Origin of the sequence: Mycobacterium sp. NPDC049093 (assembly GCF_040704635.1) — a bacterium.
Lineage (GTDB): Bacteria > Actinomycetota > Actinomycetes > Mycobacteriales > Mycobacteriaceae > Mycobacterium.
On sequence record NZ_JBEZJS010000001.1, the window covers coordinates 56,248 to 516,482 of the forward strand.

At 66.2% G+C, this 460,235-nt stretch carries 425 protein-coding genes, 5 tRNA genes, 3 pseudogenes and 3 riboswitches (1 of these 436 running past the window's edge); of the genes and pseudogenes, 239 read left to right on the forward strand and 194 right to left on the reverse strand.

All coding sequences use genetic code 11. The annotated features are described in order from the left end of the window. The 16 genes from folE to AB0876_RS00350 form a co-directional block, all read left to right on the forward strand. Window positions 1–108, forward strand: partial view of a GTP cyclohydrolase I FolE gene (folE, locus tag AB0876_RS00275; protein ID WP_055118027.1) — the 3' portion only. Its footprint begins 510 nt before the window's first position; the window shows 108 of its 618 coding nt (coding positions 511–618); its start codon lies off the left edge, out of view; its stop codon occupies window positions 106–108. 14 nt (window positions 109–122) lie between these two features. Next, window positions 123–962 carry a dihydropteroate synthase gene (gene folP / locus AB0876_RS00280; RefSeq protein WP_491837743.1) on the forward strand — a complete coding sequence of 280 codons (840 nt, stop codon included), beginning with the start codon at window positions 123–125 and terminating at the stop codon, window positions 960–962. Continuing rightward, entirely contained in the window at window positions 955–1,329 is a 375-nt protein-coding gene (gene folB / locus AB0876_RS00285) for a dihydroneopterin aldolase (protein ID WP_491837615.1), read from the forward strand. Before folP ends, folB begins: the two co-directional genes overlap by 8 nt. Beyond that, on the forward strand, window positions 1,326–1,862 hold the full coding sequence (folK, locus tag AB0876_RS00290; protein WP_491837616.1) for a 2-amino-4-hydroxy-6-hydroxymethyldihydropteridine diphosphokinase: 537 nt from the start codon (window positions 1,326–1,328) through the stop codon (window positions 1,860–1,862). The genes folB and folK overlap by 4 nt, the downstream gene beginning before the upstream one ends. Further along, a complete protein-coding gene (locus tag AB0876_RS00295; protein ID WP_418009540.1) occupies window positions 1,862–2,338 on the forward strand; it encodes a DUF3180 domain-containing protein in 477 nt (158 codons plus the stop codon). The genes folK and AB0876_RS00295 overlap by 1 nt, the downstream gene beginning before the upstream one ends. Before the next feature lie 78 nt (window positions 2,339–2,416). Next, window positions 2,417–3,931 carry a DUF6779 domain-containing protein gene (locus tag AB0876_RS00300; protein ID WP_526040873.1) on the forward strand — a complete coding sequence of 505 codons (1,515 nt, stop codon included), beginning with the start codon at window positions 2,417–2,419 and terminating at the stop codon, window positions 3,929–3,931. Between the two features lie 80 nt (window positions 3,932–4,011). Beyond that, the gene (locus AB0876_RS00305; protein WP_526040874.1) at window positions 4,012–4,995 is read left to right on the forward strand and encodes a Rossmann-like and DUF2520 domain-containing protein; all 984 of its coding nucleotides are present in this window, start codon (window positions 4,012–4,014) and stop codon (window positions 4,993–4,995) included. Next, a complete protein-coding gene (gene panC, locus AB0876_RS00310; RefSeq protein ID WP_491837619.1) occupies window positions 4,992–5,936 on the forward strand; it encodes a pantoate--beta-alanine ligase in 945 nt (314 codons plus the stop codon). Before AB0876_RS00305 ends, panC begins: the two co-directional genes overlap by 4 nt. Further along, on the forward strand, window positions 5,936–6,352 hold the full coding sequence (panD, locus tag AB0876_RS00315; protein WP_491837620.1) for an aspartate 1-decarboxylase: 417 nt from the start codon (window positions 5,936–5,938) through the stop codon (window positions 6,350–6,352). Before panC ends, panD begins: the two co-directional genes overlap by 1 nt. Continuing rightward, entirely contained in the window at window positions 6,352–7,167 is an 816-nt protein-coding gene (locus AB0876_RS00320; RefSeq protein WP_064883937.1) for a type III pantothenate kinase, read from the forward strand. The genes panD and AB0876_RS00320 overlap by 1 nt, the downstream gene beginning before the upstream one ends. A gap of 134 nt (window positions 7,168–7,301) precedes the next feature. Beyond that, complete coding sequence (gene lysS / locus AB0876_RS00325) at window positions 7,302–8,825, forward strand: lysine--tRNA ligase (protein WP_491837621.1); 1,524 nt, start codon at window positions 7,302–7,304, stop codon at window positions 8,823–8,825. Between the two features lie 131 nt (window positions 8,826–8,956). Further along, window positions 8,957–9,298: a histone-like nucleoid-structuring protein Lsr2 gene (gene lsr2, locus AB0876_RS00330; protein WP_036442478.1), complete on the forward strand. Its 342-nt coding sequence runs from the start codon at window positions 8,957–8,959 to the stop codon at window positions 9,296–9,298. Window positions 9,299–9,590: 292 nt separating this feature from the next. Further along, entirely contained in the window at window positions 9,591–12,119 is a 2,529-nt protein-coding gene (clpC1, locus tag AB0876_RS00335) for an ATP-dependent protease ATP-binding subunit ClpC (RefSeq protein WP_491837622.1), read from the forward strand. A gap of 78 nt (window positions 12,120–12,197) precedes the next feature. Next, window positions 12,198–12,390: riboswitch (cobalamin riboswitch) on the forward strand. Beyond that, the gene (locus tag AB0876_RS00340) at window positions 12,365–12,556 is read left to right on the forward strand and encodes a CbtB domain-containing protein (protein ID WP_491837623.1); all 192 of its coding nucleotides are present in this window, start codon (window positions 12,365–12,367) and stop codon (window positions 12,554–12,556) included. Its footprint overlaps the riboswitch before it by 26 nt. Before the next feature lie 21 nt (window positions 12,557–12,577). After that, window positions 12,578–13,342 (forward strand): CbtA family protein, encoded by a 765-nt coding sequence (locus tag AB0876_RS00345; protein WP_526040875.1) that lies wholly within the window; start codon window positions 12,578–12,580, stop codon window positions 13,340–13,342. 15 nt (window positions 13,343–13,357) lie between these two features. Then, on the forward strand, window positions 13,358–13,912 hold the full coding sequence (locus AB0876_RS00350) for a histidine phosphatase family protein (protein ID WP_526040876.1): 555 nt from the start codon (window positions 13,358–13,360) through the stop codon (window positions 13,910–13,912). 4 nt (window positions 13,913–13,916) lie between these two features. Here AB0876_RS00350 and AB0876_RS00355 read toward each other — a convergent pair whose 3' ends face one another. From AB0876_RS00355 to mhuD, 5 genes are all read right to left on the reverse strand, one after another. Further along, on the reverse strand, window positions 13,917–14,975 hold the full coding sequence (locus AB0876_RS00355; protein ID WP_526040877.1) for a sensor domain-containing protein: 1,059 nt from the start codon (window positions 14,973–14,975) through the stop codon (window positions 13,917–13,919). Window positions 14,976–15,096: 121 nt separating this feature from the next. Next, window positions 15,097–15,609, reverse strand: a complete 513-nt coding sequence (locus AB0876_RS00360; RefSeq protein WP_491837626.1) for a hypothetical protein — start codon at window positions 15,607–15,609, stop codon at window positions 15,097–15,099. Next, a complete protein-coding gene (locus AB0876_RS00365) occupies window positions 15,606–17,057 on the reverse strand; it encodes a serine/threonine-protein kinase (RefSeq protein ID WP_526040878.1) in 1,452 nt (483 codons plus the stop codon). The genes AB0876_RS00360 and AB0876_RS00365 overlap by 4 nt, the downstream gene beginning before the upstream one ends. Before the next feature lie 18 nt (window positions 17,058–17,075). Next, window positions 17,076–18,440 carry a serine hydrolase gene (locus tag AB0876_RS00370; RefSeq protein ID WP_491837628.1) on the reverse strand — a complete coding sequence of 455 codons (1,365 nt, stop codon included), beginning with the start codon at window positions 18,438–18,440 and terminating at the stop codon, window positions 17,076–17,078. Then, a complete protein-coding gene (gene mhuD / locus AB0876_RS00375) occupies window positions 18,415–18,732 on the reverse strand; it encodes a mycobilin-forming heme oxygenase MhuD (protein WP_526040879.1) in 318 nt (105 codons plus the stop codon). Before mhuD ends, AB0876_RS00370 begins: the two co-directional genes overlap by 26 nt. A 39-nt stretch (window positions 18,733–18,771) precedes the next feature. On the opposite strand from mhuD, the gene AB0876_RS00380 reads away from it, so the two are divergent. Next, window positions 18,772–19,533, forward strand: coding sequence for an alpha/beta fold hydrolase (locus AB0876_RS00380; RefSeq protein WP_491837630.1), 762 nt, complete (start codon window positions 18,772–18,774; stop codon window positions 19,531–19,533). Here AB0876_RS00380 and AB0876_RS00385 read toward each other — a convergent pair. Beyond that, entirely contained in the window at window positions 19,516–19,746 is a 231-nt protein-coding gene (locus AB0876_RS00385; protein ID WP_526040880.1) for a hypothetical protein, read from the reverse strand. The genes AB0876_RS00380 and AB0876_RS00385 overlap by 18 nt on opposite strands. Before the next feature lie 71 nt (window positions 19,747–19,817). On the opposite strand from AB0876_RS00385, the gene AB0876_RS00390 reads away from it, so the two are divergent. Further along, window positions 19,818–20,789 carry a helix-turn-helix domain-containing protein gene (locus tag AB0876_RS00390; protein ID WP_491837632.1) on the forward strand — a complete coding sequence of 324 codons (972 nt, stop codon included), beginning with the start codon at window positions 19,818–19,820 and terminating at the stop codon, window positions 20,787–20,789. A 4-nt stretch (window positions 20,790–20,793) separates the two neighbouring features. Here AB0876_RS00390 and AB0876_RS00395 read toward each other — a convergent pair whose 3' ends face one another. Both AB0876_RS00395 and AB0876_RS00400 read right to left on the reverse strand, forming a co-directional pair. Continuing rightward, complete coding sequence (locus tag AB0876_RS00395) at window positions 20,794–21,054, reverse strand: hypothetical protein (RefSeq protein ID WP_491837633.1); 261 nt, start codon at window positions 21,052–21,054, stop codon at window positions 20,794–20,796. Between the two features lie 100 nt (window positions 21,055–21,154). Continuing rightward, the gene (locus tag AB0876_RS00400) at window positions 21,155–22,027 is read right to left on the reverse strand and encodes an HhH-GPD family protein (RefSeq protein ID WP_491837634.1); all 873 of its coding nucleotides are present in this window, start codon (window positions 22,025–22,027) and stop codon (window positions 21,155–21,157) included. A 25-nt stretch (window positions 22,028–22,052) separates the two neighbouring features. On the opposite strand from AB0876_RS00400, the gene AB0876_RS00405 reads away from it, so the two are divergent. Then, a complete protein-coding gene (locus AB0876_RS00405) occupies window positions 22,053–22,673 on the forward strand; it encodes a carbonic anhydrase (RefSeq protein ID WP_064883913.1) in 621 nt (206 codons plus the stop codon). Window positions 22,674–22,746: 73 nt separating this feature from the next. Continuing rightward, window positions 22,747–23,517, forward strand: coding sequence for a hypothetical protein (locus AB0876_RS00410; RefSeq protein ID WP_491837635.1), 771 nt, complete (start codon window positions 22,747–22,749; stop codon window positions 23,515–23,517). A 1-nt stretch (window position 23,518) separates the two neighbouring features. Here AB0876_RS00410 and disA read toward each other — a convergent pair whose 3' ends face one another. The 3 genes from disA to AB0876_RS00425 form a co-directional block, all read right to left on the reverse strand. Further along, complete coding sequence (gene disA, locus AB0876_RS00415) at window positions 23,519–24,598, reverse strand: DNA integrity scanning diadenylate cyclase DisA (protein ID WP_526041442.1); 1,080 nt, start codon at window positions 24,596–24,598, stop codon at window positions 23,519–23,521. 60 nt (window positions 24,599–24,658) lie between these two features. After that, window positions 24,659–26,065, reverse strand: coding sequence for a DNA repair protein RadA (radA, locus tag AB0876_RS00420; RefSeq protein ID WP_491837637.1), 1,407 nt, complete (start codon window positions 26,063–26,065; stop codon window positions 24,659–24,661). Between the two features lie 82 nt (window positions 26,066–26,147). Further along, window positions 26,148–26,738, reverse strand: coding sequence for a copper chaperone PCu(A)C domain-containing protein (locus tag AB0876_RS00425; RefSeq protein WP_491837638.1), 591 nt, complete (start codon window positions 26,736–26,738; stop codon window positions 26,148–26,150). A 297-nt stretch (window positions 26,739–27,035) separates the two neighbouring features. Here AB0876_RS00425 and carD point away from each other — a divergent pair, with 297 nt between their 5' ends. From carD to rlmB, 5 genes are read left to right on the forward strand one after another with little or no spacing between them, the layout of a single operon-like run. After that, the gene (gene carD / locus AB0876_RS00430; protein ID WP_003882506.1) at window positions 27,036–27,524 is read left to right on the forward strand and encodes an RNA polymerase-binding transcription factor CarD; all 489 of its coding nucleotides are present in this window, start codon (window positions 27,036–27,038) and stop codon (window positions 27,522–27,524) included. A gap of 3 nt (window positions 27,525–27,527) precedes the next feature. After that, window positions 27,528–28,202: a 2-C-methyl-D-erythritol 4-phosphate cytidylyltransferase gene (ispD, locus tag AB0876_RS00435; RefSeq protein ID WP_491837639.1), complete on the forward strand. Its 675-nt coding sequence runs from the start codon at window positions 27,528–27,530 to the stop codon at window positions 28,200–28,202. Then, window positions 28,196–28,672 carry a 2-C-methyl-D-erythritol 2,4-cyclodiphosphate synthase gene (gene ispF / locus AB0876_RS00440; protein ID WP_526040881.1) on the forward strand — a complete coding sequence of 159 codons (477 nt, stop codon included), beginning with the start codon at window positions 28,196–28,198 and terminating at the stop codon, window positions 28,670–28,672. Before ispD ends, ispF begins: the two co-directional genes overlap by 7 nt. A 19-nt stretch (window positions 28,673–28,691) precedes the next feature. Beyond that, window positions 28,692–30,128, forward strand: a complete 1,437-nt coding sequence (gene cysS / locus AB0876_RS00445; RefSeq protein WP_526040882.1) for a cysteine--tRNA ligase — start codon at window positions 28,692–28,694, stop codon at window positions 30,126–30,128. Further along, window positions 30,129–31,073: a 23S rRNA (guanosine(2251)-2'-O)-methyltransferase RlmB gene (gene rlmB, locus AB0876_RS00450; RefSeq protein ID WP_491837642.1), complete on the forward strand. Its 945-nt coding sequence runs from the start codon at window positions 30,129–30,131 to the stop codon at window positions 31,071–31,073. Window positions 31,074–31,145: 72 nt separating this feature from the next. Here the strand turns inward: rlmB and AB0876_RS00455 are convergent, their stop codons facing one another. Genes AB0876_RS00455 through mrf form a run of 4 tightly spaced genes read right to left on the reverse strand, consistent with a single transcriptional unit; the run spans window position 31,146 to window position 34,747 of the window. Continuing rightward, on the reverse strand, window positions 31,146–32,381 hold the full coding sequence (locus AB0876_RS00455; RefSeq protein ID WP_526041443.1) for an SLC13 family permease: 1,236 nt from the start codon (window positions 32,379–32,381) through the stop codon (window positions 31,146–31,148). Next, entirely contained in the window at window positions 32,378–33,301 is a 924-nt protein-coding gene (locus AB0876_RS00460) for an MBL fold metallo-hydrolase (protein ID WP_526040883.1), read from the reverse strand. Before AB0876_RS00460 ends, AB0876_RS00455 begins: the two co-directional genes overlap by 4 nt. A gap of 22 nt (window positions 33,302–33,323) precedes the next feature. Then, window positions 33,324–33,572, reverse strand: coding sequence for a type B 50S ribosomal protein L31 (locus AB0876_RS00465; RefSeq protein WP_491837644.1), 249 nt, complete (start codon window positions 33,570–33,572; stop codon window positions 33,324–33,326). Beyond that, window positions 33,569–34,747: a ribosome hibernation factor-recruiting GTPase MRF gene (mrf, locus tag AB0876_RS00470; protein ID WP_491837645.1), complete on the reverse strand. Its 1,179-nt coding sequence runs from the start codon at window positions 34,745–34,747 to the stop codon at window positions 33,569–33,571. Before mrf ends, AB0876_RS00465 begins: the two co-directional genes overlap by 4 nt. A gap of 72 nt (window positions 34,748–34,819) precedes the next feature. Here mrf and rpmB point away from each other — a divergent pair, with 72 nt between their 5' ends. From rpmB to AB0876_RS00510, 8 genes are all read left to right on the forward strand, one after another. Beyond that, complete coding sequence (rpmB, locus tag AB0876_RS00475; RefSeq protein WP_036442426.1) at window positions 34,820–35,056, forward strand: 50S ribosomal protein L28; 237 nt, start codon at window positions 34,820–34,822, stop codon at window positions 35,054–35,056. Next, complete coding sequence (gene rpmG, locus AB0876_RS00480; RefSeq protein ID WP_036442423.1) at window positions 35,056–35,220, forward strand: 50S ribosomal protein L33; 165 nt, start codon at window positions 35,056–35,058, stop codon at window positions 35,218–35,220. The genes rpmB and rpmG overlap by 1 nt, the downstream gene beginning before the upstream one ends. Next, window positions 35,220–35,525: a 30S ribosomal protein S14 gene (gene rpsN / locus AB0876_RS00485; RefSeq protein WP_491837646.1), complete on the forward strand. Its 306-nt coding sequence runs from the start codon at window positions 35,220–35,222 to the stop codon at window positions 35,523–35,525. The genes rpmG and rpsN overlap by 1 nt, the downstream gene beginning before the upstream one ends. Further along, entirely contained in the window at window positions 35,525–35,788 is a 264-nt protein-coding gene (gene rpsR, locus AB0876_RS00490; protein WP_491837647.1) for a 30S ribosomal protein S18, read from the forward strand. Before rpsN ends, rpsR begins: the two co-directional genes overlap by 1 nt. Window positions 35,789–35,799: 11 nt before the next feature. Beyond that, a riboswitch (cobalamin riboswitch) is annotated at window positions 35,800–35,925 on the forward strand. A gap of 40 nt (window positions 35,926–35,965) precedes the next feature. Further along, window positions 35,966–36,937, forward strand: a complete 972-nt coding sequence (locus AB0876_RS00495) for an ABC transporter substrate-binding protein (RefSeq protein ID WP_526040884.1) — start codon at window positions 35,966–35,968, stop codon at window positions 36,935–36,937. Next, entirely contained in the window at window positions 36,937–37,953 is a 1,017-nt protein-coding gene (locus tag AB0876_RS00500) for a FecCD family ABC transporter permease (RefSeq protein ID WP_526040885.1), read from the forward strand. The genes AB0876_RS00495 and AB0876_RS00500 overlap by 1 nt, the downstream gene beginning before the upstream one ends. A 35-nt stretch (window positions 37,954–37,988) precedes the next feature. Further along, window positions 37,989–38,729, forward strand: coding sequence for an ABC transporter ATP-binding protein (locus tag AB0876_RS00505; RefSeq protein ID WP_526041444.1), 741 nt, complete (start codon window positions 37,989–37,991; stop codon window positions 38,727–38,729). Then, window positions 38,726–39,391 (forward strand): (2Fe-2S)-binding protein, encoded by a 666-nt coding sequence (locus AB0876_RS00510; RefSeq protein WP_526040886.1) that lies wholly within the window; start codon window positions 38,726–38,728, stop codon window positions 39,389–39,391. The genes AB0876_RS00505 and AB0876_RS00510 overlap by 4 nt, the downstream gene beginning before the upstream one ends. Here the strand turns inward: AB0876_RS00510 and AB0876_RS00515 are convergent. Both AB0876_RS00515 and AB0876_RS00520 read right to left on the reverse strand, forming a co-directional pair. Continuing rightward, entirely contained in the window at window positions 39,382–40,089 is a 708-nt protein-coding gene (locus AB0876_RS00515) for a TIGR03943 family putative permease subunit (protein WP_064883886.1), read from the reverse strand. The two genes, AB0876_RS00510 and AB0876_RS00515, sit on opposite strands and share 10 nt — an antisense overlap. Beyond that, window positions 40,086–41,093: a permease gene (locus tag AB0876_RS00520; protein WP_064883884.1), complete on the reverse strand. Its 1,008-nt coding sequence runs from the start codon at window positions 41,091–41,093 to the stop codon at window positions 40,086–40,088. The genes AB0876_RS00515 and AB0876_RS00520 overlap by 4 nt, the downstream gene beginning before the upstream one ends. Window positions 41,094–41,172: 79 nt before the next feature. On the opposite strand from AB0876_RS00520, the gene AB0876_RS00525 reads away from it, so the two are divergent. From AB0876_RS00525 to AB0876_RS00535, 3 genes and pseudogenes are all read left to right on the forward strand, one after another. After that, complete coding sequence (locus AB0876_RS00525) at window positions 41,173–41,457, forward strand: DUF1490 family protein (protein ID WP_064883882.1); 285 nt, start codon at window positions 41,173–41,175, stop codon at window positions 41,455–41,457. Window positions 41,458–41,501: 44 nt separating this feature from the next. After that, window positions 41,502–43,595: pseudogene (locus AB0876_RS00530) on the forward strand (heavy metal translocating P-type ATPase); the annotation flags it as partial. Between the two features lie 565 nt (window positions 43,596–44,160). Beyond that, the gene (locus tag AB0876_RS00535) at window positions 44,161–45,042 is read left to right on the forward strand and encodes a metal-dependent hydrolase (RefSeq protein ID WP_526040887.1); all 882 of its coding nucleotides are present in this window, start codon (window positions 44,161–44,163) and stop codon (window positions 45,040–45,042) included. 23 nt (window positions 45,043–45,065) lie between these two features. Here the strand turns inward: AB0876_RS00535 and AB0876_RS00540 are convergent, their stop codons facing one another. Both AB0876_RS00540 and AB0876_RS00545 read right to left on the reverse strand, forming a co-directional pair. Then, complete coding sequence (locus AB0876_RS00540; protein ID WP_526040888.1) at window positions 45,066–45,587, reverse strand: Rv1363c family protein; 522 nt, start codon at window positions 45,585–45,587, stop codon at window positions 45,066–45,068. Between the two features lie 17 nt (window positions 45,588–45,604). Beyond that, window positions 45,605–46,168 carry an Rv1363c family protein gene (locus AB0876_RS00545; protein WP_526041445.1) on the reverse strand — a complete coding sequence of 188 codons (564 nt, stop codon included), beginning with the start codon at window positions 46,166–46,168 and terminating at the stop codon, window positions 45,605–45,607. A 188-nt stretch (window positions 46,169–46,356) separates the two neighbouring features. Here AB0876_RS00545 and AB0876_RS00550 point away from each other — a divergent pair, with 188 nt between their 5' ends. The 21 genes from AB0876_RS00550 to AB0876_RS00650 are packed head-to-tail and all read left to right on the forward strand — an operon-like array spanning window position 46,357 to window position 67,602. Next, the gene (locus tag AB0876_RS00550; RefSeq protein WP_526041446.1) at window positions 46,357–47,439 is read left to right on the forward strand and encodes a hypothetical protein; all 1,083 of its coding nucleotides are present in this window, start codon (window positions 46,357–46,359) and stop codon (window positions 47,437–47,439) included. A gap of 13 nt (window positions 47,440–47,452) precedes the next feature. Next, window positions 47,453–48,574: an N-acetyltransferase gene (locus tag AB0876_RS00555; protein WP_526041447.1), complete on the forward strand. Its 1,122-nt coding sequence runs from the start codon at window positions 47,453–47,455 to the stop codon at window positions 48,572–48,574. Next, window positions 48,574–49,554, forward strand: a complete 981-nt coding sequence (locus tag AB0876_RS00560) for an NAD-dependent epimerase/dehydratase family protein (protein ID WP_526040889.1) — start codon at window positions 48,574–48,576, stop codon at window positions 49,552–49,554. The genes AB0876_RS00555 and AB0876_RS00560 overlap by 1 nt, the downstream gene beginning before the upstream one ends. Continuing rightward, window positions 49,551–50,612: a fatty acid desaturase family protein gene (locus tag AB0876_RS00565; RefSeq protein ID WP_526040890.1), complete on the forward strand. Its 1,062-nt coding sequence runs from the start codon at window positions 49,551–49,553 to the stop codon at window positions 50,610–50,612. Before AB0876_RS00560 ends, AB0876_RS00565 begins: the two co-directional genes overlap by 4 nt. Next, complete coding sequence (locus AB0876_RS00570; protein WP_526040891.1) at window positions 50,612–51,937, forward strand: aminotransferase class III-fold pyridoxal phosphate-dependent enzyme; 1,326 nt, start codon at window positions 50,612–50,614, stop codon at window positions 51,935–51,937. The genes AB0876_RS00565 and AB0876_RS00570 overlap by 1 nt, the downstream gene beginning before the upstream one ends. Next, the gene (locus AB0876_RS00575) at window positions 51,934–53,436 is read left to right on the forward strand and encodes a pyridoxal phosphate-dependent decarboxylase family protein (protein WP_526040892.1); all 1,503 of its coding nucleotides are present in this window, start codon (window positions 51,934–51,936) and stop codon (window positions 53,434–53,436) included. Before AB0876_RS00570 ends, AB0876_RS00575 begins: the two co-directional genes overlap by 4 nt. Next, window positions 53,433–54,065, forward strand: a complete 633-nt coding sequence (locus AB0876_RS00580; RefSeq protein ID WP_526040893.1) for a hypothetical protein — start codon at window positions 53,433–53,435, stop codon at window positions 54,063–54,065. The genes AB0876_RS00575 and AB0876_RS00580 overlap by 4 nt, the downstream gene beginning before the upstream one ends. Window positions 54,066–54,075: 10 nt before the next feature. Next, entirely contained in the window at window positions 54,076–54,582 is a 507-nt protein-coding gene (locus tag AB0876_RS00585) for an Rv1443c family protein (protein ID WP_526040894.1), read from the forward strand. Continuing rightward, window positions 54,579–55,325 (forward strand): hypothetical protein, encoded by a 747-nt coding sequence (locus AB0876_RS00590; protein ID WP_526040895.1) that lies wholly within the window; start codon window positions 54,579–54,581, stop codon window positions 55,323–55,325. Before AB0876_RS00585 ends, AB0876_RS00590 begins: the two co-directional genes overlap by 4 nt. A 7-nt stretch (window positions 55,326–55,332) precedes the next feature. Then, on the forward strand, window positions 55,333–56,280 hold the full coding sequence (locus AB0876_RS00595; protein ID WP_526040896.1) for an ABC transporter ATP-binding protein: 948 nt from the start codon (window positions 55,333–55,335) through the stop codon (window positions 56,278–56,280). Further along, the gene (locus AB0876_RS00600) at window positions 56,277–57,047 is read left to right on the forward strand and encodes an ABC transporter permease (protein ID WP_526040897.1); all 771 of its coding nucleotides are present in this window, start codon (window positions 56,277–56,279) and stop codon (window positions 57,045–57,047) included. Before AB0876_RS00595 ends, AB0876_RS00600 begins: the two co-directional genes overlap by 4 nt. 12 nt (window positions 57,048–57,059) lie before the next feature. Beyond that, window positions 57,060–57,344: a phosphopantetheine-binding protein gene (locus AB0876_RS00605; RefSeq protein ID WP_448445492.1), complete on the forward strand. Its 285-nt coding sequence runs from the start codon at window positions 57,060–57,062 to the stop codon at window positions 57,342–57,344. Continuing rightward, window positions 57,341–58,936, forward strand: coding sequence for an AMP-binding protein (locus AB0876_RS00610; RefSeq protein ID WP_526040898.1), 1,596 nt, complete (start codon window positions 57,341–57,343; stop codon window positions 58,934–58,936). Before AB0876_RS00605 ends, AB0876_RS00610 begins: the two co-directional genes overlap by 4 nt. Next, window positions 58,933–59,769: an MlaE family ABC transporter permease gene (locus AB0876_RS00615; protein WP_526040899.1), complete on the forward strand. Its 837-nt coding sequence runs from the start codon at window positions 58,933–58,935 to the stop codon at window positions 59,767–59,769. The genes AB0876_RS00610 and AB0876_RS00615 overlap by 4 nt, the downstream gene beginning before the upstream one ends. Before the next feature lies 1 nt (window position 59,770). Then, on the forward strand, window positions 59,771–60,583 hold the full coding sequence (locus AB0876_RS00620; protein ID WP_064883843.1) for an MlaE family ABC transporter permease: 813 nt from the start codon (window positions 59,771–59,773) through the stop codon (window positions 60,581–60,583). An 11-nt stretch (window positions 60,584–60,594) separates the two neighbouring features. After that, entirely contained in the window at window positions 60,595–62,061 is a 1,467-nt protein-coding gene (locus AB0876_RS00625; protein WP_526040900.1) for an MlaD family protein, read from the forward strand. Window positions 62,062–62,072: 11 nt separating this feature from the next. Further along, window positions 62,073–63,158: an MCE family protein gene (locus AB0876_RS00630; protein ID WP_526040901.1), complete on the forward strand. Its 1,086-nt coding sequence runs from the start codon at window positions 62,073–62,075 to the stop codon at window positions 63,156–63,158. Further along, entirely contained in the window at window positions 63,151–64,161 is a 1,011-nt protein-coding gene (locus tag AB0876_RS00635) for an MlaD family protein (protein ID WP_526040902.1), read from the forward strand. Before AB0876_RS00630 ends, AB0876_RS00635 begins: the two co-directional genes overlap by 8 nt. Next, window positions 64,158–65,273, forward strand: a complete 1,116-nt coding sequence (locus AB0876_RS00640) for an MCE family protein (RefSeq protein WP_526040903.1) — start codon at window positions 64,158–64,160, stop codon at window positions 65,271–65,273. The genes AB0876_RS00635 and AB0876_RS00640 overlap by 4 nt, the downstream gene beginning before the upstream one ends. Further along, window positions 65,270–66,394 (forward strand): MlaD family protein, encoded by a 1,125-nt coding sequence (locus tag AB0876_RS00645; RefSeq protein WP_526040904.1) that lies wholly within the window; start codon window positions 65,270–65,272, stop codon window positions 66,392–66,394. The genes AB0876_RS00640 and AB0876_RS00645 overlap by 4 nt, the downstream gene beginning before the upstream one ends. After that, complete coding sequence (locus AB0876_RS00650) at window positions 66,391–67,602, forward strand: MlaD family protein (RefSeq protein WP_526040905.1); 1,212 nt, start codon at window positions 66,391–66,393, stop codon at window positions 67,600–67,602. Before AB0876_RS00645 ends, AB0876_RS00650 begins: the two co-directional genes overlap by 4 nt. On the opposite strand, the gene AB0876_RS00655 is transcribed toward AB0876_RS00650, so the two are convergent. From AB0876_RS00655 to AB0876_RS00670, 4 genes are all read right to left on the reverse strand, one after another. Then, window positions 67,563–67,739 carry a hypothetical protein gene (locus tag AB0876_RS00655; protein WP_448445507.1) on the reverse strand — a complete coding sequence of 59 codons (177 nt, stop codon included), beginning with the start codon at window positions 67,737–67,739 and terminating at the stop codon, window positions 67,563–67,565. The genes AB0876_RS00650 and AB0876_RS00655 overlap by 40 nt on opposite strands. 42 nt (window positions 67,740–67,781) lie before the next feature. Next, a complete protein-coding gene (locus tag AB0876_RS00660; protein WP_526040906.1) occupies window positions 67,782–68,543 on the reverse strand; it encodes a LamB/YcsF family protein in 762 nt (253 codons plus the stop codon). Window positions 68,544–68,552: 9 nt separating this feature from the next. Next, window positions 68,553–69,212: a 5,6-dimethylbenzimidazole synthase gene (gene bluB / locus AB0876_RS00665; protein WP_526040907.1), complete on the reverse strand. Its 660-nt coding sequence runs from the start codon at window positions 69,210–69,212 to the stop codon at window positions 68,553–68,555. 67 nt (window positions 69,213–69,279) lie between these two features. Then, a complete protein-coding gene (locus AB0876_RS00670; protein ID WP_491837656.1) occupies window positions 69,280–70,410 on the reverse strand; it encodes a GTP-binding protein in 1,131 nt (376 codons plus the stop codon). A 57-nt stretch (window positions 70,411–70,467) separates the two neighbouring features. Here AB0876_RS00670 and AB0876_RS00675 point away from each other — a divergent pair, with 57 nt between their 5' ends. From AB0876_RS00675 to AB0876_RS00690, 4 genes are read left to right on the forward strand one after another with little or no spacing between them, the layout of a single operon-like run. Beyond that, window positions 70,468–71,418 carry a metal ABC transporter solute-binding protein, Zn/Mn family gene (locus AB0876_RS00675; protein WP_526040908.1) on the forward strand — a complete coding sequence of 317 codons (951 nt, stop codon included), beginning with the start codon at window positions 70,468–70,470 and terminating at the stop codon, window positions 71,416–71,418. Further along, window positions 71,405–72,187, forward strand: a complete 783-nt coding sequence (locus AB0876_RS00680; protein WP_526040909.1) for a metal ABC transporter ATP-binding protein — start codon at window positions 71,405–71,407, stop codon at window positions 72,185–72,187. Before AB0876_RS00675 ends, AB0876_RS00680 begins: the two co-directional genes overlap by 14 nt. Continuing rightward, on the forward strand, window positions 72,187–73,068 hold the full coding sequence (locus tag AB0876_RS00685) for a metal ABC transporter permease (protein WP_491837658.1): 882 nt from the start codon (window positions 72,187–72,189) through the stop codon (window positions 73,066–73,068). Before AB0876_RS00680 ends, AB0876_RS00685 begins: the two co-directional genes overlap by 1 nt. A gap of 11 nt (window positions 73,069–73,079) precedes the next feature. Further along, complete coding sequence (locus tag AB0876_RS00690; RefSeq protein WP_491837659.1) at window positions 73,080–74,180, forward strand: Rv3575c family transcriptional regulator; 1,101 nt, start codon at window positions 73,080–73,082, stop codon at window positions 74,178–74,180. 45 nt (window positions 74,181–74,225) lie between these two features. Here AB0876_RS00690 and otsB read toward each other — a convergent pair whose 3' ends face one another. Continuing rightward, window positions 74,226–75,005, reverse strand: coding sequence for a trehalose-phosphatase (gene otsB / locus AB0876_RS00695; RefSeq protein WP_526040910.1), 780 nt, complete (start codon window positions 75,003–75,005; stop codon window positions 74,226–74,228). Between the two features lie 3 nt (window positions 75,006–75,008). Further along, window positions 75,009–75,614: a cholesterol catabolism transcriptional regulator KstR gene (gene kstR / locus AB0876_RS00700; RefSeq protein ID WP_164480958.1), complete on the reverse strand. Its 606-nt coding sequence runs from the start codon at window positions 75,612–75,614 to the stop codon at window positions 75,009–75,011. A gap of 273 nt (window positions 75,615–75,887) precedes the next feature. Here kstR and AB0876_RS00705 point away from each other — a divergent pair, with 273 nt between their 5' ends. Further along, window positions 75,888–78,017: an acyl-CoA dehydrogenase family protein gene (locus AB0876_RS00705; RefSeq protein WP_526040911.1), complete on the forward strand. Its 2,130-nt coding sequence runs from the start codon at window positions 75,888–75,890 to the stop codon at window positions 78,015–78,017. Here the strand turns inward: AB0876_RS00705 and AB0876_RS00710 are convergent. Further along, a complete protein-coding gene (locus AB0876_RS00710) occupies window positions 78,014–78,628 on the reverse strand; it encodes a TetR/AcrR family transcriptional regulator (RefSeq protein ID WP_526040912.1) in 615 nt (204 codons plus the stop codon). The genes AB0876_RS00705 and AB0876_RS00710 overlap by 4 nt on opposite strands. Before the next feature lie 60 nt (window positions 78,629–78,688). Here AB0876_RS00710 and AB0876_RS00715 point away from each other — a divergent pair, with 60 nt between their 5' ends. After that, window positions 78,689–79,150, forward strand: coding sequence for an Rv1443c family protein (locus AB0876_RS00715; protein ID WP_526040913.1), 462 nt, complete (start codon window positions 78,689–78,691; stop codon window positions 79,148–79,150). 26 nt (window positions 79,151–79,176) lie between these two features. Here AB0876_RS00715 and AB0876_RS00720 read toward each other — a convergent pair whose 3' ends face one another. Together AB0876_RS00720 and AB0876_RS00725 are read right to left on the reverse strand one after the other, a co-directional pair. Then, the gene (locus AB0876_RS00720) at window positions 79,177–79,746 is read right to left on the reverse strand and encodes a hypothetical protein (RefSeq protein ID WP_055120771.1); all 570 of its coding nucleotides are present in this window, start codon (window positions 79,744–79,746) and stop codon (window positions 79,177–79,179) included. 28 nt (window positions 79,747–79,774) lie between these two features. Beyond that, window positions 79,775–80,833, reverse strand: a complete 1,059-nt coding sequence (locus tag AB0876_RS00725; RefSeq protein ID WP_526040914.1) for a 2Fe-2S iron-sulfur cluster-binding protein — start codon at window positions 80,831–80,833, stop codon at window positions 79,775–79,777. A gap of 168 nt (window positions 80,834–81,001) precedes the next feature. On the opposite strand from AB0876_RS00725, the gene hsaA reads away from it, so the two are divergent. The 6 genes from hsaA (at window position 81,002) to AB0876_RS00755 (ending at window position 87,447) form a co-directional block, all read left to right on the forward strand. After that, window positions 81,002–82,192 carry a 3-hydroxy-9,10-secoandrosta-1,3,5(10)-triene-9,17-dione monooxygenase oxygenase subunit gene (gene hsaA, locus AB0876_RS00730; protein ID WP_491837668.1) on the forward strand — a complete coding sequence of 397 codons (1,191 nt, stop codon included), beginning with the start codon at window positions 81,002–81,004 and terminating at the stop codon, window positions 82,190–82,192. 3 nt (window positions 82,193–82,195) lie between these two features. Then, window positions 82,196–83,062, forward strand: coding sequence for a 4,5:9,10-diseco-3-hydroxy-5,9,17-trioxoandrosta-1(10),2-diene-4-oate hydrolase (gene hsaD / locus AB0876_RS00735; protein WP_491837669.1), 867 nt, complete (start codon window positions 82,196–82,198; stop codon window positions 83,060–83,062). A 3-nt stretch (window positions 83,063–83,065) separates the two neighbouring features. Further along, on the forward strand, window positions 83,066–83,965 hold the full coding sequence (hsaC, locus tag AB0876_RS00740) for an iron-dependent extradiol dioxygenase HsaC (protein ID WP_491837670.1): 900 nt from the start codon (window positions 83,066–83,068) through the stop codon (window positions 83,963–83,965). Beyond that, window positions 83,965–84,534 carry a 3-hydroxy-9,10-secoandrosta-1,3,5(10)-triene-9,17-dione monooxygenase reductase subunit gene (gene hsaB / locus AB0876_RS00745; RefSeq protein WP_491837671.1) on the forward strand — a complete coding sequence of 190 codons (570 nt, stop codon included), beginning with the start codon at window positions 83,965–83,967 and terminating at the stop codon, window positions 84,532–84,534. The genes hsaC and hsaB overlap by 1 nt, the downstream gene beginning before the upstream one ends. Before the next feature lie 354 nt (window positions 84,535–84,888). Then, complete coding sequence (locus tag AB0876_RS00750; protein ID WP_526040915.1) at window positions 84,889–86,433, forward strand: hypothetical protein; 1,545 nt, start codon at window positions 84,889–84,891, stop codon at window positions 86,431–86,433. A 174-nt stretch (window positions 86,434–86,607) separates the two neighbouring features. Continuing rightward, entirely contained in the window at window positions 86,608–87,447 is an 840-nt protein-coding gene (locus AB0876_RS00755) for a mycofactocin-coupled SDR family oxidoreductase (RefSeq protein WP_499046459.1), read from the forward strand. Here AB0876_RS00755 and AB0876_RS00760 read toward each other — a convergent pair. Next, a complete protein-coding gene (locus tag AB0876_RS00760; RefSeq protein WP_064958228.1) occupies window positions 87,440–88,033 on the reverse strand; it encodes a TetR/AcrR family transcriptional regulator in 594 nt (197 codons plus the stop codon). The two genes, AB0876_RS00755 and AB0876_RS00760, sit on opposite strands and share 8 nt — an antisense overlap. A 141-nt stretch (window positions 88,034–88,174) precedes the next feature. Here AB0876_RS00760 and AB0876_RS00765 point away from each other — a divergent pair, with 141 nt between their 5' ends. After that, window positions 88,175–88,411, forward strand: a complete 237-nt coding sequence (locus tag AB0876_RS00765; RefSeq protein WP_526040916.1) for a ferredoxin — start codon at window positions 88,175–88,177, stop codon at window positions 88,409–88,411. A gap of 3 nt (window positions 88,412–88,414) precedes the next feature. Further along, window positions 88,415–89,698: a cytochrome P450 gene (locus AB0876_RS00770; protein WP_526040917.1), complete on the forward strand. Its 1,284-nt coding sequence runs from the start codon at window positions 88,415–88,417 to the stop codon at window positions 89,696–89,698. Here the strand turns inward: AB0876_RS00770 and AB0876_RS00775 are convergent. The 10 genes from AB0876_RS00775 to AB0876_RS00820 form a co-directional block, all read right to left on the reverse strand. After that, the gene (locus tag AB0876_RS00775; RefSeq protein ID WP_526040918.1) at window positions 89,679–90,917 is read right to left on the reverse strand and encodes an NAD(P)/FAD-dependent oxidoreductase; all 1,239 of its coding nucleotides are present in this window, start codon (window positions 90,915–90,917) and stop codon (window positions 89,679–89,681) included. The two genes, AB0876_RS00770 and AB0876_RS00775, sit on opposite strands and share 20 nt — an antisense overlap. Then, window positions 90,914–92,317, reverse strand: coding sequence for an NAD(P)/FAD-dependent oxidoreductase (locus AB0876_RS00780; RefSeq protein ID WP_526040919.1), 1,404 nt, complete (start codon window positions 92,315–92,317; stop codon window positions 90,914–90,916). The genes AB0876_RS00775 and AB0876_RS00780 overlap by 4 nt, the downstream gene beginning before the upstream one ends. After that, the gene (locus AB0876_RS00785) at window positions 92,314–93,738 is read right to left on the reverse strand and encodes an FGGY family carbohydrate kinase (protein ID WP_526040920.1); all 1,425 of its coding nucleotides are present in this window, start codon (window positions 93,736–93,738) and stop codon (window positions 92,314–92,316) included. Before AB0876_RS00785 ends, AB0876_RS00780 begins: the two co-directional genes overlap by 4 nt. Continuing rightward, complete coding sequence (locus AB0876_RS00790) at window positions 93,735–95,225, reverse strand: amino acid permease (protein WP_526040921.1); 1,491 nt, start codon at window positions 95,223–95,225, stop codon at window positions 93,735–93,737. The genes AB0876_RS00785 and AB0876_RS00790 overlap by 4 nt, the downstream gene beginning before the upstream one ends. Before the next feature lie 86 nt (window positions 95,226–95,311). Beyond that, entirely contained in the window at window positions 95,312–96,091 is a 780-nt protein-coding gene (locus tag AB0876_RS00795) for a DeoR/GlpR family DNA-binding transcription regulator (protein ID WP_526040922.1), read from the reverse strand. Between the two features lie 85 nt (window positions 96,092–96,176). Beyond that, the gene (locus AB0876_RS00800) at window positions 96,177–96,728 is read right to left on the reverse strand and encodes an ankyrin repeat domain-containing protein (protein WP_491837682.1); all 552 of its coding nucleotides are present in this window, start codon (window positions 96,726–96,728) and stop codon (window positions 96,177–96,179) included. A 12-nt stretch (window positions 96,729–96,740) separates the two neighbouring features. Next, a complete protein-coding gene (locus AB0876_RS00805; protein ID WP_491837683.1) occupies window positions 96,741–98,117 on the reverse strand; it encodes an aldehyde dehydrogenase family protein in 1,377 nt (458 codons plus the stop codon). Continuing rightward, window positions 98,114–98,911 (reverse strand): carboxymuconolactone decarboxylase family protein, encoded by a 798-nt coding sequence (locus AB0876_RS00810; RefSeq protein WP_526040923.1) that lies wholly within the window; start codon window positions 98,909–98,911, stop codon window positions 98,114–98,116. The genes AB0876_RS00805 and AB0876_RS00810 overlap by 4 nt, the downstream gene beginning before the upstream one ends. Next, window positions 98,908–99,708 (reverse strand): mycofactocin-coupled SDR family oxidoreductase, encoded by an 801-nt coding sequence (locus AB0876_RS00815; RefSeq protein WP_198542170.1) that lies wholly within the window; start codon window positions 99,706–99,708, stop codon window positions 98,908–98,910. The genes AB0876_RS00810 and AB0876_RS00815 overlap by 4 nt, the downstream gene beginning before the upstream one ends. Then, complete coding sequence (locus AB0876_RS00820; protein ID WP_491837685.1) at window positions 99,708–100,538, reverse strand: mycofactocin-coupled SDR family oxidoreductase; 831 nt, start codon at window positions 100,536–100,538, stop codon at window positions 99,708–99,710. The genes AB0876_RS00815 and AB0876_RS00820 overlap by 1 nt, the downstream gene beginning before the upstream one ends. Before the next feature lie 86 nt (window positions 100,539–100,624). Between AB0876_RS00820 and AB0876_RS00825 the strand changes: the two genes are divergently transcribed. Next, window positions 100,625–101,185 carry a TetR/AcrR family transcriptional regulator gene (locus AB0876_RS00825; RefSeq protein WP_491837686.1) on the forward strand — a complete coding sequence of 187 codons (561 nt, stop codon included), beginning with the start codon at window positions 100,625–100,627 and terminating at the stop codon, window positions 101,183–101,185. Here the strand turns inward: AB0876_RS00825 and AB0876_RS00830 are convergent. Together AB0876_RS00830 and AB0876_RS00835 are read right to left on the reverse strand one after the other, a co-directional pair. Further along, entirely contained in the window at window positions 101,182–101,952 is a 771-nt protein-coding gene (locus AB0876_RS00830; protein ID WP_526040924.1) for an alpha/beta hydrolase, read from the reverse strand. The genes AB0876_RS00825 and AB0876_RS00830 overlap by 4 nt on opposite strands. Window positions 101,953–101,997: 45 nt before the next feature. Further along, window positions 101,998–102,777, reverse strand: a complete 780-nt coding sequence (locus AB0876_RS00835; RefSeq protein ID WP_491837688.1) for an IclR family transcriptional regulator — start codon at window positions 102,775–102,777, stop codon at window positions 101,998–102,000. A 155-nt stretch (window positions 102,778–102,932) separates the two neighbouring features. Here AB0876_RS00835 and AB0876_RS00840 point away from each other — a divergent pair, with 155 nt between their 5' ends. The 3 genes from AB0876_RS00840 to AB0876_RS00850 are packed head-to-tail and all read left to right on the forward strand — an operon-like array spanning window position 102,933 to window position 105,769. After that, complete coding sequence (locus AB0876_RS00840) at window positions 102,933–103,700, forward strand: CoA transferase subunit A (protein ID WP_491837689.1); 768 nt, start codon at window positions 102,933–102,935, stop codon at window positions 103,698–103,700. Beyond that, a complete protein-coding gene (locus AB0876_RS00845; RefSeq protein WP_491837690.1) occupies window positions 103,697–104,353 on the forward strand; it encodes a 3-oxoacid CoA-transferase subunit B in 657 nt (218 codons plus the stop codon). Before AB0876_RS00840 ends, AB0876_RS00845 begins: the two co-directional genes overlap by 4 nt. Before the next feature lie 39 nt (window positions 104,354–104,392). Then, a complete protein-coding gene (locus AB0876_RS00850; RefSeq protein ID WP_491837691.1) occupies window positions 104,393–105,769 on the forward strand; it encodes an MFS transporter in 1,377 nt (458 codons plus the stop codon). Between the two features lie 37 nt (window positions 105,770–105,806). On the opposite strand, the gene AB0876_RS00855 is transcribed toward AB0876_RS00850, so the two are convergent. The 5 genes from AB0876_RS00855 to fadD3 all read right to left on the reverse strand — a co-directional run bounded on the left by AB0876_RS00855 (window position 105,807) and on the right by fadD3 (window position 111,660). Continuing rightward, a complete protein-coding gene (locus AB0876_RS00855; RefSeq protein ID WP_526040925.1) occupies window positions 105,807–106,964 on the reverse strand; it encodes a pyridoxal phosphate-dependent aminotransferase in 1,158 nt (385 codons plus the stop codon). A 106-nt stretch (window positions 106,965–107,070) separates the two neighbouring features. After that, window positions 107,071–108,006: an acyl-CoA dehydrogenase IpdE2 gene (ipdE2, locus tag AB0876_RS00860; RefSeq protein ID WP_526040926.1), complete on the reverse strand. Its 936-nt coding sequence runs from the start codon at window positions 108,004–108,006 to the stop codon at window positions 107,071–107,073. Then, entirely contained in the window at window positions 108,003–108,974 is a 972-nt protein-coding gene (locus tag AB0876_RS00865) for an acyl-CoA dehydrogenase family protein (protein ID WP_526040927.1), read from the reverse strand. The genes ipdE2 and AB0876_RS00865 overlap by 4 nt, the downstream gene beginning before the upstream one ends. Further along, on the reverse strand, window positions 108,971–110,101 hold the full coding sequence (locus AB0876_RS00870; protein WP_526040928.1) for an acyl-CoA dehydrogenase family protein: 1,131 nt from the start codon (window positions 110,099–110,101) through the stop codon (window positions 108,971–108,973). The genes AB0876_RS00865 and AB0876_RS00870 overlap by 4 nt, the downstream gene beginning before the upstream one ends. Then, on the reverse strand, window positions 110,092–111,660 hold the full coding sequence (gene fadD3 / locus AB0876_RS00875; RefSeq protein ID WP_491837696.1) for a 3-((3aS,4S,7aS)-7a-methyl-1,5-dioxo-octahydro-1H-inden-4-yl)propanoate--CoA ligase FadD3: 1,569 nt from the start codon (window positions 111,658–111,660) through the stop codon (window positions 110,092–110,094). Before fadD3 ends, AB0876_RS00870 begins: the two co-directional genes overlap by 10 nt. Window positions 111,661–111,707: 47 nt before the next feature. Between fadD3 and ipdE1 the strand changes: the two genes are divergently transcribed. Further along, window positions 111,708–112,862, forward strand: a complete 1,155-nt coding sequence (ipdE1, locus tag AB0876_RS00880) for an acyl-CoA dehydrogenase IpdE1 (RefSeq protein ID WP_526040929.1) — start codon at window positions 111,708–111,710, stop codon at window positions 112,860–112,862. After that, the gene (gene ipdF / locus AB0876_RS00885; protein WP_526040930.1) at window positions 112,859–113,650 is read left to right on the forward strand and encodes a (5R,7aS)-5-hydroxy-7a-methyl-1-oxo-2,3,5,6,7,7a-hexahydro-1H-indene-carboxyl-CoA reductase; all 792 of its coding nucleotides are present in this window, start codon (window positions 112,859–112,861) and stop codon (window positions 113,648–113,650) included. The genes ipdE1 and ipdF overlap by 4 nt, the downstream gene beginning before the upstream one ends. Window positions 113,651–113,755: 105 nt before the next feature. Here ipdF and AB0876_RS00890 read toward each other — a convergent pair whose 3' ends face one another. Genes AB0876_RS00890 through AB0876_RS00910 form a run of 5 tightly spaced genes read right to left on the reverse strand, consistent with a single transcriptional unit; the run spans window position 113,756 to window position 120,941 of the window. Then, window positions 113,756–114,910, reverse strand: coding sequence for a vWA domain-containing protein (locus tag AB0876_RS00890; RefSeq protein WP_526040931.1), 1,155 nt, complete (start codon window positions 114,908–114,910; stop codon window positions 113,756–113,758). Further along, window positions 114,903–117,098 carry a DUF5682 family protein gene (locus AB0876_RS00895; protein ID WP_526040932.1) on the reverse strand — a complete coding sequence of 732 codons (2,196 nt, stop codon included), beginning with the start codon at window positions 117,096–117,098 and terminating at the stop codon, window positions 114,903–114,905. Before AB0876_RS00895 ends, AB0876_RS00890 begins: the two co-directional genes overlap by 8 nt. Continuing rightward, on the reverse strand, window positions 117,095–118,186 hold the full coding sequence (locus tag AB0876_RS00900) for an AAA family ATPase (RefSeq protein ID WP_526040933.1): 1,092 nt from the start codon (window positions 118,184–118,186) through the stop codon (window positions 117,095–117,097). Before AB0876_RS00900 ends, AB0876_RS00895 begins: the two co-directional genes overlap by 4 nt. Then, window positions 118,183–119,643 (reverse strand): DUF5691 domain-containing protein, encoded by a 1,461-nt coding sequence (locus AB0876_RS00905; RefSeq protein ID WP_526040934.1) that lies wholly within the window; start codon window positions 119,641–119,643, stop codon window positions 118,183–118,185. The genes AB0876_RS00900 and AB0876_RS00905 overlap by 4 nt, the downstream gene beginning before the upstream one ends. Beyond that, window positions 119,640–120,941, reverse strand: coding sequence for an SWIM zinc finger family protein (locus AB0876_RS00910; RefSeq protein WP_526040935.1), 1,302 nt, complete (start codon window positions 120,939–120,941; stop codon window positions 119,640–119,642). Before AB0876_RS00910 ends, AB0876_RS00905 begins: the two co-directional genes overlap by 4 nt. 123 nt (window positions 120,942–121,064) lie before the next feature. Here AB0876_RS00910 and AB0876_RS00915 point away from each other — a divergent pair, with 123 nt between their 5' ends. From AB0876_RS00915 to AB0876_RS00960, 10 genes are all read left to right on the forward strand, one after another. Beyond that, window positions 121,065–121,742, forward strand: coding sequence for a response regulator transcription factor (locus AB0876_RS00915; RefSeq protein WP_526040936.1), 678 nt, complete (start codon window positions 121,065–121,067; stop codon window positions 121,740–121,742). 14 nt (window positions 121,743–121,756) lie between these two features. Then, window positions 121,757–122,776, forward strand: coding sequence for a HAMP domain-containing sensor histidine kinase (locus tag AB0876_RS00920; protein WP_526041448.1), 1,020 nt, complete (start codon window positions 121,757–121,759; stop codon window positions 122,774–122,776). Further along, on the forward strand, window positions 122,773–124,299 hold the full coding sequence (locus AB0876_RS00925) for a DUF4153 domain-containing protein (protein WP_526040937.1): 1,527 nt from the start codon (window positions 122,773–122,775) through the stop codon (window positions 124,297–124,299). Before AB0876_RS00920 ends, AB0876_RS00925 begins: the two co-directional genes overlap by 4 nt. A 64-nt stretch (window positions 124,300–124,363) precedes the next feature. After that, window positions 124,364–125,122 (forward strand): cysteine hydrolase family protein, encoded by a 759-nt coding sequence (locus AB0876_RS00930; RefSeq protein WP_526040938.1) that lies wholly within the window; start codon window positions 124,364–124,366, stop codon window positions 125,120–125,122. Continuing rightward, on the forward strand, window positions 125,122–125,802 hold the full coding sequence (locus tag AB0876_RS00935) for an AmiS/UreI family transporter (protein WP_491837705.1): 681 nt from the start codon (window positions 125,122–125,124) through the stop codon (window positions 125,800–125,802). The genes AB0876_RS00930 and AB0876_RS00935 overlap by 1 nt, the downstream gene beginning before the upstream one ends. Window positions 125,803–125,917: 115 nt before the next feature. Then, window positions 125,918–126,541 carry a TetR family transcriptional regulator KstR2 gene (gene kstR2, locus AB0876_RS00940; protein WP_163667123.1) on the forward strand — a complete coding sequence of 208 codons (624 nt, stop codon included), beginning with the start codon at window positions 125,918–125,920 and terminating at the stop codon, window positions 126,539–126,541. Then, window positions 126,541–127,689, forward strand: a complete 1,149-nt coding sequence (gene fadA6, locus AB0876_RS00945) for a steroid 3-ketoacyl-CoA thiolase FadA6 (protein ID WP_055117868.1) — start codon at window positions 126,541–126,543, stop codon at window positions 127,687–127,689. Before kstR2 ends, fadA6 begins: the two co-directional genes overlap by 1 nt. Window positions 127,690–127,774: 85 nt before the next feature. Next, window positions 127,775–128,749, forward strand: a complete 975-nt coding sequence (locus AB0876_RS00950) for a cation diffusion facilitator family transporter (protein WP_491837706.1) — start codon at window positions 127,775–127,777, stop codon at window positions 128,747–128,749. 70 nt (window positions 128,750–128,819) lie between these two features. Further along, complete coding sequence (locus tag AB0876_RS00955; protein WP_526040939.1) at window positions 128,820–131,117, forward strand: FdhF/YdeP family oxidoreductase; 2,298 nt, start codon at window positions 128,820–128,822, stop codon at window positions 131,115–131,117. Further along, window positions 131,117–131,752, forward strand: coding sequence for a DUF1345 domain-containing protein (locus AB0876_RS00960; RefSeq protein WP_491837708.1), 636 nt, complete (start codon window positions 131,117–131,119; stop codon window positions 131,750–131,752). The genes AB0876_RS00955 and AB0876_RS00960 overlap by 1 nt, the downstream gene beginning before the upstream one ends. Window positions 131,753–131,755: 3 nt before the next feature. Here AB0876_RS00960 and narI read toward each other — a convergent pair whose 3' ends face one another. The 9 genes from narI to echA20 all read right to left on the reverse strand — a co-directional run bounded on the left by narI (window position 131,756) and on the right by echA20 (window position 143,143). Then, window positions 131,756–132,499, reverse strand: coding sequence for a respiratory nitrate reductase subunit gamma (narI, locus tag AB0876_RS00965; protein ID WP_526040940.1), 744 nt, complete (start codon window positions 132,497–132,499; stop codon window positions 131,756–131,758). Next, window positions 132,496–133,176 carry a nitrate reductase molybdenum cofactor assembly chaperone gene (gene narJ, locus AB0876_RS00970; RefSeq protein WP_491837710.1) on the reverse strand — a complete coding sequence of 227 codons (681 nt, stop codon included), beginning with the start codon at window positions 133,174–133,176 and terminating at the stop codon, window positions 132,496–132,498. The genes narI and narJ overlap by 4 nt, the downstream gene beginning before the upstream one ends. Beyond that, window positions 133,173–134,777 (reverse strand): nitrate reductase subunit beta, encoded by a 1,605-nt coding sequence (gene narH / locus AB0876_RS00975; RefSeq protein WP_526040941.1) that lies wholly within the window; start codon window positions 134,775–134,777, stop codon window positions 133,173–133,175. The genes narJ and narH overlap by 4 nt, the downstream gene beginning before the upstream one ends. 33 nt (window positions 134,778–134,810) lie before the next feature. Then, on the reverse strand, window positions 134,811–138,443 hold the full coding sequence (locus AB0876_RS00980) for a nitrate reductase subunit alpha (RefSeq protein ID WP_526041449.1): 3,633 nt from the start codon (window positions 138,441–138,443) through the stop codon (window positions 134,811–134,813). 471 nt (window positions 138,444–138,914) lie between these two features. Further along, window positions 138,915–139,586 carry a class I SAM-dependent methyltransferase gene (locus AB0876_RS00985; protein ID WP_526040942.1) on the reverse strand — a complete coding sequence of 224 codons (672 nt, stop codon included), beginning with the start codon at window positions 139,584–139,586 and terminating at the stop codon, window positions 138,915–138,917. A gap of 97 nt (window positions 139,587–139,683) precedes the next feature. Then, window positions 139,684–140,754 carry a (3aS,4S,5R,7aS)-5-hydroxy-7a-methyl-1-oxo-octahydro-1H-indene-4-carboxyl-CoA dehydrogenase gene (gene ipdC / locus AB0876_RS00990; RefSeq protein ID WP_064958057.1) on the reverse strand — a complete coding sequence of 357 codons (1,071 nt, stop codon included), beginning with the start codon at window positions 140,752–140,754 and terminating at the stop codon, window positions 139,684–139,686. Between the two features lie 3 nt (window positions 140,755–140,757). Then, window positions 140,758–141,507: a cholesterol ring-cleaving hydrolase subunit IpdB gene (gene ipdB / locus AB0876_RS00995; RefSeq protein WP_064958056.1), complete on the reverse strand. Its 750-nt coding sequence runs from the start codon at window positions 141,505–141,507 to the stop codon at window positions 140,758–140,760. Next, entirely contained in the window at window positions 141,504–142,391 is an 888-nt protein-coding gene (gene ipdA / locus AB0876_RS01000; protein WP_491837715.1) for a cholesterol ring-cleaving hydrolase subunit IpdA, read from the reverse strand. Before ipdA ends, ipdB begins: the two co-directional genes overlap by 4 nt. After that, window positions 142,388–143,143 carry a (7aS)-7a-methyl-1,5-dioxo-2,3,5,6,7,7a-hexahydro-1H-indene-carboxyl-CoA hydrolase gene (gene echA20 / locus AB0876_RS01005; protein WP_155915618.1) on the reverse strand — a complete coding sequence of 252 codons (756 nt, stop codon included), beginning with the start codon at window positions 143,141–143,143 and terminating at the stop codon, window positions 142,388–142,390. Before echA20 ends, ipdA begins: the two co-directional genes overlap by 4 nt. Window positions 143,144–143,202: 59 nt before the next feature. Here echA20 and AB0876_RS01010 point away from each other — a divergent pair, with 59 nt between their 5' ends. Together AB0876_RS01010 and AB0876_RS01015 are read left to right on the forward strand one after the other, a co-directional pair. Next, the gene (locus tag AB0876_RS01010; RefSeq protein WP_491837716.1) at window positions 143,203–143,985 is read left to right on the forward strand and encodes an SDR family oxidoreductase; all 783 of its coding nucleotides are present in this window, start codon (window positions 143,203–143,205) and stop codon (window positions 143,983–143,985) included. Between the two features lie 21 nt (window positions 143,986–144,006). Beyond that, complete coding sequence (locus AB0876_RS01015; protein ID WP_064958052.1) at window positions 144,007–144,912, forward strand: SDR family oxidoreductase; 906 nt, start codon at window positions 144,007–144,009, stop codon at window positions 144,910–144,912. A 97-nt stretch (window positions 144,913–145,009) separates the two neighbouring features. Here the strand turns inward: AB0876_RS01015 and AB0876_RS01020 are convergent, their stop codons facing one another. The 6 genes from AB0876_RS01020 to AB0876_RS01045 form a co-directional block, all read right to left on the reverse strand. Continuing rightward, a complete protein-coding gene (locus tag AB0876_RS01020; RefSeq protein WP_526040943.1) occupies window positions 145,010–146,305 on the reverse strand; it encodes a histidine phosphatase family protein in 1,296 nt (431 codons plus the stop codon). 176 nt (window positions 146,306–146,481) lie between these two features. Then, on the reverse strand, window positions 146,482–147,897 hold the full coding sequence (locus tag AB0876_RS01025) for a histidine phosphatase family protein (protein ID WP_526040944.1): 1,416 nt from the start codon (window positions 147,895–147,897) through the stop codon (window positions 146,482–146,484). Window positions 147,898–148,133: 236 nt separating this feature from the next. Continuing rightward, the gene (locus tag AB0876_RS01030) at window positions 148,134–149,606 is read right to left on the reverse strand and encodes a histidine phosphatase family protein (protein WP_526040945.1); all 1,473 of its coding nucleotides are present in this window, start codon (window positions 149,604–149,606) and stop codon (window positions 148,134–148,136) included. Between the two features lie 198 nt (window positions 149,607–149,804). Beyond that, complete coding sequence (locus AB0876_RS01035) at window positions 149,805–150,284, reverse strand: nitroreductase family deazaflavin-dependent oxidoreductase (RefSeq protein ID WP_491837720.1); 480 nt, start codon at window positions 150,282–150,284, stop codon at window positions 149,805–149,807. 10 nt (window positions 150,285–150,294) lie between these two features. After that, entirely contained in the window at window positions 150,295–150,669 is a 375-nt protein-coding gene (locus tag AB0876_RS01040; RefSeq protein ID WP_491837721.1) for a DUF8021 domain-containing protein, read from the reverse strand. After that, the gene (locus AB0876_RS01045) at window positions 150,669–151,820 is read right to left on the reverse strand and encodes a steroid 3-ketoacyl-CoA thiolase (protein WP_491837722.1); all 1,152 of its coding nucleotides are present in this window, start codon (window positions 151,818–151,820) and stop codon (window positions 150,669–150,671) included. Before AB0876_RS01045 ends, AB0876_RS01040 begins: the two co-directional genes overlap by 1 nt. A 167-nt stretch (window positions 151,821–151,987) precedes the next feature. Between AB0876_RS01045 and AB0876_RS01050 the strand changes: the two genes are divergently transcribed. The 8 genes from AB0876_RS01050 to AB0876_RS01085 all read left to right on the forward strand — a co-directional run bounded on the left by AB0876_RS01050 (window position 151,988) and on the right by AB0876_RS01085 (window position 160,022). Then, window positions 151,988–153,256 (forward strand): cytochrome P450, encoded by a 1,269-nt coding sequence (locus AB0876_RS01050; protein ID WP_491837723.1) that lies wholly within the window; start codon window positions 151,988–151,990, stop codon window positions 153,254–153,256. 47 nt (window positions 153,257–153,303) lie between these two features. Next, window positions 153,304–154,308 (forward strand): acyl-CoA dehydrogenase family protein, encoded by a 1,005-nt coding sequence (locus AB0876_RS01055; RefSeq protein WP_526040946.1) that lies wholly within the window; start codon window positions 153,304–153,306, stop codon window positions 154,306–154,308. Beyond that, entirely contained in the window at window positions 154,308–155,471 is a 1,164-nt protein-coding gene (gene fadE29, locus AB0876_RS01060) for an acyl-CoA dehydrogenase FadE29 (protein WP_491837725.1), read from the forward strand. Before AB0876_RS01055 ends, fadE29 begins: the two co-directional genes overlap by 1 nt. Window positions 155,472–155,485: 14 nt before the next feature. Beyond that, window positions 155,486–156,457, forward strand: a complete 972-nt coding sequence (locus AB0876_RS01065) for an OB-fold domain-containing protein (protein ID WP_526040947.1) — start codon at window positions 155,486–155,488, stop codon at window positions 156,455–156,457. Next, complete coding sequence (locus AB0876_RS01070) at window positions 156,454–156,864, forward strand: MaoC family dehydratase (protein ID WP_254358683.1); 411 nt, start codon at window positions 156,454–156,456, stop codon at window positions 156,862–156,864. Before AB0876_RS01065 ends, AB0876_RS01070 begins: the two co-directional genes overlap by 4 nt. 2 nt (window positions 156,865–156,866) lie before the next feature. Then, window positions 156,867–158,021: a 17-hydroxy-3-oxo-4-pregnene-20-carboxyl-CoA lyase gene (ltp2, locus tag AB0876_RS01075; RefSeq protein ID WP_526041450.1), complete on the forward strand. Its 1,155-nt coding sequence runs from the start codon at window positions 156,867–156,869 to the stop codon at window positions 158,019–158,021. 75 nt (window positions 158,022–158,096) lie between these two features. Then, the gene (locus AB0876_RS01080) at window positions 158,097–159,206 is read left to right on the forward strand and encodes a hypothetical protein (protein ID WP_526040948.1); all 1,110 of its coding nucleotides are present in this window, start codon (window positions 158,097–158,099) and stop codon (window positions 159,204–159,206) included. 27 nt (window positions 159,207–159,233) lie between these two features. Then, the gene (locus AB0876_RS01085; RefSeq protein WP_526040949.1) at window positions 159,234–160,022 is read left to right on the forward strand and encodes a hypothetical protein; all 789 of its coding nucleotides are present in this window, start codon (window positions 159,234–159,236) and stop codon (window positions 160,020–160,022) included. A gap of 270 nt (window positions 160,023–160,292) precedes the next feature. Here AB0876_RS01085 and AB0876_RS01090 read toward each other — a convergent pair whose 3' ends face one another. The 3 genes from AB0876_RS01090 to kstD form a co-directional block, all read right to left on the reverse strand. Beyond that, the gene (locus tag AB0876_RS01090) at window positions 160,293–161,138 is read right to left on the reverse strand and encodes a hypothetical protein (protein WP_526040950.1); all 846 of its coding nucleotides are present in this window, start codon (window positions 161,136–161,138) and stop codon (window positions 160,293–160,295) included. 334 nt (window positions 161,139–161,472) lie between these two features. Next, entirely contained in the window at window positions 161,473–162,333 is an 861-nt protein-coding gene (gene chsH3 / locus AB0876_RS01095) for an enoyl-CoA hydratase ChsH3 (protein WP_491837730.1), read from the reverse strand. Then, window positions 162,334–164,013: a 3-oxosteroid 1-dehydrogenase gene (kstD, locus tag AB0876_RS01100; protein WP_491837731.1), complete on the reverse strand. Its 1,680-nt coding sequence runs from the start codon at window positions 164,011–164,013 to the stop codon at window positions 162,334–162,336. A gap of 73 nt (window positions 164,014–164,086) precedes the next feature. Between kstD and AB0876_RS01105 the strand changes: the two genes are divergently transcribed. The 3 genes from AB0876_RS01105 to dmpG are packed head-to-tail and all read left to right on the forward strand — an operon-like array spanning window position 164,087 to window position 166,852. Then, window positions 164,087–164,872 carry a 2-keto-4-pentenoate hydratase gene (locus AB0876_RS01105; RefSeq protein ID WP_526040951.1) on the forward strand — a complete coding sequence of 262 codons (786 nt, stop codon included), beginning with the start codon at window positions 164,087–164,089 and terminating at the stop codon, window positions 164,870–164,872. 10 nt (window positions 164,873–164,882) lie between these two features. After that, window positions 164,883–165,803 carry an acetaldehyde dehydrogenase (acetylating) gene (locus tag AB0876_RS01110; protein ID WP_526040952.1) on the forward strand — a complete coding sequence of 307 codons (921 nt, stop codon included), beginning with the start codon at window positions 164,883–164,885 and terminating at the stop codon, window positions 165,801–165,803. Next, window positions 165,800–166,852 (forward strand): 4-hydroxy-2-oxovalerate aldolase, encoded by a 1,053-nt coding sequence (gene dmpG, locus AB0876_RS01115; RefSeq protein WP_064958040.1) that lies wholly within the window; start codon window positions 165,800–165,802, stop codon window positions 166,850–166,852. Before AB0876_RS01110 ends, dmpG begins: the two co-directional genes overlap by 4 nt. Here dmpG and AB0876_RS01120 read toward each other — a convergent pair. Then, complete coding sequence (locus AB0876_RS01120; RefSeq protein ID WP_526040953.1) at window positions 166,849–168,435, reverse strand: alpha/beta hydrolase; 1,587 nt, start codon at window positions 168,433–168,435, stop codon at window positions 166,849–166,851. The two genes, dmpG and AB0876_RS01120, sit on opposite strands and share 4 nt — an antisense overlap. Window positions 168,436–168,837: 402 nt before the next feature. On the opposite strand from AB0876_RS01120, the gene AB0876_RS01125 reads away from it, so the two are divergent. From AB0876_RS01125 to AB0876_RS01150, 6 genes are all read left to right on the forward strand, one after another. Continuing rightward, window positions 168,838–170,940 carry a RecQ family ATP-dependent DNA helicase gene (locus AB0876_RS01125; protein WP_526040954.1) on the forward strand — a complete coding sequence of 701 codons (2,103 nt, stop codon included), beginning with the start codon at window positions 168,838–168,840 and terminating at the stop codon, window positions 170,938–170,940. A 1,173-nt stretch (window positions 170,941–172,113) separates the two neighbouring features. Next, window positions 172,114–172,329, forward strand: a complete 216-nt coding sequence (locus tag AB0876_RS01130) for an MbtH family protein (RefSeq protein ID WP_004571464.1) — start codon at window positions 172,114–172,116, stop codon at window positions 172,327–172,329. A 46-nt stretch (window positions 172,330–172,375) separates the two neighbouring features. Continuing rightward, complete coding sequence (locus tag AB0876_RS01135) at window positions 172,376–191,953, forward strand: amino acid adenylation domain-containing protein (protein WP_526040955.1); 19,578 nt, start codon at window positions 172,376–172,378, stop codon at window positions 191,951–191,953. Beyond that, window positions 191,950–204,198, forward strand: a complete 12,249-nt coding sequence (locus AB0876_RS01140) for a non-ribosomal peptide synthetase (protein WP_526040956.1) — start codon at window positions 191,950–191,952, stop codon at window positions 204,196–204,198. The genes AB0876_RS01135 and AB0876_RS01140 overlap by 4 nt, the downstream gene beginning before the upstream one ends. Before the next feature lie 118 nt (window positions 204,199–204,316). Then, the gene (locus tag AB0876_RS01145; protein ID WP_526040957.1) at window positions 204,317–205,657 is read left to right on the forward strand and encodes a wax ester/triacylglycerol synthase domain-containing protein; all 1,341 of its coding nucleotides are present in this window, start codon (window positions 204,317–204,319) and stop codon (window positions 205,655–205,657) included. 28 nt (window positions 205,658–205,685) lie between these two features. After that, the gene (locus AB0876_RS01150; RefSeq protein ID WP_526040958.1) at window positions 205,686–206,360 is read left to right on the forward strand and encodes a methyltransferase family protein; all 675 of its coding nucleotides are present in this window, start codon (window positions 205,686–205,688) and stop codon (window positions 206,358–206,360) included. Between the two features lie 12 nt (window positions 206,361–206,372). On the opposite strand, the gene AB0876_RS01155 is transcribed toward AB0876_RS01150, so the two are convergent. Beyond that, entirely contained in the window at window positions 206,373–207,710 is a 1,338-nt protein-coding gene (locus AB0876_RS01155) for a WS/DGAT/MGAT family O-acyltransferase (RefSeq protein ID WP_526040959.1), read from the reverse strand. Between the two features lie 80 nt (window positions 207,711–207,790). Further along, window positions 207,791–209,743: a molecular chaperone HtpG gene (htpG, locus tag AB0876_RS01160; RefSeq protein WP_491837740.1), complete on the reverse strand. Its 1,953-nt coding sequence runs from the start codon at window positions 209,741–209,743 to the stop codon at window positions 207,791–207,793. A gap of 1,063 nt (window positions 209,744–210,806) precedes the next feature. Between htpG and AB0876_RS01165 the strand changes: the two are divergent. Then, window positions 210,807–221,075, forward strand: a pseudogene (locus AB0876_RS01165) (amino acid adenylation domain-containing protein); the annotation flags it as partial. 83 nt (window positions 221,076–221,158) lie between these two features. Here the strand turns inward: AB0876_RS01165 and AB0876_RS01170 are convergent. The 4 genes from AB0876_RS01170 to pks2 form a co-directional block, all read right to left on the reverse strand. Further along, window positions 221,159–221,824, reverse strand: coding sequence for a methyltransferase family protein (locus AB0876_RS01170; RefSeq protein ID WP_491837223.1), 666 nt, complete (start codon window positions 221,822–221,824; stop codon window positions 221,159–221,161). Window positions 221,825–222,233: 409 nt separating this feature from the next. Beyond that, the gene (locus AB0876_RS01175; RefSeq protein ID WP_491837224.1) at window positions 222,234–223,571 is read right to left on the reverse strand and encodes a WS/DGAT/MGAT family O-acyltransferase; all 1,338 of its coding nucleotides are present in this window, start codon (window positions 223,569–223,571) and stop codon (window positions 222,234–222,236) included. Beyond that, window positions 223,571–224,380, reverse strand: a complete 810-nt coding sequence (locus AB0876_RS01180) for a GAP family protein (RefSeq protein WP_491837225.1) — start codon at window positions 224,378–224,380, stop codon at window positions 223,571–223,573. The genes AB0876_RS01175 and AB0876_RS01180 overlap by 1 nt, the downstream gene beginning before the upstream one ends. A gap of 3 nt (window positions 224,381–224,383) precedes the next feature. Beyond that, window positions 224,384–230,689 carry a sulfolipid-1 biosynthesis phthioceranic/hydroxyphthioceranic acid synthase gene (gene pks2 / locus AB0876_RS01185; RefSeq protein ID WP_526041451.1) on the reverse strand — a complete coding sequence of 2,102 codons (6,306 nt, stop codon included), beginning with the start codon at window positions 230,687–230,689 and terminating at the stop codon, window positions 224,384–224,386. A 428-nt stretch (window positions 230,690–231,117) separates the two neighbouring features. Between pks2 and AB0876_RS01190 the strand changes: the two genes are divergently transcribed. From AB0876_RS01190 to AB0876_RS01215, 6 genes are all read left to right on the forward strand, one after another. Then, window positions 231,118–232,854, forward strand: a complete 1,737-nt coding sequence (locus AB0876_RS01190; RefSeq protein ID WP_491837226.1) for an AMP-binding protein — start codon at window positions 231,118–231,120, stop codon at window positions 232,852–232,854. Window positions 232,855–232,875: 21 nt separating this feature from the next. Next, window positions 232,876–233,673 carry an alpha/beta fold hydrolase gene (locus AB0876_RS01195; protein ID WP_526040960.1) on the forward strand — a complete coding sequence of 266 codons (798 nt, stop codon included), beginning with the start codon at window positions 232,876–232,878 and terminating at the stop codon, window positions 233,671–233,673. Window positions 233,674–234,036: 363 nt separating this feature from the next. Continuing rightward, complete coding sequence (locus AB0876_RS01200; protein ID WP_064884913.1) at window positions 234,037–234,456, forward strand: MmpS family transport accessory protein; 420 nt, start codon at window positions 234,037–234,039, stop codon at window positions 234,454–234,456. Beyond that, entirely contained in the window at window positions 234,453–237,371 is a 2,919-nt protein-coding gene (locus tag AB0876_RS01205; RefSeq protein ID WP_526040961.1) for an MMPL/RND family transporter, read from the forward strand. Before AB0876_RS01200 ends, AB0876_RS01205 begins: the two co-directional genes overlap by 4 nt. Window positions 237,372–237,374: 3 nt before the next feature. After that, complete coding sequence (locus AB0876_RS01210) at window positions 237,375–240,242, forward strand: MMPL/RND family transporter (protein ID WP_491837229.1); 2,868 nt, start codon at window positions 237,375–237,377, stop codon at window positions 240,240–240,242. A gap of 149 nt (window positions 240,243–240,391) precedes the next feature. After that, window positions 240,392–240,718, forward strand: a complete 327-nt coding sequence (locus tag AB0876_RS01215) for a hemophore-related protein (RefSeq protein WP_526040962.1) — start codon at window positions 240,392–240,394, stop codon at window positions 240,716–240,718. A 5-nt stretch (window positions 240,719–240,723) separates the two neighbouring features. On the opposite strand, the gene AB0876_RS01220 is transcribed toward AB0876_RS01215, so the two are convergent. Then, window positions 240,724–241,629, reverse strand: coding sequence for an IclR family transcriptional regulator (locus tag AB0876_RS01220; RefSeq protein ID WP_526040963.1), 906 nt, complete (start codon window positions 241,627–241,629; stop codon window positions 240,724–240,726). Between the two features lie 110 nt (window positions 241,630–241,739). On the opposite strand from AB0876_RS01220, the gene AB0876_RS01225 reads away from it, so the two are divergent. Genes AB0876_RS01225 through AB0876_RS01235 form a run of 3 tightly spaced genes read left to right on the forward strand, consistent with a single transcriptional unit; the run spans window position 241,740 to window position 244,810 of the window. Beyond that, the gene (locus tag AB0876_RS01225) at window positions 241,740–242,867 is read left to right on the forward strand and encodes a hypothetical protein (protein ID WP_526040964.1); all 1,128 of its coding nucleotides are present in this window, start codon (window positions 241,740–241,742) and stop codon (window positions 242,865–242,867) included. A gap of 3 nt (window positions 242,868–242,870) precedes the next feature. Continuing rightward, window positions 242,871–243,665, forward strand: a complete 795-nt coding sequence (locus AB0876_RS01230) for an SDR family NAD(P)-dependent oxidoreductase (RefSeq protein WP_526040965.1) — start codon at window positions 242,871–242,873, stop codon at window positions 243,663–243,665. After that, window positions 243,662–244,810 (forward strand): sulfotransferase family protein, encoded by a 1,149-nt coding sequence (locus AB0876_RS01235; protein ID WP_491837233.1) that lies wholly within the window; start codon window positions 243,662–243,664, stop codon window positions 244,808–244,810. Before AB0876_RS01230 ends, AB0876_RS01235 begins: the two co-directional genes overlap by 4 nt. Before the next feature lie 85 nt (window positions 244,811–244,895). On the opposite strand, the gene AB0876_RS01240 is transcribed toward AB0876_RS01235, so the two are convergent. The 3 genes from AB0876_RS01240 to AB0876_RS01250 form a co-directional block, all read right to left on the reverse strand. Further along, window positions 244,896–245,381: a hypothetical protein gene (locus AB0876_RS01240; RefSeq protein WP_491837234.1), complete on the reverse strand. Its 486-nt coding sequence runs from the start codon at window positions 245,379–245,381 to the stop codon at window positions 244,896–244,898. Beyond that, complete coding sequence (locus AB0876_RS01245; protein ID WP_491837235.1) at window positions 245,381–246,541, reverse strand: 3-ketosteroid-9-alpha-monooxygenase, oxygenase component; 1,161 nt, start codon at window positions 246,539–246,541, stop codon at window positions 245,381–245,383. Before AB0876_RS01245 ends, AB0876_RS01240 begins: the two co-directional genes overlap by 1 nt. 107 nt (window positions 246,542–246,648) lie before the next feature. Beyond that, window positions 246,649–247,284, reverse strand: a complete 636-nt coding sequence (locus tag AB0876_RS01250; RefSeq protein WP_526040966.1) for a hypothetical protein — start codon at window positions 247,282–247,284, stop codon at window positions 246,649–246,651. A 61-nt stretch (window positions 247,285–247,345) separates the two neighbouring features. On the opposite strand from AB0876_RS01250, the gene AB0876_RS01255 reads away from it, so the two are divergent. Further along, entirely contained in the window at window positions 247,346–247,870 is a 525-nt protein-coding gene (locus AB0876_RS01255) for a gamma carbonic anhydrase family protein (protein ID WP_055120744.1), read from the forward strand. A gap of 77 nt (window positions 247,871–247,947) precedes the next feature. Here the strand turns inward: AB0876_RS01255 and AB0876_RS01260 are convergent, their stop codons facing one another. The 5 genes from AB0876_RS01260 to AB0876_RS01280 are packed head-to-tail and all read right to left on the reverse strand — an operon-like array spanning window position 247,948 to window position 252,525. Continuing rightward, entirely contained in the window at window positions 247,948–248,361 is a 414-nt protein-coding gene (locus AB0876_RS01260) for a nuclear transport factor 2 family protein (RefSeq protein WP_526040967.1), read from the reverse strand. A gap of 1 nt (window position 248,362) precedes the next feature. Next, a complete protein-coding gene (locus AB0876_RS01265) occupies window positions 248,363–249,241 on the reverse strand; it encodes a TIGR03619 family F420-dependent LLM class oxidoreductase (RefSeq protein WP_526041452.1) in 879 nt (292 codons plus the stop codon). A gap of 2 nt (window positions 249,242–249,243) precedes the next feature. Continuing rightward, window positions 249,244–250,416, reverse strand: a complete 1,173-nt coding sequence (locus tag AB0876_RS01270; RefSeq protein ID WP_526041453.1) for a thiolase family protein — start codon at window positions 250,414–250,416, stop codon at window positions 249,244–249,246. 28 nt (window positions 250,417–250,444) lie between these two features. Next, complete coding sequence (locus AB0876_RS01275) at window positions 250,445–251,500, reverse strand: beta-ketoacyl-[acyl-carrier-protein] synthase family protein (protein ID WP_526040968.1); 1,056 nt, start codon at window positions 251,498–251,500, stop codon at window positions 250,445–250,447. Between the two features lie 11 nt (window positions 251,501–251,511). Beyond that, the gene (locus AB0876_RS01280; protein ID WP_526040969.1) at window positions 251,512–252,525 is read right to left on the reverse strand and encodes a Zn-ribbon domain-containing OB-fold protein; all 1,014 of its coding nucleotides are present in this window, start codon (window positions 252,523–252,525) and stop codon (window positions 251,512–251,514) included. 58 nt (window positions 252,526–252,583) lie between these two features. Between AB0876_RS01280 and AB0876_RS01285 the strand changes: the two genes are divergently transcribed. The 4 genes from AB0876_RS01285 (at window position 252,584) to AB0876_RS01300 (ending at window position 256,202) form a co-directional block, all read left to right on the forward strand. Beyond that, complete coding sequence (locus AB0876_RS01285; protein ID WP_526040970.1) at window positions 252,584–253,615, forward strand: LLM class F420-dependent oxidoreductase; 1,032 nt, start codon at window positions 252,584–252,586, stop codon at window positions 253,613–253,615. Between the two features lie 110 nt (window positions 253,616–253,725). Further along, window positions 253,726–254,487, forward strand: coding sequence for an acetoacetate decarboxylase family protein (locus AB0876_RS01290; protein WP_526041454.1), 762 nt, complete (start codon window positions 253,726–253,728; stop codon window positions 254,485–254,487). Then, entirely contained in the window at window positions 254,484–255,689 is a 1,206-nt protein-coding gene (locus tag AB0876_RS01295; protein WP_526040971.1) for a cytochrome P450, read from the forward strand. The genes AB0876_RS01290 and AB0876_RS01295 overlap by 4 nt, the downstream gene beginning before the upstream one ends. A gap of 159 nt (window positions 255,690–255,848) precedes the next feature. After that, window positions 255,849–256,202 carry a hypothetical protein gene (locus AB0876_RS01300; RefSeq protein WP_526040972.1) on the forward strand — a complete coding sequence of 118 codons (354 nt, stop codon included), beginning with the start codon at window positions 255,849–255,851 and terminating at the stop codon, window positions 256,200–256,202. 61 nt (window positions 256,203–256,263) lie between these two features. On the opposite strand, the gene AB0876_RS01305 is transcribed toward AB0876_RS01300, so the two are convergent. Together AB0876_RS01305 and AB0876_RS01310 are read right to left on the reverse strand one after the other, a co-directional pair. Beyond that, complete coding sequence (locus AB0876_RS01305; protein ID WP_526040973.1) at window positions 256,264–257,544, reverse strand: sensor histidine kinase; 1,281 nt, start codon at window positions 257,542–257,544, stop codon at window positions 256,264–256,266. 114 nt (window positions 257,545–257,658) lie between these two features. After that, window positions 257,659–258,459 carry a crotonase/enoyl-CoA hydratase family protein gene (locus tag AB0876_RS01310; RefSeq protein ID WP_064884597.1) on the reverse strand — a complete coding sequence of 267 codons (801 nt, stop codon included), beginning with the start codon at window positions 258,457–258,459 and terminating at the stop codon, window positions 257,659–257,661. Between the two features lie 69 nt (window positions 258,460–258,528). Between AB0876_RS01310 and fadD19 the strand changes: the two genes are divergently transcribed. Genes fadD19 through AB0876_RS01325 form a run of 3 tightly spaced genes read left to right on the forward strand, consistent with a single transcriptional unit; the run spans window position 258,529 to window position 262,188 of the window. Beyond that, window positions 258,529–260,178: a medium/long-chain-fatty-acid--CoA/3-oxocholest-4-en-26-oate--CoA ligase gene (gene fadD19 / locus AB0876_RS01315; RefSeq protein WP_526040974.1), complete on the forward strand. Its 1,650-nt coding sequence runs from the start codon at window positions 258,529–258,531 to the stop codon at window positions 260,176–260,178. 14 nt (window positions 260,179–260,192) lie between these two features. Next, a complete protein-coding gene (locus AB0876_RS01320) occupies window positions 260,193–261,314 on the forward strand; it encodes an NAD(P)H-dependent flavin oxidoreductase (RefSeq protein ID WP_526040975.1) in 1,122 nt (373 codons plus the stop codon). Between the two features lie 22 nt (window positions 261,315–261,336). Continuing rightward, window positions 261,337–262,188 carry a class I SAM-dependent methyltransferase gene (locus AB0876_RS01325; protein ID WP_526040976.1) on the forward strand — a complete coding sequence of 284 codons (852 nt, stop codon included), beginning with the start codon at window positions 261,337–261,339 and terminating at the stop codon, window positions 262,186–262,188. Here the strand turns inward: AB0876_RS01325 and AB0876_RS01330 are convergent. Beyond that, on the reverse strand, window positions 262,185–262,457 hold the full coding sequence (locus AB0876_RS01330) for an agmatine deiminase family protein (RefSeq protein WP_526041455.1): 273 nt from the start codon (window positions 262,455–262,457) through the stop codon (window positions 262,185–262,187). The two genes, AB0876_RS01325 and AB0876_RS01330, sit on opposite strands and share 4 nt — an antisense overlap. Continuing rightward, complete coding sequence (locus tag AB0876_RS01335) at window positions 262,400–263,953, reverse strand: succinic semialdehyde dehydrogenase (RefSeq protein ID WP_526040977.1); 1,554 nt, start codon at window positions 263,951–263,953, stop codon at window positions 262,400–262,402. The genes AB0876_RS01330 and AB0876_RS01335 overlap by 58 nt, the downstream gene beginning before the upstream one ends. Before the next feature lie 127 nt (window positions 263,954–264,080). On the opposite strand from AB0876_RS01335, the gene AB0876_RS01340 reads away from it, so the two are divergent. Then, window positions 264,081–264,476, forward strand: coding sequence for a VOC family protein (locus tag AB0876_RS01340; protein ID WP_526040978.1), 396 nt, complete (start codon window positions 264,081–264,083; stop codon window positions 264,474–264,476). On the opposite strand, the gene AB0876_RS01345 is transcribed toward AB0876_RS01340, so the two are convergent. Continuing rightward, complete coding sequence (locus AB0876_RS01345) at window positions 264,413–265,138, reverse strand: helix-turn-helix domain-containing protein (protein WP_526040979.1); 726 nt, start codon at window positions 265,136–265,138, stop codon at window positions 264,413–264,415. The genes AB0876_RS01340 and AB0876_RS01345 overlap by 64 nt on opposite strands. 42 nt (window positions 265,139–265,180) lie before the next feature. Between AB0876_RS01345 and AB0876_RS01350 the strand changes: the two genes are divergently transcribed. Next, a complete protein-coding gene (locus AB0876_RS01350; protein ID WP_491837251.1) occupies window positions 265,181–265,735 on the forward strand; it encodes a TetR/AcrR family transcriptional regulator in 555 nt (184 codons plus the stop codon). Here the strand turns inward: AB0876_RS01350 and AB0876_RS01355 are convergent. The 4 genes from AB0876_RS01355 to AB0876_RS01370 all read right to left on the reverse strand — a co-directional run bounded on the left by AB0876_RS01355 (window position 265,721) and on the right by AB0876_RS01370 (window position 270,663). Beyond that, entirely contained in the window at window positions 265,721–266,695 is a 975-nt protein-coding gene (locus AB0876_RS01355; RefSeq protein WP_526040980.1) for an NAD-dependent epimerase/dehydratase family protein, read from the reverse strand. The two genes, AB0876_RS01350 and AB0876_RS01355, sit on opposite strands and share 15 nt — an antisense overlap. 149 nt (window positions 266,696–266,844) lie before the next feature. Then, complete coding sequence (gene fadD17 / locus AB0876_RS01360; RefSeq protein WP_526040981.1) at window positions 266,845–268,356, reverse strand: long-chain-fatty-acid--CoA ligase FadD17; 1,512 nt, start codon at window positions 268,354–268,356, stop codon at window positions 266,845–266,847. Between the two features lie 2 nt (window positions 268,357–268,358). Further along, the gene (locus AB0876_RS01365) at window positions 268,359–269,468 is read right to left on the reverse strand and encodes an acyl-CoA dehydrogenase family protein (RefSeq protein WP_491837254.1); all 1,110 of its coding nucleotides are present in this window, start codon (window positions 269,466–269,468) and stop codon (window positions 268,359–268,361) included. A 13-nt stretch (window positions 269,469–269,481) separates the two neighbouring features. Continuing rightward, the gene (locus AB0876_RS01370) at window positions 269,482–270,663 is read right to left on the reverse strand and encodes an acyl-CoA dehydrogenase family protein (protein WP_065148027.1); all 1,182 of its coding nucleotides are present in this window, start codon (window positions 270,661–270,663) and stop codon (window positions 269,482–269,484) included. 165 nt (window positions 270,664–270,828) lie between these two features. On the opposite strand from AB0876_RS01370, the gene AB0876_RS01375 reads away from it, so the two are divergent. The 12 genes from AB0876_RS01375 (at window position 270,829) to AB0876_RS01430 (ending at window position 282,685) form a co-directional block, all read left to right on the forward strand. After that, window positions 270,829–271,020 (forward strand): ferredoxin, encoded by a 192-nt coding sequence (locus tag AB0876_RS01375; RefSeq protein ID WP_064933094.1) that lies wholly within the window; start codon window positions 270,829–270,831, stop codon window positions 271,018–271,020. A gap of 14 nt (window positions 271,021–271,034) precedes the next feature. Beyond that, window positions 271,035–271,952: a 3-oxoacyl-ACP reductase gene (locus AB0876_RS01380; RefSeq protein ID WP_418021346.1), complete on the forward strand. Its 918-nt coding sequence runs from the start codon at window positions 271,035–271,037 to the stop codon at window positions 271,950–271,952. A 272-nt stretch (window positions 271,953–272,224) separates the two neighbouring features. After that, window positions 272,225–272,989, forward strand: coding sequence for an MlaE family ABC transporter permease (locus AB0876_RS01385; RefSeq protein WP_064884622.1), 765 nt, complete (start codon window positions 272,225–272,227; stop codon window positions 272,987–272,989). An 88-nt stretch (window positions 272,990–273,077) separates the two neighbouring features. After that, on the forward strand, window positions 273,078–273,920 hold the full coding sequence (locus AB0876_RS01390) for an ABC transporter permease (RefSeq protein ID WP_064884624.1): 843 nt from the start codon (window positions 273,078–273,080) through the stop codon (window positions 273,918–273,920). Between the two features lie 6 nt (window positions 273,921–273,926). Further along, window positions 273,927–275,129 (forward strand): MCE family protein, encoded by a 1,203-nt coding sequence (locus AB0876_RS01395; RefSeq protein ID WP_491837256.1) that lies wholly within the window; start codon window positions 273,927–273,929, stop codon window positions 275,127–275,129. Beyond that, on the forward strand, window positions 275,129–276,178 hold the full coding sequence (locus AB0876_RS01400; protein ID WP_491837257.1) for an MCE family protein: 1,050 nt from the start codon (window positions 275,129–275,131) through the stop codon (window positions 276,176–276,178). Before AB0876_RS01395 ends, AB0876_RS01400 begins: the two co-directional genes overlap by 1 nt. Then, window positions 276,171–277,229: a virulence factor Mce family protein gene (locus AB0876_RS01405; RefSeq protein ID WP_491837258.1), complete on the forward strand. Its 1,059-nt coding sequence runs from the start codon at window positions 276,171–276,173 to the stop codon at window positions 277,227–277,229. Before AB0876_RS01400 ends, AB0876_RS01405 begins: the two co-directional genes overlap by 8 nt. After that, a complete protein-coding gene (locus AB0876_RS01410; RefSeq protein ID WP_526040982.1) occupies window positions 277,226–278,620 on the forward strand; it encodes an MCE family protein in 1,395 nt (464 codons plus the stop codon). Before AB0876_RS01405 ends, AB0876_RS01410 begins: the two co-directional genes overlap by 4 nt. Then, window positions 278,617–279,813: an MCE family protein gene (locus AB0876_RS01415; RefSeq protein ID WP_526040983.1), complete on the forward strand. Its 1,197-nt coding sequence runs from the start codon at window positions 278,617–278,619 to the stop codon at window positions 279,811–279,813. The genes AB0876_RS01410 and AB0876_RS01415 overlap by 4 nt, the downstream gene beginning before the upstream one ends. Beyond that, window positions 279,814–281,502, forward strand: a complete 1,689-nt coding sequence (locus tag AB0876_RS01420; protein ID WP_491837261.1) for an MCE family protein — start codon at window positions 279,814–279,816, stop codon at window positions 281,500–281,502. It abuts the gene before it with no gap. Beyond that, the gene (locus AB0876_RS01425) at window positions 281,502–282,200 is read left to right on the forward strand and encodes an Rv1363c family protein (protein WP_526040984.1); all 699 of its coding nucleotides are present in this window, start codon (window positions 281,502–281,504) and stop codon (window positions 282,198–282,200) included. The genes AB0876_RS01420 and AB0876_RS01425 overlap by 1 nt, the downstream gene beginning before the upstream one ends. Next, window positions 282,200–282,685: a mammalian cell entry protein gene (locus tag AB0876_RS01430; RefSeq protein WP_491837263.1), complete on the forward strand. Its 486-nt coding sequence runs from the start codon at window positions 282,200–282,202 to the stop codon at window positions 282,683–282,685. Before AB0876_RS01425 ends, AB0876_RS01430 begins: the two co-directional genes overlap by 1 nt. On the opposite strand, the gene AB0876_RS01435 is transcribed toward AB0876_RS01430, so the two are convergent. The 5 genes from AB0876_RS01435 to AB0876_RS01455 form a co-directional block, all read right to left on the reverse strand. Then, window positions 282,672–284,123 carry an alpha,alpha-trehalose-phosphate synthase (UDP-forming) gene (locus AB0876_RS01435; protein WP_491837264.1) on the reverse strand — a complete coding sequence of 484 codons (1,452 nt, stop codon included), beginning with the start codon at window positions 284,121–284,123 and terminating at the stop codon, window positions 282,672–282,674. The genes AB0876_RS01430 and AB0876_RS01435 overlap by 14 nt on opposite strands. After that, a complete protein-coding gene (locus AB0876_RS01440; protein ID WP_110777506.1) occupies window positions 284,123–284,287 on the reverse strand; it encodes a hypothetical protein in 165 nt (54 codons plus the stop codon). The genes AB0876_RS01435 and AB0876_RS01440 overlap by 1 nt, the downstream gene beginning before the upstream one ends. Window positions 284,288–284,332: 45 nt before the next feature. Continuing rightward, entirely contained in the window at window positions 284,333–284,722 is a 390-nt protein-coding gene (locus tag AB0876_RS01445) for an intersectin-EH binding protein Ibp1 (protein ID WP_526040985.1), read from the reverse strand. Window positions 284,723–284,828: 106 nt separating this feature from the next. Next, on the reverse strand, window positions 284,829–285,161 hold the full coding sequence (locus AB0876_RS01450; protein WP_526040986.1) for a hypothetical protein: 333 nt from the start codon (window positions 285,159–285,161) through the stop codon (window positions 284,829–284,831). A gap of 56 nt (window positions 285,162–285,217) precedes the next feature. Further along, complete coding sequence (locus AB0876_RS01455) at window positions 285,218–285,601, reverse strand: intersectin-EH binding protein Ibp1 (protein WP_526040987.1); 384 nt, start codon at window positions 285,599–285,601, stop codon at window positions 285,218–285,220. A 268-nt stretch (window positions 285,602–285,869) separates the two neighbouring features. Between AB0876_RS01455 and AB0876_RS01460 the strand changes: the two genes are divergently transcribed. After that, window positions 285,870–286,778 carry an enoyl-CoA hydratase/isomerase family protein gene (locus AB0876_RS01460; protein ID WP_526040988.1) on the forward strand — a complete coding sequence of 303 codons (909 nt, stop codon included), beginning with the start codon at window positions 285,870–285,872 and terminating at the stop codon, window positions 286,776–286,778. A gap of 11 nt (window positions 286,779–286,789) precedes the next feature. After that, the gene (locus AB0876_RS01465) at window positions 286,790–287,632 is read left to right on the forward strand and encodes an SDR family oxidoreductase (RefSeq protein WP_491837552.1); all 843 of its coding nucleotides are present in this window, start codon (window positions 286,790–286,792) and stop codon (window positions 287,630–287,632) included. Between the two features lie 4 nt (window positions 287,633–287,636). Here the strand turns inward: AB0876_RS01465 and AB0876_RS01470 are convergent, their stop codons facing one another. Further along, entirely contained in the window at window positions 287,637–288,524 is an 888-nt protein-coding gene (locus AB0876_RS01470) for an NAD(P)-dependent oxidoreductase (RefSeq protein WP_526040989.1), read from the reverse strand. Window positions 288,525–288,565: 41 nt separating this feature from the next. Between AB0876_RS01470 and AB0876_RS01475 the strand changes: the two genes are divergently transcribed. Further along, complete coding sequence (locus AB0876_RS01475) at window positions 288,566–289,000, forward strand: YdeI/OmpD-associated family protein (RefSeq protein ID WP_491837269.1); 435 nt, start codon at window positions 288,566–288,568, stop codon at window positions 288,998–289,000. On the opposite strand, the gene AB0876_RS01480 is transcribed toward AB0876_RS01475, so the two are convergent. Genes AB0876_RS01480 through AB0876_RS01495 form a run of 4 tightly spaced genes read right to left on the reverse strand, consistent with a single transcriptional unit; the run spans window position 288,978 to window position 293,431 of the window. Further along, window positions 288,978–289,493, reverse strand: coding sequence for a (2Fe-2S)-binding protein (locus AB0876_RS01480; RefSeq protein WP_526040990.1), 516 nt, complete (start codon window positions 289,491–289,493; stop codon window positions 288,978–288,980). The genes AB0876_RS01475 and AB0876_RS01480 overlap by 23 nt on opposite strands. Continuing rightward, window positions 289,486–290,373, reverse strand: coding sequence for an FAD binding domain-containing protein (locus AB0876_RS01485; protein ID WP_526040991.1), 888 nt, complete (start codon window positions 290,371–290,373; stop codon window positions 289,486–289,488). Before AB0876_RS01485 ends, AB0876_RS01480 begins: the two co-directional genes overlap by 8 nt. After that, window positions 290,370–291,074, reverse strand: coding sequence for an SRPBCC family protein (locus AB0876_RS01490; RefSeq protein WP_526040992.1), 705 nt, complete (start codon window positions 291,072–291,074; stop codon window positions 290,370–290,372). The genes AB0876_RS01485 and AB0876_RS01490 overlap by 4 nt, the downstream gene beginning before the upstream one ends. 2 nt (window positions 291,075–291,076) lie before the next feature. Continuing rightward, the gene (locus AB0876_RS01495; RefSeq protein WP_526040993.1) at window positions 291,077–293,431 is read right to left on the reverse strand and encodes a xanthine dehydrogenase family protein molybdopterin-binding subunit; all 2,355 of its coding nucleotides are present in this window, start codon (window positions 293,429–293,431) and stop codon (window positions 291,077–291,079) included. Window positions 293,432–293,649: 218 nt separating this feature from the next. Between AB0876_RS01495 and AB0876_RS01500 the strand changes: the two genes are divergently transcribed. Further along, window positions 293,650–294,543: a DUF5995 family protein gene (locus tag AB0876_RS01500; RefSeq protein ID WP_491837274.1), complete on the forward strand. Its 894-nt coding sequence runs from the start codon at window positions 293,650–293,652 to the stop codon at window positions 294,541–294,543. Here the strand turns inward: AB0876_RS01500 and AB0876_RS01505 are convergent. Together AB0876_RS01505 and AB0876_RS01510 are read right to left on the reverse strand one after the other, a co-directional pair. Next, a complete protein-coding gene (locus AB0876_RS01505) occupies window positions 294,491–296,197 on the reverse strand; it encodes a hydroxysqualene dehydroxylase (protein WP_526040994.1) in 1,707 nt (568 codons plus the stop codon). The genes AB0876_RS01500 and AB0876_RS01505 overlap by 53 nt on opposite strands. After that, window positions 296,194–299,382: an ATP-binding protein gene (locus tag AB0876_RS01510; RefSeq protein ID WP_526040995.1), complete on the reverse strand. Its 3,189-nt coding sequence runs from the start codon at window positions 299,380–299,382 to the stop codon at window positions 296,194–296,196. Before AB0876_RS01510 ends, AB0876_RS01505 begins: the two co-directional genes overlap by 4 nt. A 97-nt stretch (window positions 299,383–299,479) precedes the next feature. Between AB0876_RS01510 and AB0876_RS01515 the strand changes: the two genes are divergently transcribed. The 3 genes from AB0876_RS01515 (at window position 299,480) to AB0876_RS01525 (ending at window position 302,154) form a co-directional block, all read left to right on the forward strand. Continuing rightward, window positions 299,480–300,127 carry a M15 family metallopeptidase gene (locus tag AB0876_RS01515; RefSeq protein ID WP_526041456.1) on the forward strand — a complete coding sequence of 216 codons (648 nt, stop codon included), beginning with the start codon at window positions 299,480–299,482 and terminating at the stop codon, window positions 300,125–300,127. Between the two features lie 85 nt (window positions 300,128–300,212). Then, window positions 300,213–300,917: a cutinase family protein gene (locus tag AB0876_RS01520; protein ID WP_526040996.1), complete on the forward strand. Its 705-nt coding sequence runs from the start codon at window positions 300,213–300,215 to the stop codon at window positions 300,915–300,917. 91 nt (window positions 300,918–301,008) lie between these two features. Next, on the forward strand, window positions 301,009–302,154 hold the full coding sequence (locus AB0876_RS01525) for a glycoside hydrolase 5 family protein (RefSeq protein WP_491837278.1): 1,146 nt from the start codon (window positions 301,009–301,011) through the stop codon (window positions 302,152–302,154). A 197-nt stretch (window positions 302,155–302,351) separates the two neighbouring features. On the opposite strand, the gene AB0876_RS01530 is transcribed toward AB0876_RS01525, so the two are convergent. The 3 genes from AB0876_RS01530 to AB0876_RS01540 all read right to left on the reverse strand — a co-directional run bounded on the left by AB0876_RS01530 (window position 302,352) and on the right by AB0876_RS01540 (window position 303,716). Then, window positions 302,352–302,756, reverse strand: a complete 405-nt coding sequence (locus AB0876_RS01530) for an HNH endonuclease (protein ID WP_491837279.1) — start codon at window positions 302,754–302,756, stop codon at window positions 302,352–302,354. A 42-nt stretch (window positions 302,757–302,798) separates the two neighbouring features. Beyond that, window positions 302,799–302,873: transfer RNA gene (locus tag AB0876_RS01535), tRNA-Thr, on the reverse strand. Between the two features lie 27 nt (window positions 302,874–302,900). After that, on the reverse strand, window positions 302,901–303,716 hold the full coding sequence (locus AB0876_RS01540; protein WP_491837280.1) for a hypothetical protein: 816 nt from the start codon (window positions 303,714–303,716) through the stop codon (window positions 302,901–302,903). A gap of 96 nt (window positions 303,717–303,812) precedes the next feature. On the opposite strand from AB0876_RS01540, the gene AB0876_RS01545 reads away from it, so the two are divergent. Next, window positions 303,813–304,532, forward strand: coding sequence for a response regulator transcription factor (locus AB0876_RS01545; protein WP_064884923.1), 720 nt, complete (start codon window positions 303,813–303,815; stop codon window positions 304,530–304,532). A 30-nt stretch (window positions 304,533–304,562) separates the two neighbouring features. Then, the gene (locus AB0876_RS01550; protein WP_498888581.1) at window positions 304,563–305,996 is read left to right on the forward strand and encodes a sensor histidine kinase; all 1,434 of its coding nucleotides are present in this window, start codon (window positions 304,563–304,565) and stop codon (window positions 305,994–305,996) included. On the opposite strand, the gene AB0876_RS01555 is transcribed toward AB0876_RS01550, so the two are convergent. The 10 genes from AB0876_RS01555 to AB0876_RS01600 all read right to left on the reverse strand — a co-directional run bounded on the left by AB0876_RS01555 (window position 305,956) and on the right by AB0876_RS01600 (window position 313,840). Then, on the reverse strand, window positions 305,956–306,372 hold the full coding sequence (locus AB0876_RS01555; protein ID WP_064884678.1) for an HIT family protein: 417 nt from the start codon (window positions 306,370–306,372) through the stop codon (window positions 305,956–305,958). The genes AB0876_RS01550 and AB0876_RS01555 overlap by 41 nt on opposite strands. A gap of 43 nt (window positions 306,373–306,415) precedes the next feature. Continuing rightward, entirely contained in the window at window positions 306,416–307,279 is an 864-nt protein-coding gene (locus AB0876_RS01560) for an SDR family NAD(P)-dependent oxidoreductase (protein ID WP_491837283.1), read from the reverse strand. Continuing rightward, window positions 307,269–307,697 (reverse strand): nuclear transport factor 2 family protein, encoded by a 429-nt coding sequence (locus AB0876_RS01565; RefSeq protein WP_491837284.1) that lies wholly within the window; start codon window positions 307,695–307,697, stop codon window positions 307,269–307,271. The genes AB0876_RS01560 and AB0876_RS01565 overlap by 11 nt, the downstream gene beginning before the upstream one ends. An 89-nt stretch (window positions 307,698–307,786) precedes the next feature. Further along, the gene (locus AB0876_RS01570; RefSeq protein WP_044520554.1) at window positions 307,787–308,920 is read right to left on the reverse strand and encodes an NDMA-dependent alcohol dehydrogenase; all 1,134 of its coding nucleotides are present in this window, start codon (window positions 308,918–308,920) and stop codon (window positions 307,787–307,789) included. 92 nt (window positions 308,921–309,012) lie between these two features. Next, a complete protein-coding gene (locus AB0876_RS01575) occupies window positions 309,013–309,552 on the reverse strand; it encodes a nuclear transport factor 2 family protein (RefSeq protein ID WP_526040997.1) in 540 nt (179 codons plus the stop codon). A gap of 2 nt (window positions 309,553–309,554) precedes the next feature. Next, entirely contained in the window at window positions 309,555–309,761 is a 207-nt protein-coding gene (fdx, locus tag AB0876_RS01580; RefSeq protein WP_491837286.1) for a ferredoxin Fdx, read from the reverse strand. 5 nt (window positions 309,762–309,766) lie between these two features. Then, window positions 309,767–311,134, reverse strand: coding sequence for a lanosterol 14-alpha demethylase (gene cyp51 / locus AB0876_RS01585; RefSeq protein WP_526040998.1), 1,368 nt, complete (start codon window positions 311,132–311,134; stop codon window positions 309,767–309,769). Window positions 311,135–311,141: 7 nt separating this feature from the next. Further along, window positions 311,142–311,951 (reverse strand): SDR family oxidoreductase, encoded by an 810-nt coding sequence (locus AB0876_RS01590; RefSeq protein ID WP_491837288.1) that lies wholly within the window; start codon window positions 311,949–311,951, stop codon window positions 311,142–311,144. Window positions 311,952–312,003: 52 nt separating this feature from the next. Then, window positions 312,004–313,206, reverse strand: a complete 1,203-nt coding sequence (locus tag AB0876_RS01595; protein WP_526040999.1) for a cytochrome P450 — start codon at window positions 313,204–313,206, stop codon at window positions 312,004–312,006. Between the two features lie 22 nt (window positions 313,207–313,228). Beyond that, window positions 313,229–313,840 (reverse strand): TetR family transcriptional regulator, encoded by a 612-nt coding sequence (locus AB0876_RS01600; RefSeq protein WP_135361531.1) that lies wholly within the window; start codon window positions 313,838–313,840, stop codon window positions 313,229–313,231. Between the two features lie 189 nt (window positions 313,841–314,029). Here AB0876_RS01600 and AB0876_RS01605 point away from each other — a divergent pair, with 189 nt between their 5' ends. The 6 genes from AB0876_RS01605 to AB0876_RS01630 all read left to right on the forward strand — a co-directional run bounded on the left by AB0876_RS01605 (window position 314,030) and on the right by AB0876_RS01630 (window position 319,581). Next, window positions 314,030–315,499 (forward strand): aldehyde dehydrogenase, encoded by a 1,470-nt coding sequence (locus AB0876_RS01605; RefSeq protein ID WP_526041000.1) that lies wholly within the window; start codon window positions 314,030–314,032, stop codon window positions 315,497–315,499. An 80-nt stretch (window positions 315,500–315,579) separates the two neighbouring features. Then, complete coding sequence (locus AB0876_RS01610) at window positions 315,580–316,332, forward strand: SDR family oxidoreductase (protein WP_019344176.1); 753 nt, start codon at window positions 315,580–315,582, stop codon at window positions 316,330–316,332. Then, on the forward strand, window positions 316,329–317,174 hold the full coding sequence (locus tag AB0876_RS01615; RefSeq protein WP_491837292.1) for an NAD(P)-dependent oxidoreductase: 846 nt from the start codon (window positions 316,329–316,331) through the stop codon (window positions 317,172–317,174). The genes AB0876_RS01610 and AB0876_RS01615 overlap by 4 nt, the downstream gene beginning before the upstream one ends. 10 nt (window positions 317,175–317,184) lie before the next feature. Continuing rightward, window positions 317,185–317,628, forward strand: a complete 444-nt coding sequence (locus tag AB0876_RS01620; RefSeq protein ID WP_491837293.1) for a carboxymuconolactone decarboxylase family protein — start codon at window positions 317,185–317,187, stop codon at window positions 317,626–317,628. Beyond that, a complete protein-coding gene (locus AB0876_RS01625) occupies window positions 317,618–318,844 on the forward strand; it encodes a hypothetical protein (RefSeq protein ID WP_526041001.1) in 1,227 nt (408 codons plus the stop codon). Before AB0876_RS01620 ends, AB0876_RS01625 begins: the two co-directional genes overlap by 11 nt. 53 nt (window positions 318,845–318,897) lie before the next feature. Next, on the forward strand, window positions 318,898–319,581 hold the full coding sequence (locus AB0876_RS01630; protein WP_526041002.1) for a DUF5642 family protein: 684 nt from the start codon (window positions 318,898–318,900) through the stop codon (window positions 319,579–319,581). An 8-nt stretch (window positions 319,582–319,589) separates the two neighbouring features. On the opposite strand, the gene AB0876_RS01635 is transcribed toward AB0876_RS01630, so the two are convergent. Further along, on the reverse strand, window positions 319,590–320,609 hold the full coding sequence (locus AB0876_RS01635; RefSeq protein WP_526041003.1) for a WXG100 family type VII secretion target: 1,020 nt from the start codon (window positions 320,607–320,609) through the stop codon (window positions 319,590–319,592). Between the two features lie 187 nt (window positions 320,610–320,796). Between AB0876_RS01635 and AB0876_RS01640 the strand changes: the two genes are divergently transcribed. Next, window positions 320,797–321,492, forward strand: a complete 696-nt coding sequence (locus tag AB0876_RS01640) for a M15 family metallopeptidase (RefSeq protein WP_526041004.1) — start codon at window positions 320,797–320,799, stop codon at window positions 321,490–321,492. A 14-nt stretch (window positions 321,493–321,506) separates the two neighbouring features. Here the strand turns inward: AB0876_RS01640 and AB0876_RS01645 are convergent, their stop codons facing one another. Then, window positions 321,507–322,136 (reverse strand): TetR/AcrR family transcriptional regulator, encoded by a 630-nt coding sequence (locus AB0876_RS01645; RefSeq protein WP_526041005.1) that lies wholly within the window; start codon window positions 322,134–322,136, stop codon window positions 321,507–321,509. A gap of 38 nt (window positions 322,137–322,174) precedes the next feature. Further along, on the reverse strand, window positions 322,175–323,401 hold the full coding sequence (locus AB0876_RS01650; RefSeq protein WP_526041457.1) for a cytochrome P450: 1,227 nt from the start codon (window positions 323,399–323,401) through the stop codon (window positions 322,175–322,177). A 108-nt stretch (window positions 323,402–323,509) separates the two neighbouring features. Between AB0876_RS01650 and purD the strand changes: the two genes are divergently transcribed. After that, window positions 323,510–324,778 carry a phosphoribosylamine--glycine ligase gene (gene purD, locus AB0876_RS01655; protein ID WP_526041006.1) on the forward strand — a complete coding sequence of 423 codons (1,269 nt, stop codon included), beginning with the start codon at window positions 323,510–323,512 and terminating at the stop codon, window positions 324,776–324,778. Window positions 324,779–324,781: 3 nt separating this feature from the next. On the opposite strand, the gene AB0876_RS01660 is transcribed toward purD, so the two are convergent. Continuing rightward, window positions 324,782–325,615: an alpha/beta hydrolase gene (locus tag AB0876_RS01660; RefSeq protein WP_526041458.1), complete on the reverse strand. Its 834-nt coding sequence runs from the start codon at window positions 325,613–325,615 to the stop codon at window positions 324,782–324,784. Window positions 325,616–325,741: 126 nt separating this feature from the next. Between AB0876_RS01660 and AB0876_RS01665 the strand changes: the two genes are divergently transcribed. After that, on the forward strand, window positions 325,742–326,371 hold the full coding sequence (locus tag AB0876_RS01665) for a TetR/AcrR family transcriptional regulator (RefSeq protein WP_491837303.1): 630 nt from the start codon (window positions 325,742–325,744) through the stop codon (window positions 326,369–326,371). Window positions 326,372–326,388: 17 nt separating this feature from the next. Continuing rightward, window positions 326,389–327,843 (forward strand): amino acid permease, encoded by a 1,455-nt coding sequence (locus AB0876_RS01670; protein ID WP_526041007.1) that lies wholly within the window; start codon window positions 326,389–326,391, stop codon window positions 327,841–327,843. Here AB0876_RS01670 and relZ read toward each other — a convergent pair. Beyond that, window positions 327,840–329,564 carry a bifunctional ribonuclease/(p)ppGpp synthase gene (gene relZ / locus AB0876_RS01675; RefSeq protein ID WP_491837305.1) on the reverse strand — a complete coding sequence of 575 codons (1,725 nt, stop codon included), beginning with the start codon at window positions 329,562–329,564 and terminating at the stop codon, window positions 327,840–327,842. The two genes, AB0876_RS01670 and relZ, sit on opposite strands and share 4 nt — an antisense overlap. A 50-nt stretch (window positions 329,565–329,614) precedes the next feature. Here relZ and purB point away from each other — a divergent pair, with 50 nt between their 5' ends. Genes purB through AB0876_RS01695 form a run of 4 tightly spaced genes read left to right on the forward strand, consistent with a single transcriptional unit; the run spans window position 329,615 to window position 333,720 of the window. Then, complete coding sequence (gene purB / locus AB0876_RS01680) at window positions 329,615–331,033, forward strand: adenylosuccinate lyase (RefSeq protein ID WP_526041008.1); 1,419 nt, start codon at window positions 329,615–329,617, stop codon at window positions 331,031–331,033. Then, complete coding sequence (locus AB0876_RS01685; protein ID WP_526041009.1) at window positions 331,030–332,241, forward strand: cytochrome P450; 1,212 nt, start codon at window positions 331,030–331,032, stop codon at window positions 332,239–332,241. The genes purB and AB0876_RS01685 overlap by 4 nt, the downstream gene beginning before the upstream one ends. Next, entirely contained in the window at window positions 332,238–333,152 is a 915-nt protein-coding gene (locus tag AB0876_RS01690; protein WP_526041010.1) for a tellurite resistance/C4-dicarboxylate transporter family protein, read from the forward strand. Before AB0876_RS01685 ends, AB0876_RS01690 begins: the two co-directional genes overlap by 4 nt. Beyond that, complete coding sequence (locus tag AB0876_RS01695; RefSeq protein ID WP_135358707.1) at window positions 333,133–333,720, forward strand: DUF1707 SHOCT-like domain-containing protein; 588 nt, start codon at window positions 333,133–333,135, stop codon at window positions 333,718–333,720. The genes AB0876_RS01690 and AB0876_RS01695 overlap by 20 nt, the downstream gene beginning before the upstream one ends. Here the strand turns inward: AB0876_RS01695 and AB0876_RS01700 are convergent. Both AB0876_RS01700 and AB0876_RS01705 read right to left on the reverse strand, forming a co-directional pair. After that, the gene (locus AB0876_RS01700; RefSeq protein WP_526041011.1) at window positions 333,665–334,564 is read right to left on the reverse strand and encodes a PDDEXK-like endonuclease domain-containing protein; all 900 of its coding nucleotides are present in this window, start codon (window positions 334,562–334,564) and stop codon (window positions 333,665–333,667) included. The two genes, AB0876_RS01695 and AB0876_RS01700, sit on opposite strands and share 56 nt — an antisense overlap. Window positions 334,565–334,667: 103 nt before the next feature. Further along, the gene (locus AB0876_RS01705) at window positions 334,668–335,291 is read right to left on the reverse strand and encodes a hypothetical protein (protein WP_526041012.1); all 624 of its coding nucleotides are present in this window, start codon (window positions 335,289–335,291) and stop codon (window positions 334,668–334,670) included. 30 nt (window positions 335,292–335,321) lie between these two features. Between AB0876_RS01705 and AB0876_RS01710 the strand changes: the two genes are divergently transcribed. Next, the gene (locus AB0876_RS01710) at window positions 335,322–336,209 is read left to right on the forward strand and encodes a phosphoribosylaminoimidazolesuccinocarboxamide synthase (protein WP_526041013.1); all 888 of its coding nucleotides are present in this window, start codon (window positions 335,322–335,324) and stop codon (window positions 336,207–336,209) included. After that, window positions 336,206–338,353, forward strand: a complete 2,148-nt coding sequence (locus AB0876_RS01715; protein WP_526041014.1) for a S9 family peptidase — start codon at window positions 336,206–336,208, stop codon at window positions 338,351–338,353. The genes AB0876_RS01710 and AB0876_RS01715 overlap by 4 nt, the downstream gene beginning before the upstream one ends. On the opposite strand, the gene AB0876_RS01720 is transcribed toward AB0876_RS01715, so the two are convergent. After that, on the reverse strand, window positions 338,282–338,728 hold the full coding sequence (locus AB0876_RS01720) for a DoxX-related protein (RefSeq protein ID WP_526041015.1): 447 nt from the start codon (window positions 338,726–338,728) through the stop codon (window positions 338,282–338,284). The genes AB0876_RS01715 and AB0876_RS01720 overlap by 72 nt on opposite strands. An 85-nt stretch (window positions 338,729–338,813) precedes the next feature. On the opposite strand from AB0876_RS01720, the gene AB0876_RS01725 reads away from it, so the two are divergent. The 4 genes from AB0876_RS01725 to AB0876_RS01740 all read left to right on the forward strand — a co-directional run bounded on the left by AB0876_RS01725 (window position 338,814) and on the right by AB0876_RS01740 (window position 342,329). After that, complete coding sequence (locus AB0876_RS01725; RefSeq protein WP_491837313.1) at window positions 338,814–339,359, forward strand: TetR/AcrR family transcriptional regulator; 546 nt, start codon at window positions 338,814–338,816, stop codon at window positions 339,357–339,359. A 32-nt stretch (window positions 339,360–339,391) separates the two neighbouring features. Next, a complete protein-coding gene (locus AB0876_RS01730; RefSeq protein ID WP_526041016.1) occupies window positions 339,392–339,880 on the forward strand; it encodes a glutathione peroxidase in 489 nt (162 codons plus the stop codon). A gap of 79 nt (window positions 339,881–339,959) precedes the next feature. After that, window positions 339,960–340,664, forward strand: coding sequence for a DUF2334 domain-containing protein (locus AB0876_RS01735; RefSeq protein ID WP_526041017.1), 705 nt, complete (start codon window positions 339,960–339,962; stop codon window positions 340,662–340,664). A 21-nt stretch (window positions 340,665–340,685) separates the two neighbouring features. Further along, the gene (locus AB0876_RS01740) at window positions 340,686–342,329 is read left to right on the forward strand and encodes an FAD-binding dehydrogenase (RefSeq protein ID WP_526041018.1); all 1,644 of its coding nucleotides are present in this window, start codon (window positions 340,686–340,688) and stop codon (window positions 342,327–342,329) included. Window positions 342,330–342,339: 10 nt separating this feature from the next. Here AB0876_RS01740 and AB0876_RS01745 read toward each other — a convergent pair whose 3' ends face one another. Beyond that, window positions 342,340–342,978 (reverse strand): MBL fold metallo-hydrolase, encoded by a 639-nt coding sequence (locus tag AB0876_RS01745; protein ID WP_526041019.1) that lies wholly within the window; start codon window positions 342,976–342,978, stop codon window positions 342,340–342,342. Between the two features lie 46 nt (window positions 342,979–343,024). Here AB0876_RS01745 and AB0876_RS01750 point away from each other — a divergent pair, with 46 nt between their 5' ends. The 4 genes from AB0876_RS01750 (at window position 343,025) to AB0876_RS01765 (ending at window position 345,384) form a co-directional block, all read left to right on the forward strand. Continuing rightward, window positions 343,025–343,660, forward strand: coding sequence for an ATPase (locus AB0876_RS01750; RefSeq protein ID WP_526041459.1), 636 nt, complete (start codon window positions 343,025–343,027; stop codon window positions 343,658–343,660). Between the two features lie 10 nt (window positions 343,661–343,670). Next, complete coding sequence (gene purS / locus AB0876_RS01755; RefSeq protein WP_054603966.1) at window positions 343,671–343,910, forward strand: phosphoribosylformylglycinamidine synthase subunit PurS; 240 nt, start codon at window positions 343,671–343,673, stop codon at window positions 343,908–343,910. Beyond that, window positions 343,907–344,581 (forward strand): phosphoribosylformylglycinamidine synthase subunit PurQ, encoded by a 675-nt coding sequence (gene purQ, locus AB0876_RS01760; protein WP_064884738.1) that lies wholly within the window; start codon window positions 343,907–343,909, stop codon window positions 344,579–344,581. Before purS ends, purQ begins: the two co-directional genes overlap by 4 nt. Window positions 344,582–344,643: 62 nt before the next feature. Then, complete coding sequence (locus AB0876_RS01765) at window positions 344,644–345,384, forward strand: hypothetical protein (protein WP_526041020.1); 741 nt, start codon at window positions 344,644–344,646, stop codon at window positions 345,382–345,384. 57 nt (window positions 345,385–345,441) lie between these two features. Here AB0876_RS01765 and AB0876_RS01770 read toward each other — a convergent pair whose 3' ends face one another. Next, window positions 345,442–346,239 (reverse strand): family 1 encapsulin nanocompartment shell protein, encoded by a 798-nt coding sequence (locus AB0876_RS01770; RefSeq protein WP_064884745.1) that lies wholly within the window; start codon window positions 346,237–346,239, stop codon window positions 345,442–345,444. Continuing rightward, complete coding sequence (locus tag AB0876_RS01775) at window positions 346,236–347,246, reverse strand: Dyp-type peroxidase (RefSeq protein WP_491837321.1); 1,011 nt, start codon at window positions 347,244–347,246, stop codon at window positions 346,236–346,238. Before AB0876_RS01775 ends, AB0876_RS01770 begins: the two co-directional genes overlap by 4 nt. Before the next feature lie 50 nt (window positions 347,247–347,296). Between AB0876_RS01775 and AB0876_RS01780 the strand changes: the two genes are divergently transcribed. From AB0876_RS01780 to AB0876_RS01790, 3 genes are read left to right on the forward strand one after another with little or no spacing between them, the layout of a single operon-like run. Further along, entirely contained in the window at window positions 347,297–348,580 is a 1,284-nt protein-coding gene (locus AB0876_RS01780) for a M18 family aminopeptidase (RefSeq protein ID WP_526041021.1), read from the forward strand. A 15-nt stretch (window positions 348,581–348,595) separates the two neighbouring features. Then, on the forward strand, window positions 348,596–348,943 hold the full coding sequence (locus tag AB0876_RS01785) for a VOC family protein (protein WP_055117733.1): 348 nt from the start codon (window positions 348,596–348,598) through the stop codon (window positions 348,941–348,943). A 27-nt stretch (window positions 348,944–348,970) separates the two neighbouring features. Beyond that, window positions 348,971–350,179 carry a cation:proton antiporter domain-containing protein gene (locus AB0876_RS01790; protein WP_526041022.1) on the forward strand — a complete coding sequence of 403 codons (1,209 nt, stop codon included), beginning with the start codon at window positions 348,971–348,973 and terminating at the stop codon, window positions 350,177–350,179. A 24-nt stretch (window positions 350,180–350,203) separates the two neighbouring features. On the opposite strand, the gene AB0876_RS01795 is transcribed toward AB0876_RS01790, so the two are convergent. Continuing rightward, on the reverse strand, window positions 350,204–351,184 hold the full coding sequence (locus AB0876_RS01795; RefSeq protein ID WP_526041023.1) for a hypothetical protein: 981 nt from the start codon (window positions 351,182–351,184) through the stop codon (window positions 350,204–350,206). A gap of 115 nt (window positions 351,185–351,299) precedes the next feature. On the opposite strand from AB0876_RS01795, the gene purL reads away from it, so the two are divergent. Genes purL through AB0876_RS01810 form a run of 3 tightly spaced genes read left to right on the forward strand, consistent with a single transcriptional unit; the run spans window position 351,300 to window position 355,944 of the window. Continuing rightward, entirely contained in the window at window positions 351,300–353,570 is a 2,271-nt protein-coding gene (gene purL, locus AB0876_RS01800) for a phosphoribosylformylglycinamidine synthase subunit PurL (RefSeq protein ID WP_526041460.1), read from the forward strand. Continuing rightward, window positions 353,567–355,294 (forward strand): alpha/beta hydrolase, encoded by a 1,728-nt coding sequence (locus tag AB0876_RS01805; protein ID WP_526041024.1) that lies wholly within the window; start codon window positions 353,567–353,569, stop codon window positions 355,292–355,294. The genes purL and AB0876_RS01805 overlap by 4 nt, the downstream gene beginning before the upstream one ends. Beyond that, window positions 355,294–355,944 carry an Rv0804 family intramembrane glutamic endopeptidase gene (locus AB0876_RS01810; RefSeq protein ID WP_526041025.1) on the forward strand — a complete coding sequence of 217 codons (651 nt, stop codon included), beginning with the start codon at window positions 355,294–355,296 and terminating at the stop codon, window positions 355,942–355,944. Before AB0876_RS01805 ends, AB0876_RS01810 begins: the two co-directional genes overlap by 1 nt. On the opposite strand, the gene AB0876_RS01815 is transcribed toward AB0876_RS01810, so the two are convergent. Together AB0876_RS01815 and AB0876_RS01820 are read right to left on the reverse strand one after the other, a co-directional pair. Then, complete coding sequence (locus AB0876_RS01815) at window positions 355,865–357,130, reverse strand: hypothetical protein (RefSeq protein ID WP_526041026.1); 1,266 nt, start codon at window positions 357,128–357,130, stop codon at window positions 355,865–355,867. The two genes, AB0876_RS01810 and AB0876_RS01815, sit on opposite strands and share 80 nt — an antisense overlap. A 62-nt stretch (window positions 357,131–357,192) precedes the next feature. Beyond that, window positions 357,193–358,398: an MCE family protein gene (locus AB0876_RS01820; RefSeq protein ID WP_491837328.1), complete on the reverse strand. Its 1,206-nt coding sequence runs from the start codon at window positions 358,396–358,398 to the stop codon at window positions 357,193–357,195. 18 nt (window positions 358,399–358,416) lie between these two features. Here AB0876_RS01820 and AB0876_RS01825 point away from each other — a divergent pair, with 18 nt between their 5' ends. Continuing rightward, a complete protein-coding gene (locus AB0876_RS01825; protein ID WP_526041027.1) occupies window positions 358,417–358,812 on the forward strand; it encodes a sterol carrier family protein in 396 nt (131 codons plus the stop codon). Window position 358,813: 1 nt separating this feature from the next. Here the strand turns inward: AB0876_RS01825 and AB0876_RS01830 are convergent, their stop codons facing one another. Continuing rightward, window positions 358,814–360,166, reverse strand: a complete 1,353-nt coding sequence (locus AB0876_RS01830; RefSeq protein WP_526041028.1) for a DoxX family protein — start codon at window positions 360,164–360,166, stop codon at window positions 358,814–358,816. A 211-nt stretch (window positions 360,167–360,377) separates the two neighbouring features. Here AB0876_RS01830 and purF point away from each other — a divergent pair, with 211 nt between their 5' ends. Together purF and purM are read left to right on the forward strand one after the other, a co-directional pair. Continuing rightward, a complete protein-coding gene (gene purF / locus AB0876_RS01835) occupies window positions 360,378–361,928 on the forward strand; it encodes an amidophosphoribosyltransferase (RefSeq protein WP_491837331.1) in 1,551 nt (516 codons plus the stop codon). A 102-nt stretch (window positions 361,929–362,030) separates the two neighbouring features. Further along, window positions 362,031–363,122, forward strand: coding sequence for a phosphoribosylformylglycinamidine cyclo-ligase (gene purM, locus AB0876_RS01840; protein ID WP_055117713.1), 1,092 nt, complete (start codon window positions 362,031–362,033; stop codon window positions 363,120–363,122). Window positions 363,123–363,205: 83 nt separating this feature from the next. On the opposite strand, the gene AB0876_RS01845 is transcribed toward purM, so the two are convergent. Further along, window positions 363,206–363,379, reverse strand: coding sequence for a DUF3073 domain-containing protein (locus AB0876_RS01845; RefSeq protein ID WP_082449106.1), 174 nt, complete (start codon window positions 363,377–363,379; stop codon window positions 363,206–363,208). Between the two features lie 263 nt (window positions 363,380–363,642). Then, entirely contained in the window at window positions 363,643–364,737 is a 1,095-nt protein-coding gene (ygfZ, locus tag AB0876_RS01850; protein ID WP_526041029.1) for a CAF17-like 4Fe-4S cluster assembly/insertion protein YgfZ, read from the reverse strand. 66 nt (window positions 364,738–364,803) lie between these two features. On the opposite strand from ygfZ, the gene AB0876_RS01855 reads away from it, so the two are divergent. After that, window positions 364,804–365,682 carry an aminodeoxychorismate lyase gene (locus AB0876_RS01855; RefSeq protein WP_491837333.1) on the forward strand — a complete coding sequence of 293 codons (879 nt, stop codon included), beginning with the start codon at window positions 364,804–364,806 and terminating at the stop codon, window positions 365,680–365,682. A gap of 265 nt (window positions 365,683–365,947) precedes the next feature. Here the strand turns inward: AB0876_RS01855 and AB0876_RS01860 are convergent, their stop codons facing one another. The 8 genes from AB0876_RS01860 to lmeA form a co-directional block, all read right to left on the reverse strand. Then, window positions 365,948–366,196: a hypothetical protein gene (locus AB0876_RS01860; RefSeq protein ID WP_491837334.1), complete on the reverse strand. Its 249-nt coding sequence runs from the start codon at window positions 366,194–366,196 to the stop codon at window positions 365,948–365,950. Beyond that, window positions 366,196–366,879, reverse strand: coding sequence for a heme-binding beta-barrel domain-containing protein (locus AB0876_RS01865; RefSeq protein ID WP_491837335.1), 684 nt, complete (start codon window positions 366,877–366,879; stop codon window positions 366,196–366,198). Before AB0876_RS01865 ends, AB0876_RS01860 begins: the two co-directional genes overlap by 1 nt. Before the next feature lie 231 nt (window positions 366,880–367,110). Continuing rightward, window positions 367,111–367,413 carry a DUF1416 domain-containing protein gene (locus tag AB0876_RS01870; protein WP_003884652.1) on the reverse strand — a complete coding sequence of 101 codons (303 nt, stop codon included), beginning with the start codon at window positions 367,411–367,413 and terminating at the stop codon, window positions 367,111–367,113. Window position 367,414: 1 nt separating this feature from the next. Next, window positions 367,415–368,251: a sulfurtransferase gene (locus AB0876_RS01875; RefSeq protein WP_491837336.1), complete on the reverse strand. Its 837-nt coding sequence runs from the start codon at window positions 368,249–368,251 to the stop codon at window positions 367,415–367,417. Between the two features lie 47 nt (window positions 368,252–368,298). Further along, the gene (locus AB0876_RS01880) at window positions 368,299–368,781 is read right to left on the reverse strand and encodes a DUF4395 family protein (protein ID WP_526041030.1); all 483 of its coding nucleotides are present in this window, start codon (window positions 368,779–368,781) and stop codon (window positions 368,299–368,301) included. Between the two features lie 90 nt (window positions 368,782–368,871). Then, window positions 368,872–368,961 (reverse strand): Ms5788A family Cys-rich leader peptide, encoded by a 90-nt coding sequence (locus AB0876_RS01885; RefSeq protein ID WP_350222965.1) that lies wholly within the window; start codon window positions 368,959–368,961, stop codon window positions 368,872–368,874. A gap of 29 nt (window positions 368,962–368,990) precedes the next feature. Further along, window positions 368,991–369,413, reverse strand: a complete 423-nt coding sequence (locus AB0876_RS01890; RefSeq protein WP_526041031.1) for a thioredoxin family protein — start codon at window positions 369,411–369,413, stop codon at window positions 368,991–368,993. Next, window positions 369,410–370,225, reverse strand: coding sequence for a mannan chain length control protein LmeA (gene lmeA, locus AB0876_RS01895; RefSeq protein ID WP_526041461.1), 816 nt, complete (start codon window positions 370,223–370,225; stop codon window positions 369,410–369,412). Before lmeA ends, AB0876_RS01890 begins: the two co-directional genes overlap by 4 nt. A 165-nt stretch (window positions 370,226–370,390) precedes the next feature. Between lmeA and AB0876_RS01900 the strand changes: the two genes are divergently transcribed. From AB0876_RS01900 to pstB, 6 genes are all read left to right on the forward strand, one after another. Further along, the gene (locus AB0876_RS01900; protein ID WP_526041032.1) at window positions 370,391–371,191 is read left to right on the forward strand and encodes a winged helix-turn-helix transcriptional regulator; all 801 of its coding nucleotides are present in this window, start codon (window positions 370,391–370,393) and stop codon (window positions 371,189–371,191) included. Next, window positions 371,188–372,066 carry a mycothiol synthase gene (gene mshD, locus AB0876_RS01905; protein ID WP_526041033.1) on the forward strand — a complete coding sequence of 293 codons (879 nt, stop codon included), beginning with the start codon at window positions 371,188–371,190 and terminating at the stop codon, window positions 372,064–372,066. The genes AB0876_RS01900 and mshD overlap by 4 nt, the downstream gene beginning before the upstream one ends. Before the next feature lie 121 nt (window positions 372,067–372,187). Next, window positions 372,188–373,315, forward strand: a complete 1,128-nt coding sequence (gene pstS / locus AB0876_RS01910; RefSeq protein ID WP_491837341.1) for a phosphate ABC transporter substrate-binding protein PstS — start codon at window positions 372,188–372,190, stop codon at window positions 373,313–373,315. Between the two features lie 54 nt (window positions 373,316–373,369). Beyond that, a complete protein-coding gene (pstC, locus tag AB0876_RS01915; protein ID WP_491837342.1) occupies window positions 373,370–374,425 on the forward strand; it encodes a phosphate ABC transporter permease subunit PstC in 1,056 nt (351 codons plus the stop codon). Further along, window positions 374,422–375,336, forward strand: a complete 915-nt coding sequence (gene pstA, locus AB0876_RS01920; protein ID WP_491837343.1) for a phosphate ABC transporter permease PstA — start codon at window positions 374,422–374,424, stop codon at window positions 375,334–375,336. Before pstC ends, pstA begins: the two co-directional genes overlap by 4 nt. A gap of 9 nt (window positions 375,337–375,345) precedes the next feature. After that, window positions 375,346–376,122, forward strand: coding sequence for a phosphate ABC transporter ATP-binding protein PstB (gene pstB, locus AB0876_RS01925; RefSeq protein ID WP_055117691.1), 777 nt, complete (start codon window positions 375,346–375,348; stop codon window positions 376,120–376,122). Between the two features lie 78 nt (window positions 376,123–376,200). On the opposite strand, the gene AB0876_RS01930 is transcribed toward pstB, so the two are convergent. Further along, window positions 376,201–377,175: a quinone oxidoreductase family protein gene (locus tag AB0876_RS01930; protein WP_526041034.1), complete on the reverse strand. Its 975-nt coding sequence runs from the start codon at window positions 377,173–377,175 to the stop codon at window positions 376,201–376,203. A gap of 81 nt (window positions 377,176–377,256) precedes the next feature. On the opposite strand from AB0876_RS01930, the gene AB0876_RS01935 reads away from it, so the two are divergent. Further along, window positions 377,257–377,775 carry a MarR family winged helix-turn-helix transcriptional regulator gene (locus tag AB0876_RS01935; protein ID WP_526041035.1) on the forward strand — a complete coding sequence of 173 codons (519 nt, stop codon included), beginning with the start codon at window positions 377,257–377,259 and terminating at the stop codon, window positions 377,773–377,775. Between the two features lie 3 nt (window positions 377,776–377,778). Here the strand turns inward: AB0876_RS01935 and phoU are convergent, their stop codons facing one another. The 4 genes from phoU to AB0876_RS01955 form a co-directional block, all read right to left on the reverse strand. Next, on the reverse strand, window positions 377,779–378,444 hold the full coding sequence (gene phoU, locus AB0876_RS01940) for a phosphate signaling complex protein PhoU (RefSeq protein ID WP_064884804.1): 666 nt from the start codon (window positions 378,442–378,444) through the stop codon (window positions 377,779–377,781). Window positions 378,445–378,528: 84 nt separating this feature from the next. Beyond that, window positions 378,529–380,910: an LCP family protein gene (locus AB0876_RS01945; RefSeq protein WP_526041036.1), complete on the reverse strand. Its 2,382-nt coding sequence runs from the start codon at window positions 380,908–380,910 to the stop codon at window positions 378,529–378,531. A 237-nt stretch (window positions 380,911–381,147) separates the two neighbouring features. Next, window positions 381,148–382,332 (reverse strand): tRNA dihydrouridine synthase DusB, encoded by a 1,185-nt coding sequence (gene dusB / locus AB0876_RS01950; protein WP_526041037.1) that lies wholly within the window; start codon window positions 382,330–382,332, stop codon window positions 381,148–381,150. Next, window positions 382,329–383,333 carry an acyl-ACP desaturase gene (locus AB0876_RS01955; protein ID WP_526041038.1) on the reverse strand — a complete coding sequence of 335 codons (1,005 nt, stop codon included), beginning with the start codon at window positions 383,331–383,333 and terminating at the stop codon, window positions 382,329–382,331. The genes dusB and AB0876_RS01955 overlap by 4 nt, the downstream gene beginning before the upstream one ends. A 210-nt stretch (window positions 383,334–383,543) precedes the next feature. Here AB0876_RS01955 and AB0876_RS01960 point away from each other — a divergent pair, with 210 nt between their 5' ends. Both AB0876_RS01960 and AB0876_RS01965 read left to right on the forward strand, forming a co-directional pair. Then, window positions 383,544–383,990 carry a hypothetical protein gene (locus AB0876_RS01960; protein WP_526041462.1) on the forward strand — a complete coding sequence of 149 codons (447 nt, stop codon included), beginning with the start codon at window positions 383,544–383,546 and terminating at the stop codon, window positions 383,988–383,990. 171 nt (window positions 383,991–384,161) lie between these two features. Further along, complete coding sequence (locus tag AB0876_RS01965; protein WP_526041039.1) at window positions 384,162–384,602, forward strand: hypothetical protein; 441 nt, start codon at window positions 384,162–384,164, stop codon at window positions 384,600–384,602. Window positions 384,603–384,623: 21 nt separating this feature from the next. Here the strand turns inward: AB0876_RS01965 and AB0876_RS01970 are convergent, their stop codons facing one another. Beyond that, window positions 384,624–385,208 (reverse strand): TetR/AcrR family transcriptional regulator, encoded by a 585-nt coding sequence (locus AB0876_RS01970; protein ID WP_491837349.1) that lies wholly within the window; start codon window positions 385,206–385,208, stop codon window positions 384,624–384,626. Window positions 385,209–385,289: 81 nt separating this feature from the next. Between AB0876_RS01970 and AB0876_RS01975 the strand changes: the two genes are divergently transcribed. Beyond that, a complete protein-coding gene (locus AB0876_RS01975; protein WP_526041040.1) occupies window positions 385,290–386,300 on the forward strand; it encodes an oxygenase MpaB family protein in 1,011 nt (336 codons plus the stop codon). Window positions 386,301–386,310: 10 nt separating this feature from the next. Here the strand turns inward: AB0876_RS01975 and AB0876_RS01980 are convergent, their stop codons facing one another. Continuing rightward, a complete protein-coding gene (locus tag AB0876_RS01980) occupies window positions 386,311–386,637 on the reverse strand; it encodes a DUF732 domain-containing protein (protein WP_526041041.1) in 327 nt (108 codons plus the stop codon). 261 nt (window positions 386,638–386,898) lie between these two features. Here AB0876_RS01980 and AB0876_RS01985 point away from each other — a divergent pair, with 261 nt between their 5' ends. Then, complete coding sequence (locus tag AB0876_RS01985; RefSeq protein ID WP_526041042.1) at window positions 386,899–387,264, forward strand: group I truncated hemoglobin; 366 nt, start codon at window positions 386,899–386,901, stop codon at window positions 387,262–387,264. A gap of 56 nt (window positions 387,265–387,320) precedes the next feature. Here AB0876_RS01985 and AB0876_RS01990 read toward each other — a convergent pair. Beyond that, a tRNA-Lys gene (locus AB0876_RS01990) sits at window positions 387,321–387,396 on the reverse strand. A gap of 133 nt (window positions 387,397–387,529) precedes the next feature. Here AB0876_RS01990 and AB0876_RS01995 point away from each other — a divergent pair. The 4 genes from AB0876_RS01995 (at window position 387,530) to AB0876_RS02010 (ending at window position 388,340) form a co-directional block, all read left to right on the forward strand. Further along, a tRNA-Glu gene (locus AB0876_RS01995) sits at window positions 387,530–387,602 on the forward strand. Window positions 387,603–387,638: 36 nt separating this feature from the next. Next, window positions 387,639–387,715 (forward strand) — tRNA-Asp (locus AB0876_RS02000). 39 nt (window positions 387,716–387,754) lie between these two features. Next, a tRNA-Phe gene (locus AB0876_RS02005) sits at window positions 387,755–387,828 on the forward strand. Between the two features lie 203 nt (window positions 387,829–388,031). Beyond that, the gene (locus AB0876_RS02010; protein ID WP_526041043.1) at window positions 388,032–388,340 is read left to right on the forward strand and encodes a hypothetical protein; all 309 of its coding nucleotides are present in this window, start codon (window positions 388,032–388,034) and stop codon (window positions 388,338–388,340) included. A 106-nt stretch (window positions 388,341–388,446) separates the two neighbouring features. On the opposite strand, the gene AB0876_RS02015 is transcribed toward AB0876_RS02010, so the two are convergent. From AB0876_RS02015 to AB0876_RS02030, 4 genes are all read right to left on the reverse strand, one after another. Then, the gene (locus tag AB0876_RS02015; RefSeq protein WP_526041044.1) at window positions 388,447–388,755 is read right to left on the reverse strand and encodes a hypothetical protein; all 309 of its coding nucleotides are present in this window, start codon (window positions 388,753–388,755) and stop codon (window positions 388,447–388,449) included. Window positions 388,756–388,846: 91 nt separating this feature from the next. Beyond that, a complete protein-coding gene (locus tag AB0876_RS02020) occupies window positions 388,847–389,758 on the reverse strand; it encodes a hypothetical protein (RefSeq protein WP_526041045.1) in 912 nt (303 codons plus the stop codon). Between the two features lie 56 nt (window positions 389,759–389,814). Then, window positions 389,815–390,189, reverse strand: coding sequence for a hypothetical protein (locus AB0876_RS02025; protein ID WP_526041046.1), 375 nt, complete (start codon window positions 390,187–390,189; stop codon window positions 389,815–389,817). Window positions 390,190–390,256: 67 nt separating this feature from the next. Next, window positions 390,257–391,096: a sugar phosphate nucleotidyltransferase gene (locus tag AB0876_RS02030; RefSeq protein ID WP_526041047.1), complete on the reverse strand. Its 840-nt coding sequence runs from the start codon at window positions 391,094–391,096 to the stop codon at window positions 390,257–390,259. Between the two features lie 189 nt (window positions 391,097–391,285). Here AB0876_RS02030 and AB0876_RS02035 point away from each other — a divergent pair, with 189 nt between their 5' ends. Continuing rightward, a complete protein-coding gene (locus tag AB0876_RS02035) occupies window positions 391,286–391,921 on the forward strand; it encodes a nucleotidyltransferase domain-containing protein (protein WP_526041048.1) in 636 nt (211 codons plus the stop codon). Further along, window positions 391,921–392,307, forward strand: a complete 387-nt coding sequence (locus AB0876_RS02040) for a hypothetical protein (protein WP_526041049.1) — start codon at window positions 391,921–391,923, stop codon at window positions 392,305–392,307. The genes AB0876_RS02035 and AB0876_RS02040 overlap by 1 nt, the downstream gene beginning before the upstream one ends. Before the next feature lie 164 nt (window positions 392,308–392,471). On the opposite strand, the gene AB0876_RS02045 is transcribed toward AB0876_RS02040, so the two are convergent. Then, a complete protein-coding gene (locus tag AB0876_RS02045; RefSeq protein ID WP_526041050.1) occupies window positions 392,472–392,819 on the reverse strand; it encodes a DUF2200 domain-containing protein in 348 nt (115 codons plus the stop codon). Window positions 392,820–392,994: 175 nt separating this feature from the next. Between AB0876_RS02045 and AB0876_RS02050 the strand changes: the two genes are divergently transcribed. From AB0876_RS02050 to AB0876_RS02060, 3 genes are all read left to right on the forward strand, one after another. Beyond that, window positions 392,995–393,528, forward strand: coding sequence for a hypothetical protein (locus AB0876_RS02050; RefSeq protein WP_526041051.1), 534 nt, complete (start codon window positions 392,995–392,997; stop codon window positions 393,526–393,528). Window positions 393,529–393,606: 78 nt separating this feature from the next. Continuing rightward, the gene (locus AB0876_RS02055; RefSeq protein ID WP_526041052.1) at window positions 393,607–393,936 is read left to right on the forward strand and encodes a hypothetical protein; all 330 of its coding nucleotides are present in this window, start codon (window positions 393,607–393,609) and stop codon (window positions 393,934–393,936) included. Window positions 393,937–394,045: 109 nt separating this feature from the next. Continuing rightward, on the forward strand, window positions 394,046–395,611 hold the full coding sequence (locus AB0876_RS02060) for a DUF4132 domain-containing protein (protein ID WP_526041053.1): 1,566 nt from the start codon (window positions 394,046–394,048) through the stop codon (window positions 395,609–395,611). Here the strand turns inward: AB0876_RS02060 and AB0876_RS02065 are convergent. The 4 genes from AB0876_RS02065 to AB0876_RS02080 are packed head-to-tail and all read right to left on the reverse strand — an operon-like array spanning window position 395,608 to window position 398,388. After that, complete coding sequence (locus tag AB0876_RS02065; protein WP_526041054.1) at window positions 395,608–396,426, reverse strand: L,D-transpeptidase; 819 nt, start codon at window positions 396,424–396,426, stop codon at window positions 395,608–395,610. The genes AB0876_RS02060 and AB0876_RS02065 overlap by 4 nt on opposite strands. Before the next feature lie 38 nt (window positions 396,427–396,464). After that, entirely contained in the window at window positions 396,465–396,647 is a 183-nt protein-coding gene (locus AB0876_RS02070; protein WP_526041055.1) for an SCO6045 C-terminal-like domain-containing protein, read from the reverse strand. Continuing rightward, the gene (locus AB0876_RS02075) at window positions 396,644–397,510 is read right to left on the reverse strand and encodes an MbnB/TglH/ChrH family RiPP precursor modification enzyme (RefSeq protein WP_526041056.1); all 867 of its coding nucleotides are present in this window, start codon (window positions 397,508–397,510) and stop codon (window positions 396,644–396,646) included. Before AB0876_RS02075 ends, AB0876_RS02070 begins: the two co-directional genes overlap by 4 nt. After that, the gene (locus tag AB0876_RS02080; RefSeq protein WP_526041057.1) at window positions 397,507–398,388 is read right to left on the reverse strand and encodes a TIGR04222 domain-containing membrane protein; all 882 of its coding nucleotides are present in this window, start codon (window positions 398,386–398,388) and stop codon (window positions 397,507–397,509) included. The genes AB0876_RS02075 and AB0876_RS02080 overlap by 4 nt, the downstream gene beginning before the upstream one ends. Window positions 398,389–398,686: 298 nt before the next feature. Here AB0876_RS02080 and AB0876_RS02085 point away from each other — a divergent pair, with 298 nt between their 5' ends. From AB0876_RS02085 to AB0876_RS02095, 3 genes are read left to right on the forward strand one after another with little or no spacing between them, the layout of a single operon-like run. Then, window positions 398,687–399,328: a YdcF family protein gene (locus AB0876_RS02085; RefSeq protein ID WP_526041058.1), complete on the forward strand. Its 642-nt coding sequence runs from the start codon at window positions 398,687–398,689 to the stop codon at window positions 399,326–399,328. Window positions 399,329–399,350: 22 nt separating this feature from the next. Next, window positions 399,351–399,593 (forward strand): hypothetical protein, encoded by a 243-nt coding sequence (locus tag AB0876_RS02090; protein ID WP_526041059.1) that lies wholly within the window; start codon window positions 399,351–399,353, stop codon window positions 399,591–399,593. A 24-nt stretch (window positions 399,594–399,617) separates the two neighbouring features. After that, complete coding sequence (locus AB0876_RS02095) at window positions 399,618–400,217, forward strand: TetR/AcrR family transcriptional regulator (RefSeq protein WP_526041060.1); 600 nt, start codon at window positions 399,618–399,620, stop codon at window positions 400,215–400,217. Here AB0876_RS02095 and AB0876_RS02100 read toward each other — a convergent pair. Then, entirely contained in the window at window positions 400,210–400,686 is a 477-nt protein-coding gene (locus tag AB0876_RS02100; RefSeq protein ID WP_526041061.1) for a DUF2834 domain-containing protein, read from the reverse strand. The genes AB0876_RS02095 and AB0876_RS02100 overlap by 8 nt on opposite strands. A gap of 90 nt (window positions 400,687–400,776) precedes the next feature. Between AB0876_RS02100 and AB0876_RS02105 the strand changes: the two genes are divergently transcribed. Together AB0876_RS02105 and AB0876_RS02110 are read left to right on the forward strand one after the other, a co-directional pair. Further along, entirely contained in the window at window positions 400,777–401,382 is a 606-nt protein-coding gene (locus tag AB0876_RS02105; protein WP_491837360.1) for a TetR/AcrR family transcriptional regulator, read from the forward strand. Between the two features lie 76 nt (window positions 401,383–401,458). Then, window positions 401,459–403,015 (forward strand): phytoene desaturase family protein, encoded by a 1,557-nt coding sequence (locus AB0876_RS02110; protein WP_526041062.1) that lies wholly within the window; start codon window positions 401,459–401,461, stop codon window positions 403,013–403,015. On the opposite strand, the gene AB0876_RS02115 is transcribed toward AB0876_RS02110, so the two are convergent. Continuing rightward, window positions 403,012–403,359: a UBP-type zinc finger domain-containing protein gene (locus AB0876_RS02115; RefSeq protein WP_526041063.1), complete on the reverse strand. Its 348-nt coding sequence runs from the start codon at window positions 403,357–403,359 to the stop codon at window positions 403,012–403,014. The two genes, AB0876_RS02110 and AB0876_RS02115, sit on opposite strands and share 4 nt — an antisense overlap. Window positions 403,360–403,392: 33 nt before the next feature. On the opposite strand from AB0876_RS02115, the gene AB0876_RS02120 reads away from it, so the two are divergent. Next, the gene (locus AB0876_RS02120; RefSeq protein ID WP_526041064.1) at window positions 403,393–403,833 is read left to right on the forward strand and encodes an SRPBCC family protein; all 441 of its coding nucleotides are present in this window, start codon (window positions 403,393–403,395) and stop codon (window positions 403,831–403,833) included. Between the two features lie 4 nt (window positions 403,834–403,837). Here the strand turns inward: AB0876_RS02120 and AB0876_RS02125 are convergent, their stop codons facing one another. Further along, complete coding sequence (locus AB0876_RS02125) at window positions 403,838–405,505, reverse strand: alpha-keto acid decarboxylase family protein (RefSeq protein ID WP_526041065.1); 1,668 nt, start codon at window positions 405,503–405,505, stop codon at window positions 403,838–403,840. A 17-nt stretch (window positions 405,506–405,522) separates the two neighbouring features. On the opposite strand from AB0876_RS02125, the gene AB0876_RS02130 reads away from it, so the two are divergent. From AB0876_RS02130 to AB0876_RS02150, 5 genes are all read left to right on the forward strand, one after another. Continuing rightward, window positions 405,523–406,605: a CaiB/BaiF CoA transferase family protein gene (locus AB0876_RS02130; protein WP_526041066.1), complete on the forward strand. Its 1,083-nt coding sequence runs from the start codon at window positions 405,523–405,525 to the stop codon at window positions 406,603–406,605. A gap of 59 nt (window positions 406,606–406,664) precedes the next feature. Continuing rightward, entirely contained in the window at window positions 406,665–407,564 is a 900-nt protein-coding gene (locus tag AB0876_RS02135) for a universal stress protein (protein ID WP_526041067.1), read from the forward strand. Next, window positions 407,557–408,432 (forward strand): universal stress protein, encoded by an 876-nt coding sequence (locus AB0876_RS02140; RefSeq protein ID WP_526041068.1) that lies wholly within the window; start codon window positions 407,557–407,559, stop codon window positions 408,430–408,432. Before AB0876_RS02135 ends, AB0876_RS02140 begins: the two co-directional genes overlap by 8 nt. A gap of 62 nt (window positions 408,433–408,494) precedes the next feature. Further along, on the forward strand, window positions 408,495–408,938 hold the full coding sequence (locus tag AB0876_RS02145) for an SRPBCC family protein (protein ID WP_526041069.1): 444 nt from the start codon (window positions 408,495–408,497) through the stop codon (window positions 408,936–408,938). A gap of 91 nt (window positions 408,939–409,029) precedes the next feature. Next, the gene (locus AB0876_RS02150; RefSeq protein WP_526041070.1) at window positions 409,030–409,947 is read left to right on the forward strand and encodes an LLM class F420-dependent oxidoreductase; all 918 of its coding nucleotides are present in this window, start codon (window positions 409,030–409,032) and stop codon (window positions 409,945–409,947) included. On the opposite strand, the gene AB0876_RS02155 is transcribed toward AB0876_RS02150, so the two are convergent. Then, a complete protein-coding gene (locus AB0876_RS02155; protein ID WP_526041071.1) occupies window positions 409,944–411,500 on the reverse strand; it encodes a sensor domain-containing protein in 1,557 nt (518 codons plus the stop codon). The two genes, AB0876_RS02150 and AB0876_RS02155, sit on opposite strands and share 4 nt — an antisense overlap. Beyond that, complete coding sequence (locus tag AB0876_RS02160) at window positions 411,497–411,871, reverse strand: hypothetical protein (protein ID WP_526041072.1); 375 nt, start codon at window positions 411,869–411,871, stop codon at window positions 411,497–411,499. Before AB0876_RS02160 ends, AB0876_RS02155 begins: the two co-directional genes overlap by 4 nt. Window positions 411,872–412,121: 250 nt before the next feature. On the opposite strand from AB0876_RS02160, the gene AB0876_RS02165 reads away from it, so the two are divergent. Beyond that, window positions 412,122–412,493 carry a WhiB family transcriptional regulator gene (locus AB0876_RS02165; RefSeq protein ID WP_526041073.1) on the forward strand — a complete coding sequence of 124 codons (372 nt, stop codon included), beginning with the start codon at window positions 412,122–412,124 and terminating at the stop codon, window positions 412,491–412,493. Here the strand turns inward: AB0876_RS02165 and AB0876_RS02170 are convergent. After that, on the reverse strand, window positions 412,490–413,656 hold the full coding sequence (locus tag AB0876_RS02170; RefSeq protein ID WP_526041074.1) for a pyridoxal phosphate-dependent aminotransferase: 1,167 nt from the start codon (window positions 413,654–413,656) through the stop codon (window positions 412,490–412,492). The genes AB0876_RS02165 and AB0876_RS02170 overlap by 4 nt on opposite strands. Window positions 413,657–413,714: 58 nt before the next feature. Continuing rightward, the gene (locus tag AB0876_RS02175) at window positions 413,715–414,182 is read right to left on the reverse strand and encodes a MarR family winged helix-turn-helix transcriptional regulator (RefSeq protein ID WP_526041075.1); all 468 of its coding nucleotides are present in this window, start codon (window positions 414,180–414,182) and stop codon (window positions 413,715–413,717) included. A 90-nt stretch (window positions 414,183–414,272) separates the two neighbouring features. Here AB0876_RS02175 and AB0876_RS02180 point away from each other — a divergent pair, with 90 nt between their 5' ends. Together AB0876_RS02180 and AB0876_RS02185 are read left to right on the forward strand one after the other, a co-directional pair. Next, window positions 414,273–414,689, forward strand: a complete 417-nt coding sequence (locus AB0876_RS02180; RefSeq protein ID WP_526041076.1) for a Rid family hydrolase — start codon at window positions 414,273–414,275, stop codon at window positions 414,687–414,689. 39 nt (window positions 414,690–414,728) lie between these two features. Further along, window positions 414,729–415,835, forward strand: coding sequence for an alkene reductase (locus AB0876_RS02185; RefSeq protein WP_526041077.1), 1,107 nt, complete (start codon window positions 414,729–414,731; stop codon window positions 415,833–415,835). 13 nt (window positions 415,836–415,848) lie between these two features. On the opposite strand, the gene AB0876_RS02190 is transcribed toward AB0876_RS02185, so the two are convergent. Then, a complete protein-coding gene (locus AB0876_RS02190) occupies window positions 415,849–416,343 on the reverse strand; it encodes a MarR family winged helix-turn-helix transcriptional regulator (protein ID WP_526041078.1) in 495 nt (164 codons plus the stop codon). A 100-nt stretch (window positions 416,344–416,443) separates the two neighbouring features. On the opposite strand from AB0876_RS02190, the gene AB0876_RS02195 reads away from it, so the two are divergent. From AB0876_RS02195 to AB0876_RS02215, 5 genes are all read left to right on the forward strand, one after another. Then, window positions 416,444–416,878: a nitroreductase family deazaflavin-dependent oxidoreductase gene (locus AB0876_RS02195; RefSeq protein WP_526041079.1), complete on the forward strand. Its 435-nt coding sequence runs from the start codon at window positions 416,444–416,446 to the stop codon at window positions 416,876–416,878. 3 nt (window positions 416,879–416,881) lie between these two features. Next, window positions 416,882–418,468 (forward strand): DHA2 family efflux MFS transporter permease subunit, encoded by a 1,587-nt coding sequence (locus tag AB0876_RS02200; RefSeq protein WP_526041080.1) that lies wholly within the window; start codon window positions 416,882–416,884, stop codon window positions 418,466–418,468. 213 nt (window positions 418,469–418,681) lie between these two features. Beyond that, on the forward strand, window positions 418,682–419,893 hold the full coding sequence (locus AB0876_RS02205) for an acetyl-CoA C-acetyltransferase (RefSeq protein ID WP_526041081.1): 1,212 nt from the start codon (window positions 418,682–418,684) through the stop codon (window positions 419,891–419,893). A gap of 15 nt (window positions 419,894–419,908) precedes the next feature. Continuing rightward, window positions 419,909–422,068, forward strand: a complete 2,160-nt coding sequence (locus tag AB0876_RS02210) for a 3-hydroxyacyl-CoA dehydrogenase NAD-binding domain-containing protein (RefSeq protein WP_526041082.1) — start codon at window positions 419,909–419,911, stop codon at window positions 422,066–422,068. Window positions 422,069–422,171: 103 nt separating this feature from the next. Beyond that, window positions 422,172–423,995, forward strand: a complete 1,824-nt coding sequence (locus AB0876_RS02215) for a S9 family peptidase (RefSeq protein WP_526041083.1) — start codon at window positions 422,172–422,174, stop codon at window positions 423,993–423,995. A 9-nt stretch (window positions 423,996–424,004) separates the two neighbouring features. On the opposite strand, the gene AB0876_RS02220 is transcribed toward AB0876_RS02215, so the two are convergent. The 3 genes from AB0876_RS02220 to AB0876_RS02230 are packed head-to-tail and all read right to left on the reverse strand — an operon-like array spanning window position 424,005 to window position 426,117. Next, on the reverse strand, window positions 424,005–424,451 hold the full coding sequence (locus AB0876_RS02220; RefSeq protein WP_526041084.1) for a TIGR03618 family F420-dependent PPOX class oxidoreductase: 447 nt from the start codon (window positions 424,449–424,451) through the stop codon (window positions 424,005–424,007). 11 nt (window positions 424,452–424,462) lie between these two features. Continuing rightward, window positions 424,463–424,885, reverse strand: coding sequence for a PPOX class F420-dependent oxidoreductase (locus AB0876_RS02225; RefSeq protein WP_526041085.1), 423 nt, complete (start codon window positions 424,883–424,885; stop codon window positions 424,463–424,465). Window positions 424,886–424,911: 26 nt separating this feature from the next. Next, entirely contained in the window at window positions 424,912–426,117 is a 1,206-nt protein-coding gene (locus AB0876_RS02230; RefSeq protein ID WP_526041086.1) for an FAD-dependent oxidoreductase, read from the reverse strand. Window positions 426,118–426,193: 76 nt separating this feature from the next. Here AB0876_RS02230 and AB0876_RS02235 point away from each other — a divergent pair, with 76 nt between their 5' ends. Continuing rightward, window positions 426,194–426,739 (forward strand): TetR/AcrR family transcriptional regulator, encoded by a 546-nt coding sequence (locus tag AB0876_RS02235; RefSeq protein WP_491837382.1) that lies wholly within the window; start codon window positions 426,194–426,196, stop codon window positions 426,737–426,739. 1 nt (window position 426,740) lies between these two features. On the opposite strand, the gene AB0876_RS02240 is transcribed toward AB0876_RS02235, so the two are convergent. From AB0876_RS02240 to AB0876_RS02265, 6 genes are all read right to left on the reverse strand, one after another. After that, complete coding sequence (locus tag AB0876_RS02240; protein WP_526041087.1) at window positions 426,741–427,322, reverse strand: hypothetical protein; 582 nt, start codon at window positions 427,320–427,322, stop codon at window positions 426,741–426,743. A gap of 148 nt (window positions 427,323–427,470) precedes the next feature. Further along, window positions 427,471–428,814 (reverse strand): bifunctional WXG100 family type VII secretion target/C40 family peptidase, encoded by a 1,344-nt coding sequence (locus tag AB0876_RS02245; protein WP_491837384.1) that lies wholly within the window; start codon window positions 428,812–428,814, stop codon window positions 427,471–427,473. Between the two features lie 12 nt (window positions 428,815–428,826). Next, entirely contained in the window at window positions 428,827–429,588 is a 762-nt protein-coding gene (locus AB0876_RS02250; protein ID WP_526041088.1) for a hypothetical protein, read from the reverse strand. 18 nt (window positions 429,589–429,606) lie between these two features. Continuing rightward, a complete protein-coding gene (locus AB0876_RS02255; protein ID WP_526041089.1) occupies window positions 429,607–430,431 on the reverse strand; it encodes a type VII secretion target in 825 nt (274 codons plus the stop codon). Window positions 430,432–430,572: 141 nt separating this feature from the next. Then, entirely contained in the window at window positions 430,573–431,169 is a 597-nt protein-coding gene (locus AB0876_RS02260; protein WP_526041090.1) for a class I SAM-dependent methyltransferase, read from the reverse strand. 4 nt (window positions 431,170–431,173) lie between these two features. Next, window positions 431,174–431,599: a pyridoxamine 5'-phosphate oxidase family protein gene (locus AB0876_RS02265; protein WP_055117588.1), complete on the reverse strand. Its 426-nt coding sequence runs from the start codon at window positions 431,597–431,599 to the stop codon at window positions 431,174–431,176. Between the two features lie 147 nt (window positions 431,600–431,746). Here AB0876_RS02265 and AB0876_RS02270 point away from each other — a divergent pair, with 147 nt between their 5' ends. Both AB0876_RS02270 and AB0876_RS02275 read left to right on the forward strand, forming a co-directional pair. Continuing rightward, entirely contained in the window at window positions 431,747–432,736 is a 990-nt protein-coding gene (locus AB0876_RS02270) for an LLM class F420-dependent oxidoreductase (RefSeq protein WP_526041091.1), read from the forward strand. Between the two features lie 64 nt (window positions 432,737–432,800). Next, window positions 432,801–433,733: a LysR family transcriptional regulator gene (locus tag AB0876_RS02275; RefSeq protein ID WP_526041092.1), complete on the forward strand. Its 933-nt coding sequence runs from the start codon at window positions 432,801–432,803 to the stop codon at window positions 433,731–433,733. A 42-nt stretch (window positions 433,734–433,775) separates the two neighbouring features. Here AB0876_RS02275 and AB0876_RS02280 read toward each other — a convergent pair. Beyond that, a pseudogene (locus AB0876_RS02280) lies at window positions 433,776–434,810 on the reverse strand (YbfB/YjiJ family MFS transporter); the annotation flags it as partial. Between the two features lie 244 nt (window positions 434,811–435,054). Here AB0876_RS02280 and AB0876_RS02285 point away from each other — a divergent pair. Beyond that, a complete protein-coding gene (locus AB0876_RS02285; RefSeq protein ID WP_491837391.1) occupies window positions 435,055–435,405 on the forward strand; it encodes a hypothetical protein in 351 nt (116 codons plus the stop codon). 43 nt (window positions 435,406–435,448) lie between these two features. Here AB0876_RS02285 and AB0876_RS02290 read toward each other — a convergent pair whose 3' ends face one another. Both AB0876_RS02290 and AB0876_RS02295 read right to left on the reverse strand, forming a co-directional pair. Then, window positions 435,449–436,459 (reverse strand): zinc-dependent alcohol dehydrogenase, encoded by a 1,011-nt coding sequence (locus AB0876_RS02290; protein WP_526041093.1) that lies wholly within the window; start codon window positions 436,457–436,459, stop codon window positions 435,449–435,451. Next, the gene (locus AB0876_RS02295) at window positions 436,456–437,355 is read right to left on the reverse strand and encodes an IclR family transcriptional regulator (RefSeq protein WP_526041094.1); all 900 of its coding nucleotides are present in this window, start codon (window positions 437,353–437,355) and stop codon (window positions 436,456–436,458) included. The genes AB0876_RS02290 and AB0876_RS02295 overlap by 4 nt, the downstream gene beginning before the upstream one ends. 58 nt (window positions 437,356–437,413) lie before the next feature. Between AB0876_RS02295 and AB0876_RS02300 the strand changes: the two genes are divergently transcribed. From AB0876_RS02300 to AB0876_RS02320, 5 genes are all read left to right on the forward strand, one after another. Then, complete coding sequence (locus AB0876_RS02300; protein WP_526041095.1) at window positions 437,414–438,676, forward strand: sulfotransferase; 1,263 nt, start codon at window positions 437,414–437,416, stop codon at window positions 438,674–438,676. 13 nt (window positions 438,677–438,689) lie between these two features. Continuing rightward, on the forward strand, window positions 438,690–439,952 hold the full coding sequence (locus AB0876_RS02305; RefSeq protein WP_526041096.1) for an MBL fold metallo-hydrolase: 1,263 nt from the start codon (window positions 438,690–438,692) through the stop codon (window positions 439,950–439,952). After that, complete coding sequence (locus AB0876_RS02310) at window positions 439,949–440,698, forward strand: SDR family NAD(P)-dependent oxidoreductase (RefSeq protein ID WP_526041097.1); 750 nt, start codon at window positions 439,949–439,951, stop codon at window positions 440,696–440,698. Before AB0876_RS02305 ends, AB0876_RS02310 begins: the two co-directional genes overlap by 4 nt. A gap of 3 nt (window positions 440,699–440,701) precedes the next feature. After that, the gene (locus tag AB0876_RS02315) at window positions 440,702–441,649 is read left to right on the forward strand and encodes an LLM class flavin-dependent oxidoreductase (protein ID WP_491837397.1); all 948 of its coding nucleotides are present in this window, start codon (window positions 440,702–440,704) and stop codon (window positions 441,647–441,649) included. Between the two features lie 65 nt (window positions 441,650–441,714). Continuing rightward, window positions 441,715–442,059: a cupin domain-containing protein gene (locus tag AB0876_RS02320; protein WP_064885597.1), complete on the forward strand. Its 345-nt coding sequence runs from the start codon at window positions 441,715–441,717 to the stop codon at window positions 442,057–442,059. Between the two features lies 1 nt (window position 442,060). On the opposite strand, the gene AB0876_RS02325 is transcribed toward AB0876_RS02320, so the two are convergent. From AB0876_RS02325 to AB0876_RS02340, 4 genes are all read right to left on the reverse strand, one after another. Beyond that, window positions 442,061–442,408: a VOC family protein gene (locus tag AB0876_RS02325; protein WP_491837398.1), complete on the reverse strand. Its 348-nt coding sequence runs from the start codon at window positions 442,406–442,408 to the stop codon at window positions 442,061–442,063. Continuing rightward, the gene (locus AB0876_RS02330) at window positions 442,405–444,054 is read right to left on the reverse strand and encodes a DNA repair helicase XPB (protein ID WP_491837399.1); all 1,650 of its coding nucleotides are present in this window, start codon (window positions 444,052–444,054) and stop codon (window positions 442,405–442,407) included. The genes AB0876_RS02325 and AB0876_RS02330 overlap by 4 nt, the downstream gene beginning before the upstream one ends. A gap of 81 nt (window positions 444,055–444,135) precedes the next feature. Continuing rightward, window positions 444,136–445,560, reverse strand: coding sequence for an alpha/beta hydrolase (locus AB0876_RS02335; protein ID WP_526041463.1), 1,425 nt, complete (start codon window positions 445,558–445,560; stop codon window positions 444,136–444,138). Between the two features lie 53 nt (window positions 445,561–445,613). Beyond that, a complete protein-coding gene (locus AB0876_RS02340) occupies window positions 445,614–447,872 on the reverse strand; it encodes a helicase-associated domain-containing protein (RefSeq protein ID WP_526041098.1) in 2,259 nt (752 codons plus the stop codon). A gap of 85 nt (window positions 447,873–447,957) precedes the next feature. Here AB0876_RS02340 and AB0876_RS02345 point away from each other — a divergent pair, with 85 nt between their 5' ends. The 4 genes from AB0876_RS02345 to AB0876_RS02360 are packed head-to-tail and all read left to right on the forward strand — an operon-like array spanning window position 447,958 to window position 449,567. After that, window positions 447,958–448,155 (forward strand): hypothetical protein, encoded by a 198-nt coding sequence (locus AB0876_RS02345; protein WP_055117555.1) that lies wholly within the window; start codon window positions 447,958–447,960, stop codon window positions 448,153–448,155. Between the two features lie 2 nt (window positions 448,156–448,157). Then, a complete protein-coding gene (gene moaC / locus AB0876_RS02350; RefSeq protein ID WP_491837401.1) occupies window positions 448,158–448,631 on the forward strand; it encodes a cyclic pyranopterin monophosphate synthase MoaC in 474 nt (157 codons plus the stop codon). Then, a complete protein-coding gene (locus AB0876_RS02355; protein WP_491837402.1) occupies window positions 448,628–449,113 on the forward strand; it encodes a MogA/MoaB family molybdenum cofactor biosynthesis protein in 486 nt (161 codons plus the stop codon). The genes moaC and AB0876_RS02355 overlap by 4 nt, the downstream gene beginning before the upstream one ends. Window positions 449,114–449,138: 25 nt before the next feature. After that, on the forward strand, window positions 449,139–449,567 hold the full coding sequence (locus AB0876_RS02360; protein ID WP_491837403.1) for a molybdenum cofactor biosynthesis protein MoaE: 429 nt from the start codon (window positions 449,139–449,141) through the stop codon (window positions 449,565–449,567). Window positions 449,568–449,570: 3 nt separating this feature from the next. Here the strand turns inward: AB0876_RS02360 and AB0876_RS02365 are convergent, their stop codons facing one another. From AB0876_RS02365 to AB0876_RS02380, 4 genes are all read right to left on the reverse strand, one after another. Beyond that, complete coding sequence (locus AB0876_RS02365; protein ID WP_526041099.1) at window positions 449,571–450,362, reverse strand: transglycosylase family protein; 792 nt, start codon at window positions 450,360–450,362, stop codon at window positions 449,571–449,573. Between the two features lie 8 nt (window positions 450,363–450,370). After that, window positions 450,371–450,555: riboswitch (cyclic di-AMP (ydaO/yuaA leader) on the reverse strand. Window positions 450,556–450,803: 248 nt separating this feature from the next. Beyond that, on the reverse strand, window positions 450,804–451,052 hold the full coding sequence (locus AB0876_RS02370; protein ID WP_491837405.1) for a MoaD/ThiS family protein: 249 nt from the start codon (window positions 451,050–451,052) through the stop codon (window positions 450,804–450,806). 15 nt (window positions 451,053–451,067) lie between these two features. Then, window positions 451,068–452,141 carry a GTP 3',8-cyclase MoaA gene (gene moaA, locus AB0876_RS02375; protein WP_526041100.1) on the reverse strand — a complete coding sequence of 358 codons (1,074 nt, stop codon included), beginning with the start codon at window positions 452,139–452,141 and terminating at the stop codon, window positions 451,068–451,070. Continuing rightward, window positions 452,138–452,530 (reverse strand): YccF domain-containing protein, encoded by a 393-nt coding sequence (locus tag AB0876_RS02380; RefSeq protein ID WP_491837407.1) that lies wholly within the window; start codon window positions 452,528–452,530, stop codon window positions 452,138–452,140. The genes moaA and AB0876_RS02380 overlap by 4 nt, the downstream gene beginning before the upstream one ends. Window positions 452,531–452,692: 162 nt before the next feature. Between AB0876_RS02380 and AB0876_RS02385 the strand changes: the two genes are divergently transcribed. Next, a complete protein-coding gene (locus tag AB0876_RS02385; RefSeq protein ID WP_055117540.1) occupies window positions 452,693–453,103 on the forward strand; it encodes a cold-shock protein in 411 nt (136 codons plus the stop codon). An 85-nt stretch (window positions 453,104–453,188) separates the two neighbouring features. Beyond that, window positions 453,189–454,211 (forward strand): glutathione S-transferase family protein, encoded by a 1,023-nt coding sequence (locus AB0876_RS02390; protein ID WP_526041101.1) that lies wholly within the window; start codon window positions 453,189–453,191, stop codon window positions 454,209–454,211. A gap of 9 nt (window positions 454,212–454,220) precedes the next feature. On the opposite strand, the gene AB0876_RS02395 is transcribed toward AB0876_RS02390, so the two are convergent. From AB0876_RS02395 to AB0876_RS02405, 3 genes are all read right to left on the reverse strand, one after another. Beyond that, on the reverse strand, window positions 454,221–454,583 hold the full coding sequence (locus AB0876_RS02395; protein ID WP_526041102.1) for a hypothetical protein: 363 nt from the start codon (window positions 454,581–454,583) through the stop codon (window positions 454,221–454,223). Between the two features lie 96 nt (window positions 454,584–454,679). Continuing rightward, window positions 454,680–455,168: a DUF2771 family protein gene (locus AB0876_RS02400; protein WP_526041103.1), complete on the reverse strand. Its 489-nt coding sequence runs from the start codon at window positions 455,166–455,168 to the stop codon at window positions 454,680–454,682. Then, window positions 455,168–456,775: an MFS transporter gene (locus tag AB0876_RS02405; protein WP_463792711.1), complete on the reverse strand. Its 1,608-nt coding sequence runs from the start codon at window positions 456,773–456,775 to the stop codon at window positions 455,168–455,170. The genes AB0876_RS02400 and AB0876_RS02405 overlap by 1 nt, the downstream gene beginning before the upstream one ends. 141 nt (window positions 456,776–456,916) lie before the next feature. On the opposite strand from AB0876_RS02405, the gene AB0876_RS02410 reads away from it, so the two are divergent. Beyond that, entirely contained in the window at window positions 456,917–457,699 is a 783-nt protein-coding gene (locus AB0876_RS02410; protein WP_491837411.1) for a DUF3027 domain-containing protein, read from the forward strand. A gap of 77 nt (window positions 457,700–457,776) precedes the next feature. Here AB0876_RS02410 and AB0876_RS02415 read toward each other — a convergent pair whose 3' ends face one another. After that, window positions 457,777–458,229 carry an SRPBCC family protein gene (locus AB0876_RS02415; RefSeq protein WP_526041104.1) on the reverse strand — a complete coding sequence of 151 codons (453 nt, stop codon included), beginning with the start codon at window positions 458,227–458,229 and terminating at the stop codon, window positions 457,777–457,779. 9 nt (window positions 458,230–458,238) lie between these two features. Then, complete coding sequence (locus AB0876_RS02420) at window positions 458,239–458,499, reverse strand: DUF2530 domain-containing protein (RefSeq protein WP_491837413.1); 261 nt, start codon at window positions 458,497–458,499, stop codon at window positions 458,239–458,241. Window positions 458,500–458,584: 85 nt separating this feature from the next. On the opposite strand from AB0876_RS02420, the gene AB0876_RS02425 reads away from it, so the two are divergent. From AB0876_RS02425 to AB0876_RS02435, 3 genes are read left to right on the forward strand one after another with little or no spacing between them, the layout of a single operon-like run. After that, window positions 458,585–459,016, forward strand: coding sequence for an Rv0880 family HTH-type transcriptional regulator (locus AB0876_RS02425; RefSeq protein WP_055117529.1), 432 nt, complete (start codon window positions 458,585–458,587; stop codon window positions 459,014–459,016). Beyond that, window positions 459,013–459,834 (forward strand): TrmH family RNA methyltransferase, encoded by an 822-nt coding sequence (locus tag AB0876_RS02430; protein WP_491837414.1) that lies wholly within the window; start codon window positions 459,013–459,015, stop codon window positions 459,832–459,834. Before AB0876_RS02425 ends, AB0876_RS02430 begins: the two co-directional genes overlap by 4 nt. 20 nt (window positions 459,835–459,854) lie before the next feature. Continuing rightward, a complete protein-coding gene (locus AB0876_RS02435; RefSeq protein ID WP_491837415.1) occupies window positions 459,855–460,130 on the forward strand; it encodes a DUF2537 domain-containing protein in 276 nt (91 codons plus the stop codon). Window positions 460,131–460,235: the final 105 nt, after the last annotated feature.

The following is a 460,235-nucleotide window of genomic DNA, read 5'->3' on the forward strand; positions in this document are numbered from 1 at the left end:
GGGGTCCGCAAGCCGGGCGCGGTCACCACCACATCGGCGGTACGGGGACAGTTCAAGACCGACAAGGCTTCTCGGGCCGAGGCGCTGGAACTGATCCTTCGGAAGTGAGCCCACCCGAGCCGATGGACCTTCGCGGGAAGCGCGTGCAGGTCATGGGGGTGGTGAATGTCACCGACGATTCCTTCTCCGACGGCGGCATGTTCATCGACCGCGACCGCGCGGTCGAACACGGGCTGGCGCTGGCCGCGGCCGGCGCGGCGATCATCGACGTGGGTGGGGAATCGACCCGGCCCGGCGCGGTGCGCATCGACCCTGCGGTAGAGGCGGCCCGCGTCGCCCCCGTCATCGAAGCGCTTACCTCCCAAGGCATCACGGTCAGCATCGACACCATGCACGCCGATGTGGCGAGGGTTGCGCTGGAACACGGCGCGCACATCGTCAACGATGTGTCCGGCGGCCTGGCCGACCCGAACATGGCACCACTGCTCGCCGAGGCCGGGGTGCCGTGGATCCTGATGCACTGGCGTTCGGTCGGCGCCGAGCAGCCGCACCGCGCTCCGGGCTACGGCGATGTGGTGGCCGAGGTTCGGGCCGAACTGCTGTCCGCGGTAGATGCCGCGGTCGCGGCGGGCGTCGCCCCGGAGCGGCTGATCATCGACCCGGGGTTGGGATTCGCCAAGACCGCTCAGCACAATTGGGCCCTGTTGCATGCGTTGCCCGAATTCATCGCGACCGGGATCCCCGTGCTGGTCGGTGCGTCGCGCAAGCGCTTCCTCGGTGCCCTGCTGGCCGGGCCGGACGGAACCCTGCGGCCACCGGACGGCAGGGAGACCGCTACCGCGGTGATCTCGTTGCTGGCGGCCCAGCACGGAGCCTGGGGTGTTCGGGTACACGATGTGGTGGCTTCCGTCGACGCGCTCGCCGTATTGGAAGCCTGGGAATCTGGAGGTCAGGTTGGCTGATCGGATTGAGTTGCGCGGCTTACGGGTTCGCGGCAACCACGGTGTGTTCGACCATGAACGCCGCGACGGCCAGGAGTTCGTCGTCGACATCACGGCGTGGGTGGATCTGCGCCGGGCGGCGGCGACCGACGATCTCGCCGACACGCTCGATTACGGCGCACTGGCCCAGCGGGCCGCCGACATCGTCGCGGGCCCGCCGCGGAACCTGATCGAGACCGTCTCGGCCGAGATCGCCGACGCCATCATGGCCGACGAACGTCTGCACGCGGTCGAGGTTGTCGTGCACAAGCCGAGTGCCCCGATTCCGCTGACCTTCGACGATGTCGCGGTGGTGGCCCGCCGGTCACGCCGCGGAGGTGCCCAATGACATCCACCGTCCTTTCGATCGGATCGAACATCGGCGACCGGCTGGCCCGGTTGCAGTCGGTGGTCGACGGCCTGGGGAACGCGGTTCGCGCGGTGTCGCCGGTATTCGAGACCGACGCCTGGGGCGGAGTCGAACAGAGTCCGTTTCTGAATGCGGTACTGCTCGCCGAGGATCCGAGCCTCGATTGCCACGACTGGCTGCGGCGCGGCCAGCGGCTCGAGGAGGATGCGGACCGGGTCCGGGAGCAGAAGTGGGGCCCGCGCACCCTCGACGTCGACCTGGTCACCTGCCATGACGGTGACGTGGAAGTGCTGTCGCGCGACGAGGACCTGACGCTGCCGCACCCGTTGGCTCACCTGCGCGCCTTTGTCCTGATCCCGTGGTTGGCGGTGGACCCGGATGCCACGTTGACCGTCGTCGGCCGGTCCCGGCGGGTCGCACACCTGCTGGAGGAGGTCGACCCTGCCGAACGCGCCGGAGTCAGGCCCACCGATCTGGCGCTGGACTTTCGCACCGAGCCGGCGGGCGACTGATGGGTCCGACTCGCAAACGTGACCTGGCCGGCGCGGTGGCTGTCGTCGCCATCGTCGGTTACGTACTGGTCGGAGTGCTTTACCGGTGGTTCCCGCCGCTGACGATCTGGACGGGGCTCTCCCTGCTGGCGGTCGCGATCGCCGAGGCGGGCTGGGCGTTCTATGTGCGGGCCAAGATCAACGACGGACAGATCGGGGTCGGGGCGGGCCGACTGCATCCGCTCACCGTCGCCCGGTCCGTCGTCATCGCCAAAGCCTCGGCCTGGGTCGGCGCCATCGTGGCGGGCTGGTGGATCGGGGTGCTGGTGTACCTGCTGCCCCGGCGCGGCGATCTGAGAGTGGCCGGCGAGGACACACCCGGCGCGGTGGTGGCTGCGCTCAGTGCCGTGGCGCTGATCGTGGCGGCGGTGTGGCTACAGCACTGCTGCAAGTCTCCCGAGGAACCGCCGGACAACGGCGATACCGCCACCGAGTGAACGATTTCGGCCAGGTAGTTGGCCGAATCGCCGCGGCGGTCCCCGGGCTAGATGACCCGTGACGGGTACAGTCGGCGCATGACCGTTCTGCCCCGCGGCGGCCGGCCACGGCGCGGCGGCCGAAGGCCAGGCTGGCTGCTCTTAACGGTATTGCTGGTGCTCGCCATTCTGGCCAGTTCCGCATTGGTGTTCACCGATCGCGTCGAGTTGCTGAAACTCGCCGTCATCCTGGCCCTGTGGGCTGCCGTGGTTGCGGCCTTCGTCTCCGTCATCTACCGGCGCCAGAGCGACCTGGACCAGGCCAAGGCTCGTGATCTGAAGTTCGTCTACGACCTGCAACTGGATCGCGAGATCTCGGCACGGCGCGAGTACGAGCTGACCGTCGAGACCCAGTTGCGCCGGGAACTGGCCTCCGAGCTGCGCGCCCAGGCCGCCGATGAGGTTGCCGCGCTGCGCTCCGAGCTGGCCGCGTTGCGGGCCAACCTCGAGATCCTCTTCGACACGGAGCTGGTGGACCGACCGGCCATCGAGACCGACAAGAGCGCGGTGCGGACCGCCGGCCGGGTCACCGCCAGTCGCCTGGACATACCGGCGGTCGAGGTCACCGACATTCGTATGTCGCGCACGCAGGAAAGCCCGATCATCGATGTCCCGGCCGAACCGCATCCGCCGGAGAGCGACTGGGGAACCTCAGGTGGGGTGCATCGGCTGCCGTCGCGGCCGACCCCTGCCGGCGAACCGGCCCGCCGTCGCCGGCGGCAGCCCGAACCGGCTCGCCAGCAAGAACCCCCGCGCCAGGAACCCCCGCGCCAGGAACCTCAGCCTCAGCCGCGGCCAGAACCGCAACCGGTGTCTCGACCGGAGCCCCGACCGGAGCCGCAACCCCAACCTCAACCCCAGGCGCGGCCGGAGCCCCAGCCGCGGCCGGAGCCGAAACCGCAGCCGGCCGCCCGCAGGCTGCCTGAGCCACCCTCGACCTGGGCGCCACCTCCACCCCCGCCGACGATGCCGCCGATGCAGCCGTCACCCACCATCGAAGCGCCGGAGCCGGAGCCGGAGCCCCCGAGCGCACCGCCTCCTCCGGCTGCCGAACCCGCGGCGACGGGCTGGCAACCGGCACCCGCCGAGGGGCAGTGGATTCCCGCGGGCGCGCCGGGCAGCAACTGGGCTGCGCCGGTGGGCCAGAACGGCGCCGCAACCGAGTACGTCGGCCGGCGGCGCGCCCCCGAATCGACCCCGGTGGCAACTCCAGCGCCCACGGCCGAACCAGCGCCGGCCCCCGAACCGGCACCCGAACCCGAACCGGCTCCGGCGCCCGCGATGTCACCAGGCCAGGCTCCCGAACCGCCCCGGGGCCGTCATTCAGCCGGAGCCGACCCCGGTCGGCCCGTGCCGGCTCAGCCGTCGCCGGCCTTGGCCACCGAGTCTTCGCAACCACCCGAGCCGCCGCGTCGGGCGTCGCGGCATCGCAGTGACGACGAGCCTGAGCCGCCGAACGGGCACCATGCCGACGGACAGTCGGTGAACGACCTGCTGGCACGGTTTCAGGCCGGTCGCTCCGAAGGCGGGCGTCGCAGGCGCCGCGAGGAGTGAGCTAGTCTCGTGACGACCGTCCGGTACCCGCAACGCGGGACTGGAACGTAGAACTATTTCAACCTGTGAGGTCGTCTGCGATGCAGCAGCCCCCTGCGAACGGGTGGTCCCCGCCTGAGGGATTGCGTCCGGCCAGGCTCAGCGTAGGCATCATTTCCGCTGGTCGGGTGGGCACTGCGCTGGGCTATGCGCTGGAACGCGTCGAACATGTGGTGGTGGCGTGCAGCGCGATTTCCGAGGCGTCGCGGCTGCGGGCGCAGCGCCGGCTGCCCGAAACGTCGGTCCTGCCGGTTCCCGAGGTGGCCCAGCGGGCCGAACTGTTGCTGTTGACGGTCCCTGACGCCGAGCTTCCGTCTCTGGTGTCGGGCCTGGCCGCCACCGGTGCGGTGCGACCCGGCACGATCGTGGTGCACACGTCCGGTGCCAACGGGGTCACGGTGCTGGCCCCGCTGACCGAGCAGGGGTGCATCCCGCTTGCCATCCATCCGGCAATGACGTTCACGGGCTCGGATGAGGACATCGCACGACTGCCCGACACGTGCTTCGGGATCACCGCCGCCGATGAGGTGGGATACGCGATCGGCCAGTCGCTGGTGCTCGAAATCGGTGGTGAGCCCTTCCGGGTTCCCGAGCACGCCAGAACGCTGTACCACGCGGCACTGGCGCATGCCAGCAACCATCTGGTCACCCTGGTGCTCGATGCGGTCGACGCCTTGCGGGCCGCGTTGCGCGGCCAGGAGTTGCTCGGTCAGGAACTCGTCGACGATGCTCCCGGTGGCCTGCCCGAACGTGTGGTGGGCCCGCTGGCCCGGGCCGCGCTGGACAACGCGATGCAACGTGGCCAGGCCGCGTTGACCGGACCCGTGGCGCGCGGGGATGCCGCCGCGGTGACCGCACACCTGAATGCGCTGCGCGCACTGGATCCGCAACTGGCCCAGGCTTATCGGGCCGACTCACTGCGTACGGCCCAACGTGCCCACGCGCCTGCGGGCGTGCTCGCAGCCCTCCGGGAGACGAGCCCGGAAACAGGTCCCGAAAACCGCCCTGAAACGAGTCACGGATGACCCCCAGCAACACGCCCAAGTTCGTCGCCGGCGAGCTGAACGTCTATTCGGCACCGGCCGATGTCGCCGCTGTCGCCCGCGCCCTGCGCGCCAGCGGGCGCCGGGTGACCCTCGTGCCCACCATGGGTGCGTTGCACGAAGGTCACCTGACTTTGATCAGGGCGGCCAAGCGGGTTCCCGGCGCGGTCGTCGTGGTGTCGATCTTCGTCAACCCGCTGCAGTTCGGGCCGAGCGAAGACCTCGACGCCTACCCGCGGACCCTCGATGAGGACCTGGCCGCACTGCGTACCGAGGGCGTCGAGATCGCTTTCACCCCAACAGGTTCGGATATGTATCCCAACGGCCCCCGCACCAGTGTGCAGCCCGGGACAGCCGGCGATGAACTCGAAGGCGCGTCGCGCCAGGGGCACTTCGCCGGTGTGCTGACCGTCGTGCTCAAGCTGCTCCAGATCGTCCGGCCGGACCGGGCCTTCTTCGGCGAGAAGGACTACCAGCAACTGGCACTGATCCGGCAGATGGTCACCGATCTCAACGTCGACATACAGATCGTCGGGGTGCCCATCGTCCGGGAATCCGACGGACTGGCGATGTCGTCGCGCAATCGGTACCTCGATCCCGACGAGCGGGAACAGGCCGGGGCGTTGTCGGCGGCCCTGTTGGCCGGCAAGTATGCGGCGGCAGGCGGGGCGTCGGCGGCGGTCGACGCGGCGCGGGCGGTGCTCGACGAGGTGCCCGCCATCGACGTCGACTATCTGGAGGTGCGTGACCCGATGCTGGGTCCCGCGCCGAGCGAAGGTCAGGCCCGGCTGCTGGTGGCCGCCCGGCTGGGCCGAACCCGACTGCTGGACAACATCTCTGTCGACATCGGAGCGTCGGCGGGAATCGACGGACATCCGCGCGTCGGCGACGGCGACAATCACGAACTGCCCTGGAGGAACTGATGCAGCGCACCATGCTGAAATCGAAGATTCACCGCGCCACGGTGACGCAGGCCGACCTGCACTACGTCGGCTCGGTGACCATCGACGCCGACCTGATGGACGCCGCCGACCTGCTCGAAGGTGAGCAGGTGACGATCGTGGACATCGATAACGGCGCCCGCCTGGTCACGTACGCCATCACCGGCGAGCGTGGCACCGGCGTGATCGGGATCAACGGTGCCGCAGCGCATCTCATCCACCCGGGCGATCTGGTCATCCTGATCGCCTACGGCGTGATGGAGGATGCCGAGGCCCGCGCCTATCGGCCGCGGATCGTATTCGTCGACGCTGACAACAAGCAGATCGACCTCGGTGAGCACGGCCACGATCCGGCCTACGTCCCCGAAGACGTGTCCGAACTGATGTCGCCGCGCTGATGCTGCTCGCCATCGACGTCCGCAACACCCACACCATCGTCGGGCTGATCTCCGGTTCAGGGGATCACGCGAAAGTGGTGCAGCAGTGGCGGATCCGGACCGAATCCGAGGTGACTGCCGACGAGTTGGCGCTCACCCTCGACGGCCTGATCGGTGACGACTCCGAGCATCTGACCGGGGCCGCCGGACTGTCGACGGTGCCGTCGGTGCTGCACGAGGTGCGACTGATGCTCGAGCAGTACTGGCCGACGGTGCCGCATGTGTTGATCGAACCCGGTGTGCGTACGGGTATCCCGCTGTTGGTCGACAACCCCAAGGAAGTCGGCGCGGACCGGATCGTGAACTGCCTTGCCGCCTATCACAAGTACGGCACTGCGGCGATCATCGTCGATTTCGGCTCGTCGATCTGTGTCGACGTGGTGTCGGCCAAGGGGGAGTTCCTGGGTGGGGCGATCGCCCCCGGTGTTCAGGTGTCCTCGGATGCGGCCGCGGCCCGCTCGGCGGCACTGCGGCGGGTGGAGCTGACCCGACCGCGCTCGGTGATCGGCAAGAACACCGTCGAGTGCATGCAGGCCGGTGCGGTTTTCGGGTTCGCCGGACTGGTCGACGGGCTGGTCCACCGGATCCGCGAGGACGTCGACGGATTCGCCGGCGACGACGTCGCGGTGGTGGCCACCGGCTACACCGCGCCGCTGGTGTTGCCGGACCTGCGCACAGTCGAGCACTACGACCGCCACCTCACGCTCGACGGCCTGCGGTTGGTGTTCGAGCGCAACCGCGACAGTCAGCGTGGCCGGCTCAAGCCCGCCAGATGAGCAGAACCATTTCGTCTTTGTTGTGAGGTTGTGCACACCGGGTCCGCAGTCTGTCCCCGTCAGGGTGCGGATAGGCCCCGCCGGCCTGTCGGCATGCAGTTAAGCGTTGGCGTGTTCATTTAAGCTGGCATTTTGTGAGCCCAGCCGATCGCGACGACGCGTCCCAGTCCCAGGCCGACCTTCCCGAGCAGTTCCGGATTCGTCAGGCCAAGCGGGAGCGGCTGCTGGCCGAGGGGCGCGAACCCTATCCGGTGACCGTTCCGCGTACCCACACTCTTGCTGAACTGCGCCGCGCCTATCCGGACCTGGCTGCCGATACCCAGACCGGCGCGACGGTCGGTGTCTCGGGCCGGGTGGTGTTCGCGCGCAATTCCGGCAAGTTGTGCTTCGCGACGCTGCAGGAGGGCGACGGTACGCAGCTGCAGGCGATGATCAGCCTGGCCCAGGTGGGCCAGGAGTCACTGGATGCCTGGAAGGCCGATGTGGACCTCGGCGACATCGTGTTCGTTCACGGCGAGGTGATCAGTTCCAAGCGCGGCGAACTCTCGGTGCTGGCCGACTCGTGGCAGATCGCGGCCAAGGCCTTGCGCCCGCTGCCCGTTGCTCACAAAGAGATGAGCGAAGAAGCGCGGGTCCGTCAGCGCTATGTGGATCTGATCGTGCGTCCCGAGGCGCGCAGCATCGCGCGTCAGCGGGTGGCGGTGGTGCGGGCAGTGCGATCGGCGCTGGAACGCCGGGACTTCCTCGAGGTCGAGACGCCCATGCTGCAGACGCTGGCCGGTGGGGCGGCGGCCCGGCCGTTCATTACCCACTCGAATGCGCTCGATGTCGATCTGTACCTGCGTATCGCGCCGGAACTGTTCCTCAAGCGGTGCATCGTCGGCGGATTTGACCGTGTTTTCGAGTTGAATCGGAACTTCCGTAACGAAGGTGTTGATTCCACGCACTCGCCGGAATTCTCGATGTTGGAGACATATCAGGCCTACGGCGACTACAACGATTCCGCGGTAACCACCCGGGAAATTATTCAAGAGGTTGCCGACGAGGCGATCGGAACCCGTCAAGTGCCATTGCCCGATGGCACTATCTACGATCTCGACGGGCAATGGGACACGTTGGAAATGTATCCTTCGTTGTCCGAGGCTCTGGGTGAGGAGATCACGCCAGAGACTTCAGTAGAGTACTTGTGGTCTATTGCCGATCGGCTCGAGGTGGAGATTCCGCGTGACCGCGGCTACGGACACGGGAAATTGGTCGAGGAACTCTGGGAACACACTGTCGGTGAGAAGCTGTGGGCGCCGACGTTCGTCCGTGACTTCCCGGTCGAGACTTCGCCGTTGACCCGTGCTCACCGCAGCATTCCGGGGGTGACCGAGAAATGGGACCTCTACATACGCCGTTTCGAGCTCGCCACCGGATATTCCGAACTCATCGACCCGGTAATCCAGCGGGAACGATTCGAGGCGCAGGCCCGTGCGGCCGCCGCCGGCGATGACGAAGCAATGGTTCTCGACGATGATTTCCTTGCTGCATTGGAGTACGCGATGCCGCCGACCACCGGCACCGGAATGGGTATCGATCGCTTGTTGATGGCGTTGACGGGGTTGTCTATTCGCGAGACGGTTTTGTTCCCGATTGTTCGTCGTCACGGTAACTGAGTCACGGAACTGAACTGCTCTGACCGACCCGTTGTTGGAAATATGCGTGTTTTGTGGCACATTGGGGCGCGGGTGCAGGATACTCAGGCGTAAGTCACCAATGCGTAAGCAGAAGGGTTCGGTGCGGGGTAATGGCTAAGAAAGTGACCGTCACGTTGGTCGACGATTTCGACGGCGAAGCCACCGCCGACGAGACGGTCGAATTCGGCCTCGACGGTGTCACCTACGAGATCGACCTTTCCTCCAAAAATGCCACCAAGCTCCGGAACGACCTGAAGCAGTGGGTGGAGGCCGGCCGCCGGGTCGGCGGGCGTCGGCGTGGACGGGCGGCAGGCCCGGCCCGTGGCCGCGGTGCCATCGACCGCGAGCAGAGCGCCGCCATTCGCGAATGGGCCCGTCGGAACGGCCACAACGTATCGACGCGTGGCCGCATCCCCGCTGATGTCATCGACGCATTCCACGCCGCAACATAGACGACCGCAACGTAACCGATAGTTGCCAGCTCCGGACCGGTGAGAATTCCCGGTCCGGAGTTTTTCGCTAGTGGCGAACCCGAATCGAGCGGTTTTCGGAAACGAATCGTCTACCGGCGGCGTTGCTCATCTGCAGCACTCGATGTGGACAGCTTGTCCTGGGTCCAACCTCCGCACCCGGGACGGCCGCCCATTAGAGTGGACGGTAGGTACTACGTGCGGGCTACGAGAAAACCGATATAACGAAGCCGTACGCGGGTATCGCTACGCGATGGAGAGCAGGTAACCACCGATGTTTGAGAGATTTACCGACCGTGCCCGCAGGGTCGTCGTCCTGGCGCAAGAAGAAGCCCGGATGCTCAACCACAACTACATCGGGACCGAGCACATCCTGTTGGGTCTTATTCACGAGGGCGAGGGCGTAGCCGCCAAGTCGCTGGAGTCGTTGGGCATCTCGCTGGAAGGCGTGCGCAGCCAGGTCGAGGAGATCATCGGCCAGGGCCAGCAGGCACCGTCCGGTCACATCCCCTTCACGCCACGCGCCAAGAAGGTGCTGGAGCTTTCCCTGCGTGAGGCGCTGCAGCTCGGCCACAACTACATCGGCACCGAGCACATTCTGCTCGGCCTGATTCGTGAGGGCGAAGGCGTCGCCGCGCAGGTGCTGGTCAAGCTCGGCGCCGAGTTGACGCGCGTGCGCCAGCAGGTCATCCAGCTGCTGAGCGGCTACCAGGGCAAGGAAGCCGCCGAGGCCGGCACCGGTGGCCGTGGTGGCGAGTCGGGCAACCCGTCGACCTCTCTGGTCCTCGACCAGTTCGGCCGCAACCTCACCGCCGCCGCCATGGAGGGCAAGCTCGATCCGGTCATCGGCCGCGAGAAGGAAATCGAGCGGGTCATGCAGGTGCTGAGCCGTCGCACCAAGAACAACCCGGTGCTGATCGGCGAGCCCGGCGTCGGCAAGACCGCCGTCGTCGAGGGGCTGGCGCAGGCCATCGTGCACGGCGAGGTCCCCGAGACGCTCAAGGACAAGCAGCTGTACACCCTCGACCTGGGGTCGCTGGTGGCAGGCAGCCGCTACCGCGGTGACTTCGAGGAACGCCTGAAGAAGGTCCTCAAGGAGATCAACACCCGCGGCGACATCATCCTGTTCATCGACGAGCTGCACACGCTCGTCGGTGCGGGTGCCGCCGAGGGCGCCATCGACGCGGCCTCGATCCTGAAGCCCAAGCTGGCCCGTGGCGAGCTGCAGACCATCGGCGCCACCACCCTCGACGAGTACCGCAAGTACATCGAGAAGGACGCTGCCCTGGAGCGCCGGTTCCAGCCGGTCCAGGTCGGTGAGCCGACGGTCGAGCACACCATCGAGATCCTCAAGGGTCTGCGGGACCGCTACGAGGCGCACCACCGCGTCTCGATCACCGACGGTGCGCTGGTGGCCGCGGCCACCCTGGCCGACCGCTACATCAACGACCGGTTCCTGCCGGACAAGGCGATCGACCTGATCGACGAGGCCGGCGCCCGGATGCGTATCCGCCGGATGACCGCTCCGCCAGACCTGCGCGAGTTCGACGAGAAGATCGCCGACGCCCGCCGGGAGAAGGAGTCCGCGATCGACGCGCAGGACTTCGAGAAGGCTGCGAGCCTGCGTGATCGGGAGAAGACCCTGGTCGCTCAGCGCGGTGAGCGTGAGAAGCAGTGGCGCTCAGGCGATCTCGACGTTGTCGCCGAGGTCGATGACGAGCAGATCGCCGAGGTGCTCGGCAACTGGACCGGCATCCCCGTGTTCAAGCTGACCGAGGCCGAGACCACGCGCCTGCTGCGCATGGAGGACGAGCTGCACAAGCGGATCATCGGCCAGGAGGACGCCGTCAAGGCCGTCTCCAAGGCGATCCGCCGTACCCGTGCCGGTCTGAAGGACCCGAAGCGCCCGTCCGGCTCGTTCATCTTCGCCGGTCCGTCCGGTGTCGGTAAGACCGAGCTGTCCAAGGCGCTGGCCAACTTCCTGTTCGGCGACGACGACGCGCTCATCCAGATCGACATGGGCGAGTTCCACGACCGCTTCACCGCGTCGCGGCTGTTCGGTGCCCCTCCGGGCTACGTCGGCTACGAAGAGGGCGGCCAGCTCACCGAGAAGGTCCGTCGCAAGCCGTTCTCGGTCGTGCTGTTCGACGAGATCGAGAAGGCTCACCAGGAGATCTACAACAGCCTGTTGCAGGTCCTGGAAGACGGTCGTCTCACCGACGGTCAGGGCCGCACCGTCGACTTCAAGAACACGGTGTTGATCTTCACCTCCAACCTGGGCACGTCCGACATCTCCAAGGCGGTCGGACTGGGCTTCAGCCAGGGCGGCGGCGAGAACAACTACGAGCGGATGAAGCAGAAGGTCAACGACGAGCTGAAGAAGCACTTCCGGCCGGAGTTCCTCAACCGCATCGATGACATCATCGTGTTCCACCAGCTGACGCAGGACGAGATCATCCAGATGGTCGACCTGATGATCGGCCGAGTCGGCAACCAGCTGAAGGCCAAGGACATGGAGATGCAGCTGACCGACAAGGCCAAGTCCCTGCTGGCCAAGCGTGGCTTCGATCCGGTGCTCGGTGCCCGCCCGCTGCGGCGCACCATCCAGCGCGAGATCGAGGACCAGCTCTCCGAGAAGATCCTGTTCGAGGAGCTCGGCCCGGGCCAGTTGGTGACGGTCGACGTCGAGGGCTGGGACGGCGAAGGCGCCGGGGAGGACGCGAAGTTCACGTTCTCCGGTGCGCCCAAGGCGGCCGGTTCCGACGGTCCGGATCTGGCCAAGGCCGCAGCGACGGCCGAATAAGGTCCATGACGAAGAATGCCCCCGCCGTAAATGGCGGGGGCATTTTTCATACCTGTTTCACACCTGCCCTAGGGAGAACTCCTGCGCGGTAGTTAGGATGCTGCTGTAATCGACAGGCAAAGGAACTTGGTGAGAATCCAAGACGGCCGCGCCACTGTAAAAGTCAGACCCTGACCTGTCATGACACGGACTGGGACGCGAATTCCCGGAAAGGCACGTAGATGACTTCCACTGACGCACGCAAGGTGCATGCCCGGCCGATCGACCTGTCGGCGACCAAGGCGGTGCTCTGGCTGACCCTGTCGGCGTTCGTCGCCCTGCTGGCCCTCTACTTCGTCGGCATGGATCAGGGTGCGACGTCCGTGTTCGGCAACAACACCTACGTGCACGAGTTCGTGCACGATGCCCGCCACCTGCTCGGATTCCCCTGCCACTGACGCAGCGGAGAAACCGGACAAATGGAAAGACAACTCATCGGGCGCGGCATTCTGGCCGGCGCCCTAGCAGGCGTGCTCGCCTTCCTCTGGGCGAAGCTGCTGATCGAACCGGTCATCGGCCGGGCCATCGACTTCGAGAACGGTGTCGGCGCGGCGCATGAGGCCGCCGAACACGCACACGGTGCGGGCGGGCATTCCCACGGCGGCGAAGGCGCCGAGGTGTTCACCCGCGGCGTGCAATCCAACATCGGGATGGGTCTCGGCGTCCTGATCTTCAGCGTGGCGATGGGCGCGCTCCTGGCAGTCGTGTTCTGCGTGGCATACGGCCGGATCAGCCTCTCGGCGCGAGCACTGGCGGCGCTGACCGCCGGCGGCATGCTGGTCTCGTTGTGGATCGTCCCCGCGCTCAAGTACCCGCCCAACCCGCCGGCGGTGAGCCTCGACGAGACGATCAAGCAGCGGACCCTGTTGTACGTGCTGCTGGTGGTGGTGTCGGCCGCCCTGTTCGTCGGCTCGATCCTGCTCGCGCGTCGGCTCACGCCGAAGCTGGGGGTGTGGAATGCCTGCCTGATCGGTATCGCGGACTACGTGGTGTCGATGGCTGTGGTGTTCCTGATCCTGCCGGGCATCCATGAGACCCCGTCGGCGTTCCCCGGCGACGACCTCTACGAGTTCCGGCTGTACTCGCTGGGGACGCAGGTGGTGATCTGGGCGACCATCGGGTTGGTGTTCGGGGCGCTGGCGTCGAAGGTGCTCGGTGAGAAGAAGCAGTCCGTCAGCGCGTGACTTCGGTGATTCTCGATGAGTGAGGTCGTCCGGCTGTCGTTGGTGTCGCATGCGATGACCGACGCCATGGCGGCCGGACGATTCCCCAACGACGAACCGCTGAACCAGTTGGGCCATCGGCAGGCCGACGCGACCGTCGATCTCGGCGTCGTCGACGCGGCCTACTGTGCGCCGGAGAAACGGGCCCGGCAGACCGCGGAACTGCTCGGCCTGCCGGCGGCGGTCGAACCTCAGCTGGCCGACCTGGACTTCGGGAGTTGGCGCGGGACCGTTCTGAGCGGCGTCCAGCCGGCGGACCTGGCGGTCTGGCTCACCGACCCGACCCGGGCACCACACGGCGGCGAGTCGGTGGTCGATCTCGTCCAACGGGTGCACGGCTGGATGGACAGCCTGGCCTCGGCGCGGGGACAGCTGGTGGCCGTCACCCACCCCGCGGTGATCCGCGCGGCCATCCTGGTCGCGTTGGATGCGCCACCGAAATCGTTCTGGCGGATCGACATCGCACCGATGAGCCGCACCGTCATGAATTTCCGCGGTCAGGCCTGGACGCTGCGTAGCGCCACTTCGTGAGGCTCTAGATCTTCGCCACCATCGCGTCAAGGATGTTCTGTTGCTGCGCCATGAATCCGAGCCCGCGAAGCGACACGTCAACCAGGGTATTGCCCTTGACTGCGAATCCGCGTTCGACGACGAACTGTCCCTCTGTTCGCGGCGCGTGCGAATACCCCTCCGGTTCGGCTCGCCCGACGTACAGATCCACCCCTGCTGCAGGGCCCGTTGAGGCGGATCCCATGTTCTCCACCGTCCCGTTGTTCATCTCGTAGGTCTTGCCAGTTCCGGCCAGGGTGAGAGTGAGCCCTGTGCGTGTGCCGCACGCATTGACCCGCTGCGCATAGGTCGCCAGCGCAGCATTGGCAGCTTCGGGGCTGTCGAAGACGATGGCGGCCTGCGTCACCGACTGCGTCGCGTTTGGACCCGGCTGTCCCATGGTCACTGAGCGAATCTCCCGGTACTCGAGGCCTTCGAAACCTGATGCGGTCCCGGCGAAGTACATCGGGGCGCAGGTGGGATCACTGACGGTGCCCTGTGTTCCGGGGAGTTCCTCAGGCTGGTCGAGTTGGGGATATGCCGCGAAGTCGGTGATCTGCGACGGTGTGACAAAGTACGGAAACCCGCGCTCCTCGTTCATCAGTTTCCGCATTTCGTCGAGGGACAGAAGGGGTGCGGCGGGCGTGAAGCTTCGGTCGGCTGGTCCAGGACCGACCGTGACTGTCGGCGTCGTGCTTGCCGACGCTGACGGGGACGGCGGCGCCGACACCGGTGAGTTCGGCTCAGGCGCCGGCGTCGGATCACCTGCGCCCCGGGTAGATATCCACACGACCAGCCCGATGACCACGGCCACGATGACGACGTAGGACACCGTCAGGCCGATGAGCGCCCGGTCGCGGCCGCGTTGTCCGGTGCGACGGATCTGTCGGAGGGCAAGGTGTCCGAGGGCGGCACCCACGGGTGCGAAGACTGCGGCGAACACCACCGACAAGGTGGCCAGAGTGTTGACTTCGGGTTGCGGTTGATCGGGCGGCTGGTGCCCCGTCGGGGTGAAATTCGGTGGCCCGCCGAATGGTCCAGCCACAGAACCGCCGCCAAATGGGTCATTCACCGGTCCAGGCGGCGGCCAGTAACCTCCATGCGTCACGGTGGGAGCCTAACTCGCAGCGGTTGACCGGCTGCGCAGCAATCCAATCGCGGTCAGGTCACTGGGGGTCGAAACTGTTGATGCGCCATTGCCCGTCGACCTTCTTCATGCCAACCCGCACCGCGCTCTGACTGGTGGACGGGTCCGGGTTGGCCGCGCTGGTGCTGACCTGATTGACGAACACCAAAGCTGCTGCCGTGTCGGGGTTGTCGATGGAGATGACACCGGACTGCACGACGGTTGCAGTGGTATTGACGTGCTTCTGCCGCGCGGCGGGGATGACGGACGTTTCGGTGAAGTTCTTGTAGTAGTCGGCGAAGTCGCCGGTGGTGACGGCGAGCGCCGCGGCGACGTCCTGCTCGACGGTGTCGGACGAGTAGGACAGGATCTTCACGGTGTTGGTCGCCGCGGCGTCGGTGACGGCCTGCCGTAGATCGGCCTGATCTGCGAGGGCCACCGGTGCCGGGCGACTCTTCACGATCAGCTGGATGCCGCCGAGCGCCCCGAGCACTGCGATACCAACGGCCAACGCGGCGTTGATGATCCACAGAGCAGTCTGGCGGCCGGTCACGATGCGAACTCGACATTCGAGGCCTTGAAGGCCCCGTCGACTTTCTCGACGGTGACGATCAGCCGCCAATTTCGGGGAGCCTGGTCGCCGGAGTCGTTCTTGGGCTGCGCCGTCGCCGCGATGAGAACAACGGCGCTTTCGCCGTGGTGGTCGATGGACTTGAGTGCCACCGACTTGGTGCTCGCAGTCGTGGTCACGCCCGTGGCTTTCAATGTCTGGACGAAAGTGTCACGCGTTTTCGCGAATTGGTCGTGGAACGTTCCGGTCGCGTTGTCCAGGATCCAGTCGACGTCGGCCTCACTTGTCTGTGGACTGATGGACATCATCCGTTCGGTGAACCCCTTGGCGAAGTCGGCATACGGCTGCCACTGCGTCGAGGCAGCCGCCTGAGGTGTGGGGCGCGACCATTGCCAGGCGGTGAACCCGCCCGCGCCGGCCAGCAACACGAGAAGCACCACCATGACGGCCACTGCCGCAGCCGTCCCGCGAGGTGATGCAACCGGGACAGCGAATTGGGTTGGCACTCCGGTAGGGACGGCGAAGTGTGCCGGTGCCGCAGCCATCGGGGCGATCGCAGGCATGGTCACCTGCTGATGGATCGACTGCGGCGCACCGAAGGCGGCGCCGGCGAGTGCCTGCGCAAAATCCGAGCATTTCGGATAGCGGTCGCCGGGCGACTTGGCCAACGCTCGCGCGAAAACGGGGTCCAGTCGGGCCAGCTCGGGCCGGAACTGGGACAACGGGGGTGGCGCTGCACTGAGGTGCTTCCCGATCACCACCGCAGGATTGGTGTCGACGAACGGCGGTGCGCCCGCCAAGAGGTGAAATACCGTGGCCGCCAAGGCGTATTGGTCGGTGCGGCCATCGAGCTGCGCGCCCAGCAACTGCTCGGGGGCGGCGTAGGCCACGGTGCCCACCGTGGTGTTGGTTGCGGTCAGTCCGCTGATGTCCCCGGTGCGGCGGGCAATGCCGAAATCGGCGAGCAGGATGCGTTGATCGGCGTGGTCGCTCTCTCCGAGCAGAATGTTGGCGGGCTTGACGTCGCGGTGCAACATCCCGTGGCCGTGCGCGTAGTCCAAGGCGGAGGCGACCGCGGTCGCGATCGCCGTCACCTGGACCAGCGGCAGACCCCCGGGATACGCCCGCGCCAGATTCGCGGCGTCCCGGCCGCGAACGTAATCCATCGAGATCCACAGTTGGCCGTCGGCCTCGCCACGGTCATGCAGGGCAACGATGTTGGGATGCCACAAACTCGAAGCCAGTTCGGCTTCTCGGGTGAACCGGTCGCGATAGCCGGGGTCCTGCGAGGCACTGGCCGGCAGAATCTTGACGGCCTCCTGGCGTGGCAGGCGCGGGTGCTCAACCAGATAAACCTCGCCCATCGCGCCGGAGCCCAGCGGCTGCACCACCGTGAACCCGGCGAAATTCGACCCCGTCTGCAGCGGCATGCAGCGGATCGTACCGAGCTAACCCACGGGTGCCATGGCGAATGCCCTCTTGGCGATCTGCAACAACCAGCCCGCGGCAGTGGGACTACGGAACTTCGGCCAGTTCAGCTGAAAACTGAACACCCACGGCTGCCCGGTGTAGTCCACCGCGTACCAGCTGAACGTCAGATCGCCGGGCAGGTTGCCGCCCTTGGCACCGATGTAGCGCCACTTGTCGGGATCCGGGTCGATGCCGGGCAGCGCGGAGAGGATGTCCTTCACCGGCGCGGCAGCACCGTAGGCCGAGGCCTGCAGCGCGGCATGTACCCGGCAGATGTCGGCCGCACTGGCGAACCACTCCAGCCCGTCGTTGGATGCGGGAGTGTGGGTGCGGTACGGATCCGGTTCGTAGGGACGGGCATTGGTCTGCTGGAGCAGCGCAACCCGGTCGGCGGGAGAGGCGGTCTTCCACTTGTCGCGGAGATTCGGCTCGCCCCAACCGACCGAGAACACCTCGTGCATGGTCGGGAACGGGGTCATGCTGGCCGGATCGTGGTGTCCCGCGGTCACCAGGGCGCGTTCCACCGCGGCCGGGCCCATCCGGCCGATCAGCAGATCGGTGGCCATGTTGTCGCTGGCCGAGATCATCTGTTGGGCGGCCGTCCGCACCGTGATCTGAGCGCCGGGGGGAAGCTTGTCCAGCCCGGCGGAGCCGAGCTTCTTGCCTTCCTTGGTGATCGTGAGGTGATCGTCCCAACTCAGCGTGCCGGCCTTGACCGCGTCCGAAACTGCAAGCAGTACATACAGTTTGAAGATCGACGCCAGGGGGAGTGACATGTCGGTGTTGGTGCCGGCGACCTGCTCGCACTTCCCGTTGTTCACTTTGGACACCCGGTAGGAGTACCGCGCACCCGACTTGGTCAGCTCGGTGTCGATGTCGGACCACTGTTCGATCTTCGGCGGCACCAGGGTGACGTCGAAGCGGTCGACCAGGCCGGCGTCGTTGGTCCTCAGCGCGATGTCCTGGGCCACGTTGTAGGACGTCAGCACATGCAACGTCGCCTGCGTCGCCCCGATGTCGACCGAGGTGACCTTGAACGGTCGATCCCACCAGATCGAGTCCATCTTGGTGCCCACCAGATCGACCTTTTCGGGGGCGGCCAGCGTGCGCACGCCGATGGGGCCGATCGGCCAGTCGGAGTTGAGCATGTCCATGGTCTGCTTGGCACGCAGACCAGGCGGGGTGATGGTGTCGATGTGTGCGCCGTAGGACACTTCTGCCGCCGGCGCGACGTTGGGCGAACAGCCACAAGCCAGGGCCGCGGCGACCGCTGTGATGGCCGTCAGGCCAACCGTGCGGCGCAGCGTCCGGCCGCGGCTACGCCTGGGCAGCGGGCCCTGCAACGTCCAGCACAACCTCGAACTCCAGCAGTGACGCGCCGGTCGCGACCGGGTTGGCGTGCTCGCCCTTGTGTGCCTCGGCAGCGCGGCCGGTGGCCCATGCCTGGAAGGCTTCCTCGGTTTCCCACTGCGTCACCACGAAGTAGCGCTCTTCGCCCTTGACCGGACGCAGCAGTTGGAAGCCCAGGAATCCAGGCTGGTTGTCGACGGAGTGTGCGCGGTTGGCGAAGCGCTTCTCCAGTTCCGGGCCGGCGTTGGGCGGGACCTCGATGGCGTTGATCTTCACGACGGGCATGGTGTTCAGGCTACCGTGGCTGCCCGGCAAGATAACGGGATGGTCACAGATCTACTCACCCACCGAGGAGGGCGCGGCGAGCCCATCGTGCTGGTACACGGCCTGATGGGTCGCGGCAGCACCTGGTCACGCCAATTGCCGTGGTTGAACGAGTTGGGTGAGGTCTACACCTACGACGCGCCATGGCACCGCGGGCGCGATGTGGTCGATCCCCATCCGATCAGCACCGAGCGTTTCGTAGCGGATCTCGGTGACGCCGTGGCGGGTCTGGGGCGGCCGGCGATGTTGGTAGGGCACTCCATGGGTGCGTTGCATTCCTGGTGCCTGGCCGCGGCTCGCCCGGAACTTGTCAAAGCCGTGGTGGTCGAGGACATGGCCCCCGATTTCCGGGGCCGCACCACCGGCCCGTGGGAACCGTGGGTGCACGCCCTCCCGGTCGAGTTCGCCTCGGCGCAGGAGGTTTACGACGAGTTCGGACCCGTCGCGGGTCAGTATTTCCTCGAGGCCTTCGACCGGACGGACACCGGTTGGCGGTTGCACGGGTACCCGCAGTGGTGGCTGGACATCGCCGCCCAGTGGGGAACACGGGACTACTGGCAGCAGTGGCGGGACGTAAGGGTGCCGACGTTGCTGATGGAGGCGGAGAATTCGGTGGCGCCGCCCGGGCAGATGCGTGAGATGGCCGAAATCGGCCAGGATGCAAGGTATCTGCACGTTCCCGGCGCGGGCCATCTGATCCACGACGATGCGCCCGAGGTGTACCGGGAGGCCGTGACCGCTTTCCTAACGACGCTCGCCTAGGGCCCCTGCGCTCGGCCACGACGGCTGGTGCTCGAAGCGGCTGCGGATCGCATCGAGATCGTGGTCCGCGCGGTAGGTCTCGTAGTCGGGCTGGTTGAGGTCGAACAGATCCAGGCGGAAACGCAGGACATTGCTGCGCCGTGCCGCCCAGCTCACCGCGGCGGCGACCGCGAAGGGTGAGGTCAGGATGATCAGGGCGAGTGCAACAGTCATGGCAGTAATTGTTGTTAGGAAAATATACCGCCAACAGTGGCAGCGCTGACACCTTGCGATAAAATGCTGCCATGCTGAGAAGCGTCTCCACGCTGGTGCTCGACGGCCTGGCGGTATTCGAGTTCGGGGTCATCTGCGAGGTCTTCGGGATCGATCGGTCCGCGGAAGGGGTGCCGAACTTCGACTTCAAGGTATGCGGGCCCGAGGCGGGCAAGCCGCTACGGACATCCGTCGGCGCCACGCTGACACCGGAATACGGGCTGGATGCACTTCAGGGCGCGGACCTGGTCGCGATTCCGGCTATCGGCGGCTCGGATTACCTGCCCGAGGCGCTGGAGGCTGTGCGTGCCGCCGCCGATGCGGGGTCGATCATCCTGACCGTGTGCTCGGGTGCGTTCCTGGCCGGCGCCGCGGGCCTGCTGGACGGGAGGCCGTGCACCACGCATTGGATGCACGCCGACGAGCTGGCGCGCAGGTATCCGACCGCGCGCGTGGATCGCAACGTGCTGTACGTCGACGACGGCAACCTGATCACCAGCGCGGGCACCGCGGCCGGTATCGATGCCTGCCTGCACCTGGTTCGCCGCGAGCTCGGTAGTGAGGTGACCAACAAGATCGCCCGGCGCATGGTCGTCCCGCCGCAGCGCGATGGCGGGCAGCGTCAGTTCATCGATCAGCCCATTCCCGTGAGGTGTTCGGAAAGTTTTGCGCCGCACCTGGATTGGATCATGGGTAATCTGGACAAGCCGCATACCGTGACGACGTTGGCCAGACGGTCCGCGATGTCCACCCGCACCTTCGCTCGCCGGTTCGTCGAAGAGACCGGCACCACGCCGATGCAGTGGATCACCGATCAGCGGGTGCTGTACGCGCGCCGGCTGCTCGAGGAGTCCGATCTGGATATCGACCGGATCGCCGGGCAGGCCGGGTTTGGCACCGCGACGCTGCTGCGTCATCACTTCCGGCGGGTCATCGGAGTGACGCCGTCGGACTATCGGCGCCAATTCTCCTGCAGTACAGACGAAGACGCCGTCATCGCGTGAGATGTCAGCCGTCGGGCTGGCACGACACGTTGACGTAGACCGTGGTGTGCTGGGACGGATCGATCCGGTACCCGTTGTCGTCGATGTTGGAGTCGGCCAGTCCGTGCACCCCGGTGACGCGGCAGTTCGACAGGCCGGTGTTGGCGTTGGAGTTGACCTGCACGTGATAGCCCCGGCTCTCCAGGTCGCGGACGGTGTCGGAAGCTGAGCCCGTGCCGGACGGTGCGGCGGTGGCCGGTGCTGCCAGGCCCAGGCCCAGGCCCATCGCCGTACATGCAAACGTCGCTAAGATTTTGCTTGACATAGATCCGTTCTATGTGAAGCAAAGCCCCAATGGTGTGCTGCGGCAGGCATTCATGCCGACCTCATGTATTTCCGCCTTCGCCGGCGAGAGCGAAAAGGCCGTCGTCGGTCTGCTCCACCAGGCCGTCCACCAGCAATGAGTCCAGCGCGCGGTCCCGTTGGGCGGTGTCGGTGAGCCAGGCCACGTCGAGTTGAGCCCGGGTCACCGGGGAACTGCTGGCGCGCAAGACATCCAGCAGCTTGCCGCGCACCTGGCGGTCGGTCCCGGCGTAACGCTGCACGCGCTTGATGACCGTCCCGGCGGGGTAACCCGCAGCGCGCCAACGGCATCGGCTCAACGGACAGCCGCCGCACTGCGGTGCGCGCGCGGTGCACACCACCGCGCCCAACTCCATGAGGGCGGCCGAGAAGACCGGTGCCGTCTCGTCGGGTGGCAGCAGTGCGGCCACGTCGTCCAGGTCGCGGGCCCGGGCGGGTGCGTCCGCCTGACCGTGCAGCACCCTGGTGACCACCCGGCGCACATTGGTGTCGACCACCGGGACGCCGGCCGAATAGGCGAAGCACGCGACGGCACGGGCCGTGTAGGCGCCGATGCCGGGCAGGGTCAGCAGCGTCTCGACGTCACTGGGTACCTCGTCGTCGTATTCGCCCGCGATCACCACGGCACACTCGTGCAGACGCTTGGCCCGCCGCGGATAACCGAGCTTGCCCCAGGCGCGCAGCACCTCGGCCGATCCGGCGGCCGCGGTGGCCGACGGTGTGGGCCACCGTTCGATCCAGGCCAGCCAGATGGGCTCGACGCGCGACACCGGCGTCTGCTGCAGCATGAATTCACTGACCAAGATCTGCCAGGCGGAAACGCCTGGTCGCCGCCAAGGCAGGTCGCGCTGGGCCGATTCATACCAACCTACTAATTCGCCCGGGTCGATGCTCATGGGCGGCTCATGCAGAATGGCTGATATGCCCAACTCGAATCCGGTATCCGCTTGGAAGGCACTCAAGGACGGTAACGCCCGCTTTGTTGCCGGCGAACCGCAGCATCCCAGCCAGGACATCGCCCGCCGGGCCAAGCTCGCGCACGGTCAGAAGCCGACGGCCGTCGTGTTCGGATGCGGTGACAGCCGCGTCGCCGCCGAGTTGCTGTTCGACCAGGGACTGGGCGACATGTTTGTGGTCCGTACCGCCGGCCATGTGCTGGACAACGCGGTGCTGGGTTCGATCGAGTACGCGGTGTCGATCCTGAACGTGCCGCTGATCGTGGTACTCGGCCACGACAGCTGCGGTGCGGTGAAGGCGGCCATCAATGCCCTCGACGAGGGGCAGGTGCCCGGCGGTTACGTGCGCGACATCGTCGAGCGGGTGACCCCGTCGATCCTGATGGGCCGCCATTCCGGTCTGACCCGCGTCGACGAGTTCGAGGCCTTCCACGTCAAGGAGACGGTCAACCAGCTGCAGATGCGGTCGGCCGCGATCTCCAACGGTCTCGCCGCAGGCACCCAGGCCATTGTCGGCGCCACCTACCACCTGTCCGACGGACACGTGGAACTGCGCAGCCATCTGGGCAACATCGGCGAAGCCTGAGAATTTCGCTGGCGCCCCGACACGCCGGGGCGCCTCGGGCAACTGGGTATGACCTGGGCTTACCGTGAAAGCCGTGTTGGATCTCGAACCTCATGGGCCACTGCCCTCGCAGATTTACTGGCGGCGCCGCGCGCTGGCCATCGGAATCGCGGTAGTCGTCGTGGGGATCATCGCCGCGATCGTCGCGGTGATCGTGACCAGTAGCTCCGGAGCCGAGACCAAGTCAGCCGACGAACCCACTGCCGCCGCTGCCCCGCCCACGCCGCTGCCGGGCGAGAATCCCGAGGTCAAGTCCCCGGTGGTGCCGCCGGCTCAGCACGCACCGCCCCCGACCGCCACGCCGACGGCGGCCGTCACACCGCCACCCCTGCTCAAGGAGGGCGACGACTGCCCGGATTCGACACTGGCGGTCAAGGGCATCACGAGCCAGCCGCAGTACGTCGTGGGCGAGCAGCCGAAGTTCACCATGGTCGTGACCAACATCGGTCTGGTGGCCTGCAAGCGTGACGTGGGTGCCGCGGTGCTGGCCGCCTACGTGTACGCGTTGGACAACAACCGGCTCTGGTCCAACCTGGACTGCGCACCGTCCAACGAGACGCTGGTGAAGACGTTCAACCCGGGGGAGCAGGTGACCACCGAGGTCACCTGGACGGGCATGAGCTCGGCGCCGCAGTGCCCGATGCCGCGTCAGCCGATCGGACCGGGCACCTACAACCTGATGGTGCAGCTGGGCAATCTCAGATCGGCGCCGGTGCCGTTCATCCTGGCTCAACCCAATCCGCAGCTGCCCGGACCGCCCGCCGAGGGCGCACCGCCGGCTGAGCCGGCCGCACCGGGCAACTGACTCAGGCCAGCCGGTCGGCGATGGTCGACTCGGCCAGCAGCGACAGACCCTCACGGATGTGCCGGGCCCACATCGACCCGATGCCGTCCACCGACTGAAGATCGTCGGCGCTCGCAGCCAGCAGCCCTTGCAGTGAGCCGAACGAGCGGACCAGCAGATCGACGTGGGCGAACTGCAGTCGCGGGATGCCGGCCATCGCGCGGTAGCCGCGTGAGCTCATCGCCGAGTCCTGTGCCTCCGACGTCGACGGGTATCCGAAAACCCTTGCCAGCGTGGTGAAGTCGAGCAACTCGCTGTCGGTCAGCGCGTCCAGCTCATCGAGTGTCGCGTGGACCTGTGCGGCTGTCGGCGGGTCCGGCAGGGCGTGGTAGTCCCGCACGATCAGCTCGCGTGCGGCCTCGTTGTCGCCGACGAGTTCGTCGAGCTGCAGTTTGAGCTGGCGCCCGTCGGTGCCGAGTTCGACGACGTCGGCGTCGATCTCCAGGCTGATCCGGCGCACCATCTCCAGCCGCTGAACCACGGTCATGACGTCACGCAGCGTGACGAAGTCCTCGATCTCGGCGGTGGACAGCTGCTTGCTGACCTCGTCGAGCCGGCCCTTGTAGCGCTCCAGTGTGTTGATGGTCTGGTTGGCCCGCGACAGGATGGTCGCCGAATCGGGCACCACGTGGCGCTCGCCGGCGACGTACACCGTCACGATGCTCATCGAATGGCTCACCGAGATCACCGGATAACCGGTCTGGATCGCGGTGCGCTCGGCCGAGCGGTGCCGGGTACCGGATTCGTCGGTGGGGATCGACGGGTCCGGCACCAACTGGACGTTGGCCCGCACGATGCGGCCGCCGTCGCTGGACAGCACCACCGCGCCGTCCATCTTGGACAGCTCACGCAGGCGGGTGGGCGCGTAGCGCACATCCAGGGCGAACCCGCCGTCGCAGATGGCTTCCACGCTGTCGTCGTAGCCGAGCACGATCAGAGCGCCCGTCTTGCCGCGCAGGATGCGTTCCAGGCCGTCACGGAGCGGCGTTCCGGGAGCCAGCCGGCCGAGGGTTTCCCGTAGCGTCGGCCGAGCCAGATGCACGACGGTGCGGCTGGTGCGAGCACCGGAGTTCACGGCCATCAATTCTCCTAGGGTCGGCCGCTATTGTCCGCGATGTTCCCGATTGCTGGCAATTGCGATCTCCCTGAGTGCCCGCAAGGCCGCCCCGATGTGGTCGACGGTGATGACACGCAGCCCAGCGGGTGCACTGGTGACTCCGGGCGGCACCACGGCAATCGTAAAACCCAGCCGGGCGGCCTCGGCCAGCCTGCGGTCCATGCCGGTGACCCGGCGCAGATCGCCGACGAGTCCTACCTCGCCGATCACCACCGCATTCATCGGTAGTGCGATATCGAGATAGGCCGAGGTGATGGCCAATGCCACGGCCAGGTCCGAGGACGGATCGGTCAGCCGCATGCCGCCGACGGTGGACACGTACAGGTCGTGGCCGCCGATCGGCAGCGCGCAGCGGGTCTGGAGCACCGCGCTGATCATCGCGGCGCGGGCGGAGTCGACACCGCTGACCGCGCGCCGCGGCGGGCCCACCGGTTGTACGGCCAGCGCCTGGACCTCACCGATCATCGGGCGCTTCCCGTCCAGGGTGACGGTGACAGCAGTGCCCGGAACTGCCGCCGGACGTTGGTCGAGGAACAGCCCGGACGGATCGCTTACACACTCGATTCCGTTGTCGTGCATCTGAAAACAGCCGACCTCGTCGGCAGCGCCGAACCGGTTCTTGACCCCGCGGACCATGCGCAGGCTCGACGTGTGATCACCTTCGAAATGCAGCACCACGTCGACCAGATGCTCCAGGGAACGCGGGCCTGCGATGGCGCCGTCCTTGGTCACGTGCCCGACCAGGATCATGGCCACCGCCGGGTCTCCGACCGCGGTTTTGGCGTAGCCGGTCAGCGCTGTGGTCACCGCACGCACCTGTGTCACCCCACCGGTCACCCCGTCGGCTTCGGTGGTGGACATGGTCTGCACCGAATCGACGATCACCAGGCTGGGTTTGACCTCTTCGATGTGGCCGAGCGCGATCTGGAGGTCGGATTCGCCTGCGAGATAGACGTTGTCGTGTGTGCAGCCGGTACGTTCGGCGCGCAGCCGGATCTGGCCCGCGGATTCCTCACCGGACAGGTAGAGCGCCCGACGGCCGGTGTGGGCCCAGCGGTTGGCGACCTCGAGGAGAAGGGTGGACTTGCCGACGCCGGGTTCCCCGGCCAGCAACGTGACCGAACCGGCCACCAGGCCGCCGCCCAGAACCCGGTCCAGTTCGGTGACACCGGTCGCGTAATGCCGGGTGATACCGGGGTCGATCGACGTGATCGGAACCGCGGGCGACGTCGGGGCCACCGAGCGGCGGACGGAACTGCCCACCGACGCGAGTGTCGCTACTTCGTCGACTGTTCCCCACGTGCCGCAATTGGCGCAGCGCCCCACCCATTTGGGAGTGGCATGCTGACATTCCGAACAGCGGTATTGCGAACGTATTTTCGAAGCGGCCACGCCGTGACAGTAACGGCAACCCCCGACATCAGCGGTTAGGCACGCGCCGGTCAGGGGCCCCGCGGGTCAGCGGTGGGTCAGGTCAGTGATGCCCGCCGGCTTCGCTGCCACCGGCGGCAGCTTCGCTCGGCTCTTCGCCGGCCGTGTTGCGCCGCGGTGCCTCGCCCGCCGAGATCGGCACGGCGACAGTGGTCTCGCCGTTCTCGAACTTGAAGGTGAAGTCGTAGAGCAGGCCGTTGGTGACCGGCTTGGTCAGCGTGACCTTGGCGGTGACGGCGTCAGCGGCCTCGGTCTTCTCCAGCGGCTTGGTCTGGCCGTCGGGCTCACCCACCACCAGGACGCCGCCTGCCGGGATGGTCTGATCCCCGGTCAGTGCCACGTCGCCGACGGGGGACTTGATCGAGACGAGCTTGTTGGCCTGCTCGGTGGATCCGTTGGCTGCGACGAACAGCAGCTCGGCTTCCGAGCCGGCCTCGACGTAGTCCTTCTGCTGCGGCGCACGCAGGTGCACGTTGCGCAGCGCGATCGCGCCGGACTGTGCGTTGACGCCATTGACGGCGGGCTCCTGGGTGGCCGTCTGGGAGACCTGGCCGGCGCTGCACCCGGTGAGAACGGCTGCGGTCAGGCCACATGCGGCAAGACCGGCCGAGGCACGCATTGCGAAGCGGTTCACTCAAGCCTCCTGAGCTGGGTCGGCGTACTTCGACTATGCACAGTAGTAGGTGGCGTCGGCGGGCGGAATGCGAGGGCTTGGCAAACGCCTCGGAAGGGGGTCCGGCCACGGCCGCCCCGGGCGCGCAACGCCTTTGCGGGGGCAGCCGTTTCGAGCCCTCGGCTGGCCAGGTGATTGCACGCTTTCGTCACCATGTCAACCCCTGTTCTTCACCTGCATGGCCCCTGACCTGCATAGTTGGTGCGCGTGTGATCTGGGCCCGTGTTAGGATGGACTAGCGAAAGGGGCTCGAATCAGATGATTTTTAAGGTCGGAGACACCGTCGTCTATCCACACCACGGTGCTGCGTTGATCGAGGCGATCGAAACCCGGACTATCAAAGGCGAGCAGAAGGAATATCTCGTCCTGAAGGTTTCCCAAGGGGATCTGACCGTTCGAGTACCCGCAGACAACGCTGAGTATGTCGGTGTCCGCGACGTCGTGGGCCAGGAAGGTCTCGACAAGGTTTTCCAGGTGTTGCGGGCTCCGCACACCGAAGAGCCGACCAACTGGTCGCGCCGCTACAAGGCCAATCTCGAGAAGCTGGCCTCCGGTGACGTGAACAAGGTTGCCGAGGTTGTCCGGGATTTGTGGCGTCGCGATCAGGAACGCGGTCTTTCCGCGGGTGAGAAGCGAATGCTGGCCAAGGCCCGGCAGATTCTGGTCGGTGAGCTTGCGCTGGCCGAGAACACCGATGACGCCAAGGCGGAGACCATCCTCGACGAGGTTCTGGCCGCCGCGTCCTGACGCGTGGTGGCAACAACTGTCGCGGTCGTCCCGGCCGCCGGCTCAGGTGAGCGGCTAGGCGCGGGCAGACCCAAAGCGTTCGTCAAACTGGGGGACAAACCCCTGCTGGAGCACGCCCTCGATGGGCTGCTGGCCTCAGGGGTGATCGACAAGGTCGTGGTCGCGGTTCCACCCGCGCTCACCGACGAGGCCACCTTGGTCTTCGGGGCGCGCGCACAGATCGTGGCCGGGGGAGCGGATCGCACCGAATCGGTGGCGCTGGCCCTGGCAGCTGCCGGCGAACCGGATTTCGTCCTCGTGCACGACGCCGCCCGGGCGTTGACTCCCCCTTCGCTCGTCGCCCGGATCGTCGCGGCACTGGCCGACGGCCACGCCGCGGTTGTTCCCGGCCTCCCGTTGGCCGACACCATCAAGGCCGTCGACGCCAACGGCGCGGTGCTGGGCACGCCCGAGCGGGCCGGTCTGCGGGCCGTGCAGACCCCTCAGGGCTTCCACACCGATGTGCTGCGTCGGGCCTATCAACGTGCCGGTGCCGGTGTGGTCACCGATGACGCCTCGCTCGTCGAGCAGATCGGTACACCCGTACAGATCGTCGAGGGCGATCCGATGGCCTTCAAGATCACGACTCCGCTGGATCTGCTGCTCGCCGAGGCCGTCATGGCGCGTGGGGCATGTTGATCCCCAGAGTCGGGCTGGGAACCGACGTTCACCCGATCGAGCCGGGCCGGCCGTGTCGGCTGCTGTGCTTGGAATTCGAAGGCGCCGACGGCTGCGCCGGCCATTCCGACGGCGACGTCGCCGCGCACGCGTTGTGTGACGCGCTGCTCAGTGCGGCGGGCCTCGGCGACCTCGGCGGGGTCTTCGGCACCGACCGGCCGGAATGGCGGGGAGTCACCGGCGCCGCCATGCTGCGCCACGTGCGCGGGCTGGTGCAGGAAGCGGGCTTCGCGATCGGCAACGCCACGGTGCAGGTCATCGGAAACCGACCCAAGATCGGGCCGCGCCGTGAGGAGGCCCAGGAGGTGCTCTCCGGTCTGATCGCAGCTCCGGTGTCGGTCTCAGCGACCACGACGGACGGGCTCGGTCTGACCGGTCGGGGTGAAGGTTTGGCCGCGATAGCCAGCGCTTTGGTGGTTCCGGCGGAATAGGCCGGTAAGCTGGCACGTCGTGACCGATCGCGCTCAAGCTGTCGGGTCGGCAACAGAGACCGGCCTGCGGCTGTACGACACCATGGCGGGTGCCGTACGGGATTTCGTACCGCTGCGGCCGGGGCACGCTTCGATCTACCTGTGCGGTGCCACCGTTCAGGGCTTACCGCACATCGGTCATGTCCGTAGCGGAGTCGCGTTCGATGTGCTGCGCCGGTGGCTGACCGCCAATGGATACGACGTTGCGTTCATCCGCAACGTCACCGACATCGACGACAAGATCCTCAACAAGGCGGCCGACGCAGGCCGGCCCTGGTGGGAGTGGGCCGCGACCTACGAGCGGGCGTTCAGCGCCGCGTATGACGCGCTGGGCGTGCTCCCGCCGTCGGCTGAGCCGCGGGCCACCGGCCACATCACCCAGATGGTCGAGCTCATCGACCGGCTGATCGAGAAGGGGCACGCGTACGCCCAGGGCGGCGACGTGTACTTCGACGTCCAGAGCCAGGCAGACTACGGTGCGCTGTCCGGTCACCGGATCGACGATGTGCACCAGGGTGAGGGCGTGGCCACGGGCAAGCGCGATCAGCGCGACTTCACGCTGTGGAAGGGCGCCAAGCCGGGTGAGCCGTCGTGGCCGACGCCCTGGGGCCGGGGGCGTCCGGGCTGGCACACCGAGTGCGTCGCGATGTGCGAGGCCTACCTGGGCGAGGAATTCGACATCCACGCCGGCGGCATGGACCTGATCTTCCCCCACCACGAGAACGAGATCGCCCAGGCTCAGGCCGCGGGCGACGGGTTCGCCCGGTACTGGCTGCACAACGGCTGGGTCACCATGGGCGGCGAGAAGATGAGCAAGTCGCTGGGCAACGTGCTTTCGATTCCTGCTGTGCTGCAACGGGTTCGGGCTGCCGAGCTGCGCTACTACCTGGGCAGCGCGCATTATCGGTCCATGCTGGAGTTCTCCGAGAATGCGCTGCAGGACGCGGTGAAGGCCTACAGCGGCATCGAGGACTTCCTGCACCGGGTGCGCAACCGGGTCGGCGCGGTCGCCGTCGGCGACTGGACGCCGAAGTTCGCGGCCGCACTGAACGACGACCTCGCGGTGCCGATCGCACTGGCCGAGGTGCACGCCGCGCGGGCCGAGGGCAACCGCGCGCTGGATGCCGGTGACCACGACGGCGCGATGGCGCAGGCCACCTCGATCCGGGCGATGATGGGGATCCTCGGCTGCGATCCGCTCGACGAGCGCTGGGAATCCCGCGACGAGACGTCGGCGGCGCTGGCTGCGGTGGACGAGCTGGTGCAGTGGGCGCTGGCCGGCCGAGCTGAGGCCCGGGCCAATCGGGACTGGGCCGCGGCCGACGCCATCCGGGATCGACTCAAGGCGGCAGGCATCGAGGTCACCGACACCGCCGATGGTCCACAGTGGGCACTGGTGGACGGGAACGGAGCGTAGATGGCCGGGAATTCGCAGCGGCGCGGCGCAGTGCGCAAGCCGGGCACCAAGAAAGGGCCGACCGTCGGGTCCGGCGGCGTGCGTCGCCGCGGGCTCGAAGGCCGTGGCGCCACGCCGCGCGCCGATCAGCGCCCGCACCATCCGGCTGCCAAGAAGGCCGCCAAGGCGGCGCGTCAGGCACAGGGGCGGCACAAGAAGACCGACGACACCGAGTTGGTGCTCGGCCGCAACCCGGTGGTGGAGTGCCTGCGGGCCAAGGTTCCGGCCACCGCGCTGTACGTGGCGTTGGGCACCGAGGCCGACGAGCGTCTCACCGAATCCGTCCAGATCGCCGCGGACCGCGGTATCTCGATCCTCGAGGTGCAGCGCCACGATCTGGACCGGATGAGCTCCAACGGACTGCACCAGGGCCTGGCCCTGCAGGTGCCGCCGTACAACTACGCCCATCCCGACGATCTGTTGAAGGCCGCCCGGGACTCCGGGGAGCCCGCACTGATGGTGGCCCTGGACAACATTTCCGATCCCCGCAACCTGGGCGCCATCGTGCGTTCGGTGGCGGCGTTCGGCGGACAGGGCGTGGTGATCCCGCAGCGGCGGTCGGCTTCGGTGACCGCGGTGGCGTGGCGCACCAGCGCCGGGGCCGCGGCCCGTACTCCGGTGGCGCGCGCGACGAATCTGACTCGCACACTGAAGAGTTACGCCGATGCGGGTCTTCTGGTCGTCGGCCTCGATGCCGGCGGTGACACGACGCTGGACGAACTCGAGGGCACCGGGCCGATGGTCGTGGTGGTCGGCTCGGAGGGCAAGGGCCTGTCCCGGCTGGTCCGCGAGAACTGCGATGCGGTGGTGTCGATCCCGATGGCGGGGCCCACGGAGTCGCTGAACGCGTCGGTCGCGGCCGGTGTGGTGCTGGCCGAGATCGCCCGTCAGCGCCGAACCCTCTGATTTGACGTTCATTCTGCGGCTACGGCGCAGAAGTGCGAGTGTGCTCAGCCCTCACCGCAGAGTCAACACGGCCTAGGCCACGAAGACCCGCAGGCCGATCCACAGCGCCACCACACCGGCCACGAGGGTGAGCGGCACCGTCGCCAGCCCGACCCGGCTGAACTCGGTGAACCGAGCCGGCAGTCCTTCGCGATGAACAACATTGCGCCACAGTAGATTTGACAGCGATCCGACGTAGGTCAGGTTGGGGCCGACGTTGACCCCGATCAGCACGGCCAGCACCGCTGGCGGGCCGGCCCCGGCCACCAAGGGAAGCAGAACCAGCACCGCGGGCAGGTTGTTGACCAGATTGGCCAGCACGGCCGCCACCGCCGCCAGGCCCAACAGCGCGGGCAGCGAGTCGCCGACGGGGAGCACCCCACGCATGGCGTCACCCAGGCCGTTGCGGACGACCGCGTCGACCACGACACCCAGGCACAGCACGAACGCCAGGAACGGCACATTGACGGCGCGTACGATCCCGCCGACGGTGCTGCGACGCTGAGCCAGACTGCGCACGCCGAGCACCACCGCCCCGGCCAGCGCCGCCCAGGCCGGGGACACATCCACCACCGAGGTGACGACGAAGCCCGCCAGCGTCAAACCCAGCACCACGAGCACGAACACCGGAATCTCGGGCGGCGGGGGAGTCACCTCGGCGGCCGGACGGCTCAGCTCGTAGCGGAAAAGCAGGCGCAGTACGACGAATTCGACCGCGATGGCGGCCAGCCAGGGCAGCGCCATCACCGCAGTGAACTGGGTGAAGGACAATCCGGCCACGGCGAAGGCCAACAGGTTGGTCAGGTTCGACACCGGAAACAGCAGCGACGCGGAGTTGGCCAGATGAGCGCTGGCATACGCATGCGGCCGCGGCGGTATCGCCAGAGTGCGTGCGGTGGCCAGCACCACCGGCGTCAACAGCACCACGGTCGCATCCAGGCTGAGCACGGCTGTCGTCATCGCCCCGATCAGGAAGACCCGGGTCAGCAACCGCCGGGAATCGCCCTTGCTGGCCCGGGCCATCAGCATGCCCGCGGCGTGGAACAGGCCTTCGTCGTCACACAGATGGGCCAGCACCAATACGGCCGCCAGGAATCCGACCACCGGCAGCAGGCGATCGACCTCGGCCAGTGCGTCGTCCGGTGAGATCACGTCGGACACGATCAGCAGCCCGGCGGCCGGGATCGCCACGACGGCCTCGGGCCAGCCCTCCGGCCGCGCCAACGCGAACACCAGGACGACGGCCAGCGCGATGAGCGCGAGTATCAAGTGATCCACGGATCGGCGGGCTGCCACACGGTGGGCAGGTGCAGGCGCACACCGTCGCGTTCGGCCAGCCGGGTCAGCACCCGCATCGACACATCGAGGTCGTCGCCCGCGTACGGCAGCGCGCGCAGCGGCTCGTGCAGCGGGCGGAAGAAATCGTCCCAGTGGATCAGCACCACCCGCCGCGCCCCGACCGCGCGCACTGTTTCGGCCCAGTAGGTCTCGAAATACTGCTCGGACTGCAGCCCGAGCTGGCCGATCCCGAGGTAGACCACCTCGGCGCGTTGTCCCGTCAGGGCGTCCGGCACCGCCCCGGCGCTGCCGACGATCAGCAGCCGGTGGTCGCTGGGCCGATGGTGCACCAGGGTCGACCAGGCTTCTCCGCACTTGTACGCGGCGACCTTGACCGGCGGGACGACCGGTTCGGTGATGATGCCGGGGAATCGGTCCGGCGGGCAGTGTTCGGATTCGAAGAGCGTCACGTCATACGCACCGAGGGTGACGGCGTCGCCCGGAGTGACCGTGACGATCCGGTCGGGAGCCAGGCCACCCCCGACGCCGATCTGCGCGGTCGAGGTGCCGCCCACCAGTTGGGCGCCGGTGCGCTCGGCGACGACGGCCGAATCCATGGCGTGGTCGAAGTGGCTGTGTACCGGCAGCACCGCTTCGAGCTTGTCGACGCCGAGGCGGGCCAGGCTGCCGTCGATGCGGGACAGTGACGGCGCCAGCTTGCGCAGGACCACGTGCGGCAGTGTGGGTCGCGAGAAGAAGCCGTCGGTCAGTACTGCCGACGTGCCGTCATCCACGAGCAGCGTGCTGACCCCCGCCCAGGTGACGGTGACCGGGGATTGCGGTGTGGCCGACGGCGCGTCGAAGAACCGCGCATAGGGGGCCAGGTCAGGTCTGCCGGGCTTGAGCCGCATGGCTTCACCCTAGAACCAGGACCTATCCGTAGCGACGGCGGAACTTCTCCACCTGCCCCGCCGAGTCGAGATGCCGTGCGGTGCCGGTCCAGAACGGATGCGAGTCGTTGGTGACATCGACGACGATCAGCGGGTAGGTCTGGGTCCCGTCCGGGCCAGCCCACTCGATCGTGCGGTCACTGGTGGCCGTCGACCGGGTCAGGAACTGGGTGCCAGTGGCGGCGTCCTGGAACACCACGGGGTGATAGTCGGGGTGGATGTCGGGTTTCACTGGGATTCACCTTCTGTGTGGACGGATGCTGCGGGTTCGTCGATTCCGGGCTGACAGGGTTCTTCGTGCCAGTCCCCGAACGGGTCGGGGTAGTCGGCCCACTCCTCGGGTCGCGCCAGCTCGTCGTCGGTGAGCAGCGCACCGTGCAGCGCCTCGATGACGTCGCCGGGCCGCGCGCCGCAGACCAGGACGGTCAGCGAGATGTGGCGGTCGTCGAACTGGTGGTGCCAGTCGATGGCGGCCATCGCCAGGCGTTCGGGGTCGGTGTAGGCCAGCTCGGTGGAATCCATTGCCGCCAGCCATTTTCCGGCGTTACTGAAATGCATTCCACCGCCTGCGGATTCGATCCACATGACGTCGGCCGGCCGATTGGCGAGCCAGGCCCGGCCGCGGGTGCGCACCACGCCCTCGAGGAGGAGGTCGACGGCGTCGTGTAGGCGCATCGGGTGAAACGGTCGGCGCGCGGCGAATTCGACGATGATGACCTCGTCGTCGGGTTCCAACGGTGGTTCACCGGCCAGGAGTGGATCGTGCGGTGTCGGGGTACGCCCGCGCCGGCTGTTCGGCTCCAGATGTGCCAGGCCGAGTTCCACCTGGTCGGGACCCACGGTGATGCGGGCGCGGGGCGCGAGCCGGCGGAGCACCGACAGGGTAGTGGCCTCGGGCTCGTTGAGCACGAGCATGTCGGCGAACTCGGCCTGGCCGACGACCACCTGGGCGACCGTGCGTCCGTCGGGCAGTTCCTCGTCGCCGACGGACTGTTGCAGCCACACCGTGGCGTCCAGGCACGCGACCACCGCGTCGATGGTGACGTCGCGAGAGGCGGGTCCGTCGATATAGCCGGGTCCGACGTGGACCCGGATGGTGTTGATGGCCCAGCACACGGGCTCGGCCTCCAGCCAGGGCATCAACTGCACGACGATGCGTTCCACGTCGCCACGCCGGTGCAGGCGCCGCAACAGGATCAGCAGGTCGTCGCGAACTGTGCAGGACACGCAACCGTGGGCGAGCTCGAGGGCGAGTTCGGATGTCCCGCTGCCGTCGGACACCGTCCGCAGCACCACGTGTCCGTCAAAGGTGTGGCGCACGAGCACGGTTCCCGGCCTGCGGCCCAGTTCTTCTGCTACGCCGTCGCTGTCACCTTGACCGGCGATCAGCACCACTGGGGTTCGCACCGCACCTCCCGACACAGTTGTTGTTGAAAACGATTATCATTATCGTGAGGCTACCCCATCCGAAGGAGACCGATGTCTGCCCACTGCCAAGTCACCGGGCGCTCGCCCGGGTTCGGCAACACGGTGTCGCACTCGCACAAGCGCAGTCGCCGCCGCTGGAACCCCAATATCCAGACCAAGACCTACTACCTGCCGACCGAAGGGCGCCGGATCCGACTTCGGGTCAGCGCCAAGGGAATCAAGGTGATCGACCGCGACGGCATCGAGGCCGTGGTGGCCCGGCTGCGTAGCGCGGGGGAGAAGATCTGATGGCCAGCACCGACATCCGGCCGATCGTGAAGCTGAAGTCGACCGCGGGGACCGGGTACACGTACGTCACCCGCAAGAACCGCCGCAACGACCCGGACCGGATTGTGCTGCGCAAGTACGACCCGGTGATCCGCCGCCACGTCGAATTCCGTGAGGAGCGCTGATGGCCAAGCGATCCAAGATCGTCAAGAACGAGCAGCGCCGGAAACTCGTGGAGCACTATGCCGAACGGCGGGCCGAGCTCAAGGAGGCCATCCGCAGTCCGGAGAGCACGCGTGAGCAGAAGGCCGCGGCGGTCTCGGCCCTGCAACGTTTGCCGCGTGACTCAAGCCCGGTCCGGCTCCGCAACCGGGACGCGGTCGACGGGCGACCACGTGGTCATCTACGCAAGTTCGGCCTGTCACGGGTCCGGGTGCGCGAACTGGCGCACCGCGGTGAACTGCCCGGCGTACGGAAGTCGAGTTGGTGATGGCGGCTAATTCCCGGAAGAGCACCAAGAAGCGACCGCCGGCCACCGATCTCAAGAAGCCGAGGCGCAATCAGCTGAAGGCCCTCGGGGTGACCGAGGTCGACTACAAGGACGTCCACCTGCTGCGCACGTTCATCAGCGAGCGGGGCAAGATCCGGTCCCGGCGCATCACCGGCCTCACTCCGCAGCAACAGCGCCAGGTCGCCACGGCGATCAAGAACGCCAGGGAGATGGCGCTGCTGCCGGTGGTCGGCCCGGCCTGACCTACCATCGACGGCGATAGGGCGACTGCGGATCGTGGAAGCCGGTGTGAATCCGGCGCGGTCCCGCCACTGTGATCGATCGACCAGTTTCCGCTGGTCGTCGAGAGCCAGATACGCACCGCAGTCGCCACCTCGCACGCACTGGGGCGGATCTCCCCGGAGAGGATGGGTACGCCCATGGCTGCTCGTTGGCTGACCGCCGGACTGGCATCGCTGCTACTGGTATCGGGGTGCGCCTCGACCGCGGCGCCCGACACCGCAGGCGGCGCCCCACCGGGATTCCCGGTCACCGTGGACAATTGCGGCGTCAGCTCGACCTATGAGCGTCCGCCTACTCGCGCTGTCGCGCTCAACCAGCATGCGATCGAGGTGCTGTTGGCGCTGGGCCTGGAGAATTCGATGGTCGGCACGTCCTATCTCGACGATCGGATCCTGCCGGAGTACCAGGCCGCCTACGACGGCGTTCCGGTACTCGCCAAGGAATATCCGTCCTACGAGTCGCTGCTGGCCACCGAACCCGATTTCGTCTACGGCGGCTGGGACAGCGCGTTCGACGAGAAGGAGGGCCGCGGCAGGCAACGGCTGAACGATGCCGGGGTCCACACCTACCTCAACATCGAGGACTGCCGGGACGAGGCCGTCACCATGTCCACGGTCGATGACGAAATACGGGGCATCGGAACAATCTTCGGCGTCACCGACCGAGCCGAGCAGCAGATCGAGAAGCTCCACGGCGAGCTGGCGCAGTCCGAGGCCAAACTACGCGGGGCCCAGCCGATACGCGTCGCCGTTTACGACAGTGGCGAGGCGACGGTGTTCACCTCGGGCGGCAAAGGCATCGGCAACCTGATGATCGAAGAGGCCGGCGGAGTCAACGTGTTCGCCGATGTCCCCAAGGTCTGGGGTGACGTGTCGTTCGAGCAGTTCGCCGAGCGCGCGCCCGAGGTCATCGTGATCTACGACTACGGGGATCAGCCGGTCGAGGACAAGAAGCGATTCCTCACCGAACATCCTCTGCTGCAGCATGTTCCCGCGGTCTCCCAGCAGCGGTTCGCCGTGCTTCCGCTGTCGTCGGTGGTCGTCGGTGTACGGGTTGGCCGGGCGGTGGAGTCGCTGGCGCGACAGCTGCACCCGGACCGGTTTGCGTGATGCCCTACCGGCTGGTCCTCGTGGCGCTGGCGGGGCTGCTGCTGACGACGATGACCGCCGGAGTGGCGATCGGTTCGGTCTCCATCCCGCCGGGGCAGGTGTGGGCCATCGTGTTGCACTCCGTGCATCCGGGCCTCGTCGAGCAGAGTTGGCCTGCGGTACGGGAATCCATCGTGCTCGACGCCCGGCTGCCCCGGGTCGTGCTGGGGGCGGTGGTCGGCGCCGGTCTGGCGGCGTGCGGCATGGCGTTGCAGGCCGTGGTGCGCAACCCACTTGCCGATCCCATGCTGCTGGGGGTCTCCTCGGGAGCCGCGGTCGGTGCCGTCGCCGTGCTGGTCCTCGGCGCCGGCGCATTGCAGGCACTGACCTTGCCGCTGGCGGCCTTCCTCGGGGCCTTCCTCGCGCTCGTCGCGGTCTACTTTCTGGCTCGCACGGGCGGGCGGATGACGACCGTGCGGCTGGTTCTGGCCGGTGTGGCGGTGGCCGAAGTACTGTGCGCGCTGGCGAGCCTGATGATCGTGACCTCTGACGATCCGCACAAGACACAGTCGGCGGTGCGATGGATGCTCGGCGGCCTGGGTGGCACCACCTGGCGCATGGTCTGGGTGCCCGCGCTGGCGGTGATCCTCGGCGTATTGGTGCTCCTGGCCTTCACCCGATCGCTGAACCTGCTCTACACCGGTGAGGAGGCGGCCGCCTCGCTCGGGCTCGATGTCCACCGGTTCCGGGCGGGGATGTTCGTCGTCGTGGCGCTGATGGTCGGCGCCATGGTCGCGGTCAGCGGCACGATCGGATTCGTCGGGCTGATCATGCCCCATGTGGTGCGGCTGCTGGTCGGGGCCGACCACCGCAAGGCGTTGCCGGCTGCGGCATTGCTGGGGGCGGCATTCCTGGTGGCGTGCGACATCGTGGCCAGGACCGTGGCCACCCCGGAGGAACTGCCCGTCGGGATCCTGACCGCACTGGTCGGCGGGCCGTTCTTCCTGTGGCTGATGCGACGAAAGGCCGGGGTGTGACGGTAGAAGTGGTGTTCGACGCGGTGTCGGTGTCGATGCGCGGCAAGCCGGTGGTCACCGATGTCTCGCTGGTGGTCGCCCCGGGTGAGGTGCTGGCCGTGGTCGGACCGAACGGAGCGGGCAAGACGACGTTGCTGCGCACGCTGTACCGGGCTCTGCGGCCGAGTACCGGACGGGTGCTGGTCGACGGCGCCGACGTGTGGAAGATTCCGGGCAAGCAGGCCGCACGCCGGGTGGCGGCGGTATTGCAGGAAGCGACAGGCGATTTCGAACTCACGGTGTACGACATGGTCGCGATGGGCCGCACACCGTACAAGCGGTCCTTCGCGGCTGACAGCCGTGAGGACCGCGAGATCATCGGCGGGGCGTTGGCGGCACTGGACATCGCGGATCTGAGCGGCGCCGATTATGGCCGGCTGTCCGGCGGGCAGAAGCAACGGGTGCTCATCGCTCGCGCGCTGGCCCAGCGCACCGACGTCATCGTGCTCGACGAACCCACGAACCACCTCGATCTGCGTCACCAGCACGAGGCCCTGCGCCTGCTGCGGGACACGGGAGCGACGGTGATCGCCGCACTGCACGACCTGAATCTCGCTGCCGCGTATTGCGATCGGATCTGTGTGCTCGACGGCGGGGAGGTGGTGACGATCGGGACCCCGGTGGAGGTCCTCACCGCGGATCTGCTTGCCGACGTATACGGGGTCGCGGCCCGGATCACTGTCGACGCCGGTAGGCCTCAGGTCGGCGTCGTGCCCAAGGCGGTGGCGACGTCGTGAACATCGCCACCCAACTCGGCGAAATCGCTTCGCTCGGAGGGTTCTTCGCGATCACCGTCGGCGGGGACCCGGCCGGCTGGGTCCCGGTACAACGTTGTTACGACGACGGCTGCGTCAACCTCGTCGCGAAAACCTCAGCCGGATACCGCACGACCGATCTGCGTATCGGTGCCTCCCTGGTTCAGTTCAGCCATGCATCGCGGTTGTGGTCACCGCTGCTGGCCGGTGCGCTGCAGTACGGTGTGCTGCCCGAGCTGACCGATCTGCAGCGTCATGCCACCAGCACCGAGCTCCGGCTTCCGATGGCTGTGGGCACACCCGTCGACGGCGCACTGGCAGGGCAGCTGTACCGGCTCGTGATCACCGAGCACCTTGAGCCTTTGGCCGCCGGGCTCAAGGTCAAGATGGCGCCGGGGCTGCTCTACGGCAACGCCGCTGCCGCTCTGGTGGCAGCCGCACATGAGCTGGCCCGGGCCCGACCGGAATTACGTGACGACGTTCGGCACGTCACCGAATCATTGTTGATCACGGGCGAATTGGCCGGGACGGGTGACCTGACCGACCTGACATTCCGCCGCCGCAGCTGCTGCCTCTACTACCGGGTGCCCGGCGGCTCCAACTGCGGGGACTGTGCACTGACGAGACCGCGCGGTCAGGCGTAGGGCCGTGCCGGCGGCTCGGTACGGACCGCGCTCAGGGCAGTCATCGTCGGAATACTGCCTCGGCTCGAATCGCTTTGTCCCGCGGGGATCGTGCCCTCGACTTTGATCCAGGTGTTCTCCGGATACTCGGCCAACTGATTGGCAGCCGGCCCGGACAGGTGGATGCGGGCCAGCTGAGCGTCTGCGGCACAACAGATGATCACCACTCGGGCCAGATCTGTGCGCTCACCGTCACGCATCGTGAAACCGGAGACGGTCACGGTTCGGCCATCGAGGGTGCCTGCACTGTCTTGAGCCACTCGCGTCAGCACGTCGGGCAGCGAGATTTCCGGTGCCCGGCCGTCGGGAAGGGGAGGGAAAGCGCGCCTCAGCACATCGGTGGAGACTTCGGACACCGACGCGGCCTGCGGGCGGATCGCCGGTGGCACGACGAATGCCAGCAGCGCGATCGGGATCAGCAGCAGCCAGGCCGTACCCCGTCGGTGGGAATGGTCGTGATGCGCGGGTTCCTCGTCGCGACCGTGCCGGATATCGGCCACGATCGATGCCAGGGCCAGCACGATCAGCAGCACGGAGGTGGCGGCCAGGTAGGGAAGCAGCGACGGTTTCACGTACCGGGTGAAGGCGCCGGTGAGTGTGATGATCGCCGTGCTGACGCCGATCAGCAGCAGCAAGGCGTTCTCGGTTTCCCGGCTCACTGCGGTCCCACGATCAGCAGTCCGACACCGGTCGCGACGAGCGTGGCGACCAGGAACGTCACGGGCGCGAAGCGAATCGCGAAGGCCCGGCCGAACATTCCGGCCTGCATCGCGAACAGCTTGATATCGACGGCGGGCCCGACCACCAGGAACACCAGTCGCGGCAGCAGCGGCAGCATGGTCAGGCTGGCCGCGACGAAGGCGTCGGCCTCCGAACACAACGCCAGCACCACGGCGAGCAGGGCCATGGTGATGACGCCCAGGATCATCTGGCCGGCCAGATGCTCGTACACCCAGGTCGGCACGAGTACGTGCAGGGCCGCTGCGGCGGCCGCCCCGACAACCAGGTACGAGCATGCCGACAGGAAATCGTGTCGGGCGGCTTCGGTGAACAGCAGCCACTTCGAGCCGTCGCTGTGGTGAGGTCGCGGCAGTCTGCGGGTGATCCATTCCGGGCGGCCGAACCGGGCCCATGCGACTCCCATGATCAGCGCGGTACACAGCGAGGCCACGCACCTGGCGACAACCATCTGTGGATGACCGGGAAACGCGACGGCGGTTGCCACCAGCACGACTGGATTGATGGCCGGTGCCGCGAGCATGAACGTCAGCGCCGCCGCGCCCACCGCGCCGCCCGTGTCATCTCCGAAAAGTCGGCGGGCCACCGGAACCGACCCGCATTCGCACCCAGGTAGTGCCGCGCCACCGATACCCGCGGCCAGGATTGCCGTGCCGGTGCGTCGCGGAAGCCACCGGGCCAACCGGTCGGGTGTCGCGAAGACCGCGATCAGGCCGCTGATCACCACCCCGAGCGCCAGAAACGGCAACGCCTGGACGAACACGCCGCAGAACACCGTGGCCGCAGTCGCCACGTCGGGGGTGCCGTCGACGAAACTGCGCATGGCGTTGCCTGCCAGGGCCAACGCGATGATCCCGAACACCAGCACCTGCATGGATGTCGGTCGCCAGCGCAATGCTGCCGATGTCATGGCCACGGCGGACATGATGCCAGCCCCAGGTGGGAACCAGCTGGGCGGGATGCAAATGACTATCATTTTCATCGGGTGGGGCTAGGCTGGGCAGATGGTGTGGCATGGCTTGCTTGCGAAGGCAGCGACAACGGTCGTCACCGGCGCGGTCGGGGTGGCGGCATACGACGGCTTACGTAAGGCCGTGGCCAAGGCGCCGATTCGGGAAGCGGCGGTGACGACGACCGCGTGGGCGTTGCGCGGTGCCCGCAAAGCCGAAGAAGGCGCCGAGTCGGCCCGCCTGAAAGTCGCCGATGTGATGGCGGAGGCGCGCGAACGGATCGGCGAGGAAGTACCGCCTCCCGCCGTCGCCGATGCCGGGCATTCGCACGACCACTGAGTGCTGTGGCCACTCTCGAGGTCGTATCCGACGCCGCAGGCCGGATGCGCGTGCACGCGCCCTGGTTCCGGGGTGACTCGCTTCGCGCCGTCGCGATAGAGGATGCCGTCGATCAGGTGCCAGGTGTGCGGGCCGTTCATGCCTACCCACGGACCGCTTCTGTCGTGGTGTGGTACTCGCCGAAGCGTTGTGACCGCAGCGCGGTCATGACCGCGATGTCGACGGCGGGTGAGGTTGCCCGGCATCTGGTTCCAGTTCGGACACCCCGATCGGCTGACATCCATAACGGCGACATCGTCCGAATGACATTGGGCGCGTTGGCCTTGGCGCTGCTGGGAGTGCGGCGATACATATTTGCCAGGCCGCCGTTGCTCGGGCCGACGAGTCGGATGTTTGCAACCGGAGCGACGATCGTGACGGGTTACCCCTTCTTGCGGGGCGCGTTGCGGACGCTGGCCGGAAACCGCAGTGCGGGCACTGACGTTCTCGTCTCGGCTGCCACCGTGGCCAGTCTGGTGCTGCGGGAAAACGTCGTAGCGCTTACCGTCCTGTGGCTGCTCAACATCGGGGAGTATCTGCAGGATCTCACTCTGCGCCGCACCCGCCGGGCAATCGCCAATCTGCTGCAGGGCACACAGGACACGGTGTGGTTGCGGCTGGCCGACGGCACCGAGGTCGAGGTGCCCATCGACGGGGTGCGGGTCGGTGACGAGGTGGTGGTCCACGAGCAGGTCGCCATTGCCGTCGACGGTGTGGTGAGCGAAGGCGAGGCCATCGTCGACCAGTCGGCGATCACCGGCGAGCACCTGCCGGTGGCGGTGACCACGGGAAGTCAGGTCTACGCGGGTTCGGTGGTGGTCCGCGGGAGGTTGGTCATCACTGCCGAAGCAGTCGGCCGCCACACCACGATCGGGCGCATCATCAGCCGGGTCGAGGAAGCGCAGCAGCACCGGGCGCCCATTCAGACTGTCGGTGAGAACTTTTCGCGACGCTTTGTGCCTGCCTCCTTCGTGTTGTCGGCGCTGACCCTGGTGATCACCAGGGATGTGCGTCGCGCGATGACGATGCTGCTGGTGGCCTGCCCCTGTGCGGTGGGTCTGGCGACACCGACGGCGATCAGCGCCGCGATCGGGAACGGCGCCCGGCGCGGCATTCTCATCAAGGGTGGCTCACATCTCGAGGAGGCCGGTCGGGTCGATGCGATGGTGTTCGACAAGACGGGCACGCTGACCATCGGACGCCCGATTGTCACCAATGTGGTTGCCTTCCATAAAGACTGGGAGCCCGAGCAAGTTCTGGCCTATGCGGCGAGTTCGGAGATCCACGCACGGCATCCGTTGGCCGACGCCGTGCTGAGGTCTACGAAGGAACGCCACATCGAGATACCCCCGCACCAGGAGTGCGAGGTCCTTGTCGGACTCGGCATGCGGACCAGGGCCGATGGGCAAACGTTGCTGCTGGGCAGTCCGTCGCTGCTGGCTCAGGAGAAGGTCAGGGTGACCAAGCGGGCTTCGGAATGGGTGGGCAAACTGCGCCGGAGTGCCGAGACCCCGCTGCTGCTGGCTGTCGACGGAAAACTCGTCGGCCTGATCGGATTGCGGGACGAGATCCGGCCCGAGGCTGCCGAGGTTCTGCGGGAGCTGAGGGCGACCGGTATCCGCCGTATGGTGATGCTGACCGGCGACCATCCCGACGCCGCGGCGGCCGTCGCCGACGAACTCGGTATCACCGAATGGCGCGCCGAGGTGATGCCCGAAGACAAACTCGCGGTCGTGCGTGAACTCCACGCCGAGGGGCATACCGTGGCGGTGATCGGCGACGGGGTCAACGATGCACCCGCACTCGCCGCGGCCGACATCGGTATCGCGATGGGCCTCGGTGGCACCGATGTGGCGGTCGAGACCGCCGACGTGGCACTGGCCAGTGATGATCTGCGCCGGCTGATCGATGTTCGCGCCCTCGGTGGTCGGGCGGTGGACGTGATCCAGCAGAACTATGCGATGTCGATCGCCGTGAATGCAATCGGGCTACTCATCGGGGCGGGTGGCGCGCTGTCGCCGGTTCTTGCCGCGGTCCTGCACAACGCATCGTCGGTGGCCGTGGTGGCCAACAGTGCCCGGCTGATCCGTTATGAGCTCGGCCAGCAGCAGCCGCGTCAAGGTTGCTCAGTTTGCGAGCACTCACCCGGACGAGGCTCCGATCAGCTCGTAGGCGCTCCGGCAGGTTCGTGCGGTCCCAACGCCCCGCCGCGATCCAGTCGCACGCATCCCGCGCGTCGGCTTCGTTGCCGATCGGCCCGACCCAGATCGCAGCCGCGCTGGGAACCCGTTCTGCCGAACAGGGTTGCAGTACGAGCACCGGGCTGAGATCGGCACTTCTGGCAGCGCAGGCGAACGTGCCCAGCAGACATTGGGTGCTCAGCAACACTCCGTGTGGGCAGCCTCGTACGACGTTTCGCAACATGCGGAACAGTGGCGATTGCGGATCGGACGACGAGCAGCGCATGCAGACGGCGACGGTGAACGGTTCGCAGGTGTAGACCTGCCACGACATACGGACACCTTTCCATGGCGGCCCGGTCAGGCCCGTGTTGTTGAAAATCATTTTCAACTTGACGATTCCACGCTACAGTGCGGACCACGGCTTGTCGAAAATCATTTTCAATAAGTCGTGGGTGGGTGGCACGCTTCCGAAGGGATCGCAATGGGGAATGGCCGTTCCGGCTCTGCGCCGAAACCAGTTGCCACACGGAGGATCTCATTTTCTTTCGACGCCACGTCGCCCTCGCGACGCCATTTCGCCGCCGGCGACATCGCACTGAGTCATCTGGTCGCGCTCCTGTCTGGATTCTTCCCGTCGGGAGAGGGGTTCTTCATCCACTCCGTCCGCAGCTACCGCGACCAGATCGATGACCCGTGGCTCAAAGCCCAGGTCGCCGGTTTCATCGGTCAAGAGATGACGCATGGGTTGCAGCATCGTGCGTTGAACGTGGAACTGATCAGAATGGGCTACTGGGCCACCGGCGGTATTGACCGGCTCGGCGCCAAGCTGGTCAAAAGCTTTGAGCGGCAGCATGACCGGTTGCCGAGCGTCATTGTGAGATTCGCGTTGGCTGCTACGGCCGCTGTCGAGCACCTGACCGCGGTGCTGGGCGCTCAGGTGTTGGATACGCCCTGGATTCAGCGGCAGCTGACCGATCCCGAGGTTCGGGCCATGCTGAATTGGCACGCGATCGAGGAGATGGAGCACAAAGCCGTGGCGTTCGACGTGTACCGGCACGTCGGTGGGACCGAGCGGATGCGCCGGGCAGCCATGGCCACCGTGCTGTTCCTGTTCCTGACCAGAGCCGTCGTGCTGCTGATCTCCGTGGGCTCGGACAGCTGGGCCTGGCGCCATCCCGCCCGGACTCTTCGTAGCCTTGCCGCCTTACCCCGTTCCCCGCTGTTCTCCGGAGTGCTGTCGCAAATTCGGCGCTACTTCGCACTCGGCTTTCATCCCCGCGACATCGACGACAGTGAGTTACTCGAGCGCTGGCGCGATCACTATTTCGGCGGCGGCGGTGCTCTGCTGGATCACCTCCGGTAGCGCGGAACGGTGGTGCACTCCTGTCACGGGAGCTCCACTTTGCTTGCCAGCCAACGTCCGTCGATCTTCTTCATGGTCATCCTGATCCTGCTGCGGTCGAGCCGCGGCTGCGGGTTTGTCGCATTGCTCACGGATTGATCGACGAACAACAGGACCTCGACCGTGTCGGGTGAGGCCGACTTGACGGCCGATTCGACCACCATGCCGTGCGCCGCTGCCTTGTTCTCGGCCAACAACCGGCGCAACTGTGCGCTGGACTGCGCGTATTGGTCCTTGAATTCACCGGTCGACCCGTCGGCCGCTGACGTGAAGTTCTCATCGAGCTTGCCGCCGTCGATGTTGGTCAGCACGCCGACGAATCGCTGGGCCGCGCTTAGCCCCTCGCGTGCGGCGATGTCGTTGTCGCGCTGATGCTTCCATTGCCACCCAACGAACGCCGTGGCGATGAGTATGGCAATGGCCAGCAGGCCGGCCGCCGTATTCAACGCGGAACGCGGCCGGCTCTGCGGGTCTGTGCCGGTCTCTTCGATGTTCTGCTCTGGCATATCTTTCCTGACCGGTCCTACGGGAGCTCGACCTTGGCGGCAAGCCAACGTCCGTCGATGTTCTTCATGGTGATTTTCATCCGGCTGCGGTCGATCCGCGGATCAGGCAGGGTGCTGTTCGTCACCGTCTGATCCACCATCAGAAGGACCACGACTTCGTCGGTCGTCTTGGACTTGATCGCCGAATCCACCACTGTCCCATGAGCTGTCGCCTTGTTGTCGATGAGCAGTTGGCGTAGCTGAACGCTCGACCGGGTGTACATGTCCTTGAACTCGTCGGTGGCACCGTCGAGGATGCGGGTGAAGTTCTCATCGACCTTGGTGCTGTCGATGCTCGTCAGCGTTTCGGCGTACGCGCTCGCCGTCGACCGGGCCTGGTTCGCTGCCATGTCCACCTCGCGGTGGTGCCACACCTGTGAACCCAGTATCGCCGAGGCCGCCGCGGCGGCGATAAGGACGGCCGCACCTGCTGCCACCGACAGTCGGGCGAGGCGGCCGATGCCGGGATCGTCCTCGGGGGTGGGGGTGGGGGTGGAGGTGTCGTCGTCGATCGTTGCCGTCACGGTGTTTCCTTGTCGAATCTCGGTCCCGGGCAGGGCTTTACCGCGCACCTGTGGCGGTCGCCACAATCCGGTGGTCCCGGTGAAATCGGCGTTGACAGGGACCGGCGCCCACCCTACGTTACTTCGATAACGATAACCATTTTCATTTATGGCCGGTTTTGAGGCCGCGAGGAGGGGTTGGGATGGCCGCTGGAACGCCCGTCGGGATGGCCGGTACCGTCGCGGACACTCGACAACCGCGATTGAAAGACGGTGAACACCAGCCGGGATGGTTCGTCAGTCGCCGGGTCGACATCTACTTCGTCTTCGGTCTGGGCGCATTGCTGTCGGCGATCCTGTTCGCAGCAGAGAGTCACAAGGGTGTGTTTCTGGTTGGGGCAGTGGCTTTTTCGCTACTCTCGGACCTACCGCACGTGTTGACCACGACGGTGCGGGTGTGGCTCGATCCTCGGGAGCGGTCACGGTACCGGTTGCACTACGTGCTGAGCTTCGCCGTCGTCGCGACGACCGTCGGGGTGCTCTGGTTTGGTGGGTGGCTGGTGCCACTGTTGGCGATCTGGGCGTACTGGCAGGTCTTTCACGTCCTCAAACAGCATTTCGGCATCGTGAACATCTACGCCGCGAAGAACGGGTACAAGGGGCCCCGGAAGCGGCTGAAGTACGCGTTGTATGCCGCCTGCCTGGCCCCGGTTCTCTACCGGGCGAGCCACGGGCTGAACTTCTCGGAGTACGAGGTGTTCGGCCACCGGTTGCCGTTCTCCAACCTGAGTGTCCCGGTACCGCCGATTCCCAACGCGCTCATCGTCATCGTGTACGCGGTCGCCGCCGTACTGGTGGTGATGGCGGTGGCCGAGCAGATCAAGCTGCGCCGTGACGGGCAAACCCCGCTGCCCACGATGGCAGTGGCCACCTTCATCATCGCGGCACTGTCGTACAACCTGTCCTACCTGCTGGTGTCGGACCTGTTCGCGCTCATCCTGATCGCAACGACCACCCACAGCCTGCAGTACCACCTGATCAACTGGACCAGGAACAACACCCGATTCGCGGCATCCGAGGACCCCAACGAGAAGAAGCTGCTGCTGGCCCGGCTCTCCACGCGCAAAGCCCTTCCGCTCTACGTGGCAGGTCTGGCGTTGCTGGGCATCCTTGCCGGACAGTTGGACACCGTCATCTTCGCGGTCCCACTGATGTTCGTGTTGCACCACTTCTACATGGACGGCGCGCTCTGGAAGAGCAAGGGCAACCCCGAGCTGGCGTACGACCTGGGAATCGTTCGTGCCAAGTGACCTGAAGACATCGCTGAAGGTCCGTGAGGTCGCCTCGCCCGCGGAGGTCAGGCGGTTCGTCGACCTGCCGTGGCACCTCTACCGTGGCGACGCCCGGTGGCGCCCGATGCTGCGCCGGGTCATGCGGACGAAGATGGATGCCCGCAGGAATCCGCTGCACCACGAGGTCGACGTCGTCAACTTCGTTGCGTACCAGGGCGACCAGCCGGTCGGCCGGATCTCGGCCAGCATCGACTCCGAGTACGTCAGGCGGTACGGCGACTGCGCGTTCTTCGGCCACTTCGAGAGTTCCGCTGACGACAGTGTGGCGGGCGCCCTGCTGGAAACCGCGGAGAACTGGGCGCGCCGTCGCGGCATGGTCAAGATGGTCGGCCCCTACAGCTATTCGACCCGCGAGGAGGTGGGGTTGCTCGCGGAGGGCTACGACACCCCGCCGACCCTCATGCAGCCGTACAACCCGCCCTACTACCTGAGCCTCGTCGAGTCCGCCGGGTACCGGAAGAAGTTCGACAGTGCGTCCTATCGCTGGAACACCGGGTCCGGCAGTGCTGTTCAGCAGCGTCTGGTCAAACGTGCCGATGCGGTGATGGATGCGCAGGGGGCTACGGTGCGGCCCGTTCGGATGAAGGATTTCGGCAACGAGCTGGAAACCCTGCGGGTTCTCTACAACGACTCCTTCGCGCGCCATCCCGAGAACGTTCCACTGAGCAAGGCCGTGTTCGCCGGGATGGCCGCGGAGATGCGGCCGTTGATCGATCCCCGCATCGTCAGGATCGTCGAGGCCGCCGGGGAACCCGTCGGGTTCTTGTTGATGTTGCCTGACGTAAACGAGATCGTCGGGCAATCCGGGCGGCTCACACCCTCGATGTTGCTGCGCATCGCGGCCAAGCATCGGGGACGTATCCGTGGTGTCGAGACTGCGGTCGTCGTTCTCATCGGTGCCTCCGAAACCCGGTTCGGCGCGGGCATCGGCCGCATCCTCGCGGGCGAGATCGTCCGGGCCGGCACCGGCAGCGGTTACTCATCGGTCGCGACCACGTGGGTGCACGAAGACAACGTGTGGTCGAATTCGTTGGCCGCGCAGATGAAGACCGAGCCGGACAAACGGCATCGCGTCTACCAGAAGGCGCTGTGATGGCCGGCCGTGTTCTCGTCACCGGAGGCGCCGGCTATCTGGGCCGGGCGCTGGTCACCGAGCTGGTGCGGACCGGCGAGGCGGTCACTGTGATGGCAGGCCCTGACGATCATGCGGTCCAACCGGGGGGTTTGGGCCGCGGCGTCGAGGTGGTCCGGGCCGACATCACCGATGCGACCAGTGTCGATGCGGCCATGCGTGGTATCTCCCACGTGTATCACCTCGCGGGCATTGCTTCTCCGAATTCTCGCCTGGCCCACACCATCTGGAACGCCAATATGCTCGGTACCTACCATGTCGCGCACAGTGCGCTGAGCAGTGGAATCCAGCGCGTCGTACATGTGTCGTCGACGGCAGCCGTCGGCTATCCACCTGATGGCGTGGTGGCAGACGAGCAGTTCGACGTCAGGGACTCGGTGCTCGACAACGTGTACGCCGCGACGAAAAGGGCCGGTGAGCGCGTGATGCTCGACTTCGGTGAACGTGGTCTCGACGTCGTGGTAGTAAATCCCGCAGCGGTTTTCGCGCCGGGATCGGGTCCACCGCGGTCCTGGCAGGGCCTGTTGGCGGCGGCACGGCGCGGGTTGCTGCGGGGCGTGCCACCCGGTGGAACCGCGGTGTGTGGGGCCCGGGACTTCGTCGCCGGAGCCACCGCCGCGATGGTCAAGGGCGGAGCCGGTGAGCGGTACATCCTCTCCAGCGCGAATCTGACGTATCGCCGGATTGCAGAACTGCTCGTCGAGGCTGTCGGTCGAAGCCACGCAGTCCGCACCTTGCCGATGGGTCTGTTCCGTACCGCCGGAGCCGGAAACCGCGTGATGCGTGACCTGATCGGCAACCCCCGGCACGACGATGCGCTGGTACCCGAGAACGTCGAGTTGATGGGCCGCCACGTGTACTACGCCTCCGGCAAAGCCGAGCGGGAGCTCGGTGTTCCGAGAATGCCCGCCGCTGAATTGATCAGGGAGTTCGCCCGATGACTGCTGATATCCACCAGAAAGCGGCAGGTCTGGGTTCCAGGAATGCGCTCGGCATCTCGATGTCCGAGGCGCGGTCGTTGATGTCCGACCTGAGCGCCCGGCGCCAGTGGATCTACTGGGTCGACCTCACCGCCTGTGTGGTGATCGGCTATACCGCGTTCCTGCTGTGCCCGGCCGACCGCCTGCTCTCGCCGATCGCTGTCGGCTGCATGGTGGTCGCCGCGTTAGCGTTCTACCGCGCGGTGCTGTTCGTCCACGAGATCGTCCATGCGCCAGCCGAATTGCGCTGGTTCTCGGTGGTGTGGCACGCGGTGTGCGGAGTCCCATTGCTGGTACCGCAATTCACCTACGAGTTCCACCAGGATCATCACGGGTCGCGGACCTATGGCACCACCGAGGATGGTGAATACGTGCCCTATGCGGCTGAACCGCGCTGGCGGGTGATCGCACTGCCGTTCACCGCGTTGCTCGGTCCGCTGGTGTTCGTGTTGAGGTTTCTCGTGTTGGCGCCGCTTTCCTGGTTGGTCCCACGCATCCGGCCCTACGTCCTGACCCGTGCTTCGGCGCTGATGATCGACGCGGATTTCGTCCGCAAGCTGCCCGAAGGCCGGACTCCACGGTCCTGGCTGGTGCAGGAGTTCGCCTGCTTCGCCTACCTGACGGTGATGCTGGCACTGCTCGTCGGCGGGGCGTACTCACCGAACCGCCTCATCGAGGCATACGTAATCGTCGCGGCGGTGCTGTTCGTCAACTGGATTCGGGTGCTGGCGGCGCACCGCTACGAGAGTCGCAACGAGCGGATGACGTTCCCCGAGCAGGTCCTGGACTCCATCGATCATCCGTCGATGCCGATCGTCGGGGAGCTGTGGGCACCACTGGGCCTGCGATTTCACGCGGTGCACCACCTGTTTCCGAAGCTGCCTTACCACCAGCTCGGAAAGGCCCGCCGTCGCCTGGCTGAGGTGATTCCCCGCGACGGCGGGTTCTGGGCGACCGAGGATCGATCGCTGACCTCGTCTCTGCGAAGACTTCTCGCACATCCACGGGAGGCACTGTGATGCGGGATTCGGCCGCGGCGACCTATTCGCGGCGGCTGCCGATCCGACCGGTCGAGGCGGTCGGTGCTCGGCTGCGTGACAGCGAAGGTCGCTGGTACATCGACTGTCTGGCCGCGGCGGGCTCGATGTCGCTGGGCTGGAACCATCCGGTTGTCCGGGAGGCGGTGATCAAGACCCTCGAATCGGGAGAACCGTGGCAATCGCTCGACTTCCACACCCCCACCAGGGAACGATTCGTCGAGGACCTGCTGACCATCCTGCCGCCGGGGCTTGCGCGTGACGGCCGGGTGCACCTGTGCTCGCCGAGCGGGGCCAGTGCGATCGAAGCGGCGCTGATGCTCGCCGAGGTCGCCACCGGCGGTCGTGAACACATCGGTGTCCAAGGCGGTTTCCACGGGTGCACACGGGCTGCGCGGGCGGCCAGTTCCGGGGGCGGACTGCGCCGCCAACCTGTGGTGCTGGCGCCGCAGACCACATTTCTGCCGTACCCCCAGGACTACCGATGCCCGTTCGGCATCGGTGGAGAACGCGGCATCGACCTCGCGGTCGCCGTCGCCGAGAACCTGGCCCGGCCCCATTCCGGGATCACTGCACCGGCCTCCGTCCTGGCGGAGTTCGTGCTGGGCGAGGGTGGCGTGATCCCCGCGCCGTACCGATGGGCTAAGGCATTGCGGGACACGGCAAGCCGCTTGGATGTTCCACTGATCGCCGACGAGGTACAGGCGGGGATGTTCCGGACCGGCCCGGCCTGGGCGTTCCAGCACTGCGATATCGAGCCAGACATGATGGTGATCTCGAAAGGCCTCGGGTCCGGATTGCCCATCGCGGTACTGGTGGTCCGGGAGCGCTATGACGTGTGGGAGCCCGGCGCCTTCACCGGCACGTTCCGTGGCAATGCGATGGCGTTCGCCGCGGCCGGCGCCGTGATCAGGTTCGCCGTCGAGACCCGCCTGTCGGACCGTGTTCAGGCCGCGGGCACCGCCTTTCTCGACGGATTGAAGTCGGTTGCGGCGCAATCCGAAATCGTGGGCGACGTCAGGGGAGCGGGGCTGATGCTGGGCGCCGAGATCGTCGACCCGGCGGGCCCGCGGCAGCAGGGTGTCCCCGCACCGGACGCGGGCCTGGCCGGGCGAATCCAAGAGGCGTGTCTGCACCACGGCCTCATCGTCGAAACCGGGGGTCAGTACGGGAACGTGGTGCGTTTCCTGCCGCCACTGACCATTGACGATGTCGATATTTCCACTGCGCTGACCGCCTTCGAAGCCGCCGTGCAGCAGGTTCAGCGGCAACGTGCGGCCGACAGCGTCCTGATGGGGGCACGATGACAACACAGACGAATTCGTTCGCCGGCGACTTTCTCACGACTACCGGTCTCAGCGCCTATCGCGAAGCGCTGACACTGGCATCGATCTGGGCCGGCACCGAGTTGGCCGACCCGGCCCGGCCCGGATTGGTTTCCGGGTACGCCGAGTTGGAAGAGGTGGTCGCGGCCGTCGATCTCGACAACTCGGCGGGGATCGGACTCGCCCGCGCATTGGGTGAGGCGGCCGGGCTGCTATCCGGACGGTCTGCCGTCGTCACCCATCCCGGTTATCTGGCACATCTGCACTGCCCACCGACGCTGTCGTCGCTGGCCGCCGAGATTCTGGTCAGCGCCTTCAACCAGTCGCTGGACTCCTTCGATCAGGCACCCGCGGCCACCGCTGTCGAACAGAAGGTCATCCGTGACCTGTGCGCCACGCTCGGCTACGACGACGCCGCCGACGGCACGTTCACCAGCGGGGGGACCCAGTCGAACCTGCAGGCACTGCTGATGGCCCGAGACGTGTTCACCCGCGACCGGTTCGGATCCGATCTGTCCTCGGGCCTGCCGGTCGAGGCGCGCTCCTGGCGCGTGTTGTGCACCCCTCAGACGCACTTTTCGGTGCGGCAGGCACTGCGAATCCTCGGGCTGTCGGGAGCTGTCGTCGAGGTACCGACCGACGCTGACGGACGGATGCGCGTCGACGGACTCGTCGACTGCATCGATCGGGCGAATACGGCAGGCACGCCGATCATCGCGCTGGTACTCACAGCCGGCACAACGGACTTCGGTGCGATCGACCCACTGCCGGAGGCGATCGCCGTTGCGCGCGAGCATCGCATCTGGACCCATGTCGACGCCTGCGCGGGTGGTTGCCTGGCGTTCAGCGACACTCATCGTCACCTGCTCCGCGGGATCGAGATGGCCGATTCCGTTGCCGTCGACTTCCACAAACTGTTGTTCCAGGCCATCAGCTGCAGCGCGCTGTTGGTACGCCGGGGCGACTCCTTCGACATCTTGGCCGATCACGCCGATTACCTGAATCCACTGCAGGATTCGGCTGAAGATGTGGTCAATCTGGTCGGCAAGTCGCTTCAGACGACTCGCCGATTCGACGCGCTGAAGGTGTTCGTGACCTTGCGGGCCCTCGGCAGGCAACGGCTCGGCGAGATGATCGATGCCACCTGCGCGGCAGCGGCTGCGGCCGCAGGCGCGGTGCCGGACCACCCACGGCTGGACCTGGTGGCCCCGGTCGCGACGAACACCGTCGTGGTGCGCTGGCAGCATCCCGACCTGTCCGACGTCGAATGTGACGACGTGAACCAGGAGATCCGGATCGCCCTGGCCGAGTCTGGCCGTGCGGTGATCGGCCGCTCCACCGCGGGTGGCACCCAGGCGCTCAAGCTGACTTTCGTCAACCCCCTCGTCGGTCAACAGACGGCCGCCGACGTGATAGCTGCCATCGCCATGGAGGGCGACCGCATCTTGCGAGCCCGCAGAAGGGAATTCACCAACGCATGACTACGAGTCTGCTTCGCGTCGACCGGGTACGTCCGGGCGACGCGAGATTCAACTGGGCGAAGAGCGTGGAATATCGCATCTTCGGGCTGGAGAACGACTACGCGAGCGAGTCGGACATCGAGGCCGGCGAGATGGTGCACTACCGACCGTGGGAGCGGTCGTCGGAGATCTTCGTGGGGTTCAGCGAGGACGCCGGGAACGAACCGGTCGCAGTGCTGCGGGGGCTGCGGGTGGATGCCGCACTCGGATTGGACAGCTTCAGCACGCTGCGCGACGGTCGCAACATCCTGTACCCGCAGTGGAATTCGTTCTTCGAAGACATCGCACCCGAACGGATCGCCGAGTTGGCCTCCCAGGGAGTACGCAAGAAGCACCGAAGGGTCGGCATGATCGAGCAGATCTGGCAGGCGTTCTTCGGCGGACTGGCAGCCGACGGTGTCGACTACGTCACGGTGGCGCTCGTGGTGCCGCTGTTCGAGTGGTACAGCCAGCTGTTGCCGACACGCATCCACCAGATCGGCGAGATCATGCCCGACTACATCGGAGCCGACAGCGTTCCGGCCGTCGTCGACATCAGCGGTTCGTTCGTCGCAGATGCCGCCAGAGACCTTTCCCCGTCAAGCAATTAGAGGAACCGACATGCGATCCATTCACACGCAAGAACACGTCTTCCGCAAGGTCAGCGAGATCGACTGGCCCGTGGATCAGGTGTGGGAGCGCGTCACCACCCAGGACGGCATCAACGATGAGATGGGCCCCTATCTCAAGATGACGATGCCGCGTCAGTTCAGGGGGCGCTCGATCGCCGACGTCACGCCGGGCACCCGTATCGGCAAGAGCTTTCTGCTGCTGTTCGGCATCGTGCCGTTCGGGTTCGACGACATCACGATCGCCAGGATCGATTCGGGCCGGATGTTCCGTGAAGAGTCGATCATGACCGGGATGCGCATCTGGGTGCATCACCGGACCCTCGAGCCCGCGGGGAACAAGACGATCGTCACCGACGAGATCACTCTCGCGCCGCAGGCCCCGATGGGTCTGATCCCGGGTTGGGGCAAGGTGATGAGCCGGGTGCTGTCTGCGTTCTTCAGCCACCGGCATCGCAGGTTGAACCGGACGCTCGCCGGGGCGGGCGCAGCCCGGTGAACAGATTCGTGACGGCTGCCGGTGCCTGTGTGCTCGGGTCCGGCCTGTTGGCCGGGTGTGCCTCGGTGAACGAAGAGGCCGGGCGGCCAGTTGGCCACGCCTACGCCTTGCTGAAGTATCCCGATGCCGCGGGCGAACCGGCCGCCGAACCGCGCCCCGATTCGCCCTTCGGGACCTATCCACTGGAGATTTCGGGTTCGGTGACCTACCTCGACGAGACCACGTCGCTGCCCACCTCCGGGGTGCTGACCATCGGTCCCGGCCCGCGGCGTGACGAGTTGCAGGTCGAGCAGTACTACACCGGCGACCGGTTCCCGTACGAGACCGGGATGGTGTCGAAGGCTGCCAACAGAGCCGGCACGCTCGACGCGATCACGATCGTCAACCCGCTCGATTCCCGCGTCTCGCTGCAATGCGCGGTGGACGGTGGAATCGACCTGGGAGACGCCGGTGAACCCCGTGAGCTCACCGGCTCGTGCGGTGGCGGCGCCACGGTGACCGGCAGCGTGCGTTCGGAGGGAACCCGGACGGGCACCTGGCGCGGCAAGCGTGTCGAACTGGTCCGGACCGTGGTCGATCTCAACGTGACAGGTGTGAGCACCGGGACCATCCATCAGGTCAACGAGACGCCCAAGGGCGGCAGCTTTCCGCTCTACACCGCCCTCGACGTGGACCTCACCGCGCAGGGGATCCACCTGACCGAAGAGCTGGAACGCCACGTCCTTCCCAGAGTCGGAGATTGAACGACCCATGCCTGAAGACAACCAAGACGATTCGTCGCCGGCGTTGCTCGCCGACGACGTCACCAAGTCGTATCCGGGTGCCGAGACCAGCGCGGTCGACGGGCTCAGTCTGACCGTGCCCCGCGGGGTGGTCTACTGCCTGCTCGGGCGGAACGGCGCGGGCAAGACCACGACCATCCGTATGGCTACGACGCTGCTCGCACCGACGAGCGGCCGGCTGGAGGTGCTGGGTATCCCGGTGGCCGACACCGATGCGCTCCGGCCGCTGATCGGCGTGGCGCTGCAGGAGGTGGCGCTCGACCTCTGGATGTCGCCGGTCGAGCAGATCCGGATGAGCCTGGCGATGGCAGGCTGGCCGAAAGACCAACGGCGGCAACGGGAAGATGAGCTGGTCGAGCAATTCGGCCTCGGCAAGTACCTCACCCGCAAGGTCGGCGCACTGTCGGGTGGTATGCGCCGCCGGGTCGACGTGGCACTGGCAGTGGCACACGACCCGAAGATGCTGTTCCTCGACGAGCCGTCGAGCGGCCTCGACATCGAGGGCAAGCAAGAGGTGTGGAACGCCATCCGATCCCTGCGCTCGCAAGGCCGCACGGTCGTGCTGACCACCCACGACATGGACGAGGCGGTCTCACTGGCCGACGAAGTCGGAATCATCAAGGACGGCACATTGGTCGCATCCGGATCGACCCAGGAATTCACCAGAAGCCACGGATTCGTCGCGGCCATCTCGTCGGAGGCGGCGATACCCGAGGACTCGGTGCGGGCCTTGGCCGCCACCGGCTATGCGGTCGAACGCACCACGGACACCGGGCTGACGACCGCACTCGACTCGGCGTCGGCTTCGGCGCTCGGCAAGCTCAGCGCCGCATTGGAACGAATCGGACTGGCCGAGGCCGACATCGAAGTGCGGTCGACCTCGCTGCGCGACGCGTTCCTGGAGGCCACCCGATGAAATCGTTGTCCAACACCCTGCGGCTGTTCCGCCGCTATCTCGTGGTGGGCCTGCGGCAGCCGGTCTTCGGGTTCATCTTCCCGATCGTCTTTCCGGTGGTCCTGGTGATCTTCGTACGCTCGATGTTCCAGCGGGTCGCCGATCTGCCCGGGTTTCCGCTGTCGTCCTACACCGCCTACATTGCGCCCGGCCTCATCATGCTGATCCCGATGCTCGGGGCGGGCTACGGCGCGGGCACCCTGATCGACGAAATTCGGTCCGGTTTCACCGATCGACTCCGTCTCTACGGAGTGTCGACCGGCCAGATCATGGCGGCCAAGTTCGGTTTCGAGATGTTCCGGATCCTGCCCGCGGCGGTCATCGTGATCACCCTGCTGGCCCTGCTCGATGCCCCGCTGCGGGCCGGGATCCTCACCGGCGCACTGCTTGTCGTGCTGATGTTCCTGTGGTCGGCGGCCTACAGCTCGTTGTTCTACCTGGTGGCGCTGCGCACACTCAACCCGCAGGCGCCGGTGGCGATGCTGCCGCTGGCGCTGCCGGTGTTGTTCATCAGCCAGGCCCTCATGCCCTCGGTGTTCCTGTCGGACTGGCTGCGGTTCAGCATCAACCTCAACCCGTTCTCCCACATTGTGGCGGCCGCGTCGACCATCATGTACGGCGAGTTCGATGTCGGCACCGTCGTCACGGGATGCCTTGTCGCCGTTGGCATGTTCGCCCTCCTTCAAATGCCCATTCACATGGTGATTCGCCGCAAGATCGGAAAGTAAGGTAGCCAGGCCGTGTCAGAAGTACGCGAATTCCTCATCGAGTTCATCACCGACGAACTCGAACTGCCCGCCGAAGACGTCAACGATTTCTCCGAGCTCGTCGGGGATCTCGGGTTCGACTCGTTGTCCTTCGCACTCGGGGTTTCCGAGATCAAGAACCGATTCGGTGTCGTGCTCAACAAGGACGATGTGTTCGAGTGCAAGACCGTCGGCGCCCTCGTCGAGCTGGTGGAGAACCGCAGGCTCGCCGGCTCCGGTGCGATGAGCGCGGCGGGCAACCCGCCGGGACAGCCGTGAACTCCGTCCTGTCCAGACTGCAGATCGGGGCCGCGGTCACTTCCCGGGGCCTCACCACGGCACCGGTCGACGCCGACGGACGATCTCGGCTCGACCAGCTGACAACGGCAACCTGGGCGCAGGTGCATCAGGCCGGCTGCAACATCGCCGGAGGGCTGCAGCGCGCCGGGGTGCTCCCCGGGGACGCCGTGGCCGTATTGGCCGGTGCGCCAGGTGAGATCGCCCCGCTGGTGCAGGGCATCTGGATGTCCGGTGCTGCCGTGACGATGCTGCATCATCCGACCCATCGCACCGAGATCGCGGAGTGGGCGGCCGACTTGACGCCGACGCTGTCGGCGATCGGCGCCTCCACCGTGGTGGTCGGCAGCCCGTTCCTTTCGGCCGCCGAAGCTCTGTCCGCCGCCGGGGTGCGTACCGTGTTGCTGTCCGATCTGCTCGACGGACCCCCGGGGCGCATCGTGGACTCGGACGAGGATGCGATCGCCTTCCAGCAGTTGACCTCCGGTTCGACCGGCCGTCCCAAGGCCGTCGCCATCAGCTACCGCAACATCGAGGCCAACCTGGTCGGGATGGCCGCAGCTTCGGCCGCCGACGCCGAAGCCGATGTCGTGGTGAGCTGGCTGCCGCTCTTTCACGACATGGGAATGATGGGCTTTCTGATCACACCGATGTGTCTGGGCATCGACACCGTCAAGGTCACCCCGGTCGACTTTCTCGGCGATCCGCTGCTGTGGGCCGAGCTGATCACCAGGTATGGCGGAACCATGACGGCCGCACCCAATTTCGCCTACTCCGTGCTCGCCCGGCGGCTCGGCAAGGCTGCCGACGGTGCTTACGATCTGTCGACGTTGCGGTTTGCGCTCAGTGGCGCCGAGGCAATCGATGTGGCGACCCTCGACCGGTTGACCACCGCTGCGGCCCGCTTCGGCTTGCGCAAGCACGCCATCGTGCCGGCCTATGGGATGGCCGAGGCGACGCTGGGGGTGTCATTCGTCCGCCCGGGCGACGAGTACCGGGTTTGCGGGCAACGGGTGGCGCTCGGACCGCCGCTGCCGGGCTGTGAGATCCGCGTGGTGAGTGAGGACGGTTCGGTGGTGAAATCGCCTGCGATCGGCGAATTGGAGATCCGCGGCGACAATGTGACCCGCGGATACCGCACCGCCGAGGGGATCGAGGCCGTCACCGACTCCGACGGGTGGTTCCGAACCGGGGACGTCGGCTACCTGACCGAGGACGGGCAACCGGTCATCTGCGGCCGCAAGAAGGACATCTTGATCATCTCCGGCCGCAACGTCCATCCCGAGGACATCGAACAAAGCGTGGCCGGGGTGAGCGGGGTGCGCTCGGGAGGCGTTGCCGCGGTCCGACTTTCCACCGCGGCGGCCGGTGAGGGCTTCTCGATGGTGGCCGAGTCGGCCCTGCACTCCGACAGCGCCGAGACCGCGCGGATCCGTGGCGAGATCGCTGATCGGATCTATCGGCAACTCGGGATCAGCCCGCGGGAAGTGCACGTCGTCCCGACCGGGTGGCTGCCGAAGACGTCGTCGGGCAAGTTGCGTCGGTTGGAGACCACTGCGCGGCTGGCCAGATGACAGTGCGGGACACCAGTTCCCGTGTTGTCCAGGTGGGTGCGGGGTACCTGCGGCGTCATCCGGTAGCCGCGATGGCCACCGTCGGCGAGCAGGTGGTACTCGGGTTGGCGACGATCCGGTTCTGCGTCACCGACCTGGTGACCGGGCGATTTCAGTGGGCCGAGTTCGTACGGCAGGCGGCGTTCATGGCCGGCGCAGCCGTCATGCCGACGATCCTGGTGGCGCTGCCGATCGGGGTCACCTTGTCAATCCAGTTCGCGCTGTTGGCAGGTCAGGTCGGCGCGACCTCGCTCGCCGGTGCGGCCAGCGGACTGGCCGTCGTTCGGCAGGCCGCCTCGTTGGTCGCCGCGCTGCTGCTGGCAGCGGCGGTGGGGGCCGCGATGACAGCGGATCTGGGTTGCCGGACCATGCGCGAGGAGACGGCCGCGATGGAGGTGATGGGCGTTTCCGTGGTCCGCAGGCTGGTCGTGCCCCGCTTCGCAGCCGCGATCGTGATCGGCGTCGCGCTGACCGGGGTGGTGTGCTTCGTCGGCTTTCTGTCGAGCTACCTGTTCAACGTCTACGCACAGGGCGGTGCACCAGGCAGTTTCATCGCCACGTTCGCATCGTTCGCCACCACGGGAGACATGCTGCTCGCGTTGTTCAAGTCGGCGGTGTACGGCGCGATCGTCGCGGTGGTGTCCTGCCAGAAGGGGCTCGCTGCCAGTCAGGGCCCGGCCGGCGTGGCCAACGCCGTCAACGCGGCCGTCGTGGAATCGGTTCTGGTGTTGATGACGGTCAACGTCGCGGTGAGCCAGCTCTACACGATGCTCTTCCCACGGACGGGATTGTGAGATGACCCAGCCCGTGATGACGAGGCCGGTGGCGCGGTTCGGCCACTTCGTCGCATTTTCCGCCCACGCTCTCAATGGCGCGCCGCTGGCTCTGCGCCGGTATCGGCGCGAGTTTCTCCGGTTGGTCTCCGACATCACCTGGGGCAACGGTTCCATCGTGGTGGGCGGCGGCACCGCCGGAGTGATCCTCGTCCTCGGCATCACCACCGGGGCCCTGATCGCGGTCGAGGGGTACGACTTTCTGAACCTGCTCGGACTCGGTCCGGCGACCGGGATCATCTCGTCGCTGGTCACCACCAGGGAACTGGCCCCGATCATGGCGGCCCTGGCGTTCGCGGTTCAGGCGGGCTGCAGGTTCACCACACAGATCGGCTCGATGCGGATCTCCGAAGAGATCGACGCGATGAATTCGCTTGCGATCAGGCCGATCCCGTACCTCGTCACCACCCGGCTGCTGGCGTCGGTGGTCGCGATCATTCCGCTGTACGCGGCGTGCCTGGGTATCTGCTACCTGTCGTGCCAGATCATGGTGGGCCTCATCAGCGGCGGATCGCTCGGACCCTACCTGCACTACTTCACCTTGCTGATCAGCGGACCCGACATCGTGTACTCCGTCGTGAAGGCTGTTGTGTTCGTCTGGATCGCAGCAACGGTGCAGTGCTACTACGGATTCTGTGCCGGCGGCGGCCCAGAGGGGGTCGGTATCGCGGCTGGGCATGCCATGCGGGCGAGCATCACGGTGGTGATCATCGTCAACATGCTGCTGACGATGGCGCTGTGGAGCGTGAATTCCGGTGCAAGGCTGGGTGGTTGACAGTGGCGATCATGGTGGATCTGGACGGAAACCACCTCACCGGCAGGCAGTTGATCCGGCGTGGCACGGCGGCGCTCGTCGTCGTCGGGGTGGTGGCGTCGGTGTTGCTGGTGAAATCGACCGGGCTGTTCGACCGCAACGTGCACGTGGTGGCCGAACTGCGTCACATCGGCGACGGCCTGCCGGCCCGAGCGGATGTGAAGTTCCGCGGCGTCCTGGTGGGGGCAGTGGAGAGCGTCACGCCCGGGACCGGCGAACGGCCCAACCAGGTTTTCATCCGGCTGGATCCGACCTATGCGCAGGGCATTCCGGCCGGCGTGGCGGCGCGGGTGGTGCCGAGCAACGCCTTCGCCGTGTCGTCACTGCAGTTGGTCGAGACGGCGAGCGGCGCGTCGGGACCGATCCACGATGGCGGGCAGATCGCCGAGGACACCGCGCTGCCGACAGTGCTGTTCCAGACCACCATCACCAAACTGCACGACATCCTTGCGGCAGCGGGGCGCGGACGTGAGGACCACACCATCGGTGTTCTCGCCGCTGTGGGGGCGGCCACCAACAACCGCCGTGGCGAACTGCTGACATCGGCTGCCGAACTCAATCGTCTGATCGACGAGCTGAATGCCGTCGTCGCGACAGATGAAGGGCCGTCGACGATTTCGGCGCTGTCCGCCGCGGCTCGCGGTCTGTCGGCAACGGCTCCCGACCTCGTCGAGGCGCTGCACGAGGCGGTCGGGCCGATGCAGACCCTCGTCGAGCAACGCCATAGCCTCGAAGATTTCCTGGCGGCGGCTGCGCACACCACCGGTACCACCGTGAAGTCACTGGAGAATCAGACCGACCGGCTGGTCCACATCACCACCGACTTGACGCCGGTGCTCGGTGTTCTGGCGCAGAATGCCCAGCATTTCGTGCCGATCAGTCAGCGGATGACCAGGTTCTCCGACACGTTCTTTGCGGAGGTCTGGGATTCCGAACTCGACACCGCCCGTGGTCGGGTGAACCTGTCATTCACGCCGTCCTACACCTATACCCGCGCCGACTGTCCGCGATACGGAGCGTTGGTGGGGCCGAGCTGCCTCACCGCCCCCGAGGTGCCCGTGCGCGCCGGTCTCCCCGAAGTCCTGCTGCCGCAGAACTATCGGCCGCCACCGGATCTGGCGCCACCGCCGGGCACCGCCATCGGGGAGAACGGCAACCTGGTCGCGGTGGGACCACCGCTGTTGGCCCCACAGGCACCGCCGGTGGATCCGTTTCCGCCTCTCCCTCCCGGTATCTCTCCGGCGCCGCCGGTGCCCGGCAGTGCGGCACCCGCCTCGTTCGGTGGCAACGTCGGCCCGGTCGGCAGCGGTCTCGAGCGCGACCGGTTGGGCGAGATCACCGGCGAGCCCGCCACGGTGGCCACGCAACTCATCCTCGGTCCACTCGCGCGGGGAACGGTCGTCACGCGAACCCCGACCGCAGCCGAACCCAAGCCGTAGGAGAACATTCGATGTCCAGTTTTGCCCTGAGCGGCGAGTCGGTACGACGCCGTGGGCCGCTGCTGGGGCTGTGCCTGTTCCTGGTGGTGGCCACCGTGTTGACGTGGCTGGTCTATGTCACGCTGCGGCGTGACGTCAGCGGACCGGCCTCGTCCTACTCGGCGGTGTTCACCGACGTCTTCGGATTGCGTGAGGGCGACGACGTGCGCGTGGCCGGTGTCCGGGTCGGCCGGGTACAGGCGATCGAGTTGCAGGGAACCCTGGCGAAGGTGTCGTTCATCGTGCAGGACGGCCACGGGCTCACCACAGGCACCGTCGCATCGGTCAACTACCAGAACATCGTCGGGCAGCGGTATCTCGCGTTGGACCGCGGTCGTGAAGGTCCGGTCACCGGGCTCCCGGGCGGAGCGGTGATCGGGGTCGATCGCACCGAGCCGTCCTTCGACATCGGCACCCTGCTCAACGGCTATGAGCCCCTGTTCGCCGTGCTGGACCCCGACCAGGTGAACAACCTGACCAACGCAGTTGTCGGATCGCTGCAGGGAGACACCGCCGCGATTACGCGGTTGGTCGACCAGGCATCGGTTCTCACTGAGACTTTCGTAGGCGAAGACCGGGCCCTCGATCGCGTGATCGCCGGGATGGACGGTGTTGTGGGTAATTTGTCCGGTCAGAACGACCAATTCGAACGCACCATCACCGCGGCGCGGAATGCGGTGGCAGCCTTCGACGACCGCCGCGAACCCCTGGTGTCGTCCCTGGGCGCTACGACGGCGGCGGCCGGCAATCTGTCGCGGATCGCGCAAGACGTGCAACCGACCATCCGGGGCATGCTCAACCGCGAGCCCGGCTACACCCGCCACATGCTCGACATCGAACCGCAGATCGCCTACACGGGGCTCAACACGCCGCTGCTGTTGAAGGGACTGTCACGGGTGTTCGGCGAGGGGGCCTACATGAACGCCTATGCGTGTGACGTCAATGCCTACGGATTCTTCCCGGGGCTCAACGACGTCGTGCCGATCATCGTCGATGCTGCGACACCGGGCGGCACCGCCAAGCACACTCCCAAGTGCAGGAGCATGGCCAATGGCTGACCAGGTGTCCAGGAAGGCCTGGCTCGGATTGCTGGCCGTGCTCACGGTGGGGGGCCTGATCGCGGCGATGCTGCTGGTCAAGGAGGCCGGCATCGGGTATCAGCGCTATACAGTGAAATTCCTTCAGGCGGCGGCGTTGCGCCCCGACGACATCGTGGCGGTCGCGGGCATCCCGGTGGGCACAGTCGCCGCCGTGCACCTCGCCGGGGACCACGTCGAGGCCGAGATCCGCGTCCGCGACGACGTTCCGGTGGGCCGCGACACCCGCGCTGCGATCAAGGTGACCACGCTGTTCGGGTCTCGTTATCTGGACTTGCGGCCGGGTGGGGACGGGGTGCCCGCGGACCGAACCATCGATCTGGCCCACACCGAGGTTCCCTACGATCTACAAGCCGCCCTTGCTGATTCGACCAGAACCTTCGAGCAGGTCGACGCGGATCGCATCGCTGAGTCCCTCGATGTGCTGAGCCGGCAACTGGACGGATTGCCTTCGGTGGTGCCCCAGGCGATGGACAACGTGCGCGCCCTCTCATCGGTGATCGCGCAACGACGCGACCAGCTGGGCAGTCTTCTGACCAACACCGAACACGTCACCAGCATGCTGCGACGGCAGCAGTCCGAGATCGGCAACTTCGTTCGGCAGGGGCAGGAACTGGTGGGCGACTTCGTGGCGCGGTCGGCAGCATTCCACGCCCTGATGCAGTCTCTTCGGTCCGTGGTGAACTCACTGCACACCATTGCCGTGCACGACCGCGCCGCGGTCGACGATGTGCTGTCGACGATGCAACAGCTGAGTGAGAAGTTCGCGCAGCAGGATGCCCTTTTCCGAAACCTGTTGCAGATCGCACCGGTTCCGATCCGCCAGATCGCGAATGCCACCGGCTTCGGCAACGCCATCGAGACCAACGCCCCGGCCGGTGCGCTCATCGATTCCTGGATGTGCGCCATCAGCGGCCGGGCCGAACAGTTCGGGCTGATCCCATACCTCAAGGACTGCAAATGATCGGCAGACACAAGCGCCTGGTGCAGGTCGCCGCGACGATCACCGTGTTGGCGATCGCCGCCGCAGTGGGCTGGCACCTGTTCGGCCACCGCAACCGCAGCATCACCGTCACCGCGCAGTTCGACAGCGCGGCCGGCCTCTACGTCGGAAACGTGGTGGCGGTTCTGGGAATTCCGGTAGGTGAGGTCACCAGGGTGACGCCGAAGGGCAGCTATGCCGAGGTCGCCTTCACCGTCGACGAGACGGTCGCGATACCGGCGGACGTCGAGGCGGTGACCCTGTCCACCTCGATTCTCACCGACCGCCAGATCGAGCTGTCACCCCCGTACCGCGGGGGAACCACGTTGCGCGATGGCGACACCATCGGCCTGCATCGCACGAAGACCCCGGTGGAATTCGACCGGGTGCTCGGGATGCTCGACAAGCTGGCGACATCGTTGCGGGGCGACGGGGCAGGAGGCGGGCCCGTGGCCGACCTGCAGAACGCGGGTGACGGAGTGATCGCCGGGAACGGTGACCAGATCAGAGGGGCCTTGGACGAACTGTCGCGTGCACTGCGGTTGAGTTCCGACGGCGGAACCCGCACCCGCCAACAGGTGACCACCATCATCACCAACCTCAGTTCCCTGCTTGATGCCGCGGCGGGCAACGACGCGAAGCTACGTGAATTCGGTTCCGTGGTACGCCAACTCAGCGAGATCCTGGCAGCGGAGGACTTCGGGTCGGGCACCACCGGCAAGCAACTCAACGATGTCGTCGAGCAGACCGGACAGATCCTCACGGCAAATCGCGACCTGATCAAGCAGGGAATCGCCAATGGCGACACCAGCATGCAGACACTGAATGACCGCCAGCGCGAACTCGCGGAGTTCTTCGACGTGCTTCCCCTGATGGCCGACAACCTCTACAACGCGATCGACCAGCGCAACGGTGCGATCCGCGCCCACTTCCTGGCCGACCGCATGGTGTTCGACGGCCAGATGGCCAAGGAGGTCTGCAACATGATGGGTCTGCGCCAGCTCGGGTGCAGCACCGGCACCCTGCAGGACTACGGCCCCGATTTCGGGCTGACCAACATGCTCGACGGCCTCGCGGCGATGGGGCAGAAATGATTGCGCTACAGGGATATCTGCGCCGAACGCTGGGGCTGCTGTCGGCCGTGCTACTGACCGCGGGGTGCGCCACGAACGGTCTGGCCGACCTGCCATTGCCCGCCCCGGGTCTCGGATCCGGTGGTTACCGGCTGACCGTGGTGTTCGCCAACGCGCTCAATCTGCCCGAGCACGCCAAGGTCAAGCTCGCCGGTGCCGACATCGGTCAGGTCGAGGACATGACGGCCCGCGACTTCACCGCGGTGACCACCTTGCGGATCAGCGACGATGTTCAGCTACCGGTGGGCAGCACAGCCGAACTCCGCTCGGCCACACCGCTGGGCGACGTGTTCGTCTCGATAATTCCGCCCCGCACGGCCACGGCCGGGACGAGTCCGCTGCGAGACGGTGATCGCATCGGCCTCGACTCCACCACGGCCGCGGCGACGGTCGAGTCGGTGCTGAGCTCGGCGGCGGTCCTCGTCAACGGGGGTGCCGTCCACAACCTGACCAACATCGTCAACGGCATGGGCAAGGCCGCCGGGCCTGACGGCCGGGCCTTCGGCGACCTGGTGGCCAAGTCGAACCGACTACTCGGCACGGTGAATGCCCGCTCGGCACAACTCGATTCCGCGATGACCGAGACGACACGACTGGCCGAGCTGCTGCAGACCAAGAATCAAGAAGTCAGCGATCTCCTGCAGGCCGCGGCGCCGGCCACCGAGACACTGGCCGACAACACCGGCCAGGTGACCGACCTCGTCCTCACCCTCGGTGACATCTCGCAGAACCTGGCCAAGTTCCCGTCCATCGCGGGAACGGACACCAGCGGCCGCAGCGTGATCGCCGACGCGGACGCGATCGCGCGCGCATTCAACGACGTCGTCGTGGACCCGCAAACCAGCCTGGCCTCACTGAACCGGCTGTACGCGCCGTTCGTCAAGATGACCGCGGGTACGTCGATGGCGGGAGCGGCCGGGATCGACCGGCTCGTCCTCGGATCCATCCCGGACGCCGGGTTCTCGGGCGATCCCGGATTCCACGGACCCAAACGGGCCGATTGGCACCAGCTCGTCGGATCCCTGAAATTCGTGCTCTGGCGGTTGCAGGAGCGGGTGGTCGGTCGAGGACCTCAACCGTGAGCGGAACCCGGCGTAGTGCCTGGGCGGCTCTGACGGCGCTGGCGCTCACGCTCGTCGTATCGGTCTATTACCTGATGACCGGCGTGCTGCAGGTACGGCCACTGGGCACGACATACCAGGTGACGGTTCAACTTTCGGAGTCCGGGGGGCTGCTGCCCAACCAGGATGTGACGATGCGCGGAGTGCGGGTGGGGAAGGTCGAGCACCTCGCGTTCACCCCGGACGGTGTCGAGGCGGTCCTGCGCGTTGCCGACGATGTGCAGATACCGGCATCGAGCTCGGTCCGGGTCTCGGCGCTGTCGGCGGCCGGCGAACAGTACGTCGACTTCGCCGCGACATCCGAGGACGGGCCGTATTTGGCAGACGGCGCGGTGATCTCCCGCGCCCGGGCCGCCGTGCCGGTCCCGATGGCCGAGCTGCTGGCCCATGCCGACGGGGTTCTGGCGCAGGTGGATCCGCAGAAGCTGGAGCGGGTCAAGGCCGAGCTGAGTCTGAGCGGCGCCGGACCGGAAAAACTCTCTGCGATCGTCGACGGCGGCATGTTCCTGCTGTCGACGCTGGATTCGGTGCTGCCCGAAACGGTGGACATCATCCGCAGCAGCCGGGTCGTGCTGTATTCGGCGGTGGATGTCAACGGCGGGATCGCCGCCACGGCAACCAATCTGCGCCACACGATGGCCGGAGTCGCCGGGATGCAGGACGGCTACCGGGAGCTCCTCGGTGGATCCCCGGCGACGCTGGGCGCGATCGACGGTCTGTTCACCGACAACTCGGACACTATGGTGCAGTTGCTGGGAAATCTGGCCACGGTGGCGCGGCTGTCCTATGTCCGGGTTCCGGCCCTCGACGCGCTCTTCCCCGACTACCGGGGTTCCGCGCTGGAGGCCTTCATCAGCACGATGCACGAACACGGACTGTGGGTGACCGCCGACATCTATCCGCGTTACGCCTGTGATTACGGAACGCCCCGTCGGCCTCCCTCGGCCGCCGACTATCCGGAGCCGAATCTGTACACGTACTGCCACGACGACGACCCGAGCCTGCTGGTTCGCGGTGCGCGTAATGCTCCGCGGCCGGCCGGCGACGACACCGCGGGTCCTCCGGCGGGGGCGGACCTGGCGACCACGGCCGATCCGACGCCGCCGGGCCGCTACACCATCCCGACGCCCTACGGCGGACCCACGCTGCCCATCGAGCCGCCCCGCTGATCGTCCGGGCGGGTCGGCTTGGTCGGTGACGTAACAGGCCACCACTCGGCGATCACGACGATCAACCGCAGGAGCCGGACGAACCAGGTCATTGCGGCGACTTTGAGCTGGTCGCGGACGCGGGAAAACCGGAGCATATGGAAATGGTAATCATTACCAATAGTCAGCGGAGTGTCAGGCTAGGTGAAGGGCGACAGCTGAATCCCGCCGGCGAGCAGATGTTCGCGTACTGCCGTGGCGATGTCTACCGCCCCCGGTGAATCGCCATGTACGCAAACCGATTCCACCGTTACCGGGATGACCGATCCGTCCACGGCGGTGGTCTGCCGGGTGGTGACCATGCCCACCACCCGCTCGGCGATCTCCACGGGATCGTGCAGCACGGCTCCAGGTTCGCGGCGTGACACCAGCGTGCCGTCGGGTTGGTAGGCGCGGTCGGCGAACGCCTCGGCAACGGTGCGCAGACCGCGCTTCCCGGCCTCCTCGAAGAACACCGAACTCGACAGACCCAGCACCGGCAGGCCGGCGTCGACGCCGTGCACCGCGGCCGCCACCGCGGCGGCCTGCTCCCGGTGACTGACAATGGTGTTGTACAGCGCGCCATGGGGTTTCACGTAGGCGACGGTGGTCCCTGCCGCACGGGCGATGGCCTGCAGTGCGCCGATCTGGTAGATCACCTCGGCGGTCAGATCCTCGGGTGTGACATCGATGAAGCGTCTGCCGAACCCGGCCAGGTCGCGGTAACTGACCTGGGCTCCGACCCGCACGCCTCTGGCCGCGGCCTGACGGCAGGTGCGCAGCAACAGCGCCGGGTCGCCGGCGTGGAAACCGCAGGCCACATTGGCACTGGTGACGACCCCGAGCATGGCTTCGTCGTCGCCGAGTTCCCACACGCCGAAGCCCTCGCCCAGATCGGCGTTGAGGTCGACGGATTCAGCCACGCAACCAGCCTAGGACGACGGTGCGTCCGGCCAGCCGTTCTCCGACACGAATTCGGGAAGCGGGCGCCCGACGGTCCAGTGCTCGATCTCCAGCACCGGCCGGTCCGGGAACTCGGGCACCGGGCCCAGGCACAGGATCGCGACCGGTTCGGCGTCAACGGGCATGCCCATCAGTTCCGCAAGCGGCAGCGGCTGGAAAATCGACACCCACCCCATGCCGAGACCTTCGGCGCGGGCCGCCAGCCACATGTTCTGGATCGCGCACGACACCGACGCCAGGTCCATCTGAGGCAGCGTGCGGCGGCCGAAGATGTGCCGGTCTCGGTTCTCGCCGAGGGCGACGACGAACAGTTCGGCGCAGTCGAGGATGCCCTCTACTTTCAGTGCCAGGAACTCGTCGCCGCGTGAGCCGAGAGCGTCCGCAGTGTTGACCCGTTCCTCGTCGACCAGTGAGTGGATCTTTCTGCGCAAGGCGTCGTCGGTGATCCGGATGAACCGCCAGGGCTGCATCAGACCCACGCTCGGTGCTGCGTGAGCGGCCTGCAACAACCGGCCGAGGACCTCGGGCGCGACGGCGCTGCCGGGTACGAACTGGCGCATGTCGCGCCGTTCGGTGATGGCCCGGTAGACGGCGCGGCGCTCGTCGGGGCTGAAGGCGTGCTCGGACACGAATCGAGCTTAGGCGTGCGGTGGAGAAGGTCGACGACGTCCTCGTCGCCAACGGGGCGCAAGCCGCTCAGTGCGAATGGGTGACGTTCCAGGCCGGTAGCGGATCGGGATAGCCGACCCAGGCCTGCTGCCCCTCGGCCAGTTCGGCGTCGGTCAGCAGGGCTCCGGCGAGTAGTCGGTTGACCTTGTCCCGGTCGAGCTTGATTCCGATGAACACGATCTCCTGGCCCGGCGCGATCTCGGCGCCCGACCAATACTGCGCCGGCTCGATCGCCAGGTTGGGGCCGGCCTGCGACCAGATGGCGGCGATCGTCGGCCGGCTGGCGATCCAGCAGAAACCCTTGCTGCGCAACACCCTTGTCACCTGAGCGAGCGCGTCGCCGAGGCGCTGGGGGTGAAATGGCCGGTCGGAGCGGAAGGTCATCGAGCTGATGCCGTACTCCTCGGTTTCGGGTGCGTGCCCGTCGGCGATCTCCTCGTCCCAGCCCGGGGTCCGGGCGGCGGCCTCGGGATCGAACAGCCCGGTGCCCAGCACCTCGCCGATATCGACGACGCCGTGGTCGGTCCGGATCAGCTTGGCGGTCGGATTGAGCCTGCGCAGCAGCGTGTGGACGGTGTCGAGGATGGCCGGGCTCACCAGGTCGGTCTTGTTGAGCAGGATGACGTCGGCGAACTCCACCTGATCGGTGAGCAGGTCGGAGATACTGCGGGCATCGCCCTCGCCTGCGGACAGGTCCCGATCGGCCAGGCCTTCACCGCGAACGACCTCGCTCAGGAACGTGGACGCGTCGACCACCGTCACCAGGGTGTCCAGCCGGGCGAGCTCGCCGAGCCGGAAGCCGTCCTCGAATTCCCAGCTGAAGGTGGCCGCCACGGGCATGGGTTCGGAGATTCCGGTCGACTCGATGACGAGCTGGTCGAAGCGGTTCTGGCGGGCCAGCGCGCCGACGGCCTCGACGAGGTCCTCGCGCAGCGTGCAACAGATGCAGCCGTTGGTCAGCTCGACGAGCTTCTCCTCGGTGCGGTCGAGGTGCCCCTGCCCGGCGATGAGGGCGGCATCGATGTTGACCTCGCTCATGTCGTTGACGATCACCGCGACGCGTCTGCCCTCGCGGTTGGCCAGGATGTGGTTGAGCAGCGTGGTCTTCCCGGCGCCGAGAAAGCCGGACAGGACGGTGACGGGCAGCAGGTCGGACATCAGACTCCTTAATGAAAACGATTTTCAATAAATCATCATCCGGGCGTGCATCAGCTAATGCAAACGGTTATCGTTATCGCCGTGCTCCCGCCCCTGAATCTCCGCGCTCTGGCCACCGCGTTGTTGCTGGCCACGCCATTCGCCCTCGCCGCCTGCGGCTCCGAAGAAACCGAGCAGCCCGAGGCCGGTGGGAACTGCGTGACCACGCCGGTCAACGTGGTCGTCAGCGTCGACCAGTGGGGCGACATCGTGTCCGCCCTGGGCGGTGACTGCGCGAAGGTGACCACGGTGGTTTCCGGCTCGTCGGTCGATCCGCACGACTTCGAGCCCGCGCCCGCGGATGCGGCCAAATTCCAGGGCGCCCAGCTGGTCGTCATCAACGGTGGCCACTACGACGAGTGGGCGACCAAGCTCGCCCAGAGCACGGCACCGGATGCCATCGTGCTGCGCGCCGTCGGAGAGTCCGACGAGCCCTCGCCCAACCCGCACGCCTGGTACAACCCGGCCGCAGTGACCGGCGTCGCCGACGCGGTGACCGAGGAACTCAGCCAGATGGCGCCGCAGGCAAAGGATTACTTCGCGCAGCGCCGCACCGAGTTCACCACCTCGATGCAGCCCTACCAGCAGTTGATCACCGACATCAAGACCAAGGCGCCAGGCAAGCGCTACGCCGCCACCGAAGCGGTGTTCGACGACATGGCGGCCGCGGTCGGCATGGTCAACGTGACGCCCGCAGGCTTCCAGGCCGCCTCGTCCAACGAGACCGACCCGGCACCGGCCGACCTGGACGCGTTGCTGCGGCTGCTCGGCGATCACGGGGCCGATGTGCTGATCTACAACACCCAGACCGAGGGTTCGGTGCCCCAGCAGGTCCGTGCGGCTGCCGAGAGCGCCGGAATTCCGGTCGTGGATGTCACCGAAACGGTGGCGCCGGGAGCGGATACGTTCGAGGCTTGGCAGGTGAACCAACTGACCGCGCTCGCCAAGGCTCTCGGTGTCCAGCAGTAGCACCGAGTCTCAACCTGCCCTCGTCTTCGACGACGTCAGTGCCGTGCGTGGGGGCCGGCTGATCTGGTCGGAGGGCACCTTCGAGATCCCGACCGGTGGCATCGTGGCGCTGATCGGTTCCAACGGATCGGGCAAGTCCACGATGCTGCAGGTCGTGTTGGGCCTGTTGCCGGCCGCCTCCGGTTCGGTGCGGGTTCTCGGTGGCGCGCCGGGTGAGCACAATGACCTCATCGGTTACGTCCCTCAGGATTACGCGGCAGGTGCGGGGGAGGCCATCCGAGCCCGCGGTGCGGTGACCCTCGGGCTCACCGGTGGACGTTGGGGTTTCACCCGCACCTCGGCCGCCGACCGGGCCCGGGTCGACGAGGCCCTCGAATGGGTCGAGGCCACCGGGTTCGCGACCATGCGGCTGTCGGAACTGTCGGGTGGGCAACGCCAGCGCATCGCCCTGGCCAATGCTCTTGTCGGACATCCGAAGATGCTGATCCTCGACGAGCCGCTGGCCGCGCTCGACCTGCGCAACCAACACGAGATCGTGCAGTTGCTGGCCAAGCTCAACAAGGACCTCGGGGTGACGATTCTCGTTGTCGCGCATGATCTCAACCCGCTGCTGAGCGTGCTCGACAGCGCCATCTATCTGCTCGACGGGCATGCGCACCACGCAGCCATCGACGAGGTCGTGGATGCCGACCTGCTGACCCACCTGTACGGAACCCAGGTACAGGTGGCCCACACCCCGCTCGGGCAGATGTACATGAGGAGCGTGTGATGTCGGCGGGTCTGCTGGCGCAGGGCACGTTCGCCCAAAGCACTCTGGCACTGGGCTACCAGCACAACTGGTGGCAGATCCTGACGTCGGCGTTCATGCGCAACGCGTTGATCGGCGGCACGTTGGTGGCGCTGGCCGCCGGGCTGATCGGCTATTTCGTCATCGTGCGCAACACCGCGTTCGCCGCCCACGCGCTGGCACACATCGGTCTGCCCGGTGCCACCGGCGCGGCGCTGCTCGGGCTCCCGGTGGGGCTGGGGCTGGGCGCCTTCTGCGTGGGCGGGGCACTGGTGATCGGGGCGCTGGGCAGCAGGGCGCACGACCGTGAGGTGGCCACCGGCACGGTGCTGGCCCTGGCCACCGGCTTCGGTCTGTTCTTCAACTCATTGGCCACCAAGAATTCGTCCACGCTGACCAACGTGCTGTTCGGCAACCTGCTGGCCATCACCCATCAGCAGCTGCTGATGTTCACCGCGCTGCTGGTGGTGCTGGCCGCCACGGTCGTATTCGTCTTCCGCCCACTGTTGTTCGCATCGGTCAACGCGCAGGTGGCCGAGGCCAAAGGGGTGCCGGTCCGCGCCTTGTCGGTGCTGTTCATGGTGCTGTTGGGGATCGCGGTCACGATGGCGGTGCTGGCCGTGGGCACGCTGCTGCTGTTCGCGCTCGTCGTCACCCCGGCCGCCACGGCAATCATGGTGACGGCCCGGCCGATTCTCGCGATGACGATCTCGACCGTGATCAGCGTGGTGTCGGTGTGGGCCGGGCTGGCGGTCTCGGCGATCTTCAACATGCCGCCGAGCTTCGTGATCGTCACGATTGCGTGCGGGATCTGGTTGGCGGTGTGGGCGGTTGACCGGGTGAGGAATTCGGCCATCGGCTAGCCTCAGAAAGCATGCCAAGGAGTCCCCACCCGCCGCGGCGGGCCACTCTGGCTTCGTTGGCCGCCGAACTGAAGGTTTCGCGTACCACGATCTCCAATGCCTACAACCGTCCGGACCAGTTGTCCGCCGAGCTCCGGGACCGGATCTTCGATGCGGCCAAACGGCTGGGCTATGCCGGACCGGACCCGGTGGCCCGGTCTCTGCGGACGCGGAGAGCCGGCGCGGTCGGGCTGATCATCACCGAGCCGCTCAACTACTCGTTCAGTGATCCCGCTGCGCTGGATTTCGTTGCGGGGCTTGCCGAATCCTGCGAGGCGGCGGGTCAGGGGCTGCTATTGGTGGCCATCGGGCCCAACCGCAGTTTCGAGGACGGCTCGGCGGCCGTGCTCGCGGCGGGCGTCGACGGATTCGTGGTGTACTCGGCCTCCGACGACGATCCGTATCTACCGGTGGTGCGTCAACGGCAGTTGCCGGTCGTGGTGGTGGATCAGCCCAAGGACGTTCCCGGGGTGTCGCGGGTCAGCATCGACGATCGCGGCGGGATGCGGCGGCTGACCGAGCATGTGCTGGAACTGGGCCATCAACACATCGGCCTGCTGACCATGCGGCTGGGCCGGGACTGGCCGCACGAGAGCATGAAACCCGCACTGGCAGACCCGGATCGGGTGTTGTCCCCGCATTTCCATGTGCAGCGCGAACGGATCCACGGCGTCTACGACGCGATGACGGCCGCCGGCCTGGCGCCGGCCACGCTGACGGTGGTGGAGAGCTACGACCACCTGCCGACGTCCGGAGGAGCGGCCGCCGAGGTGGCGCTGGACGCCAATCCCCGGATCACCGCGCTGATGTGCACCGCCGACGTACTGGCCTTGTCGGCCATGGATTATCTGCGTTCCCGTGGCATCTATGTGCCGGGGCAGATGACGGTCACGGGGTTCGACGGGGTACCGGAGGCGTTGCGGCGCGGCCTGTCTACCGTGGTGCAGTCCAGTGTGGCCAAGGGCCGCCGGGCAGGCGAGTTGCTGCACAATCCGCCGCGGGACGGCCTGCCGGTGATCGATGTGCTCGAGACCGAGGTGGTGCGCGGCCGGACGTCGGGCCCGCCGGCCTAGGCTCCTGCGCCGTTCCTTTCGCCGAAACGGCATTCCGGCAGGCGTTTACTCGGCCTTTTCCGGCTGGAATGCCGTTTCGGCGGAGGTGCGCGCGTCGAGCAGGTACTTCAGTGCTGCCGCAACATCTTCGGGCTCGTCGACCCGGTAGGTGGCCAAGGTGTCGCCGGGCCCGACCTTGACGCCGACGTCGCCGTCGCGTAACCGGCGGAACGCCTTCTCGTCGGTGACGTCGTCGCCGAAGTAGATCACCACCGACGCCCCGTGGTCGTCGCGCAGGATGTCGATCGCCTCACCCTTGTCGGTGGTGATCACGGCGAACTCGAGGACGGCTTTGCCCTCGGTCAGCTCGGCATTCCAGGCCTTCGACGCCGCATGTGCCTGCACCAGCGCGGAGTCGGCGTCGGCGGGTTCGGCGTTGCGTACATGGAGTGCAACGCTGGCCGGTTTGAGTTCGACGGTCACCCCGGGCCTGCTGGCCGCAATCGCCTGCAGCTCACCGGCGATCGTGTCGAGGAGGGCGCGGTCGATGGGGTGGGTGAAGCCGGAGTCGAATTCGGCCCCGTGGCTGCCGACCAGGTGCACCGCCGCGGGCATACCCGACAGGTCCCGCAGCACCTCGAGGGCCCGTCCGGAGATCAGGGCGGTGGAGATGCCCGGAAGTTCGGACAGGGAGACAAGTGTCGTGGCGGCGTCACGCAGGGGGCGCGCGTCGGCCGGGTTGTTGACGATCGGGGCCAGGGTGCCGTCGAAATCAGAGGTGATCAGGAGCCGGTCGACGCGGGCCGCGGCCGTGAGAGCTCGGGTCAGGTCGGCGGGAAGGCTCACCCGCTAGATCTTAGGTTTGTCCTCGGCGCCGATCAGCAACCGGACCGCCAGGTCGAGTCGCTTGCTGACGTCGGTGGCCGAGGCCCGGCGGGTCAGCCAGGCCAGCAGGTTGGACAGCCACACGTCCGAGATGACCCGGGCGATGTGGTACTGGTCCTCGGTCGGCTCGCCGTCGCTCATCGCGCGGGCGAACATCGAGTCCATCAGCTTGCCGACGTGGTCGACCTCGCCTGCGGCCGAGGCGTCGGCGAACACGAAGGCCCGCGTCATGGCCTCGGTGAGCAGCGGGTTGCGCTGCATGGCCCGGTTCAGCTTGCCGACCATGAAGCTCAGCCGCTGGTAGGGGGTGCCGCCGGCCAATGCGGCGCGGTCGGTCTTGGCGTCGATGCGCTCGAACTCCCGGCCCAGCGCCGACACCAGCAGGTGGACCTTGGACGGGAAGTAGCGGTAGAGCGTGCCGACGGCGACATCGGCGCGTTCGGCGACGGCACGCATCTGGACGGCCTCGTAGCCGCCCTTGGAGGCGATGGCCAGGGTCGCATCCAGGATGCGCTTGCGGCGCTCCCGCTGAGCTTCGGAGCCGAGTTCGGATTCGGCGAGGACTGCCACGTTCATAACCTCACGCGGCCGGGTGTCAGACCCGGACGATTCGCTGCCTGTCTTCTGTGGTGCGCTGGACATGCGGTGTGTGGCCCCCTCTCGTCGCGTGCCCCGTCGAAAACGATACGCACGGCGATCTCCTTCTACACACCTCCGCGCCGTTAAACACACGGACGTGTCCTGCTGTGATGCGGGTCGACTTGACGGTCGAACACTGTCACCATTAGAACACGTTCTAGTGAGAAGCACGGACTTCTCGCGCTAGGGGCTAGGAGGTCCACCATGTCCGGCGCGTCTGCCACCATCACCGACGAGCAGTTTGCCGCCCGTGACCTGGTGCGTAGCTGGGCGGCCGCAGCTGCTACAGCTACCGCCGTCCGCGAGGCTGAACATGATGCCGATGCCTGGCGCCGGCCGTTTCAGGGTCTCGCCGAACTAGGGATCTTCAGCGTGGCGGTCGCCGAGGAACAGGGCGGCGCCGGCGGCACGGTCGAGGATCTGTGCGCGATGGTCGACGAGGCCGCGGCCGCGCTGGTGCCCGGCCCGGTGGCCACCACGGCCCTCGCCACCCTGGTCGTCACCGACGAGGCAGTGCTGGAAGCGCTGGTGTCGGGTGAGCGCACGGCCGGTGCGGCCCTGAGTGCGGACCTGACGCTGTCCGGCGACAAGGTCTCGGGCACCGCCGAGTACGTCCTCGGTGCGGACGCCGCCGGGGTGTTGCTGCTGCCCGCCGGCGACCGCGTGGTGCTGGTCGACGCGGGTGCTGCCGGTGTGAGCGTCGAACTGCTCACCGCCACCGACTTCTCGCTGCCGCTGGCCCGGGTCGTGTTGGACGCGGCGCCCGCGCAGGTGCTCGATGTCTCGCGGCAGCGGTTCGAAGACATCACCGCGGCGGTGCTGGCCGCCGAAGCCGCCGGGTTGGCCCGGTGGACCCTGCAGACCGCCACCGAGTACGCGAAGGTGCGCGAGCAGTTCGGCAAGCCGATCGGCAGCTTCCAGGCCGTCAAGCACATGTGTGCCGAGATGCTGTTGCGCTCGGAGCAGGTCTCGGTTTCCGCCGCTGATGCGGCGCGTGCGGTCTCGGAGGCCGATGACTCCCAGCTGTCGATCGCCGCCGCGGTGGCGGCCGCCGCCGGTATCGACGCGGCCGAGGCCAACGCCAAGGACTGCATCCAGGTGCTCGGCGGTATCGGCATCACCTGGGAGCACGAGGCGCATCTGTATCTGCGTCGCGCATACGGGATTTCGCACGCGCTCGGTGGTCGGCGCCGGTGGATCCGCCGGGTATCGGCACTGACCCAGCAGGGTGTGCGTCGTGAACTCCGGATCGATCTGGAGTCGGTGGCCGGCCTGCGCCCCGAGATCAGCGCCGCGGTGTCCGAGGTGGCCGCACTACCGGTGGAAAAGCGTCAGGTGGCCCTGGCCGAGTCCGGCCTGCTGGCACCGCACTGGCCACGTCCGTACGGCCGCAACGCATCTCCGGCCGAGCAGCTGCTGATCGACCAGGAACTCGCTGCGGCAGAGGTGGAGCGTCCGGATCTGGTGATCGGCTGGTGGGCGGTGCCGACCATCCTGGAGCACGGCAGCCCCGAGCAGATCGACCAGTTCGTGCCGGCCACGCTGCGTGGCGACCTGGCCTGGTGCCAGCTGTTCTCCGAGCCGGGCGCGGGCTCCGACCTGGCCGCCCTGCGTATGAAAGCCGTTCGCGCAGAAGGCCCCAACGGTGAGTCGGGCTGGAAGCTGACCGGTCAGAAGGTGTGGACCTCGGCGGCCCAGAAAGCGCACTGGGGCGTGTGCCTGGCGCGCACCGACGCCGACGCTCCGAAACACAAGGGCATCACCTACTTCCTGATCGACATGAAGACGCCGGGCATCGTGATCCGCCCGCTGCGCGAGATCACCGGTGACGAGCTGTTCAACGAGGTCTTCTTCGACGACGTGTTCGTTTCCGACGAGATGGTGGTGGGCACCGTCAACGACGGCTGGCGCCTGGCCCGCACCACCCTGGCCAACGAGCGCGTGGCCATGGCCGGCGGGACGGCACTGGGCAATCCGATGGAAGAACTGCTGCGCACGCTCGGCGCGCAGCCCGACGTGGATCCGGCCGACCTGGACCGCCTCGGTGGGTTGATCCTGACGGCCCAGGTGGGTTCACTGCTGGACCAGCGGATCGCGCAGTTGGCGGTCAGCGGCCAGGACACCGGCGCGCAGGCCAGCGCCCGCAAGCTGATCGGCGTGCGGTACCGGCAGACACTGGCCGAGTTCCGGCTGGAATTGTCCGACGGCGGCGGTGCGGTGCGTAACCGCGAGGTGCACGACTTCCTCAACACGCGCTGCCTGACCATCGCGGGCGGCACCGAGCAGATCCTGCTGACCGTCGCCGGTGAGCGCCTGCTCGGCCTGCCGCGCTAACCCCGCAGATACCCCGACAGCATCGCAACGATGCCGTCCTCGAGCTGCTCGGCGTCGGCGGGTTTGTCGCACGCCAACAGCCGGTGTGTCAGCGACTCGACGGTCGCGACCACCATGCGCGCCGCAAACCCGGTGTCGGCCACCGCAACGTCGGAGTGGCTGTCCAGCAAGGCTTTTACCGCGGCGACGGCATCCTCTTCGGTGCGGTGCAACCGGCCCAGCAGGGCCGGTGAGCGCGGGGCTTCCTCGAACAGCACGCGGTGCAGACCGGTGTCGTCGCGGTGGTTGTCGATGGTCGCCCGGACGAAGAGGCGCAGCAGGTCTTCGAGTGATTCGGGCAGGCCTGCCGCGGTGCGCTCGCGCAGCAGCGCGGCGCCGGCGTCGACGTGTGCGTCGGTGAGCGCCGACAGGATCGCGTCCTTGTTCGGGAAGTACTGGTACAGCGAGCCGATCGACAGATCCGCTGCTTCGGCGATGCGGTTGGTGGTGCCGGCGGCATATCCGTACTCGGCGAAAATGCGAGCCGCCGCCTCGAGGATGGCCTGCCGAGTCTCCACGGCGCGCTGCTGTCGGGGCTGCTTACGGGCCCGAAATCGGTCGGTAGGGGTCATCGTCGCCTCCGCACGAAAAGCGAGTAGTCAGGGGTCGCGCTGCTCTCGAAAATTGGTGACATGCAGCGCATCCAGGTTGAGACGATTCTTCCCGCCGACACGGAACGAGTGTGGCAGGCCATGCAGCAGGTCCCGACGTTTCTCTACGTCTGCCGCGGCTTGTTCGGGGTGCCGGCTCTGGCCGGACGCACCGAACCGTTCCGGGCCGGGGATCAGGGCACCGGTTGGTTGTTCGCCTTCCACGTGATCCCGGCCTACCGGCACACGATCGAAGTTCTCGATGTCGACGACACCACCCGCACGATCCGCACCCACGAGTACGGCGGAATGCTGCGGTCCTGGGATCACACCCTGCACGTCGAACCGGTCACCGACCGGTCGTGCCGCTACAGCGACACCGTCGAGATCGACGCCGGGCGGCTGACTTCCGTGGTGGTCGCGGTTGCCAAGGGGATCTACGCCTACCGGCACCGCCGGTGGCGCAGGCTCGTGGACAAACACATGGCGGAAGCCGGCGCGTGAGCGCCAGTCCAGAAGAGGCCCCCGGGTCAGAACCCGGTCGTGGCGCAGGCGCTCGGCGTGGTGAGGTTCACCCCGCCCCAGGTCACGTGGATGTCCGAGCAGATGATGAAGTTGTCTGCGGTGTTCGGCTGGCCGGTCTGCCACTTGGTGGGTGTCGACACGCCGTCGATGGTGAAGCGCTCGATGGGCCCGCCACCGAAGTACGTCGCCGAGATCTCGACCTTGTTGACCGATCGGTACAACTTCGACAGCACGTTGTCGTGGTTGGAGCCCTTGATCTCCCGGGGCATCCCGGCCGGGGCGCTGTAGGAGGCTTCCTGCCACGTGTCCTTGTTGGAACTACGCAGGGTGATGGTCTGACGCGCCCACGCGTCACCGGGGAACCCGATCGGCCCGTCCGGGGTCAGCAGGTTCGCCGAGGTCCGGAAGTTGCATGTGGTGCCGGCGCAGTCCGCGCTTACGTGCATTTCGATCGTGCCCTGGGGGCTCGGGATCGAGCTGACGGCCGAGTTGGAGGCGGCCGTGGCCGACGCGGGGAACGCCAGCGCAGCCGCGGTCAGCACCGCTGCCGTGCTCGCTGCGGAAAGCCTGTTGATCGTCATCGTCAAGAAAGGTATCCGCTCGTTACTCGTCGTAGGTGACTTCGACCGAATCCGACACCGGTGTGGCCTGGCAACCCAGGATCAGGCCCTCGTCCAGATCGGATGGTTCGAGTACGTCGTTGATCTTCATCTCGACGTCCCCGGACTTCTTGAGGACCGCGCAGGCACCGCAGTGGCCTTCGCGGCAGGAGAACGGTGCGTCCAATCCCTTGTCCAGCAGGACGTCGAGCAGCGTGGCCGACCGTGGCCAACGGACCTCGTGGGTGGTGCCGTCCAGGGTGACGACTGCGGTGGCCGGCTCCTGGTCGCTGTCGTCTTCTTCGATCACCACGGCGGCGAACGGGTCGGAATCCAACGACTTGAACACCTCAATGTGGATGCGCTCGTCGGCGGCGCCGGCCTGCTGCAGTGCCTGCTCGGCTGCCGCCATGAACGGTCCGGGCCCACAGATGAAGGCCTCGCGCGCCGAATACGGGGCGAGGAGTGTGGCGAGTGCGGCCGGGCTGGGCAGGCCCTGCACGGTCTCCAGCCAGTGCACGACAGTGAACCGGTCGGGGTACTTGGCCGCCAGGTCGCGCAGGGTTGCACCGAAGATGACGGAGTTCTCGTCGCGGTTGGCGTAGACCAGGACGACGTTGCCGGTGCCCTCGGCGAGTGCGGACTTGCAGATCGCCATCATCGGGGTGATGCCGCTGCCCGCGGCCAGCAGCAGGAAGTCGGTGTCGAGATTCTTGGGCACGAAGGTCCCCGACGGGGCCAGCACGTGCATCTTCATGCCGGCATGTGCGTTGTCGCACAGCCAGTTCGAGGCGTAGCCGTCGACCGTCCGCTTGACCGTGACGGTCAGCTGGTCGTCCGTCACCGGTGAGCTGGACAGTGAATAACAGCGGGCCACCGAGCCGGTGCGATCGCTCGGCACCCGCAGCGTCAGGAACTGGCCCGGGGAGTAGCGCAGCCGGTCGGCGGGAATCTCTGAGCCCTCGGGCACGGAGAACACGAGAGACCGGGCGTCGGCCGTCTCCTCGATGACTGCACTCACCTGCAGTTCGAGCACATGGCTGCCCAGTGGCTCATCAGTCACGGCTGGACCCTTTCTTCACTCATAACTAGAACATGTTACAAAAACGTACTTGCCCTGGTCCAGCCCACCATTGCAAGGCGCTACTCGACACAAATCGTAACGTGTTCTAATCTCAGTCTAAGCGGTCAGCTCGCGCTCATCGCAGTCCGAATCTTGGGAGGCATTTCCGTGACATCCATTGAACAGCGTGACGTGCAGGCAGTGCTGGCCGGCATCGATGAACTGCTGCCGACGCTGCGTGAGCGCGCTCAGGAGACCGAGGATCTGCGCAAGCTGCCCGACGCGAACGTGAAGGCCCTGGAGGACATCGGTTTCTTCAAGCTGCTGCAGCCCGAGCAGTGGGGCGGCCTGCAGTGCGACCCGACGGTGTTCTACGAGGCGGTCCGGCGCCTGGCCAGCGCGTGCGGTTCCACCGGCTGGGTCGCCGGCATCATCGGTGTGCACAACTGGCACCTGGCGTTGTTCGACCAGCAGGCTCAGGAAGATGTCTGGGGCGAGGACACCTCGGTCCGGATCTCCTCGTCCTACGCCCCGATGGGTGCCGGTGTGGTGACCGAGACGGGTGACGGCTACCTCGTCAACGGTGCCTGGAACTGGTCCTCGGGCTGCGATCACGCCAGCTGGGCCTTCCTCGGCGGCCCGGTCATCAAGGACGGCCGGCCGGTCGATTTCGGCAGCTTCCTGATCCCGCGTACCGACTACCAGATCGACGACGTCTGGAACGTCGTCGGTCTGCGCGGCACCGGCAGTAACACCGTCGTGGTCAAGGACGTGTTCGTGCCCAAGCACCGCTTCCTGTCCTACAAGGCGATGAACGACGGCACCGCCGGCGGCTACCAGACCAACACCGCTCCCGTTTACAAGATGCCTTGGGGCACAATCCATCCCACCACCATCTCGGCACCCATCGTCGGTATGGCCTACGGCGCCTACGACGCGCACGTCGAGCACCAGGGCAAGCGTGTCCGTGCCGCCTTCGCCGGCGAGAAGGCCAAGGACGATCCGTTCGCCAAGATCCGCATCGCCGAGGCCGCCAGCGACATCGACGCAGCCTGGCGTCAGCTGTCGGGCAACGTCGCCGACGAGTACGCCCTGCTGGTTGCCGGCGAGGAAATCCCGTTCGAGCTGCGGGCCCGCGCCCGCCGCGACCAGGTGCGTGCCACCGGCCGCGCGATCGCCTCGATCGACCGGCTCTTCGAGGCCTCGGGTGCCACCGCACTGTCGAACGACGCTCCGGTGCAGCGGTTCTGGCGCGATGCACACGCCGGCCGGGTGCACGCGGCCAACGATCCCGAGCGCGCCTACCTGATCTTCGGCAACAACGAGTTCGGCCTGCCCCCGGCCGACACGATGGTCTGATACATGACTGCCACCCAAGAGATCACCTTCGAATCCACCTCCCGGTACGCGCAGGTCCGCGAGGACATGCGGCTGCACTACCACGAGGCGGGTGACCCGAATGCCCAGACCATCGTGCTGTTGCACGGCGGTGGCCCCGGCGCCTCGAGCTGGTCGAACTTCGGCCGCAACATTGCGGTGCTGGCCGAGCACTACCACGTACTCGCCGTCGATCAGCCCGGTTACGGGCACTCGGACAAGCACACCGAGCACGAGCAGTACAACCGGTACAGCGCCAAGGCGTTGCTCGGGCTGTTCGACCACCTCGATCTGCAGGGCCGGATCCCGCTGCTGGGCAACTCGCTCGGCGGCGGCACCGCGGTGCGGTTCGCGCTGGACTACCCGGACCGGGCAGGCAAGCTCATCCTGATGGGTCCCGGCGGTCTGAGTGTCAACCTGTTCGCGCCCGATCCGACCGAGGGCGTCAAGGCCCTGGCGAAGTTCAACTTCGAACCGACGCGCGAGAACCTCGAGGCCTTCATCCGGATCATGGTGTTCGACCAGAAGCTGGTCACCCCGGAACTGGTCGACGAGCGGTTCGCGATCGCCAGCACCCCCGAATCGCTGGCGGCCACCCGCGCGATGGGCAAGTCATTTGCGGGTGCGGATTTCGAGCTCGGCATGATGTGGCGCGAGGTGTACAAGCTGCGTCAGCCGGTGCTGCTGATCTGGGGCCGCGAGGACCGGGTCAACCCGCTCGACGGTGCGCTGGTCGCGCTCAAGCAGATTCCGCGGGTGCAACTGCACGTCTTCGGGCAGTGTGGACACTGGGCTCAGGTCGAGAAGTTCGACGAGTTCAACAAACTCACCATCGATTTCCTTGGGGGTTAGCAGATGAGCATCAAGGCACTCGGCTACATGCGCATCGAGGCCACCGACGTGGCCGCGTGGCGTCAGTTCGGCGTGAAAGTGCTCGGCATGGTGGAGGGCGAGGGTTCGATCCCGGACGCGCTCTACCTGCGGATGGATGACTTCGCGGCCCGCCTGGTGATCGTGCCGGGTGAGCAGGACCGACTGCTGATCTCGGGCTGGGAGGTCGCCGACGCTCCCGCGCTGCAGAACGTGCGCGAGAGCCTGTCCAAGGCGGGCGTCGACTTCGTCGAGGGCACCAGGGACGAGATCCGCGAGCGTCGGGTCGAAGGGCTCATCCGGTTCTCCGATCCCGCAGGCAACGTCCTCGAGGCCTTCTACGGTGCGCAGTACCTGGGCCGCCGGTTCGTCAGCCCCTACGGCCACAAGTTCGTCACTGCCGAGCAGGGCCTCGGACACGTGGTGCTGACCTGCAACGATGACGCCGCCGCGCAGGCGTTCTACCAGGATGTGCTGGGCTTCAAGCTACGTGACTCGATGCAGCTGCCGCCGCAGCTCGCGGGTCGCCCGGCCGATGGCGATCCGGTGTGGTTGCGCTTCTACGGCTGCAACCCGCGGCACCACGCGCTGGCCTTCATGCCGATGCCCAACCCGACCGGCATCGTGCACTTGATGGTCGAGGTGGAGAACTCCGACGATGTCGGCCTGTGCCTGGACCGCGCCAACCGTCGCAACGTGAAGATGTCGGCGACGCTGGGCCGACACATCAACGACAAGATGCTGTCCTTCTACATGAAGACCCCGGGTGGGTTCGACATGGAATTCGGTTGCGAGGGACTGGAAGTCGAGGACGAGAGCTGGATCGCCCGCGAGAGCGTGGGGATCAGTCTCTGGGGCCACGACTTCTCTGTCGGATTCAAGTGATGGCACAGGCTCAGCCGCTCGACCCGCGCACGTTCCGAAATGTGCTCGGCCAGTTCTGTACTGGCGTCACGGTCATCACGACACTTCACGATGACGTGCCGATCGGCTTCGCCTGTCAGTCGTTCGCGGCGCTGTCGCTCGATCCGCCGCTGGTGCTGTTCTGTCCCACCAAGCAGTCGCGGGCGTGGCAGGCCATCGAGGCCAGCGGAAAGTTCTGCGTGAACATGCTGCACGAGAATCAGCAGCATGTGTCCGCGCAGTTCGGCTCCAAGGCGCCGGACAAGTTCGCCGGGATCGATTGGACCCCATCAGAACTCGGTTCTCCGGTGATCGACGGCAGCCTTGCCCACATCGACTGCAATGTGCATTCCGTGCACGACGGCGGCGACCATTTCGTGGTGTTCGGTGCGGTGCACTCGTTGTCGGAAGTGCCCAAGCGCAAGCCGCGGCCGTTGCTGTTCTACCGCGGTGAGTACACCGGGATCGAGCCGGACAAGAACACCCCGGCACAGTGGCGTGACGATCTGGACGCGTTCCTGACGGCCACCACGCCTGACACCTGGCTCTGACTTTTCGTCGCTGACACGACTGGGCCCCCTCCCATCGGGAGGGGGCCCAGTTTGTGTTCCTGCTCCACAGGTTCGTCTGGCAAAGAAACGAACGCATGGGGATTCGCGGACGGTCTGCCCCGATGACCAGGAAGGCTCCCAGTATCGGGAAGCCGATCCCATCGATGCGGTCTGAAGCCGTCAAAACACGCCCCGAACAGGAAATCTGCCGGGCCACCGGCCTCCGACCTGGCGATTGCCAAGCACTTGCCTAGGCAAACGGAATTTAGGGCAGGCATACCTATTGATATTTAGGAAAACCTAAGCTAATTTTTGCTCGTTCCTCAGTCAACTATCAGCTTTCAGGAGTTCTTCGTGCCCCTACCTGCACTCCCCTCCGGCGACACCCCAGTGGTGAGCCGGAAGGATCGGTTCCTCGTCGCCGGCGTCGCAATGCTCAGCGCCAGCGCGATTGCGGTGACCCCGGTTGCCCAGAACACGACGCTCATCCAGCAGGCTCAGAGCTTCGCCTACGACCTGACGGCGTCGACCATGGACGCGACGGCCTCGCCCGTGGACGTCTACGGGACGCTGTTCAGCAACACATTGGGCAACCTCGAGTCTCTGGGTGCCGCCCTGGCTGCCAATCCGGCGCCGTTGCTGAACCAGGTGCTGGAGAACCAGCTGGGCTACGCGGGCAAGTTCGGTGCGGCGTTCGAGGCCATCCCCACCAACCTGAAGAACTGGTATGAGGGCCCCAACGGGCAGGCGCGGTTGGCGCAGGCGCAGGCCGCACTTGAGGCCGGAGACATCGGCGAGGCGTACCGGTGGTTCAACCACTCCATGCTGTACGCGTTCCAGGGCGCCTTCGGTTCGCTGATCGCTCCCGGGTTCATCCTTTCGGGCATCCCGCGCGGCGGGACCGAGTACCTGACCGGGATCCCGGAGCAGATCGCGCAGAACTTCACGAATCTGATCGGTGCGACCTTCACCTCCAGCGTCGTCGTGAGCGCCCTGTTCCAGGGCGCCTTCGCAACGATCAGCGGTCCGACGTTCGAGCTCGCCCGCGTTGCCGAGGCGATCAGCACCAGCGTCGCCGCGGGCGATATGCAGGGGGCCTTCAACGCCGTCGTGAACACGCCGGGCATCCTCGTCAACGCGGCGCTCAACGGATTCAAGTACTCCGATCCCGACCCGGAGACGGGCACCGGGGGCTACACCGAGTGGCCGGCACTGCTCACCTGGGCCGAGCCCGGCGAGCAGGGTGGCGCCCGGATCGTCGCAGGTCTTTTGCAGAACCTGCTGGTGAACATCCCCAAGAGCCTCGCCGATGCCATCGACAACACCCCGGAAACACCTGCTCCCGCGTCGGCTCCGTCATCGGTGCCCGCGAGCATCTCGGCTCAGCTGGTTTCCGCGTTGGCGCCCAAGACGGCGTTGACCGTGTCGCCCGTCGAGTCGGTGAAGGAAGCGGCTCCGGCCGTCGAGGCTCCGAAGGCTGAAAGCCCGGTCGAGGCTCCGAAGTCCGAGACCGTGGCTGTTGAGGCTCCGAAGGTCGAAACCCCGGTTGTCGAGGCCGCGAAGGTCGAGACGCCGGTTGCCAGTGCCGTTCCTGCGGCCGATGAGGCTGCCGGAGAGTCTGTCGCCACGCCTGCAACCAGCAAGTCGGCCAATGCCGATGCGAAGGCCACGGGCAAGGCCAAGATCACGGACCGGATCAGGGCCAAGATCAGCGAGGCCAAGGAAGCCAAGCAGGCCAAGGCCCAGGAGGCCAAGGAATCGAAGGCCACCGCCAAGGAGAGCGCCGCCAAGGAGAGCACCGCCAAGGAAGCCAAGGCCAAGCCCAAGGCGACCAAGGCCGGGGCTGACAAGTCCAAGGGCTCCAGTGACTCCAAGAAGAGCTCGGGCTCTGACTCGTAATAAGTAGCACGACGCGTAGCTGGGCCCCACCCGTGAGGGTGGGGCCCAGTTGCGTTCGGCGCCGACGTCGAATCCAGCGGTCCCTGACCGGTTGATCAACCCGGCTCTTGACGAACATGGTTGTGGCCTGCCAAGGTTTGATCAATCGATCAAACCGATGGGAAGAGGACACACATGAATGGTCGGGTAGAGGGCAAGGTCGCCCTCGTTACCGGTGCGGCGCGCGGGCAGGGACGCAGCCATGCGCTGCGATTGGCGCAAGAGGGCGCAGACATCATCGCGGTCGACGTCTGCGCCCCGGTCACCGATACCAGTGCGATCCCGGCGTCGACCCCGGACGACCTGGCAGAGACGGCGGATCTGATCAAGGGTCTCGACCGTCGCATCGTCACCGCCGAGCTCGATGTGCGTGACTTCGGCGCGCTCAAAGCGGCCGTCGACAGCGGTGTGGAGCAGCTGGGCCGGCTCGACATCGTGGTGGCGAACGCTGGCATCGGCAACGGTGGCGATGTCCTGCACGAAACCAAAGAATCCGACTGGGACGACATGATCGGCGTCAATCTGTCCGGCGTCTGGAAGACTGTGAAAGCCGCAGTGCCGCACATTCTTTCCGGCGGACGTGGCGGTTCGATCGTCTTGACCAGCTCGGTCGGCGGGCTCAAGGCCTATCCGCATACCGGCCACTACATCGCGGCCAAGCACGGTGTGATCGGTCTGATGCGCAGCTTCGCGGTGGAACTGGGGCAGCACTCGATCCGGGTCAACTCGGTGTGCCCGACGAACGTCAACACGCCGATGTTCATGAACGAGGGCACGATGAAGCTGTTCCGTCCCGACCTGGAGAACCCGGGTCCCGACGACATGGCTGTGGTCGCCCAGTTGATGCACGTGCTTCCGGTCGGCTGGGTCGAGCCTGTCGACATCAGTAACGCGGTGTTGTTCCTGGCCTCTGACGAGGCCCGTTACATCACCGGTCTGCCGGTCACGGTGGATGCCGGCAGCATGCTCAAGTAGCGTCCTGATCGCTGCCGAACCGGCGCAGGAACCGCTCGACGAAGGCGCGGAACTCGGCGTGGCCCTCGGTCACGCCGACCGCCTCTTCGTTGCACAGACTGCGGGCCGATTGGGTGAGAAGCATCGACATCACGACCGGCGGGAACTCCTCCATGTCCACACCGTGGGCGCGCAGTACCCCGGCCATGGCCGCGGCCTCGATGTCGCGGACCCGCTCGGAGTAGGCCTTGAGTTCGACGCCGATCTCCTTGCGGTGATTGGCCAGCGCCATGAACTCGGTGTTGAGTCCGGTCACGCGGGAGTCGGAGTTGATCAGCCACAGGGCCCGGAGCGGATCGTCGGTGGTGATCGCCTCGCGCAGCCGGGCCAGCGCCGCGTCGGCACCGCTGCGCAGCACCGAGACGAACAGGTCGTCGAGGGTGTCGAAGTAGTAGTAGACCAGCGCCGAGCGCACGCCGGCCACGGCTGCGATGCGCCGGGTGGTGGCGGCGGCATAGCCCTCGTCTCGGATGACCTGGGCGGTCGCCTCGATGAGGCGCTTGCGGGTTCCCGCGTCCTTCTCCTTGGCGGCGCGTGCGGCAGGCATCAGCATTGCCCCCCAAAGTCATTGCCCGACAACACATATTTCTTGCCGGCCTGGAACCTTGACCGCCGAACGCCGGGGGTGGTATGCATGAGCCATCCTAACGGTTTGATCGACTGATCAAATTCAGAACTGAGGAAACAGATGCCCGAAGACATGAGTACGGCCCGGGTCCAGGTGGACGCCGGCCTGTGCGAAGGCCATGCACTGTGCATCCAACTTGCCCCTGAGGTGTTCGACCTGTCCGACGACGAGGTGGCCGGCGCTGCCCCGGTGAGCGGGCCGTGGGATCAAGGTACCTGGGCCAACGTCAAATCTGCCGTCGACGCCTGCCCGCGCCAGGCGATCAGCCTGCTCAACACCAGCACGAAAGGCCAGTGAGCCATGACCGATCTCGCCTCAGTCGACTATTTCGCCGACCCGGCCGTCGCCCAGGACCCGTACGAGTACTACGAATATCTGCGCAGCAACGGGCCGGTGTTTGCCGAACCGCATCACGGTGTCGTGGCGGTGACCGGCTACCAGGAAGTCATGGCGGCCTTCAAGGACCATGCGTCGTTCTCGGCCGTGAACGCGATCGGCGGGCTGTTCCCGCCGCTGCCTTTCGAGCCCGAGGGCGACGACATCAGCGAACAGATCGAGGCGCACCGCCATCTGTTCCCGATCCATGAGCACATGGTGGTGATGGACCCGCCGCAGCATGAGCGGGCCCGCTCGCTGCTGAGCAAGCTGCTCACGCCTCGTCGTCTCAAGGAGAACGAGGACTATATGTGGCAGCTGGTCGATCACCAGCTGGATCAGATCATGGGCAACGGCAGATGCGAGTTCCTGTCCGAGTACGCCAAACCCTTCGCCACCTCGGCGATCATCGATCTGCTGGGTGTTCCCGAGGAGGATCGCCCGGAATTCCTTGCCGCACTGGGTGCCGAGCGGCCGGAGGGCAATCGGGTCGGGGCGCTCGACGGTGAGCCGGTGGGTCGCGACCCGCTGCAGTACCTGGACGACAAGTTCGCCGGATACCTCGCCGAGCGTCGGCGTGAGCCACGCGGCGACGTGCTCTCCGGCATGGCCACCGCCACTTATCCCGACGGCTCGACGCCGGAACTGCTGGAGGTCGTCAAGCCGGCCACCTTCCTGTTCGCCGCCGGACAGGAGACCGTCACCAAGCTGCTCACCGCCGCCGTGCAGACCCTGGGTGATCACCCGGAGTATCAGCAGACGCTGCGCGAGAATCCGGACGGTATACCGACTTTCATCGAGGAAGCGCTGCGGATGCACGCCCCGACAAAGGTCGATTTCCGGCTGGTCCGCAAGACCACCACGCTCGGCGGCGTGCATCTGAAGGCCGGCACGATCGTGATGCTCTGCCTCGGCGCAGCCAACCGCGATCCTCGCAAGTTCGACGACCCTCAGACATTCCGTCCGGATCGTAAAAACGTCCGTGAGCACATCGCGTTCGGCCGCGGCATCCACACGTGTGCCGGCGCGCCGCTGGCCCGGGTGGAAGGTCAGATCACCGTGCGCCGGCTACTGGACCGCATGCAGGACATCACCATCGACGAGTCGGCGCACGGCCCGGTCGGGCAGCGGAACTACAACTACGAGCCGACGTTCCTGCTGCGTGGACTGACCGAGCTGAACATCGGATTCACCCCAGCGAAAGGGTGACCGCCCCGCCGCGGTGATCCACCTTGTCGAGGATGCTCGACGGGACCCGGAACACCCGGCCGGGTGAGGCCGGCCACGGCAGGGTCTTCCGGCCGATGACCGTGCCATCTTGGCGCGCCACCACTTTCGGTATGCGCACCAAGGTGTCGGTCCACAGCAGCAGGCGCTGTCGCGCCGGGGCGGGGTCGCCGCGCCGCAGCAGCCCCGGTGCCACCCAGCGCAACGGGGCCGCGGCCTCGATGCGGATCCCTTCGCCGGGCGTAGCCGCGCCGCTCAGGTAGCGGCGCACCTGTGCGGCCACGTGGCGGCCGTCGAGCGCGGCGATGTCGGCGGTGTCCACCGGGTGCAGCAGGTTGCCGATCGCGAATACGCCTTCCCTGCTGGTCCGCAGCGCGGTGTCGACGACGGGCCCCAGGCTTTTCGGGTCCATGTCGAGCCCCGCGGTGCGGGCCAGCTCGTGGTCGGGAATCCAGTCGCCGGTGAACACGACGGTGTCACAGGCCACGATGCGGCGTTGCCCGGTGCGGGTGTTCTCGATCTCCACACCGACGACGGTGCCCTTGCCGATGATGCGGGCCACCCGGGTGGTCGTGGCGACCTCGACGTTCATCAGCGGGGTGCGGCCCGCGAGGTTGAAGACTGCATATGACTCGGGCGAAGGGTATTCGCTTGTCATCAGCGCGGTTTCGCAACCGGCGTGCTTGAGCGTGAGCACCGCCGAGTAGCTGACCAGTTCGGCTCCGACGATGACGGCGCGCTTGCCCACGCCGCGGTGCTGTAGGTGCACGGTGTTCTGCAACTGCCCGGTGGTGTAGACGCCACCGGGCCGGTCGCCGGGGATCAGCCGCGCCGGGCGGGCCCGCTCGCGAGCACCGGTGGCCAGGACAACCGCGCGGGCGTCGAGTTGTTCGCGCCCGGTGGGCGACGTGAGCTCAAGGGACGTGTCGCCGGCCCAGCCGGTCACCATGGTGGCGGTACGGATCTCGGCCCCGGCTGCCGTCGCCTCGCGGACCAGGCGGCGCGCGTACGTCGGCCCGCTGATGAAGGTCTTCATGTCGCGGATGCCGTAACCCGGATGGTCACTGTGCCGTGGAATGCCACCGGCCTCGGACTCACGTTCAAGCACAACTACATTCAGGCCCGAGTTGTGCGCCAGCTCGGCTGCCGCGGTCAGGCCTGCGGGGCCGCCGCCGATGATCGCGACGTCGTAGACGCTCACTTGTTGATCTCCTGACGTTCCTGCTCGAACACCGACTGCACCTCGGCGCCGCAGAAGAAAGCCTGGCAGCGGCCGTTCATCACGCGGGTGCGTCGTCGCAGGCCTTCCAGGGCTGCGGGTGGGATGACGGAATGGCAGGCGTCGCGCAGTTCACCTTCGGTGACGCGCTCGCAGAAGCACACGATCCGGCCATAGGCGGGGTCGGCGGCGATCTTCTCGGCCTGCTGATAGGGGCGGGGGAATGCCTCGCCGAGGTTGGGCATCTGTGGTGGATCGGGCAGTTCTTCGGCGGGTGCCAGTTCCAGGCCGGCCGAGACCAGTTGAGTGCGGGCGTATTCGGCGATGGCCATGCCCGCCGTCAGGCCGGTGGACCGGATACCGCCGACCAGCAGATAGTGCTGCGCCGGGTCCGCCTCGATCAGGTAGTCGCTGCGGTCGATCGCGGCCCGTAGTCCGGCATACGTCGCGGTGACCTCTTCGTCGAGGAGTCGGGGCATCAACGCGCGGCCCTTTTCCAGGAGGAAGTCGAATCCGCTCTCCGAGGTGCCGGTGGCGGTGCGGTCGGTGAGGTCCTCCGAGGTGGGGCCGAGCATGACGTTGCCATAGATGGTGGGGCTGACCAGAACTCCCTTGCCGCGCGAGGTCGGCACCGGCAGCACGATCTTGTCGACCAGCGGTCGCGCGAGCTTGTCGTAGACGATCAGCTCGCCGCGGCGCGGGGTCACGCTGAATCGCGAGAAGCCGAACAGGTTGTCGATGACATCGGCTCCCAGGCCGGCCGCGTTGACCACCCACCGGGTGCGCACAGGTCCGGCGGAGGTGTGCAGTGTGGTGACCTCGTCACCAGTGGCGATGCGTTCCACGCGGTGATCGGTCAGCAGGGTGGTGCCCCGGTTGACGGCATCGGTGGCCAGCGCGAGGTTCACCGTCCAGGTGCAGATGATGGATTCGTCGGGCACGGTGAGCCCGCCGAGTGCACCCGGACCCAGAGCGGGGACCGCGGCGTAGACGGCCGCGGAATCCACGAGCTCGCACCGGTGATACCCGTTGTCCTCGGCCTTCTCCTTCAATCCCGGTAGGGCAGCGAGCTGTTCGTCGTCCCAGGCCACCAGGAGCGCCCCGGTGTGCTCGACCGGGACGCCGGTGCGGCTCGCGTAGTCGGACAGCAGCTCGTAACCACGGCTGACCAAGGTCGATTCCAGCGTTCCCGGTTTGGCGTCGAACCCGGTGTGCAGGATCGCGGTATTGGCCTTGCTGGTGCCGTCGCCGACATCGTCGCGGGCTTCGAGCAGGGCGACGGACAGTTGGTATCCCGACAGCTCACGCGCAATGGCTGAGCCGACGATGCCGGCTCCGATGACCACGACGTCGAACACGTCGGGTCTACTCGGGGTGTTCATGAAATCTCCTGGTGGTACGTGGTCTCGGCGAGTTCGCGCCAGGCCGAGCGGAATTCGGCGGCACGTGCCGCGCTCCAGCGCGGTTCGTAAGTCGCCGACGGGGTCCAGTCGGTGACGACGTCGGCCACCGACTTCTCAGGTGACAGGCTGAGTCGGGCCAGCGCGGCCGCGCCCAAGGCGGTTGCGTGCGCCGAGGGATAGACGTCGACGGGCACCTGCAGGATGTCGGCGCAGGCCTGCATCAGCACTGTGGACTGGGTGAGCCCGCCGTCGGCCCGCAGCCGGGTCAGTGGCGGAGCGTCGGCATCGATCGCCGAGACCAGCTCAGCGACCTGTGCAGCGATGCCCTGTAGAACCGCCAGCACGATGTGTCCGCGCCCGGTCGACAGGGTCATGCCCGAGATCGTGGCGGTGGCCTGCGATTTCCACCACGGCGCGGCCAGGCCGGCCAAGGCGGGCACACACAGCACGCCGCCGTTGTCGGATTCGGCGACGGCGTCCATCTCGGCGGCGCCGCTGATCACACCGAGCGAGGTCAGCCATTTGACGGCTGACGCCGCGGTGTAGACCTGGCCGTCCATGCAGAACGAATCGATGCCACCGATTCGCCACGCCACCGACGACGTCAGGCCCGTGGTCGAACGCACCGGGGAGGTCCCGGTGTTCGACAGCAGGAAGGCGCCGGTACCGAATGTGCACTTGGCCATTCCGGATTCGAGGCACGCCTCGGCCAGCAGCGCGGCCTGCTGGTCCACCACGATCCCGCCGACGGGGACTTCGGGTCCGAAAGACGATGTGGTGCCGATGATCTCGTCGTTCGCCGCGATCCGGGGCAGGCGTTCGCCGTCCAGGCCGAACAGCGCGAGCAACTCAGGACTCCAGTCCTGAGCGCCGAGATCCACGGCGGCCGAGCGGCTGGCTGTCGTGGCATCGGTGACGAACTCACCGGTGAGCTGGTGCAGCAGCCAGGCATCCGAGGTCGTCACGACGCCGGTCGACTCGACATTGCGGCGCAGCCAGGCCATCTTCGGTGCCGAGAAGTAGGGGTCGAGCACCAATCCGGTTCGTGCGGCGAGCATGTCGGCGTGCCCGGCGAGGTCGGCGCACAGCGACTCGGCGCGCCGGTCCTGCCACACGACGGCCTGGCTGAGTGGCCGGCCGGTGTCGGGATCCCAGGCCAGCACGGTCTCGCCCTGATTCGCCAGAGACACCGCGTGAACCGGCCGGCCGGCCTGCTCAAGGGCGGCGCGCCCGGCGCCGAGCACGGACTCCAGCAGCTCTGATGGGTCCTGCTCGACGCCGCCGCCGTCGAGGTAACGCGGGTGTACCGGAACCTCGGCCAACCCGACCACACCCTGTTCGGGGTCGACGACGATCGCCTTGGTCCCCGAGGTGCCTTGGTCGATGGCCAGGACTGTCATTTCACGGGTTCCTCGGCAGCGCCGGCGACCTCGTCCAATTCGGCGTCGATCGAGGCCATCTCGGGCATCTTGAGGCCTTCCTTGCCGCGGGTGACGAGCAGGTACCCGAGGTAGACGGCGCCGATCGCGACCATCGCCAGCACGTAGAGCCACGGATCCTTGAAGGACGCGTCGCGGAACAGCGAGAGCTCGAACACCAGCCACACCACGGCTACCACCAGAACCGGAACCTCCCAGCGTCCCAGGCTGAATCCCGCACTCGCGGGCAGCTTCTTGCGGGTCGCGATGTAGAGCGCGATGGTGATGGCATAGATGGATGCGGGCAGCAGGGTGGCCGCGGAGAACAGTTTGAACAGCGCGTCGGTGCTCGTCGAGAAGATCTCGAGGATCACCGCCGAGGTGGCGGCCATGAACACGGTGGCGTTGGCCGGCGTACGGAACCGCGGTGAAACCTTGTGCAGCAGCTGCCAACCCGGGAAGCGCTGATCCCGTGACATCGCCCAGACCAGACGCACGCCGCTCATCAGGATCACCAGGCCGCAGGCGAAGATCGCGATCGCCACCAGCACGAGCAGCGCGGTGCCCACGAAGGAGCCGAGGATGTCGCGAATGACGTCGGCGATCGGGGTGCCCGACTGGGCCAGCGTGGTCGGATCGTTGACGGCGGCGGTGACCACCAGCAGGAACAGGAAGCCCAAGATGCCTGAGGCCAGTACTGCCTGCCACATGGCGCGCGGCACAACGATTTCGGGCTTCTTGGTTTCCTCGGCGAGATTGGCCGCGGACTCGAAGCCGACGATGGTGAAGGCGCCGAGCAGGAAGCCGAGCATCCACGGGCCCACCGAGGTGGCGGTGCCGAAGCTCCAGTACCCCTCGGCGGGGATGTCGCCGCGGGAGAACAGGTTGCCGACGGAGAGCTTGTGGGCGACCACACCCACGATGAACAGCAGCACCACGAGGGCGACCATCCCGATCAGCTCCGCCGTCACGGCGAAGTTGTTGACCCGCTCGGTCCATTTGGTCGACAGCCCGACCAGCAATGCCTGCAGAAACAGCACGGCGGCGGTGATCTCGAATGAGGTCAGGGGAGTGCCGGTGAAGTCGAACAGCGCGGGCACCACGGTGGCGGCCACGGTGTAGTCGACTGCCACCACCACGATCGCCAGGAACGTGAACGAGATCCAGCCGGTGATCCAGCCGAGAATCGGATTGGCGAGCCGCGACACCCACTGGTAGGCGTAGCCGGTCACCGGGATCCGGGCGGCCAGCGAGCCGAGTAGCAGGGCTACCGCGACCTGGCCGACGATCACGAACGGCCAGGTCCAGATGCCCATCGGGCCCGAGCTGTTGAGGACGCTGCCGTAGGTGGTGAAGATGCCGGTGGCGATCGAGACGAACGCGAAGGCCACGGCGAACGAGGCGAATTTGCCGGTGCCGCGTTCCAGCGTCTCGGTGTAGCCGTACGGCGATGTGGAAGAATTTGTCATTGATCGAGCTTTCTGAGGGAAATCGACTGTTTCGCGAAGGAATTGCTCGGTCCGCGGGCGACGCTGCAACGTCGCCCGCACCCGTTTCAGGCGCTTGCCGGCCGCGCCGGCATGACCACACCTCCCGTCTCTCCGAAGGCCGCGGCCACCGCCGGGTCGGCGTTCTGGTCGGTGATCAGTCCGTTGACGGCGCTGAGATCGCACACGCGGTACGGCGCCACCTGCCCGAGCTTGGACGAATCGGCCAGGATGTAGCTGCGGGCGCTGTTGGCGATGATCGTGCGGCGCACGTCGATCTCGTCGAGATGGAAGTCGGTGAGCCCGGCTACCGCGTCCACCCCGCCGGACCCGAGCAGGGCAATGTCGGCGTAGACGTCGGTGAAGAAGGACTTCGTGTGGGCGTTCGAGCAGGCCAGGTCGCCGGCTCGGACCCGTCCGCCGGCCAGCAGCAGTTCGATTCCCGGGCGGTCGGCGAGTTCCACCGCGACCGGCAGTGACGGGGTGATCACAGTGCCGGTGAACGCGCGCGGGATGGCCTGGGCGACGGCGACGGCCGTGGTCCCGATGTCGATGATCACCGTCTGACCGTTTTCGAGGAGCCCCGCGGCGACCCGGGCCAATTGGGCCTTGGCTTGGTGGCGAATCATCGTGCGCTCGGAATATGAAGGCTCGATGGGCCGGTGGTCAGCGACCGCGGCGGCGCCCCCGTGTACCCGGCGCAGTGCACCGCGTTCTTCGAGAAATGCCAGGTCGCGGCGGACGGTCTCAGCCGAAACTCCGAGGCGGCGGACCAGCTCATCCGTGCTGATCGCCTGGGCGGTGCCTACTGCGTCGACGATCGCCTCGTGGCGCTCAACCGGCAGCACGGTTGACCGTCGATGTGGATTTCTGACCGAACATGACGGTTATTGTGGGGTGTGGTGTGGCCCACGTCAACCGGAACCGGGGAAATCAGACCGGGGGATACCCGTACTCGGCCATGACGTCGCGCAGCTGGGTATCGCCCACGCGCGCGATGAACCTCAGCACCGCCGGCCCGTTGCCGTCGTCGATGGTCGGGTCGGCTCCGGCGGCCATCAGCACCGCCACGATGTCGGCACGTTTTCCGGTCGTGTTGCGCACGGCCCGATAGAGCGGCGTGCAGCCGTCTTCGGCGACAGCGTTCACGTTCGCGTTCGCTTCGAGCAGGATCTTCACGATCTCGACGCTGTCGCTCTGGGCGGCGAAGTGCAGCGGCGTCATCCCGACATTGTCGACGGCGTTGACGTCAGCCGCCAATGCGATCAGGCGCGTGGTGTTCTCGATCCGAAACTGGTTGCCGATCCGGAAGTTCTCGGCCGCGAGCTGCGGGTCTTTGAGGGCGGCCGTGTAGTTCAGGCCAACCGGGTCGTCGATGACGGCGTAGTGCAGTGCCGTGCGGCCCGCACGATCGGTACCGACGGGATCATCGCGCGGCACCACGGTGCGGTCGTTTCGGCGGCCAGGAGTGAACCGGAACTTCACCGAAAAACCGTATCAACGCACGGCGATCCGGATGTTCTTTACTTGCTGAAACTCATTCAGGCCCTCGATGCCGCCGGTTCGGCCCGAGCCGCTCTGCTTGTAACCGCCGTACGGACCCTGGGGTGAGATGTCGCTGAACTGGTTGATCCACACCGAACCGGATTCCAGCCGACGGGCCACCCGATGGGCACGGTTGAGGTCGGTCGTCTGAACGAAGGCGTTCAGGCCGTACGGGGTGTCGTTGGCGATCTGTACTGCCTCGTCCTCCTCGCGGAACCGCATCACCGAGACGACGGGTCCGAAGGTCTCCAGTTGCGCGAGTTCCGAGGAGTTGTCCACCTCGCCGAATACCGTCGGTTCGACGTAATAGCCCTTGCCATCGATCTGCTTGCCGCCCACCAACAATTCACCCGCACCGCTGGACGCCGCGGTATCGACAGCAGCCAGGATCCGGTCAGCGGCGGTCTGACTGATCACCGGTCCGAACGTGGTCGCGGGATCCATCGGGTCACCGATCTTGGCGGAACCGATGACGCCGAGGAACTTCTCCAGGAATTCGTCGTAGACCGCGTCGTGGACCAGTATCCGGCTCGCGCAGGCACAGCTCTGTCCTGACTGCATGAGCGGGCCCTGGTGGGCCGACAGCGTGGCGGCCAGGTCGAGATCGGCGTCGGCGAAGATGAGATTGGCGGATTTGCCGCCCAGCTCGGTGACCACCGGCGTGAGATTCGTTGCGGCAGCCTGCAGTACCTTGCGTGCCGTACCACCGCCGCCGGTGAAGGCGATCTTGCCGATGCCGGGATGACGTACCAGGGCCTCGCCGCCCTCGGCGTCGGCCGGGACGACAGTCACCAGTCCCTCGGGCAGCCCGGCCTCCAGACACAGCTCGCCGAAGCGCAGCGCCGCGAACGGCGCCAGCTCTGAGGGTTTGAGGACGACGGCATTGCCGGCGGCCAGCGCCGGGGCGACACACGATCCGGTGACGACCAGGGAGCCGTTCCACGGCGTGATGACACCGACCACGCCATACGGCTCACGCTCGACGAGATTGATGTCGAACGACCCGTTGACCGGTGTCGTCACTCCGTGCGGCTTGTCGGCGTAACCCGCGAAATGTCGCAGGAACCGTTCCAGAAGCATTGCGGTGCCGGCGAACGAGATCGGCACCGCATAGTCGGCCACGTTGAGCTTCGCGAGCTCGTCGAGGTGCTCGTGCACCACGTCGGCCAGGTCGATCAGCAGGTCGCGGCGCCGGTCGACGGTCAATGAGGCCCACTCCCGCTGCGCCTCTGCCGCGGCCGTCACCGCTTCGTCGATCTCGGCGGCTCCGGCCAGGTCCACGGTCCCGTTCGGCTGGCCGGTCGCCGGGTAGATGTGCTCGAACTTCATGCCTCGGCGTTCTCCTCGTCGAGCACACGTTGCTGCTGTTCCCGGATCACCTGGTTGAGGTTCGATGCCTTGGGCCATCCGTAGTAGGCCGCGAAATGCAGTGCCAGTTCATCCATTTCCTCGAAGGAGACGTCGCGGCTCTTCAGTGCGGCATAGACGTGGCTGAGGATCGGCAGCGGCGCATCCTGAAAGGCCACACAGGCCACCGTCACCAGGCGTCGTTCCTTCATGCCGAGTCCGGGCCGCAGCCACATCTCTCCGAAGACGAAGTTGAGGATGCCCGCTCCGGAGTACGGGTTGTCCCGGGTCGGGGCGAACGGGATGCAGTTGATGTCCCGGAAGGACTGCTCGCCGCAGACCAGGCGTTCCTCCGGGTCACTCGGCGTGGGGAGCGGCAGCAGCGGTTCGGGTGCGGGCGGGGTCTGCCCCCGTTCGCGGTGGATCCGGTCCCACTGCTCGTCGACCATGATGTTGAACCGCGAGGCCTTGGGCCACCCGGCGTACACCGCGAAATGCAGCACGGTTTCCCGCATTTCGTCGATCGACACGTCACCGCTGTTGAGCGCGGCGTACACGTGATCCCGCAACGGTCCTTCGGCGTCGGCCGCAGCCACGCACGGCAGCGTGACGAACCGGCGATCCCGGCGGCTCAATGCGGTGCGCGGCCACACCTCCGCGAACACGAAGTCGATGAGGTTCGCGGTGGCGGGGGAACCATCCTCGGGCGCGGCGAACGTCATCACCTCGGCGAATTCACGCCTGCCCCGCTCGGCCCGCGTGTCGGCGGCGGTCATCGGATCGTCGCCCCGGCGTCGACCTTGAACTCCAGTCCGGTGACGTGGCGGGCTTCGTCGGAGATCAGGAACAGCACCGCATTGCTGATGTCGAGTGCGTCGGTCATCTGGATCGGCAACGCATTCTGGAAGATCGGCCCCAGGTCTTGACGGGTCTCGTGGATCAGGGTGTGCAGGGTGTCGGGCCGCAGGCCGGTGGCGACGCCAGTGGGATGCACGGTGTTGACCCGGACATTCACCGCGGCAAGCTCATTGGCCAGCGCGCGGCTCATGCCGACCACCCCGTGTTTGGACGCGGTGTAGGGCGTGTGCAGCGGTGATCCCTTGATCCCGGCCACCGAACTGACGTTGATCAGGCTGCCGCCGCGTTCCACCAGATGCGGCAGTGCTGCCGAGCAGGTGTTCCAGGTGCCGATCAGGTTGACGTCCACGACGGTGCGCCATTGTTCGGCGGTGGTGGTGTCCCAGGTGCCCGCGGTCAGGACGCCGGCGTTGGCGACGGAGGCGTCCAGGCCGCCCAGCTTCTCCACGCCGTCGGCGACCGCCGCGCTCAACGCCGCGCCGTCGCGCACGTCGACCACGTAGGTCAACGCGCGCTGGCCGAGTTCGGCGACGAGGCGGGCGGTTTCGTCCAGATCGGCGCGCGTTGCCAGTGGATACTCCACCTCTGGCAACGATTCACAGATGTCGACGAGGATCACGTCGGCGCCCTCTTCGGCCAGACGTACCGCGTGGCTTCGGCCCATACCACGCGCTGCGCCGGTGATCAGCACGCGCTTGCCGGTGACGCGCCCCATCAGAGCTTGTTCGTGAAGCCGGCGTCGACGGGGAGGGTGACCCCGGTGACGTATTTGGCAGCGTCGGAGACCAGGTAGCTGATCGTCGCGCTGATGTCCTCGGGCTCGAGCAGTGAGACCGGCATTGGGTTCTGCAGGTGCGGACCGCCGTCGGGGTAGTTCTCCAGGAACGCTGTCATGGCCGGGTTGACGGCCATCATGGTGTTCACCGCGGTGGGGTGCACGGTGTTGACCCGGATGCTGTGCGGGGCAAGGGCATTGGACAGGGTGCGCATCAGTCCGACGATGCCGTGCTTGGATGCCGCATAGCCCAGGCCGCCGCCCTGCATGCCGCCGAAGCCGCGCAGTCCGGCGGTGGAACTGGTGAACACGATCGACCCGCCGCGTCCGCCTGCGATGAGGTGGGGGATGGCGGCCTTGGCGGTGTGGAACGAGCCGACCAGGTTGACGCCGACCGCATCGGACCACATCTCGAGGTCTTCTTCGATGGTCACTTCACGAAACGCGGTGGGGGCGACGCCGGCGTTGGCGAGCACGATGTCCAGCCGGCCGAACTGCGCGACCCCCGCATCGAGTGCGCTCTTGACGGCGTGGAAGTCGCGTACGTCGGCGACCGAACCAAGCATCTTGCCGCCGGCCGCTTCGACCAGGGCGATCGTCTCGTCGAGCTCGTCGCGGCCGGCCATCGGGTACGGGTTGGATGCGATATCCGCGCAGATGTCCACACCGATGATGGCCGCGCCTTGCTCGGCAAGCGTCACCGCGTGACTGCGCCCCTGGCCTCGGGCAACCCCGGTGATGAAGGCGACTTTTCCGTCGAGATTCCCCACTGATCCTCGCTTCGCTCGAATGGGTGTAACCGTGTTACAGCGGTACGGTAACGTGGTTACTCTCCGGCGGCAAGGGTGTTCTCGAAGTGGCAGATGAGCGTGATCGGATCCTCGACATCGTCGTGGAGATCCTCGAGTCCGAGGGCTATGAGGCCGTGCAACTGCGGGAGGTGGCGCGCCGGGCCAAGACCTCGCTGGCCACGATCTACAAGCGCTACTCCACCCGCGACGAGCTGATCCTGGCCGCGCTCGACTCCTGGATGGCGGAGAACCGGTATTCGGGGGTGGCCGGTCAGACGCGCGCACCGGGAGAGTCGCTGTACGAGGCGCTGATGCGGATGTTCCGCACCATCTTCGAGCCCTGGGAGAAGCACCCCGACATGCTCAGGGCCTACTCGCGGGCCCGGGCCGCGCCGGGTGGGGACCGGCTGGTGCGCCGCGGCCTCGACGCCGTGGTGCCTGCGGGCCTGTCGATTCTCTCCGGCGTCGACGATCGGTTCGTGCACGATCTCGACAACATCCTGACCAGCTTGGTGTTCGGACTGGTCGGCCGCTTCACCGCGGGCGAGATCGGCATCGCCGAGATCCTGCCCAGTCTCGACCGGACGATCTACTGGCTCACCGCGGGGTACGAGTCCGGGCGTTAGCCCAACTGCGCGCCGATGAACACCACGATGTCCGCGGCCACCTCGCGGTGCACCGACTCGTTCAGAATGTCGTGCCGGCCGCCGTCGAACTCCTTGAACTGCAGGGGTTCTATCTGTTCGGCATACGCCTTGACCGCGCCCGCCGGAGCGATGACGTCGGCCGAGCCGTGCAGGGCCAGGGTCGGCACCGTGAGTTTGGGCAACTCGGTTCCGAAGCGGTCCCAGGCCCGGTCCAGTTCGCGGGTGAGCGCGGCGCCGTCGGCGTCGACGAAGGCCAGCGGGTCGTTCACCAGGCTGTCGAGGTAGAACGGATCGGACGAGAGCCAGTTCGGATCCAGGTCCAATGAGGTGTCTGGGTCGACCATTTCGGGAATCGGCACCAGCGGCGCACCGGAGATGATGCCGGCCCGGTAGCGGGTGGGTTCTCCGAGCAGCCGGAACAGCGTGACCACCGAGCCGAACGAATGTCCTTGCGCCACCAGCGGTATGCCCGGGGTGTCGCGTTCGGCGAGGGCGGTCAGAGCCTCGGCCAGCGCCGAACTGTCCTCGATGCTGCCGAAATCTCCTCGGGTGCCCGGGGTCAGGCCGTGGCCGAACTGATCGACCGCCCACAGGTCGATCCCCGCGGCGTTGAGTGCGAATCCGTAGCGGTGGTAGACCCCGGTGTGTTCACCGAACCCGTGCAGGAAGATGACGGCTGCGCGGGGCTGCGGGGTGGCCCAGTGCCGGTAGTAGGCCCGCCCGCGGTCGTGCTCGATGAACGGCATACCTCTCACTGCAGCAAGGTCGAGGCTCGGCCGCAAGCATTCTGCTCATCGCTTCCGCTTCAGGCGTTGGCCGAGCGTGTGCGCGGCCAGCAGCAACGCCTCTCCGAGTGCGGCCTGGCGTCGGGCATCGAAGCGCATCTCCACTCCGGTGAGGCTCAGTGCCCACATCGGCTGACCCAGTTCGTTGAACACTGCTGCGCCGATACCCCAGCTGCCCTCGACGATCAGGCCCGGGTTGACCGAGTACCCGCTGACCCTCGTCTGTTCGATGCGGCGACGAAGCTGCGCGGCTGAGTGCACCGCGCCCCAATCCCCGGTCAGGTCAACACGATCGAGATATGCCGCGATCTCCGAATCCGGAAGATGTGCCAGCATGACGATCCCGGCCGAGGCGACCCCGAGGGGAAACCGCTTGCCCGGATACAGCACATGTGAGCGCAGCGGGAAGCTGCCTTCCTCGGCGGACACGCATACCGATTCGTCGCCCCGGCGGGCGGAAAGGAACGCGCTCTCGCCGGTGTCGCGCGCCAGCGTGCGGAGAATGTCGGTGGCCAGCGGGGCCGCGTCGTAGCGGGTGGCGGCCACCGAGCCCAGTAGGTAGATCTCCGGTCCCAGGAACCACAGACCGGTGTCGGAGGCGCGGTCGACGAGGCCTTCGCCGGCGAGCGCGGTGAGCATGCGGTGCGCGGTCGCGCGGGGCGTGTCCGTCGTGCGGGCGAGCTCGGTCGTGGTGAGTCCGTCCGACCGCGCGTCGGCGAGAGCACGCAGGATCGCCGCGGCCCGCGTGATCACCGGAGTGCCGGCTACACCGTCGGTCACAGCCATACTCTAGCGTCCACTCAATGGACGCCGGTGGCGTGCGGCGTCACCTGAGCGGACACAACCCGGCCGGCGCACCGGTGGGTCTTGCGTTACCCGGCCCGATGGTGATGTTCTCGCATAGGCAAGTGATCCACTGAACGAACGCGGGAGCATGGAGTATGGCCAGTAAGAAGGTCGCTGACGTCCACGAGGCGGTCGCCGACATCGGCGACGGCGCATCGGTGGCGGTCGGAGGTTTCGGGCTTTGCGGGATTCCGGACAGCCTGATTCAGGCCGTGGCCGATTCCGGCGTCGGGAATCTCTCGGTGTTCTCCAACAACTGCGGTGTCGACGGCGTGGGTCTCGGCGTTCTGCTCGGCCTGGGACGCATCCGACGCGTGACGGCGTCCTACGTCGGGGAGAACAAGGAGTTCGCGCGTCAGTACCTGGCCGGTGAACTCGAAGTCGAACTGACGCCCCAGGGCACGCTCGCTGAGCGGTTGCGCGCCGGCGGGGCCGGTATCCCCGCCTTCTACACGCTGGCCGGGGTGGGCACTCTCGTGGCGGACGGTGGGCTGCCGTGGCGCTACGCGGCCGACGGTTCGGTCGCGGTCGCCTCGCCGCCCAAGGAGACCCGGGAATTCGACGGCAGGCGATACGTGATGGAGACCGGCATCCACGCCGATTTCGCACTCGTGCACGCCGCCGTCGGTGACACCCACGGCAACCTGGTTTTCGACAAGACTGCGATGAACTTCAACCCGCTGGTCGCCATGGCTGGCCGGATCACGATCGCCCAGGTCGAAAAACTGGTCGAGCCAGGCGAATTGGATCCCGAGGGAGTCCACCTTCCGGGGGTGTTCGTGCAGCGCATCGTGGAGACGGGACCACAGCAGCAACGTATCGAGAAGCGCACGGTGCGCGAGGAGACAGAGGTGTCCGCATGACCGATTCGGTGATCACCAAAGGCTGGACCCGTGCGCAGATGGCGGCCCGCGCGGCGCGCGAACTGTCCGACGGACAGTACGTGAACCTCGGAATCGGCCTCCCGACGCTGATCCCCGGTTACCTGGACCGCGATGTCCATGTCACGTTGCACTCGGAAAACGGGATCCTGGGCACCGGCCCGTACCCGACAGCCGACCAGATCGACGCCAACCTCATCAACGCGGGCAAGGAAACGGTCACGGTGCTCCCCGGGGCGGCGTTCTTCGATTCGGCCCTGTCCTTCGGGATGATCCGCGGCGGTCACATCGACGTCGCAGTGCTGGGCGGCATGCAGGTGTCGCGTTTCGGGGACCTGGCGAACTGGATGGTCCCGGGGAAGATGGTCAAGGGCATGGGCGGGGCGATGGACCTCGTCCACGGGGCCGGCCGGGTCATCGTCCTGATGGAACACGTCGACAAGTCGGGGCAGCCGAAGATCGTCGAGAGCTGCACGTTGCCATTGACCGGAGAACGCGTGGTCCACCGCATCATCACCGATCTGGCGGTCATCGATATTTCCGGTGACGGCACGCTGACCCTGGTCGAGGCCGCACCGGACCTCACGTTCGACGAGGTGCAGGCCGCCACTGGCGCGCCGCTGATCCAGGGTTAGCGCCGCGCGGGTTCGGTCCGACCTGCATACTCACACACCATGTGTGCTGCCGATCACAACGGAACTGAGGGCCTCGCCGAGTTCTCGTCGACCACCGGCTTGAAACGCGTCGTCACCGCGTCGATGGCCGGCACGGTCGTCGAGTGGTACGAGTTCTTCCTCTATGGAACCGCCGCCACGCTGGTGTTCAACAAGTTGTTCTTCCCGCAGGGCGGCAACAATCTTGACCTCATCATGGCGGCCTTCGGGACCTACGCCATCGGCTTCCTGGCCCGCCCTCTCGGCGGGATCGTGTTCGGCCATTACGGCGACAAGTTCGGCCGCAAGAAGCTGCTCCAGTTCAGCCTGATTCTCGTCGGCCTGGCCACCTTCCTGATGGGCTGCCTGCCGACCTTCGGACAGATCGGCTACCTTGCGCCTGTCCTTCTGGTCGTGCTGCGGTTCGTCCAGGGCTTCGCCGTCGGCGGTGAGTGGGGCGGGGCGGTGCTGCTGGTGGCCGAGCACAGCCCGAACCGATCGCGCGGTTTCTGGGCCAGCTGGCCGCAGGCCGGCGTGCCGGTGGGCAACATGCTGGCCACCGTCGTGCTGCTGGTGCTCAACGGGCTGCTCAGTGCCGAGGCGTTCCTGTCCTGGGGTTGGCGCGTGGCGTTCTGGCTGTCGGCGGTGGTGGTGGTGATCGGCTACTACATCCGCACCAAGGTCACCGACGCCCCGATCTTCGTTGCGGCCCAACAGGAAGCCGAACAGATCAAGGCCAGCTCGTTCAGCGCGATCGAGGTGTTCAAGCGCTACCCGCGCGGGGTGTTCACCGCGATGGGGCTGCGCTTCGCCGAGAACATCATGTACTACCTGGTCGTCACCTTCTCGATCACCTATCTCAAGGAGCACGTGCACTCCGACACCAGCGACATCCTGTGGTGGCTGCTGATCGCCCACATGGTGCACCTGGTGTCGATCCCGACGGTCGGTGCGCTGTCGGACCGTTACGGCCGTCGGCCGGTGTATTTCGTCGGTGCCGTCGGCGCGGCCTGCTGGGGCTTCTTCGCCTATCCGATGATGGACAGCGGCCGGTACCTGCCGGTGGTCGGAGCCATCTCGCTGGGGCTGGTGATCCACGCCCTGATGTATGCGCCGCAGCCCGCGCTGATGTCCGAGATGTTCCCCACCAGGATGCGTTATTCCGGTGTCTCCCTTGGCTATCAGGTCACCTCGATCGTTGCCGGATCGCTGGCGCCGATCATCGCGGTCTGGTTGTTGAAGACCTACGGGTCCTCGGTGCCGATCGCGATCTACCTGGCCGGCGCGGCGATGGTCACCCTTGTGGCGCTGTATTTCGCCCGCGAGACCAAGGGCATCGACCTGGCCGACGTGGACCGTGCCGACCTGAATGCCGTCGACTCTGCGTCCAAGGCGTGAAAGTGCGGTTGGGCCGCGCCCTCACCGCAGAGTCGAACTAGCCCAACCACGCACCGATGCGGCGCACCGCCTCTTCGATGTCGCTGGTCGGGCCGGCGAAGGACAGCCGCACGTAGGAGCCTCCCCGCACGGTGTCGAAGTCGATGCCGGGCGCGATGGCGACGCCGGTGTCGGCCAACAGCTTCGAGCACCAGACCAAGGAGTCGTCGGTGTGATCGCTGACGTCGGCGTACACGTAGAAGGCGCCGTCAGCCGGGGCCAGCCGATCGATCCCGATACCGCGCAGGCCGTCGAGCAACAGCGTGCGGTTGTCGGCGTAATGCGACAGCAGGCCTTCGGCCTCGGCCAGTGACTCCGGCGTGAACGCCGCGACGGCGGCGTGCTGGGCCAGTGCGGGCGGGCAGATGGTGAAGTTCCCGGTGAGCCGGTCGACGGCGCGCTGCAGCCCGGTGGGTACCAGTAGCCAACCCAGCCGCCAGCCAGTCATCGCGAAGTACTTCGAGAAGCTGTTGACCACCACGGCATTTCGCGAGGTCTCCCACGCACAGCTGGTCTCGGGGGCGCCGGGATAGACCAGGCCGTGGTAGACCTCGTCGCTGATCAACCGCACGCCGGTCCGGTCACACCAGCGGGCGATCGCGGCCAGCTCGGCGGGCGGGATGACGGTGCCGGTCGGGTTGGCCGGGCTGGCGACGACCACGCCGGCCACCGGGGGATCGAGTGCCTCGAGCATCTCGACGGTCGGCTGGAAGCGGGTCTCGGGGCCGCACGGGATCTCGACCACCTCGCAGCCCAGTGCGGTGAGGATATTGCGGTAACAGGGGTAGCCCGGGCTGGCGATCGCGACCCGGTCGCTGGCATCGAAGCAGGCCAGGAAGGTCAGCAGGAATCCGCCCGAGGATCCGGTGGTGAGCACCACTTCGTCGACGCTCACCTCGACGCGGTACTTGCGGTACGACGCGGCGATCTCGGCGCGCAACTCCGGGATACCGAGCGCAACGGTGTAGCCGAGCGCGCCCTCGTTCAGCGCGGCGACCGCGGCTTCACGCACCGCGTTCGGCGCCCCGGCGCTGGGCTGGCCGGCCGACAGGTTGACCAGGTCTCCGTGGGTACGTTGGCGTTCGGCCGCGGCCAGCCAGACATCCATCACGTGGAACGGCGGGATCCCGGCTCGTAGTGCGACGTGATCTGTCATCGGTTTGAGGTTAGCAACGCCGCTCTAACCGCCGAAACCGCATTCCGGCAGGAAAAGTGCGAGTAAGCACCTGCTGGAATGCGGTTTCGGAGAGAGCGGGACAGGGTTAGAAGACTTCAGCTTCGAGCCGGCGCAGATGCTGGCGCGGCGGACCCAGCAGCTGGGCGCTGCCGTGCGCCCGCTTGAAGTACAGCTGGATGTCGCTCTCCCAGGTGATGGCGATACCGCCGTGCAGCTGGATGGCCTCGGCGCTCACCGCGGACAGCGCCTCGCTGGCGAAGTAGCGGGCCAGGGAGGCCGTCGTGGGCGACGGGGCGGCGATGGCGTCGTTGACGACGGCGCGCGCCGAGGACACCTTGACGTACAGGTCGGCCATCCGGTGCTTGAGCGCCTGGAAGCTGCCGATCGCGCGGCCGAACTGCACCCGGTCCTTGGTGTAGGCGACGGTGAGGTCGAGGCAGCGTGACGCGGCACCCATCTGTTCGGCGGCCATCAGCAGGGCGGCGGTGTCGGCCAGGCCGGGATCTGCGCCGAGCACGACGGTGTCGCCGGGGATCACCGCGGACAACCGGCGGGTCAGATCCATGGTGGATTTGGGGGTAGCGGTGAACGTGGTCCAGCGCGTCAGGTTCTCCCCGTCGGCGCCGATGACGACATCGGCTACGTCACCGTTGATGACGTAGTCGGCGTCGAACGCGACAGTGCCGATCGAGGCGCCTTCGGCGAGCCCCTCGAGCGGCTCGTGGTCGTCGACGGCCAGCAGCGCCAGCTCAGCGAGTGTGGTGCCGAGCAACGGGGTGGGTACCAGGGCCTTGCCGAGCTCTTCGAGAACCACTGCGGCATCGGCGAGTTCGCCTCCGGCACCGCCGAGTTCCTCGGGAACCACCAGGGCGGCCGCGCCAACCTGCTCGCACAGCAGGCTCCACAGCTTCTCGTCGTAGCCGCGCTCGGATTCCATCGCGGTGCGGACGGCCTCAGGGGAGGCATGCTTGTCGACCAGCGCGGCGACAGTTTCGCGCAGCAGTTGGCGTTCTTCACTCACGAGAGGACCTCCAGGAGTCGACGACGGTGCAGGGTGGGATCGCCCCAGGCACTGCGCAACGCCTGCACGCGCAGCAGTGACAGGGACAAGTCGTGTTCCTGAGTGAACCCGATGGCGCCGTGGGTCTGCAGCGCCGAGCGGGCGGCCAGCAGGGCGGCATCGGCGGCGGCCACCTTGGCGGCGCTGATGTCGCGGGCGGTATCGGGCGACGTGGCCCCATCTTTCTGGCTGGCCAGCGAAAGCGCCGCACCGTAGACCAGCGGACGGGCCAGCTCGACGGCGATGAGCACGTCGGCCAGCTTGTGCTTGATGGCCTGGTACGAGCCGATGATCCGGCCGAACTGCGCGCGCTGCTTGGCGTATTCGACGGACTGATCCAGCATGGCCTGGCCGGCGCCCACCAACTGGGCGGCCGTGGCCAGGACGCCGAATTCGTAGGCCCGCGCGGTGTCGGCGGCCTGAGTGTCACCGGAGGCCGTGACGTCGAACAGCTTTCGGGCCGGGTCCACGGAATCGTGCGCAGCGCCCGCAGTCGCGTCACCGACCTGACCGTCGGTGGCCAGCAGGGTCAGTCCCGCGAAGTCGGCGTTGACGGCGCGCGGCACCTGCGGCGGCATGGCGACGGTCGCGATCAGCTCACCGGAGGCCAGCGCACCCGAACGGTCGTCGCTCGCGAGCAGAATCGGTGCGACGGCGATGGATTCGGTCACCGGACCGGGGACCGCCCAGTAGCCCAACCGCTCCAGGGCGACGACGAGGTCGACCGGGTGAGCTTCGATGCCGTCGTACTTCTCGGGCACCAGCAGTGCGGTGACCCCGAGGTCGGTCAGCTGTGCCCAGACCTTGCGGCCCGGGCCGGTGTCACCCTCGCCCCAGGCTCGCACCGCGGCCGGGACATCGGCGGCGCTCAGCGCCGCGTCGATGCTGGCCGCGAAGTCCCGCTGCTGTTCGTCGATCTCGAAGTTCACTTCGGCTCCCGGGGCAGGCCGAGAAGGCGCTCGGCAATGATGTTGCGCTGGATCTCGTTGGTGCCGGCGTAGATCGGGCCGCCGAGCGCGAACAGCAGCCCCTCGGTCCAGTGGTCGGCGAGCTCGGCGTCAGGCCCTTGCATGTCCAGGGCGGTCTGGTGCAGCGCGACGTCCAGGTCGGACCAGAACACCTTGGTCACCGAGGACTCGGCGCCCAGTTCACCGCCGTTGGCCAGGCGGGTCACGGTACCGAAGGTGTGCAGCCGGTAGGCCTGGGCCTTGATCCAGGCATCGGCAACCCGGTCGGTGAACACCGGATCAGGATTGGACTTCCATTGCTCGACAAGGCGTTCGGCCGGCGCCATGAAGCGCGCCGGGCTGCGCAGCGACATGCCGCGCTCGTTGCTCGACGTGCTCATCGCCGCGCGCCAGCCCTCGTGCACGCCGCCGATCACGTCGTTGTCCGGCACGAAGACGTCGTCGAGGAAGATCTCGCCGAAACCGGTGTCCCCGCCGAGCTGAGCGATCGGACGCACCGTGATGCCGGGAGCCTTGAGGTCGAACATGAAGTAGGTCAGACCCTTGTGCCGTTGAGCCTCCGGGTCGGAGCGGAACAGGCCGAAGCCGCGCTCACCGAACGGTGCGCGTGAGCTCCAGATCTTCTGCCCGTTGAGCTTCCAGCCGCCGTCGACCTTGGTGGCCGTCGAGCGCAGCGACGCCAGGTCGCTGCCAGACTCGGGCTCGGACCAGGCCTGGGCCCAGATCTCCTCGCCGCTGGCCATCTTCGGCAACACGCGCTGGAGCTGCTCTTCGCTGCCGTGGGCGAACAGGGTCGGCGCCAGCATCGCGGTGCCGTTGGCGCTGGCCCGGCCGGGAGCGCCGGCGTGGAAGTACTCCTCCTCGAACACCACCCACTGCAGCAGTGTCGCGTCGCGGCCGCCGTACTCCTTGGGCCAGGCGATCACCGACAGCCCGGCGTCGAAAAGCACCTTGTCCCAACGACGGTGCTGTTCGAAACCTTCAAGGGTGTCGTATGACTTCGTCGGGAACGAATCCCGGTTCGCCGTCAGGAAGTCGCGGACTTCGGCCCGGAAGGCCTCGGTCTCGTCGTCGAATGTCAGGTCCATTGCACCCCTTCTCGGGTCCCTCTGCTGCGCAGCACCGGTTTGATCACCTTGCCGCCCGGATTTCGCGGCAGCACATCCAGAAACTCAACTGATCGTGGCGCCTTGAAGTTCGCCAGATGCTCACGTGCGTAGGCGATCACGGCGGCCTCGTCGAGCGTGACGCCCGGCTTGACCACCACGAAGGCCTTGCCGACCTCACCGAGCCGTTCGTCGGGAACGCCGATCACCGCGGTCTCGGCCACACCGTCCAACCGGGCCAGGACCTGCTCGATCTCGGCCGGGTACACGTTGAACCCGCCGCTGATGTACATGTCCTTGAGCCGGTCGGTGATGGTCAGGTTGCCGCGGGCGTCGAGCGTGCCGATGTCGCCGGTGTGCAGCCAACCGTCGCTGTCGATGGTCGCCGCGGTGGCCTCCGGATCGTCGAGGTAGCCGAGCATGACGTTGGGTCCGCGCAGCAGTACCTCACCCGAATCATCCAGGCGCAGTTCGAAATCGGCGATGGGTCGGCCGCAGGTGGTGGCTACCGTGACGGCGTCGTCGTCGGCGCTGCACATGGTGCCGAATCCGGCTGCCTCGGTCAGCCCGTAGGCGGTCAGCACGATGTCGATATCGAGTTCGGACTGCATCCGCTCGATCAGGACCACCGGGACGACGGCCGCGCCGGTCACCGAGAAGCGCAGCGAGGACAGGTCGTAGTCGGCGCGCTTGGGGTGGTCCAGCAAGGTCTGGAAGATGGTCGGCGGGCCGGGCAGTACCGTGATCCGCTGTTCGGCAATGGTTTTCAACACCTGCTCGGGGTTGAATGTGAGCACCGGGTACAGCGTCGCGCCGGTCTGCAGGCAGGCCAGGATGCCCGCCTTGTAGCCGAAGTTGTGGAAGAACGGGTTGATGCACAGGTAGCGGTCGGTGCTGGTGACCTGACCGCACGCGGCCCAGGCGGCCGATCCGTCGAGCGATTGGCGGTGTGCGCACCGCACACCCTTGCTGCGCCCGGTGGTGCCGGAGGTGAACAGGATGTCGGAGACGTCGTCGGGCTGTACCGCCGCGGCACGCGCGTCGACCGTCTCCAGGTCGTCGCCCCGGGCGACGAATTCGTCCCAGGTTCCGTCCTCTTTTTCGATGGGCACCCGCACGATGTGCCGCAGCGCGGGCAGTGCGTCGCGATCCAGTTCGGCCGCACGGTCCGACCCGAGGAACTCGCCCGAGGCGATCAACAGCGGGGCCTCCGTGCGGGCCAGGATGTCGGTGGCCTCACTGGCGGTGTAGCGGGTGTTCAGCGGCACCATCTCGGCGCCGGCGTAGTGCGTGGCCAGGCAGGCCACGACCCAGTGCCAGGTGTTCGGCGACCAGATCGCCACCCGGTCGCCGGGCTGGACGCCGAGTGCGATCATCGCCGCCGCGGCTTGGCGTACGTGCGCGCGCAGTTCCCGATAAGTCAGCCGCTGGACTCCGGCCGAATTGCCGGCTCCGCCGGCGGTGACCAGGGCGTCATGGTCGGAAAACTCCACGGCAACCCGGTCCAGCACCGCTGGCACGGTGCGGCGATCGCTCGTCATCGATGCTCCCTTAACAAAGCAAGTGCTTGGTAGGTTAGCCTACAGGGGTGATAGAGGTCCAGGAGTTCCGGGCCGAGGTCCGGCAGTGGCTCGCAGACAATCTTGTTGGCGAATTCGCAGCGCTCAAGGGCCTGGGTGGACCGGGGCGTGAACACGAAGCCTTCGAAGAGCGTCGGGCGTGGAATCAGCATCTGGCCGCGGCGGGGCTGACCTGCCTCGGCTGGCCGGTGGAGCACGGCGGCCGCGGGCTGTCGGTCGCGCATCGCGTCGCCTTCTATGAGGAGTACGCGCGCGCGAACGCACCCGACAAGGTCAACCACCTGGGCGAGGAACTGCTCGGGCCGACGCTCATCGAGTACGGCACCCCCGAACAGCAGCAGCGGTTCCTGCCCAAGATCCTCGACGTCACCGAGCTGTGGAGTCAGGGCTACTCCGAGCCCAACGCCGGCAGTGACCTGGCGAATGTGGCGACGACGGCCGAGCTCGATGCGGAGGGTCAACAGTGGCACATTAATGGCCAGAAGGTATGGACATCACTCGCGCACTGGGCGCAGTGGTGCTTCGTCGTGGCGCGCACGGAGAAGGGCTCCAAGCGGCACGCCGGCCTGTCCTATCTGCTGGTGCCGCTGGATCAGCCCGGCGTCGAGATCCGCCCGATCATCCAGCTGACCGGCGACTCCGAGTTCAACGAGGTGTTCTTCGACGACGCCCGCACCGATGCCTCGCTGGTGGTCGGTCAGCCCGGTGACGGCTGGCGGGTGGCGATGGGCACCCTGACCTTCGAGCGCGGGGTGTCCACGCTGGGCCAGCAGATCCGCTATGCCCGCGAGCACTCCAACCTGGTCGAGCTGGCCAAGCGCACCGGCGCGGCCGACGATCCGCTGATCCGCCAAAAGCTGACCGAGTCGTGGACCGGCCTGCAGGCCATGCGGTCCTACGCGCTGGCCACCATGGATGTCGAGCAGCCCGGGCAGGACAATGTGTCGAAGCTGTTGTGGGCCAACTGGCACCGCGAGCTCGGCGAGATCGCCATGGAAGTGCAGGGCACGGCCGGGCTGACGCTGGAAGACGGCGAGTTCGACGAGTGGCAGCGGCTCTACCTGTTCTCGCGGTCGGACACCATCTACGGCGGGTCCAACGAGATCCAGCGCAACATCATCGCCGAGCGCGTGCTCGGCCTACCCCGAGAGGCCAAGGGATGAGTGATCTTTCAGTAGCCCCCAACGAGGTCGAGGGCCACGGACTGCTGAAGGGCAAGGTCGTCCTGGTGACGGCCGCCGCCGGAACCGGCATCGGCTCGTCCACCGCCCGCCGCGCCCTGCTCGAGGGTGCCGACGTCGTGGTGTCCGACTACCACGAGCGGCGTCTCAACGAGACCCGCGACCAGCTGGCCGAGCTCGGCCTGGGCCGGGTCGAGGCCGTGGTCTGCGACGTCACCTCCACCGAGGCGGTCGACGCGCTGATCGCCCGGTCGGTCGAAAAGATGGGCCGCCTCGACGTCCTGGTGAACAACGCCGGACTGGGCGGCGAGACCCCGCTGGTCGACATGACCGACGACGAGTGGGATCGCGTTCTCAACGTGACGCTGAACTCGGTCATGCGGGCGACCCGCGCCGCGCTGCGGTATTTCCGCGACGTCGAGCACGGCGGCGTGATCGTCAACAACGCCAGTGTTCTCGGCTGGCGTGCACAGCACTCCCAGTCGCACTACGCCGCCGCCAAGGCCGGTGTCATGGCGCTGACCCGTTGCAGCGCAATCGAAGCCGTCGAATACGGGGTGCGCATCAACGCGGTGTCCCCGAGCATCGCGCGGCACAAGTTCCTCGAGAAGTCGGCCGATGCGGCCCTGCTGGACCGGCTGTCCTCGGACGAGGCGTTCGGCCGCGCGGCCGAACCGTGGGAGATCGCCACCACGATCGCCTACCTGGCCAGCGACTACTCGAGCTACCTGACCGGCGAGATCATCTCGGTGTCCAGCCAGCGCGCCTAGGGCTCGTTGTCACGGGCCGGGTTCAACCCGGTTGTGAACCATCGCTTTCGACAGCAGGGTCGCGCTGCGGCGGGCGCAGCAGCCCTGCTGTCGAAATCGGCGTCGTCAATTCGACTCCATGCCGCGCTGGGCGAGGCCGGTCCGGTCCGCCCAGCCGCGGATGTCGCCCTTGCTGATGGCCAGCGCCAGCAGTTCGGGAAATGCGTCGGGAGTGCAGGCGAACGCCGGGACCTCCATCGCGGCCAGGTCGGCAGCGATCTCGCGGTCGAATGACGGTGCGCCCGAATCGGACAACGCCAACAGTACGATCACCTGGACGCCGGCGTCGATGAGTTGTCGGACCCGGGCCAGCATCTCGTCGCGCACGCCGCCCTCGTACAGGTCCGAGATCAGCACGAAGATGCTGTCGGTCGGCCGCGTGATCAGGGTCTGGCAGTAGGCGATGGCCCGGTTGATGTCGGTGCCGCCGCCGAGTTGGGTGCCGAACAGGACGTCGACGGGATCGTCGAGCAGATCGGTGAGGTCGACGACTTCGGTGTCGAACACCACGAGCGACGTGCGCAGTGACCGCATCGACGCGATGACCGCCCCGAAAACCGCTGAATACACGATTGATTCGGCCATCGAACCGGACTGGTCGATCGCCAGCACGATGTCCTTGGTCACCGATCGGCCGGCGCGGCGGAACCCGACCAGCCGTTCGGGGATGATCGTCTTCAGGTCCGGCTGGAAGGTTTTCAGGTTGCGGGCGATGGTCCGATTCCAGTCGATGTCGGAAGCCAGCGGCCGGTTGGTGCGCGCGCTCCGAGACAGCGCCCCGCGCAGCGTGGCCCGGGTACCGTCGGCGATGCGACGCTCAATGTCCTCGACCACCTTGCGAACCAGGGCGCGGGCCGAGGCCTTGGACTCGTCGGGAATGGCCTCACCCAGCGTGATGAGTGTGGTGGCCAACGACAGATCCGGGACGATGCTGTCCATCATCTCCGGTTCGAGTAGCAGCATGCGCAGATTGAGCCGCTCGATGGCGTCCTGCTGCATCACCTGAACCACCGTGCTGGGGAAGTACTTTCGGATGTCACCCAGCCAGCGCGCCACCTTGGGCGCGGATCCGCCGAGGCCACCCTTGCGGTCGTAGAGCTCCGACAGCGCCTTGTCCATCTCGACGTCACCGGCTTGCAGGCTCGGCAGCGAGTCCGCATCCGACCCCAGTACCAGCCGCCACCGGCGGTCGCGTTCGTCCGGGGTGGTGTCGTCAGCCATGATTGATACTTCTTGCGAAGATGGCGGCCGCCGCGATCACGACGGGGCGGGCGCGGTGGGCATCGATGTCGAATTCGGTATGGGCGGTGGCGCCTGCGGTGGTCACCGCATGCCCGATATTGCGTTTGATGCCGGCGTCGAAGGTGCTGAAGGTACGACGCACCAACGGCAGGACATCGGTGAATTCCGTTGCGGTCAAACCGGTCAACCACTCGTCGATTACAGCCAACAGCTCAGTGTCGTGCACCAGTAGCAGTCCACTGCCGGACAGGAAGCCCTCGATCCACGCGGATTTCTCGTCGGCCGGGGCGCCGATGCTCAAGGCGCGCCGCATGCGGCGCGCCGCTTCGGCGGTGGTGAACACGGCTCCGTCGACACCGATTCGGACGAACCGGCCGACCAGGCTGCCGTGCAGATCGTCGCGATCGGCCAGCCGCGCGATGGTGGCCAGCCATTCGCCGCGCACGTCTGGCTCCAGCAGGTCCACCGTGTCGGTGACCGCGTTGACGTGTGCGAGCATCTCGGCGGCCGCGTCCGGACCGAGCCCGGTCAGCGTCGCGGGAAGGCCGACGTTGACCCGGCGCAGCAGCGACGTCGTGACCGCACCGAGCGCGCCTGCGTCGGTGCGACGCACGTCGCCGTAGCGCAGCGAACGGGCCAGCGCGGGCAGGGCCCCCATGAGTTCGGTCAGGTCCCGGTCGACTGCGGCCTTGTTCTCGAGGATGGTCAGCAGAGGTGGGACAGCCTCGTCGACACCGCCGAGCAGGGCCGCCTCGATCGCCGCGGTGACCTGGCCCAGATGTGTCGCGTTCTCGGCGGAATCGGTCAGTTTCGCCTTGCAGGCGCGGTACACGGTGTTGCCCCACACCGACGAAATCACGACCCTCACCGCGAACTCCGGCTGCCACTGCAGCGTCCAGGGTTCCTTGAACGTGCCCTGGCCGGTGGCGATCTCGGGCTCGCCCCACGGAATATCGAGGACGGTAAGCCGGTGCAGCAGATGTGATTTCGCCAGATCGTTGGGCTTGCGCAGGTCGAGAGTGACCTGCTTGGCATTGGCATCGGGTTTGAGCCGCAGCGATTTCTGCTGTTTGGTGATGTCGGCGAGCAGGGGCACCATCGGCAGGTGCTCGGGAATGCTGCCGAGCCGTTCGCCGACGACCAACTCACGCACGATCAGCCCGAACCGGGTGTCGGACCCCTCGCACAGCACGGCCTCGGTGGCCTCGTTGACCTCGCTGAGACCGGGATGGGCCCGGCCCCGCATCGCGGCCAGCGCGTTGGCCAGCCGGACGCCTTCGATGACGTGCGCCGAGGAGACGAAGATATCGTGCTCGCGTAATGCCCGGGCCGCCAACGTCAGCCAGGTTTCCACTGGCCGGTCCCGCTCGAGGAAGGCGTGTTGGTACCAGCCGGGTGACCGGACGCCTGCGCCGTAACCTGAGGCCGCGGCCAGTCGCGAATGTGTCCACGGCACCCAGACCGTCGCGGACTTGGCCTTGGGCAGCCCGCGCAACAGTGCCGCGTCGGCGCTCGCGGCAGGCAGTTTCCCAGCCAGCGCCGGTGCGTGCCAGGCTCCGCACACCACGACGACAGTCGCGAATTCCTTCGCGGCTTTGCGGAGCACCTGGCGCATGTGTGCCTCGCGCTGGTGTTCGATCGGGTCATCTTCGTCGGGCTCGAGCTCCCGCACGGTCCGCATGGCCTCGGTGATCGCCTCGAATCCGCTGCCTTCCGTGGGGGATTCGACCGTGCGGGATTCGATAACGTCATCCCACCAGCGTTCGGGGTCGTCGTAGCCCGCGGCATCGGCGAGTGCCGCGATCGGATCGATCCGGACGCGTGACGTGTTCTCGTGCCGTTGGTCGCGCTGGGCCAGCACGGTGGCCGCGGGTAGGTCGCAGAACCGTACCGGCACCTGGTGGCGGGCCGCCCACAACAGCGCCTGCCACTCGGGGGAGAAGGCGCCGAACGGCCAGAACGCCGAAACCGCGGGATCATCGACCGCGTAGGCCATGATTGCCACGGGCGGAACCATGTCCGCGTGGTCGACGTCGGTGGTGAGCCGGTCCGCGTCGGCCGGGCCTTCGATCACCACGATGTCCGGCTGGATCCGGTCCAGCTCGGACAGCACGGCACGGGCAAACCCGGGACCGTGGTGCCGAATGCCCAGGACGTGGGTGGTCACGAGTTCAGCACGTCCCGCGAAGCCCGGTAGAAGTCGGCCCAGCCGTCGCGTTCGCGCACCACGGCCTCTAGGTACTCCAGCCACACCACCGCATCGTTGACCGGATCCTTCACCACCGCACCGACGATGCCCGCCGCGGTGTCGGCCGGCCGCAGCACGCCGTCGCCGAAGTGCGCTGACATCGCGATGCCCTGCGTCACCACGGAGATCGCCTCAGCTGTGGACAATGTGCCCGACGGCTGCTTGAGCTTGTTACGGCCGTCGGCGGTCAACCCGGAGCGCAGTTCGCGGAAAACCGTGACGACCCGACGGATCTCGTCGGCTGAGGTCGGTACCTTCGGCAGCTGCAGTGACCCGCTGATGTCGGCCACCCGGCGCGTCACGATCTCCACCTCGTCGTCGAGGCTCGCGGGCAACGGAAGGACCACGGTGTTGAACCGGCGGCGCAGTGCCGACGACAGGTCGTTGACACCGCGGTCGCGGTCGTTGGCTGTCGCGATCACGTTGAACCCTTGAGTGGCCTGCACCTCGGAGCCGAGTTCGGGGATGGGCAGGGTCTTTTCGGAGAGGACGGTGATCAGGGCGTCCTGCACCTCCGACGGGATGCGGGTGAGCTCCTCAAGCCGCGCGATCTTGCCGTCGCGCATCGCGGTCATGATCGGGGAGGGGACCAGCGCCTGCTCCGAGGGTCCTTCGGCGATCAACCGGGCGTAGTTCCAGCCGTACCGCACGGCTTCCTCCACGGTGCCCGCGGTGCCCTGAACCAGCAGTGTCGAATCCCCGGTCACGGCTGCGGCCAGATGCTCCGACACCCACGTCTTGGCCGTGCCCGGCACGCCGAGCAGCAGCAGCGCCCGGTCGGTGGCCAGCGTCGCCACGGCCACTTCGACGATGCGTCGGGGACCGATGTACTTGGGGGTGATCTCCACGCCCTCAACGGTTTCCCCGCCCAGCAGATAGCGCACGACCGCGTGCGGTGACATCGACCAGTTGGGTGGCGCGGGCTTGTCGTCAGCGGCACGCAGGGCCGCGAGTTCGGCGGCGAACAGTTGCTCGGCGTGCGGACGCAGCAGGGTCGCTTCAGTCATGAGAGTTCCTTCGCAAGGTCGGATCGCAGGGTGAGCAGCTCGAAGATGGTGGCGTAGAACTTGTGCAGTTCCTCGTCCCCGGTGAGATCGGTGAGCCTCGCGAAGCGCGGCAGCCAGTCCAGTGGGTACCCGGCGGCCAGGTGCGCTGCGGCCTCGCGGCGTTGGCGGGACGTGCCCCAGCCGGCCCCGGCCAGAGATCCGAACAGAGCTGCGGCGACGTCAGGGGCGAACGGTCGCGGCAGGCCCGCGACTATGCGGAGCAGGGGTGCGGACTCGGCGGTGTCGGTGAGCGCGCGGATCAACTCGGCCGAGATCGCCGGGTGTGCGGTGGCGGGATCGAAGTACGCGGCGTAATCGACGGGCAGGCAACGCTGCAACAGTGGCACCGCCCAGGTGGGGTCGTTGCCGCGCAACGCACTGCCGGTCAGCGCGGCCAGTACGGATTGGTGGTCGGCGTCCGAGAGCGCGCGAGCCACCTTCTCCGGTGTGACCGTGCCGAGCACCTCGGCCCAGAAGGCGATCGGGGTACGGGCGACGACGGCTTCCGGCTTGGTGGTGCTCAGCCCGTCGCGGACTGCCGCGGCGTCTGGCCCGGGTAGGGGGTGGACGGCGAGCTTCACGCCCAGCAATGTCTTCTTGACCGAGAAGATCTGAGCAGCACGAGTTTTCATGCGGTCCAGGTAGCGGCTGCGGGACCGCCCGCCGAGCACGCCGATCGCGGCGCTGCGCACCGTGACCGCCCGATCGTCGAGCGCGGCCTCCAGGAACGGTTCGTCGGCGTCGTGTTCGGGTGCCGCGAACGCCGCCAACAGGGCCACCCGCGACTCAGCATCCTCGGACGCCCAGTGCTGCGCCACCAGGTCGCGGGCCCGGTCGGGATCGATGGTGCGCGCGGTCGCCAGCCAGGTCAGGCGCTTGGCGGTGTCACCGTGGGTGTAGTCGGCTTCCTTGGGCCACTCTGTGGCCTCGGTCCGCGCCACGTTGCGCAGCGCGCGGTGGTTGCGGCCGTAGTGTTCCACGGCATACCACTGGCCGCCGCTGCCGATGGCGTCCCAGAGTGCTTGCGTCACAACGTCACTCTGCTGCAGCCGTAGCAGCCCGGGGATCAGCCGTGGGGGCAGGCGCAGGCCGGCGGCGGCGAGGTCGGCGAGCGCGCCATCGAGGACCGGGCGCACGGTCAGAGCGCGTTCGATGAGAAAACCGTGCGCGTCGGTGATCAGTGGCCGGGTCTCCGGCGGTGCCGGGGACGCCGATGATTCGACGCGTTCGGGACGTTGGCCGGCGCGCCGTGCCAGCGCGTAGAGGCCCGCCACCCGTAGTACCGACCCGACCGGATCGGCCGCGTCGTGCACTGCGGCCACGCTGCCGTCCACCGGGGCGTCGAAGATGCCGTCGGGGAAGGGTTTCGCGCCGTATCCCACGGTGGCGGCGGAGATCATCCGCTGATAGTCGCTCACAGCGCCGTCACCGCCGGTCCGGTCAGGCGTGAAGGTGGCGCGTCACTCAGCATCGACAGGAGATCGACACCATCGGTGGTGATCTCGACCAGCAGCGGCCGTAACTGCCCGCTGCTTCCGGCCTGCAGACGTGCCCAGCGGTCGTCGTCGCAGATCGCCGGAAGGGCATTACCGTCCGTGTCGACCAGATGGCGGCGTTTGGGCCTGCTGTGTTGTACGGCGCGGGCGTTGACGACGGCCGGAAACCGCAGCAGCCACGGATCGACCGCCAGGGCGCGGGCCCGGGCCGCCAGTGCGTCGTCGATAGCGGTGCCGGTCACGTTGAGATGTTCGATGGCGACTGTCGGCACATCGCCGTCGGGGAGCGCGACGCGGAAGCTCGACGGCCCACCGGGATACAGGTGGACGCCGCCGGTGAACTCGCGGCCCGGGGTGAGCCGGTTGTCGAAACTTGCCCCGCTCGGCGCGGTGGACTGCACGTTGACCAACAGCCCGGTGTCCGTACCGCTCAACCACATCCGGCGGGTGGTGTAGCGATCTTCGAGGGTCTCGGCATACCCGAGCACCTGCCAGGTGTCGTTCACGGGATCGGTGGCCAGCACCTCGGCGCGGGCCACGGTGAACCCGATGTGTCGGCGGACCGCGGCGGCCGTCTCCTCGGGTAGCGCTTCGATGGTGCGGTAGGCATCGGTCAGCAGCCGCATCAACCCGAGATCCTCGATGATCTTCCGCGGCCATTCGTCGTCCGTGAGGTGTCCGGGCAGGCTGCGCAACCAGCGCGCCAGGCCGGGGGCCTTCGCGTCGACCATGCGCTTGGCGATCGGCTCACTCCACCCCGCATACGGATCCGCGCTGATCCCGGCAATGCCGTTGCGGACCTGGTCGTCGATCCACCTCCGGAGTTGCTCCAGGCCCTCGGCGACGCTGCGTTCCCGCGCCGCGACGGCCTTCTCGCTGACCTCACGCGGAGCCTTCGGGGTTGCCGGCGGGACGATGGCGTTCGCCGGGGCTTCCGCCGCGGTGTCGACGCTGCCGCCGCACCAGCGCAGCACCAGACCCACCACATGCTTGCAGGGAAACTGCCGCGACGGGCACGAGCACTTGTAGGTCGGGCCCACCAGGTTGACCTGCACGCGGTACGGGGTGCGGCCACTGCCCTGGAAGTCTCCCCACAACATGGTCTGGGTGGCTCCGGTGTTGGACCAGCCGGCCGCGCCCGCGAGTTTCTGGCCCGCGGCATAGGCCTTCCCGGCAAACTGGCGCGCCTCATCGGTGGACCACACCGTCTGCTGATCCAACCGCCGCCCCTCCAGATGCGTACTGACCCTGAGCCAGCGTAGCCAGAGGGGCGGGCAGCGTCTCCACAAGATCTTCACAATCGCTGCCCGCGACCACCACAACCTGCACTTAGAGTCGGATTCGTGAAGCGAATCCTGGTGGTCGACGACGAGCCGACGATCCTGTCCGCGGTGGCCACCAGGCTGCGCGCCGAGGCGTTCGAGGTCGAGACGGCCGTCGACGGACCGTCTGCGGTGGCAACCGCGGCGTCGACCCAACCGGATCTGGTGGTACTCGACGTGATGCTGCCCGGCTTCGACGGACTGGAGGTGTGCCGGCGCATCCAGGCCGAGCGCGTGGTGCCAGTGCTCATGCTGACCGCCCGCAGCGACGAGACCGACATGCTGATCGGTCTGGGTATCGGTGCCGACGACTACCTGACCAAGCCGTTCAGCATGCGCGAACTGGTGGCCAGGGTGAGGGTGCTGTTGCGACGCGTGGAACGCGCAGCCGGCGACCAACCGCTGTCGGTCGGCGACTACCGCATCGACCTGACCGAGCGCCGGGTCCATCAGGGCTCCGGCCACGACGCTGTAGAAATCCATCTGACCCGAACCGAATTCGACCTGCTGGCCTTCCTGGCCGGTCGGCCTCGAGCGGCGGTCCCCCGAGAGACACTGCTGGAACACGTCTGGGGCTGGGCTTCAGAGGTGGAAACCCGGACCGTGGACAGTCACGTCAAGGCTTTGCGACGAAAGCTGGGGTCGGAGCTGATCCGGACGGTGCACGGTGTGGGCTACGCCCTGGAGGTTCCGCGGTGAGCCTCGCCGGCCGGGTGACCGCACTCTGGGACCGGCTGCCGAGACCACTGGATCCGTTCGCGTCGTTCAAGGTCAAGACCGGTCTGCTGGTCGGAGGGGCCATCCTGCTGGCCTCGTTCACCTTCTGGATCGGCGCCAGCTGGCAGTTCCGGTACGCATTGCTCGCCGCGCTCGCCACCTCGCTGATCCTGACGCAGTTCCTCGCCCACGGCATGACCTCGCCGCTGCGCCAGATGACGGCGGCGGCGCGCGCCATGGCGCAGGGTGACTACAGCATCCGGGTACGTGCGACCTCGCGTGATGAAATCGGGCAACTGGCAACGGCATTCAACCAGATGGCAGCCGATCTCGGGGCTGCCGACGAGTACCGCAGAGGGCTGATCGGCAACGTTTCCCACGAGCTGCGCACGCCCATCACCGCGTTGCAGGCGGTCTTGGAGAACGTGGTCGACGGCGTCGTCGAACCCGACGCCGAGACCATGCGGATGGCGCTGTCCCAGACCGAGCGCCTCGGCGAGCTGGTGACCAACCTGCTCGACCTCTCGCGGGTCGAAGGCGGGGCAATTCCGTTGCAGATCGGCCGGTTCGACGTCGACGAGTTCCTGCACGAGGCCGTCGAACACGCTTCCATATCGGCTACGGGCGTACCGGTGTCCGTGCGGGTGTCCCCACCGGGCCTGAAGGCCGTGGCAGACCCGGCGCGGCTGCGGCAGGTCGTGGTCAATCTGGTGGACAACGCGATTCGGCACAGCCCGGCCGGTGGGCAGGTGACGGTGCTGGCGACCCGCAGGCTGTCTGGCCTGCGGCTCGAGGTGACCGATCAGGGCCCGGGGATCGCGTCCGCCGAACGGGAGCGGGTCTTCGAGCGGTTCACCCGGGGCGCCACCTCGGACGGCGGAACTGGCCTGGGGCTGGCGATCGCCCGGTGGGCAGTCGAATTGCACGGCGGGGTCATCGAAGTGATGGACACCGAGCCGGGATGTCGGATCAGGGTCAACATCCCTGACTCTGCGATGGGGGAGAGGTCGAGATGACGACAACAGTTTCAGGATTGCCGGTCCTTCCGGGGCCCGCATTGCCACGCCAGGGCGAACCGGGCTGGACGGTGTGGTCCCGTCGGGTGTGGCCCATCGACCCGCTGGCGTCGGCGCCGCGCCGGGTGCTGGTATCCGCGCTGGTTGCCGGGCTGATCGGTACCGCGGTGTGGCGGCTGTCCGTGCTCAGCGTCGGCTACCTGGTGGTCGGACTGCTGGTCTTCGGCCTCGTCTACGGCACCGCGCCGCGCCGCCCGAGTCGGTCCGAGCAGTTCGGCATCGGTTTGACGTTGGCGCTGCTGGCCGTGCCGGCGTTCCTGGCCGCGGGGTGGATGGGCGCGCTGTGTCTGGCGGCGGCCTGGATCATCGGCTGGTGCACGCTGGTCGGCGGCCGGACCTGGTCGGCGGTGTTCACCGGGCCTTTCCTGCCGTGGGTGCTGTTCGGCAGGTTGCGGAGTTGGGTGTACCAGGCGGTGAGGACCGCGCTACCGGCGCGCTCGGGTCTGCCCGGCCCCGGACGCGTCGCCGCGGTGGCCGGAGTCACCGTCGGACTGGTGGTGGTGTTCGGTGCGCTGTTCGCCGCCGCGGACCCCGCGTTCGCGCATCTGGCCGGCAACCTGGTGCCCTCGGTCGTCGGCGTCGATTTCTTCTCGCGGACAGCCGTATTCGGCATCGTGGTGACGTTCGTGCTGGGCGGTGCTTACCTGGTGCGGTTCCCGCCGCGTCTGGATGCGATGGCCCCGGCACCGATGCAGCCGGTGCCGCGGTGGGAGTGGGCGCTGCCGTTGGGGGTGCTCGACACACTGTTCATTGCGTTCGTCGCGGTACAGGCCACCGTGTTGTTCGGTGGGCACACCCATGTGCTGGAGACCGAGGGACTGACCTACGCCGAGTACGCCCGCCAGGGATTCTGGCAGCTGCTGTGGGTGTCTGCGCTGACGCTGCTGTTGCTCAGCGTGGTGATCAGAGTGGCGGGCCGGGCCAGCGCTTCGGACCGCCGCATGTTGCGGATCTTGGTCGGAACCCTGTGTGCGACATCGGTTGTCGTGGTGATATCGGCGATCCACCGGATGTGGCTGTACCAGCAGGCGTACGGCTTCAGCACCGAGAGGCTGCTCGTCATCACCACCGAGGTGTGGCTGGGTGCGGTGTTCGTGCTTGTCGCGGTGGCCGGCATCCGGATGACGGGCAGGTGGCTGCCGCGGGCCGTGCTGGTGGCCGGTGTCCTGGCCCTGCTCGGCCTGGCCACGTTGAACCCGGAACGGTTGATCGCCGACCGCAACATCGACCGCTTCGAGCAGACGGGCGCGCTCGACGCCGAGTATTTGTCCGGGCTGTCCTCTGACATCGATCCGGCACTACACCGCTTGCCTGCATCGGTGCGCGAGTGCGTGACCGCCCGGGTCCACGAGCCCGAGCCCTGGTACACCTTCAACCTGTCGCGCGCCCGGGCCGATCGGCCGACGAGCGAGGACCGTCCCGAGCACTGCTCGGCGTACTGGTCCGATCCGCAGTACCGGTAGGGATCCCAGAATCGCGCCGATCCAAAGGCTGTCAACCTCGGCACCGGAGGTCGAAGGTGTGCGTGTGACCGCACTCGCCCTCGACAGTTCGCCTCGAATCACCCCGCTCGAGCCGGTTGCGCTCGATCCCGGAGCGCTGGGCTATCCGCCCGACAACCGGGCCGCCATCCCGCCGCTTGCCAAGCAGTGGCAGCAGCTCGATTTCCGCGAGATCCTGTCGCGGCCGGCGGCTTTCCTGTCGATCAGCCAATCGAACTCGATCTACCGGCCGGGCGGGGTTCAGTACGCGGAGGGCCATGCCTTCCGTGGGAGTCTGGAAGCGACCGTCAAGGCGGCCAAGGCCGCGCGCTCGGCGCCGAACTTCGTGTCGTTCAACTGGATCGGGTTCTCGGTGTTCCGTGACGATTACCCGAAGACTGATTTCGACAAGGCGCAGTACGACGGGTGGACCGGTCACATCGACGCGACCCCGGAGCAGATCGCTTGGGACAACGAGTTGGTAGGGGTGCTGCGCGAGCTCGTCGAACCCGGCGACAACGAGTTGTACGAGAAGGCGCTGCAGACGGCCTTCGTCGGCACCGACCTACCCGGGGCGCTGAACCGGCAACGGGTCGAGGTGGTGGTGCTCACCGGAATCCATCTCGACTGGTGCGTCGAAGGCAACGCGCGTGCGGCACGCGACCACGGCTTGTTGCCCATCGTGATCGGCGATGCCACCGGTACCGCCCATCCCGACCAGGAGCGCGCCGCCTTCGAGCGGATAAACAACTTCTTCGCGCCGGTGATCACCTCGGAGCAGTTCGTGGAGTGGGTCGGTCACTGATGGGAAACGTCGGTCTGCTTCTCGTCGGTGTGGCGCTGTTCGTCAACGGACTCGTCTCGGTCGGTCTGGTCAGCGGGCGCGGCGCCGCCCCGATCAACCTGTTCGTCGGCACCGCCCAGGTCGTCCTGCCGACGCTGGTTCTCGTGCAGGCGGACGGCGATCCCGGCATCGTGAACGCGACGTGGCCGAGCTACCTGTTCGGGTTCACCTACCTGTGGTTCGGGTTCATCCAGATCTTCGACATCGATCCGCGCGGATTCGGTTGGTACAGCACCTTCGTCGCGGCCATCGCGGCGTACTACGCGATCAAGAGTGTCGGAACCGATCCCGTTTTCGCCGTCATCTGGGCGACCTGGGCGATCATGTGGACGCTGTTCTTCGTGCTGTTGGGGCTCGGGGTCGCCAAGGTTGGCCGACTCGACCTGGGGCACTTCACCGGATGGTTCCTCGTGCTGCTCGGGGTTCCCACCTGTACCGTGTCGGCGATCCTGCTGCTGAACGGGATATGGTCGACGTCGCCTCTGGCGGGTGTGATCGCGCTGGTGGCGCTGCTGGCGGCAGCGGCCCTGGCTGCGATCCTGTCTGGGCGCAGCTCCCGCGGCGACGCGGACGCGCTCCCGTTTCCGGACGTCGATGCCGCCGAGGTGTCGGTCGCCCGGGGCGTGCCCCAGCCTGTGTGATCCTGCTCGGCACAAGCGGGCCTCCCATGCCGGGGGCCCGCTTTCTCGTGTGCGCAGGCGAAATGAATCGCCACCGAACGTTACCTAGCAAGCGCTTGGTTGCTATGCTGGGTCGATGGAGCCGGATACCCCCGCCCAGCCGGCGAGCAGACGCGACGAGCTGCTGGACCTTGCCGCGACGATGTTTGCCGAACGCGGACTGAAGGCGACGACGGTTCGCGATATCGCCGACTCCGCAGGAATCCTGTCGGGCAGTCTCTACCACCACTTCAAGTCCAAAGAGCAGATGGTCGAGGAAGTCCTCCGCGATTTTCTTGACTGGCTGTTCGCGCGGTACCTGGAGATCCTCGACCAGGAGACCAGCCCGTTGGGTCGGCTCACCGGTCTGTTCATGGCCTCGTTCGAGGCGATCGAGCACCGGCATGCGCAGGTGGTCATCTACCAGGATGAGGCCAAGCGGCTTTCCGACATCCCGCAGTTCGGTTTCGTCGACGAGCGCAACCGGGAACAGCGCAAGATGTGGGTGGACATCCTGCAGCAGGGCATCGCCGACGGCTCGTTCCGTCAGGACATCGACGTCGACCTGGTGTACCGGTTCATCCGTGACACCACCTGGGTTTCGGTCCGCTGGTATCAACCGGGCGGACCGCTTTCGGCCGAAGAGGTCGGCCGGCAATACCTCGCCATCGTCCTCGGCGGAATCACCGCCGGGAACGCCACTGTCAAAGGAGACCAGTAATGCCTGAGGCATACATTGTCGACGCCGTGCGTACGCCGGTCGGAAAGAAGAACGGCTCGCTGGCGCAGGTGCACCCGATCGACCTCGGCGTGCACGCCTTCCGCGCCATCTTCGACCGCGTCGACGTCGATCCGGGTGCGGTTGACGACGTCATCGTCGGTTGCGTCGACGCCATCGGCGGACAGGCCGGCAACATCGGCCGGCTGACCTGGCTGGCCGCCGGATACCCCGAGGCCGTCCCCGGCGTCACCGTCGACCGGCAGTGTGGCTCCAGCCAGCAGGCCATCTCCTTCGGTGCCCAGGCCATCATGTCGGGCACGGCCGATCTCATTCTGGCCGGCGGTATGCAGAACATGAGCTGGATCCCGATCTCGTCGGCCATGGTGGTCGGCAAGGAGTTCGGATTCACCTCGCCCACAAACGAATCCAAGAGCTGGCTGCACCGCTACGGCGACCAGGAGATCTCGCAGTTCCGCGGCTCGGAGATGATCGCCGAGAAGTGGGACATCTCCCGCGAGGAGATGGAGGAGTTCGCCTACAACAGCCACCAGCGCGCGTTCGCCGCGATCCGGGCCGGGCACTTCGACAACGAGATCATCCCGGTCGGCGACTTCGGCGTCGACGAGGGCCCGCGTGAGTCGACGCTGGAGAAGCTGGCCTCGCTCAAGCCGCTGGTCGAAGGCGGCCGGCTGACTGCCGCCCTGGCCAGCCAGATCTCCGACGGTGCCGCCGCGGTGCTGCTGGCATCGGAAGAGGCGATCAACAAGTACAACCTGAAGCCCCGCGCGCGCATCCACCACATCAGCGCCCGCGGCGACGACCCGGTGATGATGCTGACCGGCCCGATCCCGGCCACCCAGTACGCGCTGGAGAAGACCGGCCTGTCGATCGACGACATCGACACCGTCGAGATCAACGAGGCCTTCGCGCCGGTCGTGCTGGCCTGGCTCAAGGAGACCAAGGCCGATCCGGCGAAGGTCAACCCGAGCGGCGGCGCCATCGCGCTGGGCCACCCGCTGGGAGCCACCGGTGCCAAGCTGTTCACGACCATGCTCAACACCCTCGAGCGCACCGGCGGTCGCTACGGCCTGCAGACCATGTGCGAGGGCGGCGGCACCGCCAACGTCACGATCATCGAGCGCCTCTAGTTTTCCCGCTGAACGAAGGCACCCCGAAACAACACTGGTTTCGGGGTGCTTTTGTATCTGCCCACCAAGGGGTAGGTGTGGGGTCATGAGCACCGACGGTTCAACCTCCGACAACGAGAGTGCTCTGACCGTCGCCGTCGCGCTCGGTGCCAACGTGCTCATCGCGATTGCCAAGACGGTGGCTGCCGTCGTCACCGGAAGCGCCTCGATGTTGGCCGAGGCCGCCCACTCCTGGGCGGATACCGGCAACGAGGTGTTCCTGTTGATCGGAACCCGCAAGTCGATGAAGCCGGCCGATGCGCAACACCGGTTGGGCTACGGCCGGGCGAGCTACATCTGGTCGATGTTCGCGGCTTTCGGGCTGTTCACCGTCGGCTCGGTGGTGTCGATCTGGCACGGCGTCACCTCGCTCGGTGGGGAGGGGGAGGCGACGTCCTACGGATGGGCCTACGCGGTACTCGGGATCGCATTCGTGTTGGAGGGCACTTCGTTCGCTCAGGCGTTGCGCCAGACGAAAACCGGTGCGGTGCAGCGACGGATCCACCCGCTGCGCTATATCAGGGTCACCTCGAATCCGATGTTGCGCGCGGTGTTCGCCGAGGATCTGTCGGCATTGATCGGCCTCGCGATAGCGACAGCCGGCATCCTCGCGCACCAGCTCACCGGAAACGTGGTCTGGGATGCGATCGGCTCGATCCTGGTGGGAGTGCTGCTGGGGTGCGTCGCACTCTTCCTCATCGGGCGCAACATGGACTTCCTGACGGGGGAGGCGGCCACCCCGCTTGCCCGGAACAACGTGTTGCGGGTCCTGCTCGATCACGCCGACATCGAGCGGATCAGCTACCTGCACATGGAATGGGTTGGCGCGGACCGCATCTACCTGGTGGCCGCGGTCGACCTGACCGGAGACGCGGCGGAATCCAACGTCGCCGCGCGGCTCAACGCGATCGCCGACACCCTGCAGAGCCGGCCGGAAATCGTGCGCGCTGTTCTGACGCTCACGCGCCCGGGCGATACGACCGAGTTACGGCCCGAACCGCTGCCCGAATGGTATCTGTGAGTTAGCTCGGAGCCATCGAAACGCGGCCAAACCGTGGACGCGGGCGTTTGCCTGCGCGCAGACTTTACCCATGACTGACCGGGGCACCGAGCAGCGCACCGACGCCGAGGGGCATGAGCAACCGGAGTTCCACCCCTACCATCACCCGGCGGCCGGATGGGGTGCGGCGAAGAGCGTCACCGAGTTCCTGATCCGCGAGCGTGAGCCGATCGACGGCCCCCGCGCGATCATGAAGATGAACCACGAGGACGGCGGGTTCGACTGTCCGGGCTGCGCCTGGCCCGACGACATGAAGGGCCTCAAACTCGACATCTGCGAGAACGGCATCAAACACGTCACGTGGGAGATGACCCATAAACGCTGCGGTCCGGATTTCTTCGCCCGGCACACCGTCTCCGAACTGGCGGCGTGGAGCGATTTCGCCCTCGAAGACCAGGGCCGGCTGACCGAACCGATGGTGTACAACTCCGAGACCGATCACTACGAACCGATCAGCTGGCGTGCCGCGTTCGACCTGGTGGGCAAGGCCCTGGCGGATCTGGACGACCCGAACCGAGCCGCGTTCTACACCTCGGGCCGGCTGGGCAACGAGGCCACGTTCCTGTACCAGCTGATGGCCCGTGAGCTCGGCACCAACAATCTCCCGGACTGTTCCAACATGTGCCACGAGGCCAGTGGCAGAGCCCTCACGGCTGCGCTCGGTACCGGCAAGGGCACCGTCGACCTGCAGGACTGGGAGACCGCGGACGCGTTGTTCATCATCGGTGTCAACGCGGCGTCCAACGCGCCACGCATGCTCACCGCGCTGGCCGAGGCCTATCGCCGGGGTGCGCAGGTCATCCACATCAACCCGCTGGTCGAGGCCGGCGCCACCAAGACCATCATCCCGCACGACTTTCTGCGGATGGCCACCTTCAAGTCCACCAGGACCAGCACGCTGAACCTGCAGCCCCGGATCGGCGGGGACATGGCGCTCATCCGGGGAATCGCGAAAGCGGTTCTGGAACAAGCGGAAACCGATCCCAAGGCATTGGACGCGGAGTTCATCGCCCGCTACACCGCGGGGTTCGAGAACTACCGCGCAGTGTGCGACGCCACCTCATGGGACGAGATCGAATACAAGTCCGGTGTGCGCCAAGCAGATATCCGCAAGGCGGCCAAGATCTACAGCGATGCCGACCGCAGCATCATCAGCTGGTGTCTCGGCGTCACCCAGCACGAACACGGTGTGGACAGTGTGCGGGAGATCGTCAATCTGCTTCTGCTGCGCGGCAATCTGGGCCGCGAAGGCGCCGGCCCGTCCCCGGTGCGCGGGCACAGCAACGTGCAGGGCAACCGCACCTGCGGGATCGACCACCAACCGACCGCAGCCTTCCTCGACCGGCTCGCCGAGGTGTGCGGAATCGAACCGCCGCGTGAGCACGGGATGGACACCGTGCACGCCATCGAGGCCATGCACCGCGACGAGATCAAGGTGTTCATCGGTATGGGCGGGAACTTCGCCAGTGCCGCCCCGGACACCGCGTACACCTTCGTGGGCCTGCAGAAATGCGATCTCACGGTGCAGGTCAGCACCAAACTCAACCGAAGTCATGTGATCCACGGTCGCCGGGCACTGATCCTGCCGTGCCTGGGCCGTACCGAGAAGGACCACCAGAAGGCCGGGGTGCAGTCCACCTCGGTCGAGGATTCGATGAGCATGGTGCATCTCTCGGTCGGGATGAAGAAACCCGCCTCGCCGCACCTGATGTCGGAACCGGCGATCATCGCCGGGATCGCGCGGGCCGCGCTGCCCTCCAGCACCTCGCCGTGGAGCTGGTACGTCGAGGACTACGACCGGATCCGGGACACGATGGCCAAGGTGCTCAACGGTTTCGAGGATTTCAACCGACGGGTGCGACTCCCACTGGGCTTCCGCATCAAGCAGCCGGCGCGGGAACTGATCTTCCTGACCCCGTCCGGTCGGGCCGAGTTCTCGGCGGTCGAGCTGCCCGACGACAGCACCGCACCCGGCACCCTGACCCTGGCCACCGTGCGATCACACGATCAGTGGAACACCACCATCTACTCCGACGACGACCGCTACCGCGGCGTCAAGAACCTGCGCACCCTGGTCTTCATGAATAAACAGGACATGGCCGACCGCGGGATCAAGGAATTCGACGACGTCGACATCGTCGCCACCGCGCGCGACGGCAGCACCCGATCGTTGCGGCGCTACAAGGCGATCCCCTACGGCATTCCCCGCGGTAACGCGGCCGGATACATGCCCGAGATGAATGTGCTGTGTGCCATCGGCGATTTCAGCACACAGAGCGACCAGCCCATCATGAAGAATGTCAAGGTGACCGTGGAACGCTCCGCCTGATGCACGCGTCCAGGCTGCTGTCGGCACCCGGCCGGCTCGGCGGTTCGGTGATCATCGGAGTCGGCGCTGGAACCCTCACCGGTACGTTGACCGACACTCCGCTCGGCCTGCTGGTCGGGATCGCCTCAACAGGAGCGGTTTTCGTCCTCGCAGGCTGGATACTGCTGTGGCCCATGGACGCCGAGGCCACCCATCGTCACGCACATCAGGAAGCCTTCAACCCGGTGGTCGAGGAACTCGTGATCGTGGCAGCCGCGGTCGGCGCCCTGGTCAGCATCGTCTTCATGCTCGTACACGGTGGTTCGCACAGCGATCCGACGGCGGCAACGGCCGCTCTGGCCGGGGTATTCATGGCGTGGGCCGGAATGCACCTGATGTACGCGGCGCGCTACGCGAAGCTCTACTACACGCCGGCGGTCGGCGGTATCGACTTCAACTCCGATGACCCACCGGCATTCCGGGACTTCTTCTACTTCAGCTACAACCTGGGAATGACGTACCAGGTATCCGACACCAGCGTCACCGACACCACGATTCGTGGCGTGGCGCTGCGACATTGCCTGCTGTCGTATCTGTTCGGCACCGTCATCCTCGCGACGACGATCAACCTGGTCGTCGGGATTGTGTCCAGCTGAGGCTCACACCCAACGGCTGCGCGGCGGCGGCGCCTGTGGCGTCACCCAAGCCTTGGCGTAGCGGTTCTTCCCGCCCCGCTGCGGATCACGGCTGCGGTAGATCACAAACGGGCGGACCAGATAGCCGATCGGTGCACTGAACATGTGCACCAACCGGGTGTAGGGCCACAAGCCGAGCAGGGCAAGCACTATCAGCACGTGCGCCTGGAACGTCCACGGCGTTTCCGCCATCAACTGCGGTGCCGGATGTAGCGTGAACAGGCTGCGGAACCACGGCGACACCGTCTCGCGGTAGTTGTACGTCGAGAACACGTTGGTCAGGGTGTTCAGCATCCCGGTCGCCAGCGCCCCGACCAGCAGCAGATACATCACCTTGTCGTTGAACGTGGTCGCCGTACGCACCTCCGGGACGGTGACCCGGCGGTAGAGCAGGATCGCCACTCCGGCGACGACGGCCACCCCGGCCACCGACCCCATGCTGACCGACATCAAGTGGTAGACGTGCTCGGAGACACCGACCGCTGAGGTCCACGACTGCGGGATCAGCAGGCCCACGACGTGCCCGCCGATCACCCCGAGCATGCCGAAGTGGAACAGCGGGCTGCCCAGTCGCAGCAGCCTGCTCTCGTAGATCTGCGAAGACCTGGTGGTCCAACCGAACTGGTCGGCCTTGTAACGCCAGATGTGCCCGAGTGCGAACGAGGTGAAGGCGATGTAGGGAAGCGTCATCCACAACACGTTGCTCATCTGGTTCCCCCGGAAGCCATCGGATCCATCGCAAACGGGTCCAGACCGACATCCTCATCGGGCGGGCCCTCGGCGGCGAGCTGCGCGATACGGCGGCGATCGGCACTGTTCACCGGCGGCAGTGTGGAAAGGACGGCGGCCAGCAGCCCGGCGTAGTAGGACCCGTTGTCCTGCAGGGACAGCCGCAACAGTTCGAGTACCGGGACGTGTTCGGCGAGCAGCCGCTCTCCGTGGACTTGATCGACCGTCGCGGCGAACTCGAGCACCATGGGCAGGTAGTCGGGGAGCTCGGAATTCTCCAGGTCGCCGACCTCCAGACCCGCCTGTCGGTAGGCGTGCTTGAATCGCAGCAGGGCCATGCCGCGTTTGCGGGTGTCGCCGTAGGCGTAGTAGGTCAGATGCAGGCTGCTGCGCCGCTGCATGTCGAATGTCTCGACATAGTTCGACGCACGCCGCATCGGGTCTGTCTCGCTGAACTGCTGCAGGAACTCCGTCAGCGGCAGCCGAGCCGACTCCGGCAGTTCCGCTGTGGCATCGGCAAGTTGGTCGACGAGATCGGCCGTCTCGGTCGTCGGGTAGTCGAGCAAGAGCGCAGCGATGCGCCACACCAGACGCTGCTGGCGCTCGGACAGGGCGGAACCTGTACCTGTTCTGCGGCCGAGGGTGAGTAGCTTCATGTCGTCGGCAACAACCCGTCTGTGCTCCGCCCGTCCCAGTTGAGCAGGTTGACCCGCGTCGGATCACCCTGTGGAACAGCGTCATTGGTGTTGGTCAGGTGGAACTTGTCCACCATGGTGTCGTACGCGGTCATTCCCGGACCGCCGTCGCCGTCCAGGCTGCAACCGGTGGCCAGGGCGTCGAGGCGGTGGGCATCCGACCCGGCCCCGGTCGGGATGACATATCGGTCCTGATACTTGGCGATGGCCAACAGCCGGTACATCGCCTCGATCTCATCGCCACTCAACCGCACCGAATCCGGGATGGTCTCGTCGAACTCTTCTCCGAGATTGGCCGCCCGCATGTAGGCGCGCATGGCCGCCAGTCGTTGCAGGGACGCCCGGACGGGGCCGACCTCACCCGCGGTGAACAACTCGGCGAGGTACTCGACCGGGATGCGCAGGGTGTCGATGGCGCCGAACAGGTTGTTCTTGTTCTCGCCGTCGTGGCCGGTTTCCTTCAGGATGTCCACGACCGGCGACAGCGGCGGCACGTACCAGACCATCGGCATGGTCCGGTACTCCGGATGCAGGGGGAGGGCCACCTGGTAGTCGACGATCAACCGGTAGACCGGTGAGTTCTGCGCCGCTTCAATCCATTCGGGGGAGATGCCGGCCCGTTCGGCTTCGGCGACCACGCGAGGGTCATGCGGATTGAGGAAAACGCCGAGCTGTGACGGGTAGAGATCCTTGTCGTCGGTGACCGATGCGGCCTCCAGCACCGCGTCCGCGTCGTAGAGCATCACGCCGATGTAGCGGAGCCGTCCGACACAGGTCTCCGAGCACACGGTGGGGATACCGACCTCGACGCGCGGATAGCAGAACGTGCACTTCTCGGCCTTGCCGGTCTTGTGGTTGAAGTAGATCTTCTTGTACGGACACCCGGTGACGCACTGTCGCCAGCCTCGGCACTTGTCCTGATCCACCAGCACGATGCCGTCTTCGGAGCGCTTGTAGATGGCGCCGGAGGGACACGCTGCGGCGCAGGCCGGGTTGAGGCAGTGCTCACAGATCCGAGGCAGGTAGAACATGAAGGTCTGCTCGAACTCGAGCTTGACCTTGTCGGATATCTCGGCGACCTTGGCCAGCAACGGATCCCGGCCCACCTGCTCCGGACCGCCGCCCAGGTCGTCGTCCCAGTTGGCCCCCCAGGTGACCTTGGTGTCGCGACCGGTGATCAGCGACTTGGGTCGTGCCACGGGCGTGGTGTCCATGGCCGGCGCCGACAGGAGGTTCTCGTAGTCGTATGTCCACGGGTCGTAGTAGTCGGACACCGTGGGCAGGTCCGGGTTTGCGAAGATGTTCAGCAGTCGCTTGAACCGGGAGCCGGACTTCAGGGTGAGCTTGCCGCGCTTGTTCAGCGTCCAGCCGCCCTTCCAGCGCTCCTGGTCCTGGTACTGCCGCGGATAGCCCTGTCCGGGGCGGGTTTCCACATTGTTGAACCACACGTACTCGACACCGCTGCGGTTGGTCCAGGCCTGCTTGCACGTGACACTGCAGGTGTGGCAGCCGATGCACTTGTCGAGGTTCATCACCATCGCCAACTGAGCCATCACCCTCATTGGTCCACTCCGCAAGCTTCGTGTCCGGTCATATCAGTACTCCACATCCTGCGAACGGCGACGAATCGTGGTGACCTCATCGCGTTGATTTCCGGTGGGCCCGTGGTAGTTCAGGGCGAAGGACTGCTGCGCGTACCCGCCGATCAGGTGGGTGGGTTTGATCATGATCCGGGTCAGCGCATTGTGGATTCCGCCGCGTTTGCCGTTCTTCTCGGTGCGCGGCACGTCGACGGCCTTGTCCTGGGCGTGGTACATGAACACCAGACCCTCGGGCATGCGGTGGCTGACGATGGCGCGGGCATTCACCACGCCGTTGCGGTTGGTGCACTCGATCCAGTCGTTGTCCTTGACTCCGATCTTGGCGGCGTCCACGTCCGACATCCAGATGCACTGGCCGCCGCGGGACAGCGTCAGCATGTACAGGTTGTCCTGGTACGCAGAGTGAATCGACCACTTCGAGTGCGGGGTCAGGTAGCGCACCGTGATGCCGCCACTCGTATCGCCGACCTTGGGTTCGTTGAAGAGCGCCGTCATGTCCAGCGGTGGCCGGAACGTGGGCAGTTGCTCGCCGAGCTCACTCATCCAGTCGTGGTCCAGATAGAAGTGCTGCCGGCCGGTCAGCGTGTGCCACGGCTTGAGCCGCTCGGTGTTGATGGTGAAGGGGGAGTAGCGTCGGCCGCCGGTCTCCGAGCCGGACCATTCCGGCGAGGTGTTGACCGGAACCGGCCGGGCCTGGGTGTCGGCGAACGTGATCCGCTTGCCTTCGCTCTCCTTGGCCAGGTCGACCAGTTCGGTTCCGGTGCGCCGCTCCAGCGCCTCGAAACCCTCGACGGCCAGGCGCCCGTTCGTCGTGCCCGACAGCGCGAGGATGGCCTCGGCGGCGTGGGTGTCCTTGGCCAACGATGGGCGTCCGATCGCGACACCGCTGACCACCGCGCCGTTGACGCCGCGCAGGTACTCGACCTCGGCGTCCGGGTGCGTGGTCACACCCTTGGTGGTGAGACCGACGGTTTCTACCATCGGCCCCAGGGCCGCCATCTTCTCGGCGACGGCCGGATAGTCGCGGTCCACCATGATCAGCCGGGGCATCGTTTTGCCGGGAATCGGTTCGCACTCACCGGCTTTCCAGTCCAGCACGCGACCGCCGGGCTGCGCGGTGGCGTCGGCGCTGTCGTGCTGCAGGGGCATGGCCACGATGTCCTTGCGCTTGCCGAGGTGCTTCTCGGCCAGCCAGGAGAAGCCGCGGGCGATGCGGTGGAACGCATCGAAATCGGTCTTGGTCTCCCACGGCGGTGAGATCGCCGGCGAGAACGCGTGGACGAACGGGTGCATGTCGGTACTGGACAGGTCGTGCTTCTCGTACCAGGTGGCGGCGGGTAGCACGATGTCGGAGAACAGCGTCGTGCTGGTATTGCGGAAATCCAGGGACAACAGCAGATCCAGCTTGCCCACCGGCGCCTCGTCGCGCCAGCGCACCTCTTGCGGGCGGATACCGTCCTCATCGCACGCGGCGACCGCGGAGTCGGTGCCGAGCAGGTGCTTGAGGAAGTACTCGTTGCCCTTGGCCGACGACCCCAGCAGATTCGACCGCCACACCGTCAGACAGCGCGGAAAGTTCTCCGGAGCGTCGGGATCCTCACAGGCGAACTGCAGATGGCCCGATTTCAGCCCGTCCACAACGTATTCGGCGGCATCCTTGCCCATCCGGGTCGCCTCGTCGGCCAGATCCAGCGGGTTGCGGTTGAACGTGGGGTAGCTCGGCATCCAGCCGAGCCGGCTGGCCAGGGCGATACTGTCCGCGACTGTGCGGCCCGCGAACCGACCCTCGGCCAGCGGTGAGGCCATCACCTCCGAGGTGAACGGGTCGTATCGCCACTGATCGGTCGCCAGGTACCAGAACACGGTGCCCTGCATCTGCCGCGGTGGCCGCTGCCAGTCCAGTCCGAACGCCAGGGTGGCCCAACCGGTGACGGGACGGCACTTCTCCTGCCCGACGTAATGTGCCCAGCCGCCGCCGTTGACGCCCTGGCAGCCGGTGAGCATGACCAGGGTGAGGAACGACCGGTAGATCTGGTCGGAATGGAACCAGTGGTTGGTGCCCGCGCCCATGAGGATCATCGAGCGGCCCTTCGAACGTTCGGCGTTGTCGGCGAATTCGCGGGCGATGCGCTCGGCGGCCTGGGCGGGCACGCCGGTGATCTCTTCCTGCCACGCGGGGGTGTAGGGCTCGGAGGCGTCGTCGTAGCCGGACGGCCACTGCCCGTCAAGGCCGTCGCGGGCCACCCCGTACTGCGCCAGCATCAGGTCGAAGACCGTCGTCACGCGGTGTCCGGCAACGATTCTGGTGGGCACGCCGCGCTCCAGGACGCCGGGCTTGTCGCTGTCGAACCGGGGAAGCGCGACCGTGGCGGTGCCGTCGTGGTTGCCTAGCAGGGTCAGCATCGGGTGGACACCCTGGAGGTCGAGGTTCCAGTGGCCCTCGCCCGACGCGGTGAACCGGTGCCCGAGTGAGCCGTTCGGCACCACGGGCCGCCCGGCCTGGTCCAGGAGGACGGTTTTCGACTCGGCGGCTTCGGTGTCCGCGTACTCACCGCCGAGATCGGCTGCCGTGAGGAACTTTCCGGGCAGCACCCGGCCGTCGCGCTCGGTGAGGGTGACCAGAAACGGGAGGTCGGTGTACTTCTTGACGTAGTCGGTGAAGTAGGGCGTCTGCCTCTCGACGAAGAATTCCTTGAGGATGACGTGCCCCATCGCCATCGCGAGGGCGGCGTCGGTACCGGGGTGGGCCGGTAGCCACTCGTCGGCGAACTTGGTGTTGTCGGCATAGTCCGGTGACACCACGACCACCTTCTGGCCGCGGTACCGGGCCTCGGTCATGTAGTGCGCGTCCGGAGTTCGGGTGACGGGGACGTTGGATCCCCACATGATCAGGTAGCCCGCGTCGAACCAGTCGGCCGATTCGGGCACGTCGGTCTGGTCCCCGAACACCTGAGGGGAGGCCACCGGCAGGTCGGCGTACCAGTCGTAGAACGACAGCATCGACCCGCCGAGCAGCGAGATGAACCGGGCGCCGACGGCGTGGCTCACCATCGACATCGCCGGGATCGGCGAGAAGCCGGCCACGCGGTCCGGTCCGTACTTCTTGACGGTGTGGACGTGAGCGGCGGCGGCGATCTCGGCGGCCTCCCACCACTCGGCGCGGACGAATCCGCCCTTGCCGCGGGCGGACTTGTACCGCTTCGACTTCTCCGGGTCCTCGACGATGTCGGCCCAGGCCAGCACGGGGTCCTTCAGCCGCTCCTTGGCCTCACGGTAGTACTCCAGTAGCACGCCCCGGACGTAGGGATAGCGAACGCGCGCAGGCGAATACGTGTACCACGAGAACGACGCGCCGCGCGGGCATCCCCGCGGCTCGTACTCGGGTTTGTCGGCACCGACCGACGGGTAGTCGGTCTGCTGTGACTCCCAGGTGATCACGCCGTCCTTGACGTAGATCTTCCATGAGCAAGATCCGGTGCAGTTGACGCCGTGGGTCGATCGCACCACTTTGTCGTGCGCCCAACGGTCGCGGTAGAAGTCGTCAGCCGAGCGGCCGCCGATCTTGTGCAGGGTTCGCTGATCCTCGGAGATCTCGCCGCGGTGAAAGTATTTGCCGATTCGCAGCAAAGCATCACCGGGTGTTGTACCGCCTGCACGTGAATCGACCACGAAACCTCCCTGGACGCTGTTGATTCATGAGCGTAGGGCCGTGGCGGAGGGCATCAAAAGAACGCACGAGGGGTTGCTGACCCCTGTGAAATTGCGTTAACGCACAAGTCATTTCACGGGAACGCGGCAGTCATATGACGATTCACCGACGACGTGGTGCTTGCGGCTTTCACCAGCGGATACGGCGGGAATCTCCACCGAAGGCAGGCGACTGGTCGCAGCGGAATCAGGCCCGCGGGTCCCGCGCGGGCCCGGATGATTTTTCACCCCGGTAACAATCGGCGAGATCGGTGCCCGGGACCGTCGCCACTCGGTGGTTCGATGCCGATCCGGCGTCGTTACTCCGACACGGACAGTGCGGAGAACGTATCCGACCCTCGGCTGAGACCGTTCGGATGGCAAACGCAGTGATGGCGTCTGCGGTCCGGTTCAACCGGGTTTCGTCCAAGAGATCGTGTGCCGGAAGGCCAGCCGACGGCGCATCTTCGCGCCGGGCATGACGCGGTCGACGATCGCTCCAAGCTCGTCGAAGCTGAGCTGGGGATCGCGGACAGGGAACGGGGGAGGTTTCGGACCACCTGGGACCGGCCGCGGGTGTTTGATCAGGCCGATGAGCGGGTTGGTCACCGCAGAGGCCAGATCCCATGCGGTATCCGGGATCGAGACCGGGGCAGCAAGCCCGACAACCAGGAATCGACCGCCGGGAGCCAACAGCCTCTTGACCTCGATCAGCGCTCGCTCGACATCGAGGTGATGCAGCACCGCCACCATGGTGATCAGATCGACGGGCCCGTCGAGTTGGTCGAGTCGGCCGGCGTCGATCGTGACATTGGTCAGACGGGCACATCGCCGGGCCGCTTCGGCGCGCATGCCCGCGTCGGCATCCGTCCCGTGGACCTGGCTGAACCGGGCGGCAAGTTTGGCCACCAAAGCGCCCTGACCGCAGCCGATGTCCACAGCTGTTGCCCGGTGCGCGGGCAGGTTCGCCAGAATCCAACCGTGGAAATGGTCGTTGTGACTCCACGGGTGTCTGCTGTTGAAGTTGTGCAGTCCCTCGACGACGCGGCGGGCCACCGGATGCTCGATGAGACGGATGTTCATACCTCCACTGTGCCGGGGTTCTGAAGTCCGTCAATGCGAAGCGCCCCCTTCTCTCCGATGAGAAGGGGGCGCTACTACGTCTGCTCGCTCAGGCGAGTTACTGGATGTAACCCGACGCGGACTGCAGGTGTGCGACGGCGTCATCGACGATCTTCTCGACCAGTTCGGCGCACGACGGCAGGTCGTTGATGATGCCCGCGACCTGTCCCGAGGCCAGCACACCGGCACCGGTATTGCCCTCCACCAGACCGGCTTTGAGCAGCATCGGGGTGTTCGCCGCCATCACGACCTGCGACCAGGTGAGCTCCTTGCCGTGCCGCATGGCCAAGCCGTCCTTCACCATCGACAGCCACGTCATACCGGAGAGCTTCTTGAACTTCTGGGCGTTGCCGATCGCAGCGGCGAAACCGCGTGCTCGCGAACCGCTCTCGAGCTTCTCCACCAAACCGGTGCGCAACACCCGGTGCGGCATGCCGTCCACACGGGTGGACACCACAGTGCCGTCCAGCGCGGCCTGCAGGTAACGCTCCTTGACCGCGTCGGGGACGGTCGAATCCGAGGTCAGCAGGAACCGCGTACCCATCGCCACGCCGGCCGCACCGTAGGACAGCGCGGCAGCCAGGCCGCGTCCGTCGAAGAAACCGCCGGCCGCGATGACCGGCATACCGGTGTCCTTGACCGCATCGAGAACCGACGGCAGCAGCAGCGTGGTCGCGACGGGACCGGTGTGGCCACCGCCCTCACCGCCCTGCACGATCACCGCGTCAGCACCCCAGCCGGCCACCTTCTTGGCGTGCTTGGCCGCACCGACCGACGGGATCACCACGACGCCCGCGTCTTTGAGCTTGGCGATCAGCTCGGGCTTCGGAGCCAGAGCGAAGGAGGCGACTTTGACTCCTTCGCGGATCAGGAGGTCCACGCGCGCACCGGCATCGCCCGCATCGGCCCGCATATTGATGCCGAAGGGTTTGTCGGTGGCGGCCTTGACCTTGGTCACGGCGGTCTGGAGCTCTTCGAGCGTCATCGTCGCCGACGCCAGGATGCCCAGCCCGCCGGCGTTGGAGGTTGCGGCGACCAGACGTGCACCGGCCACCCAGCCCATTCCCGTCTGTACGACGGGATGCTCGATGCCGACCAGTTCGGTCAGCGGAGTCTTGAGCTTGCCCATTCTTTAGACCTTGACCTCTTTGTCGCGCAGCGACTTCGGATCGATGACCTCACGCAGCAGGGTGAGCTCCTCTTCGGTGGCCAGCCGGCTGGTCTCGGCTTCCTCCAGACCGTGCACCTCGAAGGAGGTGTTGTCGGCCACCTGGTCGGCCTCCACGCCGGGGTGCAGCGACACCGCGCGCATCTGGTGGTCGGGACCGTTGAAGTCGAACACGCCCAGGTTGGACACCACGCGGTAGACGTTGGCGAACCGGTAGGCCGGGTTCTCCGGATCGATCTTGTCCCAACCGATTCCGGAGACGATGTCCACCGAGTCGCAGAACACCCGCTTGGTGTGGTTGCCGACGAAGTAGCTCGTGGCGTGGTTGATGCTGTTGCCGGGCGCGCCGCGGACACCGAACATCTGCCGGGTGGGGTGCTGGATCGGACCGAACGCCGACAGGTTCTGGTTGCCGTAGCGGTCGATCTGGTTGGCACCCATCACCACGTGGCGCTTGCCCCAGGCCAGGGTCTCGAAGACCCGGTTGAACGGCATCCAACCCTCGACGGCGAAGGGTGCGCCGATCGCCGGGGTATCGGCCAGGATCCGGGCCTCACCGTCGGTGAGCACGATGTCGGGGGAGAAGGTCAGCCGGGCCAACCGGGCACCGATCTGGACGACGGTGGTCATCGGGCTGGCCATGATCTCGCCGGCGTCGCGGAACAGCTCGGCGCAGGCGACGGCGCACACCTCGGCACGGGTCACGGCAATCACTTGCTGGCCTCCTGATCTTCCTTGAACTTCCGGACCGCAGCTTGGTAATCGGCCTCGCTACCGGACAGATATGTCTTGACGAACTCGGCCCAGGTCTCGTCGGAGCCTGCGGCCTCGGCGTAGTGGCGCTGGAACTTCTCGTCGCGTCGGTAATCGGGCTCGTTGGTGGTGAAGTGCGCACCGTTGGGGGCCTCGACCACAGAATCGACCATCATCCGGTTGATCAGCAGGGCCTGTGTCGGAACGGCCTTGACCAGCTCCTCGGTGGACACCACGCGCTCGACCGACAGGAAGCGGCGCTGAGCCGACATCAGGAAGAGATCATCGAAGTACGGGTCGATACCGGTGTAGGCCGCATTGCCCTGGGCGTCACCGAGATTCATGTGCACGAAGGCCGCGTCGAGGTTCAGCGCGGGCATCGCGATCAGTTCCTCGTAGGCACCGTCGGTCTCATACGGCGACTTCACGGTCTTGAGCTCGTCGCCCCAGAAGGTGCGGACGTCGCTGCCCAGTCCGGCGCGGATCGGCAGGAACGGCAGCCGCTGGGCGGCAGCCTGCAGGCCGCAGCGCAGCATGCCCTCGTCCATCTCGCGGGCCTCGATCGCACCGGTGGTGCGGGCCTTGGCGAACCAGGGGTCGTAGAACGGCGGCGAGTCCAGCGATACGAAGCCGTAGTAGACGCGCTTGACCTTGCCGGCCGAACACAGCAGGCCCAGATCCGGCCCGCCGTAGGTGACGACGGTCAGGTCCTTGACGTCGGTACGCAGCAGTGCGCGCACGAACGCCATCGGCTTGCGTCGCGAGCCCCAGCCACCGATGCCGATGGTCATGCCGCTTTCGATCGAGGCGACCGCCTCGTCGAGAGTTGTTCGCTTGTCGCTCATTTGGATCCCTTCTCGGTGCCGGCGAAGGCGTCGCGGTGCTCGTCGGACACACCGGACAGGTTGAGTTCGAAGGTGAAGCCCTGCTCCATCCGGTAGCGCGCGTTCACGGGCTGCACGTCGATGAAGTTCAGTGCCTCCTTGGCCGCCCGGATCACCCGGGTGTCCTTGCTGGCGATGTCGCGGGCGACGCGCAGTGCGGCCTCGTCGAGTTCCTCGCGGGGCACGACCTCGTGGACCGAACCGAAGTGGTGCAGCGTCTCGGCGGGGACGGTAGCAGCGGTGAAGAACAGCCGGCGCATCAGGTGCTGGGGGACCAGGCGGGACAGATGGGTGGCGGCGCCGAGCGCACCGCGCTCCACCTCGGGGAGGCCGAACTTGGCGTCGTCGGAGGCCACGATCACGTCGGCGTTACCGACCAGGCCGATTCCGCCGCCGACGCAGAATCCGTTGACCGCTGCGACGACGGGGACCTCGCACTCGTACACGGACTTGAACGCGTGGTAGCAGCCGCGGTTGGCGTCGATGAGTGCGGAGAAGCCCTCGGTGTTCTGCATTTCCTTGATGTCGACGCCGGCGTTGAAGCCACGGCCCTCGGCCCGCAGGATCACCACGTGGGTGCTGCGGTCGCGGCCTGCCGCGGTGATCGCGTCGCCGAGTTCGAACCAGCCGGCCGACGGGATGGCGTTGACGGGCGGGTAGTTGACGGTGACCGAGACGATGCCCGGCTCGACTGTCTTGGTGGTGATCGTCATCAATCCACTTCCTGGAGGGGTCGCTACCTAAGCAAGCACTTGCTTGGTACGCTAGCACAGTGACCGATACGCCAGAAGCTGGTGCCATCAATTTGGGTTTGACCGGCAAGGTGGTCCTGGTGACCGGTGGGGTGCGAGGGGTTGGCGCTGGAATCAGCGCGGTTTTCGCCGGTCAGGGCGCCACCGTGGTGACCTGCGCACGCCGCCCGGTCGAGGGGCTGCCCTACGAATTCCACAGCTGCGACATCCGGGATGACGATTCGGTGGCCAGGCTCATCGAGGCCGTCGTGGCCAAGCACGGTCGCCTGGACGTCGTCGTCAACAACGCCGGTGGCTCGCCCTACGTGCTGGCCGCCGACGCGTCGGCGAAGTTCAGCACCAAGATCATCGAGCTCAACCTGATCGGCGCGCTCTCGGTGTCCACCCATGCCAACGCAGTGATGCAGAAGCAGGACTCCGGCGGCGCCATCGTCAACATCTCCAGCGTCAGCGGCCACCGGCCCACCCCGGGGACCGCCGCGTACGGTGCGGCGAAGGCGGGTATCGACAACCTCACCTCGACGTTGGCCGTCGAGTGGGCGCCCAAGGTCCGGATGAACTCGGTGGTGGTCGGCATGGTCGAGACCGAACAATCCGAATTGTTCTACGGCGACGCCGACTCGATCGCTGCCATCTCGCGGAATGTGCCGCTGGGACGGCTTGCCAAACCGGCCGATATCGGCTGGGCCACAGCGTTTTTGTCGTCCGCGGCCGCCTCGTATATCAGTGGGGCCACGCTGGCAGTGCACGGTGGCGGCGAGCCACCGCACTACCTGTCCACGACGACCGCTGACATCAAGTAATTCGAAAAAGGAGAAATCACAATGGGATTGCTCGACGGCCGCGTGGTCATCGTGACGGGCGCCGGCGGCGGTATCGGGCGTGAGCACGCGCTCGCGTTCGCCGCAGAAGGTGCCCGCGTCGTGGTCAACGACATCGGGGTCGGCCTGGACGGTTCGCCGGCCGGCGGCGGGAGCGCCGCGCAGAATGTGGTCGACGAAATCGTCGCTGCCGGAGGCGAAGCCGTGGCCAACGGTTCGAACGTCGCCGACTGGGGCCAGGCCGAGGCCTTGATCCAGCAGGCTGTCGACACCTACGGCACGCTCGACGTCCTGGTGAACAACGCCGGCATCGTGCGGGACCGGATGTTCGCCAACGCCACCGAGGAAGAGTTCGACGCCGTCACCGCCGTGCACCTCAAGGGGCACTTCGCCACCATGAAGCACGCCGCCGCGTACTGGCGGGCCAAGTCCAAGGCTGGCGAGACCGTTGACGCGCGCATCATCAACACCAGCTCCGGTGCCGGTCTGCAGGGCAGCGTCGGGCAGGCCACCTACAGCGCGTCCAAGGCCGGCATCGCCGCGCTGACGCTGGTTGCCGCAGCCGAGATGGGCCGCTATGGCGTCACCGCGAATGCCATTGCACCTTCGGCCCGTACTCGCATGACCGAGACCGTGTTCGCCGACATGATGGCCACCCAGGACGACGCGTTCGATGCCATGGCTGCGGAGAACATTTCGCCGCTGGTGGTGTGGCTGGGCAGCGTCGAGTCGAAGGACGTCACCGGCAAGGTGTTCGAGATCGAGGGCGGCAAGGTCCGCGTCGCCGAGGGCTGGGCCCACGGACCGCAGATCGACAAGGGCGCGAAGTGGGATCCCGCTGAGCTGGGCCCGGTCGTCAATGACCTGCTGGCCAAGGCCCGCCCCGCGGTTCCCGTCTACGGCGCCTGAGTTCTCTCGCCGAACAGTCACAAAACTGCCCCAAACCTGAAGTGGTCCCCGAAAGTTGGACACTGACGTTTGGGGCAGTTTTGCGTCTGCTCGCGGGTTAGGCGGCGGCCTTCTCGCCGGCTTTGGCTGCGGTCGTGGCCTTCTTGACGGCCTCACCGATCTTGCGGGCCGACGGCGAGACCTGCTCGCGAGCGTCCTCGACGGCAGCCTTCACCTTGTCGCTGGAGCGCTTCAGCGCCTTCGCGACTCCGGGTGCAGCCTTGTTGCCGTTGCTGAGATCCGTTGCGCCAGAACGTGCTTTGAGCTTGGACTTGATCTCGGATACGACAGGTTTCGCGGGCGAGGCGACCTGTTGGGTAGTGGTGCTCGCTGCGGCCTCGGCGCTGTCCACGGTGTCCTCCGTGGTCGCCTTGGCGCTCTCGATTCCCGACGACACCTTCTCGGGTAATTCGCTCTCTTTCTTCGGGATTGCTTTGTCGATGCGTTTGACGATCTCCGCGGTGATCGCGCGGTTGAACTTGGTCACGGAGAAGCTGGCATCGGCCAGGCCGCGGTTGATCGCGGTGGCGACAGCGGCCGGATCACGGGTTTCGAAGGACTGCACGACACCATCTGCGGCCTGCTGCAGCTGCCTCGACAGCGTGCGCAGCTGTCGGAAGGCCTCGACCCGGAATGGGGTTTCCGGGCCGATTTCGGTGCCGTTCCAGTTGACGACGCGCCAGCCGTCCTCGGGATTGCCCTCGACCACCACGTAACCGGTATTTCGCAGTGGATTGGTCATCAGCCACATCGGATCCGCATTTTCTGCGTTCAGGAAAACCCAGAACATGATCGCGCCGCCGTGCGAGAATGCGGCGACATTTCGATCACCGTTGTCGTACATCGTCTGAATTGCGCCATCCATGCGGGCATCGAATTCCCGGCCATTGATCGAGCCCGGGATCCGGGCATCCAGGTCGCCCTGCAACCATTTCAGTGGGGCTTGAAGATAGCCCTTGACGGCATCGGATTCGGGCGTGCCCTCATAAATCCCGGCCTCGATCTCCTGCAGACCGGGAAGGACCTGGATCGGAAGGCCCAGATACTCCGCCATCGGTGCCGCGGTCAGTTGGGTCCGGACCATCGTCGAGGCGTAGATCGCGTCATAGTTGTTGTCGCCCAGCGCTTTGACGATGTCGTGAGCCTGTTGCTGACCCTTCTCGGTAAGAACGGGTCCCGGGACTGAAGAGTCGGCCACGTTCGCCGCATTCGCTGTCGATTCTCCATGGCGGATGAACGTGATGCGCATGACTTCCGCCGCGTGGGCGGCAGGAATCGCCAGAAGAAATGCTAGTAACATCAACCCGACACCGGTAGTTGTCGCTCGGATACCCGAGCGCCTGAGATAACTCATCTTGCTACGTTCCTCCAATCAATGGGCACAGGTGGAGCGAGATGAACGTATGGCCCAATTGTTTGGAATTGTGCAGATGTCCCAGTGTTCGAGACCGGCTGTTGTCTTGTTGATACGAATAAAAAGGGTGCTCCAGATCAATTGATCTGGAGCACCCTCTTGAAAATTCCGATCAATCAGGCGGCGTCCTTCTTGCCGGTGGTGTCGTTGTCGGCACCGGCATTGTCACCGGCGGTCTTGCCGGTCTGGCCGGTGGCCTTCTTGACGGCGTCGCCGAACTTCTTGATCGACGACGACACCCGGTCCTGTGCGTCCTTGACGGCAGTCTGAACCTGCTCGTCGGTACGGCTGACCGACTTCGTGACGCCGGGCAGCGCCTTGTTGCCGTCGGACAGGTCGGTCGCCCGCGGCTTGACGATGCCGTCGACAGCAGTCTTCAGCTTCGACTTCGCCCGCGAGATGGGTGCAGAATCAGCGGGTTTTGTGGTGTCCGAGACGCTCTCCGGAGCCGACTGAACCTTCTGCTCGACGCTGTCGGTGGTGGCGTTCAGTGAGGTCTTGATGTTCTCGACCCCGGTGGACACCTTGTCCTGCACATCGTCGGCGTCCGTCGGGATCGCCTTTGAGATCCGCTTGATGATCTCGGCGTTGATCGCGCGGTTGAACTTGGTGACCGAGAAGGTCGCGTCGGCGACGCTGCGGTTGATCGCTGTCGCGATGGTCACGAAGTCACCGGTCTTGAAGGCCTCCGTGACCTGATCGGCGGCGGCGGTCAATTGGCGGGTCAGCGTGCGGAGCTGGAGTTTCGCTTCGTATCCGAAGGTTCGTTCCGGGCTGAACTGCTGGCCGTTCCAGTTCACCAGGGTCCAGCCGTCCTCGTTGTTGCCCTCGATCACGACGTAATCGGTGTTGTCCAGCTGAGCTGTCTGCAGCAGCTGGAGCTTCTGCATCACGGTGAGGTTGTTCACGTTCATCAACGTCCAGAACATGATGGTGCCGCCGTGCGAGAACACCACGGCGTTGCGGTCGCCGTTGTCGTACATGGTCTGCAGAGCGCCCCGGACGCGTTCGTCGAAAACGTATCCGTTGAGATTGGTACCGGGCATGTACGTGCTCTTGTCGAACGGGATCTGCGGGATGACGCCCGGGAGCGCCCATGCGATCGGATACAACCCGTACCCGCCGGCAGCATTCGCCTCCGGCGTGCCCTCGAAGACGCCGGCCTCGATCTCCTGCAGGCCGGGGAGCACCTGGATCGGGAGGCCGAGGCGCTGTGACATCGGTGCGGCGGTCAGCTGCGTGCGCACCATCGTCGATGCATAGATCGCGTCGTAGTTGTTGTCGCCCAGCAGGTCGGCCACGTCCTTGGCCTGCTGCTGACCCAGCGGCGTCAGCACCGGGCCCGGAGTCTTGGTGTCGATCAAGCCGGAGGCATTGCCCTCCGACTGGGCGTGACGCACGAACGTCACGCGCATGACCTCGGCGGCGTTGGCGACTGGCATCGCCAGGAAGAACGCGAGGAATGCCAGGCCGACACCCCCTAGGAGTTTTCGGTATCGTGACGCCGGCGCGTCACCTCTGCGGCGGTTCATGTGGTTCCTCCGTTGCGGCTGTGTGGATTTCACGTGACCTGCCGGTGACGGTTCGCTGGCCGGCCAGATAGATTGTCTGACCGTCTGCTGTGAGGGCGAGCCGTTATCCCATTGCGTGGGAAGATATTTGACAGATTTCTTGCGTGCACTGCAGCCCCGCCGCGGATACGACTGAGCCCCCTCCTCGGTCGAGGAGGGGGACCTGTCGCTTGTATTACGTTGAACTACGGCCTAATTCACGCGGCGTCCTTGGTCTTAGCCTTCGGCTTGGCTGTGCTGTTGTCGGACTTGTCGGCCTTGGTGGGCTTGCCGGCCCCGGTGAGCTTCTTGACCGTCTCACGAGCGTGCTGGGCCGAGGATTCGATGCCGCTGCGCACGTCGTCAGCGGCTCGGTTGATCCGGTCCCGAACCGCGGCGGCGGGCTTGCCCGGCTCTGCCTTGTTGCCGTCGGCGAGCTTGGTGGCGCCGTTGGCCGTACGGACCGCGGTGATCTTGGCCTTGACCGATTCGGCGGTCTTGTCGGGATCGATGGCCTTGTCGACCGTCGATGTGGTGCTCTCGTCGACGTTTTCGACGGGGGCCGTCGTGTTCTCGGCGAGTTCGCTCACGGCCGGAGTGCTACTCTCGCTGACAGCCTTGACAGCCTTCGGGGTGCTGAGCTTCGACACCTGCGTCGTCGACTGGCCCAGTGAGCCCGGGATGCCCGTGATCGCGTTGACGGTGTCGGTCACCGAGTCCTTGACGAACTTGACCCCGGCCTCTGCGACGTCCTGGAGGCCCTGCGCACCGGTGGTCACGATGCCCTGCGCATCCAGCGAGAGAACTGGGATGCGCATGTTGTAGACCGCCTTCTGCGGTGCCACGATCAGGTCGCGCACATTGACGAACATCTGCGTCGGGTAGTCCGCGGGACCGACTGCCTGGCCGGCCCATTCCTTCAGGGTCCAGCTGCCGTCGTCGTTCTTCTCCACGACCACCGTGTCGGTGTTGTTCAGCGGATGCTGCACGATCAGAAGCAGATTCGGGTTGTCGACGTTCATCATCGTCCACATCATGATGGTGGCGCCGTGCGAGAACACCGCGGCGTCGATCTCGCCGTCGCCATTGGTGTCGGTGGTATCCGACTCCACGTCCTCGAGGGCGTTCGTCACGCGCTCGTTGAACTCCAGGCCGTTCTCGCCGCCGGGGATCGGGATGAACTGCAGACCCATGGTCCAGGCCAACGGCGCCAGGATGTAGCCGATGCGGCCGATGCCTTCACTTTCGGGCAGGCCCTCGAAGATGCCGGCACTGATCTCCTGCACACCGGAGTTCCGCTGCGGGCGGTCCGGGTCGAACGCGCCCAGGACCGTGACCGGCAACCCGCGCTTGGCGGCGAACGGCGCTGCGGTCTCCTGGGTGCGAATCATGGTCGAGGCGTAGAGCGCGTCGAACTCGGTGCACTGGGCGGTGGGGCACTGGGCATTGGCCCAGTCGATGGCCTGCTGCTCACCGTTCGGGCCGCCGTTCTGGTTCACCTGACCGTTGGTCAGGTGCGGGCCCGGTGTGCTGGTGTCGATGTATCCGGAGGCGTTGCCCTGGGACTCGGCGTGCCGGATGAACGTCACGGTCATCGCCGCGGCGGGCAGGGTCGCGGCCGCGAACAGAGAACACGCGGTCAGGGTGGTGGCGGCGGCACCGGCAGCCCGGCGTCGAGTGGGTCGTTGCATAGGGTCTCCATCGGTTCACGAAAATGTGGGCTGCCGCTCACTTGGCGTTCACTGTGTGCGCGCTCACAGAACATAATCAAAGAATTGTTCACTCGTCAATTCAGCTACGCACAGTTGCGTAATTGGCCAGTTTCCGGACACCTGGTGAACAAAAAGCGCCCCCGGACAATGTCCGGGGGCGCTGCACGTTCTCGGTGGTCAGGCCGGGTCGCAGATCACGATCGGGATCTTGCGGTCCGTGTAGGAGCGGTAGTTGGCGAAATCGGCGTACATGGCGTCGAGCTTGGGCCAGTACTCGTCGCGCTCGGCATCGGTGGCGTCGCGCGCGGTGAGTTCCAGGGTCTCGTGCTTGGTCTGGAACTTCACCTTCGGGTTGGCCACCAGGTTCAGGTACCACATCGGGTTGGTGGCCCGGCCGCCCTGCGAGGCGACCAGCACGATCCGCTTGCCCTCCTGCAGGAACAGCAGCGGGCTGTCACGTTCCTCGCCAGACTTGCGACCGATCGTTGTCAGGATGCCAACTTCGGCGCCACGCAGGAACTTGTCGCCAAACCGCCCGCCCGTCTTCTTGAAGATCCAGGTCTGGGCGCGCGACATCCACTTGATGGCAGTGCCGGTCGATTTCGCGTTGAGGCGTTCGACCTGTTTGGCGTTCAGCGGGCGAGGGGTGTTGGCCATGCGGTGGACCTTAGCGGCTGAGGAAGGGAGTCAGGGACGCGCGGATGTGATGGATCTGCCCGTCGGATGCCGGGATCAGGAACGTCTCGTCGACGTGTGAGCACACCCGCCACCCGAATAGCCGCGGCTTGGTCAGCACGTCGAACTTGGCGCGGATGTTGTCGCCGTCGACGCTGTACTCGGGCGTTGTCGTCTTCTCGATCAACTTGAACTGCGGACCGTTGTTCAGGCTGCGGCGCAGGTGATCCCCGGAACGGCCCGTCTTCAGACCCATCTCGATGCGGATGCAGTCCGGTGTGAACGGGACTGCATCCGCCCGGTGGCTCACCAGCGCATCGATGTAGGCCTGTGCGGCCGCGATGCGCTCGGCTTCACTGAAGGCCACTAGATGCGCTCGATGATCGTGCCCGTGGACAGCGCCCCGCCGGCACACATGGTGATCAGCGCGGTGCTCTTGTCGGTGCGCTCCAGCTCGTGCAGGGCCGTGGTGATCAGGCGGGCGCCGGTCGAACCGACCGGGTGGCCGAGTGCGATGGCACCGCCGTTGACGTTGACCTTGTCCATGTCGGCGCCGTGCACCTGGGCCCAGGACAGCACGACGGAGGCGAACGCCTCGTTGATCTCGACCAGGTCGATGTCGCCCATCTTCATGCCGGCTTTCTCGAGCACCTTGGCGGTGGACTGCACCGGGCCATCGAGGTGGTAGTAGGTCTCGGCGCCGACGTTGGCCTGGCTGATGATGCGGGCGCGGGGCTTGAAGCCGAGGGCCTTGGCCTTGTCCTCGTCCATCCACAGCACAGCGGCCGCACCGTCGGAGATCTGCGACGACGTACCGGCGGTGTGGATACCGCCCTCCATCACCGGCTTCAGGCCGGCCAGGCCTTCAGCGGTGGTGTCGCGCAGACCCTGGTCGCGGCTGACCGTGTTGAGTTCGGCTGTCGGCTGCTTGTTCTCGTCGATGACCGGCGCCTCGATCGGGGAGATCTCCCGGTCGAAACGACCCTCGGCCCAGGCCTGCTTGGCCTTGAGCTGAGACGCCAGGCCGAGCGCATCCACATCGGCGCGGGTGATGCCGCGGCGCTTGGCGATCCGCTCGGCGGCCTCGAACTGGTTGGGCAGGTCGATGTCCCACGACGCGGCGCGGGCACCGCCGCCGTTGGCGCCGAGGCCGACCCGGCTCATCGCCTCGATGCCGCAGGCGATACCGATGTCGATGGCGCCGGTGGCGATCAGGCCCGCGATCAGGTGGTTGGCCTGCTGCGCGCTGCCGCACTGGCAGTCGACGGTGGTGGCGCCGACGTGCTCGGGCAGCCCGGCGACCAGCCAGGACTGTCGGGTGACGTTGTTGCCCTGCTCGCCGTACTGCGTGACGCAGCCGCCGATGAGCTGCTCGACGCTGCCGGCGTCAATGCCGGCCTTCTCGATGAGGGCTTTCTGGACGGCTCCCAGAAGCTCGGTGGCGTGCAGGCCGGACAACCAGCCGTTGCGCTTGCCGATGGGGCTGCGGGTGGCTTCGACGATGACAGGGTTACCCATGAAGCCAGGCTAGAACACGTTTCATTACTCTGACAAGCGCGGATGCATCACTACCTTTGATCTGCGGTCAAGGCATGTTTCAATGGTCTCAATTGGTACTAGACCACGTTGTTTCAAGCATTGCTGGCTACGCGCACGGCTTGCTACAGACACTAGGAGTAAGACACATGGGCTGCCCCAACATCCCCAAGGATTTCGACTTCCTCGATTCCGAGCTCAACCTCAAGGGCCTGCCGGTCGCCGAACTCGCCGAGCTTCGTAAGGCCGAGCCGGTTCGCTGGGTCGATGTGCCCGGCGGCACCGGAGGTTTCGGCGACAAGGGCTACTGGCTGGTGACCCGGCATGAAGACGTCAAGGACGTCTCCCTGCGCAGTGACGTGTTCTCCAGCGCGATGAACGGCGCGATCCCGGTCTGGCCCCAGGAGATGACCCGCGAAGCGGTCGACCTGCAGCGCGCCGTCCTGCTGAACATGGACGCCCCGCACCACACCCGTCTGCGCAAGATCATCTCCCGTGGCTTCACCCCGCGCGCGCTCTCCCGGCTCGAGGACGAGCTGAACAACCGCGCGCAGCAGATCGCCAAGAACGCCGCTGCCTCCAACTCCGGCGACTTCGTCGAGCAGGTGTCCTGCGAACTGCCGCTGCAGGCCATCGCCGAACTGCTCGGTGTGCCCCAGGACGATCGTGACAAGCTGTTCCGCTGGTCCAACGAGATGACCGCCGGCGACGACCCCGAGTACGCCGACGTCGACCCGGCCATGTCCTCGTTCGAGGTCATCACCTACGCCATGAAGATGGCAGAGGAGCGGGGCAAGAACCCCACCGACGACATCGTCACCAAGTTGATCCAGGCCGACATCGACGGTGAGAAGCTCAGCGACGACGAGTTCGGCTTCTTCGTCATCATGCTGGCCGTCGCCGGTAACGAGACCAGCCGTAACTCGATCACCCACGGCATGATCGCGTTCTCGCAGAACCCCGATCAGTGGGAGCTGTTCAAGAAGGAACGTCCCAAGACCGCCGTCGACGAGATCATCCGGTGGGCGACCCCGGTGTCGGCGTTCCAGCGCACCGCCAGCGAGGACACCGAGATTTCCGGCGTCAAGATCAAGGCCGGCGAGCGCGTGGTCATGTCGTACCGCTCGGCCAACTTCGACGAGACCGTGTTCGACGACCCGTTCACCTTCAACATCCTTCGCGATCCGAACCCGCACGTTGGCTTCGGCGGCACCGGGGCGCACTATTGCATCGGCGCCAACCTGGCCCGCCTGACGATCAACCTGATCTTCAACGCGGTGGCCGACCACATGCCCGACCTCAAGCCGGTCGGGGATCCCGAGCGGCTGAAGTCGGGTTGGCTCAACGGCATCAAGCACTGGCCGGTGGACTTCACGGGCGCGTGCCCGGTGGCCGGCGAGCCGGCAAATCAGGCCTGAGGCCACTGAGTCCGTTTTAACCATCGTTCGGATCAAGGAGGATTCGGGTGGATTTCACACCGAACCCGGAACAGCAGGCCGTCGCCGACGTGGTGACGTCCGTTCTGGAACGCGACAACTCTTGGGATGCACTGGCTTCCGGTGGAGTCGCGGCGCTGGGAGTGCCGGAACGACTCGGCGGTGACGGTCTGGGTCTGCCCGAGCTGTCCACCGCCTTGACCGAGATCGGTCGCCACGGCACCACCGGCCCGGCGCTGGCCACCATCGGCCTGGGGCTGGTCCCGCTGCTCGGCCTGGCCTCGGACGCCCAGCAGGATCGGTATCTGGCAGAGGTTGCCGCGGGCGCTGTGCTTTCCGCGGCGCTGAACGAGCCGGGGCAGTCGCTGCCGGAGCGGCCCGCGGTGAACTTCGCGGACGGCAAGCTCAACGGCACCAAAGTCGGTGTGCCCTATGCCGAGACGGCGAAGTGGCTGCTGGTCACCGCAGACAACGCGGTGGTGGTGGTCTCGCCCACGGCTGACGGTGTGACGGTCACCAAGACCCCGACCGCCAACGCTTCCGACGAATACGTGGTCACCTTCGCCGACGTCGCGATCGACGCCGACGACGTGCTCGAGGGCGCGAGTGCTCACCGGGTCAACCAGCTGGCGCTCGCCGCCACCGGGGCGTTCGCTGCCGGGCTGGTGGCCGGGGCGTTGCGCCTGACCGCCGACTACGTGGCAACGCGTGAGCAGTTCGGCCGTCCGCTGTCGACGTTCCAGACCGTGGCCGCACAGCTGTCCGAGGTCTACATCGCCTCGCGGACGATCTCGCTGTTGTCCACCTCGGTCCTGTGGCGGTTGTCCGAAGGCCTCGACGCTGACGAGGACCTGGCCATCCTGGGCTACTGGTTCACCTCTCAGGCCGCGCCGGCCATGCGGCTGTGCCATCACCTGCACGGCGGTATGGGTATGGACATCACCTACCCGATGGACCGCTACTACTCCTCGATCAAGGATCTGACCCGACTGTTGGGCGGGCAAGCGCATCGCCTCGATTTGGTGGGAGCGTAATGTTCATCGATCTGACCCCTGAGCAGCGTGCGCTGCAAGCCGAACTGCGGGAATACTTCTCGACTCTCATCACGCCCGAAGAGGCCACGGCGATGGAGTCCGACCGGCACAACGAGGCCTACCGTGCGGTGATCAAGCGCATGGGCAGCGACGGCAAGCTCGGCGTCGGCTGGCCCAAGGAGTACGGCGGCCTGGGTTTCGGCCCGGTGGAGCAGCAGATCTTCATCAACGAGGCGAACCGGGCCGACATCCCGCTGCCGATGGTCACGCTGCAGACGGTGGGCCCCACCCTGCAGGCACTCGGCACCGAGGAACAGAAGAAGAAGTTCCTACCCGGAATCCTCGCCGGTGAAGTGCATTTCGCCATTGGTTACTCCGAGCCCGATGCCGGTACGGATCTCGCGTCGCTGCGCACCACCGCGGTGCGCCATGGTGACGAATACATCGTGAACGGCCAGAAGATGTGGACCACCGGCGCGCATGACGCCGACTACATCTGGCTGGCCTGCCGCACCGATCCGACCGCGGCCAAGCACAAGGGCATCTCGATCCTGATTGTCGACACCAGGGATCCCGGCTACTCCTGGACCCCGATCATCCTGTCGGACGGTGCGCATCACACCAACGCCACGTACTACAACGATGTGCGGGTGCCCGCCGACATGCTCGTCGGCGAAGAGAACGGCGGCTGGAAGCTCATCACCACTCAGCTCAACCACGAGCGGGTCGGCCTCGGGCCGGCCGGCCGGATCGCCGGAATCTACGACCAGGTGCACACCTGGGCATCGAAGCCGGGTTCGGACGGCGTCACTCCGATCGAACAGGACGCCGTGAAACGGCTTCTGGGACAGATCAAATCGATCTGGCGGATCAACGAGCTGCTCAACTGGCAGGTGGCGGCCTCGGGCGAGACCATCGCCGTGGCCGACGCCGCGGCCACCAAGGTGTTCTCCACCGAACGGCTGCAGGAAGTCGGCCGGCTGGCCGAAGAGATCGTCGGCGGTTACGGCAACCCGGCCGACTCGGAGACCGCGGAACTGCTGGTCTGGCTGGACAAGATGACCAAGCGCAACCTGGTGATCACCTTCGGCGGTGGCGTCAATGAGGTCATGCGCGAGATGATCGCGGCGTCTGGCCTGCGGGTGCCACGGGTGACCCGGTAGAGCGAAGGGTTGAGATGAGCGCGAATCTGCAGGCCGGCATCGACGAGATCATCGCGGCTGGGCAAAGCAAACCGACGGTGGCCCGGGATCTGGTGAATCAGCCGATGATTCACCACTGGACTGACGCGATCGGCGACAAGAACCCGATCTACGTCGACGCAGAGGCAGCCCGAGCTGCCGGGCATCCCGGCATCGTCGCACCGCCGGCGATGATCCAGGTCTGGACCATGATGGGCCTGGGGCGCACCCGCTCCGACGATGATCCGCTGGGCCGTGCGATGAAGTTGTTCGACGACGCCGGGTATGTCGGCGTCGTGGCCACCAACTGCGACCAGACGTATCACCGTTACCTCGAGCCCGGCGAGCAGGTGGTGATGAGCGCCGAGATCGTCGGCATCGTCGGACCCAAGCAGACCGCGCTGGGTGAGGGTTACTTCATCAATCAGAAGATCCGCTGGCATGTCGGTGACGAGGAAGTCGCCGACATGGACTGGCGCATCATGAAGTTTCTGCCGGCCGGCAAGCAGGCCGCCGATGAAGCCGCCGAAACCTATGAGATCCCAGAAGATCTCGACCCGGACAAGCTGATGCGTCCATCCTCCTCGCGGGACACCAAGTTCTTCTGGGACGGCATCAACGCGCACGAACTGCGGATCCAGAAGCGGCCGGACGGGACGCTGCAGCACCCGCCGGTGCCCGCTGTGTGGGCCGACAAAGATGCCCCGGTCGACTACGTCGTGGCGTCCGGCAAGGGAACGGTGTTCAGCTACGTCGTGCACCATGCCCCGAAGGTGCCCGGACGCAGCCTGCCGTTCGTGATCGCCCTCGTCGAACTCGAAGAGGGCGTCCGGATGCTGGGCGAGCTGCGCGGCATCGCCGCCGATCAGGTGAAGATCGGAATGCCCGTCACCGCAACCTATATCGACTTCCCGGACAGTGAGATCAGCCCGGCCTGGACGTTGTACGCATGGGAGCCCCAAGCATGAGCCTGACTGTTTCCGACGTCCGAGTGGGCACAGCACTCCCCGAACTCAAGATCTACGGCGACCCGACGTTCATCGTCTCGACCGCCATCGCGACGCGCGACTACCAGGATGTGCACCACGACCGGGACAAGGCGCAAGCCAAGGGTTCCAAGGACATCTTCGTGAACATCCTGACCGACACCGGACTGGTCGGCCGGTACGTGACCGACTGGGCCGGGCCGAACGCCGTCATCAAATCGATCAAGCTACGACTCGGAGTGCCGTGGTATGCCTACGACACGATCACCTTCACCGGTGAGGTCACCGAGATCGAGGGCGACCTGGTGAGCCTGAAAGTGGTGGGCAGCAACAGCCTTGGCAACCATGTCATCGCCACGTCCACCCTCACGCTCGGAGGCGCCAAGTGACCCTGTCTGGTAAAGCCGCCATCGCCGGTATCGGTGCCACCGACTTCTCCAAGAACTCCGGTCGCAGTGAGCTGCGACTGGCCGCCGAGGCAGTGCTCGACGCCCTCGACGACGCCGGGCTGAAGCCGTCCGACGTCGACGGTCTGGTGACGTTCACGATGGACTCCAATCTGGAGACCGCGGTGGCCCGCTCCACCGGGATCGGAGACCTGAAGTTCTTCAGCCAGATCGGCTATGGCGGCGGCGCCGCGGCCGCGACTGTCCAGCAGGCGGCTCTGGCCGTCGCGACCGGTGTCGCGGAAGTCGTTGTGGCCTACCGGGCCTTCAACGAGCGCTCGGAGTTCCGGTTCGGTCAGGTGATGACCGGTCTGACCGTCAACGCCGACTCGCGTGGCGTGGAGTACAGCTGGTCCTACCCCCACGGCCTGAGCACCCCGGCCGCGTCGGTCGCGATGATCGCCCAGCGATACATGCATGAATACGGCGCCACGAGTGCGGATTTCGGCGCGGTGTCGGTGGCGGACCGCAAGCATGCCGCGACCAACCCCAAGGCGTTCTTCTACGGCAAGCCGATCACCATCGAGGATCATCAGAACTCGCGGTGGATCGCCGAACCGCTGCGGCTCCTGGACTGCTGCCAAGAGAGCGACGGCGGCGTGGCCATCGTCGTGACTACGCCCGAGCGGGCCAAGGATCTCAAGCACCGGCCGGCGATCATCGAGGCCGCCGCTCAGGGCGCGGGCACCGACCAGTTCACCATGTACTCGTACTACCGCGACGAGCTGGGGCTTCCCGAGATGGGTCTGGTGGGCCGTCAATTATGGGGCCAGTCCGGGCTTTCTCCGGACGACATCCAGACTGCGATCCTCTACGACCACTTCACCCCGTACACGTTGATCCAGCTCGAGGAGCTCGGCTTCTGCGGTAAGGGCGAGGCCAAGGACTTCATTGCCGGCGGCGCCATCGAGCTCGGCGGCCGGCTGCCGATCAACACCCACGGTGGTCAGCTCGGCGAGGCCTACATCCACGGCATGAACGGCATCGCCGAGGGCGTGCGGCAATTGCGCGGTACCTCGGTCAACCAGGTCGAGGGCGTCGAGCACGTACTGGTCACCGCCGGAACCGGCGTGCCGACCTCCGGCTTGATCCTCGGATAAAGGTGCATCACCACCCCCCTCGGGCACGGTAATGTTTGCTCCGGTTGTGCATCACGCGTAGAAGGGGGCCGCGGTATGGCGGTGGAGCGCGACAGTAGCCCGTACGGGTCGCAGACGTTGCTCGGTCCGGGTTGGCCGAATGTCGACGAAGAGCAGCTGACCGCGGCGGCGGCGTCGTACCAGAAGATCGCCGCGAACATCAGTGGCGACGTCGTCCCACAACAGACCAGCCAGCTGTCGAAGCTGCAAGGTACGTGGGAGGGCGGCGCGTCACTGGCCGCCTCAAGTGAGGCGACCACGATGATCGGCGGACACGAGGCCAACGGTCTACAGGCACAGGCCATCTCCACAGCGTTGATGAAAATGGCATCGACCGTGGCGGCGACCAAGGCCACCGTCAATGCGGTCTCACAGGAAGTGCAGCATGAGATCGAGGTGATGCAGGGAGCCGCACAGCTGATGCCCGGCGGCATGCAGCAGCTGATCGAGAGTCGCGTCAAGGCAGGCTTGGCGCAGAACACCGCGACGGTCTCGGCTGCCTCCGTTGAGATGGCGGACAGTCTCAGCACGATTGCCAACCTTCCGCAGATCGGCACCCCGCCGACGGCTCAGGCGCAGCAGGCGGCCCAGAAGGGCGCCGATTCGATGATGCAGCTGATCAGCCAGCTGCCGCAGATGCTGGGCCAGATCCCGCAGATGGCCGGCCAGATTCCGCAGCAGCTCTCTCAACCGCTGCAGCAGATGGCACAGCCGCTGCAGCAACTGGTCTCGCAGTTGGGTTCGGGCGGCAAGGGCACCGGTGGTGGGGTCAGCCCGTTCTCGTCGTTCTCCAACCATCCGGCGGCCGGCGGCTCCGGTCCGAGCAGCGGTGCGGGCATGGTCAAGGCCGCGGGGTTGCCTGGCGGCTCGGGTGGTGGCAGTCCCCAGACGCCCTTGCTGGCCAAGATGGTGGGCGGTGGCAGTACCTCACCGGTCTCGGTCGACCCGGGTGCCAGCGCCGCTGTGGTCGGCGGTGTCGCCCCGGTGGCGGCGGCCAACTCGGCCGGCGGCATGGGTGGTGGCATGGGCATGATGGGCGGCGGCCAGCGTGGCGGTGGCGGCGGGGGCACCGCGACCGGGCTGGCGGTCCCGGCTCCTTTGGAACACGACACGGGGGATGGTGACGATGACTACGACGATTGGTGATCGGTCGCGACGAGTAGGGGGTAACCGATGAATCAACCGGTGAAGATGGGCGGGACGCTGGGCTGGAACGCCGCGTCGTTGAACCTGCCCGAAATGCCGCCGATTCAGGCCGGCGAGGACGCGATGAGCGCGACCATCTCCGGCATCCTGCCGGCATTGGCGGCCTCGCTGGCAACCAATGTGACGGCGTTGTCGGCCAAAGAGAACATGTTCAACGCCAAGCTTTCGGACGCCCAGGGCGCCTACGAGAAGGCCGACCAGTCTGGTGGTGAGGGCGTCGGCCAGCTCAGCCAGATGATGGGTCAGCTGGGGCAGATGGGCCAGATGGCCAGTGCGCCGTCTCAGGCCATGGGCCAGATGGGCGGTCAGTTCGGCCAGCTGATGGAGCCGATGATGAAGGCCATGGAGGGCGCCAAGGGCGGCGGGGAGAACGGTGGCGCGCCGGGTGCCGGCCAGCCCGGCGGCCCTGGTGGTCCCGGCGGACCGAATCCGCAACAGCAGCAGGACGAACGCGAGGCCAAGCTCGACGAGCGGGACAAACAGCAGGACGATCGCGAGACGGCGCAGAACGACCGCGACGTCGCGCAGGATCGACGCGAAGCCGGCCTGGACGCGCGGGAGACACAGATGAGCGCCCCGTCAGGTGGGGCGGCGTCGGCGGCTCCGCACTCGGCGCCTCCGGTCACGCATTCGGCACCGCCTGCCGCGTCTGCTCCGCCTGCCGCCGCGCCGAGCCAGCCGGCTCCCGGCCCGGTTCCGGTGGCACCCGAGGCCCCCCGTCATTCCGGCGGGGACGATCTCTGGAAGCGGATGTAATTGTGTTGCGTGCGAACGCCCGTCGGTGATCCCGACGGGCGTTCTGCGTTTGAGCGCGCTGGGTGCCTCGGCGCCTGTTCGTTGTCGCGCTCACTTGTCCCGCTCTGTCGCGGGCCAATTGTCCCGCTCTCTCGTTGTCGCGCTCTCTCGTTGTCACGCTGGAGTGGCTCTCGACATCGACAGTCGCTCCAGCGTGACAATGGACTAGATCGGTGTTGTCTAGACGCCCCCTTTGTCACGCCAGAGTGGCTCCCGGCGTCGACATCTGCGCTAGCGTGACATTCGTTGTGCCCGAGCGGCGATGACCCGACGCAGGATATTTTCTTCACGTTCGCCCGCGGAGATGCGGACGTTGATCCACCCTTGGCGTTGTATCCGCTCAGCCCTTCTGAGGTCCCAGCCGTACCGCCAGCTACTGGATCGGTGTTCCTCACCGTCGTACTCGGCCGCGACTTTGATGTCCTCCCAACCCATGTCGAGATACGCGAATGGGTCGCCGGGGGCGTCGAAAACCGGAATCTGAGTTTGCGGTCGAGGCAAGCCTCCATCGATGAGGATCAGCCGCAGCCAAGTTTCCTTGCGTGACTGGGCGCCGCCGTCCATGAGGTCCAACGCGGTCCGGGCGCGCTGAATGCCCCGACGCCGCGCGTATCGCTGTGTCAACAGGTCGACGTCGGCGGCTTTGAGGTCGGTCGCGTGGGCAAGTGCATCGAGCGTCGCTACCGCGTCGTCCCGCGGATACCAGCAGCCGATGTCGAGTGCGGTGCGCGCCAATGAGGTGATTGGGACGCCCTCGAATCGGACTAGCTCGTCCTCTTCAATCGCCTCGGTTCGAATCCTCAGTCCCGCAAGCGGATTGCGGTTGGAGTGAATCAGTTCAAGCGGAGCCTTCGGATCGACCCATTTTGCGCCGTGCACGGCTGCTGCCGAGATTCCGGCCACGATGCCGCGCTGCCGGGACCAGAGCCAGGCTGCCTGCGCCCGAATGAGCGGTGTCAGTTCGGTTCCTGGGCTCACGTAGACATCCCGGAACACCCTGGTGTACTGGGTGCGTAGTGCGCTCTTGCGCAGTTCACCGTTGGCGACGGCCTTACTGCCGACGAATGGTTCCCCCATGGCGAGAAAGTGTGCAGCGCAATGGCATATCCGTCACGTCAGTTATCCACAAGCGCTGGAGTGACACTCGTTGTCCACAGCCGCTCTGGGGTGACAGATGACGGCGCCGCGCAACTGTGGTAGTGGGCAAGGCATATCGAAGCCGGCCACTGCGACGTTCGCTTTGTCACGCCAGAGTGGCTGTCAGCGCCCACAGCCACTCCAGCGTGACAAAGGGATGGGTTGCAGACGGCATTAGTCGCCCAATGCAACGCTGGAGTGGCCGTCGAGTTCGACAGCCACTCCAGCATGACAAAGCGGGGAAAAGCGAGGGAAAGAAAAGCGGGAAAGCGGACTAGGCCGGAACGAGCTCCACACCGGACAGCACGACGGCGTTGTCCCTCGACGGTGCGGTGAGCACGCCGATGAACTTGCCGTCTTCCTTCCAGACGTTGGCCTGCAGGGTCTCGCCGGGGATCACCACGCCGGCGAACCGGGCGCCGTAGGAAGCCACCTGAGAGACGTCGCCGTCGAGCAGGTTGTCGACGATAGCCTTGCAGCCGATGCCGTAGGTGCACAGTCCGTGCAGGATCGGCCGCTCGAAGCCCGCCGCCGCGGCGAAGGCCGGGTCCGAGTGCAGCGGATTGCGGTCACCGCACAGCCGGTACAGCAGCGCCTGCTGTGGCAGCGTCGGCAACGAGATCTCGACATCCGGTGCGCGATCGGGCAGCTCGGCCGAGGTGGCCGGGCCTCGCTCGCCACCGAAACCACCCTCACCGCGGGCGAAGATGGACCGCTTGGTGGTCCACAGCACCTTGCCGGACTCGTCGGTCACCGTGGATTCGCTGACGATGACGGCGGCCTTGCCCTTGTCCCAGATCTCGGTGAAGCGCTGCACCGACTTCGCGGTACCGCTGGTCGGGATCGGGCCGGGCACGCTGACGGCCTCGCTGGCGTGCAGCACCTTGGACAGCTCGATGTCGATGCCGGGGAACTGCACCTTGGGCGGCTCGGTCATGTGGAAGCTGACCGCGACGTTGCCGAACGTCGGCAGCACCTGCGGGGTGTCGTCGACGAGGTAGCGCAGCTCGCGCGCGCTCATCGGGTCGGCACCGGCGCCGAGGCCCAGGTGGTACAGCTGGATGTCGCTGCTGGTCCAGGAGAACTCGATGGGTTCCAGCTCGGCGCCCAGCGCCTTGTCGAGATCGATTGGCATCTACTTCTTCCCTGCAATGTCGAGTGCCGCGAGGTATCCGAACGTCATGGCGGGACCAATAGTGCCGCCGGGGCCGGGGTAGGTGTGACCCATCACCGGTGAGCTGACGTTACCTGCGGCGTAGAGGCCCTCGATCACGGAGTCGTCGTCGCGGAGCACCCGGCCGACGAGGTCGGTGCGAACACCGCCCTTGGTGCCCAGGTCGCCCGGCACCATCTTGGCCGCGTAGTACGGGCCGTGCTTGATCTCGCCGAGGTTGGGGTTCGGCTTGTTGGTCGGATCGCCGTAGTAGCGGTCGTAGGCGCTCTCGCCGCGGTGGAAGTCCTCGTCCACCCCGGAGCGGGCGAAGCCGTTGAACCGGTCGATGGTCGCGCCGAACGCGTCGGCGGGCAGACCGGTCTTGGCGGCCAGCTCCTCGAGGGTGTCGGCCTTGACGATGACGCCGGACTCCAGCCACTTCTTCGGAATGCGTTGTCCGGGTTGCAGACCCGCGAAGATGAAGCGGTCGCGGTACTGCTGGTCGAAGATCAGCCAGGCCGGGATGTTCTCACCGGGGCCCGCGCCCTGCCCGTACTCGCCGCCGTACATGTGGTGGCAGGCCTCGACATACGGCATCGACTCGTTCATGAACCGCTTGCCGGCCATGTTGACGATGATCGACCCGGGCGAGTTGCGCTCGGACAGGGCGAACCACGGTGAGTCGACCAGCGGGACCGTCGGGCCCCACCACGAGTCCTCCATGAATTCGAGTGCAGCGCCCTGCTTTTCGGCGGCCAGGATGCCGTCGCCGGTGTTGGCCACCGCGCCCACGGTCCACTCGGTGGTGATGGGGGCGCGCTGGTATTTCACCCGCATCTGCTCGTTGTGCTCGAACCCGCCGGAGCCCAGGATCACTGCGCGGCGCGCGCGGATCAGCTGCGGCTCAGCGGAATTGTCGCGGGGATCGGCAACGTACACGCCGCGGACCACGCCGTCCTCGATGTGGAGATCGGTCAGCGCGGTGTTCAGCTGGACCGGCACGCCGGCCTGCTGCAGGCCGATGCGCAGCGGTGCGATGAGCGCACGGCCCATGCCGACCAGGTTCTTGCCGGTGGCGTTGGCCCACACGGAGCGGACGCCCACCTTGAGGCTGCGCAGCACGCCGCGGGGATGACGCTTGAGCTGGTTGAGCCGGACGTAGTCCTGCTGCATCACCACCATGTTCATCGGCACCTTGCCGTACGGCGGCTCGAGGCCCTTCTCGTCAACCCCCAGCTTCTTGGCGTTGAACGGCTTGGGTTCCACCGAGCGGCCGGTGGGCTTGCCGCCGGGCGTCTCGGGGTAGTAGTCGGAGTATCCGGGCACCCAGCACAGCTTCAGCGGTGAGTGCTTGAGGACGAACGACAGCATCTCCGGCGAGCGGTCGAGGTAGGTGTCGATCTTCTCCGCCGGCACCACGTCACCGATGATTTTGTGCAGGTAGGTGCGGGCGGCCTCGGGGGTGTCTTTCACGCCGTCGCGTTTGAGAATCTCGTTGTTCGGGATCCAGACCCCACCACCTGACCGCGCAGTGGAACCTCCATAGTGCGGCGCCTTCTCTACGACTACTGTCGAGAGGCCCTGATGGGCAGCGGTGAGGGCGGCGACCATGCCGGCAGCGCCGCTGCCGACCACGACAACGTCGTACTCCTGTCCAGTCATGTAGAACACGTTATAGAATTGACCGGCAATCCAACAACCGCCCCGGTCAAAGAAGCGAGGGGAATTCACCAAAATGCTTAGTGTCGAGGTGCGCGACGAGCTCGCGGCCGATCTCGCCCAGGCCGAGCGGAGCCGGGTTCCGATGAAGCCGCTGACGGATCGGTACGGCGATATCGACGTGGTGGATGCCTACGAGATCCAGCTGATCAACATCCGGCAGCGGGTCGCCGAGGGTGCGCGTGTCATCGGCCACAAGGTCGGGCTGTCCAGCAAGGCGATGCAGGACATGATGGGTGTCGACGAGCCGGATTACGGCCACCTCCTCGACGAGATGGAGGTGTTCGAGAACGTCCCGGTGCCCTCGTCGAAATTCCTATACCCGCGAGTCGAGGTCGAGGTCGGGTTCATCCTGGCCGAAGACCTGCCCGGGGCGGGGTGCACCGAGGAGGACGTGCTGGCCGCGACGGCCGCGTTCGCGCCGGCGATCGAGTTGATCGACACCCGCATCACCAACTGGCAGATCAAGTTGTGCGACACGATCGCGGACAACGCCAGCAGCGCCGGATGGGTGCTCGGTGAGGCGCGCGTGTCGCCGAAGGACATCGACATCCGCAGTATCGACGCGGTCCTGACCAACCACGGCAAGGTCGTGGCGGAGGGACGCAGCGAAGCGGTGCTGGGCAATCCGGTCACTGCGGTGGCCTGGCTGGCCCGCAAAGTGGAGAGCTTCGGGGTGCGTCTGAAGGCCGGCGACATCGTGTTGCCGGGCTCGTGCACGCGTGCGATAGATGCACCTCCGGGCAGCGATTTCGTCGCTGACTTCGCCGGGTTAGGTTCAGTACACCTGAGTTTCGAATAAGGGAGCCGATATGGCTGAGAAGGCATCTGTTGCCATCGTCGGGTCGGGCAATATCAGTACCGACCTGCTGTACAAACTGCTGCGTTCGGAGTGGCTGGAGCCGCGTTGGATGATCGGCATCGATCCGGAATCGGAGGGTCTGGCCCGGGCGCGCAAGCTGGGCCTGGAAACCAGCCATGAGGGTGTGGACTGGCTGTTGGCCCAAGCCGAGAAGCCGGACCTGGTGTTCGAGGCCACCAGTGCCTACGTGCACCGCGACGCCGCGCCGCGTTACGCCGAGGCCGGCATCCGTGCGATCGACCTGACCCCGGCCGCCGTCGGTCCGGGTGTGATCCCGCCGGCGAACCTGCGCGCGCACCTGGACGCGCCGAACGTCAACATGGTCACCTGCGGTGGCCAGGCGACGATCCCGATGGTCTACGCGGTGAGCCGTGTGGTGGATGTGCCGTATGCCGAGATCGTGGCGTCGGTGTCGTCGGCCTCGGCCGGTCCGGGCACCCGGGCCAACATCGACGAGTTCACCAAGACCACCAGCGCCGGTGTGCGCGATATCGGTGGGGCGAAAAACGGCAAGGCGATCATCATCCTGAACCCGGCCGAGCCGCCGATGATCATGCGCGACACGATCTTCTGTGCGATCCCCGAGGATGCCGACCACGCCGCGATCACACAGTCGATCAAGGATGTGGTGGCCGAGGTGCAGACCTACGTGCCGGGCTATCGGCTGCTCAACGAGCCGCAGTTCGACGAACCGTCGGTGGTCAACGGTGGAAACCACCTGGTCACGGTGTTCGTGGAAGTGGAGGGTGCCGGTGACTACCTGCCGCCCTACGCTGGAAATCTGGACATCATGACCGCGGCGGCGACCAAGGTCGGCGAGGAAATCGCCAAAGAGCGCCTGGCCGCCCCGGCCGGAGGAGGCCAAGCATGAGCGACATTTTCTTCAATTCCGCCTGGGACGTCCGGATGACCGACACGTCACTGCGTGACGGGTCCCATCACAAGCGGCACCAGTTCACCAAGGACGAGGTCGGCGCCATCGTCGCGGCGCTGGACGCCGCGGGCGTTCCGGTCATCGAGGTGACCCATGGCGACGGTCTGGGCGGATCGAGCTTCAACTACGGGTTCTCGAAGACCCCGGAGCAGGAGCTGATCAAGCTGGCCGCCGAGACGGCCAAGGAAGCCAAGATCGCCTTCCTGATGCTGCCCGGTGTGGGCACCAAGGAAGACATCAAGGAAGCCCAGGGCAACGGCGGCTCGATCTGCCGGATCGCGACCCACTGCACCGAGGCCGACGTCTCGATCCAGCACTTCGGGCTCGCTCGTGAGCTGGGCCTGGAGACCGTCGGGTTCCTGATGATGAGCCACACCATTGCGCCGGAGAAGCTGGCCAAGCAGGCCCGCATCATGGCCGACGCCGGCTGCCAGTGCGTCTACGTCGTCGACTCCGCGGGTGCGCTGGTGCTCGAAGGTGTCGCCGACCGGGTGTCGGCTCTGGTGGCCGAACTCGGTAACGATGCGCAGGTCGGTTTTCACGGCCACGAGAACCTCGGTCTGGGCGTGGCCAACTCGGTCGAGGCCGTGCGCGCGGGTGCCAAGCAGATCGACGGCTCGTGCCGTCGGTTCGGCGCGGGTGCGGGCAACGCCCCGGTCGAGGCGTTGGTCGGGGTGTTCGACAAGATCGGCGTCAAGACCGGCATCGACTTCTTCGACATCGCCGATGCCGCCGAAGAGGTTGTCGCCCCGGCGATGCCGGCCGAGTGCCTGCTGGACCGCAACGCGCTGGTGATGGGTTACGCGGGGGTGTATTCCAGCTTCCTCAAGCACGCGGTGCGCCAGGGCGAACGCTACGGGGTGCCCGCCCACGAGCTGCTGCTGCGCGTCGGCCAGCGCAAGCTGATCGGTGGTCAGGAAGACCAGCTGATCGACATCGCACTCGAGATCAAGCGCGAGCAGGAAGCCGAGAAGGCCAAGGCCTAAAGTTCGACCGCCGGTTCGGTGTCGTCGTCAGCGACGATGCCGAGCTGTCGGTAGACGTCGTCGCGGTAGTTCGCCGACTGTGAGTTGATCGGGATGGGACCGCCCTGGGCCCAGTCGTGGATCTGGCCCATCCCGATCACCACGGTGACGTCGGCATTCGGACCGGCGTCGACCATTCTCTCGGCGTAGAGCAGTGCGCCCGGCGCGGCCTGTTCACGTGAACCCACGTAGATCGTGGTCGGTGGCATTCCCGCGGTCGGCCCGATCATCGGGTTCCACAACTCCTCGGGCCCGCTGGCCCAGGAGCCGTAGTACTCCTTGTCCGCCTCGGTGAGCCACACGACCGGGTCGTTGACCAACGCCACGTTCGGGTCGGTGTAGATGTCTGATCCTTGAAGCCCGGGTGAGAGGAGCACCATGCGGGACGGGACCCGGGTTTCCAGACAGTCGGAATCACCGTTGCAGTCGCGGACGATCTTTTGCACGGCGAGCGTGGACAGGGTGCCGCCTGCCGAATCCGCGTACACGCTGACGTTCTCGGCGCCGTACTCCTCGACCTGTGCCGCGATGAAATCGGCCATCGGCGGGACGGAATTCTCCGCGGTGCCGCCGTCGGGGATCAGCGGGTAGCGGGGGACGACGATCGTGGCGCCGGTCTGGCGTGCCATCTGTGCGTAGTCCATCCAGTGAATGATGTTGGGGTCATAGACGAATCCGCTGCCGTGCACCGCGATGACCCGTTCACCGGTCGGATTGGGCGGAGTTATCACCCAGACGTCGCCACCCTCATACGTCTCTTTGGTGACGTCCAGCCCGATAGTGGTGAACCAGGGCGGCGTGGGCGTGGTGATCAGCTCGCCCAGTTTCATCGTGATGTTGACGCCGATGACCTGGGAGACCTGCTTGAGGGCTTCCATCCCGAACACCGTGATCTGGTCCGTCAACGACGGGCCGGGAGTGGTGATCACGTGGCCGGCGAGTTCCGGTGGCACGACGATTCCCGGGGCCAGGGCCACCGGTCCCTCCGCGGTGACAGCGCTCGTGAGGGTACTGGCGCGGGTCAGGAGATCTTGCGGTTGCCGGAGCGCATGCTCGAATTCGCGGCGCGCGAATGCCAGCATGGCCCACGCAGCGGGTGGATCGGCCGGGGAGTCGGGCGTGGAGTTCACCGAGAACGGGTTCAGAACGGTGTTGACCACCGTGGCGACGGCTCCGGTTACGGACGCCTCGACCTTCTCGGTCTTCGGCAGCGCGGGAATCTCGGGCTTCGGGGCAGGCGTGAGCGCCGACTTCGGGATCGCGGCGATCGAGTCGACAGCGACAGCTACGGGTGTTCTGGGTTCTGACGTCTCTGGGGTGGTCTTCACGGGTTCGGGCGCGATCTCAGGCGCACCGCTCGCGGCCTGGTTCTGCGACGGGAGGCGCCCGACAGTTCTGGTCTGGCGTTTCGTGCGGGCCTTGGTGGTCGGGACCTTCACCGCTGCTGTTGCTCTCGCTGCTGTTACGTCGTCGTCGGAGTCGGGCCGGGTGGGATCGACAGAGTCCAAGGCGTCGCGCACGGCGGTGCGAAGTCTGGCGCCCACTTCGCCTATGGCGTCCTGTCGACGGCTGTCGACGGCGGTTGTGCGCGGCTTGACGACAGGCTTTTTCCTCTTCCTCGGTTTCACCGGATCGGTCTTTTTGCCCGGAGACTCTTTGGACGATGAAGTGGACGAGTCAGCGGGGTCGGCAGCGGCGACCCCACATCCCATCCCCATTGCGATTGCGGATCCGACTCCCGGGGCAACGGCCAAACCACCGACGCGCCCTGCATACCCCCCGGTGTGCATGGGTTTACGTCTACCGGACCGAGCGTCGACGATGGTACCGATCGGAGAAATCTGACAGATATTCACGTTAAGCGAAACGCTTAGTGCGACTTGCGCTTTCATCGGCGATGGGTTGGCGCAGTCAGCGGTGTCGGGCGCACCCGGCATCATTGGAGCATGGCAACCCGCGAGCAGGCCCAGTCGATCCTCGAACAACTGGCCGGACCCGCCGCGGTGCTGCGCGATGACCAGTGGGCCGCCATCGAGGCCCTGGTGGTCGAGCGGCGCCGGGCACTGGTCGTGCAACGCACGGGGTGGGGCAAATCCGCGGTCTACTTCATCGCGGCCAAGCTGCTGCGCGCCTCCGGTCTCGGGCCGACGGTCATCGTCTCCCCACTGCTGGCGTTGATGCGCAACCAGGTGGCCGCTGCCGAGCGGGCCGGCGTGCGGGCCGCCACGATCAACTCCGGCAATGTCACCGAGTGGGACGCGATCCATCAGCAGGTCGCCGACGGGGAACTCGACGTGCTGCTCGTCAGCCCCGAGCGGCTCAACAACCCAGATTTCCGTGACAACGTCTTACCGGCACTGGCCGCCGATGCGGGTCTGGTGGTGGTCGACGAGGCCCACTGCGTCTCGGACTGGGGGCACGACTTCCGGCCGGACTACCGCCGGATCCGTACCCTGATCGCCGAATTGGGTTCTCAGGTACCGGTTCTCGCCACTACTGCGACCGCCAACGACCGGGTGGTCAGTGACGTCGCGGCCCAGTTGGGGGTGGGCGGATCGGATACCTTGGTGCTGCGTGGCGGGCTGGACCGCGAGTCGTTGCGCCTGTCGGTCGTGCAAGCCGGCACCCCCGCACAGCGTGCCGCCTGGATTGTGGCGCAACTGGACTCTCTGCCCGGCTCCGGCATCATCTACACCCTGACGGTGGCCCAGGCGCATGACGTGGCGGCGCTGTTGGCCGAGCGCGGCCACAAGGTGGCCGCCTATACCGGGTCCACCGACACCGCCGAACGCGAGCAACTGGAAGCCGATCTGCTCGGCAATCGGGTCAAGGCGCTGGTGGCGACGTCAGCATTGGGAATGGGCTTCGACAAGCCCGACCTGGGCTTCGTCGTGCACCTGGGGGCGCCGTCGTCTCCGATCGCCTATTACCAGCAGGTGGGCCGCGCCGGCCGCGCCACCGACAGCGCCGAGGTGATCCTGCTTCCCGGCACAGAGGATCAGGACGTCTGGAGGTACTTCGCATCGGTGGCGTTCCCGTCGGAATCGATGGTGCGCCATGTCATCGGTGCCCTGGAGACCGACCGTGCGCAGTCCACCCAGGCGTTGGAACCCCTGGTCGATCTCAACCGGTCGCGACTCGAGATGGTGCTCAAAGTGCTCGACGTGGACGGTGCGGTCCGCCGGGTGAAGGGCGGCTGGATCGGTACGGGAGAGCCGTGGAGTTATGACGAGCCCCGCTATCGGGCACTCGACGAGGCGCGCCGCCGGGAGCAACAGGCGATGCTCGACTATCAGGCCACGGACAGCTGCCGGATGGTGTTCCTGCGCGGTCAGCTCGACGATCCCGAGCTGGTTCCCGACGCTCGGTGTGGGCGGTGTGACAACTGCACCGGCCGGCGTTACGAGGCCGCGGTGGCGCCGGACATCCTCGCCGATACCTCCCAGCGGTTGTCCCGGCCCGGCGTCCTGGTTGCCCCGCGCAAGCAGTGGCCGTCCGGGCTGGCCGCGCTGGGTGTGCCGCTGTCCGGCCGAATCACCGAGGGCGCGGCGCCGGGCCGGGCGATCGGCCGACTCACCGATCTCGGTTGGGGGGCCCGGCTGCGTCGCCTGCTCGCCGAACCCGACGGCGAGGTGCCCGACGACGTGGTGGCCGCGGCCGTCGCGGTGCTCAAGGCGTGGGATTGGGATCGAAGGCCGACAGCCGTGATGGGGCTGGACTCCCTGACGCACCCGGTGCTGATCTCTTCGACCGTGCAACGGCTGGCACAGATCGGCCGGCTGACGAACCTGGGCATCCTGCCCTACGCCCCGCAGCACCGCCCTGTCACCGCGGCGAATTCGGCTTATCGGGTGGCTGCCCTGGATGGTGCCTGGGAACCGCCACAACGGGGTTCCGCCGACGCGGAAGCAGGCGGACACTGGGATGGTCCGGTGCTTCTGATCGACGATATGACCGACACCGGCTGGACGCTGACCATGGCCGCGCGACTTCTGCGCGACGCCGGAGCGCCCGGGGTGCTGCCGTTCGTTCTGGCAAGCGTCAGCTGAGGCGTTTTCGGCGTTCTTCGGAGAGTCATAGGAACGTCTGACCAATTGCAAACACTATTCGGCGGCGACTTGTTTGCCAAACTAGCCAAAAATGGGCGTATTAAGAGCTTCGCCGTGCCTGTGCCAAGTGGCTGTCTGTTTGCGATCGCAAATTTAATACAAACGATCTTGATTTTGCCTATTCAAGATCATCTGAGGCGGACCTGGCTAACTCAATCTGTTTCGCCGTTGGCCGCAATTGCCCCTCAGCGAATGACCCTTACGTTCACGACAGAATTTGCTGCCGGGCAGAGGCGTCGCGATGGTTGTGACCTCCACCGTGTTGCGCTGCGTCTTCGGGGTGTTACGCCCTGATTGTTCGCTTCGCTGAATTGAACTACAGACGTGTCGTAGCCGTATTACCAGGTGAGATGTCCGGGCGAGTCGCCGCCGCCGGGCGTGTTGTGATGCCCGCCTGATGGCCCCCGAGCGTTAGCCGAGGAGGGCTTTTCCGATCCTGCGTCGGGCGGCTGGGGACGAGCGTGTTGTCCCTGCCCGGAAGGCGTGTGGCGGACTTGACCCGACGGCACTTCGATACCGCTTGAAACTGTGCGGTCGCTGGACATTTAGCCGCGGTAACGACGTAATGCCCATCTCCTCGTGGTGTCGCTGTCTGCGGTTCGAGACCCCCTGGAGCTGGATGGCCACACCTCTCGGGCCGGCTGGTTCCCGCGGAGCGCAGCGCCCGTCGCTGTTTGCGCGCTCCGGCGGGCACAGCGGAGCGGGTTGTCTCGGCCTTCGGCGGACGGCCAGGAGCAGGATTTTCGCCGTAATCACGGTCCTTGGGTAGCCGAACTCGGTGGCTCATGAGCCGACGAGGCTCAAACCGCAGGCCAGTGCGCATGAGGCCGGCGGGTGTCGAGTCTGGACAGATCCTGAAAATTATTTGCCGAGTCTTGGAACTCGGGACAAGTTAGTAGTTGAATAGCAGCGAGGCAGCAACGCGAAATTCTCTGATTTCTAATTTCTGTACTCTCGTCAAGATAAGTGGATATGCTGGCGCCCTGCAACGAGAACGTCATAGCTGGAGTGGGCCACAGGAAACAGGCATCGTGAAGCAATCGGCGAGGCTGGGTGCCTGCGCCGGGTTGTCGATCGATTTTCACTGGTCTGCTCGACGATGGGGAGGACCAAGTGAGCATCAATCCGTTCGATGACGACAATGGCAGCTTTCGCGTCTTGGTCAACGACGAGGAACAACACAGTCTGTGGCCGACATTCGCTGACGTCCCTGCCGGCTGGAAGGTCGTTTACGGCGAGGCGGATCGAGCCTCCTGTTTGGACTACATCGAACAGCACTGGCCTGACATACGCCCCAAGAGTCTGCGCGACAGGTTGGCGGGGCTCTGACAGATAGCCGGCGCGGGGGGCCGAAAACTTGCGGTGGGAGAGTCCGATGCAGCTTGATGAACAATCGCTGCCGGTAACACGCGCACAGCTCGATATTTGGCTTGCGCACGACGTGGCTGGATCAGGCACGGAGTGGTTACTCGGTCTATTCGTGAAAATCGCGGGCGCGCTCGACCGCGACGCCCTTGAATGGGCGATCAACCGAGTGGTGCGAGAGGCTGAGCCGCTCCGGGCCCGCTTCTTCGAGGTGGACGGGCAGGTTTACCAGAAGGCAGTCGATCACCCCAACGTGGAGCTGGCCTTCTATGATCTGCGCAGCGCGTCTGACCCCGTAGCAGAAGCCCGTGACATGGCGGCCGCGATTCAGCGCGAGCCAATGGCTTTCACCGAACCGCTGTTCAGATTTGCGCTGTTTCAGACACGAGACGATGAGCACTTCCTGATCGCCTGCTGTCACCACATCGTGCTCGACGGGACCGGGATTGCGCTTGTCGGATCTCGGCTTGCGTCGGTGTACTCCGCAGTTTTCTCCGGGGCTCCCATACCTCCGCCGATCTTCGGGTCGCTCGCGGACCTGATCGACAACGAGTCCAAGTACGAGTCCTCCGGCGAGTATCTCGAAGACCAGGCCTATTGGACTGGGCATCTTCCGCCGGAATCCGGGCCCAACTCCTGGCAGACCGATTCCGTCGATCGCGATGAGCAGCATTCGCATTCCACCTCAGTGCAATTCGACTCTGAGCTGCTGCGGCAGGTCGACATACTGGCTCGGTCGAAGAACGTTGCCCGTTCATCGGTCATCACGGCGGCGTGCGCGTTGCTCGTGCGTGGGTGGAGTGCCGGGGGGTCGGACGTTGTGCTCGACTTCCCGGTCAGCCGGCGGGTAAGCCCGGAGTCGCGGACGCTGCCTGGCATGGTGGCCGGCGTCGTGCCGCTCAGGGTGAAGTCATCACCGGCAATGTCGATCTCTCAATTCATCGATGATGTCGACGGCCACATACAGGAAGCGCTGCAGCATCAGCGCTTCCCGGTACACGCACTCGAGCGCAAGCTCAACCCACGGTCGGCGGGCCAGATGGCGAATCGGGTGAGTGTCAACTTCCTTCCGTCTACGTTCACGTTGGACTTCGGCGGTGCGGAGGCTTCGGCATCGTTGACCAACGTCGGTGTTGTCGGTGGCTTCGGTCTCGTCTTCTCCAGTGCCGGAGAAGAATTGACCCTCAGCACGATGGGCACGGGTCAACCGTTCTCCAGTTTCGACGTCACGGATCTGGCAGAGCGTCTGCAGCGGATTCTGGCTGCGTTCGTCTCGGATCCGGCTCGGTGGTTGTCTTCGGTGGATGTTCTCGATGCTGCTGATTGCGCACGGTTGGATGAGGTTGGTCATCGGTCGGTGTTGATGCGGCCGGTGGTGGAGTCTTCGGTTCCGGAGTTGTTCGAGGTTCAGGTTGTTCGTGCTCCCGATGCGGTGGCGGTCAGTTTCGATGGTCGTTCGTTGTCGTACAGAGATTTGGATGAGGCATCGAATCGACTGGCGCGCTTGTTGGTTGGCCTTGGAGCGGGTCCGGGTGGGTGTGTCGGTCTGTTGATGGGCCGGTCTACGGATGCGGTTGTGGCGATCTTGGGTGTGTTGAAGTCGGGGGCGGCGTATCTGCCGATTGATCCTGTGGTACCGGATGCCCGGGTGCAGTTCATGGTCTCTGATGCGGCGCCGGTGGCGGTGCTGACGACGGCCGAGTTGGCTGGGCGGCTTGATGGTTGTGGTGTGTCGGTGGTCGACATCGAGGATTCCCGGATTGATTCTCAGTCCAGTGCCGGGTTGCCGATTCCGGCTCCTGATGACATCGCGCACATCATCTATACATCGGGGACCACGGGGACGCCGAAAGGTGTTGCGGTTACGCATCAGAACGTGACGCGGTTGTTCGACGGCATGGATGTGGGTATCGAGTTGGGGCCGCAGCAGGTGTGGTCGCAGTGTTCGTCGTTGGCGTTCGATTACTCGGTGTGGGAGATCTGGGGCGCTCTGCTGCACGGTGGACGTTTGGTGGTGGTGCCTGAGCAGACCACCCGCTCGTCCCAGGACCTGCATACCCTCCTGGTTGACGAGCACGTCACGGTTCTGAGCCAAACCCCTTCGGCGGTAGGGATGCTGGCTGCCGAGGGCCTTGAATCGGCGGCGTTGATGGTCGCCGCTGAACCGTGCCCGGCCGATGTGGTGGACCGCTGGGCGCCGGGGCGGGTGATGATCAACGGCTACGGACCGACCGAGACGACGGTGTACGCCACGATCAGCGCACAACTCCAGGCAGGGTCGGGTGTGGTGCCGATTGGTCTGCCCGTACCAGGCGCGGCGCTGTTCGTCCTGGACCGCTGGTTGCGCCCGGTGCCGCCCGGTGTGGTGGGCGAACTCTATGTGGCCGGCCGCGGCGTCAGCGTCGGCTATGTCCGGCGCGCGGGCCTGAGTGCATCGCGGTTCGTCGCCTGTCCGTTCGGAACGCCCGGTGCCCGGATGTATCGCACCGGAGATCTGGTGTCGTGGGGTCCGGATGGGCAGCTGCGTTACGCCGGGCGTGCCGATGAGCAGGTCAAGATTCGTGGCTACCGTATCGAACTCGGCGAAATCCAAACGGTGCTGGCCGATCTCGATGACGTGCAGCAAGCGGTGGTGATCGCCCGCGAGGACCATCCCGGCGACAAGCGCCTGGTCGGCTACATCACCGGCACCGCGGATCCGGTCCAGGTGCGTGCGGCGCTGGCGGAGCGGTTGCCTGCCTACATGGTGCCCGCCGCAGTGGTCGTCCTCGACGCACTGCCGCTGACGGTCAACGGCAAGCTCGACAAGCGTGCACTGCCGGCACCTGAGTATGTCGATACCGATCATTACCGGGCCCCGACCACCGCTACCGAGGAGATCCTGGCCGGCATCTACGCCGAGGTCCTCGGATTGGAACGTGTCGGCGTCGACGACTCCTTCTTCGACCTCGGCGGCGACAGTATTCTCGCGATGCGGGTCGTCGCCGCGGTCAACACCAATTTGGATGCCGGACTGGCAGTACGCACATTGTTCGATGCCCCCACGGTGGCTGAGTTGGCGCCACACGTCGGTGAAGATTCGGATCGGCGTGCGCCCTTGGTGGCGGGCGAGCGTCCTGCTCTGATTCCGTTGTCCTTTGCGCAGAACCGGATGTGGTTCCTCAATCGGTTCGAGGACGGCGCGGCGACGTACAACATGCCGATCGCGTTCCGGATCAACGGTGCCTTGGATCTCGATGCGCTCGACGCGGCTCTCGATGACGTGATCACCCGGCACGAGTCGTTGCGCACGGTGTTCCCCGACATCGACGGTGTCCCCTCACAAAAGGTTCTGCCTGCCGAGCCGGGGCTGTGGCGGCGCGGAGGCCCGGCACTGATGCCGGTGACGGAAGATCATCTGGTCGGCGAGCTGATCTCGCTGGCGGGCTATACGTTCGACCTGGCCAGTGAGATTCCGATCCGGGCCCAGATCTATGCCGTTGGACCCGAACAGTTCGTGCTCGGAATCGTCCTGCACCACATCGCCTTCGACGGATGGTCGATGGCGCCCATGGCCCGGGATGTCGGTGAGGCGTATCGATCACGGACCCTCGGCCAGGTGCCTGATTGGTCACCGCTGCCGGTGCAGTACGCCGATTACACGCTGTGGCAGCAGGATTGGCTGGGATCCGAATCCGAGCCCGACAGTGTGCTCGCCAACCAGCTGGCCTATTGGCGACGGGAACTCGCCGATCTTCCCGAGGTCGTGTCGCTTCCCGCGGATCGGCCGCGCCCTCCGGTGCCCAGCTACCGCGGCGACGCGGTCGATCTGCGTATCGATCCCGAGTCCTGGGCTGGGATCAAGGCGGTGGCAGCGGCGCACAACGCGACTGTGTCGATGGTGTTGCAGGCCGCGATGGCAGTGGCGCTGCACCGGGCCGGCGTCGGTGAGGACATCGCTCTGGGGACCCCGATCGCGGGCCGGATGGACCAGGCTCTTGATGAGCTGGTCGGGTTCTTCGTCAACAGCTGGGTACTCCGGGTGGGGGTTGATCCTGCGTTGCGGTTCAGCGAGGTGCTGGAACGCGTGCGACAGAAGGCGCTGGACGCCTACGCCAATCAGGATGTGCCGTTTGAGCTTTTGGTGGAGCGGCTCAACCCGACCCGGTCTACATCGCACCACCCGTTGTTCCAGGTGGCCTTGGCCTTCCAGAACAATGTGCGCCCCGAGATCCAGCTCGACGACCTCGACGTCGAGCCGGTGGCAGCTGACATCCGCACCGCCCGGTTCGACCTCGAATTCGATCTACGCGAACTGTCCAGCGGCGACGCGAGTGCGCTGTTCGACCTGCACGCGGTCCCGGCGGAAGGCCGTGGTGCCCTGATGGCGGCCGGCACGGTCGCCTATGCCACCGATCTGTACGACCGATCCAGTGTCGAGCGGTTGGTGGGTTGGTTCGGCCGCGTCGTCGAGACTGTGGTGGCTGACTCGTCGGTGGTCGTGGGTGAGGTGGGCCTGCTGGACCTCGACGAGCAGAACGTGTTGCTGCACAAGTGGTCCGGCGCCGAGATAAGTGGGCCGACGGGGTTGGCCCCGGAGTTGCTGGCCGCGGCGGTGGCCGCCGATCCGGATGGCGTTGCGGTGGTGGATGGGACGCGCGAGCTGTCCTACCGAGAGCTTGACGAGGTCTCCAACCGATTGGCGCGAGCGTTGATCGAAGCCGGGGTGGGGCCTGAGCGCGCCGTCGGTGTGGCGATAGGACGCTGCGCGGAGTTGGTGATCGCCTGGTGGGCGGTGCTGAAGGCCGGCGGCGTGTATGTGCCTGTCGATCCGGGACACCCGGCCGAGCGGGTATCCACGGTGCTCGATACCGCCGAGGCGGTTTGCGTGCTCACCTGCGGAATCGGTGCGGTCGAGGGGACCGGCAGCCGACTCGTGGTTCCGCTCGATCTGGTTGATCTGTCAGAACACAGTGCCGATCCTGTGACGGATTCGGATCGACTGGCGCCCTTGAGCGTTGACGATGCGGCATACGTGATCTTCACGTCGGGTTCCACCGGAACTCCGAAGGGCGTGGCGATCAGCCATGCCGGGGTGTTGGGCGTAGCCGCCGCGCACCACGGTCTACTGGGTGTGACACCACGCGCGCGGGTGCTGATGGTGGCTGCACCGACGTTCGATGCCTCGGTCTTCGAATGGTTATGGGCAGTGTCCTCAGGGGCGGCACTGGTGGTGGCTCCGCCGGATTCTTACGCCGGCGACGCGTTGGCCGAGGTTTTGGCGGGTCAGCGCGTTGATGCGGCATTGATAACGCCAACGGTGCTGGCGACACTCGACCCGACTCAGATCGATGGCTTGGACACGCTGGTCACGGGCGGTGAGGCGTGCCCCGCCGAGTTGGTGACCGCGTGGGCACCGGGACGGCGGATGTTCAATGCCTACGGTCCGACAGAGGTGACCATCTGGGCCACCTGGAGTGCGCTGTCGGCCGGACAGCCCGTGCACATCGGTGCGCCGGTTCCGGGCACCTCTGCGTTCGTGCTCGATTCGCGGTTGAATCCCACTCCCGTCGGAGTGGTGGGCGAGCTGTACCTCGCAGGCCCCGCGGTGGCCCGCGGTTACGTGGGACGAGCCGATCTGACCGCGGATCGCTTCGTGGCCAATCCCTTTGGTGCCGCGGGGACTCGCCTGTACCGCACCGGCGACCTGGTGCGCTGGACCGAGGCAGGGAGCCTGGAATACCTGGGACGCGCGGACGCGCAGATCAAGCTCCGTGGGCAGCGCCTGGAACTCGGCGAGATCGAGAACACCCTGCTGGCCTGCCCGCAGGTCACCCGCGCGGCTGCAGCTGTGCATCGCGGCAGCACCGGTGTCGATCATCTGGTCGGCTACATCGCCCTGGAGCAGACCAGCACCGCCGACTACGACGCTGACGTCGTCGACCAGTGGCAAGGCATCTACGACGAGCTCTATGACGCCGATCTCGACGCGGTCGAATTCGGCAACGATTTCCGGGGCTGGAACAGCAGCTACACCGACGATCCGATTCCCCTTCACGAGATGGAGGAATGGCGCTCGGCCACCGTGGATCGGATTCTGGCACTGCGGCCGCAGCGGGTGCTAGAGCTCGGCGTCGGATCTGGTCTGCTGCTGTCCCAGCTTGCGCCGAAGTGCGTGGAGTACTGGGGTACAGACTTTTCCGCGCCCACCATCCAGAAACTTCAGACGGCGGTGGCCGGCCGACCCTGGGGCGATCGGGTCCACCTACTGACCCGGCCTGCGCACATCACCGAGGCGTTGCCGCAGAACCAGTTCGACATGGTGGTGATCAACTCGGTGGTCCAGTACTTCCCGAGCGCGGGGTACCTGGCCGAGGTCATCGACAAGGCAGTGGAACTGCTGGCGCCGGGCGGCACGCTGTTCATCGGTGACGTGCGTAATCACAGCCTGCAGGGCGCATTCCAGACCGGGATCGCCCTGGCGCGCAGCCGCAACGGCACCGATACCGACGAGATCCGCCAACGAGTTCAGCGCGCGATGCTGGGAGAGCACGAGTTGCTGCTCGCCCCAGAGTTTTTCACCACCTGGGCAGCCGACCATCCGTCCGTGGGCGGTATCGGTATCCAGGTCAAGCGTGGCGAGGCCGACAACGAGCTGAGCCGGTACCGCTACGACGTGATCGTCCACAAGTCGCCCACCCAGGTGTGCTCGCTGGCCGGCGCCCCGAACTGGACCTGGACGGACTGTGCGGGTCTGAGCGGCCTGCTGGACGAGTTGACGGCTCAGCACCCGTCCACCGTGCGGGTCAGCTCCATTCCCCGCGCCGGCGTGATCGCCGATGTGGTGACCGAACAAGCTCTGGGCGCTGGGCTCCCACTCGCCGAGGCGCTGGCACACGCCGATTCCGTCGCCGAGGACGTCGTCACCCCGGAAATGGTGTACAGCCTCGGCGCGGCCGCCGGGTACCACGTCGCAGTCACCTGGGGAACTCAACCCGGCACCCTGGATGCCGTCTTCATCGCCGCCTCCGATGGTGAGTCGCTGCCGGCGCTCACCGAGCTCTACCAGCCCGCAGCGGACGCCCGTCAGCGCGGCGGCTACGCCAATGACCCGCATACCAACTCGAAGGTCACTGCGGTCCGCCAGTGGTTGTTCGAGCGGTTGCCCGAGTACATGGTGCCGAGTCAGATCGTGGTGCTCGACGAGTTCCCGTTGACTTCCTCGGGCAAGATCGATCGCAAGGCTCTGCCTGAACCCACCTTTGTCGCCACATCCTTCCGAGCTCCGCAGACCGATACGGAGAAGATCGTCGCCGAGGTGTTCACCGAGGTGTTGGGACTCGGAAGGGCGGGTCTCGACGACGACTTCTTCGTTCTCGGCGGCGATTCCCTGATCGCCATCCGGGTCAGCGCGCGTTTGCAGTCCGCTCTCGGCCGGGATGTGCCGGTTCGCTACTTGTTCGAGGCACCCACAGTCGGTGGACTCGCCGACTATCTCGATCGGCATCAGGACGGCGTGGCTCGGCCCCCGCTGGCTGCCCGGCATCGTCCGGAGGCCGTTCCGTTGTCGTATGCCCAGCAACGATTGTGGTTCTTGGAGCAGCTACAGGGACCGTCACCGATCTACAACATGGCGGTCGCGTTACGGCTCAGTGGGCACCTGGATGAAGATGCCCTTGGTGCCGCACTTGCCGATGTCGTCGGCCGCCAGGAAAGCCTCCGCACCGTGTTCACCTCGGTCGACGGGGTACCTCAGCAGGTGGTACTCAGCGCCGAGCAGGCTGATCTGGGGTGGCAGATCGTTGACGCCGACGGATGGCCCACAGCCCGGCTCGACGAGGCAATCGGTGCGACAGCACGCCACAGTTTCGACCTCACCAGTGAGATCCCGATCAAGGCAACGCTTTTCCGCGTCAGCGAGAACGAGCACGTGCTGGCGGCGGTCGTACACCACATCGCCGCCGACGGTTGGTCGGTGACCCCGCTGGTGGTGGATCTGGCGAGGGCCTACGCCAGTCGTTGCACGGGGGAGGCCCCGGATTGGGAACCCCTGCCGGTGCAGTATGCCGATTTCACGTTGTGGCAGCAGGAGTGGCTGGGCTCGGTATCTGACGCCGACAGCGTGATCGCCGGGCAGCTGAGCTACTGGGAGGACGAGCTTGCTGAGCTGCCCGACCGGTTGGAGTTGCCGACGGACCGGCCGTATCCGCCGGTGGCCGACTACCAGGGCTCCAGCGTGGCGGTGGATTGGCCGGCCGAACTACAGCAACAGATCGCCCGGGTGGCCCGGGAGCACGGCGCGACGAGTTTCATGGTCGTCCAGGCGGCGCTGGCGGCACTGATGGCTCAGCTGAGCGCCAGTTCCGATGTGGCGGTGGGCATCGCGTCTGCCGGCCGCGGCGAGCCCGCGCTGGACGAGTTGGTGGGCTTCTTCGTCAACACGCTGGTGTTGCGCGTGAACCTGGCCGGAGACCCCACGGTTGCCGACCTGTTGGGTCAGGTGCGGCGGCGCAGCTTGGCGGCGTTCGAGCATCAGGACGTGCCGTTCGAGGTGCTGGTGGATCGGCTCAATCCGGCTCGCAGCCTGACCCATCATCCGCTCGTGCAGGTCATGCTGACCTGGCAGAACCTGCCGTGGCAGCACAGCGATCCTGCCGCGGCATTGGTGCTTGGCGACGTTGGTGTCACGCAGCTGGACGCCGAAACGCAAACGGCCCGGATGGATCTGGTGTTTTCGCTGCGCGAGCGCTTCAACGATGCCGGCGCACCGGCCGGGATCGACGGATCGGTGGAGTTCCGCACCGATGTGTTCGACGCGGCCACGATCGAGACCTTGATCCAGCGTATGCAGCGGATGCTGGCCGTGATGACTGCGGACCCGGCCCAGCGGCTGTCGGCTGTCGACCTGCTCGACGCGGCTGATTGCGCGCGGTTGGATGCGGTTGGTCATCGGGCGGTGCTGACGCGGCCGGTGGTGGAGTCTTCGATTCCGGCGGTTTTCGCAGGCCGGGTGCAGAGTGCTCCTGATGCCGTGGCGGTGCGTTTCGACGATCGTTCGTTGTCTTATCGGGAGTTGGATGAGGCGTCGAATCGGTTGGCGCGGTTGTTGATCAGTGAGGGTGCGGGGCCTGGCAGGTCGGTGGGATTGTTGACGGGCCGTTCGGTTGACGCGGTTGTCGCGATTTTGGGTGTGTTGAAGTCGGGGGCGGCGTATCTGCCGGTTGATCCGGTGGTGCCGGATGCGCGTGTGGAGTTCATGCTCACCGATGCGGAGCCGGTGGCGGTGTTGACCACGGGCGCTTTGGCAGGTCGGCTCGACGGGTACGGCGTGCCGGTGATCGAAGTCGACGATCCCCGTATCGATGCTCAAGCGAGTATGGCGCTACCACTTCCTGCGCCTGATGATGTGGCGCACATTATCTACACGTCGGGCACGACGGGGACACCGAAAGGTGTTGCGGTTACTCATCAGAACGTGACCCGACTTTTCGACGGCATGGATGTAGGTATCGAGCTGGGCCCGCAGCAGGTGTGGTCTGCGTGTTCGTCGCTGGCGTTCGATTACTCGGTGTGGGAGATCTGGGGGGCCCTGCTGCACGGTGGGCGTCTGGTGGTGGTGCCCGAGTCGGTGACGCGCTCGCCTGGGGAGCTACAGGCGTTGGTTGTTGCTGAGCAGGTGACGGTGCTCAGTCAGACACCTTCTGCGGTAGGGGTTTTGGATCCGGCAGCGCTGGATTCGGTGTCGGCGTTGATGCTGGCCGCTGAGGCCTGCCCGCCGGATGTGGTGGATCGGTGGGCGCCGGGTCGGGTGCTGATCAACGGGTATGGTCCCACCGAGACGACTGTGTATGCCACGATCAGCGCTCCGCTTCAGGCTGGGTCGGGTGTGGTGCCGGTCGGTGTGCCGGTGCCCGGTGCCGGTTTGTTCGTCCTGGACCGGTCGCTGCATCCGGTTCCCCCCGGTGTGGTGGGCGAGTTGTATGTTGCCGGCCGGGGTGTGGGTGTCGGTTATGTGCGGCGTGCGGGGCTGACCGCCTCGAGGTTCGTGGCGTGCCCGTTCGGCGCTCCTGGTGCCCGGATGTATCGGACCGGTGACCTGGTCTCCTGGGGCCCGGATGGGCAGTTGCGCTATGCCGGACGTGCCGATGAGCAGGTCAAGATTCGTGGTTACCGCATCGAACTCGGCGAAATCCAAAGTGCGCTGGCTGATGTGGAGGGTGTACAGCAAGCCGTAGTGGTCGTCCGTGAGGACCAGCCGGGGGACAAGCGCCTGGTCGGCTACCTCACCGGCACCGCGGACCCGGCCGAAGCACGTGCGGCCCTGTCCGAGCGGCTGCCGGCCTACATGGTGCCCGCTGCCATCGTGGCCCTCGACGGGTTACCGCTGACGGTCAACGGCAAGCTCGACAAGCGTGCTCTGCCCGCACCCGAATACACCGACACCGGCCGATACCGGGCGCCGGGGAATCCCACCGAGGAAATCCTGGCCGGCATCTACGCTCAGGTCCTCGGCTTGGAACGCGTTGGGGTCGACGACTCCTTTTTCGACCTGGGCGGGGACTCACTGACGGCGATGCGACTGATCGCCGCCGTCAATGCCGGCCTCGACGCCGACGTCAGTGTCCGTACCCTGTTCGACGCACCCACCATCGCTGCGCTGGCTCCGCACATCAAGGCGGGCTCGGGTGGGCGTCAGCGGTTGGTCGCGCAGCAGCGGCCGGATGTCATTCCGCTGTCCTACGCACAACAGCGGCTGTGGTTCCTGGAGCAACTGCAGGGGCCGTCGTCGATCTACAACATGGCGGTTGCTTTGCGGCTCGACGGCAACCTGGACGCCGACGCGCTGGGACAGGCGTTGGCCGACGTGGTGGGGCGGCACGAGAGCCTGCGCACGATGTTCGGCGCCGTCGACGGGATTCCGCAGCAGTTGGTGGTGCCTGCCTCGCAAGCGGAACTGGGCTGGCAGGTTGTCGACGCCACCGGGTGGTCGGCGGATCGGTTGGAGGAAGCAGCCGGCGCGGTTGGGCGGCGCCCATTTGACCTCACGCAGGAAATCCCGTTGCGGGCAACCCTCTTCCGCATCGCTGAGGACCAACATGTCCTGGTGGCGGTGGTTCACCACATCGCTGCCGATGGTTGGTCGATCACGCCGTTCGTGGCGGATCTGGGCTCGGCCTACGGGAGCCGCTGCGCCGGCCGTGCCCCGGAGTGGGCCCCGCTGTCGGTGCAATACGCCGATTACGCGTTGTGGCAACATGACTGGCTGGGGTCGACGTCTGATCCGGACAGTGTGATTGCCACACAACTGGCATATTGGGAACAAGAGCTGGCCGATCTGCCTGAGCGCCTCGAGTTGCCGACTGACCGGCCGTATCCGCCGGTGGCCGATTACCAAGGGTCGAGTGTGGCGATCGACTGGCCTGCCGAGTTGCAGCGGCAGGTGGAGCGGGTGGCCCGGGAGCACGGCGCGACGAGTTTCATGGTGGTCCAGGCGGCGCTGGCCGCGCTCCTCGCACAGTTGAGCGCCAGTTCCGATGTGGCGGTGGGAATCGCGACCGCCGGCCGTAGCGATCCGGGTCTTGATGAACTGGTGGGTTTCTTCGTCAACACCCTCGTTCTGCGGTTGGATCTGGGCGGTGATCCGACGGTGTCTGATCTGCTGGGGCAGGTACGGCAGCGCGGCTTGGCGGCGTTCGAGCATCAGGATGTGCCGTTCGAGGCGCTGGTGGAGCGCCTCAATCCGGCTCGCAGCCTGACCCACCACCCACTCGTGCAGGTGATGGTCTCGTGGCAGAACTTCGCCCCGGAGCAGGCGTCCAGTTTGGATCTGGGTGACGTCCAGGCCAGCCCGCTGGATGCGGATACCCGAACGGCCCGGATGGATCTGGTGTTCTCGCTGGCTGAACGGTTCAGCGACAGCGGCGCGCCGGCCGGTATCGGCGGCGTGGTCGAGTTCCGCACCGACGTGTTCGACGCGTCCAGTGTTCGCCTACTGCTGGAGCGGCTACAACGCGTGTTGACGGCGATCACAGCTGACACAGCTCAGCGGTTGTCGTCGGTGGATGTTCTTGATGCCGCCGATTGTGCGCGGCTCGATGAGGTTGGTCATCGGGCGGTGCTGACGCAACCGGTGGCGGAGTCTTCGATTCCGGCGGTTTTCGCAGCTCGGGTGCAGAGTGCTCCCGATGCCGTGGCGGTGCGTTTCGAAGATCGTTCGTTGTCTTACCGGAAATTGGATGAGGCGTCGAATCGGTTGGCGCACTTGTTGGCCGAATATGGCGCCGGGCCCGGTGAGTGCGTCGCGCTGATGCTCGAGCGCTCGATGCAGGCTGTGGTGGCGATCTTGGCGGTGCTCAAGTCCGGCGCGGCGTATCTGCCGGTTGATCCGGCACACCCCGATGCTCGCGTCGAGTTCATGCTGGCCGATGCGCAGCCTGTCGCAGCGGTCACCATGGCTGGGCTTGCCGAGCGGCTGCACGGATCCGGTGTCTCGGTGATCACCATCGACGACCCGCGTATCGATGCGCAACCCTCGAGCGCACTGCCGGCTCCGGCTCCTGATGATGTGGCACACATCATCTATACGTCGGGGACGACGGGGACGCCGAAAGGTGTTGCGGTTACTCATCAGAACGTGACCCGACTTTTCGACGGCATGGATGTAGGTATCGAGCTGGGCCCGCAGCAGGTGTGGTCTGCGTGTTCGTCGCTGGCGTTCGATTACTCGGTGTGGGAGATCTGGGGCGCTCTGCTGCACGGTGGAAGTCTGGTCGTTGTTCCCGAGCAGACCACACGTTCGCCGCAGGATCTGGAGGCGTTGGTTCTCGCTGAGGGCGTGACGGTGTTGAGCCAGACACCGTCTGCGGTCGGAATGCTCTCGCCCGAGAAGCTGAAGTCGGTCCCCGCGCTGATGGTGGCTGCCGAGGCGTGCCCGGCTGACGTCGTGGATCGGTGGGCGCCGGGTCGCGTGCTGATCAACGGGTATGGTCCCACCGAGACGACTGTGTATGCCACGATCAGCGCTCCGCTTCAGGCTGGGTCGGGTGTGGTGCCGGTCGGCGTGCCGGTGCCCGGTGCCGGTTTGTTCGTCCTGGACCGGTCGCTACGTCCGGTTCCCCCCGGTGTGGTGGGCGAGTTGTATGTCGCGGGCCGAGGTGTGGGTGTCGGTTATGTGCGGCGTGCGGGGCTGACCGCCTCGAGGTTCGTGGCGTGCCCGTTCGGCGCTCCTGGTGCCCGGATGTATCGGACCGGTGACCTGGTCTCCTGGGGCCCGGATGGGCAGTTGCGCTATGCCGGACGTGCCGATGAGCAGGTCAAGATTCGTGGTTACCGCATCGAACTCGGTGAAATTCAAACGGCGCTGGCCGATCTCGATGACGTGCAGCAAGCCGTGGTGATTACCCGTGAGGACCGTCCCGGTGACAAGCGCCTCGTCGGCTACCTCACCGGCGCAGCCGATCCCGCCGCGGTCCGCGCACAGCTCTCGGAGCGGTTGCCTGCCTACATGGTGCCCGCTGCCGTCGTGGTCCTGGATGCGTTGCCGTTGACGGTCAACGGCAAGCTCGACAAGCGCGCTCTGCCCGCACCCGAATACTCGGACACCGATCACTACCGGGCGCCGACCACCGCTACCGAAGAAATTCTGGCGGGAATCTACGCCCAGGTCCTCGGCTTGGAACGCGTCGGCGTCGACGACTCCTTCTTCGATCTGGGCGGGGACTCACTGTCGGCCATGCGATTACTGGCCGCGGTGAACAGTCACCTCGACGTCGACCTCGCAGTGCGCACCTTGTTCGACGCACCGACGATCGCGCAGTTGGCGTCGCGGCTTGGTTCGGCCTCGAGCGGACGTCGGCCACTGATCCCGCAGCAGCGACCGGCAGTTATCCCGTTGTCGTATGCGCAACAGCGGCTGTGGTTCCTCAATCGATTCGAGGACGGCGTCGCGACGTACAACATGCCGATCGCGTTCCGGATCAACGGTGCCTTGGATCTCGATGCGCTCGACGCGGCTCTCGATGACGTGATCACCCGGCACGAATCGCTGCGCACGGTGTTCCCCGACATCGACGGTGTTCCCTCACAGAGGGTCCTGCCGGCGCAGCCTGGGTTGTGGCGCCGCGGGGGCCCGGCACTCGTGCAGGTTGCAGCGGATCAAGAAGACGCTGTCATGGGAGAGTTGGTCGCGCTGGCGGGGTACCGGTTCGATCTGGCGACCGAGATCCCGATCCGGGCCCAGATCTACGCCGTGGGGCCCGAGCAGTACGTCCTCGGAATCGTCCTGCACCACATCGCCTTCGACGGATGGTCGATGGCGCCGATGGTCAAGGATGTCGGGATCGCCTACGCAGCCCGCTGCACCGGGCGGGTGCCCGACTGGTCACCGCTGCCGGTGCAGTATGCCGACTACACGTTGTGGCAGCGGGACCATCTGGGTGACCTGGCCGATCCAGGCAGCCGGATCGCAGAGCAGTTGTCCTATTGGCGCAAAGAGCTGGCGGGACTGCCCGAGGTGGTATCGCTTCCCACCGATCGGCCGCGTCCGCCGGCACCCAGTTATCGCGGCGACGGGGTTGCGTTGCGTATCGGCCCCGAGGCTTGGGCGGGGATCAAAGCCGTTGCCGCAGAACACAATGTCACCACCTCGATGGTCTTGCAGGCCGTCATGTCTGTTGTGCTGCACCGGGCCGGCGTCGGTGAGGACATCGCGCTGGGGACTCCGATCGCCGGCCGCAACGATCAGGCCCTGCAGGAGTTGGTCGGGTTCTTCGTCAACACCTGGGTGCTACGGGTCGGGTTGAACTCGCAGCAGCGGTTCAGCGACGTACTCGACCAGGTGCGACAGAAGGCGCTGGACGGCTACACAAATCAGGACGTGCCCTTCGAGTTGCTGGTGGAGCAACTCAACCCGACACGGTCCACCTCGCATCATCCGCTGTTCCAGGTCGCGCTCGTCTTCCAGAACAACGTGCGCCCCGAGGTGGCCTTGGAGGGGGCCGGCATCGAGCCGATGTCGATGGTCACCCGCACTGCCAAGTTTGATCTCGATGTGGACATCAGGGAGGTACCCGACGAGGTCTCGGGTGTTCCGATGGCCGCCGGTGTGCTCACCTACGCCACAGACTTGTTCGACCGGTCGACGATCGAGCGTCTGGTGGGTTGGTTCGGCAAGGTGGTCGGAGCCGTCGTGGCCGACTCGTCGGTCGTGGTCGGTGAGGTCGGCCTGCTCGACGGTGCTGAACGTAACATGTTGCTGGACAGTTGGTCTGGTGCCGGCATCGATGCCCAGGTGGGCCTGGCTCCCGAGTTGTTGGCGACGACGGTGGCTGCGGATCCCGAGGCCCTGGCAGTGGTGGATCACCCGCGGGAATTCACCTACCGGGAGCTCGATGAGGTCTCCAACCAACTGGCCAGGGTGTTGATCGAAGCCGGGGTTGGTCCAGAGCGTGCGGTCGGTGTTGCGATGGGCCGGTCTGCCGAGTTGGTGATCGCCTGGTGGGCGGTGCTCAAGGCCGGCGGGGTGTACGTGCCCGTCGATCGGACCCACCCGGCCGAGCGAATCGCCACGGTACTGGACACCGTCGAAGCCGTGTGTGTACTGACTCGCGGTGATGACGCTGTGGCCGGAACCGGGTTGCGCCCGGTCATGGATATCGAGGCACTGAATCTTTCGAGCCGCTCAGCCGCGCCCGTCACCGATGCTGATCGGTTGGCGCCTTTGACCACTGACGACGCTGCGTATGCGATTTTCACCTCGGGGTCCACGGGCACGCCGAAGGGTGTGGCGATCAGTCATGCCGGTGTCCTGGGAGTGGCCGCGGCTCATCGTGAACTGTTCGGGGTGGGTGCGGGCGCTCGGATACTGATGGTCGCCGCACCGACGTTCGATGCGTCGGTCTTCGAATGGCTGTGGGCGGTGGCGTCGGGGGCCGCGCTGGTGGTGGCTCCGCCGGATTCCTACGCAGGTGACGCGCTGACGGCGGTGATCGAGGACCAGCACGTCGAAGCGGCATTGATCACCCCGACCGTGGTGGCAACGCTGGACCGCAGCCGTCTGTCCGGATTGAAGACGTTGGTCACGGGTGGTGAGGCGTGCCCGGCCGAGTTGGTGTCCGCATGGGCACCGGGACGGCGGATGTTCAATGCCTACGGTCCGACAGAGGTGACCATCTGGGCCACCTGGAGTGCGCTGTCGGCCGGACAGCCCGTGCGCATCGGCGCCCCGGTTCCCGGTACGAGTGCGTTGGTGTTGGATGCAAGGCTCAATCCGGCTCCGGTTGGCGTGGTGGGCGAGCTGTACCTGGCCGGACCGGTGCTGGCCCGTGGCTACGTGGGGCGGCCCGATCTGACTGCGGATCGCTTCGTGGCCAATCCCTTCGGTGCTCCGGGGACGCGGTTGTACCGCACCGGAGACCTGGTGCGCTGGACCCAATCTGGCAGCCTGGAATACCTGGGACGCGCAGACGCACAGGTCAAACTGCGCGGGCAGCGACTCGAACTGGGCGAGATCGAGAACACCCTGCTGGCCTGCCCGCAAGTCAATCGGGCTGCCGCCGCGGTCTATCACACCGATGCCGCGGACCACCTGGTCGCGTACGTCGCATTGGAACGTGCCAGCGATGCCGATCACGATGCGGAAGTCGTCGATCAGTGGCAACACGTCTACGACGAGCTCTACGACGCTGATCTCGACGTGGTGGAATTCGGAAGCGATTTCCGCGGCTGGAACAGCAGCTACAGCGGGGATCCGATTCCCCTGGATCAGATGGAGGAGTGGCGCTCTGCGGCAGTGAACCGGATTCTGGCACTGCGGCCGCAGCGGGTACTGGAGCTCGGCGTCGGTTCGGGCCTTGTACTTTCCCAGATTGCTCCCGAGTGCGGAGAGTACTGGGGCACAGACTTTTCCGCGCCGACCATCCGGACACTCGAGTCAACGGTGGCCGGACAACCGTGGGGGGACCGGGTCCGATTGCGGGTGCAGCCTGCGGACGTGGCAGATGGGCTGCCGGCCGGGTATTTCGACACGATCATCATCAACTCGGTCATCCAGTACTTCCCGAATTCGGCGTACCTCACCGAGGTGATGGACAACGCCATGGGCCTGTTGGCTCCGGGCGGATCGCTGTTCGTCGGCGACGTGCGCAACCACAGCCTGCAGGGCGCCTTCCAGACCGGTATCGCATTGGCGCGCAGCGGGTCCGATATCGACACCGACGATCTCCGCCAGCGAATTCAACGCGCAGTCCTCGGTGAGCCGGAGTTGCTGCTGGCGCCCGAGTTCTTCACGACCTGGGCAGCTGAGAACCCTGCGGTGGGCGGGATAGGCATCCAGGTCAAGCGCGGTGAAGCCGACAATGAGCTGACCCGGTACCGCTACGACGTCATCATCCACCGGTCAGTGGACGGGGTCCTTTCGCTCGAAGAGGCGCCCACCTGGGATTGGGCCGATTGCGCAGGGCTGAGCGGACTGCACGCCGAGTTGACCGCCCAGCGGCCGGCGACCGTGCGCATCTCCGCAATCCCGCGCGCAGGCGTGATCGCCGACGTGATCATCGAACAGGCACTGGCCGAGGGGCATTCGGTCGCCGATGCGTTGGCTGAGGCAGAGATCGCCGCCGACCCCGCGAACACCGTCACACCCGAACTGTTGTACCGGCTCGGTGAGTCCGCCGGGTACCGGGTCGCGGTCACGTGGGGCCCTCGACCCGGCACCGTGGACGCGCTGTTCGTTGCCGGCATCGAGGACGGGACGACTCCGGTACTGACCGATCTGTATCTGGCCCCGGCCCATTCGCATCAGCGCAGCGCCTACGCCAATGATCCTGATACCAACAGCAAGGTGAGCGAGGTGCGCCAGTGGTTGGCCGCCCGCTTGCCCGAATACATGGTGCCGAGCCAGATCGTGGTGCTCGACGAGTTCCCGCTGACGTCCTCTGGCAAGACCGACCGCAAGGCCCTTCCTGAGCCGGTGTTCACGGCGGCCACCTTCCGGTCACCCCAGACGCCGACGGAGAAGACGGTCGCCGATGTCTTCGCCGAGGTGCTCGGTCTAGATCAGGTCGGGCTCGACGACGATTTCTTCGCCCTGGGCGGGGACTCGCTGATCGCGATCCGCGTCAGCGCGCGCCTTCAGTCTGCCCTCGGCAAGGACGTACCGGTCCGATATCTGTTCGATGCACCGACCGTTGGACGGCTGGCGGCCTGCCTGGACCGCCAACAGGGCGACGCGGCACGCCCGCCGCTGCAGGTGATGCCGCGCCCGCAGACCATCCCGTTGTCCTATGCCCAGCAGCGGCTCTGGTTCTTCGACCAATTGAACGGCCCCTCACCGGTTTACAACCTTGCCGTGGGCTTGCGCCTGAGCGGAGACCTCGACCCCGTCGCCCTCGGCCAGGCGCTGGTCGATGTGGTGGGTCGGCACGAGAGCCTGCGCACACTGTTCACCCTCGCCGGTGAGGCGCCCCAGCAACTCGTGGTGCCGGCCGAAAAAGCCCACATGTGCTGGGAAGTGGTGGATGCAGCCGGCTGGGCAGCCGATCGTCTGGCCGAGGCGGCCGGCGCAGTTGCGCGTCATTCTTTTGACCTGTCGGCCGAATTGCCCTTGAGAGCAACACTGTTCCGCGTTGCGGAGGATGAGCATGTCCTGGTGGCGGTGGTGCACCACATTGCTGCCGACGGCTGGTCGGTCACCCCGCTGGTAGCGGATCTCGGCGCTGCTTACGCCAGGCGGAGCGAGGGCAAAGTGCCTGATTGGACCCCGTTGCCTGTGCAATACGCGGACTACACGCTCTGGCAGCGTTCGTATCTGGGTGATCTCGCTGACCACGACAGCCGGATTTCCGGGCAACTTGCGTATTGGGAGGAAGCACTGGCCGGGCTGCCGGAGTGGTTGGAGTTGCCGACCGATCGGCCGTACCCGCCGGTGGCCGACTACCGTGGCGCCAGCCTGGCGGTGGATTGGCCGGCCGATCTGCAGCAGCGCGTCGCTCGGCTGGCTCGTCAGCAGAACGCGACCAGCTTCATGGTGGTACAAGCCGGGCTGGCGCTGCTGCTGTCGAAGCTCGGCGCGACTTCAGATGTCGCGGTGGGTATCTCGATCGCCGGGCGCAATGATCCTGCGTTGGACGACCTGGTCGGATTCTTTGTCAACACCCTGGTGCTGCGGGTCGACTTCGCCGGAGACCCGACCATCGGTGAGCTTCTCGAGCAGGTACGACAACGCGGTCTGGCAGCCTTTGAGCACCAGGACGTGCCGTTCGAACTCGTGGTGGACCGGCTCAACCCGACCCGCAGTCTGACTCACCACCCGTTGGTGCAGGTCATGCTGTCCTGGCAGAACCTGGCCTGGCAGCACAGCGCGGACACGGCAGGCGGTTTGGCACTCGGTGGTGTCCGGGTGACACCGTTGCCCGCGCAGACCCACACCGCACGTACAGACCTGACCTTTGCGTTGGGAGAACGCTGGACTGAGACCGGCGAGCCGGCCGGGATTGGAGGGACTGTGGAATTTCGCACCGACGTTTATGACGAGGGCACCGTTGTGCGGTTGATCGATCGGTTGCGAAAAGTTCTGGTGGCGATGACGGCCGAGGTGGAGGCCTCATCGTGACTGCCGACCTGAGCCGGCGGTTGTCGTCGATGGATTTTCTCGATGAGGACGAGCACGTTCAGCTGTACGCGTGGGGTAATCGCGCGGTACTGAACGAGCCCGTAGCGCCATCGGTATCGATTCCTCGGTTGTTCGCCGTGCAGGTGGCCCGGGCACCTGAGGCGGTCGCGGTGGTCTTCAACGGCCGCTCCCTGACCTATGCGGAACTTGACGAGGCGTCGAACCGGCTGGCACAGAGGTTGGTCACTCTTGGGGTGGGTCCGGGTAAGCGGGTGGCGTTGCTCTTCCCCCGCTCCATCGAGGCGATCGTTTCCATTGTCGCGGTGTTGAAGTCGGGGGCAACCTATCTGCCGATCGACCCGATGCATCCCGACGCGCGCATTCAGTTCATGCTCACCGATGCCGAGCCCGCCGTGGCCATCACGACCACGGAGCTGATGGGCCGATTCGCAGAGTGCAATCTGGAAGTCCTCGATTTCGACGACGTAGGTCGGCGCGACGGCCAGATACCGGAATTGCCCGAGCCGACGGCTGATGGCGTCGCGTATCTGATCTACACCTCGGGAACGACGGGTCGTCCGAAGGGTGTGGCGATCAGCCATCGGAATGTGACTCGGTTGTTGGGGACCTTGGATGCCGAGTTGGGTCTGGCCGGTCAGGTGTGGACGCAATGCCATTCGTTGGCCTTCGACTATTCGGTGTGGGAGATCTGGGGCGCGCTGCTGTTCGGTGGACGGCTGGTCGTGGTGCCGGAGTCCGTGACGCAGGCACCAGAAGACCTGTATGCCCTGCTGGTCGCCGAGCAGGTCACCATGTTCAGCCAGACGCCGTCGGCGTTCTATGCGTTGCAGGCTGTGGACGCGTTGCAGCCTGCGCCGGGCGGTCAGTTGAAGTTGGAGACGGTGGTCTTCGGTGGGGAAGCACTTGAGCCACAGCGGCTTCGGGGTTGGCTGGAGGGTCATCCGGGTTCGCCGCGGTTGATCAACATGTACGGCATCACCGAGACGACGGTGCACGCGTCGTTTCGGGAGATCGTGGTTGCCGATGCCGAGGGCAGCGTCAGTCCGATCGGCGTGCCGTTGGCCCACCTCGGGTTCTTCGTGCTGGATTCGTCGCTGCAACCGGTGCCGGTGGGTGTGGTGGGTGAGTTGTATGTCGTCGGTGCGGGTTTGGGGTGCGGGTATTGGCGTCGTGGCGGACTGAGCGCGACGAGGTTTGTGGCGTGCCCATTCGGGGGGACCGGGGCGCGGATGTATCGGACCGGCGATTTGGCGTCGTGGGGTGCCGATGGTCAGTTGCGGTATGGCGGGCGTGCTGATGAGCAGGTCAAGATTCGTGGGTATCGGATCGAGTTGGGGGAGATTCAGACCGCTTTGGCGGAGGTCGATGGGGTAGGCCAGGCGGCGGTGATCGCCCGGGAAGATCGCCCCGGCGATAAGCGCCTGGTCGGCTACATCACCGGCAGCGCGGACCCGGTCGCGGTTCGTGCGGCCCTGTCGGAGCGGTTACCCGGCTACATGGTCCCGACCGCGGTGGTGGTACTGGACACCTTGCCTTTGACGGTGAACGGCAAGCTCGACCGCCGAGTGCTGCCGGCGCCGGAATATCTGGACGTTGATCGGTACCGAGCTGCGAGCACGCCGAACGAGGAGATCCTGGTCGGGATTTTCGGGCAGGTGTTGGGTCTGGAACGGGTCGGGGTCGATGACTCGTTTTTTGATCTCGGTGGGGATTCGCTGTCCGCGGCTCGGTTGATCAATGCGATCAACGCCAGTTTGGATGCTGATCTGGCGGTGCGGGCGGTCTTCGAGACCCCTACGGTGGGCGAGCTTGCCGCGCGTGTGGGTGAGAGTGCGGGTGGCCGTGAGGCGTTGGTGGCCCAACAACGCCCCGCGGTCATTCCGCTGTCGTATGCCCAGCAGCGGCTGTGGTTCCTCGACCAGTTGGAGGGTCCATCACCGATCTACAACATGGCGGTGGCATTACAGATCACCGGGCAGCTGGATACCGACGCGCTCGGTGCGGCGTTGGCCGATGTGGTGAGCCGCCACGAATCTCTGCGTACGGTCTTCCGGTCGACCGAGGGCGTCCCGGAGCAGGTCGTGATATCTGCCGAGGACGCCGATTGCGGTTGGCGAGTGATCGATGCCGGCGGATGGTCGATGACCGAACTGCGTGAAGCCATCGGAGAGATGGCCGGCCATGCCTTCGATCTGGGCCTCGAGATACCGCTGCGTGCAGCGCTTTTACGGTTGAGCGAGGATGAGCATGTCCTGGTGGCCGTGGTGCACCACATCGCTGCCGACGGTTGGTCGGTAGCCCCGCTGATCGCCGATCTGCAATCGGCGTATGCCGAACGGTCTGCGGGACGAGCGCCGGGCTGGCAGCCGTTGCCGGTGCAGTATGTGGACTACAGCCTGTGGCAGCGGGCATATCTGGGCGACCTGGGCGATACCGACAGCCGCATTGCAGCCCAGGTGGCGTATTGGGAACGCGCTTTGGCCGGGCTGCCCGAACGCCTCGAACTTCCCACCGACCGCCCCTACCCGCCGGTGGCTGATCACCGTGGTGCCAGCATGCCGGTTTCATTACCGGCCGAATTGCACACGCGCATACGTGAAGTTGCGCGCGAACACAACGCCACGACGTACATGGTGGTCCAGGCCGTGCTGACGACGTTGCTGTCGAAGCTCAGTGCGAGCTCTGATGTGGCCGTGGGGGTTCCGATCGCGGGCCGTGGCGATGCGGCGCTGGATCAGTTGGTGGGATTCTTCGTCAACACACTGGTGCTGCGAGTGGATCTGGCCGGCGACCCCACTGCTGCCGAGTTGCTGGCCCAGGTGCGCCGGCGCAGTCTGGCCACGCTCGAGCACCAGGATGTGCCGTTCGAGGTGCTCGTGGATCGGCTCAAGCCGACCCGGTCGCTGGCCCACCACCCGCTGGTCCAGGTGGCGCTGGCCTGGCAGAACTTCACCGCCGACACATCGACCGAATCGACTCTGGGTGAGGCACAGGTCAGTCCGCTGCCGGTGGACACCCACGTGGCCCGGATGGACCTCACGTTCTCATTGGCTGAACGGTGGGACGACGCCGGCAATCCCGCAGGGATCGGCGGCACGGTGGAGTTCCGGACCGACGTGTTCGACGCGGCCGGCATCGAGACCATGATCGAGCGACTGGTACGCGTCGCCGAGGCGCTGGTCGATGATCCGACCCGGCGGCTGTCGTCGGTCGATGTGCTGGATGCCGTCGAGCATTCCCGTCTCGACGATGTCGGCAACCTGGCCGTGTTGGCTGAGTCCCCGGTCCCGGTGATGTCGATTCCGGGGTTGTTCGCCGCTCAGGTGGCTCGTGCGCCTGAGTCGGTGGCGGTGAGTTTCGATGGCCGTTCGATGACTTATCGGGAGCTCGATGAGGCGTCGAACCGTCTGGCCCACAGGCTGCTTGGTCTCGGGGCCGGCCCGGGCGAAAGCGTGGCCGTGTTGGTGCCGCGGTCGGTTGAGGCGATCGTCGCGATTCTGGGAGCGTTGAAGTCCGGGGCGGCATACGTGCCGGTCGATCCGATGCATCCCGATACGCGAATCCAGTTCATGCTCGGCGATGCGGCTCCGATTGTCGCGGTGACCACCGCCGGACTGCGGACGCGGCTGGAGGGGATCGAATTGGCCGTCGTCGACGTTGCCGACGCCGCGATCGATGCGCAACCCAGTACCGCACTGCGGGGACCGGTTTCAGATGATGTGGCGTATCTGATCTACACCTCAGGGACGACCGGTGTTCCCAAGGGCGTGGCGATCAGCCACCGGAACGTGGCTCGCTTGTTGGGGACCTTGGATGCCGAGTTGGGTCTGGCGGGTCAGGTATGGACGCAGTGCCATTCGTTGGCTTTCGACTATTCGGTGTGGGAGATCTGGGGCGCGCTGCTGTTCGGCGGACGGCTGGTCGTGGTGTCAGAGTCGGTGACTCGATCTCCGGAGGACTTGCTGAGCTTGCTGGTTGCCGAGCAGGTGACGGTGTTGAGTCAGACGCCGTCGGCGTTCTATGCCCTGCAGTCGGTGGACGCGTTGCAGCCCGAGCTGGGCCGTCAGTTGAAGTTGGAGACGGTGATCTTCGGTGGGGAAGCGCTTGAACCGCAGCGCCTTCGGCCGTGGTTCGAGGGACATTCAGGTTCCACTCGGCTGATCAACATGTACGGCATCACCGAGACGACGGTGCACGCCTCGTTCCGGGAGATCGTGGCCAGTGACGTTGAGGGCAGCACGAGCCCGATCGGTGTGCCGTTGGCCCACCTCGGGTTCTTCGTGCTGGATTCGTCGCTGCAACCGGTGCCGGTGGGCGTAGTGGGTGAGTTGTACGTGGTCGGCGCCGGGTTGGGATTCGGCTACTGGCGTCGTGGTGGACTGAGTGCGACGAGGTTCATGGCGTGCCCGTTCGGCGGGGCAGGGACGCGGATGTATCGGACCGGCGATCTCGCCTCGTGGGGTCCTGACGGCCAGTTGCGCTATCTGGGGCGTGCCGATGAGCAGGTGAAGATTCGCGGGTACCGGATCGAACTGGGCGAAATCCAATCAGCCCTGGAAGATCTGGAGGGGGTGAGACAAGCCGAGGTCATAGCGCGAGAAGACCGCCCCGGTGACAAGCGCCTGGTCGGTTACATCACCGGCAGCGCGGACCCGGTCGCGGTTCGTGCGGCCCTGTCGGAGCGGTTGCCCGGCTACATGGTGCCTGCGGCGGTGGTGCTGCTCGATGCCTTGCCGTTGACGGTGAACGGCAAACTCGACAAGCGCGCTCTGCCGGCCCCCGACTACGGCAACGGTCAGGAGTACCGCGCTCCGGCAACTCCTGTCGAGGAACTGCTGGCCGGCATCTATGCGCAGGTGCTCGGCTTGAAACGGGTCGGGGCGGACGACTCCTTCTTCGACCTGGGCGGCGACTCGCTCTCGGCGATGCGGTTGATCAATGCGGCCAACGCCAGTCTGGATACCGATCTCGCAGTGCGGGCAGTGTTCGAGGCGCCTACGGTGGCGCAGCTTGCGACACGTGCGGGTGAGAGTACGGGGCGGCGTGAACCGCTCGTGGCCCGACAACGCCCCGATGCCCTCCCGCTGTCATATGCGCAGCAGCGACTGTGGTTCCTCGACCAGCTCGAGGGACCGTCACCGATCTACAACATGCCGACCGCGTATCGGATCACCGGCGAGCTGGATGTCGATGCCCTCGGCCGGGCACTGGCCGACGTGGTGGAGCGCCATGAGTCTCTGCGCACAGTGTTCCCGGCGGTCGACGGTGTGCCTCGACAGGTCGTGCTGCCGGCGGGACAGGCCGATCCGGGATGGCAGGTCGTCGACGCGGAGGGTTGGTCCGTGGACCGGCTCCACGACGCGATTCGCGCTACGGTCGCATACAACTTCGATCTGTCAGCTGAGATCCCGTTGAGAGCAACCCTTTTCCGAATGGGCGAGGGCGAACATGTGCTGGTTGCGGTGGTCCATCACATTGCCGGGGATGGGTGGTCGATCGGGCCCCTGGTGCGTGACATCGGGATGGCCTATGCGAGCCGGTGTGCGGGACTGGCCCCCGACTGGGCGCCGCTGCCGGTCCAATATGCGGATTACACCCTGTGGCAGCGGTCGTATCTGGGTGATCCGACCGATCCCGACAGCCGGATCTCTGGTCAGTTGGCATATTGGGAGCAGGCGCTGACCGGGCTGCCCGAGCGTCTGGAACTACCCACCGACCGGCCGTATCCGCCGGTGGCCGACTACCACGGGGCCAGTCTCACGATGGAGTGGCCGGCCGAGTTGCAGCAGCAGATCGCGCGGGCGGCGAGTGAGCACAATGCGACCAGCTTCATGGTGGTACAGGCCGCCCTGGCCGTGTTGTTGTCAACTCTCAGCGGGAATTCGGATGTTGCAGTGGGATTCCCGATCGCAGGGCGTAGCGATCCGGCATTGGACGAGTTGGTCGGGGTCTTCATCAACACACTGGTGCTACGGGTCGAGCTCGACGGTGATCCATCCGTTGCCGACCTGCTGGCCCAGGTGCGCAGACGCAGCCTGGCTGCCTACGAGCACCAGGATGTGCCGTTCGAGATGGTTGTCGACCGGCTCAACCCGGCTCGCAGTTTGACCCACCACCCGCTGGTTCAGGTGATGATGGCGTGGCAGAACCTGACCGCACAGGACGACGACCACACGGCGTCGACGAGTTTGGGCGGCCTGCAAGCCACTCCGCTGGAAGCGGACACTCAGACCGCCCGCATGGATCTGATGATCTCGTTGGCAGAACGCTGGAGCGCCGGTGAGGCCGCCGGCATCACCGGGGCCGTGGAGTTCCGCACCGATGTGTTCGATACCGCCACCATTCAGCGCTTTGTCGAGCGCCTGACCCGCGCGGTCGAAGCTCTGACCGCCGATCCATCGGCGACGTTGTCGTCTGTGGACCTACTCGAGGCAGGTGACCACGTCCGCCTCGACGGATGGGGCAACCGGGCGGTGCTGACCGAGCCGGTGGACACCATGTCGATTCCGGCGGTGTTCGCCGAACAGGTGGCGCGGGACCCGGCCGCAGTGGCGGTCACGTGCGGTGAGAGTTCGTGGACGTACCGCGAGCTCGACGAGGCGTCGAACCGCCTGGCACACCTACTTGTCAGCCAGGGCGCGGGATCGGGCGAATGCGTGGCGCTGCTGCTCAACCATTCCGCCGAGGCGATCGTCGCGATCCTGGCCGTCCTCAAGTCGGGCGCAGCCTACCTGCCCATCGACCCGATGGTGCCGGACGCGCGGGTCGAGTTCATGCTGGCAGACGCCGGGCCGGTCGCGGCGGTCACCACGTCCGACTTGCGGACGCGGCTGGACGGATGCGACCTGACCGTCATTGACATCGCGGACACGCGAATCGAGACCCACCCCAGTACCGCGTTGCCGGGAGCGGCCGCCGATGACCTCGCCTACCTGATCTACACCTCGGGAACCACCGGCGTTCCGAAGGGCGTGGCGATCACTCACCAGAATGTGACACAGTTCCTCGGCGCCGTGGACCCAGCTCTGGTGGGCCCGGGAACCGTGTGGTCGCAATGGCATTCGCTGGTGTTCGACGTTTCCGTGTGGGACATCTTCTGCGCCCTGCTGCACGGCGGCCGGCTGGTGGTGGTGCCGGAAGAGGTGGCCCGTTCGCCGCACGAGTTGCATGACTTGTTGGTGAGCCAGAAGGTCAGTGTCTTGAGTCAGACACCGTCGGCGGCGGGGATGCTCTCACCGGACGGACTGGAGTCCACCACGTTGGTGGTGGCCGGGGAGGCATGCCCGACGGAGCTGGTGCAACGTTGGGCGCCGGGACGGGTGCTGATCAACGCTTATGGGCCGACAGAGGCCACGGTGTATGCCGCGATCAGTGCGCCGTTGAAAGCCGAGGCGGTGGCGGCGAACATCGTTCCGATCGGTTCGCCGGCACCCGGGGCCGCGCTGTTCGTCCTTGATCGCCGGCTGCGGGAAGTGCCACCGGGTGTGGTGGGGGAGTTGTATGTGGCCGGCCGTGGCGTCGGAGTGGGATACGTCGGTCGGGCCGGGTTGACCGCGTCTCGTTTCGTCGCTTGCTCGTTCGGTGGCGCGGGGACGCGGATGTACCGGACCGGCGATCTGGTGCGCTGGGGCAGTGACGGGCAGATGCAGTACTTCGGCCGTGCCGATGAGCAGGTCAAAATCCGCGGCTACCGGATCGAACTCGGCGAAATCCAGGTTGCCCTGGCTGATCTGGACGGCGTTGAACAGGCTGTCGTCGTCACCCGCGAGGACCACCCGGGCGAGAAGCGACTCGTCGGCTACGTGACCGAGACCGCGCCCGGTCTGGTCGATTCCGGCAAGGCCCGAGCCCACCTGGCTGAGCATCTTCCGACTTACATGGTGCCTGCCGCCGTGGTGGTGGTCGACGCAATACCGTTGACCGTCAACGGCAAATTGGACAGGCGCGCGCTACCGGCGCCCGAGTACATCGACGCCGACAGCTATCGTGCCCCGACCACTCCGACCGAGGAGATCCTGGTCGGCATCTTCGCTCAAGTATTGGGATTGGATCAAGTCGGAGTCGACGACTCGTTCTTCGATCTCGGTGGTGACTCTCTGTCAGCCATCAGACTGATCAATGCTGTCAACACCGCATTCGACACCGATCTGGCCGTCCGTGCGGTATTCGACGCGCCGGCCGTGGCGCAGCTCGAACCCCATATCGCCATGGGTTCGGGCGGACGGGCCCCATTGGCCCCCATGCCCCGGCCTGAAGTGGTGCCGCTGTCGTATGCCCAGCAGCGGCTCTGGTTCCTGGACCAATTGCACGGCCCTTCCCCGATTTACAACATGCCGATGATGTACCGGGTCACCGGATTGGACGTCGATGCGCTCCGCCTGGCCCTGGCTGATGTGGCAGCGCGGCATGAGAGCCTGCGTACGGTATTCCCCGAGGTCGACGGTGTCCCCCGGCAGCTGGTCCTTCCTGCCGACCAGGCTGAATTCGGGTGGCAGGAGGTTGACGCCGCGGATTGGCCCGCCGAGCAGTTGGCAAGTGCCATCGATGCAGCTGTACAGCACCCCTTCGATCTGAACCACGAGATCCCGATCTGGGCCAGGCTTTTCCGCGTCTCTGAAGACGAGCATGTGCTGGTCGCGGTGGTGCACCACATCGCTGGGGACGCCTGGTCGTTCTCACCGCTGGCCCGTGATGTGGCCGTCGCCTACGCCTCTCGCTGCGGCAGGGAGGCGCCGCAGTGGTCTCCGCTGCCAGTGCAGTACGTGGATTACACACTGTGGCAGCGGGAGCAGCTCGGCGAGCTGACCGACCCCGAGAGCCGCATCGCCGGGCAACTGGCCTACTGGCAGGAAGCGTTGGCGGGGCTACCCGATCGCCTCGAGTTGCCGACGGATCGCCCGTACCCGGCGGTCGCCGATCACCACGGAGCTGTCGTCGAAGTGGAGTGGCCGGCGGAGTTGCAGCGGCGGGTGGCGGAGGTTGCGCGGGAGCACAATGCGACCAGCTTCATGGTGGTGCAGGCTGCGTTGGCGGTGTTGTTGTCGAGTTTGAGTGCCAGTTCCGATGTGGCGGTGGGCTTCCCGATTGCAGGGCGTAATGATCCGGCGCTGAATGATCTGGTCGGGTTCTTCGTGAACACCTTGGTGCTGCGAGTCGACCTGGGCGATGACCCCACCGTAGGCGAGCTGTTGGGACAGGTGCGCCAACGCAGCCTGGCAGCGTATGAGCATCAGGACGTGCCGTTCGAGGTGTTGGTGGACCGGCTCAACCCGAGCCGTAGCCTGAGCCATCACCCGTTGATCCAGGTGATGCTGGCCTGGCAGAACCCAGCGAATGCAACCGATGCCGAGGCGGGCACGGGTGATGTGCACGCTGCCGCACAGATGGCTGAAACCCATACCGCACGTATGGATCTGGTCTTTGCGCTTGGCGAAAGGTACGACGCGGAGGACGCTCGGGCGGGGATCGGCGGTTCGGTGGAGTTCCGCACTGATGTGTTCGACTCCGGCACAATCGAGGTGTTTGTCGGGCGGTTGGAGCGGATTCTGGCGGCGATGGCGGCCGATCCGGCGCAGCGCTTGTCGTCGATCGATGTGTTGGACACCGACGAGCATGCTCGCCTCGATGCGTTCGGGAATCGAGCCGCGTTGACCGCACCGGCGAGGGCGGCGGGCTCGATTCCGGAGGTGTTCGCCCAGCAGGTGGCTCGGGTGCCGGATGCCGCGGCGGTGACCTTCGACGGCAGATCCATGTCGTATCGAGAACTCGACGAGGCCTCGAATCGGTTGGCGCACCTCCTTGCCGACCATGGTGCCGGGCCCGGTGAGTGTGTGGCGTTGGTGCTGAATCGTTCGGTTGACGCGATTGTGGCGATTCTGGCGGTGTTGAAGACTGGGGCGGCGTATCTGCCGTTGGATCCCGCGTACCCAGATGCACGGATCGCCGTGGTGGTCGGTGATGCTCGACCGGTGGCCGCGGTCACTGCAGGTGTGTTGGCGGAGCGGCTGGACCAGCTGGGTGTGGCCGTTGTCGACGTGGCGGACCGGCGGATTGTTATGCAACCGAGCAGCACATTGTCAAAGCCGGCTGCCGATGATGTGGCGTACGTGATCTACACGTCGGGCACGACGGGGGTGCCGAAGGGAGTGGCCGTCCCGCACAGCAACGTCACCGGGTTGCTGACGTCGTTGCAGGTGGGGTTGCCGACCGCGGGGGTGTGGTCGCAGTGGCACTCGTATGCGTTTGACGTGTCTGTGTGGGAGATCTTCGGTGCGCTGCTGAGCGGTGGCCGATTGGTGGTGGTGCCAGATGCGCTGGTGGGTTCACCGGATGAGTTGCACGACTTGCTGGTTGCAGAGCAAGTGACGGTGCTGAACCAGACGCCGTCGGCTGCCGCGGCGCTGTCGTCGGAGAGTTTGGAGTCTGCGGCGTTGGTGGTGGCCGGTGAGGCGTGCCCGGTCGAGTTGGTGGATCGGTGGGCACTGGGCCGGTTGATGATCAACGGTTACGGCCCGACGGAGACGTGGTACACGTCGTTCAGTGCCCCGTTGGTGGCAGGGGCGGGTGTGGTGCCGATCGGAAGGCCGGTGCCGGGTGCGGCGTTCTTCGTATTGGACCGGTGGTTGCGTCCGGTGCCCGCCGGTGTGGTCGGGGAGTTGTATGTGGCCGGGTCCGGCCTCGCAGCCGGGTACCAGCGTCGGGGTGGGTTGACGGGGTCGCGATTTGTCGCGTGTCCGTTCGCAGCGGGGCAGCGGATGTATCGCACCGGGGATCTGGTGCGTTGGGGTGCCGACGGTCAGTTGCAGTATCTGGGCCGGGCTGATGAGCAGGTAAAGATCCGCGGGTATCGCATCGAGTTGGGTGAAGTGCGAGCGGTGCTGGCCGGCCTGGAGGGGGTGGATCAGGCGGCCGTCATCGCTCGCGAAGATCGCCCCGGCGACAAGCGACTGTTCGGATACATCACCGGTAAGGCAGACCCGGCCGAAATCCGGACTGCCATGGCGACACGGTTACCGGCCTATATGGTGCCCGCGGCGGTGATGGCGGTTGACAGTTTGCCGTTGACGGTCAACGGGAAGTTGGATCGGCGCGCACTCCCGGTGCCGGAGTATGTCGATACTCGGCAGTACCGTGCCCCGGAAACGCTCACCGAGGAGATCCTGGCCGGCATCTACGCCGAAGTCCTCGGTCTGGAGCGAGTCGGGGTCGACGATTCGTTTTTCAACCTCGGAGGGGACTCGCTGTCGGCGATGCGGGTGATCGCCGCCGCCAACGCCAGCCTCGACGCCGAGTTGGCGGTGCGAGTCATGTTCGATGCGCCGACGGTGCGTGGTTTGGCCCAGCAAGTGGGTCGCGCCGAGAGTTCGCGGGAAGTGGTCCCGGTCGAGGTGCTCAAGCCGGGCAACGGCGTTCCGTTGTGTTGCGTGCATGACGGATTCGGGTTGAGTTGGTCGTACCGGGCGTTGGGCCAGTACGTGGAGGGCCCGATCGTCGGGATCAACCGGGCGCCAGCCGATGGCGAATCCGAGGCACAGTCGATCCACGCCATGGCGGAAAGCTACGCCGATCGGCTTCAGAAGCTGTATCCGGTTGGGCCGTACCGGATTCTGGGGTGGTCGTTTGGTGGAGTCGTGGCTCATGCGTTGGCCGTTGAGCTTCAGCGGCGTGGGTGTGAGGTTCAGCGTCTGGTGCTGCTCGATGGCTTGCTGAACCCGAACAGGTTCTGGAAACGCATCACCAGGAGGATTGCGAAGAATCAGGCGGTGGCCGAGGGATGGGTTCTGGATTACATCCTGAGGACCAACAAGGTCCGGGTGCCCGTGCATTTCGGGTTACTGTCCTATTCGCGGGTGGCCGACATCATTGCCCGGCACGGGGCCAGTCCTCCGTCGCGGCAATTGGTGAAGTTCATGGCGCGCAGCGTGAGTGCGGGGCAGTTGTTCCTTCTCGATCATCGGCCTGAAGTTTTCGACGGTGATGTCGTGATGTTTTCGGCTGCCCGTCCTCGATGTGAGGACACCGGCGGGAATGGACTCATGTCGAAGATGGCGGGTCTGCGTAACCGCAGGGCCGCCGGAGCGCTGCTGCACAGTTGGCGCCCTTATGTTTCCGGGAAGATCACGGTGCTCCCGGTGGGCTGCACCCACTTCGAAATGTTCACCCCCGAAGCGCTGAGTGAGTACATCGAAAAGCTCAAGGCTGTCCTGGAAAGTGATTCGGAATAGTTTCGTGACGATGCTCTTGCGCACAAGCGTTGAGCGGCCGACGGGGGGACGGTGATCGTAAATGCGGACCACTTACAAACACGAGACGCGCGAATTCAACGCGGATACAGTTCCAAAAATGAGCAACGTCCTCGATGTGCTCGATCAGCGTACGTTCGACCTCGGGCTGGCGATAGGGGTCAACAGCCTTCTACAGAGCGCCTGGATTTATGACCGCCCGATCGACATCGAAGGTCTTCGCCAGTTCCACGACCACCTTCGGCGGGGACGGTTGTCCCGAGGCATCGAGCGTTCACCGCTGTCGTTCGGCCGGCACCGCTGGATAGCGTCGGACAATTCTTCCCCGCTCGAGATCGTCGAGACACCCAGGCCGCGTGAAGAATTCGATGACTGGCTCGGCGAGCAGATCAACACTCCACTCGATTGCGAGCACGGACCCGGCTGGCATCTCGCAGTGCTTCCGTTCACCGACGGAGGGTCTGGGGTGAGCCTGGTCGTCTCACATTGCCTCATCGACGGAGTTGGTCTCTGTGAGGCACTGGCTGATGCCGCACTCGGCCGTGACGATCCGATCAGCTGGCCGGCTGCCGAATCGCGCGGTCGTTGGGGAGCTCTGAGTCAGGACGCTTGGCAAACTGTGCGCGACATCCCCGCCATGGCGCGGGGCGTTGTCGCCGCGATTCGGCTGGCCCGGCGCAGTCGGGAGGGGCCGGCAGGTGCAAACCCCGCCACTTCGCCGACTTCCGCCTCGCCTGCACCAGACGCCATTTCCGACCAATCGATCCCGGTTCCGATGGCAACGATCCTCGTTGATGCCGACGAATGGGATTCTCGCGCAGAGGCACTCGGCGGGACCAGCAACACCCTTCTTGTGGCGCTGGCGGCTCGGCTGGCCCATCGCGCAGGACGTGTCGGCGCGGACGGGTCGGTGATCGTCATGATGCCGGTCAACCAGCGTGCCGACGGAGATACCCGCGCCAACGCGAGGAGTAGTGTCGCCGTGACGGTCGATCCCGCGCTGACGACCACGGACCTGCGTGAGATCCGGGCTGCGGTCAAACAAGCGCTGATCCGTCACGGGCAGGTGCCCGATGAGGAACACGCGGTGAATGCCATCATTCCCCTGCTGCCGAAGCGGTTCCTCGGGGCCACCTCCCGCACCGGTTCATCCAACCAGGTCGGTTCGTCCAACCTGGGTGTGGTCAACCCGGCCGCCAGCCGGGCAGATGGTACGGACGCCGACTACTTCGCCGTGAAAGTTCTCCCGTACCTGGGGCTGACGGAGGCGATGCTGCACCGGTTCGGCGGGACCCAGTCATTTCTGTCCGGGAGGGCGAACGGACGGGTATTCGTATCGGCCCATTCGTACCTCCCCGGCGGTATCAACTCGAATGAGCGCTTGCAGCACGATCTTTCGAATGCGTTGGACGACTTCTCCCTTACCGGAACACTCTTTTGAACGCTGGATCATATTTCAGGAGGATGGCATGAGCACCGATCTTCGGGTGGCGATTCAATCCGTACTCGGCCTGGCTGTGTTGGGCGCACTACTGTTCATCCCAGCGGGGACGCTCGACTACTGGCAGGCGTGGGTCTTTCTGTCGGTGTATGCGGTATTGGCAATCGCCTCCACCGTCTACCTGTTGAGGAAAGACAAGGCGATCGTCGAGCGGCGCATGCGGGTCGGTCAGAAGTCCGAATCGCGACCCGTCCAAAAGGTCGTGGTCCTCGTCATCGTGAATCTGTCCATCGCGCTGCCGGTGTTCTGTGCCCTGGACCATCGCTTCGGCTGGTCTCCGGTGCCCACCGCCGTATCCCTGATCGGCAACGCGATGTTCGCCGTCGGCCTTGGCATCACGATGTTCACCATGCTCCAGAACAGCTATGCGTCAGCGAACATCACCGTGGAGTCGGAGCAGAAGCTGGTCTCCACCGGGCTCTACGGGCTTGTGCGACACCCCATGTACATGGGGGCCCTGGTCATGGTGGCCGGGATGCCTCTCGCCCTCGGATCTTGGTGGGGCCTGGCCGTTCTCATTCCCGTATTGGTCCTCTACACCTTCCGTATCCACGATGAGGAGGAGCTGCTCGGGCAGCAACTCGCGGGATACGGGGAGTACATGCAGAAGGTGCACTATCGGCTGGTGCCGCTCGTTTGGTGACGTTCGGGTGGTTCAAAGATAGGTGCCGCTGAGCGAGAACTTTTCCAGGGCGGTCGAAAGATCAAGACGCAACTCATCGTTCGAGTTGGCACGTCCTGGCAGATATGAAATCAGCGAAATGAAGATCTGTCCGTTCATCGATCCCGAGAGCATGGTCTGTACACCGCCGTAGCGGTGCAACGTCGATGTGGCCACACCGAGGTGATGCAGCCTCAATGCGAACGAAACGGCATCCGTGCCATCTGCCCGGCCGGCGGCTGCGTCGATCTCTCCGACGTTGGATGCGCCGACGAGATTGAAGGGGTTGCCCCTGGTCGCGCTGCGGGCGGCTCTGAGCACCCGCTCGGACATCAGGGGCACAAGGGCGTTCATCACCTGCTGAGGGTCGGGCTCCTCCGAGTGCCGAATCAGTTCTTGTTTTACCGCGGCCCGGATCTCACGGAGGTCTGTCGTGGCGGATGCGGGGTCGACCTTCGCGCGAACGCCACCGAGGGCGTTGGCACGGGTGTCGTCGGCGGTGCGCTCGTTGACCGGGAGCGTCACCACCACTGAGCCATCCGTCGCCACTCTGCCGGCGTGGTGGGCGAGGTGGGCTGCGAGTCCCACGAGTAGCGTGTTGCGCGTTCCGCCGAGTGCTCGGGCGCGGGCGTCCCACTCATCCGCATCGACGAAGATCGTTGCGGTTGGGAGAAGATGGGATTCATCGGTTTCGGGGGGCGGCGCAGATATCAACGCAGTGGGTGGCTCGGGGGCCGCGGCACCGTTACGACCTTGTTGCCGCATCTGAATCGCGCCGACGATGGCACGGCTGATGGCGGGGATGTCTCTCAGGGTTTGGCCGGTGTCTTGGCAGATGGCTTGCCACCGCCCGCGTGATGTGGGGTCCGGCCAGGTGATCGGGTCGTCGCGGCCGAGTGCGGCATCTGCCATCGCCTGCCACAGCCCGACGCCGTCGGCGAGGCAGTGTGAGATGACCAGGCTCACTCCGGCGCCGCCGTCGGTGAACGGCGCGGTGGCGAGATGCCATGCGGGTCCGTGCTGGGAGTCCAGTGGAAAGTTGACCTGCTCGTCGAGCCAGTCATCGAATGCCTCACGCGGACGGGCCGACTCGACGATCTCCAGACCCGATAGGTTGTCGGATTTCACCCAGCGGCTGCGGCCGAACGGCAACGGCGATCGGGCTATACAGCGAGATAACCGTCCCCGCTCAAGATGGCCGTGGAACCGCCGCAGGCCGTCGATGTCAATAGGATGGTCATACACCCAGACACACTGCAGCAGGGTGTTCGAGCGAGTCGCTTGGCCGATGTCGTACATGGTCTGATCGAGCAGGTCGAGTACGTTGCTCATTTCTGTACGGTACGAGTCCGAACGCGGTTTCATTCGGCAAACGCGGCCCAATGCCTGGAAATCGACTGCGATAGCGCCCTTTACATGGTGCTTGCCAAGCGGGCGGCGAGGAGTCCGGCGAACTTGGCCGGGTCGTCGGGCAACCCGCCTTCAGCAAGAAGGGCAGTGCCGTAGAGTAATTCGGCGGTTTCAGCGAGTCGATGCGAACTGACATCGTCGCTGCCGTTACCGATCGCCTGTCGTAAGCCGATGACCAGCGGATGGCTCGGGTTGAGTTCGAGTATCCGCTTTCCGGTCGGAACCTCCTGCCCGGAGGCCCGATACATTCGGGCCAGCGCCGGCGTGATGCCGAACGTGGGGGTGATGAGGCACGCTGGAGACTCGGTCAAACGGCTGGACAATCGCACTTCCGAGACCCGTTCGCTCAGCGTCTCCTTCAGCCAGGCCAGCAGGTCGGCGAATTCTCGCTCCTGAGCCTCTCGCTCTGCCTTGTGGGCGTCCCGGTCCTCATCGGAGTCGAGGTCGACCTCACCCTTGGCAACTGATTGCAACGGCTTGCCGTCGAACTCCGGCACCGAACCGACCCAGATCTCGTCGACAGGATCGGTCAACAGCAATACCTCGTAACCTTTGTCCTTGAAGGCCTCGAGGTGCGGTGACTTCGAGAGTTGTTCGGCAGATGGGCCGGTGGCGTAGAAGATCTGTTCCTGCCCGTCCTTCATGCGTCCGACGTACTCGGCCAGCGTCGTGAGCCCCTCGTTTTTCTCGGCGTCGGAGAACGTGGAGGAGAACGAGGAGACCCGCAGCAGCGTGTCCTGGTTGTCCACGTCCGACAGCAGGCCTTCTTTCAGCACGGCGCCGAACTGCGTCCAGAAGATGCGGTAGTCCTCGGGCTTGCCGGTCTGTAGGTCCGCAATGGTCGACAGGACTTTCTTCGTCAGCCGGCGACGGATCGCGGTGACCTGGCGATCCTGCTGCAATATCTCACGAGAGACGTTGAGTGACATGCCTTGTGCATCCACTACGCCCTTGACGAAGCGCAGGTGACGGGGCATGAGTTCTTCGCAATCGCTCATGACGAAGACGCGCTTGATGTAGAGCTGGACACCGGTCTTGGCGTCCCTGGTGAACATGTCGAACGGGGCGTGGGACGGGATGAACAGCAAGGCCTGGTACTCGAAGCTGCCCTCTCCCTTCATCGAGATCACGGCGAGGGGATCGTCCCAGGCATGGGCGATGTGTTTGTAGAACTCGTGGTACTCCTCGTCGGAGACCTCGTCCTTCGGCCGGGCCCACAACGCCTTCATGGAGTTGAGCGTCTGGGTCTCGACGGTGACGGTGTCCGGGCCACCTTCCTCGGCGGCGGGAGTGTGTTGCTCGACCTGCATCCGGACGGGCCAGGCGATGAAGTCGGAGTACTTCTTGACGAGCTCTCGGATCTTCCATTCGGCCGTGTAGTCGTGAAGCTGGTCCTCGACATCGACAGGCTTCAGGTGCAGCGTTACCGACGTACCCTGCGGTGCGTCATCGACGTCTTCGATGGTGTAGGTGCCGTCACCGCTCGACACCCACCGGGTGGCCCCGCTCTCGCCGGCCTTGCAGGTGAGCAGCTCGACCTCGTCCGCCACCATGAAAGTTGAGTAGAAGCCGACGCCGAACTGTCCGATCAGCTCCTCGGAATCGGCCGCCTTCCTGGCTTCCTGCAATTGTTGCCGCAGCTGCGCGGTGCCTGACTTCGCGAGAGTGCCGATCAGCTCGACGACTTCCTCGTGCGTCATGCCGATGCCGTTGTCGCGCACCGTCAGTGTCCGAGGATCCCGTCCCACCTCGATGTCGATATGGAGGTCGGAGGTGTCGGCGGTGAGTTCCTTGTTCCGGAGCGTTTCGAGGCGGAGCTTGTCCAGGGCATCGGAAGCGTTCGAGATCAGCTCCCGGAGGAACGAGTCCTTGTTGGAGTACACCGAGTGGACCAGCAACTCAAGGAGCTGGCGTGCCTCCGCCTGGAACTCCAACCGCTCGACACGTGCAGACATTCGATTCCATTCCCACAGATCAACCTACGTCGGATATCTCCGAGGAGGATACCGAGCTGTAGTCGGCACGGATGGCTCCTGCGGCGCGACCGTCATCGTTCTTGCTGAGGGATTGCTGGAGCGCGCACATCTTCAAACGTTTGCTACTTATTGCAGTCGCAAATTTTGACGCGAGGTCTGGACCACCTGATCTGCTGGACAATCCCAGCTGAATCGACCTCTGCCAACGGTGCCGGCCAGGTCTGGAGGACCGCGTGCGCTGGTTCGTCGCTGGAATCGTCATCCGATTGATGTTTCCAAGTTCATCGTTCCCCGGACGGGCGTTCGGCACGGTTGTCGACCAAGTGTCGCTCACGTTCACTTCGCTGCATCGAACTACACCACTGTCATGCTGATTCACAGATTTTCCGTAGGTGGTGGTCGTGTCGACAGGTGGTGCCTCGGGCTGGTTGAAGCGAGCCGGCCGGTGATCCTCCCGTTGGCTCTCTAGTCGTCGGTCACCTCGGTGTCAACTTTGCTCAAAGAGTTGTGCAGTGCACTTTCCCGCGGGGTGAGCGGACTTGGAGGCGGGTTGCGCCCACGGATCCGCGATTATTACTCCGGAGTGGAAAGAGGCGGATATGCTAGCTGTCTGCAACTGTAGTTTTAGTAGCTGGAGTGGGCCACAGGAAACAGATGTCGTGACGGCGGGGTGTGGGGCCGGATGCGTTGCACCTGATTCTTGATCGATTTCACTGGTCGACTCGACGGTGGGGAGTACCAGGTGAGCATCGACCCGTTCGACGACAGACCAGCCCGTTGGGCGGTGCTGGCCGGCGGCTGTGTCGATCTAGCCGGTCTGGACTACAACGAACCGAACTGGTCGGGCAGCCGACCGAAAAGCCTGCCTGTCAGGCCGACTCAGGAACAGTGCACCGGCCGGTAAGAAGGCGCGGGGCCTGCAGCACATCTCGCGGTGGGAGAGTCCGATGCAGACCGATGAACAGTGGCTGCCCGTAATGCGTGCGCCGTGCCATCACTTCGCCCCCGTAGTCGTTATCACTGTTCAGGGGGAGGCGTCGTCGTGACTGCGGATCTGACTCGACGGTTGTCGTCGATCGATTTCTTGGATGAGGATGAGCACGATGCGTTGTTCGAGTGGAGCAATCGGGCGGTACTGACTGCGCCGACGAGTGGGTCGGCCTCCATTCCGGATTTGTTCGCAGCGCAGGCGGCCCGTGCGCCGGAGACGGTAGCGGTGACCTGTGATGGCCTGTCGATGTCCTATGCGGAACTCGATAAGGTCTCGAACCGGCTGGCACGCTATCTGATCGGCCTCGGAGCCGGGCCGGGCCGGTGCGTTGCGGTGTTGTTGCCGCGGTCAACGGACGCCATCGTGGCCATCCTCGGGATCCTGAAATCAGGTGCGGCGTATCTGCCGATCGATCCGATGCATCCCGACGCCCGGATTCAGTTTGTGCTTGGGGATGCGACACCTGTCGTGGCTCTGACAACCGGTGCTCTGGCCGGCCGTTTGGCCGACTTCGATGTGGCGGTGGTCGAATTGGACGATACGCGTATCGCTGCGCAGTCGATGGATCCGCTGCCGTTACCCATGTCTGCATCGGATGACATTGCCTACTTCATCTACACCTCGGGGACTACGGGTGTCCCCAAGGGTGTGGCGATCGCTCACCGCAATGTGGTGCGGTTGTTGCACGTCCTTGATGCCGAGTTGAGGTTGGGGGGTCAGGTCTGGACGCAGTGTCATTCTCTGGCGTTCGACTACTCGGTGTGGGAGATCTGGGGGGCGTTGCTGTTCGGCGGCCGATTGGTGGTGGTGCCGGAAGCCGTGACACGGACGCCGGTGGACCTGCTTGAGCTGTTGGTTGCCGAGCAGGTCACGCTGCTGAGTCAGACTCCGTCGGCATTCTGTGCGTTGCAGTCGGCTGATGAGATGCTCCCCGAGCTGGGCGGTCGGCTCAAGTTGGACGCAGTGGTGTTTGGTGGGGAAGCGCTTGAGCCGCACCGTCTTCGGGGGTGGCTGGATGCCCATCGGGCAGCGCCCCGCCTGATCAATATGTACGGCATCACCGAGACAACCGTTCATGCGTCATTTCGGGAAATCGTCGATGGTGACGTTCGGGGTGACGTCAGTCCTATTGGGCTGCCGTTGGCCCACCTCGGCTTTTTCGTGTTGGATGCGTCGTTGCATCCGGTGCCGGTCGGTGTGATGGGTGAGTTGTATGTCGTCGGCGCCGGGTTGGGTGTGGGGTATTGGCGTCGTGGTGGGTTGACGGCGTCGCGGTTTGTGGCGTGTCCGTTTGGTGGTGTCGGGGCGCGGATGTATCGCACCGGTGATTTGGTGCGTTGGGGTGCCGATGGGCAGTTGCAGTATTTGGGTCGGGCTGATGAGCAGGTCAAGATCCGTGGTTATCGCATTGAGTTGGGGGAGATTCAATCGGCTTTGGCTGATGTGGGCGGGGTGCAGCAGGCCGCGGTGATCGCGCGGGAGGATCGTCCCGGCGACAGGCGCCTTGTCGGTTATGTCACGGGGGCCGTTGATCCGGTTCGGGTGCGTGCGGCGTTGGCTGAGCGGTTGCCGGGGTATATGGTGCCTGCCGCGGTCGTGGTGCTGGACAGTTTGCCGTTGACGGTCAACGGCAAGCTTGACAAGCGGGCGCTGCCGGCGCCGGAGTACATCGATGTTGACCATTACCGGGCTCCGGCGACTCCCACCGAAGAGATCCTCGCCGGCATCTACGCCGAGGTGTTGGGGTTGGAGCGGGTCGGGGTGGATGACTCCTTCTTCGACCTGGGCGGGGATTCGTTGTCGGCCATTCGGTTGGTCAACGCGGTCAATGCGGGTTTGGGCTCCGCACTTGCGGTTCGGTCGGTGTTCGAGGCGCCGAGGGTGAGGGAGCTGGCTGGACGGGTCGGAGAAGGTTCGGGTGGTCGTGAGCCGCTGGTCGCCCAGGAGCGTCCGGCGGTCATTCCGTTGTCATATGCCCAACAGCGGCTGTGGTTCCTGGATCAGCTGGAGGGGCCGTCCGCGATTTACAACATGCCCACGGCGTTTCGGATAGTCGGAACGTTGGATGCGTCGGCATTGGGCGCGGCGTTCGCCGACGTGGTCGAGCGTCATGAGTCTCTGCGCACGGTGTTCACCTCGGTCGACGGCGTTCCTCGGCAGGTGGTTCTTCCTACCGAGGAAGCTGACTTCGGTTGGCAGGTGGTAGATGCCGGCGGCTGGTCGGCAGCCGAACTGGCCGAGGCGTGCGAAGAAGTGGCCGGCCGACCATTCGATCTCGCTGTCGAGATCCCCTTGCAGGCACGGCTTTTTCGCGTGCACGAGAACGAGCATGTTCTGGTGTCGGTGGTGCACCATATTGCCGCTGATGGTTGGTCGGTGACTCCGCTGGTGGCCGATGTCTGTGTGGCCTACGAAAGCCGTTGTGCGAGAAGGATGCCAGCGCAGCTGCCGTTGCCGGTGCAGTACGTGGACTACGCCCTGTGGCAACGGGCGTATCTCGGAGATCTGACCGATCCCGATAGTCGGATTTCTGGACAGCTCGCGCATTGGGAACGGGAGTTGGCCGGATTGCCCGAGCGTCTCGAATTGCCCACCGACCGGCCCTATCCGTTGGTGGCAGATCACCGGGGCGCGAGTGTGTCGGTGGAGTGGCCGGCCGAACTGCAACAGCGCGTCCGCGAAGTCGCTCGCGAACACAACGCGACGACATACATGGTGCTGCAGGCAGCGTTGACAATTCTGCTGTCGAAGCTCAGCTCCAGTTCCGATGTGGCGGTGGGAGTCCCGGTCGCGGGGCGTGGAGATGCCGTGCTCGACCAGGTGGTGGGGTTCTTCGTGAACACCTTGGTGTTGCGCGTTGATCTGACCGGCGATCCCACGCTTTCTCAGGTGCTGGGGCAGGTCCGTGCGCGCAGTCTGGCGGCACTGGAACACCAGGATGTGCCGTTTGAGATCGTGGTCGATCGGCTCAAGCCGACTCGATCGCTGGCTCATCACCCTCTGGTCCAGGTGATGTTGGCCTGGCAGAACTTCGCCGGACAGGACAACGGCACCGCGGCCGGTCCAGGCCTGGGTGATCTGCACGTGACCTCGTTACCGACAGATACCCATAGTGCTCGGATGGACCTGTCGATATACCTGGGGGAACGTTTCGACGAAACTGGCGAATCTGCCGGAATCGGCGGATCGGTGGAGTTCCGCACCGACGTGTTCGACACGGCCGGCATCCAATCCATGATCGACAGGTTGCAGCGGGTGCTGGCGGCGATCGCCACCGACCCGGAGCAGTCGCTGTCGTCGATAGAACTGCTGGATGCGCCCGATCAGACCCGCCTCGATGAGATGGGCAATCGGGGAGTGCTGACGACAGCGACGTCACCGGTGTCGATTCCGGTGATGTTCGAGCAGCAGGTGTCCCGTGACCCGGACGCAGTGGCGTTGGTGTGCGGGGATCGGTCGATGTCCTACCGCGAGGTGGATGAGGCATCGAATCGCTTGGCGCACTGTTTGATCGGCCTTGGGGCTGGGCCCGGCCGATACGTGGGTCTGCTGTTCAACCGGTGTGCCGAGGCAATCGTTTCGATCGTCGCTGTGCTCAAGTCGGGGGCAGCGTATCTGCCGATCGACCCTATGCACCCCGATGCGCGGATCACGTTCATGCTCGACGATGCCGCACCGCTCGCGGTCGTCACCACGGCGAACCTTGCCGGACGGCTCGACAACTGCGATGTCACGGTCATCGATGTCGACGACCCGCGCATCGACGCGGAGCGCGGTACTCCGTTACCCGCGCCCATTGCTGACGACATCGCCTACCTGATCTACACCTCGGGGACTACCGGCGTCCCGAAGGGTGTGGCCATCGCACACCACAACGTTACCCATCTCATGGACTCCCTCGACACCGGCGACTTGCCGCCGGCTTCAGAACAGGTGTGGTCGCAGTGGCATTCATACAGCTTCGACATCTCGGGCTGGGAAATCTTCAATGCCCTTCTGCGCGGCGGGCGCCTGGTCGTCATCCCGGAAGACACGGCGTGCTCGCCGGAAGACTTCCATGAGTTGTTGGTCTCTCAGCAAGTCAACGTCCTGGGCCTGACGCCGACGGCTGCTGCGGCGCTGTCGCCAGACGGTTTGGGATCAATTGCGTTACTGGTCGGCGGTGAGCCCTGCTCGGCCGAAGTAATGGACCGGTGGGCTCCAGGCCGCGTGATGATCAACCAGTACGGCCCGACCGAGACGACGATGTGGGTGACGCTGAGCGCCCCGTTGACGAGTGGGCGGGGGTGTCCACCGGTTGGCTCACCGGTACCGGGGGCCGCCTTGTTCGTTCTCGACCGATGGCTCCGGGAAGTACCCGCGGGTGTGGTGGGTGAGTTGTATGTCGCCGGCCGCAATGTGGGTGTGGGGTATTGGCGTCGTGGTGGGTTGACGGCGTCGCGGTTTGTGGCGTGTCCGTTTGGTGGTGTCGGGGCGCGGATGTATCGCACCGGTGATTTGGTGCGTTGGGGTGCCGATGGGCAGTTGCAGTATTTGGGTCGGGCTGATGAGCAGGTCAAGATCCGTGGTTATCGCATTGAGTTGGGGGAGATTCAATCGGCTTTGGCTGATGTGGGCGGGGTGCAGCAGGCCGCGGTGATCGCGCGGGAGGATCGTCCCGGCGACAGGCGCCTTGTCGGTTATGTCACGGGGGCCGTTGATCCGGTTCGGGTGCGTGCGGCGTTGGCTGAGCGGTTGCCGGGGTATATGGTGCCTGCCGCGGTCGTGGTGCTGGACAGTTTGCCGTTGACGGTCAACGGCAAGCTTGACAAGCGGGCGCTGCCGGCGCCGGAGTACATCGATGTTGACCATTACCGGGCTCCGGCGACTCCCACCGAAGAGATCCTCGCCGGCATCTACGCCGAGGTGTTGGGGTTGGAGCGGGTCGGGGTGGATGACTCCTTCTTCGACCTGGGCGGAGATTCGTTGTCGGCGATGCGACTGCTCGCCGCAGTCGATGCCCGCCTGGATGCTGAAGTGGCCGTCCGAACCCTGTTCGATGCACCCGCCATCGCCCAACTCGCGCTCCTCATCAAGGTGGGCTCGGGTGGTCGTGAGCCGCTGACCCCGCGGCAGCGTCCGGCGGTCATTCCGTTGTCATATGCCCAACAGCGGCTGTGGTTCCTGGATCAGTTCGAGGGCGGGGCGGCAACGTACAACATGCCGATCGCCTTCAAGATCAACGGTGTGCTGGACCGTCAGGCGCTTGAATCGGCGCTTGACGATGTGATTGCGCGCCACGAGTCGCTGCGTACGGTGTTCGTCGACGTCGACGGAGTGCCCTCGCAGACGATATTGCCGGCGCGGGCGGGAATGTGGAGGCCTTCGGACGCGGAGAACATGTCGGCGTCGGCAGGCGACGTCGCAGGCGGTTTGGTGGCGTTGGCCGGGCATCGATTTGTCTTGTCGGCAGAGGTGCCGGTCCGAGCCCAGATCTTCGAGGTCGGCCCTGAACAGCACGTCCTCGGGATCGTGTTGCACCACATCGCGTTTGATGGCTGGTCGATGGCTCCGATCGTGCGTGACGTCGGAGTCGCCTACGCCGCCAGGTGTGGCGGGCAGGTTCCTGACTGGACGCCGTTGCCGGTGCAATATGCCGATTACGCCCTTTGGCAGCGCGATCATCTGGGAGATCTGGCGGACCCTGACAGCCGGATCGCCGGGCAGTTGGCGTACTGGCGGAACGAGTTGGCGGACCTGCCCGAGGTGGTTTCGCTACCGGCCGACCGGCCTCGGCCGCCGGTGCCGAGTTATCACGGTGACGTGGTCGACCTGCGCATCGAGCCTGAGTTGTGGGCTGGGCTCAAGGCAGTCGCGGTGGACCACCACGCCACTGTGTCGATGGTGTTGCAAGCCGCTGCGGCGGTGGTGATGCATCTGGCCGGAGCCGGCGAAGACGTGGCGCTGGGTACGCCGATCGCCGGCCGGGTGGATACCGCGTTGGAAGACCTGGTGGGCTTCTTCGTGAACACCTGGGTGCTGCGCTCCGAGGTCAATTCCCAAGAGCGGTTCAGCGATGTCGTCGATCGAGTTCGGCAGAAGGCACTGGGGGCTTATGCGAATCAGGACGTGCCCTTCGAGTTGCTGGTGGAGCAACTCAACCCGACGCGGTCGACGTCGCATCAACCGTTGTTCCAGGTAGCCCTTGCCTTCCAGAACAATGCGCTCCCCGAGGTGTCTCTCGACGGAGTGGTCATCGAACCGGTGACGGTGCTGACCCACACCGCCAAGTTTGATCTGGATTTCGACATCAGGGAGGTTCCTGACCAGGATTCGGGTGCGCCGATGGCCACCGGGATCGTGACCTATGCCACCGATCTGTATGACCGCTCCAGTATCGAACGGTTGGTGGGGTGGTTCGGCCGGGTGGTCGAGGCGGTGGCGGCTGATTCGTCGGTGGTGGTGGGCGATGTGGCACTGCTTGAATGCGATGAGCGGAATCTGCTGCTGCACAGCTGGTCTGGTGCCGAGACGGGTGCTCCGGTGGGATTGGGGCCTGAGTTGTTGGCCGCGGCGGTGGCCGCAGATCCGGATGCGACGGCGCTCGTGGATGAGCGGCAGCAGCTGTCGTATCGCGAGTTGGATCAGGTGTCCAACCGGTTGGCGCGGGCATTGATCGCAGCGGGTGTCGGGCCGGAGTGTGCGGTCGTCGTGGCGATGGGTAGGTCGGCTGAACTGGTGACGGCATGGTGGGCGGTACTCAAGGCCGGAGGTGTGTACGTTCCCGTCGATCCCGGTCATCCGGCTGAACGGATCGCCATGGTTCTCGACACTGTCACGGCCGTATGCGTGCTGACGCGTGGCGCGGACGCCGTCGCCGGGACCGGTGAGTGCCCCGTGCTCCGTCTCGATACCCTCGATCTCTCGTCCCGGTCCGAAGACCCGATTACGGACATGGAGCGCCTGGCGCCGTCGCGGACCGACGATGCCGCATACGTGATCTTCACGTCAGGATCCACGGGAACGCCGAAGGGCGTGGCGGTCACCCACGCCGGTCTGCTGGGTGTGGCGGCCGCGCAGCGGACCGCGTTCGGCTTGCGGCCGAATGCTCGGGTGTTGATGGTGGCCGCGCCGACCTTCGATGCCTCGGTCTTCGAGGTGCTGTTGGCGGTGGGCTCCAGGGCAGCGTTGGTGGTGGCGCCGTCGAATTCCTATGCGGGAGCTGCGCTGACAGCGCTGGTGAAGGATGCTCACGTCGATGCGGCCGTGATCACCCCGACAGTCCTGGCCACCCTCGACCAGACCAACCTGGATGGACGACTCACGACGTTGATCACCGCGGGTGAGGCCTGCCCTGCGGAGTTGGTGGCCGCCTGGGCGCCCGGCCGGGCGATGTTCAACGCGTACGGCCCCACCGAGGGCACCATCTGGTCGACCTGCACCCCGCCGTTGTCTTCGGGAGGGCCTGTGGACATCGGTGCGCCGATTGCCGGTGTCTGCGCGTTGGTGCTCGACGCGCGGCTGAAGCCGGTGCCGATCGGCGTGGTCGGGGAGTTGTATCTGGCCGGGCCGGCATTGGCGCGTGGGTACGTGGGCCGGGCCGATCTGACCGCAGACCGCTTCGTGGCCAACCCCTTCGGAGGTTCCACGGTTCCGGGCACGCGCATGTATCGCACCGGTGACGTCGTGCGCTGGGCTCAGCGGGGGACGTTGGAGTACCTGGGCCGGGCCGATGCGCAGGTCAAACTGCGTGGACAGCGGTTGGAACTCGCCGAGATCGAGAACGCGATGCTGGTGTGCCCGCAGGTCAGGCGTGCCGCCGCGGCGGTGTATCACCGTGATACCGCCGACCATCTGGTTGCCTACGTGGCATTGGAGCAAAACAGCACCTCCGATCACGATGCCGAAGTCATCGATCAGTGGCAGCAGATGTACGACGAGTTGTATGACGCCGAGCTCGAGGATCCGAAGATCGGCGGTGATTTCCGAGGATGGAACAGCAGCTACACCGGCGAGGCGATTCCGCTGGCGGAGATGCAGGAGTGGCAGTCGGCTACGGTGGACCGAATTCTGGCCCTGAAACCGCAGCGGGTGCTCGAAATCGGTGCCGGTTCGGGCCTTGTGCTCTCCCAAGTCGCCCCCCACTGCGAGCTCTATGTGGGCACCGACATGTCGGCCGTGGCCATCGACAAGCTGGCGCACTCTTTGGAGGAGCAGAAAGTTCCGTGGCGGTACCGGGTTCGGCTGCTGGCCCGGCCCGCGCATGTCACCGATTCACTCCCGGTGGACTATTTCGACACGATCATCCTGAACTCCGTGATCCAGTACTTCCCTAATTCCGGCTACCTGGACGAGGTGATAGACCGGGCATTCGGGTTGCTGGCCGCCGGCGGAAAACTCTTCCTCGGAGATGTGCGCAATCACAGCCTGCAGGGGGCATTCCAGACCGCCGTAGCGATGGCACGTAACGGCAGTGACGATATCGAGGATATTCGCCGCCGGGTGCAGCGGTCCGTCCTGGGCGACCCCGAATTGCTCTTGGCGCCAGAGTTTTTCACTACGTGGGCGACCAGGCATTCGTCGGTGGCCGGGTTGGATATCCAGGTCAAGCGCGGTGAATACGACAATGAGTTGTCCCGCTACCGCTACGACGTCGTCATCCACAAGGCTCCGACGCCGGTGCGTTCGTTGGCCGCAGTACCCACCTGGCCATGGACGGACTGCGCCAGCCTGAGCGGGTTGGATGCCAAACTGCGGGCTCAGCGTCCGGCGATGATGCGAGTCAGCGCAATTCCACGCGCCGGGGTGATCGCCGACGTGGCTGCCGAACGTGCATTGGCGGCCGGTGAGTCCTTCGCCGACATCGCCGACATCGATGGGGCAGTTCTGCCTGAGCAGTTGTATCGGCTCGGTGAGGCACTCGGATATCGGACCGTGGTCACATGGGGTGCTCAGCCGGGCACGGTCGACGCGATCTACACGGCAACCACCGATGACGTATCCGTTCCGGTACAGACCGATCTGTATCTGCCGGCCGTCCGAAACCAGCAGCGCACCTCGTACTCCAACGATCCCGACGCCAACGGCAAGGTCAACGAAGTCCGGCAGTGGCTGGCTGACCGCTTGCCCGAATACATGGTGCCGACCCAGATCATCGTTGTCGAGGAGTTTCCTCTGACCACATCAGGCAAGATCGACCGTAAGTCGTTGCCAGAACCGTTGTTCGCCAATGCAGTCTTCCGGGCGCCGCAGACCGTGGTCGAGAAGGCGATCGGCGAGGCATTCGCTGATGTGCTGGGACTCGGGCAGGTCGGCCTCGATGACGACTTCTTCGCCCTCGGTGGAGATTCGTTGACAGCCACTCAAGTGTGTGCGCGACTGCAGCCGGAACTCGGCCGCGACGTACCGGTACGGTATCTGTTCGGCGCGCCCACAGTCGGTCGGTTGGCTGAGTGCCTTGACCATGAGGTGTCCGCGGTCGACGATAATGCAGAGCAAGTGGCCCCTGTTGAGGTTCTCAAAGAGGGCTCCGGAATTCCGTTGATTTGTATCCACGACGGGTTCGGGATGAGCCGGCAGTATCGTGCTCTAGGTGATTACGCGGATGGTCCTATCGTCGGAATCAATCAAATACCGGAAGACCTGGGCGTTGAATTCTCCTCGATCCGAAGCATGGCGGCCAGTTATGCAAACCGCGTACAACATCTTTATCCGAATGGTCCCTATCGGATTCTCGGATGGTCTTTCGGTGGCGTAGCCGCTCAGGCGCTCGCGGTAGAGCTTCAGCATCGGGGATGTGACGTCCGGAACCTTGTGTTGATAGATGCTGTATTGAGCAGGAACTGGTTTACGAAGCGCGTTGGGCGAGTCGTCGGAAGAAATCGCCGAGTGGCCGAGGGGCGGGTTTTGGGATTCATCTTGCAGACCAACAATATGGCGGTCCCTGCTCCTTGGAAACTTCTCGCGTATCGACAGGCTGAGATGCTCATTCGGCGTCGAGGGGCGAAGCTTACTTCTCCGGCTCAGGCGCTGCTCGAGTTCATGATCCAAAGCGTCGGTATAAATCAGCAGTGTCTCGCAGAACACACGCCCGATGTGTTCGATGGCGATATAATGATGTTTTCTGCTGCGCCTAATCTGAAAGACGGCGGCGTGGGTATCGGACCTTGGTCTAGGCGATGGCGAGCGCGACGGACCGCTAAGTCCCGTCTTGAGAACTGGCGACCTTACATTTCCGGTGAGATTTCTGCTCATACGGTTGACAGTGCGCACTACGAGATGTTGACCGCTAAGTCGCTGAGTCAATACGGTAACAAGCTCAAGAGCTTGTTGACCTCGTGATGGGTGGACAGTTCGTCAAAACCGCGGGGTGAACGGCCTTTTCGAAGCATTCCGCGAGGCCTCCAGGGTATCGGCGGTTCTGGTCACCAAATGCCCGGCACCAGGCGGTGCGGAACTTTCTGCATGTAGTCGTGGTAACCGAACAACTCTTCTTTGAGCAACTTTTCTTCGTCGCGGATTCGCAGCGCGAAGATTATAAGGGCGGGAACTGTGAAAATCAGACCCCAATAGGATCCGAGCGCAAGTGGAGTGCCTAAATACAGGCAGGTGGTAAACGTGTACATGGGGTGCCGTACTCGACCGTATATTCCGGTAGAGACGAGTGGTTGGTCTTCTTCCACTCGGATGGTCGTGGCTGCATGAGTATTCTGCGCGAAAACCAGTGTTATGCCGACAATCGCAATCAAAATCAGAATAAATCCCATTATGGAGATATGGGTCGGGACCGACGACCATCCAAATCGGTGGTCGAGCGCGCTGACGACGACCAGCGCAAGCCAGAAAAAATAATTCGTACCGGCCAGGAGCTTCTGCACCGGCCGCGTTTCGGTGGCAAGCATGCGGCGTTCGAGCACCGCGGGTGACCTGCGTAGGAGATAGAGACTCGAGACCCACGAGGAGATAATTATCACTGCGAAAAAGAGCCATGCTTTCCAATGGTCCAGTGTGCCCGCCGGGGCAAACAGGAGCAACCAAAGGCCCAGCATCAGAAGAAAGCCTGACGTCAGCATTTTGAGGATTGATTTCATGGACCCTCCCCGGGATCCCGTAATGATTTGTCTGAGCTTCAGAATACAGGTGAATTCTTACGGGCTCTATTGGTTTTACGGCTTTCTTCACGGCCCGAGCCGCATTGTGTGCGGGTGCAAATATCGAACGGAGGCAATCGTGGCGCATTGCCGCCCACTCGGGCCCTCGGCCTTTCGGGTTTGTGCTCCGGCGGCGGAGTCGGAACGGGCCGATGTATCTTGCCGGCGCACCAAAATGTGGCAGAACCCGTTGCCGCACAACTGGTTTCGCCATTCTGCAGGAAAGGTGACCGACCGGGCTCGGCGACGACTGTCGGGGGTGCCGAATACCTCCGCCGGCGAAGTCGCTGAGAGTCACCGACGGGCTGCTGAGGTCTGTGAGGAAGACGTATCGCTCAATTCGTCCCGATCACAGATACGTGCCGGCGAGCGAGTACTCGCTCAAGGCAGTGGAAAGCTGCCGACGTAGTTCATCTTTGGAGTTGAGGCGGCCTGGGAGGTAAGAAATCAGCGAGACGAAAACCCGCCCCTGCACCGTTCCCGACAGCATGGTCTGTAATCCCCCGTACTGCTGCATCGCCGGCCTGTCTACACCCAAGTGGTGCAGTCTGAGGGCAAAGGACTCGGCTGGTGTGCCGTCTGGCCGGCCGGCGTCGGCGTCGACCTCTCCGACGTTCGATGCGCCGACGAGGTTGAACGCGGCACCTCGTGTCGCACTGCGGGCAGCCATGAGGAGGCGCTTGGACAACAGCGGGACCAGCGCGTTCAGTGCCTCGTCGGAGTCGGGCACCTCCCGGTGACGAATCAGCGCTTGTTTCACCGTGGCCCGGATGTCGCTCAGGTCGGTTGTCGCGGATGCGGGGTCAATGGTGACCCGGACGCCGCTGATGGCGTTGGCGCGGGTGTCGTCTGGGGTGCGCTCGTTCACCGGAAGTGTCACGACCACGGAACCGTCGGTGGCCACTCGTCCGGCGCGCTGGGCGAGGAGAGAAGCCAGGCCTACGAGCAGGGTGTTGCGCGTTCCGCCGAGTGCTCGGGCGCGGGCGTCCCACTCGTCGGCGTCGACGAATACCGTTGCCACCGGGAGGTTGTACGAATCTTCGGTTCCGACTGGTGGAGCAGGTGACTTGGCCTTCGGAGCTGTGCCGGCCTTGGCGCCGTTGCGACTCTTCCGGCTGAAACGAATTGCCGAACCAATGGCACGGCTGATGGCGGGGATGTCTCTCAGGGTTTGGCCGGTGTCTTGGCAGATGGCTTGCCACCGCCCGCGTGATGTGGGGTCCGGCCAGGTGATCGGGTCGTCGCGGCCGAGTGCGGCATCTGCCATCGCCTGCCACAGCCCGACGCCGTCGGCGAGGCAGTGTGAGATGACCAGGCTCACTCCGGCGCCGCCGTCGGTGAACGGCGCGGTGGCGAGATGCCATGCGGGTCCGTGCTGGGAGTCCAGTGGAAAGTTGACCTGCTCGTCGAGCCAGTCATCGAATGCCTCACGCGGACGGGCCGACTCGACGAGCTCGAGGTCGGACGAACACGCGGTTGCCACCCAGCGGCTGCGGCCGAACGGCAACGGAGACTTTGCTATACAGCGAGATAACCGTCCCCGCTCAAGATGGCCGTGGAACAGCCGCAGACCGTCGATGTCAATAGGATGGTCATACACCCAGACACACTGCAGAAGCGTGGTCGATTCTGAAGCTTGCCCGAAGTCGAACATCGTCTGATCGAGCAGGTCGAGGACGTTGCGCATCAGATGACGCCGGTCGCCCGGACTATCAGCGAGACGCCAACCAATGCCAGGATGGCTGCCATGAACTTTCGGTGGTGAGCAAGTGCCAGCTCATGCAAACGCCGCAGCACCACTTCGGTCTTCTCCGGCGCAACCAGATTGCTGACCAGGATGACTTCTTCAACGCTGAGCGCGACGATCAGGAACACGATGGCGGCACCGATTTGCATCGCGATTCCGGCACCTGAGGCAACGATGAGGGCCAGGGCAAATACAACTCCGTCGGCGGGCAACACCATGAGGCCAATGATGAGCGAGATCCACGGCGAGCCGCTCTGCCACGCGTCGCGCGCGCTGGCTAGCATCCGTTGAATCCGAGAGTTCTTTTCTGGCACCGTATCCTGCGCGGGACGTACCAGCCGAGAGATGGCCGGCAGCGTAGCCAGATCGAACTTCCCGCCCGGCTCGTCCGCGTCCTGCCCCCGATCCCGCGTGTACGCGGCACGACTGCTCGGTGTCCGCTCGAACGAGCGGGTCACCAGCACGATGGCGATCAGCAACAGCAGCGCACCTGTGGTGATCACAATGAGCTGGACGGTGGGGCTCTCAGTCGGCTGCCCGAAACTCCTCGTCAGTGCAGCTGACGTCGGTGTGGAGTGGAGTAAGACCAACGGGATGAGCAGATAGGCAAGGCCGACCACGAGGATGCCGATCCAGTAAACGAGCAGATTCTGCATGGGCCGTGGTCGAGAGAGCACCAGAAGGATGATCCCGAGGCGCACGGGATTGACTGTGAACAACACCGCCAGCAGCAGTAATGGCCCCCACATGGCTTACACCGCTTCCGCCGGTGCGAGCTTTTCGCACAGCAGGTCCGCCAAGCCGTGCACCGTCGTGATTCCCGTTGCCGAGATCCGTATTCCGGTTTCGTTCTCGATGCGGGTGCGTAGTTCGAGTGCTCCCAGTGAATCCATGCCGTACTCGGAGAGCGGGCGGTCCGGGTCGACACTGCGGCGCAGGATCACGCTGACCTGATCTGAGATGACATGCCGCAACTTGCCGGCCCATTCTTCCGGGGGCAGCTCGTGGAGTTCGGCGTGCAGCTTGCTGGTGCCCGTCGAACTTTGACCGGTTGACCGGAATGCCTCGGCGAACGGGCTGCGTTCGGCGAACACGCTCAACCATGGCGTGCCCATGATCGGCGCGTAGCCGGTGTACGCCCGATCGTGACGCAGCAATGCTTCGAACGCATACGCACCTTCGTCAGGCGCGATGGCGATTCCGGCGCTCTCGGCCAGGTCGGTACCGCGGCCGATCTGCCCCCACGCGCCCCAAGCGATGGCGGTGCCCGGAAGGCCCTTGGACCGGCGCCACAAGCTGAAGGCGTCCAGCCAGCTGTTGGCCGCGGCGTAGGCTCCCTGCCCTGGGGACCCCACCAGTGCTGCCGCCGACGAGAACGAACAGAACCAGTCCAAAGGCTGGTCGGCGGTCGCGGTGTGAAGATTCCACGCGCCGTAGACCTTTGGTGCCCAGTCCCGTTCGATGAGCTCGTCGGTGATGTTGGTCAGCGCGGCATCCTCGATCACGCCCGCGGCGTGCAACACGCCCCGCACCGGGAGCCCGCCGGCGGTTGCGACTGCCACCAATCGTTCGGCGGTGCTCGGTTCGGCGATGTCGCCGCACTCGACCAGTACGTCGACGCCGGTCGCGCGAATGCGATCGATGATCTTCGATGCCGGTTCGCTCGGTTGCGATCGAGAGGACAGCACGATACGTCCGCATCCGTTGGCCGCCATTCTCTCGGCCATGAACAATCCGAGGCCTCCGAGACCACCGGTGACGATGTATGCGCCGTCCGGCCGGTACACCCGCACCTGTGACGGCGGAACCACAAGCCGGGTGGAACCGGTATGCGGGATGTCGAGCACCAGCTTGCCGGTGTGCTGCGCACCGCTGATCATCCGGATGGCGGTGGCCGCATCGGCCAGCGGATACCGGGTGAACTCGGGCCTCGGCAGGTCGCCCTCGGCGGTCAGCAGATACACGGTGGACAGCAGCTCGCGCAGCTGATCCGGATGGCTGACGGACATCAGCGCCAGGTCGACGGCGTAGAACGACAGGTTGCGCCGGAACGGGAACAGCCCCAACCGGGTGTCACCGTAGATGTCCCGCTTGCCGATCTCCACGAATCGCCCACCGAACGCCAGCAATTCGAGACCGGCTCGCTGCGCGGCACCGGTCACCGAATTGAGCACAATGTCCACCCCGTATCCCTGGGTGTCCTGGCGAATCCGATCGGCGAACTCCAGGGTGCGCGAGTCGTAGACATGATCGACGCCCATGTCCCGCAGCAACTGCCGGCGCTCCTCACTGCCGGCCGTGGCGAAGATCTCCGCGCCGGCGGCACGGGCGATGGCCATTGCGGCCTGGCCGACCCCGCCGGTCGCTGAGTGGATCAGCACCTTGTCGCCCGCCTTGATACGGGCCATGTCGTTGAGGCCGTAGTAGGCGGTCGCGGTCGCGATGGTCAGCGCCGCTGCCTCGGCATCGGACAACCCGGCCGGCAAGGTGGTGGCCAGCCGTGCGTCGCAGGTGACGAACGTACCCCAACAGCCCTCGGCACACAGACCGCCCACATGGTCACCGACCTTGTGGTCGGTGACGTCGGGTCCGACCGCGGTCACCACCCCGGCGAAGTCGATGCCGAGCTGGGGAAGCCGGCCGTCGAAGGCGGGGTAGCGGCCGAAAGCGACCAGTACATCGGCGAAGTTGATGCTGGAGGCGGTGACTGCGACCTCGATCTGTCCCGCACCCGGCGGAACATGTTCGCAGGCTACGAGTTCCATCGACTCCAGGTCCCCGGGCGTGCGGATCTGCAGCCGCATCCGGTCGCGTTCGTGATGGGCGATGGTGGTCTGGCGCTCCTCGGGACGCAGCGGGGCGAGGCACAGCCGGGCGGTGTACCACCGCCCGTTGCGCCATGCGGTCTCGTCTTCCTCGGATCCGCTGAGCAGTTGTGCGCCCAACTGCTCCACGTCGACGGTTTGGTCCACATCGATCTGCGTGGCGGCCAGATGCGGGTGTTCGGTGCCGATGACCCGGATCAGGCCGCGCAGTTCGGCTTGATCCAGATTGGCCACATCGCCGGCCACCACCGTCTGTGCGTTACGGGTCACGACGTACAGGCGGGGCAGTTCGCCGCTTATTTCCGGCAATTCGCGGGTCATGTGGACCAGATGACGAACGTATTCACGCCCCAACAACGGTGACTGCTCGGCGTGCTCACCGTCATTCGGCGCGGTCACGATGACCACCCCGGTGAAGCGGCCCGCCCGTAGATGACTGCCGAGCTGCTCGCAGGTGAGTGAGTCATCGGCCTGGTTGGGCCAACTCATGCTGGTGCACAGTGCGCCACGGTCTTTCAGGATCTCGCACAGCTTGTCGGCAACCACGTCCGGGCCTACGGCGGCGCTGATCACCAGCCATGAACCGGCATCGGCGTACTGGACGTCCGGCAGTTCCCGCTGACGCCATTCGACGGCGAGCAGTCTCTCGCTGAGAACCTGGTCGTCGTGCGCGCCGGCGGATGCGCCGGTGCCCAGGCGCAAACCCTGCACGCTCAGCAGCACATTGCCGTCGGTATCGAGAACGTCGATGTCGGCCTCGATGCCCGTGGTGTCAGCAGCGGTCAACCGCGTATAGCAGTAGCGCGCGTTGCGGGCCGGGCCGTACGTGCGCAACCGTCGGACCCCCAGCGGCAGGCCGAGCACGTCTCCGCCGAGTGCCTGGACATCGGGGTGAGCCTCGACCGATTGGAAGCAAGCATCGAGCAGTGCCGGATGTACGCCGTAGGCGTCCTGCTGTGAACGGATCGAACGGGGGAGCGCCACCTCAGCGAGCACCGTGCGCGCCTCTGCCTCGCCGGTGTGCACGGTGACGAGACCGGTGAATGCCGGGCCGTACTGAATGCCATGCTGACCCACCCGATTACGCACCTCGGAGCCATCCTCTTCGCAGGGATGGGCGGTCAGGATCGCGGAAATGTCATAGCTGGGCGGAATCTCATCCGCCGCGGCCCGCAGGACAGCCGCTGCATGCCGAGTCTGCTGGCCCTCCTCGTCGGTTTCGACGGTGAGGTCGGCGACACCGGGAGCAGATACCGTTGCCGAGGTACCGATCATGGTCTGCTCGTCCAGCAGCAACGCCTGCTCGAACCGGATGTCGCGGACTTCGGAGACCTCACCGATCACGGTCCGTGCGGCAGCCAGCGCCATCTCGCAGTACGCGGCACCAGGGAGCACGGCTACCGAGCGGACCTGATGATCCCCGAGCCACGGTTGGGCCCCGGTACCGACATCGGATTGCCACACATAGCGTTCCGGTTCCTCGTGCAACCGGACGTTGGCGCCCAACAGCGGATGCACCGCGATGGTGCACCCGCCATGGGTCGGGGCTTCCTGGCCACCGCCGCTGAGCCACAGCCGGCGGTGCGTCCAGGTCGGCAGCGGCGCATCCACCAGCTGACCACTCGGGCACAGCACCGAGAAGTCGACCTCCGCGCCGGCACTGTGAAGGTCGACCAGGAGCCCGCGCAGTCCGTTCGGCATCGATTGTTGACGACGCATTGCGGCCAAGGCAGCCATCGGTGTCTCGCGGCCGGCGGCGGTCTGTTCCAGGGCCCGGGTGAGCAGCGGATGCGGCGAAAGCTCGGCGAAGACCCGGTGGCCGTCCTCCAGCGCGGCTTGTACCGCGGTGGCGAAGCGCACCATCTTGCGCATGTTGGTCACCCAGTACTGGGCATCGCACACCGGCTGCTCGCGTGGGTCGAACAGGGTCGCGGAGTAGAACGGGATATCCGGTGTCATGGGTTTGAGATCAGCGAGCGCCTCGGTGAGATCGCCGACGATCGGTTCCACCTGCGGTGAATGGAAGGCGACGTCGACGGGGACTTCGCGGGCCATGATCCCACGTTGTTCCCAGTCTGCCACCAGGTCTCGCACGGTCTGCGTGGTGCCGGCGACAACAGTGGACTTGGGCGAAGCCACCACTGCCACCACAACGTCAGTGATACCGCGGCCCGTCAACTCCGAAAGTACTTGTTTGGCAGGCAGTTCCACGGCAGCAGTGGCGCCTTTGCCGGCGATTCGGGACATCAGTCGAGACCGGCGGCAGATGAGTCGCAGGCCGTCCTCCAGCGAGAGCGCCCCGGCGACGACAGCGGCTGCGCCTTCACCCAGGGAGTGGCCGATGACCGCGCCGGGATGCACGCCATGTGCCCTCATGGTGGCGGCCATGGCGACCTGCATGGTGAACAATGTCGGCTGTAACCGGTCCTGGCCGGTCACGGTTTCCGGCGACGACATCGCCTCGGTCACAGAGAATCCCGACTCTGCGGCAATGATCGGTTCGGCTTGCGCCACGGTGGCGGCGAACACGGGTTCGGTCGTCAGCAGGTCGGCGCCCATTCCGGCCCATTGCGAACCCTGACCGGAGAACACCCACACCGGCCCTCGGTCGTCGCGCCCCACTGCGGCTTGATAGGGGGTGTCACCCTCGGCGACCTCGCGCAAGGCGGCAACAAGTTCCGGTCGGTTGCCGGCACTGACGGCGGTGCGTACCGGTCGGTGTACGCGGCGGGAGGCCAAGGTATAGGCCAGGTCGGTCAGGTCGACATCTTCGTGTGCTTCGACCCAGTCGGCCAGCCGGCCCGCCGTGCGACGCAGTTCTTCGGCCGAGGTGGATGACAGCGGGAACAGCAAGGACACCGCCGGCCGGGTCGCCCCGCGTTCTGAGGCACCGGGCGGCGCTTGCTCCACGATCGCGTGAACGTTGGTACCCGAGAGCCCGTAGGAGGACACCGCTGCGCGCCGGGGGTGGTGTCCGTTGGTGCACCACGGTGTTGTCTCCTGTGGCACGAAGAGGTGGGTCGGAATCTCTGCGAGCTTGTCGGGCAGGCGGGTGAAATGCAGGTTCTGCGGAACCTCACCGTGCTGCACGGCGAGGACCGCCTTCATCAGTCCGACAGCACCCGAGGCCGCCTGGGCATGCCCGAGGTTGGTCTTCACCGAGGCGAGCGCACATGGGCCGTCGATGCCGTAAACCTTGGCCAAACTGGCGTATTCGATGGGGTCGCCCACGGGTGTCCCGGTGCCGTGCGCCTCGACCATTCCGACGGTGCCGGGATCCACCCCGGCGGCGGCGAGGGCTGCCCGATAGACCGCGGTCTGGGCGGCATCCGACGGCGTTGCGATGTTCACGGTGTGGCCGTCTTGATTGGCGGCTGTGCCCCGTACGACCGCCAGGATACGGTCTCCGTCCCGCACGGCGTCGGCGAGTCGCTTGAGCAACACCACGACACAGCCTTCACCGCTTACGAATCCGTCGGCCGCGACATCGAAGGCGTGGCAGTGCCCGGTCGCCGACAGCATGCCCTCGGCTGAACCGGACGCGAACTTGCGCGGGTCCAATGCCAATGTGGCGCCGCCCGCCAGGGCGAAATCGCTCTCACCCTCGTGCAGGCTGCGACACGCCAGGTGCACCGCCGTCAGGCCGGAGGAGCATGCCGTGTCGACGGTGAGCGCCGGGCCGTGTACCCCGAGCGCATAGGCGATCCGGCCCGATGCCAGGCTGAAGTTGTTGCCGCTGAAGCCATATGCGGCTTCGAGGACCTGAGCGTCAGCTGCCAGCATCTGGTAGTCGGCGTGCGTCATCCCGACGAACACACCTGTCAGTGAATCGGCAAGCGAATCCCGCGTGAGTCCGGCGTGCTCCATCGCCTCCCATGCAGTCTCCAGCAACAGCCGCTGCTGCGGATCGAGTGCGGCACTTTCACGTTCGTTGATTCCGAAGAACTCAGCGTCGAAGCCGGCAACGTCGTCGAGGAATGCGCCCCACTTCGAGACCGACCGGCCGGGCACGCCTGGCTCCGGATCGTAGTATTCGTCGGCGTCCCAGCGGTCTGGCGGAACCTCGGTGACCAGGTCGTCGCCTCGGATCAATGCCTCCCACAGGCGCTCGGGGGAGTCGATGCCACCCGGAAGCCGGCAGGACATGCCGATGATGGCAACCGGGGTGACCGGTGCGGCGGGCACGGGGGCCGTACCGGTCCCGGAATCTGCTCCCGGAAGCCCCCCGCGCACGATTTCGGATGCATTCAATTGCCACTCCTCCCGGCAGGCCTTTCCGCGGTTCATCCGCGACAAGGCCAGAAGCCTGCATTCGAACGCCGAGCCGCAGAATTTGATCGCCGGTAGCGAGCGTCCATTAGCGGCTCAACGCCCGTCGCGGGCGCTCACAAACGTTAACAGTATGTTCGCTGCGCAAAGTTGTCTCGCGATCCGATCAATCCACAGGTGAGATGCAGGCGATTTCAACTACTTCGGGGTCTTTCGCCTGCTCAAGCCTCAACAGTCAAGATCAGAGGCGTTTCGCGGCTTTCGTTGCACTGTTTCGCTCACTTCGGCACGTTGGCGCGGAATGACGTGGATGTGATTCATAAGGCTACTCAAATTTAGTTTGCTGGCTGATCCGGATATCTCGGCACGCTTACCGCGATACCCTGACTCCCGTGGGCGAGGCATCCATTTTGACGTTGTTGCAGGAGCGGGCGGGTCTGCAGGGTGACGACACGGCGATGACGTTTGTTGACTATGAACATAATTCCGACGGGTCGGCAGAGAGCCTGACGTACTCCCAGCTGTATCGACGTGCGTGCAACGTGGCGCGGGAGCTGAGTAGATTCGGCTCACCCGGTGACCGCGCGCTCATCCTGGCGCCTCAGGGGTTGGACTACATCGTCGCTTTCTTCGGTGCGCTGCAGGCGGGCCGGATCGCGGTTCCGTTGGCGGTTCCCATGGGAGGTGTCAGCGACGAGCGGGTGAGTTCGGTACTCCAGGATGCGGAGCCCTCGGTCATCCTGACGACGTCTGCGGTCGTTGATGCGGTCACCGACTACCTCAAGGCGAATTCCCTGTCGGCACCGGCGATCGTCCAAGTCGACACTCTGGACCTCGATGCTGTCGGCGGGCCGGGATCACACAGCGAGAATCCCACGGATACCGCGTATTTGCAGTACACATCCGGGTCGACCCGTCAGCCGGCGGGGGTCATGATGTCGCACCGAAACCTCTTGGCCAACTTTGAACAGCTGATGTCCGGTTACTTCGCGGACTTCGGAAATGTCGTACCGGAGGGTTCGGCCATCGTGTCGTGGCTGCCCTTCTATCACGACATGGGTTTGTACCTCGGAGTCTGCGGGCCGGTGCTGGCAGGAGTGCCCGCCGTGCTGATGAGCCCGGTGGCGTTCCTGCAACGGCCCGCACGGTGGATGCAGATGCTCGCGACCAACGGCCGTACCTACACGGCCGCACCGAACTTCGCGTTCGAACTGGCGGTGCGCAAGACATCGGACGCGGACATGACCGGGCTTGATCTCTCTCAGATTCTCGTCATCATCACCGGTAGCGAGCGGGTGCACCCCGCCACGCTCGAGCGTTTCACCCAGCGGTTCGCCAGGCTCAACCTTGACCCGGCGGTGATCCGGCCTTCCTACGGGATGGCTGAGGCCACGGTGTACATCGCAACCCGCGAAGCGGGTGAGCCGCCGGCGATCGTGCGCTTCGAATCCGAACCGCTGACCGCCGGCACCGCGCAGCGCTGCGACAACGGAACGGGCACCCCGCTGGTCAGTTACGGCATCCCGGTCTCGCCGACGATCAGGATCGTCGAACCCGAGACCCACACCGAGTGTCCGCCCGGAACCGTCGGGGAGATCTGGGTATATGGCGACAACGTCGCAAGTGGCTACTGGAACAGGGCGGATGCAACCGAGTCGACCTTCGGCGCGCGGATTGCTGCTGCGGCAGTGGGCACGCCAGAAGGCCCCTGGCTGCGCACCGGGGATTCGGGGTTCATGTTCGATGACGAGCTATACGTCATCGGCCGGATCAAGGATCTGCTGATCGTGTACGGGCGTAATCACTCTCCCGACGACATCGAGGCCACCATCCAGGAGATCAGCCGGGGCCGGTGTGCAGCCATCGCGGTCCCGGACGGCGCTACCGAAAAACTGGTTGTCATCGTCGAATTCAGAAGGCGGTCGGAATCGGCCGACGGCCCCGCCGAGCAAATTTCTGCGGTCAAGCGCGATGTCACCTCGGCCATCTTCAACACCCACAGCCTGGGAGTGGCCGATCTTGTTCTGGTACCTCCAGGTTCGATCCCGATCACCACGAGCGGCAAGGTCCGGCGTGCGGCCTGCGTCGACCAGTACCGGCAGGGCGAATTCGCCAGGCTGGAAGCGTGAGTGTCTGTCGGGGAACGGAACGTGAACCTTGCCTATGCCGATCACGGCGGCGACGGGGAGCCCGTGTTGTTCATCGCCGGTCAAGGCGGGGTAGGGCGGACCTGGGATCTCCATCAGGTACCCGCGTTCCGCGCCGCGGGATATCGGGTGATCACCTTCGACAACAGAGGCGTGGGTGCGACGTCGGACGCCAACGGCTTCAGTTCGGCGACGATGGTTGCTGACACGGCCGAGCTGATCGAAGGACTCGATCTCGGACCCGTCCGGGTGGTGGCGGTCTCGATGGGCTCATATATCGCACAAGAATTGATGCTTTCCCGCCCCGAATTGGTACGGCAGGCCGCATTGATGGCAACGCGGGCCCGTCACGACCGCACGCGGGAATTCTTCCGCACGGCTGAAGAGGATCTGGCCGGTGCGGGGGTGCGGTTGCCCGCCACATACGATGCGAAACTACGCTTGCTTGAAAGCTTTTCACCGAGGACGTTGAATGATGAGGAAGCCGTACGTGACTGGATCGACATGTTCACGAGGTGGCCGGCGAAGGTGACACCAGGTATTCGCGCCCAATACGGCGTCGCGCCGCAGAGCGATCGGCGACCCGCCTACCGGACAATCACCACCGACGTTCTCGTCATCGGATTTGCCGACGATCTCGTGATGCCGCCGCACCTGGGAGCGGAGGTGGCAGATGCGTTGCCCAACGGGCGATATCTTGAAATCGCCAATACCGGTCACCTCGGTTTTCTGGAACGGCCAGATGCCGTGAACGCTGCAATTCTGGACTTCTTCCTCGTCGAAGCCTGCGGCCGTGCGTAGAAACCGCGAAATGACCCAGACCCACAGCCGTCCCGCAGCGATTGCCCAGGGATGCCAGACTATTAGCTGCGTTAAATTCCGTTCCCGCTTCGACGGTGCGCGATATGGATTACGATCCCGTATCACCTTGGGAATGGACCGATATGGAGGTGGCCTGAATGATCTACTTGTCAGGTTCGAACTGTCCTGCCCGAGTTACCGTGTGTCTGCCGTGACCACAGCGCCCGGCTGGGTTCGAATGCCAACCGCATCAGTGTTGCCGATGCCTCGCCGAGGATCGCGGTCGATGTACTTCGCCGGCTCCTGTGGCGTGGATGGTCCGGACTAGACCGCGGATTCAGGGGGTACTTGAACGTGGGGGTTCTGAAGCGGGTTTGGATTCCGCTGTTGATATTGGTGGTCCTGGGTGCCGGAGGATTCACCGTCCTTCGGCTGCATAAAGTTTTCGGCTCCGAGACGCGCCCTGCTTATGCCGACACCGAGCTCGAGGAGCGCAAGCCCTACGATCCCAAGCAATTGGTGTACGAGGTATTCGGTCCGCCTGGGACTGTCGCCAACATCAGCTATTTCGACGTCGACGCCGAGCCACAGTTCGTCGAAGGCGCAAGCCTGCCATGGTCATTGAAGTTCCCGATGAGCGAGGCCACCTCGATGGTCAACGTCATCGCGCAGGGCGACAGCGACAGAATCGGCTGCCGCATCATCATCGATGACAAGGTGAAGTCGGAAAGAGTCGAGAACGGCGAAAGTGCCTTCACCTACTGTCTTTTGAAGGCCGCATGAGCAGCCCCACCACGAGCCCGCCCCCGAACCCGACGCCGGGTGCGATCCCAGTGGCCAAACCGCCGTTCATCGCGAGGATGATCCGCACGCTCGCGGTGCCGATCATCCTCGGCTGGGTGGTGATCGCATACGTCCTGAGTGCGGTCGTACCTCCGTTGGAGCAAGTGGAGAAGGAGCACTCCGTATCGCTGATCCCCAGCGACGCGCCGTCGTTCGAGGCGGTCCAACGTATGGGGAGGAACTTTCACGAGGCCACCTCCAACAGCGCGGCGATCATCGTGCTCGAGGGCGAGCAGCCCCTCGGTGACGAGGCGCACCGGTACTACAACGATCTGATCCGCCAGCTGGAAGCTGACCCGGCCCACGTGCAGCATGTGCAGGATTTCTGGGGCGACCCGCTCATGGCCGGTGCGGCCCAGAGCGCCGACAACAAGGCCGTGTACGTCCAGATGGGGCTCGCCGGCGACCTCGGCCAGCCACTGTCGAACGAGTCCCTGGAAGCGGTCCGGGGCATCGTCGACCGCAGTTCGCCCCCGCCGGGGGTCAAGGCCTATGTCACCGGGCCGGCGGCGATGGTCGCCGATCTGAGCGCGAGCGGCAACAAGACCGTTCTGCTGGTGACGGGCCTGAGCCTGGCAGTGATCCTGACGATGCTGCTGTTCTTCTTCCGCTCGATCTTCACGGCCGTGATCCTGCTGTTCCTGGTGGGCATCCAATTGCAGGTGGCCCGCGGCGTGGTGGCGCTTCTCGGCGATCAGGGCCTCATCGGCCTGTCCACGTATGCGGTCAACCTTCTGGTGACTCTGGGTATTGCAGCCGGAACTGACTACGGCATCTTCTTCGTCGGCCGCTACCAAGAGGCGCGTCAGGCCGGTGAGGACAAGGAATTGTCCTTCTACACCACGTATCGCAGCGTCGGCAAGGTGGTGTTGGCATCCGGTCTGACCATCGCCGGCGCGGTTTTCTGCCTCAGCTTTACCCGGTTGCCCTACTTCCGGACACTCGGTATCCCGTGTGCCCTCGGCATGGTGGTGGCGGTGGCGGTGGCGTTGACGCTGATCCCGGCGGTTCTGGCGCTGGGCAGCCGATTCGGGTTGTTCGAGCCCAAGCGCAAGATCATCGCCCGTCGATGGCGACGCATCGGCACGGCGATCGTCCGTTGGCCAGCGCCCATCCTCGTCGCCGCATGCGCGGTGTCACTGATCGGCTTGCTGGCGCTGCCCGCCTACCAGGCCGGCTACAACGACCAGAAATATCTGCCCAAGGACATTCCCGCCAACGCCGGATATGAGGCCGCGGGCCGGCATTTTCAGCAGTCGCTGATGGCCTCGCCCGACGTGTTGCTGGTCGAGGCCGACCATGACATGCGGAACCCGGCAGATTTTCTGGTGCTGAACAAGCTGACCAAGGGCGTGCTGGCCGTTCCCGGGGTGGCCCGCGTGCAGGCCGCGACCCGGCCGGAGGGTACTCCCCTCAAGCACACGACGATTCCGTTCATCATCAGCTCCTCGAATGCCGGCCAGCTGCAGCTCTTGCCGTTCCAGAAGGCCCGTATGAACGACTTGCTCACCCAGGCCGACGAGATCTCGAAGACCATCGCCACGATGCAACGCATGTACGGCCTGATGCAGCAACTCGCCGTCACCACCAACAGTCTGGTCGGCAAGACACACGAACTCGAAGACACCACGCTCGAGTTGCGGGACCACATGGCGGATTTCGACGACTTCTGGCGACCCCTCCGCAACTACCTGTACTGGGAACCGCACTGCTTCAACATCCCGCTGTGCTGGTCCATCAAATCGTTGTTCGAGGCGCTGGACGGTGTCGACAAGCTGACTGTCTCCATGCACCAGCTGATCGGCAACCTCGATCAACTCAACCTGCTCATGCCGCAGATGATCGCCCAGTTCCCAGCGATGATCGCCACGATGGAGAGCACCAGGACCATGATGCTGTCGATGCGCAGCACGATGGCGGGGATCCTGGCACAGATGGACGAGATGTCCGATGGTGCAACGGCTATGGGCCGAGCCTTCGACGACGCCCAGAACGACGATTCCTTCTACATCCCGCCTGACGTGTTCAAGAACGCAGACTTCAAGCGAGTGATGGACGTGTTCCTGTCGCCGGACGGGAAGACGGCGCGTCTGCTCATCTCGCAACGAGGGGATCCGGCGACACCCGAAGGCATTTCGCGGGTCGAGCCGATCCGGACTGCCGCCGAGGAGGCACTCAAGGGAACACCGTTGGAGAACGCCAGGCTCTATCTGACCGGCAGCTCGGCGATGGCCAAAGATCAGGTGGACGGGTCTACCTATGACCTCCTGATCGCCGGAATCGCCGCACTGTGTCTGATCTTCATCATCATGCTGATCATGATCCGGAGTCTGGTGGCCGCAATGGTGATCGTGGGAACGGTCGCCCTGTCACTCGGAGCGGCATTCGGCATGTCTGTCCTGATCTGGCAGCACATTCTCGGCATTCAGTTGAACTGGATCGTGCTCGCGATCGCGCTCATCATCCTGTTGGCGGTCGGCTCCGACTACAACCTGCTGTTGGTGTCCCGGATGAAAGAGGAGATCCAGGCGGGCATCAATACGGGCATCATCCGCGCCATGGCGGGCAGCGGCAAGGTCGTGACGATCGCCGGTCTGGTGTTCGCCTCAACCATGCTGGCGATGTTGGCCAGCGATGTGCGCACCATCGGCCAGGTCGGTTCGACCATCGGTATCGGTCTCCTCTTCGACACGTTGATCGTTCGTGCGTTCATGACGCCGTCCATCGCAGCCCTGCTGGGCCGGTGGTTCTGGTGGCCGTTGCACGTCCGACAGCGACCGGCCAGTGCGCTGCTGCGGCCCATCGGGCCCCGACCGCTGGTCCGTTCCCTGTTGCTGAACCCCGACGAACGCTGACCCGTGGGACGCAACGAGCCACCGCGTATCGCGAGGATCATTCACCGGTTGGCGGTGCCGATCATCCTCGGCTGGTTGGTGTTTGTCGCGATTGCGACCTTCGCCATCCCGTCGCTCGAACAGGTCGGCCGGCAGTATTCGGTGTCGCTGGTCCCCAAGGACGCCCCGTCGTTCCATGCGATGCAGCGCATCGGCAAGAACTTCGGCGAATCGGATTCCGACAGTGTGGCGATGATCGTCGTGGAGAGTCAACAACCTCTCGACGACGAGGCACACGCCTACTACGACGACCTCATACGGCAGTTGAAGGCCGACACCCGACACGTGCAGCACGTGCAGGATTACTGGGGCGATCCGCTCACCGCACCGGCGGTCCAGAGCGCAGACGACAAGGCGGTTTATGTCCAGCTGAATCTGGCTGGTAACCAAGGCGAATCCCTGGCGAACGAGTCCGTGGAATCAATCCGCGACATCGTGGCGCGCACACCGTCTCCGCCGGGAGTGAAGGCCTACGTCACCGGCCCCGCGCCGTTGGTCGCAGACATGAACCATGCCGGCGACAAGTCCATCATCAAGATCACCATCGTCACCCTCGTGGTGATCCTTGCCATGCTCCTGCTGGTCTACCGTTCTTTGGTCACCGCGGTCCTTCTCCTCCTCATGGTGGGTATCCAGGTCCAGGCCGCTCGTGGGGTGGTCGCGTTCCTGGGCCTGCACCAGGTCATCGGGCTGTCGACGTTCGCGGTCAACCTGCTGGTGTCGCTGGGCATCGCCGTGGGAACCGACTACGGCATATTCTTCCTCGGCCGATATCAGGAGGCGCGGCAGGCCGGCGAAGACCGGGAAACCGCCTTCTACACCACGTATCGAAGTGTGGCCAAGGTCGTCCTCGGCTCCGGGCTGACCATCGCCGGAGCCATCTTCTGTCTGAGTTTCGCCCGGCTGCCCTACTTCCAGACCATGGGTGTCCCGACCGCGGTCGCCATGGTGGTCGCGGTCGCGGTCGCACTGACGCTGGTTCCCGCCGTGCTCGCGGTGGGAGGTCGGTTCGGGCTCTTCGAACCGAAACGCAAGATCATCGTCCGGCGCTGGCGGCGGTTGGCGACGGCGATCGTCCGCTGGCCGGCACCCATTCTCGTCACCGCGTGTGCCATCGCGCTGACCGGGTTGTTGGCGTTACCGGCCTACCAGACCAGCTACAACGACCGTCTGTATGTGCCCGGCGACATCCCTGCCAACGTCGGCTATGCGGCTGCGGAGAGACACTTCCCGCAGTCCCGGATGACCCCCGACATCTTGATGCTCGAAGCAGATCACGATATGCGCAATCCGTCGGATCTGCTGATCTTGAACAAGGTGGCGAAGGGGATCTTCGCTGTCCCGGGCATATCGCGTGTGCAGGGGATAACCCGGCCTGAGGGCAATCCGATCGACCGGACTTCGATACCGTTCCTGCTCAGCCTGCAGAGCGCCAATCAGAAACAGGTCGTGCCGTTCCAGAAGGACCGCATGAAGGACCTGCTGAAGCAGGCAGACGACATCACCACGATGATCAACATCACGCAGCGGCTCTACGGTGTGGGTCAGCAAATGGCCACCACGACACATCGGATGACGGAGGACACGCGCGAATTGGAAGCTGTCACGGATGAGCTGCGGGACCACGTCGCGGATTTCGACGACTTCTTCCGGCCGATCCGCAACTACTTCTATTGGGAACCGCATTGCTTCGACATCCCGTTCTGTTGGTCGACGAGATCCTTGTTCGACTCGATCGACGGGGTCGATTCGGTCTCTGACAAATTGCGTGAGCTCAGTCAGGAGACCGACAAGCTCGATGTGCTGATGCCCCAGCTGATGGCGCAGTTCCCGAAGATGATCGCGAGCATGAAGGCGATGAGGGCCGGGATTCTGACCATGCACAGCACGATGGCCGGCACCCTCGCGTTGATGGACGAGATGAGCGCGAACGCCACCGCGATGGGTCAGGCATTCGACGCCGCCCGAAACGACGACTCCTTCTACCTGCCGCCGGAAGTCCTCGAAAACGAGGACTTCAAGCGCGCGATGACCCTGTTCTTCTCACCGGACGGTAAGTCGGCCCGATTCATCATTTCGCACCGGGGGGACCCGGCGACAGCTGAAGGCATCTCGCGGGTCGACGCGGTGGTCAAAGCGGCCGAAGAAGCACTGAAGGTCACTCCGTTGGAGAGCGCCAAGATCTATTTGGCCGGTACCGCACCGACTTTCAAGGACATGCGGGACGGCTCGACCTACGACCTCCTCATCGCGGGAGTCGCTGCTCTGTGTCTGATCTTCGTCATCATGCTGCTGGTGACGCGCAGCCTGATCGCAGCGCTGGTCATCGTTGGCACGGTGGCACTTTCGCTGGGTGCGGCGTTCGGGCTCTCGGTGCTGATCTGGCAGCACATTCTCGGGATAGACCTGCACTGGCTCGTGCTCGCGATGTCGGTGATCATCCTTTTGGCCGTCGGTTCCGATTACAACCTGCTGTTGGTGTCGCGGATGAGAGAAGAAATCGGCGCGGGAATCAACACCGGCATCATCCGAGCCATGGGCGGTAGTGGCAAAGTGGTGACCGCCGCGGGTCTGGTCTTCGCATTCACCATGATGTCGATGGTGGTGAGTGATCTGCGGATCATCGGCCAGGTGGGTTCCACGATCGGCATAGGCCTGCTGTTGGACACCTTGGTGGTGCGGGCGCTCATGACGCCGTCCATCGCCGCGCTGCTGGGACGTTGGTTCTGGTGGCCGCAGCAGGTGCGTCAGCGGCCCGCGAGCGCGTTGTTGAGAGACACGGCGCCCCGGCCGGTGGCGCGCTCGCTAATGCTTCCGCCCGACGAACGCTGATTTGTCTGCGCCTGTTCTGAGCCGCACCGACACATCGCCGAATTGGGCAAATGACCTAATTTGTGGCCCGCGCAGCAAATTGCCAAAACCCCAAGAGTATTCACTTTGGGCGGGTAGAGTCCGGGCATCGGGGGAGGAGGTCTTCACGCATGATTGAACTATCGCCGATCAAAGTGGCAGTCGCCGTCGGTGCTTTGGCAACATCCCTTTCTGCCGGCGCGGGTGTCGCGTCTGCAGATCCCAGGCTTGATTCCGCTGTGAACACCACCTGTAGCTATTCACAGGTGATGGGCGCGCTCAATGCGCAGAGTCCCATGGCCGGCGCATCGCCGGCAGTGCAATCGGTTCTGGGACAGTTCCTGGAGGCGCCGCGGGATCAGCGCCAGCGAATGGCCGAGGGCATCGCCGCTCAGCCGGCCAACCAGCCTTATCTGGGCTTGTTGCAGACGGTCTTCGACACCTGCAACAACTTCTGAGCTCGTCAGTACGTCGGTTTTGTTCCGCCGAGCTGATGGGTCAATGCGTCGGCCGTTGCCACGAGAGCGCGGGCGCGGTCGCCGATCTCGTTGTCGGTCAAGGCCGTTCCGATGTGCAGTGACGCCGCCATGACCTGACGCTGATAGTGGTCGAATACCGGCGCGGAGATGACGCTGATGTCATGCGGCGCTCGGCCGCCGGGTCCCTCGTCGAGCAGATACACCCGCTCGCCGATGTCGGAAACCAACTCGCTCAGCAGCGCCCGCAGTTCGTCGGGCAGATTGGTCGACATCCCTGCCATGAGCGCGTAGAGCCTGCGGCCCCCCGGGGTCAGTCGTTCCACCAGATATCCGTCGGTACGGCAGCTTTCGATCACCCGGTGCAGTCGGGTGGATTCGGTGCGCAGTGGAATGGTCGGCACCTTGGCCAGCCAGGCGCGCAGGGCGTCGTCGTCCCACAGCACGAACATCAGGCCGACGGGCGGTGCGAACGGATAGCTCTGACCCACCCGCACTCCGGGGTCCCGGCCCGGTGGGCCGACCAGCTCCAGGACGGTGATCCGGTCATCGACCACGGCGGTCAGGCCTGCGGAGGTGTCGAAGGCGGCTGACAGCGCACGTAACTCGGCGCGGGCCGCCGGGTTGACGCGCATCGACTCCTGGGCCATCTGGCCGAGTGAGATCAGGCTCGGGCCGAGGCGGTATGTCTTGTCTGCGTCGTCCCGGATCAGGTAGCCCGATTCGGTCAGGGTGCTGAGGATGCCCAGGCAGGTCGGCTTGCTCAGTCGCACCCTTCGGGTGAGCTCGGAGAGCCCGAACCGCTCCTGCGGATGACGGGAGAGGAAATCCAGGATGGCCACCACCCGGGCGGTAGGTGGTGAAGCGCGGCCGGCCGACTCGGCGTCTGACATCGGTCCTCCTGGCGGCAATCGGGCGTTGACTCGAATTGGAACGCGTTCTAGTGTCGGGTAGGAAACTCTACCACTGCGGTCCAATATTGGACCGAGAGAGCAGATGCTGGATGTACTCACAACCGCTGGCCGATGCCATTGCCGAGGCAGAACACCTGGTGACCACCGCGCCCTTCATCGAAAACGAGGCCGATCTCCTCGAGGGCCTGCAGTACCTGGCCGGATGCATCGCTGCGTGCACGCACGTCGCATTCGACTACGACCGCGAACACCCGTTCCTGCACAGCGGAACCGGGCCGTTCACCAAGATGGGGCTGGACAATCCCGACACCATGTACTTCGGCACCCGGGTTCAGCCTGGCCACGAGTACGTCGTCACCGGGCGGCGGGGCACCACCACCGACGTCAGCTTCCAGCTGCTGGGCGGGGAGTACACCGACGAGAACGTGCCGGACAGTGAGACCGCGTTCGACGATCGCAAGCTCGACATCGCCGCCGACGGCACCTTCGAGTGGCGGTTCACCCCGGCCACGCCCTCGCAGCTGGTGATCCGGGAGGTCTACAACGACTGGTCGGCGCAGCGCGGCACCTTCGCGATCTCGCGTACCGACACCGCCGGCACCGCGCCGGCGCCGCTGACCCGCGAGCTCATCGAGAAGCGTTACGCCACTGCGGGTAAGCAGCTCGTGCAGCGCGTCAAGACGTGGCTGCAGTTCCCGAAGTGGTTCTACGACAACCTGCCCGTCAATACAGTTACCGCGCCCCGCCTGACCCCAGGTGGGCTCGCCACCCAGTACTCGTCGGTCGGGCACTACGACATGACACCGGATCAGGCGATGATCCTCACGCTGCCGGTGTCGGATGCGCCCTACCTGGGCTTCCAGCTGGGTAGCCTCTGGTACATCTCGCTCGACTACATCAACCACCAGACCTCGCTGAACGGCACCCAGGCGCAAGCCGACCCGGATGGCAAGATCCGGATCGTGGTGTCCGAGAACAATCCCGGGGTCACCAACTGGTGCGAGACGCTGGGCCACGGCAAGGGATATCTGCAGTTCCGCTGGCAGCGGGTGTCACGCGAGTTGAGCGCCGAGGACGGGCCGACCGCAGAGTTGGTGGACATCGGTTCCGTGGCCGAGAAGCTGCCGTACTTTGAGGGCAACAAGATTTCCGACGACGATTGGCGGGCGCGGATTGCGCTGCGTCAGAAGCTTATTGGCGAAAGGATGGTGGGCTGACCGATGGCCGAAACGCTGAATGGCCTGCTGGAGAACAAGGTAGTGGTGATCAGTGGGGTCGGGCCTGGGCTCGGCACGACGCTGGCCCGCCGCTGTGCGGAGAACGGTGCCGACCTCGTGTTGGCCGCCCGCACGGTGGAGCGGCTCGAGGACGTGGCCAAGGAGGTGACGGCACTGGGCCGTCGCGCGCTCGCGGTGGGCACCGACATCACCGACGATGAACAGGTCGCCAACGTGGTGGCCCGCACGATGGAGGAGTACGGCAAGGCCGACGTGTTGATCAACAACGCATTCCGGGTGCCGTCCATGAAGCCGTTCGCGAAAACCACCTTCGAGCACATGCGGGACGCGATCGAGTTGACCGTCTTCGGCGCACTGCGCATGACCCAGGGCTTCACTCCTGCCCTGGAAGCTGCCAAAGGCTCAGTGGTGAACGTCAATTCGATGGTCGTGCGGCACTCGCAGGCCAAGTACGGCGCCTACAAGATGGCCAAGTCGGCCCTGCTGTCCATGTCGCAGACTCTCGCAACCGAGCTGGGAGAGAACGGTATTCGGGTCAACTCGGTGCTGCCCGGCTACATATGGGGCGAAACCCTGGAGGGGTATTTCAACCATCAGGCGCAGAAGTACGGCACCACCGTGGAACAGATCTACAACGCGTCGGCCGCCGGGTCCGACCTCAAGCGGCTGCCGACCGAGGACGAGGTGGCCTCCGCGATCCTGTTCATGGCCAGCGATCTGTCCAGCGGCATCACCGGCCAGGCTCTTGACGTGAACTGCGGAGAATACAAGGCATGAGTAACCCGCGCACCAACGTGGGCACCATCGAGGATCTGCACGCCTCGGCGGTAAAGGCCTGCGGGCTGGAGGATTTCGGCACCGACGACGACAACTACATCGAAGCGCTCGGGGTGCTGCTGGAGTCCTACCAGCGTGACGCTGATCTGACCGAACTCGGCAGCAAGATGCAGCGCTTCTTCACGCGCAATGCTCTGGTGGCCCGGCTGGTGTCGAACGCGGCGTTCACGCAGTACCCGCAGCACGCCGAAGTGCCGATCGAGCGGCCCATCTTCGTCACCGGCCTGCCGCGCACGGGGACCACGGTGATCCACCGCCTGCTCACTGCCGATCCCGCGCATCAGGGGCTGGAGATGTGGCTGGCGGAGTTCCCGCAGCCGCGGCCACCGCGGGAAACCTGGCCGGACAACCCGGTTTTCAGTGCACTCGATGCCCGGTTCAAGCAGGCGCACGAGGAGAATCCCGACTACACCGGTCTGCATTTCATGACCGCCGACGAGGTCGAGGAATGCTGGCAGTTGCTGCGGCAGTCGTTGCACTCGGTGTCCTACGAGACGCTCGCGCATGTGCCGACCTACTCACAGTGGCTGGCGCGCCAGGACTGGACCAAGTCGTATCAGCGGCACCGCAAGAACCTGCAGCTGATCGGTCTCAACGAACCCGAAAAGCGTTGGGTGCTCAAGAACCCCAGCCATCTGTTCGCCCTCGACGCGCTGTTCGCGACGTATCCGGACGCGCTGGTCGTGCAATGCCACCGGCCGGCGGAGACCATCATGGCCTCGATGTGTTCGCTGTCGCAGCACACCACCGCCGGCTGGTCGAACACCTTCACCGGCAACGTGATCGGCGAAGATGCCATGGAAACCTGGTCGCGCGGTCTGGAGCTGTTCAACACCGAACGGGCCAAGCACGATCCGGCCCAGTTCTGCGATGTGGACTACTTCGAGTTCGTCAAGGACCCGGTGGGCGCTGTGGAAGGCATCTACCGCACCTTCGGGCTGGATTTCACCGATGCCGCCCGCCAGGCGATGGTCGACAGTCACACCGCCAGCCAGCAGGGGCCGCGGGCGCCGAAGCACAGCTACTCACTGGCCGACTACGGGTTGACCGACGAGGCGGTCAAGGAGCGGTTCCAGGGCCTGTAATCTCTCCCGCGAGCAGACACAAAGCTGCCCCTTTTCCTCGGAAAAGGGGCAGCTTTACGTCTGCTCGCGCAAGGGAAACCGGCCGTCAGCCGTCGCCGGGGGAGGGCGCCGAGGACACCTCTTCGAGGCACCCTTCGGCCACAGCATGCTTGATACTGTCGGCAAGCCGCGGGCATGACCGGGCCCGGGCCGGATCCCCACCGGCGGAGCGGATCTCCTCGAATGTCGCACAACGTCGCACCGCCTCGGAATTCCACTGCACCGAGGTGTGTTCTGCGCTGAGCTTCTTCACCTGCACCGCCACGTGGCAGAACCGGCAGTCCACCGAGACCAGGCCCGAAGTCAGATAGCGCTCGCGGTCGCGTGCGCTGGATTCGCGGACCGCGGCGGCGCGCTGTGGATCGGAGGCGAAATCCGGTGCCTTCGCCCACGTCCCTGCCCATGATTCGCTTTCGTTGCCGCCGCTGCCGGCGTGATGATCGTCGTCGTCATGCGCGCCGTGCAACAGCAGCATCGAGCGGGCCAGGTCGTCGACATCCGGCGCCTGGCTCCGCTCGTTGCGTGTCGTCATCAGGACTGCGCTGTTTCTTTCTCGGCCGCTTTCTGCTCGGCCTGGACCTTCAGGTTCTCTTCAACCTCCACATGCCACTTCTCGTTGGCCGCGGTGGTGTCGATCTCCATCTCGAAGCGGTCGGTCATGTCGGGCGTGATGTCCGCGACATCGACGTAGAACTGCTGGTACCAGCGGCGCATCTGGTAGACGGCGCCGTCCTCTTCGACCAACAGCGGGTTGTCGATGCGGGTCTTGTGCTTCCAGATCTCGACGTCCTGCATGAAGCCCTGGCTGACGCCGTCCGTCATCGCGTTGGCCAGCTTCTGGGTGGTCTTCTCGTCCATGCCCTTGGGCTTTTCGACGATGACGCCCCACTGCAGCATGAAGGCATCCTGGCTCACCGGGTAGTGGCAGTTGATCAGGATCGACTCGGCCTTGTAGCCGCTGTAGTTGTTGTGCAACCAGTTGATCATGAACGACGGACCGAAGTAGGACGCCTCGGAATCCAGGTGGGACTCCCCGTACTGGGTGCCCATGCCGCCGATGTCCTGACGGCCCACGTTGTGCAGGTACTGCGAGGCGATGTGCCCTTCGAAGACGTTCTTGAAGTACGTCGGCAGTCCGTAGTGAATGTAGAAGAAGTGCGCCATGTCGGTGACGTTGTCGATGATCTCGCGGCAGTTACTGCCTTCGATCAACATCGAGTTCCACTGCCACTCGGTCCACTCGTCGCTGGCGGCCTCGGGGATCTCGGGGATCTGCACCTCGGGCTGCGGGTCGTTGCCCTCGTGGTCGTGCCAGACGAACAGCAGACCGCCGCGCACGTCGGTGTGCCAGGCCCGGGTGCGGGCCAGACGAGGGGTGCGCTTGGCGTAGGGGACGAGCTTGCACTTGCCGTCGCCGCCCCAGCGCCAGTCGTGGAACGGGCAGGCCACGGTGTCGCCCTTGATGGTTCCCTGCGACAGGTCACCGCCCATGTGCCGGCAGTAGCCGTCGAGGATCTTCAGATCGCCTTGGGAATCGGCGAACACGACCAGCTTGGTGCCGAAAATCTCGACAGAGTGCGGCTGACCATCAAGGAAGTCCTTGACCGGTCCCAGGCAGTGCCAACCCCGCGCGTAGCGGTCTGGCAGGGCGCCGGTGTCGATCTCTCTGATGCCGGCATGTTCGGTAGTCACGGTGGGCCTCCCGTATCGGTGCTCTTAACTAGAACACGTTACAGTTTTTGGCACCCTCCTGGCAATAATTCAGGCGTGACCTGGGGCATACCCGTCGTGAACGGCTTCTACTCTCGCTCCGGAAGTCCGATTCGCAGAGCGATCTGCTGCATGCGTCCCACGCTGGCCACCGTCTGCGGCGGCACCGGGTCGTCCGGGTTGCTGTCGAACTCCAGGCGTACCACCGCGCGGCCCTGGGTGTACATCAACAGCGTCACCGCCTTGGAGCCGTCCGGTGCGGTCCCCGAGATGACGGTGCCGTTCGAACCCACCGGCACCGGTTGCGGCTGCCCGCCGGTGACCATCGTGCTGACGGCCGCAGAGGCCTGCTTGAGCGTTGCCGACGCGGTGGCGGCATCCGGGTAGATCAGGATTGTGTCGGCGATCGCCCTGGTGTCGTCGGCGTTGACGAACAACGCACTGGCTCCGGACTGACCGTCGGGATTGACGTTGCTGGACCGCGCGGTGAACGATTCCGGCGGAATGCTGACATCCTCGGACTGCAGCAGCAGGTGGCTGTAGTCGGATGCCTCGGATTTCGACGACTTCGGCGCTGCCGTCGAGGACGGTGAGGACGGCGTGGCCACCCACGGCGTACTCGGTGAATCAGCGACCGGAGTGCACGCTGCGGCCGTGCCGACGATGGCCGTGGCAAGACCGATGGTGAGCAGGAACTTGGGGCGGGTAATTGTCGTGAGCGACATAGTTACTGTTCAGGGTACGCGTCGTCGCGCCGGAGCCGGTTTCCTGCGGTATATGTGGACGATGCCGCTGTATTCGTTCGAGGGCCGTTCGCCCGTGGTTGACCCGAGTGCGTTCGTGGCCCCTACGGCGACGTTGATCGGCAATGTGACCGTCGAGGCGGGCGCCTCGGTGTGGTTCAACACGGTGCTACGCGGCGACTTCGCCCCGATCGTCGTCCGTGAGGGCGCCAACGTTCAGGACGGGTCGGTGCTGCACGCGCCGCCGGGGATCCCGGTCGACATCGGTCCCGGCGCGACGGTTGCCCACATGTGTGTCGTGCACGGCGCACACGTGGGTGAGGAGGCGCTGATCGCCAACCACTGCACGGTGCTCGACGGGGCGGTGATCGGGCGACGCAGCCTGATCGCGGCACATTCGCTGGTGGTCGGCGGCACCAAGATCCCCGACGAGGTGTTGGTCACCGGTGCGCCCGCGAAGATCCGGGGACCGATCGCGGGCACCGGCGCACATACCTGGATACAGAGCAACCCGGCGGCGTACCGGGAACTGGCGCAGCGTTACCTGTCGGGCCTCGCCGAGCTCTAACGTTCCCACCGCCGAAACGGCATTCCAGCAGGTCGCTACTCGCACTTCTTCTGCTGGAATGCCGTTTCGGCGAGGTGTCAGATCTTCTCGGCGCTCGCGCGGTCCACTTCCCAGAACGCGCGCAGCGCGACCATCCGCCCCTCGTCGTTCACCCGGTAGGTGAACACACCCGGGGTGGTGATCCGGTGTCCGCCCATGGTGGTGACGATGCTGCCGACGTTGGCTTCCTCGTTGCCGCACTGGAACGTGTCGAGAAACTTGAACTCGAGATTGTCGGTCGGGGCGATGGCCTTGTCCCAGAACGCCGCGATGGCTTCCTTGCCCTGATGCCCCTTGCCTTCGGGATCGAAGAACGAGGGTCCGATGGGATCCTGCACGATCGCGTCGTCGGCGAAGTTGTCCAGCCAGGCCTGCTTGTCCCGAGCGGCAACCGCATCCCGGGATCGCTTACCTGCCAGGTGTGCCGGGTGCTCGGGGTTGGTGATGGCCATGTCAGTCCTGCCAGCCGGAGTGGATGTAGGTATCGGCGAACCGCTTGAGTGAGTCCTGCTTCTTCTCCAACGGGGCATCGAAGCCCAGGCCCTCGAGCATCCACGGAATCACGATGTTGTCGGTGATCCCGGCCGCGGCGAGCTCACGGTGCCCGTCGAGGTCGAACTTGTCGATGCACACCGCCTGAAATTCGAAAGGCTCATCGGCCCGGCCGTATTCGGCCCGCAACTTGTTGAGCGCCGTCACGGTCTCACCCAGCTGTGCACACGTCATCATCGCGCTGGTCCAGCCGTCACCGACCCGTGCCGCCCGTTTCAGGGCGACCGGGGTGTGCCCGCCGACGTAGAACGGGACGGGCTCGGACGGGGCCGGGCTCATCTGCAGACGCTCGAAATCGTAGAACTCACCGTGGAACTCGACCATGCCGCCGCCGAGTACGAGCTTGAGCACCTCGATCATCTCGTCGACCCGCGCGCCCCGCTTGGCGAACGGAACCCCGCACCACTCGAACTCCTCCGGTGCCCAGCCGATTCCGACGCCGAACCCGAACCGGTTGTTGGTCAGGTTGGCCACGGAACCGACCTGGCGGGCCAGCAGCAGCGGATTACGCGAGCCGAGCTTCATGACGTTGGTGTAGAACCGCAACGTCGAGGTTGCCGCACCCATCGAGGCGGCGGCGATCAGCGGATCCACCCAGGGGGTGTCGGCATTCCACATCCGTGAGCCATCCGGGGTGTACGGATAGTCCGCGGCCTGCTTCTCCATGTAGAACAGCGAGTCGGGAAGCGCGATCGAATCGAACCCGACTTCTTCTGCGGTGCGGGCCAATCCGGTCAGATGCTCGAGCGGGCCCATCGCCACGCTGAGCGTGTACTTCATGGTCATGACGCCGGCTTGCCCGGTTTGTCGCTCGACACCACCCACATCGAGTAGTACTGCGCGCCGCCGCCGTAGGCGTGACCCAACGCCTTGCGGGCGCCCTCGACCTGATGGTCGCCGGCCTTGCCCATCACCTGGATCGCCGACTCAGCGAAGCGGATCATGCCGGATGCGCCGATCGGGTTCGAGCTCAGCACGCCGCCGGACGCGTTGAACGGGATCCTGCCGCCGATCGCCGTCTCGCCGGCCTCGGTGAGCTTCCAGCCGTCGCCCTCGGCGGCAAAACCGAGGTTCTCCAACCACATCGGCTCGTACCAGGAGAACGGCACGTACACCTCAGCCGCATCGATCTCGTCGATGGGGCTGGTGATACCGGCATCGCGCCACAACGCGGCGGCCGCGTCGCGACCGGCTTGCGGGTTCACCTGGTCGCGACCGGAGTAGGCCAGCGGTTCGGTGCGCAACGCGGTGGCGTGGATCCATGCGACGGGATGCCCGTTGGACAGGTGTGCTTCCGCAGCGTCTTCGTTGCCGATCACCATGGCCGCGGCACCATCCGAGGACGGGCAGGTCTCGTCGTAGCGGATCGGATCCCACAGCATCGGGGAGGACATCACCTTCTCGACGGTGATGTCGGGCTGGTGCAGATGGGCCAGCGGATTCTTGGCGCCGTTGAGCCGGTCCTTGACCGCCACCATGGCCCCGATGTGGTTCGGAGCACCGGAGCGGCGGATGTAGGCGCGCACGTGTGGGGCGAAGTAACCGCCCGCGCCCGCGCCGACGGGCTTGGTGAAGGGCACCGGAATGCTCAACGCCCACATGGCATTCGATTCCGACTGCTTCTCCCAGGCCATGGTCAGCACTCGCTTGTACTTGCCCGACTGCACCAGGCTGGCCGCCACGATCGCGGTCGAGCCGCCCACCGAACCGGCGGTGTGCACGCGGATCAGCGGCTTGTTGGTCGCGCCGGTGGCGTCGGCCATGAACAACTCGGGCATCATCACGCCCTCGAAGAAATCGGGCGCCTTGCCGACCACCACGGCATCGATGTCGTCCATCGTCGAGCCCGAATCGGCGAGCGCCTTGTCGATGGCCTCACGCACCAGGCCGTTCATCGACACGTCGTGGCGCTTGGCGACGTACTTCGTCTGCCCGGTACCCAGGACCGCGGCCAAGTTTTTCTTTGAAGTGCCAGCCACCTCGTTACTTCCCTTCCAGAACGGCGACGAGATTCTGTTGCAGCGCAGGGCCGCTGGTGGCGTGCGCCAGGACGCGCCCGGCCGAGCCGGAGAAGATGTGCTGAGCGGCGAAGCCGATGCGCTCCAGGCCGGCCGAGAACATCGGATTGGCGGCCAGGGCCCCACCCGACGGGTTCACCTTCGTGGAGGCCCCCAGCCCGATGGCCTCGGTGAGGATCAGCTGCTGATGCGAGAACGGGGCGTAGATCTCGGCCACTTCGATCGAGCTCGCATCACCACCGGTGGCGGCCTGCGCCGAGGCTGCGGTCGAGGTCGAGACGGTCAGGTCGCGCGCACCCAGGATCGGCGTCTCGATGCGATGCTCGAAACCGGTGATCCAGGCCGGGTTTTCGCGCAGTTCGCGCGCCCGGTCGCCCGCGGCGAGCACGATTGCCGACGCGCCGTCGGTGATCGGGGCGATGTCGTGGCGGCGCAGCGGGTCGGCGAAGAAGGGCCGCGAGAGCAGGTCGTCGATACTCCCGGTGACCTCTTCCTGGTCGGTGCGGCCGCCCGCGGCGTAGGAATCCAGTGCCACCTGGGCCATCTGCTCGGCCGTCCACTTTCCGGCGTCCAGGCCTGCGCGCGCCTGCAGACCGGCCATCGACACCGAGTCCGGCCACAGTGGCGCGACGGTGTAGGGATCGGTCTGCATGGCCAGCACCCGGCGCAGCATGCCCGCCGAGGACTTCCCGAAGCCATACACCAGCGCGGTCTCGACCTGCCCGGTCAGCAGCTTGATGTAGGCCTCGTAGAGCGCCCAGGCTGCGTCCATTTCGACGTGCGACTCGTTGATGGGCGGGATCGCGCCGATCGAGTCGATCGCCGAGATGAACGAGAAGGCCCGGCCGGCAAGGTAATCGGACGATCCGGAGCACCAGAAGCCGATATCGGTCTGCTTCAGACCGAGCTCCTCGTACAGCTTGTGGAAACACGGCATCAGCATCTCGACGCCGTTCGTGGTGCCGTCGGTCCGGCGGACGTGGGGCGCATGTGCGAAGCCCACCACTGCTACATCAGTCATCAGGTGCTCTCTCAGAGGTGGTGCTTGTAGGAGTCGTAGTCGGCGTCGGGCTCGCCGGTGGGCTTGAAGTAATCGATGTTGTCGATGCCCAGGCCCCATTCCTCGCTGGGCTTCCACACCGCCTGCACCCGCATACCCATCCGCACGTCCGCCGGATCGATCTCGGTGACCAGATGCAGGAACGGGATGTCAGCGCCGTCGAGCAAGACATACGCCGCGACATAGGGCGGCTTGATGCGCTGTCCCGGGAACGGGATGTTGATGACCGCGTAGGTGGTGACAGTGCCCTTGTCCGGCAGCTCGATGAACTCGTCGAGCGCCAGACCGGTCGCGGGATCTGCCTCCTTCGGAGGGAAGTACACCTTGCCCGGCTGTCCGTCGCGACCGCTGCGCGTCCGGCCTCCCAGCAGCTTGCCCTCTTGGAGAGCCTTGAGGAAGGTGGTCTCGGGTAGGGATGCGGTGTGCTGGATCTCGATGAAGCTGGGAGTCACCTGCACCTTGACGGGTTCGCGGTCATCCGGACTGGAGGACGATTCTGCCGACTCTTCGGCGTCCCCGGGCAGGAAGTACGCGATGTCGGTGATCGCACCGACCGGTTCGTCGATCCAGTGCGCATGCACCCGGTCGCCGGTCTTGATGTCGGGCGTGCCTCCGCTGTCAACGGCGTGCAGTAGTGGCGTGTCGGCACCGTCGAGTTTGATCAGCGCCCAGGCGAACGGCCGGTCCAGCGGCTGGCCCTCCAGCGGCGCGGGCTGCCAGGTCCAGGACACCACGGTCCCGACACTGGACACCGGAACGACCTCGGTCAGGGCCGCGTAGGTGACGGGGTCATACTCAGCGGGTGGAACGTGCACCCGGCCGTCCGATCCGCGTACGCCGACGATGCGTCGATCGCGTAGCGCGGTGAAGAACTGGGACAGGAGCGGTCCGACTGAACGGGTGTAGTCGAATGAGAGCTTCAGCGGCGCCGAGAGGGGCCGCTCATGCTTGTCGATCTGCACCGGGCTGCTTTGGCCTGTGGTCACAGCATCGAGTAGAACAGGTTCTAAGAATGGTTTCAACCGTGTGTGGAAAGGCGAGCTAATGAAGTTGGGTCTTCAACTCGGATACTGGGGCGCCCAGCCGCCGACCAACCACGCCGAACTCGTCGCCGCGGCCGAGGCTGAGGGCTTCGACACGGTCTTCACCGCTGAGGCCTGGGGCTCGGACGCCTACACGCCGCTGGCCTGGTGGGGCCGGGAGACCTCCCGCATGCGGCTGGGTACCTCGGTCATCCAGATGTCCGCTCGTACACCCACTGCGTGCGCGATGGCCGCGCTGACGCTGGATCACCTCTCCGGCGGCCGCCACATCCTCGGCCTCGGTGTGTCCGGACCGCAGGTGGTCGAGGGTTGGTACGGCGCGAAGTTCCCGAAGCCGCTGGCCCGCACCCGCGAATACGTCGACATCCTGCGCCAGGTCTGGGCGCGCGAAGCCCCGGTGCACAGCGACGGCCCTCACTACCCGCTGCCGTTGACCGGCGAGGGCACCACCGGCCTGGGCAAGAACCTCAAGCCCATCACCCATCCGCTGCGCGCGGACATCCCGGTGATGCTGGGTGCCGAGGGGCCCAAGAACGTCGCGATGGCCGCCGAGATCGCCGACGGCTGGCTGCCGATCTTCTACTCGCCGCGTATCGCCGGCATGTACAACGAGTGGCTCGATGAGGGATTCGCCCGACCCGGTGCTCGGCGCACCCGGGAGACCTTCGAGATCTGTGCCACCGCGCAGGTCGTGGTCACCGACGACCGGCCGGCGATCATGGAGCTGATGAAGCCGCACCTGGCGCTGTACATGGGCGGGATGGGCTCTGAAGACACCAACTTCCACGCCGAGGTTTACCGCCGGATGGGATATGCAGAGGTCGTCGACGACGTCACCAAGCTGTTCCGCAGTGACCGGAAAGACGAGGCCGCCAAGATCATTCCCGACGAATTGGTCGATGATTCGGCGATCGTCGGTAACCTCGACTACGTCAAGGAGCAGATCAAGGCCTGGGAGGCCTCTGGCGTGACGATGATGGTCGTCGGTGCCCGCTCTGTCGAGCAGATCAAGGACCTCGCCGCCCTGGTGTAGACCGCTCTGTAGACACTTCTTGAAATCTGTTCACTGCTGGGTCTAGATTCAGTGGTGTGAGTGACACCACTCCTGCCTCGCAGCACACTGTGCTCGGCACCGTGTTGACGATGCCGGTGCAGATCCGGACCGCTGAACAGCACATGGCCATGTTCTCGGTCGATGCCGACGCCGCGCAGCGGATGATCGACTACAGCGGCCTGCGCGTGTACCGGCACCGACCGCACCGCGCGATCGTCGTGCTGATGCTGATGCACTACATCGACGGTGACCTCGGCCCGTACCTGGAGTACGGCACCAACGTCATGGTGAACCGCCCCGGATCGGAGGCGTCGGGCCTGCGCGGCCTGGGCTCGGCCGGCGCCTTCGTACATCACCTCCCGGTCGACGGCGAGTTCACGCTGCAGGCCGGCCGGCAGATCTGGGGTTATCCGAAGGTCCTGGCGGACTTCACCGTCCGCGGTGCGGACAATCAGGCTGGAGTCCGCGGTGCGGACAATCAGGCTGGAGTCCGTGGTGCGGACAATCAGGCTGGGGTCCGTGGTGATAAGCCGTTCAGCTTTGACGTGAACATCGACGGCAAGCCGGCCGTGGGCATGGACTTCAAACCCGGCCTCCCGGTCCCGTCCCGGTTCACCGCCAAACCGCAGGTGCAATCCACCTTCTCCCATCTCGACGGCGTACTGCGCGAAACGGAAGGCGAGATGCGGCTTTCGGGTGTGCGATACCGCCCGGGTGGGGCCACGGTGCGGCTGGGGGAGCACCCGTACGCCAAAGAACTCGCGGCCCTGGGCCTGCCCAAACGGGCGATGCTGTCCAGTTCGGTACGCAATGTGCAGATGACGTTTGCTGACGCCAAGGAGATTCCGTGACCCAGGTACTGCTCAAGCCCGATGTCGACCTTACCAACGGCAATTTCTATGCCGACGGTGGCGCGCGGGAGGCCTACCGATGGATGCGGGCCAACGAGCCCGTGTTCCGCGATCGCAACGGGTTGGCTGCGGCCGCCACGTACGCGGCGGTGATCGACGCCGAACGCAACCCCGAGCTGTTCTCCAACGCCGGCGGAATCCGGCCCGATCAGCCCGGCATGCCCTACATGATCGACATGGACGATCCGGCACATGTGTTGCGCCGCAAGCTGGTCAACTCCGGCTTCACCCGCAAGCGCGTCATGGACAAGGTGCCCTCGATCGTGAACCTGTGCGACACCCTGATCGATGCGGTGTGTGAACGCGGGGAATGCGATTTCGTCCGCGACATCGCGGCGCCGCTGCCGATGGCGGTGATCGGTGACATGCTCGGGGTGTTGCCCACCGAGCGCGAGATGCTGCTGAAGTGGTCGGATGACCTGGTCTGCGGGCTGAGTTCGCATCTCGACGAGACGGCCATCAACATGCTGATGGAGACGTTTGCCGCCTACACCGCGTTCACCATGGAGGTGATTGCCAAGCGCCGCGCCGAGCCGACCGACGACCTGTTCTCGATCCTGGTGAACGCCGAGGTCGAGGGGCAGAAGATGAGCGATGACGAGATCGTCATGGAGACGCTCCTGATCCTCATCGGCGGCGACGAGACCACGCGCCACACTCTCTCAGGCGGGACCGATCAGCTGTTGCGTAGTCGCGATCAGTGGGAGCGTCTGGTCGCCGACCAGTCGCTGTTGCCCGGCGCGATCGAGGAGACCCTGCGCTGGACCTCGCCGGTGAAGAACATGTGCCGAACCCTCACTGCCGACACGACCTTCCACGGGACCGATCTGAAGGCCGGCGAGAAGATCATGCTGATGTTCGAGTCGGCGAACTTCGACGAAGCGGTTTTCGAGAATCCTGACGAGTTCCGCATCGATCGTAACCCCAACAGTCACTTGGCTTTCGGCTTCGGCACCCACTTCTGTCTGGGTAACCAGCTGGCCCGTCTGGAGCTGCGGCTGATGCTCGAACGACTGCTCGAACGACTGCCGGACCTCCGGTTGGCCGACGCCAACCAGTTGCCGTTGCGCCCGGCGAACTTCGTCAGCGGCCCGGAATCGATGCCGGTGGTGTTCACGCCGGTGGCGCCGCTCGGGGCCTAGCGGCAGACCGCGCGAGCGTGGGCTCGCCGTGACTGTGTACTCCTATGCGTTGGTTAAGCATCAGCTGTGTAAGGCGCTCACAGGTTTCGCATAGGCAGTCTAATTAGATAGTCTCGCGATATCGGGGGATATGACGCGACGACTAGAGGAGTGCACGAGATGGCACGACATTTACCTGGGCGAAGTGTGTTGAGCGGAATGCTGCTGGGTGGGACGCTCCTGGCCGGAGCCATCGGGTTGGCCGGGCAGGCCAATGCGGCACCGGCACAAGGGATCACGCCGGCACCGGCGAGTGTGATGTCGGTGGTCCCGGCACCGCAGTTCCCGCCGCCACCACCTCCGCCGCCGCCCCCACCGTTCTGGGGTCCGCCTCCGCCACCGCCGCCGTTCTGGGGGCCGCCGCCCCCGCCGCCACCACCGTTCTGGGGGCCGCCACCACCGCCGAGGTGGGGCCCGCCGCCACCGCCGCCGCCCGGCCATTGGGGACCACCTCCACCCGGACACTGGCGCTAGGCGTCCCAAAACTGAGGCCCTGCTCGAAACGTCGAGCAGGGCCTCAGTTTTGCGGCAACGCCTACGTCATCTGGACGTGGGGCGGCCGCTTCGCCGCTACTGACCCGGTAGCGTCGGCGGTGCCTTTCGCGGGAACCGAGATCGACACGGTGGTCCCGGGTGTGCCCGTCACCACGAATGTGCCGCCAGCGGCCAGAACCTTGGCGCAAATCGAGGCGAACCCGATGTGGCCATCCTCGATGCTCTGCGCAAGACGCTCGGGTGGAATGCCGACGCCGTCATCTGCGATGCACATTGCGGCTTGAATGCCGTTGTAGCCCAGGGTGAATCGCAGATTCTGGGCCTGTGCGTGCTTGATGGCGTTTGTGGAGAATTCCCGAGCCGCGCTGTAGATCAGATGATCGGCGTCGGTGCGTAGGTCGGCGGGCCAGCTGTCAGCGTCCAACTGGACTGTGAGGTTGGTGCGCGTCGCGATGCCGTCGGCCAGCGAGGTCATCGCCGCCTTGAGGCCGGCCCGGGCCAGAACCTCTGGATGCAGTTCGCGAACCACGTCGCGTAGCAGGCGGGAAGACTCCGCCAACGCGAAGTCGACGCGGTCCATCCCGTCGACCGATCCGTCCCGGACCTCTTCCATGTCGCGTCGCGCCACCAGCACGTACTGGAGCGCACCATCGTGCAGGCGTTCGGAGAGCGATTGGCGTTCGCGCTTCTCCAGGTTGATCACTTCTTCGAGCAGACGGGTCCGCTCGAGGGCCAGGGCGGTGATGGTCCTGGTCCTGGATTGCTGGATCCACGACAACGCGACCGAACCGGCAGCCAGGCCGAACAGCACGGCGGTCCGCGCCAGGATCGACCCCCAGGGCTCATTGCCGTTGGCGGCCTTGTCAACCCAGCTCACCACGAAGAACGTGACCACCGTAGGGACCGCGATCGTGGCGCTGACAACGGGATCGAGTTGCGCTGCCGCGATCAGCGGGATCAGGAACAGCCCGTGCTGTACCACGTCGGAGGTCCAAGTCTCTGCCGAACTGATCCCGGTTTCCGTCGAAATGATCGCGACCGCAAGGAGATCCACGCACAGCATGAGCAGTGCCACCGATCGCCGGGTTCCGCCGCCCGACCGGTCGGCGGAGCGCAGCGTCCACCAGCTCCACACCGAGACCGCCGCGGCGTAGCCGACGAAGATCGCGCGGTGTAGCCACAGGTTCGAGTGTGGGGGCTGCGACACCAGGGCGACGCCGATGAACATCGCCATGAGCATCCGCAGGGCGAGTTGCAGTAACAGGCCACGGCGTACCGAGTTATCGGTGGTTGGCGCAGACGCCTCATCGCGTTCAGGCATGCCCGGCTCCCGTCCCGGCAAAAGTTGGCACGAGTATAGGGCTGCTCAGTGCTGCAATGAGGACAGTTGGCGGGCGAAATCAGCGATGAGGGCGGTCTGCGCCGGCAGCGGGGATCAGCGCATCTGGAACTTGGGCGCGCGCTTCTCCTTGAAGGCCAGCGGGCCTTCCTTGGCGTCGGCGGACAGGAACACCGGGATGCCGTTGGCGGTGTCGGGCTTGAACGCCTCGTTCTCGTGCATGCCCTCGGTCTCGCGGATGGTCTTGAGGATCGCCTGCACGGCCAGCGGGCCGTTGTTGTTGATCACCTCGGCGATCTCCAGGGCCTTGTCCAGCGCGGTGCCGTCCGGAACGACATGACCGATCAGGCCGTACTCCAGGGCCTGGGCAGCGGTGATGTGCCGTCCGGTCAGCAGCATGTCGCACGCGATGGTGTAGGGAATCTGGCGCACCAGGCGCACTGCCGAGCCACCCATCGGGTACAGGCTCCACTTGGCCTCGGAGATGCCGAACTTGGCGCTCTCGCCGGCCACGCGGATGTCGGTGCCCTGCAGGATCTCGGTGCCGCCGGCGATGGCCGGGCCCTCTACCGCGGCGATCAGCGGCTTCGTGAGCCGACGGCCCTTGAGCAGGCCGTCGATGCGCGACGGGTCGTAGCTGCCGTCCTTGAACGAGTCGCCCGGCGGTTTCTTGGTGGCGCCCTTGAGGTCCATGCCCGCGCAGAAGTACCCGCCCGCGCCGGTCAGGATGCAGGTACGGATCTCCGGATCGTTGTCGACGCGGTCCCAGGCCTCGACCATGATCGAGAGCATCTCGGTCGAAAGCGCATTGCGCGCCTCGGGCCGGTTCAACGTCAGGATCAGGGTGTGTCCGCGCTGCTCAATGAGGGCGTCGGGTCCTTTTTCGGTATCGCTCACAGGTGCCAGCTCCTATACATTTTCAACCCAGACTTGTCTCGAAATGTAACACGTTCTAGTTTAGGTTCTGTGGCTCTGAATATTGCCGATCTTGCCGAGCACGCCATCGATGCTGTGCCTGACCGTGTCGCCCTGATTTGTGGCGTCGAACAGCTGACCTATGCGCAGTTGGAGGAGAAGGCCAACCGTCTGGCCCATTACCTGATCGCCCAAGGCGTCAAGAAGGACGACAAGGTCGGCCTTTACTGTCGCAACCGCATCGAGATCGTGATCGGGATGTTGGGCATCGTGAAGGCCGGCGCGATCCTGGTCAACGTCAACTTCCGCTACGTCGAGGGCGAGCTGAAGTACCTGTTCGAGAACTCGGACATGGTCGCGTTGATCCACGAGCGCCGCTACGCCGACCGCGTGGCCAACGTCCTGCCGGAGACTCCGCTGGTCAAGACCGTCCTCGTGGTCGAAGACGGGTCCGACGACGACTACCAGCGCTACGGCGGCGTCGAGTTCTACTCGGCCATCGCCGAGCACTCACCCGAGCGCGACTTCGGCCCGCGCAGCGAAGACGACATCTACCTGCTCTACACGGGCGGCACCACCGGATTCCCCAAGGGCGTCATGTGGCGTCACGAGGACATCTACCGAGTGCTGTTCGGCGGCACCGACTTCGCCACCGGCGAGCCGGTGGCCGATGAATACGACCTGTCCAAGCAGGCCGTCGCCAACCCGCCGATGATCCGGCTGCCCATCCCGCCGATGATCCACGGTGCGACCCAGTCGGCCACCTGGATGGCCTTGTTCACCGGCCACACCGTGGTGCTGATGCCGGAGTTCGACGCCGACGCGGCGTGGCGGATGATCCACGAGCACAAGGTGAACCTGCTGTTCTTCACCGGTGACGCGATGGCGCGCCCACTGCTCGATGCGCTGCTCGCACATCAGGACGCGGGGAACGAGTACGACCTGTCGTCGCTGTTCCTGCTCGCCAGCACCGCGGCCCTGTTCTCCACCAGCCTCAAGGAGAAGTTCCTCGAGCTGCTGCCCAACCGGATCATCACCGACTCGATCGGCTCCTCGGAGACCGGTTTCGGTGGTACCTCCGTGGTGGCCAAGGGGCAGAGCCACACCGGCGGACCGCGGGTGACCATCGACAAGAACACCAAGGTGCTCGACGAGGACGGCAACGAGGTCGTTCCGGGTTCGGGTGTGCGCGGCATCATCGCGAAGTGCGGTCACATCCCGGTCGGTTACTTCAAGGACGAGAAGAAGACCGCCGAGACCTTCCGGACCTTCAACGGTGTCCGGTACGCCATCCCGGGTGACTACGCCGAGGTCGAGGCCGACGGCAGCGTGACCATGCTGGGCCGCGGCTCGGTGTCGATCAACTCCGGTGGCGAGAAGATCTACCCCGAAGAGGTCGAGGCCGCACTGAAGGGGCACCCCGACGTGTTCGACGCGCTCGTGGTCGGCGTACCCGACGAGCGCTTCGGTCAGCATGTCGCCGCGGTCGTGCAGGCTCGCGAGGGGTCTCGCCCGACCCTGGCCGAACTCGACACGTTCGTGCGCAGCGAGATCGCCGGCTACAAGGTGCCGCGCAGCCTGTGGCTGGTCGACGAGGTCAAGCGTTCGCCCGCGGGCAAGCCCGACTACCGCTGGGCCAAGGACACCACCGAGGAGCGTGCGGCCGACGAGGTGCACGCGAATCATGTTGGAGCGAAGTAGATGAGGACTCGACTGTGAAGACAGAATTGAGCGAAAGATTCGGGGTCGAATACCCGATCTTCGTCTTCACCCCGTCGGAGAAGGTGGCCGCGGCGGTCACCCGGGCCGGCGGTCTGGGTGTGCTGGGCTGCGTGCGGTTCAACGATCCCGACGAGCTGGACAATGTGCTGTCCTGGATGGACGCCAACACCGACGGTAAGCCGTACGGCGTCGACGTGGTGATGCCCAGCAAGATCCCCACCGAGGGCAGCGCCGTCGACATCGACAAGCTGATTCCGCAGGCGCATCGGGACTTCGTCGCGAAAACTCTTGCTGATCTTGGTGTTCCGCCGCTCCCCGCGGAGGGCGAGCACAACACGGGTGTGCTGGGCTGGCTGCATTCGGTGGCGCGCAGCCATGTCGAGGTGGCGCTGCGCCATCCGATCAAACTGATCGCCAACGCGCTGGGGTCCCCGCCGAATGACGTCATCGAGCAGGTCCACGAGGCAGGTGTGCCGGTGGCTGCGCTGGCCGGCAGTGCGAAGCATGCGCTCAGCCACGTCGCCAACGGTGTGGACATCGTGATCGCCCAGGGCCAGGAGGCCGGCGGGCACACCGGCGAGATCGGTTCGGTGGTGTTGTGGCCAGAGATCGTCGACGCGGTCGACGGCAAGGCCGCGGTGCTCGCTGCCGGCGGAATCGGTAGCGGCCGGCAGTTGGCCGCAGCCCTGGCGCTTGGTGCCCAGGGAGTGTGGATGGGCTCGGCGTTCCTCACCGCGGCCGAATACGACCTGGGTGTGCGTCGCGAGTCGGGTGCCTCGGTGATCCAGGAGGCGTTGCTGAAGGCCACGTCAGCCGACACCGTGCGCCGAAAGATCTACTCCGGCAAGCCCGCCCGGATCCTGAAGAGCCGCTGGACCGACGCCTGGGATGCACCGGACGCCCCCGAGGCATTGCCGATGCCGCTGCAGAACATCCTGGTCGGCGAGGCACATCAGCGGATGAGCCTGTCCGATGACCCGACCGCGGTCGCCATGCCGGTGGGCCAGATCGTGGGCCGGATGAACGAGATCCGGCCGGCCGCCGACATCATCGCCGAGCTGGTGAGCGGTTTCGAGGCGGCGACCAAGCGCCTGGACGGTATCGCCGGCAGCTGAGTCTGCGCCGTTTGGGATGGGTATGGTCGAGCTGGTGGATGTAGCGGACGCCCTGGCGGCGAACCGGGCCAACTGGGACGACCGGGCCGATGTGCATGTCCGGTCCGAGATGTACGACGTGGCAGGGTTTCTCGCCGATCCCACCGACATTTCGTGGGTGGTGCGCAACGACCTCGAGGTGCTCGCGCCGCACCTGCCGGTAACCGGAGTGAAAGACCGGTCACTGCTGCATCTGCAGTGCCACATCGGCACCGACACCATCTCCTGGGCGCGTCTGGGTGCCCGCGACGTGCACGGTATCGACCTTTCGCCGAATTCGCTGCGGCACGCGGCCCGGATCGCCGAGGCCGACGGCCGTGACATCACCTGGGTCGAGGGCGATGCGCGCTTCGCGTCGACGCTGATCCAGCGCCGCTTCGAGATCGTTGTGACCAGTGCCGGGACCATCGTGTGGCTGCCCGATCTCGCCAGTTGGGCGGGATCGATCCACGATTTGCTCGAGCCGGGCGGGGTGTTCCTGATCCGCGACGATCATCCGATCCTCGGTGCGATGGACTACGAGCCGTGGGACATCACCGACGACTACCTCAGCGGTGGGGGAGCCCGAACCTACGACGACGACGGGACGTACACCGAAGATTCGGCAGGCCAGATCCAAAACGTGCGCAACCACGAGTGGCGCCACGATCTGTCCGAAGTCGTGACGTCATTACTGCAGGCCGGGCTCGTCATCGAGGCACTGGTCGAACTGCCCTACATGGACTGGCAGGCGTTCCCGGCGCTCGTGTCCTGTCCTCAGGGCTGGGCGCTACCGCCCGGGGCGCCGCGGATTCCGCTGAACTTCGCCGTCGTGGCGCGGCGTCCCGTGAGCTAGTCGACCGGTTCCTGCTGGGTGGTGCAGTGGATGCCGCCACCGCCGGCCGCGATGCCGTCGATGTTGATCTGCACGACCCGGCCGTCGGGGAAGAGTCGCTCCAACGTCTGTCGTGCTGCGGCATCGGCTCGCGGATCGCCGAATTCAGGCGCGATCACGCCGCCGTTGCACAGGTAGAAGTTGATGTAGCCGGCGGCATCCCGACGTCGATCTAGCGGCCGGGCAGCTTCTGCAGTGCCCTGATCATCGGGGTGAGCGCCTTCTGCCAGACCGTCTGCGAGATCCCCAGCGGCGGATCGAGATTGATCACCCGGGCGGTGGAGACGGTCTGCGACTCGGTGTACTTGAGGATGCCGTCGGCGCCGTGGCGTCGTCCGACCCCGGAGGCCTTCATGCCACCCATCGGGGCTGCGGTGCTACCGAACGCCAGGGCATAGCCCTCGTCGACGTTGACCGTGCCGGAATTGACCCGGGCCGCGATCGCCTCGCCCTCGGACTTCGAACCGGCCCACACGCTGGCGTTCAGGCCGTACTCGGTGTCGTTGGCCTTCTCGATGGCCTCGTCGACGGAATCGACCGGGTAGATCGACACCAACGGGCCGAAGGTCTCGTTGCGCGCGCATTCCATCTCGTCGGTGACCCCGGTCAGCACGGTCGGCTCGAAGAACAGCGGGCCGATGTCGGGGCGTGCGTGGCCGCCGGCAACCACCTTGGCGCCCTTGGCTTTTGCGTCGTCGACATGGCCGGACACGGTCTTGATCTGGTCTTCGGAGATCAGGCTGCCCATGTCGGCGGTGAAGTCGTAGGCCGCCGAAAGGTTCATGTTGCGCACTTGCTCGGCGAACTTGGCGGTGAACTCGTCGGCGACGTCCTTCTCGACGTAGATCCGTTCGATCGAGATGCACAGCTGACCGGCATTGGAGAAGCAGGCGCGGGTGGCGGCCTTGGCTGCCACCTTGAGGTTGGCACCCTTGGTGACGATCATCGGGTTCTTGCCACCGAGCTCGGCGGAGAAGCCGATCAACCGGCGGCCGCACTGCTCGGCCAGCGTCCGCCCGGTGGCCGTCGAACCGGTGAACATCATGTAGTCGCAGTTCTCGACGATCGCGGTGCCGACCACCGAACCCGGACCCGGCACCACCGCGAACAGATCACGCGGCAGGCCGGCCTGATAGAGCAGCTCGGCATTGGCGAGCGTGCAGTACGGGGTCTGGCTGTCGGGCTTGACCACCACCGCGTTGCCGGCCAGCAGGGCCGGGATGGAATCCGAGATCGACAGGGTCATCGGGTAGTTCCACGGCGAGATGACGCCGATGACGCCCTTGGGGTGGTGGTTGACCACGGTCTTGACGAATCCGGGCAGCAGACCCTGGACCCGCTTGGTCGCGAGCAATCGGGACGCCTCGCGGGCGTAGTAGCCCGCGTTCAGGATCATGTCGACGATCTCTTCCTGCGCGGCCGACCGGGCCTTGCCGGTCTCGGCCTGGGCCACGTCCATCAGGAAGTCACGATTCTCGGCCAGCAGTGCGCCGAAGCGCTTGATGATGGCGGCGCGTTCCTTGACCGGACGCTTGGCCCACTGCGCCTGCGCGGCCCGGGCTTTGGCGAAGGCGGCGGTGACGTCGTCGGCGGTACCGACCGGGATGGTGGTCAGTTCCTTGCCGGTGAAGACTTCGTCGATCGGCTTGGACTGCCGGGCTCCGACGTCGTCGATGGCGACGAGCGCGCGCAGGCGGGCGAAGTCGGCGGCGGACGGAGCAGGCATCGGGGACTCCCTACTGGCAAGTAACTAACAGTCAGGCTCAACCTACTCGGTACCGGCAGTCCGACAAAGGCACACCTTGTCCGATCTGTTCACGACTTAGGGCGGTCCAGCGTCCTAACCTGCGGGTATGGCCTTGAACCTGAACTCGGCGGTCATCGAGATCGTCACCAGAGACCTGTCGCGAGCCCTGGATTTCTACCGGCTGCTCGGCTTGGCGGTTCCCGAACCGGACGGGCCGCACGTCGAGGTGGCGTTGCCGGGCGGAAACCGGCTCGCGTTCGACACCGAGGAGGTGATCGCCGGTATGCATCCCGGCTGGACACCTCCCACCGGGCCCGGGCGGGTGGCCCTGGCTTTCGGCGTCGATGCGCCCGCCGGCGTCGACGCGCTGTACGACCGGCTCACCGACGCCGGGCATCCGGGAAAGCTCAAGCCGTTCGACGCGCCGTGGGGGCAGCGCTACGCGACCGTCGAGGACCCCGACGGGACCTCGGTGGATCTGTTCGCGCCATTGGAAAACTGACGGAGCTGGCGTAATCCGATGCCGGCCAGCGCGCGGACCTCGCGGTGCAGGTGGGGCTGGTCGGAATAGCCCGCCCGCACAGCGACCGCGTTCGAGCTCGCACCGGTGCCGAGCAGCCCGACCGCACGACGGAACCGGAGGACGCGGCGCATCGTCGCCGGGCCGTATCCGTAGACCGCGGCGCACTGCCGCTGCAGCGTTCGGCTCGACCATCCGGCGTACCGCGCTGTCGCAGTGACCGATTCGCCGGCCGCCAGCCGGCGCGTGACGTCACGAAGCATCGGTAAGGGCCACGGCGTGGTCTCGGCGCGGGGCCGCTGCGATGCCAGCGCTTCGGTGAGCTCGTCGAGTGAACGGCCCTCCTCGATGCTGCAGAGTTCGCGTAGCTCGACCCGCGTATTGCACAGCTCGTCGGCCGGGATGCCCAGTAGCCGCGGCAGGACTCCGGGACGAAACCGCAATCCCTGCACCGGATCCCGGCTACCTGCCGCCATGAACGCCGTGGTGTCGGGGCCCGCGACGATGATCGTGTCGTCCATCTGGATCAGGTCCATGCAGCCGTCGGGCAGAATCCGGCCGGGTTCGGCCGGGCCGGAGCGCACCCACCGGCATTCGACGAGCTCGCTCAGGCGTGACGGCGGATCGTGTTCGCGGTAGCCCACGTCACCGACGCTACCCGCGCCACCATGCGGTTGAATCGGGGAATGACCGGCCGACCACGCGACACGTCGATCGACGAGCGCGTGCTCGCGGTCACCCGCGAGTTGCTGGTCGAGGTGGGCTGGGACGATCTGAGCGTGCGGCTGGTCGCGGTGCGGTCCGGGGTGGGCAGGTCCAGCCTGAACCGGCGCTGGGCATCGAAGGCCGAGCTGGTGCTGCACGCGATCCTCGGCGAATCACCCGACATGTCACCGTTTTCGGGTACCGACCTGGCGGGCTGGATCGACTGGGTGGTGCGCGGCAGCCATCAGCTGTTCAGTCGCCCGGACGTGAGCGAGGCCGTGCCAGGGCTGCTGCTGGCCCTGCGGGAGAACGCCGCATTGCGAAAGGCGTTGTGGGACGGGTTCAGCGGTCCTGCGATCGAGATGTTCGCCGCCAAAGGCTACGGATCGGAGTCCGATGCCAGGGCCGCGCTGTCCATGGCGGCCGGGGCGGCGTTGTTCACGACCACGGTGGCAACCGATGACGATTCGCCGGAACTGCAGCAGCGCCTGGTGCGGCTGCTCAGCCACGCCCTCGGGGTGTCACCGGCCGAATGACGCCAGCATGGCGGCCTGAGGCGAACGCCAGGCCTCGATACCCAGATCGGCGAGCGTTCTCTTGTCGTCGGTCGGGGTGGCAGCGGTCAGCAGCATCGCTGCCTCGTAGCTGATCCCGTCGCCGAGCGGCAGTACCCCACCGACCAGGTCGGACAACCAGCCGATGCCGCGGAATAGTCCGCCCGGCACCGGAATCCGGCGGATCTTGTGTCCTCGGCCCTGCTCCAGCACATCGATCATCTCGTTGAACGACACCATCACACCGCCGCAGACATAGCGTCTGGGTCCGAGCCCGGCCACCATCAGCCGCTCGTGGACGAGCGCAACGTCGCGCACGTCGATCATCTGCATGCCACCGCTCATCCGCGGTGCCAGGCCGGCCTTGGCGATCGGTGCCCAGCCGCGCTCGGTGACCCCAGCGGCGGTGAAGAACGCCGGGCCCACCACGCTCGACGGGTAGGTGACCACGACCGGGGCGCCGTCGTCCTGCAACCGTCGGGCCACCCGATCGGCATAGGCCTTGGTCTGGGCGTAGGGGCTGCGGCCCGGTGCGGGCGGGGTGTCGGCGGAGATCACCCCGTCGGGCGGCGGGAACAGCGAGCTGTAGCTGCTGACCGAGACGATGGGATCGAGCCCGGCCTCGACGGCGCGGTTCAACACGACCTCGGTGGCGTGCGCGTTGATCTCCCACATCAGCTGTTCGCGGCGTTGGTCGGTGCCGACGATGCCCGCGGCGTGGATCAGGGCGTCGCAGCCCGCGAGCAGCTTCCCGACGGTGTCGCCGTCGCGGATGTCGCCCTCCAGCACGGACATCTCGCCGAGGGTGGCGAGGTGTCCGATCACCTGGTCGTCGCCGCAGCCCGGTGCGACCAGCAGACGGATCCGATGCCCGGCAGCCAGCAGGCCCCGAACGGTGTGCGCCCCGAGATAGCCGGTGCCTCCGGTCACTGCGATGTGCATGCTGCGCCTCCCATGTTTCGATGCCGATGGTATCGAAATGGGTCACGGTGGTGCGACGCGGGCACTTGTGCGGCGGGTTGCGGTCAGTATTGAGCAGCAACCCGCCGCGTAATGGTCAGCGCGCCACGTTGGATTCACAACGGGTGCGGCTACCGGGAGATCGGCCAGACGGGGTCGGCGCAGTCGGTGCCCTCGGCCGACAACTGTCGCTTGATCACCTTGAACGTCTCGGTGCGCGGCAACGCAGTGCCGATCCGGACATACGACGGCCACTGTTTGGGCCCCAGATCGGACTGCTCATGAAGAAATTTGCCGAACTTCTCGATGTCGAACGGCGTGCCCGCCGTCAGCACCAGCGCGGCCATCACCTGATCACCCACGTTGGGGTCGGGAATCGGGTACACCGCGACCTCGGTGACATCGGGGTAGCGCAGCAGGATCCGTTCGATCGGCGCGGTACCCAGGTTCTCGCCGTCCACCCGCATCCAGTCGCCGAGCCGTCCGGCGAAGTGGGCATAGCCGTCCTCGTCGAGGTACGCCAGGTCGCCTGTGTGGTAGATGCCGCCGGCCATCCTGGCCGCCTCGGCATCGGGATCGTCGTAGTAGCCGCGGAACCAGCCGGCGCCGGTCGGATTCACCAACTCGCCGACCACCCCGGGCGGGCACGGCTCACCCGTGTCAACATCGACGATCGCCACCTGATCGGTGAGTGGGCCGAGGGCGCCCTCGGGAGTGTCGGGCGTGCGGGCGATCGCGACCCCGCCCTCGCTGGAACCGAATCCGTCGACCACTGTCACGCCGAACCGCTCGGCGAACCGGCTCAGGTCACGCGGCGCACCCTCGTTGCCGTAGAGAATCCGCAACGGATTGTCGGCATCGTCGGCGGTCGGTTCGGTGGCCAGGATGTAGGACAACGGCTTGCCGACGTAGTTGGCGTAGGTGGCGCCGAAGCGCCGGATGTCCGGTATGAACCCGGAGGCGGAGAACTTGCGCCGCAAAGCAATCGACGCGCCGGCCGCGGCGGCGACGGCCCACCCGGCCATGATCGCGTTCGAGTGGAACAGCGGCATCGACAGGTACACGGTGTCGGCCGGACCCAGGCCGAAGCGTTCGGCCAGCATCCGGCCCGGGAACGCCACCTTGTCGTGGGTGACCCGCACCGCCTTGGGGTCACCACTGGTCCCCGAGGTGAAGATGAGCATGAACAGGTCATCGGCCGACAATTCGGCGAATGTGACCGGGGTGTCGCGGTAGGACGCGAGTTCGGCTGCCCAGTCGGCAGATTCGACGTCGATGAAATTCACCCCGGGAGGGACCGCTTCGGGGCTGTCGGTCAGGACCAGCTGGCAATCGGCCTGCGCGATGTCGCGGGTCAGCGCCTCACCGCGCCGGGTCTGGTTGAGCCCCACCGGAACCAGCCCGGTCAGTCCCGCAGCCACCAGCAGGCTGGAGAAGAACGTCGTGTTGGCCAGCAATGCCCCGACATGCGGGGGCCTGGCGGGGTCCAACCGGGCCCGCAGTGCCGCGGCCAGTTGCGCGCCTGCGGCGACGTGGTCAGCCCAGCTGACGAACGAATCCTCTTGGTAGACACCACGGTCAATGACATCGGCCAATGGGACCAGCAGCTCGGTGACCGTCGGGCCGACGGTTGGACCCCCCATTCCTAGACCGGGGTGTCGGCGAGTTCGCGGCCGATGCGCAGGAGCTGCCCGGTCGCCCCGCCGAGGTTGAACTCGGTCTGCTTGGCGGCCAGGAAGTACCGGTGCACCGGGTGATCCATGTCGATGCCGACACCGCCGTGCACGTGCACCGCGGTGTGCGCAACGCGGTGGCCCGCCTCGGCAGCCCAGAACGCCGCACTGGCGACATCGATGTCAGCGGGCAGATCCTCGGACAGCCGCCAGGCCGCCTGGGTCAGTGTCAGGCGCAGGCCCTTGACGTCGATGTAGCCGTCGGCCAGCCGTGACGAGACGGCTTGGAAGCTGCCGATCGGCCGGTCGAACTGCTCGCGCTCCCGGGCGTACTCGGAGGTGAGCTCCAGCGCGCGTTCCAGCACGCCGAGCTGGAACGCGGTGCGGGCCAACGCCGCATGCGTGGTCAGCCAATCGGCGACCTCGGCACCGCCGACGACGCGCGCGGCGTCCACCGTGGTGCCCTCGAGCTCCAGCAGAGCCACGCTGCCCTTGCCGGTGGTGCTGAGCAGGCTGACCGTCACGCCGGGATCATCCCCGGACACCAGGAAGACACTGACTCCGGAATCGGTTTCGGCCGGAACCAGGAACGCGTCGGCGATCGGCCCGTAGTTCACCTGGGTGCGGGTACCGGTGAGCTTGTAGCTTCGGCCGTCAGGCCCCTCAGAAGACGTAGCCTGCACCGGGCCCTGGCCCATTTCGCCGTCGAGGGCGACAGTGAGGATCTTGTCGCCGGATACCGCGGGCGCGGCCCACTGGGTGCGCAGTTCCTCGGATCCGAACGCAGCCAGCGCGCCCGCGCCAAGTACCACCGAGTCCACGTAGGGCACGGCAGCCAGCTGGCGACCGAGCGCGGTCAGCACGGCGGTCTGCTCGAGCACGCCGAGGCCGCCGCCGCCCACGGATTCGGGAGCCGCGGCCGACAGGACGTCGGCCTCGACCAGCTTGGCCCACAGATTGGCGTCGAACCGCTGCTCGAGCCCGTCGAGCTCACGCTGGCGTTCGGGTGTGCACACCGATTCGGTGATCGTGCGCACCAGGCCACCCAGGTCGGTGGCCTCTTCGGTCGTCTTGAAATCCATTGGTGTGCCGTCCTTACCGGTTGACCCTGGGCAGGCCCAAAGCGACCATGCCGATGATGTCACGCTGAATCTCGTTGGTGCCGCCGCCGAAGGTCAGGATCAGCGCCGACCGGTGGAACCGCTCGATGCGGCCACGCAGCAGCGCGCCCTTGCTGTCCGGGCGCAGCGTCGCCGCCGTGCCGAGCACCTCCATCAGCAGGCGGTAGGCCTCGGTGGCCAGCTCGGTGCCGTAGACCTTGGCCGCCGACGCATCCGCCGGAGAAGGAGCCTCGTCCTGGGCCGAGGCCAGCTCCCAGTTGATCAGCTTGAGCACCTCTGCCTTGGCGTGCACCCGGGCCAGGTTGAGCTGAACCCACTCGGAGTCGATGACCCGCTTGCCGTGCACGTCCTTGGTGTTCTGGGCCCACTCGCGGACCCCGTCGAGTGCGACGTAGATCGGCTGCGAAGAAACGAGAGCCACCCGCTCGTGGTTCAGCTGATTGGTCACCAGCTTCCAGCCGGCGTTCTCCTCGCCGACCAGGTTGGTGACTGGGATGCGCACGTCCTGGTAGTAGGTGGCGCTGGTGTCCACACCCGACATGGTGTGCACCGGGGTCCAGGAGAAACCCTCGGCCGTCGTCGGCATGATCAGCATCGAGATGCCGCGGTGCTTCTTGGCCTCGGGGTTGGTGCGCACCGCCAGCCAGACGTAGTCGGCGTAGGCGATCAGCGACGTCCACATCTTCTGGCCGTTGACCACGTAGTCGTCACCGTCGCGGACTGCCGTGGTGCGCAGCGCCGCCAGGTCGGTGCCCGCGCCGGGCTCGGAGTAGCCGATGGAGAAGTGCAGCTCACCCGCGGCGATCTTGGGCAGGAAGAACTTCTTCTGCTCATCGGTGCCGAAGTGCATGATCGTCGGCGCGACGCTGTTGATTGTCAGGAACGGCACCGGCGCGCCGGCGATCGCGGCCTCGTCGGTGAAGATCAGCGACTCCATGGGCGTACGCGCCTGGCCGCCGTACTCCTCGGGCCAGTTCAGCGTCAGCCAGCCGTCCTTGCCCATCTGCGCGACGGTCTCGCGGTAGATGTTGCCGCGTCCCATCTCGCCTTCGGAGGAGCTGAGTGCCTCAACCCGTTCGGGTGTCATCAACTTGGAGAAGTACGCGCGCAACTCGCGGCGCAGCTCCTCCTGCTCGGGGGTGTAACCGATCCGCATTGCGCTGCATCCTCACTGCTTGATAGACCTGAGTTCTCACCTGGTTGTAACACGTTCTAGTCTTAGGATCCAGGCCGGTGTCGGGCCGGTATCCGTCCGGTGTGGTCGTATTCTGTGGCTGCGCGTACGCAGCCCCGTGCGTGCACACGTCGTGAGGAGGTCGCCATGCGAGTAGAAGTTGACCGTGATCGCTGTGAAGGTAATGCGGTCTGCGTGGGTATTGCCCCCGATTTGTTCGATCTTGATGACGACGACTACGCCGTGGTCAAGGCCGATCCGGTGCCTGCCGACCAGGAGGATCTGGCCGAGCAGTCCATCGCCGAATGCCCCCGTGCAGCCCTGATCCGAAAAGACTAGAGGTATTCATAAATATGACTGACGACGCTCAGATCGACCTGTCCGGAAAGGTGGCTGTGGTCACCGGTGCGGCCGCGGGCCTGGGCCGCGCCGAAGCCATCGGTCTGGCCAAGGCCGGAGCCACCGTGGTGGTCAACGACATGGCCGGCGCGCTCGACGCCTCTGACGTTCTCGACGAGATCGCCGCTGCCGGCTCCAAGGGCGTCGCCGTGGCCGGGGACATCAGTGCGCGCTCGACCGCGGACGAGCTGGTCGCCACTGCCGACGGTCTGGGTGGACTGGACATCGTCGTCAACAACGCGGGCATCACCCGCGACCGGATCCTGTTCAACATGAGCGACGAGGAGTGGGACGCGGTCATCGCCGTGCACCTGCGTGGCCACTTCCTGCTGACCCGCAATGCCGCCGTCTACTGGCGCAACAAGGCCAAGGCGGGGGATGGCACGGTCTATGGCCGGATCATCAACACCTCGTCGGAGGCCGGACTGTCGGGTCCGGTCGGCCAGCCCAACTACGGTGCCGCCAAGGCGGGCATCACGGCGCTCACGGTGTCCGCGGCCCGGGCCCTGGAACGCTTCGGCGTGCGGGCCAACGCGATCGCGCCGCGGGCCCGCACCGCCATGACCGCAGGCGTCTTCGGCGACGCACCCGACGGGGCCGAAGGGCAGATCGACCCGCTGTCGACCGACCATGTCGTCACACTTGTGCGTTTCCTGGCCGCTCCGGCGTCCGAAGCTGTGAACGCTCAGCTGTTCATCGTCTATGGTCCAACTGTCACGTTGGTCGCGCCGCCCACCGCCGAGAAGCACTTCACTGCAGACTCCGACGCCTGGAACCCGGCAGACCTCAGCGGGACACTGCACGATTACTTTGCTGATCGTGACCGGACGCGTGGATTCTCGGCCACCGAGCTGATGGCCTCACGAGACTGACGGTCTCGTTCAGGGCGGTTCAACGGGACTGGAACAAGTTCTAGTTGCTAGTCCATCTAACGTGTCCTGAACTGGGAAAACCGCTGTTGAAGCTAATATTTTGAATTCTTTGACAGTGCGAACATGTTCTAGTTAATATGATCCGGCTCACTAAGAGCGCACTAAGACCAAGGGGTGGGAGGGCAGCCACGACATGTGGCCGTCAGTTTTTCGCTAACGCGAGTTTCCGCAAAATTTTCCCCCATCCGAGTACCCCGAGAACGGAGCCCAGGTTGATCGAACAGCTTGCGGTTCCGGCCCGGGCCGTGGGCGGCTTCGTCGAGATGTCCTTGGACACCTTCGCCAAGATGTTCCGTCGACCGTTCCAGTTCAAAGAGTTCCTGGATCAAACCTGGATGATCGCCCGGGTGTCGCTCGTGCCGACCCTGCTGGTTGCCATCCCGTTCACGGTTCTGGTCGCGTTCACGCTCAACATCCTCCTCCGCGAGATCGGCGCCGCCGACCTGTCCGGCGCCGGCACCGCCTTCGGCACCATCACCCAGCTCGGCCCCGTCGTGACCGTGCTGGTGGTGGCAGGCGCCGGTGCCACGGCGATCTGCGCAGACCTCGGCGCCCGCACTATCCGCGAGGAGATCGACGCGATGCGGGTGCTGGGCATCGACCCGATCCAACGCCTGGTGGTGCCCCGTGTGCTCGCGTCGATGTTCGTCGCGCTGCTGCTCAACGGTCTGGTGTGTGCGATCGGCATCGCCGGCGGCTACGCCTTCTCGGTATTTCTCCAGGGGGTGAACCCCGGCGCTTTCATCAACGGCCTGACCGTGCTGACCGGGCTCGGCGAGCTCGTGCTGGCCGAGATCAAGGCACTGCTGTTCGGCGTGGTGGCCGGCCTGGTCGGCTGCTACCGCGGGTTGACCGTCAAAGGAGGCCCGAAGGGTGTCGGTAACGCAGTGAACGAAACGGTGGTCTACGCCTTCATCTGCCTGTTCGTGATCAACGTGATCATGACGGCTATCGGGGTTCGGGTGCTGGTCCGATGATGAGCGCTTGCGCGAAGAACATGGATCTGATGAGGGCTTGCGCGAAGAACATGGATCTGATGAGCGCTTGCGCGAAGAAGGTCCAGCCATGAGCTATGACGCCACCCTCCGCTTTCGGCGGCTGTTCCGGGGCGTGCCCAAGACCGTCGACAATATCGGCGAACAGGCACTGTTCTACGGCGAGACGATGCGGTACCTGCCCAACGCGGTCAACCGCTACCGCAAGGAGACCATCCGGCTGGTAGCCGAGATGACCATGGGCGCAGGCGCGTTGGTGATGATCGGTGGCACCGTCGGTGTCGCGGCCTTCCTCACCCTGGCCTCCGGTGGCGTCATCGCGGTTCAGGGCTACTCGTCGCTGGGCAACATCGGCATCGAGGCCCTGACCGGCTTCCTCTCGGCGTTCCTGAACGTGCGCATCGTGGCACCGGTGATCGCCGGCATCGCCCTGGCGGCCACGATCGGCGCAGGCGCCACCGCCCAGCTCGGCGCGATGCGGGTGGCCGAGGAGATCGACGCCGTCGAAGCGATGGCGGTCCACGCGGTGTCCTATCTGGTCTCCACCCGGTTGCTGGCCGGGCTGATCGCGATCGTTCCGCTGTACTCGCTGTCGGTACTCGCCGCATTCTTCGCAGCCCGGTTCACCACCGTGTTCATCAACGGGCAGTCGGCCGGCCTGTACGACCACTACTTCAACACCTTCCTGATACCCAGCGACCTGCTGTGGTCCTTCCTCCAGGCGATCGTGATGGCCATCGCGGTGATGCTGGTGCACACCTATTACGGCTACAACGCCTCCGGCGGGCCGGTCGGCGTGGGTATCGCGGTCGGTCAGGCCGTGCGCACCTCCCTGATCGTGGTCGTCACCATCACCCTGTTCATCTCCCTGGCCGTCTACGGCGCGTCCGGCAACTTCAACCTCTCCGGGTAGGCGGCGATGTCAGACGCAACCTCCAAGCACCGCAGGCATGTGAGGATCGCGGCCGCGATCCTGGCGGCGATCGTGGCCGCCGCGGTGGTGTTCACCTACCTGTCCTACACAGCGGCGTTCACGCCTACCGACACCGTCAGCCTGACCGCGCCGCGGGCGGGCCTGGTGATGGAGCGCGACGCCAAGGTGAAGTACCGCGGCATCCAGATCGGCAAGGTCTCCGAGATCGCGTACGCCGGTCACGAGGCCAAGCTGACGCTGTCCATCAAGCGCGGCGAGATGCGCTATATCCCGTCCAACGCCACCGTGCGGATCGCCGGCAACACGATCTTCGGCGCCAAGTCGGTGGAGTTTCTCGCACCGGATCAGCCGGAGGGCTCGCTTCGGCCGGGCAGCACGGTGGCTGCCAAGGACGTGCAGCTGGAGGTCAACACCCTTTTCCAGACACTGTCGGATGTGCTCAACAAGATCGACCCGGTCAGCCTGAACGCCACACTGTCAGCGCTCGGTGAGGGCCTGCGCGGCCACGGCGACGACGCGGGTGCGGCCTTGTCTGGCTTGAATTCCTACCTGCAGCAACTGAACCCGAAGTTGCCGACGCTGCAGGAGGACTTTGCGAAGGCCGCGGTGGTCGCCAACATCTACGGCGACGCCGGCCCCGACCTGGCGCGGATCATCGACAACGTGCCCGCGCTGAACAAGACGATCGTGGATGAGAAGACCAACCTCAACGCCACGCTGCTGTCGGCGACCGGGCTGGCCAACAACGGCACCGCGACCCTGCAGCCGGCCGCTGACGACTACATCGCCGCCATCCAGCGGCTGCGGGCCCCGCTGAAGGTCCTCGGCGACTACTCGCCGGAGTTCGGCTGTTTTCTGCAAGGCAGTTCCATCGCGGTCGACCGGTTCGCCCCGATCATCGGCGGTATCCGGCCCGGTCTCTTCGTCAACTCCAACTTCCTGCCTGGGTCTCCGGGGTACACCTATCCGGAGAGCCTGCCGATGGTGAACGCCTCCGGCGGGCCGAACTGCCGTGGTCTTCCCGACGTGCCGACCAAGCAGTACGGCGGAACCTGGTATCACTCCCCCTTCCTGGTCACCGACAACGCGTATGTCCCGTACCAGCCGAACACCGAGGTGCAGTTCGACGCGCCCGCGACGCTGCAGTTCCTGTTCAACGGTGCGTTCGCAGAAAGGGACCGATTCTGATGGCGTCCGGCGCGGGTACTGATCGGACCATGCTCAAGGTCGGCATCTTCACTGTGGCGATGCTGTTGGTGGCGGCCATGCTGGTGGTGGTCTTCGGCGAGTTCCGCTTCGCCTCCGCCCACAGCTACCACGCCACGTTCAGCGAGGCGTCGCGACTGAAGGCCGGGCAGGACGTCCGCATCGCCGGGGTTCCGGTGGGCAAGGTCCACGACGTGAAGCTGAACGCCGACAACACCGTTGACGTCGCGTTCGACGTCAACAAGCGGTATCAGCTCTACACCTCGAGCCAGGCCAAGGTGCGCTACCTGAACCTCGTCGGTGATCGTTTCCTGGAGATCACCTCCGGCCCAGGGGAACTACGCAAGCTGGCGCCCGGCGGGACCATCCCCGCGCAGAACACCCAGCCGGCCCTGGACCTCGACGCGCTGCTGGGCGGATTGCGGCCCGTGCTCAAGGGTCTGGACGGCGCGAAGGTCAACGAGATCTCCAACGCGGTGATCGAGATGCTTCAGGGCCAGGGCGGCGCGTTGGCCAACATGCTGACCAGCACGAGCGCCTTCACCCAGAACCTGGCCGCCCGCGATCAGCTCATCGGCGACGTCATCACCAACCTCAACACCGTGCTGAGCACGGTGGACGAGAAGGGCTCGCAGTTCGACACCAGCGTCGATGAGTTGCAGAAGCTGATCACCGGTCTGTCCGAGGGGCGCGATCCGATCGCCGGTGCGATCGCACCCCTGGCCTCGGCCGAGAACGATCTGACCGACATGCTGGAGAAGTCCCGCCGCCCATTGCAGGGGGTCATCGAGAATGCCCGGCCGCTGGCGCAGCGCATGGACGAGCGGAAGGGCGACATCAACAAGGTCATCGAGCCGCTGGCCGAGAACTACCTGCGGCTCAACGCACTCGGTGCCTACGGCTCGTTCTTCAACATCTTCTACTGCTCGGTTCGGTTGAAGGTCAACGGACCGGCGGGCAGCGACATCCTGATTCCGTTCGGCGGTCCGCCGGACCCATCCAAGGGGAGGTGTGCGCCGACCAATGGCTAGTTCGCGCGAGTCGAATCCCGTGCGCACCGGGATCCTCGGCATCTTTGTGGTGGCATGCCTGGTGCTGGTGTCATTCGGTTACACCGGCCTGCCCTTCTTCCCGCAGGGCAAGCAGTTCGAGGCCTACTTCAGCGATGCCGGTGGGATCTCTCCGGGCAACGACGTCAACATCTCGGGCATCACGGTCGGCAAGGTCACCGACATCGCCCTGGCCGGCGACTCGGCCAAGGTCAAATTCACCGTGGACCGCAACATCAAAGTCGGCGATCAGTCGCTGGTGGCGATCAAGACCGATACGGTGCTCGGCCAGAAGTCGCTTGCGGTGACCCCGAAGGGCGTCGGCACGTCGACGGTTATTCCCCTGGGACGCACCACGACTCCGTACACGCTGAACACTGCGCTGCAGGACCTCGGGCAGAACGTCAGCGAGTTGGACAAGCCGAAGTTCGAGCAGGCGCTGCAGACACTGACCGACACGTTGCGCGACGCCACCCCGCAGCTGCGCGGTGCCCTGGACGGCGTCACGAACCTGTCCCGCACCATCAACAAGCGGGATGAGGCCCTCGAGGGGCTGTTGACCCACGCCAAGCGGGTATCGGATCTCCTGGCCAACCGCGCTGGGCAGGTCAACCAGCTGCTGACCGACGGCAACCAGTTGTTCGCCGCGCTCGACGAGCGCCGGCAGGCGCTGAGCAACCTGATCGCCGGTATCGACGATGTGTCCAAGCAACTTTCGGGATTCGTCGCCGACAACCGCAAGGAGTTCAAGCCGGCACTGGAGAAGCTCAATCTGGTGATGGACAACCTGCTCGAGCGCAAAGAGCACATCAGTGAGGCGCTCAAGCGGTTGCCGGGATATGCCACCGCGCTCGGCGAGGTGGTGGGCTCGGGTCCGGGCTTCCAGATCAACCTGTACGGGCTGCCGCCGGCCGGTATGGCCGAGGTACTGCTGGACACCTACTTCCAGCCGGGCAAACTGCCCGACAGCCTGTCCGATATGTTGCGCGGCTACATTTCTGAGCGAGTGATCGTTAGGCCGAAATCGCCATGACCCAAGACAATTCGGTATCCGGTCGCAACCGGTGGTTGCGTATTGCGCTGGCTACAGTGCTGCTGGCGGTGCTCGCCGTCGGTGTGTACCAGGTGTGGCCGTCACGCACCGGCCCCAAGCTCACCGCGTACTTCACCAACGCCGTCGGGTTGTACCCCGGGGACGAGGTGCGGATCGTCGGCGTGCCGGTGGGCACGATCGACTCCATCGAACCGCGGCCCTCGGATGTCAAGATCGAGATGACCCTGGACCGCGGCGTCAAGGTCCCCGCCGATGCCAAGGCGCTGATCCTCTCGCCGAACCTGGTGTCGGCCAGGTTCATTCAGCTGACCCCCGCCTACACGGAGGGCGACGTGATCGCCGACGGCGCGTCGATCGGACTCGACCGCACCGGAGTGCCCGTCGAATGGGACGAGGTCAAGGAGCAACTCACCCAGCTCAGCTCGCAACTCGGACCGCAGGCCAACTCGGTGCAGGGCCCGATCGCAGCGTTCGTCGACCAGGCCGCGACCACGTTCGACGGCAACGGTGACTCGTTCCGCAATGCACTGCGCGAGCTCTCCCAAACTGCAGGCCGGCTGGGTGATTCGCGGACCGACCTGTTCGGCACGGTGAAGAATCTGCAGATCCTGGTCGACGCGCTGTCCAACAGCAACGAACAGATCGTGCAGTTCACCAATCACGTGGCGTCGGTGTCGCAGGTGCTGGCGGACAGCGCCAGTGGCCTCGACGAGACACTGGGCACGCTCAATCAGGCCCTCGGTGACGTCCGCGGTTTCCTGAACGAGAACAACGATGCGTTGATCGCCCAGGTGGGCAAGCTGGCCGACTTCACCCAGATTCTCACCGACCACAGTGACGACATCGAACAGATCCTGCACGTCACGCCCAACGGCCTGGCGAACTTCTACAACATCTACAACCCGGCGCAGGGCACCGTTGGTGGGCTCCTGACCCTGCCGAACTTCGCCAACCCCGTGCAGTTCCTGTGCGGCGGCAACTTCGACACCGGCACCAGCCCGGACAACTACAAGCGTGCCGAGATCTGCCGGCAGCGAATGGGGCCGGTGCTGCGCCGCATCACGATGAACTACCCGCCGATGATGTTCCATCCGGTCAACAGCATCACCGCCTACAAGGGCCAGATCCAGTACGACACCCCGGCGACAGAGGAGAAGGCGCAGACTCCGGTGCCGTACCTGCAGTGGCAGAACGCTCCTGGTGTCACCCCGCCGCAGATCCCGCCGGACGCGACGCTGAGCTCGTTGATCCTGCCGCCGGATGCACCCGCGCCGGCAGCCGGAACCGGAGTCGGGCCCGCACCAGGACCTGCACCTGCGCCCGCGCCGGGACCCGTGGCCGCACCCGCTGAGGCTGGTGCCGGCGGATGATGAGGGGTAAAGCATTGAGGGGTAAGGCATCCCGGATCGGCAGTCGCACCCTGGCGATCGGCAGTGGCGCCATGCTGCTGGCCGGCTGCCAGTTCGGTGGCCTCAACTCGCTGAACATGCCCGGTACCGCCGGGCACGGGTCCGGTTCCTACACCGTCACCGTGCAGTTGCCCGACGTGGCGACCCTGCCGCAGAACTCGCCGGTGATGGTCGACGACGTCACCGTCGGCAGCGTGTCGGGTGTGGATGCGGTCCAGCGCTCGGACGGCACCTTCTATGCGGCGCTGCAACTGTCGCTGAATGGTGACGTGAAGCTCCCGGCGAATGCCGTTGCGCGCGTTGCCCAGACATCGCTACTCGGCTCGCAGCACATCGAGTTGTCCGAACCTGTCGATCAACCGGCCGAGGGGCGCCTGGGCCAGGGTTCCAACATCTCGCTGTCCCAGACCGACCGTTATCCGACCACCGAGGAAGTGCTCTCCTCGCTGGGCATGGTGGTCAACAAGGGCAATCTCGGTGCGCTGCAAGACATCACCGATGAGGCCTACGCGGCCGTCGCCGGACGGGCCGGCAACTTCGCCGATCTGATTCCGCGGCTGGCGGAGCTGACCGCGTCATTGGACCGGCAGACCAACGACATCATCGCGGCCGCGGACGGGCTCAACCGGTTCGCGTCGATCCTGGCCCGCAGCCAGGACAGCCTGGGCCGCACGCTCGATACCCTGCCCGGCGCGCTCAAGGTGCTCAACGACAACCGGTCCAACATCGTCGACGCGTTCACCGCGCTGCGGAGCTTCGCCCAGGTCGGCTCGCGGATCCTGTCGCAGACCAAGGACGATTTTGCGGCCGATCTCAAGGATCTCTATCCGGTGATCAAGGCGCTCAACGACAACGCCGACGACTTCATCAAGGACCTGGAGTTCCTGCCGACCTTCCCGTTCCACTACAAGTATCTGCGCCAGGCGGTGCGAGGCGACTACCTGAACGTGTACGTCACCTTCGACCTGACCCTGCGGCGGTTCGGTGAGTCGATCTTCACCACCGGAGCTTTCGACCCGAACATGCAGCACCTCAGCGAGGTGATCAATCCGCCAGACTTCCTGACCGGGGCGATGGCCAACCTGTCCGGCCAGGCGGCCGATCCGTTCAAGGTCCCGTCCGGAACTGCGACCCAGCACGAGGAGAAGCCGTAGATGATCGACCGGCTCACCCGTATGCAGCTGATGATCTTCGGGGTCGTCACCATCCTTACCGTGGGTGCCATCTCACTGTTCTATCTGCACCTGCCCGCTGCGGTGGGTATCGGCACCTATCACGTCAACGCCAACTTCCTGGCCGGTGGCGGGATCTACCAGAACGCAAACGTCACCTACCGTGGCGTCACGGTCGGTCGGGTGGATTCCGTAGGCCTGGCGCCCGACGGCGTGGTCGCCAAGATGCAGCTCAACAGCAACACGGCGATACCCGACAATGTCATTGCCACGGTCAAGAGTGTGTCGGCCGTCGGCGAGCAGTACATCGACCTGATCCCGCCGGAGTCACCGTCGACCAACAAACTGCGCAACGGCGCCACCATCGAGCAGGACAACACCCGGGTCGGCCAGGACATCGCCGGGATGCTGCACGAAGCTGACACCCTGGTCAGCAGCATCGGCAACAGCCGGCTGCAGGATCTACTGCGTGAGACGTTCAAGGCGTTCAACGGGTCGGGACCCGAACTCGCCCGGTTGATCCAATCCTCCCGCCTGCTGATCGACGAGGCCAACGCCAACTACGGCCAGACCACTCAGCTGATCGACCAGGCCGGGCCGTTCCTGGAAGCCCAGATGCGCAGTGGCGACAACATCCGCTTGCTGGCCGACGGGCTCGCCCGGTTCACCGGTGAGGTGAACAAGGCCGATCCGCAGCTGCGCGCCACCCTCAAGACCGTTCCGGGCACCACCGAGGCCGCCAACACCGCGTTCAGCGGTATCCGGCCGACGTTTCCGGTGCTGGCGGCCAACCTCGCGAACTTCGGCCGCATCGGGGTGATCTACAGCAAGTCGATCGAACAGGCGCTGGTGATCTTCCCAGCCCTGATGGCGGCGCTGAATACCGTGGCCGGCGGGGCACCTGCCGACGAGGGCGCCAAGCTGGACTTCAAGATCGACCTGCAGGACCCACCGCCGTGCAACACGGGCTTCATCCCGGCGACCCAGATCCGGTCACCGGCCGACGAGACGCTGCGCGAACTTCCGCCCGATCTGTACTGCAAGACCGCGCAGAACGACCCGGCGGTGGTGCGCGGTGCGCGCAACTACCCGTGCATGGAGTTCCCCGGGAAGCGGGCACCCACCATTCAGCTGTGCCGCGATCCCAAGGGCTATGTGCCGCTGGGCAGCAACCCGTGGCGCGGCCCGCCGGTGCCCTACGGGACACCGATCGAGGACGGGCGGAACATTCTGCCGCCCAACAAGTTCCCGAACATCCCGCCGCAGGTCGACCCGGATCCGGGCCCGCCCGCGGTGCAACTGCCGCCCGGTGTCCAGCCCGGCCCCGGCCCCGCGCCGCACGCGCCGTTCCCGCTGCCGGTGCCGCCGAACCAGCCGGGCACACCGCCGCCGCCGTGGCCGTACTTCGCGCCGCCGGACCAGATCGTGCCGCCGTACGGCCGGACGCCTCCTGGGGCTCCGGAAGCCCCGGCTCCGGCGCCCGCTCCGGATGCACCGTTACCGGCCGAGGCACCACCTCTGGCCAGCGCACCGATGACGGGCACCTACGATCAGCACAGTGGGGTCTTCGCCGACGCCGACGGAGGCACCGGCGTTTACGCAGCCGGCGCCGACAAACTGGCACCAGCGGAGACCTGGGTAGACCTGATGTTGGATCCAAGGCAGGCTTGATGATCGAAGAAACCGCCTCGAATACGAGGCCGGTCCGTAGGCGCGCGTCCAGGGCGGCCGGCCCCACCGGGGCCGGGACGGCAGGCGAGGTGACCCAGACCGTGCTGTCGGTGGAGCCCTCCACCAAAGCGGCGGCCAGGGCACCCCAGCCGACACCGCTCAAGGCGCCGCCCCGGCGGCGCGCCCACCGCACCCTGGTGGCACTGGTGGCAGCCCTGACCCTGGGCCTCGGGACCGCTGCGTTGGGTGCGCTGGCCTACGTCATGCGCGATCAGCAGCATGCGGTGGACACCCTGCAGGCCCGCGACGAGAGCTTCGTCGACACCGGCAAGCAGACCGTGATCAACATGTTCAGCTATACCCAGGACACGATCGACGAAAGCGTCAACCGCTTCATCGACGGCACCAGCGGCCCACTGCGCGACATGATGAGCCAGGGCAACAACGCCGACAACCTCAAGGCGTTGTTCCGCGATACCAACGCCAGCTCCGAGGCTGTGATCAACGGCGCGGCGCTGGAGAAGGTCGACGAGATCGCCCGGAATGCGTCGGTACTGGTGGCGGTGCGCGTCACGGTTACCGACGTGGATGGCGTCAATTCACCGACCCGTCCGTACCGGCTGCGGGTGATCGTGCACGAGGACGACAACGGGCACATGACCGGATACGACCTCAAGTACCCCGACGGCGGAAACTGATGCGCTCTAAACTCACTGCCCTGCTGATCGGCCTGTTGACGGTGGCGTTCGTCGGGTTGGCCGCCGTAGGTGGCTCGCTGTACTGGAACCGCGTGGCGCAGCGAGGCCAGGAGACCGCCAGGGCCGAACTGCCTGCGCTGGCCGCCGAACAGATCCCGAAGGTGTTCGGTTACGACTATCAGACCGTCGAGCGCAGCCTGATGGAGACGTACCCGCTGCTCGCTCCCGACTTCCGGCAGCAGTTCGAGAAGGACGCCACCGCCAAGGTGATCCCCGAGGCACGCAAACGTCAGCTGGTGGTTCAGATCAGCGTCGTCGGCATCGGTGTGATGACAGCGCAGCGTGATTCGGGGTCCGTGATGGTGTACATGAACCGCACCGTGACCGACCAGTCCCGCCAACCGCTCTATGACGGCAGCCGCCTGAAGGTCGACTACCGAAAGATCGGCGGGGCCTGGCTGATCAACGCGATCAACCCGATCTAGATTGGGCCAACGCGTCTAGGAAGGCACGGGCCCAACGGTCCACATCATGCGCCAGCACCTGGCGGCGCAGCGCCCGCATGCGGCGCCTGCCCTCCTCGGGGCTCTGATCCAGCGCGGCCTCGATGGCATCCTTGACGCCTTCGAGATCGTGCGGGTTGGTCAGATAGGCCTGACGCAACTCGGCCGCCGCCCCGGTGAACTCCGACAGCACCAACGCGCCGCCGAGGTCACTGCGGCAGGCCACGTACTCCTTGGCCACCAGATTCATGCCGTCGCGGAGCGGGGTGACCAGCATGACGTCGGCTGCGACGAAGAACGCGATGAGCTCATCGCGCGGCACCGGCCGGTGCAGGTAATGCACCAGCGGATGCCCGACCTCACCGTATTCACCGTTGATGTGGCCGACCTGGCGCTCGATGTCCTCACGCATCGCGATGTAGCTCTCGACCCGCTCGCGGCTCGGTGTGGCCAGCTGGACGAGAACGGTGTCGTCGCGTTTGATCCGGTCCTCTTCGAGCAGTTCGGTGAAGGCGCGCAGCCGGACGTCGATGCCCTTGGTGTAGTCGAGCCGGTCGACACCGAGCAGGATCTTGCGCGGATTGCCGAGCTCTGCGCGGATCTGCCGGGCGCGTTGGCGCACCGACCGGTTGCGGGCCTTGGCGTCCAGATCGGCCGAATCTATCGAGATCGGGAAGGCGCCGACCTTGACCGTGCGGAACCCGTAGGAGATCTCGCCGAAGCGCGAGCGGACGCCGATCGATGCGCGTGAGGTGTTGGCGCCGACCAGGCGGCGGGCGAGGACCAGGAAGTTCTGTGCGCCTCCGGCCAGGTGGAATCCGACCAGATCGGCTCCGAGCAGGCCTTCGACGATCTCGGTGCGCCACGGCATCTGCATGAACAGTTCCACGGGCGGGAATGGGATGTGGAGGAAGAAGCCGATGGTGAGGTCGGGTCGCAGCATTCGCAGCATCTTGGGGACGAGCTGCAGCTGATAATCCTGGATCCAGACCGTTGCACCCTGGGCCGCGGCGCGGGCCGTGGCCTCGGCGAAACGGCGGTTCACGTCGACGTAGCTGTCCCACCACTTGCGGTGGTACACGGGTTTGACGATGAGGTCGTGGTAGAGCGGCCACAGGGTGGCGTTCGAGAACCCCTCGTAGTAATCCGCGACATCCTGCGCGGAGAGCTCCACCGGGTAGAGCTGCAGATCCTCCTCGACAATCGGCTCCTCGCCGCTGTCGGGGACACCCGCCCAGCCGATCCACGCGCCACGGCGTTTACGCAGCAGTGGCTCGAGCGCGGTGACAAGGCCGCCGGGGCTGCGCTTCCAGGTCGTGCTGCCATCCGGCAACCGCTCCATGTCGATGGGCAGCCGGTTGGCGACCACGACGAAGTCGGAGTTACCGGAGGCGGCCGGGGGGCCGGCCTCCGGGCTCATTACGCCTCGGTCTTCGAGGGCCCAATGCCGAGCATCGACAGGAACATGCGGCACTCGTCGGCGTCGGTGGCGTAGGTCGCTACGACGCGGCGAGCCTGGCTGGCGGTGCTGTCGGCGAGGGGTTCGACGTCGTCGATGTCGGCGGTATCAGTTTTCGCAGGCATGACATAACTGTAGGCGACCCGGAGAGCCCGGGTCGCCGCATGTCATCAGCCGATGGAACCGTGCACGGTCGGGCTGCTGCCGACGGTCGACTCCGGCACCAGTTGCGGCCCCTCGGACTGCTGCTCTTCGGCCAGGCCGATGCACTCGCCGGTGTTCGCGCCGGTGCAGGGGATGGAGCCGCCGCCACCGGGCTCGTTCACGGCGGGCAGGTTGGGGTTGCCCGCGATGCTGCTGAAGTTGCCGGGGGAGTTCGGCACGGTGTGCGGGACGCACATGTTGGTGTAGAGGTCTTCCTCCTCGCCCGTCGGGCAGGCGATCGCCGGGCCGGAAGACACGGGCACGGAGAATGCGGCGATCGCTGGGGCGGCGGCCGCAGCGACTGCAAATCCGCCGGCAAAGATCAGTCGTCGCATCGAGATCGGGAAGGTCGCCATCGTCACGCTTTCTCTAGTTATTCGATTGTTCTTTGCAGGGATTCTAAGGAAGCTGGGAAAGATCTGCATTGCTTCTATGAGGTAGCTGGGGAAACCCTCGGAAGTGCTAGGGGCTGGCGCTGATAGTCGAGCGCGGAATGGGTTGCGGTCCTTCGGCTTCGTCTTCCTCGGCCAGGCCGATGCACTCGCCGGCGTTGTGTCCGGTGCACGGGATGGCGCCGCCTCCGCCGGGCAGGTCTACCGCGGGCAGGTCCGGATTGCCGGGGATGCCGCTGAACGGAGAGGGTGAATTCGGCACCAGAAACGGGGTGCAGGTCGTCGTGTAGACGTCCTCTTCCTCACCGGAGGTGCAGGTTGCTTGGGCGACCGGCGCGCCGAGCCACAGGAGCAGCGCGCAGCCGGCGCCGGACAGTACGGCGGGCACGACAACTGATTTCACCTCAGCAGTCTAGGACTGCTGAGGGTTTACTGTGCGGTGTCTGGAGTCGCGCTGTGTCAGCCGATGGAGCCGTGCACGGTCGGGCTGCTGCCGACCGTCGACTGCGGCACCGGTTGGGGCCCCTCGGACTGCTGCTCTTCGGCCAGGCCGATGCACTCACCGGAGTTCGCGCCGGTGCACGGGATGGCGCCACCCCCATCGGGCATGTTCACGGCGGGCAGGTTCGGGTTGCCTGCGACGCTGCTGAAGTTGCCGGGCGAGTTCGGCACGATGTCGGGCACGCACACGTTGGTGAACGTGTCCTCGGTTTCGCCGTTGGGGCACGAGGCCAGCGACTGGGAGGGTATCGACAGCACCGTGAGGGCAGGGGCCGCGGCGATGGCTGCGGCGATGCCGGCCGCGACGGCGAGACGACGGGCGCTGGACGGGGAGGTAGCCATTGTCGTGCTTTCTCTTCAGGGGCGGAATGGGTTTGCTGATTACCCGGCCGCGGTGATCCGACCACGGTGGTCCGTGAAGTCGTCTTGTGGTTTATATTTTACGCTCTACAAGGGGAAATAGCTGTCAAAGCGATTGTTCCTCGGCCATGTCGGGCCGTCTGCTGTGAAGCTGCTGCGCAGTAGCTGTGGTCCCGGTGTGAGCCGGGTTACGTGATACACGTAATGTGCAGTTCGTAACTTACTTACCTTGACTAAGAGGTGGTCCGCTATGGCCGATTCCGATGAGGCAATCCGTCAGGTCGAATACGAGACACTCGATGACGGGCGCATCGCCAGGATCTGGCTGAACCGTCCGAATGCGCAGAACGCCCAGTCGCGGACCCTGCTGGTGCAACTCGACGATGCATTCGGCCGGGCCGAGGCCGACGATGCAGTCCGCGTGGTGATCCTGGCCGCGCGTGGCAAGAACTTCTCGGCCGGCCATGACCTCGGTTCCGAGGAGGCGCTGACCGAGCGTGCCCCGGGCCCGGACCAGCATCCGACGTTCCGCTCCCACGGCGCCACCGCCGCCGGCGTCACTGAGCGAACCTACCTGCAGGAATGGCACTTCTACTTCGAGAACACCCGGCGCTGGCGCGATCTGCGCAAGATCACCATCGCGCAGGTGCAGGGCAATGCCATCTCGGCTGCCCTGATGCTCATCTGGGCCTGCGACCTGATCGTGGCCGCTGATGACGCCAAGTTCAGCGACGTCGTCGGGGTACGGATGGGGATGCCGGGTGTCGAGTATTACGCCCATCCGTGGGAGTTCGGCGCCCGCAAGGCCAAAGAGCTGCTGCTGACCGGTGATTCGATCGACGCCGATGAGGCGTACCGGTTGGGCATGGTGTCGAAGATCTTCGCTCGCGACGAACTCGAAGACAAGACACTGGAATTCGCCCGGCGCATCGCCGAGCGGCCGACGATGGCGGCCCTGCTGGTCAAGGATTCCGTCAATGCGGCCAGTGATGCGATGGGCTTCACCGAAGCGCTGCGTCATGCGTTCCACATTCACGAACTCGGGCACGCGCACTGGGCGGCGACCAACGAGAACCGCTGGCCGGTGGGTATGCCGCCCGATGTTCCCGACTGGCGGACCTTGGGAGCCCCGAAACCGGCCCGGCGAGATACACCATAGGGATGACGCGAATGGAACTGTCGTTGAAGGATCGCACCTACCTGGTCACCGGTGGCGGGAGCGGAATCGGTAAGGGTGCCGCGGCTGCCATCGTCGCCGCGGGCGGTAACGCGCTGCTGATCGGGCGTAATGCCGACAAGCTGAGTGCGGCTGCCGACGAATTGAACGCAGGACTCGCTGCCGATGGTGGTGAGGTGCGCTATGAGCCCGCCGATGTCACCAACGAGGACGAGGTCCGCCGCGCGGTCGACGTGGCCACCGCCTGGCATGGCCAGCTGCACGGTGTGGTGCACAGCGCTGGTGGGTCGCTGACGATCGGGCCGATCACGCAGATCGACTCCGAGTTGTGGCGCCAGACCGTCGATCTGAACGTCAACGGAACGATGTACCTGATCAAGCACGCGGGTCGGGAAATGGTCCGCGGCGGTGGCGGGTCGTTCGTCGGCATCTCGTCGATCGCATCGACCAACACCCATCGGTGGTTCGGTGCCTACGGTGTGAGTAAGGCGGCGTTCGACCATCTGATCAAGCTGGCCGCCGACGAACTCGGCCCGTCCTCGGTGCGGTTCAACAGCATCCGGCCCGGATTGACCCGCACCGAGATGGTCGGCCCGGTCTTCGAGCTGCCGGCCGCCAGCGAGGACTACAAGGCCTGCACGCCCATGCCCCGATTCGGTGAGGTCGAGGACATCGCCAACCTGGCGGCGTTCCTGCTCAGCGACGCCGCGGGCTGGATCACCGGTCAGTCCATCGGTGTCGACGGTGGGCACAGCCTGCGCCGCGGCCCCGACATCTCAGCGATGCTGGAGCCGCTGTACGGCGCCGACGGCCTGCGCGGGGTCGTCGCCGAGTAGCGAGTCAGGCCGGGGGTTTTCCTCCGGCCTCCCACGCGCTCAGGGCGCCCACTGCGGACCAGTCCAGCTTGCCGCCGCCGGTGGCGAGCAGCGTCAGGAAGCGATCGCGCAGCAAGCTCGCGACGGGCAGGGGCACCTGTAGTTCCTCGCCCGCACTCAGCGCGAGCTTGACGTCCTTGAGGCCGAGTGGGGCGGCGAAACCCGCCGGGCTGAACTCTTCGCGGGCCAGCAACCCGCCGTAGGTGCGGTACACCGGCGCGTCGAACAGCGTCGAGGTCAGCAACTCCAGGTACTGCTGTTTGTCCACGCCGGCCTTGCCCACCAATGCCATTGCCTCACCGAGGGATTCGATCACCGAGGCGATGAGGAAGTTGCCGCTGATCTTCACCAGGTTCGCCGCACGGGGTTCCTCGCCCAGCATGAAAGTGCGCTGCCCGATCGCCTCGAAAATCGGCGACACGGTCTCGACAGTGGCCGGGGCTCCCGCGGCCACCACGAACAACTTGGCCGCCGCGGCGGCCTCGGGCCTGCCGAACACCGGGGCGGCGACGAAACCCTGCCCGGTCTCGGCATGGGCCGCGGTGAGACGGTCGGCCAGGGCGACACTGACGGTCGACGACGAGACGTGCACGGCGCCGGCGGACAGGTGGGCAAGAATGCCGTTTTCGCCGAATGTGACTGCCTCCACCGCGGCGTCGTTGGCAAGCATCGTGACGACGGCGTCGCCGTGACACGCATCCGATACCGACGCCGCGGGTACCGCCCCTTGGGCGACCAGCGCGGTCACCTTGTCGGGGGAGCGGTTGTACACCGTGACCTCGTGTCCGGCCGTGAGCAGGTTCGCGGCCATGGCCGCGCCCATATTGCCCAGCCCGATGAATCCGATCTTCATGCCTCCACTCTTACCGGTTACTTTGGGGACCGGGAGGGATGATGAAGTTCTCGACGGAAATGCTCCAGATGGGCAACAACACCGGCATCGAGGTGCCCGCGCACGTCGTGGAGGCGTTGGGGGCGGGGAAGCGCCCAGCGGTCGTCGTCGATGTGAGTGGCTATCGGTACCGCTCGACGATCGCCCCGATGGGCGGCAGGTTCCTGATCCCGTTCAGCGCCGAGCGGCGCGCCGAGTCCGGAATCGCGGGTGGTGACGCCGTCGAGGTGGAGCTGACCGTCGACACCGAACCGCGCACCGTGGAGGTGCCCGATGACCTGCAGACCGCGCTGGCCGGGTCGGCGGATGCCGCCGCCGCGTGGGAGCGTCTGTCCTACAGCAGGCAGAAAGCGCACGTCACGTCGGTGCAGGGCGCCAAGGCCGCTGAGACCAGGGCCCGGCGCATCGCGAAAGTTATTGCTGACCTAGCGGGTTGAGCTTGTCGACGTGTTCCGAGTCCTCGGCGTGGCCGCAAACCCGGTGCACGGCGTTGACGATGCCCTGGTAGCCGGTGCACCGGCAGAAGTTGCCCGAGAGCCCCTCGCGGATCTCCTCATCGGTGGGGTCCGGGTTGTCGCGCAGGAGCGCGGTGATCGACGTGACGAATCCCGGTGTGCAGAAGCCGCACTGGAGGCCGTGGCACTCCTTGAGGGCGGACTGCACGGGGGACAGCTCCCCCTCGGAGCCGGCGATACCCTCGACCGTCGTCACCTCCTGGCCGTCCACCTGAACTGCGAACACCAGGCACGATCGGACCGCCTGGCCGTCCAACAAGACCGTGCAGGCACCGCAGGCGCCGTGCTCGCAGCCGAGGTGGGTGCCAGTGAGACCGCAGTTGTCGCGCAGGAAATCGGCCAGCGTCAGCCGTGGCTCGACGACGTCCTGGTAGTCACGCCCGTTGACCGAAAGCGCAACCGGCAGTTCATGCATTGAGGGCCTCCTCGGTGGCGTGGCTGGTTGCCTGGGTCCAGGCTCTGGACACCATGGCGGCGCCGACCCGCGCCCGGTAGGACGCCGAGCCCTGCAGATCGGAAGGAATGTCGGTGAGTTCGGACATCGCCAGCCGGCCGATCTCCTCGGCGGTGATTCCGCCGATCGGGGTGCCGAGCAGCGTTTTCTCGGCCGGGACGGCCCGCAGCGGTGTGGAGCCGAGTCCGAGTAGACCGATGCCGCAGCGGGTGATCCGGTCGTCCTCGTCGAGATCGAACCCGACGACGGCGCCGGCTATCGCGAAATCTCCATGGCGACGAGCGAATTCGGCAATTCCGAATCCGCTGCGACCCGATGCCACCGGGAAGCGCACCGCGGTCAGGATCTCGTCGGAGGCCAGTGCGGTCTCCCACAGGCCGGTGAAGAACTCCGCAGCCGGGATCTGGCGGACGCCGCGCGCAGAGGTGGCCTCGATGGTCGCGTCGAGTGCCAGCGCCACCGCCGCGTACTCGGCGGCCGGATCGGCATGCGCGATCGCACCGCCCAGCGTGCCGCGGCTGCGGATCTGGAAGTGCCCGATGTGCGGCGTGGCCAGGGTCAGCAGCGGCACCGAGTCGGCGACCTCGTCGTCGAGGCCGACCATGGCGTGCGGGGTGGCCGCACCGATCCGAACCTCGTTGCCTTGCAATGTGATGTCGTTAAGTTCCGGCACTCGCGAGATGTCGATCAGGTTCTCGAAGTGCGTCAGGCGCATGGCCAGCATGGGGACCAGGCTCTGACCGCCGGCCAGGATCTTGGCGTCTTCGCCGAACTCACCGAGCATGGCCACTGCCTCGGTCACCGTGGCGGGCCGGTGATACGCGAACGGGGCGGGCTTCATGACACCAACCGGAGCAGCGCCGCGTGCAGGTCTTCGGTGCTCAGCCCGGTGCTCTTGCGTTTGTTGCGTCCGGCCCGGCCGACCAGGAACCCCAGCACGCCCGCGGCCGCGACCGCACCGATGGCCGGAGCGAACCGCTTGGCCATCGGCACCGCCATCACCTTGGCCAGCGCCAGCGCGTTGATCGGGGCGGCCTCTTGTGGCGCCTGCCCGGATGTTGCACCGGCGGGACTGGTTTCGTCCGATGCCGTGGCTCCACCGAGCAGTTCGGCTTCCAGGCTCTTGGCGAACTGGTCGATCAGGCTGCCTGCCACATCGGCCAGCACGCCGCGGCCGAACTGGGCGGCCTTGCCCGAGATGGCCAGGTCGGTGGTGACCACCACGAGGGTGGAGTCGGCGCCCTCGTCTTTCAGTTGGGCGGTCACGATGGCCGAGGCGGTGCCGTTGCCGCGGGTCTCCTTGCCGTTGGCCTTGAGCACGACCCGTTGAGCGGCCGGGTCCTTTTCCTGGAAGGTGGCATCACCCTTGTAGGACACCGTGATCGGGCCGACCTTGACCTTGACCGCACCGGTGAAGTCGTCTCCGTCGACGCTCAGCAGGGTGGCCCCGGGCAGACAGGGCGCGACGCGCTCGACGTCGGTCAGCACCTCCCAGGTTTTCGCCGCCGGTACCGCGACCCGGAATTCGTTGTTGAGCTCCACGATCAGTGATCCCTTCCTGATGCTGTCTGCGAGCGTTCGATGGCTTCGACGATGGCGGCCGGGGTGGCGGGCAAGGTGGTCAAGGTGACGCCGAGTGGGGCCAAGGCGTCGTTGACGGCGTTGATCACCGCGGGCGTCGAGCCGATGGCGCCGCCCTCGCCTGCTCCCTTGTAGCCGCCGACGCCGGGGCCGGGGATCTCGACATGGCCGTACTCGATCGTCGGGACCTCGGTGGCGGTGGGCAGCAGGTAGTCGACAAATGTTGAGGACAGCGGGTTTCCGGCGTCGTCGTAGGACAACTTCTCCAGCAGGGCGCCGCCGATGCCCTGGACGGTCCCGCCGGCAATCTGGCCCTCGACGACGTTGGGGTTGATCATCGGGCCGACGTCCTCGCTGACGATGTACCGGGTGAGGGTCACGTGACCGGTGACGATGTCCACCTCGCAGGTGCAGGCGTGGGTGGCGTTCGCCCAGTGGATCGGCGCGGTCGGCGGTGCGGTGTAGCGCGCGGTGGCCTCGAGGTTCGCCGACATGCCCGGCGGCAGCATCTGCGGCTCGTAGTGGGCACGGAAGGCCAGATCGGCGAAGCTGACGCTCTTTTCGGGATCGTTGCGTGCGATCGCCTTCGACCCGCCGAGTTCGATCTCGGATTCCTCGACCTCCAGCCGGGCCGCGGCCATCGCGACCAGCTGGTTGCGCAGGATGGTGCCGGCCTCGTTGACCGCCCCTGCCGTCATCGGGGCACTGCGGCTGCCCTGGGTGCCTGCCCCGTAGGGCGTCACCGCGGTGTCGCCCTGGATGGTGGCGACATCGTCGATATCGGCGCCCAGCGCATCGGCGGTGAGCTGAATGACGGTGGTTTCCAGGCTGTTTCCGGTGGAGCCGCCGTTGACGTACACATTGATCTTGCCGGTCGGCTCCATCCGGATGGTGCAGCCCTCGCTGGCCAGGTGGCCGGTGGCCGCGCCGGTCGGCTCGATGTAGGCCGAGAAGCCCAGGCCGAGGTAGCGGCCCTGGGCCAGCGCCTCGGCCTGCTCCTTGCGGAAGCCCTCGTGGTCGAGGATCTTGACGGCCTGCTCGAACGTCTCGATCGGTGCGACGTGGTCATAGGGCATGCCGTTGGGATTGAAGTACGGCATCTCGTCACGCCGGAGCAGATTCTTGCGCCGCAGCTCCACAGGATCCATGTCCATCTTGCGCGCGGCGATGTCGAGAAGTATTTCGCGGGTGAGGGTTTCGTACTGCCACGGGCCGCGGTAGGCGTGCAGGCCGGCAGTGTTGGAGAACACCGTCTTGTAGTTGAAGCTGGCCTTGGGCACCCGGTACGGGCCGGGGAAGAACATGCCGATGGCCGCGGTGGTCAGCACCGGGTACGGGGTCGGGTAGGAGCCCACGTCCTGGACGAAGTCGATGTCGGCGGCCAGGATGGTGCCGTCTTCGTCGAAGGCCATGCGTACATCGCCGTCGACGTGGCGGGACTGGCCGGCCGACATCAGGTTCTCGCGGCGGTCCTCGATCCACTTCAGCGATGCCGGAACCTTACGTGCGGCCAGCATGATGCACATGTCCTCGCGCATCGGGACGACCTTCTGGCCGAATCCGCCGCCGGTGTCGCGCATGATGACCCGCACGTGCTGGGCCGGGATGCCGAGCAGCCGGGCCGCGAACGCCCGGAGTTCGTGCGGGGTCTGGGTGGAGGCCCAGATGGTCAGCTCACCGGAGGTGGCCGACCATTCGGTGACCATGCCGCGGCACTCGATCGGCACCGGCACGTGCATCTGCTGGTAGATGTGCTCTTTCACCACATGAGCGGCGGAGCCGAAGACCTCTTCGTCTGGAGGCATGCCTGCCATGCCGCCGGCATTGTTGTCGGGGAAGGCGTCATGGACGGACACGTCGGAGGTCAGCGCCTGCCGGAAGTCGGCGATCGCGGGCAGCGGCTCGTAGTCCACATCGACCAGATCCACGGCGTCCTCGGCGATGTAGCGGCTTTCGGCGATGACCAGGGCCACCGGATCGCCGACGAACTTCACCTCGCCCTCGGCCAGCGGTGGCCGCGGGGTGTCCGGGACGTCCTTGCCTGCGACGGCGTGCCAGGCCTCTTTGACCTCGGGATTCAGATCCGCGGCGGTGAGCACCGCGTGCACACCGGGCAGGGCCAGGGCCGCGGTGACATCGATGGCGGTGAACTTCGCGTGCGCATAGGGGCTGCGGACGAAGCAGGCGTGCAGCATGCCGGGTCGCGTGATGTCGTCGACGTACGTGCCGCGTCCGGTGAGCAGGCGGGTGTCCTCGACCCGTTCGACCCGTCTGCCGGCATAGCGGGTTGCGACGGTCTCCGGTACGGCTGACGCCATAGGATCGCTCCATTCCGTCGGTTACTTCTGCGCGTAAGTAAATGGCCGCCGGAGGGCTCCGAGGCCGTATCAAGAGTGCGATTATCGTACATCGGAAAGCAACGTGTCTGAAGAAGAGAGTGCCATTTCCGCTCGGAACTAGGGTAGACGGCTACTCACGACACCGTGTCCGAACCGCGCGAATCTGTACTCGGTCGGACAACGGAGGTGGGATGACGATGACCACACAAACTCTGGTTCTGGAACCCCTGGAAGACGCTTCCACCTTCGACGGCGTGGTGCACAATTTGGACCTCGTCATCGACTGGTCGATCCGGGCGGACAGCACGATCGGCTATTTCGCCGCCTTATACAAACGGGGCACGATCGCCATCCAGCGCGCAGCCCGCGCCGGCGAGTTCACCGATGCGCAGTGGATCGAGCAACTCGACTGCGTGTTCGCGAGGCGGTACTTCAATGCGTTGAACGCCTTTTTCCATCCGGGCTCCCGCGACCCTGAGGCACTGACCCTGCCGTGGGAGATCGCGTTCCTCAACCAACACAACCGCAAAGCGTCGATGCTGCAGCACATGGTCGCCAGCCTGAACGCCCACATCTGCTTCGACCTGGGAATCGCGGTGGTCGACCTCGCCGCGAACCGGCTGCCCGACATCCATGCCGATTTCGAACGCGTCAACGAGTTGGTGTCCCTTCAGACGCCGGACATGCTCGACATCGTCCAACGCCGGTCGCCGCGGGTGCGGTGGCTGCGCTTGGTGATTCCCAAGGAAGACCTGTTCATCAAGGACACTCTGACCAAGTTCCGAGAGGGAGCCTGGAACTTCGCGACCAGTCTGGCCGTGTATCCGGAGGCTGCGCACGAGAAACGGGTCCACCAGCTCGCCTGGGCGGCCGGCCTGGGCGCCTTCTACCTTGAGCCACCGGCGAAATGGCCGCCGATCGCGCTTCTGCTGCGAAGTATCACCACGGGTGAGAACCAAGACGTCGCAGGCAACCTGCGCGCACTTGCCGGCATCACCGAGCAGCCGCACATGTCGGCGCAGTCCGGTGTGGGAAATCTCAGGCGGAACCACCCAACACCGCGAGCAGGCCGCGTGCGAGGGCGCCGGTAGTCCCCGGTATCCCGGCCAAGTCGATCTTGATCGGCGGTTTGACGGGCCCCTGGCCCAGTCGCCAGCGCACCTTGTCCCATTGGCGGAACAGCTCCAACGCCCGCGGCTCGTGCAGCGGCCACACCGGGCACCTGGTCGCGGGCGACCCGGTGGCGTCGAGTATCCCGTTGACGGCGCGCCGCGCGGCCTCGTTGGCGGCCTCCATCGTCGCCAAGTCGGTGTAGGTGCGGACGAAATCGGCGGCCAGGAAGAAGTTGGGGAGGGCGGTCACGGCGTCCGGGCGGTCCGCCCATGAGCCCTTCGTGTTGATCAGCAGCGGTTCGTCGTTCTTGGTGTCGGCGGTCAACGGGTCAGCGGGGATGTCGATTGCGGGGTCGAGGAAGAAGTCGACTACGTTGGCCTTGGCCAGGGAGCCGTCGTCGATGTGATCGGTGATCTGCTTCCAGACCTCGTCGCGGATCTGCTCGGCGCTGCACTGGTTAGCGCGCAGTTGGTTGGCGCCGGGCACCTCCCAGGCCGAGATATCCACGGAGAGAATGCCTTCCGCCCGGCCGTCACCGCGATTCGCCCAGTTGAAGTTGCGCCAGAACTGCCCTTGGGAGATAGCGGTCAACGACCACTTGGAGTCGATGAAGATGGCGTGGCCGTGGACCAGGCGCTTGTCGACGTCAAGGTAGAACATCGCGCCGTTCATCCAGTCGGTCTTCAGCCGCGGTAGGCCGGTGAGCCGCGGCTCGGCGGCGCAGAGCTGGGGCGTCAGCAGCAGCTCAAGGCGTTCCTTGGGCATCGCCGCCACGTAATGGTCGGCCACGATCTGCTCGGTGTGGCCGTCGACGGACATGGTCACACCGGTGATCTGTGTTCCGTCACAATCGATCCCGCTGACCTCGTAGCCGTCACACAGGTTCACCCCGAGGCCGGCGAGATGTGTCAGCCACGGATCGATCCAGACGTCACTGGTCGGCCCGTCCAACACCCGGTCCATCTTCCCGTTCGGACGTACCAGGTCGAACAGCAACTGGCACAGGATCAAACCACCGGTGCGCGCCGAGATCTCGGTGGCCTTCGCCGCCACCAGCGTGCGGGTCATCCCGTTGGCCAGAAACTTCTGGAACTGCGGCGAGCGGTTGGCCGCGCCGATGAAGTCCCACCAACTCGTCTGTTCCCACTGGCCAAAGCGACGCTCGTCGCACGAGGCCAGCAGGGTGAGCAGCCGTTCCACGAACGCCGTCATCTCCTGCGGCGGGATGCCCAGCCCCACCCCCAGTTGCCAGATGGCCTTCATGGTGGCCGACAGATCACCGAATGCCGAGGCGAGCTGGGTGGCCACGATGATCTCGTTGGCGCCGTGATCCTGCGCCAGCATCATCTGCGTGGCCGTGACGAGATGGTCGGCAACGGTCTGACCGTTGTGGGGGATTCGCACCATCGTGTCCGGGACATGTTGATAAAACCCTGGAAAGAACCGGAATCCGTGCTCCCCCGGCAGGTCCTCGCGTCCTCCGGACCCCGATCCGGGGAACGGCATCGACCGCGCCTTTCCGCCGAACGCCGGATGCCGTTCGTAGACGGTCACGTCGAACCCGCGGTCGGCCAGTTCGTGGGCCGCGGTCAGCCCGCCGACACCGCCCCCCAGCACCGCGACCGTGGTCATGACAGGATCCGTTCGGCCCGCGCGTGTTCAGGCCATCGGGTAGCGCTACCGAAACGGTGCACCGACGTGGCCAGACTTTCGCGGTCTCCATCGCCGAACAACTCGAAAGAGTCCAGCAGACAGCGTAATTCGAACAGTGCTGCACCCTGGCCGCGGGCGAATTTCAGCGCATCGGCCAGAGCGGCGCGGCGTGCCGACTCCGCCGGCAGTGTGTGGGCGCGCAACCGCATGAGTTCGGCATCGTGAAAGTGCATTCCGGAGACCCCCGCCTGTTGTAGTGACATTTCCAGCCGTTCGCGTGCCTTGTCCGGCTGACCGGCTGCGATGAGCAATCGGCCGATGACCGCGTCGTGAAAGGTGAGATAGACCCTGAGATGCAACAGTCGCGATCCGTCGACACCTCTGGCGACCTTCGCGGCGGCGGCCTCCAACGTGGCGGCATCGGCGCCGGCACGCATCGCCGCCACCGCCTTCACCGTCGCGTATACGGTGGCGCTGACGAAGCGCCACAGATCCAGGCCGGAATCCTCGGTGCAGCGGCGCATTTCGCCGGAAAGGGCGATCGCCTCGTCGATCTGGCCTGCCTCCAGACACACCCAGATCTCCTTGAAATAGGTGTGTGCCCGGTTGAAGGCGTTCAGCGGGAATCCCAGCTCGTCACAGCGGCGCACCGAATCGACGAGTTCGGCCTTCGCGCGCGGGAGGTCCCCGGCGATGAGGTGTGAGAGGGCAAGGTAGGTGTGCGCCCCCGAGATCGGGTCGGTGTTGCCTCGCCAGGTGGTGTCCAGATCGCGTGGATCGGGTACGGACCAACGGTCGGCGACGGCTCTCAGCAGGTGTTCCCGGGCAACCGGGAAGTTCCCTTCCAGCCAGGTGATCGAACCCATCGACGAGGCGACCGCCTGCTGGAGCCACGGCCGGTCTTTCGTGATGCCCACAGCCAGCGAGTCCAGGAGTTCGTGAGCCCGGCGTAGTTCAGCCCGGGGGACGTAGTAGCTCAGCAGTGCGGTCAGGGTTGCGAAGAGCTCGTCCTGATGTAGACCGTCGGCGGCCAGTTCCAAACAACGTTCGAAGTCGGCCGGGGCGTCACCACTCATGCTCCCGTGGGCGGCCCCGATCAGAAATCCGCGCTCCAGGCGCAGGGCAATTTCCGTGCGGTCGCGGTCGGGTCCGGTGGCGCACTGGGGGAGCTGATCGAGCGCAGTCGTCAGATAAGCGCAGGCTTCCGCTGCGGCGGCACGGCGCCTGGCCCCCACGCACGCCTTCTGGTACGCGGCAACGGCTTCGTCGAAAAGGTGCGCGCTCTCGTAATGGCGTGCCACCGACCGCCAATCGGGCTCAACCCCTGCGGCCTCGTCGACCAGCTCACGTGCCACCCGTGCGTGCAGCTGATGCTGCAGACTCGGCGGCGCCAGCTCGGCCGCCACCTCTCGGAGCAGTTCATGGCGGAATCGCCATCGTTCGGCGCCCTCGATCTCGAACACCTGGGCCTCGATCAGTTCGGCCACCACGGTGTCGGTGTCGACGTCGGGGCCCACCACGGACCGGAGCAGGGACAGGTCGCCGCTGCGGCCGATGACGGCGGCGGCCTCCACCACCGGCACGACATCTGGTCGGGTGTGCAGCCGGGCGAACAGCTGCTCGTACAGCGCCTCCGGTACGTGGCCCTCATGCCCGGTGGTGTCGAGACCTGCCACGACATGCTCGATGTAGAACGGGATCCCGTCACATCGACTGCACACCGCCGCCTTCTGCGCGTCCGTCACGACCGGATCGAGCGCCTCGATCAGCTCATTGCACTCGTCGGTGCTCAGCACTGCGAGTTCGAAAAGCTTCACCGGCCAGTCGGGCTGGAGCCACTTCCCCTCCCGGCCGGTCATCACCATCAGCAAGCGTCCATCGGCGCGGGTGAGCAGGGAATCGACCACGTCCATGGTCGACGGGTCGAACCAGTGCATGTCCTCGGCGACGATGAGGCCCGCCTCGCCGTCCAAACAAGCCAGCAGGTACTGGTGCACGGTCGCGCCGATAAGTTCGTACAGGGTGGGGCCTTCCGCTATCGCGGGTTGGTAACCGTGTTCGGGCCCGACGCCCAGGACCGGCGCCAACAGGGGAATGGCCGTCGCCGGATCCAACGCGCGTGAGCGCAGTTCGCTGTCGAGGAGGCGCAGCCGCTCGGCGGCCTCGGTGAGCCGGTTGATGCCGCATCGGCGTTCGAGCAGCCGCCGCACCGGGTACAGGCCTGCGTCGACGTGCAACGGTGAACCTCGAATCTCGACGACCGCACCGCCCGATTTCGCGACCAGTTCCGCAGCGGCACGGGCTATCCGGGTCTTTCCGATGCCGGGTTCGCCACGGAAGGCCACTCCTGGGCAGGTCGACTCACCAGCCCGGGTCTGTTGCCAGGCGTTCTCCAGCCAGGCGCGCTCGGCGTGCCGTCCGACGATCGCGACCGTCCGGGGAGCGGCCACGTTGGAGTGCTCGGACAGCACCCGGTGATGGGTCACGGGTTCGTCGACACCTTTGACCGGTGCGGCCGGGCAGGCGGCGAGTTCGAACGTGCCGCCGATCAGCGCCGCGACCGCATCCGAGACTGCGACCGTTCCCGGCGCCGCGAGCGAGGAGATGCGGGCGGCCAGGTTCGCGGCGAAACCGTAGACGTCGTCCTGGGCGGTGTCCAGGTAGACGACCCCGCGGTGCACACCGACCCGCACGTCAACGGTCACACCGAACCGGCGGATGGCCTGTTCACTGATGCGGGACACGGCGTGCGTGATCTCCAGCGCGGCGGCGACGGCCCGTCGGATGTCGTCCTCATGCGCTTTGGGGTGGCCGAACACTGCCAGCAGGCCGTCACCCTTGGTGGAACTGATGTGGCCTTCATACTGATTGACCAGTCGTATCACGTCGTGGCGGTACCGTCCGACCAGTGTGCGGTACGTCTCGGGTTCGACGCGCGTGGACAGCACCGTGGAGTCGACGAGGTCGATGAACATCAACGTGAGGCGTCGGATTTCCCCGTGACCGTCGGAGGCGGCGAGTAGATCTTCGGCGTCGGTGTTGCCACGGTCCACCGCCAGAACCTGCTCGGCCAAGGAGTTCGCGGCAGCGCGGTCGCCGCGGTTTGACGCACGAATGGCCCGCTCAAGCAGTTCATCGATCGATGTCTGATTGTCGTGGCTCATTCCCGTTCTCCCCGCGCAGAACGGGAAAAGCCTATCGCCGGCAGTCGGCAGCTTCGGTGAATTGACGGCTATGAAAAAAACGGTGCTTGAACTGGGAATGATGTTGATGTGGTCAAATTCGGTGGTGCTACGTGTGTCGGCTGCCCTGGCGCTGTTGTGTGCCATTCCCTGGGCGCCGTTGGCATCGGCCCGTCCGGCGGACCAAGCCGGGCTGGTCGACGTGCGCTCGGTGGTGCCCGACGCGGTGATCGACCTGCGGTACGCAACCAGTGACAACTTCGTCGGCCAGCAGCTCTACCCAGCGGGTGCTCCCTGCCTCGTGCACGAGTCGATGGCCCCTGGCCTTGCCGCTGCGGCGGCCGCCCTGCGGCCCGACAAGCTGGTCTTCTGGGACTGCTACCGGCCACACGAGGTTCAGGTCAGGATGTTCGAGGTGGTGGCCAATCCCAATTGGGTGGCTCGGCCGAGTGCCTACGCCCGCAGTCACGAGGCCGGCCGCTCGGTCGACGTGACGATCGCCAAGGGGGCGTCGCTCGTCGACATGGGCACCGGGTTCGACGACTTCACCCCACGAAGCCTCGCGTACGCCACCGACGGGGTGAGCACTGCAGCCCAGGCCAATCGGGCGCGACTGCGCGAGGCGATGAAAGCCGGCGGGCTGACGGTGTACTCGGGGGAGTGGTGGCATTTCGACGGCCCCGGCGCGGCCGACCCGCGGCCCTACCTGGATGTTCCGCTGGGATAAGTCCCGGGCCCTGTTCTCCGGGTTTGGAATGTGCCAGCATGGGGAACCGTAACGTTCGTCACGATCCGGTAGGCGTGGAGTCGAAATGAACGTCTTCAGATATTTCCAGGGCGCGGCGCTGATCGCTGCCTGCGCCGCCCCGTTCGCACCCATGCCCGCCGCGTCGGCGCAGCCGCCGTGCCCGGATGTCGAGGTGGTGTTCGCGCGCGGCACCTACGAACCGCCCGGCATCGGTGGCCCCGGGCAGTCCTTCGTCGATGCCTTGCGGGCGCGTGCCGGGGAACGTTCGGTCGAGGTGTATCCGGTGAACTACCAGGCCAGTGGAAACTTCGGTGACCGGATCGAGTTCGCCAGAACCGTCGTCGACGGTATCCGCGACGCGTCCGACCATGTCAAGGCGACGGCCAGGGACTGTCCCAAGACGAAGGTGGTGTTGGGCGGTTACTCGCAGGGCGCTGTGGTGGCCGGCTACACCACTGCCGCCACCGTTCCCGACGGGATTCCGGCGGAGTACAAGCAGTTCATCCCCGAGCCCATGGCGCCGGAGATCTCCGACCACGTGGCATCGGTGGTACTGCTGGGCACACCATCGGACGAGTTCATGCGCGACATCGGCGCGCCGCCGATGGTGATCGGTCAGCGATACAAGGACAAGACGATCGAGCTGTGCGAGCCCGGTGACACGATCTGCGACGGAACGCCGGCCGGGGTTCCCAACTTCGCGCACACCGCATATGTACTCAATGGCATGCCGGGCCAGGCCGCCGATTTCACGGTGGGCCGTCTCTGAGGGTGCCGAGTTGATAACGATCTGAAACCTCAATGGTTGCAATGTCATCCGTGAGGCCGAGGTCTTTGCTGAGCGCCACTATGTTCACTAGGTGCACCGTCGAACGGCCCTCAAGATCCCGCTGGTAATGGCAGCTGCGGCCGCTCTTCCTCAGGTGCTGGCCCCTCTTCCCGTGATCCCGCGGGCGAGCGCCGCACCAGGACAGTGGCCGGTCGAGCGAGCCAACGCGTGGTATCAGGCGCAGGGCTGGCTGGTCGGCACCAACTTCATCACCTCGAACGCGATCAACCAGATCGAGATGTTTGCCCCCGGCACCTACGACGCGCGGCGCGTCGACAGTGAACTGGGCGCGTGCCGCCTGCTGGGCTTCAACACCGTGCGGGTATTCCTGCACGATCTGCTGTGGGCACAGGACCGCGCCGGATTCCAAAACAGGCTGGCGAATTTCGTCGGGATCGCGGCGCGTCAGGGCATCAAGCCGCTGTTCGTGTTCTTCGATTCGTGCTGGGATCCGAACCCGCAACTGGGCGCGCAGCGGGCACCGACCCCGGGTGTGCACAACTCGGGTTGGGTGCAGAGCCCCGGGGCGCAACGCATCGACGATCCGCGCTACCGGCCCGTGCTGCGCGACTACGTGGTGGGGGTGATGAGCCAGTTCCGCAATGACAACCGGGTCCTGGGCTGGGACCTGTGGAACGAGCCGGACAACCCCGCCAAGCAATATCGCAAGGTCGAGCGCAAGGACAAGATCGATGCCGTCGGAGGGCTGCTGCCCCAGGTGTTCGCCTGGGCGCGTTCGGTCAATGCCGTGCAGCCGTTGACCAGTGGCGTATGGCAGGGCAGCTGGGACCGCGGAAGCCGAAGCGACATGGACAGCTTCCAACTCGACAACTCCGACATCATCTCCTTCCACTCGTACGCCGGGCCTGCTGAATTCGAGGCCCGCATCGCCGAGCTGGCTCCCTTGGGCCGGCCGATCATGTGCACCGAGTACCTCGCGCGGGACCAGGGCAGCACTGTCGAAGGCGTGCTTCCGGTTGCCAAGCGGCACAACGTCGCTGCCTATAGCTGGGGTCTGGTGGCCGGCAAAACCCAGACCTACTTCCCGTGGGATTCGTGGGACAAGCCCTACACCAAGGTGCCGAACGTGTGGTTCAGCGATCTGCTGCAGCCGGACGGACGGCCCTACAAGGAAAGCGAATACCAGGCGTTCCGGAAGCTCACCACCCGCGTGTAGGTGTTTAGCCTCAGACGAAGCGGGCGACTCAACAGGCTATGGACCAACGTGACGGTGGCAGGCCGATACCGAAAGACGCCCGTAAGGTGACTGAGGGGCAAGAGGAGCTGCAGGACGAATTCGACCGCAGGGGTGAGGATCCCGAGGGGCCGGGACTGCACGAGAGCCACGAGAACATCGCCGACGAGACGTGAACGCTAGAACGACTGCCCGTTGGCGTAGCGCTGCCGGCGGCTGTGCCGTCCGTTACCGCGGTTGCGGCTCATGTATGTCGGCAACTGGGAGTCGCAGTTGGGGCAGACCAGTCTCAGGTTTTCGCGTCGGTTGTTGGTCGGGTTCCCGTCGATGTGATCCATGATCAAGGTCAGGGGTAGCGCCTGCCACACGCTGGCCGCGCCGCAGATGGCGCAACAGCCCGACTGTGCCTCGATGAGGTAAAGCCGGATGTAGTTGCCTTGTTCGCCGCGGACCCGGGCGTCGCCTGACTCGAGCCAGCGCTTCGTCATGGCGCCTCGTCGCGACGCAGCTTGACACGCATTACCGCAGTAGAGCTTCTGGCTGCGCTTCGACAGCGGTGTACCGCAACCGCGACAGAGCCTCATGATGGGAAATTACTTGCAACCACCGACAACCGAGTCGATGCGTGGAGCCTCCTATCGGGATTGAACCGATGGCCTACGCATTACAAGGGCGTTGCTCTACCACTGAGCTAAGGAGGCGGGTCGAACGCGGCCTAGTTTAGCGGGTCACTCGTCGGCGTCGATAACTCGCTGGGAACTGACCGGCCGCGGGGAGCTTCGCCGAGACGAACGGCGGGGCAGTGGGATGCGGTCGGCGATGTTGCTCAACGGGTTCACCACCTGACTCAGTGTGATGACGGCTTCGTGCAGAGCGTCGATGGTGGGCGCGAGGGCTTCGAGCCCGGGCGCCAGCCGGTTGAGGGTGTCGGCCACATCGGCGAGCTTGAGCAGCGGGCCGTCGGGATCGGTCAGGGTGTCGAGCAGGCCGCCCTCGGCGAGGAGTTTGTCGGCCACCCCGTCCTCACGCAGCACCCGCTCGAACAGTCCGTCGTTGGCGAGCAGTTGATCGGCCAACCCGCCGGGTGCGATCACCCGGGACACGGCGCCATCGGCGGTGGTCAACCGGTCCAGCAGACCGCCCTCCATGGTCACCTGGTCCACCAGGCCGCCGGGGGCGACAGCCCGGGCCACGGCGCCGTTGTCTGCGGTCAGCCGGTCCATCAGGCCACCCTCGGCGGTCAGTTGATCGACGATCCCACCTGGTCGCAGCAAACGGTTGATCGGGCCTTCGGGCGCCAGTGCCCGGCCGAGTGGCGCGTCATCGTCCAGCAGTCGCGCCAGGCGGTTCGCCCGCTCCACCGCATCGTCGATGCCGAACAGCGAGGCCATCGATGACCTGCCGTTGAGGGGATTTGCGTCGGTGATGCTGCGTTGCACCGCGTTGAGGGTCTCGTTGGCGATGCCGAGACCGGCATCGGCCACCGCCAGCCCGATTCGCACCGGCGCGGTAGCAACCTGGATCAGCGTCTTGCCGAGGTTCATGGGCGTCAGTGTAGTTACCCCGATCACAGTTAAACTCACAGGAAGTGCACAGCGTGCATGCAGGTTGAGTTCAACAGGTACTACCAACATCAGGGAATGGCCATGCCTGCATTACCTGAGAGCGTCCCGGAGGCCCGGGTTCTCGTCGTCGACGACGAGGCCAACATCGTGGAGCTGCTGTCTGTCAGCCTGAAGTTCCAGGGTTTCGAGGTCTACACCGCGTCCAACGGCGCCGCCGCGCTGGACAAGGCCAGGGAAGTCCGGCCCGACGCCGTGATCCTGGACGTGATGATGCCCGGCATGGACGGCTTCGGGCTGTTGCGCCGGCTCCGCGCCGACGGCATCGACGCCCCAGCACTGTTCCTCACCGCGCGCGACAGCCTGCAGGACAAGATCGCCGGCCTGACGCTGGGCGGCGACGACTACGTCACCAAGCCGTTCAGCCTCGAAGAGGTGGTGGCCCGGCTGCGGGTGATCCTGCGCCGGTCCGGCCGGGGCGTCGAGGAGCCCCGCAGCGCCAAGCTGTCCTTCGCCGACATCGAACTCGACGAGGACACGCACGAGGTCTGGAAGGCTGGCGAACCCGTTTCGCTGTCGCCCACCGAGTTCACCCTGTTGCGCTACTTCATCATCAATGCGGGCACGGTGCTGTCGAAGCCCAAGATCCTCGACCACGTGTGGCGTTACGACTTCGGCGGTGACGTCAACGTCGTCGAGTCCTACGTGTCCTACCTGCGCCGCAAGATCGACACGGGCGACAAGCGTCTGCTGCACACTCTGCGCGGCGTCGGTTACGTTTTGCGCGAGCCACGCTGACGCCTCGTTCGGCGGCGGCATAATTCTGGAGTGTTTGACCGGGTAGAGCGGCACGGTGTGCCGCTGCGGGTCGGGCTGGTGGCGGTCGCACTGGTCCTGGTGGCGTGCGGGCTGCTCGCCTCCGGCGTCGCGGTGACCTCGATCATGCGGCACACCGAGGTGAGCCGAATCGACCAGACGCTTCTCGACGCCGCGGGAAGTTGGGCCCAGGAGCCGCGCCAACTGCCGTCGACGCCGCTGGAAGGGCCGAACCCAGCTCGCCCGCCGTCGAATTTCTATGTGCGCGGTGTCGACCAGGACGGCAGGACCTGGATCGCGGTCAACGACCGTGAGGCGGAGCCCGAGCTCCCCGATGACAACGATGTCGGTCCGGTGCCGGTGACCGTCGAGTCCGTCGGATCCTCCGACGTGCAGTGGCGGGCCATGACGGTGCAGGGGCCGAACGGCGAGCTCACCACCGTCGCGATCGATCTGTCCGACGTCCAGTCTTCGGTCCGGGCGTTGATCTGGTCGCAGGTCGGCATCGGCACGGTCGTCCTGGTGGTGCTCGGCGTCGTCGGCTACGCCGTCGTGCACCGCAGCCTGCGTCCCCTCGTGGAGGTGGAACAAACAGCCGCGGCCATCGCGGCCGGACAGCTGGATCGCCGTGTCCCCGAACGTGATCCGCGGACCGAGGTGGGACGACTGTCGTTGGCGCTGAACGGCATGCTCGCGCAGATCCAGCGGGCGGTGGCGTCTTCGGACGCCTCGGCCGAGCAGGCGCGGACTTCCGAGGAACGGATGCGCCGCTTCATCACCGATGCCAGCCACGAGCTGCGGACCCCGTTGACCACGATCCGCGGATTCGCCGAGCTCTACCGCCAGGGCGCGGCGCGCGACGTCGAGATGATCATGGGCCGGATCGAGAGCGAATCCCGACGGATGGGCCTGCTGGTCGAGGACCTCCTGCTACTGGCCCGACTCGATGCACAACGGCCGCTCGATCAGCACCGGGTCGACCTGTTGACCCTGGCCACCGATGCCGTCCACGACACCCAGTCGATCGCCCCGAACCGTCGGGTGCGGATGGAGGTGTTCGACGGTCCGGGGACCCCCGAGGTGCTGGGCGACGAGGCCCGATTGCGTCAGGTGCTGAGCAACCTGGTCGCCAACGCCGTGCAGCACACACCGGAAACCGCCGGGATCACGGTGCGGGTGGGCACCGACGGCGACGACGCGGTGATCGAGGTGTGCGACGAAGGCCCTGGCATGAGCCAGGAGGACGCGCGACGGGTCTTCGAGCGGTTCTACCGAGCGGATACCTCACGCACCCGCGCGAGCGGCGGTACCGGGCTGGGCCTGTCGATCGTGCATTCCCTGGTGCTGGCGCACGGCGGCACGGTGAACGTCACCACGGCGCCCGGTCAGGGCTGCCGGTTCACCGTCAGCCTGCCGAGGATTGCAGATCTGCCAGCGCGGCTTTGATCTTGGCCTGAGCCTCGTCGAGCGACTCGGCCGACGGGTTGTTGTCGACGTGGGCGAAGCCGAAGTCGGCCAGGTTGTAGGCCGGGAACACGTGCACGTGCAGGTGCGGCACCTCAAGACCGGCGATGATCACGCCGGAGCGCTGTGCGCCGAATGCCCGGCAGACGGCCTTGCCGATCAGCTGCGACACTTCCATCACCCGGGCGAACACCGCGGGTTCGACGTCCTGCCAGTTGTCGATCTCGGCGCGGGGAACCACCAGCGTGTGGCCCTGCGTCATCGGGGCGATGGTCAGGAACGCGACGATCTCATCGTCTTCATAGACGAATCGTCCGGGCAGTTCTCCGTTGATGATCTTCGTGAAGACGGACGCCATGGCAACCAAGCATAGTTCAGGGCGCGGCGTACTCCACTGCAGGTTACGTCCCGGAAATGGCCTCGTGCAATTCCTCGACGGTCCACGGCGGCGCGCTGTGGTGATCACGGTATCCGATGAAACCAGTTGAGGGCCGGGCGAATTCGCCGATGAATCCACCCGCGGCGATGAAGATGCGCCCCGTCACGTCCCGCGCGGCGTCGCTGGCCAGGTAGGCGTAGGTCGGGGCGACGTATTCCGGCGGCGCAGCGTCCAGCGCGCCCTGCATGCTGACGTCGTCGAGCAGTCCGCGCCGGTTGAGGTCGGCGATGTGCTGCTCATAGTCCGATCCGGTGGACAGTCGGGTGCGCGCGCCCGGGCAGACCACGTTGGCGCGCACGCCGTATTCCTTGAGTTCGGCGGCAATCGCCAGGGTCAGCCCGTTCACCGCGCCCTTGCCCGCCGGATAGCCGCTGCCGCCGTAATCGCCAAGGAATGCAAAGGAACTGGTGTTGACGATGGCTCCACCCCCTTGGGCCACCATCTTGGGCGCCGCTGCCCGACAGGTCTCGAACACCGTGCCCAGGTGTGCGTCGAGCAGGCTCCGGAACTCCGCGCCGGTGACGTTCAAGATCGAGGAACCCGCCGGCTCGGCGGTGCCGGCGCAGTTCACCAGGATGTCGACGCGACCGAACTCGGACACGCAGGTGTCGACGAGTGCGTCGGCCACCACGGGGTCGGCCGGTGAACCGGCATGGGCGACACCGGAAATGGATTCGGCCGCGGCTGTGGCAGCCCCCAGGTCACGGCCGTTGACCACCACACCCGCACCCTGGGCGGCCAGGAGCTCGGCGACCGCCAGGCCGATGCCGCGAGTGCCGCCGACGACGATCGCGCCGCGGCCGGCGAGCGGGCCGCTACTCGGCATCAGCCTCTGCGAACTGCATCGCTTCCAGATTCCAGTAGCCGCGCAGGTTGGTGATCAGCCCTTCGTCGTTCACCTTGTAGGTGAAGACGCCTCGCACCGTGGCGGTGAACCCGTTGGGAAACTTGGTGCGCAGCACCAGGATGTAGGCGATCTCGGTCGGCGAGCTGGACGGGAACGTCTCCTCGCACGTGACGGTCAGCTCGTTGGGGCCGATGTTGGCGTCGTAGAAGGCGCCGAGGGCTTCCTTGCCGCGCACCCCGGTGCCGTCGGGGTTGGTGACGGCCTCACCGATCGGGTCCTCGACCAGGATGTCGTCGGCCATGAGCGCCAGCCAGCCCTCACGGTCACCGGATTGCACGCATCTCCACGACGACCGCGAGGCGACGACGACGGGTGATTCGGTTTGTGTTTCGGTCACGAAATTCCTCCAGGATGCCGAAATGGCATTCCAGCAGGTGGTCACTCGACCTTTGCCTGCTGGAATGCCATTTCGCGCGAGATAGGGATTTAGCGGTCGGCGTCGGTGTAGCGGATGACGCCGCGGATGTTGCGGCCCTCGAGCATGTCCGCGTAGCCGTCGTTGATCTGCTCCAGCTTGTACTGCCGGGTGACCATGTCATCCAGGTTGAGCCGGCCGGCCTTGTACATGCTCAGCAGCTGCGGGATGTCGTGGTGCGGGTTGCCGCCGCCGAAGATGGTGCCCTGCAGGCGCTTCTGCAGCAGCGTCAGCATCGACAGGTTGAGCTTGACGTCGTTGCTGGCCATGTTGGCGACCGCGGTGGCCACGACCGTGCCGCCCTTGGCGGTGATGTTCATGTAGTGGTCGATGTCCTCGCCCTTGAGCTCACCGACGGTGACGATCGTCTTGTGTGCCATCCGGCCCTGGGTGACCTCGGCGACCCCGGCCATCGCGGAGAAGATGTCCGGGTAGGCGTGGGTGGCACCGAACTTCAGCGCGTTGTCGCGCTTGAACTCGACCGGGTCGACGGCGAAGACGTTGCGTGCGCCGGCGGCCAGGGCGCCCTGCAGCGCACCGGTGCCGACACCGCCGACGCCGACGATGACGACGTCGTCACCCGGGCGGACGTCACCGCTGCGCACCGCCGAGCCGTAGCCGGTGGTGACGCCGCAGCCCACGAGGCAGGCCACCTCGAACGGGATGGACGGATCGATCTTCACGACCGAGCTCTTGTGCACGACCATGTAGGGGCTGAACGTGCCCAGCAGGGTCATCGGAATGACGGGCTGACCGTTCTTGACTGAGTGGATGCGATGCGTGCCGTCGGAGACCGCAGTGCCGGCCAGCAGGCCCGCGCCCAGGTCGCACAGGTTGCGCAGACCCTCCTGGCACGCCGGACACTCGCCACACGACGGGATGAACGACAGCACGACGTGATCGCCGGGCTGGATGTGGTCGACGCCGGGGCCGACCTCCGTCACGATGCCTGCGCCTTCGTGGCCGCCGAGCACCGGGAAACCTGCCATCGGGATGTCGCCGGTCACCAGGTGGTGATCGGAATGGCACATGCCCGAGGCTTCCATCTGAATCTTGACCTCGTCCTTGACGGGGTCACCGATCTCGATCTCCTCGATCGTCCAAGGTTGGTTGAACTCCCAGATGAGAGCGCCTTTGGTCTTCATCGCGTGTGCCTTCCACTAGAGCCGTTGACCACAGACTAGAGCCATTAGTTGCGTGGGTCACACCCACCCCCAAGCAACTGCTTGGCCGGGAACTACCAGATTTTGACCGGAGCCTCGCCGCGCGGGTAGTAGCCGGGCAGCTTCTCGCCCGCCAGGCTGCGCTCGATGCGCTTCTGCATCGTCGGAGTGAGGTCGCCGGAAGTGATCAGGTTCATGAACGCCTTCTGCACGTGCCCGAAGTCGAAGAAGTCGCGCTGCCACTCGATGAGCAGCTGATCGTTGAGCCGGAACCAGCTACCGCCGATGCCGTAGATCTCGGCGGTGCTGCCGTCGGACTTGTGGGCGATCTGCTTCCAGAACCCGACGATCTCGTTCTGCTTCTCGTCGATCAGCACCCGCTGGTACTCGTAGACCCAGTTCTCCAGGCCTTCCATCTCCAGGCCCAGTGCGGTGTCCCGGATTTCGTCCTTGCCGATGCACATGACGTCTTCCTTGGGCCCGATGTTCCAGCCGTAGGTCGCATCGTCGGTGTAGAAGTCGGCCAGCGGCTTCCAGTCACCGGCCTTCTCGGCCTCCTGGTTGGCCTTGAGCCAGCGGTCGGACCAGGCTTCCAGTTCTTCTCGTGACGCCATTGTCATTCCTTCTCTGTGATGGATAGAGCGCGGGTGGGACACATATCGACGGCCATCTCCACGACATCGCGGAGTTCGTCGGGGGGTTCGGAATCGAGGATCTCGACGACGCCGCGCTTGGGCACCCGGAAGACGTCGGGCGCCTCCAGCTCGCACATGGCGTGGCCCTGGCAGAGGTCTTCGTCGAGTTCTACACGGTAGCAACCCATTTGGGTCAGTCCTTTACACGCTTGCGGTAGCGAACCTTGGCCGGCTGAGCCAGCTGCACGACCATTTTGGAGTGGTCGTTCTGGTAGCTCTCGGCCGGCTGGGCCATCTCGAACTCATACTCGCGCAACAGAACCGAGAAGATTGCCTTGATCTGCATCTGTGCGAACGCCGCACCCACGCAGCGGTGCTTACCGGCGCCGAAGGGGATCCACGTCCACCGGTTGATCAGATCTTCCTGGCGCGGCTTCTCATAGCGGGCAGGATCGAAGGCGTCGGGTTCGGGGAAATCCTCCGGGATCCGGTTGGAGATCGCCGGGGAGGCCGCCACCATCTGGCCCTTGTGGATCGGATGGCCCGCCACCTCGAACTCGTCCTGTGCGACGCGCATCAGGATGATCAGTGGCGGATGCAGGCGCAGGGTCTCCTTGAGCGAGTTGTCCAACTTCGGAATCTGGCGCAGCGCATGGAAACTCACCTCCTGGCCATCGGCGTAGAGGTCGTCGAGCTCCTGCTGCACCTGCGCGTACACGTCGGGGTTGCGCAGCAGTTCGATGAGCGTCCACGAGGACGTGCCCGAGCTGGTGTGGTGCCCGGCGAACATCAGGGAGATGAACATCCCGGTGACCTCGTTGGCCGTGAACCGGGGGTTGCCCTCGTCGTCCTTGATCGACACCAGAACGTCGAGCAGGTCGCGATCCTCCTTGCCCTTCGGCGGATTGGCAATGCGACCGTCCATGATCTCCTGCACCAGCGCAACGAGTTTGACGCGCGACTCGTCTCGGATGCGGAAGCTCTCGATGTCCAGGTAGGGATCGACGTAGCAGAGCGGGTCGGTGCCCCGCTCCAACTGGTGGTAGTACTCGGCGAACCGGCGATCGAGCTGCTCGCGGAACTTCAGCCCGATCAGGCACGCCGTCGAGGTGTAGATCGTCAGCTCGGAGAAGAAGTCGAGCAGTTCGATCTCGCCCTGGGGTCCCCAGTCAGCGATGATCTTCTTGACCTCGTTCTCGATGGTGGCCGCGTGGCCCTTCATCTGCTCACCGCGCAGCGCGGTGTTGTGCAGCATCTCGGCGCGGCGCTCGGGGTCCGCGTCGAACACCACGCCCTCACCGAAGATCGGGGTCATGAACGGGTAGGCCTCGGCCTGGTTCAGTTCGCTGTCGCTGGAGCGGAAGAAGAATTCGTTGGCCTCTGCGCCGCTCAGCAGCACCACCTGCTTGTCGGCCAGCTGGAACCAGCCGACGTCGCCGCATTCGTCCCGGATGCGCTGCATCAGGCCGATCGGGTCGGTGCGGAATTCTTCCAGGTGGCCGTGTTCGTCTGCTTCACCGCCCGAGACGCGCTGTACTTCCTTGAGTTCTGAGCTCGTCATGTTCTTCTCAGCCTTCCACTTTCAGCTTCTGGCGGTCCTTGACATCGGCCAGCGGAGCTTCGGGCTGAATCTCCAGTTCGGCGATGAAGCCGCCGCGGGGGGTTTCCGCGACGAAGGTGATGGCCCGCGCGAGATCTGCCGCGCGCAGGAAGTAGTCGTGCCGGGCCTGGCCCCACTTGGCCCAGTCCTCGAGCATCTCGCCGACCTTGTCCATGGGCGCACTCCAGCCCATGGCGGTCTTGGTGGGTCCGGGATGGACAACGGAGGCGCGCACGCCGGTACCTTCCAGCTCCATCTGCAGGGTCTTGGCCATGCCCAGGAGGCCGGCTTTCGCGGCGCCGTAGCCGCCCATGTACGGCCGCGGCCGGAGGGACACGTCGGAGCCGACGAAGATGATGTCACCGCGGCGGCGCTCGACCATGCCCGGAAGTACGGCTGCGGCAAGGCGATTGGCGCCGATGAGGTGAATCTGAATCTGATTCTCGAATTCGTCGGTGCTGATCTCGTGCAGTTGGCCGAAGAAGGTGTCACCGGCGCCGGCCACCAGCAGCTCGATGTCCCCGAGCGCCTCAGTGGCGCCGTGCACGAACGACTTGACCGATTCGGCATCGGTCACGTCGAGCGGCAGCGCGATTGCCTCGCCACCTTCGGCGGTGATCTTGTCGACCAACTCCTGGCACTTCTCGACGCGGCGTGCGCCGAGGGCGACCGGGAAGCCGTGTGCGGCAAGCTCGGTAGCCGTGGCGGCGCCGATGCCGGACGACGCGCCGGCCACGAGGGCGGGTCGGCGGTCGGGATGGGGTTCGAAACGGGCCATTTAGCGCTTCTCCACTGTGATGGGTTTCAGCGGTGGGACACCGCAATGGGCTTCAGCGGTGGGACACCGCTATTGGCAGATGAGCGAATCCACGGACACTGCTGGAGTGGACGCGGACGGCGTTGGCCTCGTCCACCTCGTATCCGCGGATTCGCTTGAACAACTCGGTCAGTGCCACCCGAGCCTCCATGCGTGCCAGATGCGCGCCGAGGCAGAAGTGGGCACCACTGCCGAAACTCACCAGTTTCGGGCCGATCTCGCGATCGATCCGGTATTCGTCGGGATTCTCGAAGACGCGTTCGTCGCGGTTCGCCGAGCCGATCAGCAGCACCAGCACGTTGCCCGCGGGCACCGTGGTGTCGTAGTACGTCTGGTCCTCGACGACCAGCCGGGCCAGGATCTGGCTGGAGGCGTCATAGCGCAGGGTTTCCTCGACCCACGGCACGACCAGGTCGTGATTGTCGAACACCGGCGCCAGCTGGTCGGGGTTCTTGAAGCCCCAATACGCCGCGTTGGCAAGCAGTTTGGTGGTCGTCTCGTTACCGGCGACCACCATCAGGAACAGGAAGGCCATGATCTCGTCGTCGGTGAGCCGGTCACCGTCGATCTCGGCGTCCACCAGTGCCGACGTCAGGTCGTCGGTGCGGTTCTTGCGGCGCTGCTTCACCATGTCGGCGTAGTAGACCAGCAGTTCCCCGGAGGCGGCGATCGCGGATTCGGGGACATCGGCGACACCGTCCTCACGGTGCATCACCCCGTCGGCGAGCGCGCGGATGCGGACCCGGTCCTCCTCAGGGACGCCCATCAGCTCGGAGATGACGTCCATGGGCAGCTTGCCGGCGAAGTCGTCAACGTAGTCGAAGGTGTTGCTCTGCAACGCGATATCCAGGTGCTGGTGGGCGATCTCGGTGACCCGGCCCTCCAGCTCGCGGATGCGCCGAGGGGTGAAGCCCTTGGACACCAGGGTGCGCAGACGGAGGTGGCCAGGATCATCGAGGGCCAGGAACGACATCACCCGGTGGGCTTCGTCATTGCGCGAGATCGGATCCAGAGACACGCCGTGCTTGTTGGACAGCGTGACACTGTTGCGGAAACCGGCGACCACGTCCTTGTGCCGGGACAACGCCCAGAACTTGAGGTCCTCGTTGTGATACAGCGGCGCCTCGTCGCGCAGTCGGCGGTAGTACGGGTACGGGTCTTCGTGGAAGTCGTAGTCGTACGGGTCGAGAATCAGCTCGACTGCGTTCAAGGTCATTTGTCCTCTCCCAGGCTCAAGCTCATTTGTCCTCTCCTAGGACGAGGCCGACGACATAGGTCAACCGGTCGGCGATCTGGTGGTAGGTGAAGGCGCCGCTGCCGGCGTTGACCAGCGCGCCGAAGAACGTCATCTCCAGTGCGGAGACGATGCGGGAATCGGCATCGGGCCCGACAGCCGAACGAATCCGCTTGTGGATCTCGGCGCCGATTCGGTCGCGGACCTTGCGCACCGCCGGATCGGTGCCGCCGCCCAGCAGGGCTGTGGTGCAGGCGGCTGCCACTTCGGGCTCGTCGGCGACCACCAGGGTCAGCGCCCGCAGCGCCTTGTCGACGCGGGTGGTCATGGAGTCGTTCACGTCGGTGAAGTACGGGCACTGGCTGACCAGGTCCAGGTACATCTCGGCGATCAGGTGGTTCTTCGACGAGAAGTACGTATAGGCCGTGGCCGGCGCGACCCCGGCGCGTGCGGCGACCGCACGCACCGTCAGATCGGCGTAGGACGACTCGCGCAACATTTCGGTTCCGGCGGTCAGGACCTTGCGGAAGGTCTCTTCCTGCCGGCGGTTGCGCGGGGCCTCCTTGTCTGGCTCCGGAGCTGGTTCTGTGACTGCGGACACCGCATCGCTGGACACATGTCCAAGTTATCCGACGATGTCGAGGTTGGGCAAGTAGAGATCCTGAAAGGCTGCAATGAACTGCATATTCTGGTGTTCGATCGGGTATGCCGGGGTCCACCCTTGCGGCTCGACATCGTCTGCGGCTATCGTTCGAGACGAGACAGCCGGACAGTTGTCCAGAATCTTCTGAAGTGGAGTTCACCAATGCCGGTACTGGCCGATCGCCAGAGTCAACTGCTGATCGACGGCAAACTCGTCGCCGGAGGTGGCGGAGCATTCGAGACCGTCAACCCCGCCACCGAGGAGGTGCTCGGTGTCGCCGCCGATGCCAACGCCGAGGACATGGGCAATGCCATTAACGCCGCGCGTCGGGCCTTTGATGACACCGATTGGTCGACGAACACCGCGCTGCGAGTGCGTTGCCTGCGGCAGCTGCGTGACGCGCTGCGTGAAAACGTCGAGGAATTGCGGGAATTGACCATTGCCGAGGTGGGCGCGCCGCGCATGCTCACCGCCGGTGCGCATCTCGAAGGCCCGATCGACGATCTGGGCTACTCGGCGGACACCGCCGAGAACTACGAGTGGACAACCGATCTCGGCTACGCCACCCCGCAGGGCATCCCGACCAACCGCAAGATCGCCCGCGAGGCGGTCGGCGTCGTCGGCGCCATCACGCCGTGGAACTTTCCGCACCAGATCAACCTGGCCAAGGTGGGTCCGGCCTTGGCTGCGGGGAACACCCTGATCCTCAAGCCGGCCCCGGATACTCCGTGGGCGGCCGCCGCCATCGGCCAGATCATCGCCGAGCAGACCGATTTTCCGGCCGGCGTGGTCAACGTCGTCACCTCCAGCGATCACTCGGTCGGTGCGTTGCTGTCCAAAGATCCTCGGGTGGACATGGTCTCGTTCACCGGATCGACCGCCACCGGGCGTGCGGTGATGACCGATGCGGCACTGACCATCAAGAAGGTATTCCTCGAGCTCGGCGGCAAGTCGGCGTTCCTGGTGCTCGACGACGCCGACCTGGCCGGGGCCTGCTCGATGTCGGCCTTCACGGTTGCCATGCATGCCGGTCAGGGTTGCGCGATCACGACGCGCCTGGTGGTGCCGCGGGCACGCTACGACGAGGCAGTCGAGATCGCCGCCGCCACGCTGGGCGGGATCAAGCCGGGCGATCCGAACAGCAAGCGCACCGTGTGCGGCCCGCTGATCTCGGCCCGCCAGCGTGACCGGGTGCAGTCCTACCTGGATCTCGCCCTGCAGGAAGGCGGCCGATTCGCCTGCGGCGGTGGACGTCCCGCCGACCTCGACACCGGGTTCTTCATCGAACCGACTGTGATCGCCGGCCTGGACAACAACGCCCGGGTCGCCCGGGAGGAGATTTTCGGGCCGGTGCTGACCGTGATCGCCCACGACGGGGACGACGACGCCGTGCGGATCGCGAACGATTCGCCGTACGGCCTGTCGGGCACCGTGTTCTCCGGTGACGACGAACGTGCGCAGGCCGTCGCCGCCCGCATGCGGGTCGGCACCGTCAACGTCAACGGCGGCATCTGGTACTCGGCAGACGCACCGTTCGGCGGCTACAAGCAATCCGGGGTCGGCCGCGAGATGGGCCTGGCCGGCTTCGAGGAATACACCGAGATCAAGTGCGTCGCAACTTTGGCCAACTAGGTGCCGAGCGGCCAGTTGTGACACGCAAACTCGTGAGAACCGTGCATTAACTGGCCATTCGGCGGGAAAGGAACAGCAATATGGGACAGTTCGACAACAAGGTGGCGATCGTCACCGGGGCCGGTGGCGGAATCGGCCAGGCCTATGCCGAGGCGCTGGCACGTGAGGGCGCGGCGGTCGTGGTCGCCGACATCAACACCGAAGGTGCACAGAAGGTCGCCGACGGCATCAAGGGTGAGGGCGGCAACGCCCTGGCGGTGCGAGTCGACGTCTCCGACATCGACTCGGCCAAGGATATGGCCGCGCAGACGCTTTCGGAGTTCGGCGGCATCGACTACCTGGTCAACAACGCCGCGATCTTCGGTGGCATGAAGCTCGACTTCCTGCTCACCGTCGACTGGGACTACTACAAGAAGTTCATGAGCGTGAACCTCGACGGTGCGCTGGTGTGCACCCGCGCGGTGTACCGCAAGATGGCCAAGCGGGGCGGCGGCGCGATCGTCAACCAGTCCTCGACCGCGGCGTGGCTGTACGCCAACTACTACGGCCTGGCCAAGGTCGGCATCAACGGCCTGACCCAGCAGCTCTCGCGCGAGCTCGGCGGGCAGAACATCCGCATCAACGCGATCGCGCCCGGCCCGATCGACACCGAAGCGAACCGCACCACCACGCCCAAGGAGATGGTGGACGACATCGTCAAGGGAATCCCGTTGTCCCGCATGGGCCAGCCGGAGGACCTGGTCGGTATGTGCCTGTTCCTGCTGAGCGATCAGGCCAAGTGGATCACCGGTCAGATCTTCAATGTCGACGGCGGACAGATCATCCGGTCATGACGCTCAAGTACGGATACATCGGCCTGGGCAACATGGGTGCCCCGATGGCCAAGCGGCTGGCCGAGTGGCCGGGCGGGTTCGTCGTGTACGACGTGCGGGCCGAGTCCATGGCGCCTTTCGAGGAGCTCGGGGCGACACTGGCGAACGACGTGGCCGATGTCGCCCAGGCTGACATCATCAGCATCACGGTGCTCAACGACGAACAGGTGCGTTCGGTGATCGCGGACCTGGCCCCGAAGGTCAAGCCGGACACCGTGATCGTGATCCACTCGACGATCAGCGATACCACCGCGGCCGAGCTCGCCGAGCAGTACAAGCCGCAGGGTATCTACATCGTCGACGCCCCGGTCAGCGGTGGCGGAGCGGCCGCCGAGAAGGGTGAGCTGGCCATCATGGTCGGCGCCGAGCGGCCCGTCTACGAACGGATCAAGCCTGCACTCAAGCAGTTCGGCTCGATGGTGATCCACGCCGGCGAACCCGGCGCCGGCACCCGGATGAAGCTGGCCCGCAACATGCTGACCTTCACCTCCTATGCCGCGGCATGTGAGGCGATGAAGCTGGCCGAGGCGGCCGGACTGGACCTCGGCGCGCTGGGCCGCGTCGTGCGCCATACCGATGCGTTGACCAGTGGGCCCGGCGCCATCATCGTTCGCGAGAACATGGCCGAGCTGACCCCGGATCATTGGCTCTACGACGCCTTCACCCATACCCGTGGACTGGGCGAGAAGGACCTGAGCCTGGCTCTCGGGTTGGGTGAGGTTGTGGGAGTGGATCTTCCGTTGGCCCAGGTGGCCTTGCAGCGGCTCGCTGAGGGCCTTGGCGTACCGCACGAGAACGACTAGGAGAACTTCGATGGACGAGTTGCGCGCCAAGGGCCTGGCCAAGATGAACGAGGTCTACGGCTGGGAGATGCCGAACATCGAGGGAGACCCGTACTTCGATCTCACCGTCGATCACCTGTTCGGCACCATCTGGAGCAAGCCCGGACTGTCGATGCGCGAGAAGCGGCTGATGACGTTGTCGGCGGTGACGGCGGTGGGTTCGCAGGAGCTCGCTGAGATCCAGGTCAATGCCGCGCTGCTCAACGGCGAGTTCACCGAGGAAGAGCTCAAGGACGTCGCGATCTTCCTCACCCAGTACCTCGGCTTCCCGCTCGGCTCCGGTCTCAACGGGACGGTGTCCAAGGTTGTGGCCAAGCGCCGCAAGGCCGCCGAGAAGGGGCTGGCCGAGGATCGGAAGGCGAACGTCAACGCCGCAGTCAAGATGAACACCGGGAGCGAGCTCGATGACAAGTAGGTATGCCTCGCTGACCCACGACGAGCTGGTCAAGCTGGTACCAGAGCTGCTGCTCATGGGACAGATGATCGACCGTTCCGGGATGGCCTGGTGCATCAGCAACTTCGGCCGCGAAGAGATGCTGCAGATCGCGATCGAGGAGTGGGCCGGGTCCAGCCCGATCTACACCAGGCGGATGCAGAAGGCGCTCAAGTACCAGGGCGTCGATATCATCACCATCTTCAAGGGGCTGCAACTCGACATCGGCGCTCCGCCGCAGTTCATGGATTTCCGCTACACGGTTCATGATCGCTGGCACGGCGAGTTCCACCTCGACCACTGCGGCGCGCTGCTCGACGTGGAGCCGATGGGCGAGGAATACGTGCGCGGCATGTGTCACGACATCGAGGACCCGACCTTCGACGCCACCGCGCTGGCCACCAACCGCAAGTGCCAGGTGCGTCCGATTCACCGGCCGCCCCGGACACCTGCCGACCGACAGCCACACTGCGCCTGGACGGTCATCATCGACGAGTCCTACCCCGAGGTCGACGACATCCCCGCACTCGAGGTGATCGGTCGGACCCGTGCAGCCCAAACGGTTCTGGCCCCGATCGACCCTTCCGATGAGGGTGCGGCCGACTACTCGGGCCCGCTGCTGTCGGACTTCGATTTCGCGGCCTTCTCGCATTCCGCACTGGTCCGGATGGCCGACGAGGTGTGCCTGCAGATGCACCTGCTGAACCTGTCGTTCATCCTCGCGGTGGGTGCCCGAGCCGGCGCCGACACCGCGTTGGCCACGGACATCTGCACCAAGCAGCTCATCGGGGTCGCGGGTGTCGGTGCCGAGCGCATCCACCGGGCGCTGGGTCTGCCCGGTGGCATCGAGGGTGCGGTGCGCGTGCTGGAACTGCATCCTTTGTTCAACCCGGCCGCCTATGTCGACGCCGAGTTCGGTCCCGACACGGTGTCCGTGCGTCGGTCACCGGCGCACGAGGACGGTTCGTGGGTGGCACTGGTTTCGCCGGCCGAGACCCGGCCCCTGCAGGCCATCGTCGCCGCCGTCGACCCGCACCTCTCCGTCGAGGTGATCGGGTCGGATGCGGAGTGGACCGCGCGGGTGATCGAAACCGAGACTGCGGCAAAGGAATTCGGTGAGGTCGCGGTGGTGAAATTCAGCGGCGGCGCCGAGTTCGTATTCGAGCCGAGGAAGTCACTGCCGTTGACTGTGGTGTGATACGCACGCATTTGCCGTATGTGCGAGCTGAGCTCCGGGCTTAGGCTGGGGCAATGCTGAGAGCGTGTGGGCACGGATTGGTGAGTGTGTTGGTGGTCCTGGCTGCGTCGTTGGCCGGCTGCTCGCCCACAGACACCTCGCCGTCCGGTTCATCAGTCGAGACCGCCAGCGCCTCACCGCATCCGGTCGACCTGGCACGGCTGGCCGATTTGAAGGACGACTTTCCGCCCGGGCTCACGCCCAAAATGTCCGAGCAGAGCAAGGTGGATGCCAAGTGGGCCCACCTGGTTGGCGATACCGTGTCCTTCGGCGAGCCGTTCACCGTAGACCCACCGGGGTGTCGAGCGCTACTCAAACCGGTCGAAGCCGGTGCCGATGCCGACAAAGCGGGCATCGGCGCGGGTGGTCCGCAGCCGCCGCTACTCGGTGTCGGTGTGACCACTCCGGTCTCGGTCCCGGCTCCCATCCCGTCGACGGATTGCGACCGGATGACGTTTGAGGTGGAAGGTGCGATTCCCGATGGGACGGTCGAGCGACTCCCTGCACCGACCATCGATCGTGCGACCACCTACGGTCTGAAGGTCACCTACGATGACGTGGCTTTCGAGTATTTCTACATCGCGATTCTGGATGACCGCACCTATGTGGTGGTGCGGGCGCGGATGGCTCCAGATTTCCAACCGGAGCCCTTGCTTCCGGACCTGCTGACCAAGGCCGTCACTGCAATCCGCGGGTAGTCAGGCGTTTACCTGGCAGGGCCCAAGCGCGGGTCGGGTATCCAGGCGCCCCCGTTCGGCACGAGTTCGGTGTATCCGAACTTGCCGTAGGTGCTCTCGTCGCCGGATACGTACGGCGGTCGGTAATCGATCTTGGCGAGGTCGACCGGCGCCGCCGGCGGGTCGGTCGGCCACATCGGGCCTCCCGGGGTCGGCACCCAGGCACCTGAACCAGGTACCAGTTCGGTGTATCCGGACGGGCCGTACGTTTCGGGCTTGCCGTCGACATACGGCGGTTTGTACACGATGTCGTTGTAATCCAATGGTGCTTGAACGGGTGTGGGCTGGTAGTGCGGACTCGTGGGATCGGGCACCCACGTGCCTGAATTCGGTACGAGCTCGCGGTACCCCCGCGGGCCGAACGTTTCCGGATTTCCCGGATCGTACGGCGGCAGCTGCCTGATGTCGCTGAGGTCGAACGTCGTCGCGGGCAACGAGTCCGGCTTCTTCTCGTCGTCGCTGAGCTGCGTTGTTTCGGGTTCGGCTTTGTCCTTGCCCTCGTCACTGATCGTGTCATATTCGCGGCCGATGCCACGAATTCGCTCACCGATCGTGCTCATTTGATCGTTGGACTGTTTGATGACATCGCTGATCTGGCCGATGCCCTTGCTAGCGAGGATCATCCGCATTGTCTCGGCGGACTTGCCGGGCGGGATTGACTCCGCCATGCTCGACACCCACCTCTGGGTTTGTTCGAGGTTCTGCCGACCGGCTGTGACCACCCCGGCCGCCCGATTGACTTCGGTAGCCATCCGCTGGTCCAGGTCCGCGAGCTTGCCGTAGACGGCGGCATGCTCGGCGTTCTTGGCGGCGTAAGCCTGGGAGGCGGTGCCCTGCCAGCGGCCGTCGGGTGCTGCTGACTCGATCGTGGACTGCATCTGACGGAGCTGGCTGCCGTCGCCGAATTCGGAGCCGTCCTGCGGCGTGCCGGCGCCGAATGTTTCCCGGGCTTGCGACCACGTCGAGTTGAACGCGTCCATGGCGCCCATGCACTTGCCTCCTCATCGCCCGCGCTCAGTTTAGAACCGACGGACACCGTCGAGTGCCCCCATTCTTCACCGCCCCCGGCTGAGTCGAGGCATTCAGTCTAAGTCCCGGCAAACGTCTGCCCTGGCGCCAATTTCCCGCCGCTGAGATCACGACGGATGGCCGCTTCCGCGATCTAGAGTCGGCGGGGTGGGCGTAGTGAGAGTCCGCGCATGTGCCCTGGTGGTGGCACTGTTCACGGGGTGCACGGTGGCGTGTGCCGGTGGTGCGCCGGATTCGGTCACCGCGCCGAGGACCCCCACCTCCGCGCCGCACAGTTCGGTGGCGCAGCAGCCCGCCCGGGTGCAGCCGGTGGACGAGGCCGCGTTGGGTGCGAGTTGGCGGCCTGGATGCCCGGTGCCGCCGGCCGACCTTCGCCGAATCACTTTGTCGTATATCGGTTTTGACGGGCGATCACACCGGGGTGAGCTGGTGGTGCACCGCGACGTGGTGAGCGACGTGATCGAGATTTTCGGGGAGCTGTATACGGCGCGATTCCCGGTCGAGAAGATGCGCACGGTGGATCACTATCCGCGTGCCGACGATGAGCTGTCCATGCAGGACGACAACACCTCGGCGTTCAATTGCCGGCCGTTGCCGAGTGGGGCGTGGTCGTTGCACGCCTACGGCCGTGCGGTCGACGTCAACCCCCTGATCAACCCGTACATCTCAGCCTCCGGCGACCTGCAACCGGTCACCGCACGGGCGTACCTGGACCGCGCCCGCAGCGATCAGGGGATGATCCGCGACGGTGACGTCGTGGTGCGGACCTTCGCCGAACGTGGCTGGCGGTGGGGTGGGCACTGGCATGATCCGATCGACTACCAGCATTTCGAACGACGATGACGTGCTGAACCCGGTTAAAGCCCGGCGGCTGGCCGTTCGGGCGCCAATTTGCCGGCCACCACAGCCGAGCCGACCCACCGGCGCAGGTAGCTGCGCAGCGCCTCGCCGGTGCGCGGAGGACGCCCAGGGTCGATGACAAAGGACTGGATGATCCGCAGGAGATGCTCGGCGAGCTCATCGAGCTCGGCGTCGGTGTATCCGAGGCCGGCCCAGTCGACGTCGAACTTGCGCAGCAGCGCGCGGGCAAAGTCGACCGCGACATCCGAGGTCACCGACTCGGTGTGCACGTCCGCGCGACCGGGAGCGACCAGCAAACCGATGCGCTTGTCCTTGGGGAGCCAGTCGAGCGCAATGGCGATACCTTCGGCGACTGCCTCCACCGGGTCGGTGACTCCCTGCACGTGGGCGGCCACCCGGTCCAGGAAATCGCTGGCCGCATGCACCGCAGACGCCACCAGTAGGGCGTCGGTGCTCGGGAAATAGCGGTACACGGTCTGGCGGGTGACGCCGAGGGTACGTGCCACGTCGGCGATGGAGAAGTCGGCGCCCCGCTCGTCGATGGCGTTGCCGGCAGCGACGAGGATGCGGGCAATCGCCTCCTCGTCGCTGGCCGGCGCCGAGCCGGACCACCCGTGCGTTCGCATGGGCGAATCCTAGAACAACCGCCGGGTCAACCGGCCGATCAGCCGCGGTAGGAGACCGGAAGATCCTTGATGCCGTTGATCCATCCGGACCGCAGGCGTTGCGGCTCGCCCAGTTTGGTGATGTCGGGAATCTGGTCGGCGATCTGGTTGAACATCAGGTTGATCTCCATCCGCGCCAGGTTGGCGCCGATGCAGAAGTGTGCGCCGTTGCCGCCGAAGGCCAGGTGCGGGTTGGGGTTGCGCAGGATGTTGAAGTCGAAGGGCTTGTCGAAGACCTCTTCGTCGTAGTTGGCCGAACTGTAGAACAGCCCGGCGCGCTGACCGGCCTTCACGGTGACGTCGCCGATCTGGATGTCGGCCAGCGCCGTCCGCTGGAAACAGTGCACCGGGGTGGCCCAGCGAATGATCTCGTCGACCGCGGTCTTTGGCCGTTCGCGTTTGAAAAGCTCCCACTGGTCCGGGTTTTCGAGGAACGCGTTCATGCCGTGCGTCATGGCGTTGCGGGTGGTCTCGTTGCCGGCGACGGCCAGCAGGATCACGAAGAAGGCGAACTCCACCTCGGTGATCGCTTCTCCGTCGATATCGGCCTGCACCAGGCGCGTCACGATGTCGTCGGCCGGGCACTGGCGTCGCTGCTCGGCCATGTTGTAGGCGTAGCCCATCAGCTCGGCATTGGCCATCGTCGGATCGGCGTCGAAATCGGGGTCGTCGGTGTTGATGATCGCGTTGGACCAGTTGAACACCTTCTGCCGGTCTTCCTCGGGTACGCCGATGAGGTCGGCGATGGCCAGCAGGGGCAGACCGACCGCGATGTCGTCGACGAAATTGCCGGTGTCCTTCTCGGCGGCCTTGGCCACGATGTCGTGGGCCGCCACGGCCAGTTTCTCCTCCAGCGCCGCCACCGAACGCGGGGTGAACAGCCGCGACACCAGTTTGCGTAGCCGGGTGTGCTCGGGCGCGTCGTGGTTGATCAGCAGGGCCTTGGTCAGGTCGAGTTGTTCGGCGGTGACGCTGTCCGGCAGCCGCATGACGGCCCCCTTGGCGTTGGTGGACCACAGGTCGCCGCCGTTGCGGGAGATGGTCTTGATGTCCTCGTGGCGGGTGATCACCCAGTATCCGCCGTCGTTGAAGATCGATTCGCCCTGCTCGTTCCACCACACCGGGGCGGTCTGGCGCAGTTGGGCGAACTCCTCGACTGGAATTCCGCGGAGCAGGACGTCGGGATCGGTGAAGTCATACCCCGCACCGAACGGGCAGGCACTCATGGTGGTCAAGGCGGGTCATCTCCTGGTGTGACGGCGAGCACGTTCTGATGTCGACCATACACTGTGGCGTTAAGTGTATGCCCGCACCTTTGCGGCTACGCTACGACCGTGCGCGTCCTCGTTATCGGATCCGGAGCCCGTGAACACGCCCTGCTGCTGGCCCTGCGCCGCGATCCGCAGGTGGAGGAGTTGGCGGTGGCCCCCGGCAACGCCGGCACCCAGTCCATCGCCGATCAGTACGACGTCGACATCACCTCCGGCGAGGCCGTGGTGAAGCTGGCCCAGCGCCTCGACAGCGACCTGGTGGTCATCGGCCCCGAGGTGCCGTTGGTGCTCGGCGTGGCCGACGCTGTCCGCGCTGCCGGGATCGCCTGTTTCGGTGCGAGCAAGGACGCCGCCCGCATCGAGGGCTCCAAAGCGTTCGCCAAGGACGTCATGGCCGCGGCGGGGGTGCGGACCGCGAACAGCGAGATCGTCGACAACCCGGCCCACCTCGACGCCGCGCTGGACCGTTTCGGGCCGCCCGCCGGCCAGGCCGCCTGGGTGGTCAAGGACGACGGACTGGCCGCCGGTAAGGGCGTGGTGGTGAGCGCGGATCGCGACGCCGCCCGGGCGCATGCCGCCAGCCTGCTCGATTCGGGACACCCAGTGCTGCTGGAGTCCTTCCTCGACGGCCCCGAGGTGTCACTGTTCTGCGTTGTCGACGGCGCCACCGTCGTGCCGTTGCTGCCCGCGCAGGACTTCAAGCGGGTCGGCGACGGAGACACCGGGCCCAACACCGGTGGCATGGGCGCCTATGCGCCGCTGCCGTGGCTTTCGGACTCGGTCAAAGCGCAGATCGTCGACGACGTCGTCAAACCTGTTGCGGCAGAACTGGTTGCCCGGGGCAGCTCGTTCTCGGGCCTGCTCTACGCCGGTTTGGCGATCACCTCGAACGGTCCTTCGGTGGTGGAATTCAACTGCCGCTTCGGTGATCCGGAGACGCAATCGGTTCTGGCTCTGCTGGATTCGCCGTTGGGGCAGCTGCTGAACGCCGCGGCCACCGGTGAGCTCGCCTCCTTCGCCGACCTGCAGTGGCGCGACGGCTACGCCGTGACCATCGTGGTGGCGGCCGAGAACTATCCGGGCCGTCCGCGCGTCGGCGACGTCATCCAGGGGTCGGAAGCCGACGGCGTGCTGCATGCGGGCACCGCGCGCCGCGAGGACGGCGCGGTGGTGTCCTCGGGCGGCCGGGTGCTTTCGGTGGTCGGTACCGGAGGGGACCTGCCCGCCGCACGCGAAGCGGCATACGCGCTCGCCAAGTCGATCCGGTTGCCAGGCAGTCACTTCCGCAGCGATATCGGTCTGGCTGCCGCCGAGGGGCGGATCAGCGTCTAGGGGTCAGGCGACCAGCAGCGGTGCCATCCACGAGATCTCGGCGGGCAGCTGCGAACTCCAGAAGCTGCCGTCGTGCCCACCGGGGGAGAACCCACCGGCCGGCGGATTGGGCAGTTCGGAGATGAATTGCTTGGTGGCCGAATAGAACGGATCGCTGTTGCCGCAATCGATCCGGACCGGAATCGATCCCAGCGCGGGCAGGCCCCAGACAGTGTTGGCCGCGTAATCCGCCGCGCTGTCGAAAGCTCCGGGCGCTGCGGCACCCGACGACGTCCACAGCGCGGGGCTGACGGCACAGATCGCGGCGGTCCGGGCCGGCCCCAGCCGGGAACCCAGCAGCAGCGCGCCGTAGCCACCCATCGACCAGCCCAGGAACCCCACCCGTGAGGTGTCCAGACCCTGGTCGCCGAGCATCGGAATGAGTTCATCGAGCACCATGGCGCCCGAGTCCTCACCGGATGCGCGCTTGTGCCAGTAACTTCCACCACCGTCGACGGCGACCACAGCGAAGGGCGGCAATCCTGCGGCCACGGCCTCGGCCAGGCCCTGCTCGACTCCGCCGGCCATCACACCGGCCGCATCCTGGCCTTTGCCATGCAGGGCGATCACCGGCCGGAGTTTGCCGGTCTGGCCCGGCGGGCGCGCGATCGCCCAGTTGGTTTTCGCCCCACCACGTGCGGCCGACGTGAACGAGCCGCTCGTCATCGTGGGGGCTACGACAGGGCTGGCCACCGAACCCGGGGCGGAGGCGAGGGCGAGGGCACCGGCGGCGCCGGCGGCTGCACCGACGCCGAGGCGCAAGACTGCGCGACGACTCAAGTTGGGCATGCGGGCCATCTTGCCATCGCGCGCCAAAGGCATCAGCCAGTGGCATTCTCGCGGGGTGGCCGACGTGTCAGCAAAACCTGAGTAAAGGCTGATGATTGACCGAAAGCCCCATGTGGAAGGGGTCCGGCTGGCACGATGCTAAAGGTGACGGCAGCGGTCACCCCTAAAGGGGAGCGTCGGCGGTACGCCCTCGTCAGGGCGGCCGCTGAATTGCTCTGTGAGGGCGGCTTCGATGCCGTCCGGCACCGCGCCGTGGCCCGTCGGGCGGGCCTCCCGTTGGCTTCGACGACGTACTACTTCTCCTCACTCGACGACCTCATCGCGAAAGCGGTCGAGTACATCGGCACCCAGGAAACTGAACATCTCAGTGCCGGTGTGGCGGCACTTTCGCGGCGGCGTCGCGGTGCCGAATCGACCGCCGACGTCCTCGTCGATTTGTTGCTCGGGGAGTCTCTGGAACGGCGTGGTACCGAGGAGTTGATCTCGCGCTACGAGCGCTACATCGCCTGCGCCCGGCAGCCCGGACTGCGTGATATCCAACGGCGCATCCTGCAGCAGCGCACCGACGCCGTCGTCGAGGTGGTGGAACGCTCGGGCCGCTCGGTGCGGGCCGAACTGGTCACCGCCCTGGTGTGCGCCGTCGACGGAGCTGTGGTTGCATCGTTGGTCGACGAAGGGGAGGGGCCCCGAGCCAGCGCCAGGGCCACGTTGATCGATGTCATCGACGTATTGGCGCCCGTCGATGAACGGGCGGTGCGCGTCTGACCGGTGAAGGAGGGGGAATGTCGCAACCCGCAACCGCGGCGCAACCACAGCTCAAGCGGGTGATGGGACCCGGCCTGCTACTGCTGTTCGTCGTCGGTGACATCCTCGGCACCGGTGTCTACGCGCTCACCGGGCAGGTCGCCAAGGAGGTCGGCGGCGCAGCCTGGCTTCCCTTCCTCTCGGCGTTCCTGATCGCCACCATCACCGCATTCAGCTACCTCGAGCTGGTCACCAAGTATCCGCAGGCTGCCGGTGCAGCGCTCTACGCGCACAAGGCTTTTGGCATCCACTTTGTGACGTTCCTGGTGGCGTTCATCGTGATGTGTTCCGGAATCACCTCGGCCTCAACGGCTTCGCGCTTCTTTGCGATCAGCTTCTTCGACGCGATAGAGGTCAACTTCGGGCAGTTCTATACCGACAACGTCGCCCACCTGAAGGTGATCGGTGTCATCCTCCTTGCGCTGCTGTTCATGGCGCTGATCGCCGCAGTCAACCTGCGGGGGGTCAGTGAGAGCGTCAAGCTCAACGTGATCCTGACGTTCATCGAGATCACCGGCCTGGTGCTCGTGATCGCGGTGGGGCTCTGGGCGATTGTCAGCGGCGTGGACGTCGACTTCTCCCGCGTCGTCGCATTCGATACCTCGGGGGAGAAGAACGCCTTCATCGCAGTCACCGCCGCGACGTCACTGGCCTTCTTCGCCATGGTCGGATTCGAGGACTCGGTCAACATGGCCGAGGAGACGAAGGATCCGGTGCGGATCTTCCCGAAGGTCTTGCTGACCGGGTTGGGTATCGCCGGGCTCGTCTACGTCGTCGTGGCCGTCATCGCGGTCGCGCTGGTGCCGGTCGGAACGCTCGCCGAGTCGGACTCGTCCCCGCTGGTGAAGGTCATGGAAGCCGCCGCACCCGGGCTCCCGTTCTCGAACATCTTGCCCGTCATCTCGATGTTCGCGGTCTCGAACACCGCATTGATCAACATGCTGATGGCCAGCCGGCTGATCTACGGCATGGCGCGCCAGCACGTATTGCCGCCGATGCTCGGCGTGGTGCACCCGAAGCGCCATACACCGTGGGTGGCAATCATTTTCACCACGCTCATCGCGTTCGGCCTGATCTTCTACGTCTCGGCGTTCGCGAGCGGGGACACCGTCGCGATCCTCGGCGGAACCACCTCGTTGCTGCTGCTCGCGGTCTTCTCGGTGGTCAATGTCGCGGTCCTGGTGCTGCGCCGCGATGTGAAGAAAGGCGGCGGGCATTTCAGGACACCGACGGTGCTGCCCGTCATCGGTTTCATCGCGTCGTTGTACCTGGTGCTGCCGACGTCGGGGCGGCCGGCCGTGCAGTACGTGCTGGCGCTCGCACTGGTCGCCACCGGCGTGGTGCTGTTCATGATCACCAAGATGATCAACCGCCAACTGGGTATCACCGGGCCCGGCATCACCGACCCGACCCATCTGGCCGACGCGCCCTAGGAGTCGGTGCGCAGCTTCGCAATCCGGTTCTGCAGCAACGCGACCCGGTGGGCGTTGCCGTCCAGCCCGATGTAGCGGTCGTCGAATACCGCCAACAAGGCGTCGTCGAGGCGGCGCACCGCGCCGGGCGGATACCGGTAGTCCATGAGCCGGTTGATCTCGTCGGTGTCCACCGAATCCAGAAGGCCGGTAAGTGCTTCCAACGTGGTGATACCCAGCTCGAGCAGCAGCCCCGAGATCCAGGCGTAGTGGTCGGTTCGCGACCAGCCGGCGTCGGCGAAGCGATTGCCCAGATAGGTGGCGAGCACCGGAGTAGGGATACGGGAATCCCTGGAAAACCCCGAAGTCTCGGCCTCCTCCTCTTCGGACATGGTCAGCCGCAGGCGTTCCCGGATCTCGGTGAACTCACGGTCGGCGAGTTCCAGAAGCCCGGCGGCCAACGTGAACCGACGGTCCAGCTCACTCACGTGCTCGGCCGGTATCGAACCCTTGTACCGCACATCGTGTTCGAACTCGGCCCAGGCATGCTGCAGGACGGTACGGACCTGGATGGACGCCGGATACTGTTCGCCCTCGACCCCGAACAGCAGATGCCGGCTCGCATACCCCCACCGGCCCTGCCGGGCGGTCTGCAGGCCCATGTCCTGGTCGTCGAGCAGCCGCATCTCCTCGGCCAGCAGATTGGCCACCGCGTCGACATCCTCACGCAGATAGGTGATGACGCGCAGGCCCACCTGATCGGTGATCTCCACCAACGGGTCGCTGTACAGCGGTGTGCCGTCGCCGGCGCGGCGGTTGGCTTTCGCGGCGAACGAATCGATGCTCTTGGTGCGGGCCGTGATGCTCAGGTAGTTGATGCCCGCCTCGTCGAGCAGCCCGGTGACCAGCTTGAGGTATTGCTCGGTGGCGGCCACCAGGTCCGGGCGCCGGGACGCGTACTCGGCCACCGCCGTCGACGGGGCGGTCTCGCGTACCGGTGCCGGCCGCGGCCGGGGGAGCCGATCAGCGGGCAGGGACGGGGTGACGATGTACCCCGAGGCGAAGTCGCCGTAGATCGTCACATCCTCCGGCCGGTCGTACCAGTACAGCGCGATGTAGGCGCAGAGCATCGCGTCGACGGGATCCTCGTCCCGGTCGAGCTGGCCCGGCCGGGTCGCCGCCTCGATCCGCCGCCGCAGCTCCACCCAGTTGACATTGCGATTGGCACGCAGCCTGGGCGTCGCCGTATCGAGTTCCTCGATGTACGTCATCAACCTGAGCAGCTCCCGCTGCCGGTCGCCGAAGGCACCGCGCTTGTACTTCAAGGTTTTGTCGAGTCCGAACAGCACCACGCTCGCCGGATGCGGATACACCTCGATGGCGCGCCGATTCGACTGCGACGACGGATCCATGTCGAGGCCAAGGGCCGTGGCGATACGCGCGCCGCGCGGATGCTTGAACTCGGGCCGCTCGGTGAACGCCGGGCGCGCGCCGGCGTCGAACCGCTGGAAGTCCCGGTTGAGATCCCGCTCGCACGGCCGGTGGCCCGTCGGGTTGTTGACGATGAGCGGCGCATCGATGGCAACCAGGCAGTCACCACTGATGTAGGGCTCGATCGCCGCGCCTATGTCGTCGTCGTCCTGTGCCACCCCGACGTGAAGGACCCGGCCACTGGAGTCGATGACAGCGACCCCCGTCTGATTCTTCTCGCCCCACGCGAGGTCGAGCCCGACGAAGTACATCCGTCCACTGTCTCATTGGTGGTCCGGCCCGGGCCGTAAGCTGTGTGTTCGTGACGATCCCGAATGTTCTGGCCAACCGCTACGCCAGCGACGAAATGGTCGCGATCTGGTCGCCGGAGGCCAAGATCGTCGCCGAACGCCGACTGTGGCTCGCCGTGCTGCGTGCGCAGGCCGAGCTGGGTGTCGCGGTGCCCGACGGCGTGGTCGACGACTACGAGCGGGTCCTGGAGAACGTCGACCTCGCCTCGATCGCGGCCCGCGAGCGGGTCACCCGCCACGACGTCAAGGCGCGCATCGAGGAGTTCAACGCGCTGGCCGGCCACGAGCACGTGCACAAGGGTATGACCAGCCGCGACCTCACCGAGAACGTCGAACAGCTGCAGATCCGTCGCTCCCTGGAGCTGGTGTTCGCCCACGGCGTCGCGGTGGTGGCCCGGTTGGCCGAGCGCTCCGTCGTCTACCGCGACGTGGTCATGGCGGGTCGATCGCACAATGTGGCGGCCCAGGCCACCACGCTGGGTAAGCGGTTCGCCTCGGCAGCCGAAGAAAGTTTGGTGGCCCTTCAGCGTTTGCGCGAGCTGATCGACCGCTACCCGCTGCGCGGCATCAAGGGGCCGATGGGCACTGCCCAGGACATGCTCGACCTGTTCGACGGGGACACCGAGAAACTGGCTGAACTGGAACGCCGGGTCGCCCAGTTCTTGGGATTCACAGACGTTTTCACCAGCGTCGGGCAGGTCTACCCGCGCTCGCTGGACCATGACGTGCTCTCGGCGCTGGTGCAGGTGGGCGCGGGTCCGTCGTCGCTGGCGCACACCATCCGGCTGATGGCCGGCCACGAACTGGTCACCGAGGGCTTCGCGCCCGGGCAGGTCGGCTCCTCGGCCATGCCGCACAAGATGAACACCCGGTCGTGTGAGCGGGTCAACGGCCTGCAGGTGGTGCTGCGCGGCTATGCCTCGATGGCCGCCGAGTTGGCCGGTGCGCAGTGGAACGAGGGCGACGTGTTCTGCTCGGTGGTGCGTCGCGTCGCGCTGCCCGACGGGTTCTTCGCCGTCGACGGGCAGACCGAGACGTTCCTGACCGTGCTCGACGAGTTCGGCGCTTACCCGGCGGTGATCCAGCGCGAGCTGGACCGGTATCTGCCGTTCCTGGCCACCACGCGCATCCTGATCGCCGCGGTGCGGGCCGGGGTGGGCCGCGAGACCGCCCACGAGGTGATCAAGGAACACGCCGTCGCCGTCGCTTTGGCCATGCGTGAGCAGGGGCAGGAGCCCGACCTGCTCGACCGCCTGGCCGCCGACCCGCGGCTGCCGCTGGACCGGGCGGCCCTGGAGGCCGCGCTGGCCGACAAGCAGGCCTTCACCGGAGCCGCCGGTGCCCAGGTCGACGGGGTCGTCTCAGCCGTCGATGAACTGGTCAGCCGCTACCCGGAGGCCGCCAAGTACACCTCGGGTGCCATCTTGTGACGTTGGCGGCCGACCTCACCGACCTGGACAACTTCGCTGCCGGTTTTCCGCACGAGTTGTTCGCCGCGCACCGCCGCGAAGCGCCGGTGTACTGGCACGAGCCGACCGAGCACACCCCGGACGGCGAGGGCTTCTGGTCGGTGGCCACCCACGCCGAAACCCTTGCGGTACTGCGGGACGCCGAGACCTATTCCTCGGTGACCGGCGGCTCCCGGCCCTACGGCGGCACGCTGCTGCAGGACCTGGCCATTGCGGGCCAGGTGCTCAACATGATGGACGACCCGCGGCATGCCGAGATCCGGCGACTGGTCAGCTCCGGGCTGACCCCGCGGATGATCCGGCGGGTCGAAGACGACCTGAGGGCGCGAACCCGCCGGCTGCTCGACGAGATCTCCCCGGGGGAGCCGTTCGACTTCCTGGTCGACGTCGCCGCCGAGCTGCCGATGCAGATGATCTGCATCCTGCTGGGAGTGCCTGAATCCGAACGGCATTGGCTGTTCCACGCGATCGAGCCCCAGTTCGACTTCGGTGGTTCCCGTTCGGCGGCCATGCCGCAGATGTCGGCCGAAGAGGCCGGATCGCGGATGTACACCTACGGCTCCGAGTTGATCGCGGCGAAGCGGGCCGAGCCCACCGACGACATGCTGTCGGTGGTGGCCAACGCCACGGATGCTTCTTTGTCTGATTTGGAGCTGTACCTGTTCTTCAGCCTGCTGTTCAGCGCGGGCGCCGAGACCACCCGCAACTCGGTGGCCGGCGGCCTGCTGGCGCTGATCGAAAACCCTTCGCAGATGGCCTTGTTGCGGGACGATCTGGGTGAACTGCCGACGGCAATCGAAGAGATGGTGCGCTGGTCCTCGCCGTCACCGTCCAAGCGCCGCACCGCAACCCGGGCGGTGACCCTGGGCGGCTGTGACATCGAGCCCGGGCAGAAGGTGCAGGTGTGGGAAGGGTCGGCAAACCGGGATTCGCTGGTGTTCTCGCAGCCGGACGTTTTCGACATCACCCGTAAACCCAATCCGCACTTGGGTTTCGGCTACGGCATCCACTACTGCCTGGGCGCCAATCTGGCGCGGCTGGAGTTGCGGGTGTTGTTCGAGGAGCTGCTCACCCGGTTCTCGTCGGCTCGCCTGGTGAAGCCCGTCGAATGGACCCGCAGCAACCGTCATACCGGTATCCGACACCTGGTGGTGGAGCTCGGGGCGTGAAACCCGAGTCGTTCGCCGCCGTCATGGCGACCGGCATCGTGTCGATCTCCGCGGTGCAGCACGGCTACGGCGTCATCAGCTGGCCGCTGGCGGTGCTCGCGGCGCTCGGGCTGCCGGTCCTGATGTATCTCGCCGTCCTGCGTTGGCGGTCCCTCGATCTGCAGAGTATCGACGCTGTGGTCGGCTTGTTCACGTATGTGGCGGCGTGTGCGGTGCTGGCCGCCCGGTTCGCCGCGTATGGGCCCGCGCTGTGGATCCTGGGAGCGATGGGTCTTGCCGGCTGGCTGGCGCTGACCCCGATGCTGCTGGTCCAGATGCGGCGGCTGGGACCGACCGGCCTGCGGGATAGTGCCCGTGGCACCTGGGAGCTGGCCAGCGTCGGGACGTCCGGGCTTTCGCTCATCTTCGTCGCTGAGGGAATCATGTTCTGGGGGTTCATCTTCTGGGGTATCGCCCTGTGTCTGTACGGCGTGATGACCTTGCTCATCGCGTGGCGGGCACTCGGTGAGCCCGAGGTTCGGCGCAATGTCCCACCCGATCACTGGATTCTGATGGGTGGCCTGGCAATCGCAACGCTGGCCGGCGAACACATCTATGGTGCGTTGCACCCCAGCCCGATCGCCGATGCGGTGCGCGTCCTCACCATCGCGACCTTTGTTGTTGCCACCGTGCAGATCGTGCCCCTGGCGATCACGAGCTGGCGCCAGATGCTCGACTGGCCCGCGGTGTTCCCATTGGGCATGTACTCGGTGGCCGCATTCGGCTTGGCCCTCGAAACCGGTTGGAATGCACTGGCTGTCGTGTCGCAGGTGTTCTTCTGGATCGCATTCGTGGCGTGGCTGGCAGTGGTCGTCGTGGTGGTCGGGCGCGTCGTTCGCCTAATCTCGGGGCATGGACTCAGGCCAGAATGACCACCTGCGAGTCTCAGACGCCGAGCGCGCGAAGGTGGGACAACTGCTCGAACGCGCGGTAGCCGAAGGCATGATCACGCTCGACGAGTTCAGCGAGCGCTACGACGCCGCCCTGGCCGCCCGGACCCGCGGCGAGCTGAATGCAGTTTTGGCCGACCTGCCGGTGGGGCGGCCGGCCATACAGACCCCGGGCGCGGCACCCGAGGAGCTGCGCGGCTGGATGTCCTCGGTCGTGCGGCGTGGACAGTGGACGGTGCCACCCGCCCTGCACATGACCACCAGGCTGTGCAGCACCACCTTGGACTTCACGTCGGCCGTGCTGAACGGGCCGGTCGTGGACATCGTCCTCGACGATTACTGCAGCTCGACAGAGCTCATCGTGCCTGCGTCGGCCACCGCCGACCTCAACGGCGTCAACGCCATCGCCGGCAGCGCCACCGTCAAGGTGCGCACCAGCCCACCGTCGGACCAGCTGCACCTCGTCGTGCGCGGCCGGGTGCGGATGGGTTCTGTCACCGTGCGGCACCCGTTCGGAAGCTGGCTGCGGCGCTTGAGCGGCACTGGATAGCGAACCTGATCTCGGCGATCACCCGCTGCGGGTACTCGGTCAGGTCCAGCCAGGTGAATCGCAGCACCTGCCAACTCAACAGCGCTATTTCGTTCTGCTTGACCCGGTCTTTCTGGAAGTCCTCCTGATCGCTGTGGAATGCCCAGCCGTCGGTTTCGATCGCGAGCTTGGCGGAGGGAAAGGCCACGTCGATCACGTAGCGACCCAGCCGGTAGTTGGCCTTCCAGCTGGTGATACCGGCTTCTCTGAGGAGCTTGATCAGCAGGCGTTCGGCTGCCGAGCGGGCGCCGTCGGCCGCGGCGACGAGCAGGATGCGGGCGGCGGGCGAACCGTGTCTACCCTTGTTTCGTAGATGCGCCCGCCACAGATCGTGCAGGTTGGTGTGGCGCTGCAACGCACTGTCCATGAGCTTGGCGCCGCCACCTCGCCGGGCCGCGGCTTCCACGACTGTCAGGGGTAGCGCCGTCACCCGCAAACCGCGGCGCTCCACGATGTCGTGCGGATCGAGATCGCGCCGGCGAATGCGGACGGCGTGCCTCCGCCGGAAATTGCTGACCTTGGGGACAGTGACCTCGATGGTTTCAGGCGAATACTTCGTGACCCCGTGCCACCACGCCGCGGCGAGCCCGCTGGCTGTGGCGCTGGGGCCAAGCGACCACACCGCCGCGCGGGTTCGTGCGGCATCGGTGAACGGTCGATCGTCAGCGAAGTAGACGCCGCGTGAGCAGCGCAGCCAGCGTCCGGACCTCACTCGCCGGTTCACTGCGTCTTGGCTCAGCCCAGCCTGCTTGGCCTGGGCAAGGGTGATCACCCCGTCGTGATCACGCAGAAAGTCTTCAAGCACGCAGTTTGGACGGAGACCCCCGCCAAACGGTTCCCCACCCAGTGATTTGTGCACCGCGACCGGCGGTGGGCGCCGCTGGAGGTGCACAAATCGCTGGGGGATACTACTCGATGCGGCGCAGGCGCATGCCGGCGGAACGCAGCTCGAGGGCGGCCAGGCCGCGAATGGCCCGCTGATCTTGACTGCGCCACGCGCCGACGGGGTCGTCGGACACCGCGGTCAGCTTGGCCAGCGGCCGGTTGGCCAGGGCCCGCAGCGCCAGCAGCTGTTCGCCGGCGCTCGTCGAGGCCAGGGTGATCGCGGTCCACTTGCGCCGGAAGAACCGCACCCGTAGGAACAACCACGGCATGGCGACGAACAGGATCGGCGCGGCGGCCACTGCCAGGGCCAGCACCCAGGCCAGCCAGCTCGCGGTGCTGTCCAGGTTGTGGCCGGCGCCGGCGATGTCGAGGGCGGCCTCGCTGGCGGCGCGCAACGGCTTGCTCAGGGTGTCGCCGACCAGCGGAACGTGGTCGGTGCTGTCGCCGGCCGAGCCCAGGTTGTCGGCGACCCCGTTGGCGCCGCTCTCGACCTGCCTGCCGACCTCGGCGATGGTCGCCACCGCCGAATGCACGGCCATCCCGACCAATATCCACACCGCGGTCCACGTGATGACGGCCACGTCGCTGAACAACTGGGCCAACAAGCGGCCAGGTCTGCTGGCATAGGGCAGGTACCGCGATCTCATGAGACCGATCCCAACACATAGGCTGACCCAATGCGTCCTGCTCTGTCCGACTACCAGCACCTGGCAAGCGGCAAGGTCCGTGAGTTGTACCGCATCGACGACGAGCACCTGCTGTTCGTGGCGTCCGACCGTATCTCGGCCTACGACTATGTCCTCGATTCGCAGATCCCGGACAAGGGCCGGATCCTGACGGCGATGAGCGTGTTCTTCTTCGACCTGATCAGCGCGCCCAATCATCTCGCCGGGCCGCCGGACGACGAGCGCATCCCCGCCGAGGTCCTGGGCCGCGCGCTGGTGGTGAAGCAACTGAAGATGCTGCCGGTGGAATGTGTGGCCCGGGGCTACCTGACCGGTTCGGGGCTGATCGACTATCAGGCGTCGGGTTCGGTGTGCGGTATCCCGCTGCCGCCGGGCCTGGTGGAGGCGAGCAGGTTCGACGAGCCGCTGTTCACCCCGGCGACCAAGGCCGACATCGGTGAGCATGACGAGAACATCTCGTTCGCGCAGGTGATCGACCTGGTGGGGCCGGTGCTGGCCAACCAGCTGAAGGAACGCACCCTGCAGACCTACCTGCAAGGTGCCGACCATGCGTTGACGAAGGGCATCATCATCGCCGACACGAAGTTCGAGTTCGGCGTCGACGGGAACGGCAACGTGGTGCTGGCCGACGAGGTGTTCACCCCGGATTCGTCCCGGTACTGGCGCGCCGAGACCTATCAGCAGGGTGTGGTTCAGGACAGCTTCGACAAGCAGTTCGTCCGCAACTGGCTGACCGGGCCGGACTCCGGCTGGGACCGGCACGGCGACACGCCGCCGCCACCGCTGCCCGAAGAGATCGTGGCAGCCACCCGAGACCGGTACATCGAGGCGTACGAACGGATTTCGGGTCTGCGGTTCGCGGATTGGATCGGCGCATGACCCCGTCTGTGCAGCCACCGGTCGCCAAGCGGGGCAACCACCGCCGCGAGCACCACGGTGATGTGTTCATCGACCCCTACGAGTGGTTGCGGGACAAGGACAACCCCGAGGTCATCGCGCACCTGGAGGCCGAGAACGCCTACACCGAGGACGCCACCGGGCATCTGGAGCCGTTGCGGCAGAAGATCTTCGACGAGATCAAGGCGCGTACCAAGGAAACCGACCTCTCGGTGCCGATGCGCCGCAACGGTTGGTGGTACTACGCGCGCAGCTTCGAGGGCAAGCAGTACGCGGTGCATTGCCGGTGCCCGATCGGCGATCCCGACGACTGGACGCCGCCCCAGCTCGACGAGGGTGCCGAGATCCCGGGCGAACAGATCCTGCTGGACGAGAATGTCGAGGCCGACGGCCACGAGTACTTCTCGCTCGGCGCAGCCACGGTGAGTCTCGACGGCAATATCCTGGCCTACTCGGTGGACGTCCTGGGCGACGAGCGATACACCTTGAAGTTCAAGGACTTACGCACCGGTGAGCTCTATGACGACACGATCGCCGGGATCGGCGCGGGCGGTACCTGGGCGGCCGACAGCCGCACCCTGTACTACACCACGGTGGACGACGCCTGGCGGCCCGACACCGTGTGGCGGCACCGGCTGGCGTCGGGCCTGCCCGCCGAGAAGGTGTATCACGAACCGGACGAACGGTTCTGGGTCGCGATCGGTCGCAGCCGCAGCGACAAGTACCTGTTCGTCGCGTCGGGCAGCGCGGTCACCACCGAGGTCCGCTATGTCGATGCGACTGACCCGACCGCCGAGCTCACCACGGTGTGGGAGCGACGCGACCTGGTGGAGTACTCCGTCGAGCACGCCGTGGTCGGGGGCGAGGACCGGTTCCTCATCCTGCACAACGACGGCGCCGAGAACTTCATGCTGGTGGACGCCCCGGTCAGCGATCCCAGTGACCTGCGTCCCCTGATCGAGCACCGGTCCGATGTCCGCCTGGACGGCGTCGACGCGTTCGACGGTTTCCTGGTGATCAGTTACCGCAGTGACGCATTGCCGAAGATGGCGCTGTGGCCGCTGACCGCCGACGGCTACGGCACGCGCGAGGAGCTGACCTTCGACTCTGAGCTGACCGCCGCGGGGATGGGTGGCAATCCGAACTGGTCCACCCCGAAGTTGCGGATCGGTGCCACCTCGTTCATCACGCCGGCGCGGATCTACGACCTGGACCTGGCCACTGGCGAGCGCACGCTGCTGCGGGAGCAGCCGGTGCTGGGCGGTTACCGGCCGGAAGACTATGTGGAGCGCCGGGATTGGGCGACGGCGGCTGACGGTGCCCGGGTTCCCATCTCGATCATCCACCGGGCCGGGTTGCAATTCCCGGCGCCGGCGTTGCTCTACGGTTACGGCGCCTACGAGTCGTGTGAGGATCCGCGGTTCTCGATTGCCCGGTTGTCGCTGCTGGACCGCGGCATGGTGTTCGTGATCGCCCACGTGCGGGGCGGCGGCGAGTTGGGCCGGCCGTGGTACGAGCACGGCAAGCTGTTGGAGAAGACCAACACCTTCACCGATTTCATCGCGGCGGCAAGTCATCTCATCGACACCGGCGTGACCCGACCGCAGAATCTGGTGGCCCTCGGCGGCAGTGCCGGCGGGTTGTTGATGGGCGCGGTGGCCAACATGGCCCCGGAGTTGTTCGCCGGAATTCTGGCCCAGGTGCCGTTCGTCGATGCGCTGACGACGATCCTGGATCCGTCGTTGCCGCTGACCGTGACCGAGTGGGACGAGTGGGGAAATCCGTTGGAGGACCCCGAGGTATACCGGTATATGAAGTCCTACACGCCCTACGAGAACGTGGCGGCACAGGACTATCCGGCAATCCTGGCGATGACCTCACTCAACGACACCCGGGTGTACTACGTCGAACCGGCCAAATGGGTTGCCGCACTGCGACACACGAAGACCGACGGTCATCCGGTGCTGCTCAAGACCGAGATGGTGGCCGGTCACGGAGGCCTGTCCGGGCGCTACGAGCGGTGGAAGGAAGCCGCGTTCCAGTACGCCTGGCTGCTAGCCGCCGCCGACGGCGACAACTACGGCAGCGGCCAGGTAGACAGCCTCTTCGGCGGTCCGGACACCTAACCGCGAGGTCATCGATTTCGGCGGGTTCGGCATCCTGGCCGCGTGCACATTGGCCGGGAACATGACCAGCATGAGCAGGAACAGGCACACCGCTGCGACGACCCGGGTGGGCGGGTAGAGCAGTCCTGCCGCGCCCGCCAGTTCCAGCACACCGGTGACCGTCACCAGCAGGCCGGGCGCCGGTAGAGCGGGCGGCACGATGGCGATCATGTCGCGCCGCAACGGGTTGACGAAGTGTGCGACGCCGGTCATGACGAACATCGCGGCCAGTCCCACGGCGATGGCCTCAGGCCAGCTGTCGAGGTAGTGCACGCCCAAGAGTCCGATCACCCGAGCTGTCACGCTGCCGAGAATCAGGGTTAAAAAGACGGCCATCGCGGGCTCCCATCTTGTCAATGCCTAGATCGACACGCTACGCCGGATCTAGCCGCTGTCAAGATGCGGGATTAGGATGGACCACATGGGCTATCACCACGGCGACCTCAAGGCCGCGATCCTCGCGCAGGCCGCCGCCCTGGTGGCCGAACGCGGCGCCGACGGCATCTCGCTGCGCGAGCTCGCGCGGGCGGCCGGGGTCTCCCACGCGGCGCCGGCGCACCACTTCACGGACCGGCGCGGGCTGTTCACCGCCCTGGCCACCGAAGGGTTTCAGTTGCTGGCGGCGGCGCTGACCGGGGCCAGGCCGCAATTCATCGACGCCGCCAAGGCCTACGTGCGGTTCGCCCTCGACCACCCCGGCCACTACGAGGTGATGTTCGACAAATCGCTCTACGACGACACCGACCCCGAACTGGTTGCAGCCTCGTCGGCGGCCGGCGCCGAACTCAGCCGCGGCGTGGGCACCCTGGCCGACCCCAAGGCCGCAGCCGACCCGGAAGGTGCGGCGCTCGCCGCATGGTCCCTGGTGCACGGGTTTTCGATGTTGTGGCTCAACGACGCGATCGACACCGGGGGAGACCCGATCGCCAAAGTGGAGAGTCTGGCCGCAATCCTGTTCGACGGGTAAGGGGCGGAGCCGCGTCCGCTAACCTCATTGCGATGAGCCTCAACGACATTCCCCTGACCACTCTCGACGGCAAACCGACCACGTTGGCCGAGTTGGCAACCGGCGCAGCGCTGGTGGTCAACGTGGCCTCCAAGTGCGGGCTGACGCCGCAATACAGCGCCCTGGAGAAGCTCGCGCAGGATTACGCCGCACGCGGGCTGACTGTCGTCGGCGTCCCGTGCAACCAGTTCATGGGCCAGGAGCCGGGCAGCGCGGAGGAGATCCAGACCTTCTGCTCGAACACCTACGGCGTCACGTTCCCCTTGCTCGCCAAGACGGACGTCAACGGTGCCGACCGCCATCCGCTGTACTCCGAGCTGACCCAGGCCGCCGACGCCGATGGCGAGGCCGGAGACATCCAGTGGAACTTCGAAAAGTTTCTGCTCGCCCCGGGCGGCACGGTGGCCAACCGGTTCCGTCCCCGCACCGAGCCGGACGCACCCGAGGTCATCGCGGCCATCGAAGCGGTCCTGCCGGCCTGATCGTAGGTCTATCCCAATGGACACTCGGCGTCAGAGTGTTCGACACCGTCCCGACATGTGACGTTGCCACACTGGCAGCGTGACCGGACAACTCATCGTCTCGATATCGCAGATCAGCGATCGCACGATGGCCGATGTCGAGTCGTTCTGCGCCGAACTCGATGCCCGTGGCGTACCCGCCTCGATGTTGGTGGCGCCGCGCCTCAAGGGCGGCTACCGGTTGGACCGCGATGCCGACACCGTGGACTGGCTGGCCCGTCGGCGCAGCGGCGGTGACGCCATCGTGCTCCACGGCTATGACGAGGCCGCGACCAAGAAGCGTCGCGGAGAGTTCGCCTCTTTGCCCGCCCACGAGGCCAACCTGCGGCTGATGGGCGCGGACCGGGTGCTCGAACACCTCGGCCTGCGTTCTCGACTGTTTGCCGCCCCGGGTTGGACGGTGTCACAGGGCACGGTGACCGCATTGCCGCGCAACGGCTTTCGACTGCTCGCCGATCTCAACGGCATCACCGACCTGGTCCGCCAGACCACGACGCGCGCCCGCGTGGTCGGAATCGGGGAAGGATTCCTGTCCGAGCCCTGGTGGTGCCGGACCGTGGTCCTCGCGGCCGAACGGACGGCCCGACGCGAAGGAATGGTGCGCGTCGCCGTCGCTGCGCGGCACCTCCGACGGCCCGGCCCCCGGCAGGCCATGCTGGACGCAATCGACCTCGCTTTGCTGCATCAGTGCGTGCCCACCGTCTACCAATGGCGAGGGTCTGAGGTACTGACCGACGCCGCCTGACAAGGGCTACTCTTGCGTCTCATGACAGACGCCGATGTCATTGTCGTGGGGGCGGGTCTCGCCGGCCTGGTCGCTGCATGCGAGCTAGTCGAGCGGGGCCTGCGGGTCCTGATCGTCGACCAGGAGAACGCTGCCAACCTGGGTGGCCAGGCCTTCTGGTCGTTCGGTGGCCTGTTCTTCGTCGACAGTCCCGAACAGCGCAGGCTCGGCATCCGCGACAGTCAAGAGCTGGCACTGCAGGACTGGCTGGGCACCGCGGGGTTCGACCGTCCCGAGGATCACTGGCCCCGGGAGTGGGCGCATGCCTACGTCGATTTCGCCGCCGGCGAGAAGCGCAGTTGGTTGCGGGCCCGAGGTCTGCAGACGTTTCCTTTGGTCGGGTGGGCCGAGCGAGGTGGTTACGGCGCGTTGGGCCACGGCAACTCGGTGCCTCGCTTCCACATCACCTGGGGCACCGGTCCGGCGATCGTCGACGTCTTCGCCCGCCGTCTGGTGGACGAGCCCCGGGTGCGATTTGCCTACCGGCACCGCGTCGACGAGCTCATCGTCTCCGAGGGTGCTGTCGTCGGCGTCCGGGGTGCGGTGCTGGAGCCCTCCGACGTGCCGCGAGGAGCGGCCTCGTCGCGAAACACCGTCGGGGAGTTCGATTTCCGTGCTTCCGCGGTGATCGTGGCCAGCGGCGGAATCGGGGGCAACCACGATCTGGTGCGCAAGAACTGGCCCGCCCGCATGGGCCGGGTACCCGAGCAATTGCTCAGTGGCGTACCCGCGCACGTCGACGGCCGGATGATCGGTATCTCCGAGACCGCCGGAGCGCACGTCATCAACAGCGACCGGATGTGGCACTACACCGAAGGCATCACCAACTACGATCCGATCTGGCCCGACCACGGGATCCGCATCCTGCCCGGGCCGTCGTCATTGTGGTTGGACGCCAACGGAAAACGACTTCCCGGTCCGCTGTACCCCGGCTTCGACACCTTGGGCACGCTCGAACACATCTGCCGCACCGGGCAGGACTACACCTGGTTCATCCTCGACGCGCGGATCATCGCCAAGGAGTTCGCGCTGTCCGGCCAGGAACAGAACCCCGACCTCACCTCACGCAGCGTGCGTGAGGTGCTGGCCCGGGTGAAACCCGGCGCTCCGGCCCCGGTGCAGGCCTTCGTCGACCGTGGCGTCGACTTCGTCAGCGCGCGTTCGCTTCGCGAACTGGTGGCCGCGATGAACGACGTGCCCGACGTGGTCGAACTCGACTACGCCACCGTGGCCGCAGAAGTCACCGCACGCGACCGCGAGGTGGTCAACAAGTTCACCAAGGACGGACAGGTGACTGCAATCCGGGCGGCCCGAAATTACCTCGGCGACCGGTTCACCCGCGTCGTCGCGCCGCACCGGCTCACCGATCCCAAGGCGGGTCCGATGATCGCCGTCAAACTGCACATCCTCACCCGAAAGTCCTTGGGCGGTTTGGAAACCGACCTGGATTCCCGGGTGCTCAAGGAAGACGGCACCGCGTTCGCCGGCCTCTACGCCGCGGGCGAGGCGGCCGGATTCGGCGGCGGCGGGGTGCACGGTTACCGGTCTCTGGAAGGCACCTTCCTGGGTGGCTGCATCTTCTCAGGCCGGGCGGCCGGACGGGGCGCCGCAGCCGACATCGCCTGACGCGCAACCGTCAAAATGTGGTGCCGTTTTCCTCGGTGAGCACCTGGAAGTCGGTCTTCGTCATCTCGGAGAGCCGTCCGTAGTAGATGCCCCGCGCATTCGGCTCGATGATGCCCTGATGGATCGGCACCGCCCGCGTCGGCGCGACCGCGCGCAGGAAGTCCACGGCCTCCGAGATTTTCATCCACGGGGCCGCCGCCGGGGTGGCCAGCACGTCGACCGGTTCGCCGGGGACGAACAGCGCGTCCCCTGGATGCATGAGCCGGGCCGGATGCTCGTCGTCGCCCAGCAGGTACGAAATGTTATCGATCACAGGGATTTCCGGGTGGATCACGGCATGCTTGCCGCCGGTCCCGCGCACGTTCAGTGACCCGACCCGGAACTCGTCGCCGGGATGGACGGCCTGCCACGGCTCACCCAGCTGGGCGGCGGTCTGCGGGTCGGCATACAGCGCGGCCTGGGGGTTGGCGTCGATCAGCGCCGGCAACCGGGCGGTATCGGCGTGATCGGGATGCTGATGGGTGATCAGGATGGCCGACAAGCCGGTGATGCCTTCGAAACCGTGCGAGAAGTTACCCGGATCGAACAGCACGGTGGTGTCCGAAATGCTGGCCAGTAGGCACGAATGTCCGAAATGCGTGAGTTGCATACCTATATTGTGGCGCTCGGTGGGGCTATGGCGGGTGATCGTGGCGATGTCGATGGTGCTCTGCGGACTGGCCGCAGCGCCCCCTTCCGCTTGGTCAGAGCCCAGCGCCGACTGCCCGCCGCTGTGTGATCGCATCCCCGATTCGGCGTGGGCGACTGCGTCGCAACTCCCGTTGGCCCGCGAATACCGCTGGCCCGGACTGGCCGGCCTGGCCGTGACCGCAGTGGCACCGCGCTTCCGGCTCGAGGAGGAGTGTGGGTCGCCACTCGTGCCGGGGGATCCGCGCGGCTACGCCGTGGCGGCGCGCTCGGAGGTGACGCGGCCCGCCGGGCACTGGCAACTGCGGGTCCAGGTCCTGCATTGGCGCGGGGAGACATGGCAGGGCGGTCAGACCGCGCTCGCGGTGGTGCAGGGGGCAGCCGCGGCGCTGCGGGCGTGCCCGGGGGCTGGGACGGCCATCACCACCGACCGGCCCGGGCAGCTGGCGGCGGCGATCAACTTCGGCAACACCAAGGTGCTGCACCAGTACCTGCTCGCCGATCTGGACAACAGCACCGTGGTGGAGTTGGCCCTCTGGTCGAGCACGCCACCACAGGTTCCGTGGTCGGCTCCATCCGATCGTCAGGTGCTCGATGCGCTGGCCGACCCACTGTGCACGGCTTACATAGGGTCGTGCCGGTAGAGTGTGCGCCGTGGCAAAGGTGGTTGTGCACGTCATGCCCAAGGCAGAGATCCTCGACCCGCAAGGTCAGGCGATTGTCGGGGCACTTGGTCGGCTCGGACATGGTGGTATCGCAGACGTCCGTCAAGGCAAGCGTTTCGAGCTCGAAGTCGATGACTCCGTAGCCGACGAAACCTTGGCCGAGATCGCTGAATCTCTGCTGGCCAACACGGTTATCGAGGACTTTTCGGTGAGCCGGGAGGACTCGTGAGCACCCGTGTCGGGGTGATCACCTTCCCCGGGACGCTCGACGACGTCGACGCGGCCCGAGCCGTCCGTCTGGCCGGGGCCGAGGCGGTCAACCTGTGGCACGCCGACGCCGACCTGAAGGGCGTCGACGCGGTCGTCGTCCCCGGCGGGTTCTCCTACGGTGACTACCTGCGCTGCGGGGCGATCGCGAAGTTCGCGCCCGTCATGGGCTCGGTTGTCGAGGCGGCCGGCAAGGGCATGCCCGTGCTCGGCATCTGCAATGGCTTCCAGGTGCTGTGCGAGGCCGGTCTGCTGCCCGGCGCCTTGACTCGCAACGCCGGCCTTCATTTCATCTGCCGCGACGTGTGGCTGGAGGTTGCCTCCAACACCACCGCGTGGACGACCCGGTATGACGCCGGCGCCGACCTGCTGATCCCGCTCAAGTCGGGCGAGGGACGGTACGTCGCGTCCGAGGCGGTGCTCGATGAACTCGAGGGTGAGGGCCGCGTGGTCTTCCGCTACCGCGAGAACCTCAACGGCTCGATGCGCGGAATCGCGGGCGTCTGCTCGGAGAACCGTCGCGTCGTCGGCCTGATGCCGCACCCCGAACATGCCACCGAGGCGTTGACCGGTCCGTCCGACGACGGGCTCGGGTTGTTCTACTCCGCGTTGGACGCGGTTCTCTCGGTTTAGCGCAGATTTTTCTGGGCGGGCGCGAATTTCAGCGGAGTCATCGGCGAACTGATGTGTCCAAGATGACACTGCGGAAGGCGTTGCCGGGATATCTGTTCGCCAGTTGTCTTGGTCTGCTTGCCCTCGGCTGGACCGTGGTTTGCATCGGACGGCGCGACTTTTTGACCGCTGCGGTGACGCTCAGTTTAGGGGCGGCGTTCTTCAGCATGACGGTGCCGCCGACGAGATCGATTAGTGGGAGAGTTGAGCCACGGGTGTCCAGCGATGGTGGAGGGACGACGTTTCGGCCGGATCGGATATTTGAGATCGGGGCTCAGTCAATGTCGGTGTTCGGAACAATCGGCTTTGCCCTGTTCGCAATTTTCTATCCGCTTGGAAAGCTGGATATTCCAGTGCCGCACGCTGTGCGCTATTCGGTTCCATTCCTAGCTGGGGCGGTGGCGCTGATGGGGATTCCAACTATCTGGCTGATGATTCATCGTGGTGGTACGAAGTATCTGCGGCTGACGCCGGCTGGCTATGTGGTTGCCGAGGGCTACAAGCCGGAGCGTGGCGGATGGGACGAGATCATCGATGTCACGGGGGTGGTGCCTGAGTCGATTCGCCAGTTACCGAACGCTCTTGTTCTGGCTAAATCTGACGGCACCGCTGCAGTGCTCGCAGCGGGTGCAATTACGCCGGGTGGTCGGGATCTGCGTGAGTTGGTCCGCTTCTATTGGCAGCACCCAGGCTATCGGGACGAGCTTACTGACGATCGGGCGCTGGAAAGGCTGCAGAACAAGAACTTTGCAGCTGATCGATAGCGCCGCCTGCCCTCACGCTGCGGGCGTGCGCGGAGGCAGGCCCGCAGCGTAGAGCGCTTACGCGGTGAGGGCGACGGACGCCTCGGCGGTGTAGGCCAGGAACGTCAGGGTCTCCTGCAGGTACAGCTGCACGCTCTCCGCATCGTGGGACAGGTAGCCGATCGAGACATCGGTGCCCAGCTGTAGATCGAAATCGCCACCGCGGGTGGACAATACGAAGGCGCCGTCGATCGCGGGCGCCCAGATGATCTCACCGTCCACCAGTCGGCTCAGGTGCTCGCGGATCGGGTAGCCGTGCGCGGTGGTCTCGCTGACCTTGGTGTAGGTGGCCGCCGAGAGCAGCACCGAGTACGGCCCGTCGACACCGGCCAGTCGCAGCTCCGAAAGTGCCTGCGCGATCACGTCGGGAATCTCTCGGGCGTCGTCGGGCAGGGCCAGCGCCGGGTTGGAACTGGAGCTGCGGATGCCTTCGATCGAGGCCGCCGGGTAGCCCTCGAAGATCGCGCGGTCCTCGACGAACGCCAGCTTCTTGGCGGCTTCCTTGACCGGATCCCAGTCGGAGTCCTGAGCGCCGCGCTCGACGTCGTCGATTGCGGTGCGCGACACCGTGAAGGGCACCCGCAGCCGCACCAGTGGCCGCGCGTCGCGCAGGTGGGCCACCACGCCGTCACCGGGCGATTTCACGTCGAGCAGATGGCCGGTGCTGACCGCCGCGGTCACCGGGCCGCCGGGCTCGCTGACATCGACCACGCGCCGGCCGGCGATGTGCCGCTTGAAGGTTCGGCTGGCCTCGAGTTCGATCTCGGCCCAGGCGGACTCGGTGATCGGAGCAAGCTCGCGGTACAGGTTGTTCATTGCGGGATTCCTTTCAGACTGCCGATCGCCAGGGAGGTGTCTTGCTCGGCCGTCGCGGGTTCTTCGACCGGAACCGGAAGCGGCGGTGGATCATCGAGGAAGTCGATGGTGGGTACGAAGAACATGCCGCCTGTCACAGCGGTCGAGAAATCCAGGATTCGGTCTGTGTTGCCGGGCGGATCGCCGATGAACATGTTGGTCAGCATGCGTTCGGTGACATCCGGGTCAGCACAGTATCCGATGAAGTACGTGCCGAACTCGCCGCTGCCGAGCTCACCGAACGGCATGTTGCGGCGCACGATCTTCAGCTCGTTGCCGTCTTCGTCGGTGATCACGTTCAGCGCGATGTGGGAGTTGGAAGGTTTCACATCGTCGGACATTTCGATGTCGTCGAGCTTGGTGCGGCCGATCACGCGCTGCTGTTCCTCGACCGACAGGGAGCGCCAGTCCGTCATGGCGTGCACGTACTTCTGGATGTGCACGTAGCTGGCTCCCGCAAAATCGGGGTCCTCGCCGCCGATCCGAACGGCGGCCGACGCGGTGGACCCGTTGGGGTTCTCGGTGCCGTCGACGAAGCCGAGCAGATCGCGATTGTCGAAGTACTGGAACCCGTGCACCTCGTCGACAACCCTGACGGCGCTGCCGAACTCCTGCAGCATCCGGTCGGCCAGCTGGAAGCACACGTCCATGGTGTCGGCGCGGATGTGCAGCAACACGTCGCCCGGGGTCGACGGCGCCTGATGGCGGCCGCCGTCCAGCGCGATGAACGGATGCAGCTTCGCCGGGCGAGGTCCGGCGAACAAGCGGTCCCAGGCGGCCGAACCGATCCCCGCCACGAGTGACAACTCTTTGGTCGGGTCACGGAACCAGATCGAGCGGACGATGCCCGATATGTCGGGAAGCACGTCGTGAACGGCTTGCTCGCCGTCGTCCTCGATCGTCAGTACCAGGAATATGGCCGCCCGCGTCAGAAGGTTCAGCACTGGCTGCGGGATCGGATCGGGCACAAACCGACCCTACCGACACCCGCGGCGCGTTCGCCGGTCAAGATGAAAAGATGCCAGCAAGCGCCAAGGGTCTGTGCGAGTTCATCGACGCGTCGCCGTCGCCTTTCCACGTGTGTGCCACCGCGGCGCAACGCCTGATCGACGCGGGATTCACGGAGCTGGCCGAAACCGACAGCTGGCCTGCCACCGCGAGCGGTGAATCGGGCCTGTCGGGGAAGTTCTTCACGGTGCGAGCGGGCTCGCTGGTGGCGTGGAACACAGAGGGCGCCGACGCAGTGGCACCGTTCCGGGTGGTCGGCGGCCACACCGACAGCCCAAATCTGCGGGTCAAACAGCACCCGGACCGCGTCGTCGCGGGCTGGCAGGTGGTCGCGCTGGCGCCGTACGGCGGGGCCTGGCTGAACTCCTGGCTCGACCGCGACCTCGGGATCAGCGGCCGGCTCTCGGTCCGCGACGGCAACCGGATCGTCCACCGGCTGGTGCGGGTCGACGATCCGATCTTGCGCGTGCCACAGCTCGCCATCCACCTTTCCGAGGACCGCAAGGGAGTGAGCCCGGACCCACAGCGGCATGTCAACGCGGTGTGGGGGCTGGGGGAGCGACCTCGGTCCTTCGTCGGGTTCGTCGCCGAACGGGCCGGGGTCAGCGAGGGCGACGTGCTCGGCTTCGACCTGATGACCCACGACCTGGCGCCGTCGGCGGTCACCGGTGCCGACCGCGAGTTCGTCAGCGCGCCGCGACTGGACAACCAGGCCACCTGTTACGCGGGGCTTGAGGCGTTCCTGGCCGCAGACGCCGGCGCGCACGTGCCGGTGCTGGCGTTGTTCGACCACGAAGAGGTCGGCTCGACGTCGGATCACGGCGCCCAGTCAGAGCTGCTACCGACCGTGCTGGAGCGCATCGTGCTCGCTGCGGACGGTTCCCGGGAAGACTTCCTGCGCCGGGCGGCCGGCTCCATGGTGGCCTCCGGCGACATGGCGCACGCGACGCACCCGAACTACCCGGACCGTCACGAACCCGGACACCTGATCGAGGTCAACGCCGGGCCTGTGCTCAAAGTGCAGCCCAATCTGCGCTACGCCACCGACGGTCGTACCGCGGCGGCGTTCGCGCTGGCGTGCGATCAGGCGGGGGTGCCGCTGCAGCGCTACGAGCATCGCGCCGATCTGCCGTGCGGGTCGACCATCGGACCGATGACTTCTGCACGTACCGGGATCCCGACCGTCGACGTCGGTGCGGCGCAGTTGGCAATGCACTCCGCGCGCGAGTTCATGGGCGCCCGGGACGTCGCGGCGTACTCCGCGGCATTACAGGGGTTCTTGTCGCCGGTCTGATCTAGGGTCGGCGCCATGACGCTCTCGGTGGAAATGATCACGTTCGACTGCGCGGACCCGGACACACTCGCCGATTGGTGGGCGCGGGCGGTGAGCGGTTCTGTGAATGCCTATGCGCCAGGTGAATTCGTCCTCGTGCAGCGCGACGGTGGCCCGAATCTTGGCTTCCAGCGGGTACCCGACCCGACGCCGGGCAAGAACCGCGTACACCTCGACTTCCACGCCGCGGACATGGAAGCCGAGGTAGCCAGGCTGGTGGGCCTCGGCGCCACCGAAACGGGCAGGCACAACTTCGGCGAGGAATTCAACTGGGTCGTACTCAGCGACCCGGCCGGCAACGCGTTCTGTATCGCGGGCGGTTAACCACCGGTAGCTGGCAGGATTCCGGCCATGCTGTTGTCGCTCGTCGCGGTCTCGGTGGTGCTGGCCGGGTGGTCGCTCTTCTCGCGTGGCTTCGAGCGGCTACGGCTGACCGCGCCGATGGTGCTGGTGCTGGTCGGGATCGCGGTCGGCTTCACCACCCAGGATGCGTTGGCGTCGACGCTGAATGCCGTCACGGCCCAGCACGTCGCCGAGATCATCCTTGCGGTACTGCTTTTCGTCGACGCCACCGATGTCCGCGGCGGGTATCTCGGTGCCGATCCGCGGTCGGCGCTGCGGCTGCTGTTCATCGCGATGCCACTGGGTCTGGCCGCATCGGTGCTACTGGGGTTGTGGCTGATGCCGGGCCTGTCGTGGGCGGTGCTGCTGGTGATCGCCTGCGTGGTGGTGCCGATCGATTTCGCGCCGACATCGTCGCTGCTGCGCGACACCCGGATACCCGAGCGGGTCCGCGGCCTGTTGACCGTCGAGGCCGGATACAACGACGGCATCGTGTCGCCGGTGTTCATCTTCGCGCTGGTGCTGGCCTCCGATCGCACCGATGCCGAGACCCCGCTCGACGCCCTGGCCCGGGCCGTTCCCGACGCAGGTAAGGCGCTGCTGGTCGGTGCGGTCGTCGGCGCCGTTCTGGCCATCGCGACCAACAATGCCGAACGCCGCAGCCTGATGACCGGTCAAGCCAAGCGACTGATCCTGGTGACGGCTCCGCTGTTGTCCTTCGGCGCCAGTCTCGGTGTGGGTGGCAACGGCTTCGTCTCCGCTTTCGTCTGTGGCATCGCGTTCAACTACTTCCGGACCTCGCCGACCTTCGCCGCCGAGCTCGAGCTCGTCGACGATCTCGGATTCCTGCTGGCCTCGGTGATGTGGTTCGTGTTCGGGCTCACGGCGGTGCTGGCGCTCGGCTACGGCGTGCCGTGGGGGATCGTCGTGTTCTGCGTGCTCGCTCTAACCGTGGTGCGTATCGCCGCGGTGCTGCTGTCGATGGCCGGCTCGTCTCTGGGCTGGCGCGAGAGGCTGTTGCTGGGCGGGCTCGGGCCGCGTGGCACTCCGTCGATCGTGTTCGGACTGCTGGCCTTCAATGCCCTCGAAGGTGTGGCCGAACATACGGTCGCACAGGTACTGGTGGTGGCGGTCCTGGGCAGCGTCGTGCTGCACGGAGCGGGCGCACCGGCGGCTGCCCGCGCCTATGCGAAATCGCAGGCCAAACCGGTCACGTGAGGTCTGAACCCACTCGCCGCCGCATCATTGCGGGCAGCTCTCGAACTGGGCGCGCAGCCTGGTCTGCAGCTCCGTCAGCGGTGGTGTCCGCGGCTGGGGTTCCCGGGCATCCTTCGAACAACCGCCGGGACGGACGGTGATCCGTGCGTCGTCGATTTCGTACACCGCGGGCAGTCGCGAGTTCTTGATGAGCTGAAGTTGGCCGATGGCAACGCGATCCCCGTCGGCGCCGGCAGGCACGTCCTTGATGGACACGCGTGGCGGTTTCAGGTCGAACCCCCCTTTGGTCGGTGCCAGCTGATCGAGCGCCTCCCACAGAGACAGCTGTTCCGGACTGGGCAGGCCGTGGTTGGAACGGATGCTCGGTGCAGAGTTCGTGTCCGCGTCGAAGACCGCCCAGTCCGCGGTCGAGTCCGGAAAGTCGGTCATCAGCCTCCGAACCGAGGTGGCGAACTCCGTAGCGCTCAGCGGATCGCTCCGATGGTCGAGACTGCGCAGGGTCACCCGCAGATTGGTACTCGCTGGCCGCCAGTCGCCGTCGGGGGACGCCGATCCGGTGATCTCGTGCGCGTAGTCGCCCTGTGACAGTTTGAGCCAGTCCTGCCACGGCGGTTCCGGGGTGGTCTTCGACGGTTCGAAGCTCAGATACATCGTGGAGCCTGACTGGGCGGGGAAGGACGGGGCTGAACGTCTCACATAGACGCTGGCGCCCAACCCGCCGTACACCAGCGATCCGTGGATCTGGTCGGCGATGGTGCGGCCGAGCGCCGACAGTTGGTCAGTGGTGGCATCGGCGCTGACGTAGACCTCGAAGCTGGCGGTGCGGACCCCGAACCCGCTGTTGCTCGAGACGGTGTGTGTGACGAACGTGACGCCGGGCTGACTTTTCAAGACGTTGTCGATCAAGCCGGCCGACCACGAGCCCCTGAACTGGCAACACGTGATGCCGAGCGCCAACACGACACCGAGAATGGCCAGCCACACCTTCGGCCCGAGCTTTCGCATGTGCTGAGTATGCCGCCGCGGGGGCGGGTCGAGGCGCAGCCGGCAATCGCCTGGTCGGGCGTGCGCGAGCGGCAACGATAGACTTGTGGGCGTGACGTCTGAGCTCACCCACGCTATCGACACGGTGCAGCGGGCAGCCGCCACCCCTGATCAGCCCCAGCCGTACCGCGAACTCGGTCTCAAGGACGACGAGTACGAGCGGATTCGCGAGATCCTGGGTCGCCGCCCCACTGATGCCGAGCTGGCCATGTACTCGGTGATGTGGAGCGAACACTGCTCCTACAAGTCCTCCAAGGTGCACCTGCGCTACTTCGGCGAGACCACCACCGACGAGATGCGCGCCGGCATGCTGGCCGGCATCGGCGAGAACGCCGGCGTCGTCGACATCGGCGACGGCTGGGCGGTCACCTTCAAGGTCGAATCGCACAACCATCCGTCCTACGTCGAGCCCTACCAGGGCGCCGCGACCGGCGTCGGCGGCATCGTCCGCGACATCATGGCGATGGGCGCCCGGCCGGTGGCGGTCATGGATCAGCTGCGCTTCGGTGCGGCCGACGCGCCGGACACCCGCCGCGTGCTCGACGGTGTGGTCCGCGGGGTCGGCGGCTACGGCAACTCGCTGGGCCTGCCGAACATCGGCGGCGAGACGATCTTCGACCCCTCCTACGCGGGCAATCCGCTGGTCAACGCGCTGTGCGTCGGTGCGCTGCGCAAGGAAGACCTGCACCTGGCGTTCGCCTCGGGTACCGGCAACAAGATCATCCTGTTCGGTGCGCGCACCGGCCTGGACGGCATCGGCGGTGTCTCGGTGCTGGCATCGGACACCTTCTCCGGTGACGAGAGCGGTGCGGGCCGCAAGAAGCTCCCGAGCGTTCAGGTGGGCGACCCGTTCACCGAGAAGGTGCTCATCGAGTGTTGCCTTGAGCTGTACTCCGCCGGCCTGGTGGTCGGTATCCAAGACCTCGGCGGAGCCGGATTGTCCTGTGCTACATCCGAACTCGCGTCTGCCGGTGATGGCGGCATGCGCATCGAGCTGGATCAGGTGCCGCTGCGGGCCAAGGACATGACCCCGGCCGAGGTGCTCTCCAGTGAGTCGCAGGAACGCATGTGCGCCGTGGTGACGCCGGAGAACGTCGAGGCGTTCATGGCCGTCTGCCGTAAGTGGGACGTGCTGGCCACGGTGATCGGCGAGGTCACCGACGGGGACCGGCTGGAGATCACCTGGCACGGTGACACCGTGGTGGACGTCCCGCCGCGCACCGTGGCCCACGAAGGCCCCGTCTACCAGCGGCCGGTGGCCCGCCCCGACACCCAGGACGCCCTGGTCGCCGACACCTCGGCGAACCTGCCGCGGCCCAAGACCGGCGACGAGCTCAAGGCCACCCTGCTGGCACTGATCGGCAGCCCGCACCTGTGCAGCCGAGCATTCATCACCGAGCAGTACGACCGCTACGTCCGCGGCAACACCGTACTGGCCGAGCATGCCGACGGTGGCGTGCTGCGCATCGACGAGACCACCGGCCGCGGCATCGCGGTCTCCACCGACGCGTCGGGCCGCTACACCCAGCTCGATCCGTACACCGGCGCGCAGCTGGCGCTGGCCGAGGCCTACCGCAACGTCGCGGTCACCGGAGCCACCCCGGTCGCGGTGACCAACTGCCTCAACTTCGGGTCGCCCGAGGACCCGGGTGTGATGTGGCAGTTCAGCCAGGCTGTCCGGGGGCTGGCCGATGGCTGTGCCGCCCTGGGCATTCCGGTCACGGGCGGCAACGTCAGCTTCTACAACCAGACCGGCTCGACCGCGATCCTGCCGACCCCGGTGGTCGGCGTGCTCGGCGTGATCGACGACGTCAAGCGACGCATCCCCACCGGCCTGGGTACCGAACCGGGCGAGACGCTGCTGCTGCTCGGAGACACCCACGACGAGTTCGACGGCTCGGTCTGGGCGCAGGTCACCGCCGATCATCTGGGCGGGGTTCCGCCGAAGGTGGACCTGGCCCGCGAGAAGCTGCTGGCCGAGGTGCTGACCGCGGCCTCGCGCGACGGCCTGATCTCGGCCGCCCACGATCTGTCCGAGGGCGGGCTGATCCAGGCCGTGGTCGAGGCTGCGCTGGCCGGTGAAACCGGTTGCCGGGTAATCCTTCCGGAAGGCGCCGATCCTTTTGTGACACTGTTCTCCGAGTCCGCCGGCCGGGTCTTGGTGGCGGTGCCCCGCACCGAGGAGAGCCGGTTCCGGTCTATGTGTGAGGCCAGGGACCTGCCGGTGACCCGGGTCGGCGTGGTGGACCAGGGAAGCGATTCGATCGAGGTCCAAGGACAGTTCAGTATTTCGCTCGCGGAGCTACGGAGCACGTCGGAGGGCGTGCTGCCCGGGCTGTTCGGGTGACGGGGGAAACCCTCGACGAACGTCATCCTCTGCTGCGCTGGGCCTGGAGCCTGGTGCGACTGGACTTCACCGGCATCGCCGTCGGAGCCCTGTTCTTCTGTCTCTCGCTGACTCCGTCGCTGCTGCCGCGCGATTGGCTGTTCGCCGGATTGATCGGCGGCATCAACGCTGCGATCGGCTACGGCATCGGGGTCCTGTTGGGGAAAGCGCTGTACCGCTTCGTGTTACGGCGCAGGGCGTGGTGGCCCCCGGGTAAGCGGGTGCTGCTCGGCCTCAAGGTGGTTGTCGTGACCGGGGCGATCACGGCATCGATCCTGATGCTGATTCCCGCGGCGGCCTGGCAACGACAGGTCTCGGCTCTGATGGGCATGGAAGGCCCGGCTACGGCGGGCTATCTGCGGACCCTGATCATCGCGGTCGCGGTGGCGGCGGGGTTGATCGCCACGGCGCGGATGCTGCGTGACTTCGTGCGACTGCTGGCCAAGGTGTTCATCCGCCGCTGGCATCTGCACCGGGAGGTGGCCCAGTTCATCGGTACCGCCATCGTGGTAGTGCTGGTCGTCACGCTCGTCAACGGTGTGCTCTACCGTGGGTTCCTGGCCGGCGCCAGTCGGGTGTTCCAGCCGCAGAACTCCACCACCCGCGAAGGCGTCAGCCAACCTTCCGAACCCGAAAGATCGGGCAGCCCAGCGTCATTCGCAGCCTGGGATTCTCTGGGGTTCCAGGGCCGCAACTTCGTCGCGACCGGCCCGCGCGCCGCCGAGCTCGAGAAACTCAACGGTGCGCCCGCGCGGGAACCCATCCGGGTGTACGCCGGCCTGCATACCGCGGACTCCGACGATCAGCGGATCGCGGTGTTGCTCAGCGAACTTGAGCGCACCCACGCCTTCGACCGCAAGCTGCTGGTGATCGTCCCCACCACCGGAACCGGTTGGGTCAACCCGATGGCCGCCCGCGCGCTGGAACTGATGTACAACGGGGACACCGCGATGGTCGGCATGCAGTATTCCTATCTGCCGAGCTGGATCTCGTTCATGGGCGACCGCGAGAAGTCGATGAACAACGGCCGGTTGATGATCGACGCGATCCACGCCCGCTGGGAACAACTGCCGCCCGAGCACCGGCCCAAGCTGGTGCTCTACGGGGAGAGCCTGGGATCCATGGCCGGGCAGGGCGCCTTCAGCTGGCTGCCCGACATCTCCAGGATGGGCTTCTCCTCGGTGCTGTGGGTCGGCCCGCCCAACGCGAGCCCGCTGTGGCGCGGCCTGACCGTGCGCCGTGACCCGGGCACCCCGCAGGTGCGTCCCCGCTACGACAACGGGCGCACCGTCCGGTTCTCCGAGGCCGCCGACGCCGCCGAGATCGCCGCCGACGCCGCCGAGCCGTGGGAGGGCACCAGGGTCCTGTTTCTGCAACACCCTTCCGACCCGATCATCTGGTGGTCGACGGATCTGCTGTTCTCCGAACCGGATTGGCTGGTCGAACCGCCCGGGACGGATCGCACCGCCTCGATGCGGTGGTACCCGATCATCACGTTCTGGCAGGTGGCCGCCGACATCACCAACGCCTCCAGCGTGCCCAACGGACACGGGCACAACTATGGCGAATCGGTGCTCGACGGCTGGGCTGCGGTGGCCGCACCAGACGGCTGGACGCGCGACGACACCGAACGCATCCGGCTGGCGCTGGAGAAGACCGCCGCCGACGACGGCCCCGAATACTGATGGCGGCGAGTCGGGTTCGCGCCGTGACGCTGGCGGCCGGCCTGGTGGTATGGAACGGTCTGGTCGATCCGAGGCTGCCGGCTCGGTGGCAACCGCTGGTGCGCGCGGTCCTCGGCAGTGCGTTGATGGTCGGGACCGGGGCCCGGCCGGGTTTGCGGCCGCCGGCGTTGTGGTCGGGTGTGCGACTGGGTGCGGCGGCTGCCACCGCGGTGAGCGCCGGTGTGGCCGCGACCTCCGCGGTGCCGATCGTCCGCACCGGGATGCGCGAAAAGACCCTGCCTGCAGCGCCCGGCAGCTGGTTGCTGCTGCGGATCCCGCTCGGGACCGTCTGGCCGGAGGAGGCGGCTTTCCGCGCCGCACTCGGCAAGGTCGGTGCCGAAGCGTTCGGCCCGGCCGGCGGTCAGGTGCTGCAGGCCACCGCGTTCGGGCTGTCCCATATCGCCGACGCGCGCGCCGCGGCCCAGCCCGTGATTCCGACCGTGCTGGTCACCGGCGTCGCCGGGTGGGTGTTCGGCCGGCTCGCGCAGCGGTCGGCGAGCCTGGTCGCGCCGATGCTGGCGCACCTGGCGATCAATGAGGCGGGCGCGCTGGCTGCACTGGCCTGCCAAGCCGTGCCAGCAGGGCTGCCACCGCGAGGATCGCGGCCGTGACGATCAGCGGCCACAAGGTGGGCATCGAGAAATCGGTGACCCGCAGCGGGATCAACACCACACAGACCGCCACCACGACCAGGATCAACCGCGGTGCCTGCTGTGCCGCGGCCGAACCATCCACCCGCGAATTGGCCTCGGCGACGAGCACATAGACCGCCACCAGGAGCAGTGCGGGGACCACCACCGGCAGTCTGCCGACGTAATCCTGGAACCGGGAGAAGGTCACGGCCAGAACACACATCACCGCGGGCACCAGGAGCGCCACCTCCGGGCCCGACCCGAACAACCGTCCCGCGACCCGGGTGGCCGCCCACATCAGGGCCAGCAACGCAGCCGAGCCCAGGCACAATGCTCCGGTGGTGAACCAGTAGAAACCGGCATCGGCGAAGTACTCGGAGATGATCAGTGAGAGGTTCACGGCGGTGCTGTGAAACCCGCCGGTCGCGCCGATGTTGGCGGCTGCCAGCAGGACCACCGCGCCCAGTGCCGTAACGCCCACCGCGGTGCCCACCGGCCGCGCCACCGACTCCAGACGGCCGCTCACCACGGTCGCCGCCTCGAAACCAACCAGGCCGAGGCCGAGCGGGATGGCCGCCGCGGTGGCCAGCAGGACCGAATCGACGTGGGAGCTCCCCATCATCATCGGCGGTGTACCCGCCGCCACCCGGGCCATGATCGCCAGCGCCAGATAGCCGAAGACCAGCAGGCCCACGCCGGCCAGGGCGGCAGCCGTAGCACCCACCGCGCGGGTCGGCAGGTAGGCCACCACCGCACCCGCGATCACCACCACGGCCACCGACCAACCGGGCCACCACCAGCCCGCCAGCGCGGTCTCCAGGTCCGGTGCGCCGGTCAGCGGCTGCAGTGCGAGAGTCAGCGCGGCGCCCACCCCCAGAAGTCCATACGCCGCCAGTTGGACGAGGCTGGTGAACCGCCCGGCCGCCGGACCGACGGTGGCGGCGACCAGATCACCCGTCGACACCGCCTGCGGCGCGTACCGGTGCAGGCGGGCGAACGCGACGACCAACACCGCCGCGATCGCCGCGGCGCACAGGCCGGCCACCCCGTTGAAGATCGCGGCGCCGATCGGTGCGAGGGACAGTCCGAGGGCGCGCCACGCGGGCAGAGGGGGCGGCCAGGTTGCGGACGGTTCGGGGCTCGCCGGTACTGCGCGTTTAGGCATTCGCACTGCCGTTCACAAAGTCCCCTCTCACCCGAATCCCCTGGATCAAGATCGTAAGGCCGTCACGGATTGATCGTGGGCTCACCGATCTGACGGCCCCAGACGTAGTCGACGAAGATCGGCGAGCCCAGCTCGACATGGTTGTACGGCGCGATCGACAAACCGGTGTCCATCACCAGATACGGCGCAGGCCACAGATCGGCCGTGATCGGCTTCCAACAGCCGGGCTTACCTTCGGGGCCGCCCTTGGCGTTCACCCGCGGCAGGTTGTCCGGATACACGTAGGTGTTGCCCACGCCGATGCTCGACAAGGTCCCCGTGCTTTCGAAGGAATATCCGTTGTCGCCGCCGAACGTCGCATAGAAGGCGGGCGCGACGTCGTGGTAGTTGCGGATGGTGCAGAACAGCTGTCCCTGGTACTTGTCGAACAGCTTCGACGTCGGGATCAGGTCCTGCGCACCGCGCTGCAGATACGGACCGCCGCGCTCGAGGATGTCCGAACCGGTTCCGGCGAAACCGATCGCCGCGACCAGCGCGGCATCGAGGTTGCCGCGCTGGGAGTTGAAGGTGGCGGCACTGCGCGCGGCGTCGCCCAGGCCGTCGAACAGGTCAGGGCCGGCCGCCGCATAGCGTTCGCCGAGATCGGCCAGTGCCGCGATGTCGTGGCGCAGCGCGGGCATGCGCGGGTTCAGATCGTCGAGGATGGTGTTGCCGTCGGCCAGTGACTGGCCGAAGGCGCTGCCCAGCCCACTCAACGCCTGGGCCGTGGCAGACAAGGTCTGGTTCAGCTTGATCGGGTCGACCTGTTCGGTGATCGCGGTGATCGTCTCGAACAACGTGTTGAATTCGGTGGTGACCGCCGTGACGTCGAGCGGGGTCGAGGTCGAAACACGTTGCGGGCTGGGATGTTCCGGTGAGGTGAAGGCCACGTATTTGTTGCCGAACACCGTGGTTGCCTGGATCGAGGTCTGTACGTTGGCCGGGAGTAGGTCCAGATATTTCGGGTTGATGTCGAGATGCACCAGAGCCCGGACCGGATCGGAGTCGGCGTTCACCGAGCCCACCCGCCCGATCGGAACCCCGTTGAAGGTCACCTTCGAACCCGGATCGAGCACCAGCCCCGCGCGCGAGGCCAGCAGTGTCAGCGGGGCACTGGGCTCGAAAGCGCCCCGGAACTGCGCCACGATCAACCCCAGCAGCAGCGCGATGATCGCGAGAAACACTGCACCGGCCAAGCGGTACGGCGGATTTCGGTGATCGGCAGACATTTTGCGAGACTCTATGGCATGGCCGCGCGAGGCAGTGTCGATCCGCAGAAGACCAGGGCGGCGGTTGCCCTCGTGGCCGGCTGGCTGCGCGCACCCACTCATCCGGAGCCCACCCGCACCGAACTGGCCGAGGCGGTCAGGTTGACCGCTCGCACCCTGGCCGCGATGGCACCGGGCGCCAGCGTCGAGGTCCGGGTCCCGCCCTTCGTGGCGGTGCAGTGCATCGAAGGGCCGCGGCACACCCGCGGCAATCCGCCCAACGTCGTGGAAACCGACCCGCGGACCTGGCTGCTGCTGGCCACCGGACTGCTCGATCTCGACGCAGCCGGTTCCGCGGTGCAGATGTCGGGATCGCGGGCGGGTGAAGTGGCGCGGTGGCTGCCGCTGGTGCCGCTGGCAGACCGACCCGACTGACTCATCGGAAGTAGGGATACTCCTGCACCCAGTGGAAACCGCGGTTGCGCAGGGTGAATTGGTCGAGATCCAGGCGGTCCAGCCAGATCGCCACGTCGCGGCCGGACAACGTGCCAGTCAGTTGCAGCTGATCGGAGGTCGGCCGGGATGAGGCGAGCGTGGCCAGGGGTGAGCCGTCCGGCCCCGACACCGTGAGGTTGCTTCCGTCGACCTTGACCGGCGCGTCCACCAATTCGCCGCTCATCCGCTGATAGGTCACGACCTCGGGCAGGTCGAAAACGACTCGCTGCCAACGGTACTGGTCGGTGATCAGGGGCGGTGCCGTCCTGCCGTCGACGTCGAACCGGCTCACCGTCCAGATCCCGTACAACTCGGGTTTGGCGCGGCCACCGCCGTACTCGCTCCAGCTCTGCCATCCGGTCAGGACACAGCCGGCCACCATCCAGATGCCGAGTACGGCCTGGACCCGGGTCGCGATGGTGTTGGCCCGGGCATCGGCGAACAGTTCCGGTTGCGCGGCCGGTTCGGTGTTGCGCTGCAGCACCAGGAAGTCGGCCAGCCGCCGGTACTGCGGCGCCAGCAGAACCAGGCCCATCAACATGAGATGCCCGGACAGAATCTTGACCGGCACGTCGAACGTCATGTTCAGCAGAAAGACCTGGACCATGCTGGCCAGGGCGAGCAGCGCGCCCAGTGTTGCGGTCCGGGGCACGAACAGCAGCAAGCCGGCGAGAACCTCGACCGCACCCAGTGCCATCTCGTACGGATAGGAGCTGCCCACCTGCAGCCACAGCACCGACGCCGGGCTGAATTCGCCGTACGGGCGTAGCAACGCCGCCAGCGGCGGAGCCGGCATCTGCGTCGGGATGAGCTTGGCGAATCCGTAGAACAGCATCTGCCCGGCCACGCACAACCGCACAAACGTCAGGAACCACACCCACAACCTCGAGTAGTCCTGCCGCTGCCGGTCCACCCACGACCACACCGCCGCGCCGACGACCGAGAACACGAGCAGGCAGAAGATCATCACCCAGATCGCGGCCTGGTCCCCGCTGCCCGAGTCCTGATGCAGCACCGCCTCGACGCCGAAGACGTGACGGCCGACCCAGGTCACCACCGGGCCCAGGACGGTCATCTGCCACATCACCGCCCGATCCGGCAGCCAGTGGCCCACGATCCCCAGGAAGGCGAAGGTGATTTGCGCGAACAACAGACAGAACAGGCCGAAGTACAGGAAGCAGAACCGGAATGCGATCTTCGTCACCTCCGGCCAGGGTTGCGGCTGAGCCGGGTCGTCGGAATCGAGGGGATCGGTTGCCGGCTTGTCGGAGAGTTGGCGCGTCACGAAATCCATCCTTGCCGTTGGCATGTAGTGGGTCGATGGGGTTAACCCGACGGTTCCGGCTCCGGCTGATCACACCCCGGCGAACGGGTGGGGGAATGGCGATGGTGGCGCCTGTTGTTGCAAAAGCCGGTGCCAGACCGGCCATTCGATTCTTTTGTTGGCCCGCCTGGACCGTAGACTCGGTTATGTCACCAACCGCCGCCCCGGGAGCAGCCCTATCGTGACTGGTCAGCAACTCGACGAAAACGAACCGCGCGAAGAGTGCGGTGTATTCGGAGTCTGGGCTCCCGGCGAGGACGTCGCCAAGCTCACCTACTACGGCTTGTACGCGCTACAGCACCGTGGCCAGGAAGCTGCGGGCATCGCGGTGTCCGACGGTTCACAGATCCTGGTGTTCAAAGATCTCGGCCTGGTCAGCCAGGTGTTCGACGAGCAGACCCTGGCCGCGATGCCGGGCCACGTCGCCGTCGGGCACTGCCGGTACTCCACCACCGGCTCTACGACCTGGGAGAACGCCCAGCCGGTGTTCCGCAACACGGCTGCCGGAACCGGCGTCGCACTCGGCCACAACGGCAACCTGGTCAACACCGCCGAACTGGCCACGAGGGCCCGCGCCGCCGGACTGATCGACATGACGATCCGGGGGAGCGCCGCCGCTCCAGCGACAACGGACTCCGACATCCTGGGTGCCCTGCTGGCCCACGGCGCCGCCGATGCGACGCTGGAACAGGCCGCCCTCGAGCTACTGCCCACCGTGCGCGGCGCCTTCTGTCTGACCTTCATGGACGAGAACACCCTCTACGCCGCACGCGATCCGCACGGCGTGCGCCCGCTGGCGCTGGGCCGCCTCGACCGGGGTTGGGTGGTGGCCTCCGAGACCGCCGCCCTCGACATCGTGGGCGCTTCCTTCGTCCGCGACATCGAACCCGGTGAACTGCTGGCCATCGACGCCGACGGCGTGCGCTCCACCCGGTTCGCCAACCCTGAACCCAAGGGCTGCGTCTTCGAGTACGTCTACCTGGCCCGCCCCGACAGCACTCTGGTGGGCCGCTCGGTGCACGCCACCCGCGTCGACATCGGCAGGCGGCTGGCTCGCGAGCACCCGATCGATGCCGACCTGGTGATCGGCGTCCCGGAGTCGGGAACGCCCGCAGCGGTCGGTTACGCGCAGGAATCGGGCATCCCGTTCGGGCAGGGCCTGATGAAGAACGCCTACGTGGGGCGCACGTTCATCCAGCCCTCGCAGACCATCCGGCAGCTGGGTATCCGGCTCAAGCTCAACCCGCTGCGGGAGGTGATCCGCGGCAAGCGGCTCATCGTCGTCGACGATTCGATCGTGCGCGGCAACACCCAGCGCGCACTGGTTCGCATGCTGCGGGAGGCCGGAGCGCTGGAGGTCCACGTCCGGATCGCCTCGCCACCGGTGAGATGGCCCTGCTTCTACGGCATCGACTTCGCCACCCCGGCCGAGCTGATCGCCAACGCCGCGCCTGCGGAGCACCAGGGCGAGATGCTCGAGGCCGTCCGGCATGCCATCGGCGCCGACAGCCTGGGTTACATCTCCCAGCAGGGCATGATCGCGGCCACCGAGCAGCCCCCCACCCGGTTGTGTTCGGCCTGCTTCGACGGGAACTACCCGATCGAGTTGCCCGGCGAGACCGCGCTGGGCAAGAACGTCGTCGAGCAGATGCTGGCCACCGCGGCGCGCACCGGTGTCCCACTGCAACCCGACAACGACAACGACAACGCATCGGCACTGCGCAGGCCTTGACGTCTCCGATGTCGTGAGCCCCGACGGCGCCACGGCCTTGAGGTGTCCTTAACGCCTCCTGCGCTGTACCCCCGTAACAGCGGGGCGGTAGCCTTGCTTGCGATGACTAAGGGCGCCGAACAGCACGGCATCGCCGAACACAGCAACATTTCCTATGCTTCGGCCGGAGTGGACATCGAAGCCGGTGACCGCGCCGTCGAACTCTTCAAACCCCTCGCCGCGAAGGCGACCCGTCCGGAGGTCAGGGGTGGCCTGGGCGGCTTTGCCGGGTTGTTCGCCTTGCGGGGCGGATACCGCGAGCCGGTGCTGGCTGCCTCGACCGACGGGGTGGGCACCAAGCTCGCCGTCGCGCAGGCCATGGACAAGCACGACACCGTCGGGCTGGACCTGGTCGCCATGGTGGTCGACGACCTCGTGGTGTGCGGCGCCGAACCGTTGTTCCTGCAGGACTACATCGCCGTCGGCCGCACCGTGCCGGAGCGGGTCAGCGCGATCGTGTCCGGCATCGCCGAGGGCTGTGTCCAGGCCGGCTGCGCGCTGCTGGGCGGTGAGACGGCCGAACATCCCGGCCTGATGGAACCCGACCACTACGACATCTCCGCGACGGGCGTCGGCGTCGTCGAGGCCGACAACGTGCTCGGACCCGACCGCGTCCGCCCCGGCGACGTGATCATCGCCATGAAGTCCAGCGGACTGCACTCCAACGGCTACTCCCTGGCCCGCAAGGTGCTGCTGGAGATCGACCGGATGAACCTGGCCGGCCACGTCGAGGAGTTCGGTCGCACGCTCGGCGAGGAACTGCTGGAGCCGACACGCATCTACGCCAAGGACTGTCTGGCGCTGGCCGCCGAGACCCAGGTCCGCACGTTCTGCCACGTCACCGGTGGCGGCCTGGCGGGCAACCTGGAGCGCGTGGTGCCGCACGGTCTCACCGCAGAACTGGATCGCGGCACGTGGACGCCGGCGCCGGTGTTCCAGATGATCGCCCAGCGCGGACGCATCGAGCGTGCCGAGATGGAGAAGACGTTCAACATGGGTGTCGGGATGGTCGCGGTCGTGGCCCCTGAGGACACCGATCGCGCGCTGGCCATTCTGACCGCACGTCACCTGGACTGCTGGACGCTGGGAACCGTGAAGAAGGGCGGCAAGGACAGTGTGCGCGCCCAACTGGTTGGACAGCATCCGCGGTTCTAGGCATTAGACAAGGTCGCGCTGATAAGCGACGTGCGCTATCAGCGCGACCTGTGTCTAGGTTCTACAACGGAGTTGTCGACGGCTCAGCGCCGCCAGTCATCCTCGCCCGACCAGTCTTCGGCGTCGTCATTCGCGTCACCGGAATCGGGAGATCCCGACAGCTCACGTTGGAGCTGACTGAAGTCGGTATTCGGCGAGCTGTACTTCAGGTCACGTGCAACCTTGGTCTGCTTTGCCTTCGCCCGGCCGCGGCCCATGGGGGACCCCCTCGCGCAATAACGGAGCGGCCCAATAGCTAGGCGGCTCCGATCTGTGTGTCTTTATTGTCCTGCCAACACTTTACCGTGCCCGTTCGAGAAGTGCTGTCAGGCCCTGCCTCACATCGAGTGGCCGGGGCCCGGCTGCCCTGCGTCGTTGCACGGCTGGGCGACCGTCACCAGGTTCGCCGAAGGGGCGATGAGACGGTCGTCACGTCGTCGTTGACCGGGTGAGTTTACGTGCTGGTGAGCAGTTTCACGGCCTAACGGCCCCGGAGTCGGTCGACTGCCGCGCGGCCCGCCCCGGCGGTGGCGTCGGCCTCCGGCATGGAATCGGGGTCGATCACGGCCGGTGCCTGCGCCTGCTCCCCGGCGACCAGCTCGGTGTCCGCCGGTATTCCCCGCTTGACCAGGGCCAATGCGATCGGGCCCTCGTCAGCGTGCTCGACGACCGTGCCGATGCGGCCGACATTGCGGCCGCCCGCGGTCACTACATCGCCGGTGACCGGGCGGTCCGAGGAACCGTCGAGCTGCAGGATCACCAACATCCGGGGTGGTTTGCCCAGGTTGTGCACGCGGGCGACGGTCTCCTGGCCGCGGTAGCAGCCCTTGTCCAGGTGCACGGCCCCGACGCCGGGTCCGCCGATCCAACCGACCTCGTGCGGGATGGTCCGCTCGTCGGTGTCGACGCCGAGCCGCGGCCGTGCGGTCGCCACCCGGTGTGCCTCATAGGCCCACACCCCGGCCGGCCGGACCCCGGCATCGGCGAGCAGCCGGGTGTACTCGGCGACCGCCTCTCGCGGCACCACCAGGTCCAGTTCGATTCCGGGGGCGGGCAGCCGGCGCAGGAAACCGCCGCCGGGCAGCGCCACCGCTGTCGACTCCTGCGGCAGCTCCTTGACACCCACGGCCTTGAGTACCTTCTCGTCGGCCAACCCGGGCCCCAGCAGTGACAACACCGCCAGGTCGGCCGGCTCGATCTGCACGTCGGCCCAGAACACCATCTTGCGCAGGTAGGCCAGCAGCGGCTCGCCCCGCCACGGCTCGGTGTCCAGATAGGTGGTGCCCGCGAGCTCGGTCTGGATCCAGTGATCTTCGACACGGCCCTGCAGATCCAGGCTCAGGTTTTCGGTGACCGCACCGTCCGGCAATGCGCTGACGTGCTGGCTGGAGATGCTGTGCAGCCACGTCTGCCGGTCCTTACCGGTCAGTGTGAGGACCGGCCGGTGCGACCGATCCACCAGGACCGCGGCGCTTGCCGCTGCGCGCTGTTCACCGAGCGGATCACCGTAATGCCAGACGGCGCCGGCGTCGGGACCTGCCTCGGGCGCCGGAACCGCTGACGGAAGTGCAGTCATAGCCCAACTGTACGTTTGTCGCTCTTCGCCCAAGCTGCTCGCAGGCGCAAACTACGCTGGGACCCCATGGCGAGCCCACCAGCCGTGCTGGTCACCCTTGACGGGCAGATCCACGACCCCAACGCCCCGCTGCTGCACGCCGACGACCTGGCCGCGGTGCGCGGCGACGGGGTCTTCGAGACGCTGCTGGTGCGTGACGGCAGGCCGTGCCTCCTGGAGCCGCACCTGGCCCGACTGTCCCAATCCGCCAAGATGTTGGATCTGCCCGTTCCGGATCTGGACGCCTGGCGGGCGGCGGTGGCGCTGGCGACCGAGTGCTGGATCGCCGACCACGACGACGACGGCGTACTGCGCCTGGTCTACAGCCGAGGGCGCGAAAGCGGTGGCCCGGCGACCGCGTTCGTCACCATCGGTGCCCTGGCCGATCGGGTGGCCGGCGTGCGGCGCGACGGCTTGGCGGCGATCACCCTGGACCGCGGGTTGCCGCTGGGTGCCGGCGACATGCCGTGGCTGGCCGCGGGTGCCAAGACCCTGTCCTACGCGGTGAACATGGCCGCGCTGCGGCACGCCGAACGTCAGGGCGCCGGCGACGTGATCTTCGTGAGCTCAGACGGCTATCTGCTGGAAGGTCCTCGGTCGACCGTTGTCATCGCGACCGAGGACAACGATGGCCAGCCCCTGCTGCTCACCCCGCCGCCCTGGTATCCGATCCTGCGCGGCACCACCCAGCAGGCACTGTTCGAGGTGGCCCGCAACAAGGGTTACGACTGCGACTTCCGTGCCCTCAAGCCTGCGGACCTGCTTACCGCACAAGGGGTTTGGCTGATCTCCAGCATCACCCTCGCAGCTCGGGTGCACACTTTGGACGGCCGACCGCTGCCCGATGCTCCACTGGCCGCCGACATCTCCGGCCTGGTAGACGCGGCGATTCTCAGTGACCGCTGAGCTGTGCGTAAATCGCTTGTCGGCGTGAGCGGACGGGGGTAGCTTCGTGATCACACAGGGAAGGAGGTGGTCCGACAAATTGAGTGACTTATGGACATGTGAGGTGGCTGCCCGCTAGCAGCGCCGGGGATATTGCCTGCGCGCGCTGGCGAATTCCCCGCAGCCACCCGGCCCCCGAGCCCCTCGGTCTGTCCAACCAGGTACCAAGGCTCGGGGGCCGCCCCATATCTGGGGGCGGCTGAAACCGGTACCGCGGTGGCGCGAACTAGCTAGGGCCGGGCGCCAGCGTCGAACATGCCTTGACGGCCTGCTGCCAGGTCTGTTGGTCGACACCGTCCGGTGGCCCGGCGACCGGGCCAGGCGCAACGGGCACGCCGTGCTCGGACAAGCAGTGCGCGTAGTTGCCGTGCTCGGCTGGCGGCTCGGTGGGAGCCGGTTGTGGCCCCTCTGACGAACACGCTCCGAGAATCGCTGCCGCGGCAAGCAGACCTGCCGCGATGATCGGCCGGCGCATCAGCCGACGTACCGGGACAGTCGGGCCGACAGGTGCGGCACCAGGCCTCCGTCGGCGTCTACACGTTCTTCCACGTAGCCCAAATCCCCGCCTTCGACGATGCCGTACAACCGTTTGGCGCCCCCCACCAGCAGCCCGGACTTGCTGCGGGCCAGTGCATCGGTGACCAGTTCCCAGGAGGCCTGCGTCAGGGGCTTGCCGTAGAAAAGTTCGACGTAGCCGGCCGAATGGGCCAGCAGCAGTTCGATGGCCTGTGATTCGTCGCGGCCGGCGGGATCCTCGGGATCGGTCACGAATCGCCAGTAGCCGGTCTCACGCAGGCCAGGAGAGTCGTACTCACCCGATTCGTTCAGTCGCCACGACCGGGAGTCCCAGTTCAGGTAGTCGCCGCCGTCATGGGAAACGATGATCTGCTGGCCGAACCGGTAGTCGCCGTGGGTGTCGCGACCTTCGCCTTCACCGCGCCAGACGCCGACCAACGGCAACAGTGCCAGCAGTGCGTCGTTCAGTTCGACGCCGTCGCGCAGATTGGCGGTATCGGCGGGAACCGGGAGGTCATCGAAGACCGGAATGTTACGGGCGGCCGTGGCCTTGGCCCGTTCAGCGGCGGCCGCTATGGCTCGGTCACCTGAGCCGGGCTCACGGACGGAGGCCTCGGCTGGAATGTCTCGGTCGGAGGTCACGACTCGTCAGTGACGAGGCGGTACAGCGCGTACAACGCGAACCACGTGATCACCACGACGGCCGCGACGAGCATTATCTCGAAGAAGAGCACCACGGGAGTGAGTCTAGTTCCTTGTCGAAGGTGTCGGCGCCCCGGGTCGGGACGCCCCTATACACGTCGAACGTGGGCTTGTGTGCGAGATACGTGCAAATCCTCGTACACAAGCCCACGTTCGAGCGGGATCAAGCGATCAAGCGACCTTGACGTCGACCTCGTGGATACCTGCGCCCGTCGGGGCCACGCTGGCGTCGCCGTTGCCCGCGGGGGACAGGGCGCGCAGCGTCCAGGTGCCCGGAGCGGCGAAGAACCGGAAGTCACCGGTGGCCGACGCGACGACCTCAGCGGTGAACTCGTCGCTGGAGTCCAGCAGGCGCACGAAGGCGCCGCCGACCGCCTGGCCGGAGCCGTCCACCACACGACCGGTGATGACGGTTTCCTTCTCCAGGTCGACGCCGGCGGGCAACGTCAGTCCTTGCTTCGGTGCAGAGCACATATCAACTTCCCAACTCGATCGGGGCGCCCACCAGGGAGCCGTATTCCGTCCAACTGCCGTCGTAGTTCTTGACGTTCTGGTGTCCCAGCAGTTCCTGAAGCACGAACCAGGTGTGCGAGGAACGCTCACCGATCCGGCAGTAGGCGATGGTCTCCTTCTCGCCGTCGAGACCGGCCGCGGCGTAGAGCTTGGCCAGGTCCTCGTCGGACTTGAAGGTGCCGTCCTCGTTGGCTGCCTTGCTCCACGGAACGTTGATGGCGCCGGGGATATGCCCGGGCCGCTGGCTCTGCTCCTGCGGCAGGTGCGCCGGCGCCAGGATCTTGCCGGAGAACTCGTCAGGCGAACGCACGTCGACCAGGTTCTTCTCGCCGATCGCGGCGATGACGTCGTCGCGGTAGGCCCGGATGTTGTTGTCCAGGGGCAGGGCGGCGTACGACGTAGAGGCACGGTGGGGCGCCTCTTTCACCAGCGGCCGGGCGTCGAGCTCCCAGCGCTTGCGGCCGCCGTCGAGCAGCTTGACGTCGTTGTGGCCGTACAGCTTGAAGTACCAGTACGCGTAGGCCGCGAACCAGTTGTTGTTGCCGCCGTACAGGATCACCGTGTCGTCGTTGCTGATGCCCTTGTCGGACAACAGCTTCGAGAACTGCTGCTGATCGACGAAGTCACGCTTGACGGCGTCCTGCAGATCGTCTTTCCAGTCCAGTTTGACGGCGCCGGGGATGTGGCCCTCGTCGTCGTAGGCGCTGGTGTTCTCGTCGACCTCGACGAACACCACGCCAGGGGTATCGAGGTTGTTCCCGGCCCATTCGGTCGAGACCAGGACGTCGGAACGTGCCATGTACGAATTCCTTTCGATTGCTTCAGATTTGAGTTGTCAGGTGGGCGTCATGCAGGACTGGGGACGTGACGGAACCGCGCCACCAGCGGGTAGATCTGGCAGCCCAGGCAGATGCCGAAGGCGGCGTTGAGAAAGGCTGCCACCAACGCGAAAGCGGTGGCGGTCAGGCCGAGTGCGGTGATGCCGAAGGTGAACCCCGCGGTACCCACGACCGCGAACGCGAAGCCGACCAACTGGGCGAACTTCAGTGGCGGAACCGGCTCGCGTTCGGTGACCGGTGCCAGGCGCGGCGCGATGAACGTGGCGAACAGCCGGCCGTAGGGATGCTTGCGCGGGCCGCCGGCCGCGCCGATCGCGAACACCACCGCCTGTGCGCCCAGCAGCGCCGCGGCCGCGGGCTCACTCACCCCGGCGAAGAGCAGCGTGCCGATCAGGACCGCGGTGGTGACCCAGGCCGCGAACCGCGGCCCCCGCACGTCCACCTGAGCAGGCTGAACACCAGCGGTGGGGCGGGTTGATGTCGAAGACATGGAACGAACTCCTGTTGTTGTCGAAGGTCCGGTTGTGTGCAGGCTCAGGGCACAAGGCCCGAGCGGGCGCGCGAAAGCGCGCGGCTGCGCTCAACAGCAACAACAACAGCAGCAACCCGCGACGCGGCACAGATCGACTGCGCGGCGCTTGGTGAGCACAAGCTCAAGGCGGGCTGACACGACCGACAGCTTACCCAATAACCGTCGGGTCAGGCCAACAGTGGCTCCAGCGCCGAGCGCAGGTCAGCGGCCTTGGGAACCCCACTGGTGCGGTATCGGGGCCGCCCGTCCCGGTCGAAGATGATGGTCGTGGGCAAGGACAGGACCGAAAGCCGCCTGGCGGCTTCGGGATTGGTGTCCATGTCGATTTCGATGTGGGCAACCTCGGGCAGCTCGGCGCAGACCTGGTCGACGACGCGTCGTACCCCGGCGCAGGGCCCGCACCATTCGGCTGTGAAGTGCAGCACCGTCGGGCCGGTGTCGGACAAGCCCAGGTCGCTGGTGTCGATGTCGGCGGCTTCCTTGCCCGCCCTGATGAGGCCGGCCCGCAGCGTGATGAGGCGACCGACCACGTAGGCCACCCCGAGGGCGGCGATCAGCACCACGATCGCCAGCACCATCGAAGAGCTCATGACTGTCTGAAACCCGCCAGGTCGATTGTTACTCCCGAGGCGATGCCCTCGATGATCACGTCCGAGCCCCGGGCGCCCGCGGTGGTCGGGGCGATGCCGAACGGCAGCTTCTGCCCGGTGATGGTGTGGCTGAACTCGGCCAGCACCGCCGCGGTCTTCTCGTCGGGTACGGGCTCGTCGGCGGTTCCTGGGCCGGTCAAGATCCCGGTCGCGGTCAGCACCAGGGTGGTGTCGTCCAGGTCGGCGAAGGACAGGTCCACCGAGACGCTGACCCGCTTGTTCAGTCCCGACCCCTTCGGGGTCCCGGTGAAGACCAGCCCCTGACTGCTGGAGATGCCGGACTCGGTGGTGCCCCCGGTGGCGTCGTTGGTCTCCCGCGCCGGAGCCTCCACCAGAAGGTCGTCGATGCCCATGAACCGGCCGATGTGCGTGGAGTCGATGATGATGCGGCTCTCGGCCTTCTTGACCGGCAGTTTCGCGTCCGGCGGGATCAGCCACGACGAGCCGCTGATATCGATGCCGTGCAGGGTGGCCTCGAGCGAGGCTCTGCCGACCACGGGGTGGTCGACGCCGGCGGCACGGATCTCGATCTCTCTGTAACGGTGGTTGCGGACCTGGGTCAGGAACGGGAAACCCAAGATCGCGACCCACGGATCCCAGCTGAGGTCGGCCGCGCTGCGTACGTTGCGGGCCAGTCGGTACTCGGCGTAGATCGCCGAACCGAAATCCGTGCCGACGACGCCGACGACAAGCGCGGTCACGGTCGCGGTGAGCCCGATCAGCAGTTTGCGCACCGGCACATTGTCGCCCACGTCCATCGGATGGAAGCGTTCGGCGCGGCTGATCAGCAGGTGAGGCGTTATCGTTAGAACACAAAGGGCCGGTAACGGCTACATGTCAGTCATGAATCCGACCGTGTGGACATCGGGGTCCGGGCGATCGCAGGAAGTGATTGCCCGGCGCGCCGGAGGACCCCGTTGGATCTACTGCTACTGACCGTCGACCCGCATCCGGAGTCGGTGCTGCCCTCCCTGACGCTGCTGGCACACACGGTGCGCACGGCGCCGACCGAGGTGTCGTCGCTGCTGGAGGCGGGCAGTGCCGATGTGGCGATCGTCGACGCGCGGACCGATCTCGCGGCCGCTCGCGGTCTGTGCCGACTGCTGGGAACGACGGGCACCTCGGTCCCGGTCGTCGCGGTGATCAACGAGGGCGGGTTGGTCGCGGTGAACCACGAATGGGGCCTGGACGAGATCCTGCTGCCCAGCACCGGCCCGGCCGAGATCGACGCCCGGCTGCGGCTCCTGGTCGGCCGGCGTGGTGGGGGTGCCAGTCAGGAGAACGCCGGCAAGATCACCCTGGGTGAGCTCGCGATCGACGAGGGCACCTACACGGCTCGACTGCGTGGACGTCCCCTCGATCTCACCTACAAGGAGTTCGAGCTGCTCAAGTACCTCGCGCAGCACGCCGGACGGGTCTTCACCCGCGCGCAGCTGCTGCAGGAGGTCTGGGGCTACGACTTCTTCGGCGGCACCCGCACCGTGGATGTGCACGTCCGTCGTCTCCGCGCCAAGCTCGGCCCCGAGTACGAAGCGCTGATCGGCACCGTCCGCAACGTCGGGTACAAGGCGGTACGCCCGTCGCGCGGCCGCACCCCCGCAGGCGGGGCAGCCGGGGCCGGAGAAGCGGCCCCCGACGACGATCACGGCGACGACGACTTCGAGCCGGCGACGGACGATGCGGACGAGCCGCTCGCCGGGCGGTTGCCCAGCCAGTGACCGAACTCGACTGGCGTACCGGGCTGTCAGATGCCGACCAGGCTCGGATCCAGGAACTCATCGGCGCAGCCACCGCGGTCGACGGCGTGGCCCCGGTCGGCGATCAGGTGTTGCGCGAGCTCGGCCTCGACCGGACCCGTCACCTGCTGGCGACCGACGGGACAAAACTCGTTGGGTACCTGAACCTGGCCCTGGCCGGCGCCGACGACCCGGCGATGGCCGAACTGGTGGTGGATCCGGACGCCCGACGGCGCGGTATCGGTGCGGCGCTGGCCCGTGCCGGGCTCGCCGAGGGCGGGGCCGGCACCCGCATCTGGGCACACGGCAACCTCGAGGCGGCCCGCGCCCTGGCGGCCACGCTCGACCTCAAGGTGGCTCGCGAACTGCTGCAGATGCGTCGCCCGCTGAGCGACCTGCCGCCGCTGCGCACCGCCGAGGGCGTCCGGATCAGTACCTATGCCGGTCCCCAGGACGACGCCGAGATCCTGCGGGTCAACAACGCTGCCTTCTCCTGGCATCCCGAACAGGGCGGCTGGACCGAACAGGAGATCGCCGAACGGCGCAGCGAGCCGTGGTTCGACCCCGACGGTCTGTTCGAGGCGTTCGACGAGCGCAGCGGCGCACTGCTGGGCTTCCACTGGACGAAAGTGCACGACGAGGGTCTCGGCGAGGTCTACGTCGTCGGCGTCGACCCCGCCGCGCAGGGCAGAGGCCTGGGCTCGGTACTCACCCTGCTCGGTCTGCACCACCTCGCCGAGCGGTCCCTGCGGACGGTGCTACTTTACGTCGAGGCAGATAACTCGGCGGCCGTGGCGACCTACCGAAACTTGGGTTTCGAGGTGTTCGGTGTCGACGCGGCGTATGCCGCCGGTTAACCCGTTTAGCTGTGAACACGCTGAACCTATTCACTGCTGATTCACCTGTTGTCCGCGAGCCGTCCACTGCGGCCGAATACGTTGCCGGAGAGTTCGAAGCCGTCAACTGAAAGTGGGACAAGTGAAGCTCATGAGCATTGGCAAGCCGTTCGGTGTCGCGCTTTCCGCGACGGCGATCGCGGCACTCACGCTGACCGCCTGTGGCAGCGACAACAACGCTGCAGGAACCAGCTCCTCGGCCGCGGGCAGCACCTCGGCGTCGTCGGCCGAGTGCGGCGGCAAGAACGCTCTGACGGGCGAGGGCTCGACGGCGCAGCAGAACGCCATTGCTGAGTTCAACAAGGTCTGGGGCCAGGTCTGCTCCGGGAAGAACCTGTCGTACAACCCGACCGGTTCGGGCGCAGGCGTGGATCAGTTCATCGCCAAGCAGGTCGACTTCGCGGGCTCCGACTCGGCGCTCAAGGACGATCAGGTCGCCAAGGCCGCCGAGCGCTGCGGCGGCAACGAGGCCTGGAACCTGCCGCTGGTGTTCGGCCCGGTCGCGCTGGCCTACAACGTCGAAGGCGTCGACAAGCTCGTGGTGAACCCCGACGTGCTCGCCAAGATCTTCCAGGGCCAGATCAAGAAGTGGAACGATCCGGCGGTGGCCGCGCTGAACGCCGGCACCACCCTGCCCGACCTGGACATCAAGCCGATCTACCGGTCGGATTCCTCGGGCACCACCGACAACTTCCAGAAGTACCTGGCCGCCGCCGCTCCGCAGACCTGGACCAAGGGCGCGGGCAAGGAGTTCCAGGGCGGTGCCGGCGAGGGTGCGCAGAAGTCCTCCGGCGTCGTGCAGGCCGTCCAGGCCACCCCCGGCTCGATCGGCTACGTCGAGAAGAGCCCGGCCGCCGCCGCCGGCCTGCCCTACGCCCAGATCGACAGTGGCGCCGGTGCGGTCGCGCTGGACGACCAGTCGACCACCAAGGCCGTCGGCGCCGCCACCTTCAAGGGTGAAGGCAAGGACCTCGTGCTCGACCTGAACGCGCTGTACGCCTCCAAGGAAGCCGGTGTCTACCCGCTGGTGCTGGCCACCTACGAGATCGTTTGCTCCAAGGGCTACGACGCCGAGACCGCGGCGGCCGTGAAGTCCTTCCTCACCGTGGCCGCTAACGAGGGCCAGGCCAGCCTGTCGCAGGCCGGATACATCGCGCTGCCCGACGAGTTCAAGCAGCGCCTGCTGACCTCGGTCGAGGCCATCGCTTAGTAGCCGGACTGGCTTTAGAGGACGGATTTGGGCGAGGATGGATTTACCAACCGCATGACAACCAGGGGCCCCGACGGGACGACAGTGACAACGCCGAATCCAGCTGATTCGGGGTCGGGGGAGACGCTCGCCTCCCCCCACCCCGAGCCGGCGCCTATATCCACCAATCCGTCCAAGGGAGCCAAGGTTCGCCTTGGCGACCGAATTTTCCGTGGCCTCGCCGAAGGTTCGGGCATCCTGATCGTTGCGTTGATCGCGGCGATCGGGGTGTTCCTGCTCTGGCGCGCGGTTCCGGCGCTGGTCCGTAACGAGGAGAACTTCTTCCTCTACGGCGGCAACTGGATCACCACCGACACCTCCGCGATGCACTTCGGCATCTTCGACCTGCTGCAGGTGACGGTCTTCGTCTCCCTGTTCGCCCTGGTGCTGGCGATGCCGGTGGCCCTGGGCATCGCGATCTACCTGACCCAGTACTCGTCGCGACGGCTGGCGGGTCCGCTGGCCTATCTGGTGGACCTGCTGGCCGCGGTGCCCTCGATCGTCTACGGCGTCTGGGGCCTGTACGTACTGGCGCCGGCGATCAAACCCTTTGCCGTGTGGCTCAATACGAACTTGGACTGGCTGTTTCTGTTCAAGACGGGCAACGCCTCGGTGGCCGGTGGCGGCACCATCTTCACCGCAGGCATCGTGCTGGCGGTGATGATCCTGCCGATCATCACCGCGGTGACTCGCGAGGTGTTCACCCAGACCCCGCGCGGCCAGATCGAGGCCGCGCTGGCGCTCGGCGCCACCCGCTGGGAAGTGGTGCGCACGACGGTGCTGCCATTCGGGTTGTCCGGCTACGTCAGTGGCGCGATGCTCGGTCTGGGTCGCGCGCTCGGTGAGACCATTGCGCTCTTGATCATCCTGCGCGGCACCCAGACCGCGTTCAGTTGGTCGCTGTTCGACGGCGGCTACACCTTCGCAAGCAAGATCGCCGCCACTGCAAGCGAATTCAACGATCAGTACAAGGCGGGCGCCTACATTGCCGCCGGCCTGGTGCTGTTCATCCTCACCTTCGTGGTGAACTCGCTGGCCCGCGCTGCGGTGTCCGGGAAGGGGCGCTCGTGACCTCCACGCTTGAGCGGCCGGTCAAGGCGCCTGTGTTCCAGGGCGTGAGTCTGCGCCGCAAGCTGACCAACCACGTCGCCACGGTGCTGGTGACCCTGTCGTTGCTCGTCGCCCTGGTGCCTCTGGCCTGGGTGCTGTACTCGGTGATCGTCCGCGGCTGGAGCGCATTGACCTCAGCCACGTGGTTCACCAACTCCCAGGCCGGGATGACGACGTTCACCGCAGGCGGCGGCGCCTACCACGCGATCGTCGGCACCCTGCTGCAAGGCATCGTGTGTTCGCTGATCTCCATTCCGATCGGCGTGATGGTGGGCGTGTACCTGGTCGAGTACGGCGGAGGTACCCGCCTGGGCAAGGTCACCACGTTCATGGTGGACATCCTCACCGGTGTGCCCTCGATCGTCGCCGCACTGTTCATCTACGCGTTGTGGGTGGCCACGTTGGGATTCGGCCGATCCGGGTTCGCGGTGTCACTGTCGTTGGTGCTGTTGATGATTCCGGTTATCGTGCGGGCCACCGAGGAGATGCTGCGCATCGTCCCGATGGATCTGCGCGAGGCGAGTTATGCGCTGGGCGTGCCGAAATGGAAGACCATCGTCCGCATCGTGATCCCGACGGCGTTGTCGGGCATCGTCACCGGGGTCATGCTGTCACTGGCCCGGGTGATGGGTGAGACCGCGCCGCTGCTGATCCTCGTCGGCTATGCGCAGGCGATGAACTTCGACATGTTCGGCGGGTTCATGGGATCGCTGCCGGGCATGATGTACGACCAGATCTCGGCGGGGGCAGGCGCCAATCCGGTGCCCACCGACCGGCTGTGGGGTGCGGCGCTGACGCTGATCCTGCTGATCGCATTGCTCAACGTCGGCGCTCGCGCGGTTGCCAAACTCTTTTCCCCCAAGAAGGTGTAGGAAATATCCATGGCCAAGCGGCTGGATCTCAAGGACGTCAACATCTATTACGGCGCGTTCCATGCGGTTGCCGAGGTTTCGCTGTCGGTGCAGCCGCGCAGCGTGATGGCTTTCATCGGCCCGTCGGGCTGCGGTAAGTCGACGGTGCTGCGGACGCTGAACCGGATGCACGAGGTGATCCCCGGCGCCCGCGTCGAGGGCTCGGTGCTGCTCGACGGTGAGGACATCTACGGCGCCGGGGTGGATCCGGTGGGCGTGCGCAAGACCATCGGCATGGTGTTCCAGCGTCCGAACCCGTTCCCCACCATGTCGATTCGTGACAACGTGGTGGCCGGTCTGAAGCTGCAGGGCGTGCGCAACAAGAAGACCCTGGACGAGGTGGCGGAGCGCTCTCTGCGCGGCGCGAACCTGTGGAATGAGGTCAAGGACCGCCTCGACAAGCCCGGCGGCGGCCTCTCCGGTGGTCAGCAGCAGCGGTTGTGCATCGCCCGCGCGATCGCGGTCCAGCCCGATGTCCTGCTGATGGATGAGCCATGCTCGGCTCTCGACCCGATCTCGACGCTGGCCATCGAGGACCTGATCTCCACGCTCAAGCAGGATTTCACGATCGTCATCGTCACTCACAACATGCAGCAGGCCGCCCGGGTGAGCGATCAGACCGCGTTCTTCAACCTCGAGGCCACCGGTAAGCCCGGCAAGCTGATCGAGATCGACGACACCGAGAAGATCTTCTCCAACCCCACCCAGAAGGCCACCGAGGACTACATCTCGGGCCGCTTCGGCTGAGTTTTTTCCGCGAGCAGACGCGCAGGTGCCGTGTTTCCAAAGAAACCGGGTACCTGCGCGTCCGCTCGCGATCCGAAATCAGGGCGTCAGCACCACCCGGGTTCCCGACGGTTCGCCGGCGTCCCACACCCTGGCGACGTCGGCCAATGCCCTTGGCTGGGTGCGTAATTCGAGCCGGCCGTCGGCGACCATCTGAAACAACTCCGGCAGCGCCTCGGTACGGGCCTTGATCAGGACCTCGGGCGGGACACTGCCGATGCCGACCCCGCTCAGGGTGATCCCGGTGCCGCGCAGCACCCCGGCGTCCAGGGGCAGCGTCGGCCCCGCCATCGACCCGATCTGCACGAACCGGGTCGGGTGGTAGTGCGCGGCCGGATGGCTGCCGGCCAGGGCAGTGAGCACCTCCGCGGCGGGCTCACCCCACAGGTAGTCGAGCACCGCGTCGAACGGGCGCTCGGCGTACATCTGAGCGACCACGGCACCCAGGTCCTGCTCGCCCATGGCGATGGTCGCGTGCGCCCCGGCTGACCGCAGCCAGGCCAGGCGCTCGGTGTTGCGTCCGGCCGCCACCACGGTCCCGGCGCCGAACATGGCGGTGGCCAATTGCACTGCCATCGAACCGGTTACGCCGGTGGCGCCCAGCACCAGCACGTGATCGCCGGGCTTGACGGCCGCGGCGTGCGCCAGTGCGGTCCAGGCCGAGATACCCGGGTTGGGCAGGGCGGCGGCAGTCACGGAGTCGACGTGCTCGGGGATCTCGACGCCACCGTCCGGGTGGACCGGCGCGCGCTGCGCCATCATGCCGGAGGGCCCCAGCGCCCCGGTGTAGATCCGACGGCCGTCGGCGAGTCGGACCACGCCGTCGACGCCGGGAATGGCCGGGAGTCGAATCTCCTTGCTGGCGTAGTGCTTTCCTGACACCAGGGCTCGGGTCAGGTTGGTCAGGGCCGACGCCTCGACCTCGGCCACCTCGGCGCCATCGTGCGGTTCGGGTTCGGGGACCTCGGTGTAGACGGGGCGTCGGCCCCACTCGGTGACCAGGGCAGCCAACATGGCGACTCCTTTGGTTTCTGTAGATATGGTTTCTATGGAAACAATCTACGCACCGCGGCGGTGGGTGGCAAGATAGTTTCCGTGAAAACCAAACTCGAGCTGGTCGACGCCATCACGGCACTGGTGGCCACCGTGGGCGATCGGCTCGGTAACGACGGGGACGGCGACGCGGAGCGTGACTTCATGGCCGCCCGATGCCCGCAGCACCTGGAGCAGGCGGTGCGGACGCTACCGACGTCGTCGATGCACCTGCTGGCCGAGGTCTCCGAGGGGCCGGTCAGCGTGGTCGGGTTGGCGGCGCGCTCGGGCCGGCTCAAGGGCACGGTGTCCAAGCACGTACAGCGGCTGGTCGAGGCCGGCCTCGTGGCACGCACGCCGGTACCGGGTAACCGCAAGGAGATCGAACTGGGTCTGACCGCCGACGGTGAACTCCTCGCCGACGTGCACAGGCAACTGCATGACGAGATGAACCGTGGGACGCGCGAGTTCCTGCTGCGCTACAGCGGCGCTGAACTGCAGGTATTGACGAAGATCCTGGGGGACCTGGCCGGGGCGCACAAGGACGGGGTCCGCCTTGTGCCGCCCACCGACCGGTCCTGAGTTCTACTTCGAGGAGACGGAGTCGTCTTCCGGGTAGGAGCCGGTGACCTGGAAGATGACCCGACGGGCCACCTCGACGGCGTGATCGGCGAAGCGCTCGTAGAAGCGGCTCAGCAACGTCACGTCGACGGCAGCGGTCACGCCGTGCTTCCACTCCCGGTCCATCAGCACGGAGAACAGGTGGCGATGCAGGTCGTCCATCGCATCGTCTTCCTCCTGGATCCGCGCGGCCTTCTCCGGATCCTGGGTGAGCAGCACCTCACGGGCAGCGTGCCCCAATTCGACCGCCACCCGGCCCATCTCGGCGAAGTAGCCGTTCACTTCCTCCGGCAGCACGTGCTGCGGGTGGCGCCGGCGCGCGATCTTGGCCACATGCAGCGCCAGCGCGCCCATCCGGTCCACGTCGGCGACGATCTGAATCGAACCCACCACCGAGCGCAGATCACCGGCAACCGGTGCCTGCAGCGCGAGCAACACGAACGCAGACTCTTCGGCCTGGGTGCTCAGCGTGCTCATCTGGTCGTGATCGCTGATCACCTGTTCGGCAAGTGCCAGATCGGCCTGCAGCAGCGCCTGGGTGGCGCGCTCCATCGCGGTACCCGCCAACTCGCACATGGCTCCGAGTTGGTCCGTGAGTGAATGTAGCTGCTCGTGGTATTGGGTACGCATGCTGCAAGATTAGGCGGTCAGCGGCCGTGTCGTCACGATGCAACGGTGAACGAACGGTGAATGCCGTCCATGCGGGTCACCGGCCTATTCGCAGGTGGTGTCCGCGGCGTTGGTGACGGTCAGGTCCTCGGGCAGATGCGTCGGGCTGGCGCCGGTGCCCTTCAGCACGTGTACCTGTACTTCCGACCCGCTCGGCGTCGGGGCGTTCACCGTGTAGAAATCAGAGCCCAGCACTACCTGCACCACGCTGCCCATGCCCGTCACCCGCTCGATGGTCGGGTTGGTGAAGGAGCTGGCCACGGTCGCGGCGGCCTCCTCGTTCCCGGGGGAGAAGAACACCGTGGTCGCCGGAAGCGTGCTCGGGTAGTCGTCGGGGGTATTGACGTTGAAGCCGTGTTCCTGCAGTTCGGTGGCCGCGGTGGAGGCCAGGCCGCTCTGGCCCGTCGAGTTCGACACCTGCACAGTGACCTGCTGCGGTTCGGTGGTGATGGCGTTGACCATCTCACCGCTGTCGGTGGCCGGGGCAGGCGCCGGAACCGACGAGGGCGTCGCTGATGCTTCGGGGGGAGCGGCAGCCTGGACCGACGACGTCGCAGATTCGGGAGTGCCGGGTACCGGGGTGTTGTCGGGGTTCTTCTCGCCAGGGAGCGGATCGTCGTTGATGATTGCGTCGAACAGGGAACGCATGTCGTCGGTTCGCGGAACCTCGTTGCCATACTCGTCGGCGTAACCCACGGTCGGCACCGTCACGAACGTGATCCGGCCCGCGTTGACCCCCTGGACCGACTGTCCGAGGTCCACGAGGTCCCTCGTCCTGATGTTGTCGACGAAGCTGTCGCTGATGAACATGTTGACCACGTTGTTCAGCTTGTTCAGCGAGAAGAAGGTGTCCCGGGAGATCAGCGTGCGCAGCAGCGACGAGAGGAACAGCTGCTGTCGTTTGATGCGGCCGTAGTCCCCGTTGTACTCGGTGGTGACCTGGCGGGCCCGCACGTAGTTCAGCGCGGTGTGGCCGTCGATCGTCTGACGACCGGCGCTGGCCAGCACGGTGCCCAACTCGTAGTCCTCAAGCGGGGTGGTGCTGCACACCTCTATCCCGCCGAGTGCGTCGACCATCTTCGAGAAGCCGGCGAAGTCGACCGCCATGAACCGGTTGATGGAGAGGCCGGACAGCTTCTGGATCACCTTCACCAGGCATTTCGGACCGCCGAAGGCGAAGGCCGAGTTCAGCTTGGTTTCGGTGTAGACCTCGTCCGGACCGTAGGTCTCGGTCTCCTCGTCGTACAGCGGACCATAGGTTGCGGACTCGGCGTTCCAGGGCTCGCACTTCATCGGAGTGATCGAGAGGTCACGCGGGAACGACACGGCGACCACACGCCGCCGGTCGGCGGGGATGTTCACCAGCATGATCGTGTCCGACCGGGCACCGCCGGCGTCCTCGGTCCCGCCGGCACCCATGCCGCCGTTTTCGCCGAACCGGCTGTCGGTGCCCACGATCAGGAAGTTCTCGTCACCGAACTGGGCGTTGGGGTCGACGATGTCGCGCGAATTGAGGTCGAGTGCAGCCACCTTGTTGAGGCTGTTGTTCTTCGAGCTTTGCCACTGCCAGGCCCCGCCGGTCAGTACCAGGGTGAGGACCGCGAGTATCGCCGCGGCGGCTCGGCCGGCCAGCATCACGCGGCGGTTGATCGGTGGCCGCACCCGTTCGATCTCGTCGGTGTCGGCGCGATCGTCCTCCGAATCGTGCTCGTCCGCCGACGTCGGGCGGACCCGCCACGACGGGCGCGCTTTGGGCACGTCGTACTCGTAGACCGCCAGGGCCGGCAATACGTCGGTGTTCTCGACGTCCGTCTCGCGGTGATCCGGCGAGTCCTCGAAGTGTTCCTCGAAAGGCTCCGGGTACTCCTCGGCCTCTGGGGAATCCCGGGGTTCGTCGAGTTCGGCGTCGATCCGCACCGCTTCGATCACGTCGGTCGGGTCGGGTACCGGCGGGCGGACATACGCCGGTGCATACGCAGGTTCGGGTTCGGGTTCGGCTTCGAGCTCGGGTTCCGGGTCCCAGGCGTGGGCGGGTTCCTGGTCGAGCTCGGGTTCCGGGCTCCACGCGTGGGCCGGCTCCAGGTCTGGTTCGGGCTCGGGATCCCAGGCGTGCTCGGGCTCGGGGTCCCAGGCGTGGGCGGGTTCCTGGTCTGGCTCTGGCTCGGGCTCGTCGGGTTCCAGCCGGTGACGGCTCGGTGTGTACCCGGTTCCGGCGACCTTGGCGATCAGATCGGCGACAGTTACCCCGTCGGCGTGACTGCCGGTGGGTTCATCGAGGGGCGAATCATCGGGTGACGGGGCATCCTGGCGTTCCCACGGCGCGGCGCCTGGCAAAGGCTCCCGGGATCGGGTAATCCATTGGTTGTCCGACGAATCCTCCGGAGCGCGGCGCCGACGGCCGGGAGTGGCGTTATCACCGTCACTCATGTCGTTACCGGCCTCCGACTCTTCGAACTAAGCGCGTGCGCGTCGGTGCGCATCGTTCCTGCGGTGTGAATGGGTGCTGCTGAGGTTTTTCTCCTCATCTCTTCTAGCAGCACTGTGCCGGACTGGCTACCTGAGCCGGCCGCGGCAAGGTTTTCATCGTACTGAGCCACCCTGAGGCTGAGCTAGACCCAACCCGGTGACAGTGCCGTCTCGATGTCATCTCGGAGCGAGTGCAGGTCAGCCTCCGGAATGCATCACGTCGGCTCCGGCCGGCACAGCGCAGTCGTCGGGGTCGTCGAGCCACCCCTCGGGCAAAGATACCGAGGCGGCCGAGCCCTGGCGCCCGCGCGGACCGGTGGCCGCGGGCGGGAACGGGGCGTCGCCGTCCAGTTGGTCGAGCAGGGCGCTGAGTTCGGCCCGGGTCTTGACGAGTGCCAGCCCGCGCCGGAGGTCGGCGCCGGCGGGGAACCCGTGCATGTACCAGGCCACGTGCTTGCGGATATCGCGCATGCCCTTGTCCTCGCCGAAGTGCTCGCTGAGCAGCTCGCCGTGGCGGCGCACGATGTCGGCCACCTCGCCCAGATTCGGCGGGGTGGCAGCGGGGCGCCCGTTGAAGGCTGCCGAGAGTTCGGCGAACAGCCATGGCCGGCCCAGGCAGCCGCGGCCGATCACCACGCCGTCGCAGCCGGTCGCGGCCATCATCGCCAGCGCGTCGTCGGCCTCGAAGATGTCGCCGTTGCCCAGCACCGGGATACCGGTGACATGGGCTTTCAGTGCCGCGATCTGATCCCAGTCGGCGGTGCCCGAATAACGTTGTGCCGCAGTGCGAGCGTGCAGTGCGACGGCTGCCGCGCCCTCCTCAGCGGCGATCCGTCCCGCGTCCAGGTGGGTGTGGTGGGCGTCGTCGATGCCGATCCGGAACTTCACCGTCACCGGAATATCGGTGCCCGCGACACCCCGGACCGCGGCCGCCACGATCTGGCCGAACAGGCGACGCTTGTACGGGAGGGCCGAGCCGCCACCACGCTTGGTGACCTTGGGTACCGGGCAGCCGAAATTCATGTCGATGTGATCGGCCATGCCCTCGTCGGCGATCATCTTGGCCGCGAGGTAGGTGGTCTCCGGATCGACGGTGTAGAGCTGCAGCGACCGTGGTGACTCGTCGGGCCCGAACGTCGTCATGTGCAGGGTCACCGGATGGCGCTCGACCAGGGCCCGCGCCGTGACCATCTCGCACACGTACAGCCCGCTGACGGTTCCGGCACGGGCGATCTCGAGCTCACGGCACAGTGTGCGGAACGCCACATTGGTCACCCCGGCCATCGGGGCGAGCACAACGGGACTGGGCAACGCGAACGGCCCGATCCGCAGTTGGGATCGGGCCGGCGCTGCCGTTGCAGGGGGTGGGGCCGTCAGCGTCATGCAGGCGACGAGGACGACACCAGCAGGTTCTTCATGGCCTTCTTCTCGGCGACCTTGCGCTCACGCTCGAGGCGACGCTCCTTGGCGACCTCGAACTTGTCGCAGGCGTCCTCGAGCTCCTCGACGATGCGGCCGATATCGTCACGCAGCCGGGCGCCCTCGCCGGTGAAGTCTTCACGCTCGAAGATCCGCCACTTGCGCAGGACCGGCATCACCACGTCGTCCAGGTGGATGCGCGGGTCGTAGACGCCGCCGACGGCGATGATGACGGCCTTACGGCGGAAGTCGGGCACCGTGTAGCCGGGCATCTTGAAGTTGTCCAGCACCCGGTGCAGCGAGGCCATGCCCTGGTTGGGGGCGATGTCGAGCCCGGCCGCCGAGACGTCCCGGTAGAAGATCATGTGCAGGTTCTCGTCGGCCGAGATGCGCTGCAGCAGTTGGTCGGCGATCGGGTCGTCGCAGGCCTTGCCGGTGTTGCGGTGGCTGACGCGGGTCGCGAGTTCCTGGAACGACACATACATCACCGAGTCGAACAGGCTCTCGGCGAACAGATCGCCCTGCTGGTTCTGGCCGGGCGAGAAACCGCGGGTGACCTGCTCGACGCGCAGTTCCTCCAGCTCGACGGGGTCCACGGCGCGGGTCACTACGAGGTAGTCGCGCAGGGCGATGCCGTGGCGGTTCTCCTCGGCGGTCCAGCGGTTGACCCAGTTGCCCCAGGCGCCGTCCATGCCCATGTTCATCGCGATCTCGCGGTGATACGAGGGCAGGTTGTCCTCGGTGAGCAGGTTCTGAATCATCGCGGTTCGAGCGACCTCGGACAGCTTGGACTGCTCGGGATCCCAGTCCTGCCCGCCGAGTGCGTAGTAGTTCTTGCCGTCCGACCACGGAATGAAGTCGTGCGGATTCCAGTCCTTACGCATCCGCATGTGGCGGTTGATGCTGGTCTCTACGACAGGCTCAAGTTCATGCAGGAGCTGCAGGTCGGTGTATTCCTGCGACATGTGCTCCACCCTCCTCGCGTCTCGGGGACGCTCAGTTATCTGTACCTGTTGGTAGCAGTCAATATATCTGTGTAACTCGGTGACATCAAGTTGCCCCGCTCGTGTTGCGCGAGCCCTGTTTCGCGAGTCCTGCGCCGCGTGCGGTGCACCGGTAGGATCCGCACGAACATCTGTCGGATACCCACGCTCGGAGGTTGGGCACACGTGAAAATGTCTGTCGTCGGTGCCGGAGCCGTGTTCGCCTCCGGTGCGGCCGTATCCCTGCTGTTCGGTGCCGGCGTGGCCGCCGCCGCCCCTGACGTGGTGGGCCAGACTTACTCGGACGCCTCGAGCGCGATCGAGGATAGCGGTTCCAGTGCCAAGGTGGCGGTCACCGTGGGAAGCAAACTGTCCCAGGGGGATTGCATCGTCACCAACGCGTGGGACGCGCCGTTCGTGCGGGACGGTAGTCACGCATCCGGCGAGGTCATGGTCGCTTTGAACTGCGACGGTGCGCACGCTTCCGCCAACCATCCGGGCGCTTCGGTCGCCAGCCCGGCAGGCCGCGAGGCCAAGGCAGCCGACGATCTCGAGGAAGCGAAGCAGGCGTACGCCGAGCAGCAGGCCCAGCTCGCCGAGCAGGAAGGGCTTGCCGAGGCCAGCACCCCCGACGAGTAAGGGCTAATTACTCGAATGTGAGCCCCGCTGCCGACTAAAATCCTGGTCAGCTCCCAAAGAGTGTTGCCGTGACACCTTGTCGCGGACCGCGGGGTTGCTGATATGTACGGCCCGAAGCGCCGTCGCCCCACCTCTCCGGGAGAGATCGCCGGACGGGGAAGGTCGGGCCAGATGAAGATCGCGATCGGGTTCGGAAGCGCTATCGGCATGTCCGCGGCGGGTTTTGCGTTCGCGGTGATGGGGGCGGGGGCGGCTCAGGCGGCGCCGGACGTCGTGGGACAGACATACAGTGACGCGGTGAGCGCCATCGAGGATGGTGGCGGCACGGCGCATGTCGCCGTCAGCGTGGGTAGCCGGTTGCCGCGCGACGAGTGCATCGTCACCAATGCCTGGACCGTTCGGCAGTTGGTGCCGCAGACGTCCGACACGTACTACGAATACCGCGAGGACGTGACAGAAGTGTCGCTCAACTGCGACGGTGACCACGCCACCGAGACCCATCCGGGCGCGTCCATCGGCAGCCCGGCGGGCCGTGAGGCCAAGGCTGCCGAAGATGAGGCCGCCGCCGCCGAGCAGCAGCCGATCGCCGAGGCCAGTACCCCCGACGAATAACGGGGGCTTCGGGGAGTTCGCTCAGAAACTGGCGATGCGCCCGAGCAGCATGTCGACGCAGTAGTCGATGAACTGTTCGCGGCTGGCCGGCAGCCTCTCGTCGAGGTAGGCGCTGAACAGCGCGGTCAGTGCTCCGATCAGACTGGTGGCGACCATGGCCTGGCGCACCGGGTCGGCGATGCGGGTCAGTTTGCGCTGCAGTAGTCCGATGAAGTTGGGCATCCATTCCGCGCCCGAGCGGGTCAGCACCGGTTCGGATTCCGGGGCCAGCAGCAGCACGCGGCCCTGGGTCGGGTCGTCCACCATCAGTGCGACGAATCGCTCGACCGCGTCGCGGGGCGTGGCCGCTGTGGTGAGGGCCGACATCGCCCGGGCGCAGACGTCGTCGTAGACGGCCCGGACGAACGTGTCGCGGTCGCTGAAGCTCTCGTAGAAGTAGCGTTCGGTGAGTTCGGCTGCGCGGCAGACAGCGCGGACCGTCAGGGCCGGGCCCTCGGCTTTGCCGAGTAGGCCGACCCCTGCTGCGATCAGTTCGTCGCGACGACGGGCCGCGCGTTCCTGCAGCGGAACGCCCGACCATCGGCCGCGTCGTTGACCGGATGGCACATCTACTCCTAAGCTCTGATGACAACGTGTGTAGTCACAATTGAAACTCCGACCTTCGTTCTGCCGGCAGAAAGCGCACCTGTGACACAAGATACTTCTGAGACATGCCCGGTGACCAGCGGTTCCGATGCGGTGGCGGCGGGTTGCCCAGCCGCCCCGGGCGGGTACGAGGCGCCGCCGATACCCCTGGGGCCGGATTCGCTGACGTGGAAGTACTTCGGTGACTGGCGCGGCATGCTGCAGGGCCCGTGGGCCGGCTCGATGCAGAACATGCATCCGCAACTCGGTGCCGCGGTCGAGGAGCACTCGATCTTCTTTCAGGAGCGCTGGCCCCGCCTGCTGCGCTCGCTGTACCCGATCGGCGGCGTCGTGTTCGACGGCGATCGGGCGCCGCAGACCGGCGCCGAGGTGCGCGACTACCACGTCAACATCAAGGGCGTGGACGCTCAGGGGCGCCGCTATCATGCGTTGAATCCCGAAGTCTTCTACTGGGCGCATTCGACGTTCTTCGTCGGCACGATCATCGTTGCCGACCGGCTCGCGGGCGGGATCTCCGAAGCGGAGAAACGGCAACTCTTCGAGGAACACAAGCAGTGGTACTCGATGTACGGGATGAGCATGCGCCCCGTACCGGAAACCTGGGAGGACTTCCAGGTCTACTGGGAACACATGTGCCGCAACGTGTTGGAGAACAACACCGCGGCCCGTGAGGTCTTGGATCTGTCCGAGCTGCCCAAGCCGCCGTTCGCGTCGAAGATGCCCGACTGGATGTGGGCGCTGCAGCGCAAGTATGTGGTGCACCCGTTGTTCGTCTGGTTCACCGTCGGTCTGTATCACCCGGCGGTGCGCGAGCTGATGGGCTACACCTGGTCGGAGCGCGACGAGAAAGTGCATCGCCTGTTGGGCAAGGCGATCGGCAAGGTGTTCGCAGTGGTGCCGCGTCGGCGCCGCATGCATCCGCGGGCGCGCACTGCGTGGGATCGTGTCACCGGCCGTCTCCCGGCGGACGCGCCGCTGGTGCACACCCCGGCCCGCAACCTGCCGCCAATCGGCCACCGCGACAACGGGATGCATTACTGCCCGAAGGTCTGAGCGGACCGCCTCAGCGCCCGACGAACGGGGCGTTCTGCGGGCAGTAGACCTTGACCGCACCCCGGACCAAGTTCGCGGCCTGGTGCTTGTCGATGCCCGCCTGGTTCATCAGCTGACTGATCACTCCACGCACCGTGCGGGCGGGCTCGATCTTGCCCTTCGTCAGCGCGTCGCAGACGCCGCGACCGACCTGGCCGGCCTCCTCGGCGGACGTGGTGGGAATTTTCAGGTCGTTGACGATGGTGAAGAACTGGTCGTCCTGAGTGTCCGCGTGGGCCGGCGCGACCCCGAATGCGGCGCTTGCCGCGAGCGCGGCGGTGCCGATCGCGGTCGCCATGGCTCGAGTGCGTAGGCGCCGGGAGAACATGCTGCTGACTCCTTCATGCTGTCGACCCCGAACGTGAACACGGGTCGCGAAATTTATCCGAAATCTCGCGGTCTTCGTTACGTTGGGCCGTCCGACCTCAGTGCACCACGATAAACGGCCTGGCCCGTACTGCGCAGGCCGCGTCGACGCGTCGCGGCCGTGAGGCGGCCGTAGCGGTTCGGCTACGTGCGCGAAATTGGGTGGCAACGACGGCAGGCGAGGCTGGCCCCCATGACGACCACCTATGAGCAGATCGGCGGGGGCGAGGCACTCGAGACCGTCGTTGAGGACTTCTACCGGCGGGTACTCGCCGACGACGAGCTGGCCGGTTTCTTCACCGGAACCAACATGGCCAGGCTCAAGGGCAGGCAGGTCGAGTTCTTCGCCGCGGCGCTGGGCGGCCCCGTGCAGTACAGCGGAGCACCGATGCGTCAGGTCCATCAAGGCCGCGGCATCACGATGCATCACTTCAAGCTGGTGGCCGGCCACCTCGCGGACAGCCTGGCCGGTGCCGGGGTGCCCGAACCGATCGTGGGCCAGATCATCGCCGCGATTGCTCCGCTCGCCGACGAGATCGCGACCGCGCGGAGCGCGTAATCCGCTGGAGCGCGGAGCGCGTGAAACGCACAGTGACCCGCCTTGCGGCGGGTGTGTGGTGCCCCCAGTAGGGCTCGAACCTACGACCTGCGGATTAAAAGTCCGTAGCTCTACCAACTGAGCTATAGGGGCGCGAGAAGACAGGGTACAAGATGACCGAAATTGGTGCTGCGACCACCTGGTTTGAAGATTTGGGCATCCGTACCCTAAGCTATCGAAGCTCCCAACGGACACGTTGTGAACACCCCGGAGAGATTCGGATTAGGCCCCCATCGTCTAGTGGCCTAGGACGCCGCCCTTTCACGGCGGTAGCACGGGTTCGAATCCCGTTGGGGGTACGCAACACGGAAACGTGGAGCATGCTGGAAAAGTAAGGCCCTGTGGCGCAGTTGGTTAGCGCGCCGCCCTGTCACGGCGGAGGTCGCGGGTTCGAGTCCCGTCAGGGTCGCCATCACGGCGAGGCACTTCGGTCTAAGGCCGACGGCCTTCCGGCCAGGTAGCTCAGTTGGTACGAGCGTCCGCCTGAAAAGCGGAAGGTCGCCGGTTCGATCCCGGCCCTGGCCACTGAGAGAACCCACTGGCGACGGTGGGTTTTTCTGTAACTGCAGACGGTTGGCGCAATGCGTCCGATGACCCACAGTGCCCCATTCCGGAGTTAGTCGCCTACGCGGTGGCCCGTTGACCCCGCAGCGGGTCACTCCGAAGCGTCGATCGCTCGTTGGAATCCGCCCGGCAGCGGGATGGGGCGGCGGTACTCTCAGCGCACTATGAGGACGCGACTGTCCTTCGTGACTGCGGTGTTCGCCGTGCTGCCGATTGTGAACGCGGGTACGGCTTCGGCGAACGAGTACTCGTGCGCCAACGCCGCCGCGGCGAACGGCTACGTCAACAAGAACAAGTTCCTCGCGGAGGTACAGCAGGACTGCGCCGTCGCATATGGGATCGCTTATGCGGACGGCATCGGCACTCAATCCGAGGCCGGAGCCGCTGTCGCCGCCGCCGAGCAGTACCTACGTTCACGTGGATACGACGCCGCGACGGTTGAGCAGATGGACATCGCCGGACACGGGGTGTAGTCGCCGCGAGTTACTCCGCGGGCGGTGGGCTCGGTCATGTCCGGAGCGTAGGCCGAGGCAGTGACGCGAGTCGACAGGTTTGCCGGGTGGTGCGGTGGCGCGCCGTTCAGAACGCAAGCTGCAACGTGAAGAGCGACAGCAGTGCGAACGGCGCAGAGGCCACGAGGACCAGCACGATCGGGATGATCGCGCGGCCCGCGACCACGGACACCCACGCACCTACGACGACCACGATGCTCCCGACAGCAGCGCCACGGAGGCCGGCTACGTCGGTTCCCGGCGGTGCGACGCCGTTCTCGAACTTCGAGGCCATGTCCGTATCGGAGAGCACTGTGAACGCCAGCACGTATGCGATGACCATCGCCATGATGCCGATCGCCGAAAGTCCAGGGTTGCGGCGCAGTTCGGGACTCATGGCTCCATCGTGGGCCGCGTGGCAGGCCTACCGGATCAGTAGAACTACGCGAACCGCGGTCGAGTGCCGACGGGAGCGGAGGCCGGGGGTGTCAGCCCTCGCGCACGGGGATGGCCTCCGCCAACTCCGCGGACAGTCGCCACCGGGCAGGGTGGCCGTCTGCAACCGAACCACCGGTGCTGAGGGTGACGTGCGCGGCGACACAGAAGTCGTCGGCAGGATTCCACTGCACTCCCGTCCTACCGAACGATGACAAGAGCCGCCTTCCCCCGAGAGCTGCCCAACGTCGATCGAGAAGCTGTTCTCGCAGCGTCTCCCTCGATCCCAGTCCCGCCTCTTCGAGCCGCTGAGCTTCGGCGACCCCATCGGAGCTCTCGTGGCTGTGATAGGCGCTGATGATGCCGTCCAGGGTCGGCTTGATGATGTCGACCAACGAGTTCGCGGGCCTATGCTTCCTCGTGTCTGTCACGTGGAGCGTGAGGACGAAACGCGTTGGGGCGGCGGCTGTCTCGGCCGGTGGCGCCGCGAAGTCCCGGATGGCCTTCCACACCGGGGCGGGCTTGTCGGCGACGGAGTCCACGGGAACGCCGGTGAATGCGGCCACCTGCTTACCGGGTCTCCAGAACTCGAACGCGTTGTCGGCTGCTTCGCGGTAACGCTGGTAGTGCAGGGCCGCGCCTTCGGTCAGTCCGCTCCCCGGCGGTGGCATCGGCATCGCGTAGCCGCGTTCGAAAGTCACCGACTGTGACATCAGTGGCCGGAGCGCGCCGCTGCCCACGTTGTAGAGCAAGACGTTCTCGGTGTCGACGAACTCACCGTCATCAGCTGCGCTGTACACCGCATGCAGGTGTCCACCCGATCTGGGAGCTGAGTTGCGCAGTGCTCGACACAGGTCGTTTCGCATCTCGAGCACCCAGTCGCGTGGTTCATACGGCAAGCGGACCGTCGACCACAGTTCGACGGCGTCGGGTGCGGCTCGCAACGCGTATGGGGCTGGCGGCATGTGGGGAGCTTGCCACGGGCCGGTGACACGGTCGGCTTGTTCGTGGAGCGGCCGTGCTACTGACCGTAGGTGGAACGGAGGTTCGCGTGGATCAGGGTGTTGACCCGTTTCCGCATGTGGCCGGCCACCGTCTCGTCGGGCGCCGGCTCGTCGACCGTCAGCGTCCACCTCAGGTCCGTGCCTCCGCCCGGGCCGCCCTGCGGTAACTCGAAGATGATCCGCGCGTCCGGCCGCCGCGGCCACAGCGACGACCACACCACGAAGTCCGGCTCCCGGCACTCCAGCACCGCGGGCGGCACCTCGTCGTCGAGCAGGTGCAGCCACGGCCGCGCTTCGCTGCGGTTCGGGGCGGTGAGATCTTCGAACACCACGTGCGGCGGTGCGGGGAGATTCCGCTGCCTGGATCCGATCTCGAACACGCCTCGGAGCATGGCACGGCGAGGTGGGGGCGAGCGAGTGCCTGGGAGGCCACCGCTCAGCCACGGTCTCCACCCGAGTTCAGAGAAGCCCTCGAGCAGCAACGAAGTTGTTTGCCGCCAGTAGACCTTGGCGGTGGCCGATATCGAAGTACTGACCGTCAGTCACATGCACGACGGGCGGCAGGCCGGAGTCCACCAGTCGCAGCAGCGCATCTGTGATCCGGCGCTCTCTACTACGCGGGTCGACTGGTAACTCACGCACGAGATCTATGACCGTCGGCGGAAGAACGTAGCGACTGATGTTGACGAGGGGACCGCAGGTGAGATCGGACGGCGACACCTTCTCCCGAACCTCGGTCAAGACCAACCGATCGTCCTGTCGCGCCACATCGAGGACTCCGTACCGCCCCGCATCAGCCCGGTCAGAGGCGCGGGCGACGACGCCGCTGCCTCCGACCTCTACCTGTTCGGTGAGGTTCAGCAGCGTCGAGGTGGACGGTGCATCGATGAGGACGTCGTCGCCGGAGATATAGTAGAACGACTCCTCACCAACGAAGTCCTCTACCAGGAGTAGTGGGACCGCCGTTCCGTAGTCATCGACATCAAGCCGCTGGTGGAAGAACTGGAACTCGATTCCCCGGCCGATTTCGTTGAGCACCTCGCCCTTCGACTGCCAGGAGTGCCGTGCCAGCAGCGAATCCAAGATCGGATCTGGCGTGTAGTAGTCCTGCACCTGTGACGATCCGGCCCGCACGACCACTGCGATCTGGCCAACACCCGCAGCCCGGCACTCGTCGATGATCAGGTCGATGGCCGGCCGTGAACCGATGGGAAGCATCGCTTTGTCGATCGTCTTGGTGATCGGGAACATCCGTGTCCCCAGCCCCGCGGCCGCGATGACGGCCTTGTGAACCTTCATGGCCAGAAGACTAGGGAACCAGTCACGCCTGCGGGACGCACCTCCGGGTGAGACGAGAGGTCGACATGGAAGTGGAGGCGCATCGACTGGATTCCGCCTCGACGGCCAGTTGCGACAGGCGGATCGCCGTTCAACCTACTCCAACTATAGTTGTGTTACTCTAACTTTAGTTAGAGAGGGATGCGGGTCATGCAGCTGAACAAGCCGTTCGCAACGGTGACGCCGACGCTCGACGGCGACGTGCTTGCCGTCCTGACGAGTGCAGACGTCACGTTCACGATCAGCCAGGTCCAGCGCATCCTCACCAAGGCGTCGGGGGAAGGCATCCGCAAGGTACTCAACCGGCTCACCGCGCAGGGTGTGGTGCTGCACGACGAGGTGGGTAGAACCCACACCTACCGCTTCAACGCCGAGCACCTCGCGGCCGAGCCCATCAGGATGCTGTCGAGGCTGAACTCCACGTTCCTCACCGGACTGGAAGAGCACTTCGACGAGAAGTGGGGCAAGGATCTCAAGTACGCCGCGGTGTTCGGCTCCGCGGCGACCGGGCACATGAAGCTCGACAGCGACATCGACCTGTTCTTGGTCCGTGATGCCGACTCCGAGGACGACGATGCGTGGGACCAGCGGTTGACCGAACTTGCCCGGCTGGTCACCGCGTGGACCGGAAACGACGGCCGAATCGTCGAGTACACCGAGGATGGGTTCCGCGCCGCGGCCGCCGCAGGTGAGCCTCTGCTCCAGGAAGTGTCGAAGCAAGGCCAGACCGTCGCGGGGACGCGGGCCTGGTTCAACGCGCAGCTGCGCGCGGCGAGGAAGTCCTGATGGCGGGACAGCGCAACTGTGACTCCGTGGTCACCGACGGGCGCTTGTCCAAGGCGATCGAGTTCTTCGAGGGTGCCGAGCATCTCGGCGAGGAAATGCCCAATGCCGCCGGCGACCTGTACGTGGACGCGGGTATCGCGGCCTCGGACGTGCTCTGCTGCGTGCGCCTCGGAGTGCACTCGAACACCGGCAACCACAGCGAGGCCGTCGCCTTGCTCAAGCGAGCGGACAGCGGATCGGAGCGGCACCTGAACACCTTGCTCAACTTCAAGAACAAGGCCGCCTACACACATCAGGATCTGACCTCTGCGGAGTTGAAGAAGATGAACCGCGCCGCCGAGCAACTGGTCGAGGCAGCCAAGCAAGCGGTGGCCGCCCGCGGATAGTTCGCGGGTCGTCCGCATGAATCCCAGCTCAACCCGTCCCCGAACCCCGCCTGAACAACCGACGAGAATCGTGGCCCGACGGTCGCGGAGCCCGTTCTCGACCCCCACGAACCCGCAATGTCGGCCCAGCGACCCTTTCGGGATTTGATCGCCTACCTGGCGGGCTACACCGTGCGCAGCACCTTGTCCATCGGCTTGCCGCGCGCCAGCTCATCGACCAGCTTGTCCAGGTAGCGGATCTTGCGCATCAGCGGATCCTCGACCTCCTGTACCTTCACGCCGCAGACGACGCCGGCAATCAGCGAGGCGTTCGGGTTCAGGGAGGCGTCGGCGAAGAACTCCGCGAATGTGGTCTCGTCATCGAGGTGGTTCCGCAGCGTCGTCTCGTCGAAACCGGTCAGCCAGCAGATGGCCTCGTCGAGTTCGGCCTGTGTGCGGCCCTTGCGCTGCATCTTCGCGAGGTAGTGCGGGTACACCGCGGCGACGGCGGTGCCGAAGATCCGGTGTTCCATGCGTCGAGGCTACGGCGTGGTGGCGTCTTGAGCCGACGTCCTTGTGATCGGTAGCAGCGGCCGCGGGAGAAGATGTCTGACAGACGCAATGTCACACACCTTCGTCGACCCGGCATCGTCCATGACGTCCTGTTTGACGGTTCCCAGGTGCTGACTCGAAACGGGGGCCCAGGTCATGAGCACTGCGACACCCGAGGAGCTTCAGGCGCGCATCCGCCGCTGGTCACGCATACAGAACCTGGCCGGCACGATGGCACTCGTCGGTATCGCGCTCCCGTTCGTCACATTTGGAATCGCACTACTGGTGCAGCAGGTCACCGGCGACGACAGCGTCTTCCCCGTTCTCATCTGGATGATCTGGGTAGGCATCGCCCTGCTTGTCGTGGGTGCATTCCTGGAGACCGAAGCACAGGACCGGGTCCGCGAGGCGAGGTTCGCTGCCGGCTACAAGTCCGCCGGCATGGTCGAGTTCCGGAACGAGGAACCATCCACGGACATTGGCGGATTCGATACGTTCACGCTCGTGATCAGCGCCGAGATGCCGGGACAGGAGAAACTCCACCGGCGGCTCTGCAGCCAGGACTACCCGGCAGACGCTGACGTGCATGTGGGGCAGGTCGTGGTCTTCCTCCACACCAACCACGATCCCGACGATCTGGACGACATCCAGTTCGTGCGGTTCGCCGGCGGCCGGAAGAAGCAGGCATGATCGGGGATCGGAACAGCTGCCCCGGCCTTTGAGGCCGGGCCTGCGGGATCCCGACGTCGTCACAGTGGGAGGCGAGTGATGAACAGCTTTTTGTGGTTTCTGGACGGTAGTTGGTCCTGGAATTCGTCGATGACCGGGATCGTGTTCGACTTGCTTGAGGATCGCCTGCCCGACGGTGACCGCAAGGCCGAGATCGTCGAGTTGCGTGACAACAACATCCTGATGCTCGACCTACGTGATCGGTCGCAAGAGCAGCTCGTCGCGATCATCGCCAACGAGCTGAACGGTTACCTCGCGGGTCGATTCGATGCCGACACACGGAAGAACTTTGAACCGGGGTACTCCGAGTTGCTTCGGTTGGCAGTGGCGCAGCATCGCCGCAATCATGCCCAGGGGGTGGCACCGTGACGAAGTGCGGCGCACCGATCGGCGATGAGTATGACGAGGGGTTACGTGGCGGAACCGCTGGCGGGTTTGCGATCTCGATCAGTCTGTATGCCGACGTACCCTCTCCAGCATGACCGACGGGTTCCTCGAGGAACTGGAAGCCCATGCCGAAGTTCGTCTCGGATTGCCTGCTGCGAACGCCTTGGAGATGCTGCGCGATCGGTGGGTATTCATCGGGGACGACCACGATGTTCTGCGCGCGCTGACCGAGCAACTCAGCAAGGACTCCGGATACCTCGAATTCGCGCGCAGGATCCTCACGATCGCGGACTCGCGACTGGCTGCCATCCATGAAGGAACCGAGCCGTTTGTCGCCGACAAGGCGTTCACAGCGGCCGATGCGCGGGTGATCGAGCGCGCTGCGCTTGTTGCACTCGCTGTGGACGCCGACTGGGCGGCGCCCATTCCCCGAATTCTCAGCCGAGCCGCCATCGCACCCCAGGCGGCAGCCAAATCAGCGCCGTCGCAGGCGGCGGCTTTCGCGCTTGCCCGCGCCATCATGGCCGCGCCCACCCCTGAGAGTGTGGCGGGCCTCGCGGACACCACACGCGACGTACGGCACGCCGGGATCAAGAAGAAGTTCACCAGGTACATAAAGGAGGCCCGTCGCGCAATCGCCGGGCGCCCGGACGTCGCCTTGCGCCTGCCGTTCGAAACTGCCCCCTCAAAGGCCCAATTGACCACGTGGACCAAGGCATTGGAGACAGGATGGCTCGTCTCCGCGTCGTGGTCGTATCCGACGTGGATCGACGCTGCATTCGCAGTCCCGGTCGCTCCGATCAGCAAGAGCCTCGTCTGGCAGGTCGTCGGCGGGCCGGCATTCCTCGGCGAGCCCGGCGACTTCGCTGACGCGGAGGGCCGCCCGGTCAGCGTCTGGGACAGCGCCAGAATCCGACTCTGGCACCCCGCTGCGGCGACTCCCGCCGAACGGGACGCGTGGCGTATTCGCGTACGGAACCTGCGACTGGTGCAGCCGTTCGCGCAGGTGTTCCGCGAGCACTACACCGGTGCCGACGCGGACCGGTTGATCGCGGGTCGCGCGGTGCTGAACGTGCGACAGCTGACGGGTCTGTATCGAGCAGAGGGGTGGACGAGCGAAGGCCACGAAACGATCAGCCGACGCGTGGGGACGGTGGGTGCGGAGATGTGGTTCGACGGTTCGGTGTACCCGGGTGCGGGCCTGGAGACATGCAGTGCGGCAGGCCTGCGGGTCGGAGCACTGGGAATGGCCGCGGACGGCTCCGTGACGATCGCCGCCGATGGATGCGACGACGTGCCTGCCAGGTCCGAGATCATTCGCTCGGCCGACCTGATCCTCAGCGCCTCAACTGTCGCGATCGAAGGGTCGTCCGAATCCGGAGGCTCCATCCCTCAATCACCCGCGGGAGTACTCGCAACGCGGCGGGTGATCCTCGAGCACATCCTGGCCGACTTCACATCGGTCGAGCCGGTCCGAATCGGCCAAAGGCACCTGGAGGTCAACGGATTCAGGGTCAGCCTCACCACCGGCCGTGTCACGCGCGACGGCGACCCCGTCGATATCACACCGAACAAGCGGCACGGTGTCTGGCAACCGGCCTCAGATCGGCTGCTGACAACGATCGTCGGAACCGTCGCGGCGCTTCTCGAGACCTAGATCTGCCAGTCGTTGGAGCCGTCGTACCGGGTGTAGGTGCCGGTCGAGTTCTGAACGATGATGGGATCGCCAGGGCGGACGGTGTCGAAGAACCACTGCGCGTTCGACGGGCTGATGTTGATGCAGCCGTGACTGACGTTGCGCTTGCCTTGATCGGCCACAGACCATGGGGCGCTGTGGACAAAGTCGCCGCTGTCGTCGAACCGGACGGCCAGATCGACGTTCAGCTTGTATCCGTTCGGCGAGTTGACCGGAACACCGTAGGTCGACGAATCCATCACCACCGACGGCATCTTCTCCTGAACGTAGAAGGTGCCGTTCGGAGTCTGGTGGCCGCCGGACGCCATGCCCATCGACATCGGGATGGTTTTCTCGACGGTCCCGTTGCGGGTGACGGTCAGTTGGTGGGTGGCGTCGTTGGCCGTGGCCACCAACGCGTCCCCGATGTTGAAGTTGGACACCGTGCCGCCGGCGTCGACGGTGACCGTGGTGTGGGCGGGCCAGAAGCTCAGTGGACGCCAACGCAGTTGTGTGGGGGTGATCCAGTAGAACTTGCCGGGCACTTCGGGGACCGACGAGATGTGGATGGCGTTTTCGGTGGCACCGGCATCGTCGACGGGGCCGGGGAAGTTGATGATGACCGGCTGGGCCACGCCGACGGTCGCCCCGTCGGCCGGCACGAGCCTCGGCGGCTCGAACGGAGCCGGATCTGCCTGCGCGGCACCGGCGCCCAACACCAGCGCACAGCCCACCATCGAAGCCGCTCCGGCCACCCTCAAGGCGCCGAAAAGTCTTCCCGTCGTCCAGTCACTCATCGGACCATCGTGTCACGCTGCCCGGACTGTCCGGTATTTCAGCGCCACACCGACCACCACCGGCGCCGCCGAGGGGCGGCACCCGAGTGCGCGTCGCGCTTGTGACGACACACCTCGCCTGCCGCGGCTACGGCCGCCGGATCGAAACCGGGCGGCACCGGGCCATCGGCCACCAATGCCCGCACCAGGGCTTCCTGCCGCTGAGCCAGGCTTTCGCTCATGCCCACACCTTTCGTGCGCCGGGGGTGATCGACGCGGCTCCCGCGGCCGTGGCGATCGCGTCCAGTTCGTCGAACAGTTCCGCCGCCGGCGGGTACCGCCCGTCGCGCTCGAGCATGAACGGGGTGTCCACCCGCTCACGCAGCACGGTGACCAGGTCCAGCACCTCCGGTGGCGTCCGTTCGGTGTGGGTGTCGTGATAGAAGTCGTCACCCTGGCGGCCACCCGCGACGTGGCTGTAGGCGACCCGCTCGACCGGGAGCCGGGAGAGCTCGCGTTGAGGGTCGAGGCCCCGATTCCGGGCATTGGCATAGACATTCGCCACGTCGAGCACCAGCAGCACGTCGGTGCGCTGCACCAGCTCGGTGAGGAACTCCGACTCGCTGAGGTCCGACTCCGGCCACTCCACGAACGAGGCGATGTTCTCCACCGCCAGTGGTACGGGCAGCTGCGCGGAGGTGCGGATGATGTTGTGCACCAATACATCCAGTGCCTCCCGGGTGCGGGGCACCGGCAGTAGGTGCCCCGCTTCGATCCCACCGGCCCGCACGAAGGCGATGTGCTCGCTGACCAAAGGGGATCCCAATGCCTCGGCGCAGGCCGCCAACCGACGGACCCGGGCCGCCTGCACCGGTTCCACACCGCCCAGGGACAGGGCGACCCCGTGCGGGATCACCGGGACCCCGGCGGCCGCGAGCCCGGCGAGCATCGGATCGGGCCGGGCCCGGCGGCGCCGTATCGGCACCGCCTCGGCGATCACTTCGCAGAAGCCGGGCGCGAGGTCGGCTATCAGCCCGCCGATCTCGCGTCGCCACCCCAACCCCAGGTCGCCCAGCGCGGGCACGGCGCGGGTCGCGGTGGTCATCCGCCGCACCCTCCGCAGCCGCCGCACCCACCACATCCGCTTCCGCAACCACCGCCGCCGCCGTCGCCGCCGCAGGAGGCGCCACAACCACCACCGTCAGCGCCGCCGCCGGAGGAATCCCCGGCCAGTTGCACCGAACTGGAGTAGTCGGAGTCCACCGCCCACAGCGCTGCGGTGCCGAACAACGCCACCGAAAGGGCCACGGCTGCCGGCCCATACGTTTCGTACGCCGGGCGCTCGGCCGGATTGAGGTAGGACAGCCGTCCCTGCTCGGCGGCCAGCCGTTGCCGGCCCGCCCGCGTCAGCCGGTTGACCGTGAGCAGGCGGGGCAGCACCACAGCGGTGTAGAAGACGATCGCCATGATCAGTATCACCAGCGACATCACGTAGCGCGGCTCCTCGTCGGCGTGGATCGCCAGGTAGACGCAGTAGCCAATGCCGACCGCCAGCACGACGAACGACGTCGCTGCGCCCCAGCGCATGCGGGCCCGCTCGGATTGGCTGCGGAGCAGGCCCCGTTCGGCCAGCTGTTCTTCGAGCGCGGCCAGATCGGCCTGCGAATCGGTGAACAGGCCGGGCACGGTGTGCTCCGGATCGGCGGCGACCCGCGCGAGGGTCTGTTCGGTGAACCGGTCGTCCTCCGGGCCGGCCGGCACCGCGCGGTCCACCCGGCCGTTTCCGGTGATCCGTCCACTGGCGCGCAGTCCGGCCAGGGCGGCGACCACCGGGGCGACTTCCGATCGCAGGTAGGCGAGTTCGGTCGGGCTGATCGGGTCCTGGCTAGCCGGTCGCCGCGGGGCCGTGGCGGTCCGCCACAAAACCGCGAAGACCGCTGCTGCGACCAGTGCGGCCAAATACCATTTCGCCTGTTCGGTCATGCCCGACGCGTAAAAATCAATCACTTCCTCGATCGAGATCACAGTCACCTCCTGGTGTTCGGTTGAGACCACCGTGCCCGGGGTTGTGCCCGTTACCGGTCACAACTTTCAGTCGGGTCGCTGCGTGCACGGCCCGGCTGAACCAGCCAGCGTGCACGGCGCGGGACAGGAGTTGGTGAGGGCTCATTGGCCGTTGAATGAGGAAAATCCGTTGCGTCAGCAGGTGTTCCGAAGCCCGGGATTTCGCGCGCGGAAGTGACGGGATACCGGGAAAGTCACAGTAGGCACACTGCGCCTCATGGACCATATCTGTAACATCGCCCTCAGAGGCATCGATAATCACGCGTGTCGCAAATTTTTCGGGGGTGAACCTGTGCGCCGAGGGTTGGTGGCAACTGTCCTGGCCGTGACGGTGGTGTTCGGCGGGCTGAGCGCGCCCGTCGCCCAGGCAGTTCCGCCGGTGGCCGGCAAGGACTTCACCAAGCCCGCCATCGTCATCCTGGGCTACGGGCTGAAGCCCGACGGTTCGATGCGGGCCATCCTGTATCACCGTGTGCTCACCGGGCTTGCCATCGCGCAGTCGTTCCCGCAGTCACCCGTCATAGTCACCGGCGGCAACCCGCAGAACGGACAGACCGAGGCGGCGCAGATGCGCAATCTGCTTCTCATGCTGGGTTTCCCGGCCAACCGGATCATCGTCGAGGACAGGGCCAACAGCACCGTGCAGAACGCGCAGTTCTCCGTGCCGCTGGCCAAGAAGGCCGGGGCCACCGGGATCATCGTGGTGACGTCGTCGACGCATCAGGGCCGCGCGGATCAGAACTTCGCGGACGCGGGCGGCACTGTGCTGGCCACGGTGAGCTTCCCGGACGGAAATCCGTCGGTGAACATCGCGCAGTTCGTGCGCGACGTCCTGAGCCCGATAACGCCGATCGGCTGATGCGCGGGGTTACGCTGCCGGAATGGGCCGGATCGTCTTGGCTGTGGTCGCACTCGCGGTGATATTCGCGCCGTCTGCCGCCGCGGAACCGGCCGCGTTGGATCCGACCGGTAATCGTTCCGGGGGGCCCGTTCCGACGGTCAACGGTGTGCCGTGCGTGGGCGGCAATCTCGGCGTCTGTCTCAGCTTCCGGCAGAACCGGCCACCCGCCGCCAGCCCGGGGGCGCGGTCCAGCGTCGGCCATAGCCCCACCGTGCGTCGTTGACCGGCACTACCATGGCAGCCCGAGATGAACAGTCCTACGACGTCGGTTGAGGCCGACAAGAGCGCGTTCCGGTCGCGGCTGCTCGATGCCATGATTCAGTCGGTCGTCGAGGACGGCTATCAGAACACCACGGTCGCCGATATCGTGCGGCGGGCCAAGACGTCGCGCCGCACGTTCTATGAGCACTTCGCCAGCCGTGAGGAGTGTTTCGTTGCGTTGTTGACCACGGTCAACACCAGGCATGTGCGGGAGATCGCCCGGGTGGTCGACCGCGATGCGCCGTGGCAGGCTCAGGTCCGCCAGGCAGTCGAGGCGTGGATCGGCTCGTATCAGGCTCACCCCGAGTTGATGCTGGCCTGGATTCGCGATCTGCCGACCATGGGGACCGCGGCGCGGACGCTGCAACGTGAGTCGATGGAGAACTTCGTCGCGATGGTGCAGGTGATGACCAGCTCCGAGGCGTTCCGGGCGGACGGGGTGTCGATCTCGCGGCGCCGCACGATCATGATGATCGGCGGGTTGCGCGAGCTCACCGCGATGACCGTCGAGAGCGGCGGCGAGGTTGGCGAGATCATCGAGGACGCGGTACAGGCCTGCACCGCGATGTTGACCCCGCTCAGCTGACGCCGACCTCGGCCTGCTGGTGGCGGCGCTGCCGTTCGATGGTGGCGAAGTAGAAGGCGAACGCGAATGCGAAGCTGGTGAACAGGCTCGAGACAAAGAACAGCCAGGGATGGCGGATGCCGCGTCGTAGCCCGTCGATGATCGTAAACAGCGGCAGCAGAATGACATTCGCGATCGTGTAGTCGGCGCTGGCCGAGCCGGCGGCGGGGTTGGTGTACCCGAGTGCGATGAACTCGGCCCAACTTCCGGGCCCCCAGATCGGGTTGCCGCCCGGTACGGCGTACTGCGCGACAAACCGCATGTTGAAGTACCAGCAGATCGGGATCGATGCGAGGCCGACGACGTAGAAGGCCAGTTCGACGCGGGACAGCGCCGGTCCCGGCGGGCGGGCGAAGATCCCGGGGTTGAGGCGGATCACGAGCGCGACGACGGCCACGCCCAGAATTGCATGAACGATGAGCGACACCATGGCGTGAGCACACTCGCGATCCGAAGTTTTGTCAATATTGACATTTCGCATCGTCGGGGGACGGCCCGGCGATGCGGTAATTTCACTGCCATGGCCAGGCCCGCGCAGACCGCGCGCAGTGAGCGCACCCGCGAGGCGCTGCGGCAGGCCGCGTTGGTGCGATTCCTCGCCCAGGGGGTCGAGGACACGTCGGCCGAACAGATCGCCGCGGACGCCGGGGTCTCCCTGCGCACGTTCTACCGGCATTTCACGTCCAAACACGACCTGCTGTTCGCGGACTACGACGCCGGCCTGCACTGGTTTCGGGCCGCGCTGGCCGAACGCCCCGCGTCCGAATCGGTCCTCGACTCCGTGCAGTCGGCCATCCTGGCATTCCCTTACGACGTCGATGCGGTGACGAAAATCGCCAGCATGCGCGCGGTGGAACTCGACCCCGACCGGATCGTGCGCCACATCCGCCAGGTCGAAGCGGACTTCGCCGACGCGGTGGCCGAACTGCTCGTGGCGCGTCGGGGTCAGGTGCCGGAGGGTGATGACCGGCTGCGGATCGTGGTGACTGCCCGATGCGTCGCGGCCTCGGTGTTCGGGGCCATGGAGTTGTGGATGGTCGGCAACGAGGCGGGGGAGCGGTCGTTGCCCGAACTGGCGCGGATGTGCCGGACCGCGCTGGAAGCGTTGCGCTCCGGGCTGGCTTGAGTCCGAGTTCCCCGCCGACCCATCCGATGTTTTGTCATTATTGACAAAACATCGGCATCGGTGCCAGCCTCAAGCGATGGCGGACTACGACGCGATCGTGATCGGCGCCGGGCACAACGGGTTGGCCGCGGCGGCCCTGTTGGCGCGGGCCGGAAAGCGCACCCTGTGTCTGGAGGCCAAGCGGTATGCCGGCGGGATGGCCTCGACCGTGGAGCTCTTCGACGGCTACCGCTTCGAGATCGCCGGGTCGTTGCAGTTCCCCACCTCGGCCGTGGTCAGCGCCGAACTCGGTCTGGACACTCTGCCGACCGTGGACCTGGAGGTCATGTCGGTTTCGCTGCGCGGAATCGGTGACCCGCCGGTCGTCTACTACGCCGACCCGATGAAGATGCTGGGCCACCTCGGTGAGGTTCACGGCGCCGACGCGGTGGCCGGCATGGCAGGCCTGATGGCCTGGAGCCTGGCGCCCACCCGCGCGTTGGGCCGGTTCGACGCGGGCCGCCCGCCCCGCACGCTCGACGAGATGTATGCCTGCGCGGCAACAGAATCCGAGCGGGCGGCCATCGATGACCTGCTGTTCGGATCGGTCAGCGATGTCCTGGACCGATACCTGCCGGACAAGGACAAGCACGGGGCGCTGCGCGGCATGCTTGCCTTTCTCGCGGTCAACACCACCTACCGCGGGCCGGAGACGCCGGGCAGCGCGGCCGCCCTGGCCTATGGCCTGGCGGTGCCCGACGAGAACGCCGTACTGATGAAGAAGCTGGCCGGCGGAATCGGCGCTCTGACCGAACATCTGCATGCCCTGCTGACCGCCGCCGGGGGTGAGCTGCGGTTGCGCAGCAGTGTTGACCGGATATCGGTCGACGACGGCCGGATCACCGGCGTGTGCCTGGCCGACGGTACGACGGTCACCGCGCCCGTCGTGGTGTCGGCGATCGCTCCGGACACCACGGTGACCAAGCTGCTCGATGCCGAGGCCCTGCCGGCCGAGGTCCGCGAGCGGTTCACCCGGATCGACCATCGTGGCAGCTACCTGCAGATGCATTTCGCCCTCGACGGAGCCCCCACCTTCGACGCTCCGTACGAGATGCTCAACGACCCTGAAATGCAGGCTGCCATAGGCCTTTTCAGCACTCCCGAGGAACTGCAGCAGCAGTGGCAGGACGCTCGTCGCGGGATCGTGCCCGCCGATCCCGCCATCGCCTTTCAAATCCCGTCGGCGCACGATCCGACGCTGGCCCCCGCGGGCAAGCATGCCGCCTCGGCGTTCGCGCTGTGGTTCCCGGTCGAGGAGTCGGCATCCGGTTACGGCGAACTCAAGGATGAGATGGGGCGGCGCGTCATCGAGAAGATCACCCGGCTGGCACCGGATTTCGAGCGGCGGATCATCCGGCACACCACGTTCACACCGCGCCACATGGGCACCATGTTCGGCGCGCCGGGCGGCGACTACTGCCACGGACTGATCCACCCGGAGCAGATGGGGCCCAATCGCCCTGGGCCCAAAGGGTATGTCGGTCAGCCGATTCCGATCGACGGTCTGTATCTGGCCAGCGCCGGGTGCCACGGCGGGCCGGGCATCACCTTCATCCCCGGCTACAACGCGGCCAAGGCCGCGCTGGGCGATTAGCGATTGCGCAGCTGTTCGGCCCAGTCCTTGGGCACCCGTCCCTTCGGGCCCGGCACCGGCTGGTCTCCCGGATGATGCTGCGGCGGCGCGAGCTCGGGCCCGTCGTAGTACTGGTTGGTATCGAAGTTCCAGAACCAGTCCTCGCCCGGTTCGAACGAGCGGATGATGGGGTGCCCGCTTTCCCGCCAGTGTGCCGATGCATGCCGGGCCAGCGAATCATCGCAGCACCCGATATGGCCGCACGCCGCGCAGCGCCGCAAATGGACCCACCAGCCTCCATCGGCGGTGCACTCCGCACATCCGGGTCCGCTGGGACGGGCAGTCGGATCGACCGGATTGTTCATATCGCTGAGCGTAGCCCCGGGTAATCTCGCCGCATGGCAACCAGCGATTCCCGTGAAGTAGTGATCGAGGCGACCCCGCAGGAGATCCTCGACGTCGTCGCCGATGTCGAGGCGACGCCGACCTGGTCGCCGCAATACCAGCGTGCCGAGATCCTCGAGTCCTACGACGACGGCCGGCCCAAGCAGGTGAAGATGACGGTCAAGGCCGCCGGGCTGACAGATGAGCAGGTCATCGAATACACCTGGAGCGAGAACAAGGTCAGCTGGACGCTGGTGCGCGCCGGCCAACTCAAGGCGCAGGACGCCAGCTACACCCTGACGCCTGACGGTGACAAGACCAAGGTGCGGTTCGACATCACCATCGATCTGTCGGTGCCGCTGCCGGGCTTCATCCTCAAGCGGACCATGAAGGGCGGCGTGGAGACCGCCACCGAGGGTCTGCGCAAACAGGTGCTCAAGGTCAAGAAGGGCTAGCGCGTCAGCTCGAGTTGGCGTCCGAGGCGGACTGAGCCAACTCGGTCAACAGCGGCGGGATATCCATCCGGCCCAGCATCACCTCGAGAAACACCATCCGTTCCGGGGTGGCCGCCGCGGCGGTCAACGCATCGTCGAGTTCGCCGTAGGTGCTGACCCGGAACGTGAGCGCATCGGAGACACCCAGTGCCGCGGGTAGCTCGGTCCAGCGCCACCCGGTGATGTCGTTGTACTCGGCTGTGACACCGTGGATTGCGCGTTCCACGGTGTAGCCGTCGTTGTTGACCACCACGACGACCGGGGTCAGGCCCTCACGGCCGAAGGCGCCCAACTCCTGGATGGTCAGCTGGGCGGCGCCGTCACCGATGAGCAGCACGGTGCGGCGGTCCCGGTCGGCCACCCCGGCGCCGAGCGCGGCGGGCAGGGTGTAGCCGATCGATCCCCACAGTGGTTGGCCGATGAACGTCACCCCCGACGCCAACCGGTGTCCGGCCATGCCGTAGAACGACGTGCCCTGATCGGCCAGCACCACATTGCCGGGGGTGAGGGCCTCAGAAAGCCGGTCCCACAAGGCTTCCTGTGTCAACGCGGTATCGCGCCCGGGTGGGTCGGTGTGTGTTCGGACGGGGAGCGGGGGCAGCGCGGGTGAGGTGATGCCGCGCTCGGTGAGGATCGCCGTGACGGCCTCGAGCGCGGCCGACATGTCCAGTGGGGCGTAGACCTGCCCGGCCACCACGCTCTGGTTGGCACCGATGTCGATGGTGCGGGCCGGGTCGATGCGTTGGCTGAAGAAGCCGCTGACCATGTCGGTGAACAACACGCCCGCGGTCACCAGCACCGGAGCGTCTTCGATCGCCTCGCGCACCGAATCTTCGCTGGCCGCACCGGCATAGATGCCGAGATAGTTGGGTGAGCTCTCGTCGACCAGACTCTTGCCCCACATCAGAGTGGCGTGACCGACCGTATCGGCCGACAGCAGCGCACGGAGTTCTTCGATGCAGTCCAGGCGGTGAACCAGGAAATCGGCGAGCACGGTCAACCGATGTTTCCCGATCAACTCCGCGGCGGCCGCGGTGAACATCGAGAGGGCGCGCGGACTGGTGCCGCCGGTGTAGCGGGGCAGCGGTCCGGCGGGAGGTTCGGTGGGGAACCGGGCCACATCCGTCGCGATCAACAGGTAGCCAGGCCGCTTCTGCTCGCGTACCTCCGAGAGCACCCGGTCGATTTCGCGCGTCGCGGTCGCCGGCACCAGATTCGCCTGGGCGCAGGTGATCTCGCGACTGATCCGTAGAAAGTGATCGAAGTCCCCGTCACCCAGGGTGTGGTGCACGATCCGACGCGCCGCCTGGGAATCCTTGGACGGCGCACCGACGATGTGGACCACCGGTACATGTTCGGCGTAACTGCCCGCGATCGCATTCGCCGCCGACAACTCACCGACCCCGAATGTGGTGACCAGGGCGGCCATACCGCGCAGCCGCCCGTAACCGTCGGCGGCATAGCCGGCGTTGAGCTCGTTGGCTCCGCCCACCCAGCGGAGCGTCGGGTGGGCGAGGATGTGGTCGAGGAACTCCAGCTGATAGTCGCCGGGGACGCCGAAAACCTCGGTCACACCGAGTTCAGCGAGCCGGTCGAGCAGGTAGTCGCCGACGGTGTAGCCGTTTTCGCTCATGCCTTAGTGTGCCTCGCATGACCAACACGGGACCGCTCGCCGGAGTGCGAGTTATCGAACTCGGGGGCATCGGCCCCGGGCCGCACGCCGCGATGATGCTCGCCGACCTGGGTGCCGACGTGGTGCGGGTGCGTCGTCCCGGTGGCCTGACCATGCCGGCCGAGAACGTGGACCTGATGCACCGCGGGAAGCGCATCGTGGACCTGGACGTCAAGTCCGAGCCCGGCAAGCTGTTGGATCTGGTTGCCAAAGCCGATGTGCTGCTGGACTGTTTCCGTCCGGGTACCTGCGAGCGTCTCGGTATCGGTCCGGCCGAGTGTGAGGCCGTGAACCCGCGGCTGATCTTCGCCCGGATCACCGGCTGGGGTCAGGACGGGCCGCTGGCCACCACGGCGGGCCACGATATCAACTACCTGTCGCAGACCGGCGCGCTGAGCGCGATCGGCTACCGCGACCGCCCGCCGGTGGCTCCGCTCAACCTGGTCGCCGATTTCGGTGGCGGCTCGATGCTGGTGCTGATCGGCATCGTCACTGCGCTGTACGAGCGTGAGAAGTCCGGTGAGGGCCAGGTCATCGACGCCGCAATGGTCGATGGTGTCAGCATGCTGGCGCAGATGATGTGGACCATGCGGGCCACTGGATCACTGCGCGACGAACGCGAGTCGTTCCTGCTCGACGGCGGCGCCCCCTACTACCGGACCTATGAGACGTCCGACGGCGGCTATATGGCGGTCGGTTCGATCGAACCGCAGTTCTTCGCTCAGCTGGTGGCGGGTCTCGGTCTGGACGCCGCCGAGATCCCCGGGCAGTTCGAACTGGCCCGCTACGACGAGATGCGGGCCATCTTCACCGAGCGGTTCGCCACCAAGACCCGCGACGAGTGGACCGAGATCTTCGCGGGCACCGACGCATGCGTGACGCCGGTGCTCACCTGGGGTGAGGCTGCCGAGGGCGAGCACCTGCAGGCCCGGTCCACCCTGGTCACCGTGGACGGTGTCACCCAGGCGGCCCCAGCCCCGCGGTTCTCTCGGACCTCGCCGGCAACGCCCGGCAGTCCGCCGCAGTCGAGCACCGACATCGCCGACATCGGCTGGACCTGACCGGCACCTGAGGTCTTTGTGCCCTGGCGATCGGGCTCAGAAGCAGCCACGATGAGGGTGTGACTTCCTCGGACGCACCAGTAGTAGTCGGAATCAACGGCAGCGACGGCGCACTCGACGCGGCCCGCTGGGCGGGCGCCGTCGCTGCCCGGTTCGGCGCGCCGCTGCGCATCGTGCACGCCCTACCGTCCATCGGCCGCAACCTGACCCAAACCGCTGCCGCCTTGACCGCGGCGATGATGTCGTATCAGCGCGACATGGCCCAGGCGTTCCTCAAGGCAGCGGACGAGGCCGTGCGCGCCGATCACCCCGAGCTGTCGGTGTCCACGGTCTCGTTCAACGAACCCGCCGACCAGGTACTGATCGAAGCCAGCCGGGAGGCACGCCTGGTGGTCCTCGGCGGTAAGACGGTGACCCCGGCGGCGGCCCTGTTGATCGGGTCGACGGCGCTGGCCGTCGCGACCCGGGCCGCCTGCCCGGTGGTCGCCTTCCGCGGCGATCGGGTCGCCCCGGGGGACGGCCCGGTCGTCGTCGGGGTCGACGACAGCCCCGCGGCGCAGGCGGCGCTGGAGACAGCATTCGATTTCGCGGAGCGGTTCGGGCTGCCGATCACCGCGGTGCGGTCGCTGTCGCTGACCGCTCCGGCCGAGACCGGTGTCACCATCCCCCTGCTGATCGACTGGGATGGCGTGGAGTCCGCCGAACTGGCGGCCCTGACCGAGACCGTCGACGCCCACGAGAAACGCCACCCCGCTGTCACCGCCAAGTGCTACATCGAGCCGGACTCGCCTGGCAAGGCACTGCTGAAGCATGTCGACGATTCCGGGCTCGTGGTGGTCGGGTCACGCGGCCGCAACGCGCTGGCCGGCGTGCTGCTGGGCTCGACGAGCCTGAACCTGTTACACCACAGTCCGGTACCGGTGATGATCTGTCGGGCACAAGGAGATTCGCATGAGTGAGCACGACGCCCGGTACGGCATCGTCGTCGGGGTTGACGGGTCGCCGGCATCGGACAATGCAGTGGCGTGGGCTGCCCGCGATGCAGCCTTGCGAGGCGTGGAGCTCACCCTGGTGCACGCACTGCCCGGTGCCATGTCGCCGGTCTGGCTGGATGTGGCTCTGCCCCAGGATTATTGGGACTACCAGGACCAGCTGGGTCAGGATGTCCTCGATGCTGCCCAACGGATCGCCCAGGAGGCTGCCGGGGCGCATCCGCTTCACATCGTCACCAAAGCTGTCCCGGGGCACGCGGTGGCGACACTGATCGAGTACTCGCGGCGCGCCGATCTGGTGGTCGTGGGTTCCCGCGGCCTGAGTAAGTGGGGACGCCGGTTGCTCGGATCGGTGAGCTCGAGTCTGGCGCTCCATGCCCACGGTCCGATGGCGGTGATCCCCCACAACGAACGCCCGCCGACGGCGCCTGTCGTGGTCGGGGTCGACGGGTCACCCGCGTCGGAGCTTGCCACCGCGATCGCGTTCGATGAGGCCTCTCGGCGCGGTGTGGAGCTCGTGGTCCTGCACACCTGGACGGACTTGAACTTCGAGTTCCCCGCCGTCAAGTGGGAGGATCTGAGCAGCGAAGCCGAGCGTGCGCTGTCCGAACAGCTGGCCGGATGGGGCGAGCGGTATCCCGATGTCGCGGTCCGGCGGGTGGTCATGCCTGATGAACCGGCTCGTCAATTGTTGGCCCAGGCCGAAACCGCGCAGCTCGTCGTGGTTGGCAACCGAGGTCGGGGCGGATTCGCCGGGATGCTGCTGGGCTCGGTCAGTTCCGCGGTGGTGCATTCATCCACCGCACCGGTGATCGTTGCGCGGCAACCCAACTGATTGTCGGCGCTTCAAAGCGAAGAATCCCAGCATCGGGTGGCGCAGTTCGCTAGATTTGGGGCGTGGCCGTACAGGCATCACGCGAGGCGGTCTTCGACGCCTCGCCGGAGGCGATCATGAATGTGCTCGCCGACGTAGACGCGCTGCCGTCCTGGTCTTCGGTACACCGTCGCGTCAAGATCATCGACCGCTATCCCGACGGCAGGCCACATCATGTCAGAGCAACGATGCGGTTGATGGGCATCACCGACAAGGAAGTGCTCGAGTTCCACTGGGGTGACACCTGGATGGTGTGGGATGCCGAGCCCAATTTGCAGCAGCGTGGCCAGCACGTCGAATACAACCTGACGCCCGAGGTGGACAGGACGCGGGTGCGGTTCGACATCATCGTCGACCTCGCCATGCCGATCCCGGAGTTCCTGGTCAAGCGTGCAAAGACCCTCGTTCTCGACGTGGCCATCGAGCGGTTGCGCCAGCGCGTCATGAGGAATTCCCGGCACCGGTGAGCGTCGCCCAGCCGAATTCGTAACTTCCCAGAGTCCGGCGCAGCGTGATCGGAACGGAATAGCCCCGGCCGGCCTGCCTGTTGGTGCGGATATGCCGACCGGAGTCGTCCTCACCCTGAACCCGTCCGCCCCCAATGTTGTCGACGCCGCGATCTCACAGGCCCGCACCGCGTATGCGGCCGGGGTCCGTCAGATCTGGGTGGCCCAACAGTTCGACATCGACGCCATCACCCTGGCCGCGTTGATCGGGGCCGCGGTGCCCGGTCTCGGCGTCGGCACCTCGGTGGTGCCGCTCAATCCCCGTCACCCACTGGTGGTGGCGTCGGCCGCGCAGACCGCGCAGGCCGGCACGCACGGAAACTTCACGCTGGGTCTCGGCCTGGGCTCGCATGCGCCCGAGCACCGGGCATTCGGCACGGTGTGGTCGGATCCGGTCGGCCGGTTGCGGGAGCACCTCCATGTGCTCCACGCGATCCTGCACGACGGTGCGGTCGACTTCCACGGCACGGAGTTCACTGCGAGCCCGGAATGGCCCGTGCATGTGCCGGGTGGAGCCCCGGTCCCGGTGTACGTCGCCGCGATGGGACCGAAAGCCCTTCGCGTGACCGGTGAATTGGCCGATGGCACATTGCCGTACCTCGCCGGACCGCGCACCGTGGGGGAGTTCATCGTGCCGACGATCACCGCTGCGGCTACGGCGGCGGGCCGTCCGCAACCCCGGGTGGTTGCGATGGTTCCGGTGCTGGTCGACGACGACACCGAGACTGCCCGTGCTGCCGCCGCGGAACGGCTGGCGTTCTATGAGGCGATTCCGTCGTACCAGAAAGTCATTGCCCGCGAACAGGTTTCCAGCGTCATCGAGTTGGCCGCCGTCGGGTCGCAGGCACAGGTCCGCGCTCAGTTGCAGCGCTACCTGGACGCCGGCGCCACCGAGGTGGCGCTCAGCCCGATCCGGACCGAACCTGAGGACCTGGCCGCGCTGTGGGCGGTGGCCGCCACACTGCCCTAGTCGGTGGGAATCCGGTTCCGCACATCGAAGGCGACAGCGGCCGCCTTAGACGGCTCCTTCACGCCACACAGGTCGACCGCAACGACGATATTGGATTTGGCCGTCAGGGCTTGGGCGCAGTCGGAGGCGGAACCTGGTGATGCCGAATCAGTCACTGACAGAACGCTGTTCTGTACCATACGGTTGCCGAGGGTGCGTTGCTGAGCCTCACCGTTGCGGTATACCGCGGCGCTCTTGCCCGCGCAGTACCCCCAATGTTCCTGCGCCGTCACCATGAAGGAATCGGCCGCCGCCGGGTCGGGGAAGATCATGACGCGCTGCTGCAAATGCACCCGGCCGGATGCTCCTTCGCCGGTGATCCCGCGTTCCCGCATCGCTGCGATGCCTGCGGGGAACGGCGGCAGAGACGATGGGAGCGCGGATGGATCCTCCTCGGCTGCACAACCTTTCGATGACGATGGATTGCCGTTGGCGGGTGCGGTGTCGCTGCTCACGTCAGGGCCGGTAGCGCTGAGACTGCCGGCGCCCACCAGCGTCTGTGCTCTCTCAGCACCGATCAGGATCGGCTCCAGGTCGGGCTCCTGGTAGGTGCGCACCACTTCCGGGCACTGCCAGAACTCGTCGACGGCAGGCCCCTTCGCCACGGGCGTCGAGTCCACCACCGCGGTGACGCGGTGTGTCGCGTCAGGAGTCACGGTGATGGCGTAGCCCTGCTCCCGTGACCACCTGGCCGGTACCAGCACGTAGCGGCCTGCGTGCGCGTCCAGGACGCGGAGACATTCGTAGCGGTAGACCGGCGCAGTCGGTGGCCCTTGGCTCGGCAGTATCGTCATCTTCACCAGATTCTCTGGAATGTTCAGCGCCTCAGTGGTGTCCACCTGCACCGCCGTGTATTCACCGTCGGCTGGCCACAGCTTGCCCGCGGCATCCTCGCCGTTGCGTTTACCCTGGTCGACGGCGTACAGGTCGGTGACCCAGAACAGCGCCCCCACCAGGCCTACAGCCGCCAGTGCGAGCAGGAGCCGCTCGGCCGTCCTGGACAGCCGGCCGACACCGGTGAGTGTCAGTGTCCAATAGCCGGCGGCCAGTAGCGCGATTCCGGCGGTGATCGTCACTGCCATGTACATGTCGGGCGGATTGTCGAACACCGATTTGATCAGGCTGCGATCGGACACCAGCCACACCACGGCGACACCCAAGGCGACTGCGCCCAGGGCCGCCAAGAGCCATGCGATGGTGCGTAGCAAGGTGATTCGCCGCCCGGTGGCCGACCAGTGCCGAAAAGCCGCAGCTGCCAGCACCAGTGCCGCGAGCACGATCAGCACCCGCAGCGACGCGAAGAAGAACGTGCCGATGGTGGATACGACGTAGTCGGCCGACGTGTAGCCCACGGTCGCTGGATCGACGCCGAAGTAGTGCAGCCGATTGCGGATCGCAAGTAGGCCGAAGAAGTAGCACAACCCGGTGATCAGTGATGTCGGCGCGACGAACACGACTACCAGGCTCAGCCACCGCTCCGCCGATTGGGTCAGTGACTTCGTCTCGTCGGTCACGCCGGCGGCGCCTGCGTGGTGGGCGGAACCGTCGTCGTAGGAACGCTGTCCGTCGTCGTCGGCACCGTGGTGAACGTCGGCAGGGGCAGCCTCGTTTCCGGCACGCCCGCCGGTGGCGGAACCGTCGTCCTGGTCGACGTCGTCGTACTGGTGTAGCCACCCTGGTTGACGGTTGTTGTCGGGGCCTTGTAGGTGGCGACCGGTCCCGGCGTGGTGGTCGTGGTCGACGGCAGTGTCGCGCTCCCGGTCGCCGGTGGCGGTGGCGGCGGCGGGTCGCTCTTGGTCTCCCCGCTACAAGCCACCGCCAATGCGGCGGCAGCGGCGACCGCCGCGAACCCTGCCGCGCGCCCCACCGTCGATCTGATGTTCATCAGGGCCTCCCACCAGTGTCTTTACGATGGTGGCAAATTCAGAGGGGTTGCGCGCGAGTACCGGACTACTCGAATTGGGGGTAGCCCGACACGGCGCAGGCCTACCACTCGATGGTCCACGGCGTGCCGGAATGGCGCAGCAAAGTGTCGTGATCAGCGGTCGATTCTTTACAGGATGACAACCTGTCGGCTCCGGGCAGGCTGGCAGCATGGCAGGCCACACGCCACTTCGTTCAAAGGGGTGAACGCCTTGTCCCGCACGCTTTTCGACAGTCGGCCGCCGCTGGAATCAGTTGCGCGACAGGCGATCCGCGATACCCCGGTCAGCCGTCCGGCGATTCCGGTCTACCGCTCACCCCGCAACCTGCCGCCACCCGCATTCGAAGAGTGGAGCTGGCAGTTGCACGGCCTCTGCCGGGACCATCCGGCGGAGGTGTTCTTCCCGGAGGAGCTTCGGGGGCGCCCGCTGCGCAGACGCGAGGATGCGGCCAAGGCGATCTGCCGGGCCTGTCCGGTGCTGGACCGGTGCCGCTCGCACGCCCTCTCCGCTCCCGAGCCCTACGGAATCTGGGGAGCGATGACGGCCCGGGAACGTGCCATCAAGCTGAGCCCCGAACGCTAGACCCGCAACGCCTCGAGTCGGCGGATCGCCTCTTCCATGGTCTCGTCGCGTTTGCAGAAAGCAAAGCGCACCAAGTGATTCCACAGATCGGCGTGTGGAGCCTCAGAGTCGCAGAACGCCGACATCGGGATGGCGGCCACCCCGGTCTTGTGTGGTAGCTCGGCGCAGAACTGCGTGCTGTCCGGATAGCCCAGTGGCCGTGGGTCGGCGCACAGGAAGTAGGTGCCGTGACTGTCGTGCACCTCGAACCCGATGTCGGCCAGTGCGTTGCCCAGTCGATCCCGCTTGGCCTGGAACGACTCCCGCAGGTCGGCCACCCAGGCGTCCTCGTTATTGAGCGCGTGGGCCACCGCAGGCTGGAACGGTCCGCCGCCAACATAGCTCAGGTACTGCTTGGCGGCCCGCACCCCGGCGATCAATTCGGCCGGCCCGCAGGCCCAGCCGATCTTCCAGCCGGTCACGTTGAACATCTTGGCCGCGCTGGAGACGGTCACGGTGCGCTCGGCCATACCTGGGTAGGCGGCCAGGGGAAGATGCGCGACGCCGAACACCAACTGCTCGTAGACCTCGTCGGTGATCACCAGAAGGTCGTGTTCGATGGCCAGCGCAGCGATGGCGCGTAGCTCGGTGTCGGAGGCCACGGCGCCCGTCGGATTGTGCGGCGAGTTGAGGATCAGCGCCCGGGTCTTGGGTGTGATGGCGCGGCGCAGGCTCTCGGTATCGATCGCGAACCCGGCCCCGTCGGCCACCAGCGGCACGGCCTTCCGTATGCATCCGGCCATGGCGATCACGGGGGAGTAGGAGTCGTAGAACGGCTCGATCACCAACACTTCAGAGCCCGGTTCGACCAGGCCGAGGACAGACGCGGCGATGGCCTCGGTGGCGCCGACGGTCACCAGCACCTCGGTGTCGGGGTCGTACTCGATGCCGTAGTGCCGTTTGCGCTGCGCGGCGACGGCGTGGCGCAACTCGGGGATGCCGAGGCCGGGCGGGTACTGGTTGTGGCCGCTGGAGATCGAGTCGATGGCAATTTTGAGCATCTCGGCTGGGCCGTCCTCGTCGGGAAAACCCTGGCCGAGGTTGACCGCGCCCAGGCTGCTGGCCAGTGCAGACATCTCCGCGAACACCGTGACGGCGAAAGGCTGCAGCCTTGTGACGGTCATAACTGACGAGCGTAGGCGGTGCCGGACTCGTGCCGGTCGGCGACGTTCTGCGGACGAGCTATCCCATGTTGGGGTGCACCACCCGCATCTTGTCGGCGATCCGGGCCAGCGCCTTCTGGTCGGTGACGGTCAGCCGGTCCAGCACCAACTCGCGCACCGAGCGAACATGAATAGGCGCCGCCTCGACGACCAACCGGTAGCCGGCGTCGGCGAGTTCGGCGATGGTGTAGCGCCCGTCGTCGGGATCAGGGGAGCGGATCACCCACCCGCGCTGTTCGAAGCGCTTGACGACGTTGGACAGCCGGGACAGCGAGCCGTTGGCGAGAAAAGCCAACTCGCTCATGCGGATTCGTCGCTGCGGCGCCTCGGAGATGTGGCTGAGCGTCAGGTACTCGAACAGGGTCAGGTCGACGGGACGCAGGGCTGCGTCCAGTTTCCCGGGGAGTAACAGCATCAGGGCCGCCAGGCCCGTCCATGTCTCCTTCTCTTGTGGCGACAGCCATTCCGGCTCCTCGTCCCGCGCCATGGACGCACCTTAACAACCGGAATAACTTCACACGTGAAGTCATTGAAGGTGTCGTCAGTTCAAGTGTGAAGTCATAGCGATAGGAAGATCATGCAGGACGTCGAGTTCTTCGTAACCCCCGGCTACGGCGAGATGTTTCGGGAAGAGCGCCGCTACAGCCAGGCCGTGCGGATCGGCAACAGGGTTGAGACCTCCGGCCAGGGTGGCTGGGATGACGATCTCAACTTTCCGGAATCCCTCGAAGAGGAGATCGTCCGCGCCTTCGAGAACGTGGAACGCACGCTGGCCACCGCCGGTGTGTCCTGGCGCGATGTGGCCCACGTGAATACCTACCACGTTGTCTCGGCGCCGGACTCCACCTTCGACGCGCACAACGAGGTCATCATCGAGCAGTTCCGCAAGCGGCTGGGGGACCGGGCGCCGATCTGGACCGAAACCGGTGTGACGGCGCTCGGAGCGCCGAAGATGCGCGTCGAGATCCGCGTGACTGCGATCGTGGATGCCTGACGCGGAATGTTTTCTCGGCCCGCGACGCTTTAGAGCGGCGTGAGCTACAAACTGAACGCCGACGCCGCACTGCTTCAGCCGATCCAGGTCGGCGACACCGCCGCCACCAACCGTCTGTTCATGGCGCCGCTGACGCGTTCGCGCGCCGACGCCGACGGCACCCCGTCGCCGCTGGCCGCGCAGTACTACACGCAGCGTGCCGGGGCAGGCGTGATCATCAGCGAGGCCACCGCCGTCGCGGAGACCGCCAACGGCGCCTACATGAACACCCCGGGCATCTACACCGACCGCCATCAGCACGGCTGGGCCGAGATTGCCGATTCGGTGCACGCTGCCGGGGGCAAGATGTTCGTGCAGCTGTGGCACGTCGGCCGGATGGCTCACCCCGACATCAGTGGGTTCGAACCTGTCGCGCCCTCGGCGATCGCGGCCGACATGATCACCCACACGCCCACCGGCAAGAAGCCGCTGCAGATGCCGCGGGCACTCGAAACCGCTGAGATCCCGGCGATCGTCGAGCAGTTCCGGGCCGCCGCGCGTCGGGCGGTCGATGCCGGTATGGACGGTGTGGAGATCCACGGCGCCAACGGTTACCTGCTGCACGAGTTCGCCTCCGATGTGGTCAACCAGCGCACCGACGCCTACGGCGGTTCCCCCGAGAACCGGGCCCGGCTGACCGCCGAGGTGATCGAGGTCGTCGTCGACGAGATCGGTGCCGGCCGGGTAGGGCTGAGGATCTCGCCCGGAAACTCCGCCGGCGACATGCACGAGAACGACCCCGTGAGCACCTACGAGGCGCTGTTGGAGCGGATCGCGCCGCTGGGCCTGGCCTACCTGCACGTGGTGATCGACCCGGGCAGTCGGACCTTCGGCGCCATCCGCGCCTTGTGGTCGGGGACGTTCGTCCTCAACACCGGCCGTGGCGCCGGCACTGATTTCTCTGCCCTGGAGGGCTATGCGGAATGGGGCGCGATCAGCGCGGCCGCGGTGGGGCGGGCGTTCCTCGCCAACCCGGATCTGATCGACCGGCTGATCCTCGGCGCCGAACTCAACGAACCCGACGTGTCGACCTTCTACGCCCCCGGGCCGGTGGGCTACACGGACTACCCCTCGCTGATCGAGATCGAGGAGCCCCGCTCGGCGTGAAGCCGGTCGACGGTCAGGGTCCGGGCTCGTCGCCGTGCGCGGAGAGGTGGGCATTCATGGCGGTGTGGAGATCGGTCACCAACGACTCGAAACTCTTGAGCAGTTCCGGCGGATAGCCCGACATCGTTCGGTCGAGTTGATGAGCGAGCGTCGCGAAGAATTCGTCGGCGCGCTCGTGAACATGCCGCCCGCTTCGCAGGGTCACGACGCGCCGGTCACTGCTTTCCCGAGTGCGGACCACGTGCCCGGCCTCTTCGAGTCGATTGAGCAGTGATGTGGTGGCACCCGATGACAGCCCGATGCGGGCGGCAAGACGCGCCGGTGAGAGGGGTGCGCCATGCTCCTCGGCATGCACGATCTCCAGCAGCGCCTCGGAATCGGTGGAGTACAGCCCCAGCCAGCTCGCGAACCGCCGGCTGAACTGATTGAAGGTCGAGCCGTACTTCCTGAGCTCTTCCATCAGGCGGGCGTGTTGCTCGGTGATGTCGGTTTCGGTCTGGTCGCCCATGGCGGCACTGACCTCCCTCTCGCACTGTGCGGTTGCGGCGTTGACAACCTATCGCCTCCTAGATAGCTTCATTATCAAGATACTTGATTATGGAGGTAAAATGGCTGGCGACATTCCGGATGCCGCGACGATCAGGGCGTTCAACGACGGCGTCATTGCGGAGTTTCGTGCCAACGACGGCAAGGTGGGCGGCCCATTCGAGGGTGCCGATCTGCTCTTGCTGACCACGACGGGCGCCAAGACCGGTCAGTCCCGTCTGGTTGTGCTGACCCCGCTGCGGGTCGACGGGAGGCTCATCGTCGTCGGTTCCCTGGCCGGAGCCGACATTGATCCCGCGTGGGTGCACAACCTGCGGGCGCAGCCAAGGGCGCGCATCGAGATGGGGGCGGACTGCTACGACGTTGTCGCGCGTGAACTACCGCCCGACGAGCGCGAGGCCACCTTTCCGAAGGTGACCGCCATGGAGCCGACGTATGCCGAGTATCAGTCGAAGACCACCCGGGCGATTCCGCTGTTCGAACTGCGGCGGGTGTAGCCGATGAATAGTGCTGCGCCCGCGCGGCGCTGGCTCGGTCTGATCGCGATCGCCCTTGGGGTGGCGTTGATCGTGGTCGACACCACCATCGTCAATGTCATCGTCCCGTCGATCATCGCGGACCTGAACGTGAGTTCTGTTCAGGCCCAGTGGATTCAGGAGTCGTACGCGATCATCTTGGCGGCGTTGCTGCTCGTGGTCGGTCGCATCGCGGACATTGTCGGTGCCCGCCGGATTTTTCTTGCCGGCGTCGCGCTGTTCGGTGCGTCGAGTCTGCTGGCCGGCCTCGCGTCCACGGGCGAGATGCTGATCATCGCGCGCTTTGCCCAGGGGGCGGGCGCGGCGATGATCCTGCCCACCTCGTTGTCCCTGCTGAACGCGTCCTTCACTGGAAAGGCCCGTGGACAGGCGTTCGCTGTGTGGGGCTCGACCATCGGGGCCGCCGCGGCTCTGGGCCCACTATTGGGTGGGTGGTTGTCCGAGCATGTTTCGTGGCGATGGGCCTTTGGCGTCAACATTCCCCTGGTCTGTCTCATCTTTGTCGCATCGCTGGTCTTGTTGGATCGCTCGCCCCGAGTGGCGGGCCGGGCGGACGTGTTCGGGGCGTTGTTGTCGATCACCGGTCTGGGCTTTCTGGCATTCGGTCTGATCGAGGGCCGCAGGTACGGGTGGCTGATGGTGCAGGAACCGTTGAACCTGTTCGGCTTCACGTGGGCCGCGGGTCCGTCGCCCGTCGCGGTGACACTGGTTCTCGCCGTCGCGGCGTTGGTGGGTTTCGCAGTGCGCCAGGCGGTTCTGGCTCGCGGCGCGGATCCGGGTCGCGCATTGATGGACCTCCACCTGTTCTCGATCGGGTCATTTCGCAACGGCAACATCGCGACGCTGATCATCGGCGTCGGAGAGTTCGGCATCGTGGCAGTCCTTCCACTGTGGCTGCAGTTCACCCTTGGGTACAGCGCCGTGCAGGCGGGGCTGGCCCTGGTGCCGATCGCGATCGGCAGCTTCGTCGCCAGCGGGGCGAGCTTCGCGCTGGCCGCCAAGGCCTCGCCGCTCGATCTTGTGCGGCTGGGGCTGCTGCTGGAGGCAGTCGGGCTGGCCGGCCTGGCTGTGGTCGCCGTCGTCGACGTCCCGTGGTGGCATCTCGCGGGGATGCTGTTCTGCTACGGAATCGGTGTCGGATTCGCGACCGCGCAGGTCACCAATGTCGTGCTGGGAGACATTCCGGAACAGAGCTCGGGGCAGGCCTCGGGTATCCAGAGTGCGTTCCGCCAACTCGGCTCGGCGCTGGGCATCGCAGTTCTGACCACGACCTTCTTCAGCACCCTCAGTGCCAGGCTGACCGCTGCAGTCGCCGATTCCGGAGTCGCGCAGGCCGTCACCGACAGTGCGGGTGCCGCGATCGGGGCTCTCGACGCGCAGCCCCAGACGCAGGCGATGGCAGATGCGGCACGCGATGCGATGACCCACAGTGTCTCGCTGGTCGGGTATATCGCCGCAGGCGTGATCATCCTCGGGCTGATCGCCACGGCTTTCATCCGCGACCCCGGCGCGGCTCCGGACATGGTGTCCGCCGCGGCGAAGGAGGGCTGACGGCTTCCAGCGGCCACTTATCGCACGCCGAACCCCGCGACGTGTGCGATAAGTGGCCACTCGTGCAATCTGTGTAAAGGATGATGCTGAGCACAGGCCCAACCAACGGGTTGGGCGAGGCTGCTACGCTGCCGTTCAGAGGACTGCCCACATTGGCTGGGCGGTTCCACAACCCAACCTGAACCTGGACGCCGATACGGCAGGGGAGCAGACATGTCCGAAGAAGCCTTCATCTACGAGGCGATCCGTACGCCCCGTGGCAAGCAGCGCGGCGGCGCACTCAACGAGATCAAGCCGGTCAACCTGGTTGTCGGCCTGATCGAGGAGATCCGCAGCCGCTACCCCGACCTGGACGAGACGCTGATCAGCGACGTCATCCTGGGTGTGGTGTCCCCAGTCGGTGACCAGGGCGGCGACATCGCCCGCACCGCCGGACTCGTGGCCAAGCTGCCCGAGACCACCGGTGGTTTCCAGCTCAACCGCTTCTGCGCGTCGGGCCTGGAGGCCGTCAACCTGGCCGCTCAGAAGGTCCGTTCCGGTTGGGACGACCTGGTGCTGGCCGGTGGCGTCGAGTCGATGAGCCGCGTCCCGATGGGCTCCGACGGCGGCGCCTGGGCCTCTGACCCGGAGACCAACTACCGCATCGGCTTCGTCCCGCAGGGCATCGGCGCCGACCTGATCGCCACCATCGAGGGCTTCTCCCGCGAGGACGTCGACGCCTACGCGGTCCGCTCACAGGAGCGCGCGGCCGCAGCGTGGTCCGGCGGCTACTTCGCCAAGTCGGTCGTCCCGGTCAAGGACCAGAACGGCCTTGTCGTCCTCGACAACGACGAGCACATGCGTCCCGGCTCCACCGTGGAGAGCCTGGGCAAGCTCAAGACCGCGTTCGACGGCATCGGCGCGATGGGCGGCTTCGACGACGTGGCGCTGCAGAAGTACCACTACGTCGAGAAGATCAACCATGTCCACACCGGCGGGAACAGCTCGGGCATCGTCGACGGCGCCGGCCTGCTGCTGATCGGTTCAGAGAAGGCCGGTCAGAGCCAGGGCCTGACGCCGCGCGCCCGCGTCGTGGCCACCGCCACCAGCGGTGCCGACCCGGTCATCATGCTCACCGGCCCCACCCCGGCCACCAAGAAGGTGCTGGACCGTGCCGGCCTGACCGTCGATGACATCGACCTGTTCGAGCTCAACGAGGCCTTTGCCTCCGTGGTGCTGAAGTTCCAGAAGGACCTCAACATCCCCGACGAGAAGCTCAACGTTAACGGTGGCGCCATCGCGATGGGCCACCCGCTGGGCGCCACCGGCGCCATGATCACCGGAACCATGGTCGACGAGCTCGAGCGTCGTGGCGCTCGGCGTGCCCTGATCACGCTGTGTATCGGCGGCGGCATGGGCGTGGCCACCATCATCGAGCGCGTCTGAGAGGGCTGAACAACAATGGCTGAGAACACCATTCAGTGGGACAAGGATGCCGACGGCATCGTCACCCTGACGTTGGACGACCCGACCGGTTCGGCCAACGTGATGAACGAGCACTACAAGGTATCGATGCATAACGCCGTAGAAGAGCTAGCACGGCTTGTAGCAGAAGACCCTGATTCGATCACCGGTGTGGTCATCACCAGCGCGAAGAAGACCTTCTTCGCCGGTGGCGACCTCAAGGGCATGATGAACATCGGCCCGGACGACGCCGCCGAGGCGTTCGAGATGGTCGAGACCATCAAGGCCGACCTGCGCAAGCTGGAGACCCTGCCCAAGCCCGTCGTGGCCGCCATCAACGGCGCCGCGCTCGGCGGCGGCCTGGAGATCGCGCTGGCCACCAACCACCGCATCGCCGCCGACGTCAAGGGCAGCCAGATCGGTCTGCCCGAGGTCACCCTGGGCCTGCTGCCCGGCGGTGGCGGCGTGGCCCGCACCGTGCGCATGTTCGGCATCCAGAAGGCCTTCATGGAGGTCCTCTCGCAGGGCACCCGCTTCAACCCCGCCAAGGCCAAGGACACCGGCCTGGTCGACGAGCTCGTCGGTTCGGTCGACGAACTGATTCCGGCCGCCAAGGCGTGGATCAAGGCCAACCCCGAGGCCCACACCCAGCCGTGGGACGTCAAGGGCTACAAGATTCCCGGTGGCACCCCGTCCAGCCCGGCGCTCGCCGCGATCCTGCCGTCCTTCCCGGCCCTGCTCAAGAAGCAGCTCAAGGGCGCCCCGATGCCGGCACCGCGGGCCATCCTGGACGCCGCTGTCGAGGGTGCGCAGGTCGACTTCGACACCGCCAGCCGCATCGAGAGCCGCTACTTCGTCTCGCTGGTCACCGGCCAGACCGCCAAGAACATGATTCAGGCGTTCTTCCTGGACCTGCAGGCCATCAACGGCGGCGCGTCGCGCCCCGAGGGCATCGCCAAGCAGGAGATCAAGAAGATCGGTGTGCTGGGCGCGGGCATGATGGGCGCCGGGATCGCCTACGTGTCGGCCAAGGCCGGCTACGACGTCGTGCTCAAGGACGTCACGCAGGAAGCCGCTGACAAGGGCAAGGCGTACTCGGAGGGCATCGAGGCCAAGGCGCTCAAGCGTGGCAAGACCACCGAAGATCGATCTGCTCAGTTGCTTTCCAGGATCACCCCGACTGCCGATCCGCAGGATCTCAAGGGCGTCGACTTCGTGATCGAGGCCGTGTTCGAGAACCAGGAACTCAAGCACAAGGTGTTCCAGGAGATCGAGGACATCGTCGAGCCCAACGCGCTGCTCGGCTCGAACACCTCCACGCTGCCGATCACCGGTCTGGCGACCGGCGTGAAGCGCCAGGAGGACTTCATCGGGATCCACTTCTTCTCGCCGGTCGACAAGATGCCGCTGGTGGAGATCATCAAGGGTGAGAAGACCTCTGACGAGGCCCTGGCCCGGGTGTTCGACTACACCCTCGCGATCCGCAAGACCCCGATCGTGGTCAACGACAGCCGCGGCTTCTTCACCTCGCGTGTGATCGGCACCTTCGTCAACGAGGCGCTGGCGATGCTGGGCGAGGGCGTCGAGCCCGCGTCGATCGAGCAGGCGGGTTCGCAGGCCGGTTACCCGGCGGCGCCGCTGCAGCTGTCGGATGAGCTGAACCTGGAGCTCATGCACAAGATCGCTGTTGCCACCAAGGAAGGCATCGAAGCTGCCGGCGGCACCTACGAGAAGCAGATGAACGAGGTCGTCGTCGAGAAGATGATCGAGCTCGGTCGCCCGTCGCGTCTGAAGGGCGCGGGCTTCTACGAGTACGTCGACGGCAAGCGCGTCGGTCTGTGGCCGGGGCTGAAGGAGACCTTCAACTCGGGTTCGGTGGAGCTGCCGCTGCAGGACATGATCGACCGCATGCTGTTCGCCGAGGCGCTGGAGACCCAGAAGTGCATCGACGAGGGCGTTCTCACCTCGACCGCTGACGCGAACATCGGCTCGATCATGGGTATCGGCTTCCCGCCGTACACCGGTGGTTCGGCCCAGTTCATCGTCGGCTACCAGGGTGCCGGTGGAGTCGGCAAGGCGGCGTTCGTCGCCCGCGCCAAGGAACTGGCCGCCAAGTACGGCGACCGCTTCCTGCCCCCGGCCTCGCTGGAGAGCTAAGCACCAAACGTCAGAAGCCCCCGACGCAAGTCGGGGGCTTTTGCGTCTGGTGGCCGGCCCACGGTGCGGCAGTATTGAGAAATACCGACGACAAGGGGACGTAATGGCGGACGCGACGCTGATCCCGCTCGAAGTGCTGCTGGGCAATCCGGAGCGTGCGGGCGCACAGATCTCACCGGACGGGACGCGGCTGTCGTACGTGGCTCCGCTCGACGGCGTGCTCAACGTGTTCGTCGGCGTCATCGGGGCGGGTGACGACCGGCCGGTCACGCACGACACCGACCGGGGGATCGCCAACTATGTGTGGGCGCACGACAACCGGCACATCCTCTATGTGCGCGACCGCGACGGAAGTGAGAACTTCCGGCTCTACGACGTCGACGTGGAAGCCGGTGTCGAACGTGACCTCACCCCGTTCGATGATGTGCAGTGCCGAATCATCAGACTTCCCAAGAAGTTTCCGAACGATGTGCTGGTCGGGATCAACAAGGACAACCCGCAACTGCACGACGTCTACCACCTCGATCTGACCACCGGGGAGTTGCGCAAGGTGGTGGAGAACCCCGGTTTCGTGGGCTGGCTGGTCGACGACGATCTGCGGGTCCGCGGCGCGATGCAGCCGACCGCCGAGGGCGGGATGACGATCCTGGTGCGCGACGACGAAAACTCTGACTGGCGAACCCTGTTGGACGTTGCGCCCGAGGATGCCGAGACGACGGCTCCGCTCGCCTTCAACGGCGACGGCACGGCGATGTACCTGCTGCTGTCGGTCGGCTCGAACACCACCCGACTGGTGACGATGGACATCGCGACCGGGGCCGTCGAGGTGCTGGCCGAGGATCCGGTGTACGACGTCAGCAACGTGGTCTTGCACCCGGACACCCGTGAGGTCCAGGCCGCGACCGTGTACGGCGAACGGTTGGAATACCGCATCTTCGACGAGTCGATTCGCGGCGACATCGAGGCACTCATGCGGGTGAGCCCGGGCGACCTGTCGATCACCGACCGCAGCCACGACGACGGCACCTGGCTCGTTGCCTTCGATCAGGATGCCGGGCCGGTGAAGTTCTACTCGTGGGACCGGGTTTCGCAGACCCCGACGTTCCTGTTCGATCATCGCCCGGAGCTCAACGACTACCCGTTGGTGCCGATGGAGCCGTTCAGCTTCACCTCCCGTGACGGCCTGACGGTGCACGGCTATCTGTCGTTTCCGCCCGGCGTGGAGCGCTCCGGGTTACCCGCCGTGCTCAGCGTGCACGGCGGGCCGTGGGCCCGCGTCGGCTGGGGCTTCGACCCCGAGGCCCAGTGGCTGGCCAACCGCGGATACGTCGTCGTGTCGGTCAACTTTCGCGGGTCCGCCGGCTACGGCAAGGAGTTCCTCAACGCGGGCAACCGCGAGTGGGGCGCCAAGATGCACGACGACCTGCTCGACGCCGTCGACCATCTGGTGGGCAAGGGCTACATCGACGCCAAGCGGGTCGCCATCTACGGCGGCTCCTACGGGGGTTATGCGGCACTGATCGGGGCGACGTTCACGCCGGACGTGTTTGCCTGCGCGGTCTCGATGGTCGGTCCGTCCAACCTGAACACCCTGATCGCATCGTTCCCGGAGTACTGGAAGCCGATGATCCAGTTGTGGCACAAGCGAGTTGGGGATGATCCCGACTTCCTGTGGTCCCGTTCGCCGCTGTCCCGGGTGGACGCGATCAAGATCCCGATGCTGATCGCGCAGGGGGAGAACGACCCCAGGGTCAAGCGGGCCGAATCCGAGCAGATCGTGGCGGCGATGGCCGAGCACGGCATCGACCACGAATACGTGATGTACGAGAACGAGGGACACGGCTTCGCCAAGCCGGAGAACCGGCTGGACTTCTACCACCGCGCCGACCGTTTCCTGGCCAAGCACCTGGGTGGCCGCGCGGAGTGAGCTGACTCGTCAGCCAGGGTTCGAGTACACCCGGGTGGGAGAGATCAGCACCGCGGTGCGACGCTCCTCGCGCATGACACGGTCGTAGGTGTCCCAGTCGTCGTGAGTGCCGCCCGCGGCTTCGAAGATGGCACGCAAGAGCAGCCGCAACGCCTCGGCGTCGGTGCCGGGATCGGGGTCGTCCGGTCCGATGATCTCGGCCGTGCCCTCGACCGTCACCCACTGCCAGCCCGCGCGGGCGACGACGGTGGCGCGGGGATCGGCGCGCAGGTGCTGCAGCTTGCGCGCTCCGCCGACGGCGACGAGAGCGACGACGGGATCGCCGGTGTTCGGGTGTGCCATCACGCCGGCATTCACCACCGAGGACTGGATGCTGCCATCGCGACGCAGCGTGCTCAGCACACACAGCCCGTGGTCACGGGACAACATCTCGGCGAACTCGGAAACCTCGGCCACGGTGCCTCCCTTCAGTCCGCCACGTCGAATGCGGCATGGACTTTCGTCGGTTCGACCCGCACCACGAGTTCTCCGGGAACCCCGTTGCGCCGGCCGAATTCCTCGGCGCGCTCGGCGCCCATGTAGCGGCCGCCGGTGCGGGTGGCGATGTCGAGAAGTTCGTCGGGATCCTCGCTGATCGACGCCACGCCCTGCACCTGAACGAACGCGAACGGCGGGGCGTCGTCATGGATACACAGCACCACCCGCGAATCCCGGGCCAGCGCCCGCCCCTTGGCGGTGTCCTTGCCGGTGTTGAAGACGAGCGCGCCGTCGTCCACCACGAACCACACGGGCGCGGCCAAGGGGCGGCCGTCGGCTGCAACCCAACCCAGCACAGCGGTGCGGGTGCCTTCGGACAGGAACGCGATGACGTCGTCGGAAAGTCCGGCCATGTGGCCACGCTACGCCCGCGCGGTGATCAGGGAAGGGTGGCCGGCCAGGCGGGCAGCGGCATCGTGTCGTACAGCCGCACGCCCTTATCGTTGAGCCGGGCCAGCGCCTGGGTCACGCCCAGTGGCAGCGCCGAGATCAACCGACCGGCGCCCACCAACGCGCGAATGCCCCAACCGGTCATGGGCACCACGGTTTTCGCGTTGACGGCTGCCAGCTTTCGGCTGCCTTCGACCGGCGGGAGCATCGTGCGTTCATACGCGGCGAATGCCGCGGCGTAATCGTCGCCGGCCCGGACCATCGCGGCGGCCAGGACATACGCGCCGTACACCGCCAGGCTGGTGCTGCCTCCGACCGCCGGGCCGGGACAGTAGCCCGCATCGCCGACGAGAGTCACCCGGCCCCGCGACCACGTCGTCATCTGCAGCTGCGTGATGGCGTCGAAGTAGAACGTCGGCGTCCGGGGCACCTCGTCGAGCCAGCGGTCAACCTCGGGCGCCGTCTGCGCGAATGCGGCGCAAAGTTGCGCCTTTTGACGTTCCACGTCGCGGTAGTCGTAATCCAGCCGTTGACCCGGGCGGAAGATGAACACCGCGCGGGCATCATCGAGATGGTCGGCGGTGTAGATGCCTGCCATGTGGCCGGGCTTGAAATACCCGGTCATCTCGCCGTCGCGGGCCAGGTCCTTCGGCACCGACACCACCGACAGGTAGCCGCCGAGGAATCTCTCGGAAACGTTGTCGCCGAACGTCAGACGGCGCACACCGGAGTGCAGCCCGTCGGCTCCCACCACCACGTCGAAGCGCCGGGGTGCGTTGTGCTCGAAAGTTACGCTCCCGTCGGGTGAGATCGAGGTGATGGTGTCGCCGAAGAGGTATTCGACGTCGTCGCGGCTCGCGTTGAAGTAGATCTCGCTGAGGTCGTCCCGCATGATCTCGACGTGCCGGTCGGACATGGCGCCGATGATCTTCAGGTAGTCCAGACGGGCGGGGCGCGATGTGCCTGGCCGATGGATGAGCATCTCGGTGGTGCCGGTGGCGTGCGCCTCGATGTCGGACAGCACGCCCATGCGTTCGGAGATCTCCATGGCGGGCCGGAACAGGTCGACGGCGTGGCCACCGGTTTTGCGCAGCGCGGGTGAGCGTTCCACCACGGTGACGTCGAATCCATGCCGTGACAGCCAGTAGGCGAGAACCGGCCCGGCGATGCTGGCGCCGGAGATGAGTACCTTCACGATGCCTCCTTACTTAACGGTCGGTAAGTACTTCGTTCGTCAGCTTACCGATCGTTAAGTAAGTTAGGGTGGCTACGTGGCCAAGCCTGCATTGGATACCCGCCAGCGCATCCAAGACGTGGCGCGTGAACTGTTCGCCGAGAAGGGCGTGGTGCGCACCAGTCTGCAGGACATCGCCGACCGCCTCGGCATCACCAAACCGGCCTTGTACTACCACTTCCGGTCACGCGAGGACCTGGTCCGCAGCATTCTGCAGCCCCTCATCGACGAGGGCGAGGCCTTCATCGCCGAGCAGGAACGCAAGCGCGGAGCCGCCCGGGCCTCAGCTCGGGAACTTCTGGAGGGCTACTTCGACTTTCACTACCGGCACCGCGCCGATCTCATCCTGATCGTTTCCGAGCTGACCACGTTGGTCGATCTGGGATTGATCGACCAACTGCTGGCCTGGCGCGCCCGGCTCGGGGTGCTGGTGTTCGGCCGCAAGCCGACTCTCGAACAATCCACCCGCGCAGTCATCGCCTTCGGCGGCCTGCAGGACTGCTGCCTGCAGTTCCCCGACGTCCCCGGAGATCAGCTGCGCACCGCAACCGTCGACGGGGCGATGGCCGCGCTCGGGTTGTGAATCAGCCGAGCTTGCCGACGAGCTTGTCGACGACTGCGGTGACGACGGCCGCCGGTGCCGTCGAGGAAGTGCCGACGATCGCGGCGCCTGCCAGCCGGTATTCGGTGGTTTCCAGGCTCCCTCGGGTGTATCGGATTGTCTCTGCGCTCGATGTTCCTGGGATCAGCGCATAGGTCTTGTCCGTACTCGGGGTGCCAGCGCACGCCGAGATATCGCTGCCGATCCGGACGAACACCTTCTGAGCGCTCGCGGCGCTGTCGTAGACGGCGATCGCCTGTGTCAGCGACTTCTGTCGTGGGGCAAACATCGGCACCGCCACGAAGTCAACGGGGACGGGTGCTGCTCCCGCGAAGTCGATGGGCGCTACCCGGTTGCACGGATCATCCGCGCCGCTTGGGTATTCCGCTGGATTCCGAGGTGTGGTCTCGGCAGGATCGGCTCTGCTGAACTGCGTTCCGTCGGGGTCGGCTTGCCGTATCACCGCATTGATTTCGTCGACACTGAGTACGAGCGCGGCCGGCTTGATCGGGGTTGTCGTGGTGTCGACGGGCGTCGCAGTGACAGCTGCACCTGGCGTGGACACCGATGACGCCGTTGGTGAGGGGTGCTGCGATGAGCAGGCGCTCATGAAGAGAATGGTCGCACACAGTGTGGAAACGGTGACAGTTTTCATGGTTCTCTTCCGAGTATTGTTGATGCTGAACCTAATTGAAACGAGGCGGTCCGGTAAATCAGTTGGGCCGCACGACGCGGACGGTGCCGTCGGACGTTGTCACTGCCTGTGAGTGTGCGGGTGTGCCGGACTCACTGGTCTCCACCGTGACGCCGTTACCCATGTAGATCGCGACGTGCGCGCCCGCGACACCCTGGCCGCCGTCGTAGTAGATGACGTCGCCGGGCTGCAGCTGTGAGGTATCCAGCTTGGGCCCGGTCTGCACCACTGATCCGAACGCCCCGGCGCCCTCGGTCATGTTCCCGTACTGCACCGAGGTGCCTTTGCCGGGGTCGTACCCGGTGGCCTGGTAGATCGCATATTCGGAAAGGCCGCTGCAATCGAATCCCTTGTACTTCCAGTCCTGACGGGTGTGTGCCTCGTCCGGGCCATCCTGTCCCTGCGTCGTGCCGTCCTTGCTTCCGCCGCCCCACACATAGCGGGTGCCCTGCTGGTTCTCTGCCGCTCCGACGATCTTGAGTTTCTTGTCGGTGACCGCCTCAGGCAGCGGGAATGCGGCGGGGGGCTGTCCCGACGGACGTTGGGTTCCGTCGCCGTTCTTACCGTTGAGGTAATCACGCCAGTTCTGGTCGCGCGCCTCGCCCGGCGGTTGGGGCGGGAACCCGGGCGGGTTCGTCATACCCTTCGCATCGGTCTTCCAGCCGGGCTCCGGCGGGTAGTCAGCTGGGTCGCCGGGGGCGTGGGGCACCTTGTACCCGGGGTCACCCGGTTTGGCGTCCGGACCGGGAACGGGCCCATTGGTGTCGTCGGTCGTGGGCTTCGGCTGGTCGGGAGGGGGTGGCTGCGGGGTGTTCGGGTCCTTGGGTTTGTCCTCGGCGTGGTTCAGGCCGTCAGTGGCCTTGCGTATCGCGTCGGCGAGTTCGCGGTCCTGGCTGTCGAATTGGGCCAGCAAGGTCTTGAGCTTCACCGAGTTGGCGGCGGTGAGTTGGCGCAGCTGCATGGCGATGACGGGGTTCTTCTTCGACATCACGTCCAGTGCGCTGTCGGGCCGGACGGATACTGTGCCGTCGTCGGCTATTTGAAAGCCTTGCTGTTTGAGGGTGTCCACCCCTGCGGTGACGCTGTTCTTGGTCCCCGACAACTGGCTCCCGCCGTCGCCGAGCACCGATTGCAGCCGCTGCAGCGTGTCGGCCACCTTCTGCTGATCGGTGAAAGTGCGGTTTGCGCTGGCATTTGCGGCATCGGCGGCCGAGCCCTTCCACCCGTCGTCCAGGCGTTTCAGGGTGCCGTGCCCCTCGGCGATCTGCTGGGACACCTTGCCGGCGGAGTCCGCCGCACGGCGCCCGGCGTCGATCAACTGCTCAGGGTGAGAATTGCTCACCCCCGAGATGGTCATCGTCATGGTGTCAGTTCCTCAGCATTCCCACACCGAGCACAGCTGCGGGTTCATGGCGGCGAACACGTCCTCATCGGCAGATGCCGGCCACTGTGCGGTGGGTGTTCCGGTGGACCACAGGCTCAGTTCGGTCACCGTGCTTCCGACGACCGCGAGATACAGATGTGCCGTTATGTGCTTGTCCGGCAGGCGAATTTCGGCTGCCACCTGATTGCAGCCACCGCGTTGCACGCTGGGGCAGAACTGCTTCGGAGTTGTCATGGTCACTTGTGCTGTCGGCGATGCTGACTGACATCCGGCCAGCGTGTTCTGCACGGTGGTGAACAACGCGTGCGCGGTCTGGCTCATGGTCCACGGATCGCCGGGATAGTGCACGATCACCTGTTGAACCGACCAGTTGTTGTCGCCACGATCGATGAGGGAGCGCGCATTGTCGCCGCCGCCGAGTTGCGCCGGTGAGCCCCCGCAGAGGCTGTCGATCTGAAAAGTGTTGTTGCCCAGGGGTTGTGTCGAATCAGCCAGATCCGGCCAGTGCTGAGAGTCGTTGAGTGGCAGGCGGTTGGAGTGGACCCATGCGGCGGAAGGCGCGGCCGTGGCGTTCGGTGCCGTCGTCGACACCGGACTGGCCGAAGGACTCGGCGCAGGGTGCGCCATGCCAGTGGTCGCGGAAGAGCCGTCGGCGCTGGGGGTACCGACGACCGGGGTGTTCTGACATGCCGTCAGCCCCGCCACCATGGCGCCTGCGGTCAGGACGATCGAGACTGCGCGCGTGAGCTTCACCAATTCTCCTGTCATCGGTCAGTAGCCCTGATGGGTGCCGGGATTCGTCTGCGGAATCTTCGCCCGGATGTCGGATCCGTCGGGAGTCACGCCGTACTCCCCGACCAGATAATTCATCGACGCGGCGATGTTGGCGGCTGGATCGTAGATATTGTTCGACGTCCCAGGCTGGTGGTACTGCGCGAAGGTTCCCGGGACGCATTGGGCGAGTCCGCGTGAGCACCCGTTGCCGTAGCCGTCGGACACGTTGTAGGTCGAGTTCGGCGGTTTCGCGTTGACGTCCCAGTCATTGACCGACATCGGGTTGTAGGACGATTCGTGCTCGGTCAAGGTCAGGTAGGCGTCCATCCAGCGTTGCCTGGCCGCGGGATCGGTGACGCCGCGTTGGTCCAACGCCTGGTTGATGTAGGTGCGGGTGGCGTCCTGGCCCGCTGGCCACGACCCCTTGTCGTAAGTCACCTGATCCACCGGAATGGCCTCGGGCCCGTGTTGGGCCGCCGGTGGGGGAGTGGTGCCGTCGCCTCCGTCGTCCGGCCCACCCGTGCCCTCACCGGCCTTCTTCACCTTCTTGCCGAGTTCGGCGTCGGTCTGCTCGTAGGTGTCGGCTGCAGAGTTCAGATTGGTCGAGAGTTTGGCGTACTGGTCGGCAACCCGCCGGCAGGCCGTGTCAACGGCGGTTCCGGCCTGTTGGCAGGCGTCACCGCTGCTCAAACCGGGAAGTTGGGCGGGCAGTGCGGAGAATTGCAGATCGGTACCGGTGCCGGCGCTGTCGGTGCCCAGGTGGTCGAAATCGCTCGCGGCCGATCGGAGAGTGGCGGGATTCACGCGCAGCGGCGAGGTCATATCGGAAGCCTAATGGCACTGCGGGGCCGGTTATGACACGAATTCCGTTGCGGCAGAACGCCTGTGAAGTAGCTGTGGATTTACTGCGGAACGCTGCGGATTGTGGCCGCCGGCTGTATCGCGGTCTGGTCTTGGGTGACCTTATGCGGTGCGGCGGAACAGATAGAACCGCGCTGCGTTCGCCCCGTTGTGGTCCATCGCCAGCTCGTCGCCGCTGGACAGCAGCGTCCAGCCCGTGCTGAAGCGTCGGAGCACTTCGTCGAACCCGATCCCGGGCACACCCATGGATGCGCCCGGGATGAACGCCACGATCAGCAGCTGTGCATCGGGGGCGGCCACTGCACTGACCTCCCGGACGTAGGCGTCCCGGTCCTGGGCGTTCATGCCGTGCAGGCAGCCACTGTCGACGATGAGATCGAAGCCGCCTCCGATGCCTGACCAACTCAGTTGTGTCACATCAGCTTTGGCAAAGACCACGGGGAGCCCGGCGGCCTTGGCGCGGGCCTTCTTCAGCGGTTTGGCCACGTAGTCCACACCGGTGACCCGCCAGCCGTGTCTGGCCAGGTACACCGCGTTGTCCCCGGTGCCGCAGCCCACGTCGAGCGCGGTCCCGGGAGGCGACAACGCGTGTGTGGTGCCGTCGACGATCGACATCAGGCTGTGCGCCAACGGGTGGCCGTCCCAGGGGGTGAACCCCACCCGGTACAGCCACCGGAACAAACGTTGGCGCGAACTCACCGAGCTAGAGCGAACCCAGGTCGGAGGACAGCCAGTGCTCGGGCTTGAGGAACACTGCCACGCTGTCGCCCTGCTCGCGGCGGGCGAACTCCAGGTACGGCTCCACCTTCTCGGGGGCCAGGTAGCGCTTGGTCATCTCGACGAGTTGCTCGTCGGTGCCGGGTTCGATGCGGTCGACGGCGCCGTCGACGGCCACATAGCGCACCGTCGGCTCGAGCCGCTCGACCATCAAGCTCAGATGGCCGGCCGCCTCGATCAGCCGGTGCTTGCGGGATCCGGTGCCGGTCAGCAGCCATGGCTGCCCGCCGGGGGTGTACTGGTACCAGATCGGGACGGTCAGCGGACCGCGCTTGTCGCCTGCGTACACCGACAATGCGGCGATGTGCGGTTCGGCCAGAAACTGCTCGCGTTCATCCTTGGAAAGGGGCATGTTGACAGCCTAGACCGAGTTTGAAAAAACTTGCCCGACAACGTTTTCAGCTGATAGCGGACGCTCGGCGGCCAGTTTTACCCGGTCCTGGCCAAATTGCGTGCGAGCACTGGTCACTGGGCGCCTGGAGTCGTAAAGTCGGGATCCATGCGCTTTGGACTCTTCATCCCGCAGGGCTGGCGTCTCGATCTCGTCGACATTCCCACCGAAAACCACTGGTCGGTGATGCGTGGCCTGGCTACTTACGCCGACGCAGGCGCCTGGGACTCGCTGTGGGTGTACGACCACTTCCATACCGTTCCGGTGCCGACCGACGAGGCCACCCATGAGGCGTGGTCGCTGATGGCCGCGTACGCGGCGACGACGTCGCGCATCAAACTCGGCCAGATGTGCACCGCGATGTCCTACCGCAACCCCGCCTACCTGGCGAAGGTCGCCGCCACCACCGACATCATCTCGGGTGGCCGTGTGCAGATGGGTATCGGTGGCGGCTGGTACGAGCACGAGTGGCGTGCGTACGGCTACGGATTCCCGTCGGCCGGGGTGCGGCTGGGCCGGCTCGACGAGGGCGTGCAGATCATGCGTGACGCCTGGCGGGACGGGCGGGTCAGCTTCGACGGCAAGCACTATCAGGTCGACGGCGCCATTGTGGCCCCGAAGCCACTGCAGGACAACGGCATTCCGATGTGGATTGCCGGTGGTGGGGAGAAGGTCACGCTGCGCATCGCGGCCAAGTATGCGCAGTACACCAACTTCACCTCCGAACCCGAGGGATTCGCGCACAAGTCCGAGGTGCTCGCCGGGCACTGCCGCGACGTCGGCACCGATTACGCCGCGATCGTGCGATCGGCGAACTTCAACGCCGTCATCGGCGAGTCCGAGGCCGACGTCGCCGAACGCGTCGCGCGGTTGCGGGCCCGGCAGGTCCCGGTGGCCGGAGAGGCCGTCGTCGATGCCATGCTGGCAAACGTCACGGCACCCGAATCGGCAAGTGGCACACCCGAACAGGTCATCGAGAAACTCAAGCGGTTGCGCGACCTCGGATGTGAGTACGCCATTCTCTACTTCCCCGAGGCTGCGTACGACCGGTCCGGTATCGAGTTGTTCGAGCGTGAGGTCATCCCTGCGCTGGGCTGACTGATGGAACGCGATGTGCCGGGTTAGCTCGATGCCGGGAGGTTTCGCCTAATAGGCTCGAACGGTGGAACTGCGTCAGTTGCGGTACTTCGTGACCGTCGCCGAGGAGCTGAACTTCGGCCGTGCCGCCGAGCGGCTGCGCATCGCCGGACCGTCGTTGTCCCAGCAGATCAAGGCACTGGAGCGCGACCTCAAGGTGCAGCTGTTCGACCGTGACCGGCGCTCAGTTGCGCTGACCCAGGCCGGTGTCGCACTGCTGCCCGGCGCCCGGGACCTGATCCAGCAGGCCGACGAACTACGCGGGCGGGCACAAGGTTTGGCGATGTCCGAGCCGGTGCGGATCGGGTATGTGAACTGGCGCCCGACTGATTTGGCCGAGCGAGCCGCCGGGGCGGCCCGGTTGCGGGTGGACACCTGGGTGATGCCGTCGCATGCGCAGGCAGCGCGGGTCGCCGACGGCACCCTGGACCTGGCGATCTGCTGGGTGCAGAATTCCGACCTCGACGCATTGGGACTCGATGCCCGGTTGATGGGTGTCGACCGGCTGTACGCGCTGTCCACCGGATCGGACGTTACGCCGGTGAACGCCGCCGACGTGTTGGTGCTGGTGGATGCCGACGCCGCGAGCTGGTCCTCGTGGAACCGATACGGGGAACAGTTCGCTGCCGACACCGAGGCGCGCGTCATGCGCACCGACGACGGCGGCGTGACCGGGCCGACCTTCTTCGAACACGTCCGTGAACTGCGGCGACCGGTGCTCAACAACCCCAAGGGGCAGAATGCGGCGCTGCCCAAGGACCTGGTCCGCCGTCCGGTGCTGGACCCGGTGCCGCTGTGGACGTGGTCATTGGTCTGGCGCCGCGACGAGGACAGTGCGGCCGTCCGGGCCGTGATCGACGCGTTCACCCGCGACGTCGGGGACTTGGGTGTCCGCAATCAGGGAGTCTGGCTGCCCGCCGACGACCCGTATCGCGATCGCGGTCACCGCGGCGAGTAGCACCACGACGGCCCCGACGCCGAGTGCGGCCCGAAACCCGTTGTGAACCAAGGGTGAAACCGCCACCGGCCCGAGGATCTGGCCGACGGAGTAACCAGCGGTCAGCAGCGCCACCGCGCCCGGGAACTGCAGCTGCCGCCCCGCCGCCAGCGCCAGCGTGCTGATTCCGATGAAGGTCCCGCCGAACAGAACCGCACCGAGGACGGCCGCGACGCCGCTTCCGGTGCAGGCCAGCCCGATTCCGCCGGCCTGCAACAGCAATGCCCCGGTGAGCAGCACCGGATGCGAGAAGCGGGAACTCAGCCGCGCCCACAACGCGGCTGACGGTATCGCGGCCAGTCCCACCACCAGCCAGGCGGCAGTGCCCAGCCGGCCCGGCGAGTGCTGTGAGATGGCAGCCACCAGAAAAGTTCCGGCGATGATGTAGCCGATGCCCTCCAAGGTGTAGCTACCGAAGAGCAGGGCGAAGGGGCGCCGGGCGGTTTTGCGGTGGTCGGCGTGGGCTTTCCCGTCGCTCGGGGTGGTGCCCGGGCGGATGAACCACGCGGCCACGCTCAACGCCGCGGTGCACCCGGCGGCCAGCCACCACGCACCCTGCCATCCCGCCCGGGGCGGCAGGCCGAACACCAGGGCGGCCGACAGGGCGATCCCGATGCCGACTCCGCCGAACGCCCAGCCGGGCAGATGGGCAGGGTGTCCGTGGAGATGGTCCAGCACCGTGTTGATGGCGATCACGAACACCAGGGCGCTGGCCACGCCGGCGGCCAGCCGCAGCACCATCCAGCCGGCGGCATTGTCGGTCAACGGCATTGCTGCCAGGCTGACCACCAACACGATGAGCGAGACCCGGCACGCCGACATCGAACGGGACAGCCGGGGTGAGAACGCTCCGGCGACCGCACCCACCAGATAGCCGATGTAGTTGGCGGTGGCCAGGTGTCCGGCCGTCTGCGGGCTGAGTCCGGCCTGCGCGGTCATCAGCGGCAGGATCGGGGTGTAGACGAAACGTCCGATCCCCATCGCGGCGGCCAGCACAGCGGCCGTACGGGCGACGTGCATCCAGGGGGCGGTGGGCATTGCGTCATGGTGTCCCAGGTGCGGCCGCACCTGCCACGTGTCATCGCCTTACAGCTGTGAGGCCCAACCTCCCACTGCTGGTCCATTGACGGCGGCCGCGCGGAAAAGGTCGTCAAACGTACATCGCGTGACTGGCAGATGGCCGCAAAAGGTATGTCGGGTGAAACGTGCGGTGGATCGGCGCCGTGATGTGTTCCATGATCCCCACGTGACGCTGATATCACGGGAGTTCGGGAGCGGAAGCGTGTCCGCCCCAACAGTCGGGGCCGATGTGGCCGCGGTGCTCAACCCCTTGCCGCGCATGGCTTCCCGCGTGGCCACCCCGATTGACTGTTCCCGGCCCGTGCACAGCGCTGACGTCGCCCAATCGCGCCTGTTCGAGGACATTCTGATCGGCGAAATCGCCGAGCTTCGGGACCTTCTCGCCGCGACCGAACTGCGGTGGCGGCGGCTTCGGGAACGCAGCCGGGTGGCCGAGGCGCCGATGCCCGAAGCGCTGGTCCGGCTGCACGGACGCATCGCCGAGGCCGAGCGGTTGCTCGTCCAACTTCGGTGCCGGTTCGGTTACGAGGGAGATTCACTCCGCGTGATTTGAATTCCGCGGGTGCGCTCAGGACGTGCCGGCGCCGTCGGCGAGGTCAGTCGAATGTCACGACGATCTTGTCGGCGGCGCCGGGCGTCGAGGCGGTGGTGAGTGCTTCGTCGACGCGGTCGAACGGGATGGTGTGGCTGACGATGCGGGCGTACTTCTGCCAGTTGGCGCTGAGATCCCTGGTCACCTCGAAGATCTCGTTGGGGTAGCCCATCGAGCCGACGAACGTGATCTCGTTGCTCATCACCGAGAGGAAGTCGACGGGCACCGGCTCTTTGTGGACGGCCACGACGCCGACCGTGGCGCCTTTCTTGGCCGCGGTCACCGCGGTCTGGATGACGGCCGGCACGCCCGCGGCGTCGAGGTAGATGTCGGTGTCGGACTTGCCTCCGAACATGGCTTCGCCCGGCCCGTGCAGTTCGATGAGGCGCTCGACCACGTTCTCCTTCCCGGAGTGGATGACGGCGTCCGCACCGATTTCCAGTGCGGTGTCCAGTCGGGCGGCGATGAGGTCGGCGACCACGATGTGTTGCACGCCAAGTGCTTTGAAGGCCAGCGTGGCTCCGAGCCCGATCGGCCCGGCGCCGAAGATGAGCACTTTGTCGGCGGGTTTGGGCGCACACCGGTTGACCGCGTGACGTGCGACGGCCATGGGCTCGTTGAGCGCGGCCACCTCGAACGGGATGTGATCGGGGATCACCTCGACGTGGGTTCCCCGCACGGCGTCGGTGATGAGCAGATACTCGGCCAGCGCGCCCCGGCCGCCGCCGTTGCCGATGATGTCGTGGGGAGAGGCCATCGGGTCGACGACGACGTGGTCGCCGACCTTCAATCCGGTGACGTCGGCGCCCGCGGCGATGATCTCACCGGCGGGTTCATGCCCCAGCGGCATTCGGCCCTGGTGCGGTGGCAGCCCGCCGATCGCGATGTAGAGCGCGTCGCTGCCGCAGATCCCGCACGCACGGATCTTCACCAGCACGTCGCGCGGCCCGACCTCGGGCCGGTCCACCTCGACGACACCCGTGGTTCCGGGGCCGGTCACCATCGCCACCTTCATGCGCTCACTCCTTGTAGACGTTCTTCGATTCGGCGCGCGGCGTCGCAGACGCTTGCGCCCAGTTCATGCACCTGGTCGGCGGTGAGCGCGGCGAACGGCGCTGCGGTCACCGACATCGTCACCAGTCCGTCCGTGTCCCGGACCGGCGCCGAGATGGTGGCGACGCGGTGGGGACCCGAGTCGTCGAGTTCGCCCGGCAGGTAGTCGACGAGGGTGAGATCGGCGAACGACCAGGCCAGGCGCCTGGTGATGGCGTCGGGCTCGCCCTCGCCGGCCAGGGCGCGCAGAGCGGAGTAGACCCGGACGTACTCGGGACTGAGCCGTTCGACGACGTATCCGCGCCGGCGCACCTCTCCGAGGACCGCCGCCAGGCGCTTGCGCAGCCTCGGCGACGGTTGCCCGACGCCGTCCAGCCAGGCCTGCTGGGCCGGCTCGGGGGCCCATGCGACGTAGTCGCGCCCGAACGGTGCGACCAGCGGGATCCGGAAGTCGGTGCCGATACGCGGGGCGGTGAGCGTCTCGCCCACTGTTTCGACGATCTGCAGGTTTGCCCCGTCGCGATGGGCCAGAAGTACCTGTGCGCCAACCGATTCGGAGAGGTGTTGCAGCACCGGCCGGAACCCGCGGTGATTCGCCGGGCGGCCGAGGGCGGCGATGGCCGGCCCGCAGGAGTAGCCCGCACTGTTGTCGTCGCGCACGACCCATCGATGTGCGGCGAGGGTGGTCAGGATGGCATGGCCGGTGGCCCGGCTGATGTCGAGCCGGCGGGAGATGTCGGCGAGGGTGAACGTTCGGTCGGGCTCGGCAGCCAGCAGCTGCATCACGGCGATCACCCGCTCGGTCGGCGGCGACGGCACTTGACTGGCGGTGTTCTGCCGGTCTACGTTCAGCGTCATATTTTCGAACGCTACGTCGAATATTCGACACGCACAAGTCACGCCCGGGGAGTCATCCATGAGCAGCGCCTCCGATGTCATCGAGTTCGACGACCTGGCGGCGCCGCGGCTCACCGAGGCGCAGCGGCAGATCCTCGACTACACCGAGTCCCGCCCGGTCGATCTGGACATCGCGACGATGCTGGCCGAGGCGCGGACGCAGGCCGGAGCCGATGACCTCGACGACACCGACGGCTTCGGTGACCGACTGGCCGCCCATGTCGCCGCGATCGAGGCCGACACCGGCCTGACCCAGCTGGCCAGGATGACCTTGCGCGCCAGGGTGGTTCGCCTGCTGCGCAACCGGCTGTCGCTGACCGATCTGATCAAGCGATACCCCGAGATCGAGTCGATTCCGATCGAGAAGCCCTTCATCGTCGTCGGCATGCCGCGGTCGGGCACGACGCATCTGGTGAACCTCATCGCCGCCGATCCGCGCCGCCGCGCACTGCCGTACTGGGAGAGCCAGGAGCCGATTCCGGCGCTCGGGCGCGGTCCCGACATCTATGGCGTCGACCCGCGCTATGCCCGGGTGAAAGCCGAACACGACGCGCTGATGGCCAGCACCCCGCTGGTGGCCGCCATGCACGACAGGTATCCGGAGGCGATCGAGGAGGAGGTCGAGATCCTCGACCTCGACCTGGCTTCGTATGTCCTGGAATGGCATGCGCGCGTGCCGGATTGGCGGGACTACTACCTGGGGCTGGATCAGACCCGGCACTACGCCTACCTCAAGAAGGTGCTGCAGGCACTGACATTCCTGCGCGGCCCGCGGACCTGGGTGCTCAAGAGCCCCCAGCACTGCGAGCAGCTCGGCCCCCTGATGGCGACCTTCCCGGATGCGACGGTGGCGTTCACGCACCGTGACCCCGTGGCGGTGATCCAGTCGGCCATCACGATGATGGCCTACGGCGACCGGATGCGCCGCACCAGCATCGACCCCGACTGGCTCCTGGACTACTGGAGTGATCGCGTACACCGGCTGCTCAGCGCGTGCGTGCGCGATCGTGAACTGGTGGCGAGCGACCGCAGCATCGACGTCGCCTTCCACCACCTGGGCGGCAACGAACTGCCGTTGCTGGAACAGCTTTACGCCCGCGGGGGAGTCGAACTGACGTCGAAGGTGCGCAAACGCTTCGAGCAGTATCTCGACAGCAATCCGCGCGGCAAGCACGGTCACATCCGCTACGACCTGCAACGGCACTTCGGCGTCTCGGCCGAGGACCTGCGGGGCCGGTTCGACTTCTACTTCGACCGGTTCGACGTGCGGCCCGAGAGTTGAGGAGACGTCCACGATGAGCGGCGAAACTGTCGAACCGATCTACCGCAGCAGGCCAGGAGCCGGGGCGATGGCACCCGCCTCCGCCGCAGCCGCCGAGCAGGTCGCGCCCGGGCTGTGGTGTTCTCCGGGCCTGTCGAACTCCTACCTGCTGACCACCGCCGACGGCCGCGTGATCATCAACACCGGTATGGGTTTCGAGGGCCCCGTGCACCGGGCCAACTTCGACGCTGTCGATCACTCACCGGTGCGCTACATCATCTTCACCCAGGGTCACGTGGACCACGTCGGAGGTCTGGACAGCGTGCGCGACCCGGACACTCAGGTTGTCGCGCAAGCGAACTGGACCGTCTGGCGGGACGACAACGAGCGGCTGATCCCGTACCGAGCGAGCCGTAGTGCCTTCGCCTTCAGTGAGAAGCTGGCCACCGGCATCCAGGCGATCCAGCAGCGTCTCGGGACTCAGCGCCTGGCCGCCCAGAGCGTGCCCACCGTCGACATCGACTTCGACGAGACCCTGACCTTGGAGGTCGGCGGGCGCCGGATCGAGCTCATCTCGGTGCCCGGCGGAGAGACCACCGACTCGCTGGTGGTCTGGCTGCCGGACGAACGAATCTGCCTGTGCGGAAATACCTTCGGACCGATCTTCGGGCACATTCCCAACCTGGTGACGATGCGCGGTGACCGGTACCGCGACGCGCTCACCGCGATCGCGTCGGTGGAGACGGTGCGTGCGTTGCAGCCCGAACTCCTGGTCACTGGCCACTTCGCCCCGATCGCCGGAGCTGAGCGCATCGACACCGAACTCACCCGACTGCGCGGCGCCATCCAGCACATCCACGACGAGACCGTCGCCGGGATGAACGCAGGCAAGGACGTCGGGACGCTGATGCGGGAGATCACGCTGCCCGCCGAGTACGAGGTCGGGCAGGGCTACGGAAAAGTCGCCTGGGATGTGCGGGCCGTCTGGGAGAACTACTCGGGCTGGTTTCACCACCGCTCGACCACCGAGTTGTATCCGGCGGGGCTCGACGCCGTCACCGCGGACATCGTCGAACTGGCCGGCGCCGAAGCGGTGGTCGACCGGGCCCGGACACACCTGGACGCGGGCCGCCCGGTGCATGCCATCCATCTGGCCGAGCTTGTCGGACCGGGCCATCCGGGGGCTCGCGACGTCCTGCGGCAGGCCCATGAACGCCTGCTGGCCGAGAGCACGAACTTCTGGGAAACCGCCTGGCTCACAAATCAGCTGAGCCGGCTGACAGCGAGGAACTCATGACCGCACGCGTCAACTTCGACTTCACCGGGACCACCGCGTTGATCACCGGCGGCACCAGCGGGATCGGGCACGCCACCGCGACGTTGTTCCGCGATGCCGGAGCCGAGGTGACGATCACCGGTACCAGGGCAGCCGCGACGGATTACGACACCGACCTGACCGGCATGGCCTACCGGCAACTGGTGATCACCGACCACGAGTCGGTGGATGCCGTGGCCGAGAGCTTCGGGAGCCTCGACGTGCTGGTCAACAACGCCGGCGCGAATTTTCCCGGGGGACTGGACGAGTCGAAGCCGGACGGGTTCGACGCGTCGGTGGCGGTGAACCTCACGGGCCCCTACCGGCTGACGGTAGGGCTGTACCGGGCGCTGAGGGCGTCCACCGCAGCGGGCGGCGCCAGTGTCGTGAACCTGGCATCCATGTCGGCCCTGCGGGCGGTGCCGCTGGTTCCCGGCTACGGAGCGGCGAAGGCCGGGATCATCTGCGTCACCCGCAATCTCGCCGTCAAGTGGGCCGACAAAGGTGTCCGGGTCAACGCCGTCGCGCCGGGGGCGATCGACACCCCGATGACCGCCCCCATGCAGTTCGCCCCGGAACTGGTGGAGTCCGAACTGTCCCATATCCCGCTGCGCCGCTTCGGATCCGTCGGCGAGATCGCCCCCGCGATCGCCTTCCTGTGCACCGAGCAGAGCGCCTACACCTCGGGGACGGTCCTCGTCGTCGACGGTGCTTCGGACTGCGCGTAAGCCATGGCGCTGACGGTACTGCGGTTCAATTTCGCCTCCCCGCAAGGAGACCCACGCACCCAGAGCCGGCTGTTGTCGGCCGCGCTGGAACTGGCGCAGTGGGGTGAATCCAAAGGCATCACGTCGGTCAGCGTCGATGAGCACCACGCCACCGGGCATGGCTGGAGCTCCAATCCGATCATGGCGGCCGCGATGTTCCTGGCCCGTACCGAGCGGCTGATCGCCAGTGTGGACTGTGCACTCGGCCCGCTGTGGAATCCGGTCCGGCTCGCCGAGGACATCGCACTGGTGGACAACATGAGCCGCGGGCGGCTGTTCACCACGGTGGGCCTCGGTTATCGCGAAGTCGAATACGACGCGCTCGGAGTAGATTTCAGTGGGCGTGGCGCTCTGATGGACGACCTGATCACCCGGATGCTCGCGGTCTGGGCCGAAACGGGTACCTGGACCCGGCCACATCCCACGCTGTTCGTCGGCGGTGGAGTGCGGGCCACCGCGCGGCGGGCGGCGCGATTCGGTCTGCCGCTGAGCCTGGTCGACCACCTGCCCGACATCGCCGATCACTACCGGGAACTGTGTGCGCAGCAGGGCGTCAAACCGGCAGTCCTGATGCCCGGGCCGGTCAACCGCGGCATGGTCTACCTGCACGAAGACCCGGACCGGGCGTGGGCCGAACTCGGCGAGCACATCCTGTGGGAGGCGGTCACCTACGGCGGCTGGTCGGTCGATCAGCGCTCGCTCATGCATCTGCCGGGAGTCCGCACGCTGGAGGAGGTCAAGGTGTCGGGCCGGTACCGGATCCTGACGCCCGAACAGCTCATCGCCGAGATCCGCGGCGCCGACCAGTACGGGCCGCTCGTCATGCACCCGCTGGTCGGTGGCATGCCCGTCGACGAGGCGTGGAAGTCGGTCGAGTTGCTCACCGACAAGGTGCTGCCCGCGCTCGGCTGATCCCGTGTCCGATCACATATCCCGACCCACGCCTATGCGACCGCCGGAGGTGGCACGATTTGGGTATGGAGAAGATCTCGCTCACCGCGATTGCCCGTCAGCAGTTGGCCTCAGCCCGCACGGCCAACAGTGGACGCAGTGCACACACCGTCTACGGCGGGCATGAACACCAGCTGCGCCAGACTCTGATCGCGATGACCGAGGGCACCGGGCTCGACGAGCACGAGAGCCCCGGTGAGGCCACGCTGCAGGTGATCGAGGGCCGGGTGAAGTTGGCCAATTCCGACGCCAGCTGGGAAGGATCGCCCGGCGATCACATCGTGATCCCGCGTACGCGTCACAGCCTGCATGCGCTCACCGATTCGGTGGTGCTGCTGACCGTCGTCAAGGCCATGGGGCCGCACACCTGACTCAGCGGTGGCTGAGCACGTTGACCACGTTGCCCGACTGATCGGCGAAGAAGAACCGCCGTACACCCCACTCCTCGTCGCTGAGAGGATGCACGATCTTCAAGCCGGCCTCGACCGCGGCGGCATACGCCGCGTCGACGTCGTCGACCTCGATGGAGACGGACGGGTTGACCGGTGCCGTCGCGTCCTTGGTCATCAGACTCACCTGATGACGGAGTTCCGCGTCGGCCAGGGTGACGATCCAGCCGTGGTTCATCACCTCGGTCAGCCCCAGCGTCTGGGTGTAGGCAGCGGCGGTCGCGGCGAGGTCGGACACCGTGAGCACCGGCATCACCCGCCGCACGGTCATATCGCCGGCCCCAGCAGGTCGTCGGCGTCCTTGATGACGTAGCCGTAGCCCTGCTCGGCCAGGAAGCGCTGGCGGTGGGCGGCGTACTCCGCGTCCAACGAATCGCGTGACACCACGGAGTAGAACACCGCGCCGCCGCCGTTGGCCTTGGGCCTCAGCAACCGGCCCAACCGCTGCGCCTCTTCCTGGCGGGAACCGAAGGTGCCTGAAACCTGAACGGCGACAGAGGCTTCCGGCAGGTCGATGGAGAAGTTCGCCACCTTGCTGACCACCAGCGTGGAGATCTCGCCGCGGCGGAACGCGTCGAACAGGGCCTCGCGCTCGGAGTTCTTCGTCGACCCCTGGATCACCGGCGCGTCCAGTTCCTCGCCCAGTTCCTCCAGCTGATCCAGGTACGCGCCGATCACCAGGGTCGGCTCGCCCGGGTGGCGTTCCAGGATCGAGCGGACCACCGCGATCTTGGTGTGCACCGTCGAGCACAGCTTGTAGCGCTCCTCGGGTTCGGCGGTGGCGTAGAGCATGCGCTCGTTGTCGGTCATCGTCACCCGCACCTCGATGCACTCGGCGGGGGCGATCCAGCCCTGGGCCTCGATGTCCTTCCACGGTGCGTCGTAGCGCTTGGGCCCGATCAGCGAGAACACGTCACCTTCGCGGCCGTCCTCGCGGATCAGCGTCGCGGTCAGGCCCAGCCGCCGCCGGGACTGCAGGTCGGCGGTCATCCGGAACACCGGCGCCGGCAGCAGGTGCACCTCGTCGTAGATGATCAGCCCCCAGTCGCGGGTGTCGAAGATCTCCAGATGCTTGTACTCGCCCTTGGTGCGGCGGGTGATCACCTGGTACGTCGCGATGGTGACCGGCCGGATCTCTTTCTTCTCGCCCGAGTACTCGCCGATCTCGTCCTCGGTCAGCGAGGTGCGGGCCACCAGTTCGCGCTTCCACTGCCGCCCGGCCACCGTGTTGGTGACCAGGATCAGCGTCGTCGCGCCGGCCTTGGCCATCGCAGCCGCCCCGACCAGCGTCTTACCGGCCCCGCAGGGCAGCACCACCACGCCCGAGCCGCCCGCCCAGAACGAGTCGGCAGCCATCTCCTGGTAGTCGCGCAGCGCCCAGCCGTCCTGGGCCAGTTCGATCGGATGGGCCTCGCCGTCGACATAGCCGGCCAGGTCCTCGGCCGGCCAGCCGATCTTCAGCAGCATCTGCTTGACCCGGCCGCGCTCGCTGTTGTGCACGATCACGGTGTCGTCGTCGATGCGCGCGCCCAGCATCGGGGCGATCTTCTTGTTGCGCAGCACCTCGGCGAGCACGGCACGGTCGAGGCTGACGAGCGTCAATCCGTGCGCCGGATGTTTGATCAGCTGCAGCCGCCCGTAGCGGCCCATGGTGTCGACGATGTCGACCAGCAGTGGCTGCGGTACCGGGTAGCGCGAGAAGCTGACCAGCGCATCCACCACCTGCTCGGCGTCGTGGCCGGCCGCGCGGGCATTCCACAACGCCAACGGGGTGATGCGGTAGGTGTGCACGTGCTCGGGGGCGCGTTCCAGTTCGGCGAACGGTGCGATGGCGGCACGGGCCGCCCCGGCCTGCTCGTGGTCGACCTCGAGCAGCACCGTCTTGTCGGACTGCACGATCAGTGGGCCGTCAGTCATTCGCGGGATCCCATCCACTCATCGCGCGCATCGCGGGAGAATTCATCGGATCCATTATCCCGAATCGGCCGACGCGCGCATTCAGCGCGGGGCAGCGGTCGGTGCCGGCGGCGGTGCACCACCGGCCGGGAGCGGCACCTGCGGCACTCCCGGGGTACCGACCGCACCGGCCAGCCAGGGCAGCGTGATGCTCAACACTTCTTCGGCGAACGGCCAGTCATGCTTGCCCGGCAGCGCCGTGATCGCGCAGGCGATGCCGTGGCTGCGGCCCAGGTCGCACAGAGTGTGCGCAGCCTCGGTCTGATCGCCGGGGTTGCCCCCAGCGTCCTGGCCGCCGAGGCCCACCGCATCGGGATTGGCCGGATGCGCCCCGTGTTTGACCGGGGCGTCCGAGGAGATCACGAACCAGCCGGACACGCCCTGGTAGCTGCCGTGTTTGTCGATCACGGTGGCCGGGTCGAAGGTGGCCCAGGCCGCGGCGTTCCCGCCGTACAGGCGCGCGATGGTCTGCTCCCTGGTGCCCGCGTTCGGGGCGGTGTCCCCGGCGATGTCGACGAACGAACTGAACAACTCGGGATGCATCACGGTCAGATCCACCGCACACGTTCCGCCCATCGACCAGCCGACCACACCCCAGCCGGCGTCGCGCACACCGAAGGTACTGGTCAGATACGGCGGTACATCCTTGGTGAGATGGTCGGCGACGTTGCCGCGCGGACCGTTGACGCATTCGGTGTCGTTGTTGAAGGAGCCGCCGACGTCGACGAAGACGAACACGGGGGTGTTGCCGCCGTGCTCGGCGGCGAAAGCGTCGATGGTGGCGATCGCGTTGCCGCTGCGCGCCCAATCGGCCGGGGTGTTGAATTCGCCGGCGATCATCATCACCACGGGAAGCGCGGGCGCCGATGGTGCAAACCAGGCCGGCGGTAGGTACACGAGTTCGTCGCGGTGCTTGAAGCCGGACTCGTCGGCGGGAATCGTGACGGACACCAACTCGCCCTGGGACGGAATCTCACCTCGTTGGCGCTGGTCGAGGGCGGTGGCGAGGTCGGTCTCACCCGGTAGCGGGCCGGCCGTCACCTCGTTCCACAGGGCGTTGACCGTGGGGAAGTAGCCGACCCAGAGGTTGACCGCGACGCCCACGCTGAGCAGGCACAACGGAACTGCGGCCACCGAGGCGGTCCGTCGGCGCCAGCGGCTGCCGCGCCAACCCAGGGCCAGCACGGCCACGGCCAACCCGGTCAACCCGATCCAGATCCACAGCGCCGCCGGCGCGGGATCGCCCGCGAGCCCCTGCGAATGGACGAACCAGCGGGCCCATGCCGTCAGGGCGACGCCGACCGCGATCGCGCACGGCAGCCCGATCAGGCGCCAGCGCCGGGTGCGCCAGCCGATCGCCGCGATCAGCGCCACGCCTGCCAGCGCCCACAATGTCGGGGGCAGCCAACCGTGCAGCAGCGACACTCCCCGGTATGCCGGGGGTACCTGATCCGCTGCCGTCAACATCGTTGTCACACCGCCATATTGGTGAACCGCTCTGTGAGCACGCTGTGTCGCGGCTAGTCGGGGTCGGCCGACACCACCGACGTCACCCGGTGGATGGCGAACTCCCGGACCCGCCCGGCGGCCGGGTCGAACGCGGTCAACTGGCCGCCGCGCACGTTGATGGGGGAGACCACCCGCTGTGTGGCCACCCCGGCCGGGTCGACGTAGCCGATCACCACGGAGGTCTGGTTGATCGCGGCCTCCTGCAACTGGGTGATGGCCATCGCCGGATCGAGCCGCACGCTGGCGAACGGACCGGCGGCCACCTTCCGGAGCACCGCGACGATCGCACCCAGGGTCTGGGCGGTCGGCGGAGTGGACGGTCGGTAGACGCGGCGCCGGGTCGGTGCGACGACGCGTGCACCGCGGGCCCTGATGTCGACGACGGTGCCCGTGGAATCCTCGGCGGCCGGGGCGAATCCGGCCTCGCGCAACACGGTCAGTACGTCGGCGATGGGTGCCTGGGACACCGCCACGGTAGGCGCCAGCAGCCGCAGCTCGAGGCGGTCGGCGCCCGGTGAGGCCACCGCCTGAGCCAGCAGGGCCGGATCCTCACACCGCAGGAACGACGTGGCCATGCCCACCCGCAGCTGGCCGTGCCGACGCGCGACGTCGTCGATCAGATAGGTCAACCCTTGCGGCACCGGAGTTTTCGAGTGCTTCTCGAACAGGGTGTGCAACTCGCTGGCGGTCCGCCCGGCATCGAGTGCACGCCGGATCGACGCCTCGCTGATCCGGTAGACCATCGCCGCGCCCGCCGATTCGACGGTGGCCACCTCGGCCAGGTGCCCGGCCAGATCCCGCTCCAGCGGGCCGGGCACGATCACGGTCAGGTCGGCCTGCAGCAGGAAGTGGTCGAGCGGTTTGGGCAGTGCCTTGGCCATCGCGGCCAGCACGTCCTCGTCGGGATCGCCGGCCAGCAGACCGCGAGCCGGGGTGCTGATCGCCCCGCGGCCCACCATGCCCAGCGCATGCGCCTCGGCGAGCAGCCCGCTGACGGTGCCCGGCTGCAGGCGCAGCGCCCAGCGTGGCCGCCGCCAGACCATCGCCCGGGCGGCCTCCGCACCGTCGACCCCGGCGCCCGGAGCCAGCTCGGCCAACACGCTCAGCAGCAGCCTGCGATCCAGGGGAGCTGCCGTCGAATACAGCGAATCCGACAGTGCGGCAAAGGGTTTGTTGTCCGGCCCACGACTACCGATCAGCGCGGGCCGGGCCGGCAGGTCCAGCCAGGTGGAGGCCAACAGGTGCCAGCGGGTGGCGGTAGTGGATTCGACGAACCGGTCGGCGGCCACCGTCGGCGCCCAGTACGGCCCCGTCCCGTCACCCGGGTCAGGTTCGGGCATCCCGGCCGCGATCAGGCCTGCCCCGGCGGCCAGTTCCAGCAGCAGCCCCAACCGTGGTTCGTCGATGCCGGTGGTCTTGGCCAACCGTTTCACGTCACGCACCCCGAGGCCGCCGTTGCGCAACTCGGGAACCGGTGTGCTGCCGAGAGTTTCGATGATCAGATCGATCTCGCGCAGCAGGTCGATCGCCGCTCCGGCAGCCGCCGCGTCCACATCGGCGGGTGTCGTCGACGACGTCTGAAGCACCGGCGTGGTCAACTCGACCGGTCCGGGGGCCTCGCCCCGCATCACCTGGCCGACCAACCGCGGCAGGATCACGGTGTCGTCGTCGATCCGGCGCAGTAGCCCGGCTTCCAGCAGCCGCGGCACCGGCCGGTCCGGCGAAGTGTCCGGTGCCGCGTCGCGGGTGCGGCCCACCGGCGACCCCTCCAACAACCGGGCCAACAGATCGTTCTGTGCGTCGTCGAGTCCGTCGAGCAGGCCGGCGATCTCCTCGGCACTGCGCGCGGCCACCTCGACGGTGGCCTGACCGACGAACCAGGGCAGGCCGGTGGCCACCTCGGGCGCGACCCGTACCTCGGCCTCGCCCCACACCAGGGCCCGCTCGCGCAGATCGTCCAGCGCATCGGCCAGCTCGTTCGCGCAGACCCGGTCGCCCAACAGTTCGCCCAGCTGCGACACCGGCACGGCGTGGGTGTCGGCGTGCAGGACCAGCAGCGCATCCAGGATGGCCAGCCGCCGGAAGTCCAGGGAATCGGTGGCAGCCTTGACCGACTGGCGAGAGGTCGCGCGCGCGGCGAGCGCAGCGATAGTTCCCGGTGGCGGCTGGCTCAGGTCGGGCCGCAGCTCCAGCAGGCGGATCAGGGCCTTGTCATCGAGGTCGGACAGCCAGGCACCCAGCGGGAATCCGGGAGTCTGTGCGGCGGTCATATCCTGACCAGCGTAAAGCAGCCCGCGCGATCCCTCTCCGGGCTCTCCCCCGCCGGTCTCGCCTCCGGTGGAGGAGCCTGCCACAATATGGAGCGTGGCTGACAACAAGAAGAACCATTACGTCGACAACGGCTGGCCCGTGCTCTCCGACGGCGATGATCACGCCGTGAGTGAGCTCGCCACCGACCGCACCGGCGCGCTGTCCCCGTTCGGCGACCTCACCTTTCCGTTGCCGGCCGAGGAGCTGCCCTTCATCCAGTCGGCCACCGTCGTCAACAGGTAGTAGTGGGACTGTCGCACCTCGACGAGTCCGGCGCGGCGCACATGGTCGACGTCACGGCCAAGGACGTCACCAAACGCATCGCGGTGGCCGTGGGCACCGTGCGTACCCGCGCCGATGTGGTGGCTCTCATCGCCTCGGGCGGCCTGCCCAAGGGTGACGCGCTGGCCACGGCTCGCGTGGCCGGGATTCTGGCCGCCAAGCGGACTCCCGAGTTGATTCCGCTGTGCCATCAGTTGGCGCTGACCGGCGTCGACGTGGACTTCGACGCCCGTGACACCGAGGTCACCGTCACCGCCACCGTGCGCAGCACCGACCGCACCGGCGTCGAGATGGAGGCCCTGACCGCGGTGAGCGTGGCCGCGCTGACGCTGTACGACATGATCAAGGCCGTCGACCCCGCCGCGCGCATCGACGACATCAAGGTGTTGCGCAAAGAAGGCGGTAAAACGGGATTGTGGGAAAGAACTACTCAGTGACGCGTTCGGCGCGGGTCATCATCGCCTCCACCCGTGCCGCAGCAGGGGTCTACGACGACCGGACGGGCCCCCTCATCGTCGGCTGGCTCTCTGATCGTGGTTATGACGTCACCGAACAGATGGTGGTCGCCGACGGGCACGCCGTGGGCGATGCCCTGCGCGCCGCGCTGGCCGAGCACGTCGACCTGATCATCACCTCTGGTGGCACCGGCATCTCACCTACGGATGCGACACCGGAATCCACAATCGCCGTACTCGACTATCAAATCCCTGGCCTGGCGGACGCCATCCGTCGCGCCGGCGTGCACAAGGTGCCCACCGCGGTGTTGTCCCGCGGGGTCTGCGGCGTCGCCGGGCGCACCCTTGTCATCAACCTGCCCGGCTCGCCGGGTGGGGTCAAGGACGGGCTGGGGGTGCTGGCGGGCGTGCTGGAGCATGCGCTGGACCAGCTGAGCGGCAAGGACCACCCGTCGCAGCGATGAGCGCTTGCGCGAAGAGGAGACCAATATGAGTGCGAGCGTCCTACGCGTCGATCTGACCGAGACGCCGATCTCGCTGACCGAATACGAGGCGCTGGTGGCCCATGAGGCGGCCGGAGCCGTGGTCGGCTTCTCCGGGGTGGTGCGTGATCACGACGGCGGCCGTTCGGTCATCCGGCTCGACTACTCCGCGCACCCCAACGCACTTCAGACCTTGGAAGAAGTGGCCGCCGAAGTCGCCGCGCAGGCCACCGGGGTACGGGCGATCGCGGTCAGCCACCGCATCGGCACCCTACATATAGGAGACGCCGCCCTGGTGGCCGCTGTGGCAGCGGACCATCGCGGGGCGGCGTTCGAAACCTGTGCCCGTCTCGTCGATACCGTCAAAGAGCGGCTTCCGGTGTGGAAGCACCAGTACTTCTCCGACGGCACCGACGAATGGGTCGGCTCGGCCTGAAACTCAGCCGTTGATGACGATGTTGCCGTCGATGCCCTGCTTCTCGATGGCCTGCTGGATCTGATCGAAGTAGCTGACCGGCTGTACCGCAGGGGCGGGAGCGGGCGCTTCTTCAGGAGCCGGAGCCGGTGCCTCAGGGGCCGGCACCTGCAGCGCGGCGTCGGCGATCGGAGCGGCCTCAGGGGCCGGGGCAAGCGCGGCGTCCATCGGAGCGGCTTCGGGAGCCGGGGCCGGAGCCTCAGGGGCCGGCGGAAGGTCCTCGGGGGCCGGCGGCAGCGCTTCGGGTGCGGGCGGCAGCGGGGCGTCCATCGGGGCCGCTTCGGGACCCGGGGCCGGAGCCTCAGGGGCCGGCGGCAGTTCGCCGTTGACCGCAGGTGCATCCAGCGGGGCAGCGGGAGCGGGCTCGTTGACCACGTTGCGCGGGGTGGCGCCCGAGAGGCCGCGTCCACAGACGGGCCAAGCGCCCTTGCCCTGGCCGGCCAGCACGCGCTCGGCGACGGCGATCTGCTGTTCCTTGGTGGCCATGTAGGCGTTGGGTGCGTACTCGCCGCCGCCGTTGGAAGACCACGTGCTGGGCGAGAACTGCAGGCCGCCGTGGTAGCCGTTGCCGGTGTTGATAGCCCAGTTGCCACCGGACTCACAACGGGCGACGGTGTCCCACTCGCCGTCGGTCGCCGCCATCGCCTGGCTGGCCATCGCGAGGCTGCCGCCTGCGATCGCAGCGCCGGTCACCGCGATCTTCGCGACGTTCTTGGCTGATGAAGACGTGGTGGGCTTGCGATGCCGTCCACTCATAAGCGTGAAGGTCCTCTCGTATGCGCCCACGAGGTCAGCTGTCGGGTTCGGGCGGGAGAGGTCGCCCGGCCGTCGTCGTCGAAACTCTGACGGCTTCACCCCAAGGGGCCGCAAGCGGCTCCTGGTCCTGAAGTAAATCGGTGGACCGGTTGGGTCCCCCGCCTCCATCCTTGTTGTTCGTCGTTAACCCCTGCCCGATGGATGGAGCTCGGCGCTTCGGTATGAGGGTGGGCCAACTGATTAGGGTCCGTTGACTTGGGAATGAACGGTAACTGCTGCCCGCTATCCCGTCACCTTTAGCGGCCTCGGGCGTTTTCGATCCGAGCAAACTCTAAAAGTTGTTTAAAGGTGCAGGTTATTTCTGCGTTGTCGCAGGTGAGCGAAGGGCTCCACCCCGCCGTAGCCAGCTCGTGACCATTTCGTTATGTGATGCAAATCACGTTAGCCGCCGGCGAAGGGGGGTAACACATCGATCGTCTGCTGCGTTGATATCGGCTTGCCCATATCGCGGACGGCGACCCCGTCCGCCAGGTATGAGCAGCGCTTTAGGACGCGCCCGAGCTCGGCGTCGCGACCGCTGAGGTGCTCGACGAGCGTCGCGATCGTGGAATCCTTTGCCAAATCTAACGTTTCCGCATCAACTCCGGCTGCGGCGGCCGCAGCAGCGAAATAGCGGACCGTGACGGCCATGGTGTGCCCTGTCATCTAGCCGCCGATCGCGCTCATCGGCCGGGCGGGCTGCACGAAATCCGGGTTGTTGATGCCGTGCCCGGCGGGCTTGCCCCACATCGCCGTCCGCCAGGCCGCCTCGATGTCGGCGTCGTCGGCGCCACCGCGCAGCAGGGCGCGCAGATCGCTCTCCTCGGTGGAGAACAGGCAGCTGCGGATCTGGCCGTCGGCGGTCAGCCTGGTGCGGTCACAGGCCGAACAGAAGGCGTGTGACACCGAGGCGATCACCCCGACGGTGCCCGCGGGGTGCTCGGCGCCTGCGGCGACCTGCCACAGCTCGGCGGGCGCTGAGCCGCGCGGCTTCGGATCGGTCCGCAGGTCGAAGTGCTTGCGCAGGGTGGCCAGGATGGTGTCGGCGTCGATCACCGTGCCGCGCTGCCAGGTGTGCCCGGCGTCAAGGGGCATCTGCTCGATGATCCGTAGTTGGTAGCCGTGGTCCAGGCAGTAGCCCAGCAGGGGCACGGCGTCGTCGAGGCCCGACACGGGATCCAGCACCGCGTTGACCTTCACCGGCGCCAACCCGGCCGCCTTGGCGGCCGCCAGGCCGTCCAGCACGTCGGCCAGTCGGTCCCGACGGGTGATGCGGGCGAAGTGGGCGGCGTCGACGCTGTCGAGGGAAACGTTGATCCGGTCCAGTCCGGCCTGCCGGAGACCGGCCGCGCGCCGGGCCAGCCCGATGCCGTTGGTGGTCAGCGTGATCTCCGGGCGGGGGCGCAGCGCCGCAGCTGCTGCCACCACGTCCTCCAGATGGCGGGTGACCAATGGTTCGCCGCCGGTGAACCGCACGCTCGTGATGCCCAGGCGGGTGACCGCGATGCGTAACAGTCGGCTCAGTTCGTCGGTGCTGAGCAGCGCGTCGCCGGGCAGCCAGTCCAGGCCCTCGGCGGGCATGCAGTACGTACAGCGCAGATTGCACTTGTCGGTCAGCGAGACCCGCAGGTCGGTGGCCACCCGGCCGTAGGTGTCGACCAGGGGCCCGGTTGTCGGTGCCGGATCGAGAGGCGGGGCGGGCCTGTTCACCGAAGGCAGCCCGAGCGAGGTCAGGGTCATACCGCGGCCTTCAGCGAGTCGACCGGGACGATCTCCTTGCCCAGCGGCACCAGCGAGACCGGGATCAGCTTGAGATCGGCCAGCGCCAGCGGGATTCCGATGATGGTGACCGCCATGGCCACCGCGCTGATCAGGTGGCCCAGCGCCAGCCACCAGCCGAACAGGACGATCCAGATGATGTTGCCGACCAGGGCGCCGGGCCGGGTGCCCGGCTTGTCCACGATGGTGCGGCCGAACGGCCACAGGGCATAGGAGGCGATGCGCAGCGAGGCGAACCCGAACGGGATCGTGATGATCAGGACGAAACAGATCAGCGCGGCCAGCAGGTATCCCAGCGCCAGCCACAGGCCGCCGAAGATCAACCAGATGATGTTCAGAATCACTCGCATTACCGGCGCATCTCTCTTCCAGAGGTGGTTTCAAGCCTACCGAGTAATAGGGGTGAAGCACCCAGGGAGGGCCGAGTAAGATCGCTCCATCGCGTCCCGGCGCTGACGGGGCGCGAACTTTATGTGTGTAGGTAGTTCTGACAAGACGAGCGGGTGAGTGCAGTGCCGACCGGCAAGGTGAAGTGGTACGACGCCGAAAAGGGCTTCGGCTTTGTGTCCCAGGAGGACGGCGAGGACGTCTATGTGCGGTCCTCGGCATTGCCCGCGGGTGTCGAAGGCCTGAAGGCCGGTCAACGTGTCGAGTTCGGCGTCGCGGCAGGCCGTCGTGGCCCGCAGGCGTTGAGCCTCAAGCTCATCGACCCGCCGCCGAGTCTGGCCCGGTCGCGGCGCGAGGCCGAGCGGCCCGAGCACAAGCACACGCCCGATGAGCTGCACGGCATGGTTTCGGACATGATCACGCTGCTCGAGGACATCGTGCAGCCCGAGCTGCGCAAGGGGCGCTACCCCGACCGCAAGGTCGCGCGCCGGGTGTCCGAGGTGGTCAAGGCCGTCGCGCAGGAGCTCGACGCCTAGTACTCCCGCGCAGAACGTCGGCTTGTGGTCGAGGATCCGCTGATTTTTCGAACACCAGCCAACGCTCGACGGGCACACTGGGTCCATGGCTCAGGGCACCTACGTCGCCGACAAGTCCAACTCCGGCGAGTTCAATCGCGATACCAACTACATCACCACCAGGATCACGGCCGACGGACGTGACGGTTACCCCGTCGAACCCGGCCGGTACCGGTTGATCGTTGCGCGGGCCTGCCCGTGGGCCAACCGCACGATCATCGTGCGGCGCCTGCTGGGCCTGGAAAACGTTCTCTCCATTGGCTTTTGCGGGCCGACGCACGACGCGCGCAGCTGGACCTTCGACCTCGATCCCGGTGGGCTCGACCCGGTGCTGAAGATTCCGCGGTTGCAGGACGCGTACTTCAAACGCGACCCGAACTACCCGAAGGGCATCACCGTGCCGGCGATCGTCGAGGTGGCCACGGGTGCGGTGGTGACCAACGACTTCGCCCAGATGACACTGGACTTCTCCACCGAGTGGACGGAGTACCACCGCGAGGGAGCCCCGCAGCTGTATCCCGAGCCGTTGCGCGCGGAGATCGACGAGGTGGCCAAGCGCATCTACACCGAGGTCAACAACGGGGTCTACCGGTGCGGCTTCGCCGGCTCGCAGGAGGCCTACGACCAGGCCTACGACCGGTTGTTCGCGACGCTGGACTGGCTCACCGACCGGCTGAGCACTCAGCGTTATCTGGTGGGCGACACCATCACCGAGGCCGACGTCCGGCTGTTCACCACGCTGGCCCGGTTCGACCCGGTCTACCACGGCCATTTCAAGTGCAACCGGTCCAAGCTCGCCGAGATGGACGTGCTGTGGGCGTACGCGCGAGACCTGTTCCAGACGCCCGGCTTCGGCGACACCATCGATTTCGTCCAGATCAAGCAGCACTACTACATCGTGCATTCGGACATCAACCCGACGCAGATCGTGCCCAAGGGCCCGGACCTGGCCAACTGGCTGACGCCGCATGGGCGGGAATCCCTGGGCGGCAGGCCTTTCGGTGACGGCACCCCGCCGGGGCCGACGCCGCAGGGTGAACGTGTCCCGGAGGGACACGGCGCGTCGTAGCCGGGAAGGTCAGAGGCCGGGCAGACAGTTGACGAACGGGATGAGCCCGGGGCACTGCTCGAAAATGTTCGGCGGATTCTCCGGCGGCGGAGGCGGCGGGATCGGCGTCGGGAACAGGTTGGGTCCCTCCCAGTAATGGGCAGGGGCGTGGGTTCGCACGTCATATTCGAAGTAGTAGGTGTGGCAGATACCCATGTCCCACACCAGGTCTGCATCCGACCGGGGCGGGTCGTTCGGCAGCGGTTGCCCAGGGCACCACTGGAACGGGCCGTAGGTGTAGGCGTGGGCGGTACCGAACCCGACGCCGAGCGCTCCCGCGACGCCGCCGCACACAAGTCCGGCGGTTGCCAGACCCACCCTCAGTGGCCTCATGAAAATACGTTAACGCTGCACAACCGTCGAAAATCACGGTCTGAGAGATCCGGTCCAGTGTTGCTTGTCAAGGCAAGCAGCAAAGCGGCCGGAGGCTCAGGGCCAGACGGTGCTGATCGACCATTCCGCATGCGGCAGCGCGAACTCCTCGCCGTCCTGGTCCTGAACCAGGGTCAGCACTTGCACCGCCAGGCCGGTCAGCCGACCCCGGTTGGGATCGACGGTCGGGATGGTCACGGCCAGCGTCGTCTTGGGCGCGAAGTACGACACCGTCGTGTCGATCGGGTTCTCGTACACCTGCAGCAGCCGCCACGGTGCACGGGCGACCGCACTGGGCACCGACAGCTGCACCGGGTTGTCTTTCCTGACCGCCAACTCGCCCGTGTCCCGCGGCTCCTTGCAGTCGTCGAGGTTGAGTACCTCGCAGTACTGGAACGGGCCGACCCGCACCGAGTGTCCGTGCGAGTACGCGCTGATCTCCGGAAGCTGGTCGCCCTGTGCACTGTGCAGTCGCCAGACCCCGACCGCGGTACCGGCGATCGCCAGTACGATCACGGCCCCCAGGACCGCCAGGACACGCTTCATCAGGACTCCCACTGTGCTGTTGTCGGGGCTGCCGCGGGACGGCTGCCGCCTTCTCGTGCGGCATGGACCGGGCGATTACCGCCCAGGCCCGGAATCAGGGATTCGCCGCGGTAGCTCACGATCGTCTGCGCCAGTCCGAGTATCAGCACGGCCGTGATCGTAGTGAACCCGACCGTGAGGTCCGTGTAGATCAGCACCCCGGTGGCGCCGCCGATAACCCAGGCCAGCTGCAGCACCGATTCCGAGCGGCCGAATGCCGAGGCCCGCGAGGCCTCGGGGAGATCGTCCTGCAGGGACGCGTCGAGGGAGGCCTTGGCGATGGCGCTGGCGCCCGAGGTGATCAGTGTCGCCCCAGCGGCCACCAGCAGGTTCCCGGTGAGCGCGGTGGCCAGCGCGACAACCGTGACGGCGGCCGCGGCCCGCACGACCAGCTGTGCGGGGCGGCCTAGCTTGAGCCGCGCGGCGGCTATGTTGCCGCCGAAGTTGCCGATTCCGGCCGCAGCCCCGATCAGTCCGAGGATCAGCAGCTGTTCCCAGCCGCTGGCATCGTGGGACTTGGCGACGAAAGCCGGGTACAGGAACAGGAATCCGACCATCACCTTGATGGTGCAGTTGCCCCACAGCGCGGTGATGGTGTTGCGGCCCAACGGTTGACGTTCGGCCTTGGGCTTGCCGGGGTGACGGCGCATCTCGTCCCGCCCGCCGGATTGACCGTGGTAGCTCAGGGTGGTGGGCACCTCACCCTCGGTGACCTCGACCCACTTCGGGATCCGCATCGACAGCACCGCGCCGGCCACCGAGACCGCGACGACCACGTACAGCGCCCCGGGCAGTTGAGCCACCTTGAACAGATATTCGGCCCCCGCGGCGATGCCGCCGCCGACGACGGTGCCGCCGAGCAGTCCGAAGGTGGTCAGTCGGGAGTTGACCCGGACCAGGTCGATCGAGGGGGGCAGCACCCGCGGCGTGACCGCGCTGCGCAGCACCGAGAAGGATTTGGACAGCACCATCATGCCCAGCGCGCACGGGTAGAGCACCCAGGACGGATAGCTCCCGGTGGCGCCGTCGTAGTTGGCGATCAAGATCACGATCAACCCGGTGCGTAGTGCGAACGAGGCCGCCAGCGCCATTCGGCGACCGTGCTGCAGGCGGTCCAGCGCGGGACCGATCAGCGGGGCGATCACGGCGAACGGCGCAATGGTGATCAGCAGGTACAGCGCGACCTTGCTCTTGGACTCGCCGCTGGCCGCAGCGAAGAACAACGTGTTGGCCAGTGCGACGGCCATGGCTGCGTCGACGGCGAAGTTTGCCACAACCGGCCAGGTCAGTGCGGTCAGCCCGGACTTGTCGGCGCCGTCGGCGGTGGCCGCGCGGTGCACGAAACCGTACATCCGCGAACCCATTTCGCGGCTGCGTGCCGCGGCGGCCCGGGTGACGGTGACCTTCTCACCGGCTGCCGCGCCGACGCCGTGGGAGCGTTGCGAGTCGTCCTGCCTGGGGTGCGCGGTGGTGTGTTGCTCGTCGAGCGGCGGCAGCCAGCGGTTGGAGCTGGGCACCGATTGTCTGCGTGGCCGCCGCGGCGTCTCGTCGCTGGGGTAGTTGGCCATTCCGGGATGTTCCGCGCCGTGATCGGCCGGCGGCCGCGGCGGGTAGTAGGTCACCCCCCGATTCTCTCTTATCGGGCGCTCGGGCGGCCGACAGGCGACCGGTGTGGTCTGGGGTCGTCCCGATCAGGCACTATGGAGGCGATGGAAAGCGTGACCGAATCTGCTGAGCAGACACCCGAGACCGGCCCGGCGGCACCGTCGCAGGAGCAGGAGGCGGTGCTGTTGGGTGCCGCCGAACAGGCTCGCGCGGCGCTGATCGAGTTCAGCGGCGAGGGCGCCGTGGGCGAATACCTCGGTGCGAGCATCGAGGACGCCTCGTCGGCCACGCACCGATTCCTGGCTGACCTGCCCGGTTACCGTGGCTGGCAGTGGGCCGTCGTGGTGGCTGCCTACCCGGGCGCCGACCACGCCACGATCAGCGAGCTGGTCCTGGTTCCGGGTCCGACGGCGCTGCTGGCGCCGGAGTGGGTGCCGTGGGAGGAGCGGGTTCGTCCCGGGGACCTCGGGCCCGGCGACCTGTTGGCCCCGCCGCCCAATGATCCGCGTCTGGTCCCGGGCTATGTGGCCACCGGTGATCCGCTGATCGACGATGCGGCCCTCGAGCTCGGCTTCGGCCGGCGTCAGGTGCTCAGCGAGTGGGGTCGGGCGCAGGCTGCGCAGCGCTGGCACGACGGCGATTACGGGCCGGGTTCGGCGATGGCCCGGTCGACACGCCGGGTCTGCCGCGACTGCGGCTTCTACCTGCCGCTCGGTGGCGCGCTGGGCGTGATGTTCGGCGTGTGCGCCAACGATCTGTCGGCCGACGGGCATGTGGTGGAGGCCGAGTACGGCTGCGGGGCCCATTCGGACACCCCGCAACCGCCCGGCACCGGGTCGCCGATGTACGAGCCGTACGACGACGGTGTGCTCGACACCGCCGACTGAGGCGAATCTGGTCCGGCCGACTGAGGCGAATCTGGTCCGGTGCTGAGGCGAGTTCGACCCAGTCGATGGAGTCGTCCCTAGTGCTCGGCGGCGGCCTTGATCCGGGCCAGCGAGTCTTTCATTCCCTCGACGAGTTCGTCCTCGAAGCTGGGGACGCCGCCGAACAACGCGCCGACCAGAGCGTTGGACACGGCTGTGGTGCCGTTCTCGGCGTGGCGGGATTCGGTCACCCGGGTGCCCGTGCCCGTCGGTTCCAGTTCGTAACTCCACACGGTGTTGTTGCCCTCCACCAGGAAGGACAGCTTCTTGTTGTCGACGACCTCGGTCAGCCGTGACGTGGTGGGCCAGAACACGAACTTGCGCCGGTTGAGGTTGAACGTGCGGGTTCCCGGACGCAGCGGGCCGAGCGGCTTCATGAGCCGGCACTGCGGGCTCCACTGCGGCATCCGGCGGAGGTCAGATATCAACCCCCAGACCTTGTCGACCGGTGCGTCGATGTCGATGGTGGCTTGCAGTAGGGGTGCGGCCATGGTGTCTCCTCAGGTCAATCCGCTTTGCGCACCGCGGGATCCGCGGCGCACGGCGCGGCGCTGGATCAGAAAGATAGTCGTGCCGAGAACGCCGATCGCCAGTCCGGCGACTGTGAACGGCCGCCAGTGTTGCAGACCGCTGACCGTGAAGGTCAGGACGGTGGCGATCAGCCAGCCCGTGGCGATCACCAGAATCACCGGCCACGGTTCCAGCAGTGCGGCAGGCAGGGCCGGCGGTTGGGGCTCCGGCGCGTCGTTGTCCTCGGTCATCGGTGACCAACGTATCCGATGCGGTCCGCGTTCATTGGTCTTGGTTTTAGCCCTTTACCTTGAGCGCCTCAGTACTATTTCCGATGTGAAGGATCCGGAGGCGCGGCTCGCCAATGATCTGGCCCTGGCGGTTGTTCGACTCGCGCGTCAATTACGTACGCGGCGTGCGGAATCCCCGGTTTCGCTGACCCAGTTCTCGGCGCTGGCCACCTTGGCCAAGGAGGGCGCGATGACACCGGGCGCGCTGGCATCGCGTGAGCGGGTGCGTCCTCCGTCGATGACCCGGGTGATCGCCTCACTGGCCGAACAGGGTCTGGTGGCGCGGGCCGCCCATCCGCTGGACGGACGCCAGATCGTGGTGTCCGCCTCACCGGCCGGGATGACCCTCGTCGAGGCCGAGCGCCGCGCGAGCCAGGAGTGGCTCAAGACGCAACTGTCCCGGTTGGATCCGGATGAACGCCAGACGTTGATCACCGCAGCCGATCTGATGTCGGCCATGGTTCTCGAAGGCGTGTGAGTCTGCTGCAGGTTATCGATATCGACGATCCGGCCGATTCCCGGTTGGACGACTTCCGCGACCTCAACAGCGTGGACCGGCGACCCGATCTGCCCAGTGGCAAAGGTCTGGTGATCGCCGAAGGCGTGCTGGTGGCGCAGCGGATGCTGGCCTCCCGCTTTGCCCCGCGTGCACTGCTTGGCACGGACCGGCGCCTGACGGAACTGGCCGCCGACCTCGAGGGTGTGGACGTGCCGTTCTACCGGACCGACGCCGACGTGATGGCTGCCGCGGTCGGGTTCCACCTCAACCGTGGCGTGCTGGCCTCGGCCTCGCGGGCGCCGGAGCTGACGGTGGCGGAGGTGATCTCCGAGGCGCGCACCGTGGCGGTGCTCGAAGGGGTCAACGACCACGAGAACCTCGGCTCGATCTTCCGCAATGCCGCCGGACTGGCGGTCGATGCCGTGGTGTTCGGGGCGGGGTGCGCAGATCCGCTGTACCGGCGGGCGGTGCGGGTGTCGATGGGCCACGCCCTGCTGGTTCCGTTCGCGCGGGCCTCCTCGTGGCCCGGTGATCTGGAGCTCTTGCGGGACAAGGGGTTCCGACTCATGGCGATGACTCCCGATCCGGCTGCCGCGACCCTGTCCGAAGCGATGACGCAGCTCGAAGGGGATCGGGTGGCGGTACTGGTCGGCGCCGAGGGGCCAGGCCTGACCGAGCACACGATGCGGGCCAGCGACGTGCGTGTACGCATCCCGATGTCACGCGGCACCGATTCGCTCAACGTCGCCACGGCGGCGGCGCTCGCGTTCTACGAGCGTGCCCGGCTCGGGAGCTGAACTCGCGTTAGATTGACACCGTGACCGACGATTCCACGCCGTGGGCGACCGGCCTGACGGTGGCGGGTTTCGTGGCAGCCGTGCTCGCCGCGGCCATCGTGGTACTCGGGATGGGGCTGTTGCGCGTGCACCCGCTGCTGGCGGTGGGCCTGAACATGGTCGCCGTCGGGGGATTGGCGCCCACCGTGTGGGGCTGGCGGCACCGGCCGGTGTGGCGCTGGTTCGTGCTGGGGTCGGGTGTCGGTGTGGCGGGCGGGTGGCTGGCACTGCTGGCCATCGGGCTGACCCAGGGCTGACCTCAGGCCACCAGTCGTGCGCCACAGAGCGGTCGACAGCGCTGAACATTGAGGTCACCGGGTAGCCGCAATCTTCAGCGCAAGTAGTTGTCCACAGGTGCGCGG

Coding starts and splice junctions, on each gene's coding strand:
- AB0876_RS02380 (WP_491837407.1), bottom strand. CDS start 452,530: ATGCGAGTGATTCTGAACATCATCTGGTTGATCTTCGGCGGCCTGTGG.
- AB0876_RS01470 (WP_526040989.1), bottom strand. CDS start 288,524: ATGAAGATCGGATTCATCGGGCTGGGCAATATGGGCGCGGCCATGGCC.
- clpC1 (WP_491837622.1), top strand. CDS start 9,591: ATGTTTGAGAGATTTACCGACCGTGCCCGCAGGGTCGTCGTCCTGGCG.
- AB0876_RS01790 (WP_526041022.1), top strand. CDS start 348,971: ATGCTGTTGTCGCTCGTCGCGGTCTCGGTGGTGCTGGCCGGGTGGTCG.
- AB0876_RS00925 (WP_526040937.1), top strand. CDS start 122,773: ATGACGACAACAGTTTCAGGATTGCCGGTCCTTCCGGGGCCCGCATTG.
- AB0876_RS00840 (WP_491837689.1), top strand. CDS start 102,933: ATGGCCAGTAAGAAGGTCGCTGACGTCCACGAGGCGGTCGCCGACATC.
- AB0876_RS01325 (WP_526040976.1), top strand. CDS start 261,337: ATGGTCGAGCTGGTGGATGTAGCGGACGCCCTGGCGGCGAACCGGGCC.
- rlmB (WP_491837642.1), top strand. CDS start 30,129: ATGGCCGGGAATTCGCAGCGGCGCGGCGCAGTGCGCAAGCCGGGCACC.
- AB0876_RS02065 (WP_526041054.1), bottom strand. CDS start 396,426: ATGAGTGACTGGACGACGGGAAGACTTTTCGGCGCCTTGAGGGTGGCC.
- AB0876_RS01545 (WP_064884923.1), top strand. CDS start 303,813: ATGGCCATGCCTGCATTACCTGAGAGCGTCCCGGAGGCCCGGGTTCTC.
- AB0876_RS01795 (WP_526041023.1), bottom strand. CDS start 351,184: ATGCGAAAGCTCGGGCCGAAGGTGTGGCTGGCCATTCTCGGTGTCGTG.
- pstB (WP_055117691.1), top strand. CDS start 375,346: ATGGCCAAGCGGCTGGATCTCAAGGACGTCAACATCTATTACGGCGCG.
- AB0876_RS01375 (WP_064933094.1), top strand. CDS start 270,829: ATGCGAGTAGAAGTTGACCGTGATCGCTGTGAAGGTAATGCGGTCTGC.
- AB0876_RS01020 (WP_526040943.1), bottom strand. CDS start 146,305: ATGAGTTATCTCAGGCGCTCGGGTATCCGAGCGACAACTACCGGTGTC.
- AB0876_RS00520 (WP_064883884.1), bottom strand. CDS start 41,093: ATGTCCGCCGTGGCCATGACATCGGCAGCATTGCGCTGGCGACCGACA.
- panC (WP_491837619.1), top strand. CDS start 4,992: ATGACCCCCAGCAACACGCCCAAGTTCGTCGCCGGCGAGCTGAACGTC.
- AB0876_RS02110 (WP_526041062.1), top strand. CDS start 401,459: ATGGCGGACTACGACGCGATCGTGATCGGCGCCGGGCACAACGGGTTG.
- AB0876_RS01730 (WP_526041016.1), top strand. CDS start 339,392: ATGAGCCTCAACGACATTCCCCTGACCACTCTCGACGGCAAACCGACC.
- AB0876_RS00705 (WP_526040911.1), top strand. CDS start 75,888: ATGTCCGGCGCGTCTGCCACCATCACCGACGAGCAGTTTGCCGCCCGT.
- AB0876_RS00600 (WP_526040897.1), top strand. CDS start 56,277: ATGAAATCGTTGTCCAACACCCTGCGGCTGTTCCGCCGCTATCTCGTG.
- AB0876_RS01460 (WP_526040988.1), top strand. CDS start 285,870: ATGGCCGATTCCGATGAGGCAATCCGTCAGGTCGAATACGAGACACTC.
- AB0876_RS02320 (WP_064885597.1), top strand. CDS start 441,715: ATGGAGAAGATCTCGCTCACCGCGATTGCCCGTCAGCAGTTGGCCTCA.
- AB0876_RS02150 (WP_526041070.1), top strand. CDS start 409,030: ATGCCGACCGGAGTCGTCCTCACCCTGAACCCGTCCGCCCCCAATGTT.
- lsr2 (WP_036442478.1), top strand. CDS start 8,957: ATGGCTAAGAAAGTGACCGTCACGTTGGTCGACGATTTCGACGGCGAA.
- AB0876_RS01635 (WP_526041003.1), bottom strand. CDS start 320,609: ATGGGCGCCATGGACGCGTTCAACTCGACGTGGTCGCAAGCCCGGGAA.
- AB0876_RS00405 (WP_064883913.1), top strand. CDS start 22,053: ATGCCCAACTCGAATCCGGTATCCGCTTGGAAGGCACTCAAGGACGGT.
- AB0876_RS01215 (WP_526040962.1), top strand. CDS start 240,392: ATGATTGAACTATCGCCGATCAAAGTGGCAGTCGCCGTCGGTGCTTTG.
- AB0876_RS00575 (WP_526040892.1), top strand. CDS start 51,934: ATGACAACACAGACGAATTCGTTCGCCGGCGACTTTCTCACGACTACC.
- AB0876_RS02025 (WP_526041046.1), bottom strand. CDS start 390,189: ATGCTCCGAGGCGTGTTCGAGATCGGATCCAGGCAGCGGAATCTCCCC.
- AB0876_RS01595 (WP_526040999.1), bottom strand. CDS start 313,206: ATGACCTTGAACGCAGTCGAGCTGATTCTCGACCCGTACGACTACGAC.
- AB0876_RS02400 (WP_526041103.1), bottom strand. CDS start 455,168: ATGAAGCGTGTCCTGGCGGTCCTGGGGGCCGTGATCGTACTGGCGATC.
- AB0876_RS01855 (WP_491837333.1), top strand. CDS start 364,804: ATGGCGAGCCCACCAGCCGTGCTGGTCACCCTTGACGGGCAGATCCAC.
- AB0876_RS02360 (WP_491837403.1), top strand. CDS start 449,139: ATGAGTGCGAGCGTCCTACGCGTCGATCTGACCGAGACGCCGATCTCG.
- AB0876_RS01425 (WP_526040984.1), top strand. CDS start 281,502: ATGATCGAAGAAACCGCCTCGAATACGAGGCCGGTCCGTAGGCGCGCG.
- AB0876_RS01350 (WP_491837251.1), top strand. CDS start 265,181: ATGACCGGCCGACCACGCGACACGTCGATCGACGAGCGCGTGCTCGCG.
- narI (WP_526040940.1), bottom strand. CDS start 132,499: ATGAGCAACGTGTTGTGGATGACGCTTCCCTACATCGCCTTCACCTCG.
- AB0876_RS01240 (WP_491837234.1), bottom strand. CDS start 245,381: ATGACGACACGCAACGAGCGGAGCCAGGCGCCGGATGTCGACGACCTG.
- AB0876_RS01705 (WP_526041012.1), bottom strand. CDS start 335,291: ATGAGATCGCGGTACCTGCCCTATGCCAGCAGACCTGGCCGCTTGTTG.
- AB0876_RS00305 (WP_526040874.1), top strand. CDS start 4,012: ATGCAGCAGCCCCCTGCGAACGGGTGGTCCCCGCCTGAGGGATTGCGT.
- AB0876_RS00380 (WP_491837630.1), top strand. CDS start 18,772: ATGGTCACAGATCTACTCACCCACCGAGGAGGGCGCGGCGAGCCCATC.
- AB0876_RS00620 (WP_064883843.1), top strand. CDS start 59,771: ATGACCCAGCCCGTGATGACGAGGCCGGTGGCGCGGTTCGGCCACTTC.
- ipdC (WP_064958057.1), bottom strand. CDS start 140,754: ATGGGCAAGCTCAAGACTCCGCTGACCGAACTGGTCGGCATCGAGCAT.
- AB0876_RS01050 (WP_491837723.1), top strand. CDS start 151,988: ATGGGCTGCCCCAACATCCCCAAGGATTTCGACTTCCTCGATTCCGAG.
- AB0876_RS02300 (WP_526041095.1), top strand. CDS start 437,414: ATGAGCAGCGCCTCCGATGTCATCGAGTTCGACGACCTGGCGGCGCCG.
- AB0876_RS01660 (WP_526041458.1), bottom strand. CDS start 325,615: ATGGCCCGCATGCCCAACTTGAGTCGTCGCGCAGTCTTGCGCCTCGGC.
- AB0876_RS01155 (WP_526040959.1), bottom strand. CDS start 207,710: ATGAGCAACGTACTCGACCTGCTCGATCAGACCATGTACGACATCGGC.
- AB0876_RS02060 (WP_526041053.1), top strand. CDS start 394,046: ATGACCGACGGGTTCCTCGAGGAACTGGAAGCCCATGCCGAAGTTCGT.
- AB0876_RS02115 (WP_526041063.1), bottom strand. CDS start 403,359: ATGAACAATCCGGTCGATCCGACTGCCCGTCCCAGCGGACCCGGATGT.
- AB0876_RS01960 (WP_526041462.1), top strand. CDS start 383,544: ATGTCTGTCGTCGGTGCCGGAGCCGTGTTCGCCTCCGGTGCGGCCGTA.
- AB0876_RS01205 (WP_526040961.1), top strand. CDS start 234,453: ATGAGCAGCCCCACCACGAGCCCGCCCCCGAACCCGACGCCGGGTGCG.
- AB0876_RS01560 (WP_491837283.1), bottom strand. CDS start 307,279: ATGCCGAGTAGCGGCCCGCTCGCCGGCCGCGGCGCGATCGTCGTCGGC.
- AB0876_RS02290 (WP_526041093.1), bottom strand. CDS start 436,459: ATGAAGGTGGCGATGGTGACCGGCCCCGGAACCACGGGTGTCGTCGAG.
- AB0876_RS00670 (WP_491837656.1), bottom strand. CDS start 70,410: ATGTCCGACCTGCTGCCCGTCACCGTCCTGTCCGGCTTTCTCGGCGCC.
- AB0876_RS01630 (WP_526041002.1), top strand. CDS start 318,898: ATGCTGAGAGCGTGTGGGCACGGATTGGTGAGTGTGTTGGTGGTCCTG.
- AB0876_RS02090 (WP_526041059.1), top strand. CDS start 399,351: ATGGGCCGGATCGTCTTGGCTGTGGTCGCACTCGCGGTGATATTCGCG.
- AB0876_RS00400 (WP_491837634.1), bottom strand. CDS start 22,027: ATGAGCATCGACCCGGGCGAATTAGTAGGTTGGTATGAATCGGCCCAG.
- AB0876_RS00890 (WP_526040931.1), bottom strand. CDS start 114,910: ATGGCTGACGACACCACCCCGGACGAACGCGACCGCCGGTGGCGGCTG.
- AB0876_RS01880 (WP_526041030.1), bottom strand. CDS start 368,781: ATGTCTTCGACATCAACCCGCCCCACCGCTGGTGTTCAGCCTGCTCAG.
- hsaB (WP_491837671.1), top strand. CDS start 83,965: ATGGCACAGGCTCAGCCGCTCGACCCGCGCACGTTCCGAAATGTGCTC.
- AB0876_RS00870 (WP_526040928.1), bottom strand. CDS start 110,101: ATGGACCTGACATTCGACGACGAGACCGAGGCCTTCCGGGCCGAAGTC.
- AB0876_RS00845 (WP_491837690.1), top strand. CDS start 103,697: ATGACCGATTCGGTGATCACCAAAGGCTGGACCCGTGCGCAGATGGCG.
- AB0876_RS02020 (WP_526041045.1), bottom strand. CDS start 389,758: ATGCCGCCAGCCCCATACGCGTTGCGAGCCGCACCCGACGCCGTCGAA.
- AB0876_RS01150 (WP_526040958.1), top strand. CDS start 205,686: ATGAGCACCGATCTTCGGGTGGCGATTCAATCCGTACTCGGCCTGGCT.
- AB0876_RS00560 (WP_526040889.1), top strand. CDS start 48,574: ATGGCCGGCCGTGTTCTCGTCACCGGAGGCGCCGGCTATCTGGGCCGG.
- AB0876_RS01575 (WP_526040997.1), bottom strand. CDS start 309,552: ATGGCGTCACGAGAAGAACTGGAAGCCTGGTCCGACCGCTGGCTCAAG.
- AB0876_RS02340 (WP_526041098.1), bottom strand. CDS start 447,872: ATGACCGCCGCACAGACTCCCGGATTCCCGCTGGGTGCCTGGCTGTCC.
- AB0876_RS01725 (WP_491837313.1), top strand. CDS start 338,814: ATGGGCTATCACCACGGCGACCTCAAGGCCGCGATCCTCGCGCAGGCC.
- AB0876_RS02120 (WP_526041064.1), top strand. CDS start 403,393: ATGGCAACCAGCGATTCCCGTGAAGTAGTGATCGAGGCGACCCCGCAG.
- AB0876_RS00585 (WP_526040894.1), top strand. CDS start 54,076: ATGCGATCCATTCACACGCAAGAACACGTCTTCCGCAAGGTCAGCGAG.
- AB0876_RS00645 (WP_526040904.1), top strand. CDS start 65,270: ATGATTGCGCTACAGGGATATCTGCGCCGAACGCTGGGGCTGCTGTCG.
- AB0876_RS01985 (WP_526041042.1), top strand. CDS start 386,899: ATGACGACCACCTATGAGCAGATCGGCGGGGGCGAGGCACTCGAGACC.
- AB0876_RS00770 (WP_526040917.1), top strand. CDS start 88,415: ATGACCGATCTCGCCTCAGTCGACTATTTCGCCGACCCGGCCGTCGCC.
- AB0876_RS01180 (WP_491837225.1), bottom strand. CDS start 224,380: ATGTGGGGGCCATTACTGCTGCTGGCGGTGTTGTTCACAGTCAATCCC.
- AB0876_RS00765 (WP_526040916.1), top strand. CDS start 88,175: ATGCCCGAAGACATGAGTACGGCCCGGGTCCAGGTGGACGCCGGCCTG.
- AB0876_RS02190 (WP_526041078.1), bottom strand. CDS start 416,343: ATGGGCGACCAGACCGAAACCGACATCACCGAGCAACACGCCCGCCTG.
- AB0876_RS01045 (WP_491837722.1), bottom strand. CDS start 151,820: ATGGGTAACCCTGTCATCGTCGAAGCCACCCGCAGCCCCATCGGCAAG.
- AB0876_RS01380 (WP_418021346.1), top strand. CDS start 271,035: ATGACTGACGACGCTCAGATCGACCTGTCCGGAAAGGTGGCTGTGGTC.
- AB0876_RS00655 (WP_448445507.1), bottom strand. CDS start 67,739: ATGCTCCGGTTTTCCCGCGTCCGCGACCAGCTCAAAGTCGCCGCAATG.
- echA20 (WP_155915618.1), bottom strand. CDS start 143,143: ATGACGATCACCACCAAGACAGTCGAGCCGGGCATCGTCTCGGTCACC.
- chsH3 (WP_491837730.1), bottom strand. CDS start 162,333: ATGCCAATCGATCTCGACAAGGCGCTGGGCGCCGAGCTGGAACCCATC.
- AB0876_RS02125 (WP_526041065.1), bottom strand. CDS start 405,505: ATGAGCGAAAACGGCTACACCGTCGGCGACTACCTGCTCGACCGGCTC.
- AB0876_RS00550 (WP_526041446.1), top strand. CDS start 46,357: ATGGCCGGTACCGTCGCGGACACTCGACAACCGCGATTGAAAGACGGT.
- AB0876_RS02180 (WP_526041076.1), top strand. CDS start 414,273: ATGCAGGACGTCGAGTTCTTCGTAACCCCCGGCTACGGCGAGATGTTT.
- AB0876_RS01615 (WP_491837292.1), top strand. CDS start 316,329: ATGACGCTCAAGTACGGATACATCGGCCTGGGCAACATGGGTGCCCCG.
- AB0876_RS02295 (WP_526041094.1), bottom strand. CDS start 437,355: ATGACGCTGAACGTAGACCGGCAGAACACCGCCAGTCAAGTGCCGTCG.
- AB0876_RS01090 (WP_526040950.1), bottom strand. CDS start 161,138: ATGGGGGAACCATTCGTCGGCAGTAAGGCCGTCGCCAACGGTGAACTG.
- AB0876_RS00535 (WP_526040887.1), top strand. CDS start 44,161: ATGGGGAATGGCCGTTCCGGCTCTGCGCCGAAACCAGTTGCCACACGG.
- hsaC (WP_491837670.1), top strand. CDS start 83,066: ATGAGCATCAAGGCACTCGGCTACATGCGCATCGAGGCCACCGACGTG.
- AB0876_RS02075 (WP_526041056.1), bottom strand. CDS start 397,510: ATGACCACCGCGACCCGCGCCGTGCCCGCGCTGGGCGACCTGGGGTTG.
- AB0876_RS01555 (WP_064884678.1), bottom strand. CDS start 306,372: ATGGCGTCCGTCTTCACGAAGATCATCAACGGAGAACTGCCCGGACGA.
- AB0876_RS02045 (WP_526041050.1), bottom strand. CDS start 392,819: ATGGAACACCGGATCTTCGGCACCGCCGTCGCCGCGGTGTACCCGCAC.
- AB0876_RS00760 (WP_064958228.1), bottom strand. CDS start 88,033: ATGCCTGCCGCACGCGCCGCCAAGGAGAAGGACGCGGGAACCCGCAAG.
- AB0876_RS02305 (WP_526041096.1), top strand. CDS start 438,690: ATGAGCGGCGAAACTGTCGAACCGATCTACCGCAGCAGGCCAGGAGCC.
- AB0876_RS00505 (WP_526041444.1), top strand. CDS start 37,989: ATGCGCGGCAAGCCGGTGGTCACCGATGTCTCGCTGGTGGTCGCCCCG.
- AB0876_RS01110 (WP_526040952.1), top strand. CDS start 164,883: ATGGCTGAGAAGGCATCTGTTGCCATCGTCGGGTCGGGCAATATCAGT.
- AB0876_RS01395 (WP_491837256.1), top strand. CDS start 273,927: ATGTCAGACGCAACCTCCAAGCACCGCAGGCATGTGAGGATCGCGGCC.
- AB0876_RS01625 (WP_526041001.1), top strand. CDS start 317,618: ATGACAAGTAGGTATGCCTCGCTGACCCACGACGAGCTGGTCAAGCTG.
- AB0876_RS01500 (WP_491837274.1), top strand. CDS start 293,650: ATGACCACACAAACTCTGGTTCTGGAACCCCTGGAAGACGCTTCCACC.
- AB0876_RS01025 (WP_526040944.1), bottom strand. CDS start 147,897: ATGAACCGCCGCAGAGGTGACGCGCCGGCGTCACGATACCGAAAACTC.
- AB0876_RS00565 (WP_526040890.1), top strand. CDS start 49,551: ATGACTGCTGATATCCACCAGAAAGCGGCAGGTCTGGGTTCCAGGAAT.
- AB0876_RS01285 (WP_526040970.1), top strand. CDS start 252,584: ATGAAGTTGGGTCTTCAACTCGGATACTGGGGCGCCCAGCCGCCGACC.
- AB0876_RS01365 (WP_491837254.1), bottom strand. CDS start 269,468: ATGGATTTCAAGACGACCGAAGAGGCCACCGACCTGGGTGGCCTGGTG.
- AB0876_RS00830 (WP_526040924.1), bottom strand. CDS start 101,952: ATGCCGTTCATCGAGCACGACCGCGGGCGGGCCTACTACCGGCACTGG.
- ispF (WP_526040881.1), top strand. CDS start 28,196: ATGTTGATCCCCAGAGTCGGGCTGGGAACCGACGTTCACCCGATCGAG.
- AB0876_RS02010 (WP_526041043.1), top strand. CDS start 388,032: ATGAGGACGCGACTGTCCTTCGTGACTGCGGTGTTCGCCGTGCTGCCG.
- kstD (WP_491837731.1), bottom strand. CDS start 164,013: ATGACTGGACAGGAGTACGACGTTGTCGTGGTCGGCAGCGGCGCTGCC.
- AB0876_RS01605 (WP_526041000.1), top strand. CDS start 314,030: ATGCCGGTACTGGCCGATCGCCAGAGTCAACTGCTGATCGACGGCAAA.
- rpmB (WP_036442426.1), top strand. CDS start 34,820: ATGTCTGCCCACTGCCAAGTCACCGGGCGCTCGCCCGGGTTCGGCAAC.
- AB0876_RS01860 (WP_491837334.1), bottom strand. CDS start 366,196: ATGCGCCGGCCGATCATCGCGGCAGGTCTGCTTGCCGCGGCAGCGATT.
- AB0876_RS00540 (WP_526040888.1), bottom strand. CDS start 45,587: ATGCCAGAGCAGAACATCGAAGAGACCGGCACAGACCCGCAGAGCCGG.
- AB0876_RS01965 (WP_526041039.1), top strand. CDS start 384,162: ATGAAGATCGCGATCGGGTTCGGAAGCGCTATCGGCATGTCCGCGGCG.
- AB0876_RS02205 (WP_526041081.1), top strand. CDS start 418,682: ATGTCCGAAGAAGCCTTCATCTACGAGGCGATCCGTACGCCCCGTGGC.
- AB0876_RS02195 (WP_526041079.1), top strand. CDS start 416,444: ATGGCTGGCGACATTCCGGATGCCGCGACGATCAGGGCGTTCAACGAC.
- AB0876_RS00780 (WP_526040919.1), bottom strand. CDS start 92,317: ATGAACACCCCGAGTAGACCCGACGTGTTCGACGTCGTGGTCATCGGA.
- AB0876_RS01945 (WP_526041036.1), bottom strand. CDS start 380,910: ATGAGTGACGGTGATAACGCCACTCCCGGCCGTCGGCGCCGCGCTCCG.
- AB0876_RS01770 (WP_064884745.1), bottom strand. CDS start 346,239: ATGAACAACCTGTACCGCGAGCTTGCTCCGATCACCGAGTCCGCCTGG.
- AB0876_RS00935 (WP_491837705.1), top strand. CDS start 125,122: ATGGGAAACGTCGGTCTGCTTCTCGTCGGTGTGGCGCTGTTCGTCAAC.
- carD (WP_003882506.1), top strand. CDS start 27,036: ATGATTTTTAAGGTCGGAGACACCGTCGTCTATCCACACCACGGTGCT.
- AB0876_RS02085 (WP_526041058.1), top strand. CDS start 398,687: ATGGACCATATCTGTAACATCGCCCTCAGAGGCATCGATAATCACGCG.
- narH (WP_526040941.1), bottom strand. CDS start 134,777: ATGAGGGTGATGGCTCAGTTGGCGATGGTGATGAACCTCGACAAGTGC.
- AB0876_RS00495 (WP_526040884.1), top strand. CDS start 35,966: ATGGCTGCTCGTTGGCTGACCGCCGGACTGGCATCGCTGCTACTGGTA.
- AB0876_RS01175 (WP_491837224.1), bottom strand. CDS start 223,571: ATGCGCAACGTCCTCGACCTGCTCGATCAGACGATGTTCGACTTCGGG.
- folK (WP_491837616.1), top strand. CDS start 1,326: ATGACATCCACCGTCCTTTCGATCGGATCGAACATCGGCGACCGGCTG.
- AB0876_RS02100 (WP_526041061.1), bottom strand. CDS start 400,686: ATGGTGTCGCTCATCGTTCATGCAATTCTGGGCGTGGCCGTCGTCGCG.
- fadE29 (WP_491837725.1), top strand. CDS start 154,308: ATGTTCATCGATCTGACCCCTGAGCAGCGTGCGCTGCAAGCCGAACTG.
- AB0876_RS01445 (WP_526040985.1), bottom strand. CDS start 284,722: ATGGCGACCTTCCCGATCTCGATGCGACGACTGATCTTTGCCGGCGGA.
- AB0876_RS01230 (WP_526040965.1), top strand. CDS start 242,871: ATGGCCGAAACGCTGAATGGCCTGCTGGAGAACAAGGTAGTGGTGATC.
- AB0876_RS02310 (WP_526041097.1), top strand. CDS start 439,949: ATGACCGCACGCGTCAACTTCGACTTCACCGGGACCACCGCGTTGATC.
- kstR2 (WP_163667123.1), top strand. CDS start 125,918: ATGGAGCCGGATACCCCCGCCCAGCCGGCGAGCAGACGCGACGAGCTG.
- AB0876_RS01340 (WP_526040978.1), top strand. CDS start 264,081: ATGGCCTTGAACCTGAACTCGGCGGTCATCGAGATCGTCACCAGAGAC.
- fadA6 (WP_055117868.1), top strand. CDS start 126,541: ATGCCTGAGGCATACATTGTCGACGCCGTGCGTACGCCGGTCGGAAAG.
- AB0876_RS00790 (WP_526040921.1), bottom strand. CDS start 95,225: ATGACAAATTCTTCCACATCGCCGTACGGCTACACCGAGACGCTGGAA.
- AB0876_RS02420 (WP_491837413.1), bottom strand. CDS start 458,499: ATGACCGAGGACAACGACGCGCCGGAGCCCCAACCGCCGGCCCTGCCT.
- AB0876_RS00685 (WP_491837658.1), top strand. CDS start 72,187: ATGTCGGCGGGTCTGCTGGCGCAGGGCACGTTCGCCCAAAGCACTCTG.
- AB0876_RS00460 (WP_526040883.1), bottom strand. CDS start 33,301: ATGCGGCTCAAGCCCGGCAGACCTGACCTGGCCCCCTATGCGCGGTTC.
- AB0876_RS01590 (WP_491837288.1), bottom strand. CDS start 311,951: ATGGCCCGTTTCGAACCCCATCCCGACCGCCGACCCGCCCTCGTGGCC.
- AB0876_RS01845 (WP_082449106.1), bottom strand. CDS start 363,379: ATGGGCCGCGGCCGGGCGAAGGCAAAGCAGACCAAGGTTGCACGTGAC.
- AB0876_RS01070 (WP_254358683.1), top strand. CDS start 156,454: ATGAGCCTGACTGTTTCCGACGTCCGAGTGGGCACAGCACTCCCCGAA.
- AB0876_RS01370 (WP_065148027.1), bottom strand. CDS start 270,663: ATGCGGATCGGTTACACCCCCGAGCAGGAGGAGCTGCGCCGCGAGTTG.
- relZ (WP_491837305.1), bottom strand. CDS start 329,564: ATGTACTTCGTCGGGCTCGACCTCGCGTGGGGCGAGAAGAATCAGACG.
- fadD17 (WP_526040981.1), bottom strand. CDS start 268,356: ATGGGGGGTCCAACCGTCGGCCCGACGGTCACCGAGCTGCTGGTCCCA.
- AB0876_RS01665 (WP_491837303.1), top strand. CDS start 325,742: ATGCTAAAGGTGACGGCAGCGGTCACCCCTAAAGGGGAGCGTCGGCGG.
- AB0876_RS02370 (WP_491837405.1), bottom strand. CDS start 451,052: ATGGCCGTCACGGTCCGCTATTTCGCTGCTGCGGCCGCCGCAGCCGGA.
- AB0876_RS01620 (WP_491837293.1), top strand. CDS start 317,185: ATGGACGAGTTGCGCGCCAAGGGCCTGGCCAAGATGAACGAGGTCTAC.
- AB0876_RS00580 (WP_526040893.1), top strand. CDS start 53,433: ATGACTACGAGTCTGCTTCGCGTCGACCGGGTACGTCCGGGCGACGCG.
- dusB (WP_526041037.1), bottom strand. CDS start 382,332: ATGACGCTGACGGCCCCACCCCCTGCAACGGCAGCGCCGGCCCGATCC.
- AB0876_RS01080 (WP_526040948.1), top strand. CDS start 158,097: ATGGCGGTGGAGCGCGACAGTAGCCCGTACGGGTCGCAGACGTTGCTC.
- AB0876_RS02265 (WP_055117588.1), bottom strand. CDS start 431,599: ATGCCCCTTTCCAAGGATGAACGCGAGCAGTTTCTGGCCGAACCGCAC.
- AB0876_RS02175 (WP_526041075.1), bottom strand. CDS start 414,182: ATGGCGCGGGACGAGGAGCCGGAATGGCTGTCGCCACAAGAGAAGGAG.
- fadD3 (WP_491837696.1), bottom strand. CDS start 111,660: ATGACGAGCGATCGCCGCACCGTGCCAGCGGTGCTGGACCGGGTTGCC.
- AB0876_RS01225 (WP_526040964.1), top strand. CDS start 241,740: ATGTACTCACAACCGCTGGCCGATGCCATTGCCGAGGCAGAACACCTG.
- AB0876_RS01220 (WP_526040963.1), bottom strand. CDS start 241,629: ATGTCAGACGCCGAGTCGGCCGGCCGCGCTTCACCACCTACCGCCCGG.
- AB0876_RS01435 (WP_491837264.1), bottom strand. CDS start 284,123: ATGAGCCCGGAGGCCGGCCCCCCGGCCGCCTCCGGTAACTCCGACTTC.
- narJ (WP_491837710.1), bottom strand. CDS start 133,176: ATGAAGCTACTCACCCTCGGCCGCAGAACAGGTACAGGTTCCGCCCTG.
- AB0876_RS00815 (WP_198542170.1), bottom strand. CDS start 99,708: ATGGGGCGCGTCACCGGCAAGCGCGTGCTGATCACCGGCGCAGCGCGT.
- AB0876_RS01720 (WP_526041015.1), bottom strand. CDS start 338,728: ATGGCCGTCTTTTTAACCCTGATTCTCGGCAGCGTGACAGCTCGGGTG.
- AB0876_RS01125 (WP_526040954.1), top strand. CDS start 168,838: ATGGCAACCCGCGAGCAGGCCCAGTCGATCCTCGAACAACTGGCCGGA.
- AB0876_RS01815 (WP_526041026.1), bottom strand. CDS start 357,130: ATGCCTAAACGCGCAGTACCGGCGAGCCCCGAACCGTCCGCAACCTGG.
- AB0876_RS01570 (WP_044520554.1), bottom strand. CDS start 308,920: ATGAAGACCAAAGGCGCTCTCATCTGGGAGTTCAACCAACCTTGGACG.
- fdx (WP_491837286.1), bottom strand. CDS start 309,761: ATGGGTTGCTACCGTGTAGAACTCGACGAAGACCTCTGCCAGGGCCAC.
- AB0876_RS02200 (WP_526041080.1), top strand. CDS start 416,882: ATGAATAGTGCTGCGCCCGCGCGGCGCTGGCTCGGTCTGATCGCGATC.
- AB0876_RS01710 (WP_526041013.1), top strand. CDS start 335,322: ATGCGTCCTGCTCTGTCCGACTACCAGCACCTGGCAAGCGGCAAGGTC.
- AB0876_RS02270 (WP_526041091.1), top strand. CDS start 431,747: ATGCGCTTTGGACTCTTCATCCCGCAGGGCTGGCGTCTCGATCTCGTC.
- AB0876_RS01355 (WP_526040980.1), bottom strand. CDS start 266,695: ATGCACATCGCAGTGACCGGAGGCACCGGCTATCTCGGGGCGCACACC.
- AB0876_RS01265 (WP_526041452.1), bottom strand. CDS start 249,241: ATGAAGTACACGCTCAGCGTGGCGATGGGCCCGCTCGAGCATCTGACC.
- AB0876_RS01830 (WP_526041028.1), bottom strand. CDS start 360,166: ATGGATTTCGTGACGCGCCAACTCTCCGACAAGCCGGCAACCGATCCC.
- AB0876_RS01870 (WP_003884652.1), bottom strand. CDS start 367,413: ATGTGCTCTGCACCGAAGCAAGGACTGACGTTGCCCGCCGGCGTCGAC.
- panD (WP_491837620.1), top strand. CDS start 5,936: ATGCAGCGCACCATGCTGAAATCGAAGATTCACCGCGCCACGGTGACG.
- rpsR (WP_491837647.1), top strand. CDS start 35,525: ATGGCGGCTAATTCCCGGAAGAGCACCAAGAAGCGACCGCCGGCCACC.
- AB0876_RS01475 (WP_491837269.1), top strand. CDS start 288,566: ATGAAGTTCTCGACGGAAATGCTCCAGATGGGCAACAACACCGGCATC.
- AB0876_RS01085 (WP_526040949.1), top strand. CDS start 159,234: ATGAATCAACCGGTGAAGATGGGCGGGACGCTGGGCTGGAACGCCGCG.
- AB0876_RS00955 (WP_526040939.1), top strand. CDS start 128,820: ATGACTGACCGGGGCACCGAGCAGCGCACCGACGCCGAGGGGCATGAG.
- rpmG (WP_036442423.1), top strand. CDS start 35,056: ATGGCCAGCACCGACATCCGGCCGATCGTGAAGCTGAAGTCGACCGCG.
- AB0876_RS00690 (WP_491837659.1), top strand. CDS start 73,080: ATGCCAAGGAGTCCCCACCCGCCGCGGCGGGCCACTCTGGCTTCGTTG.
- AB0876_RS01820 (WP_491837328.1), bottom strand. CDS start 358,398: ATGTCTGCCGATCACCGAAATCCGCCGTACCGCTTGGCCGGTGCAGTG.
- AB0876_RS02095 (WP_526041060.1), top strand. CDS start 399,618: ATGAACAGTCCTACGACGTCGGTTGAGGCCGACAAGAGCGCGTTCCGG.
- AB0876_RS01980 (WP_526041041.1), bottom strand. CDS start 386,637: ATGGCGACCGCGATCGGCACCGCCGCGCTCGCGGCAAGCGCCGCATTC.
- AB0876_RS01540 (WP_491837280.1), bottom strand. CDS start 303,716: ATGAACCTCGGCAAGACGCTGATCCAGGTTGCTACCGCGCCGGTGCGA.
- cyp51 (WP_526040998.1), bottom strand. CDS start 311,134: ATGACGAGCTCAGAACTCAAGGAAGTACAGCGCGTCTCGGGCGGTGAA.
- AB0876_RS01035 (WP_491837720.1), bottom strand. CDS start 150,284: ATGGCCAACACCCCTCGCCCGCTGAACGCCAAACAGGTCGAACGCCTC.
- AB0876_RS01335 (WP_526040977.1), bottom strand. CDS start 263,953: ATGCCTGCTCCGTCCGCCGCCGACTTCGCCCGCCTGCGCGCGCTCGTC.
- AB0876_RS02040 (WP_526041049.1), top strand. CDS start 391,921: ATGGCGGGACAGCGCAACTGTGACTCCGTGGTCACCGACGGGCGCTTG.
- AB0876_RS01390 (WP_064884624.1), top strand. CDS start 273,078: ATGAGCTATGACGCCACCCTCCGCTTTCGGCGGCTGTTCCGGGGCGTG.
- AB0876_RS02210 (WP_526041082.1), top strand. CDS start 419,909: ATGGCTGAGAACACCATTCAGTGGGACAAGGATGCCGACGGCATCGTC.
- AB0876_RS01745 (WP_526041019.1), bottom strand. CDS start 342,978: ATGCAACTCACGCATTTCGGACATTCGTGCCTACTGGCCAGCATTTCG.
- AB0876_RS00320 (WP_064883937.1), top strand. CDS start 6,352: ATGCTGCTCGCCATCGACGTCCGCAACACCCACACCATCGTCGGGCTG.
- AB0876_RS02170 (WP_526041074.1), bottom strand. CDS start 413,656: ATGACCGTCACAAGGCTGCAGCCTTTCGCCGTCACGGTGTTCGCGGAG.
- AB0876_RS00350 (WP_526040876.1), top strand. CDS start 13,358: ATGAGTGAGGTCGTCCGGCTGTCGTTGGTGTCGCATGCGATGACCGAC.
- AB0876_RS01930 (WP_526041034.1), bottom strand. CDS start 377,175: ATGTTGGCTGCCCTGGTCACCGAGTGGGGCCGACGCCCCGTCTACACC.
- AB0876_RS01495 (WP_526040993.1), bottom strand. CDS start 293,431: ATGGCGTCAGCCGTACCGGAGACCGTCGCAACCCGCTATGCCGGCAGA.
- AB0876_RS00365 (WP_526040878.1), bottom strand. CDS start 17,057: ATGCCGCTGCAGACGGGGTCGAATTTCGCCGGGTTCACGGTGGTGCAG.
- AB0876_RS01650 (WP_526041457.1), bottom strand. CDS start 323,401: ATGAGTGCCTGCCCGTTCGGTGCGGGGTATGACTTCACCGATCCCGAC.
- AB0876_RS02335 (WP_526041463.1), bottom strand. CDS start 445,560: ATGTTGACGGCAGCGGATCAGGTACCCCCGGCATACCGGGGAGTGTCG.
- AB0876_RS01405 (WP_491837258.1), top strand. CDS start 276,171: ATGGCTAGTTCGCGCGAGTCGAATCCCGTGCGCACCGGGATCCTCGGC.
- AB0876_RS01645 (WP_526041005.1), bottom strand. CDS start 322,136: ATGCGAACGCACGGGTGGTCCGGCTCGGCGCCGGCCAGCGACGAGGAG.
- AB0876_RS01455 (WP_526040987.1), bottom strand. CDS start 285,601: ATGGCTACCTCCCCGTCCAGCGCCCGTCGTCTCGCCGTCGCGGCCGGC.
- purM (WP_055117713.1), top strand. CDS start 362,031: ATGACTAAGGGCGCCGAACAGCACGGCATCGCCGAACACAGCAACATT.
- AB0876_RS02225 (WP_526041085.1), bottom strand. CDS start 424,885: ATGGCCGGACTTTCCGACGACGTCATCGCGTTCCTGTCCGAAGGCACC.
- AB0876_RS01750 (WP_526041459.1), top strand. CDS start 343,025: ATGTCGATGGTGCTCTGCGGACTGGCCGCAGCGCCCCCTTCCGCTTGG.
- folP (WP_491837743.1), top strand. CDS start 123: ATGGACCTTCGCGGGAAGCGCGTGCAGGTCATGGGGGTGGTGAATGTC.
- AB0876_RS00675 (WP_526040908.1), top strand. CDS start 70,468: ATGCAAACGGTTATCGTTATCGCCGTGCTCCCGCCCCTGAATCTCCGC.
- AB0876_RS01780 (WP_526041021.1), top strand. CDS start 347,297: ATGCCAGCAAGCGCCAAGGGTCTGTGCGAGTTCATCGACGCGTCGCCG.
- AB0876_RS01275 (WP_526040968.1), bottom strand. CDS start 251,500: ATGACTGATGTAGCAGTGGTGGGCTTCGCACATGCGCCCCACGTCCGC.
- AB0876_RS01810 (WP_526041025.1), top strand. CDS start 355,294: ATGGCGGCGAGTCGGGTTCGCGCCGTGACGCTGGCGGCCGGCCTGGTG.
- phoU (WP_064884804.1), bottom strand. CDS start 378,444: ATGCGTACCCAATACCACGAGCAGCTACATTCACTCACGGACCAACTC.
- AB0876_RS01250 (WP_526040966.1), bottom strand. CDS start 247,284: ATGTCGCTCACGACAATTACCCGCCCCAAGTTCCTGCTCACCATCGGT.
- ygfZ (WP_526041029.1), bottom strand. CDS start 364,737: ATGACTGCACTTCCGTCAGCGGTTCCGGCGCCCGAGGCAGGTCCCGAC.
- AB0876_RS01170 (WP_491837223.1), bottom strand. CDS start 221,824: ATGAAATCAATCCTCAAAATGCTGACGTCAGGCTTTCTTCTGATGCTG.
- AB0876_RS01415 (WP_526040983.1), top strand. CDS start 278,617: ATGATGAGGGGTAAAGCATTGAGGGGTAAGGCATCCCGGATCGGCAGT.
- AB0876_RS02130 (WP_526041066.1), top strand. CDS start 405,523: ATGACCAACACGGGACCGCTCGCCGGAGTGCGAGTTATCGAACTCGGG.
- AB0876_RS01065 (WP_526040947.1), top strand. CDS start 155,486: ATGAGCGCGAATCTGCAGGCCGGCATCGACGAGATCATCGCGGCTGGG.
- AB0876_RS01255 (WP_055120744.1), top strand. CDS start 247,346: ATGCCGCTGTATTCGTTCGAGGGCCGTTCGCCCGTGGTTGACCCGAGT.
- AB0876_RS01610 (WP_019344176.1), top strand. CDS start 315,580: ATGGGACAGTTCGACAACAAGGTGGCGATCGTCACCGGGGCCGGTGGC.
- AB0876_RS00345 (WP_526040875.1), top strand. CDS start 12,578: ATGGAAAGACAACTCATCGGGCGCGGCATTCTGGCCGGCGCCCTAGCA.
- AB0876_RS02080 (WP_526041057.1), bottom strand. CDS start 398,388: ATGACCGAACAGGCGAAATGGTATTTGGCCGCACTGGTCGCAGCAGCG.
- mhuD (WP_526040879.1), bottom strand. CDS start 18,732: ATGCCCGTCGTGAAGATCAACGCCATCGAGGTCCCGCCCAACGCCGGC.
- AB0876_RS02105 (WP_491837360.1), top strand. CDS start 400,777: ATGGCCAGGCCCGCGCAGACCGCGCGCAGTGAGCGCACCCGCGAGGCG.
- AB0876_RS02365 (WP_526041099.1), bottom strand. CDS start 450,362: ATGAGTGGACGGCATCGCAAGCCCACCACGTCTTCATCAGCCAAGAAC.
- AB0876_RS02055 (WP_526041052.1), top strand. CDS start 393,607: ATGAACAGCTTTTTGTGGTTTCTGGACGGTAGTTGGTCCTGGAATTCG.
- AB0876_RS01015 (WP_064958052.1), top strand. CDS start 144,007: ATGGGATTGCTCGACGGCCGCGTGGTCATCGTGACGGGCGCCGGCGGC.
- AB0876_RS00640 (WP_526040903.1), top strand. CDS start 64,158: ATGATCGGCAGACACAAGCGCCTGGTGCAGGTCGCCGCGACGATCACC.
- AB0876_RS02050 (WP_526041051.1), top strand. CDS start 392,995: ATGAGCACTGCGACACCCGAGGAGCTTCAGGCGCGCATCCGCCGCTGG.
- AB0876_RS01145 (WP_526040957.1), top strand. CDS start 204,317: ATGAGCAACGTCCTCGATGTGCTCGATCAGCGTACGTTCGACCTCGGG.
- htpG (WP_491837740.1), bottom strand. CDS start 209,743: ATGTCTGCACGTGTCGAGCGGTTGGAGTTCCAGGCGGAGGCACGCCAG.
- pstC (WP_491837342.1), top strand. CDS start 373,370: ATGACAACCAGGGGCCCCGACGGGACGACAGTGACAACGCCGAATCCA.
- AB0876_RS02415 (WP_526041104.1), bottom strand. CDS start 458,229: ATGGCCGCACCCCTACTGCAAGCCACCATCGACATCGACGCACCGGTC.
- AB0876_RS02330 (WP_491837399.1), bottom strand. CDS start 444,054: ATGACTGACGGCCCACTGATCGTGCAGTCCGACAAGACGGTGCTGCTC.
- AB0876_RS00810 (WP_526040923.1), bottom strand. CDS start 98,911: ATGACCGCCGCCGACACGCGGGCCGAGCGGGGCAGGCGTGAATTCGCC.
- AB0876_RS02390 (WP_526041101.1), top strand. CDS start 453,189: ATGGCTCAGGGCACCTACGTCGCCGACAAGTCCAACTCCGGCGAGTTC.
- AB0876_RS01400 (WP_491837257.1), top strand. CDS start 275,129: ATGGCGTCCGGCGCGGGTACTGATCGGACCATGCTCAAGGTCGGCATC.
- AB0876_RS01300 (WP_526040972.1), top strand. CDS start 255,849: ATGGCACGACATTTACCTGGGCGAAGTGTGTTGAGCGGAATGCTGCTG.
- AB0876_RS02030 (WP_526041047.1), bottom strand. CDS start 391,096: ATGAAGGTTCACAAGGCCGTCATCGCGGCCGCGGGGCTGGGGACACGG.
- AB0876_RS02255 (WP_526041089.1), bottom strand. CDS start 430,431: ATGACCTCGCCGCTGCGCGTGAATCCCGCCACTCTCCGATCGGCCGCG.
- AB0876_RS01465 (WP_491837552.1), top strand. CDS start 286,790: ATGGAACTGTCGTTGAAGGATCGCACCTACCTGGTCACCGGTGGCGGG.
- AB0876_RS02405 (WP_463792711.1), bottom strand. CDS start 456,775: ATGGCCAACTACCCCAGCGACGAGACGCCGCGGCGGCCACGCAGACAA.
- AB0876_RS00390 (WP_491837632.1), top strand. CDS start 19,818: ATGCTGAGAAGCGTCTCCACGCTGGTGCTCGACGGCCTGGCGGTATTC.
- AB0876_RS00850 (WP_491837691.1), top strand. CDS start 104,393: ATGTGTGCTGCCGATCACAACGGAACTGAGGGCCTCGCCGAGTTCTCG.
- AB0876_RS02035 (WP_526041048.1), top strand. CDS start 391,286: ATGCAGCTGAACAAGCCGTTCGCAACGGTGACGCCGACGCTCGACGGC.
- AB0876_RS02015 (WP_526041044.1), bottom strand. CDS start 388,755: ATGAGTCCCGAACTGCGCCGCAACCCTGGACTTTCGGCGATCGGCATC.
- AB0876_RS00960 (WP_491837708.1), top strand. CDS start 131,117: ATGCACGCGTCCAGGCTGCTGTCGGCACCCGGCCGGCTCGGCGGTTCG.
- AB0876_RS00295 (WP_418009540.1), top strand. CDS start 1,862: ATGGGTCCGACTCGCAAACGTGACCTGGCCGGCGCGGTGGCTGTCGTC.
- AB0876_RS01530 (WP_491837279.1), bottom strand. CDS start 302,756: ATGAGGCTCTGTCGCGGTTGCGGTACACCGCTGTCGAAGCGCAGCCAG.
- rpsN (WP_491837646.1), top strand. CDS start 35,220: ATGGCCAAGCGATCCAAGATCGTCAAGAACGAGCAGCGCCGGAAACTC.
- AB0876_RS01135 (WP_526040955.1), top strand. CDS start 172,376: ATGCAGCTTGATGAACAATCGCTGCCGGTAACACGCGCACAGCTCGAT.
- AB0876_RS00785 (WP_526040920.1), bottom strand. CDS start 93,738: ATGACAGTCCTGGCCATCGACCAAGGCACCTCGGGGACCAAGGCGATC.
- AB0876_RS02325 (WP_491837398.1), bottom strand. CDS start 442,408: ATGACCGTGCGGCGGGTGATGCCGGTGCTCACGGTGTCCGACCTCGCC.
- AB0876_RS02315 (WP_491837397.1), top strand. CDS start 440,702: ATGGCGCTGACGGTACTGCGGTTCAATTTCGCCTCCCCGCAAGGAGAC.
- AB0876_RS01480 (WP_526040990.1), bottom strand. CDS start 289,493: ATGCATGAACTGCCGGTTGCGCTTTCGGTCAACGGGCGTGACTACCAG.
- AB0876_RS01875 (WP_491837336.1), bottom strand. CDS start 368,251: ATGGCACGTTCCGACGTCCTGGTCTCGACCGAATGGGCCGGGAACAAC.
- AB0876_RS01515 (WP_526041456.1), top strand. CDS start 299,480: ATGATGTTGATGTGGTCAAATTCGGTGGTGCTACGTGTGTCGGCTGCC.
- AB0876_RS00630 (WP_526040901.1), top strand. CDS start 62,073: ATGTCCAGTTTTGCCCTGAGCGGCGAGTCGGTACGACGCCGTGGGCCG.
- ipdA (WP_491837715.1), bottom strand. CDS start 142,391: ATGAGCGACAAGCGAACAACTCTCGACGAGGCGGTCGCCTCGATCGAA.
- moaA (WP_526041100.1), bottom strand. CDS start 452,141: ATGACCCTGACCTCGCTCGGGCTGCCTTCGGTGAACAGGCCCGCCCCG.
- AB0876_RS01670 (WP_526041007.1), top strand. CDS start 326,389: ATGTCGCAACCCGCAACCGCGGCGCAACCACAGCTCAAGCGGGTGATG.
- AB0876_RS00855 (WP_526040925.1), bottom strand. CDS start 106,964: ATGACAGATCACGTCGCACTACGAGCCGGGATCCCGCCGTTCCACGTG.
- AB0876_RS01715 (WP_526041014.1), top strand. CDS start 336,206: ATGACCCCGTCTGTGCAGCCACCGGTCGCCAAGCGGGGCAACCACCGC.
- dmpG (WP_064958040.1), top strand. CDS start 165,800: ATGAGCGACATTTTCTTCAATTCCGCCTGGGACGTCCGGATGACCGAC.
- AB0876_RS00755 (WP_499046459.1), top strand. CDS start 86,608: ATGAATGGTCGGGTAGAGGGCAAGGTCGCCCTCGTTACCGGTGCGGCG.
- AB0876_RS00835 (WP_491837688.1), bottom strand. CDS start 102,777: ATGGCTGTGACCGACGGTGTAGCCGGCACTCCGGTGATCACGCGGGCC.
- AB0876_RS00385 (WP_526040880.1), bottom strand. CDS start 19,746: ATGACTGTTGCACTCGCCCTGATCATCCTGACCTCACCCTTCGCGGTC.
- AB0876_RS01030 (WP_526040945.1), bottom strand. CDS start 149,606: ATGCAACGACCCACTCGACGCCGGGCTGCCGGTGCCGCCGCCACCACC.
- AB0876_RS01765 (WP_526041020.1), top strand. CDS start 344,644: ATGACACTGCGGAAGGCGTTGCCGGGATATCTGTTCGCCAGTTGTCTT.
- AB0876_RS02245 (WP_491837384.1), bottom strand. CDS start 428,814: ATGACGATGACCATCTCGGGGGTGAGCAATTCTCACCCTGAGCAGTTG.
- AB0876_RS00900 (WP_526040933.1), bottom strand. CDS start 118,186: ATGACTGAAGCGACCCTGCTGCGTCCGCACGCCGAGCAACTGTTCGCC.
- AB0876_RS00300 (WP_526040873.1), top strand. CDS start 2,417: ATGACCGTTCTGCCCCGCGGCGGCCGGCCACGGCGCGGCGGCCGAAGG.
- AB0876_RS02410 (WP_491837411.1), top strand. CDS start 456,917: ATGGAAAGCGTGACCGAATCTGCTGAGCAGACACCCGAGACCGGCCCG.
- AB0876_RS01105 (WP_526040951.1), top strand. CDS start 164,087: ATGCTTAGTGTCGAGGTGCGCGACGAGCTCGCGGCCGATCTCGCCCAG.
- AB0876_RS01955 (WP_526041038.1), bottom strand. CDS start 383,333: ATGTCGCAGGAATACACCGACCTGCAGCTCCTGCATGAACTTGAGCCT.
- AB0876_RS00950 (WP_491837706.1), top strand. CDS start 127,775: ATGAGCACCGACGGTTCAACCTCCGACAACGAGAGTGCTCTGACCGTC.
- AB0876_RS00525 (WP_064883882.1), top strand. CDS start 41,173: ATGGTGTGGCATGGCTTGCTTGCGAAGGCAGCGACAACGGTCGTCACC.
- AB0876_RS01235 (WP_491837233.1), top strand. CDS start 243,662: ATGAGTAACCCGCGCACCAACGTGGGCACCATCGAGGATCTGCACGCC.
- AB0876_RS00595 (WP_526040896.1), top strand. CDS start 55,333: ATGCCTGAAGACAACCAAGACGATTCGTCGCCGGCGTTGCTCGCCGAC.
- AB0876_RS00395 (WP_491837633.1), bottom strand. CDS start 21,054: ATGGGCCTGGGCCTGGGCCTGGCAGCACCGGCCACCGCCGCACCGTCC.
- AB0876_RS00710 (WP_526040912.1), bottom strand. CDS start 78,628: ATGACCCCTACCGACCGATTTCGGGCCCGTAAGCAGCCCCGACAGCAG.
- AB0876_RS00635 (WP_526040902.1), top strand. CDS start 63,151: ATGGCTGACCAGGTGTCCAGGAAGGCCTGGCTCGGATTGCTGGCCGTG.
- AB0876_RS01260 (WP_526040967.1), bottom strand. CDS start 248,361: ATGGCCATCACCAACCCCGAGCACCCGGCACACCTGGCAGGTAAGCGA.
- AB0876_RS02140 (WP_526041068.1), top strand. CDS start 407,557: ATGAGTGAGCACGACGCCCGGTACGGCATCGTCGTCGGGGTTGACGGG.
- AB0876_RS01420 (WP_491837261.1), top strand. CDS start 279,814: ATGATCGACCGGCTCACCCGTATGCAGCTGATGATCTTCGGGGTCGTC.
- AB0876_RS01410 (WP_526040982.1), top strand. CDS start 277,226: ATGACCCAAGACAATTCGGTATCCGGTCGCAACCGGTGGTTGCGTATT.
- AB0876_RS02215 (WP_526041083.1), top strand. CDS start 422,172: ATGGCGGACGCGACGCTGATCCCGCTCGAAGTGCTGCTGGGCAATCCG.
- AB0876_RS00615 (WP_526040899.1), top strand. CDS start 58,933: ATGACAGTGCGGGACACCAGTTCCCGTGTTGTCCAGGTGGGTGCGGGG.
- AB0876_RS01505 (WP_526040994.1), bottom strand. CDS start 296,197: ATGACCACGGTCGCGGTGCTGGGGGGCGGTGTCGGCGGGCTGACCGCG.
- AB0876_RS01440 (WP_110777506.1), bottom strand. CDS start 284,287: ATGCCTGCGAAAACTGATACCGCCGACATCGACGACGTCGAACCCCTC.
- AB0876_RS01825 (WP_526041027.1), top strand. CDS start 358,417: ATGGCCGCGCGAGGCAGTGTCGATCCGCAGAAGACCAGGGCGGCGGTT.
- AB0876_RS00985 (WP_526040942.1), bottom strand. CDS start 139,586: ATGAACATCCGTCTCATCGAGCATCCGGTGGCCCGCCGCGTCGTCGAG.
- AB0876_RS00570 (WP_526040891.1), top strand. CDS start 50,612: ATGCGGGATTCGGCCGCGGCGACCTATTCGCGGCGGCTGCCGATCCGA.
- AB0876_RS01520 (WP_526040996.1), top strand. CDS start 300,213: ATGAACGTCTTCAGATATTTCCAGGGCGCGGCGCTGATCGCTGCCTGC.
- AB0876_RS01430 (WP_491837263.1), top strand. CDS start 282,200: ATGCGCTCTAAACTCACTGCCCTGCTGATCGGCCTGTTGACGGTGGCG.
- AB0876_RS02160 (WP_526041072.1), bottom strand. CDS start 411,871: ATGAACATCAGATCGACGGTGGGGCGCGCGGCAGGGTTCGCGGCGGTC.
- AB0876_RS01740 (WP_526041018.1), top strand. CDS start 340,686: ATGACAGACGCCGATGTCATTGTCGTGGGGGCGGGTCTCGCCGGCCTG.
- AB0876_RS00625 (WP_526040900.1), top strand. CDS start 60,595: ATGGTGGATCTGGACGGAAACCACCTCACCGGCAGGCAGTTGATCCGG.
- AB0876_RS00715 (WP_526040913.1), top strand. CDS start 78,689: ATGCAGCGCATCCAGGTTGAGACGATTCTTCCCGCCGACACGGAACGA.
- AB0876_RS00805 (WP_491837683.1), bottom strand. CDS start 98,117: ATGAAGTTCGAGCACATCTACCCGGCGACCGGCCAGCCGAACGGGACC.
- AB0876_RS00500 (WP_526040885.1), top strand. CDS start 36,937: ATGCCCTACCGGCTGGTCCTCGTGGCGCTGGCGGGGCTGCTGCTGACG.
- hsaD (WP_491837669.1), top strand. CDS start 82,196: ATGACTGCCACCCAAGAGATCACCTTCGAATCCACCTCCCGGTACGCG.
- AB0876_RS02395 (WP_526041102.1), bottom strand. CDS start 454,583: ATGAGGCCACTGAGGGTGGGTCTGGCAACCGCCGGACTTGTGTGCGGC.
- AB0876_RS01785 (WP_055117733.1), top strand. CDS start 348,596: ATGACGCTCTCGGTGGAAATGATCACGTTCGACTGCGCGGACCCGGAC.
- AB0876_RS01695 (WP_135358707.1), top strand. CDS start 333,133: ATGGACTCAGGCCAGAATGACCACCTGCGAGTCTCAGACGCCGAGCGC.
- AB0876_RS01305 (WP_526040973.1), bottom strand. CDS start 257,544: ATGCCTGAACGCGATGAGGCGTCTGCGCCAACCACCGATAACTCGGTA.
- AB0876_RS01485 (WP_526040991.1), bottom strand. CDS start 290,373: ATGAAGCCCGCCCCGTTCGCGTATCACCGGCCCGCCACGGTGACCGAG.
- AB0876_RS02070 (WP_526041055.1), bottom strand. CDS start 396,647: ATGAGCGAAAGCCTGGCTCAGCGGCAGGAAGCCCTGGTGCGGGCATTG.
- ipdF (WP_526040930.1), top strand. CDS start 112,859: ATGAGTGATCTTTCAGTAGCCCCCAACGAGGTCGAGGGCCACGGACTG.
- AB0876_RS01510 (WP_526040995.1), bottom strand. CDS start 299,382: ATGAGCCACGACAATCAGACATCGATCGATGAACTGCTTGAGCGGGCC.
- AB0876_RS01890 (WP_526041031.1), bottom strand. CDS start 369,413: ATGAGCTCTTCGATGGTGCTGGCGATCGTGGTGCTGATCGCCGCCCTC.
- AB0876_RS01290 (WP_526041454.1), top strand. CDS start 253,726: ATGCCGGTGCAGATCCGGACCGCTGAACAGCACATGGCCATGTTCTCG.